Origin of the sequence: Serratia marcescens (genome assembly GCF_029846115.1) — a bacterium.
In the GTDB taxonomy this organism is placed as follows: domain Bacteria; phylum Pseudomonadota; class Gammaproteobacteria; order Enterobacterales; family Enterobacteriaceae; genus Serratia; species Serratia marcescens_L.
In genome coordinates this window covers 2,513,753-2,975,125 of record NZ_JARVZZ010000001.1, presented here as the reverse complement: position 1 = coordinate 2,975,125, position 461,373 = coordinate 2,513,753, and the positions used below count along the sequence as shown (strand labels likewise).

The window sequence follows — 461,373 nt, the reverse complement described above, 5'->3', positions numbered from 1 at the left end:
CTCCTCCAACGCCGCCACCGTGCTGGTGGCGCTCAACGAACTGTGGCGCTGCGGTCTTGGCGACGACCAACTGGCCGAGCTGGGGCTCAGCCTCGGCGCCGACGTGCCGGTGTTCGTGCGCGGCCGCGCCGCCTTCGCCGAAGGCATCGGCGAGCGCCTGCAGCCGGCCGAGCCGCAGGAAAAGTGGTATCTGGTGGCGCATCCCGGCGTCGGCATCCCGACGCCGGTTATCTTCGGCGACCCCGAGTTGAAAAGAGACACCCCGGTTCGCTCCTTAAGTGAGCTGTTGCAGGCACCGTACGCAAATGATTGCGAACCGATCGCAAGAAAACGTTTTCGCGAGGTTGAACAGCTTCTTTCATGGCTGTTAGAATACGCCCCGTCACGCCTGACTGGCACAGGTGCTTGTGTGTTTGCTGAATTCGACACAGAAATCGCCGCCCGTCAGGTGTTAAATCAAGCCCCGGAGTGGTTGTGTGGTTTTGTAGCGCGCGGCGTTAACGTCTCCCCACTACATCGCATTCGTTCCGGGCGGTTTGAGTCGTAGCTCAACGTTTCGCTGCGCAGGGTCATGCACACCTGGCCCTGTTATCCCTGCGCTGCCTGCGGTCTCAATTTTAGTTTTACATACCCGTATGTATATTGCGCCGGCGTCGCCGACTGCCCCTTGGCGATGCCGTATGACAATATCTTCTCTGGACGCAAGCCTGAGGTTCTTCTCGTGCCTGATATGAAGCTTTTTGCTGGTAACGCCACCCCGGAACTAGCACAACGTATTGCCAACCGTTTGTACACCAGCCTTGGTGACGCCGCTGTAGGTCGTTTTAGCGACGGCGAAGTGAGCGTGCAAATCAACGAAAATGTACGCGGCGGTGATATTTTCATCATCCAGTCCACCTGTGCTCCGACCAACGACAACCTGATGGAACTGGTTGTGATGGTCGACGCCCTGCGTCGCGCCTCCGCAGGTCGTATTACCGCCGTTATCCCTTACTTCGGCTATGCCCGCCAGGATCGCCGTGTGCGTTCCGCGCGTGTGCCGATCACCGCCAAGGTGGTTGCCGATTTCCTCTCCAGCGTAGGGGTTGACCGCGTTCTGACGGTGGATCTGCATGCTGAGCAGATTCAAGGCTTCTTCGACGTACCGGTAGACAACGTGTTCGGCAGCCCGATCCTGCTGGAAGACATGCTGCAGCAGAACCTGGAAAACCCGATCGTGGTTTCCCCGGACATCGGCGGCGTAGTGCGTGCCCGCGCCATCGCCAAACTGCTGAACGACACCGACATGGCCATCATCGACAAACGCCGCCCGCGCGCGAACGTTTCTCAGGTGATGCACATCATCGGTGACGTGGCAGGCCGCGACTGCGTGCTGGTCGACGACATGATCGACACCGGTGGTACCTTGTGTAAAGCGGCTGAAGCGTTGAAAGAACGCGGTGCCAAGCGCGTATTCGCCTACGCGACGCACCCGATCTTCTCCGGCAACGCCGTGGACAACATCAAGAACTCGGTGATTGATGAAGTGATCGTCTGCGACACCATTCCGCTGTCGCCGGAAATCAAGGCACTGAAAAACGTTCGCACTCTGACCCTGTCCGGCATGCTGGCTGAAGCCATCCGCCGCATCAGCAACGAAGAGTCGATCTCTGCGATGTTCGAGCATTGATTCGTCGTCTTTCCGGTGCGGCGCCCACCGTGCCGGAAAGATAGCGAGCCCGACAGCAGAAAAAGAAAAACCCGTTGGTGCGTGAGCAACAACGGGTTTTCTACTCGTAGTCCAACATGACCTCAAACCTTAATGCACGGCAGATATTCCCTTGCCCTGCTCCCGCTTCCCTTCTGATTTTTTAATCAATGCGACGAACGATGTTGGTCGTTGCGGCACCGTTTATCAAAGTGTTTTACCCACCAGTAGCGATCCGCCACCTGCTCGCGGCCGCCGATACGCGCGCCCACCAGCCACAACAGCGCGCCGACGAAGATACTCATGATGGCGCCGTGGGCGAAAAATTGCGGTAAATTGAACTGGGATACTTCAGCAATAATGGAGTATCCGACGCCGCCGATCATCACGACCAACCCCAGCCCCATAAAAAAGTTGCCCATTCTGTCCGCGCTTCTACGTTTCATATGCCACCTCCATGATTGCCATGTGCCAACCGGGATAACGCTGCAACTTGTTAACCCACTTTGATAAGTTAAGTATAGTCCTTGTTGCGGCAAGGGGATTGCGGAGGCGATCACAAATGGTAAAGAATTATTGACACTTCTTAACACGCCGCTGAAAATTAGCGGACAAATTGAATTATTCAGCTAATGAATCATTCGTCTTTCTTACCGAGGGCGACGGCGGAGATCGGGTTTTGTCATTCGCCGCCCCGGCAGGTAAACTAACGCCCTTTCCATTACCCTGATCATAGCGAATCTCCCAGTGAGCAGTATTAAATTGATAGTCGGCCTGGCCAACCCGGGCGCGGAATACGCCCAGACGCGCCACAACGCCGGCGCCTGGTACGTCGATCTGCTGGCCCAGCGCCACAATCAGCAGTTGAAAGAAGAGAGCAAGTTCTTCGGCTATACCGCCCGTTTGAACCTCGCGGGCAACGACGTGCGCCTGCTGGTGCCGACCACCTTCATGAACCTGAGCGGCAAAGCGGTGCTGGCGATGGCCAACTTCTACCGCATCGAACCGAACGAGATCCTGGTGGCGCACGACGAGCTGGATCTGCCGCCCGGCGTGGCCAAAATCAAGCTCGGCGGCGGCAACGGCGGCCACAACGGCCTGAAAGACATCCAGAACAAGTTCGGCAACAACCCGAACTTCTACCGCCTGCGCATCGGCATCGGCCATCCGGGTGACAAGAACAAGGTAGTGGGCTTCGTGCTCGGCAAACCGCCGGTCAGCGAGCAGAAGATGATTGACGAAGCGATCGACGAGTCGCTGCGCTGCACCGAGATGCTGATGAAGGACGGGCTGGAAAAAACCGTTCAGCGCCTGCACAGCTTCAAGGCGCAGGCCTGAACCTTGCCGCAGCGGGCGCCCTGCCCGCTGCCTGCTTCTAGCCGCGCGGGTTGAAGGTCTCCTCGCTCACGCGGCGGTCATCGGCGGCGAACCCCTCTTCCGCCACGTAATATTGCGGATCGTCCAGCTCATGGCTGCAGAACGGCCCGGCGCGCTTAAGTAAACGCACGCAGTCACCGCTCAGGTGGCGCAGGCGAATGCTTTTTCCCGCCGCCAGGTAACGCGCCGTCAGCTTATCGATCGCCTCTACGCCGCTGGAATCCATCACCCGGGTGCCGGCAAAATCCAGCACCACGTTCTGCGGATCGCTCTGCGGGTCGAACAGCTCGGCGAAAGCGGCGGCAGAGCCGAAGAACAGCGGGCCATCGAGCCGATACACCGCCACGTCGCTCGTTACCTGACGCTGACGCACGCGGATGCGCGCCTGCTGCCAAGCGAACACCAGCGCCGAGATAATCACCCCGCTGATCACCGCCACCGCCAGATCGGTAAAGATGGTGATCAGCGTGACGGCGACCATCACCAGCGCGTCCGCCTTCGGCATACGGCGCAAACGGCGCAGCGAACTCCACTCGAAGGTGTTGTAACACACCACCAGCATCACCCCGGCCAGCGCCGCCACCGGCAGCAGGCCGATATAGCGCGACAGGCTGACCACAAACAGAATCAGCAGGATGGCGCCCACCGTGCCGGAGAGGCGCCCGCGCCCGCCCGAGGTGAAGTTGATGATCGACTGGCCGATCATTGCGCAGCCGGCGAAGCAGCCGAACAGGCCGCATACCGCGTTACCGGCGCCCTGCGCGATACTCTCGCGGTTGCCGTTCCCCTTCTTGCCGCCCATTTCATCCAGCACCGTCATAGTCAGCAACGATTCAATCAAACCGACCAGGGCGATCACCACCGCATAGGGCAGCACCACCCGCACCATTTCCAGGGTAAACGGTGCCGTCGGCAGGCTGAAGTGCGGCAGCGCGCCGGAAATGTCCGCTAGATCGCCCACCCGCAGCGTGTGCAGATTGAGACCGATCGCCAACGCCGAAACCACCAGCAGCGCCGCCAGCGAAGACGGAATGGCTTTGGTCAGGCGCGGGAACAGCACCACCACCGCAATCGCCAGCGCCACCAGGCCGTACATCAGCGGCCCCTGCCCGGCGATCATCTTCAATTGCGCCAGCATGATGACGATCGCCAGACCATTGACGAAGCCGTGGATCGCCGGCAGCGGCACCAGACGAATGAACTTGCCCAGCCGAAAGGCGCCGATCAGGATTTGGATCCCCCCGGCAAACAGCGTGGCCCACAGCACGTAGCCCATGCCGTACTGCGCCGCCAGGCTCATCAGCACCACCACAATGGAGCCGGCGGCGCCGGAAACCATGCCAGGCTTGCCGCCGAACAGCGCCGTGACCAGGCCGATAATAAACGCGGTATGCAAACCGACGATCGGCGAAAGACCGGCGACCAGCGAAAAGCCGACCGCCTCGGGGATCATCGAAACCGCCACCACAAAGCCCGCCAGGACTTCATTTTTAACGTCCGCGATCCTGACGTTACTCAGGTTAAACATGCATTATTCACTTATGACAGATGACATCATCTCCCCGCGTAGCGGGTATGGAGTACCGCAAGGCGCGGCAGACTGCAGGCGGGTACAGCTCAGGGTGGCGTAGGCAAGAAATACATCCGGCGCGGTTCCTGTCGGTTGAACGGAACAGCCAGTATGGGTAAATGTGATCCAAATCTCAATCAAAAACCGGTCGCCCGCGCAGCGCTCGCCCCGGCCAAACAAGTCTGATCGAGATAAACGCCCATTACGTGTATAATGGCGGCATTATTTTGCCCTTTATGCAGTCGATTAAATCTAACCGGCTGATAGTTAAGATATTTAAGGTGATTACAACATGGGATTCAAATGCGGTATCGTCGGCCTGCCCAACGTAGGCAAATCCACCCTGTTCAACGCGTTGACCAAAGCGGGCATTGAAGCAGCCAACTTCCCGTTCTGCACCATTGAACCGAACACCGGTGTGGTGCCGATGCCCGATCCGCGTCTGGATAAGCTGGCCGAGATCGTCAAGCCGCAGCGCATTCTGCCGACCACCATGGAATTCGTCGACATCGCCGGCCTGGTGAAAGGCGCGTCCAAGGGTGAAGGCCTGGGCAACCAGTTCCTGACCAACATCCGCGAAACCGAAGCCATCGGCCACGTGGTGCGCTGCTTCGAGAACGACAACATCATTCACGTCAACAACAAGGTCGATCCGGCCGAAGACATCGACGTGATCAACACCGAGCTGGCGCTGTCTGACCTGGACACCTGCGAGCGCGCTATCCACCGCGTGCAGAAGAAAGCCAAAGGCGGCGACAAAGACGCCAAAGCCGAGCTGGCGGCGCTGGAGAAATGCCTGCCGCACCTGGAAAACGCCGGCATGCTGCGCGCGCTGGATCTGAGCGACGAAGACAAAGCGGCGATCAAATACCTGAGCTTCCTGACCCTGAAGCCGACCATGTACATCGCCAACGTCAACGAAGACGGCTTCGAGAACAACCCGTACCTGGACACCGTGCGTAAAATCGCCGACGCCGAAGGCTCCGTGGTGGTTGCCGTATGCGCCGCCGTGGAATCCGACATCGCCGAGCTGGAAGACGAAGATCGCGACGAGTTCATGGCCGAACTGGGCCTGGAAGAGCCGGGCCTGAACCGCGTGATCCGCGCCGGTTATGAACTGCTGAACCTGCAGACCTACTTCACCGCCGGCGTGAAAGAAGTGCGTGCCTGGACCATCCCGGTCGGCGCCACCGCCCCGCAGGCGGCCGGCAAGATCCACACCGACTTCGAGAAAGGCTTTATCCGCGCGCAAACCATCGCCTTCGACGACTTCATCACCTACAAGGGTGAACAAGGCGCCAAAGAAGCCGGTAAAATGCGTTCCGAAGGTAAAGATTACATCGTCAAAGACGGCGACGTGATGAACTTCCTGTTCAACGTCTAATCCCTTCCCCGCAACGTTTCTCTCGGCTGCCGGAAACGTAAAAATCCACGCTTCTGCGTGGATTTTTTATTTTCGGGAGGGAACGTGCCAGCGCTTAAAGCAATGCGGCATCATCCCAGCAGAAACCTTTATTTATTTAACCGCGGGAAAAGCGCGAGACCGTTATTCCGATTGAAGTTTACTTTCTGCGCATCGGTCAGGTTTGTCTCGGCGTCGAGAATATGATTAAACTTAGCGGCGACGGGCTCAGGCGCATAAGGATAATCGCTGCCGAAAAGAATATTATTATGATTCGCAAACGCCAGTAGGCTGGAGAATGCATTAGGGCCGGAAGACAATGCGGTATCAAAATAAAAGCGCTTAAATTTACCGTCCAATTCCTGAGCTGACGGCCCATTTGGATTAAGTGACTCTGCCAGCAATGTAAAACGCAAAACGGCATAAGGCAAGAAACCGCCGGCATGCGAAAGAATAATTTTCACGTTAGGATAATTATCCATAACGCCGTTCAACACCATATGGACGGCATTGCGTGTAGTATCAAACGGATAATCAACCAAGGGGCCAGGAACGCCATCCAGCAAATCCATGATGGGATGACCAGGGTGAATGAAAACAACGGCAGAGCGTTGGTTAAGCGCCGCCCAAAGCGGAGCCCACTTTTTATCACCTAAATAGACCCCTTCATAATTGGTTAATAACACCACGCCATCGGCTTTCAGCACATCCAGTGCATACTCAACTTCACGCACCGCCCCCTCAACGTCCGGCAACGGCACGGTCGCAAAGTGACCAAACCGCGTGGGGTATTTCGCCACCAGATCCGCCGTATATTCATTGACTTTCCTGGCCATATCGCGGCGAGCCTGACCTTCCCAGCCAACCACGCTTGGCGCGGTTAACGATAGGACGCTGGTCGCTATTTGCTGTTTGTCCATATAGCGAAGATGATCGTCCGCCGTCCATTTTGGCAAGGTCCAGCCGGACGGATCGCCGCCGTGGTTCGGCAGCGCGCTGCCCCAAAAGGGCGGGACCAGGTGAGTATGAACGTCGATTCTGGCTAATGAATTCATTTAGCGCCTCCACTATGCATATATTTTATCGTTGAAATATATAGCAACACGCTGAGTGTTGTTGACTAGCTCGCATTTCAGAAATAACCTACACTTTAACGCGAGCTCTATTAGAGGGTATTTTCATGGAAACCATATATCCAATTCATTTTTTTGAACGACTGATACAGGAATCTAATCCATGAATTTTCGCCATATCCAGGCATTCCTGGCCCTCGTTGAAGAAAAACATTTTGGCAAAGCGGCCAAGCGCATTCATATTACGCAGTCGGCTTTCAGCATGCAGATAAAAGCGCTGGAAGAAGAGATTGGTGCACCACTCTTTATTCGCAACAACCGTAATGTCGAACTCACTGAGGTGGGAGAGGTATTTTTAAAAAACGCGCCGGATATTTATGAGAAAATAAAAAGTACGCTTGACGAAACCAAAGCGGCGGCGAAAGGTGAGAATGGCAATGTGCGCATCGGATTTGTCGGCAATGCCGTGGCGGCAGGATTAGTCACCGCCGATATTCATCGATTTAAAGCAGAGCACCCCGGCGTTAACTTCCGCGCCAAAGAGCTGTCATACTGGAAACAAATCGATGAGATCGTCAACGGAAATATCGACGTCAGCTACTGCCCCAATCTGGATCTCAATATCCCACCGGAGCTCGGCTTTATACCCATAAAAAAATTTGACTGGGTCGTCGTGATTCAGGAAGACTCCGATCTGGCGAAAAAAGAGGCCTTGAAAAAGGAAGACCTCTCTGGGCGAGATTTTATCATCTACTCGGAAAACAGCGGAGACGATGGCCAGCTTCGTATCCTGAACGCCATTATTGAAGAAGACATCAAGGTAGCCTATCGGTTAGACAGCACATTAAGCGTGCTCGGCATGGTGGCCTCCGGCCTTGGCATCGCCATCGTTCCCTCTTCGCTATCCTCAATCAAACTGCCCAACATCACCTACAGGCCGATCCCCGCCGTCGATAACGCAACTGAGGTTTTTTTCATCTATCGTAAGGATGAAAAATCCGCCATCGTTAATGCATTCATATCAGATGTACAACACAGCCTATGATGCCTGCCGGGTTACCTTCGCAGCCCCCACGCGGTGATGCGGTTTTGTTTAAGCGAAGATAAAAAACCGGCGCTCATCGTCGCTTTTAAGCATCGGGCATTCCGTCAGCGCCGCTACCCCTCCCACACCGAAGGCCGGTTCTCGCTGCGCCACTTCTCCCCCGCCGCCGTCCCCGGCACCGGGGGCTTCAAGCCTTCGATAGTCCACAGCGAGAACGGCGTTTCGTCCACGTGCAGCTCCCAGCGCAGCCCGCGCGCGGCGAGGTAGGGTTGCAGGATGCGGGTGCAGGCCGCCAGGAATTGCTGCTGCTCCGCGTCGTTGTCCATGGCGCGGGCGATATGGTCGATGGTCACCCGCACGAAGTCATCGGCCGGTTCGCCGCCGAGATACGCCGCGCCGGGTGGCAGCGCGTGGAAGAAGACGTTGACGTAGAAGCGCGGTAAAAAGTCTTGGTACAGGGCGGTGACCTTCTGCGCAAGCGCGCGTTTATCGGTGGCGCTGAAGGCCGGTTCAGGGTGGTAAATCTGCCACAGTGGCATCGCGTTCTCTCCTCGGTAAAGCTGCGGGGTATCGACAATCGTTCTGGCCGGCAGCCGGTGTCAAACAAAACTCTAATAATAAGAGTAATAACTCCAATCATTGAAGTGATCAAGCCTAGGCGATAAAATTATCGGCAATCAGACGGAAAACAGAGGTAAGGCAACGTGAAAGCAAAAGGGTTTGAGGGCATGACGTGTTCGGTGGCCCACGTGCTGTCGGCATTGGGCGATCGCTGGGGTGCGATCCTCATGCGCGATCTGTTGCTGGGGCTCTCGCGCTATGACGATCTGCGCCAGTCGACCAGCATCACCAACAATACGTTGGCCGATCGGCTCAAGGCGCTGGAAGGCAACGGCCTTATCGAAAAACGGCAATACCAGACGCGCCCCGATCGCTACGAGTATCTGCCGACGGAGAAGGGAAAAGATCTCGGTCTGCTGGTGATGGCGATGATTCAGATTGGCGACAAATGGAACCTGTCCGAGCTGGCCGGGCCGCCGCTGCGCGTGGTTGACCGCGCGACCGGCCACCCCGCCACCCTGCGCGTGATCGATGCCGTGACCGGCGAACCGCTGCCGCCGCAAAACCTGGCGTTGGCCGCCGGGCCCGGCGCCGATGAGATCACGCGATGGCGGCTGGCCGTCGGCAAAACCCGCTAACGGCGCACTACAACAGCGCAATCATCTTCAGCAGTTCGACCCGATTGCGGATGCCGAACTTTTTGCCGGCGTTATTGAGGTGCGAATAAACGGTTTTCGGGTGCAGGTTAAGCCGCCGCGCGGTCAAGCGGATATCTTCGGTGCGGGCGGTTTCACACAGCACCGCCGCCTCGCCAGGCGTGATCGCCGCCGCCCGATGCCGGTTCACCACGTGCCGTTCACCTTCCTCCTCACGGCAGACCAGCGCCGCGCAGGTTTCCCGCACCACCTGCAGCGCTTCCCGTTTGTGCAAAATCGCATCCGGCTGCGCCGCAGCGATAAACGCCAGGATCAGCGGTGAAGTCTTATCGACGAAGAACAGTATCCGGACGTCTTTATATTCAGCGCGGCAAAGGTCAATAAACCTCAAATAGGTTTCGAACCGATAAATTTCATGGGGAAAATCCATGATAATTAAATCAGGCGCCGGGCTTATATTTTTAACGATGTTAATATTGGGCGAAGATAAGGTTATCACCCCACCTCCCAATAATGTTTTCATGCCCAACCGGCACAGCGGTGAACCGTCGATATAAATCACTCTCACTTTAATTCTCCTTATCAGCATGAAAGCATGCTTCCACACCTCAGGCGGCTTGTCGCTGCTCTTTTTTGGGGTAATTTGCCTGCAAAGCACACCAATATAAAACATATTGATAACATGTTTTTTAAATAATCGCACATCCGTCAGCACGTTGATTAATACGCAAAAAAGGCATGAATGTTTCAAATTATTTCAATCACAAAATCTAGCAACCCAATAAAATCGCAACGTAATGATATAGATCTATTTTCTATTTTGTATGATATAAGCACAAATGAAAATAAATGTAACAGCAGGCCTTCTCGTCTTATTGCCTTATTCAAAACACCTATAGGGAAAATTCTTAGTTTGTTAGGATGAAAATCCATGTTTGCCGAGGCGTTTAAAAAACAATTGCGCAACATGATTAACCCACAACCGCACGTCAGTAATTTATTACTGTCAGGAAAGCTTTTCTCTAAAGTAAATTAAAGGGCATTTCACATGAATGTTAAATTAGTCGCATTATCCATGCTGGCTCTCTCCGGCGCCTGTGCGGCCGCTTCGTCCAATACGGTGCAATTTAAAGGCGAAGTCAGCACGCAAACCTGCTCGGTGAATATTAACGGTAACCAATCCAATCCGGTCGTTCTGCTGCCAACCGTCGCCGCCAGCAAACTCGCCACTAAAGGCGCCACCGCCGGTGACACCACGTTTACCGTTAACGTCACGGGCTGTACGGCCGCAACCAGCGATACGGCGATCAAAACCGTGCTGGCGGGCAACAACCCGACCACCAACGGCAACCTGGGCAACGCGGGCGATGCGGCCAAGGTGTCCATTCAACTGCTGGACAGCGACGCCACCACGCCGTTGTCATTCGCCAGCGGTTCGACCGTCACCACGTCGGCGATGACGCTGGCGAAAGACGCCACCTCCACCTCGCAGAACCTGGTGGCCCGCTACTACGCGGAAGACACCGGCGTGGCGGCCGGTTCGGTGATCGCCACCGCACAGTTCGCCATTAGCTACAAATAAGCCGGCGTCAGGCGCCATACCTGTTGATGCCAGCGCCGCCCTTCGCCGGGCGGCGCTGAATGACTCGCTCCCTTTATCGGTTCACGTTTATGCCGCAGATAACCCGCACCGCCCGTCGATGGGCCGCCCTGTCGCTTTGCCTGATGAGTTTTGCCGCTACCCACGCGTCGGCCAGCGTGACGCTGCTCGGCAACCGCGTGATCTACCCCGCCGAGGCGCGGGAAAAAACGCTGCAGTTCACCAACGACGACGGCACCCCGGCGCTGATGCAGATCTGGCTCGACATCAATAACCCCAAATCCACGCCGCAAAACGCCGATGCGCCCTTTGTCGCCTCGCCGCAAATCTTCCGCATGAATCCGCACAGCGGGCAAATGGTGCGACTGTCGTTCGTCGGCCAGCCGCTGCCGCGCGATCGCGAATCGCTGTTCTACCTCAACTTCCTGCAGGTGCCCGCCGTGCGCCAGACGGACAGCGACAAGAACAAACTGCTGCTGGTGGTCACCAATCGGCTGAAGGTGTTCTATCGCCCCGCCGGGCTGGCCGGCGACGCCAACCACGTCATCGATCGGCTCAGCCTGCGCCAGGCCGGCAACGCGCTGCGCGTCGACAACCCGACCGGCTACTACGTCAACGTCAGCCAAGCCGCGATCCTGAGCGGCGCGAAGCGCATCGCCATCCCGCAGGCGGACCTGATCCCGCCGTTTTCACAGGCCAGTTGGCCGGTGAACGGGGAGGTGCGGCAGGTCGCACTGCGCGTCATCAATGACTATGGGGTGGAAATCACACGCACCCTGAACGTCGCACGCTGACACCAGACAGGGAGGTTTTCATGTTCGATGTCCGCAAGGCGACGCCGCTGCCCGCATGCTGGTGTTGCGCGCTGCTGGCGCTGCCGCTGGGCTGCGCCGCCGCCGACGGCTATACCTTCGATCCCGCACTGCTGCGCGGCAGCGTGCTGAGCAACAGCGCCCTGAGCCAGTTCAACCAGCAGGACGCCGTCGCTCCCGGCAGCTATCAGATCGATCTGTACCTCAACGGCCAGTTTCTCGAGCGCGACCAAATTCGCTTCGTGCGCGCAGGCAAGCAGGTGCTGCCCTGTTTCGATCGGCCGCAGCTGACGCGCTTCGGGCTGAAAAATCCGCCGGCGGCCGCCGAAGCGGAATGCCTGCTGCCCGGTCGGGATCTCAAGGACATCGCGGTGAACGCCGATATTTCGCGGCTGCGGCTGGATCTCAGCATTCCGCAGGCGCTGTTGAACGGCCAGCCGCGCGGCAGCGTCAATCCCGCCAGCCTGGACAGCGGCGAATCGATGGCCTTCGTCAATTACAACCTCAACCAGTACCACGTCAGCTACCGACAGGGGCAAACTCGCGATCTCGACTCGACCTACGCCAACCTGAACGGCGGGTTCAACCTCGGGCTATGGCGCTACCGCCAGCAGTCCAGCTACCGCTACGATCGGGAGTTCGGCGGCCACCTGGACACCAGCCGCCGCTACGTGCAGCGCGCGATCTTGCCCTGGCGCAGCGAAATGCTGTTGGGCGAAGGTTTTACCGACGGGCACTTCTTCTCCGGCCTGGGCTTTCGCGGCATTCAGCTCAGTTCGGACGACCGCATGCTGCCGGATTCCCAGCGCGGCTATGCGCCGGTGGTGCGCGGCGTGGCAAAAAGCAACGCGCGCGTGACGGTGCTGCAGGGCAAAAGCACGCTGTATGAAACCACCGTCGCGCCGGGGCCGTTCGCCATCAACGATCTGTACGCCACCAACTACGCCGGCGATCTCACCGTGGTGGTGACGGAAGCCGACGGCAGCGTCAGCACCTTCACCGTGCCGTTCGCCGCGGTGCCGGAATCCATCCGCCCCGGCCAGTCGCGCTACTCCGCGATCGTCGGCCGTTCCCGCTACGTCGGCGACAACGATCTGTTCAGCGAAGTGACCTGGCAGCACGGCCTGACCAACGCCCTGACCTTCAACCTCGGCAACCAACTGGCGGACGGCTACCAGGCGATGATGCTGGGCGGGGTGTACAGCAGCTGGCTGGGCGCCTTCGGCATGGATACCACCTATTCCCACGCCAGCCTGCCGGACGGCGGCGCCTCCGGCTGGATGCTGCACCTCTCTTACAGCCGAACCTTCAGCCCGACGGATACCACGCTATCCATCGCCGGCTACCGCTACTCTACCGAGGGCTTTCGCGATCTCAGCGACGTGCTCGGCGTGCGGCGCGCCGCCGTCACCGGCCAAAACTGGCAGTCCGACTCCTACCGCCAGCGTTCGCGTTTCGAAGTCGCCGTCAATCAGGGGATGGGGGCGTTCGGCAGCCTGACGATGTCCGGCTCAACTCAGGACTACCGCGATCAGCGCGGCCGCGACAATCAGCTCCAGCTGGGCTGGGGGAAAACCTTCGGCAACGGCGTGGCGCTTAACCTCTCCGTCACCCGTACCCGCAGCCTGGGCTACAGCAACGGCGACTACCGCGGCTACGGGCCGCTGGATAATGTCTACAGCGCGCCGCTGGCGCAGAACACGCAGACCGTCACCGCCCTGTCGCTGAGCTTCCCGCTCGGCCGTTCGTCATCCGCCCCCAGCGTCTCGCTGCTGGCCAACCACAGCCAGGGCCAGGGGGGCAACTATCAGGCTGCGCTGTCGGGCAGCGTCGGCGACGAACAGCCGGTCAGCTACGGCCTGAACTTCACCACCGACGACGATCGCCAACAAAATATCTGGGGCGGCAACCTGCAAACCCGTCTGCCTTACGCCAACGTCACCGGCTCGTTCTCCACCGCGCGCCAGTACCGACAAGGCTCCCTGTCGCTGCAGGGCGCCGTGGTGGCGCACCGCGGCGGCGTGACATTAGGGCCGTATGTCGGCGATACCTTCGCCCTGATCGAAGCGCCCGGCGCCAGCGGCGCACGGGTGATGGACGGCCAGGGCGCGCGCGTCGATCGTTTCGGCTACGCCCTGGCGCCGTCGCTGGTGCCCTATCACTACAACACCGTCGCGCTGAACCCCGAGGGCATGAACGACAAAGCGGAACTGGAAGATGGCCAGCGGCGCGTCGCTCCTTATGCCGGCGCTACGGTGCGTCTGCACTTCAACACCGTGCGCGGCCAGGCGCTGCTGATCACCGCGCAGCGGCCCGATAACGCGCCGATCCCGATGGGCGCCAACGTGTTGGACAACGCAGGCAACAGCGTAGGCATGGTCGGCCAGGCCAATCAGGTGTATCTGCGCAGCGACCGGAATGCCGGTGCGCTGACGCTGAACTGGGGCGACGCCCCCGGCCAGCAGTGCACGTTGCATTACCGCCTGCCCGCCGGGGAAGACGGCCCGATTCAACGGCTCAGCGCCCCGTGCCGCTAGCCCGTTCACACTTATTCTCAGGAGAGACGATGAAACGCATTGCTTACCCGATCGCCGCCCTGGCGCTGCTCGCCCTGTCGCTGTTCGGTGCGCCCGCCGCGCTGGCCCAATGCACCCGGGTCGCCCCCTGGATCGATTCCGGTTGCGATCCCTGCGGGGTGGGCACAGCGCTGGGCCGGGTTAACCTGACCAGCACTTACCTGCAGCCCGTCGGCACGCCGCTGGGCACCAGCGTGTTCGATCTTACGTCCGGCACGCGCTATCCCGATCCCAACAAGGTGTTGTATGAATGCGACGCCGGCGACGCGGGGCAGATCTATGAAGTCTTCGCCACCAACGGCGACGATCGCGTCGGTGGCTATTACGATCTGGGCGCCCAGGACGGTAACCCCAACTACTACGCCACCTACTTCCCCTACGTCGGCATCCGCCTGACCCATCTGGATTCCGGCAAGGTTTTTACCCGCTACTGGCAGTCGGCGCCGATTACCCGCTACGCCACCGTCGGCAGCAAAATTCAGATCCGGGTGAAAGACTTCAGCGCCATCCGTGCCGATTTGATCCGCATCAGCTCGCTGCCGGGCGCGGGCGCCAGCAACTACTGCGGCTACAGCGCCGGCAACCCGCTGGTGGGCATGGCCTCGACCACCGGCAATTCGAACTATACCTGCACGCAGCCGAACGGCTATGTCACCTTTCAGGGGCCCGGCATCGCCTCGGATCCTATCGGCAGCGACTCCGCCACCAACTACGCCACCTGGGGCACCGGGCGCTGGAACGCGATGGGCATGGGCACCGCACCGATCTCCTCATTGACCTATACCGCCACCTGCGTGGCGCGCAACGTCACGCCGCTGGTGATCCTGCCGACCATATCCGTCAGCCAGTTGACCGCCGGGCAAACCTCACAGGCGCAGTTCACCCTCAATATCGAATGCGACAACGCCGCCGTTTCCGGCGTCAGCAGCAACAATACCGCCCTCGGCCTGCAGGTGCCGTATGAAAGCTACGTCGCGGCGCAGCAGCTCGGGCTGGTCAGCGCCAACGGCGGCGTGAGCTACCTGCTCTCCAGCGGCTACGGCACCGACAGCAGCGTCGCTACCGGCGTGGGCATCGCACTCGCCAACGCCGGCAACGGCGCGCCGATGAATTTCGTCGGCTGGGCGCGCTGCAGCGCCGGGCAATGCCCGCAAGGTAATGACGCCGGCTGGTACCCGGTGCTCAATGGCGCCAGCGGCGGCGGCAGCACCGCGGCAGGGTTTACCCACTACACCACCCAGCTCACCGCCACGCTCGCCCGGCTGCCCGGGCAAACCGTCACCGCCGGCAAAGTGGACGCCAGGGCCTACGTCTGGGTTAAGGTGCAATGATGAGAAAGAAATATCTGACGATGGGATGCGCCCTGCTGCTGGCGCTGGCGACCATGGGCGCGCAGGCGGGCATCATCGCCTCCGCCACCCGGGTGATTTTCCGCGAGGGCGACACGGAAAAAACCCTGATGCTGCTCAACACCAACGGCTATCCGATCGTGGCGCAAACCTGGGTCGATAACGGCGACGTCAACGCCGCCCCCGAGCTGTCGCGCGCGCCGTTTGTCACCCTGCCCAGCGTATTCGCCCTGCCGCCTTCGGCGCTGAAAGGGCTGCGGATCCTGTTTGCCGGCGCGGCCCTGCCCACCGACAGGGAGTCGGTGTTCTGGCTTAACCTGTATGAGATCCCGCCCAACCGGCCGGCCACGCCGCCGCTGGCGTCGCGCGTGACGTTGGCGATGAACACGCAGATGAAAATCTTCTACCGCCCCAAAGCGCTGACGGGGAAAGCCGAAAACGCAGCCGAGTCCGTCTCGTTCACGCTGCAACAATCACCGGGCGGCTATCTGCTGCGCTGTCACAACCGGTCGGCATTTTATCTCTCCTTCGCCCGCATCGCCGTGCATACCGGCAGGCGCGATTACCCGGTGCGGCAAGAAAGCGACATGATGACCGCGCCGTACAGCATGCGGGATTATCACCTCGACGGCGTTACGGCGCCGACACTCCCTTCACAGGTCACCATTCAGGCCACCCTCATCAACGACCAGGGCCAACAGTTCGTCAAGTCATACACAGCAAACCCATAACGATAAAAAGCAGCACATTTTTTTAAGTACAGGAAATAAGGAAAATGAGTCTAAGCAGATTCCAGCTACAGTTTCACCTGGAGAAACAGGCCAACATCATCAGGCAGTCACCGGCGTTTCACGCCGCCATCGTCAAACACGGGGAGCTATTGAAAGAGACCTACAAGAAACATCCGCTGTTTTACAAAATCATCTTCAGGAACAGCCGGTTCATCATTTGTTCCACCATCCTGTCCATTTACTACCACCAGCCCGCCGCCGGGCTGAAAGACATCAAAGCCTTTTTTAAAGGAAAGAACATGATCAGCGAGAACTCCCTGGACTCCTTTCTGTTCTTTCTGCGGGTCGGCCGTCGGCTGGAGGTCAAACCCTGCGAACATGACAAACGCCAGCTGCGCTATAAGCCTACGCCGCACGCGCTGGCGGAAACCCAGGCGCTGATCGCCTCCATGGCACTGCCCTATCAGGCGCTGGCGCCACAGATGCCCATCGCGACGCTGCTGGCGGCGCCCGACTTTCTGCCCACCTTTTTCGCCGCCTACGGCCAGTTGATGCTCAAGGAGATCTACCTGATCGATCTGGTGCCGCAATCCGGGCTGTTTATCAGCAAGGACGCCGGCCACATGGTGCTGCTGATGCTGCATATCGAAAGCATCCGGCAGGACTCCCCGTTTCTGCTGCTCTCCTCGGCGAAAATCGCCAAGTCGTGCTCCGTCTCACGCGCGCACGTCAATCGCATTCTGCAGGCGGCGGAAAAATCGGGCCTGCTGACCACCACCAATAACGTGGTGATCGAACTCAACAGCTCGTTCTTTATCATGGCAGAGCGCTATTTCAGCCTCTATTTCGCGATGGTCGAATTCGGGCTTGAACGGGTTTGGCACACGCCGCAGGCCGCCGAGCCCCGCTGAGCCGTTTTACCGCTCCCGCAGCACCTTATCGATCAGCCCCCAGGCCGCCGCTTCGTCGGCGGTCATGAAGCGATCGCGATCCAGCGCCTGCTCCACCGCTTCATCACTCAGGCCGCAATGTTGAGCGTACAGCCGAATCACTCGCTCTTTGGTGCGCTTCATCTCTTCGGCGTGGATCAAGATGTCGGAGGCCTGCCCCTGAACGCCGCCCAGCGGCTGGTGCACGTGCAGGCTGGCGTTGGGCAGCGCCATGCGGTGCCCCGGTTCGCCGGCCATCAGCAGGAACGAGCCCATCGAACGCGCGGTGCCCATGCACAGGGTATGCACCGGCGCACGGATGTACTGCATGGTGTCGTAAATCGCCAGCCCGCTGCTGATCACTCCGCCCGGCGAGTTGATGTACAGGTGGATCGGTTTTTCCGGGTTTTCCGCCTCCAGAAACAGCAGTTGGGCGCACAGCATTTCGGCCACGTCGTCATTGACTTCGCCGTTGAGGAACACGATCCGATCGCGCAGCAGACGCGAATAAATATCAAAGGAACGTTCTCCCCGGCTGGTCTGCTCCACCACCATTGGGACGAGCATCATCTTCTCACGCATCGGTGAACTCCTGGGTTGGCAACAAAGGGAAGTGTGTTTAACGCATCAGGCGGCGCGCATCACCGTCGTCGGGCCGTCGTTGGCGGCATCAAGCTGGTGAATAATCCGCAGCAGGCTGCCACCGCCGGCATCCGGCACGATCTGCAGCGTCACCACGCTTTCGAGAAATGGCGGCTGGTCGTCGCGCAGGCGATAGCTCACCGCCTCGCCCGGCGTAGTGGCCAGCGGATCGGCCTGCGCCAGGTCGCATGTCGGCAGCCACTGCTCGCGCAGCGCGGGAATGCTGAGCGCCCGCCACACTTTTTCCGGCGGCGCATCGAGCGCATACTCCAATACCAGCCGATCGTGCGGCGGCGGCTCAGCCCGTTTGTTCATTGATCCATGTCCTTTAGCAAGGTTTGCAGCGCGTCGATGCGCGCCGGCCACCAGGTGCGGTACTTCGCCAACCACTGGGCAATCTGCGCCAACCCGTCCGGGTCGACCTGATAATTGACGCAGCGCCCCTGCTTCGCCTCGCGTATCAGCCCGGCATTGCGCAGCACCGCCAGGTGTTGCGACATTGCCGACTGGCTGATGGGCAACCCTTCGCGCAGCGCGCTGGCGTTCATGCTGCCGGCGGCGAGTTTGTCGAAGATGGTGCGGCGGGTCGGATCGGCCAACGCTTTGAAGATGTCATTTTCGTTCATACAAACACATTAGTATTCACTTATGTATTATGCAAACGCCGGGGCAGGAATTTTTTCCGCGAAGCGAGACTCCGCGCCGGTGCGCGGAGCCGATAGAGGAGAGATTACAGCGGCTTATTGCAAGCGGGCGTGGCCAGCGCGGGTTGCCCGGCCGGCGCCCCTTCCTGCGCCTCCAGCGCGAGACGCGCCAGCGGCATATCTTCGTGGTAGCGCGCCTCGGCGTTCAGGCTCTTCGAGTAGCGGTTGTACTTCCACCAGGCGTAACCCAGGAACACCACCAGCCCGCCGACGTTATAGAACACGATGGTCATGATGCTGGCGCCGGTCGGGAACGTCGAGGCGAAGAAACCGACGGTGAAGATGGCGATCAGCACGCTGACGATGGCGATGCCCTGCAGGCGCGAGCCCATTTTGAAATCGCGCGCTACCCGGTCGTACTTCAGCCGCAGATTCAGGTAGGCCAACATGATGAACAGCGGCGGCAGCATCGAGGCGGCGGCGGTCATGTTGATCAGCGTGTTCATCAAGTCCTGCACGCTGCTGGAACCCAACGTCGGGATCAGCATCAGCGGGATAACGATGAAAAACTGGATCCAGGCGGCGCGCGTCGGCACGCCGTGCCGGTTCAGGCGAATGGTTTTCTCGCCGAAAATGCCCTTCGGGATTTCGGTGAAGAAAATCTTCACCGGCGCCGCCGTCCACATCAGCAGCGAACCGAACATGGCGGTGAAGGAAACGATGCCGACGAAGCGGTTCATCAGCACCGTCGGCAGGCCGAAGTGCGCCGACAGGCCTTCGAACACCTGTACCGTACCGCCGGTAAAGTGCAGATCGGTGCGGTGCACGAAGACGTTAATCAGCAGCGAAGACACCGAATACAGCACGCCGATGAACAGCCCGGAAACGATGATCACCTTCACGAAGGCGCGGCTGCCGCCTTTCACATCGTTCACGTACACCGCCACAGATTCCGCCCCGCCCGCCGCCTGGAAGATCCAGGCGGTAATGCCGAGGAACGCCCAGTTGAAGTTCGGCGTCATCGCCTGCACGTTGATCGGGTCGGCCGGCTCAATGCCGCCCAGCACCGCCGCGCCCGCCAGAACGATGTAGGAAAACGTCAGCAGCAGCATCAGCGACGAGGTCACCGAGGTCATCGGCCCCAACAGTTTCGCGCCGCTGTTGGAGATGTAGGTCGAGAAGGCGAACAGGAAGATGCTGATGATCGCCGTGGTCAGCGGCGTAAACACGTAGTCATAGCCTAAAAACGCGTAAGAGGCGTAGGCGATGACGCGCGGCAATAGCGCGGTGAAGAAGAACAGGTTTACGAACCAATAGGTGTAGGCGGTGATAAACGCCCAACGCCCGCCGAGCGCGCTTTTCACCCAGGCATAGACGCCGGCCTCGGAATTGCGGTTGAGCGAGACGAACTCGGCGATGATCAGGCAAAAGGGAATGAAGTAAATGATCGTCGCCACCAGGAACACCGGCGACGAGGCGACCCCGAGCTGAATATTGTTGTTAATCACGTTGTTGAAACTGAACACTGCCGCAAACGTCATCGACAGCAGGCCAAACTTGCCGATGGTGTTTCTGTTCGACGCAGCCATAGAGATTCTCCGAATGGTGTAGGGGACTTCGGTTTGTTGTTATCGATCGGCGAGCGCGCTATTTATTGACGAAATAGCTGTCTTCCACCGTCACTTTTAAAATGACTTTTTTTACCTTGCCGCTTTCTGTGAAGCGGTGAGCCTGGTGGTTTTCGAAGATCACCACGTTGCCCTTGCCGACCCGGCGCTTCTCGCCTTCGCCGCTGAAAAACTCGCGATCGGTTTCGTCCTGATAGGGCGCCACCGTCGTCAGCGCCCGTTTGTCGGCGACCTCGACGCTCTCTTCCCCCTCGAGGTAATAGTGCACGTCGAAGTAACGGCGGTTGCCCTCCAGCCAGCCGTGCTGGCGGCCGGCGCCGACGCTCAGCCGATACGTCAGCGAGTCGCCGATCGAATGGCACACGTTTGGGCTGATGCGATCGACATTGACGATCGCCTCCATACAGCGCAGCCACTTCTTGCCGCTGCGATAAATGCGCTGGAACTCCGCCAGGGATTCGAGAATGATCATGCGTTTTCCTCCGCAGACTGCGGGTGATGGTGAGCGGGCGCGAAGTCATAACCGGCGAGTGCGGCGCCCTGCGTTTGCCGCCCGTCGAACGGCACCAGCGTGAAGCCGTAGCTGAACGGCGCCAGATAGACCCGGTGGGTATCCAGCACTTCGGAGCCCCAGGAGTTGGAGCCGAGACCGAGGATCTGGTCGTCCAGGTTCAGCGTCAGGCAGTCGCTCGGCTCCAGCTCGTTGATGTGTTGGGCCTGGTGCAGCATCTCAGCGCTGTAAGGCCACAGGCTGAAATTGATCGGCCGCCGCGGCTGGATGAAGATCCCCTTGCCCGCCGCGTCCTGCAGGCTCAGCCAGCGCACGTCCTGCCGGTTGCCGTTGTCCTGCGGGAACGGATAGTGTTCGAACAGCGCGTCGGCGCGCTGCCGGTAGTGGCCGATGAGGTTGGCCCGGCAGCTGTCACGGTAGTTCTCGCCCGGTCCGCGGCCGTAGTATTCCACCTGCTCGAAGCGGCGACTGATGCCGAAATCGAGACCGATTTTCGGGATAATCTGCCGGAAATCGCCGTAAGGCTCACCGGACAGATCCAGGCTGACGTGGCCCTGCGGGGAGATGCACCAGCGGTAGGTGCAGCGTATGCCAAAGTCGAACACCGGCGGCGCGATCAGGCTGTGCACCTCGAGCAGCAGATCTTCGCCCTGCCATTGCCGGCTGAGGCGGCGGAAGTGCTGCTGCATGATGGGGAAATGTTGCGGCAGCCAAATCCCTTCATATTCCTGTTTATGGTTATCGATCACCGGTTTGAAGAAGGTGATGCGCGGCGCTCGTCCCACCACGTCTTCACCGTCTACCCGCCACGACTGCAGTTCGCCGCTCAGCAGCGAGAACGCCAGCTGGAACCGGCCGCCGCTGACGATCAGCTGATGGTTTTCCTCGCGGCATTGCAGCGCCGGCGCATCGGCCAACGGTGGAGCCGGTCGCCGCGTCTCCGCCTGGCGCAGATGCTGATAATGCCCCAACCGCTGGTCGCTCTCGCTGTAGCGGGTGGCGCTGTCCTTATGCACCGCCACGTCGATCAGCGTTTCCCCCGGCCCCAGCGCCAACACCGGCAGATGCATGTCCTCGCTCTCGCCCGGCTGCAGATGCGGCAGCTTGAATTCGTAACTTGCCACCTGGCGGCCGTCGGTCTTGACGCTGACCTTCAGCGTGATGTCCGCCAGCGAGCTGAACCAATAGCGGTTTTTCACCCGCAGCACGTCACCCGCGCCCTCTTCCGCCGTCACCTCCACCGGGCACAGCACCTGCTGGTATTCCCGCAGGCCGGGGCCGGGGCGTTGGTCCGGGTAGATCAGGCCGTCCATACAGAAGTTGTAGTTGTTCGGGTAGTCGCCGTAATCACCGCCGTACTGGTAGCGTTCGCGCCCCTGCGCGTCGTGGCTCAGCAGGCCGTGATCGCACCACTCCCAGATGTAGTGCCCCTGCAAACTGGCGTGACGGTTGAACACCGACTGGTATTCGAACAGCCCGCCGGGGCCATTGCCCATCGCGTGGGCGTATTCGCACAGGATGCGCGGTTTGGGGTGCGGGTATTCGCCGAAGGCGTTCATCATCGCCACCCGGGAATACATGGTGCTGATCACGTCGGTCACTTCGGCGTCGCGATCTTCTTCATAGTGGATCAGACGGGTCGGATCGAGCGCCTTGCAGCGCCGGGCCATGGCACGAATGTTGCAGCCGTAGCCGGACTCGTTACCCAGCGACCAGATGATGATCGACGGGTGGTTTTTCTGCGCCGCCACGTGGCGCTCGATGCGCTCGACGTAGGCCTGCTCCCAGCGCGGATCGTCGGTGATGCGGCTTAGATCGCCGACGTTGGCGAAGCCGTGGCTCTCCAGATCGGTCTCCGCCATCACGAACAGACCATAGATATCACACAGCTCGTAAAAGCGCGGGTCGTTGGGGTAATGGGCGGTGCGCACCGAGTTGATGTTGTGCTGCTTCATCAGCACGATGTCTCGCTCCACCCGTGCCATATCGACGGCGCGCCCTTTGCGGTGATCGTGATCGTGGCGGTTGACGCCGTGCAGTTTGAGGTAGCGCCCATTGACGTACATCAGCCCGTCACGTACCGCGATCTCGCGGAACCCAACCCGCTGCGGCACCACGCCCAGCAGATTGCCGGCGCCGTCATACAGGCTGAGCAGCAGCTGATACAGATAGGGATTTTCCGCATTCCACTGCTGCGGACGGCTGACCGGCAGTTCGAAACGGCAGCTCAGCGCCTGCTCGATGCGCAGATCGTCGCGCCACTGCTCCGCTACGCAGCGATCGCCGTCGAACAGCTGCGCCTGCAGGCGGCAGCCTTCGGCGGCCTGCACACCGAGATGGCGCAACTCGGCGTCGATCGCCAACTGCGCGTCGCAGTAGCGTTCATCGAAGGTGGTGACTAGCGTCAGGTCGTGAATGTGGGTAGCGCGCTGGCCGATCAGGTAGACGTCGCGAAAGATGCCGGCCATCCACCACATGTCCTGATCTTCGATGTAGGTGGAATCGGCCCACTGCATCACCCGCACCGAAAGCAGGTTCTCGCCCTGCCGCACATAGGGGCTGATGTCGAACTCGGCGCACAGTCGGCTGCCCTTGCTGAAGCCGACATAGTTGCCGTTAACGTACACCTCGAAGTAGGTTTCCACGCCATCGAATTTGATCAGCACCTGCTGATCTTGCCAACCGGCGTCGAGCGTAAAGTGGCGCTGATAGGCGCCGGTGGGGTTATTGGTCGGCACGTAGGGCACGTCGATCGGGAACGGGAAGCCCTCGTCGGTGTACTGCAGGTGGCCGTGCCCTTCCAACTGCCACATGCCCGGCACCGCCATATCGCCCCAGTCGTTCATCGGCTCCCGGTAAAACGCCGCCGGCACCTGCGCCGGGTGCTCGAAGAAGCGAAAACGCCAGCGGCCGCTCAGCAGCTGGAAGCGCCGGCTGGCGTTGCGATCGAAGCTCAGCGCCTGCCCGGCGTCCGCGTAGCTGAAGAAGCTCGCGCGCGGCGCCAACCGGTGCTCCGACTGTTTTTCAATATTTTCCCAATTATTCACGTCACGTCTCCCGACACCTGTGCAATGCGGAAACGATAGTAAATATTTAGTAAAAACTACAGTTGATATTTACCAAATGACGACAGGATCACAATAAATCTCAAATGCCTTTTTTTATCATGACGTTAATTTTGGGCGCCAACGCAACGCCCCGCCGAGGCGGGGGCCGGTCAGGCGACGGTGGTGTCGCGTAGCTGCAGCGAGCTGGGAACGAAGATCGACAGCGGGACGGCGCGCTCATCGCGCAGCCGCTCCACCAGCAGGTTGACGGCCTGTGCGCCCATGGTTTCCGAAGGGATGCGCACCGTGGACAAGGCGGGGAAAATAAAGCGGGCGGTGGGAATGTCGTTGACGCTGATCAGCGCGATCTGCCCCGGCACCTGAATGCCGTGTTCGTGCAGCGCGCGCAGCACGCCGATCGCGATCGAATCGGTCGCCACCAGCAGCGCCGGCGGATAGCCATTCTTGCTCTGCAACATCGCTTTGGCGCACTGGTAGCCCGACTGGCTGCTGAAATCGCCGTGGTAAATATCCTGCGCTCGCACCACGTTTTGCTGCCGGCCATACTCGACGAACGCCTGTTCGCGCTGGTCGATACCGGCCGGATCGTCGCGGCCGCCGATAAAGCCGATGCGCTGATAGCCGCGGCCGATGAAGTAGTCGATCACCTTGCGGCTGATCTTGTACAGGTCGACATTGACGCAGTCGAACCGCTCATCCTCCACCACGCCGTCGATGAATACGACCGGCGTTTCCTGCTGCCTGAGCTGCTCATACAGCGCGGGCTGTGGCCGGCCGATCACCAGCAGGCCGTCGGCCGCCGGCAGCGCCTTGTCGCCGTTGAAGTCGTAGCCGGCGCTCAGCGCCACGCCCAGCTTTTCGCACTGCGTTTCGATGCCGTAGCGCATCGCCAGGTAATAGGGATCGTTGATCTCCACGCCCTGCGTGTAGGTAAACAGCGCGGCGAAATGCAGGCGTTGCCCGCTTTGCCGTTTGGAAGGCGCGACCTTGTATTCGAGGCGCTCCGCCGCTTCCAGGATCTTCTGGCGGGTTTGCGCTTTCACGCTCAGGGTGGGGTCGTCATTCAACACGCGCGAAACGGTGGCGACGGACACATTAGCGGCTTCAGCAATTTCCTTCAGTGTGGCCATAGAGTCCCAATGCACAGACGAAAAACGGTAGCTTAAACGGATAGCGCCGCGGCGTACAGCGCCGCCCGCCTCCTCTCCTTGCCAGACCGGGCCAGAGCACGCTCATGCCAGCCGTTGCCGGGCACCTGCAGCGAAAGATACCCATTTCGCCCGCTGTGATCAAGTTAACGCTTTACTGATTTAAGCGTATTTTTTACTAAATATTTTACTAATATACCTGCCGTTTACCGCCCATAAGGGCGGACTTTTTCTCTTCTCCCAGGGAGCCGGGAGCGACCTCGCGTGAGCCGCCGCTCGGCTGACGTGCCGAACCACCCAACATCAGGCCTATGCCCCATGAAACTACTAAGCCATCACGCCCTGTTGCCCTTGCTGCTGCTCGTTAGCGCACCCGCCTGGGCGGCTCAAGAACCGGTTACCCCGGCGGAGCGCAATCAGCTCCCTCCGCCGCCGCTACCCGATAGCGCCGCGACCGCCCTGCGTTTTTACGGCGAGCTCGGCATCGGCGGCAGCGTCTATTTGAACGGCGAACATCAGCATCAATACAGCGACGGCACCTATATCGAAGGTGGCCTGGAGATCAAGCGGGGCCACTGGTTCGGGCTGATTTACGGCGAAGGCTGGACCGTGCAGGCGGACAGCCAGGGCCACGCCTGGACGCCGGGCCACGGCTGGGGCGGTTTCGAGGGCGGGTTGAACCGCTTTTACGGCGGTTACCGCACCGACGACGGCACCGAGATGATGCTCAGCGTGCGCAACGATTCGTCGCTCGACGATTTGCAATGGTGGGGTGACTTCACGCCGGAGTATGGCTACGTGATCCCCAATACCCGCGATCTCAGCTACGCCGCCAAACTGCAAAACCTGACCGGGCGCTTTCGCTACAGCGTGACGGCGGCGCCGGAAAGCCGCATCGACGAGAGCAAGGCGCTGCTGCACTTCGGTAAATACGACCGCTATTCCGACAAGTATACCTATCGGGCGATGGTCAACGGCTACACCCAGTACGACCTGCAGGACAATCTGACGCTGCTGACCGGCCTGGAAGTGACCGACGGTCTGGGGCAGCTGTTTCTGCTGGGGCTGCGCGGCCAGCACCTGGCCGGCCGCGTCTGGCACCACACCGGCAAAGGCGACAGCGGCGGCCATCCCGGCAGCGAGTCGGGCCTGATGCTCAGCGCGATGACGGAAACCGCCAAAGGGCTGTTTCTCTCCACCGCCTACAGCTACGCCCGCCACCGGTTTGATAACGCGGCGGATACCGCCACCTCATACGCCCAGTTCGGCGTCTGGTACGAATACGCCGGCGGCAAACTGGCCACCGCGCTGGACAGCAAATTCTTCATGCGCAACGACAGCACCGATGCCAGCAACTCGGTGTTTCTGATGCAATATTTCTATTGGTAACCGTTGAGGCTTCTACGATGAACATGACTCCCCTCACCCCGCTGGCCACTGCCCTCATCCTCGCGTTGGCGCTGACGGGCTGTGCGCCGAAAACGCCCGACGCCGACGCCCCGTTGGCCGAGCGCTATAAAAACGTCATCGACCGCCACGGCGCGCCGCACTTTATGCTCGATTACGATTTCGACGATCACCAGCGCTTCAATCCGTTCTTCGATCTCGGCGCCTGGCACGGTCACCTGTTGCCGGGCGGGCCGGAAGGCATGGGCGGTTTCCCCGGCCCGGCGCTGCTGACCGAAGAGTACATCAACTTTATGGCCAACAATTTCGATCGGCTCAGCGTCTATCGAGACGGTAAACCGGTGCATTTCACCATGACGGCCTACAGCCTGCCCGGCGCCCTGGTGCAGCGGCTCAGCGCGCCGGGCGTGACCGTCAACCTGACGCTGCGCTTCGCCGCTGCGCGCACCTCGCTGCTGGAAACCCAAATCCTGACCGACACGCCGCTGGATCTGGTGTGGGACGGTGAATTGCTGGAGCGCTACGCGGCCAAAGAGCAAAAACCGCAGCCGCCGGCGACCCTCGAGCAGGCGTTTCCGGACTACACGCGCCGCATTGTGCCGACCGCTGACGGCCTGCGCGTCACCTTCGGCAAGGTGCGCGCGCCGTCGCAGCTGATGACCTCGGGCCAGTCCGAGTATCAGATCCACAAATCGCTGCCGCAGCGTACCACGGTCGACGGCCACCGCTTCCGCGCCACGGCGCGCATCACCGGTTCCACCACCCTGTACACCACCTACTCGCACCTGCTCACCGCCGAAGAGGCGCAGCGCGAACAGCGCGCTATCGCCGATATCCTCGCTCACCCGCAGCGCTATATGGCCGCGTCGGCCCAGCGTTGGGAACGCTATCTCGCCACTGGGCTCAGCAACCCGCACGCCACGCCGGAACAAACCCGCGTGGCGGTCAAAGCGATGGAAACGCTGAACGGCAACTGGCGCGGCGCAGCCGGGGCGATGAAGTTCGACTCGGTCACCCCGTCGGTGACCGGGCGCTGGTTCTCCGGCAACCAAACCTGGCCGTGGGACACCTGGAAGCAGGCCTACGCCATGGCGCACTTCAACCCGGACGTGGCCAAGGACAACATTCGCGCAGTATTCGCCTTCCAGATCCGGCCGGGCGACACCCTGCGCCCGTGGGACGCCGGTTTTCTGCCCGACCTTATCGCCTACAACCCCAGCCCGGAGCGCGGCGGCGACGGCGGCAACTGGAACGAGCGCAACACCAAGCCGAGCCTGGCGGCCTGGGCGGTGATGGAAGTGTATCGCGTCACCGGCGATAAGGGCTGGCTGGCGGAGATGTACCCGAAGCTGGTGGCCTACCATGACTGGTGGCTGCGCAACCGCGATCACAACGGCAACGGCGTGCCGGAGTACGGCGCCACTCGCGACAAAGCGCACAATACCCCCGACGGGCGCATGTTGTTTACCGTCAAGCGCGGGCAGCGCGAGCAAACGCTGGCCGGCCTCGACAATTACGATCGCATCGTGCGAGAGGGGCAGTACGACAGCATCGAGATCCCGGCACAGACCGCCGCCTCCTGGGAGTCGGGCCGCGACGATGCGGCGGTATTCGGCTTTATCGATCCGGATCAATTGGCGCGCTACGTGGCGCAGGGCGGCAAACGCGAAGATTGGCAGGTGAAATTCGCCGAAAACCGCGCGCCGGACGGCACGCTGCTCGGCTACTCGCTGCTGCAGGAGTCGGTGGATCAGGCCAGCTATATGTACAGCGACAACCGCTATCTGGCGGAGATGGCCGATATTCTGGGCCGCGGTGCCGAGGCCGCTGCCTTCCGCGCCAAAGCCGACCGGCTGGCGGCCTACATCAACACCTGCATGTTCGACAAGCAGAGCGGTTTCTTCTATGACATCCGCATCGAAAGCCGGCCGTTGGCCAACGGCTGCGCCGGCAAACCGATCGTCGAACGCGGCAAAGGGCCGGAAGGCTGGTCGCCGCTGTTCAACGGCGCCGCCAGCCAGCCGCACGCCGATGCGGTGGTCAGGGTGATGAAGGATCCGCGTGAGTTCAATACCTACGTGCCGCTCGGCACCGCGGCGCTGACCAACCCGGCGTTCGGCGCGGACATCTACTGGCGCGGCCGCGTGTGGGTCGATCAGCTGTATTTCGGCCTCAAGGGCATGGAGCGCTACGGCTATCGCGACGACGCGGTGGCAATGGCGCAGGCCTTCTTCCGCCACGCCGACGGCTTGGTCGCCGACGGGCCGATCCGCGAGAACTACAACCCGCTCACCGGCAAGCAGCAAGGCGCGCCGAACTTCTCCTGGAGCGCGGCGCACCTGTACATGTTGTATAACGACTTCTTCACGCAATAAGCCGCTGCGGCCACCGCCATCGTTGCCCGGCGGTGGCCCGCGTTTATGAGCGGATCGGGATCACCAGTACGTCGATATTGAGCTGGTTGATGGCATTGCGGGTGGAAGAAAACAGGTTGCTCCACAGATCGTGGTGATGGCCGAACACCAGCAGATCGATGTTCTTATCCACGACTGCCGTGCGCAGTTCGTCAACGAAGCCGCCGCGTCCGATAATCACTTCCGCGATCGGGTAATTGACGTTTTGCGTGGTGGGCTCCAGCTCTTTGCGGATCTTCTCTTCGAACGGCACGCCGTTATCGCTGCGCTCCGAAAAGCCGATCGCCGCGTGGTAGGTGTCGTAGTGAACGTCCACATAGATCAGCGAGAGTTTGGCCTGCAGCGCCTCCGCCAGCAGCGCCCCCTTTTCGACCAGCCGTTTGCCGTCATCGCTCAGATCGGTGGCGATGACAATATGGTGGTAACACATAGCGCCTCCTGTCATGGACTCGGTAGAGCCGAGGCTCCGATATCACGCCGGGGTCATATCGTTATGGTTAATTTTAGTTCAGAAATGGCGCGTATGACGGATGGCGACGCGGTGGGAAAGCCCCGTTACCGGGGCTGAAGGCAAAAAATTACTTCTCGCGCTGCACCTCAAACCAGACGTTGCACAGCGACAGGATCAGCGTGTTGGCGTCTTTCACCAGCACGTTATCGCCGGGCACCCCATCGGTGCCCTGATCGGTGATGCCTTTGATGGCGGTATCCGCGTGCTGAATGGCCACGCGTTCGACCGACGGCGTGCTGATGCCCAGCATCGGGAAATCGATGTAGGAGCTGCTGCCGGAATTGTCCTCGACAAACTCCTGCGCTTCTACGGTGCTGACGGTGGCCCCTTCGCTTTTCAGCGCCGTGCCGTTCCAGCTGAACGCATCCGCTTTGTAGCTGATTTTGCCGCCGATCAGGCTCTGCGCCTGCTGTTGATCCCAGCAGCCGGTGGTCTGGGTCGGCACAATTTTACTGACGCGCCAGTTGCCCAGCAGCTGTTTGGGGATCGGCCCGGTATCGCTCTCCGCCGCCCGAACCTGAGTCGCCGAGACGCAGGCCAACACCACCAGCGGCAGCAGCGCCTTGCTCCAAGTGTTCAATCGCATTGTCTTTTCCTTCGTTTCAGTACCCAGTCTGCCCTCACGGGCCAACGGCTATCATAATAAGCCCGCCGATTCGCCGTCAAAACAATCCGCACCGCGCCAGGCGGCGGCCGCTCATAGCTAATCGCTATGAGTCATAGTGAATCAGTATTTTGTTTTAGCCCAGCGATTACCTACAGTCACTGCCACTATTCTGCCCGCCAAAATTAGCAGGCAATGTTGACAAGGACCCTGGGAAAATGACATTTACGCTGAAAAACCTCACCCTGGCGCTGGCCGCCGCCGGCACGCTGCTGCTGACCGCCTGCGGCCCAGCCACACAGGACGATCACCACATCAAGGTCGGCATCAGCGCCGGCATCGATCAGTCGCTGTGGGCGGTGGTGCAAAAGGTCGCCAAGCAGAAATACGATCTGGACGTGGAGGTGGTGACATTCAACGACTACGTGCTGCCGAACGAAGCGCTGAACAACGGCGATCTGGACATCAACGCCTTCCAGCACAAGCCGTATCTGGACAAGCAGATGCAGGAGCGCGGCTACAAACTGGCGGCGGTGGGCAACACCTTCGTCTACCCGATCGCCGGGTATTCGAAGAAGATAACCGCACTCAGCCAACTGCCGGACGGCGCGCAGGTGGCGGTGCCGAACGATCCGACCAACCTGGGCCGCTCGCTGCTGCTGTTGCAAAAACAGGGGCTGATCACCCTGAAAGACGGCGTCGGCCTGCTGCCGACCGCACTGGACATCGTCGGCAACCCGAAAAAGCTGAAGATCGTCGAGATTGAAGCGCCGCAGCTGCCGCGCGCGCTGGACGACCAACAGGTGACGCTGGCGATCATCAACACCAACTATTCCAGCCAGATCGGCCTGTCGCCGGCCAAGGACGGGCTGTTTGTCGAAGACAAAAACTCGCCGTACGTCAATATATTCGCCAGCCGCATCGACAACAAAGACAGCGAGAAAGTGAAGGATCTGGTCAAGGCCTATCAGACCGACGAAGTGGCGGCCAGCGCCGCCGACATCTACAAGGGCGACGCCGTCAAAGGCTGGTAACCCTCCCCCGCATGCCCGTGGCGCCCGGCCACGGGCCATGCCAACCTCAGCCACGCTGGATGGACACCCCGCCATCCACCAGCATCGCGGTGCCGGTGACGAATGAGGAAGCGTCAGACGCCAGATACAGCGCCGCCTGCGCGATTTCCTCCGGCATCGCCAGCCGCTTCAGCGCGTGCAGATCGGCCACCTGCGCCAACGCCTCCGGGGTATTGCTCATCTGCCGGCCCATCGCCGTATCGGTACCGCCCGGCAGCAGCGCGTTCACCCGAATGCCGCGCCCGCCGAACTCCACCGCCAGCGCCTGCGTCAGGCCGATCAGCCCCGATTTGCCGGCCGCATAGGCCGCCGTGCCGGGAAACGCCGCGGTGTGGCCGACGAAGGTGGAGGTGAAAATCACCGAGCCCGCGCCGCGCGCCAGCATGGCGGGGATTTGATATTTGGCGCCGTAGTAGGCGCTGGACAGGTTGGTTTCCAACACGTCGCGCCACGCTGAGGTACTCAACGCCAGCGACGGCCCCAGCGGCCCCAGCGTGCCGGCGTTGTTGAAGGCGATATCCAGCCCGCCGAACTCATCGACCGCCGTCGCCGTCAGCCGTTCGGCGAAGGCTTCGTCACGGACGTCGCCCGCCACCGCAAGCGCCCGGCCGCCCTCGCGCCGAATGTCATCCACCAGTTCGGCCAACAGCGGCTCGCGCCGCGCGCCCAACACCAGCGCTGCGCCCTGGCGAGCGAACAGCAGCGCCGCCGCCCTGCCGATCCCCGAACTGGCGCCGCCGATCACCGCCACCTTGCCGTTTAATGCGTTCATCGCTCATCCTCACGTGTTTTAAAGATCCTCAGTGTGAGGCAAGATTCGGCGCCGCGCTGGCCGCAAGCGGACATGTAACTGACGCCAATAAGAAAGGCGCTGCAAGCAGCGCCCCGGCAACGCGAATCTGGCGGTGAACTCACGGCCTGGCCGCATACTTCTGCATCGTGGCCGGCGTCACCAGCTCGAACGGGATCCAGTAATACGGCTCGAGCTTTTCACCGTTGATCATGCGCTGCGCCACATCGACCGAGGCTTTGCCCTGCCCAACCGCGTCCTGGAACACCGTGACCTGCATCTTGCCGGAGGCCAGCGCCTTGAGGCCGTCCGGCGTGGCGTCGATGCCGCCGATCAGCACTTTCTTGTCCGCCTTGCCCGCTTGCTGCAGCGCCATGATTGCGCCGATCGCCATCTCGTCGTTGTTGGCGGCGACGATGTCGATCGCTTCGCCGTTGGTCAGCCAGTTCATCATCAGGTCCATACCTTCACTGCGTGAATAATTGGCGCTCTGCTTCTGCACCACCTTCATTTTCGGGTACTTGCTCACCACCTGCTCCACGTCTTTGGTGCGCTGCAGCGCGCCGGCGTCGGTCAGGTTGCCGATCATCACCGCCACGTTGCCCTGATAGCCGGCCAGCCGCGCCAGCTCTTCCATCTGCAGCGTGCCGGATTCCCGCTCGTCGGAGCCGACGAACACCACACCCTGCGGCAGGTTGGCGTCGCCCGGCGTGCGGTTCACGTATACCAGCGGCACGCCGGCGGTCTGCACCATTTTGGTCATCACCGGCGTGCTGGCCGAGTTGACCGGATCGACGATAATCGCGTCCACCCCGGCGCTGATGAAGCTCTGCACTTGATCGGTCTGGCGCCCGACGTCGCCGCGCGCGTCCTCGAACTGCACGGTGATGCCGCGCGCCTTGGCCTCCTTGTCGATCGCCTGGCGGATGATGGTGAGGAAGTTCTGGTCGAAATAGGCCATCGATACGCCGATGGTTTGCGCCCATGCCGGCGCGGAAACGCACAGCGCCACCGCCAGCCACAGCCCTTTCAGGTAATTCATGATGTGTCCCCCGGTAAAAAAACGCCGCCGGCCAACCCTGGCGCCGGCGGCAATTCACGGCAATCAGTGTTTTTTGCGGTTGCGCCGCATGTCGATCGACACGGCGGCGACGATAATCACGCCTTTGATGATGTCCTGAATGTAAGAATCGACGCCGATAAAGGTGAAGCCGCTTTTGATCAGGCCGAGGATCACCGCGCCGATCAGCGTGCCGGTGATGCGCCCGACGCCGCCCATCAGGCTGCTGCCGCCGATCACCGCCGCGGCGATGGCGTCCAGCTCGTACGACATCCCCATGCTCGACTGGCCGCTGCTGACGCGCGCCGCCAGCACCACGCCCGCCAACCCCGCCAGGCCGCCGGCGATGGTGTAAACCGTCACCAGGTACTTATTGACGTTGATGCCGGAAACCCGCGCCGAGGTCATGTTGCCGCCGATGGCGTAGATGTATTTGCCGTAGCGCGTGTGCTTGAGCGCGATATGGAAGATCACCGCAATCACCAGGAAGATGATCACCGGCATCGCGCCCTGGCCGATTGACGTGAAGCCATCCGACAGGAAACTGACCGGGTTACCCTTGGTGTAGTACTGCGCCAGACCACGCGCCGACACCATCATCCCCAGCGTGGCGATAAACGGTGGAATGCCGGTGCGGGTGATCAGGAAGCCGTTGATAAAGCCGCAGACAATGCCCACCCCGATCCCCGCGCCGATCGGGATCGCCGCCGGCAGATCGAGCAGCCCCGGGTACATCGGCGAAATGCTGTCCGAGGTCTGCGCCAGGCTGGCCGCCACCACCGCGGTCAGCGCAATCAGCGAGCCGGAGGAGAGATCGATGCCGGTGGTGATGATCACCTGGGTGACGCCCACCGCGATGATGCCGATGATCGCCACCTGCAGCACGATCAGCAGCAGGCGGTTCGGGTTCAGCAGAAACGACTGATCGCGCATGTACCAGCCGAGGATTTCGAAGATCAGCGCGATGCCAATCATCACGATGAAGATGCCGGTATCCTTAGGCATTTTGCCGCTCAGCCCGGAGAACAGCGTTCCCTTGCCCGTTGAATCGGCGGAGAGCGGCTTCTCAATCTTTACGTTACTCATGATGTTCACCCTTCGTTATTCTGAGGCCAGCGCCAGGATCTTCTCCTGGTCCGCGTCGTCTTTGTCCAAAATGCCGGTGATGCGGCCGCCGTGCATCACCATCACCCGATCGCTCATGCCGAGGATCTCCGGCAGCTCGGAGGAGACCAGAATGATGGCAACGCCGCGGTTGGCCAGCTCGCTGATCAGGCGGTAGATTTCCGCTTTCGCCCCCACGTCGATGCCGCGCGTCGGTTCATCGAGGATCAGGATTTTCGGCTGCGCCAGCAGCCAGCGCGCGATCAGCACCTTCTGCTGGTTGCCGCCGCTGAGGTTATTGATGATCTGATCCATGGTCGGCGTTTTGATGTTGAGCTTTTTAATCTGATCCATGCAGTCTTTAGCCATCTGCACGTGGCTGACGAAACCGTTCTTGCCGATGTATTCCGACAGGTTGACGATGCTCATGTTCTCGACCACCGACAGCACCAGAAACAGGCCGGATTTCTTGCGGTCTTCGGTGAGAAACGCCAGCCCACTCTCGATCGCCTTCGCCGGGGAATCCACCTTCACCGCCTGGCCTTCGATAAAGATCTCGCCGCCGTCCGCCGGGTGCATGCCGAACAGGCTTTCCATCACTTCACTGCGCCCGGCGCCCACCAGCCCGGCGACGCCGAGGATCTCACCGCGCTTGACGCTGAACGACACGTCATGGAACCAGCCGCTGCGGCGCAGCCCCGCCACCCGCAATACTTCCTCGCCGATATTGTTGTTGAATTTGGGGAACATCTGCGTCAGTTCGCGCCCCACCATCATGGTGATCAGCGACTGCTTGGTCAGGTTTTCGGTTTTGTCGCAGGCGATGAAGGTGCCGTCGCGGAAGATGCTCACTTCGTCGGTGATGGCGAAGATCTCGTCCATCTTGTGGCTGATATAGATGATGCCTTTGCCCTGCTCGCGCAGTTCGCGAATGATGGCGAACAGGTGCACCACTTCGCCTTCGGTCAGCGCCGAGGTCGGTTCGTCCATGATCAACACGTCGGCGTTGTAGGATACCGCCTTGGCGATCTCCACCATCTGTTGGTTGGCGATGCTCAACTCACCCACCAGCGTCTCCGCCTGCAGTTTGATGTTCAGCCGCGCCAACAGCTCGCGGGTCTGTTCGTTCAGCTGTTCGTGGTTGACAAACCCCAGCCGCGCCGGCTCACGCCCCAGCCAGATGTTTTCCGCCACCGTCATGTCGGGCACCAGGTTCAGCTCCTGGTGGATCATGGAAATGCCCGAATGCAGCGCCTGCAGCGTATCGCTGAAGGTGACCGGCCGGCCTTTGATTTTGATCGAGCCTTCGTCCGGGTGGTAGATGCCGATCAGGCATTTCATCAGCGTCGATTTGCCCGCGCCGTTTTCTCCCATCAGCGCGTGCACGCTGCCGGGTTTGATTTTTATCGAGACCTTATCCAGCGCTTTGACGCCGGGGAACTGCTTGCTGATGCCTTCGGCCTCAAGAACATAAGGGTACATACCGCTTACCTCCGCACTGACCCACGTTTTTCGCCGCGCTCGCCCCACACCGGCGCCCGCGGCGGGCTTCAAGGCTTATTTCTTGTTTTTATCGGCGAATTGCTGGTAATTGGCCTGGGTGATCAACTGGTAAGGGATCAGCACGTTGCTTTCCACTTTCTCGCCTTTCACCAGTTGAACGGCGGTCTGCACCGCGCCTTCGCCCTGGCCTTTGGCGTCCTGGAACACGCTCAGCGCCAGATCGCCCTTCTTGATGAACTCCAGCGCGTCCGGCGTGCCGTCAACGCCGGCCACCAGCACGCCGGATTTCTTGGCTTGCTTCAGCGCCAAAATAGCGCCGATGGCCATTTCGTCGTTGTTGGAGGCGATAGCGTCGATCTGCTGGCCGGACAAAATCCAGTCGGTGGTGACGTCCACCGCCTCTTTGCGGAAGAACTTGGCGGTTTGCTTGTCGACTATTTTGATGCCGGGGTAGTTGGCCGCCACCTCTTCCACGCCGCGGGTGCGATCGCGCGTGGCTTCGCTCGACAGCTCGCCCAACAGGATCATCACGTTGCCCTTGCCGTTCATCAGCTTGGCCAGCGCCTCCATCTGCAGCTTGCCGGCCAGCTTGGAGTCGGAGCCGACATAGGCCATGCCGGCCGGCAGCGCCACCTCCGGCTTACGGTTGACGAACACCAGCGGGATCTTGGCCTTCTCGGCCAGCTTGATCATTGGCTTGACGCCCTGGGTATCCACCGGGTTGAGGATGATGGCGTCGACGCCCTGGCTGACGAAGTTTTCGATTTGTTGAATTTGCTGCGCGATGTCGCCCTTGGCGTCTTCGAACTGGCCGCTGACGTTGCCGTCGGCCTTCATTTTGTTTTGCATCGACTGGCGCAGAATGGTGAGGAAGTTGTCATCGAAGTAAGCCATGGAAACGCCGATCTTGATGTCTTTCGCCAACACGCTGGCCGGCAGCATACACATCAGTACCGAGGCGGCGATCAGTTTCTTCAGCTTCATGTTCGTTACCCTTTAATCGTTAGAATGAAGAGGTCTGTTGGTTGACAGCTAATGAAAAATATTTTTTACATTCAAACAACATTACGGTCGGTGTTATCCCTTTGATACGGCGAATTTACCGTGTAATCGCCGTATTAAGGCCGTAGACAAAATGGTGATCGATATCTCAAAACAGATTAAAAACAACCAATTGAAATAAACCCCTGGCACAGCAAACGGCGTCTTTACCGTTTTATTAAATGTTTATTTCATAATTTAGATTATTGAAACTTTTTAACCCAAACAAGCGAAACATGCATTTTGGAATGGCTTATTAACAAAAACATGACACGGATCTAACAAATGAAATGAAAGCCGCCGGCAAGCGTCTCCCTTTCGTGCGCCGGCAAAAACTGCGAGCGGCCACGCAGTTTGCGGTTTCCGCGTTTCCCGACCATCCTTACTCGGCAATAATGGACATATCCCTATCTCAGGAGGACCTGACATGCAGCTCAGCAGTAAGGTGCGGATGAACCGCCTGTTCAACAACGGCAAGTGCCTGGACGTGGCGATCGATCACGGCATCGCCAACGAACCGGATTTCTTAATCGGTCTGGAAGATATCGAACGGGTGATGGGCAACCTGATCGCCGCGCGCCCCGACGCCATTCAGGTCAACTACGGCCAGGCGGATCTGCTGCAGCGCGCGCCGCAGCGCGAAAAGCCGGCGCTGGTGATGCGTACCGACGTCGGCAACGCCTATAACGCCGCGCGCCACCGCGAAATGTGGGCGGTGCTGCACAACCCGGAGGCGCCGATCCTCGCGGCGCTGCAAATGGACGCCGCCGCGGTGGTGGTCAATTTGTATATGATCCCGGATGAGCCCGGCATTTTCCGCCAGTGCGTGGAGAACATCGGCCGCCTGCGCCACGCCTGCGATCGCTACGCCATGCCGCTGATGATCGAACCGCTGGTGATGGCGCCGGCCGGCCAGGGCGCCGCCTACGGTTCGCTGGGTGACGTGGAGAAGATCGTGCCGCTGGTGCGGCTGGCGCGCGAACTGGGTGCCGACATCATCAAGGCCGATCCAACCGAGCGGGTGGAAGATTTTCATCGCGTGGTGGAAGCGGCGCGCTGCCCGACGCTGGTGCGCGGCGGCGGCAAGGGGGAGCTGGGCCCGGTGCTGGAGAAATCCGCCGCGCTGATGGCGCAGGGCGCCTCCGGCATGGTCTACGGCCGCAACGTCTATCAACACAGCAATCCGTCGCAGGTGGTGCGCGCGTTGATGGCAATCATCCATCAAGGCGCCAGCGGCCAGCAGGCGCTGGAGATCTACCATCAGCAGTGACCCGCTTTTTGTAACTAAAATAACCCCCTGCTCCCCCGGCAGCATGCTATAACCTGCTGCCGGTAACTGCAGCTTGCCTCATTCCTCGCTAGAATACGCCGTGATATCGCCATTCGGAGAACCGCCATGCCAAAACAACGGGTGCCGCTCAAGCTGAGCACCTCCATCACGCTGATGGTGTCCGCCATCATCGCTTCGGTGCTGCTGGTGGTGTTCGCGCTGTTTTTCGTGCAGATGAGCCGCGAGGGGCAAGACCAGCTGCAGCAGAAAGCCATCGCCGTCGCCAATACGCTGGCACTCTCCAGCACCGTGGTCGACGGCCTGCAGCGGCGCGACCAAAGCGGCGCCATTCAGCGCTTCGCCGAGCAGGTGCGCCATCAAAACGAGCTGCTGTTCGTGGCGGTGGTGGATATGCAGGGCATCCGCTATTCGCACCCCAAACCCTGGCTGATCGGCAAACATTTTATCGGCGACGATCTGGCCCCCGCGCTGCAAGGCACCGTCAACAGCGCCATCAACCGCGGCACGCTGGCCCCGGCGCTGCGGGTGTTCGTGCCGGTGTATGACGCGCAGAAACAGCAAATCGGCGTGGTGGCGCTCGGCATCGCGCTGGACACCGTGCAGCGAGTGGTGGCGGAGAGCCGCTGGATCATCTATTGGACCATTGCCTTCGCCGCCCTGGTCGGCAGCCTGGGTACCTTCTTCCTGGTCTCTGCGCTCAAACGCATCATGCTGGGTTTCGAGCCTTACGAAATCTCCAACCTGTTCGAACAGCGCAACGCCATGCTGCAATCGATTAAAGAAGGTGTGATCGCGGTCGATAATGAATCCCGCATCACCATCGTCAACGACGAGGCCAAGCGCCTGCTGCGCCAGAGCGGCCCGGTGGAAAACCTGCTGCTGGAAGCCGCCAGCAAGCATTGGCCGGCGCAGCTGCATCTGGCGGAGGTGCTGGCCAGCGGCGAACCGCTGCGCGATCGGCAGATCAGCTTCAACGGCAGCGAACTGCTGACCAATACCGTGCCGGTGATCGTCAACGGCCAGGTGACCGGGGCCATCGCCACCTTCCGCGACAAGACCGAGGTCAGCCGCCTGCTGCAGCGCCTGAGCGGCATGGCGCACTACGCTGACGCGCTGCGGGTGCAGTCACACGAATTTATGAACAAGCTGCACGTGATACTCGGCATGCTGCATATGAAGGCCACCCAGCAGTTGGAAAACTACATCATCAACACCGCCAGCAACTACCAGGAAGAGATCGGCGCGCTGCTGCGCAAGATCCACTCGCCGGAAGTGGCGGGCTTCTTCATCGGCAAGATCAGTCGCGCCCACGAAGCCGGCATCGAGCTGACCATCGAGGAAAACAGCCTGCTGCCGGAAACCGACGATGCGGAAACTACGCACGTGCTGATCAGCGTACTCGGCAACCTGATCGAAAACGCCATCGACGCCATCGACGGCGTTGAGGGCCACGAGATCGGCCTGAGCTTCCATCACCACGACGATCAATTACACTGTATCGTCAGCGACGACGGCCCCGGCATCGATCCGGCGGTCGGCACGCGCATCTTCGAACACGGATTTTCCACCAAGGGGACGGGACGCGGTATCGGCCTGGCGCTGATCCGCAGCCATCTGGAGAAACTGGGCGGCAGCATCGATTTCGAATCCGAACCGGGCGAGCTGACCCAATTTTTCGTGCACCTTCCCTATCAGGCCAAGAGCAGAGCCCATGATTAACGTACTGATTGTCGACGACGACCCGATGGTGGCGGAGCTGAACAAATACTACCTGAGCCAGGTCGGCGGTTTTCACTGCCAGGCGACGGTCGCCAGCCTGAGCCAGGCGCGCGCCCTGCTGGCCGATGCCAGCGTCAGCATCGATCTGGTGTTGCTGGATATCTACATGCAGCAGGAGAACGGGCTGGATCTGCTGCCCGGCCTGCGCGAACTCGGCGAGAAAACCGATGTGATCATCATCTCCTCCGCCAGCGATGTGAACACGGTGCAAAAGGCGCTGCACTACGGCGTGGTGGATTATCTGATCAAACCGTTCCAGTTCAGCCGCTTCAAGGAGGCGCTGAGCCACTACCGGCAGCAGTCGCAGCTCTTGGCGCAGCGCGAGTTTTCGCAGGCCGACGTCGACAGCCTGCTGCGCCGCCAGCCCGGCGGCCAGGAGAGCAAGAAGCTGCCGAAGGGGCTGACCAGCATCACCCTGAGCACGGTGTGCGAGTGGATAGAACAGCAGCATGACAGCGAATTCTCCACCGACAACCTGGCCAACGCCATCGGCATTTCGCGGGTGTCCTGCCGCAAGTACCTCATTTATCTGGCGGAGAGCGGCATTCTCGGCACCCGTATTCTGTACGGCGCCACCGGCCGCCCGGTCTATCTGTATCAGCTGAAACCGGACGCGATCGCCATGCTGAAGGAGCATTGTCGCCCGGCCTAAACGACGCCGGGCGCTGATGGCGCCCGGACGGTTAATGTCAGAAGTTGTGCATGTAACACTTCGCCTCGGGATGAGGATCTTTCGAGTGTCTCCGTAGGCAACGCTGCTTTTTCTGCTGCTGCTCCAGGTTCCGCTGCTGCCGCTCGGCGGTCTCTGCCGCCTCGCGCTGCTGTTCCCGTGCAATCGCCTGCTCGTTGGCCAGCGTCAGGTTATCGACATTCCACACCTTGTGGCGCAATGCGTCGCGCTTTTGCTGATACTCCTCGGTGACCTTGCTGTCCTTGGGCGCCGCCGCATGGTATCCCAAATCCACCCGCGCCTGCGTGAAGCTGGCGCAACACAAGGCCACGCCGGCCAACACTATCCTTTTCATCAATGACTCCTTTTACATCGTTTTACTCTGTGCGCACGCCGGCTCAGCAACCGTTCGGCGATGCCGCCGGCTTTTCCTCTGAACGGGGCGCGCGCTGCCCGCCGGTGACGGGCGCTTTACCGGGCTCGATACCACACTCCGCCAGCCGCGCCAGCTCTTCCGCATCGCGCTCTGTCGGCGGCGCTTCCTCGCTCATTTCCTGCCGCAGATCCTGCACCAGCGCTTTCAGCCGCTTTTGAAACAGCACCGGCGACATGCCTTCACATTGCCTGTCGTAGCGCGCTGCGCCGGCGCTTTGGCTCAGCGGCAGCAACAGCAAGAGAAAGATCGCGGCCATGTCCTTCGCCATGGGCAACTCCTTTGATTACACCGAAATAAACCGGCAGTTCCCTATAAGGAAAACGAATTGTCTGCTAACGCAATAAATAGTCGGGCCACGGCAGAATAACGCAGGAAAGGTAAACCCTCCGACAATACCGGCAGAATGCGCGCATTAATTTGGCTGAATATATTTAGCGGCTTAACGATCGAATATTTTCGACCCATCGAAGGTGCCGCCAATGCCGACATTTCCTTCGTGCAATACCGAGGAGGCGGACTCGCCCGCCATGATGCGCTGCCGCTGCTCCCGCGTGGCAGGCTGCGGCTGAGACCAGTCTGGGGACGTCGACGTCGGCTGAATCGCGCTGCAAGCGCTCAACAACAATAACGGTACCGGTGCCCAAAAACGCCATGTCATCGTTTTCTCCTTAAAGGAAATAAAATACCCGCAGCCGGCGGCAAGGGTAAATAAAAAAATGACTTTCTTTAGTTTAATAACCGCCGTTATTTCAACGCCGCCCGCCGATGTTAATCACTTGGTTAACCTATTAACCTGAAATAAACATTTTCACTTAGCCATCCGATAATTCGCAGGCAATAAAAAAGGCCGGGCTAACCCGACCTTGTTTGACCGCTCGACGCGCTTAGACCAGCTCGATCACATCGAAGTTGGCTTCGCCGCTCAGATCGGCGTCGTAGTCAACGCCCTGCAGACCAAAGCCGAACAGGCGCAGGAATTCCGCCTTGTAGCCCTGGTAATCGGTCAGTTCGTTGATGTTGTTGTCGTTCAGCTGCTGCCAGATTTCACGGCAGGTTTCCTGCACGGCGTCGCGCAGTTCCCAATCATCCAGACGCAGACGATGTTTCTCGTCGGTGTCCGGCGCCGCACCGCTGTACAGCTTGGTGGCGAACAGACGCTGGATCTGCTCGATGCAGCCTTCGTGAATGCCCTGCTCCTTCATGATCTTGAACACGATGGAGATATACAGCGGCATCACCGGAATAGCGGAGGAAGCCTGAGTCACCACCGACTTCAGCACCGCAACGTAAGCCGCGCCGCCTTTGGCCTGCAGCTTCTGGTTGATGACGTGCGCCGCGCGATCCAGATCTTCTTTCGCCTTACCCAGCGTACCGTGCCAGTAGATTGGCCAGGTCAGATCGGTACCGATGTAGGAGTAAGCGACAGACTGCGCGTTATCCGCCAGCACGCCCGCTTCGTCCAGCGCGTCCATCCACAGCTGCCAGTCCTGGCCGCCCATCACCTTCACGGTGTCGGCGATTTCTTGCTCGTTGGCCGGCTCGACCACGGCTTCAACCAGCACGTCTTTGTTGGTGTCCAACGCGACGGATTTGTACGGCTCGCCGATCGGCTTCAGTGCGGAACGCACCACTTCGCCGGTTTCCGGCATCTTACGCACCGGCGAAGCCAGCGAGTAAACCACCAGGTCAACCTGACCCAAGTCTTTTTTGATCAGATCGATCACGGTCTGACGGCACTCGTTGGAGAATGCGTCGCCGTTGATGCTTTTCGCGTACAGGCCTTCTTCTTTAGCTGCCTTGTCGAAACCGGCGGAGTTGTACCAACCGGCGGAACCGGTTTTGCCTTCGCTGCCAGGCTTCTCGAAAAATACGCCGATGGTGGCCGCACCGCTGCCGAAAGCGGCATTGATGCGCGAGGCCAGACCGTAACCGGTGGATGCACCAATGACCAGCACCTTTTTAGGCCCGTTTTTCAGTTCGCCGCGCGACTTAACGTAGGCGATTTGCTCACGGACGTTGGCTTCACAGCCTGCCGGGTGAGCGGTGGTGCAGATAAAACCACGAATTTTAGGTTTGATAATCATAGTAATTTTTTCTTGGTAGCTAAAAACCGAAGGACAATATACCTGATTTTCTCGATATACTTAAGAAAGTGCGAAAACAAGCGCAGTGAACAGACCAGTTTAGTCGAGGGATCAGGGTTGCCCAACTCCGCATCGTGATGCTTCCACGCGCCACGCTTCGCACCCTCAGCGCGTTCAAGCCTTCCCTCTTCAAATCAGCAAAAGTTGATCATGCTTCTGGCGTTGCGCTATGGTGTGGCTGTTTTTCGGTCGAAATCCAGGGAAGATAAAATCACCAGGAACAGTAATGGAACCGACTTTATATTATATTCTTTCTACTCTTGCTGCCGCGGCCTGTCTGGCCGTGAAATACGGCTTCAGACCGTCTCTGGGTTCCAAGGGTTATGTCGTTCTGGTTACGATATGCTTTTTAATCCTTTGCTGGCAATTTACCCTTTTTGCCAACGGCAACGCGATGTTTATTGCTGACTCTGAAACATTGGCCAAAGAAAATTGGCCTCTACGCTACTGTGCGTTGGGGTTTGCTCTTGCACATGCCTTCGCCACTTTCGAATCCTCCAGAAGAAAGAAAAAAGACAAACTTTCCTGAAGACGTCACCACCGAATGAAACGCCAGTTGGTGGTGACGAGGGAGATCCATTACGCCTTGTTCTTTTCCAACTGCTCAATCAGCGTATAACGCAGCGATGAGGCATCGGCCGGTACGTTCTCCACCGGAGTGACGCGCACTTTCAGCCGATACTGATAGCCGGGTTCGAAAGTGAAGCCCTCGATGCCGGTATAGAACAACTCCCACGGCTGCTGCGCGGAGCGGCGCACCTGCATGCATTTCATCGGGCCGACGCCCACGCAGTCCACCAGCGCGCTGTTCACCAGCAACACTTCCGTTTGGCCGCCTTTCTCGTTTGCGGGCTGATTCATCGAGGTTCCCTCCTGGCTGCAGCCGGCCAGCGCGGCCAACGCAACAAATAACAACGCTTTAATTTTCAATGTACTGCACCAATAGTCATGTAGGTCAAGCAATCCTAACAAATTGACCGGATGAATTGAACCTTGCTCCGTATCACAGGAGCGACATTATTCGCTCGCACTTATTCTCCAAACTCATACGTTACAGGACAGGGGTCATGACGGTACGCTGTCGTTTTTATCATCAGCATCGATGAGAAAACCGGCATCACGAATCGCCGCCTTCACCTGCCTGGCGTCCATCACCACGGTTTTCACATAGCCAAAAAAGGCCACCCGCGCGCCGGGCAAACGGATTGGCGTCGCCAGTTGGGCACGGAGTTCACGATTGCGCTGCGCCATCAGCTCGGCACGCGCCTGCCAAAACGCGGCGGGATCGGTTGGGGTTTCAGTGGCGGTCTCGAACAGAGACGCCAATTCGCTTAGCGCCTCCCACTCCGCCAACAGGACGGCAACCACCTCAGGATTAGCCACTTGCCCCCAATCAGAGGGTAAAGCCCCCTCACGCCACGCCTCGAGAGAGCCGGGCAACGCCCTCTTCAATTGGCTCAACCGATCGTTCAAAGCGGTTTTCCTTTTACAACGTCTAATGCCTTGATATTCCCCATAATGCCACTCTCGTTTAACCGGTGATGGGAGCAATGACCGGAGCTTATCAGCGCCATAAATGACGTAATGACTTTTGGTGCGGCTAAATTAGCGATATGTGCGGGTGGGGAATAAGGATGGAGATCGGGTTGGGATATGGCAGCTCGAAAAGAAGACTGAGGATAGTTGCAGATGACCTAGGGGGGCTTATAAATCAATCAGATAAAAAGGCAGAATACGAATCCTTTATGCAAAAACAATGAAAGCGTCTCTATAAAAAAATAAAAGAAACCCCGGATTTTCCGGGGTGAGTGATTAAATCAATAGTAGACTAAGAGGGGAAAAAGTTAGTTTATGGGTTCTTTTATCCCATACATGTTCCGATCGCTATCCATCGAAACTCCGCCGGGGAACTGCTGAACAGCGTTGGGCCCAGACGTTGCCACATAGTCAGTATTTGAAGGCCTCCCCTCGAAATACCTCTGGCTAGAGTCATTAGGAAATACAACAGCATTAATCATATTATGGCCTGCGTTATTCCCCCATTTGAGTTGTGCTATTTTATTGTTATGGAGTTGAAGATTTAGGTTATTAACACCAGAATAAGACTCATCATCACCTATTTGAACACCATACGTTCTGTTGGCATAAAATGTTCCTTGCACTATAGAATCATTAGAACGCAGCAGCAAACCCACACCTTTATTTGCCTCACTTTCAATCCCATAAGCAAGAATATTCGCCCCTGACTCAGTCCTCATGCCATTACCGTTAGCATACAGATGAGTATTAGTAAGCATTAGACCTCCTCCACTATAAAAGCCCTCCTTGTGCAGAACATCAATCCCCCATCCTCCATTGTTAGCAGCAATCATCCCAGAAACGATCGAATCATGCGGTCCTCGCATCGTCCATCCGTTGCCTTTATTGCTAATTAATTTCACTCGTGTAAAGTAAGACTCCATTGCGTCATTTTCATCTGGATGAACAGAACCGCTTGGAATAAATTGAGTAACTAACGCATCTCCAGAGAACCGCTCGATTGATACATCTTCAAGCCAGAACCACAAGCCGTATATTTCAACACCATTAACGTTGGCTTTTTTTCCATCACCACCATCAATAGTAATGTCTTTTATTTTTATGTATTTAACACCAGGAAGACTTTTTCTATCACCATCTAATGGCGATGCAATTTTCAATGCATTCTTTTCGCTCAGGCTTGATAGTTTTTCATAGCCAGCACTTTGAATAATAGGCCCGGAAGAAGCTGAAGCTAATTTTAACTGAGTTCGATAGATTCCAGAGCCAATAACTTGGGATGCATTATCAATTACAATGCAAGGTGACGCACTGCAAGTCCATACTCCTGGCGAAAACTCAATAGCTTGCCCAACACCAAGCTTTATTGTAGATTTAATCTCACCCGGCTCATTGGCTTTGATAGTAATTTGCTTACCATTGGCGGCAATTATTTCTTTATTAATAATTTCGCCAATATTTGCCGTAGAAAATGCATATGCATAATTAGCCACTACAAATGGAATAATTGATAAAAAAGACACATATCCTTTTGTCATTGTTAGACATCCTTTTAACTTGAAGTTGAGAGCCAATAATTTAATGCTCGATAACCAAATGTCAACTTTAAAATACCTCAAACGTCACATTTATCGAGGTATTGCAACACATCATCATTATCAGCATAGCCTGTCCATCCCAAGTCCGCTCGTCCCAAATACTCCATTAGCAGAATTATTTCCTGGTGCTGTGATGCTAAGGTTTTCCGTGCATCCGTGGTTACAGTTGACCGTCCCCATTGCTGCACTAGTCCTAATGAGAGTATCCAGCTACCTGACCCTATCCCAAAATCAGTACCGTGCTAAATCAGAGAGGAGATCAATGTAAGTATTGGTCTCCGTGATGTTCTGAGCATTTTCTGTGGCAGCCTCAGCGCGGTCTGCATCGTCAGATACTGCCACTGCTGCTGCTTTCACCTCACGGCTAAACTTAAACGCGGCATCAGCGGACTGAGTTACGCTATCTGCAGACAAGCTGCTCTTTGTTTCGTCTGTTGCTTGTTGCGTGCTGCGGGCTCCCAGCACAATGTTTGTGCCAAAGACACCATCAACGGGTAATCCTTCAGATGACATAGAAAATTCTCCGAAATGATTCAGATCATGAAATGGTTTTTTTAATTGGGGCGCGGATAAAAAAGCCCCGGATTGCCCAGGGCTTACATTGAACTCCTTACTTATTGCACTGCAAATTTAGCCTCTGCTTTTCTTATGGTTTTTTTCCTTAATTTCTCTGATTGCCTTTCAACGGCTAGATACATTAAGATGCCAAATCCTATCACGAAAGCAAAAGCCATAAATAATTTAGCCGGGGTTAAGTCGGTTCTGTCCAGTGCCCAGAAAATATAGTTATACAAATAAATAGAAAACGAGCATTTCCCTACAAATGCTACACTGCGCACAACGTTAGGCACACTTCTTTCTGAGAACCGATTAATAAGTGACACCATTAACAATGCAAAAAACGATGAAATCAACACCTCATACAGCTTAACCTTGTTGTTAAAGCCATGTCCTTTGTAGAAAAGAAGCAATATAAATAATGCAACTAATATCCATTGAGCGTTCATCTTTCTTATAAATGAACCTATTTCGTTTTGATACATAGCACAAAGCCACCCCAAAACGAAAAGTGAAAGGTAAGATGGAATACCCCATGTTAACAATTGATTCTCACTGTAAAGATTAATCAAAATGCTAATTGCAAACACACTGACCAGCAAAATAACCCTTCTCAAAGCAGTAGTAAACAAAACAACCAGGGCTGGGAGAATTAAATAAAACTGCATCTCAACAGCGAGCGACCAATAAACCCCACTAATTGAGAAGAATGTCTTTTCTGAAAAATTGTGAATAAATAAAACATGGGATATTACATCAAAGAATCCTGTAGGTTTTATTGCAATGCCAAAACCTCGAATTAGAACAAACCAAACCGCGATTGATATGTAAAACGGAATAGCTATCCGTAAGTATCTTTTTAAAAAATAGATGCCATACTTCTTTGCTGAAAAGCCACTTGAAAATGCTTTTCCACTTGAGCCAGTCATACAATAGCCTGAAATTACAAAAAACATTCCAACGCCGATCCACCCGTTACCAAAGAGCCCCATTACATCGAAGCCGAATGGTAGCGGTCGACCTAAAGAACCGGACCATAAGAAAAGGTGAAAGGCAGTAACGAGCATAACCGCTACACCTCTAAAAAAGTCAATAATATCATTGCGCTGAGACATGTCAGTTCCTTTGGTTATTGACGCAATGATAAGCCACCTGCCAGCAGATTACCAACCTATCGGAACACAAGAGTAACTGTCGATATTTTCATCGTCTGTCGGGATAAAACCATAAAACTCAAACCTTGTTTTTGTGTAGTTAACAGCATTGATATAACGATTATTGTCGGCGATTTTGCAGGTATAACGATGAATGGCGTAGTTGGATATGGGGTTGGAAAATTAACAATTCCCGTATAGGCGTTAATCTGCCCATTACCTCATTAGATCAGGATATTTTGGGTTGGTTACCGACTGCCAGCCGCGTGTCGGTGCTGCCGGCAGGTGCCACAACAGCGCCATCAATCTGGCATGTCGCGGTCACGGTCACCGAACCATCGATACCGATGACCACACTCACATGATGCCGTTGCTGTCGCGCACTGTGCCGTTGGTGATCAGTGAGCCGACCTGCCCCACGAGCCGCACATCAGCAGTGGAGCGGGACGCTGGCGTTACTGAGATGCCGTTAATTTTAACGTTGGAGGCCAAACCGCGTCCCTACGCCGTTGCGGGGCTCAAAGAGTTATAGACGGCGATCGTCATGTTGTTCGAGTCATGGATCCCGTGCGCATAGATCGCCAGCATCTGACCATCTTTGCTGATAGACGCCAGATAGACGTCGTCACCATAAATCTGCTGGAAATAACCGGTCAGCGTATTGAGTATTGCCTGATAATCGGGCGTGATCCCGCTCGCTGCCACAGTGGCCGCGAGCCCTAACGTATCGAGATTGAACATTGTACCTCGCTGGTTACAGTTGTTTCACCGAAGTGATTAATGATACGGCGAAGAGAGAGTTATGACATGCGCTTACCGAAAAACCTGACATTCCGCCGAAACCGGAACGCGTTCTACTGGCGCAATCCAGTCACCAAAAAGGAGCTCTCTCTCGGTCAGATTTCGCGACACGAGGCTATCGCCCAGACGATTGGGGCCAGCCACTATATCGAGCAAAATGACTCTCCCGTTCTGCTCCTGGAGAAAATCAAGGGCAGCCACGAATACACGCTAAACGCCTGGCTTGATTCATCCCAACAGGTTAACGAAAAAATTTGTGGCCGCACGGAAAGCATCAGGTTTGGAGTTTCAGGAAAGCCCGCCGACGTTCCACGAGATCCGAAGCCTGTCCGGCCGCCTGTACGAAAAGCAGAACGACAAGGCATTTGCTCAAAAGCTGCTGGGGCATACAACCGAAATGATGACGCTGAAATATCTCAAAACGAGGGGGAAGGAGTACGTGATGCTGTAAAAAACCGAATATCAAAATTCGAGTAAATTTCGAGTAATTTCGATTTTTTAGAAAAAAAAGGCTTATAAATCAATCACACAAAAAAAGACCGAATACGATTCCTATATTCGGTCTAGGGAAATGGCTCTTGGGAGAGAGCCGTGCGCTAAAAGTTGGCATTTAATGCAGGGCTTGTTCAGCCGTGCACTTTAAGAGTAGCCTACCACGCCAGTTTTGCCAGCCGCCCGGCGGCCGCGTGATAGTTTCGTGACGAAATAACTATGCGGCAAATGCGCATCAATCCGCGCGCGTTGGGCAAGGCGTTGGCAAACAAGCGGTTAGTCAGCGCACAGCTTCTCGGCGCGTTCAATGAACGGCGCCAGGCTCATTTTTTTCCCCGGTTCGGCAGGGTCGTCCAGCAGGAGCACCTCCAGCGGCTGCGCACGCTGATGGCCCTTCTTCACCTGTTGCTCCGCCGCGTCGTTGAGCGGGTATTGCATCAGGGTGCTGTTGTTGAGCACGAACAGCGCGCCGCCGCTGCGGCACTGCAGCGTCACTTCTTCCTTGGTGAACGCCCACTGTTTGCCGTACTCCAGTTTGGTGATGTTCACCAGTTTGTCTGCCGCCAGCGCGCCGGTCGCGGTTGCCAGCAGCGTAATGCCGAGTAATACCGATTTCATGTATTGGCCTTAAGGTTGCTATTCGCGTCGATTTTCCCGCAGCTTGCCCGGTTGCGGCAAGCTGAAATGTCATACCGGCGCATAGGTTGCAAATAAACTGACCAGCAGCAGCACTGCCATCCCCAACCCGACTTCGAGCCAGCAGGCCAGCACCACGCCGCGCTGCGCCAGCGCCGGCACGCGGCTCATCGCCGGCACGATGGCGTAGCGATTGGCCAGCGCCACCATCACCATCAGCGCCACCAGCGCGGCTTTGATCAGCAGCAGGCGTTGATAAGGCGAACTGAGGTTGAGCGGCCAACCGCCGAGAATGATCAGGCTGTTGACGATGCCGGTGACGATCACCGCCGCCACCGCCAGGTGCCCCCAGCGCGAGAAACGGATCAGCGTGGTGATGGCGTCGCTACGCCACTGCGGCGGCTGCAGGTAGCGCAGGCAAACCAGCAGCGGCGCCAGGCAGCCGAACCAGTAACCGGCGGCCAGCAGGTGTATCGCATGGTTGGCGCGGTGCAGCGCGCCCAGCGTGCCTTCGTGCATCGCCGCGTGGCCGATGAACGCCAGGCTGACTAGCAGCAGCGCCGAACACAGCGCCAACGCCTGCGCGCGCGGCCGTTCCGGCAGCAGCAGGCTCAGAATCGCCAGCAGCGACAGGCCCAGATGCCAGCGCCATACTTCGCCGAAGGTGGTGCCAAGCACCGCCCACCAGACCTCCAGCCGCCAGGCGTCTTCCCAACCGTCGCCCATCTGCCCGGCCTGAATGGCCAGCAGCGCCACGGCGGAAAGCCCGGCAATCCAGGTGCCGGCAAGCAGCAGCGGGCGCACATCGCGGGAGAGGTTCGGGGAGAGGCGCTGCGGTGACAGTAAGGCGGTGAACAGACTGATGCCGAACATCAGCATCACCGCCGCAAAGTGCACCAAGCGACACAGAACGAACAGGGTCGCCAGACTCACGATCAGTTTACGGTGAAGCTGTACTGGCCTTTGGTTTTATGCCCGTCGACCGAAACCACATGCCAGCTGACGTTGTATTTGCCCGCGCTCAGCTCGCCTTCGATCGGCACGTTGACCTGGGTGTTGTTGTTCGGATCGAGCTGCAGCTTGCCGGTTTTCACCACGGCGTTGTCCGGGCCGGTGATTTTCACGCCGCTGAAGTTCGGCTCGATACCTTCGGAGAAGCTGAGGGTCAGCGCCTTCGGCGCCGGGCTGACGCTGGCGTCGGCCTTCGGCGTTTCCACTTTCAGGTGGGCGTGCGCCAGCGCTTGCTGCGAAGACAGGCCGACGAACAGGACGAAAACGGTGGAAAGCAGGCGACAGGAGGAACGAATTTTACCGATCACAGTGGTATCCCTTAACAGTAAAAGAGGGTCATAAGGGTTAAGGCCACAGCCAAGGCGATGTATCAGCGGCCCCAACCCACCGCAAATGATTGCGCCACGGGTAACAGAAAAAACGGGTCGTATCGGCTAACCCGCTGTTTTGACTCTACCATCCCTGTAGCGTATCGCGGTAAATCATAACGACCACGCTGCGGCAAGTCGAGCGCATCACTGGCATTTTGCGATCCGGCAGCACGTATCGCCGCATAACCGCGATAAACGCAGGGTAAAAAAAACCGCGCGTCAGGCTCGCCCGCGCGCGGTTTTTCGGTGTTCTGTTGCAGATTAAGCCTGGCCGTTGCCGCCTTGGCCCATCGCGCCCATTTTCTTCAGATCTTTGTCGATGAAGAACAGGCCTTTGCCGCTGGTGCCCACCAGCGCCAGCTTATCCAGCACGGATTTGAACAGTTTCTCTTCTTCGTGCTGCTCCGCCACGTACCACTGCAGGAAGTTAAAGGTGGAATAATCGTGTGCGGTCATGGCGGCGTGCGCCAGTTCGTTGATCTGACGGGTGATCAGCTGTTCGTGTTCGTAGGTCTGCTGGAACACGTCCGCCAGCGATTCGAACGCCACCGGCGGCGCGGCGATGCTGCCCAACAGCGGCAAAGAGCCAGTGTCGCTCAGGTAGTCGAACAGACGTTGCATATGCTGCATCTCTTCCTGAGAGTGCTCTTTAAGAAATGCGGCGGCGCCTTCAAAGCCTTTATCGCTGCACCATGCGCTCATCTGCAGGTACAGGTTGGCGGAGTAGAACTCCAGATTCAGTTGCTCATTCAGCTTTTGAGTCATTTCTTGCGTCAGCATAATGATTCCTTTTATTTTGCAGGTCATGAATTTAATTTCCGCGCATTATGCCCTGCTGCCGTAAAAATAAAAACACCTTATTTACACTCAAAACACATTTATTATAAATCATTTAAATATCATAAAGTTAAAATATTAAATCCGCATTGAGAATTAACATGATAATTATTTCCATCTTTTATTTAAATCAAAAAGCGAATCATTCTTATTTAAAAGAATAAATAGATTGCATTACTCCTGGATAAATATCGCCCGCGACGGCGGCGCAACGGGCTTGCCAAGCGCCGCCGGGTGGATTACCTTCTGCGCAGGTTCAATGCGGCAAAGTAAGGAGCATAAGGTGGTTTACAATCTGGCCGAGTTGTCCAAAGAAGAAATGGACAGGGTGAACGTGGATCTCGCCGCCTCAGGCGTGGCGTACAAAGAGCGCTACAACATGCCGGTGATCCCGGAAGTGGTGGAGCGCGAGCAGCCGGAGCCGCTGCGCGACTATTTTCGCGAGCGCGTGGCCCACTACCGCGCGGAATCCCACAGGTTTTCGCGCCTGCCGTACGAGCCGAAGGTCAAGTAATAAAAAACCCGCCGTAACGGCGGGTTTTTTACGTCACTTGCCGGCGAACCGGTCGGTGGCGATCATCAGCTGGTGCAAAATGCCCGGCTCGTCATACGAGTGCCCCGCCCCTTCCACAATATGCAATTCCGCTTCCGGCCAGGCTTTGGCCAGATCCCAGGCGTTCTGCACCTGGCAGGCCATGTCATAGCGGCCGTGGACGATCACCGCCGGAATATGGCGGATCAGCGGCACATTGTGCAGCAGCTGGTCGTCGCTCTCCAGGAAGCCCAGATGGGTGAAGTAGTGGTTTTCAATGCGGGCGAACGCCAGCGCGAAATCATCCTCGCCGAACGAAGCGGATTCGCGGCTCGGCAACAGCGTCACCGTCTCCCCTTCCCACACGCTCCACAGCTTGGCCGCTTCGAGCTGCACCTGCGGATCGGCCGAGGTCAGCCGCTGCCGGTAGGCGGCGATCACGTCTTTACGTTCGTCATCCGACAGAATGGACAGCACGCGCGCCCATTTGTCCGGGAAGAAGCGTGAAGCGCCATCCTGGTAATACCAATGCAGTTCCTGTTTGCGCAGGGTGAAAATGCCGCGCAACACCATTTCACTGACGCGCTCCGGGTGGGTCTGCGCATAGGCGAGCGCCAGCGTTGATCCCCAGGAGCCGCCGAACACCAGCCATTGGTCGACGCCGGCCATTTCGCGCAGCCGCTCGATATCGGCCACCAAATGCCAGGTAGTGTTGTTGTCCAGACTGGCGTGCGGACGGGAGCGGCCACAGCCGCGCTGATCGAACAGCAGCACCTTGTAGCGTTCCGGATCGAACAGCTGACGATGATGCGGGGAGATGCCGCCGCCCGGCCCGCCGTGAATGAAGACCGCCGGTTTACCGTTCGGGTTGCCGCTCAGCTCCCAGTAGATCCGGTGGCCATCCCCAGTGTCCAGCCAACCGCTGTCGTATGCCGCTAACGGCGGGTACAAACCTCGTAATTGTTCCATGGCGCTTTCCGTCTCTCTGTGAGTCATGCTTTCATCAAAGCGGAAGCCGCCCGGCAGGTCAACGGTAAAACCCGAAAACTCGAACGCGCGCCGAGAACTCGGCGCGCGTTTGCTCAAAATCGCAACGACCTGCCTGCAAAATGCCCACAGGCCCGATCGGTTGAGGGGCGAGCTCGCCCCCCGGCAGGACTCAATTAGCCACCTTTGCGCATATGCGGCTCGCGCATCTCCTGTGCGGTTTTCGCTTCGATGCTCAGCTCTGCCGTCGGGCGCAGCAGCAGCCGCGCCAGCCCGATAGGTTCACCGGTTTCCCGGCAGTAGCCGTACTCGCCGTTCTGCAATCGCGCCAGCGCCGCATCGATTTTCGGCAACAGGCGGCTTTCGCGATCCAACTGGCGGAACAGCAGGCGCAGATCCTCTTCGCGTGCCGCCTTGTCGGCTTCATCGCCCGTCGCTTCACCACCGTCGATCTCTTTTTTCAGCTCATCGATGTGCAGCAACAGTTTTTGCCGCTCATCCTGCAGCAGCTGACGGAAAAACGCCCGCTGAATCGAGTTCATATAATCAGAATCCGGCATGGCCAGCAGTTGCTGCGCATCCGGTAACGTCATGACTGTCATTGCGCTCTCCCAATATCAAAAGTGTAATATTATAACATAATATTAATTTTTAGCACCTGGTCATCAAAAAACAAAATTTCACGCACAAACAGCCAGTTAACCTAAACCTGCACTTTGCCGCTTGCATCCTCTTGGCTTTAGGCGGTTAATGGCTGAGCAAGCCACCCAATCATAGGTAACGAGAGGCCATCATGAGTAAGGGAATGGATAGCAAAAAGAATGCGAAGAAGAAGCCGTTGAAAACCCCAGCTGAGAAACGTGCGGAGAAACGCGCCAAAAAAGCGCATCCGTCTGGTGAGTAAGCGTCCTTCCATCCGTCATTAAACCCGCCAAGGCGGGTTTTTTATTGCCAGCAGCAAGGTGCGGTTGGCACGGCCGTCTGTGCCGGTTAAGCTGAGGCCTGACGGCAACGCGGAGGAAAACATGACGTTACGCGTAATAGATACCGAGACCTGTGGGCTGGACGGCGGCGTGGTGGAAGTGGCCTCCCTCGATCTGCTCGACGGTCAGTTAACCAACCCGATGAGCGATCTGGTCAGCCCTGATCGCCCCATCAGCCTCGACGCGATGGCGATTCATCACATCACCGAACAGATGGTGGAAGGCAAACCGCGCATCGCGGTGGCGATCGGCCGCTATCAGGGCAGCCCTTACTATGTGGCGCACAACGCCGCTTTCGATCGCGGCGTGCTGCCGGAGATGAACGGCGCCTGGATCTGTACCCTCAAGCTGGCGCGTACGCTGTATCCGGACATCAAGTACGGCAACCAATATCTGCGCTACGCGCTGAACCTGGACGTGCAGCTACCGGCAGACGCCACGCTATACCCGCACCGCGCGCTGTATGACTGCTACGTCACCGCCGCGCTGCTGCAACGCATCATCAAGGATTCGGGCTGGACGCCGGAGCAAATGGTGCAGATCACCGAACAACCGGTGCTGCTGAAGAAGTTCAAATTCGGCAAATATCGCGGGCAGGAGATCGATCGCATCGCCCAGGAAGATCCCGGCTATCTGCGCTGGATGCTGAAATCCATCGACGATCTGAGCCCGGACATGAAGCACACGCTGAAATACTATCTGATTGGCTAACACGGCGGGCGGCACAGGCCGCCCGCCGTTCGCCGTTACTCCGCCAGCGCCAGAATGAAGGCGTACTCCAGCGCAATATCCTCATAGGCCTTGAAGCGCCCGGACTTGCCACCGTGGCCGGCATCCATGTCGGTATACAGCAGCAGCTGCCGATCGTCGGTTTTCAGTTCGCGCAGCTTGGCCACCCACTTGGCCGGCTCCCAATACTGCACCTGCGAATCGTGCAGGCCGGTGGTCACCAGCAGATGCGGGTATGCCTGTGCCTTTACCTGATCGTACGGGCTGTACTGCTTGATGTAGTCGTAATAAGCCTGTTCGTTCGGGTTGCCCCACTCGTCATATTCGCCGGTGGTCAGCGGGATCGACTCGTCCAACATGGTGGTCACCACGTCGACGAACGGCACCTGCGCCACCACGCCGTGGAACAGCTGCGGCGCCTGGTTGATCACCGCCCCCATCAGCAGGCCGCCGGCGCTGCCGCCCATGGCGAACACCCGCTTGCCGTCGCCGTATCCCTGGGCGACCAGCGTTTCGGTCACGTCGATAAAATCGTTGAAGGTGTTCTGCTTGTTGAACAGCTTGCCGTCTTCATACCACAGCTGCCCCAACTCGCCGCCGCCGCGAATGTGCGCCAGCACGAACACGAAACCGCGATCGAGCAGGCTCAGGCGGCTGGCGCTGAACGCCGGATCCATGCTGCTGCCGTAGGAGCCGTAGCCGTACACCATCAGCGGGTTGGCGCCGCGCTGGAAGCTGTCCTGGCGATACACCAGCGAGACCGGCACCTCGACGCCGTCGCGCGCCTTCACCCACACTCGCTCGCTGCGGTAGTTTTCCGGCGTGAAGTTCTTCACTTCCTGCTGTTTGAGCATCGTCCGCTCGCCGCTGTCCATGTTCAGCTCGTACAGCGTAGTCGGGGTGGTCATCGACGAATAGCCGTAGCGCAGCAGCGCGGTCTCCGGATCCGGGTTATACGCCAGCCAGGTGGTGTAAGTCGGATCGTCGAAGGCGATGCGCTTCTCTTCGCCAGTCTGCCAGTGGATCTGGCGCAGCAGCGTCAGGCCGGCGCTGCGCTCCTCCACCACCAGCCAGTCGCGGAACAGGCTGAAGCCCTCCAGCATCACGTCGGCGCGCGGGGCGATCAGCGTCTGCCACTGTGCTTCGTCCGCCTGTTCGCTTTGGTACAGGCCGAAGTTCTTGCCGTCCTTGTTGGAGCGGATGTAGAAATGCTGGTGATAATGATCGATGGCGTACTCGTGATCCTTGCGGCGCGGCACGAACAGCTGCGGCTTGGCGTCCGCACGATCGGCGTCCAGCAGCAGGATCTCCGAGGTGGTGGTGCTGCTAAGGTGGATCAGGATAAAGCGCTCGGAGGTGGTCTTCTCCAGCCCGACGTAGAAGGTATCGTCCCGCTCTTCATAAATCAGCTCGTCCTGCTGCGGATCGCTGCCCACCACGTGGCGATAGACCTGATACGGCAACAGCGTCTTGGCGTGCTTGCGCACGTAGTAGATCGTCGAGGAGTCGTTGGCCCACTCGAAGCTGCCGGAGGTGTTCTCCAGCACTTCGTTCGCCCAGCTGCCGTCGGCCAGGTTCTTGAAGCGAATGTCATACTGGCGGCGCGACAGGAAATCCTCCGCCACCCCCAGCAGCTGGTTGTCGGGGCTGACGTCCAGCCCGCCCAGGGTGTAAAACTCGTGGTTCTCGGCGCGCTGGTTGCCGTCGATAAGCACCTCCCAGTGCTCGCTCTCGGCCTGCGGCTGGCGCACGGAAATCGCGTATTCGTTGCCCGGCTCATAACGCGTCTGATAGCGATAGCCGTGGCGCACGTAAGGCACCGAATGTTCCTGCTGCGGAATGCGCGCCACCATCTCTTCGTACAGGGTTTCGCGCAGCGCCTGCTGCGGTTTCAGCATCGCATCGGTGTAGGCGTTTTCCGCCTGCAGGTAGTCCAGCACCTGGCGGTCTGCGCGCTCGTCGTCGCGCAGCCAGTAGTAGTCATCCACGCGCGTGTCGCCGTGGATGGTGATGGGATAAGGGCGTTTTTCCGCTTTCGGTGGGGTCATCATTGCTAAATCATCCGCTTACATAGATTGCGGCAAGAGTGACACGATTCCCCCCGGCTTGCCAAGCGGCGCTATGCCAGCTCGCGCTTTTTCTCGTTGACGTCGCTCTCGATGCCCTGCTTGACGTCCGCCGGGATCTTCAGCGCCTGCGCCAGCGCATCGAGGTAGCCGCGCTCCATAAAGTGGTCGACGTCGATCACCAGGCAGCTCAGATAGTAAACCTCCAGCGCCTCGTCTTCGTTTTGCACGCTGCGGGCGATCAGCTCCGGGTTGAGCGGCTGATCGAGCGCTTCCTGCACCCAACCCTGCGCCTCCTCCCCCACCTGCAGCTGCGCCAGGCTGTGATCAATGGCACGCTGCTCGTCGGCATCGATATGGCCGTCGCTCTTGGCGGCGAACACCAGCGCCTGCACCAGGCGTTTGGCGCGCAGATCCACCGGCGTGGTTTGCAAACCGAACTGCGGTTCGCCCTGGTGGGTCTCTTTCACCCGCTGCTTGTACTTGTTCCACAGCACCGCGCCCACCGCCGCGCTGCCGCCGACGATCAGCGCATTCTTGCCGAACTTGCCCACCAGCTTGCGCGAGGATTTGTTGGCTAACAGCACGCCGACCAGGCCGCCCAGCGCCGTGGGCGCCAGCAGCTTACCGATGCCTTCCGCCCCGCCCATCGCGCCGGCCTTCTGCCCGATCAACGTTTGAATCTGCTGCATCCAGTTACTTTTCATCATCTACCCCTTGCGTGAAAAAGCGCGGCGCGCAGGCGCGGCCGAACCGACGGTAAACCGCCAGATTAGGGGATCTTTTGTCAATTTACGTCTGGGGGATGCAAACCTGTGTTTAGCGGGCCGGGCGGCCCGCCGGGATGGCTGCGGCGTTACGCTTCTTCGTCGCCCGCTTCGTCGTCCTGCTCGTACTCCGCCAGCTCGTCGCGCATCGCCTGGATGGCGTCGCGGGTCATCAGCGCCAGCGTGCGGTAAAAACCGGTGGTGGCGTGCGCTTCCACTTTGCCGAGGAAGCGGCCGCACCACGGCAGCAGGAACTCGTCGAACAGGGCGATCTGCGCCTGCGCTTCATCTTCCTGCGACTGATCTTCCAGCCAAGACGCCGCCAGCAGCAGCTGGCCGAAATGGTCGGCCGGCGCCTCCGCCAGCGGCATGCCGCGCTGCTGCAGGAAGGTGCGCACTTCGGCTTCGTTTGCGCCTTCGACATAGTCGGAGCGGAACGGCGACACGCTGCATTCGCTGCCGACGAACATCGCGTTGAAGTCGGTCGCCAACTGGTTGACGTCGCAGCCCTGCTGCAGGCGCTTCAGCAGGTCATCCTGCTCCAGCGGCCAGTGCTGCTGCAGCTTGCCCTCTTTGATCAGCGCGAACAGCGGCACCAGCAGCGGATCCTGCGGCTGACGGTAGAACAGCGTACCCAGCACGCGGCAAACAATGGAAAACTCATTCATGATAATGCCTTATACAATACGGAAAATTTTGCCGGGACGATGTCACAAATCGGCCAATTCCGCAATCGCCGGCTTGCCGCGCCGTTCGAGAAAGTCCAGCAACCGGCGCGGGCTGACGTTGAGAATGCGCTCTTGCGGGAAGCCCACCTCTTCGATGATGCGTTCGCAGTGCTCAAAGTTACCCAGCGAAAAGGCGACGTGCGAATCCGAGCCCAGCGCCAGCCAGCCGCCGGCATCGCGCACCGCGGCGGCGATCGCCCGGCAGTTGGCCTCGCTGCCCTTGCGGGAGTGGGTGAACGACGAGTTATTCAGCTCCAGCGCCACCTCGTATTTGGCCGCCGCCGCCGCGACGGCGGGAATGTCGATCGGGTAGCGCGGGTTGCCAGGGTGGCTGATGATATGCACGTCCCCCTGCGCCATCGCGGCGATCATCGCTTCAGTATTGGACGCTTTATCCTGCGGCGCAAACACCGGCTCATGGAAACCGGCGATGATCACGTCGGTGGCGGTCAACATCGGGCCGGTGCAGTCGATGTCGCCCTGCAGGTTTTTGATGTTGGCTTCGATGCCGCGCAAAATGCCCACGCCGTTCACCCGGCGCGGCCACACGTGCATGTTCATAAAGTGCCAGTAGTGCGGCGCATCGGCCATGTCCGGGCCGTGATCGGTGATGGCGAACAGCTTGATGCCCTTCTGCTGGGCTTCGGCGATGTAATCGTGCAGCGTGCTGTAAGCGTGGGTGCTGGCGACGGTGTGCATATGCAAATCAACGGGATACATTGTTTCTCCTTCCAGAGGGCCCGCCCGCAAAGGTACAAGCAGGCGCGATGACGGTGTCAGCTTATCAGTTACCGAACGGCGGCTGAAGGATCAGTACCCCCGTTGCCTGTCGACCACGCCGGCCGGGGCATGCCCCGCCTCCAGCGCGCGAATGTTGGCGGCGATCTGATCCATCGCCTGCTGCGGCAACGTGATGGCAGCAATATGCGGGGTAATGGTGACACGCGGATGACGCCAGAACGGGTGATCCTGCGGCAGCGGCTCGCGGGCGAACACGTCCAGCGTGGCGGCGGCCAGCTGCCCCTGCTCGAGCGCCGCCAACAGATCGGCCTCCACCAGATGCGCGCCGCGCGCGATGTTGATGAGATAGGCGCCCGTGCTCAACTGCGCGAACAGCTCGCGGTTGAGGATGCCGACGGTCTCCGGCGTATTGGGCAGCAGGTTGATCACCAATTTGACGTCGTCGAGGAAGGCCGCGCGCTGCGCCTCCCCGGCGAAGCTTTGCACGCCGTCAATCTGTTTGGCGCTGCGGCTCCAGCAGCGCACGCTAAAGCCAAACTCGGTCAGCTTGCGCGCCACGCTCTGCCCCAGCACGCCGGCGCCGAGGATGCCGATGGTGAAATCATCCAGCGAGTGCGGATCGAGCGGCTGCCACTCCTGCCGCTGCTGAAGCGCCTGATACTCGTCGAAACGACGGAAATAGCGCAGCACATAGCTCAGCGCATATTCCTGCATCTGCTGCGCCATGCCGGTATCCTCCAGCCGCAGCAGCGGTACGCCGGCGGGCAGCGTGCCGGGGTGCTTTCGCTCCTGATCGAGGATCGCGTCAACGCCGGCGCCGAGGGCGAACACCGCTTTCAGATCGCGACGATTGGCCAGCATTTCGTGCGGCGGGCGCCACACCAGCGCATAATCGGCCGGCCGCTCGTCGCCGCGCTGCCACTCGCGGATCTCGGCCTGCGGCAGGCGTTGCTTGATGCCTGCCAGCCATTCCTGGGCGTTGAACAAGGGGTGGTAATAAATGATGTTCATACTGCGGGGCTCCCGTTTGTTTTTATTGGTTTTCCTCCAGCCTTCCGCGATTCGCCGCCGGATGCAAGCGTTAAAGCCCAAAATAAAAACAGCCCCGACCAGTGGGGCTGTTGTGCATACTCATCAATCAGGCGGCAGACGGGGCGTCGCGCCGGATAAGGCGCCGCAGCAGCGGAATAAGAATCAGCATCGCCACGCCGACGCCCGTCGCCCCCCAGCCCAGCGCGCTGAAGATTTCGCTGTAGCCGGGGTTGGTTTGCAGCGGCGTGCTGCCGCTGTTTTCCGGCATCAGGCCGGAGACGTAGCCCGCCAGCACCGAGGCGACGCCGGTCACCATCATCCAGCAGCCCATCATCACGCCCTGATAGCGCGGTGGCGCCAGCTTGCCGATCATGGCGTAACCGATCGGCGAGATCATCAATTCACCGACGCTTTGCAACACATAGCTGATAACGATCCATTTGAATGCCACCAGCCCGTCGCCGCCCGCCATGCTGATACCCAGCGGCAGCACCAGCATGCCGAGCCCGATGCAGAACAGCGACCCGGAGAACTGCAGCGGAATGTCGATGTTGCAACCGCGAGCGCGCAGGCGGTTGAACCACCAGGCCAGCAGCGGGCCGCCCACCACGATCACCAGCGTGTTGATGTTCTGGATCCACTGCGGCGCCACCTGAATGCCGTAAACGTTCAGGTTGATGTTGTGCTCGGAGAACAGCATCAGCCCCATCGGCGCCAGCTGGTACAGCGCCCAAAACACCAGCGAGCCCAGCGCCAGAATCAGATAGGCCGCCATTCTGCGGCGCTCATCGCGTGGATGGTGGCGCAGCGTCATCACGCACAGCATCAGGAAGATCAGCGCACCGAGCACGATCACGAAGTGGCCGCTGAACTCGGCGTGGGTCAGCATCACGCGGATGATCGGCACCAGTGCCACCAGTACCGCCAGCCCGACCAGCATGCGCCAACGGTATTGGCTGCGGCTGGCGTCGTGCAGCGGGGTATTGAGATCCGCCAGAATGCGCCAGCGGCAGACGGCGACGATGATCGCCGCGGCGTTACCCAGCGTAGCGAACAGGAACAGCGCGCGGTAGTTTTCCGTCTGTTGGAAATAACCGGCGACGGTAAAGCCGACGAAGAACCCGAGGTTCATGCCGGCATAGTTCCACAGGAACGCCGATTCGCGCCGGTCATCATCCGGCTTGAAACGCTGGGTGAGCATCATATTGATGCAGGTGACGTTAAGGCCGCTGCCGGTCAGGAACATCGCCAGCCCCCAGTACAGCCCCCACACGCCCGCGACGGCAATCAGCGCGCAGCCGATCACCTGCAGCACCATGCCGAGCACGAACAGATTGCGGTTACTGAGGAATCGGCCGCCGAGGTAGCCGCCGAACATGTGCAGGCCATAGTTGAAGGCGCCGAATACGCCCATCATGGCGTTGGCGCTGCTTTCGTTGAAGCCCAGCCGCTTGGTGGCGTACAGCACCAGCGTAGAGTAAAGCACGGCGAAGCCGAGCGTGGCGAAGATCTGGATGAAGAACAGCGCCCCCGCACCGGGGGGAATAGCATGGCGCGCTTGCGGCGCCGGCATGGCATCTGAAGGAGTCAAAACGAACCTCTACTGCATTATTATGTAATGAGTCTGTCCCTGTCTGCGATATCGCCGGCCTGTCACCCGGCAATCTGCGCGGCGTCGTGATATTCCTTGCCAAAAACGCCGCGCCGACATGATTCCATTTAGCGACACATCTGACTAATAATCCAGTATTAATGCATATAACAGCAAACAACCCAATCTCATTGGCGATATATTGAGCTACCTGTACAGAAAAAGGTCAAACAATCGTCTTTCATGGATTCTGGCCGCTGCCTGCCCTGCCCGCTGGCGACCACGAGTGGAAATATCGTTCGGTAAATCAGCAAATTGCTGCAAGTTTGGCTAAACAGTCATGAGAATGAAATAAGAGGGTTGACGCTGAGATCAGATTCTCCTACATTAGCGCCCGTCGACAGCGCAAAGCGTTTTCGACAACAAAAACGGTGAGGTGTCTGAGTGGCTGAAGGAGCACGCCTGGAAAGTGTGTATACGCGAAAGTGTATCGAGGGTTCGAACCCCTCTCTCACCGCCAAATTCAAAGAGAAAGCCTGGATTCGCATCCAGGCTTTTTTTTTTGCATGATGCACCGCCGAGAGGGGCGAGAAGCCTCGACTGGGTTCGACAAAACGCCTGCGTTTTGGACCGCCAACGGCGGCCCGCAGGGTGAGCGCAGCGAATCAAGCCCTCTCTCACCGCCAAATTCAAAGAGAAAGCCTGGATTCGCGTCCAGGCTTTTTTTTTGCATGGTGTACCGCCGAGAGGGATGCGCATCCCTCCCTCTGCGATCGCGACTCCCATTTCCGCCGGTTATCCGCGAACCTTACCCCTGATTTTCTCGCCCTTTCATGGCTTCAGCCCTGCCGTTCGCCGCAGTTTTCAGCAAAGTGCGCACGGCTTGAGCGGACGAACAAAAACACAGAAATTATTCTTGACCGGATCGGCCCCACTCCCTATAGTAGCGCCCCGTTGCAGCGATGATTTCGCAACAAAAAATATGGTGAGGTGTCCGAGTGGCTGAAGGAGCACGCCTGGAAAGTGTGTATACGCGAAAGTGTATCGAGGGTTCGACAAAAACGCCCGCGTTTTGGACCGCGAACGGCGGCCCGCAGGGTGAGTGTATCGAGAAGCCTGAACTCACGTTCAGGCTTTTTTGTATGCATAGCGCACTGACCGGGAGGGTGAAAACCCTCGACCCTCGCCAACGCGAATCTATCCTCCTCACCGACGAAGAAGCCTGAACTCACGTTCAGGCTTTTTTGTATGCATAGCGCACTGACCGGGAGGGTGAAAACCCTCGACAGGGTTCGACAAAACGCCCGCGTTTTGGACCGCCAACGGCGGCCCGCAGGGTGAGCGCAGCGAATCTATCCCTCCCTCACCGCCATATTCTACGAAGAAGCCTGAACTCACGTTCGGGCTTTTTTGTATGCATAGCGCACTGACCGGGAGGGTGAGAACCCTCGACAGGGTTCGACAAAACGCCTGCGTTTTGGACCGCCAACGGCGGCCCGCAGGGTGAGCGCAGCGAATTTATCCCTCGTTCCACATAGACAAAAAAGCCCGAACGCAAATTCAGGCTTTTTTATCCCCACTCGCCAACCGCTCAGTGGTGCGTGCGCCCCATAGACGCCGGCTGCGCCAACGCGCGGCGCCAGTCGCCCGGCGTTTGGCCGAACTGGCGCTTGAAGCTGCGGTTGAACGACTGCTGTGAGTCGAAGCCAAGCGAAATCGCCACGCTGACGATAGGCTCGCCGCTGTTGGCCAGGCGCTCCGCCGATACTTTCAGTTTTTGCATGCGGATATACTCCCCTAGCGCGTAGCCGGTCTGGCGTTTGAACATGCGCTGCAGATGCCATTTGGAATAGCCCGCGCGGTCCGCCACGGTGTTGATATCCAGTTTCTCTTCCAGATTGTTGTCGATCCACGCCTTCAAATCGGTAATAAAGCCCGTCGTGTTCATGCTGATGCTCCCATCATTCGGCAGGGTCACCCTCTGCCCGATGCACATACGTTGCAACAGTTTCGCTTTAAATGCAATTTTTATTATTGCATTTACCAGAAAGCCGCCACTATACTCCACCCAATTAATGTAACCGATATTGATACATTAATGTGACACCAATGTGTTTCAAAACCTAACGCTGCGCCGCTGCACGACGCAGCCGCCCCCTCACCGCACGCCGGCGCGGGGGCGAATCCCGGAGAACAGGGCCGGGTATGGGGCCTGACCGCGCTTACTTATCGGAATAAAAATAATGGCAAATCAACCAAACTCATCGTTCAACGCCGGCGGCCGCACGCGCGCCGTCGCTCTGGGCCAGCGGCTCTCCGGGGTGGCGCTGTTGGCCGCCCTGCTCGCCGGATGCGACAACAGCGTCGCGCACAACGCCCCGCCACCGCCGCCGGTGGTCAGTGCCGCCAGCGTGGTGGTCAAGCCGATCAGCCAGTGGGATGCGTTCAACGGCCGGGTCGAAGCGGTGCAAAGCGTGCAACTGCGCCCACGGGTCTCCGGCTACATCGAGCGGGTCAACTACACCGAAGGCGACGAGGTGAAAAAAGGCCAGGTGCTGTTCACCATCGACGATCGCACCTACCGCGCCGCACGCGAACAGGCGCAGGCGGAACTGGTGCGGGCTCGCAACCAGGCCGCCCTGGCGCGCAGCGAATCCTCGCGCACCGAGAAACTGATCGGCACTCAGGCCATCTCTCAGGAAGTCTGGGAGCAGCGTCGGTCATCCGCCGCGCAGGCGCAAAGCAACGTGCTGGCGGCGCAGGCCCAGCTCGATATGGCGCAGCTGAATCTCGACTTTACCCGCGTTATCGCGCCGATTGACGGGCGCGCCAGCCGCGCGATGATCACCGCCGGCAACCTGGTCACCGCCGGCGACAGCGCCAGCGTGCTGACGACGCTGGTGTCGCTCGACAAGGTCTATGTCTATTTCGACGTGGATGAAGCCACCTTCCTGCGCTATCAGCAGCAGGGCCGGCACGACGCGCGCCTGCCGGTGAAGGTCGGCCTGGTAGGCGAAGACGGCACCCCGCATCAGGGGCTGGTGGATTTCACCGATAACCAGCTGAACGCCGGGACCGGCACCATCCGCATGCGCGCCCTGCTCGACAACCGCGATCGCCGCTTCACGCCGGGGCTGTTCGCCCGGGTACAGATGCCCGGCAGCGCCGAGTTCAACGCCATGCTGATCGACGATAAAGCGGTGATGACCGATCAGAACCGCAAGTTCGTTTACATCGTCGATAAAGACGGCAAGGCGCAGCGCCGCGACATCGACGTGGGCCGCATGGCCGAAGGATTGCGCATCGTGCAGAAAGGGTTGGCAAACGGCGATCGGGTGATCGTTGACGGCATGCAGAAAGTGTTTATGCCGGGCATGCCGGTCGACGCGAAAGCCGTCGCCATGACTCCTATCGCCTCCGCACTTAACTAAGCTCCCAGCAGAGACTTCTGACCCATGGACTTTTCCCGCTTTTTCATCGACCGACCGATCTTTGCCGCGGTGCTGTCGATCCTGATTTTTGTCGCTGGGGTGATAGCCATCCCGCTGCTGCCGATCAGCGAGTACCCGGACGTGGTGCCGCCCAGCGTGCAGGTGCGCGCAGAATACCCGGGCGCCAACCCGAAAGAGATCGCTGAAACGGTGGCCACGCCGCTGGAAGAAGCGATCAACGGCGTTGAAAACATGATGTACATGAAATCGGTCGCCGGTTCCGACGGCGTGCTGGTGACCACCGTCACCTTCCGCCCGGGCACCGATCCCGATCAGGCGCAGGTGCAGGTGCAAAACCGCGTGGCGCAGGCCGAAGCGCGCCTGCCGGAAGACGTGCGTCGCCAGGGCATCACCACCCAGAAGCAGTCCCCGGCGCTGACGCTGGTAGTGCATCTGGTCTCGCCTTCCGGCAAATACGATTCGCTGTATCTACGCAATTACGCCACCCTGAAGGTCAAGGATGAGCTGGCCCGCCTGCCGGGCGTCGGCCAGGTGCAGATCTTCGGCGCCGGTGAGTATGCGATGCGCATCTGGCTTGATCCGAACAAGGTCGCCGCGCGCGGGCTGACCGCCTCCGACGTGGTGAGCGCCATGCAGGAGCAGAACGTGCAGGTCTCCGCCGGCCAGCTCGGCGCAGAGCCGATGCCGACGCGCAGCGACTATCTGCTGTCGATCAACGCCCAGGGCCGCCTGCAAACCGAAGAAGAGTTCGGCAACATCATCCTCAAGAGCGGCGACAACGGCGAGATCGTGCGGCTGCGCGATGTGGCGCGCATCGAAATGGGCTCCGGCAGCTACGCGCTGCGCGCCCAGCTCAATAACAAGGATGCGGTCGGTATCGGTATCTTCCAGTCGCCGGGCGCCAACGCCATCGAGCTGTCGGACGCGGTGCGCGGCAAGATGGCCGAACTGGCGACCCGCTTCCCGGACGGCATGAGCTGGAAATCGCCTTACGATCCGACGGTGTTTGTGCGCGATTCGATCCGCGCGGTGGTGGATACCCTGCTGGAAGCGGTGATCCTGGTGGTGCTGGTGGTCATTCTGTTCCTGCAAACCTGGCGCGCCTCGATCATTCCGCTGTTGGCGGTCCCGATCTCCGTGGTCGGCACCTTTGCCGCGCTGTATCTGCTGGGCTTCTCGCTCAATACCCTCAGCCTGTTCGGGCTGGTGCTGGCGATCGGCATCGTGGTGGATGACGCCATCGTGGTGGTGGAAAACGTCGAGCGTAATATCGAAGAGGGGCTGTCGCCGCTGGCGGCGGCGCACCAGGCGATGCGCGAGGTCTCCGGCCCGATCATCGCCATCGCCGTGGTGCTGTGCGCGGTGTTCGTACCGATGGCGTTCCTCTCCGGCGTTACCGGCCAGTTCTACAAGCAGTTCGCCGTCACCATCGCCATCTCGACGGTGATCTCCGCCATCAACTCGCTGACCCTGTCGCCGGCGCTGGCGGCGCGCTTGCTCAAACCGCACGGCGCGCCGAAAGATCTGCCGTCGCGCCTGATCGACCGGCTGTTTGGCTGGCTGTTCCGGCCGTTCAACCGTTTCTTCGCCAGCGGTTCGCACCGCTACCAGCGCGGCGTATCCCGCGTGCTGGGCCGGCGCGGCGCGGTGTTCGTCGTCTATCTGCTGCTGCTGGCCGCCGCCGGGGTGATGTTCAAGACCGTGCCCGGCGGCTTTATCCCGACGCAGGACAAGCTGTACCTGATCGGCGGCGTGAAAATGCCGGAAGGCGCCTCGCTGGAACGCACCGATGCGGTGATCCGCAAGATGAGCGCCATCGGCCTGAGCGTGGACGGCGTCACCGATGCGGTGGCCTTCCCCGGCCTGAACGCGCTGCAGTTCACCAATACGCCGAATACCGGCACGGTGTTCTTCGCGCTGGAGTCGTTGAGTACCCGTACCCGCACCGCGGCGCAGATCAACGCCGAAATCAACGCGCGCATCTCACAGATTCAGGAAGGTTTCGCCTTCTCAATCATGCCGCCGCCGATCCTCGGTATCGGCCAGGGCTCCGGCTATTCGCTGTACGTGCAGGATCGCGCCGGGCTGGGCTACGGCGCGCTGCAGACGGCGATCAACACGATGTCCGGCGCCATTATGCAAACGCCGGGGATGGGCTTCCCGATCTCCTCGTATCAGGCCAACGTGCCGCAGCTGGATGCCAAAATCGATCGCGACAAGGCCAAGGCGCAGGGGGTGCCGCTCAATGCGCTGTTCAGCACGCTGCAGACCTACCTCGGTTCGTCTTACATCAACGACTTCAACCGCTACGGCCGCACCTGGAAGGTGATGGCGCAGGCCGACGGCCAGTTCCGCGACAGCGTGGAGGACATCGCCAACCTGCGCACCCGCAACGACAAAGGCGAAATGGTGCCGATCGGCAGCATGGTCAGCATCGGCACCACCTACGGCCCGGATCCGGTGATCCGCTATAACGGCTTCCCGGCGGCGGATCTGATCGGCGACGCCGATCCGCGCGTGCTCTCCTCTACCCAGGCGATGGGCGCGCTGACGCAGATGGCCGGCAAGCTGCTGCCGAACGGCATGAACATCCAGTGGACCGATCTGAGCTACCAGCAATCGACCCAGGGCAACGCCGCGCTGGTGGTGTTCCCGGTGGCGGTGTTGCTGGCGTTCCTCGCGCTGGCGGCGCTGTATGAGAGCTGGACGCTGCCGTTGGCGGTGATCCTGATCGTGCCGATGACCATGCTGTCGGCGCTGTTCGGCGTGTGGCTGACCGGCGGCGACAACAATGTGTTCGTGCAGGTCGGGCTGGTCGTTCTGATGGGGCTGGCCTGCAAGAACGCCATTCTGATCGTCGAGTTCGCCCGCGAGCTGGAAATGCAGGGCAAAGGCATCGTCGAGGCGGCACTGGAGGCCTGTCGCCTGCGGTTGCGGCCGATCGTGATGACCTCCATCGCCTTCATCGCCGGCACCATCCCGCTGATCCTCGGCCACGGCGCCGGCGCCGAGGTGCGTGGCGTCACCGGCATCACGGTGTTCTCCGGCATGTTGGGGGTCACCCTGTTCGGGCTGTTCCTGACGCCGGTGTTCTACGTCACCCTGCGGCGCCTGGTGGCGCGCAAAGCACAGTCACAGACCGTCTGAATGCGGCGTTAAAATGCAAAAAGGTCGGGCATTGCCCGACCTTTTTTTATGCATGCGAACCGCGATTATTTGTCGGCGGTTTCAGCCTCTTGCGCGGCGGCGTACTCCGCGCAGGCGCGCTTGTCGCCCCGCTCCAGTTCGGCCAGCGAATCGGCCACGGTGTGGCGCGCCAGCACCGCAAGCGAAGCCTGCTCGGCCTCGTTCACCACCGATTTGAAATACCAGCAGGCGTTGGCGCTCACCAGGCAACGGGCCGGCACTTCAGGGCGGGAAGCCCAGATGCGCTTATCGTCGATCACCGCCAGATAGATGTCCCGCAGGGTGATCTCTTCCGCCGGGCGGCCGAGATGGATAGAGCCGTTTCGGCCCAGGGTGGAAACGATGATGCCGTCTTTGGTCAGCGGGACCATCAGTTTGCGGATAAAACTGGGGTTGGCTTCCAGAGCGGCGGCGAGGGTGGCGCTTGTCGAACGCATGCCCTGCTTCTCAGCTACGGCGACGCTAAGGACCATTTGCAACGCTGTCGGAAAGCGAAAATCTAACATGTCGTTATCTCTGCGAGACGAAATACTCGGGTTTGGCCGGTGTGGCGATTGGCACCGAACACACCGCTTAATTGCACAATAATATAACAAACGCGGGGGCTTTTTTGAAGTTTTGCCCAGTGATATCGCACGCAGACATTAGAACAATCGCAAATTCTTGGCAGGCAGAAAACAGAAACCCGCGTCAATGTTAACGCCGCTCGCTTAACCGGGTTAAACGATCAGAACTAACACTGCCCGCGGGCTTAATTCGAATGTGGCGATCAGGCTCTGTTCAGCACCAGTTGCCCGTTTTTATCCAACGGGATTTGCGTGCCCGGATCGTGATCCATGCGGATCTTGCCCTGCTGATTACCGATCTTGTAAGTCACGTCATAACCCAGCATTTTCTGGGACTTGTCGTAGACCGTTTTGCAACGCTGCTGAACGCTGGTGCTGACGTCGTTGTTCTGCATCGCCCCTTGCACCTGGTTGCCGGCATAGCCACCGCCCAGCGCGCCGACCACGGTCGCCACGTCGCGCCCCCGACCGCCACCGAACTGGTGGCCGATCACGCCGCCCGCCACTGCGCCCAGCACAGAACCGGCGATGCGGTTTTCATCCTGCACCGGCGCACGGTGCGTAACGGTGACGTTGCGGCATTCCTGACGCGGCGTTTTGATGGTTTCTTTAATCGGCGTTGCGGCGAGCACCTGCGCGTACTGCGGACCGGCAGAAAAGACGTCCAGGCTGGCTACTGCTGCAATCCCCAGAGCGGCAGCGACACCAATTCCAACACCGGCTAACATTGACTTGTTCACAGGAAACCTCCTGAAAGTGTTACCACGCATTTTTTCCGGGGTCTGTGACCGGCTGGCACCGCGCTTATTATTTTGCGCATGGGCGGCTTGCGGTATCCCGGTTTACGGCGTGCGCGACGCGCCGTCTGTAAACGAGGTAAAGTCTGCACAATGATCTGAGGACCCGCAATAAGACAAGGGGACCAAAAATGCGGGAAAACGGCCGTTTTCCCGTTGTTTAGGAGGAATCTTAAGAATTTTACCCATGTCGACGACAGCTTATGCTGAAGAATCAAGCAACCGCCGCCGTTCGCCTCGCGCCGCCCAAAAAAAACCCGCGCGGGCGAACCGGCGCGGGTTGATCGACAAAGGCAGGATCAGTGCATTTTCAGACGCGGGCGGATCACCCGGTTGATGCCGCCCACCAGCATCATCAGGCCGGTTTTGATATAGCCGTGCAACGCCACTTGGTGCATGCGGTACAGCGAGATGTAAACGAAACGCGCGATGCGCCCTTCCACCATCATCGAGCCGCGCATCAGGTTGCCCATCAGACTGCCGACGGTGCTGAAGCGCGACAGCGACACCAGCGAGCCGTGGTCTTTATACACGTATGGCTTCAGCGTCTGGCCGTTCATCAGCGCCAGAATATTGGTGGCGCAGCGCGAAGCCATCTGGTGCGCCGACTGGGCGCGCGGCGGCACGAAACCGCCACCCTCTTTCGGGCAAGAGGCGCAGTCGCCGATGGCGAAGATGTTCGGATCGCGCGTGGTCTGCAGCGTCGGCTCCACCACCAACTGGTTGATGCGGTTGGTTTCCAGGCCGCCGATGTCTTTCATGAAGTCCGGCGCCTTAATGCCGGCCGCCCACACCATCAGATCGGCGTCGATAAACTCGCCGCCCTTGGTGTTCAGGCCTTTGGCGTCCGCGCTGGTCACCATGGTGTTGGTCAGCACGCGCACGCCCAATTTGATCAGTTCCTGGTGCGCAGCGGCGGAAATGCGCGGCGGCAGCGCCGGCAGAATGCGCTCGCCGGCTTCCACCAGCGTCACGTTGAGCGCGCTGTTGTCCAGGCCTTCGAAACCGTAGCTGTGCAGCTGCTTGACCGCGTTGTGCAATTCGGCGGACAGCTCAACGCCGGTGGCGCCGCCGCCGACGATAGCGATGTTGACCCGCTCTTTTTGCCCCGGCTGCGCCGAGAACTTCAGGAACAGGTTGAGCATTTCGTTGTGGAAACGACGTGCCTGATGTGGGTTATCCAGGAAGATGCAGTGCTCTTTCACGCCCGGCGTACCGAAATCGTTCGAGGTGCTGCCCAGCGCCATCACCAGGATGTCGTACGGCAATTCGCGCGCCGGCACCAACTCGCCGCCCTGCTCGTCGCAGATCTGCGCCAGCTGCAGCGTTTGCGTCTCGCGGTTGATGTTGGTCAACGACCCCAGCTGGAAGCTGAAATGGTGGTTGCGCGCGTGCGCCAGGTAGCTGAGCGCATCCACGCCGTCATCGAGGGAACCGGTTGCCACTTCGTGCAACAGCGGTTTCCACAAATGGCTGTGGTTGCGATCCACCAGCGTGATCTCCGCTTTGTTCTTGCGGCCAAGTTTATGGCCCAGGCTGGTCGCCAGCTCCAGACCACCGGCGCCGCCGCCAACAATAACGATTTTCTTCTTTGGCGTTGTCAAAATAACCCCCTAAATGTGAACCATTTGTTATTCCAGGGTAAATAAATAATATCCTTAGAATACATAGGGTTCGCTTAAAATAAATCGGCTCTCTAAGGCCAGAATAACATGCGAGGTTATTTGGTCATACCAAAATTGACGTACATCAATTTTTTTTGGTTAAAGGCTGGACGAGGGGATTTTTTGGGGATTGCGATTCAAATAGTTAGCGCTGAGTCACAGTTTTAAATTTTGCCGATTGCCACACGGAATCTTGCTTTGACGCACAAAAAAGCCGCACTTTCCGTCGGTGAAAAACGGGGAGCGCGGCTCGCGGCAGCGTTATGAAACTGTTAACCCAGTGCCTTGAACGCCTTGATCCGCTGCAGATGCGGCGAGATGTTTTTGAACTTGTGCGTCTGCTGTTCATCCCACACGATTTCGTAGTAGTGATGCAGCAATTCGGCGCTGCGCCGGTTATCCAGCACCTCGTCGTGCCGCGACAGCACCACCAGACAGCGATCGCGATTTTTCTCGCGGAAATCCTCCACGCACTTGGTGGCAATATCGCGGTACTCTTCCGGCCGGTCTATCTTGCCGTGCATGTGCTCTTCCGGGTACAGATTGGGATTGAACATCGCCTGGCGAATGCCGCACAGAAAGCCGATGCGCTCCGCCCAGAAACCGCCGAGGCCGACCCCGCAGATCAACGGATGCGCATCGCCGCCCTGCTGCACCGCCTTGTCCACCTCTTTCAACAGATGCTGCATGTCGTGACGCGGATGCAGCGTGCTGTAGCTGATGAAGCGCACGTCCGGATCGATAAACTGCAGCTGTAACACCTTTTCATGATTGCCGGGACTGGTGGAATCGAAGCCGTGCAAATAGATAATCATGTGGATCCTCGCAACAAGCCAAGGGCCGCGGGCGCGGCCCTCATCATTTCCGCTCTGCGCCGCGATGCGGCGCCTGGATTCACCCTTGCGAACGCTGCTTGTGCTCCTCCCAGCGTTCGCTCAGCGCGCTGAGCGCCTTGTGCGCCAGCTGCCAGCGCTCGGAGTCGCGCAGTTCCTGACGGGTGAACTGACCGCGATGATATAACCGCTTCACCTTCTCTGCTTTGACCGGGGACAGGTTATCCAGCACGCTGACCGCACCTTCGCGGTGGTTGCACACCAGGATCATGTCGCAACCGGCATCCAGCGCCGCCTGGCCGCGCTCGGCGTAGCTGCCCATGATCGCGGCGCCTTCCATCGACAGATCGTCGGAGAAAATCACGCCGTCGAAGCCCAGCTCCTGACGCAGGATCTGCTGCAGCCAGTATGGCGAGCCGCTGGCAGGACGCGGGTCCGCTTCAGTATAGATGACATGGGCCGGCATGACGGCGTCCAACAGCTGGCGGTTGATCAGCTCGCGGAAGATCGCCATGTCGTGCTCACGGATCTGCGCCAGCGGCCGCGGATCGCGCGGGGTTTCCTTGTGCGAATCGGCGCTGACGGCGCCGTGCCCCGGGAAGTGTTTGCCGGTGGTTTTCATGCCGGCGCTGTGCATGCCGAGGATAAAGCGTTCCGCCATCGCCAGCGCCTGCTGCGGATCGCGGTGGAACGAACGTTCGCCGATTGCCGCGCTGCCGTGGCCGATATCCAGCACCGGCGCAAAGCTGATGTCGATATCCTGCGCGATCATCTCCGCCGCCATCAGCCAGCCGGCCTCCTGCGCCAGACGGCCACCTTCCTGCGCATCGTGCAACGCGGCAAACGACTGCGCCGCCGGTAAACGGGTGAAGCCCTCGCGGAAGCGCTGTACGCGCCCGCCCTCCTGATCTACCGCCACCACCAGCCGATCGTGCGATTCGGCGCGGATCTGGCGCACCAGCTCACGCAACTGCTCCGCATCGTGGAAGTTGCGGGTGAACAGGATCAATCCGCCAACCAGCGGGTGTTTCAATATTTCGCGTTCTTCTGCATCCAGCTCGTAGCCGGCGACATCTAGCATTACTGGGCCCACGGGCACCTCACTTCATTATTGTTCGTTCAGAATTCGGATGATGATAAACAAAGTCGCCGGCGCACCGCCGCGCCCCAGCGCAAAAATTCGGCGTCGCCGCTCTGCTGCCAGCGCACTTCAAACCACAGCAGCATCAGATAATCCACCCACGGCAGCCAGCGGCGCACCTGCGCCTGCAGCCGGGCGACGTCGTGATAGCCCTGGCGCGCGTAGTGCTGCAAAAAGCGCTGCTGTTGGGCGGCCGACCAACCGTTGGCGCGAAACAGCGCGGCGATATCCAGCGCCACGTCGCCGTCGGCGGCATATTCCCAGTCGATCAGCCGCAGCCCCGCGCCGGTGGCGAGCAGATTGCCCGGATGAATGTCCATGTGCAGCGGCGCCAGGCGCAGCGGCCGTGGCAAGGCGCTGCGTAAAAAATGACGCTGCAGGCGCAGCCAGTCAGGGGTTAAACGCCGCCTATCCAGTTGCTGCCAGTAGCGGAGGAACTGCCGTCGCAGATCCAGTCGGTAACCGCTGAGCGGCCGCCGATGCAGTTCCGCCGCCATCGCCGCCAGCTCGCCGCGCTGATTCAGCGCCGCAAACTCGGTATCTGTGACGACGTCACCTTCGAGCCACTCGAGGATAAGCCACTGATTATTCTGTGCGAAAACCCGTGGCCCCAGCCCTGGCGCGCAGCGGCGCAGGACCCGCGCTTCCCGCTGGCGGCTCACGCCCAGCGCACGCTTTTCCGCACTGTGCTGCCGCGCCAACAGCGTGATGCCCGCGCCGTCGATGCGCCAGCTCTCGCCGGTCAGCCCCTGCACCGGGCTAAAATGACAACCGGCGGTATTCACCGCCGGCAGTCTGGTTTCCATCAATCGTCGCAGCGCGGCCTCAGCGTTTAACGGCGCCATTGCCCGACCAGACGATCTCGCCGGTTTGCACCAGCATCAGCTGCATATCCAACGCCGGCGACTTCACGTCGCCGCTGACGTCGCTGTACAGCACGTACTGCGCGCCGACGATACGCGCCAGGCCAATCGCCTTGCTGCGCGAACCGAAGCTGTCATCCGCCGACAGGCCCAGCGTTTGTCTGGCGCTGGTCAGCTTCGCTTCCGGCACCACGCTGAAGGTGGAATTCGACGCCAGCGCCTTATACAGCGCCGCGGTGGCTTTGCCCATCTGCAGCGAACCATTGGTGTTGTTCTTGACGCTGTCCAGCAGCAGCACGCTGCCGGCCGTGACGCCATCGGCCTTCAGCATCTGCCCCACCAGCGGCTGAACGCTGCCCAGCCAGTCAAGCTGCTGGATTTTCGGCGGCTGCGGCACCGGCTCGGTGGTTGGCGGTTGTGGCTGCTCGACCGGCGGCGTCGGTTGATCCGGCTCGACGGTGACCGGCGGCAGCGGCTGATCCGGCTCGGGCGGACGCGACAGACAGCCGCTCAGGGTTAATGCGGCCAGCGCCACTAAGACGTACTTTTTCATGCTTTTTCTCCAAACCTGGCAAGCGCTTACAGGTACAGATACAGACGCGCGCTTTTGGCGTCCAGGTTGCCGTTAATCGAGTAGATTTTGGCGTCCGAGTCGGGCGCCACGACGATCTCGCGCGGTTTCTCGAAGGGACGAATATCCAGCCCCTGCGCGTCGTACCAATAGAAACGATAATGTACGGTGACCGGCGTCGGCTGGCTGTTATTGAGCACCGAGGTCGCCATCACCCGCCCGGAGGCGTTCGAAATCGAGGGCGTATCGGCCAAAATGCCGGCGGTCAGCACCGAAGGATCCATCACCACCGTCTGCCCTTGGTTGACCGCGATGCCGGGCGGTGAACTGCATCCCATCAGCAACGCGGCGGGCAGCGCCAACGCCATCAGACCACGCAGAGTTTTTTTACCGCGCATGATTTCCTCGCTTAACGTGACAACAGCGGCCCCAGCGAGCGGCCACCGACCAGGTGCATATGAATATGATAGACCTCCTGACCGGCGTGGCGGTTGCAGTTGACGATCAGGCGATAGCCGTCTTCGGCGATGCCTTCCTGTTCGGCGATCTTCGCCGCGGCGGTGATCATGCGGCCCAGCGCGGCTTCGTGCTCCACGGTCACATCGTTGACGGTTGGGATCAGCACGTTGGGAACGATCAGCACATGGGTGGGTGCCTGAGGGGAGATATCACGGAAAGCGGTGACCAGTTCATCCTGATAAACCACATCAGCAGGGATTTCGCGGCGGATAATTTTACTGAAAATCGTTTCTTCGGCCATCTGGCGTTCCTTGTTTTACACAATTAGCTGTACGCAGTATGAGTGACAAATTCTACTGCTTTCAACCTGATTGCGCACTTTCCGCGTCGAGTGCTGCAGATTCGCGCAGGCCGGCGCCCCGTTTGTGCATCTTTTCACTTTGGTTATTCACTATTGTTGCTTTACTTGCCCTGTGCCGCCGCCAATAGTAACCCCATGATTAACAAAGAGTAGAGGGTGTTATGCCACTGAGGATTTCGGCGCTGTACGCGCTGTTGCTGAGCGCTGCCGTTCAGGCGGCCACGGCGGGCGGTATCGATCTGCGGGCTAACCAAGAGCCGATACGCGCAGAGCCGAACCCGGCCGCTATCGCACTGATTCCGGCGAATTTTCACTTTGCCGTGCCCGGCAAGCTGACGGTGGCGGTGGCGTTCGAGAATTCTCCGCCGCTAGCGCTGTTCGCCGAGGACAATAAAACGCTGATCGGCAGCGATCCGGACATCGCCCGCCTGGTGGCCGACAGCCTCGGGCTGGCGCTGAATCTGGTGCCTACCTCCTGGGAGGATTGGCCGCTGGGCATCAGCGCCGGCAAATACGATGCGGCGATCTTCAACATCGCCGTCACCAAGCAGCGCAAGACCAAATTCGACTTCGCGACCTATCGGGTGGACACGCTGGGCTTTTACGTCAAATCCACCAGCCACATCACCTCGATCAACCGGCCGCAGGACGTCGCCGGGCTGCGGATCATCGTCGGATCCGGCACCAATCAGGAAAACATACTGCTGGGATGGGATAAGCAAAACCGCGCCGCCGGGCTGCCGCCGGTACAGCCGATCTACGTGACCGACGACGCCGCCACCAACCTGAGCATTCAGTCCGGGCGCGCCGACGCGTTCTTCGGCCCCCACTCCACCGGCGCCTACAAGGCGGCGCTGACCGGCAAAACCAAAATGGTCGGCATCGGCCCCAACGTGGCCTACGTGGCGGTTACCAGCAAGAAAGACAATGGGCTGGTGAACGCCATCAACGCCGCCATCAACGGCGTCATCGTCAGCGGCGAATACGCGCAGGTGCTGGAGCGCTGGGGCGAAGGCGATGAAAAGGTCGAGCGTTCCGCCATCAACCCGCCGGGCATCGGCGACTAGCCGCCGATCAGCTGCGGCGCGTGCCGGCGCATCCACTCGGCCAGCGAGTCGAGCGTCGGCCGCAGCGATTTGCCGAGTGCGGTGACCTGGTACTCCACCCGCGGCGGCACTTCGGGAAATACCTGCCGCGTCACCAGGCCGCGCAGCTCGAACAGCCGCAGCTGGCGCGTCAGCTCTTTTTGCGCAATGGGCGCCACCGCCCGCTGCAGCTCACTGAATCGCACAGGGCCGTCGATCACGATCAGCCGGTACAGGATCGGTATCGCCCATTTGCCCGACACCAGATTGACGAAGTCCACCATCGGGCAGGATTCGCCCGCCGCCGGCAACGCCGCCAAATTATTTTCCGCCGCTAATGGCGCTTGTGCCGTCATTTCATCCCACCTCGCCCTTTAGTATCCAAAAGGTGCCTACTATGCAAAAGGAACTATAGCGCAAATAATGCCGCAACTAACGCTAAAGAGGAATCGGTTATGTCACGACTGCAAGGCAAATACGCATTGATTACCGGCGGTACCAGCGGCATCGGGTTGGAAACCGCCCGCCAGTTCATCGCCGAGGGCGCGACGGTGGCGATCACCGGGCGTAGCCAAAGCGCCCTGGACTCGGCGGGCCAGGCATTGGCGGGCAAGGCACTGTTGCTGCTGAGCGACGCCGGCGATATCCCGCAGCAGCGCGAACTGGCACAGCGGCTGGGGCAACGGTGGCCGCGGCTGGACGTGCTGTACATCAACGCCGGCGACGTAACGCATCGCCCGCTGCAGGAGTGGGATGAGCAGAGCTATCAGCGGCTGATGGACATCAACCTGAAGGGGCCATTTTTTCTGATCCAGGCGTTGCTGCCGCTGCTGGCCAACCCGTCTTCGGTGATCCTGTGCGGTTCGGTCAGCGCCCATATCGGCCTGCCGCAGAGCAGCGCCTACGCCGCCAGCAAAGCCGGCTTGCTATCGCTGGCCAGAACGCTGTCCGGCGAGCTGCATGCGCGCGGCATTCGCCTTAACGGCCTCAGCCCCGGCCCGACCGAAACCCCGGCATTGGGAAAACTGGGGTTGGCGGAAGCGGATGAGCAGATATTGCGTGACGATATCCGCTCGCTGGTGCCGATCGGCCGCATGGGCAGCGCGTTGGAACTGGCCAAAGCGGCGGTGTTTCTGGCGGCGGACGAATCGGCGTTTATGGTCGGCGCCGAGCTGCAGATGGACGGCGGCGTGGGGAATTTATAATTTAGCGACGCGGCCGCGCCCCGCGCGGCCCATAAGATCACCCCAGCCCAGGGATATCGACGCCGAAGGTCTGCAACAGCAGCACCACGTTGAGCAGTACGATCACCACCGTGCCGACCACCGCCGCCAGGCTGGTCCAGCGGCCGTTGGCGAACTCGCCCATGATGTCGCGGCGACGGGTGAACATCACCAGCGCGATCATCGGCGCCGGCAGCGCAAGGCTCAGCACCACCTGGCTGTAGACCAGTGCGTCGGTGGCGTTGACGCCCATCGCCACCACGATAAACGCCGGCACCATGGTCACCAGACGGCGCACCCACACCGGAATGCGGAAACCGACGAAGCCCTGCATGATCATTTGCCCAGCCATGGTGCCCACCACCGAGCTGGAAATGCCGGAGGCGATCAGCGACGCGAGGAAGATGCCGGCGGCCGCCGCACCGAACAGCGGCGTCAGCGTATGGTAGGCGGTGCCAATTTCGGCCACGTCGCTGTTACCCGCGTGGAAAGCGCTCGAGGCCATGATGACCATCGCGATATTCACCAGCCCGGCGAGCGCCAGCGCGATCACCACCTCAATATTGGAGAAACGCAGCAGCTTGCGCCGCTCGCCGTTGTCGCTCGCCGGGCTGCGGTGCTGGGTCAGCCCCGAGTGCAGGAAAATGGCGTGCGGCATCACGGTGGCACCGATAATGCCGACGGCGATGGTCAGCGCCTGCGCATCCGGCAACTGCGGCGTCACCATGCCGATCCCGGCCGCCTGCCAATCCACCGGCACGATGAACATCTCTACCAGGTAGCACAGCGCGATGATGCCCACCAGACCACCGATCATCAGCTCGACCGGGCGGAAACCTTTCTTTTCCACCATCAACAGCGCATAGGTGATCACCGCCGTCACCCCCATCCCCGCCAGCAGCGGCATGTGAAACAGCAGCGCCAGCGCGATCGCCCCGCCAAGAAACTCCGCCAGATCGGTGGCCATCGCCGCCACTTCGCTGAGCAGCCACATGCCGATCACCACCGGCCGTGAAAACTGGTCGCGGCACATCTCCGCCAGATTGCGGTTGGTGACGATGCCCAGCTTGGCCGACAGCGCCTGAAACAGCATGGCGATCAGGTTGGCCATCACCACCACCCACAGCAGGCTGTAGCCGTATTTCGCCCCGGCCTGAATGTTGGTGGCAAAGTTGCCGGGATCCATATAGGCAATAGAGGCAATCACCGCCGGGCCGGCGAACAGCAGCGGCGTAAAGGCACCGCGCTTGCGTCCGGCAAGGGCGGCGCCAATCGCAATGTTGGTCCGTTCGGTTAACGATGGAGTGGTTGCCGCATCACGCATGAAGTACCCTCAATCTTTTACTGGTTATTTTTCCACCTATCATGCTGACAATGTAGCATCGGCTACACTTTATGCAACAGGCGAAATTCATTGGCTTTGTGTAGAGATATTTCTAACTACCACAATGCGTGGCATCGAATTGATAATGTGTGCTATTTGGACTAACTTAGGGCAACCCTCCCCGCATTGCCGGGAGATGCCATTTTTATGCTTACAGGACGCCCCACGCTATGGTTACCCGCGCGCCAGATAACGCCGACCGCCACGCCCAGACCGACATGCCGGACGAGGCTGAGCACGCCCTGCGTTTTAGCCGCGCCCGCGAAGCGCAGTCCAATGCGCTGATCGAAGATTACGTTGAGCTGATCGCCGATTTGCTGCAAAGCACCCGCGAAGCCAGAACCACCGACATCGCACGCCGCTTCGGTGTGTCTCACCCGACGGCAATCAAAAATATCGCGCGGCTGAAAAGCGCTGGACTGGTGGAATCGCGCCCTTATCGCGGGGTGTTTTTAACCGAGGAAGGCGAGCAGCTGGCGCAGAAGGTGCGCCGCCGTCACCGCATCGTGGTCGATCTGTTGATGTGCCTCGGGGTGCCGAGCGAAACTGCCGAGCTGGACAGCGAAGGGATTGAACACCATATCTCGGACGAAACGCTGGCGGTGTTCGAGCATTACCTGCAGCAACACGCCAAGCCCTGACTCCCAGAGCGCCGATGCGCTACGCCGTGCGGCACATCCATGATCTGCGCCTGGTGGTTTTCGCCGAAGCCGGGCCGCTGTTGAAAGACGAAAACGACGTCAGCCTGTTTATCGCGCCCGCCTTTGAGCACAATGCCGGGATGATTGCCCTTCCCATCAACCGCCTCGACGCCGCCTTCTTCCAGCTCAGAAGCGGCATTGCCGGCGCCGTATTGCAGACATTCATCAACTACCGCCTGCGCGTGGCGCTGCTGGGCGCTGTCTCCCCCTGGCTGACGCAAAGCAACACGCTGCAAGACTTTGTGCGTGAAGCCAATCGCGGCGAACAGGTCTGGTTCCTCCCTTCTCTCGCCGAGCTCGAACAGCGGCTTGGTGCCTGATAGAAAAGGTTCATCGCGCTTTACCGGGAAGTGCTGCTTTGATTTTCAGGAAGAAGTAAGCGTTATCCCGAAAACCATGGGCCATTCGCTTCACCACTTTTATCTTATTGTTCATCCCTTCCAGTATGCGGATATGATCACTCTTCCTCATTTTGATATTTCAAGGAGATGTAGTTGCATGCAAAACCACAGCTCCCAAGGCATTACTCCTTTTCTGAACAAAAATCACCCTGTCAGATTCATAGTTACCACCGGGGTAACATATCCTGATATTGGTCCCTAAATCGGGATCATCAACATCTGCACCAGAACAGCTTTTGTAACTTCCTGATGCGTAAGAATAGTGGACCGTATAACTGGACGTTTCGCCTGGCACCAGATACGTAATTGTGATTATTGGAATCAAAAAAATAAATAACAAAGAAACGCAAGCGCCACCATAAAACTTTAGATAATCAATGTACTTATTGCTTTTAACAGCACCTTTATTTATAAAATACAATGAAATAAATAGGGACAACACCATCGCAGAAACAATCATGCAGCGACTCGTTGAAACACGGAGAAAAGTGATTTGATAAATTTCTCGCTTCCATACGATGAATAGAAAAACAACAATTAGAAATGATATGGTCGCAGCGAAGAGAAACGGATAGGAATACTTTTTCACTCGAAGAATCCTTCTTACAAAATCCTTGTTATAGGTATAGACATTAGACCTATGTTGTTGGGACTACACGTCAACACAACAGTCTTAAGTCGGTTTAACGGCGAAATCCCGCGCAGTTTTGCACAATAATTCGATCTCATCCATTACAGACCTGCTCTGGTGCGGGTTCGTTCTACTTTGGACCTTGCAAAAAAAGGGAGGCTTTCGCCTCCCTTGGTAACTCCCCTGCCTGAATCAGTGATTACGGATGTATTCGTCCATATCGGTTTTCAGGTTGTCGGACTTGGTGCCGAAGATGGCCTGCACGCCGGAGCCCGCGACGACTACGCCGGCTGCGCCCAGTTTCTTCAGGCCCGCCTGGTCAACTTTGGACACGTCGGCCACACTGACGCGCAGACGGGTGATGCAAGCATCCAGGTTAGTGATGTTTTCTTTACCGCCGAAGGCCTGAACCAGCGCCGCGGACATTTCGGAACCGCCCTGCGCAGTCTGCTCGGCAGCGGTGTCTTCACGGCCCGGGGTTTTCAGATCCAGCTTGGCGATCAGCACGCGGAAGATGGTGTAGTACACCAGACCGTAGATGATGCCGACGATTGGGAACAGCCAGATTTTGCTGCTGTTGCCGCTCAGTACGATAAAGTCGATCAGGCCGTGCGAGAAGCTGGTGCCGTCACGCATGCCCAACAGGATGCAGATTGGGAACGCCAGACCGGCCAGGATAGCGTGGATCACGTACAGGATCGGCGCGACGAACATGAAGGAGAACTCGATCGGCTCGGTGATACCGGTCAGGAACGAGGTCAGCGCGGCGGAGATCATGATGCCGCCGACTTTCGCGCGGTTTTCCGGCTTGGCCGAGTGCCAGATGGCGATGGCCGCAGCAGGCAGACCGTACATTTTGAACAGGAAGCCGCCGGACAGTTTGCCCGCGGTTGGGTCACCCGCCATGTAGCGAGGGATGTCGCCGTGGAATACCTGGCCCGCCGCGTTGGTGAATTCACCAATTTGCATTTGGAACGGTACGTTCCAGATGTGGTGCAGACCGAACGGCACCAGAGCACGCTCAACCACGCCGTAAATGCCGAAGGCCACGACCGGGTTCTGATAAGCCGCCCACTGCGAGAAGGTCTGGATAGCCGTACCGATCGGCGGCCAGATGAAGGACAGCACTACGCCAAGAACGATCGCCGCCAGACCGGAAATGATCGGCACGAAACGCTTACCGGCAAAGAAGCCCAGGTATTCCGGCAGTTGAATGCGGAAGAAGCGGTTGAACATATAGGCCGCGATGGCACCGGAGATAATCCCCCCGAGCACACCGGTATCCGCCAGGTGTTTGGCCGCAATCTCTTCAGCCGGCAGGTGCAGCACCAGCGGCGCAACCACCGCCATGGTTTTCACCATGATGCCGTAAGCCACCACCGCCGCCAGCGCGGAAACGCCGTCGTTGTTGGTGAAGCCCAGAGCGACGCCGATGGCGAAAATCAGCGGCATGTTGGCGAAGACTGAACCGCCCGCTTCCGCCATCACGTGGGAGACTACCGCAGGTAGCCAGCTAAAGTTGGCGGAGCCGACGCCCAGCAGGATACCTGCGATAGGCAACACGGACACCGGCAGCATGAGCGATTTACCTACTTTTTGCAGGTTTGCAAATGCGTTCTTGAACATAGTTGAGTGTGCTCCTGAGTAATAATGCTTTGCTACTTCTTGTCGCGATGATTCGCGCTGCAAGGGGGGGAGAAAAACCCCTGCAATTCAGGGTGTCTGAGCACCCCTTGAATTTATTACGCAGAGTAAAATAAATAGCCTGCGCAATGTTTGATGACAATCACGTTTCGATGATCAAGCCGCGGTAACTTTGCATAAACCGGCTGTTTTTTGGCAAAACAGGCCAAAAAACACGCATCAATCCCCTGAAACGGGAGGAAACCTTACCCGTTTCAGTGATTAATTACGAGCTTAAAAAAAATTACGCAGACAATGACCTACAGCTATAGCCTAGGTCAAAGATCACAGATCGAGGTGAAATAAGCGTGAAAAGTTGGCGGTGGTGGCTTCGGCCAGTTGTTCCAGGCTCACGCCCTTCAATACCGCCATGTATTCAGCCACATCGCGCACATAGGCGGGTTGGTTTTCTTTGCCGCGATGCGGCACCGGCGCCAGATAAGGCGAGTCGGTTTCCACCAGAATGCGATCCAGCGGCACATAGCGGGCCACCTCACGCAGCTGTTCGGCGTTGCGGAAGGTCACGATGCCTGAGAAGGAGATGTAGAAGCCCAGATCCAGCAGAGCTTCGGCCGTGGCCAGATCTTCAGTGAAGCAGTGAAGTACGCCGCCGCAGTCCTGTGTCTTCTCTTCACGCAGGATCGCCAGCGTGTCCGCGCGCGCATCACGGGTGTGGACGATCACCGGCTTGTTCAGATCCCGGCCGATGCGGATATGTTCGCGGAAAGAGTCCTGCTGCAGCTCAAGGTTATCTTTCTGGTAGAAGTAATCGAGCCCGGTTTCCCCCAGCGCTACCACCTGCTCCGCCGCCGCCAGGCGGCGCAGCTCGGCGTACTCATACCCCTCTTCCAGATTGAGCGGATGCACCCCGCAGGAGAAGGCCACGTCGTTGCGCTCGCCGATCAGCTCGGTCATGGAACGGTAGCCCGGCAACGTGGTGGCGACCGCCAGTACATAGCCGACGTCGCGCGCTTTGGCTTTGGCCAGCGCATCGTCCACATTCTGGTGCAGAGTTTGATAATCCAGACTGTCAAGGTGGCAATGAGAATCGACTAACAACATAATTTTTAACTCTTTTACTTTACAGCGAATGAAGTTGGGAATAGCCGGCGGCGCCAAGCATCTGTTCCCAGCGAAGTAACTGTTCGGTCAGCAGCAGCTCGCGATTGACGCCCACTACGCTGAGCAGCTGATGGCGGCAGTTCAGCCACTGCTGCACAATCTGCTGCAGCGAGACGCTGCTCAGCAGGCTGGCCAGCTGATGCACCAGCGGCTGCTGATCCTGATTCAATACATAGTGATGCGCACCCTGCTGCCACTTCATCGCGTCCACCAGCAGCGCGCACAGCCAGTGCAGGCGCTCGGCGACGTCTTCATGGTTCAACACCGGCAACAGCGACAGCATATCGCGCTGCGGCAGCGCGGCGCTCAACGCGGCGCACAGGGCGCTGCGCTGTTGCCACTGCTGCGGCTGCAACAGCTGTTCGGCGGCCAGCGGCGCGCCGTCGTGCAGGCGCAGCGCCGTGAGGCGGTCCGTCTGAGATCCGGCCGCCTGCCTGCCCAGCCACTGCAGGCTGAGCTGCTCATCCGGGCTCGCCAAATGCCAGTACAGGCAGCGGCTGCGCAGCGTCGCCATCAGCCGCGACGGCTCACGGCAACCCAGCAGAAAATAGGTTTTCTCCGGCGGCTCTTCCAGCGTTTTAAGCAGCGCGTTGGCCGCCGCTTCGGTCAGCTGTTCCGCCTGCGGCAGCCAAATCACTTTGGCGCCGCCCTGCTGCGCGTGGGCGTACAGCGTTTCAATCACCTGACGGATCGGCTCAATGCCCAGGCTGCTCTTGCCCTTTTCCGGCGCCAGCACGTGATAATCCGGGTGGTTGCCCGCCAGCATCAGCCGGCAGCTGTGGCACTCGCCGCAGCTTTTTTCACCGTTGCGCTGCTGGCAGATCAACCAGCGGCTCAGGCCGTAGGCCAGCGCGTCGTCACCGTTGCCTGCCGCCGCGTGCAGCAGCAGCGCATGATGGCCGCGGCCGTCGGCGTACTGCCCAATCAGCTGGCGATAAGGGCCGTTCAACCACGGGTACCAGTTCATTATGCGCCTTCCTGCTGCCGCAGCCAGTGGCCGACGCAGTCGCGGATCGCCGCGGTCACCTGCTCCAGCGGCTGGGCGGCGTCGACGGTGACGATGGTTTCATCCTGCGCCGCCAGCTCGAGATAGCGAGCGCGGGTGCGCTCGAAGAACGGCAGCGCCTCCTGTTCGATGCGATCCAGCTGACCGCGCGCCTGTGCGCGTTGTAAGCCGACCAGCGGCGGCAGATCGAGATAGACCGTCAAATCCGGGTGGAAATCCCCCAGCACGGTGTCGCGCAGCGAGCTCATCAACTGCGGATCCACACCGCGACCGCCGCCCTGGTAAGCCTGTGAAGAGAGATCGTGGCGATCGCCCACCACCCAGGCGCCGCGCGCCAGAGCAGGTTTGATCACGGTTTCCACCAGCTGCACGCGCGCGGCGTACAGCATCAATACTTCGGCCTTGATGGTCGGCAATTCGCCGTCGATGCCGCGCTTGAACAGATCGCGCAGCTTCTCCGCCAGCGGCGTGCCGCCCGGCTCGCGGGTGAAGACGATGTCGCTGACGCCGTGTTCACGCAGCACATTGACCACCGTGTCGCGCGCGGTAGTTTTACCCGCGCCTTCCAGCCCTTCGATAACAACGAATTTACTTTTCATTCTTTTCCTTTAACGCCTGACGGTACACGCGCACCGCCTGGTTATGGCTCGCCAGATTGGTGGTGAAGGTATGCCCACCCTTGCCGTCGGCGACAAAATAGAGATATGGCGTTTTGGCCGGATTGGCGGCCGCCTGCAGCGAGGCCTCACCCGGCATGGCGATCGGCGTTGGCGGCAGGCCGGCGATCACATAGGTGTTGTAAGGCGTCGGCGTCTCCAGATCCTTGCGCGTGATGTTGCCATTATAGCTTTCGCCCATGCCGTAGATCACCGTCGGATCGGTCTGCAGGCGCATGCCGATGCGCAAACGGTTGACGAACACCGACGCCACCTTGCTGCGCTCTTCCGGCACCGCAGTCTCTTTCTCGACGATCGAGGCCATGGTCAGCAGCTCCTCCGGCGTTTTATACGGCAGGCTGGTGTCGCGGCCGGCCCAGGCGGCCTGCAGCGCTTTGTTCATGCGCACGTGTGCGCGTTTGAGCAACGCGATGTCGCTCATGCCGGCGGTATACTGATAGGTATCCGGGTACAAATGCCCTTCCGGCGTTTCTCCCGCAGGAATACCAAGCGCAGCGGCAATCTCCGCTTCGCTCTTGCCCGCCAGGGTATGCTTCAGGTATTTGGACTGCTGCAGCACCTGCTGCCAGTCACGCAGGCGTGAGCCCTCGATAAAGCGTGCAGTGAACTGTGCCTCTTTGCCGCTGGCCAACAGTTTCAGCATCTGGCGCACCGTCATGCCCGGCGTAAACCGGTAGGTACCGGCTTTAAACTCCGCCAACTCCGGCTCCAGTTTCAGCAACCACTGGAACCAGCGCCCGTTGCGCACCAGTTTATCGCGTACCAATAGCCCTTCCAGCGCCACCCGGCCGGTGCCGGCCGGCAGCTTGAAGATGGTTTCTTGCTGGATAGCCAGCGGCGTATCGGCAAAGCGTTCGATCTTCTGGTAGCCCCAAAACAGCAGTGCCAATACCAGAACAACAATAACAGACAGGACCTTCAGCTTTCTTTTCTTCATCAATCAGCCATGGTTAACAGTGTGGACGCAAAAAATCATACAGCTGGCGCGAATGATAACGCCATGATTGCGCAGCATTTACCGGCAGCAGCGGCATCAGCGCATTGCTCACCAGGACTTCGTCGGCATCGGCCAGCGTCGCCAACGGTTCACTGACGCAGTGCAGACGGTATTCCGAGCCCGCCAGCAGCGCGATCACCCGCCGCCGCATCAGGCCCGCGACGCCCGCCTGGCTCAGATCCGGGGTAAATACCGCTTTTCCCTTACGCCAGAACAAATTAGCCGCACAGCATTCCACCAGCATACCGGCAGTGTCAAGCACCAGCGCCTCGTCTGCGGCCGTCTGGTCAAGATGCGCGCGGATCAGCACCTGCTCCAGACGGTTCAAATGCTTCAACCCCGCCAGCAACGGATTGCGCGCCAGCGCCACCGGGCTGAGCGCAAGCGAGATGCCCTGCTCGCGCCACTGCAAATAGTGCGCAGGGTAACTGCTGCGGGCAACGATACGCGTCGGGTTTTCGCACCCCGTCGGGCTGTAGCCCCGTCCGCCGCTGCCGCGCGTCAGTATCGCTTTGACCACGCCGAGCGGAATTGATTCGGCCGCCTGTGCCATCTCCCGCTCGAAAGCCAGCCAATCGGTGGCGGGCAGCATCAGCCGCTGCGCCGCTTGCTGCAGCCGCTCCAAATGCCAGGGCAGCAGCTCGATTTTGCCATCGATAACCCGGGCGGTAGTAAAGCAGCCATCGCCGAACTGCAGGCCGCGATCGCTTGGCGCCAGTGCATCGTGGCGTTGTCCGTTAATCCAGTACATGCTTCCTCCTGTTGCCGGGTGATTTCATTACGCTCGCAGAATAGCAGGCGGCGAGACGATACGCAGCCCCGCCGGCGGCCAAACGACGGGCGTAAAAAAGCCCGGTTAAAAAACCGGGCTTTTCGTCAGCTATCCACAGCGCGAGTTACACTCGGCGGAAGATCAGCGAGCCGTTGGTGCCGCCGAAGCCGAAGGAGTTACACAGGGTGAACTCCATATCACTCACCTGGCGCGCTTCGTGAGGCACGAAGTCCAGATCGCAACCTTCATCCGGGTTATCCAGGTTGATGGTTGGCGGTACCGCCTGATCGCGCAGCGCCAGCACGGTGAAGATAGACTCGATCGCGCCTGCCGCACCCAACAGGTGGCCGGTCATCGATTTGGTAGAGCTCACCAGCACACGCTGGGCATCGGCACCGAAGACGGATTTCACCGCCTGCGCTTCCGCCTGGTCGCCCGCCGGCGTAGAAGTGCCGTGCGCATTGATGTAGCCGATTTGTGACGGGGTCACACCGGCGTCAAGCAGGGCATTTTCCATCGCCAGCGCAGCGCCTGCGCCATTTTCCGGTGGCGACGTCATGTGATAAGCATCGCTGCTCATCCCAAAGCCCACCACTTCGGCATAGATTTTCGCGCCGCGTTTTTTCGCGTGCTCGTACTCTTCCAGCACCATCATGCCGGCGCCGTCACCCAGCACGAAGCCGTCGCGGTCTTTATCCCACGGACGGCTCGCCGCCTGCGGGTTGTCATTACGGGTGGACAGGGCGCGCGCTGCGCCAAAGCCGCCGACGCCCAATGGGGTGCTGGCTTTCTCTGCCCCACCGGCCAGCATCACGTCAGCATCATTGTAAGCAATGATACGTGCCGCATGGCCGATGTTGTGCACACCTGAAGTACAGGCGGTGGCGATGGAAATGCTTGGGCCACGCATGCCGTACATGATTGTCAGGTGGCCTGCAATCATATTCACGATGGTGGATGGCACGAAGAACGGACTGATTTTCCGTGGGCCACCGTTGACCAGTGAACTGTGGTTTTCTTCGATCAAACCCAGGCCGCCGATGCCGGAACCGATCGCGGCTCCAATGCGGCTGGCGTTAGCCTCGGTGATGTCCAGACCTGCATCCTGCATGGCTTGCATGCCGGCAGCGATACCGTACTGGATAAAGGCATCCATCTTGCGCGCATCTTTGCGAGAGATGAAATCCTCAGAATTAAAATTCTTTACCAGGCCAGCAAACTTGGTCGCATAGGCAGTGGTATCGAAATGGTCGATCAGGCTGATGCCACTCTGACCGGCAAGAAGAGCGTTCCACGTGGACTCTACCGTATTGCCGACAGGAGACAACATGCCCAGTCCGGTCACAACTACTCGACGCTTAGACACGTTTGTCCTCCAGGGAGGGAAAAATATGACACTAGGGATAGAAAAAACTTAGGCGGTCGAACGACCGCCTAGATATGTTCTCTTACTGCTGGCTAGCGTTGATGAAATCAATAGCTGCCTGAACAGTAGTGATCTTCTCAGCTTCTTCGTCTGGAATCTCGGTGTCGAATTCTTCTTCCAGTGCCATTACCAGCTCAACGGTGTCAAGAGAATCAGCGCCCAGATCTTCAACGAAAGAAGCGTTGTTCAAAACTTCTTCCTGTTTAACACCCAGTTGCTCAACAATGATTTTCTTAACGCGTTCTTCGATAGTGCTCATACTCTTAAATTTCCTATCAAAACTCGCTTTCGCGATGGTTTTCGTAGTGTATAAAATGCTGAAAAAGATGCAACTAAATCCCGGCTGGTCAAACCACGATTTTACGCTATTTTGCGGTTTTTGCCTCAAATAACGCAAATGGTTTTCACATTTTTTAAATCATGTACATGCCGCCATTGACATGTAACGTTTCACCGGTGATATAGCCGGCCTCATCAGAGGCCAAAAATGCAACAGCGCTGGCGATTTCTTTAGCATCGCCCAGCCGGTTGGCTGGAACTGATGACAAAATGCCTGCGCGTTGATCATCTGTCAACGCCCGTGTCATGTCCGTCTCAATAAAGCCAGGTGCCACGACGTTGACCGTAATGCCACGCGAAGCAACTTCACGTGCCAAAGATTTGCTAAAACCAATCAGACCGGCTTTAGCCGCCGCGTAGTTCGCCTGCCCTGCGTTCCCCATGGTACCGACAACGGAACCGATGGTGATGATACGGCCAAACCGCTTTTTCATCATAGCGCGCATTACCGCTTTTGACAGGCGGAATACGGAAGTCAGGTTGGTGTCGAGGATATCCTCCCACTCGTCATCCTTCATACGCATCAGCAGGTTATCACGCGTGATGCCGGCATTATTCACTAAAATGTCGATTTCGCCAAATTCGGCGCGAATCGATGCCAGCACGCTGTCGATAGATTGCGCATCAACAACGTTCAACATAAACCCTTTGCCGTTTGCGCCCAGGTAGCTGCTGATCGCTTCAGCGCCGCTCTCGCTGGTCGCGGTGCCGATCACTTTGGCGCCGCGTGCCACAAACGTTTCTGCAATAGCTCGGCCAATACCACGGCTCGCGCCGGTGACCAGAACGATTTTACCTTCGAAGCTCATCATTTTCCTCTTTATTGTTCAAGCGCCGCCGACAGGCTGGCGGTGTCGTTCACCGCCGCAGCCGTCAGGGTGTCAACAATACGTTTAGTCAGGCCGGTCAGCACTTTGCCCGGCCCCACTTCCAGCAGCGACGTCACTCCCTGTGCTGCGATAAATTCTACGCTCTCGGTCCAACGTACCGGGCTGTACAGCTGACGCACCAGCGCGCTGCGGATCGCTTCCGGATCGTTTTCAGTGCGCACGTCGACGTTATTCACCACCGGCACCTGCGGCGCGTTGAAGGTGATGTCCTGCAGCGCCACGGCCAGTTTGTCGGCGGCCGGCTTCATCAGTGCGCAGTGCGAAGGCACGCTCACCGGCAGCGGCAGCGCACGTTTGGCGCCGGCGGCTTTGCAGGCGGCGCCTGCGCGCTCAACCGCTTCTTTGTTGCCGGCGATGACCACCTGGCCCGGCGAGTTGAAGTTGACCGGAGAAACCACCTGCCCTTGCGCAGACTCTTCACACGCCTTGGCGATTGCGTCGTTGTCCAGACCGATGATGGCGTACATCGCGCCGGTGCCTTCCGGCACCGCTTCCTGCATCAGCTTGCCGCGCAGCTCGACCAGACGGATCGCCGCCTTGAAGTCCAGCACGCCGGCACAGACCAGCGCCGAGTATTCGCCCAGGCTGTGGCCCGCCATCAGCGCAGGCGCTTTACCGCCCTGCTGCTGCCAAACGCGGAAAATCGCCACCGAGGCGGCCAGCAGAGCCGGTTGGGTCTGCCAGGTTTTGTTCAGTTCTTCCGCCGGGCCTTGCTGCACCAGTTGCCACAGGTCGTAACCCAGGGCGGAAGAGGCTTCGCCGAAGGTTTCTTCGACGATCGGGAACTGTGCGGCCAACTCGGCCAGCATGCCAACGGTCTGCGACCCCTGGCCCGGGAAAACAAAAGCAAATTGCGTCATTTTTTCTTCCTGTCCAAATCAGAAACGAACCAGCGCCGAGCCCCAGGTAAAGCCGCCGCCGAAGGCCTCCAGCAGCACCAGTTGGCCACGCTGAATTCGCCCGTCGCGCACGGCTTCGTCCAGTGCGGAAGGCACCGAGGCGGCAGAGGTGTTGCCGTGACGATCGAGCGTCACCACCACTTTGTCCATTCCCATGCCCAGTTTTTTCGCCGTTGCGCTGATGATGCGCAGGTTGGCCTGGTGCGGTACCAGCCAATCCAGCTCGCTGCGGTCCATGTTGTTGGCCTGCAACGTCTCGTCGACGATGCGCGCCAGCTCTGTAACCGCAACCTTGAAGACTTCGTTGCCCGCCATGGTGACATAGGCCGGCTTGTCTTGATTCTGACGATCCTTGTACGGTAGCGTCAGCAGGTTGCCGTAGCTGCCGTCGGCATGCAGATGGGTAGACAGAATGCCCGGCGCTTCAGAAGCCCCCAGCACCACCGCCCCTGCGCCATCGCCAAACAGAATGATGGTGCCGCGATCTTCAGGATCCAGCGTGCGCGACAAGACGTCCGCGCCGATAACCAACGCATGTTTGACCGCGCCGTTTTTCACGTACTGATCGGCCACGCTGAGCGCGTAAGTGAAGCCGGCGCAGGCCGCAGCCAGATCGAACGCCGCACAGTCTTTGATGCCCAGCATTTGCTGCACCAGACACGCCGCGCTCGGGAACGCGTGAGTGGTCGTGGTGGTCGCCACGACGATCAGCCCAATGTCTTCTTTAGCCACACCTGCCATTTCCAGCGCTTTCTCAGCGGCCTGGAAGCTCATCGTCGCAACGGTTTCATCCGCAGCGGCGATGCGACGTTCGCGGATACCGGTACGCGTGACGATCCACTCGTCAGAGGTATCCACCATTTTTTCCAAATCAGCATTGGTGCGCACTTGTACGGGCAAATAACTCCCCGTACCGAGAATCTTTGTATACATGTACGATCAGTCACTCTTAGGTAATACAGCCTCAAGGCGCGCAGCAATCCTTTCCGGGACTTGCCGCTGCACCGCCTGCACAGCCTGTTCGATTGCGACTGCAAACGCGTGAGGGTTCGCAGCGCCGTGGCTCTTGACTACGGTGCTGCGCAATCCTAACAGACATGCGCCATTATACTGGTCGGGGTTCAGGTGGCCGAACCGCTTAACCACCCGTTTTTGCAACCAACGGCCCAACAATTTCAGCCACCACGCTTGCTTGTTTCCGTCGCCGGACGATTTCAGCAGCGATAAGAACACCCTGACCACCCCTTCCATGGTTTTCAGGGTGACGTTGCCCACGAAGCCATCGCAAACCAACACGTCGGTCTTGCCGGTGAGCAGTTCGTTTCCTTCCAGGTAACCAATATAGTTGATTGCCGGAGTATTTTTTAGCACAGCGGCCGCTTCGCGGATATTATCCAGGCCTTTGGTCTCTTCTTCGCCAATATTCAGCAGCGCCACCCGCGGTTGCGCAATGCCGATCACCTCTTCCGCCATCACCGCACCCATCACGGCAAACTGCACCAGCATGGTGCTGTCGCACTCAACGTTGGCGCCCAGATCCAGCACCACGGTTTTACTGCGTTGCTGATTCGGGATCGCCGTCATCAGCGCCGGGCGTTCGATGCCTTCCAGCGGCTTGACCAACAGCTTCGCCAATCCCATCAGCGCACCGGTATTGCCGGCGCTGACGCAGCCCTGTGCATTTCCACTGCTGAGCTGCTCGAGCGCAATGCGCATCGACGTGCCGCGGCTGGCGCGTATCGCTTGTGAAGGTTTGGCGTCGCCGGCGATCACGGACTCGGCGGGCACGACTTGCAAACGCTCCAGAAGAACCGGATCGGCGTGGGCAAGCAAAGGGGAGATGACGTCGGGATTGCCGACCAGCAGGAGATGAAGCTGTAAATTAGAGGCCAGTGCCTGCAACGAAGCAGGCACTGTGACGCAGGGACCGAAGTCCCCGCCCATTGCATCTAACGCCAGGGTTAGACGAGTCAAGGTATCGCTACTTAGCCGATAACCTTGCGACCGCGGTAGAAACCGTCGGCAGTGATGTGGTGACGACGGTGAGTTTCACCGGATACTTTGTCTACAGACAGAGTAGTCGTGGTCAGAGCATCGTGAGAACGACGCATGCCACGCTTGGAACGGGTTGGTTTATTCTGTTGTACGGCCATGGACCTTACTCCTCAATTACTTACGCTTTAAACTGGCTAATACGGCAAACGGATTCGGTTTCTCCGCCTCGGGAGGCAGTTGGCCGAATACCATGTCCGCTTCGGACACTTCACAGTGTTCAGATTCATGTACCGGAACGACAGGCAGTGAAAGAATAATTTCGTCTTCAATCATTGCCAACAGATCGACTTCGCCAAACTCGTCAACTTCGATCGGTTCGTACGCTTCCGGTAATGCCTCAGCCTGCTCATCATTGACGACCGGGCTAAAACAATATGTTGTGTGAACCTGATGTTCGAACGGGACTCCACAGCGTTGGCACATCAACGTTACCGTGACGTCCGCATGCCCTGTTATCACCGCGAGGCGCTGATTGTCGATATTGAACGACAACGACACCTCGACATCACTGTCCACACTGACCACGGAGTCGGCAACACGAGTAACCTGCTCAGGCGCATAGACACCAGCATAGTCCAGGCGTTTCTGAGCGGTACGTACCGCATCAATGGTCAAGGGTAATTTTACCTTTTGCATAGGGCGCGCATATTAACTTTGTAACGACATAGAGTCAAAGAAAAAGGCCGTAAAACGGCTCCTTTCACCAATATTCGCTTCCACAGCGGCCGACAGTTTAAAATGCCGTACCCATTTACGCTACGGTTTGCGAAAAAAATTATGCAGAGATTGCTTTTAGCTTCCACCTCCCCCTATCGAAAAATGCTGCTGGAGAAGCTGCAGCTGCCCTTCGACTGCGCCGCACCCGAGGTGGATGAAACCCCACTGCCGGGCGAAACCGCCGAAGCGCTGGTGCTGCGCCTGGCGGCGGCGAAGGCTCAGGCGCTGGCCCTCGCCTATCCCGAACATCTGATCATCGGCTCCGATCAGGTCTGCGTGATCGATGGCAACATCACCGGCAAGCCCCATACCGAGGAGAACGCCCGGGCGCAGCTGCGCCAGGCCAGCGGCCAAGCCGTGACTTTCTATACCGGCCTGGCGCTGTACAACGGGCGCAGCAAGCAACTGCAGGCCCTGTGCGAGCCGTTCCACGTGCATTTTCGCGCGCTGAGCGAAGCGGAGATCGCTGCCTATATTCGTCTGGAGCAGCCGCTGAACTGCGCAGGCAGTTTCAAGAGCGAGGGATTGGGGATCGCGCTGTTCGACAGGCTGGAAGGCCGGGACCCGAACGCCCTGATCGGCCTGCCGTTGATCGCGCTGTTGGAGATGTTGCGGGCTGAAGGCATCAACCCGCTGGTCTGACGCGGATTACTTGGCCGTTTGCCGGCGCAGCATCTGCAGGCAGTGGCGCAGCTCTTCGTCCATCGGCGCTTCGATGCGCATCGTTTCGCCAGTGGACGGATGCTCGAAGCGCAGCGCCGCGGCGTGCAGGAACAGCCGCTTCAGGCCGGTACCCGCCAGTTGGCGATCGAACTCACGGTCGCCATAGCGATCGTCAAAGGCGATCGGGTGCCCGGCATGCAGAGTGTGCACGCGGATCTGGTGAGTACGCCCGGTGATCGGGCTGGCCTTCACCAGGGTGGCGAATTCGTAACGCTCTTCCACCTTGAAGCGGGTTTCCGAAGGCTTGCCTTCGCTGCTGACGCGCACGATGCGTTCGCCGCTTTGCAGAATGTTTTTCAGCAGCGGCGCCTGTACGGCCTTGCAGTGGGACTGCCACTGGCCGCGCACCAGCGCCAGATAATCCTTCTGCATGCCTTTCAGCCGCAGCTGTTCATGCAGCGAGCGCAGCGCGGAACGCTTCTTGGCCACCAACAGCACGCCGGAGGTATCGCGATCCAGACGGTGCACCAGCTCGAGGAAACGGGCTTCCGGGCGCAGCGCGCGCAGCCCTTCGATCACACCGAAGCTCAGGCCGCTGCCGCCGTGCACTGCGGTGCCGGAAGGCTTGTTGAGGATCAGCAGGTGGTCGTCTTCATAGAGGATGCAGTCCGCCAGTGCGGCTACCTTATCCAGCTTGGCCGACACCGGCGTCTCTTCACGCTCGGCCACGCGCACCGGCGGCACGCGTACCACGTCGCCGGCCGCCAATTTGTATTCGGCCTTGATGCGTCCTTTATTGACCCGCACCTCGCCTTTGCGCACGATGCGGTAAATCATGCTCTTCGGCACGCCTTTCAGGCGAGCGAGCAGAAAGTTGTCGATTCTCTGACCGGCTTCGTCGTCGGAAATCGTGATGAATTGTACTGCTGGATTGTTCGTTTTCATGGTGCGGGATTCTAAATAGAGCGCGTGAATAGCGCCACATCTTTTTCTGTGCTTAACTGTCTCTCTGACGGCGGGCGAAACCCCAGCGAACAATAAGGCAGCAAGCCGATTTGAACGTTTGCGATTTCTTCCGCAGTTAAGGAAAAGTCACCTTGCTATAACGGCATCAGCAGTGGAATAATGCAGTTACTTTCCGCGTTGATTCTCGTTAAACAGGGAAAACGGTGGAATTATAAAATTTGTCTGATCGCGCAAAAACGCAGCAATGGCGTAAGACGTAATGCGAAATCAAACAATTAGCGGGCTGCGGGTTGCAGCTTGGCCGGCAAATGGAATCAGATCTGTCGACGTAAATCAGAGGCTATTCCCCTAGTAAAAGTGCTGTCTTTCACAAAAAAAAGCAGGCTTACCGAGATAATGCGCCCCTATGCAGGCGACAACCGTGAGGTTGACGGCTTTGCGAGAAGACACGGGGCTTTCGGTTTAACTCCGGCCATGAGGTTATTTTGCCCGCAGCTTTGTCGATAATGTAAAAATAACGAGTAAGTTAAGATGAAAAGAATGTTGATTAACGCAACTCAGCAGGAAGAGTTGCGTGTTGCCCTCGTAGATGGACAGCGGCTGTATGATTTGGATATCGAAAGTCCGGGTCATGAGCAGAAAAAAGCGAATATTTACAAAGGCAAAATCACCCGCATTGAACCAAGTCTTGAAGCAGCGTTCGTGGACTACGGCGCAGAACGACATGGTTTCCTCCCCCTTAAAGAAATCGCCCGCGAATACTTCCCTAGCAATTACTCTTCCCATGGCCGCCCAAACATCAAAGATGTGCTGCGCGAAGGCCAGGAAGTCATCGTTCAGGTAGACAAAGAAGAACGTGGCAACAAAGGCGCCGCCTTGACCACCTTCATCAGTCTCGCGGGCAGCTATCTGGTGCTGATGCCGAACAACCCGCGTGCAGGCGGTATTTCTCGCCGCATCGAGGGCGACGATCGCACCGAGCTGAAAGAAGCGCTCTCCTCGTTGCAACTGCCGGACGGCATGGGCCTGATCGTTCGCACCGCGGGCGTAGGCAAATCCGCCGACGCGCTGCAGTGGGATCTCTCCTTCCGCCTCAAGCACTGGGAAGCGATTAAAAAAGCCGCCGAAGGCCGCTCTGCGCCGTTCCTGATCCACCAGGAAAGCAACGTTATCGTGCGCGCCTTCCGCGATTACCTGCGCCCGGACATCGGCGAAATCCTGATCGACAACCCGAAAATTCTCGATCTGGCCAAAGAGCACATCGCTGCGCTGGGCCGCCCGGATTTCAGCAGCAAAATCAAACTGTACAGCGGTGAAATCCCTCTGTTCAGCCACTACCAGATCGAATCGCAGATCGAATCCGCCTTCCAGCGCGAAGTGCGTCTGCCGTCCGGCGGCTCGATCGTCATCGACAGTACAGAAGCGCTGACCGCCATCGACATCAACTCCGCCCGCGCAACCCGCGGCGGCGACATCGAAGAGACGGCGTTCAACACCAACCTGGAAGCGGCGGACGAGATCGCTCGCCAGCTGCGCCTGCGTGACCTTGGCGGCCTGATCGTCATCGACTTCATCGACATGACGCCGGTTCGCCACCAGCGCGAAGTGGAAAACCGCCTGCGCGACGCCGTGCGCCAGGACCGCGCGCGCATCCAGATCGGCCGCATTTCCCGTTTCGGTCTGCTGGAAATGTCCCGTCAGCGCCTCAGCCCGTCGCTGGGCGAGTCCAGCCACCACGTGTGCCCTCGCTGTAACGGCACCGGCACCATCCGCGACAACGAATCGCTGGCGCTGTCCATCCTGCGCCTGATCGAAGAAGAAGCGCTGAAGGAAAACACCAAAGAAGTTCACGCTATCGTGCCGGTTCAGGTCGCTTCGTACCTGCTGAACGAAAAGCGCGAATCCGTCAGCGCGATCGAAAAACGCCAGGGCGGCGTGAAAGCCGTCATCGTGCCGAACGATCAGATGCAAACCCCGCACTACTCGGTGCTGCGCGTGCGCAAGGGAGAGGAAACCTCTACCCTCAGCTACCTGCTGCCGAAGCTGCATGAAGAAGACATGGAGCGCCCGCTGGAAGATGCGCCGATGGAGCGCAAACGTCCAGAGCAACCGGCCCTGGCTTCCTTCTCACTGTCCGCCGATGCGCCGCCGCCGGCTGAAGAACCCGTCGCCGTGGCCAAGCCTGCCGCTACCGCCGCCAAGGCTCAAGCCGCAGCGCCGGTCGCCGCCAAGCCGGGCTTCCTGGGCCGCCTGTTCGGGGGGCTGAAGAACCTGTTCGCCGGTGAAGAACAACCTGCCGTCGAAGAAGCCAAACCGGCCGAAACGCCGAAGGCGGAAGGCAACGGTGAAAACCGTCGTCAGGATCGTCGCGGTCAGCGCCGTCAAGGCACCGGCCGTAAAGAGCGCGGTGAGCGTGGCGATCGTCCGGAACGCGGCGAGCGTAAAGAGCGCGGTGAAGGCCGTGACAATCGCGAGCGCGACAACCGTGAACCGCGTGAGAACCGCGAAGGCCGTGAATCGCGTGAATCCCGCGATGAGCAGCGCCGCAACCGCCGCAACCAGCAGCAGAACGCACCGGTAGCGGAGGAAACCGCCTCGGAAGAAAGCGCTAAAGCGCCGCGCGAAGATCAGCAGCAGCGTCGTGAGCAACGTGCTGAACGCCAGCGTCGTCGTCAGGAAGAGAAGCGCCAGGCTCAGCAGGAAGTGAAAGCGCTGGAAAGCGTTGAAGCGGTCGAGAGCACCGACGAAGAGCAGGAAGAACGCCAGCAGCAGAATATGCAGCGCCGTCAGCGCCGCCCTCTGTCGCAGAAAGTGCGTATCCTGTCTGCGGAAGAAGAACTGCAGCGTGCAGCGGAAGAGCTGTTGGCGCCGAAAGCGCCGGTCGCGAAAGCCGCCGACGCGCAGTCGACCGCCGACGACAGCGTCAAGCTGCTGCCGGAAACCGTTGTCGCTCAGCCGGAAGACGATGCCCAGGGCGAAAACCGCGGCAATGGCGAAGGCATGCCGCGTCGCTCCCGTCGTTCACCGCGTCACCTGCGCGTCAGCGGCCAGCGCCGCCGCCGTTACCGTGATGAGCGTTACCCGCTGCAATCCCCAATGCCACTGGCGGGCGCGTTCGCTTCGCCGGAAATGGCGTCGGGCAAAGTCTGGGTAAGCTACCCGGTTGCTCAGGTTGAAGAAGCCGAAGTGCAGGCCGAAGTCGTAGAAGTAGAACAGGCAGCGGCACCGGTTGTCGCCGCAGCGGTTGAACAGCACAACGTTGCCGTGGAAGAAACTCAGGCTGCGGCCAGCGTCAACGAGTCGGCACCAGAAGCCGCCGTTGAAACTGCTGCCGTTACCGTATCGGAAGAAGCTGCAGCCGTAGCGCCTGTCGTTGCTACCCCGGCCGAGGAAACCCCGGCGCCGGTGGAAGCCGCTCCGGCACCTGCCGCAGTTGAAGAACCGAAAGCGGAAGAGACTGCCCCGGCAGTGGAAGCTGAGCCGGTAGCTGAAATCGTTGCGGCAGAGCCTGTGGTTGAAGCCAAGCTGGTGGAAGAAGAGCCTGTGGTCGAAACTGCACCGGTAGAAGCCACGCCAGTGGTAGAAGCCGCACCTGCGACAGCCGCCGTGGAAGCCGCTCCGGTGGAAAAAGCCCCGGAGCCAACTGCCGCCGAGCCTGCACCTGCGGTTGTTCAACAGCCCGCTCCGGTGAAAGCCGTACAGGACGTGCTGTACAAACACATCGCCACTGCGCCGATGACCAAAGCGCCTGCGCCGGCCTACGAGCCGGAAGAACGCAAGCACAGCGACTGGCAGCGCCCTTCCTTCAATTTTGAAGGCAAAGGTTCAGCCGGCGGTCACTCGGCAGCGAGCCAGGCTACCGCGCCGGCCACCAAGCCGCAGCCGGTTAACGAATAAGTTAATCTGCAACCCTAAAAAAAAACCCGCCATCGGCGGGTTTTTTCTTGCCTGTAAAATGCTCAGGCGATCTTCTTCAGTTTCTTGATGTCCAAAACATCCAACTTGCCGTCAAGCCGGCTGACGAACTGCTGAAAATGCGCCGTCTCATTATGCTTATCCAGCGCTTCGCTGCTGGCCCAACGCTCAAAGAACACGAAAACGCCCGGCTTTTCCAGATCGCGATGCAAGTCATATTGCAGGTTGCCCAACTCCTGGCGGCTCGGCTCGATAATGTCGTGCACCGCTTCGCTGACGACGGCTTCAAATCCCGCTTTCGCTTGCAGGGTGGCGATAACGCGTACTTCCATTGCTTTCTCCCTTTCCACTTGATGACAGTCGACGGTATTGGCGTCGGCATCGTTGAAATCCCTGTTACTATGCGCCCGCTGCCCTACTGATTTCAACTTGTCGCCAACAAACAGATGCATCTCAGGCACTTTCCGCTTATCCTTACACCCCGGCGTGAATAAACCCATTATTCGCTTTTCATTAGACGTATTTGACCGCCGGAGCCTAGCTAGATGACCGCACAACCTCAAGTTCTGAAAATCCGCCGCCCAGACGACTGGCATATTCACCTGCGTGACGATGAGATGCTGAAAACCGTGGTGCCCTATACCAGCCAGGTATTTGGCCGGGCGATCGTGATGCCGAACCTGGTTCCGCCCGTAACGACCGTGGCCGCCGCGCGCGCCTACCGCGATCGCATTCTGGCGGCGGTCCCGCAGGGCCACAACTTCACTCCACTGATGACCTGCTACCTGACCAACTCCCTGGCGGCCAGTGAACTGATCAACGGCTTCGAGCAAGGGGTGTTTACCGCCGCCAAGCTGTATCCAGCCAACGCCACCACCAACTCCAGCCACGGCGTCAGCGACGTGACCGGCATTTACCCGCTGTTCGAACAGATGCAAAAAATCGGCATGCCTTTGCTGATCCACGGCGAAGTGACCGATCCTGCCGTCGATATCTTCGACCGCGAGGCGCGCTTTATCGAACAGGTCATGGAGCCTATCCGCCGCCAGTTCCCGGAGCTTAAGATCGTCTTCGAGCACATCACCACCAAAGAAGCGGCGCAATATGTGCAGGCAGGCAATCGTTTCCTCGGCGCCACCATCACGCCACAGCATCTGATGTTCAACCGCAACCACATGCTGGTGGGCGGCATTCGCCCACACCTGTTCTGCCTGCCGATCCTCAAGCGCAATGTCCACCAGGAAGCACTGCGTCAGGCGGTCGCCAGCGGCTCGGACCGTTTCTTCCTCGGTACCGACTCTGCCCCGCATCTCAAGCACCGCAAAGAGTCCAGCTGTGGCTGCGCCGGCTGCTTCAACGCGCCGAATGCCATCCTGGCTTACGCTGCCGTGTTCGAACAGCTCGGCGCGTTGGAGCACTTTGAAGCCTTCTGCTCGCTCAACGGTCCGCGCTTCTACGGCCTTCCGCTCAACGAAGACTTCATCGAGTTGCAGCGCGTGCCGACCACCCAACCGGAAGAGATCGCCCTGGGCAATGAATCCGTGATCCCCTTCCTCGCCGGTGAAACCCTGAACTGGTCGCTGAAAGACTGATATTTTTGTTTCGCCCTCTTGCCCCCGCGCCCGGTTAACTGTATAAATAAACAGTAAATCGCTTCGGGGGCAATTATGCGTGTTGAAGTCACTATAGATAAAACCCGGCCGCTGCCGGCGGGCGCCATTGAGGCGCTGACCGGCGAACTGGGCAAGCGGGTCAATCGCCAGTTTCCAGACGCCGTCGTGCAAGTACGTTATGCCGGCGCCAACGGCCTCTCCGTGCTGGGGGGCGCCAAAACCGACCGGGATCTGATCGAGGAAATCCTTCAGGAAACCTGGGAAAGCGCTGACGAGTGGTTCAGCGCAGAATAACACTGCAATGCTGTTTTTGCCGGGGGTCGCTCTCCGGCTTTTTTGTTTCTGGCGCCCTGCCCATTCATCGCTTACCCTTACTCTGGAACAAAATGCGCCTCAGCGCTGTACTTAACGCAAAGGAGTAAGCATGGCCCCGGACAAGGTGAAATCCGAAGACGCAATGACGTTTGGCGAACTGCTGGCGCTGATAGCCGATCAGAAAAGGCGCTTGAACGTATTGGAAGTGGCTTTCTCTTATCTGGCCTTCAGCCTGGATGATAAAGCCAATCAAAGGCTGATCCACAGCCTGAAGCTGGAATCGCACAGCCAGAATCGCGACGCCGAAACGCAAAAGCATTTCGCCCATTTGGCCGAAGAGCTGGAAAAATGTCTGCATGGCACATCGCCACCTGCCGACGCGGAATAACGCGCTGCGCGTTACTCATCCACCGCTGCACATACAAATTTGTAGAATAATTGTTCAAATAAATATTTATTTTGCAAATTTCGGTGACAACCCCCTCCACCGATGAAAGCGGATGCGTATACTGTAATTGCTCTCATGATGATGAGCCGCATTGATCCTCGTTAGTCACTCACGGTAGTTACTACTCAATAAGGGGTCTTTATGGACAGAAATGATGAAGTAATTCAGACGCACCCGCTTGTCGGTTGGGATATCAGTACTGTCGACGTTTACGACGCCATGATGATACGCCTTCATTACCTGTCTTCACTAGACCAAACGCCTGAAGAAGCCCAAGTAGACAGAACGCTTTGGCTGACCACAGATGTCGCCCGTCAATTAATCAATATCTTAGAGGCCGGCATCGCCAAGATTGAAGCTACGGATTACCAGGATCTTGATCGCAGAAAACATTGATTCATCGTCCCCTAACCCCTAAGGCGCCGTGGCCCATTCCCGGCGCCTTTTTCTTTGCCTTTCGCCGTTCAATCAGTGCATTGCGCTCGGCAACCTTTTATCATGGGGCGATAAGAAATCGCTATCAGAGAGGGTGGGCACGTGGAATATGATTTGATTGTGGTGGGCAGCGGTTCAGTCGGCGCGGCGGCAGGGTATTACGCTACCCGAGCCGGCTTGAAAGTGCTGATGATCGACAGCGCCATTCCCCCGCACCGCAATGGCAGCCATCACGGCGACACCCGCATCATCCGTCATGCTTACGGCGAAGGTGAAAAGTACGTGCCGCTGGTGCTGCGCGCGCAGGCGTTGTGGAATGCGCTGATTCAGCAATCCGGCGAGGAACTGTTCCAGTCGTGCGGCGTGCTCAATTTGGGGCCGCTGCACTCCGAATTCATTCGTAATGCTCAGCAGAGCGCGCAGAAATTCCGCCTGAACGCGCAAACCCTTAGCGCCGAACAGATCGCTCAACGCTGGCCGGAATTCCGTGCGCCGGATGGTTACGTCGGCGTTTTCGAGCCGGACGCCGGCTTCCTGCGCGCCGAGCTGGCGGTTGCCAGCCTGATCAAGCTGGCGAAAGAGGCCGGCTGCAGCCAGCTGTTCAATTGCCCGGTCAGCGCGGTGGAACCTATCGATGGCGGCGTTGCAGTCGTCACCGGCGAAGGGCGTTTCACGGCGCGAAAAGCCGTGGTCACCGCAGGCACCTGGGTGAAAGCGCTGTTGCCGCAGTTGCCGATCGCGCCATTGCGCAAGGTATTCTCCTGGCATCAGGCGGACGGCCGCTACAGTGTGAACAACCGCTTCCCGGCCTTTACCGTCGAAGCGCAGGACGGCACGCACTATTACGGCTTCCCGGCGGACAACGACGGCCTGAAAGTGGGCAAACACGATGGCGGCCAGCCGATGGATGCCCCCGAGCAGCGCAAGCCCTTCGGCAGCTACGCCAGCGACGGCACCGAAGTCTTCACCTTCCTGCGGCAGTTTTTGCCAGGTGTAGGCGTATGTTTACACGGCGAAGCCTGCAGTTATGACATGAGCCCAGACGAAGACTTTATTATCGATACCCTGCCGGAGTGCGATCGCCTGATGGTCATCAGCGGATTGAGCGGCCACGGCTTCAAGTTCGCCAGCGCGCTGGGTGAGATTGCCGCGCTGTTTGCGCAGGACAAAGCGCCGCCGGTCGATGTCGCCAGCTTTGGTCTGAAACGATTTAGCTAAGCGAAGGATTTCGCTGTCCAGGTTGCCACCGCGCCCTGGACAGCGAAATTTGGCGGTTACAATTCATTAACATGCTAACTCTTTTAAATACCAAGTAAAAATTCTGATAACGGAAATTTCTTGTATTCAGCATTTGAATTTCCGAATTGAACACTTGCAGTGTAAGTCCTATTTTACAGAAGATATGCTCCATCGGCTTTCAACAAGGACGTCACCATGAAACTACTTGTCGTGGACGAATGCTGCTTCACCCGGGTCGGTATAGCCAGCTACTTTGCTGATAGTGGGATTACGACGATCAAGTGCTGCCACAGCATTGAGTACGCTACGCCACTGTTGGCCAGCTTTCAGCCGAGCCACATTCTGGTGAACCTCAGCAACCAGTGCCGCTATAACGAAGCGGACGCACAGCTGCTGGCGTTTATGGAAGCCAGCCAGTCTGCTTTGCTGTTTATCTATCTCGACACGCCTTACCCCTACAGCGAAGCGCCAATGCGCATCGCCGATAACGCGTTTCTGTTCAATAAAAGCATTCTGCCGCTCACCTTGCGCACGCTGCGCGAAAATCCGCTGGCGCTGGCCGATGACGGCGAAGAGCGTTCCCTGTTCAGCCCGCAGGAACTGACGGTGATGAAATATTGGATGGCGGAAATGCCCAACTACCGCATCGCGAAAAAGCTGCAGATCAGCTCGCATACGGTGTACGTGCACAAGCGTCACATCACGGAGAAGATCAACGCGCGCAACCGGCTTGAGTTCTACTCGCTGTATAACGTGCTGCGTTATTTCTACCCGCCAAGCGCACCAACGAATTCGACGCCGCTGGCGCTGCTGGCGGTGTAATATCAAGCCTGCAATAACGCAGGCTTTTTTATCGCCACTCTTCCAGCGCTCACGCGCGGCGCGCTATAAAAGACGCCAAGAAAAGGACTATAATCAAAGGTCTCTTTCTTCAGGCGGCTGAAATGTTAAACCGAATACTGGCGGCTATCGTCAACAACGTGCGTGAGCACCTGGTGCTGTACCTTTGCCTGTGGCTGATACTGCTGGCGCTGGATGTTTATTTTTTCTTCGTGATGTAACCCATGCCGTCGTCATTTCCCCGCTTGAGCTTCAGCCGCTTCGGCGATCCCGCCCAGGTGCTGGCGCTGCAGCAGGTGAACAGGCCGACGCTGCGCCCCGGCCAGCGGCTGCTGCAGATGCGCTATGCCCCGATCAACCCTTCTGACCTGATCCCGATTCACGGCCAATACGCGCACCGCATCGCCCTGCCGCAGGTGCCGGGCTATGAAGGCGTAGGCGTCATCGTCGATCCGCAAAGCGGGCGCTCGACCGGCCGACGCGCGCTGGCGGTAGCGGGTGACGGCAGCTGGCAAACCTTCGTCACGCTGCCTGAGGATCGGATGGTCTGGGTGCCGGACGACATCGACGACGCCGGCGCGGCGCAAATATATATCAACCCGCTCACCTGCTGGGTGCTGCTGACGCAATGGCTGCCGCTCAACGCCGGTGACGTGCTGCTACTCAACGGCGGCGGCTCCGCCGTTAGCCTGCTGTTGGCGCAGATGACGGCACTGCGCGGCATTCGTCTGGCGGTGGTGGTGCGCAACGTCGCTCATCGCCCGGCGCTGCTGGCCGCCGGCGCCTGGCGCGTTATTGAGGCGCCGCAGCTGGCGCAAATGACCCACTTTGGCGCCCGCGCCGCTATCGACTGCATCGGCGGAGAAGACGGATTGCAGTTGGCGCGGGCGGTTCGCGCCGGCGGCGACTTTGTCGCGCTGGGCCTGCTGGGTGGGCGCCAGGTGAACTGGCGGCGCGTGGTGGACGAATTGAAGCTGCGCGCTTCGCTGTTCCACTTGCGCAAATGGAATGCGCAGGCGGCGCCGGCGCAGTGGCAAATGGCGTTTTATCAACTATTCCAGCTGCTGCGGCGCGGCCAGCTGGCGCTGCGCCAACCCGCCGCGATTTACCCTTTGCAACAGTACGCAGCTGCTCTGCAACACGCTGCGCAGCCCGGTGTGAACGGCAAAATCTTTCTTAAGCCGACGGCATCGGAGATGGTTGCGGTGGATTAACCATTATTCAACGGAGTTCCCAATAAATAAAATGCAATGGAGGAAAAGGCGCCTTTTCCATTAATACAAACTTATTAGTGGTGAGATGCCCTTTTATTAACACATCGGACATTCTGTATTTATCTGAATTGTCTTAATGCCATCTTTACCAAACCAAATATAACCAAGGCATAGAGAACCACAGTGAATATCAGCGTGCTGAATGTCAGTGGATCTGCGTCCATTTCATAGAAACCTGTTTGATACCTGCCAAAGAGTTGTTTAGAGGTATCGATGATGAGTGACGTTAAGCCATACAGTGGCATCCCATAGCGAGAAAAACAGAAAGCAGTAATGAAACATGCAATATACAGTACTATATTCTTAACGAGCGATGCATTTTTCAAACTTGCTCTCCCCTTGCACATCAACAAAACCATAGGTCATCAACGTACTGCGTGACCCAGGAACTCTAATAAGCTTCATTCCAAGGATGAAGCGACGAACCTTGTAAAACTCCAGACGACTCACAAACGTAATGCACCCTTCACTATAACCGCGGCCATCGGGTCTGAGCGGATGCAATCTAAAACTACCACGTGCGATCTTATTTACAAACATGCTGTCACTCATTGTTTGAGCACTGAACAGAGCTAACCAGTCGCTATGATCGTTTCCTGTGTACTGGTCAAGCACCCACGAACGAACTTGATTGGCTAGACTACCTCTCGGCCTGTCAACCACCCAATAACGACCAACAGGTATTGCACTGTTCTCAATGTAGGTGCAGTTAGGATCATTTGTGTACGGCTGCCTACCAGAAAAAACGGGGAAAGTACCTAGCCCATAGACGTGGAGCTTCGCTTCTCCTCCGTTTTTTGAAAGATCGTTGTAACTCATCCTCATTATCAACATGCACATATCCTTATGCTTGGTACATTTATGTACTCTACCGCTTTTCTTGGTATGTATAACAGTTATCACTGTTCTCGTAAAAGTATTTCACTAGCTATATCATCCGTAATTCCTGTCATTAATCACTACCGCATTATATATATTGAAAATGATATGGATAAAGATAAATTTTACGAACCCTTGGATGCCGCTAATTTACCGAAGTGATATTCCTGTTGTTACCCATATAGTCTTTAGGCGGAAAATAGAAAATCTTTCTGAACTTTGGGTGCTCACAAAATGAAGTGGTTGATTGAATGGCTGGGTAACTCGTTCGCTTACCTAATCCCTATCGTACTCATTATTGTCGGCGGGGTTATTTTCGTTTCAGTGTTCCCAAACTCTGGTTTTTACCTCACCCTCATCTGGGCCATTGTCGTTTGTGTCGTCTATGTAAAGTGGTCTAAGTGGTTGTAGTTTTTACTGATTAGCCAATGCTCCCAGTCTGCACTAACAGTATAAGCGTTAAGCCACCGTTGGGTGGCTTATTCAAAACTCATTAACAACGCACGGCTCAACGTGGCTACAAGAACGCTCCTCACTCCGGCGCAGCCGGAGGCTGGCGCGGCGGGCGGCCGTCTCCCAGAATAACCGCCAGCCGATAGCCGCCCTCGGTGGTTTCCAGCGCGATGCGCGCCACAATTGTCAGCGGCACCGACAGCAACATGCCCACCGGGCCGAGCAACCAGCCCCAAAAGATCAATGACAGGAACACCACCAGCGTCGACAACCCCAGCCCGCGCCCCATCACCCGCGGCTCGAGGATATTGCCGATCACCATGTTGACTGCGATAAAGCCGCCCGCCACCACCAGCGCATCACCCAATCCGTTGAACAGCAGCGCCTGAATCAGCGGCGGAATGGCGGCCAATACCGAGCCGATATTGGGAATATAGTTGAGCAGAAACGCCAGCAGCCCCCAGATAAAGGCGAAGCGCACGCCGACCGCCGCCAGGAAGATCCAGACGATCACCCCTGTGGCCAGGCTGATGATGGTTTTAATCACCAGATAACGCGTCACGCCGTCCAGCGCACGCCGCATCGCCGCGAGGCCTTCGTTCGGCTTATCCAACGCCTGTTGCAGCTTATAAGGCAGCAGTTGCACTTCGAACAACATAAACACCACGGTCATCAGCAGCAGGAAGACGTTGGTCATGGCGCCAGACAGGTGCCCCAGCATGCGGGTAACCAGATTCATCGCCGCGCTGGGATCGACATACTGCAGCATCGCTTCGCTGGAGAGGCTGATATTGAAGCGATCGGCGTAATGCTGCAGCTCGCGCAGTTTCTCGATCATCATGCCGCGGTACTGCGGCAACGAACGGGCGAACTCATTGAGCGAAGCGCCCAGCATGCCGATAAACAGCATCACGACCACAATCACCGCCGTCACCAGCAGCGTCACCCCAAGGATGCGCGGCACCCGGCGGCGTTCCAGCATCGCCACCAGCGGGTTCAGCACCATGGCGAGGAACACCGCCAATAAAAACGGCACCACAATGTCGGCGGCGGCTTTCACCCCAGCCAGAATGATCACCAACATCGCCAGCAGGACGGCCAAACGCAGGCTGTTGTCGGTTACACGGGTTCGGCCCATCACGTTTCCTTGTTATTTCACTGGGTTAACCGGCCACAAAGAGCCGACGCTTGGCGCTAATGGTAGCAAAGTCCGCCGTTATGCCGCAGAGGGTTACGCGTAACCGTTCGAAAAAATTAATCTTTCCGCCCTGCTCTTCGCCGCGAGAAATAGGCATAAACTTTGCCAACAAATAATCCCATCGAGCAATTTATGGACGATTTACGTAAAATGACAAAAGCTGACATTAATAGATAATAAGCCTAATTTTCAACAACTAGCATAATCGTTACGTGAAAGAAATAATATCATCTTCAACGATTTATCTGATGAACCCCGAACATCTCAAACAAATTCACTGACTAATATTTCTAAGAAGTAACATAGTTAAATTTATTATTGATTTTATGTTTCCTAAAGTTTAATTATTGCAGCCAGCCAATCGGTAATCGAAGGAAACAGGATGCTCTGGAAAAATACCGCCGATCGTTTCGGCCATGTGTCAGTGTTGATCCACTGGCTGGTGGCGCTGACGGTGTACGGCATGTTCGCGCTCGGCCTGTGGATGGTCACGCTGGGCTATTACGACGTCTGGTATCATCAGGCGCCGGAGATCCACAAAAGCATCGGCGCGCTGCTGTTCAGCGTGATGGTGATCCGCGTGATCTGGCGTTTTGTCTCGCCGCCGCCCAAGCCTCTGGCCAGTTATGGTCGCCTCACTCGCGTCAGCGCCATTCTCGCGCATCTGGCGCTATATGCCGTGCTGTTCGGCATTCTTATCAGCGGCTATCTGATCTCGACCGCCGACGGCCAACCGATCAGCGTATTCGGCTGGTTCGACGTGCCAGCCACCGTAACCGGCATGGCGGAACAGGCCGATACCGCCGGTGCCATACATCTTTACCTGGCCTGGGCCGTGGTAGTGCTCTCGGTACTGCACGGGCTGGCCGCGCTTAAACATCACTTTATCGATCGTGATGTCACTTTGAAACGGATGCTGGGTAGCAGCGCCGATTAACCTTTGGATTTATGGAGATTGCTATGTTGAAAAAGACCGTATTGGGCCTGACCGCAGGCGCCCTGCTGCTGAGCGCCGGTTCCGCACTGGCGGCGGACTACAAGATCGACAAACAGGGCCAGCACGCCTTTATCGAGTTCCGCATCCAGCACCTGGGTTATAGCTGGCTGTACGGCAGCTTTAAAGACTTCGACGGCGGCTTCACCTTCGACGAAAAAGATCCGTCCAAGGACAAGGTCAACGTGACCATCAATACCGCCAGCGTCGACACCAACCACGCCGAGCGCGACAAGCACCTGCGCAGCGCCGAGTTCCTGAATGTGGAGAAGAACAAACAGGCCAAGTTTGAATCCACCGAAGTGAAGAAAAGCGGCGACGGTTATGCAGTGGTCGGCAACCTGACGCTGAACGGCGTGACCAAACCGGTTACGCTGGACGCCAAACTGATTGGCCAGGGCAACGATCCGTGGGGCGGCTACCGCGCCGGCTTTGAGGCCAACGGCAAGATCAAGCTGAAAGATTTCGGCATCACCACCGATCTGGGTCCGGCGTCGCAAGACGTTGAGCTGATCATCTCCGTAGAAGGCGTGCGCGAGAAATAAAAAAAAGCCCGGCTTGGCGGCCGGGCTTCTCATTTCCTCAGGCTCAGCGGGCTGGGCCTTCTTCTTCCGGTGCCGGAATGTGCATCGTAGTCTGCAACAAGCCTTTCGACTTATTGAAGATCTTGACGCCGTTTTCACGGCCGGCACGGCGCGCGCGCTGCTCTTCACGCGGCAGCTTCAGCTCTTCGCGGCAAATCTCGCTGCAGCACCCTTCAAACTTGGCGGCGCAACTCGGGCACTGAATGAACAGCAGATGGCAGCCGTCGTTCTTGCAGTTGGTGTGGGTGTCGCACGGCGCACCGCACTGGTGGCAGTTGGCGATCACATCGTCGGAGATGCGCTCGCCCATGCGCTCATCGAATACGAAGTTTTTGCCGATAAACTTCAGCGGTAGCCCCTGTTCTTTCGCTCTGCGGCTGTACTCGATGATCCCGCCTTCCACGTGGTAGATGTTTTTAAAGCCGTTGTGCAGCATATAGGCGCTGGCTTTTTCACAGCGAATGCCGCCGGTGCAGTACATGACGATGTTTTTGTCTTTGCTGTCCTGCAGCATCTCCACCGCCATCGGCAGCTGATCGCGGAAGGTATCCGACGGCACCTCGATGGCGTTTTCGAAGTGACCGACTTCGTACTCATAGTGGTTGCGCATATCGACGAATACCGTATTCGGATCGTCGATCATCTGATTGACGCGATCGGCCTGCAGATACTCGCCGACGTTACTTGGGTCAAAGCTCTCGTCATCGATGCCGTCGGCCACGATGCGCTCGCGCACCTTGAGGCGCAGCACCCAGAAGGATTTGCCGTCGTCTTCGAGCGCAATATTCAGGCGTACCTGATCCAGCGCCGGGTGCGAGGCGAACAGCGCGGCTTTGAACGCGTCGAAATTATGCTGCGGCACGCTGATCTGCGCGTTGATGCCCTCTTTCGCCACGTAAACACGGCCGAACACCTTCAGTTTTTCGAACTGAACGTACAGGCTGTCGCGAAACGCCTTGGGATCGTCAATGGAGAAGTATTTGTAAAAAGAAACTGTGGTGCGCGGCTCGGTTTCCGCCAGCATGCGCGCCTTCAGTTCCTCATTAGAAATTCGGTTATGTAACACTGGCATGGTGTACTTTCCTGTCTTTCGGGAGGTGACTGATTTACCGCACGCGGCCTGCCGGCCCACGCGCGGCGCATATCATACCCGAAAAACCGCCGCCGCGCAGCCCTGGCGCAAACGCCCCGTTCAGCCTCCGCCGCCTTCGGTAAACGCGGAAGCCACTATGCCGAGCGCCATCATCACGCCGGCGAGCGCCAATATCGCGTTCATCTGCAAATGCGCGCCGACGCTGCCGACCGCTGCGCCCAAAACCAGCAGCCCCGCACTGATCCATGGTGCCAAAATATTTACCCTCTGAATAATTACCAGCAATAATATCGCCATTATCTTTGGCAGGAAAGATTGTGGAAAAATTCGGCATTCGATGCATATTTAACGCCCAAAGAGGGATTTTAATGCGTTGTGTTTTCCCGGATCGCCAGAAAAATGCCACAATAGTCGCAAACAAACGGCAGAAACGAACCTTGCCGCCGAGCTCACCCGGCTGCCAGACCATGCGATGACTCTGTCATTACACTTAAACAACCGTATTCAAACAGAGAACCCATGACTCAAGTTCCTACTTTCAATCGTTCCTTATTGCACCCGCGCTACTGGTTGACCTGGGTCGGCATCGGCTTGCTGTATCTGCTGGTGTTGCTGCCTTACCCCGTCATCTACTGGCTCGGCACCTCGATTGGGCGATTTTCCATGCGCTTTCTCAAGCGACGTGTCGCTATAGCCCAACGCAACCTCGAGCTCTGTTTTCCCGACATGCCGCAGGCCGAACGCGATGCGCTGGTAGTAAAGAATTTCGAATCGGTCGGCATGGGGCTATTTGAAACCGGCATGGCGTGGTTCTGGCCCAACTGGCGCATCGAGCGCTGGTTCAAGGTCAGCGGCCTGGAGCACATCCAAAAAGCGCGCGACAACCGGCAGGGCGTGTTGTTGATTGGCCTGCACTTTTTGACGCTGGAGCTGGGTGCGCGCATCTTCGGCATTCATAACCCGGGCATCGGCGTTTACCGCCCGCACGACAACAAGCTGATGGACTGGCTGCAAACCTGGGGCCGCATGCGTTCCAACAAATCGATGCTGGACCGCAAAGACATCAAAGGCATGATCCGCGCCCTGAAACAGGGCGATATCATCTGGTATGCCCCGGATCACGACTACGGCCCGCGCAGCAGCGTTTTCGCGCCGCTGTTCGCGGTGGACAAAGCCGCCACCACCACCGGCAGCTACGTGCTGGTGCGGATGGGCAAACCGGCGATCATTCCGTTCACCCCGCGCCGCCTGCCAGACGGCAAAGGCTATGAGCTGATCATGCAGCCGGCGGTGGAAAACTTCCCGCTGGATAACGAACTCGACGCCGCCGCCTTTATGAACAAAGTGGTGGAGAAAGAGATCCTGATGGCGCCGGACCAATACATGTGGCTGCATCGCCGCTTCAAGACCCGCCCGGAAGGCGAGCCTTCGTTGTACTGATCAAACCAACCCGCCGCCGGCGGGTTTTTTTATTGCGCGCCCCTTGAGAATCGACGGCGAGGGTGGGATGGTAAAGCCTTTACCGCCCCCCCCGGAGCCGCTATGTACATTGTCAGCCTGACCTACCATCGCCCCATTGCCGACGTCGACAGCCACCTTGACGGGCACATCGCCTGGCTTAAGAAATATTTTCAGGACGGCACCTTCATCGCCTCCGGCCGCAAGAATCCCCGCACCGGCGGCGTGATCCTGGCCAAAGGCATTGAGCGTGCGCGGCTGGACGCCATCCTGGCCGAAGATCCGTTCAACGCCGTGGCCCACTACGAGGTCACCGACTTTAGCGCCACCACCACCGCCACCGGTTTCGAGGCGCTGGCCGGCTTATAAAACGCTGTAAATTCCGCGCGCTAAGCGCGGAATAAGGTTTAAACGCCATTTTTAAAACTTTATTTCATTTTTCTCCCTATTTCCGTCCCCTGGTTTGCCGTTGCCACGCAGGCGGCGCATACTTATCAGGCTAACCTTCACGTTTTGCCCCTTCATCTTGCCGCCGGCAAAACGCGTCACCTTTCGGCAGTGGACATTTATGGCTTCGGCAGCAGAACCCGTTAACTGGAAACGCAACCTTTTCGTCGCCTGGGTAGGGTGTTTTCTCACCGGCGCCGCCTTCAGCCTGGTGATGCCGTTTCTGCCGCTGTACGTAGAGACGCTGGGCGTAACCGGCCATCAGGCGCTCAACATGTGGTCCGGTTTGCTGTTCAGCATCACCTTTCTGTTTTCCGCTATCGCCGCGCCGTTCTGGGGTGCCCTGGCCGACCGACGCGGCCGTAAACTGATGCTGCTGCGCTCCGCCCTGGGCATGGCGATCGTCATGGTGCTGATGGGCATGGCGCAAACGGTCTGGCAGTTTCTCGCGCTGCGAGCGGTGCTGGGGCTGCTCGGCGGGTTCATACCCAACGCCAACGCGCTGATCGCCACTCAGGTGCCGCGCAACCGCAGCGGCTGGGCGCTCGGCACCCTGTCTACCGGCGGCGTCGGCGGCGCGCTGATCGGCCCATTGATCGGCGGCCTGCTGGCCGATCTGTACGGCCTGCGCCCGGTGTTTTATATCACCGCCGCAGTGCTGTTTGTCTGCTTCGTGCTGACGCTGCTGTATGTCAAAGAGCAATTCACCCCGGTGCAAAAGCGCGACATGTTGCACGCACGGCAGGTGCTCGCCTCGCTGAAGAACCCGAAGCTGGTGCTCAGCCTGTTCGTGACTACCATGATTATCCAGATCGCCACCGGCTCGATTGCGCCGATCCTGACGCTGTATGTGCGCGATCTGACCGGCGCCACCCATAATCTGGCGTTTATCAGCGGGCTGATCGCCTCGGTGCCCGGCGTCGCGGCATTGATGAGCGCCCCAAGGCTGGGCAAGCTGGGCGATCGCATCGGCCCGGAGCGCATTTTGATATGTATGCTGATCGTCTCGGTGCTGCTGCTGATCCCGATGGCGTTCGTGCAAACCCCGTGGCAGCTCGGGGTGCTGCGTTTTCTGCTGGGGGCGGCTGACGGCGCGCTGCTGCCGGCGGTACAGACGCTGTTGATTTACAACTGCACCAATCAGGTGGCCGGCCGAATTTTCAGCTATAACCAATCGTTCCGCGACGTCGGCAACGTCAGCGGCCCGCTGCTTGGCGCCGCGGTCTCCGCCGGCTACGGTTTTCGCGCGGTCTTCGCCGTCACCGCTTTGGTGGTGCTATTCAACGCCGGTTATTCCTGGTGGTGTTTGCGGCGGCGGCCGGGCTACATGCGGGAAGACACGCTGCAGGAAGAACAATAGCTGCATTTATCGCCAATTTCCGCGATTGGCCGGATCAACGCCGTGTTTCCCCTACTTTTAATAATGCTTCCTTCGGGCCTGCGAATTTTCGCGCCAGTCGGAACATTCCTTATCCAACATATTGTTTATCAACAATTAATTAACCTTCAGCGCATAAAACCCGCTGTCAATCATATTCCTGTCATAACCAACAGAAAAACCAGAAAAGGAGATGCTTGTCGACTTTTCGTCTAAAAAATGGGATACAGGTACTAGACAAAACCAACGACCAGTTATCAAATGGTTAAATAATATCACGCCAGATGTGAACCATCGGCCAAGTGAAAAAAGGTCAGCACGCTTTCCACGGTTTATCAGCGTTGCAGCCGCGGTTTTGTCGGGTAATCCGCATTGGGCGGATCGCCTTCATTAAATACACATACAACCACAGTACGGGCTGCAGCCATGCAGCGCCTTTTTATTGGGAAATCGTTATGCAATCCTCTGTCAATAAGTCAGAAAGCCGGACCTTCTTCGGCCATCCCTATCCGCTGGGTTCTCTGTTCTTCACCGAAATGTGGGAGCGTTTCTCGTTCTACGGCATCCGCCCGCTGCTGATCCTGTTTATGGCCGCCACCGTGTACGACGGCGGTCTGGGTCTGGCGCGCGAGAACGCGTCGGCGATCGTCGGCATCTTCGCCGGCAGCATGTACCTGGCGGCGCTGCCGGGCGGCTGGCTGGCGGACAACTGGCTCGGCCAACGCAAGGCCGTCTGGTACGGTTCTATCCTGATCGCCCTCGGCCACCTGTCGATCGCCCTGTCCGCGGTGATGGGCACCAACCTGTTCTTCATCGGCCTGATGTTCATCGTGCTCGGTTCCGGCCTGTTCAAGACCTGTATCTCGGTGATGGTCGGTACGCTGTACAAGAAAGGCGATGCGCGCCGTGACGGCGGTTTCTCGCTGTTCTACATGGGCATCAACATCGGCTCGTTCATTGCCCCGCTGATCTCCGGCTGGCTGATCAAGTCACACGGCTGGCACTGGGGCTTTGGCATCGGCGGTATCGGGATGCTGGTGGCGCTGGTGATCTTCCGGGTATTCGCCGTACCGGCGATGAAACGCTATGACCGCGAAGTGGGCCTGGATTCCACCTGGAACAGCCCGGTCGCGAAGAAAAAAGGCGTCGGCGCCTGGCTGCTGGCATTGGCGGTAGTCCTGGCTGCGGTCATCGTGCTGATCGCTCAGGGCACCATCGTCATCAACCCGGTTGAGGTAGCCAGCGTGCTGGTGTACGTCATCGCCGCCTCGGTCACCCTGTATTTCATCTACCTGTTCGCCTTTGCCGGCCTGAGCCGCAAAGAGCGTGCACGCCTGCTGGTGTGCTTCATCCTGCTGATCTCCGCCGCGTTCTTCTGGTCGGCGTTTGAACAGAAGCCGACCTCGTTCAACCTGTTCGCCAACGATTACACCAATCGCATGGTCGGCGGCTTCGAGATCCCGGCGGTGTGGTTCCAGTCGATCAACGCCCTGTTCATCATCCTGCTGGCCCCGGTGTTCAGCTGGGCCTGGCCTGCGCTGGCGCGCAATAACGTGCGCCCGAGCAGCATCACCAAGTTCGTGATCGGTATCCTGTGCGCCGCCGGCGGCTTCGGCCTGATGATGCTGGCCGCGCAGAATGTGCTGAGCAACGGCGGCGCCGGCGTATCGCCGATGTGGCTGGTGGGCAGTATCCTGATGCTGACGCTGGGTGAACTGTGCCTGAGCCCGATCGGGCTGGCCACCATGACGCTGCTGGCACCGGAGAGAATGCGCGGGCAAATGATGGGGCTGTGGTTCTGCGCCAGTGCGCTGGGCAACCTGGCCGCCGGTCTGATCGGCGGTCACGTCAAGGCCGACCAACTGGATATGCTGCCGGATCTGTTCGCTCGCTGCTCCGTCGCGCTGCTGATCTGCGCCGCCGTGCTGATCGTGCTGATCGTGCCGATTCGCCGCATGCTGGAAAATACCCAGTCCAAGAGCGCGCAAAAACCGGCGACCAACGCCTGACGGATAACCCGTTTATCTTGCAAACCGGCGCTCGATGCGCCGGTTTTTTTATGCCTGCCAGGCCTGATGTTGCAGGACCACCCGGTAGCCGTCAGGATCTTCAAAGGTTTGCCCCGCCCGATCCCAATAGGGATTATAGGCGGTGACCGCCAGGAATCCCGCCGCCCGCATCCGCTCACACGCGGCTCGCCATTCGTTCTCATTCGGCAGGTAAAACACCAGCAGATGATCCTGCGTCGGCGCCTGCCCGACCCGCACCCCGCGATGCTGCGTAAACTCCAGATGGTAGGCATGCTGCGGATGCCCGATCATCATGCCGTCAAACCCCTGATGATCGACAAACTCGCCCAGTTTTTCGAAACCCAGCCCGCGGCAATACAGCGCGGCAATCTCTTGCAACCTATCGGTCGGGCGCGCAATGCGCAGCACCGCCTTGGCTATCGACATGAACGCCTCCATCTCATGATAATCTCATACAGCGCCATGCCCGCCAGCATGGCCAGCAGGAACGGCCATACCCGTTGTATCTCCGCCCCCGCCAACACCCAGGCCGGGCCAGGGCAAATGCCCGCAATGCCCCAACCAATGCCGAACAACGCGCTGCCCACCAGCAAACGGCGATCCACACGCCCGGCGGCCGGGATCTGCAGCGGTTCCCCCAACAGGCTCCGCTGGCGTCGACGCGCCCACATAAAGGCCGGCGCCGCTACCGCAATCGCCCCAACCATCACCAACGCCAGCGAAGGATCCCACTGGCCGGTAATATCGAGAAACGCCAGTACCTTAGCCGGATTGGCCATGCCGGCGATAATTAACCCCAGGCCGAAAATCACGCCGCTCAGCAGCGCCAACAGAGACTTAAGCATCTTCACCCTCCCAGCAGATGGCGCATCAGCCACACGGTCGTAAAGCCCAGCAGCATAAACACCGCCGTGGCGGCCAACGATCGCGGCGCCAACCGCGCGACGCCGCACACGCCGTGCCCGCTGGTGCAGCCGCTGCCCAATCGAGTACCCACCCCCACCAACAGCCCCGCCATCGCCAGCCCGCCGCTGCCGGCCGCGATCTCACCGGACGGCAAAGCCGCAGCGACGGCATACAGCCAGGGGGAGAGCAGCAACCCGCCAATAAATGCGGCGCGCCAGCCCCGCTCCCGGCCGCCCGCGCTCAATAAGCCGCCGGTAATGCCGCTGATACCGGCGATGCGGCCGTTGAACAGCAGCAGCAACGCCACCGCGCCGCCGATAATGGCCCCGCCCGCCAGCGCGGAATAGGGCGTGAAGTGTTGCCAGTCAATGGTCATCGCGGCTCTCCGGCTGTGGGCAATACAGTTGATACAGGGTATGGAGCAGCGTCAGCGCTTTGGCATCGGCCACCGCATAGTAAATCTGCTTGCCGGCGCGTCGGGTGGAGACCAAGCCCTCCTCGCGCAGCACGCCAAGCTGTTGGGACAACGTCGGCTGGCGGATAGCCAGCGTCTGCGCCAGCTCGCTCACCGCCATTTCGCCCTGGCTGAGCCGGCACAGCAGCAGCAGCCGATCTTCGTTGCCCAGGGCGCGCAGCATCGCACCGGCCTGCGCCGCCGCCTTGCGCATCGCGTCAATATCCATTGCCCCTCCATCAATTTACAAAATTATATAATATCATTTTATAAACTATCTTGTCGTGCCACGCCACAGACTGGTGTGAAACAGCGCCGCATGGCATGCTGTCCTCCCCCTTTTGCCGCGCGGAGCCTGCTTACGATGCTGTTGTTTCACGACATTCTGCCGCCCGATCAGCCTGTCCGGCCATTAGCCAGGGATTATCACCACGGTGACAGCGAGCCGGACCACTACCATAATTGCGCGCAGCTGATTCACAGCCTGAGCGGCGTGGTGCAGGTCACGACCCGGCTCGGCAGTTGGGTGGTGCCACCCGGCCGCGGCGTCTGGGTACCGGCGAAAATGGTGCACAGCCTGCGCATCACCGGCCAGGTAGCGGCCAGGACGCTGTTCGTCGATCCGCTGGCGCGTGCCGATCTGCCGGCCCAATGCCAGGTGGTACAGGTGTCGCCGCTGCTGCGCGAGTTGATTATCTGTGCGATGGAGATTGCGCCTGACTATCCAAGCGGCGGGCGCGATGAGCGCGTGATGGAACTGATCCTGGATGAGTTGAGAATGCTGCCGATTCTGCCGCTGCACCTGCCGGAACCGCGCGAGGCCTCTCTGCTCGCCCTGTGCCGCCATATTCAGGCCACGCTGGCACAGCCCTGGACGCTGGAACAGGCGGCCGCTCATCTCAGCGTCAGCGGGCGCACCCTGTCGCGGCGCTTCCAGCGAGAAACCGGGCTGCATTTTAGTGATTGGGTGCGGCGCGCCCGTTTGCTGGCGGCGTTGAACGCGCTGGCGACCGGCCGCTCGGTGTTGGAAGTGGCGCTGGATCTTGGCTATGACAGCCCCAGCGCGTTCAGCGCCATGTTCCGCCGGTTATTGGGGGTTGCGCCCAGCGACTATTTCAGCCGGACCGCGCCGACGACAGATAGCGCCCGGCAACGTTGAACAGCGCCTGCAGCGAAGCGCTGGCGGAGTCAACGTCGATACCAACGCCGTAGGTCGCCTCACCTTGCGGCAGCGTACAGCGGATATAGGCCACCGCTCGGCTGTCGCTCTGATGCCCCAGCGTATGCTCGTGGTAATCCTCGATCGCCAGCGGCAAGTCGAAGCGTTGGCGCAGCGCATCCACCGCGCTGGAAAGCAGGCCGTTGCCGGCGCCCTGCAGGCGCAGTGGCACTCCCTCGCAGGCAACTCGCGCGTTGAAGCTATAAGCCTCTACCCCGTGACTTTCCGTCTGGTAGCTTAACAGCTGCAAACGCGGCTGCTCCACCAGCCCGTAGGTATCGCGGAACAAGCGCCACAGCTGCGCGCCGCTCATTTCCTTGCCACTGCCGTCGGTCGCCCGCTGTACCACCTGACTGAAATCGATCTGCAAGCCGCGCGGCAACGCCAGCCCATGATTCTGTTCCAACAGCCAGGCGGCGCCGCTTTTGCCGGACTGGCTGTTGACCCGGATCACCGCCTCATAGCTGCAGCCGACATCGGCGGGATCGAGCGGCAGATAAGGCACCTGCCACCAGCCATCCTGTCGCTGCCGTTGCGCAGCGAAGCCTTTTTTGATCGCATCCTGATGCGAACCGGAGAAGGCGGTAAACACCAGCTCACCGGCATAAGGATGGCGAGGATGCACCGGCAGCTGATTGCACAGCTCCACCACCTCCACCACCTGCTTCAGGCGGCTGAAGTCCAGGCCCGGCGCTACGCCCTGGGTATAGAGATTCAACGCCAGCGTAACCAGATCGACGTTGCCGGTGCGCTCTCCGTTACCGAACAGGCAACCTTCGACCCGATCGGCGCCGGCCAACAGCGCCAGCTCCGCGCAGGCCACGCCGGTACCACGATCGTTATGCGGATGCACGCTAATCGTCACATCGGCGCGGCGGCTGAAGTGGCGACAAAACCATTCGATCTGATCGGCATACACGTTGGGCGTACTCACCTCCACCGTCGCCGGCAGGTTGATGATCATCGGCCGCTGCGGCCCCGGTTGCCACACCTCCGCCACTGCTTCGCAGATCTCCAGCGCGAACTCTAATTCAGTAAAACAGAAGGTTTCCGGCGAATACTCAAAGCACCAGGTGGTATCGGGCTGTGCCTCGCACTGCCGGCGGATGCGCCGCACGCCGTTCACCGCCAGCGCCACGGTGGCGGCCTTATCCTGGCGGAACACGATATCGCGAAACATCGGCGCCGTGGCGTTGTACAAATGCACGATAGCCCGCGGTGCTCCCTGCAGCGCCTCGAAAGTGCGATCGATCAGATCGTCGCGCGACTGCGTCAGCACTTGAATAGTGACGTCGTCCGGGATCAGCCGCTCGTCGATCAGCGTGCGCACAAAATCGAAATCCGTTTGCGATGCCGAAGGGAAAGCCACCTCGATCTCTTTGAAACCGCACTGCAACAGCAGTTGATAGAATTCGCGTTTGCGCGCGTTATCCATCGGCTCCGCCAGCGCCTGGTTGCCGTCGCGCAGATCGCTGGAGCACCAGCGCGGCGCCTGCCGCAGCGTACGCGCAGGCCACTCGCGGTCCGGTAACGCCACCGGCGGGAACGGTCGGTATTTGCTTGAAGGGTCGATTAACATGGGCTTCTCCTGACGCCTGAGTGAACGATAGCGCCATTATTTCCCGCCATCGCCGCCTCTTCTCCCGCTTTGCGGACAATCATCGTCGCAAAGCGGACAACAAAAAAATTTGCATCCTGCGCCAGTGAGACAACAATTAGTTTTGACGTTTTCACCCACGCGACGGCAGCACCGCCGGGCGCTTTACTCTCATCGTCAACGGAGGCAAACATGAGCCTGTATGCAACCCTGGAAGAAGCCATCGAGGCCGCACGCGAAGCGTTTATCGACACCGCCGAAGGCGGCAGCGGTGACGAACCACCGGTGCCGCAACAGTTCAATCTGCAAAAGTACGTGATGCAGGATGGCGACACGATGTGGCAGGCGGAGTTCTTCGAAGAAGAAGGTGAGGCGGTGGAATGCCTGACGCTGCGCAGCGGTGCGGCGGCGCAGGCGATCTTCGACGGTGACTACGACGAGGTGGAAATTACCGCAGAGTGGATAGACGAAAACACCCTCTACGAATGGGAAGAAGGTGACTTTCAGCTCGAACCGCCGCTGGATACCGAAGAAGGCCAGGCCGCGGCCGATGAATGGGATGAGCGTTAACCCGCACCACGCTTTCATCGCCAAGGAGGCAGCATGATCATTCGCCGGGCCCGCCCCACCGACTACCCTGCCATTTTGCAGCTGCAGGGGGAAAACGTGCCGGAAGCGCTCGACGAGCGCCAAAAACGGCAGGGATTTATCGTATCGCGCATGAATGAGGCACAACTGACGGCGATCAACCGCGGCATCGGCATACTAGTGGCCGAACAGGAGAACCAACTGGCAGGGTTCGTTTGCTTGATGCCCGCCGACGTGCACCCGAGGCCGCCGGTGGTGGACGCGATGCTGGCGACGCTCGCCACGCAATCCTTCACCGGGCGGGCGCTGAGTGAACAGCGGGTGTTTCTCTACGGCCCGGTTTGCCTCGACGCCGCCTGGCGCGGCAAAGGTGTGCTAAAGCGCCTTTACGCCGCGGTCAAAGCGCACACCCGTCATGACTACGACGTGGGCGCGCTGTTTATCGACGACGACAATCCGCATTCGTTGGCGGCTCACGTGCAAGGGTTGGGCATGACGGCGCTGGCGCCTTTCCATTGTGGGCAGAAAGGCTATCAGCTGGTGGTGTTCGCCACCCGCTGAACGGGTTTATTCATAGGGGCCATGCTGCGCATCGAATGGCAGCATAAAGGTGTCCACCACCATCGACAGCGGCACGTCTATCACCGTGACGTAGCGCCAGGGCGTATCGCGCAAATCCCACTGCACGCCGGGATAGTACTGGTGGCCATGCCCCGCACCGGGCACGGTGCGGCTGATGATGCTGCCGCAACCGGTTAAGACCATCACGCCGGCCGCCACGCAGGCCAGCCGAAGGTAGGAAGAGAGCTTCACGACATTGACTCTGAGCAAAGGGTTGTTTCGCGAGTGAACAACGCATCGGCCGCAGTCTACCACAGTTCCCTTTTTCTGCCGGCACCGGCGCACGTAAGCAAAAGGTAAAAAAAACGGGGAACGCGCCATGCGCATTCCCCGTCTGAGCGTTGCCGTTCAGCGATTAACGTCGGCCCGTTGGGTGTGCCAGCGGGTTGTGCGGCAACTGCTGATAGTGCTCACGCCAGGCGGCGCCTTCCGGCAGCAGCCAGACGCGCTGGTGCAGACGAGCCAGCGTGACCGGATCGCTCAGCAGCTCCAGACGTTTGCCCTTCACCAGCTTCTCCGGCCCCAGCTGCAGCGCTTCGTTCACCCGCTCCTCGCGGTTGCGATCGAGGGTAGCGCGCAGATGGTGACGCGCCGTCGCCAACGCCGTCGCCAGCGCGTTGAAAGACGGGTTGACCACCGCGTGCATAAAGCCGTTGGTCAGCGCACGGTTGCGGTTGAGATGCAGGTACTCTTCCGTCGCCAGCAGCTCGCGCGGCGGGTTGTACTCTTCCGGGATCAGGAACAGCTTGGCACGTTTGCTTTTCATGCCCAGCGTCGCGCGGCTCGACAGCACCGACACGAACGGCGACAGGATCAGCGAGAACACGATCGGCGCCAACCACCACAGGAAGCGCAGATCCAGCCACGCCATGCCGCCGGCCCACACCAGGCCCAGCAACATCTGCGAGCCATGGCGGCGGAACGCTTCGCCCCAAGGCGTATCGTCATCGTCACGCTGCGGCGAATTCCACACCACTTCCCAACCGAGGAAGGCGCTCACCACGAACACGGTATGGAACAGCATGCGCACCGGCGCCAGCAGCACCGAGAACAGCATTTCCATCAGCATCGAAATGAACAGACGGAACGCCCCGCCGTACTCTTTCGCGCCCTTGGCCCAGATCAGCACGATACTGAGCAACTTCGGCAGGAACAGCAGCACCAGCGTGGTGGAGAACAGCGCTATCGCCAGCTCGGGCCGCCACTGCGGCCAGACCGGGAACAGCTGCCGCGGCTGCAGGAAGTATTGCGGTTCCATCAGGGTGTGCACCACCTGCAACGCGGTGGAGAGCGCCAGGAACATGAACCACAGCGGCGCCGACAGGTAGGACATGACGCCGGTCAGGAACACCGCGCGGTGCACCGGGTGCATGCCTTTCACCAGGAACAGGCGGAAGTTCATCAGGTTACCGTGGCACCAGCGACGGTCGCGTTTCAGCTCGTCCAGCAAGTTTGGCGGCAGCTCTTCGTAACTGCCCGGCAGATCGTAAGCGATCCACACGCCCCAGCCGGCGCGGCGCATCAGCGCCGCTTCAACGAAGTCGTGCGACAAGATTGAGCCGGCGAAGGAGCCTTCGCCCGGCAGCGGCGCCAGCGCACAGTGCTCGATAAACGGCTTCACGCGGATGATGGCGTTATGGCCCCAGTAGTGCGATTCGCCCAGTTGCCAAAAATGCAGGCCGGCGGTGAACAACGGCCCGTAAACGCGGGTGGCGAACTGCTGCACGCGCGCATACAGGGTATCCATACCGGACGCCTTCGGCGCGGACTGGATGATGCCGGCGTTCGGGTTGGCTTCCATCAGACGCACCAGCCCGGTGAGGCATTCGCCGCTCATCACGCTGTCGGCGTCCAGGATCACCATGTAGCTGTACTCGCCGCCCCAACGACGGCAGAAGTCGTCGATGTTGCCGCTCTTGCGTTTTACGCGGCGGCGACGGCGGCGATAGAAGATGCGGCCGTGGCCGTCGACATCGCGGCACAGCTCCATCCACGCCTTTTGCTCCGCCACGCAGATGTCCGGATCGTAGCTGTCGCTCAGCACGTAGATATCGAAGTGCTCCAGTTGACCGGTGGCGGCGACGGACTCATAGGTCGCACGCAGGCCGGCGAACACGCGTTCGACGTCTTCGTTGCAGATCGGCATGATCAGCGCGGTGCGGTGCGCCGGGTTGATCGGCTCATCGCCCTTGATGGTGGAGGAAATACTGTATTTGTCTTTACCGATCAGCAACTGCAGGAAGCCCATCAGCGCGGTCCAGAAACCGGCCGAGACCCAGCAGAACAGCACGGCGAACAGGATCAGAATGCCGGTTTGCAGCACATACGGCAGCAGCTGCAGCACCGACTGCATCAGATCCTGATCCAGCATGGCGATAGGATCGATCAGCGCCCAGCCCTGATAAGGCAAGATGGTTTTCATGTACCAGGTGGCGATGCCGGTCTGCACCAGCATCAGCACCAGCAGCACATAGCGGCGCATGGAGCCGACAACGCGCCAGCGGTTCTCAGCCTCGGCCTCCTCTTTGGTGGCGTGCCGATTGTGCGGCGAACGCCCCAGCAGAGAATCCCAGAAGCGCGCCACCGGGTTGGTGCGCCAGGCTTCCGGGAACATGGTGGTTCGTTTGATCGGCGGCGTCGCCTTCAGAATGGCGCGCCCTTCGGCGTCGGTATCGAAGTCGTCATCGCTGACCGCATCCGGCCAGGCGTTTTCGATGCGCGGTTTGACCGAGGCCAGCGCCACGTCATCCGCCGACAGGCTATTGACGTTGGCGTCGGCGGCGCCCATCTGCCGATGGAGCGCCTCCAGTGCCTGAGCGTCATCCGCCGTTTGAGGGTTGAGCGCCTCCGACCGCTCGGCGGTCAGAGGCAGCGCCGCAAGATAATCCTGGGCGGGTTGAGTAGGCTTATTCATTGGCAGGTAGCTGATAGCTCCAGGTTTCCGACAGAGTCTTATCGCCATTGACCAGCGCCGCGCGCATTTCTACCGGCTTCTTGTCGTCTTTCACTTTCAGACGCACCGTCAGGCGCCAGCCTTTGGTCACTGGGTTATAGCGGACGTTGTTTTCTACCATTTCACCGTTGTCGCCGATGCTGATCTGAGAAGCGACCGGGGTATTGGCATCCAGCCCTTTCAGCACCGGACCGACGAAGTCGACCAGGAAGGCCACGCTGCCGTCTGGCTCGCGAATCAGGTTGGACTGCTTCACGTCACCGGTCGAACGCATGGTCCGCGCCACATAGGCGATGTCTTGCGAATGCAGTTTGTCTTCATCGCGGGTGAAGTTCAGACGGTAGCTCAGCGTCAGCGGCTTTTTGGCTTCCGGCAAGGTATCCGGCGTCCAGAACGCGACGATGTTGTCGTTGGTTTCATCCGCCGTCGGGATCTCCACCAGCTCGACCTTGCCTTTGCCCCAGTCGCCCTTCGGTTCGATCCAGGCGCTAGGGCGCAGATCGTAACGATCGTCCAGGTCTTCATATTCTTTGAAGTTGCGACCGCGCTGCAGCAGACCGAAGCCTTTCGGATTCTCGACGGTATAGGTGCTGACGGACAGGTGTTTAGGATTGTTCAGCGGACGCCAGATCCACTCGCCGTTGCCGGCATGGATAGACAGACCGTTGGAATCGTGCAACGCCGGGCGATAGTTCAACGTCGGCGACGGCTGGTTCGGCCCGAACAGGTACATGCTGGTCAGCGGCGCCAGGCCCAGTTTGCCCACCTTGTCGCGCAGGAACACTTTAGACTCGACGTCCACGGTGGTGTCGCGGCCCGGGATCACCGTGAAACGGTAAGCGCCGGTGGCGCGCGGGGAATCCAGCAGCGCATAGATCACCAGATGCTTGTCGCCCTGCTTCGGACGCTCAACCCAGAATTCGCGGAAACGCGGGAACTCTTCGCCGGACGGCAAAGCGGTGTCGATAGCCAGGCCGCGAGCGGAAAGCCCGTAAACCTGCCCTTTACCCACTACGCGGAAATAGCTCGCGCCCAGCAGGCTCATGATCTCATCGTTTTTGTCGGCGCTGTTGATCGGGTAAAGCACCTTAAAACCGGCAAAGCCGAGGTTTTTCACCGATTCTGGGTCGTGTTTGACCGAACCGAAGTTGAAGTAATCCGGGCTGTACTTGATCTGTTTTACGCTGGTAGAGGTGACCTCGTTGATTTTCACCGGCGTGTCGAAGTACATCCCCTGATGATAAAACTCAAGCTTGAAAGGGGTTTTCAGCTTGCTCCAATAGGCTTTATCGTGATTGAACTGAATCTGCTGATAGTCTGCGAACTTCATCTCGCGGAACTGAGAAGGAAGGTTGCTCTTCGGGGCTTCGAAACCTTTCGCCGCCAGATCCTGCGCCTGCTTGGCCACATCATCAATAGAAAAGGCCCAAGCCGGCGAACTGAACAGCGTGAACAATACGGTAGCACCTAACCAACGAACGCTCGCGGCGCGTGGTTGTCCGGATAATATATTAACTAGCACATCCCCCCCTATTCGTGTGCTCAAATCATTTAAATCCATATTAATGGATTACTCAGCTTTCCGACAACATGATAAATGGATGGTTCATGTTTACGGCTCATTGTTTAAGCAGCTGATGGAACACCAGCGTAGCAAGCCGCGCAACAAGACGCTATGGAAAAATGCGGGGGGCTATAGTAGGGTTCCGGATAACAATTTAACGTTTGACGACTTATTAAGCGTGTTAATGAACTCTCGATTAAATCACCAGCGGTAATCTATGACTAAAGGCAGCAAACAGCGCGAGTTTTTTCTCGATTCGATCCGAGCCTATTTGATGTTGCTCGGGATTCCGTTTCACCTCTCCCTGATTTATTCCAGCCATGCCTGGGCGGTGAACAGCGCGTCGCCCTCTTTCTCGCTCACGGTGCTGAACGACTTCATTCACGCTTTCCGCATGCAGGTGTTCTTCGTGATATCCGGCTACTTCTCCTACATGCTTTACGAGCGCTACGAGCGCCACCAGTGGCTGAAGGTCAGGCTGGAGCGGGTGGCGATCCCGCTGCTGAGCTCCATCCCGCTAATCACGGTACCGCAGTTTTTCATGCTGAAATACTTCACCGATAAATTAAACGGCTGGGATGAATTTTCTCTCTATCAGAAAATAAATGTAACAGTTTGGGAATTGGTTTCTCATCTCTGGTTCTTATTGACACTGTCATTGTTAACCTGCGCCTGTTTTTATCTGTTCCGCAAAATCAAGCATCAACCCCGTGAGCCTATTCCGGCGTTAATAAACCGAATGCACGGATTAGGAAACATCTCACTGTATTTCTTTATTTATGCGGTATGCTATTCGGCCGCGCACCGCATTATTTTAATTTTCGCCCCGCAGCTATTATCCAACGGCCTGTTCAATTTCGTGGTGATGGAGACGATGTTCTACCTGCCGTTCTTCATCCTCGGCGCCTATGCGTTTAAGTACGTGTGGCTTAAGGAGATTTTTCTGCGCCGCTCACCGCTGGCGCTGCTCGGTTCGCTGCTGCTGTTTATCGCATATATGCTGAATCAAAAGCTGTTGGCGCACAGCAGCTATATGTTCGAGGTAGAAGTGGTGATCAAAACCCTAATGGGGATCCTGATGACCAACGTCGTGTTCTCTTTCGGGCACAACTTGCTGAATTATCACTCGCCGCGCATCACCTATCTGGTCAACGCCTCGCTGTTTATATATCTGGTGCACCATCCGTTGACCCTGATATATGGCGCTTTCGTGACGCCTTATATCGGCAACAACCTGTTGGGATTCTTGCTGGGCCTGCTGTTTGTGTTCTCGCTGGCCTTCGCGCTATATGAACTGCACAAGCGTATTCCGGTGCTGCGCTTCCTGTTCTCCGGCAAGCCGCAATAACCTTCCGCCCCTGTAAACCCGAACGTTTGCAGGGGTTTCCCGTCATCTTGCCGTCGTGCAAAAAGCCTATACTGGTGGTTTGCATGCAGAGCACACATTGCTCAGCCTGGCGTCGCCCGTTAGGGCAAAGTGATACGGCTGCATAGATAAACTAGCCGTTATAACTGCAATGCATAAGTAGAAATCCGGATCCCTGCCTTACGGTAGTGATTGGGCTCAACACCCCCGAAGGGCTGCGCGATCGTTGAATTTATTCGATGGCGTTAGCTGCATCTCCCTTCCGTCACGACAGAGAGGATTTTGAATGACCGATAAGCACACCCCGGCTCAGGAAGCCATAGCGGAAAACGCCACCCTGCTGAAGATCCTCGGCAGGTTGCTGTCCGCACTGGACGCCTCAATCAGCGGCAAAGAACGCAGCGTTTTGGTCGCTGAGCTCTCCAACTTCAATCTCGACGGCATTTCCGAAACGGAAAGCAAGTTGGCCAACGAGCTGATCAAACGGGCGCTGGAATCGCTCGACCACTAACCCTACCGCGTCTGCAAACCATTAAGCCTGCCAGCGCGGGCTTAATGGTTTTTCCCTCAGCCACGATCGGAAATTGTTGCCAAAGCAGAAATACAGCAGCCTGATAATGTTGGATAAAAGGCAGGATTATCTCTCTTCTCCTCACTTTCTTCGGTTAATCGCATCAAAGGGCAATAATTGATCGGTTGTTTTCGCAATCAGCCTTGGCGTTTTACCCACTAAACACGCTATCATCGACACACGCGCAGTGCCCCACCGATTCCCAGCCTCAGGAGAGCAATATTTTGGATGCCAGCACCATTAACAGTTTGTTCGTCATCGGTGCCGTGCTGGTGGGGGCAAGTATTCTGCTCAGCTCATTTTCTTCCCGGCTCGGCATTCCGATCCTGGTGATCTTCCTGGCGATCGGCATGTTGGCCGGCGTCGATGGCCCCGGCGGCATCGTCTTCAGCAATTATCCTGTCGCTTATCTGGTCAGCAACCTCGCGTTGGCGGTGATCCTGCTCGACGGCGGCATGCGAACCCGGGTCAGCTCATTCCGCGTCGCTCTGTGGCCGGCGCTGTCTCTTGCCACCATCGGCGTGGTGATCACCGCCGGCCTGACCGGCATGGCCGCCGCCTGGCTGTTCAACCTCGATCTGCTACAGGGGCTGCTGATCGGCGCCATCATCGGTTCCACCGACGCCGCCGCGGTCTTCTCGCTGCTGGGCGGCAAAGGGTTGAACGAACGCGTCAGCGCCACGCTGGAGATCGAATCCGGCAGCAACGATCCGATGGCGGTGTTTCTCACCATCACGCTGATTGCGATGATCGCCGCCGGAGAAACCGCGCTGAGCTGGACCTTCCCGCTGCATCTGATGCAGCAGTTCGGCATGGGTATCGTCTTCGGTCTGGGCGGCGGCTGGCTGCTGCTGACGCTGATCAACCACATCAAACTGGCGGACGGCCTCTATCCGCTGCTGGCGGTGAGCGGCGGTATTCTTATTTTCGCGCTGACCACTGCGCTGGACGGCAGCGGCATTCTGGCGGTGTACCTGTGCGGCCTGCTGCTGGGCAACCGGCCGATCCGCAACCGTCACGGCATCGTACAAACCTTCGACGGCCTGGCTTGGCTCAGCCAGATCGGCATGTTCCTGGTACTCGGCCTGCTGCTCAACCCGCACGAGCTGCTGCCGATCGCCATCCCTGCCCTGCTGCTGTCGCTGTGGATGATCCTGTTCGCCCGCCCGCTGTCAGTGTTTATCGGCCTGCTGCCGTTCCGCAGCTTTACCCTGCGCGAACGCGGCTTTATTTCCTGGGTCGGCCTGCGCGGCGCGGTGCCGGTGATCCTGGCGGTGTTCCCGATGATGGCCGGGCTGCCCAACGCCCAATTGTTCTTCAACGTGGCGTTCTTCGTGGTGCTGGTCTCCCTGCTGCTGCAAGGCACCACGCTGTCGTTTGCCGCCAAAAAAGCCAAGGTGATCGTGCCGCCGGCGCTGACGCCGATCTCCCGCGTTGGGCTGGATGTACACCCGGAGAACCAGTGGGAACAGTTCGTGTATCAGCTTTCGGCGGAAAACTGGTGCGTCGGCGCGGCGCTGCGTGAGCTGAAAATGCCCCCCAACACCCGCATCGCCGCCCTGTTCCGCGGCAAAGAGCTGCTGCACCCTAGCGGCAGTACCCGGCTGCGGGAGAACGATATTCTGTGCGTCATCGGCCATGAGCACGATCTGCCGATCCTCGGCAAGCTGTTCAGCCAGGCGCCGGCCGTGACGCTCGACGAACGCTTTTTCGGCGACTTTATCCTGCAATCCGACGCCCGTTTAAGCGACATTTCTCAGCTTTATGGCCTCAACCTTCAAGACGACGTGGACGAGCAGCAGACGCTTGGCCAGTTCGTCATTCAGCTGATCGGCGGTGAACCGGTGATCGGCGACCAGGTGGAATGGGACGGCCTGACCTGGACCATCGCCGAAATGGACGGCAACCAAGTCAGCAAGATAGGCGTGCGGATCGTAACCGACTGACGCTGCCGCACTGGCTGCGTTATCAGACGAGGGAACTTCTGGCCTTAAGAACGTTCTTAATCACTATCATGATGCATGAAGTACGGCGCCGCTGAATTATATCCATTTGATATAAAAACAATTTAGCAGTGGCGCCGTCAGGGATTAGGGATGTGAACGGCAAGACTCGATTTCTTTCGGTGATGATGCTCATGGCCCTGGGCGTAGCGGCAGCCGATCTCGGCATCGCCGGTTTGGTCCATAGACTTTTAATTGGATAATTTTAACGTGACGCAGCAGGAACAAGAAAAAGACATTCTGGGGAAAATACTGGTGACGGTGTCCGCGCTTTGCCTGATTCTGGTGGCGGCGTTCCTGATCTGGGGATTCGTGCTGGATTGATATCGCACGACACTCAGACATAAAAAAACCGCCGCGGCGGTTTTTTTTATGGGTCAGGCGATCAGATCTTGCAACCTTCGCAGTCCGCTTCGTCCTCGAGGAACTCAGGGACCTCTTTTACCTTCTGCGCCGCTTTTTCTTCGGCTTTCGCCAGTTCGGCATCGATATCAAAATCGAAAATATCATCACTCATCGCTTGGTCCTCATTCTGCTTCGTGTTCAAACGCTGAGTATAATCGACAAGCCGCCGGCCGGAAACCTTTCAGTTTGCCGCCGCCAACTGCGGTGGCTCATCCTGCGGCTTTTTTCCGTAGGCCATGTCGTACACGTCGTAGAAGTCGATTTCGCCCTTATTGCCGATGATCACGCGCATCTTCTGTTTCAACGCGGCGCCGATAGACGGCTCATCCAGCAGTTGCTGCACCGCATAAGGCGACAGCGCGCGGGTAAAGTACCACTCGCCGTTGTAGCAAACCCGCAGATCCAGCACCCCGATGTCCTCGAAGCGGTATACCGGCCGGATCTCTATCAGCAGCATGGCGAACATAAACAGTACGAAAGCGGTGAAGCCCAGGAAGGCATATATCCCCATGTACGGCACCTGGTACATCACGGCGATCACCGCGAAATAACCGGCGAACATGGCAAGGCACAAATAGCGGTGAGTGCGGGCGAATTCGCTGTTGAAGCGCGGCTTGCCGTCCCGCCCTTCGCGCCGATTGATCTGTTCAATCTCTTTAACCAAGATGCTTTTAATCGCGTCCATCGTTACAACCTTATGCTGGAAACAGCATTGCCATCAAATCTCACCGCTAAAAGTAACACAAGTACAGTTTCGCCGGGTAGATCAGTTAGCCAACTTAATGGCGGCAACTGTTATAGTTCGGCTTCAACGTGGCTGAGCGGCCTTGCCTTGCGCAAACATGAACATGCGCTGGGCCACATCGTCGGCCTGTTTGATTTTCTGCTTTTGCGGTTCGTTGCTGCGATGAATGGCGCGGGCGTAAGCGATTTCGTGGGCCTGATCGATCATCGCAATGATCCGATCTCGTTCGGTCTTCTCCATATTGCCCAACATGGTGGTGATAATCGCCTGATAAGCGTTGGACGCGGCGCTCAGCGCTTTCTCTCTCGCCTCGAGGGCGGCGACGCGTTGCAAGAGTTCCTGCAGTTGCTCGGAGTGAGACATATCGACCTCCTGTTGCCGGGCAGCAAGCCTGCCTGATTACAGTTTAGCAAAGGATCGAAAGAGAAAGAGGAAGGAAAGCCAGCGGTTACGGTAAAGCACACCCGAAAATCCCAACGAGGAGCCGATAGTGCAAATCAACCCGGGTGCGCTTTACGGTAAGCGCGGTGAGATGAAGGGAAGAAAGCTGGCGCGCTATGCAGGACTCGAACCCGCGTCTATCAATTTTCAAGCCAAAACAAGCCATTATAAAACCAATCACTCTGCCAACTGAGTTAATAGCGCGTTCCTTCGCTTCGGGGCGCCATTATCCATAACAACATTATGGACTCAAGCTTTTTTAGCATAATACCCTGAATTTACAGATAAGTCTTAGGTTATCGATAGCGTTATGGCATTACGGCAGCTCAATAATCCGGTAATCGCCGGCGATGAGCGGCTTGCACAAAATCTTGTAGCCATCGCTGTCAAAGTGGCTGGCCGCACTCTGCAGCCGCTGCGCCTGCGCCAGGGTGCTGACCGAACCCAGATAAAACCAATTGTGAATCACATGGTACTGGCGCAGCGTTTCGCCCTGCTCTTCCAACGCCACGCGCCCGGCGAACGGCCAACAGGCGATGCGCAGCTGTTCAAGCGCCGCGCCGAGCCGCCGCGCATGTTCCTGCGCCGACTCCACGCCGCAGCAGGCACCGGCGCACTTGCGCAGGCTGTAGCGGAAGCAGGCTCGCCCGGCGGGCAGCTTGTCGATCCCCAGCTTGCCGTAACATAAACGATGCTCGTCGGCGATGGCGCGCAGTTTTTCCAGCGCGGCATGGCGATTGGCAAACAGCCCGTAAAGATGAGGCGTGACGGCGAAATCGATCTCTTTGGCATGGGCAATCGTCACCCTGTCCGCCTGCAGACGCAGTGCGCACAGCTGTTTCGAGCGCCGCAGGCGTTTGTTAAACAGTGGCTGTTGTTGCTTGATCAATTGCGCCTCAAGCAGCAGTGCCCCCAACTCGCCGGCGGTCTCGATAAAACTGATGCGCCGGGTTTGCCGCAGCATTTTTGCCTCATCCTGCGCGCGAAAATGCGCCATCACCCGGCTGCGTACGTTGACGCTTTTACCGATGTAAAGCGGCAGGCTGTCGCTCTCGCCGTGGAACAGATAGACGCCAGGCCCCTTGGGCAATGGCGCCAGGCAAGCGCGCAGGTGATCCGGGTAGTGGTAAATGTCGAGTTCCGGCTCGAGGCGGTTTGGCATCATGGCGGCGGCGTTATCCTGCGGATGAATGAATACTGGTTTTTTAGCCAGTATAACGCGCCGCGCAGCCGGTTGCACACTCGAAGGATAATAACTCGCCGTGATCTTTAGCGGGAAAGCCTTTACTATCCCCTTTCCAGCGGGAAAGCGCCTCACGTTTAGCGCCAGTTCAAGCTGGCGCTGCCATGATGGCAGACTGCAACCGCCGCTTTTATCGTTATGGAAAACCTGGGCATGCCATCACTGAAACTCACACCCCGTCATCTGGCGTTGATCGCCGTCATCGTTTTCATCGCCGTCGCCATCGCGCTGGCCCTCTATTGGCAACGCCCGCCGCAGCAGGATTACGTTACCGCGCCGGCCCGCCTGGGCGATATCGAGAACGCCGTGCTGGCCACCGGGCGGCTGGATGCCGTCGAACGCGTTAACGTCGGCGCGCGGGTCTCCGGTGAAGTCAAATCGCTGAAGGTCAAACTGGGCGATCGCGTCACCAAAGGGCAGCCGATCGCCGACATCGACGATCTGCAACAGCGCAACGATCTGCGCAACGCCGAAGCGGCGCTGAACGTCATCAAAGCCGAACTGCAGGCCAAACAGGCACAGCTTAAGCAGGCCGAGTCGCGTTTCAAACGCCAGCGGCGCATGCTGAACGACGAAGCCAGCTCGCGTGAAGACTTCGAAACCGCCGAAGCCACGCTCGCCACCACCCGCGCCGAGCTGCTTTCGCTCAATGCGCGCCTGGTGCAGGCGCAGATTGAAGTCGACAAGAAAAAGATCGATCTGGGGTATACCCGCGTGGTCGCGCCGATGGACGGCATCGTCATCGCCGTGGTCACGCAGCAGGGGCAAACGGTCAACTCAACCCAAAGTGCGCCGACCATCGTCAAGCTGGCGCGTCTGGATATGATGACCATCAAGGCGCAGATCTCCGAAGCCGACATCACCCGCATTTCGCCGGGGCAAAAGGCTTACTTCACCATTTTCTCCGATCCGGATAAACGCTACGACGCCACATTGCGCACCATCGAACTGGCGCCGGAATCGGTGATGAAGGACGACTCGCTCGCCGGCACCAGCTCCGCGTCCGGCTCCGGCACCTCGAACGCGTCGGTCTATTACAACGCGCTGCTGGACGTGCCCAACCCGGAAAACCGCCTGCGCATCGCCATGACCGCGCAGGTTTCCTTGCTGCTCGACGAAGCGAAGAATGCCCTGCTGGTGCCTATCCAGGCCGTGCATAAAACCGAAGGAAAAGGGCAACAGGTGCAGGTACTGACCCAGGATCAGCGGCTGGAAACGCGCGACGTGACCACCGGCATCACCAACAACGTCGACATTCAGATCCTCAGCGGCCTGAAAGCCGGTGAAACCGTGGTGCTATCGCAGCCTGCCGCCAAGTCGGCTGAGGATGGCATCTTCCTGTGAACGCGATCATCGAGCTAAAAGGCATCAGCCGGACCTACACCAACGGCGGTCAGGCGCTGACGGTGTTGAAAGACATCGATTTGACCATCGCCGCCGGTGAGCTGGTGGCGATCATCGGCGCCTCCGGCTCCGGCAAATCGACGCTGATGAACATCATGGGCTGTCTCGACGTACCGGATCGCGGCGACTACTACATCAGCGGCCAGAACGCCGCCCACCTGTCGCCGGACGAACTGGCCCGCCTGCGCCGCGAGCACATCGGTTTTATCTTCCAGCGTTATCACCTGATGCCCGACCTCAGCGCGCTGGGCAACGTCGAAATTCCGGCCATCTACGCCAACGCCCGGCGCGATCAGCGGCGGCAGCGGGCGGCGCAACTGCTGGCGCGGTTGGGCCTGGAGGGACGCGAAGACCACAAGCCCGGCCAGCTTTCCGGCGGCCAGCAGCAGCGCGTCAGCATCGCGCGCTCACTGATCAACGGCGGCGAAATTATCCTGGCGGACGAACCGACCGGCGCGCTGGACACCCAATCCGGCCAGGAGGTGCTGGCGATCCTGAGCGAACTGAATCAGCGCGGCCACACCGTGGTGATCGTCACCCATGATATGAACGTGGCGCAACATGCGCAGCGCGTCATCGAGCTGCGGGACGGCGAGATCATCGCTGACAGCGGCCGCCAATCGGCGCCCGTCGCAGCGCTGCCGCCGCCGAACCGCAGCCGGCAAAGCGGCTGGCAAAGCCTGATCGACCGCACCCGCGAGTCGCTGCACATGGCGCTGAAGGCGATGAACGCCCACCGCCTGCGCACCGCGTTGACCATGACCGGCATCATCTTCGGCATCGCCGCCGTGGTCACGGTGGTGGCGCTGGGCGAAGGCGCCAAACAGCGCACGCTGGAAAACCTCAAAGATCTCGGCACTAACGTGGTAAGCATCTATCCGGGCCGCGATTTCTTCGACGACGCCATCGACAGCATCCGCACCCTGGTACCGGCCGATGCCGACGCGCTGGCGCAGCAAAGCTTCGTCGACAGCGTCAGCCCGGAAGTAGACGCTTCCGACAGCATCCGTTTTCGCAGCAAATCTGCCACCGCCTCGATCACCGGCGTCGGGCGCGACTATTTCCGCGTTAACGGCGTCGAGCTGTTACAAGGCGTGACTTTCCGCGACGATCGTAATGCGCTGCAGGAAGTGATCATCGACGACAATGCACGCCAGGCGCTGTTCGGCGATTTCGGCGTCGAACCGCTCGGCCAGATCGTGTTTCTCGGCTCGGTGCCGGCCCGGGTGATCGGTGTGGCTAAAAGCAATCGCAACTACGCGCCCAATCGCATCACTGTATGGATGCCCTACAGCACGGTGATGTATCGCATGGTAGGCAAACCGACGCTCAGCGGCATCACCGTTCGGCTAAAGGACAATGTCGCCAGCGAATCGGCCGTCACCGCTATCACACAGCTGTTGACCCAACGCCACGGCGTAAAAGATTTCCGTTTGTACAACTTCGATAAAATCCGAAAGTCCATCGAACGCACGTCAATGACTTTTAGCCTGCTGATCCTGATGGTGGCATCCATCGCGCTGGTGATCGGCAGCCTGGGCGTGATGAACATCATGCTAGTCTCGGTTACCGAACGCACCCACGAAATCGGCGTGCGCATGGCGGTCGGCGCGCGGCGCGGTGACATCATGCAACAGTTCATGATCGAGGCGGTGCTGGTTTGTCTGATCGGCGGCGCATTGGGCATCGCGCTGTCGTTCGCCGCCGGGTCGCTGTTCACCTCGCTGGCGGGCGGCATGTTCACCGCCATCTATTCCTGGCAAGCCGCCGCGACGGCGTTTTTCTGTTCAACCTTAATCGGCATGGTCTTCGGTTATCTCCCCGCCCGCAAAGCGGCAAGGATGGATCCGGTCGTTTCATTGGCCAGCGAGTAACCCATGAAAATTTTCTCTCCCCTGGCATTAAGCCTCGCCGCCCTGCTCACTGCCGGCTGCGGCAACGCCCTGAAAAGCGACTACCGGGCGCCACAGGTCAACTATCCGACGAGTTGGCAGCACGCCGCCGAAAACGCCACGCCGACGCCGTTCGACTGGCGCGATTTCCACGATCCCGAGCTCGACCGCTGGCTGCAACAGGTGATGGCCAGCAACAACGATCTGGCCGTCGCCGTGTTGCGCGTCTACCGCGCGCGCCTCGAGGCGGAACGCGTCGGCATCAGCACCGCGCCCGACGTCAACGCCTCGTTGAACAGCAACATCAATCGCCCGCTGTCGGAGTCCTCCGCCTGGAATAAAACCAGCGGCGCAACGCTCTCTACGAGCTATGAAGTCGATCTGTGGGGCAAATTGGCGCGCCAGCGCGACGCCGCCGAGTGGGCCAGCCAGGCTTCCGAGCAGGATCTGCAGACGGCCCGCCTAACGTTGCTGGCCAACGCCGCCACGAATTACTGGCGCATCGGCTTCCTCAATCAGCAGATCGGTGTCAGCCAAGCGAGCATCGACTATGCCAAAGAGACGCTGCGGCTGGCCAACGCCCGCTATCGGGCCGGCAGCATCTCGGCGCTGGACGTGGTGAACGCGGAACAGAACGTGCTGACGCAGGAAAGCCGGCTGCTGACGTTGCAACACGAGCGTCAACAGGCGTTGAACGAACAGGCGGTGCTGTTGGGCGCGCCTTCAGGCCAGGCCACCATCACGCCCGCACGTTTGCCGACGGCGGCAATGCCGCAGATCAGCACCGGCATTCCCGCCAGCGTCTTGAGCCGTCGCCCGGATCTCAGCGCCAAAGAGCTGCGGTTGCGCGCCGCGCTGGCCAACGTCGACGAAAAACGTCTGCAATACTACCCCGCATTCAGTCTGACCGGCTCGCTGGGCGCCAGCAGCAGCGCTCTGCTGGAGTTTCTGCGCAACCCGACCGGCAGCCTCGGTGCCGGCCTGACGCTGCCGTTCCTGCAATGGCGGCAAATGGGCGTGGATATCAAGATCGCCCGTAATGACTACGAACAGCAAGTGCTGGAATTCAGGCAGGCACTGTACAAGGCGATGGGCGATGTGAATAACGCCCTGTCGCTGCGTGCGCAGCTGCTGGCGCAAGAGACGCAGCTGCAGGCCTCGCTGGCGCTGGCGCGCAAGTCGGAACGGCTGAACGAGGTGCGTTATCGGCAGGGCGCCGTCACCATTACCGACTGGCTAAATGCTCAGGAGCAGCGCCGTCAGGCGGAGTTGGCGGTGGACGAAAACCGCTTCGCGCAGTACCAGAACCTGGCGAAACTCTATCTGGAATTCGGCGGTTCGCCGGTACCCTAAACCAAAAGGCCTGGCCATTGGGTCAGGCGCCTTTTTGGTGGCGAATACATCAATTTTCCCTGTTTTATCTCCCGCACTCTCTATACTTGAAACATCATCAATGAGACGAAAAATCGTCAAATTGCGCATTTATTAGACCATTATCGCACCAAATCGGTGCAAACACTTAAGTTAAACTGCTGGATTTGATCGGCGCAAGATATAACGTTAAGCTATAGATGCAAAATAATTAGTCACCTAAATGACATAACCTTGGCATAAAAGACGATATTTTGTGATCCACATCCCAACTTAAATGTGGATAATGAATCGTCTTGAACCGCGATTCGATTAGCCGATTTGATAACTCGAAAACAACAGTGAACGGAGATTACGCTTTCACGAACAACGAATAATTCATTAAGGGATGATTATATGAAGTTAAGAAAAAAACGACATAAACCGATGCACATTAACGACATCACCATCATCGATGACAGCAAACTCAAGAAGGCGATCACCGCGGCAGCCCTGGGCAACGCGATGGAGTGGTTCGACTTCGGCGTATACGGCTTTGTCGCCTATGCGCTTGGCCAGGTCTTCTTCCCCGGCGCCTCGCCCGGCGTGCAAATGATCGCCGCGCTGGCGACCTTCTCCGTGCCCTTCCTGGTGCGTCCGCTCGGCGGTCTGTTCTTCGGCGCCATGGGTGACAAGTTCGGCCGTCAAAAAGTCCTCTCGGTCACCATTATCATCATGGCGGTCAGCACCTTCTGTATCGGTCTGATACCGTCTTATGCGTCGATCGGCATCTGGGCGCCGATCCTGCTGCTGCTGGCCAAACTGGCGCAGGGCTTCTCCGTCGGCGGTGAATATTCCGGTGCGGCAATTTTCGTCGCCGAATACTCGCCGGACCGCAAACGCGGCTTTATGGGCAGTTGGCTGGACTTCGGCTCCATCGCCGGCTTTGTGATGGGTGCAGGCGTGGTGGTGCTGATCTCCAGCATCGTCGGCGAAGCCAACTTCCTCGACTGGGGCTGGCGCATTCCGTTCTTCATCGCCGCGCCGTTGGGCCTGATCGGCCTCTATCTGCGCCATGCGCTGGAAGAAACCCCGGCGTTCCAGCAGCACGTGGACAAGATGGAGAAAGAAGACCGCAACGCCATCGAAAATCCGCCGAAAACCTCGTTCAAAGAGATCGCGGCCAAACACTGGAAAAGTTTGCTGGTGTGTGTCGGTATCGTGATTTCCACCAACGTGACCTATTACATGCTGTTGACCTATATGCCGAGCTACCTGTCGCATAACCTGCACTACTCGGAAGATCACGGCGTTCTGATCATCATCGCCATCATGATCGGCATGCTGTTCGTGCAGCCGGTGATTGGCCTGACCAGCGACCGCATCGGCCGTAAGCCGTTTATCATCGGCGGCAGCATCGGCCTGTTAGCGCTGGCGATCCCGTGCTTCATTCTGATCAACAGCAACGTGATTGGCCTGATCTTCGTCGGTCTGCTGGTGCTGGCGGTGCTGCTCAACTCCTTCACCGGAGTGATGGCTTCCATCCTGCCGGCGATGTTCCCGACGCACATTCGCTACAGCGCGCTGGCGATTTCGTTCAACATTTCGGTGCTGATCGCCGGTGCGACGCCGACCGCCGCTGCCTGGCTGGTCGAAGCGACCGGCAACCTGTACATGCCGGCCTACTACCTGATGGTGGTGGCGGTGATCGGTCTTATCACCGGTCTGTACATGAAAGAGACCGCCAACAAGCCGCTGCGCGGCGCGACGCCGGCGGCATCTGACCGCTCAGAGGCGAAAGAGCTGCTGCAGGAGACCTACGACAACATCGAACAGAAAGTCGAGGACATCAACGCGCAGATCGCCGAGTTGGAAAAGAAAAAACAGATCCTGATCGACCAGCATCCCAAGCTGGACTGATCGGCGCTGAAAGGCAAAAGCCACCCGATTGGGTGGCTTTTTTATTTTGATTTCAAACGAAATAATGCGCAGCGCATTTTATGACCATCGGGATTGGTGGTACGCTTTGCAGCACACGCTTTATTGATGAAGAACATGATCATGAGCAAAATGGATCTTCCCGTCATCATCGGCATCCTTGTTATGCTCGCCCTGTGGTTTGGCGCGTTCTTCAACATTGGCGATATCACCTTCAGCATTTCACGCCTGTTTCACTGGATTGAGAGCCAACGCAGCTAACCCCACGCCGACGCAGGCTGTGGAAAACATCGGCTATGATTAAAAGACGTTACCGCCATTTTCCACGATTATCGCTCGCGATAAGGGGACTGCATCATGACCGATTATGCGTTCTACAATCAGATCCTGACCCGACTGGCCGCCAATCACCCCGGCACGCTGGATGAAAAAAACTACGAACTGTGGAAACAAGACGCCACTAGCCCGCATGCCTTCGCCGATCCCTTCGCCTATCTCAAAACCAAAGGGCTGATACAGGCCTATGTGATGAGCGACATCGATGAGAACAACTATGATATCGACCCGCATCAAACGCGGATCACCGCCGCCGGTCTCGAGTTCATTCGCAACGGCGGGTTTAAATAAGGGCGACACGCGCCAACAAAAAAACCGCCAGACGGCGATTTTTTATCCCAGAAGCATGCGAACCGACTCAGGCGGGGAAAGGCCGATAAAAAATGCGCAGTACTTCGTTGTCGCCCTGGCGTAAAAAACCGCCTTCCGGCTGCCAGCGCAGATCGCGCGCCAGATTGAGATTTTCCCAACCGACCGCGCCTCCCACGCCGATGCAAAGATTTTTATTGCCGGCGGCAAATCCTGCACCGGTGCCGATCATGGCATGCAGCAAACGGGGCGCCGCCGCGTCACGCAGGGAGAATATGCCGATAAAACATCCCTGCGGCGCGCGCAGCATATCCGCCATGGTGCGGATCTCGTTATCGTCAGGGCTGACGAAATGTTTGTATTGCTTATCGAACACCGTCTGCCACAGCTGCTTGTATTTCGCCTTACTGAGCGCGCCTGAACGATGAGCGCAAAGCACCACCGCATCCCAGCACATCTCCCCGCTGAGCGAAAGATACTCTTCCGTATCGGTTTGCGGCTTATCGGCGTAATACCGCGCAAATTCAGCCGCATTCAAATGCGGCGGCACGGCCTGTTTAGCAACGTCACTCTTGTAGCGCTTGAAATTCAACCAATGCATGGGAAGTCTCCTCTTCACCCGGTAGGTTAACAATCCGGCAGCCGTGGATGAGACGCGCCATCAAATCCAGGGCATCGTCAGCAGCGGCGATTTCGTCGTCATTCAGCCCCTGCACCATCGACCGCTCGATCGCGCTCATCACCCCCGGAGCGCTGGTTTCTTCCCCCTGCGCCACCACGTCTAATACGGCTTTGCCGATCGCCAGACAAAGCTCATGATCAAACTCAATCTCTTTATACGGCTGCATAATCACCCCGATAAATTTTTACCCAAGAATACTAGACCACAATGGTGTATCGCGCCTGTCATCGTAGCGCAGCAAGATATGCAGCCGAAGAGAATTGCATCGGGCCCCGGGTTGATAGCCCGAAGCCCGACAAAAAGCAGATTATTGCGGTGCTTGTTCGGTAGGGCGAATGATAAAACAAGTGGCGGTTGCCGAAGCCAGCAGCTTCCCTTCCGCCGTTTTGAGCGTGCCTTCAGCGAAAGCGACGTTTTTCGCCGCATAGACCAGACGCCCCTCGGCGATCAGGTCAGTTTCCTTCGGCACAGGGCGCAACATTTTAACCTGCAGATCGACGGTGCCATAACCAATCCCCGCGCCCAGCATACTGTGCACCGCGCAACCGGTCACCGAGTCCAAGACCGTGGCGGCAAAGCCGCCATGAACGCCTCCCAGCGGATTCAGGTGGCGCCCGTCGGCCCGCGCCACGATGCGGATATACCCCTCTTCCACCGCAACCGGTTTCATGGGCACGGTTTCAGCGATCGAGGCCGGTGGAATTTTACCGGCCATCGCAGCCTGTAATAGCGCCAGTCCTGTCATTTTTGTCGGATCCATTGATCTCTCCTCTGGTGATAAACCCGTTATATAGGAGAGGTCTGACCTCTTGACTTGTTTTTTCGTGCTGATGTCGTCAGCCGCCTGCTCTTCAGATTCTCTGAACGTGACCGTCATCACTCTTTAGCGCTAATAACCCTAATTTTTTAGCGCCTTTAGATTTAAAACAACTTTCTGCTGCCAGCGCAGCCGGAAACTGAACGCAGTTAAGTTCAACATTATTAAGGCGTATCTATCATGGATTTCTTTCTGCAATTAGCGGTGATATTGGCATGCCTGCTGTATGGGGCGCGTAAGGGCGGCATTGCGCTGGGGTTACTGGGTGGGATCGGGTTGATGATCCTGGTGTTCGGCTTTCACCTGCAGCCCGGCAAACCGCCGGTGGACGTGATGCTGGTGATTATCGCGGTGGTGGCGGCTTCCGCCACCCTGCAGGCCTCGGGCGGGTTGGACGTCATGCTGCAGATCGCCGAACGGATGCTGCGACGTAACCCGCGCTATGTCTCGATCATCGCACCGTTCGTGACCTGCATTCTCACTATTCTGTGCGGCACCGGGCACGTGGTGTACACCATCTTGCCGATCATTTATGACGTGGCAATCAAAAACAACATCCGCCCGGAGCGACCGATGGCGGCCAGCTCGATCGGCGCGCAGATGGGCATTATCGCCAGCCCGGTTTCAGTGGCGGTAGTCTCACTGGTGGCGATGCTCAGCAGCTACACCTTCAATGGCCGCCATCTGGAATTCCTCGATCTGCTGTCTATCACCATCCCGTCTACCCTGTGCGGCATTCTGGCGATCGGCATCTTCAGTTGGTTCCGTGGCAAAGACCTGGACAAAGACCCGGAGTTCCAGAAATTCATCTCGGTGCCGGAAAACCATCGCTACGTTTATGGCGATGCCGCCACCTTACTCGACCGGGTGCTGCCACGCAGCAACTGGATCGCCATGTGGATTTTCCTCGCCACCATCGCACTGGTGGCGGTACTGGGGGCGTTTTCCGATCTGCGGCCCAGCTTCGGCGGCAAGCCGCTCTCCATGGTCCTGGTGATCCAGATGTGTATGCTGATGGCCGGGGCATTGATCGTCATCATTACCCGCACCAACCCGGCGTCTATCTCTAAAAACGAAGTGTTCCGCTCCGGCATGATCGCCATCGTGGCGGTGTATGGCGTCGCCTGGATGGCGGAAACCATGTTCGGCGCGCATCTGGCGCAGATCGAAGCCACGCTGGGCGTGCTGGTGAAAGAATACCCCTGGGCCTATGCGCTGATCCTGCTGCTGGTGTCGAAGTTCGTCAACTCGCAGGCCGCCGCGCTGGCGGCACTGGTGCCGGTGGCGCTGGCGATCGGCGTCAACCCGGCCTATATCGTCGCTTCGGCGCCGGCCTGTTACGGCTATTACATTTTGCCAACCTACCCCAGCGATCTGGCGGCAATCCAGTTCGACCGATCCGGCACCACCCGCATCGGCCGCTTCGTGATCAACCATAGCTTTATTCTGCCCGGCCTGATCGGCGTCAGCGTCTCCTGCGTCTTCGGCTGGATCCTCGCCGCGGCGTTCGGTTTCTTATGAGTTGTATTTCGGAGCCCTGAGGGGCTCCGTACAGGCAGGGTGGCAGCACGACAAGAAAGGATGCAGGTATAATACGAATTTCAGGCACAAAAAAACCGCCTCTCGGCGGTCTACGACATTACTACTTATTGCTTTGATTATTCGGTATTTTCATTCCCTGGTACCCGGGGCGGGACTTGAACCCGCACAGCCATAAGCCGAGGGATTTTAAATCCCTTGTGTCTACCGATTTCACCACCCGGGCTCGGGAAAGTTGGAGGCGCGTTCCGGAGTCGAACCGGACTGGACGGATTTGCAATCCGCTACATAACCGCTTTGTTAACGCGCCTTTATTCTGTTTGCCTTTTCAGGCCAAAGCCGGTGATTCACCCACTTCGTTTTGTTCTTTTGATCCGCGATGTTGAAATCGCTTATCTTAATCATCTGATTCTTAAGTAATTTATTTCGTTACCGCCGAATCGATGGACTGCATTATGGACTAAACCCCCCACCTTGGCAACCCCCCGAAATAGCAAAAAGTTCTCTAACGCTTTCAACTGCTTATTTTGTGGGCGCACTGTTCACAATGCCAACGGAAAGGCAAGCGGAATGTTGATTTTATATGCATCGGCTCAGGGATTCACGGGCGAATCGGATCTTTTTTCTTGGCAGGAATCACTTACCCGCGCCCTCTGCGGGTTTCATTTGCTTATGATGATGGGGTACCGTGCAAAACATCATTATGGGTGACATCGCGCAATCTCCGCGCCGCTAGCTGACCACGCACGTATAACAGCAGAAACCACCGTAATCGGCGAATGCCAGGAAGAGCGATTTCGACGATAGCTCCCACCAAACATACCGGCAGAAAACCGAGCACCGTTCCGAAAGTGGGATATCACTCCCCCAACCCAACGTCGCCGCCCTGAATAGCCAACGGAACTGCAGAGGTAGAGACTGATGTCAGGCCGTACACCGCACGGGAGCACCGGCACAATATCCAATCAAATGTGCCTGATTACACCATGCAACGGATGCATCCTGCGGTATGAAAACGACAGGATATACAGAGGCAATAATCGATGTATCACGTTGAAGAAAGGTTTCGCCGGACGGCAAAGGATTAGAAAACGAAAAGGGGCCGAAGCCCCTTTTCGTTTACCTGCCGAATCACGGGGATCCAACAGGCCAATGTTTGGAGCGAGAAACGAGGCTCGAACTCGCGACCTCAACCTTGGCAAGGTTGCGCTCTACCAACTGAGCTATTCCCGCATTACCAGAACTGACTGATTTATTTGCTATCTTTTGGCAATTCATCGTTGTCGTCTGATGCGATGCATTCTACTTACCTGACGTGATGAGTCAATAAAATTGTTGGCTCATCACGATCGTTTGCCGATTTTTGCAGCGTATCGATCACGGTTCCAGCAGATCGTTGCGTGCCGCGTTCAAATATTGGAACATCGACCAGAAAGTCAGCACCGCTGCGATATACAGCAAGCCAATCGCCACATACTCTACGGAGCGATCCGGGCGCCACAGCAAGCCCACCAGCGACATCATCTGCGCCATGGTTTTCACTTTGCCGATCCAGGACACCGCCACGCTGCTGCGTTTGCCAATTTCCGCCATCCACTCGCGCAGCGACGAAATGATGATTTCACGGGCGATCATGGTGGCCGCCGGCAGCGTGATCCACCAGCTGTGGTAGTGTTCCGCCACCAACACCAGCGCCACCGCCACCATCACTTTGTCCGCAACCGGATCCAAAAACGCCCCGAAGCGCGTCGTTTGTTTCCAGCGGCGTGCCAGGAAACCGTCAAACCAGTCGGTGACGGCGGCGAACACAAAGATAACGGCGCAAACCATCGGAGCCCAGTTGAACGGCAGATAAAACGCCAGCACAAAGAATGGGATCAGAACTACGCGAAACAGGGTAAGCCAAGTCGGTATATTCAATTGCATAATGCTACGGTAACTATCTGGCTAGAGTGGAAATTAAGAGTATGTTGCTACATTGCCCTCAGTGTTTCAATGCATTGTAGATCTTTTCTGCCAATGCTTGTGAAATACCCGGCACTTTTGCAATTTCCTCCACGCTGGCGTTCAACAAAGGTTGCAGTCCGCCCATATACTTCAACAGCACCTGGCGCCGTTTCGGCCCTACGCCTTCAATCAACTCCAATGCGCTGGTATTTCTGACTTTCGCCCTTCTCTGCCGGTGGCCGGTAATCGCATGATTGTGTGAATCGTCACGGATGTGTTGGATCACATGCAGCGCCGGCGAATCCGGCGGCAGCGAAATCCCCTCGCCTTCCGGCACGAAGAACAACGTTTCTAACCCGGCCTTGCGATCGGCGCCTTTGGCGATGCCAATCAGCAGCGGCTTATTCTTGTCCCAGGTAACGTTCAACGATTTGAATACGTCGATCGCCATGCCGAGCTGCCCTTTACCGCCGTCGATGAAAATGACATCCGGGATCTTTTTCTCTTCCAGCGCCTTGCCGTAACGGCGCTTCAGCACCTGCGTCATCGCCGCGTAGTCATCGCCTGGAGTGATGCCGCTGATATTGTAGCGCCGATACTCCGCGCGCACCGGGCCGTTACCGTCGAACACCACGCACGAAGCCACGGTCTGCTCGCCCATGGTATGGCTGATATCGAAGCACTCCATACGGTTGATTTCCGTCAGGTTCAGCACTTTGGCCAATTCCGCCAGCCGCTGATGAATAGTCGACTGTTGCGAAAGCTTGGTGGTCAACGCCGTTGCCGCGTTGGTGCGCGCCAGCTTCAGATAACGGGCGCGGTCGCCACGCGGTTTGCTTTGAATTTGGATCTTGCGCCCCGCCAACCCGGAGAGCGATTCTGCGAGCAGGTCTTTTTCCGGCAGGCTGAAATCCAGCAGGATCTCGCCGGGCAATGTGCGCGCCTGGCTACCCTGCAGATAGAACTGGCCGACAAAGGTCTGCACCACTTCGCCCATATCCGTGCCGCCCGGTACTTTAGGGAAATAGCTGCGGCTGCCCAGCACCTTGCCCTGACGGATGAACAGCACGTGCAGGCACGCCATACCGGCATCGAACGCTACGCCGATCACGTCCAGATCGTCGCTGTCGCCCGACACAAACTGCCGCTCGGTGACGCGACGCACGGCCTGAATTTGATCGCGAATGCGCGCCGCCTCTTCGAAATTGAGCAGTTTGCTGGCTTCTTCCATACGCGCAATCAGCTGGTGCAATACCTGCTGATCTTTACCAGAAAGGAACAGCCGCACGTAGTCCACCTGCTGCTGGTATTCTTCTTCGCTCACCAGGCCGGCAACACAAGGCCCCAGACAGCGGCCGATCTGATACTGCAGGCACGGACGAGAACGGTTGCGATATACGCTGTTTTCGCACTGACGAATCGGGAACAGCTTCTGCAGCAGCGCCAGCGTTTCGCGTACGGCATAAGAGTTGGGAAAAGGCCCGAAATATTCGCCCTTGGCGTGTTTGGCGCCGCGATGTACCGCCAAACGGGGATGGGTATCCGCACTGAGAAAAATCAGTGGGTAAGATTTATCGTCTCGCAAAAGAACATTATACCGCGGTTGGTACAATTTAATGTAGTTATGTTCCAACAGCAGCGCTTCTGTTTCGGTGTGGGTAACCGTTACGTCTATTTGCGCGATATTTTTAACCAGTGTCTCGGTTTTACGGCTGCTGACCTGCTGCCTAAAATAGCTGGCGAGACGCTTTTTCAGGTCTTTGGCTTTACCGACGTAGATCACCGTGCCCGTGGCGTCGTACATGCGGTAGACGCCGGGCTGGCTGGTGACGGTACTCAGGAAGGCTTTGGCATCAAAACGGTCATTCACTGCTTAACAATGTCTCCGCATTGAACAATCCATGTCGGATGGCCAGGTGAGTCAATTCGACGTCGCCGCTGATATTCAGTTTGCTGAACATGCGGTAACGGTAGCTGTTCACCGTTTTCGGGCTGAGACTCAGTTGCTCCGAGATCTCATTCACTTTTTTGCCTTTGGTGATCATCAACATGATCTGTAACTCGCGTTCAGACAGGCAGCTGAACGGCGTTTCGGCCTGCGGTTCCAGCTGACTCAGGGCCATCTGCTGGGCGATATCAGACGCGATATAACGCTGCCCCGCATGCACGGAACGCAAGGCATTAATCACTTCCTGCGGCGCGGCGCCCTTGCTCAGGTAACCGGCGGCACCCGCCTGCATCACCTTCGCGGGCAAAGGATTTTCAGTATGGATGGTCAACATGATGACTTTGACGTCGGGTGCATAACGCACAATCTTGCGCGTGGCTTCCAGCCCGCCAATGCCCGGCATATTCATGTCCATCAGCACGATATCGACAGCGTTGCCACGGCACCATTTTACGGCGTCTTCACCGCACTGAGCCTCACCGACAACTTTTATACCTTTGATATCTTCAAGAATGCGTCGTATCCCTGCGCGCACCAGTTCGTGGTCATCAACAAGAAGAACGCTAATCAAGGAAAAATCTCCAAAAAAAGGGAGTAACGCAATCGGCCTCTGTTTTCGCCAGAGATATTACTTGTTTTTCAGACAAGAATGAACACAGATTAATACATACTTCCGAATAACTTTGCGGAGCAGAGCTGATTTTTCAATTTTAGCCGTCTATGCCGCCGATAAATCGTCACGTCGGAAAAGATCGGACGCCGAAAATAATTCCGCGGCGCTGTACCAGACACAGGATAGCGCGATAATCATGCTACGAGAGAGAAATCTGTGTAAGCAATCACGACATGAATAATATTAACACGGCCGTTGGCTGTTTGTAATCATTTGATATTTAAAGGCGTAACAAAATCCGCTGCCAACCTGTGTCTGGCAACCCGCGGTCGAAACTATTATTCCCGGCAAACGCCGGTAAAATCGGTGTCCCCCACCCCAAATAATTATAATAACCCCCATTGTTCAACAATAACGTGCCGGACAAATACTTGTTAACCACCTCGAAATAACTTGCCGCGAGTAGATGATTCAGACAAGCAATGAGCGAACGTTGCCCACCCGCGTGACCTGAGCAAGCCCGGTGCAGATGACAGACGCATGCTATGCTATACTCCGCGCCCAGTTAAATTCGCCGCCGCGCGCGGGGCAACCTTTTAGTAGCCCGCGTGCGGTGCGCCAAAGCAGCTTGTATCAGGCTACGGCCTCAAAAAATCAGGAGAGAAAATGAGCAACGTTGATTTCACTACGTCTGCAAACCCGGAAATCTTGGCGACCGAGGTTGCCTGCCTCAAAGCTACGCTGACGCTGATCTTGAAATCGATCGGCCAGGCCGACGCCGGGAAAGTTATCATCAACATGGAACGTTTCATCGCTCAGATTGAAGATCCCACCCAGGCGGAAATCTTCAAGAACAGCATTCAGCAAATCAAGCACGCTTACCGTCAGTAAGCGTTGCATCCCAGACCCGCACTTATTGTGGGTCTGCTTTTCACCGCGCTACACCACACCCCATTGATCTTGCACGTGCTTTCGGGCAGTGTGTTGACTTTCCCCCACACCCGAGACCGTTATGGGCATCCTTGTCAAAGCGCTGATCGGCGCGCTGGTCGTGGTTCTGATCGGCCTGTTGGCCAAAACGCGCAACTATTATATCGCCGGTTTAGTCCCGCTCTTTCCCACTTTCGCCCTGATTGCGCATTACATTGTCGGCAACGAGCGTTCCATCGCGGCGCTGAAAACTACGCTGATTTTCGGCATGTGGGCGGTGTTGCCCTACCTGGTATATTTGATCTCGCTTTATTTCCTGATCAACAGTTTGCGGCTGTCGTTGGCTCTGGGGGCGGCGGTATTGTGCTGGATTGCGGCAGCGTGGCTACTCATTACGCTGTGGGGGTGGTGGCAAGGGCGTTAACGCCCTTGCCAGGGCAGATTAAGGTCGCCCCGCCTGCAAAACGAAACCACGCTGCCGATCACCGGCGATACGCAGATAGCGGCTTTCACCGGCGCGCAGCGTCATCGGTATACTGCCGCCGGTCTCACGCCAAATACACAGGTTATTCTCGATCATATCTTGCCCGATACTGACCGTAATATTGCCTGGCGGTACGCGAAATTCTGCTTTCTCTTTCGACGCCAGTGAAGCGGCGAACTCCCCATTCACATAGACGCCGGTGCGGCAACTGCCCGCCAGCATTCCGCTATCGCGCACCACCACCACCGTGGCGTAAGGCGTATCCGGGATATTCTGATAAAGCATCAGACGGCTTGGGGGCGGCAATTCAGCCTGTTGCGGCGGTACGGCTTGAGTCGCACACCCCGTCAACAGTGCAGAGGCAAATAATAGCGCGGCGTAATGCTTCATCCTTAGCTCCTGAAGAAAATAATGCTTATCGTAACAAGAGATAGCTGTCTCCAGTAGCATTCATACCGCAGAGATGAAAAAATCGGATAACTTCCCACTCCCCCACAAACCTGCAGAAATAAGAAGATTCTTCATTAAAGCCCTTGAAATAAAGGCGATTCTTGCAGATTTAAAACTTGACCATGCCACGTTGGATATCTGCCGCAAAAGCACCACTGACGTAACTGAAACCATCCTGCGTGACGTAAACCCTGGTATGACCGGTCTCTGATAACACCGCCACCATATATCCCAAGCTGATCATTTCATGTGACGGAACGTTCATCGGGGTTAGAAATCCGCGCCCACGGCACCACTGATAAAAACGAGTTCGCCCATATCCCAACACGGCACCCACATCGGAGAGGTGCTTAAAAGTATCATAATCCTCTGATGATGAAGGTAAACCGTCATGACTTTCAGGCGTTTTCTTTATCCCAGACAAAATAAACTCCTTTTTGACTTTGTCGCATACGGTTATCCTTTCTCTAAAATGAATTTAAAAAATCCAAATTTAAAATGCAAATGAATTCCCTGTAACAAAAAATACTTTAACGGAAAAACCTGAAAATAAAACCCCAATAAAAAAACAGAAATAAAAAAATAGGGTATTAATACCGAGTATTAAATCCTTGGCATGGGTAAATATCCTAAATAAAAATAATAGTCAGACCAGATAAGAATATACTTAGCTTGCGTATTATTTACCTCATCAAAACGATGCAATTGCGATCGGATCATTGCGGCATAAAGAGAACGAATAAAACCAGCGCCACATCGCCCCCTTTCCTCGTGAGGCCGCAGATCTCTACAGACTTCCCTCAATGTGCCACATCCTCTCTCAGCGCGGTACTTCCTCAATCATACCTAAACAATAACTATTATCATTTCCAATTGTTCCGCCAGTTTATTACACTTTCCTACCTCGCCAGTTAGGAAAATTCCTAGGCTGCGAGCCTCAGGATAGAGAAAGAGCTAGGGACACTATGAAGAATTGCCGTTGTTTGATTGTTTTGCCGTTATTGATGTTGACCGCCTGCACTCAATGGGAAAGGCCCGGCGCGGTTGAGAGTACCCGGGATGCCGAATATGCCGAATGCCGTAGCCGCGGATACGATCGTTTTCCGCCGGACGTAGTGCGGGACGTGGAGTTCAGCTACGAAAACAAATACATGCCTTGCGAGAAGAATAAGAAAGATTGTCCATCGGGATACCGCTACGACAAGGAGCCGTCGATTAAAACAGTGCAGACCGATCGCAATCAGTCCGCCCGGGACGCCATCATCGAAGCCTGTATGTACGGCAAAGGCTGGCGAGAGAAAACCTACTATTGGCCGCAATGGTGATGTGGCGGCATTTGCCTGGGGGCGAAATGCCGCTAACCCATTCAACCGTCGTCATCACATCGGTTCAGCCCCAGTGCAACCAGCGTTTCTGTCCTGACCGGCGTTAAAGGCACACGCGGCGACGGTAAAGACCAGCCCAAAAGCTGCCTCGCCGCCGCCGCACAGATTTTTCCCTGGCATGCTCCCATACCACATCGGCTGCTCAGTTTAGCCGAGTTCCAATCCGGCTGATGGCGTACCTGTTCCAACGTAACGTCTTCGCAGCGGCACAGTAACGTTTGCGGTTTGGCCAGCGAATTCAAGCGCTCATCGAGAGCAAAGGTACTTGCCGTCGCCGTGGCGAAACGCCGCCACCGCCGCCGCTGCGCCACCATGCGCTCTGCCTTTTCCCGCTGCCCGGTGGCAGCATAACCGGCAATGGCGCCTTCGGTGAGCGCCAATTCACTGCCGCCAATGCCGGTACACTCCCCGGCGGCATAAATTTGCGCCTGGCTGGTTTGCTGAAAATGATCCACCGCTACGGCGTCGTGTTCTATCCGGCACCCCAGCAGCATCGCCAACTCAATGTTCGCCACCAGACCAAAACCGCAGGCTAACCGGTCACAGGCGATCGTTCTTTGCCGCCCGCCGTTATTGACGTGCACCGAGGTTAAACGTTCTTGCCCCAACGCCGCCAGCACCCGGTTACCGGCACGATAACGATGCGGCATCAGAGAAAACGCCTGACGCAGCTTGGCTGGCCAGCGCCACAGGCCGCCGGCAAACGCCGCCAACCGCCAAAGCGGCGCCTGCTCAGCCACCAGCACCACCTCACCGCCGGCCTGTTTCACGCTGTCCGCCACCGCCAACAGCAGCGGACCACTGCCGGCTATCACCACTCGCTCGCCGCGGATCGCCAACCCCTGCTTGATTTGCGCCTGTAGACCACCGGCGCCGGTCACCCCCGGCAGCGTCCAGCCGGGAAACGGCAACAACAGTTCACGCGCGCCATTGCATAAAATCAGCTTCTGATAGCGAATCACGCCGCAGCCTTCGGCGTCTTCATAGGCCAATCGGTTAGCGCCACACTGCGCCACCAGCTTGCAGCCGGACTGCAGCGCAATATTTTCCCTCGTCGCCACCGCCTGCCGATAGCGGTTCGCCGTTTCAGGCAACGCCACCTGCGGTCCATCGCGCCAGATTTGCCCACCGGGATGCGGATTATCATCAATCATTCGCACCTGGCCACCACTTTCCGCCGCGGCCAGCGCCGCCGCCTGGCCGGCCGGACCGGCACCGACGATCAGCACCTCACAATTGAAGTTACTCATCATCGCTCCTCTCAATGCGCATGCCGGCTTGGCACAGCGTTTGGCACGCCAGGCGACGCAGACCGTTAATGGTCACCCGGCACTCCTGACAAACGCCCATGCCGCAAAAGGGGGCGCGCGGTTGGTGTGAAACAGATAACCGACAACGATCGTCACCGCACAGGCTGAGTGCCGCAGCAACGCTGAGCCCAACCGGTACCCGCCGGTGCTCTCCATCGATACTCAACGAGAGCGTATTTTGTCTTTCATTCATACAGGCAGCTCCTTGGCGGCTAACACCCGCGCCGCCAAATACGGGGAAACGTCAATTTCCGGCGTTTGCCGGCCGATCTGCGCAGTAATCAGCGCGGCGCTGCCGAGGGCAGTCGTGACGCCCAATCCCTCGTGCCCCAGCGCCAGCCACAGCCAGGAATGCTGCGGATGCGCGCCTAACAGCGGCAGCCCGTCAGCAGAGGCGGCGCGCAGCCCGGTCCAGCAGCGAATGATGTTCATCTGCGCTAATGCGGGCAAGAAATGCTGCGCACGCGTGAGCATTGCCGCCAACAGCGGCATGTCCAACGCCGAATCGACGGCGTCGAACTGGCGGGAAGAACCGATCAGCCATTGCCCGGTGGGCCGCGCCTGTACATTGAATGCCACCGACGTGCCGTCGCTGGCATGCGCGCTGGCGCCATATCCCAGCTCCACCAACTGATGACGCACCCGAGGCGGGTAGCGATCGGTAATCGCCAGATGGCCCTTCTTGGCGTGAAGCAAAGTCTGCGGCAATAGGCTATTGGCCCTAAGGCCGCAGGCCAGGACTACCCGCGGCGCAGCCAGGTGCCTGCCGTCCACCAGCCGCACTGCCCCTTCATCCAGCACTGCCGCCTCGCCATGCACCACGTCGATCGCCGCACCACCGTCGGCCAACAGCCAGCGAGCCGCGAGCGGCGCATACAGAATGCCGTCGCCCGGCACCCGCAACCCACCGGCCAGGCCGTGCCGCAGCATCGGCTCCATCGCGGCGATCTGCTCCGCCGTCAGCAGCTCCGCAGCCACGCCCTGCTCCGCCAGCCGCGTCCGCTTTTGCTCGGCGATGACCATTTCATCCGCTTTATCCGCCAGCCATAGCGTTCCGCAGCCGCGCCAGGCACACGCTTGCGGCATGCGCCCCGTCACTTCACGCCATAACCGCAGCGAATAAGCGCTCAACGCCAGCTCGGCCGGATTGTCGTCCATGCACACCAGATGCCCCATGCCAGCGGCGGTGGCGCCGGCGCGGCGATCGTCCACTACCGAAACACGATACCCTTCCCGCGCCAGCCGCCAGGCACAGGCAGCGCCGATGATGCCGGCGCCGATCACGATGACATCAGCTCCCCGCTCGGCGCCCATCAGCGTATTCCCCAAACAAAGGGATCGCGTTCGTCGAGCAGCAGTTGGCTATCGGCGCACACATAGGCCTGCCCGCGAATAAAGGGGGTAATGCGATCGCCATTCCGGTGATAGTAGGCCTGAAATTCGCTGCCGATCACGCTGGCCTGCCGCCACTGCGTGTCCGGCGGCAGCTTGTCGTCCGCCGCCAGGCACGCCAGTTTGGCGCTGGTGCCGGTGCCGCACGGAGAACGGTCATAGGCTTTGCCGGGGCACAGCACGAAGCTGCGGCTGTCGGCCTGCGGATCGTCACCGAACAGTTCGATATGGTCTATCACCCCGCCGTCTTCACCGCGGATGCCCGCCTGATCCAACGCCTGCCGCACCGCCCAGGAGAACGCGGTCAATGCCTCCAGATTTTGTTTATCGATGGGCAACGGCGACTCACCGATCAGGAAGAACCAGTTACCGCCCCAGGCGATGTCACCCGTCACCGGTCCGTAACCCGCAACCTCAAGCCGCACCTGGCGGCGGTAACGATAAGCCGCCACGTTCTCTACCGTGACGCTGCCGTCGTCATGCAGCGTGGCGTTTACCGGGCCGACCGGGGTCTCGATCAGATGGCGACCGGCGTGGATGCGCCCCAGGTGCGCCAGCGAAGCAATCAGCCCGATAGTGCCGTGCCCGCACATGCCCAGATAGCCGCTGTTGTTAAAGAAGATCACCCCAGCGGTGGCCTGTGGCGAACAGGGGCGACACAGCAACGCCCCCACCAGCACGTCATTGCCGCGCGGTTCGAGCATCACCGCGCAGCGCCAATCGTCATAATGTTGCGCGAAACACGCCCGCCGTTCCGCCATGCTGCCCTCGCCGAGATCGGGAAAACCTTCCACGATCAGACGGGTCGGCTCTCCGCCGGTATGAGAATCGATCGCCCGCAAAGCGGTGATATGCGCAGAAAGTGCCATCGGCGTCTCCTGAGTTAATGAGATGTTACCAATGGCATTAGCCTGAACGAATGTGAGCATAACGGCTTGATGCGTTTCGGCGCGGCGAATGAAGAAATCAGCACAGTGACAAAAGTCAGGCCTGACGCGTCGCGGGTATGTGCTTAGCGAATGCCATAACAATGACTTATTTATCATATTGTTATTTTCATGCTAAACCTTTGTGTAGCGAGAAACCCCGCAGTTTTCAAGCAACTGCCAAACTCCGCCCGGCAAAAGTATGCGGCAATCCGCATATTTGGCAGCCGGCCGGAAATAGCGCTTGCTTCGTTACATAAAAGTTAATATTGATGCGAAAGCGCCAACCTGGCCCGCCTGTTTTTCCGGCTAACGACCGAAAAGGGACTGTTATGCGATCCACTTCAGACTATCAGCCTCCGGTTTCTCTCTCGCCGCCTTCGCTTGTGGGACTGCCGGAGCAAGAGGACGTTTTTGCCGTCGAACATCTGTCGCGCCTGTGCGACGGACTGGCGCAGCAGCGCCCGAATAACCTGCACGATCTGCTGAATACGCTGGCGCTGATCGCGCCGCTGCTGAACGCGATTCCCAACGTGGTGTTCTTTATCAAAGACGCCCAGGCTCGCTACCTGCTGGCCAACCTGACGCTGGCCAGGCGCTGCGGTTTCAAAACCGTCACGCCGCTGCTGGGCAAGACCTCCGCCGACGTTTTTCCCGCTCAGCTTGGATCCGGCTACACCGAGCAGGATCTGCGGGTATTGCGCCACGGCGTGCTGATCCAGGATCAGCTGGAGATGCACCTGTACAATGGCCGAGAAACCGGCTGGTGCCTGACGCAAAAGCTGGCGCTGTATGACGCGCAGGGAAAAATCATCGGTATGGCGGGTATTTCTCACGATCTGCAGGAGGCCAGGGCCAATCACCCGGCCTACCAACGGCTGGCGGCGATCGACGTGCACATCCGCCGCCACTATGCCCGACCGATCGCGCTTGAAGAGCTGACGGCGCTGACCGGGTTGTCGGTGGCGCAGATCGAACGCTACTGCAAACGTATCTTCCACCTCACCCCACGGCAGATGATCCATAAAGTGCGGCTGGAAAAAGCCACGGAACTGCTGGCCGGCGATCTGCCGATCACCGACATCGCGCTGCTGTGCGGCTACACCGATCACAGCGCATTCAGCCGTCAATTCAAAGCGATGACCGGCTCTACGCCGCGCGATTTCCGCCTGACGCTTTCCGCTTAATGCGCTGATTTATCTGGTTAAGCCCCCTCTTTTCACGGTGCACCAGCGCCCGGTTTTTTCACGTCCGCTTTTCGGCGCCATTGTGCCAATTTCGTCGCGGCAATCGGTGAAAAGCGTCAAGCCTCCCCACGCAATACCGGTCAATCTGTCGGTGAGCCTTACCAAAGATTCACTTTTCATTAACACTTTCGGACGACAGGACAAACACGATGAGCCATAAAGCCATAAGCTGGAGCGGCGTATTCCCGGCGGTGACGACCCAGTTCCGCAACGATTTCTCTTTGGACCTCGACGCCACCCATACGGTGATCAAAAACCTGGTACGCGACGGCGTCTCCGGCCTGGTGGTGTGCGGCACCGTCGGTGAAAACACCTCGATGACGGTGCAAGAGAAGCTGGCGGTGATCGAAGTGGCGAGAGACGCCGCCGACGGTAAAGTGCCGGTGATCGCCGGCATCGCCGAGTTCACCACCGCCTTCGCGCAGAACATGGCGCGTGAAGCGCAAAAGGCCGGCGTCGACGGGATTATGGTGATGCCGGCGCTGGTCTACTCCGCCAAACCGCACGAAACCGCCGCGCATTTCCGCAGCGTCGCCGGCGCGACCGATCTGCCGATCATGGTCTACAACAACCCTCCCATTTACAAAAATGACGTCACGCCAGACATTCTGACCTCGCTGGTCGACTGCGAGAACATCGTGTGTTTCAAAGACTCGTCGGGCGACACCCGCCGCTTTATCGACCTGCGCAACGAAGTCGGCGATCGCTTCGTGCTGTTCGCCGGGTTGGACGATGTGGTGCTGGAAAGCATCGCCGTCGGCGCGCAAGGCTGGATCTCCGGCATGTCGAATGCTTTCCCGCGCGAAGGAGAAACGCTATTCCGGCTGGCGAAGGAAAAACGCTATGAGGAAGCGTTGGCGCTGTACAGCTGGTTTATGCCACTGCTGCACCTCGATGCCCGCCCCGATCTGGTGCAGTGCATCAAACTCTGCGAACAGCGGGTCGGCCGCGGCAGCGCCGTCACTCGTCCGCCGCGCCTGGCGCTGCAGGGCGAGACGCTCACCGAGATCAATGCCGTGATCGATAAAGCGCTGGCCACTCGCCCTGCGCTGCCGAACGTCGGCCTGTAACGCCTTCACCGCCCGGCCATGCCGGGCGTCATGCTTTCTCTACCGGGGGAACCGATGCCCAACGATCGCTACGCCGCCATCAGCGGCCAACAATTTATCGGCGGCCAACGCCGCGCCGAAGGGGAAGCGGCGCTGCTCAGCCTGCGCGCCGACGACGGTCAGCCGACCGGCTACCGCTTCCACCAGGCCACGGCGGCAGAAACCGCCGCCGCCGCAGAAGCTGCCGCCGCGGCCTTTGCACCTTATTCGCAGCTCAGCGCGGAACAACGCGCGAAATTTCTCGACACCATTGCCGAGGAGTTAGACGCGTTGGATGAGGATTTCTTCGCCTTAGCCATGCAGGAAACCGCCTTGCCGCCGGCGCGGTTGAGCGGCGAACGCGCCAGAACCAGCGGCCAGATGCGGCTGTTCGCTACGCTACTGCGGCGCGGCGACGTCGAGGGCGTGCGCATCGACTGCGTGCTGCCGCAACGCTCCCCCCAGCCGCGCCCCGATCTACGTCAATACCGCACGGCGCTCGGCCCGGTGGCGGTATTCGGTGCCAGCAACTTCCCGCTGGCGTTCTCCACCGCGGGTGGCGATACCGCCGCCGCGCTCGCCGCCGGCTGCCCGGTCGTGTTCAAGGCGCACAGCGGCCATATGATCACCGCCGAGCTGACCGCTCAGGCGATCGAGCGCGCCCGGAAACGCACGGGGATGCCTGCCGGCGTCTTCAACATGATCTTCGGCAACCGCGTGGGAGCCGACCTGGTACAACATCCGGCGATTCAGGCCGTGGGATTCACCGGCTCGCTGCAAGGCGGTCGAGCGCTCTTCGATCTGGCGATGCAACGCCCTCAACCTATCCCGGTCTTCGCCGAAATGTCGAGCATCAACCCGGTCGTGATCCTGCCACAGGCGCTGGCGCGGCGCGGGCAGCACATCGCGCAGGAACTGGTCTCTTCCTTTACGCTCGGTTGCGGTCAGTTCTGCACCAAGCCCGGCGTGATCGTCGCGCTGCGCGGCGGCGCCTTCGATCGGCTGGCCGAAGCGATGAGCGCCTTGGTCAACGCCGCCGAGCCGCAGCCGATGCTGAATACCGGTACGCTGGAGCATTACCGTCACGGGCTGGCAGCCCTCGATGCGCACCCGGGTATGCGCCGTCTGGCGGGCCGCAGTGAAACGCCCCCTCATCGGGCGACGGCACAGCTGTATCAAGCGGAGGAGGCACTGCTGCTGCAGGCCGATCCGCTGCTGCAACAGGAGGTCTTCGGCCCGGCCAGCATCCTCGTCGCTGTAGATAGCGAAGTGCAGCTGCATGCGGCGCTGGCGGCATTGCAAGGTCAGTTAACCGCTACGCTGCTGGCGGATGACGGCGATCTCGATACGGCTGCCGAGCTGACGACACTGTTGGCACGCAAAGCCGGTCGGGTGCTGTTCAACGGGTATCCGACCGGGGTAGAAGTGTGCGACGCCATGGTGCACGGCGGCCCCTACCCGGCGACCAGCGACGCACGCGGCACCTCGGTCGGCACGTTGGCCATCGAACGTTTCCTGCGGCCGGTCTGTTTGCAAAACACCCCTGCGGCGCTGTTGCCGCCACCGCTGCAGGACGCCAACCCGCTCAACCTGCTGCGGCTGGTGAACGGCGTTTTCACCCGAGATCCCCTGATTTCACCTGCCCAAAATTAGCCCGGCCGCATCTGCCTGCCACTCAATAACAAAAGGGTAATACCATGACAACCCAAGGCAAATTCAAGAAGCAGCTTACGCTCACCGATCTGACGTTCATCGGTCTGGGCGCCATCTTCGGCTCCGGTTGGCTGTTCGCCGCCAGCCATGTCTCCTCCATCGCCGGCCCGGCCGGCATCTATTCCTGGCTGATCGGCGGCCTGGCGGTGCTGCTGCTCGGCATCGTCTACTGCGAGCTGGGCGCCGCCCTGCCGCGCGCCGGCGGCATCATTCGCTATCCGGTGTTCTCGCACGGCGAACTGATGGGTTATCTGCTGGGGTTTATCACGCTGATCGCCTTCTCCAGCCTGATTGCCATCGAAGTCGTCGCTGCCCGGCAATACGCCGCCGCCTGGTTCCCATTCCTCAGCCAGCCGGGTTCCGGCGACCCTACGCCGATCGGCTGGCTGGTGCAGCTGGCGCTGCTGTGCTTTTTCTTCGCGCTCAACTATTACAGCGTCAAAACCTTCGCTAAATCCAATAACCTGATCAGCGTGCTGAAGTTTCTGGTGCCGCTGCTGGTGATCGTGGTGTTGTTCAGCTTTTTCAAACCGGAAAACCTGCACAGCCAGGGCTTTGCCCCCTTCGGTTCAGCCGGGGTTGAGGCCGCCATTTCCGCCGGTGGCATCATCTTCGCCTACCTCGGCCTGACGCCGATCATTTCGGTCGCCAGCGAGGTGCAAAGGCCGCAGCGCACCATTCCCATCGCGCTGATCCTGTCGGTGGTGCTGTCCACCATCATCTATGTGCTGCTGCAAATAGCGTTTCTCGGCAGTATCCCCAGTGAGATGCTGAGCGGCGGCTGGGCCGGCATCAGCCAACAGTTCTCCCTGCCGTTTCGCGATATCGCCATCACGCTGGGCATGGGGTGGCTGGCATTTCTGGTGGTCAGCGACGCGATCGTTTCGCCGAGCGGCACCGGCAACATCTATATGAACGCCACGCCTCGCGTGATCTACGGTTGGGCGCGCACCGGCACCTTCTTCAAACTGTTCACCCGGGTGGATGGCGAGTCCGGCATTCCCCGCCCGGCGCTGTGGCTGACCTTCGCTCTCTCGGTATTCTGGACGCTGCCGTTCCCGTCGTGGGAAAAGCTGATCGGCGTGGTGTCCGCCGCGCTGGTGCTGAGCTACGCCATCGCCCCGGTCACCGCCGCCGGGCTGCGGCGCAATGCGCCCGATATGCCGCGTCCGTTCCGGGTGCGCGCTTTCTGCGTACTCGGCCCGCTGTCGTTTATCATTTCGGCGCTGATCGTATTCTGGTCCGGCTGGGATACCGTTTCCTGGCTGCTCGGCTTGCAGATCCTAATGTTCTTCATCTACATCCTGTTCAAGAATCAGGTGCCGACCCACGCCGTTAGCCTTCGGCAGCAAATTTGGTCCTCGCTGTGGCTGATCGTCTTCTATGCGCTGGTGATCGCACTCTCTTACCTCAGCAGCTTCGGCGGCATCGGCGCCATTGCCCACCCGTGGGACACCCTCACCATGGCGGTGATTGCGCTGGCGGTTTACTACTGGGGCGCCTATACCTGTTTACCCCAGGCCAATTTTATCGGCGATGAAGAAGAATGAACCCAGGGAGGACATCGAAATGACATCCATGCACGTTCTGTCGCTGGAACAGGCTTATCAACTGGCGTTGAGCACGCTGCGCAGCAACGGTTTCAATCAGGTGCATGCCGAGGCGGTAGCTCAAAATGTCACCCAGGGCGAACGCGACGGCTGCGCTTCGCACGGGCTGTATCGACTATTGGGCTGTGTGCGATCGCTGCGGGCAGGCAAGGTTTCTGCCGATGCGATGCCCAGGTTGCTCGACCAGGCGCCAGCCATCTTGCGTGCCGACGCCGGCGGCGCGTTTTCCCTGCTGGCCTACCGCACCGCTCTGCCGGCCTTTATCGAGAAGGTGCGAACCAACGGTATCGCCGCGCTGGCGATCAACCGCTGCGTGCACTTCTCCGCGTTGTGGGCCGATATCGAACCGCTAACCGAGCAGGGGTTGGTGGCCTTGGCCTGCACGCCCAGCCATGCGTGGGTGACGCCGGCCGGCGGTTCGCGCCCGCTGTTCGGCACCAACCCCATCGCCTTCGGCTGGCCGCGCTCGGATCGGCCGCCGTTTTTGTTCGACATGGCCACCAGTGCGGCGGCGCGCGGCGAAATCGAATTACACCGCCGTGCAGGCACCCCGCTGCCTGAAGGCTGGGGCATTGATAAGGCAGGCAATCCGTCCACCGATGCAGCCAGCGTGTTGGAGGGCGCGATGCTGGCCTTCGGCGGACATAAGGGCTCGGCGCTGGCGGCGATGGTTGAGTTGTTGGCCGGGCCGCTGATCGGCGATATGACCAGCAAGGAATCGCTGGCCTACGACGACGGCACCGGTTCGTCGCCTTACGGCGGTGAGCTGATCATCGCGTTGGATCCTGAGCGTTTTCTCGGTGCGGATAAGGCCAAATATTTCGCCAGCGCAGAGGCGATGTTTGCCGATATGCTGGCGCAAGGCGCACGCATCCCCGGCGAACGCCGTTATCGGCAGCGGCGCCAGAGCGAACAAGACGGCGTGAAAATTCCCAGGACGTTGTACGACGAAATAGTGGCACTGTGCGATTAGCACCGGATTGATTCTCCCGCGCCGGCAATCCGGCGCGGGGAGAGGCTTATCCTGCCTGAGCCAGATCGCTGTGCAGGCGCTTGCGCCACACCGGTTTGGTGTCCCAGCGAGCGAAGTGTTTCGCCTCTTTACCCGGCTGCACCTGGTGCCACATATCTTCTTGCCACCGGATCGGTTCCTTTCCTCGCAACGTTGGGCGGGTCTGTTTAATCGTCCGTTGCAAGACGTCCGCTTCCTCAGCGGTAATGGGCGGCGCCTGTCTGGCGGCGTCCAGCGCACGGCTTCCCAGCGGCGCCATCACCCGATACAACACGTTGACCTGCTGCAGCGTCGCCTGCTGATTAGTGCTCATCCCCTTACCCGACCAACCGTCGAAGTTTTCACCGGGATCGTCCCCCTGCGCGCGATACTCATTACCTGGCCCCTCGACGATATTCCATCCTTGCCAGGTCACCAGAGTGTGTAATCCATCGCGATCCTGCAGGTTTTTATTCTTGATCTGTTTGAGCACTTCGGCGCGGTTTGGCACACCGATAAGGTTCATAAACTCGTCCAGCGCGTCCCAATGCTGCCCCGCCACCAAACCATTCCAGACATTCCGCAAACAGTTCCAGGGAATGGTGTGATGCCAGGTCAGCGTGATAAGCGGTTTGGTTGACGCATGTTGCCAACGGCTCGGTTCACTGCCCCGATCGCCCCTGATAATCCCATCAACTTCTAATGGCATAGCTGCCCCTCTTCTGGCTGAGATGAAGAATATGCGCAAGGCCAGTGGCCCGGTTGGCATAAAAACGTCAGCTAAAATCGTAGCAGCTCAGGCTGAGATGGCAATAAAACGCAAGGCACGCTCTGCAGCCGACAGGCAACCACAGAACGCGCCCGAAAACGGCGGGCTTAAGACGGATTATCTGACCACCATCACCGAAATATTGGCATGGCGAACGATAGCGGCGGCGTTAGACCCCAGCAGATAGGTTTTCACGCTCGGGCGACGCGAACCGATGATGATCAGATCGGCGTCGATCTCTTCCGCCAGTTCTAACACCTGATCGCGCGCGGAACCGAAGCTGACGGTGTAATTGAGGCGATCCAACGGCAGATCGATTTCCGACATGACTTTCTTCAGTTTATCCACCGCCTTCACTTCCGCCTGATTCTCAAACTCCTTGAGACCGAACGAATAGGCAGTAACAAACGCCGAGGCATCCGGCAGCGCATGGAAGAAGTGCACTTTAGCGCCGGACATCTTCGCCAAATATTCCACATGCTTCAGCGCATGCTCGGTTAACAGATCTTCTTCAATATCGATCGGCACTAAAATAGTCTTGTACATATCACATCCTTTCTATGTAAACCGGGTGCCTACAGAGTACTGCCGCGCGCGGGCGCGGTGAATCGCTTTATCACGCTTTTGTGATCGGGGGTAAATACTGATAAGGATAACTCTTAATTTAACAAAATATAAACATCACACCGAAAACGGATAGGCGCTTAATTATTTATTACTCGAGATTAAATCAGCTGTAAATAAACCGCTTTGGCAGTGGCGGCGGTCTTATTGGCGACAGAAAGTTTTTTAATCGAGTTGCCGATGTGGAAATTGATCGTACGCTCGCTCACCCCCATCAATAGCGCGATCTCTTCCGCCGTTTTCCCTTCGCTGCACCAACGTAAAATGTCTTTTTCGCGCAGCGTCAGCACGTCTTTTATCGCGTCGTCATTCACCGATATCAAGGCTTCACGCAGCGTTTTATGGGCGGCTTGCGCCAGCCAAAGGAAAAAGGTTTCATTTGCCGCGCGCGCTTGTGGTGTTTGCTCCGGTAGCGCTTTGCCAGCAAACGTCAGGATCCCCAGCCGGCCATAGCAATCCTTGACCGATTGCGACCAACCGGCGCACAGGCCAAACTGCGCCATATGCCGCCAAAGCGTCGGCCGCTCGTGATAAAAGCTTTCGTCCCACTGGAACTGCAGTGTGGAGTGGTGAGCGCGCTCAATAACCGGATCCTGCAAGTATACCCGCTGCCGCCGATAATCCTCGAGATAGCTCGCTGAAAAATTCCCTTCGATCAGCATCTTGGGGCGGCTGGCCGGATAACAGGAAAACACGATGTAGGAGAAATAATCAAACCCCAATGCCTCGGCGCAGGGCTCCAGCTGCGTCAAAAAGCATTCGCGATCGGCCAGGCTGCCTATCACATCTGCCATGAGCCGTTGAGTGCGGGTATCCATAACGCAGGTTCTCCAGATAGCGATGCCGATTTATCGATAGGTCAGACTCACTATAGAATATCGTCGCCCGGCGCCAGTAGCCGTTTCATATAATAAAAAACACCAACGCTATAACGAAAAAAGCTATTCCCATTAAAATAAGCCTTTTATTGCGTCGAAGAGGAAAACTACGCGAATAGCATAATCTCTTCAGGTCGTAAACCTGTCATTCCTGTCATGGACAGCGCCATCTGTCCGCCATTACTTTTTCTGTGATGCTGAGTTTGATGAATAACTGCCGCCAAGCCGAAAATAATGGCGGCGTGCCACGATAGAAAACGAACATATCAGGAATACAGAATGAGATTAACGGACTATAACGGCCATCTGTTCACGCTCTGTCTGATGGCGACCGGCACATTCGCCATCGGCACCGACGCCTTTATCGTCGCCGGCGTGCTCAGCGACATTTCCGATACCTTTGCCGTCAGCCCCGCGCAAGCGGGGCAGTTGATATCGGTATTCGCGTTGGCTTATCTGTTGTTCGCACCGCTGACTGCCTGGCTACTCGGCAACGTCAACCGCAAGCATATCCTGCAGTTGGCGCTGGTGCTGTTCATCGTCGGCAACCTGGCCTGTGTCTGGGCCAACAGCTACCTGCAGATCGCGTTCGGCAGAGTGCTGGCCGCATTGGGAGCGGCCTGTTACACGCCGCAGGCCGCCGCAGCAGCGGTGGGGCTGGTGGCGGAAAAACGCCGCGGCCTGGCCATTTCCATCGTCTATGGCGGCATGACGTTGGCTATTGCGCTCGGTATTCCATTCGGTACCTTTCTCGCCAAACTGATCGGCTGGCGTGAAATCTTCCTGTTTATCGCCCTGTTGGGGGCGATTGCGCTGCTGGGCCTTTCGCTGGCGCTGCGCGCCATTGCGCCACCAGGCAAGCATTCTCTGAAAGAGCAGCTCGCCCCGCTGCGGCAAAAGGCGGTGCTGACTACGCTACTGATTACCTTTTTTGCCGTTTGCTCGGAACACATCGTCTATAGCTACGTCAGCGTGTTGCTGAAAAACACCCAGTTCGGCCCGCAGGCGATCCTGCCCCCCGCGCTGCTGGTGTTCGGCATTGGCGCGGTGATCGGTAATTTTGCCTCCGGCGCGTTAACCGATGCCCTTGGCAGCAAGTTCGTGCTGCTGCTTTCCGTGGCGATCCAGACGCTGTCCCTGTTTCTGCTGGCCTTTTATGTCACATCCCCTTGGTGGGTGCTGGCCATCTTTATGGTCTGGGGTATCACCGGCTGGATGTATCTGGTGCCGATCCAGCACCACCTGTTGTCGCTGTCGAAACGCTTTGGCGCGCTGACCGTGTCGCTCAACAGCTCGGTGCTGTACGCCGGCATCGCGGCGGGCGGCATGCTGGGCGGCCTGACGCTCTACGCGCTGCCGGCCTATTACCTGCCGCTGTTTTCACTGCCGTTCGGCGCCATCGCCCTGCTGCTGACGCTGATCTTTTTTCAGGGAAACACCCCCGACGAGTGAACGATGACCGACTTTCCTCACCTTTTTCCACAGCTCATTTTACGCAGCCCGCCTCTCGGCGCTGGGCTACACTGCCGGTAGCCCTAATGCGCTGATAAGGAAAAATAATGCGCCTTTTGCCTCTGCAGACCCCCAGGCTGATCCTGCGCCCGTTCACGGCTGACGATCTGCCCCACTTTACCGCCTACCGTCGCCACCCAGACGTAGCGCGCTACCAAAGCTGGAGCGACTACAGCGCCGCCGATGCGCAGGCCTTTTTCGAACGGCAACGGCGGCTCGCATTCAACCGCGACGACAGCTGGTTTCAACTGGCGGTCGAGCACCGGGAGGACAGTGCGTTGCTCGGCGATGTCGCGGTGCATTTCTTCGATGCGGGGCGCCAGGCTGAACTGGGCGTGACCTTCGCGCCCAGCCATCAGCGGCAAGGGCTGGCACGCGAGGCGCTAAACGCCGTCATCGCTCTGCTGTTCGGGCCGCTGGCGAAGCACCGCATTACCGCGGTGGTGGACGCGCGTAATCTTCGCGCCGCCGCGCTGTTCGGCAAGCTGGGCTTTCGTCGTGAGGCCTGCTGGCGGCAAAACGTATTTTTCAAAGGCGCATGGGGCGACGAATTCGGTTTCGCCCTGCTGCAAAGCGAATGGCGGGAGAATGAAAAACATGGCGCTGTTGAATAAATACCTTGGGCAATACCAGTTCTCGGAGCAGCATGCGATTGCCATCGCCGCGCCGCAGGCTCGGATCCTGGCGGCCGTGGCCGCTTACGATCCCAAACACGATCGTTTCTTCCGCAGCATGATAGCGCTGCGCGAATTGCCCGCGCGGCTGATGCCACGCGATAAGCCCAGCCAGCCGCCGTTTGGCCTGCATAACTTTTGCCTGCTTGAGCAGGATGACAGCGCGTTGGTCTATGGCCTGATCGGCCGCTTTTGGCAGGCTGAATACGGCCTGGAGCAGGTCGCTGACGGGGCGGGCTTTCTGGCCTTCGCTCAGCCCGGCGTCGCCAAACTGGCGCTGGGTTATATCGTGAATCCTCTCGAGGGCGGGCGCTGTCGTCTGGTGACGGAAACGCGTATCTTCTGCCCCGACGACGCCAGCCGGCGGCGGTTTACCCCGTATTGGTATGCTATTCGCCTGGTGAGCGGGTTGATACGGCGCCGTATGTTGCGCGCCATTAAAATCGCCAGCGAAAAGCAGGCAGTGAATCATTCATCAAGCTGATTTATTTAAGAGCATTCTTAGAGAATGAAAATCATTACCAGCCTATTTTTTAATCACAAGAAGACAGTAGTGAGAAGCCATTGACCCCGCCCCCTGCGGGGATTTTTTCGTCATTTATCACCTGTTTCAGGAAATGCGTGCATAAACAGGAAGGTACAAGGCTTGCGCTGATAGTGATTGATCTGCGGCACCAGCCGGGTGAAATGCTCGGTCTGACAATGCGCATCCAGGGCGGCGCGATCCGGCCAGCTTTCGATAAAAATAAAATGCCCGGGGTCCTGCTGGTCGATGCACAGCTCATAACGGATGCACAGCGGCTCTTGACGGGTTTTCTCCACCAGCTCGCGATACCATGGCATAACGGTTTCAATGTGTTCCGGGTGAATAAAATCTTCAGCGATGACCTTCAGCATGTTGCGCTCCTGCATTCTGTTTTGCCGTGCCTCACCTTATCGTCCTCCCTCTCGAGATGAAAGCGACCTACTCCAGGTCTATCACTGGGTTGCCAATTCGGTGATAGCGCACACAGATCTCGATCAAAGCGCTTGAACGCGCCATAGCCCTGTGTGAACGTTTGGTTAACAAAAAAGCAACACACCATTCACCATGGTGATGTTTGCATCAGCCTGCCGACCCGATACGCGGCGTTTTTTTCGCCTTTAAAGGCCTGACCATTAGTCCTTTAGACCTTTAAAACTCACGAAAAAAATCCGCTGTAACCGTCGTGTTGAGGGCAACGGCACCAGGACGGTCCTTATGACCGACGTTTGTCATTCTCAGAAGAGAGGTTACCGCCAGTGAATCACGCCACTTATGCCGCTCCAGCGCTCAACGCCGCCATCCGCAAAACCTGGCACAGGCTGGTGCCCTTGATGTTCGCCATGTACTTCATCGCGTTTATCGACAGGGTTAACGTCGGCTTTGCCAAGGACGCGATGGCCATCGATATCGCGCTGTCGCAATCCGCCTTTGCATTGGGTGCCGGGATATTTTTTGCCGCCTATGCGCTGTTCGGCATCCCGGCCAACCTGCTGATGAACCGCTGGGGCGCCAAACGCTGGCTCAGCGCCACCACTGCGTTATGGGGGGCGCTGTCGGCCTGCACCGGGCTGGTGACCAACGAACAGCAATTTATCGCCCTGCGGTTTCTACTGGGGATCGCCGAAGCCGGCTTTTATCCCGGCATCCTGCTGCTGGCGTCGATCTATTTTCCCAATAAGGTGCGCGCCTCGGTCATTGGCATTTTCGTGCTCGGCGTGCCGGCGGCCCTGACGCTCGGCTCACCGCTGTCGGGGGCATTGCTGGAGATGCACGGCGTGTTGGGTAAACCCGGCTGGTTCTGGATGTTCGTGCTGGAAGGGCTGCCGGCCGTCGCCCTCGGCATCTTCGCCTTTTTCTATCTCGACGATAACCCACGGCAGGCTCGCTTTTTGACTGAGGAAGAACGCACGGCGCTGGTCGCACAGTTGGCCGCCGAACAGCAGCAAACCGAAACCAGCAGCGTCAAAGCGGCGATGAGAAGCGGCAAAGTTTGGCATCTGGCGTTGATCTACGGCACCCTGCAGATCGGCGTGTACGGCCTGATGTTTTTCCTGCCGTCGCAGGTCGCCTCGCTGATGGGCACCCATCTCGGCTTCAAGGCCTCGCTGGTGGCCGCCATTCCCTGGGCGTTCTCCGCGCTGGGCGTCTATTTCCTGCCGCGCTATGCCGACAGAAACACCGCCAGAAGATTACCGATCGCCGTCGGGTGCATGGTCGCGGCGGCGCTGGGGTTGGTGGTTTCTTCCTATGCCGGCCCTCTGCTCGCTATCGTCGCCCTGAGCTGCTGCGCAGTCAGTTTTCTGGCGGTACAGCCGATTTTCTGGACGTTTCCCGCGCAGCTGCTCACCGGCCCGGCGCTGGCGGCTGGCATCGGCTTTTGCACCACGCTCGGCGCGGCGTTCAGCTTTTTAGCCCCGCTGATCCGCACCGAGGCGGAACAGCGTTTTCACAGCCCGCATGCCGGGCCGCTGGTGCTGGCCGCCTTTGCACTGCTGTGCGCCGCGCTGTTGTGGGCGCTCAAAAACCGGCGCGCCGACGTGCGCAAGCAAGACGCAGAGATTGCCGGATAGCGGCGCGTTATTTAGCCATTATTGAACCTGTGGATGGGACACTGGCACTCAGCCCTCTCGCCCACAGGTGTTAAATGAATGAATTGACACACATTATCGCCAAATACAGCCCGAATCCAGAGATGTTGCTGCTGCTGATTTTCCTGTTTGCGCTGGGTAAATCCGTGATCTTCGTTTCCTCCGTCCTGCCGCCCGCCTCGGTCACGCTGCTGATGGGCATCGTTGCGGGCAAGCACGCGCTGCCTGTCGGCGCCGTTTGGGCGGCCATCACCCTCGGGGCCGCGCTGGGATCGATCTTGTCGTTCCACTGCGGCGCGCTGCTATGCCGCCGCGATCTTGGCAGCCGGCTACCGGCGCGTTTTCATGCGCCTCTGCGCAAAGCCCAGCGCGCCCTGCAAAAAAGAGGGCTGCCGTTGCTGTTCGCCTCGCGTTTTCTGGCGGTAATGCGCTATACCGTACCGCTGATGGCCGGCATGCTGAAGCTGCCGCTGGGGCGCGTCTATGCCACCGCCGCGCTCTCGGCCGCCGCCTGGGCGCTGCTCTTGATGTCGGCTGCGCATGTATTCCCCGCATCTTGACCTGAAAGATTCTTGGGCAAATGACCGCTCCATGCGCCGACGTTGCGCCAGCGCACAGCCTCTCTTGCCGTATAAACTGCGGTGCAACACCGCAGTTTGCGCCAGATCACCTTTCTGAACATCAGTCGAAAAATGCGAATTTTTTTGCAAAAAGCGCGCTTAAAACGGCGCAATGAGGAAACAAGCAGAGAAAAGCCTGGGCGTAACACGCTGATTTGGTTGGTGGGTCGTACAGGGTTCGAACCTGTGGCCCATGGATTAAGAGTCAACGGCTCTACCGACTGAGCTAACGACCCAACGAGGTAAATTGCCCTCTTCGCCGCCATCGCTGTCAAACGCTTACACTCATTACTTTTTCTCATGCGAATTTTGCAACCCTTTGTTTAATCAACGAGATAAGCCGCATAAGGTCTGTTCATCCCATCTTTTGAAGAGTAATCTTCCGCTCCCTGAACGTCCGATTTGCCTCCTCCGTGTAAAGATTGTTCGACTTTTATCCCGCGTATAAATGTTGTAAACATGTTGCACAAAGGTGGCGTTATTGCACTACCTTACTAAAGCCGGACCAACCGGATAAATGTATAAAAAAGAGCCACTTCAGAGCTCACGACTTCACTAATGACAGGTAAAACAGGACATCATCAGATGGTAGATCACTCTAAAATAGCGACTGACGCGACGCCCGCTTCAGAAGATCATCTACGGCGAAACCTCACTAACCGACATATTCAACTGATCGCCATCGGCGGCGCCATCGGCACCGGCCTGTTTATGGGCTCCGGTAAAACCATCAGCCTGGCCGGCCCTTCGATCATCTTCGTGTACATGATCATCGGCTTTATGCTGTTCTTCGTGATGCGCGCCATGGGCGAGCTGCTGCTGTCCAACCTGGAATACAAATCGTTCAGCGATTTCGCTGCGGATCTGCTCGGCCCGTGGGCCGGGTTCTTCACCGGCTGGACCTACTGGTTCTGCTGGGTGGTCACCGGCATCGCCGACGTCGTGGCGATCACCGCCTACGCCCAGTTCTGGTTCCCCGGGCTGTCGCAATGGATCGCTTCGCTGCTGTGCGTGCTGTTGCTGCTTGGCCTTAACCTGGCGACCGTGAAGATGTTCGGCGAAATGGAGTTCTGGTTTGCGATGATCAAAATCGTCGCCATCGTCGGGCTGATCGTCGCCGGGCTGGTGATGATCGCCATGCAGTTCCAGTCGCCGACCGGCACCGTGGCCTCATTCACCCATCTGTGGAATGACGGCGGCATGTTCCCGAAAGGCATCAGCGGCTTCTTCGCCGGCTTCCAGATTGCGGTATTCGCCTTCGTCGGCATTGAGCTGGTGGGCACCACCGCCGCAGAAACCAAGGATCCGGAGAAATCGCTGCCGCGCGCCATCAACTCGATTCCTATCCGCATCATCATGTTCTACGTGTTCGCCCTGATCGTCATCATGTCGGTGACGCCGTGGAATTCCGTGGTGGCGGACAAGAGCCCGTTCGTTGAATTGTTCGTGCTGATCGGCCTGCCGGCTGCGGCCAGCGTGATCAACTTCGTGGTGCTGACCTCCGCCGCCTCTTCCGCCAACAGCGGCGTGTTCTCCACCAGCCGCATGCTGTTCGGGCTGGCGCAGGAAGGCGACGCGCCGAAATCGTTCGCCAACCTGTCCAAGCGCGCGGTGCCGGCCAACGGCCTCACCTTCTCCTGCATCTGCCTGCTGGGCGGCGTGGTGCTGATTTATCTGATCCCGAACGTGATGACGGTCTTCACCCTGGTGACCACCGTATCGGCGATTCTGTTCATGTTCGTCTGGACCATCATCCTGTGTTCGTACCTGGTCTACCGTAAACAGCGCCCGGCGCTGCACCAGAAATCGATCTACAAGATGCCTGCCGGCAAGCTGATGTGCTGGGTGTGCATGGCGTTCTTCGTGTTCGTGCTGGTGCTGCTTTCGCTGCGCGAAGACACCCGCCAGGCGCTGATCGTCACCCCGCTGTGGTTCATCGTGCTCGGCCTGTCTTACGTGTTCCTGCGCAAGAAGAAAACCGCGTGATGCAAAAAGGGGCGGATATCTCCGCCCCTTACTTCTTTTTGTGCCTCTGCGCTAATCCGCTTCCGTCGCCACCGCCGCTTTATCCTTGCGCCGCACGCGCAGTTCGCTGACCACCACCCCAATCACGATCAACGCGCCCCCCAATAACGCCACGCCCGGCAAACGCTCCCCGGCCAACCGCCCGACGATGCCCGCCCAGACCGGTTCGCCGGCGTAAATCACCGTGGCCCGCGTCGGCGAAACGCTGCGCTGCGCCCAGTTCATGGTCAGCTGAATCAAGGCGCTGGCCAGCCCCAGCCCAATGGCGCTGTACAGCAGGTAATCCGAATACGGCGGCGGCGACTCGCCGGTCGGTGCCATCATCAAAAATGAAGCCAGCGAGGCGGTCGCCAGCTGCACGATGGTCACCCGGCGGATATTCACCTTGCCGGCGAAAGCGCCGATCAAAATGATCTCTGCCGCCATGCCCAGGGTGCCGGCCAGCGTCAGAATTTCGCCGAGGCTCAGCGTCATGTCGGTGCTGCTCGGCGCCGCCAGCAGCATCAGGCCGGTAAAGGCCAGCAGAATGCCGATCCACGACATAATGCCGGGGAACCGCCCCAGCACCAACCATTGCAACAGTGGCACGATCGGCACGTACATGGCGGTGATAAACGCCGATTGGCTGCTGGTGATGGTCTGCAGGCCGACGGTTTGCATGCTGTAGCCGAACATGATCGCCAGCCCAATCAGCCCGCCCGCCTTCAGTTCATACAGGGTCAGGCCGCGCAACACGCGCAGCGAAAACAGGGTCAGCGCCAGCGTGGCGGTGGCGAAACGCAGGCCGACGAAAAAGAACGGCCCGCTGACCTGCATCGCATGATGCACCGCCAAAAAGGTGCCGCCCCAGATCATGGTGATGAAAATCAACACCGCCTCCGGCAGCCTGATTTGCGGAACCACGGTGGAAATAAAGGATTTTTTTGCTGCTGACACCGGCTTGCCCTTCCTGCTGAGTGCAATATAATGCACAGATCCTGCCAGTATGAGATAAAGTCCGGCGATGAGCAATACGGCGCATAACGCAAAAACCGATCCCCCCAAGGTGCTGCAGTACCTGAGCAGCAACCTGCGCGGATACCGCCAACGGGCGGGCCTGAGCCAGATGGCGCTGGCCGAGCTTTCCGGCGTCAGCCGCCGCATGCTGGCGGGCATCGAGGCCGGCGATCGCAACGTCAGCCTGGCGGTGCTCGATAAGATCGCCGCCGCCCTGACGATTTCCTTCACCGATCTGATCCAGGCGCCGGAAGCGCGCGGCAGCCATCTGGTGGGGGAACTGGCCTGGCAAGGCGCGAAGCCGGGCAGCCAGGCGCTGTTCGCCGCCAGCGTACCGGCGCGGCAGCGGGCCGAGCTGTGGGAATGGACGCTGATGCCGGGCGAGCGCTATGACTCTGCGCCGGACGCCGAAGGCTGGAGCGAAATGATCTACGTGATTGCCGGTACCCTGACGCTGGAGCTGGAACAAGATACGCTGACGCTCACCGCCGGCGCCGCGCAAACCTTCAACAGCGATCAACGCTACGCTTACGCCAACCACGGCGACCAGCCCCTGCGCTTTATCCGCAACGTCGCCTTCTGACTGCCCGCCGGCCCGCGCCGGCGGCGGATGTCGTCTCGCTGTCGTGCCGCTGTCGTGGCGCCGCCACCCCGCTCGCCCTACACTGAATGAAAGTGACAGCGAACTCAGGAGTGCACCATGCAAAAGTACCGCATCAGGCCATTACGTCTGGAAAAAGGCTGGTCGCAGGAGCAGCTGGCGACGATCGCCGGCCTCAGCACCCGCACCGTCCAGCGGATTGAAAACGGTGAACAGGCCAGCCTGGAAACCTTGACCGCGATCGCTGCCGCGCTGGGCGTGCAGGTCAGCGATCTCAATGCGCAGCCGCAACAGGTAATGGAGGAGGAGACGCCTGACGAACAGCGTATTCGTCGCCAGGTCGCGGCAGAAGGCAAACTGCTGAGCATGGCGGTGCGTTTCGCCGTGATTGGCGTGATGTTGTTCGCCATCAATGGGTTTACCCACCCGCAATATCTCTGGTCGCTGTGGGCGATCGGCGGCATGAGCCTCGCGCTGGTCATGCGGGCGGTGCGCACCCTGCTGCTACGCAATGTCTTCAGCCGCTGGCAGGAACAGCGGCTGGCGCACAAGCTGCGGCGCTTGCCCTGAATCCGCCATTCGACAAAACCAAATTCGTCATTCGCTTCTATGCTTATCAAGGGTTTTTGTTAATCATCTGAGCGGGAGTACGGAACATGACGAAAGTGTTGGTGCTTTATTACTCAATGTACGGCCATATCGAACACCTGGCGCAGGCGGTGGCCGAAGGCGCGAATCGGGTTAACGGCGTGGACGTGACGATTAAACGCGTGCCGGAAACCATGACGCCGGAGGCCTTTGCCAAAGCCGGGGGCAAACAACATCAGCAGGCGCCGATCGCCAGCCCGCAGGAGCTGGCGGACTATGACGGCATTATCTTCGGCACGCCGACCCGCTTCGGCAATATGGCCGGGCAGATGCGCACCTTCCTCGATCAGACCGGCGGCCTGTGGGCTTCCGGCGCGTTGTACGGCAAGGTAGGCAGCGTCTTCTCCTCTACCGGCACCGGCGGCGGCCAGGAACACACCATCAGTTCCACCTGGACCACGCTGGCGCACCACGGTTTCATCATCGTGCCGATCGGCTATGCCACGCCAGAGCTGTTTGACGTTTCGCAGGTACGCGGCGGCACCCCGTATGGCGCCACCACCATCGCCGGCGCCGACGGTTCGCGGCAACCGAGCAACGAAGAGTTGACCATTGCCCGCTATCAGGGCGAGCACGTGGCAAAAATCACCGCCAAGCTGAAAAGTTAAGCACCCTCCTGCGCCTGTGATTCAAAGGGCCGCGCATTCGCACGGCCCCATCTTGTTGCCGACCCGCCGCAAGGTTAGAATGCCCGTCCCCCGGCCATTCAGCGTCTGAAGGCCAGGCCCGAATTCGTTCTGCCCGTCGCTCATCCGCTTTCAGCCCGAGGACGGGCGTTCTGTTTTTTGCGCACAGCGAAGGGAATAAGTCAGTGTCTAAAGATTTTGATGAACTAATAAGAGACATGGATCTTATTATTGAAAATGTAGACAGCTTCAAGGCTCTGGCTCCGCGCGCGCCCGAGCCGGCTCCGGCCCCGCCGCCGCCGGTTCATCACTACGACTCGTTCTGCGAGAACATCGCGCTGAAAGTGGTCTTGAAGGTGCTGCTGTCTTCGGTGGACAAGATAGTCAAAGTGCAAATCGCCAACAAGGTCGAGCAAGAGATCGCCCAGATCGAACAGCAGGTGGTGCGCGCCGGCGGCGGCCCGGTGTCGCCGGACGATCTGGCGCAAATGACGCACTATGTGCGCCGCACGGTCAACGACCTGCTGGAGTAATTCTCCCCCCTTTGAAACGGCGTCTGTTGGACGCCGTTTTCATTTTTGCCGCATTTTACGTGCAGCATGGCTGTACTATGACTGACACATTCACAACATGAATATGTTGCATTGTTGTATTCGTTTCACTGCGATAAGTTTAATTTACTGTAAATATATACAGTATTTTTTAACTTATTGAGGATATGAATATGCGCTTTAACAACAATATGTTGGCCCTGGCCGCCCTGCTGTTCGCCGCACAGGCGTCGGCCGACACGCTCGAATCCATCGACAACTGCGCGGTCGGCTGCCCGACCGGCGGCAGCAGCAACGTGTCGATCGTGCGTCATGCTTATACGTTGAACAACAACAGCACAACCAAGTTCGCCAACTGGGTGGCCTATCACATCACCAAAGACACGCCGGCCAGCGGCAAGACGCGCAACTGGAAAACCGACCCGGCGCTCAATCCGGCCGACACCCTGGCGCCCGCCGATTACACCGGCGCCAACGCGGCGCTGAAGGTCGATCGCGGTCATCAGGCGCCGCTGGCCTCGCTGGCGGGCGTTTCCGACTGGGAATCGCTGAACTACCTGTCCAACATCACGCCGCAAAAGTCCGATCTTAACCAGGGCGCCTGGGCGCGGCTGGAAGATCAGGAACGCAAGCTGATCGATCGCGCCGACATCTCCTCGGTCTATACCGTGACCGGGCCGTTGTATGAGCGCGATATGGGCAAACTGCCGGGCACCCAGAAAGCGCACACCATCCCCAGCGCCTACTGGAAGGTGATTTTCATCAACAACAGCCCAGCGGTAAACCACTATGCCGCTTTCCTGTTCGATCAGAACACGCCGAAGGGCGCCGATTTCTGCCAATTCCGCGTGACGGTGGACGAGATCGAGAAACGTACCGGCCTGATCATCTGGGCCGGTCTGCCGGACGACGTACAGGCTTCGCTGAAGAGCAAGCCCGGCGTCCTGCCGGACCTGATGGGCTGCAAAAACTGACGAAAAAACCCGCCGAGGCGGGTTTATTTTTCATACGGACGCCGGCGGTTTATTCCGTCAGCGCCTTTTGCGCGGCGGCCAACTCACGCTGCCGGGGCGACGCCACCGCGTGATCGCGCGCCAACAGTGTGTACACCGTCGGCAGCACAAACAGGGTGAACAGCGTGCCCACCAGCATGCCGGACACGATCACCAGCCCCAGGCCGAAGCGGCTGGCAGCCCCGGCGCCGCTGGCGAACAGCAGCGGGATCAAGCCGAACACCATCGCCCCGGTGGTCATCAGCACCGGCCGCAGGCGAATTTGCGCCGCCTGCAAAATCGCGGCGCGCCGCGTCAGCCCCTGATGCATCTGCAGTTCGTTGGCGAACTCCACCATCAGAATACCGTGCTTGCTGATCAGCCCGATCAGGGTCACCAGCCCGACTTGGGTATAGATGTTCATCGTGGCGTAACCCAGCGCCAGCGGCAGCAAGGCGCCGCAGATCGACAGCGGCACGGTGATGAGGATGATCAGCGGATCCTTCAGGCTCTCATACTGCGCCGCCAGCACCAGGTAGATGATCACCAACGCCGCCAGGAACGCGAACGCCAGCGCGCTGCCTTCCTGGGTATATTGGCGCGAATCCCCCTGCCAGTCGTGGCTAAATTCGGCCGGCAGCGCATTGGCCTGCCGTTCGAGGAAGGCCACCGCTTCGCCCATCGAAACGCCGGGTGCGGGAATGGCCTGCAGGGTGGCGGCGTTCTGCTGGTTAAACTGGGTCAGCTTGTTCGGTTCGACCTTAACGGCCACCGACACCACGGTGGAGAGCGGCACCAGCGTATTGTCCTGCGTGCGGACGTACTGCCGCGCCAGCGCCTGCGGCGTCAGCCGCTGTTCGCGCAGGCTCTGCGGGATGACGTCATAGGCGCGCCCGTCCATACCGAAGCGGTTGAGGTAGTTCTCTCCCACCAGCACCGCCAGCGATTCGCCGATGTCACTCATGCGGATCCCCAGGCTGTTGGCCTTGGCGCGATCGATATGCACCTCCGCCAGCGGGTTGTTGTAGTCCAGATCGCTGTCCACCACCATAAACAGGCCGCTGTTTCTGGCGTTCTGCTTCACCTCTTCCAGGGTGCGGTACAGTTGCGGGTAGTCCTGCGGCGTGCGCAGCACCATCTGCACCGGCAGCCCGCCGGTGGAGCCCGGCAGCGCGGGCAGTTGGAAGGCGAAAATGCTGGTGCCTTCGACGTCGTTCACCGCCCGCTGCAGATCGGCCTGCACCGCCGACGCCGAGCGCTGGCGCGCCTGCCACAGCGTCAGGTTGATGCCGCCGATGCCGGACGCCGTGCCGTCGCTGCCGTTGATGATCCAGCGGCTTTCGGTTTCCGGCATGCGGTTGTAAACCTCGTCCAGCTTGTAGGCAAAGCGTTCGACATAGTTCAGGTTGGCATGCTGCGGCGCTTTGATGGCGGTCAGTACGATGGCCTGATCCTCCGTCGGCGCCAGCTCGCGCTGCGGCATCAGGTACAGCAGCGGCAGACTGATCATCACCAGCAGCGCCAGCGCGCCGGTCACCCAACGGTGGTGCAGCGAAAAATCCAGCGCGCGCGCATAGCGCCGCGTCAGGCCACCGAAGAACCACTCGGCGGCGCGCGCCACGCGCCCTTCGCTCTGTTTGGCCGGCAGCAGGAGCGAACTCATTACCGGCGACAACGTCAGCGCCACCACGCCGGACACCACCACCGCGCCGGCCAGCGTCAGCGCGAACTCGCGAAACAGCGCGCCGGTCAGACCGCCCATCAGGCCGATCGGCGCGTAGACCGCCGCCAGCGTCAGGGTCATGGCGATCACCGGCCCCGCCACTTCGCGCGCGCCGATCATCGCCGCCGCCAGCGGCGTTTTCCCTTCTTCGATATGACGATGCACGTTCTCCACCACCACGATGGCGTCGTCCACCACCAGACCGATCGCCAAAACCATCGCCAGCAGCGTCAGCAAGTTGACGCTGAAGCCGAAGGCCAGCATCAGCCCGGCGGCGCCAAGGATCGACAGCGGAATGGTCACCACCGGGATCAGCACGGTGCGCAGCGATCCCAGACACAGGTAGATCACCGCCACCACGATCGCCAGCGCTTCGATCAGGGTGTGCACCACTTCATCAATCGAGGCCTGGATAAAGCGTGCGGTTTCGAACGCCAGCGCCATTTTCACGCCCGGCGGCTGCATCTTGTCGATCGCCGGCATCAGGTGACGAATGCCGTCGACGATCACCAGCGGGTTGCCGGTCGGCGTGGGGAAGACGCCGAGGAACACCGCCGGTTCGCCATCCATCAGCGCGCTGGTTTCCGTGGCCGCCGCGCCCAGCTCGACGGTGCCGACGTCTTTCAGGCGCACCAGGCCGTTGCCGTCGTTGCGCACCACCAGATTGCGAAACTCCTCCACGCTGGTGAGATCGGTATTCACCCGCACGTTGGCAACCACATACTGCCCTTTCACCTTGCCCGGTGCCGCCTGGTAGTTGTTGCGCCGCACCGCGTCGGCCACGTCGGCGGCGGTTAGGCCGCGGCCGGCCAGCCGATCGCTGTCCAGCCACAGGCGCATCGCCATTTTTTGCCCGCCGAACACTTCCACCTTGGCGACGCCATCGATAGTGGTGAACATCGGCTCCACCACCCGCGTCAGGTATTCGCTCAGCGCCGGCGTGGACAGCGTTTTACTGGAAAAGCCGACATAGGCCACGGCGGTAGCTTCACCGGCGGAGCGCTCAATCACCGGATCGTAAGCCTGCTCCGGCAGCTTGTAGCGTACCTGGTTGACCTTGGCCATCACTTCGGTCAACGCTTGGGTCGAATCGCGGTTCAGCGCCATGCGCACCGTCACCACGCTACGCCCCTGTACCGAGGAGGAAGAAAGGTAGTCAACGCCCTCGACGGACGACACCGCCTGAGCGATCGGCTGCGTGACAAAGCCCTGCATTAGCTCGGACGACGCGCCGGGATAGTCGGTACTGATGGTGATGGTGGAGTTTTCCAACAGCGGGTATTGGCGGATCGGGAGTTGGCTGAGCGCCAGCGCGCCGAACAACAGGATCAGGGTGCTGACCACCAGCGCCAGCACCGGCCGGCGCACGAACAGATCGGTAAATGTCATCGGTCTCTCCTCAAGAACCGGCCTGGGCGGCGTTCAGCGTATCCTGCGCCACCGGTTCGGCCGCCATGCCGTCGCTCAGCTTGAGCTGACCCGAGGTCACCACCCGCTCGCCTTCCTGCAGGCCGCTGACGATCTCGACGCGCCCGTCGTTGCGCTCACCCACGGCGACCGAAACCCGTTTGACCGTCATGCCCTTTTCACCCTGCTGCGCCACGAACACGGTATCACCGTAGGCCGTGTAGGTCAGCGCCGTTTCCGGCACCGTCAACACCGCCACGCGCTGCTGCTGCGTGACGCGAATGCCGGCGTACATGCCGGCCTTCAGCAACCCTTGGCGGTTGGTCAACGTCGCCTGCACCTGCACGGTGCGGGATTTGCCGATCATCGGGTCGATAGCGGTAATGGCGGCGGGGAAAGCGCGATCGGGATACGCCCCAACCTGCACCGACACCGCCTGCCCCAGCGCCAGCCCGGCGCTGCTTTGTTCGTCCAGCGAGAAGTTGACGCGCAGCGTATCGGCGTCCACCAGGTTCGCCACCGCGTCGGCGGCGTTGAGGTATTGCCCTTCATGCACGCGGCGAATGCCGATGGTGCCGGCGAACGGCGCGCGGATCGCCTTTTGCGCGATTTTGGCCCGCGTTTCCTGCACCGCACCGAGCGCCATATCCCGTTCGGCCAGCGCATCGTCCAACTGTTGCCGCGCGGTGGCGTTGAGGTTCATCAGCTTGCGCATACGCGCCAACAGCAGATCGGCATTGCGCAATTGCGCCTGCAGGCGCACCAGCTCAGCCTGCTCGACCGCATCGTTGAGCTGCACCAGCAGCTGTCCCTGCCGCACCGTTTGGCCGGATTCAAACAAAATGCGCGTGATGCGCCCGCTGGTCTCCGCTGCCACTGCCACCTGGCTGGCCGCCTCCAGCTCGCCCACGCCGGCATAGCTGCGCGCCGCCTGTTCACGCACGGCAGGCGCCAGCGCCACTTTCACCGGCGGATAGGCCGGCGCGCCTTCGTTTTGTCGCGCGGTGGAACGCATCGCCACGGCGGCGACGGCGAGCGTCGCCAGCAGCGCGGCAATAATGAGGTATCGTTTCATCATGTAACGGTTTCTTCCTGATTTTACAGCCAAAGTCATCCTTCCCCCGACGCAGCGCAGGCAGGTGACAAGAGATGCCGGTTGCCAAGCCCGGCTGGCTGCACTATAAAACCTCAGGTTAACTTGAGGTCAAGCTAAGGAACGTGGAATGGCAAGAAATGAACCGATTGACACCTATCGGCTATTGACCGTGGGGGAAGTGGCGAAGCGCAGCGGTGTGGCGGTATCCGCGCTGCACTTTTACGAGAGTAAGGGGCTGATTCAGGCAACGCGCAACGCCGGTAACCAGCGCCGCTACACGCCGGTGGTCTTGCGCTACATCGCGGTGATCAAAATCGCGCAAAGCGCGGGCATTCCGCTGGAGGAGATCCGCGCCACGCTGGGCCGCTTTCCCACCGGCAGCAAGCTGACCTCCGAACAATGGGGGATTTTGTCCTCCGCCTGGCGCAAAACGCTGGATGAGCGCATTCAGCGGCTGACGGTGCTGCGCGACCATCTCGACAGCTGCATCGGCTGCGGCTGCCTGTCGCTCACCGACTGCCCGCTGCGCAACCCAAACGATATTTTGGGCCAACAGGGCGCCGGCGCGCATATTTTCGAACGCCCGACGGAACACCGGTGAACGAAGCAGGTTGCGCACCGGTTCTCCCAGCCCCGAGCCTCTCAGGGATAGATGATATTCAACGTGGCCGAGGTGTTGATTTCCCCCTGCGTGACGCCATCGCGCTGATAAGGGTAATAATAAGCCCCCATGCCAATGATGAAGTGACTGTTCAGGCTGCCGCCGGCGGCGACGTGAAACAGTGAGATGGCGCGATCGGCAGAGCATTCCTGCTGCATATTCTGGCAGCTGATATTCAGCGAGAACGGCGTGTAGCCGGGTTGGTTGTTACTCAGCACCTGCGCCATGCCCATTTTAGGCAATCTGGCCGTCAGGCTGACGTTGAGGGGGGAGTAGAGAGGCAGCGAAGAAACACAATGGGGCGCACTCGTGGCAAACGCGCCCCAGATACCGGTTGGGCAGGGGGAGCTATTTTACCGACATATCCGTACGGACGATGCCGTGATTTTTCATCACCTCTTCCATGGTGAGATTCTCGTCGTACGGCGTATCATCTACCACGACGTCTTGCGGGCGCACATAAGGTTTGGTCGCACGCTTGAACATCCACCACCACACAAACACCAGGAAAGCGCCAGACTTCAGAAAAATCATGGTCCATAAGGCGACTTGATACCAATTCATCTCTGTCTCCATAGAGCATTAAGCGGAATAGATAAGGCGGCGTTGATTATCGCACCGGTCACGCCTGACAACAGCAGGCATCCGAGCGGCCGACCTTGATGAACGCATAATCTCACCGATACGAGGCCCTTATCAATAGCCGATCGCGTTTCCTGCAAAAGCGCCCCAGTTTCTGCGCACGCAAAAGCAAAAAACCCCGTGCTCAGAGAGCACGGGGTCAGAATGTATGGCGGAGGAGCAGAGATTCGAACTCTGGAACGGTTTCCCGTCGACGGTTTTCAAGACCGTTGCCTTCAGCCACTCGGCCACCCCTCCGCAACGACGCGCACTATAAACAGACCTCATACGCTTGTAAAGCCCGGGCGCGTTCAACCGCGCGAAAAATCGGCGAAGGTGCAGCAAACGGCGAACAAACGCACATCCGCAGCGTCTGCTGTTGCAACAATGATAACTAAGGGTAAAGATTGGTAAACAAACTTTAATCAAGCGCTTGCGCTGCCTATTATCGGGATTATTTTGTGATGGCTTGATAAGAGAGAGCATTATGGACCGCATTGTCGTCTCATCTTCTTCGCGCGACTCGCTGCTCAGCACGCATAAAGTCCTGCGCAACACCTATTTCCTGTTATCCCTGACGCTGGCCTTCTCAGCCCTGACCGCAACCGCCAGCACGATGCTGGGTCTACCGGCGCCGGGTTTGTTGCTGATGCTGGTCGGTTTCTATGGCCTGATGTTCCTGACCCATAAACTGGCCAACAGCCCGGCGGGCATTCTGGCGGCGTTCGCGCTGACCGGCTTCATGGGATACGCCCTCGGCCCAATTCTCAGCTCGTTCCTGAACGCCGGCGCGGGCGACCTGATCATGCTGGCGCTGGGCGGCACCGCAGCGGTGTTCTTCTGCTGCTCGGCGTATGTGCTGACCACCCGTAAAGACATGTCGTTCCTGTCCGGCATGATGATGGCCGGTTTTGTGGTACTGCTGGTGGCGGTGATCGCCAACCTGTTCCTGCAGATCCCTGCCCTGCACCTGGCTATCAGCGCGCTGTTCATCCTGTTCTCCGCCGGCGCGATCCTGTGGGAAACCAGCAACATCATTCACGGCGGCGAGACCAACTACATTCGCGCCACCGTTAGCCTGTACGTGTCGCTCTACAACATGTTCATCAGCCTGTTGAGCATTCTGGGCTTCGCCCGCAGTAACTGATTGCACGTTACGCATGCCTTCCTGGCCCCGCTCCGGCGGGGCTTTGTTTTTTGCGGCCGAAAAAATTTGCTAAACTGGCGGCCGTTCCGAATTATCCGTTATCGAGGCAGTATGTTGGAGTTTGAAGGTCAGGTTATCGACACTGACGCGCAGGGCTATTTGAAAAACAGCGCCGACTGGCATGAAGGCCTAGCGCCGCTGCTGGCCGCTCAGGAAGAGATCGTGCTCACCGAAGCACACTGGGAAGTGGTACGCTTCGTGCGCGACTTCTATCAGGAATTTAATACCTCACCGGCTATTCGCATGCTGGTCAAAGCCATGGCGCAGAAATACGGCGAAGAAAAAGGCAACAGTCGCTATCTGTATCGCCTGTTCCCAAAGGGGCCGGCCAAACAAGCCACCAAGATCGCCGGATTGCCGAAACCGGTAAAATGCATCTGACCGCTCCGCCCGCAGCGCCGCGGCAGGCGGGCATTCAATAGCGAATGCCAAACCCGGCGTAATCGGCCACGCCCTGCGGCTCCAGCAGCACGCGTTCGACGCGCGCGCTGCGCGGGCCGCCCTGTTTCAGCCATTCGACCAGCTTGTCCACCTGCGCCTGTGCGCCGCAGGCCACCACCTCGACGCTGCCGTCATCAAGATTGCGCGCATAACCGGTCACCCCCAGCGCCTCAGCCTGCCGCTGGGTGGAATAGCGGAACCCGACCCCCTGCACCACGCCATACACATACGCAGCTATGCAAACTTGTGTCATAATCGCCCCTGTTATCTTGTCTAAAGAATAAGTATGTATTGAGTATAGAAACTCAATCAAAATATAAAGAGACAATGAGCCAGAGGACAACAATTTGTCTAATAGAGGCTTGCGTGAAAAGTGGACGGCCGAGTCCCCTCGGCCGGGACAAACGTTCTATTTTTCAGCGGGTAACCAGTTGGCCCTCTCCCCGTAAAAGAAAGAGTCGATAAATCTGCTTTTGCCACGCAAGCGGATAAATATGATGACCAGAGCGAAAATAATGGCCGTTACGCTGAGATAGAAACCTAACGTATCCTTATCGACCATTGCTCCGACAAGCAAAATGGGTAACACATGCCAAAGATAAATAGGTAGCGATACCTGCCCCACTTGAACCACAAATCCCCCAATTCTCAGCTTCAGGCGTTTACACAAACTCAGCATCAACAACAACAGCGCAGCATTGAATACAAACCATGAGGCGGCATCCAGCAGTGCCCCGTTCGGTTCATAATACCCTAATATGCCTACGGCCAACGCGATAGCGAACAACGCCAGCGGGTTACCGTAAAAACTCTTATCCCCCGCCAGGAAACCTAATAAAAAGAAGGAGTAGTAATAATAGAAACGCTTATCACCAATGAATTTCAGCCAGGCATATTGGTTTTCCAGCGCGTCGGCGTAACAGTACCAGACAATAGACAATACGGCGGAAGTGAACAGAAAGAAACCGAGTAAGAAATTACTCTTATAAATGACCATAGTATATAGCACAAATATGATCACTGCTGGGATATACCAAAGATGATAGTAGGGGTAAAGAAACAGACCGATGAGTTGCTTTAAACCTACTTCTTCTGAGGAGTAAAGAGAATAAACACTGTAAACAACGAACGCCAACACATAAGGAATTATCATTCGCCACTGATACTTTTTCAGCACGCTAATCACGCCGCCATCAAGAAAATAACGCCGAACAAAGTAGCCCGTCACCCCTAGAAAAAGTGGCATATGGAAATAATATATTGCCCCACGCAAACCAACATCAGCGCTGCCTGGCAATAAATGCCCCACAATGACGAGCAAGATAAGCAACCCTTTCAAAAAATCAAACGATAAGCTTCTTTCTTTAATCATTTAAGAAAAATCCTAACATCTAAATAATAAACATCAGGTGCTCAATAACAGATTAAGTTAAGATTTTTGTCCATGAGAAAAAACCTAAAACTCACAAAAAACCTACAAATCACTTACAAACCCATCGACCGGAAGATAGGCTTTCCTCCGTGAGGCAAACGGCAGCCTGAAGCCAATTACTATACTCATTAACAAAAAAACCATAAAAATCAATTTATTAAAAAACAATCTTCAATCCACCCACTAAATGATAGGCTCTGCTTGCTCACAAGAAAGCGCACCGTCGACCAGCCGTCGTTAGTTACACTTACCGTCGGGCAACCAAGCGGCAGCGCTATTCCTATTTCGAGTAAAGCCATCTGCTCTATTGACGATTATGTGAGAGGTGTCAATGACTTTTATTTTTCAAGTTATCGAGGGATGATGTAATGTTCGAAAAATCAACCAACTTGCGAACGACTTTCGTTTTAAAACGATCATCATATTCAACCTGAGCATTCTTTACCTTTAATAACCTATCAATCATTCTGTCCGCTTGCTCACCGTCGAATCCAAAATAACGGTTGCCGTAAAATCGCTCGCCGTTAATCAACACAGCACCTGAATTTGGGTTCGCAGTGGGTGGAAATGAAATTTTATAATGCCCAGCCTGAACCGAAATCTTTAATACCCCATCACTTATAGCGTTTTCATCACCACTAAAAACCCACTCGTTAGCCAATACTGTGTTAGTCGTCATAAAAAAAATTAAAAACAAAAAAAATCTCACTGGTGCACTCCCTTCAATTCATATTGTACAAACAATAATCAAAACTCTTAATTAAAATAAAATATAACTACTCAGCCTTATTCCCTATAAAGCATAACGCCTCAGACGAATATCGGCACCTACAGGTAACGAGGCGTCTTCACACGCTGAACGACGTGCTTTCATCTCTGCCTCGCTATAATACACCTATTTAAGCTGTCATTTCTTCAGTTTGAAGGCTGCGCTTTCTCTCTCTTCGGTGTGACGTCAGCAGAGATAACGCGATACAATCCGAGCCAACGCGGTAGTGAACACCGTAAGATTCAGCTATGATGACGAACTTATTTTGGCAATTCTTCAAACCCGCCAATTAACCCATTGAATAGAAAGTAGTTTAACCATGCGCTTACATCTCGCCAAAGGACGTGAAAAGTCCTTACTCCGTCGCCACCCTTGGGTGTTCTCCGGCGCCGTTCAACGCGTTGAGGGTAAAGCCCTCTCCGGTGAAACCATCGATATTCTCGACAGCCAGGGCAAGTGGCTGGCGCGCGGCGCCTATTCGCCCGAGTCGCAGATCCGCGCACGCGTCTGGACTTTCCAGCAGGATGAAGAGATTAACATCGATTTCTTCATTCGCCGCCTGCAGCAAGCACAAAGCTGGCGCGACTGGATCGCGCAGCGCGACGGTCTGGACGGATACCGTCTGATCGCCGGCGAGTCCGACGGCCTGCCGGGCATCACTATCGATCGCTTCCAGAATTTCCTGGTGCTGCAGTTGCTGTCCGCCGGTGCCGAATACCAGCGCCCGGCCCTGCTTTCCGCTCTGCAGCATTGCTACCCGGAATGTTCGATTTACGATCGCTCCGACGTTGCGGTGCGTAAAAAAGAAGGCTTGCCGCTGGCGCAGGGCCCGGTGCTGGGCGATCTGCCGCCGGAACTGCTGCCTATCACCGAGCACGGCATGAAGCTGCTGGTGGACATTCAGCAAGGGCACAAGACCGGCTTCTACCTCGACCAACGCGACAGTCGCCTGGCGGCGCGGAACTACTCTGCCGGTCGCCGGGTGCTGAACTGCTTCTCCTACACCGGCGCCTTCGCCGTTTCCGCTCTGATGGGCGGCTGCGAGCAAGTGATCAGCGTGGATACCTCACAGGCGGCGCTGGATATCGCCAAACAGAACGTCGAGCTCAACAAGCTGGATCTGAACAAGGCGGAGTTCGTCCGCGATGACGTGTTCCAGTTACTGCGCAACTACCGGGCTCAAGGCGAAAAATTCGATCTGATCATCATGGATCCGCCTAAATTCGTCGAGAACAAGAATCAGCTGGCCAGCGCCTGCCGCGGCTACAAAGACATCAATATGCTGGCGCTGCAGCTGCTGAATCCGGGCGGCATTCTGCTCAGCTTCTCCTGCTCCGGCCTGATGCCGACCGACCTGTTCCAGAAAATTTTGGCCGACGCCGCTGTAGATGCCGGACGTGATGTACAATTTATAGAGCAGTTCCGACAGGCTGCCGATCACCCGGTGATCGCCACATACCCTGAAGGGCTGTATCTGAAAGGATTCGCTTGTCGGGTGATGTAACTTGAAATGCGCTGCCTTGCCCCCATATATGAGCAAGGCATTGTTTCTCAGGAGGTCATCATGATTGCCAGCAAATTCGGTATCGGACAACAGGTTAGGCATAAACTGCTGGGGTATTTAGGCGTCGTGATCGATATCGACCCAGAATACTCTTTAGAACAACCCAAAGCTGACGAGATAGCGGCGAACGATGAACTGCGTTCAGCCCCTTGGTACCACGTGGTGATGGAAGACGAGGAAGGCCAACCGGTACACACCTATCTGGCGGAAGCGCAGCTGGATAGCGAAGCCCAGGAGGCACATCCCGAGCAACCATCGCTGGACGAACTGGCGGAATCCATCCGTCACCAGCTACAGGCGCCACGCTTGCGCAATTGACCGCGCCAAGACCTGAGAAACCCGAGAGGGCCCGGCATCGCGCCTGGCCCTTTTTATTTAGCGCTCCAACCCTAAGCGCGGGATTTCTATTTTCGGGCAGCGATCCATCACTACACGCAACCCGGCCTGTTGCGCCAGCTCTGCCGCCTGATCGTTAATCACCCCTATCTGCAGCCAGAGCGCCTTGGCACCGATTGCTATCGCCTCTTGCGCCACGCCGTAAGCCGCCTCCGAATTGCGAAACACGTCAACCATATCTACCGGCTGTGGGATAGCGGCCAGCGTAGGGTAAACCTGTTGCCCCAGCAGCGTCTGCCCCGCCAGTTTTGGGCTAACCGGGATCACCTGATACCCTTGTGCCAACAGATACGCCATCACCCCATAGCTGGGCCGCGACGGGTTATCGCTGGCGCCCACCAGCGCGATAGTGTTCACCTGCTGCAATAGCTCGACAATCTCTTGATCTTGCATCTTCAACTCCCGTTTATCAGTGCGCCACTCTTCGCTTCGAGTGTAACCGATCGGCATTCACTCGGTTAAACGCAATGCGAGGGAAACTTCATCGCAATCTTATGGTCAGAGGCTGTCGCGGTTCAGCTGCGCATGGTCGTGTCTAATCGCGATAAAATATGTAAAAATGTAAACAAAATACCCGATTGAAAAATTTTGACACAACCTATGCCGTGTTCAACACTTAGAGCTACGTCACTTTATAAGGAGATAATGATGAAATTTGGTCTGGTGGTTGCGGCGTTGCTCAGCATCAGTATGCCTGCCGCGGCTACGACCCTGAAACTCTCCCCGGACATCGACCTGCTGGTGGTCGACGGCAAGAAAATGACAGGTTCGTTGTTAAAAGGTGCCGACAGCCTTGAACTGGATGGCGGGCAGCACCAGTTGCTGTTTAAAGTGACCAAAACCGTACGTGCCGGCCAGCATACACAGGCCTATACGTCCCTGCCGCTGGTTGCCACCTTCAATACGCAAAAGATCAGCCAAGTGGCGATCGAACTCCCACGCATCGAGAACGATCGTGATGCGCAACGCTTTGACAGAACGTTGAATTATCTGGTGGTCGATAAAGACGGCAACGCCCTGCCATTCCGGCATGATGTGCTGCATCCCGACAGCGTCACCTTCAATACCGATTTGGAAAAGGTGATGACCGATTACAATCGCCAGAACCGCCCAGCCTCCGTTCCGACCTTTGTTCAGGTGAACGCAGGCAATCCCTCAGCCCTCGCGTTGGCCGGCACGCCGATAAACGCCCCGACGGTGACGTTGAAAGGTGAAAACGTGTCGGAGCAAATGCTGCAATACTGGTTTCAACAAGCGGATAAGGAAACCCAAAAGCGCTTCCTGCGCTGGGCCAATAAACAGCCGGTTCGCTGATCCTTCCTGGCGTCTTTCCCCGCAAAGGCGCCTTTTCTTCGCATTTTCAGGCGCAAACGCTAGGCAGTGAAAAACAGTTTCAGTAATCTGTCGCACATCCCCGATTAGCGAAGGACACCGAGATGGAATTGACCACCCGCACTATCGCCGCACGCAAACACATTGCGCTGGTAGCGCACGATCACCGCAAACAGGCCCTGTTGGAGTGGGTAGAAAGCCACAAGACCATTCTTGCGCAGCACCAACTGTACGCCACCGGCACGACCGGCAACCTGATCCAGCGCGCCAGCGGCATTCCAGTCACCAGCATGCTGAGCGGCCCGATGGGGGGCGATCAGCAGGTTGGCGCACTGATTGCGGAAGGCAAGATAGACATGCTGATCTTCTTCTGGGATCCGCTGAACGCGGTGCCGCACGATCCGGACGTGAAAGCGCTGCTGCGGCTGGCGACCGTATGGAATATTCCGGTGGCCACCAACCGCTCGACTGCGGACTTTCTGATCGACTCTCCGCTGTTCAAAAGCGAGGTAGAGATCGCTATCCCCGACTATCAGCGCTACCTGCAAGACCGCCTGAAATAGTCCTCGCGGCCTGGCTGCGGCCAGGCCTGATGCCTACGGTTTTTTCTGCACCGGTACGCCAAGATCCTGCAGGTGGTCGACGAACACCGAAGGGCGTTCACGATCCTGCAACAGCCATACCTGATGTTTGGCGCGCGTCAACGCGACATACAATAGACGACGCTCTTCGGCATCCGGGAAATCCTCCGGCGGCGGCAGTAGCACCTCTTCCAACACCGACTCGCGCGCCGCGGCGGGGAAACCATCACGCCCTTCATGCAAACCGGCGATGATGACGTATTCCGCCTGCTGCCCCTTGCTGGCGTGGATGGTCATAAACTCCAGATCCAGCTTGGGCCAGCGGGTGGCCGCCTTCGCCAGCGCTTCCGGTTTCAGATGATGGTAACGCGCCAGCACCAGGATGCGCTCATCCGGCTTGGCATAGCCGCTCAGTTTATCCAGTAGGGGCTCCAGCTGCTCGTGCGGCAGGATCGCCACCGACTTTTTATTGCCCTTGCTCAGGCTGTTGAGCGGTTTTTTCAGCTGGTGCGGGTTTTGCTGCACGAACCGGTTGGCCACCTCGCCGATACGTTCATTGAAGCGATAAGTGGTGTCCAACGCGCACTGGGCACCTTCGCCGAAGTGGGTGGCAAAAGCCGTGGTTAACGTCAACTCTGCGCCACTGAAGCGATAAATCGCCTGCCAATCATCCCCCACCGCAAACAGGCAGGTCTGCTTGTTTTGCCGACGCAGCGCCGCCAGCAACAGCGCACGCTGCGGCGAGATGTCCTGAAACTCATCGACCAGAATATGTTTCCACGGGCTGACGAAGCGCCCCTTGTCGAGAATGTTGACCGCCTGATGGATAAGGCCGGAGAAGTCCACCGCCCCTTCCTCTTTCAAGGCGCTTTTCCAGGCTTTCAGCAGCGGCGCCATCAGCCGGATGCGTTTCGAAAACAGATCGCGGATGTCTTCATCCGCCTGCTCAATCATTTCCGCCTGGCTGCCGCCATGCATGCGCATCAGCCCCAGCCAGCGTTCCAAGCGGCCCGCCAGCCGATCCGCGAGGCGTTTATCCTGCCAGAAGTCGCCTTCTGGCACTTCCCATTCCAGCTCGTCGGTCAACCATTGACGCCATCCCTTGGCCTGGGCTTTCTTCTCAGCGCACTGTTGGCGCCAATGGGTAATCAGCAACGCTTTGCGCGCGTTGGCATCGGTTTCCAACCGGCTGATGGCCGGGGCTTTGCGGCTGCCCTGTTGAATGATCTGCAGCGCCAATGCATGGAATGTCTTGGCCTGAATACCGACATCGCCCAAACGCGCTTTGATGCGGTCATTCATCTCCCCCGCAGCTTGACGGCCGAACGCCAACAGCAAGATTTGGCCCGGCTCCGCCTCCTGACGGCGCAGCAGCCAACCGGCGCGCGCCACCAGCACCGACGTCTTGCCGCTGCCGGCCCCCGCCAATACCAGGACGGAATCTTCGCCGTTGACGACCGCACGGCTCTGGGAGTCATTGAGCGGTGAGCTCTCGACGGTCTGGAAGAAGTCGTGATGTTGCTCCAGCATGCGATCGGTCCACTGCCGGTTGCGTTGTTCAACGCTGCGATGCCCCTGCTGCAGCCATTGCAGACACAGATGGTAATCAGCCCGGCAGTTATCGAATTCCTCCAGGCGCGCCACCGGCATCGGCAGCGCGGAGAAAGCCTCACGGATTTGCTGCTGCAGCTTGCCCAGCTCAGACTTTTTGAACCATTTATCTTGCTGCTCAATGCGCTGAATCTGTGCCACCTGCTGTTGCAAGACGCCGGCACTGACCTCACTCATTTCGGCGCTCCACTGCTGCCACGCCTGCTGCAGATAGTGATAAAAACGCTGCGTTTCCTGCCATTCGGTGCCGTGCAGTCGCACCACTTTCTCGTCCGGCAATTCAAATTCCAGCTCACCCCAGACGATGCCACGCTTGCACCTGACCTGAATCAGTTGATTGAAGGGGATCAGGTATTCATGTTTTTCCCCGCTCACCTCAACGCCGGCGTGCAGCAACCGCACGCGGTTATAAGGATGCTGAGCCAGGTGTTTCCCCAGCGATGTCGCTTTAAGTTCCATATCGTCGCGCCATGACTATGTTGAGAGTAAATAACGGATATCTGCCAGTTTACCTGCGATAAGCAGTGGCACTCTAGCGCTAAAAAAAGGGTAGAATAGATTTTGCGTTTTTATCGTGAATACGCCCGCATCGCGGTTTGACCATCATTAGAGCAGAATGACGTCTATGCGTACTGTACTGAATATTCTTAATTTTGTGTTGGGCGGTTTCTTCACCACGCTAGGTTGGCTCATTGCTACGGTGTTCAGCGTGCTGCTGGTCGTCACACTGCCGCTCACCCGCTCCTGCTGGGAAATCACCAAGCTGTCGCTGGTGCCGTTCGGCAACGAAGCGATACACGTCGATGAACTGCACCCGGAAAAAAGCAATGCGCTGCTCTCCGCCGGCGGCTCACTGCTCAACATTATCTGGCTGGTGCTGTTCGGCTGGTGGCTGTGCCTGTCACACATCGCCGCCGGCATCGTGCAATGCGTTTCAATCATCGGCATTCCGGTGGGCATCGCCAATTTCAAAATAGCCGCCATCGCGCTGTGGCCGGTGGGGCGCCGTGTCGTCTCGGTAGAAATGGCTCAGCAAGCGCGTATTGAGAATGCTCGCCGCCACTATCATCAGCGTTAATTTTTTCTCCGTTTGAGGAGTTTTTTGTGCGTTCTTTTGCACCCGCAGTACGTCGTTACACCTACAACAGCAATCTGCTGTATCACCTGCGCATCCTTATTGCGCTGATCGGCACCACCGCCGTTCCCTGGTGGCTGGGCATTCCCAAGCTGACCATCCCGCTAACGCTGGGCGTCGTGGCAGCGGCCCTGACCGATTTGGATGATCGCCTGGCCGGCAGATTACGCAACCTGCTGATCACGTTGGTGTGCTTCTTTGTCGCCTCCGCTTCAATCGAGCTGCTGTTCCCCTATCCCTGGTTGTTCGCCCTTGGCTTAACCACGTCGACCTGCGGTTTTATCCTTCTGGGCGCCTTGGGGCAACGTTACGCCACCATCGCCTTCGGCGCGCTGCTGATCGCGGTTTACACCATGCTCGGCACCGCTATGTACGATGCCTGGTATCAGCAACCGCTGCTGCTGGTGTTCGGTGCTCTGTGGTACAACCTGCTGACGCTGGCGGGCCACCTGCTGTTCCCTATCCGGCCACTGCAAGAGAACCTGGCGCGCTGCTACGATCAGTTGGCCAACTATCTGGATGCCAAAGCCAATCTGTTCGATCCCGACGCCGAACGCGACGCCGACCTGCCATGGATGGATGTCGCGATGGCCAACAGCACGTTGGTCGCGTTGCTTAACCAGACCAAAGCCTCGCTGCTGACGCGCCTGAAAGGCGATCGCGGCCAGCGCGGCACCCGCCGCACCTTGCACTACTATTTTGTCGCGCAGGATATCCACGAACGCGCCAGCTCTTCCCACGTTCAGTATCACGCGCTCAGCCGACAATTCCGTCACAGCGATATTTTATTCCGCTTCCAGCGTTTGCTGAGCATGCAGGCGCGCGCCTGCCGCCAACTGGCACAATCGATCCTGCTGCGGCAAAAATACCAGCACAACCCGCGTTTTGAGCCGGCCTTCAGCCGCATTCAGGAAGCCTTGGCACGCATCGCCGAAACCCAGGGCAATTCAGAGCAAACCAAGGCGCTGGCGCACCTGCTGAAAAACCTGCATGCGATCGATGCGCAGCTGGCCAATATCGAGTCAGAGCAGACGCTGGCCAGCGGGCTGGCAGAAGAGAACAGCCTGGCCGACGATCGCTTAACCGGCTGGAGCGATATCCGGCTGCGCATCAGCCGCCATTTGACGCCGCAGTCGGCCCTGTTCCGCCACGCGATCCGCATGTCGGCGGTGCTGTGCGTGGGTTACGCCTTCATCCAGTTCACCGGCATGCAGCACGGTTACTGGATCCTGTTGACCAGCCTGTTCGTCTGTCAACCGAACTACAACGCTACCCGTCGGCGCCTGGCGCTGCGCATCATTGGCACCCTGGCCGGTATCCTGATCGGCCTGCCAATCCTCTATTTCGTGCCTTCACTGGAAGGGCAACTGGTGTTGATCGTCATCACCGGTGTCCTGTTCTTCGCTTTTCGCACCGTACAGTATGCCCATGCAACGATGTTCATCACGCTGCTTGTGTTGCTGTGCTTTAACCTGTTGGGTGAGGGATTCGAAGTGGCTGCACCGCGCGTTTACGATACCTTGTTGGGTTGCGCCATCGCCTGGGCGGCGGTCAGCTTTATCTGGCCAGACTGGAAGTTCCGCCAACTGCCGGCGGTGGTGGATAAAACGCTGAATGCCAACTGCCGTTATCTGGACGCCATTCTGGTGCAATACCACCAGGGTAAGGATAACGGCCTCGCCTACCGCATTGCGCGGCGAGATGCCCACAACAGCGATGCCGAACTGGCTTCGGTCATCTCCAACATGTCCGCCGATCCCAAGGCCGACAAGGAATTGCAGGAAGCCGCCTTCCGCCTGCTCTGCCTAAACCACACTCTCCTGAGTTATATCTCGGCGTTAGGGGCACACCGCGAGCGGCTGAATACCCCTGCCACACTCGATCTGCTCAATGATGCCGTGTGTTACGTGGATGGCGCCTTGCATCAGGAAGAACGGAACAGCCAGCGCATTGCGAAAGCGCTGGAACAGCTGGCGGAGCGCATTCGCAGAGCCGTTCCGGAACCTGAAAGCAAAGAACAGTTGGTCTTGCAGCAGGTGGGATTAATGCTCGAACTGCTGCCGGAGCTCACCGAACTCCACACCCAAATCAATAAGGCAACCTAATTATTCAGGGCCCACTCAATGGGCCCTGAACCACTGGCTCATGCCCATGGCGGCGCATCGCCATCGTATGATCGAACCAGCGCACCAGTTCGTTGCGCAATTCGGTCGGCAATGCCGCCTGATGATAACCGGCTATCGCGCCGCCCAGTGACAGCAGCACGCGCAGACCCAGATTGGTCTGCTGTTGCAGCAGGCGGAGATAGCTGCGTTTAGCGCCATGCAGCCGCAGGTCATAGGCGTTGCGGATCCCCGCTCGCCACAGCAAGCGCTCCATGTTGACATCTATGTTCGGCAACGCCTTCAATCTGCCGTGATCGCCGGCCTTGACCTGCTGCTCTCGGCGCGCTTCCCTGATGGCCTGCCAGGCCAGCCCCACCAACTCGTTGCGTTCCCGCCACAGCGACTCGTCAACCCAGTAATAACGCAAGGTGATGGGCGCTCCGCGCTTGGAATAGACCATATTGACCATCCCTCTGGCGCGAAAGGCCGGTTCCATGCTCGCCGTAGCTCGCAAGTACAATTCACCTTCCGCTACCACTGCAAACATGACCCCCTCGGCCAGCAGCCCATAGCCGCCAAACTGTGACCGCGTGGTGATGGCGCCCAGCGCCGCGAAGCAATTTTTAGCCTGCGCGATCCTCCGCGTCGACATCCTTTTCATAGCATTTCTCCTTTTTAGGTTCCGGTCGTATTATTTCTCTTATCAATGAAAAGAGTAACGTGAACAACTAATTAGGAAAATACGCACTATCTGCCCACATGCCAATCACAAAAAACACCGGTACAAAAAATGATCGCAATTATGCGAGCCGCTACGAAAATTTGGGTTGATCTTATCCGAAATCAGGGATACTGTATAAACATACAGTAACACGACGGGCGGGAACTTTATGCGTACTCAATCACTCTACCAACCTCATTTTAGCCATGGCTCTTTTACCGCAAACAGCGTTGCGAAGAATACGAATGTCGGCAAAGAGAATGGCTTGATCAGTGAACTTGTTTACAACGAGCGCCAGCCCGCAGTGGCTCAACTGCTGTTGCCCCTGCTGCAGCAACTGGGCAAGCAGTCTCGCTGGCTGCTGTGGCTGACACCGCAGCAAAAGTTAAGCAAGCAATGGCTACAGCAGTCCGGCCTGCCGGTGGATAAAATGGTGCAGTTGAGCCAAATCAGCCCGGTGAATACGGTTGAGGCAATGGAAAAAGCGCTGCAAACGGGGAACTATAGCGTGGTTCTCGGCTGGTTGCCCGAACTAACGGAGGAGGATCGTCTAAAATTAAGACGTGCGGCAGAATTGGGTAATGCCTACGGGTTTATCATGCGTCCTCAACGTGACATTGACCCGACTCACGGACAGTGTTCCACCCTAAAAATTCACTCTTCTTTGTATCATTAAGTAAATTTAGGATTTTTCCCATCATTTTCGCACCCGATAAGCGGAACCTTTGCGGGGGAAGGCAAAAAGCGAGTCCGGCTGCGGTTTGGCAAGCAAAAACGCCCAATGAACCGCCGATTTTTTAAGCTAAGAATGTTAGCAAATATGTACGATTCCGCGTTTTTTTTTAGAGCCTTATCACATCACACTTGTAACTTTCGCGCCACGTTGTAGACTTTACATCGCCAAGGTTGCTCTATAACGTCAGAAAAACTGGCGAGTAACAAACGAGGGCTTAAACCTTGGCGAAGGAATTTAACCAAGGGCTTAAACAGCTTTAAAGCTCATTGCCTATTTGGATGATAACGAGGCGCAAAATGAAAAAGACAGCTATCGCATTAGCAGTGGCACTGGCAGGTTTCGCTACCGTAGCGCAAGCCGCTCCAAAAGATAACACCTGGTACACCGGTGCTAAACTGGGCTGGTCCCAGTACCACGACACTGGTTTCTACGGTAACGGTTACCAGAACGGTATCGGCAACGGCCCAACCCACAAAGATCAGCTGGGTGCTGGCGCGTTCCTGGGCTACCAGGCAAACCAATACCTGGGCTTCGAACTGGGCTATGATTGGCTCGGCCGCATGCCTTACAAAGGCAGCGTGAACAACGGTGCTTTCAAAGCGCAGGGCGTTCAACTGGCCGCTAAACTGAGCTACCCAATTGCTGACGATCTGGACATCTACACTCGTCTGGGTGGTATGGTATGGCGTGCAGACTCCAAAGCTAACTACGGCAACGGCACTCGCCTGAGCGACCACGACACCGGCGTTTCTCCGCTGGCTGCTGTTGGTGTTGAATACGCACTGACCAAAAACTGGGCTACCCGCCTGGATTACCAGTTCGTAAGCAACATCGGTGACGCAGGTACCGTTGGCGCACGTCCAGACAACACCATGCTGAGCCTGGGCGTTTCTTACCGCTTCGGTCAGGATGACGTAGTTGCACCAGCACCAGCTCCGGCTCCGGCTCCAGTTGTTGAAACCAAGCGTTTCACTCTGAAGTCTGACGTGCTGTTCAACTTCAACAAGTCTACTCTGAAAGCAGAAGGCCAGCAGGCTCTGGATCAGCTGTACACCCAGCTGAGCTCCATGGATCCTAAAGACGGTTCTGTAGTGGTTCTGGGTTACACCGACGCCGTTGGTTCTGACCAGTACAACCAGAAACTGTCCGAACAGCGTGCACAGAGCGTTGTTGACTACCTGGTCTCCAAAGGCATCCCGTCAGACAAAATCTCTGCACGTGGTATGGGTGAAGCAGATGCAGTTACTGGCAACACCTGTGGCTACAAATCTGGCCGCGCTACCAAAGCTCAGATCGCTTGCCTGGCACCAGATCGTCGCGTAGAGATCGAAGTTAAAGGTATCAAAGACGTTGTAACTCAGCCTCAGGGCTAAGTTTACTCGCCTAATAAAAAACCCCGCTATGCGGGGTTTTTTTTCGTCCTCTTGTTGCCATAACATTCAAAGCCAAGCACCACTAAGGCGTTCTCACGCACTTACTCGGGATCTTTGCCAAGAATCGCCTTCAAGTCTTCTTTCAACGATGACATCTGGTTCGCATACTTTTCTTTGCGTTCAGCGTCTTCAATAAGCTGCACGACGGTTTCCGACAGCGTGACGCCGCGGCGACGCGCCAGGGCAGCCAATCGTTGCCAAACCAAAAATTCCAGATCGATAGATTTTTTACGCGTATGCTGATGTTCTGCGTTAAAATGACGTTTACGGCGGGCGCGGATTGTTTGTTTCATCCGGTTATCCAGTTCCGGATTCATATGAGCGGCAATCCATGCAAGTACCTTTACCGGCTCATTTTCCAGCTTCAGCAGCTCGTTAACCGCCTCCTGAGCAGCGCTGTTTTCAATGTAGCGGGTAATGAGTTCCCCTTCCCGGTGCTTCTTCACCAGGTACTTCCATTTCCAACCGCTCTCCAGATTTTCCAGTTGCTGATATTTCATCTTGAGCTCTTCAGTGACCGCGTAACTTCAAATAAGCATAACAGCTTTACGCCGAATTTCCCCGGCAATTAAGCCGTCTTTTAGACTGTTTTTTGCACAGTCACCGCGCGATGTCAAACTCCCTGATGCCAACTGGCACTCCGCATGTATCAAGCAGCCGTTATTCTTGTATAATCGCCCTTTCCCTTTTTAACGATTGCATCTAACACTTTGACCAATAACCGACTTGAATGGCAATCTTTATTGCCGGACGTAACGCCTTATCAGGCGATATTTGATACCGCCGCTCAGTTGGCACCCGTGCCCTTTTCCGCCATTCAGCCTCGGCTGGAAAATGCCCTGACGCTATTTTGCCACCCTCAATCACCACCGCGTTTCATGCTGTTGAAAGCGCAAGAAACGCGAGAGTATCTGGAACTGATCGCTCACGCCGTCAAACCACTGCTGCCGAAAAATACGGCATGCTGCGGCAGCCACTATGTCATTCAGGATGGCAAGGTCAGCGTAGAACCGGCCAGCCGTGGCGATGAACCTTTTGCCGCCGGCGGCGCTTGCCTGTTCCAGGAGTGGATCGAATCGGAACAGCTGTTTGGCTGCGTACGGATCCACAATGGCGACATTACCCTGCAGCCGGGTCTGGTGCACCAGGCCAACGGCGGCATTCTGATTCTGTCGGCACGTGCGCTGCTGGCTCAGCCGTTACTGTGGCTGCGGCTGAAACAGATGATCGGCCAGCGTCAGTTCCATTGGGTTTCGCCAGACGAAACCCGCCCGCTGCCGGTAGCCATTCCACCGATGCCGCTGGACCTGCGGCTGATCGTGGTCGGCGACCGTCACGGCCTGGCTGATTTTCACGATATCGAGCCGGAACTGAGTGAACAAGCGATCTACGGTGAATTCGAAGACGACCTGCAGCTGACTGAAATTGATGATATGGCGCAGTGGTGTGGCTACGTCAACGGCGTGATTGCCGACCAGCAGTTGCCGATGCTGGCGACCGACGCCTGGCCGCCGCTGATCGTCCAGGCGGTACGTTACAGTGGCGACCAGGGCATCCTGCCACTCTCGCCGGTTTGGCTTGGCCAGCAGCTGTCCGAAGCCGCACTGTATGCCGAAGAGGATCGCATTACGGCCAAAGCGTTCGAAGCGGCGTTAAATGCCCGCGAATGGCGTGAAAGCTATCTGGCCGAGCGTATGCAGGATGAGATCGAGCTGGGTCAGATTCTGATTGAGACCGAGGGTGAAGTGATCGGACAGATCAACGGTCTGTCAGTCCTGGATTATCCCGGCCATCCACGCAGCTTTGGCGAACCGTCACGTATCAGTTGCGTCGTGCATCTCGGCGACGGCGAGTTCACCGACGTCGAGCGCAAAGCCGAACTGGGCGGCAACCTGCACGCTAAAGGCATGATGATCATGCAGGCGTTTCTGATCGCCGAACTGGACCTTGATCAACAACTGCCCTTCTCCGCTTCCATCGTCTTTGAGCAATCTTATGGTGAAGTGGACGGTGACAGCGCCTCGCTGGCTGAGCTGTGTGCATTGGTCAGCGCCCTGTCACTGCAACCGATCACCCAGCAGATCGCCGTCACCGGCTCCGTCGACCAATTCGGCAACGTACAGCCGATAGGTGGCGTTAACGAAAAAATCGAAGGGTTCTTCGAGGTTTGTGTACGCCGCGGCCTGACGGGTAAACAGGGCGTCGTACTGCCCATGACCAACGTGCGCCACCTGTGCCTGCGTCAGGATGTCGTTGACGCGGTACGCGAGGGGCAATTTCATCTGTGGGCGGTAGAGAGTGCGGCGGACGCCTTGCCTTTGCTCACAGGTTGCCTCTACTCTGACGAACAACAGCCGAATTTGCTGGCGGCCATACAGGAACGGATTGCGCAGGTGAGCCTGCAAGAACGCCGTCGTCCGTGGCCGCTGCGCTGGCTCAACTGGTTCAACCACGGCTGATCGGACTTGTTCAGCGTACACGTGTTAGCTAACCTGCGTCCTTCATTAAAATAAGGCTTACTGAGAACATGGTAGATAAACGCGATTCCTATACGAAAGAAGACCTCGAAGCATCCGGCCGTGGCGAGCTGTTCGGCGCCGGTGGCCCACCGTTGCCGGCAGGTAACATGTTGATGATGGACCGCGTGGTCAAGATGACTGAAGACGGCGGGACTCACAACAAAGGTTATGTGGAAGCGGAGCTGGATATTAATCCGGACCTATGGTTCTTCGGTTGCCACTTTATCGGCGATCCGGTCATGCCAGGCTGCCTGGGCCTGGATGCGATGTGGCAGTTGGTCGGTTTCTACCTCGGTTGGCTGGGTGGCGGAGGCAAAGGTCGCGCGCTGGGCGTCGGTGAAGTCAAGTTTACCGGCCAGGTGCTGCCAACCGCGAAGAAAGTGACCTACCGCATTAACTTCAAACGCGTCATCACCCGCAAGCTGATCATGGGCGTCGCCGATGGCGAAGTGCTGGTTGATGGTGAAGTGATCTATACTGCCACCGACCTGAAAGTGGGCTTGTTCAAGGATACTACAGCGTTCTAATCACGCTGACGAGAAGGCGGCCACCGTCTTCTTTTCCAACGTTCGGCGCATGCCGTCACGCTATCGTGGCGGCATTTCTTTCTCTTATCGTTTAAAGACCATTCATCACCTTTAATCGTCCGCTATCGCAACGCCTTTTCCCTCCTTTCTCTGCCCTATGCTTATCCGAAACGACCAAAGCTACAGGCTCGTTGAGCGAAGGCTCCTCCCTGCAGCCAACTATCGACGCGATAGCGGTTTTTTGCATCCGGTTATTTTCTTGCCCCTCAAAATCGCCTAGTATAGTCATGCATGTAACTACAATAAATGTATCTACAAAGAGGCGATATGCAAAAAACTCGCTTTAGCGATGCACCATGCCCCGTCGCGCGTTCATTAGATCGCGTCGGAGAATGGTGGAGCATCCTGATCCTGCGTGATGCCTTTCAGGGATTATCCAAATTCGACGAATTCCAACAAAGTCTGGGGATGTCGCCGACGCTCCTGGCCCGACGCCTGAAGGATTTAGTGGCCCACGGCATTCTGCATAAGCAACGTTATCAAACGCGGCCGGTCCGCTATCAGTATCTGCTCACCGAACGCGGCAACGATTTTCTCCCCGTGCTGGCCGCTCTCTCACAATGGGGCAATCGTCATTTGATCGACGGTGACATTAGCGCCTTGTTAGTCGACGGCCGCACCGATCGGCCGATCCAGGTCCAGTTGGTCAATGTCGATACCCAACAGCAGGTGCCGCCGCAGTTTGTCATATTGGCACCAGGGCCTGCGGCAAATGACGGCATACGTCAACGCGCCGAACTGATGCGTCAGCGGCGCCTCGCCGATTTATCCGAACTTACCAAGGAGCAGTCATGAGCAATCGCCGTATCGTTATTACCGGCATGGGCGCCGTTTCACCGTTAGGGTGCGGCGTGGAGAGTATCTGGCAACGTTTATTAACAGGAGAGTCCGGCATTCGGGCTTTACCTGACGAGATCGTTGCAGATTTGCCGGTCAAGGTCGGAGGCCAGGTCCCGGAGCTGGCGCAAGATGCTGAAGCGGGATTCAACCCCGATGCTTCAGTCGCCCCCAAGGATCAAAAGAAAATGGATCGCTTTATCCTGTTTGCCATGGCAGCGGCGGATGAAGCCGTTCGTCAGGCCGGCTGGATCGCCGATACGGAGGAAAAGCAAGAGCGCACCGCCACTGTCATCGCCTCGGGTATTGGCGGCTTTCCGGCGATTGCCCAGGCGGTACGCATTACCGACAGCCGCGGCGCCAAACGCCTGTCGCCATTCACCATCCCCTCTTTCCTAGTCAATCTGGCGGCCGGTCACGTTTCCATCAAACATCACTTCAAAGGCCCGATTGGCGCACCGGTCACCGCCTGTGCGGCCGGCGTGCAGGCTATCGGCGACGCAGTGCGACTGCTCCGCAATGATGAGGCCGATATCGCGCTATGCGGCGGTACCGAAGCCGCTATCGACACCGTAAGCCTGGGCGGATTCGCCGCCGCACGCGCCATGTCCACCGCACCGACCGAGTTGGCGCGACAGGCCTCTCGGCCTTTCGACAGCGCCCGGAGCGGATTTGTCATGGGGGAAGGCGCCGGCATGCTGGTGATTGAAACGCTGGAGCATGCGCAGGCGCGCGGCGCCACGCCGCTCGCGGAAATCGTCGGCTATGGCACCAGCGCCGACGCCTACCACATGACATCCGGTGCTGAAGACGGCAACGGCGCCTATCGGGCGATGAAAATTGCGTTGAAGCAGGCGAACGTCGCCCCCGAGGAAGTTCAGCATTTAAACGCGCACGCGACTTCGACACCCGTAGGCGATTTAGGCGAAATCAATGCCATCAAGCACCTGTTTGGCACCGCCGGGACTGTCGCCGTGACCTCGACGAAATCAGCGACCGGGCACCTGCTGGGCGCCGCCGGCGGGTTGGAAACCATCTTTACCGCTTTGGCTCTGCGCGATCAGATAGCCCCTGCAACGCTAAATCTGGATAACCCCGATCCGGCGGCGGCAGGCTTGCATCTGGTCGCGAAACAGGCGGAATCGATGAATATGACCTACGCCTTATCAAACGGCTTCGGCTTTGGCGGCGTGAATGCGAGTATTTTGTTGAAGCGCTGGCAGGATAAATAAACGCCTGAAACAAAAACCTCCGCCAAAGGGCGGAGGTTATTCCTTTTATTTGACAGGGAGCCGCTTAAGCGGTCACAGCCCTGTCTTCCATGGCTTCTCGCCAACCTCCCAGCCATTGAGACCGGGCGTCCACCGATGATTGGTAGGGACAATGTTCCCTGGAACGCCCTAAAATACCTGCCTGATACCCTCTCGAATGCGCCCTTTCCAGACGATCGCGTTTCTGTCTCTTCATGCCTCGTTTCCCTCATTTTGGTCTGGTGGAAAGAAAACAATGGCTGCTTTTTGCGCAGCCACGAGTAATCAATAGCGCTAAAAGAAGAGAAGATCAATGCGCAAAATTCACGCCAATGTCATATTTGTGAGCTACGCCCGAGGAAAGTGCTAAGTGGCTGATCTGCTGAGAAAGTGTTTAACTTTTTGAAATAAAAAAGAAATCCCTGCCAGTGAGAAAAAAAGACTTTCCACGCTGACAGGGATTAGACGATTTTAGACCAAATTATGACTAAATGCCGCCCATCTGTGCTGCGATAGCCTGAGCTTCCTGCTGCCAGCCCTGCGCCAGCGTGCGCACCAGGGCATCATAACCGTCCTCACCCTGTTTCAATTCCAGGTTGAAAGGCCGTTTGATCAAGCGTCCCTGGCGGTTCAGCACCCACTCGCCGCGAACGATCGCCTTGCCGTCAAAACGGCCGTGGAAGCCGCTGATGGTGACGTTCAGCACATCCTGATCGCTGCTCATCGGCTGCGAAGAGACCACCCAACCCGGCAGCGCGCTGCTCAGGTTGGTGACCAGCGTTTGCTGCAGCTGCTGGTCGAGCGGGCTGGCCCACAGGTTGTTCTGCGCTATCACATACTGCACGTCGTTGGTCTGATACACCACGCCGCTCTGCGCCAGATAATCCGCCACGCTCACGTGCTCCAGCCACAGCTGGCGCGTGGAGGCGCCGCCGCTGCTGACCGCAGCCGGCGCACCCAGCGCCGGCAACTGATAGTAGGTCTTCTGTGGCGAACTGCTGCAGGCGCTGAGCAACAGCGCCAGGGCTACCGGGATCCATTTCATCATTTCGTGGCCTTCTTCGGCTGAGGGTCAGTGCTGCCGGCGGCTTCAAACACCAGCGCGTTGCTCTTCTCATTCAGGGTGCGCAGCACCGGTTGCAGCTCACGCAACACCTGGTCGAGGCGCTGCATATCGCCCACCATCTTGTTGTAAGCCGGTGAACCAGGCTGGAACCCTTTCATGCTGCGGTTCAGCTCCAGCAGCGTTTTCTGCATGTCCTGCGGCAGCGCCTGCATCTCTTTGCTGGCGATGATGTCGTTCAACGACTTCATGGTCTGCTGCGTCGACTTCATGGTTTTCTGACTTTCCGCCAGCGTCTTGGTCGCCTCGTTGATCATCGGATTGATCGGCATCGCGTTGATCTTGTCCAGCGTCTGCATCAGTTTCTGCTGGATCTGTGCCAGACCGCCGCTGGTGGTCGGCATCAGCGGATAACCGAACAGCTCGCGCGGCCCTTTCCACGGTTTCTCCTGCGGATAGAAGTCGAGATCGATATACAGCGAACCGGTCAGCAGGTTGGCGGACTTCATCGAGGCGCGTAAACCACGAGATTCCGCGTCTTTCAGATGCCCTTCAATATCGACATTGTCCCCCAGCTGTTTATGAAGCCGATCCGGCTCAATGCGGATCAGCACCGGAATGCGGTAATCGTTATCCAGGCGCTGCGCCATGCCTTCTTTATAGAACGGCACCTGCGCCACCGTGCCCAGGCGGATGCCGCGGAATTCGACCGGCGCGCCCGGCTGCAGGCCGCGTACCGAATCGGAGAAGAACAGCAGGTAGTCCTTATGCACGGTATACAGCGAATCCTGCGTGCTGCGCTGGTTGTCGAACAGCTGGTACTCCGCCTTCTCTTTCGCCAGTTCGCCGCGATCCCAGCCGTCCGGCACGTCGAAGCTGACGCCGCCGCTGAACAGGGTAGTCAGCGACCCCATCTCCACCCGCATGCCCTGTGCCGACATGTCAAACGCCACGCCGCTGTCTTTCCAGAAGCGCACGTTGGTGGTGACCAACTGATCGTAAGGCGCGGTAATGAACAGCTGATAGCGCATGGCGCGCGCTTTAGGATCGAAATAGCTGGTCTCTACCGACCCAACGCGATAACCGCGGAACAGCACCGGATCGCCGGCGTTGAGCTGGCCCGATTTCTCGCTGTCCAGTACGATACGCAGCCCTTTGGCGTCCGGAGAGGCCAGCGGCGGCGCGTCGAGCAGCTGATAGTTGTCTTTGCCGTCTTTGCCCTTGTTGCCCGGCTGCAGTTCGATATAGGCGCCGGAGAGCAGCGTCCCCAGCCCGGAGACGCCTTCACGGCCGATCTGCGGCTTCACTACCCAGAAGGCGGAATCCTGGCGCAGCAATTTTTCCATGCCGGAATTGAGGCGCGCCTGTACCATCACCTTGCTCAAATCATCGCTCAGCGTGACGGTTTCCACCACGCCGACGTCCACGCTGCGGCTTTTGATTTTGGTTTTACCCGCTTCCAGCCCTTCCGCCGTCGAGGTCACCAGCGTCACTACCGGCCCCTGATGGCTGAAGTGGTAAAACAGGATCCAGGCGCCGATCAGTGCGGTTACGATGGGAATGATCCACACCGGCGACCAGCGTTTGATCTTCTCGACGTCCGCGACGCTATGATTATTTTCCGTCACCTTGCGGCTCCTTGTTGATTGTTTCACTTGCGCGATCCCAGGTCAGCCGGGGATCAAATGTCATGGCGGCGAACATGGTGAGGATCACCACCAGCGCGAACAGCACGGCGCCCGTCGCGGGGTAAATGCTCATCAACTGCCCCATTCGCACCAGCGCCGACAATACGGCGATCACAAACACGTCGATCATTGACCATCGGCCAACGAATTCGACCACTTCATAAATCAGGTGCATGCGCTCGCTGTCGGCGCGCGGCTTCTTCCTGCCGTTGGCATCCCAGCACAGCCAGCCGATCGCCAGCATTTTCAGCGATGGCACCATGATACTGGCGATGAAAATCACCATCGCCACCGGATAAGAGCCGTCCCCCCACAGCAGGATCACCCCCGCCATGATGGTGGAGTTCATCTTGTTGCCCAACGCCTCGGTCACCATGATGGGCATCAGGTTGGCCGGAATATACAGCATGATGGAGGTCACCAGCAGCGCCAGCGTCCATTGCAGGCTGTGGCGACGACGCACGTAGCCGTTGGTGTGGCAGCGCGGACAGCGCACCTGATTGGCCGGCAGGATCGCCGTGCAGCAGGCGCAGGAGCGCACGCCCTGCCGCATGCCGGTGCGCCCCACCGTCAACGGGCGATCGAGACGCGGCGCCGGTTCGATGTCTTGCCACAGCCAGCGCCTATCCACGCACTGGAAAGCGCGCACCTGCAGCAGGCAGAACAGACAGTAAGGCACGAAGCTGCTGCCGATGCCGATATCGCCATAGGCCATCAGCTTAACGAAGCTGACCAACACCCCGGCGAGGAAAATCTCCACCATGCACCAGGTCTTGAACTGAAACAGCACCCGGGCCATCCACTCTTTCAGTCCCAGCGGCAAACGCACTTTGGCGCACAGCAGAATGATCGCCACCATGCAAAACGCCGGGATCAGCTGCACGAACACCATAAACAAGGTGGCCATGCTGGCGTAGTCTTCCGCCACCATGACTTCCGGGATTTGGATCAGCCTGATTTCGTTGCCGAGGCCGGCGACGCGCATGTTGATAAACGGGAAAATGTTGGCCAGCACCAGCATGAACAAGGCGCTGAGCGCGTAACCGATCGGCCGCTTACGCGGCTCGTCCCAGCGGGCGCTGAGCGTGGTTTTGCAGCGCGGGCATACCGCTTTGCTGCCATAGGCCAGCGGCGGCAGCGCCACCAGCATGTCGCACTGCGGGCACAGCATCAGGTTATCCTGGTGCTCCGCCGAAGGTGCGGAATGACTATGCTGCTGATGATTGTTGTGGGAACACACCATATTCCTCCTCAATAACGTTGCTCACCGGCACGTCGATACCGCCCGCAGCAGCGCGCGGGCGGTATCGCAACGGTCAGCCGTTTTTCATCGCTTCCAGCTCTTCCCAACGGGCGAAGGCCTGCTCGAGCGCCTGCTCAGCGTTAGCCAACGCCGTCAGCACGTCTTGCGTTTCGCTGTGCGGCCGCGTGAAGAAGTCGGCATCGCTCATCTGCGCCTGCAGCGCTTCGATTTCCGCCTCCAGCTGTTCGAGCCGCTGCGGCAACTGTTCCAGTTCGCGCAGCAGGTTGTAACTCAGCTTGGCCGCCGCTTTCTTCGGCTGTTCGGCCTTTTTCTCCGCCGCCGGTTTGCTCGCGCTCGGCGCCGCCTGACGAATCGGTTTCGCCGTGGCGCGCTGATGATGCGCATCGTAGTAACCGCCGACGAAGGCGTTGATCACGCCGTTGCCTTCAAAGATCCAGCACTCGGTCACCGAGTTGTCGACGAACTGACGATCGTGACTGACCAGCAGCACGGTGCCCTGATAGCCGTCGATCAGCTCTTCCAGCAGCTCCAGCGTTTCGACGTCGAGATCGTTGGTTGGTTCATCGAGGATCAGCAGATTGCTCGGTTTCAGAAACAGCTTAGCCAACAGCAGGCGGTTACGCTCACCGCCCGACAGCGCCTTCACCGGCGTCATGGCGCGTTTCGGGTGGAACAGGAAGTCCTGCAGGTAACCCAATACGTGGCGAGGGCGGCCGTTGACCATCACTTCCTGTTTGCCTTCCGCCAGGTTGTCCATCACCGTACGTTCCGGATCGAGATCCGCGCGGTGCTGGTCGAAATAGGCCACTTCCAGCTTGGTGCCGCAGTGCACGCGGCCGCTGTCGGCTTTCAGCTGACCGAGCATCAGTTTCAGCAGCGTGGTTTTGCCACAGCCGTTCGGCCCCACCAGCGCAATTTTGTCGCCGCGCTGCACCTGAGCGGAGAAACCGCGCACCAGCACTTTTTCGCCAACCTGATAATTGACGTCTTCCAGCTCGAATACGATTTTGCCGGAGCGGGTCGCCTCTTCCACCTGCATCTTGGCGGTGCCCATCACTTCACGGCGCTCTGAACGCTCGACGCGCAGCGCCTTCAGCGCACGCACGCGGCCCTCGTTACGGGTACGGCGCGCTTTGATGCCCTGACGGATCCAGACCTCTTCCTGCGCCAGCTTGCGATCGAATTCGGCGTTTTGCAGCTCTTCCACCCGCAGCGCTTCTTCTTTGCTCTGCAGATACAGATCGTAGTTGCCCGGCCAGGAAACCAGCTTGCCGCGATCCAGATCGACGATGCGCGTCGCCATGTTGCGGATAAACGAACGGTCGTGCGAGATGAAGACGATGCTGCCGTCGAACTCTTTCAGGAAGCCTTCCAGCCAGTCGATGGTTTCGATATCGAGGTGGTTGGTCGGTTCGTCGAGCAGCAGCACGCGCGGCGAGCTCACCAGCGCACGGCCCAGCGCCGCTTTGCGCAGCCAGCCGCCGGACAACGAGGAAAGCTCGGCGTCGCCGTTCAGCCCCAGCTGCAGCAGCACCTCGCTGATGCGGCTGTCGAGCTGCCACAGCCCCTGATGGTCGAGGATCTCCATGATTTGCGCCATACGCGCCAGATTTTTCTCACTCGGATCGCTTTCCACCAGGTGGGAGATCGCGTGATACGCCTTCAGGTGTTCTGCCTGCTCCGCAACGCCTTCGGCCACGAAGTCGAACACGCTGCCGCCGATATTGCGCGGCGGATCCTGTTGCAGGCGCGCCACGATCAGATCCTGTTCGTAGATTACCCGGCCGTCGTCCAGCGGGATCTCTTTGCCGAGGATCTTCAGCAGCGTGGACTTGCCGGCGCCGTTGCGCCCGACCAGACACACGCGCTCGTTGTCTTCGATATGAATTTCGGTGTTGTCTAACAGTGGCGCATCGCTGAAAGAGAGCCAGGCGCCGGACATGCTGATTAACGACATAGTAATTATTTTCCTTCGCCGGCGTGACTCACCAGCCAGCAGTTGTGGATTTGACGGTTACGGGCAAAGTCCTGCGACAGCGTCTTGGCGGTGATCTCTTTCGCCTCCAGGCCCAGCGCGCTCAGCCCTGCCATATCCATTTGGAAACCGCGCTTGTTGTTCGAGAACATGATGGTCCCGTTGCGGCGCAGCAACCGTTTCAAATCTTTCATCAGCGCCAGATGATCGCGCTGCACGTCAAAAGTGTTCTCCATCCGCTTGGAGTTGGAGAACGTCGGCGGATCGATGAAGATCACGTCGAACTGTTCGTTGGCGTTGCTCAGCCACGACAGGCAGTCGGCTTGGATCAGCCGATGCTGACGGCCGGTCAGGCCGTTGGCGCGCAGGTTCTTCTCCGCCCATTCCAGGTAGGTACGCGACATGTCCACCGTGGTGGTGCTGCGCGCGCCGCCCAGCCCGGCGTGCACGCTGGCGGTGCCGGTATAGGCGAACAGGTTCAGGAAGTCCTTGCCGTTGCTCATCTCGCCCAGCATGCGGCGCGCGATGCGGTGATCGAGGAACAGGCCGGTATCGAGATAGTCGGTCAGGTTGACCCACAGCTTGGCGTTATACTCTTCCACCAGCAGGAACTCGCCCTTCTGCGCCAGTTTCTCGTACTGGTTCTTGCCCTTCTGCCGCTCGCGGGTTTTCAGGATCAGCTGATTCGACGGTAGCTCCAACACCGCCAGCGTCGCGTTGATCACATCGAACAGGCGCTGACGCGCTTTTTGCGCATCGACGGTTTTCGGCGGCGCATATTCCTGTACCACCACCTTGCTGCCGTAGCGGTCCACCGCGACGTTGTATTCTGGCAGATCGGCATCGTACAGGCGGTAGCATTCAATGCCCTGCTGTTTCGCCCACTTGTCGAGCTTCTTCAAGTTTTTGCGCAGGCGGTTGGCGAAATCTTCCGCCACCTGCACGCCGCCGGCAGTGGCGCCGGCCGGGTTCGCCGCCAGCTGATAGTTTTTCTGCACGCACTCCAGCGGGCCGTTCTTCGCCTTGAACTGGCGCTCGGCGCGCAGCTGCAGGCAGCTCAACAGCTCCGGCGAGGCGCTGAACAGCGACAGCTGCCAACCCCCGAAGGCGCTTTTCATCACGCGGCCCAGCATGTTGTGCAGCGCGATCAGCGCCGGTTCGCTTTCCAGACGCTCGCCGTACGGCGGGTTGCTGATCACGGTGCCGTGCGGGCCTTCAGGCAGCGGATTGGTCAGGCGCGCCACGTCGCCGACGTTAAAGGTGATCAGCTCGGCGACGCCGGCGCGGCGGGCGTTGCCGCGCGCCATTTCAATCACCCGACGATCGATATCGGAGCCGAAGAAGCGAGAGGCGGTTTCCTGCAGGCCGCGGCGTGCGCGCACCTGCGCTTCGGTGGTGACTTCACGCCACAGTTCGGCGTTGTGGCCGTTCCAGGCGCTGAAGCCCCAGTGTTGGCGGTGCAGACCCGGCGCACGATCGGCGGCGATCATCGCCGCTTCGATCAAGAGCGTGCCGGAGCCGCACATCGGATCGAGCATCGGCGTGCCCGGCTGCCAGCCGGAACGCAGCACGATGGCGGCCGCCAGGTTTTCCTTCAGCGGCGCCTGGCCGGTAAGATCGCGGTAGCCGCGCTGGTGCAGGCCTTCGCCGCTCAGATCGAGCGCCACGCTGGCCATATCGCGCTGCAGGAAGACGTTAACGCGAATATCCGGCTGCTGCTTGGCAACCGTTGGGCGTTGGTCAAGTTTACGGGTGAAGCTGTCGACGATGGCGTCTTTCACCTTCAGTGCGCCATATTGGCTGTTGCGGATCTCTTCGTTAACGCCGCTGAAATGCACGGCAAAGGTTTTATCCACGCCAAAAATACTCGGCCAGTCGATCGCCTGCACCCCAAGGTACAGATCCAGATCGCTGTGCACGCGGAATTCGTTCAGCGGCAACAGAATGCGCGAAGCCAGGCGGCTCCACAGCAGGCTTTGGTACAGAAGACGATCGTCACCCTGAAAATGTACCCCACCCTGCACCACTTTGCAGTCGTGAGCGCCAAGCGCTTCCAGCTCGCTTTTTAACAGTTCTTCCAATCCACGCGCCGTGCTGGCAAACAGAGAGTTCATATCGTACTTATCACCAAAAAGAAAATTGTTGCGCATTATAGCTAATCCGCACCGCTTGTCATAAAGTTGCTCCCTTCTATTTAATAATCGCACGGAGATAAGGGTGATCACGCTTTCCAGACTCTACGTCCATCCGGTTAAATCACTGCGCGGTCTGCAGCTTTCTTACGCCCAGGTCGGCAGCAGCGGTCTGGCCTTCGACCGCAACTTTATGATCACCGAGCCGGATGGCACCTTTATTACCGCGCGCCAATACCCGCAGATGGTGCTGTTCACGCCGGCGCTGCTGCCGGACGGGCTATTCCTGACAGCGCCGGACGGCGAAAGCGCCGCCATTCGCTTCAGCGACTTCGCCGTCGCGCCGCAGCCGACCGAGGTATGGGGCAACCACTTCACCGCGCTGATCGCGCCGGATGAGATCAACCGCTGGCTGAGCGGCTATTTCCAGCGCGACGTGCAGCTGCGCTGGCTGGGGCCGGAGTTGACCCGCCGGGTGAAGAAACACCCCGAAATCCCGCTGACGTTTGCCGATGGCTATCCTTATCTGCTGATTAACCAGGCTTCGTTCAACGATCTGCAGCAGCGTTGCCCCGGCAGCATCAAGCTGGAGCAGTTCCGCCCCAATCTGGTGGTGAGCGGCGCCACCGCCTGGGCCGAGGACGGCTGGCAGGTGATCCGCGTCGGCGACGTCATGTTCGATCTGGTGAAACCCTGCAGCCGCTGCGTGCTCACCACCGTCAGCACCGAGCGCGGCCGCAAGCATCCGAGCGGCGAACCGCTGAGCACGCTGCAAAAATTCCGCTCCGCCGACAACGGCGACATCGATTTCGGCCAGAACATGATCGCGCGCAACAGCGGCATCATTCGCGTGGGCGATACGGTGGAAGTGTTGTCGACCAAGCCGCCGCGCCCTTATGGCGCCGGCAAAGTGGTGGAGAGCGTGCAAGCGCCGCAAGACAGCGAGCACAGCGTCACTATTGAATACGAAGGAAAGGTGTTTACCGGCAACAACCAGCAGATCTTGCTCGAGCAGTTGGAACAGCAAGGCATCCGCGTACCTTACTCCTGCCGCGCCGGGATTTGCGGCAGTTGCCGCATTACGTTGCTGAGCGGTGAAGTCGCACCCCTGAAGAAAAGCGCGCTGGGCGACAACGGCACCATCCTGTGCTGCAGCTGCATCCCGAAAAGTGATTTGACCCTGGCGTAATTCGCCCTATACCGCCCTGTCGTAAGCCGGGGCGGTGCTTTCATCCTGCGCGCAGGGTTTCAGCCGATCGTGCATTACCTTGATGGCGTCGCCCAATACCATGGTGCGGCCGGCGACCGTCAGCTGATTTTGCGCCAGCAGGCACAGGCTGGCGTTATCCCCGGCCTCTACCACCAGCAAGCGCGCTTCCACGCCGCTTTCCATCACTTTAACCGCCGCCAGCTCGCCGTTTTTCGGCTGCAGCGGGTAATGCTGCTGCGAGAAATGCCAGCTCTTCGGCATCAGTGGTTTCAGGAAGCGGTAGGCGACCAGCGCATTCAACACCAGCTCGGCACGCTGTTCATGGCTAAGCTTGACCTGTTTGCACTGTTCTTCATAGGTGAAATAAAGGGCGGCGTCATCCACGCAAAAAGCGCATTCATCGAAGGCGTCCGGCGTTAACATTTTGGCCGGGAAACGTGAACGGAAGATCATACCATTAGCTAAATCCAGCATTAGCCGATCGTGTTCGGCATCAAAATACCAACGCCAATTATCGTCAGGTTTTATCTTCATTTCGTATCCTTCTCGCTGCCTATGCCAACGCCGCACTCACCCTAAAAGGCGATTTTATCACCGATAAAATAGCTTAAACATCGGATAATTCCGCGAACGATATTTATGCTAACGAACAAAATATAGACGAGCCGGGGGCAGAAATAAACCCCCGGAATAAAATGAGAGGAAAAATATTAGATATGGGTAACGATATCTTTAATCAAACGCGGGCCGTGATAGATAAATCCGGAATAAATTTGCAGCAGGCTCGCGCCGGCCTCCATTTTTTCACGCGCCGCCGTCAGCGAATCGATGCCGCCTACGCCGATAATCGGCAGGCGCCCTTGCAGTTCGGTAGAGAGACGGCGGATCACTTCCGTGCTGCGTGATTGCAACGGACGCCCACTTAACCCGCCCGCTTGTTCGCAGTAATTTAACCCTTGGATCAATTTTCGATCCAATGTGGTATTGGTGGCGATCACGCCATCGATATTATGCCGCACCAGGCTATCGGCAATTTGGATCAATTCTTCTTCTGAAAGATCCGGCGCGATCTTTACCGCTACCGGCACATATTTGTGATGGCGCGCATGTAATTCCTGCTGCTTATTTTTAATCGCAGCCAAAAGATCGTCCAGCGCTTCGCCATACTGTAAGGATCGTAACCCCGGCGTATTCGGTGAAGAGATGTTAATCGCGATATAACCGGCATACGGATAAACTTTATCCATGCAGATCAAATAATCGTCCTTACCCTGTTCGACCGGGGTGTCTTTATTCTTGCCGATATTGATCCCAAGAATGCCGCCGAAATGGGATTTCTTAACGTTTTCAACCAGATTGTCCACGCCATGGTTATTGAACCCCATGCGGTTGATCAGGCCTTCCGCCTCAACCACGCGGAACAAACGCGGCTTGTCGTTGCCCGGCTGCGGGCGCGGCGTCACGGTGCCGACTTCCACATGGCCAAAGCCCATCGCGCCGAACGCATCGATGCACTCGCCGTTTTTATCCAGACCGGCGGCCAATCCCAGCGGATTTTTAAACGACAGCCCCATGCAACTGACCGGTTTGGTCGGCACGGACTGGCGGACAAGAAACGCTAATGGGGTGCCGGCAATACGGCTGAGCTGACGAAAGGTCACTTCGTGCGCACGCTCCGGATCGAGCTGGAACAACGCTTTCCTGATGAGGGGGTAGTACATGGACTCTCCTGATTTCCCGGTTGCAAACCGGGGGCGTATTATCCGGTATCCCCCGCCTAATTGGAATTGATTAAAGGCAAAAAAAGCCGTTTTTACGCAACCGTTTTCCCTCTTCACCGCCAAATCGGCGCCAATCCGCTTTTGCGCATATCCAAATCAAAAAATGAGATTTAAAAAACGCGCCCGGTTGCTGGTAGTTTTAAAACACTTCTCATTGATTTTCTAATTAAACCTAACTTTTAGTTATAAGGAGTGGCAATGCGCGTTATATCACTGGCCGGCAGCCCACGCATCCCATCACGTTCCGCGGCGCTGCTCGCGCTGAGTCAGAACTGGCTGCGGCAGCAAGGGGTGGAAGTGACGGCTTATACCCTGCACGACTTCGACGCCGAAGATCTGCTGTACGCCAACTTCAACAGCCCGGCGATCAAGGCGTTTGCCGACCAGTTAGCGCAGGCCGACGGCCTGCTGATTTCCACGCCGGTTTATAAAGCGTCGTTCTCCGGCGCGCTGAAGACCTTACTGGATCTGCTGCCGGAACGCGCGCTGGATCATAAGGTGGTGCTGCCGCTGGCAACCGGCGGTTCTGTCGGTCACATGTTGGCGGTGGACTATGCGCTGAAACCGGTGCTGGCGGCGCTGAAAGCGCAGGAAGTGCTGCACGGCGTATTCGCCGACGACAGCCAGATCCAATTGACCGGCGAAGGCGCCACGCTCACCGACGCCGTCGCCGCCCGGTTGGAAGAAGCGCTCGCCAGTTTCTATCTGGCGCTGGGCCGCCGCAAACCGCCCGCGCTGCGCGTCGCCTCGCCGCTGGCGGCGCGTCAGACTGCCTGAAAAGCCTGGAAAAGGAGAGCCTGAATGAAAAAACGCATCGCTTTACGCCGCTGGCTGAGCGCCGCTACCCTCACCGGCTTGCTGTCGCTGGTCTGGGCCAATGCCGCCGCAGCGCAGGATCCGGCGCAGTTCCGCATCGGCTACCAAAAAGGATCAGTCAGCCTGGTGCTGGCGAAGAGCCACCGGCTGCTGGAAGAACGTTTCCCCGCCACCCGCATCAGCTGGATCGAGTTTCCCGCCGGCCCGCAGATGCTGGAGGCCTTGAACGTCGGCAGCATCGATCTGGGCAGCACCGGCGATATTCCGCCGATCTTCGCGCAGGCTGCCGGTGCGGACCTGCTGTATGTCGGCGTTGAGCCGCCCAAACCCAAGGCGGAAGTGATCCTGGTGCCGGAAAACAGCCCGATCAAAACCGTCGCCGATCTGAAAGGCCATAAGATCGCCTTCCAGAAAGGATCCAGCTCGCACAACCTGCTGTTGCGATCGCTGCAAAAGGCCGGACTGCAGTTCACCGATATCCAGCCCGCCTATCTGACGCCCGCCGATGCGCGTGCCGCCTTCCAACAGGGCAACGTCGACGCCTGGGCCATCTGGGATCCTTATTATTCCGCCGCGCTGCTGCAGGGCGGCGTACGGGTGCTCGGCGACGGCACCGATCTGAACCAGACCGGTTCCTTCTATCTGGCGGCGCGCCCCTATGTTGAAGCCAACGGCGCCTTTATCAGCCAGGTCTTGACGGTGCTGACCCAGGCCGATGCGCTCACCCGCAGCGACCGGGCGCAAAGCGTGGCCCTGTTGGCCAACGCCATGGGGCTGCCGGAGCCAGTGATCGCCAGCTATCTGGATCACCGCCCGCCGACCGCCATCACACCGCTCGATGCGCAGACGATCGCCGCGCAGCAGCAAACCGCCGACCTGTTTTACGCCAACCGGCTGGTGCCGGTGAAGGTCGACATCTCGCAACGCATCTGGCGCCCAAGCGCGCAATAAATCATGGGAGAGCATTGACGATGAGCCTGAACGTTTTCTGGTTTTTACCCACTCACGGCGACGGCCACTATCTTGGCAGCGCACAGGGGGCGCGCAGCGTCGATCACGGTTATTTGCAACAGATTGCCCAGGCGGCGGATCGGCTGGGATTCGGCGGGGTACTGATCCCCACCGGCCGCTCGTGCGAAGACTCTTGGCTGGTGGCCGCCTCGCTGATCCCGGTCACCCAGCGGCTGAAGTTTTTGGTCGCGCTGCGGCCGGGCATCATCTCTCCTACGCTGGCGGCGCGCCAGGCGGCGACGCTGGATCGCCTGTCCAACGGGCGCGCGCTGTTCAATCTGGTCACCGGCGGCGATCCGGAAGAGCTGGCGGCAGAGGGGCTGCACCTTAACCATGAAGAGCGCTACGAAGCCTCAACCGAGTTCACCCACATCTGGCGCCGGGTGCTCGAAGGCGAAACCGTCGATTTCGACGGCAAGCATATTCAGGTGAAAGGCGCCAAACTGCTGTTTCCGCCCGTGCAGCAGCCGCGCCCGCCGCTCTATTTCGGCGGATCCTCCGCCGCCGCGCAGGATCTGGCCGCCGAGCAGGTAGAAATGTATCTCACCTGGGGAGAGCCGCCGGCGCAGGTTAAAGAGAAAATCGAAGAGGTGCGCGCCAAAGCGGCGGCGAAAGGCCGCCAGGTACGCTTCGGTATCCGCCTGCATGTCATCGTGCGGGAAACCACCGAAGAGGCCTGGCGCGCCGCCGACCGGCTGATCGCGCACCTCGATGAGGAAACCATCGCCAACGCGCAGCAGGCCTTTGCGCGCTTCGACTCCGTCGGCCAACGGCGCATGGCGGCGCTGCACGGCGGCAAAAAGGATAACCTGGAGATCAGCCCGAACCTGTGGGCCGGCATTGGCCTGGTACGCGGCGGCGCCGGCACCGCGCTGGTGGGCGATGGTCCGACGGTCGCGGCGCGCATGCAGGAATATGCCGATCTGGGCATCGATACCTTTATTCTCTCCGGCTATCCGCATCTGGAAGAGGCCTACCGCGTCGGCGAACTGCTGTTCCCGCACCTCGATCTGGCGCAGGAGGAAGCGCCCGTGCGCCTTCAGCCGGTGCGCCCGCAGGGCGAAGTGGTGGCCAACATCTATGTTCCGCAAAAAGTGTCGCAGAGCTGAGGAGCGCCCCGATGGCAAAGAACGCGCAACGCATCCTGTACCGGCTGGCCCCCTGGGCGCTGCCGCTGGCGCTGGTGATCCTCTGGCAGATCGCCGTCGAAACCGGCTGGCTATCCAACCGCATTTTGCCAGCGCCGAGCGCGGTGCTGGCCGCCTTCTGGAGCCTGAGCCAAAGCGGCGAACTGTGGCAGCACCTGAGCATCAGCAGCCAGCGCGCGTTGATCGGCTTTGGCATCGGCGGCAGCATCGGACTGATCCTCGGCTTTATTACCGGGCTGTCGCGCTGGGGCGAACGCCTGCTGGACAGCTCGGTGCAAATGATCCGCAACGTGCCGCACCTGGCGCTGATCCCGTTGGTGATCCTGTGGTTCGGCATCGATGAATCCGCCAAGATCTTTCTGGTGGCGCTCGGTACCCTGTTCCCGATTTATCTCAATACCTATCACGGCATCAAGAACATCGATCGCGGCCTGTTGGAGATGGCCCGCAGCTACGGCCTGAGCGGTTTCCGCCTGTTTACACAGGTGGTGCTGCCGGGCGCGCTGCCGTCGATTATGGTCGGCGTGCGTTTCGCTCTCGGCTTCATGTGGCTGACGCTGATCGTCGCCGAAACCATCTCGGCCAATTCGGGCATCGGCTACCTGGCGATGAACGCACGTGAATTTCTGCAAACCGATGTGGTAGTGGTAGCAATCGTGCTGTACGCCCTGCTCGGCAAGCTGGCGGACGTGGGCGCGCAGCTGCTGGAGCGCGTCTGGTTGCGCTGGCATCCGGCCTATCAACTGAAACAGGGAGAAGCGCTATGACCCTTCCCGCTCGCCTTGCGCAAGGCACGCCGGTGACGCTGGAGTCCATCGGCAAAGGTTACGGCAACCGCACGGTACTGGACAATATTCAGCTGCATATCTCCGCCGGGCAGTTCGTGGCGGTGGTCGGCCGCAGCGGCTGCGGCAAAAGCACCCTGCTGCGCCTGTTGGCCGGCCTGGAACAGGCCAGCAGCGGCGCGCTGCTCAGCGGCAACGCGCCGCTTGCCGCCGCTAAAGAGGATACCCGGCTGATGTTTCAGGATGCACGCCTGCTGCCGTGGAAAACGGTGATCGACAACGTGGGCCTGGGGCTACGCGGCCAGTGGCGCGATGCGGCACTGCAGGCGCTGGACGCGGTCGGCTTGGCGGATCGCGCCCGCGACTGGCCGGCGGCGCTGTCCGGCGGGCAAAAGCAACGGGTCGCCCTGGCGCGCGCGCTGATCCATCGCCCTCGCCTGCTGCTGCTGGACGAACCGCTCGGGGCGCTGGATGCCCTGACGCGCATTGAGATGCAGGGGTTGATAGAAACGCTGTGGCAACAGCACGGTTTTACCGTACTGCTGGTCACGCACGACGTCAGCGAAGCCATCACGCTGGCGGATCGGGTGATCCTGATCGAAGAGGGGCGCATCGGGTTGGATCTCACCCTCGATCTGCCGCGGCCGCGCCGCAAGGGTTCAACCCGGCTGGCGGAACTGGAGGCCGAAGTGCTGGAACGGGTGTTATCGCCGCCGGTTACCGGGGCCAGCCCGCGCCAGGCGGCAAATTGAACGGATAAAAAAAGGGACGGCGCAGGCCGTCCCTTATCTATATCAGCGCGAAAAGATCAGGCGTCGAGCGCCTTGCTGATCTTCTCGTACAGATCGCCGGACAGGTTTTCCAACCCTTTCAGCTGTTCCAGCGCCTTGCGCATCAGCGCCTGGCGGCCCGCGTCGTAACGCTTCAGGCGAATCAGCGGTTCAATCAGGCGCGCGGCGATCTGCGGGTTGCGCTGGTTGAGATCGCTGAGGATTTCCGCCAGGAACTGATAGCCGCTGCCGTCCGCCGCATGGAACGCCGCCGGGTTGCCGGAAGCGAAGCCGCCGATCAACGAACGGGTGCGGTTCGGGTTGCTCAGGCTGAACGAACGGTGTTGCAACAGCGCGCGAACCTTGCTCAGCACGTCTGCCGCCGGGCTGCTGCCCTGCAGCACGAACCATTTGTCCATCACCAGGCCATCCTGATGCCAGCGCTCGTCGAACGCCGCCAGCAGCGCATCGCGACACGGCAGCTGGGCCGCGACCGCGGCAGACATCGCCGCCAGCGAGTCGGTCATGTTGTCCGCCTGGCGATACTGTTCGCTCACCAGTTGGTCAGCCAGCGCCACATCTTCGCCGAACGCCAGATAGCCCAGGCACACATTGCGCAAGGCGCGCTTGGCGATCTCGGCGTGCTCTACGCGGTAGCCGTCGGTCTTGTTGGCGTGATACACCGCCAGCCACTCATCGGCCAACTCCCGCGCCAGGCAGCGTACGATCGCTTCGTGCACCGCAGCGATCGCTTCCGGATCGATGGTGGTGAACAGCTCGGCGATTTCGTTCTCCGACGGCAGCGTCAGGATCTGCGCCGCCAGCGCCGGATCCAGTTTTTCGTCCAGCAGCACCGCGCGGAACGCATCGGCCACGTGCAGCGGCAGCGACAGCGGCTGCCTCTGCTGGTGCCGCGCCACGTTCAGCTTGATATAGGTCGCCAGCAGGCTCTGCGCCGCATCCCAACGCGCAAATTCATTGCGCGCGTGCTGCATCAGGAAGGTCAACTGCTGATCGCTGTACGGATAGTCCAGCTTCACCGGTGCGGAGAATTCACGCAGCAGTGACGGCACCGGCTTGTGCGCCACGCCGTCGAACACGAAGGTTTGCTCCGCTTCGGTGACGTTCAGCACGTTGTTGACCGGCAGGCCGCCCTTTTGCAATGGAATGACGTTGCCTTCACTGTCGTACAGTTCGATATCCAGCGGGATATGCAGCGGCAACTTCTCCGGCTGATCGGCGGTCGGCGCGGTTTTCTGGCTGACATGCAGGCGATACTGCTGAGTTTCCGCGTCGTATTCGTCGCGCACCGTCAACAGCGGCGTGCCGGACTGGCTATACCAACGGCGGAAGCGCGACAGATCGACATTGGACGCGTCCTCCATCGCCTGCACGAAATCGTCGCAGGTAGCGGCGCTGCCGTCGTGGCGCTCAAAATAGAGCTGCATCCCTTTCTGGAAGTTCGCTTCCCCCAGCAAGGTATGCATCATGCGGATCACTTCGGAACCCTTTTCATACACCGTCAGGGTGTAGAAGTTGTTCATCTCGATCACTTTGTCCGGACGGATGGCGTGCGCCATCGGGCTGGCGTCTTCGGCGAACTGCGCGCCGCGCATCACGCGCACGTTATCGATGCGGTTGACCGAACGCGATCCCAGATCGGAACTGAACTCCTGATCGCGGAACACCGTCAGCCCCTCTTTCAGGCTGAGCTGGAACCAGTCGCGGCAGGTCACGCGGTTACCGGTCCAGTTATGGAAATATTCGTGGCCGATCACCGCTTCGATGTTCAGGTAGTCCTTGTCGGTGGCGGTTTCCGCCTTCGCCAGCACATATTTGGAGTTAAAGATATTTAACCCTTTGTTCTCCATCGCACCCATATTGAAGAAATCGACCGCCACAATCATATAAATGTCGAGATCGTATTCCAGGCCGAAGCGGGTCTCATCCCACTTCATCGAGTTCTTCAGCGAAGTCATCGCCCAGTCGGCGCGATCCAGGTTGCCGCGATCGACGAACAGCTCCAGCGCGACCTTACGACCGGAACGGGTGGTGAAGCTGTCGCGCAGCACGTCGAAGTCCCCCGCCACCAGCGCAAACAGGTAGCAAGGTTTCGGGAACGGATCCTGCCATTGCACCCAGTGGCGGCCATCGGCCAATTCGCCCTGGCCGATGCGGTTACCGTTCGACAGCAGGAACGGATAGCGCGCCTTGTCGGCCACGATGCGGGTGGTAAAGCGCGCCAGCACGTCCGGACGATCCTGGTAATAGGTAATGTGGTGGAAGCCCTCGGCTTCGCATTGCGTGCACAGCGCATCGCCGGACAGGTACAGCCCTTCCAGCGCGGTGTTTTTCGCTGGGTGAATGTCGTTGACGATGGTAAGAGTGAATTGTGCCGGCAACTCTTCGATGATCAGCTGGTTATCCTGCTGACGGTAGGCGCTCCACGGTTGCCCGTCGACCTGAATGCTCACCAGCGTCAGATCTTCGCCATCCAGCACCAGCGGGGCGCCGGCCGCGCCCTGACGTTTGATTTTACTGACGGCAGTCACGCGCGTGGTTTCCGCGTCCAGACTGAAGTCCAAATCGATATCGGTCGTGATGTAATCGGGCGCGCGATAATCGTGGCGGTATTTTGCCTGTGGCTGTTGTGTCATAAAAACCCTTAAACGTCTCAGTGAGTTATAGGTGCCAGGCCGCTTTTCTCCTTCGTACCGCAGGTGTGTTCCCCCTGCGGCGCGCGGCGGGCCTGAATTGTGAATAAACTGTATCACAGCTGGCCGAAAAGCCCAGAGCCGCCGGGCGACCACGAGAGAGAAATCAGAGGCAAATCATAAATCGCCCGCCAGGCGATAGCGCGGGTGACCAATGGCTAAATAAAAATCAGCATTTAATGCTAAAAAACCGCCATCGCGGCGCGCCGGCATAGTTGAGGCGACACCAGTGGCATGGTGGTATAATTGCGACATCAGGCTCAGGGATGACTCGCACTATGAAAATTAAATACGCAATCTATTTTTTTACCCTGTGCCTGATGACTTCCTTCTCGCTGTTCATCGTCGATGAGCTGCTCGAAGCCCATACCGACTACCGCGACAACCAGCTCAACCTGTACAAAATTGATCGCGCCAAAGAAATCTCCGAAGCCTTTCAGGCTGCGTTGCTGGCTCACCGCCTCAAACGATTGAGCCTGATCGATCCGCAAATCACCCGCGCCCAATGTTTGGCCGCCGATCGGGTGGCGCGCGAGAAAATCACCCGGATCCGCGAACATCTGGACGATGAAGTCGCCAGACAGCTCGGGGTTCGGCAAAAAATCGCTGCGCTGTCGATGATCGCTTTGATGAAACAATTGCTGGATAATGACAACCTGCAGCTTTCGCAGGTCAATAACACCAACGCCAATCTGTTCAACATCAATAGCGCCTATTACATCTCGCAAACCAGCAAGAGTTATTACCGTTACACCTACGATACCCGGATGGTGGATACCGACTCCTTTATGTTTCTCGAGGCCATCCGCCTCAATAACCGGCTGAATATGTCATTGACCGAATTGAGCGATCAGATTATCGACGTCAACGTCAGCCCGCTCGTTCGCAAAGACGCCTATCTGAAGTCCATTCAGCTGACCGGCGTGCTGAACGCGCTGAGCACCCGATTGATCTTCATGAAGATCAACTACGACGATGTACAAATCAACAACATCGTCAATCCGTTGCTCGCCCAAGTGTCCGCTGAGCGCCTCCAGCAGATTACCGATGGGCTGTACACCGCTATCGATACCCATAAGCCCTACCCCACAGCGCTTATTTCGGGCTATGTCAACGATGTGAGCGGGCTTTCGCAGGCGCTGTATCAACGCAGCTTCGAATTGGAAACTCTCGCCTCGCGCCACAAGATTTACGACAGCCAGACGACCATTTACGGCATGATCGCACTCGCCGGCCTGGTCGTGTTGCTGTTCATTTTGCCGGCGCTGGTGTTCTGCACCAGCATCAACCGCTGGCTGACCAAGACCCACAATAATATCGTGCGGCTGTCGCGCGGTGAGATGAATATCGATCGAAACGACGCCTTCTACAGCCAGGAATTGATCGCCATCAGCGACGCCATTCAGCAGCTCAGGCAATACCAGTTGGACAAGGTCTCGCTGGAAGGTGAGAAGCAACTGCTGATTAAAGAGCTCGAGGCCTCTTCCTTCCTCGATCCGCTCACCAATATTTACAACCGCCGTAAATTCTTCCTTGAATGTCAGCTGCTGGGCGACGGCAGCTACCCGCAGGCCTTTTGCCTGATCGACATCGACAACTTCAAACAGCTCAACGACAGCTACGGCCACGACGTGGGCGACCGGGCGCTGGTGGCCTTTGGCCACCTGCTGCAACGCGCGTTCCGCGCCAGCGACATTTTCTGCCGCTATGGCGGCGAAGAATTCGCGGTGCTGCTGGGCAACTGTTCGTTGGACAACGCGCGGGACATCATGGAGCAATTGCGCGCCCGCACTCATCGCCTCACGCTACATCTGGCCGACGGACGACAAGTGCGTTTCACCACCAGTTGCGGCATCGCGCCGGTCAACGCGTTCACCGCGCTGCAGGCGGCGATCAAACAGGCGGACGAAGCGCTCTATTTTTGCAAAAAGAACGGCAAGGATCGGGTCAGCGTGCATACCCAGGCCGGCTTTATCTGATTCGCTGTTTAAAATAATTAACATTATAATTTTTATGACTAATTAGGCTAAGTCATTCACCTTACAGGCATATCTGGCTTTTTTTCTTCCCCGTCGCCATCAGGCCGCCATAAAGGCACGTTTAATCCTCGACCCGCTTTGGTGATTTATGGTGTGATGCAGCTTCAATAACAGGATAATCCGGGTATACTCCACCCCCACTTTTATGATTATCCGGATTTGGACACGCGCCTGACGAGGATGCTGTAACGCGCTATGACTCAATACGCTTCCCCGATTTTGACATCACTGCTTGATACCGATGCTTATAAGCTTCATATGCAGCAAGCAGTGTTCCATCGCTATCCCGCGATCAGCGTGGCGGCGGAATTCCGCTGCCGCGGCGACGAACTGCTGGGCGAATATGCCGACGAGATCCGCGCGCAGGTGGCGCTGATGAGCCGGCTGGCGCTGACCGATGCCGAATTCGCTTATCTTTCGGGCCTGCCCTTCTTCCGTCAAGATTACCTGAACTGGCTGCGAACGTTCCGCTACGATCCGCAGCAGGTCACTATCGACAATCGCGACGGCAAGCTGCAAATCCGCATCGCCGGCCCCTGGCGTGAAGTGATCATGTGGGAAGTGCCGTTGCTGGCAGTGATCAGCGAAGTGGTGCACCGTCGGCGCTCTCCGCTGGCGACGCCGGAACAGGCGGTGGCACACCTGCAAACCAAGCTGGCGCAGTTCAAGACGTTGGCGGGCGATCTGGATCTTTCGCGCTTCAAGCTGATGGACTTCGGCACCCGTCGCCGTTTCTCTCAAGGCGTGCAACAGGCCATTGTCAGCACCTTGCAGGCCGAATTCCCGTACCTGTCGGGCACCAGCAATTACGATCTGGCGCACCAACTGGGCCTGGCGCCGGTCGGCACTCAGGCGCATGAGTGGTTCCAGGCGCATCAGCAAATAAGCCCGGTGCTGGCCAACAGCCAGCGCGCCGCATTGCAAGCCTGGTTGGATGAATACCCGGACCAGCTTGGCATCGCGCTCACCGACTGCATCACCATGGATGCCTTCCTGCGCGACTTCGGCCCGCAGTTCGCCGAGCGTTATCAGGGGCTGCGCCATGATTCGGGCGATCCCGTCGAGTGGGGTGAAAAAGCCATTGCCCACTATCAGAAACTGGGCATAGACCCAATGAGCAAAACGCTGGTGTTCTCGGACAACCTGGATCTGGAAAAAGCGCTGGCGCTCTATCGCCATTTCTACCAGCGCATCAATCTCGGCTTCGGCATCGGCACGCGCCTGACCTGCGATATTCCCGGCGTCAAACCGCTGAATATCGTGATCAAGCTGGTCGAGTGCAAAGGCAAGCCGGTGGCCAAGCTCTCCGACAGCCCCGGCAAAACCATTTGTCAGGATCAGGCGTTCGTCAGAGCCCTGCGCAAGGCCTTCGATCTGCCGCTGGTGAAGAAAGCCAGCTGAGCCTTCTATATATAGAGAGAAAGCCGGCCCGGTCCACGCGTCGGCTTTTTTGTTTTTATCCCGACCGCCCTCTTTTCAGCCAGCTACGATAAATGTTGCGCCAATCCGATGATTTCTGCTTGTGCTCTGCACCGCGGCAAGTAACATAGCCATTACCCCCATATTCTTGGGTTGTAAGCTATTTCTAAACCAAATTATTAAAGAGAGAAATCTATGAGCGTAGTGCCTGTAGTCGACGTACTGCAAGGTCGTGCTGCGGTTGACAGTGAAGTCACCGTACGCGGCTGGGTACGTACCCGGAGAGATTCAAAAGCTGGTATCTCCTTCCTGGCCGTCTATGACGGTTCCTGCTTTGATCCGTTACAGGCCGTCGTTAATAATTCTCTGCCGAATTATCAGGATGAAGTGCTGCACCTGACCACCGGCTGTTCGATTGAAGTTACCGGCAAGGTCGTCGCCTCACCGGGAGAAGGCCAGAGCTTCGAACTGCAGGCCACCGCGATCAAAGTGGTCGGCTGGGTCGACGATCCGGACACCTATCCGATGGCGGCCAAACGTCACAGCATCGAATACCTGCGCGAAGTGGCCCACCTGCGCCCACGCACCAACCTGATCGGCGCCGTGGCGCGCGTGCGCCATACCCTGGCGCAGGCGATCCACCGCTTCTTCCATGAAAATGGCTATTTCTGGGTCTCTACCCCGCTGATCACCGCCTCCGACACTGAAGGCGCCGGCGAGATGTTCCGCGTGTCCACGCTGGATCTGGAAAACCTGCCGCGCACCGACAAGGGCGCCGTCGATTTCAGCCAGGACTTCTTCGGTAAGGAAGCCTTCCTCACCGTATCCGGCCAGCTGAACGGCGAAACCTACGCCTGTGCGCTGTCCAAGGTATACACCTTCGGCCCAACCTTCCGCGCTGAAAACTCCAACACCAGCCGCCATTTGGCGGAATTCTGGATGATCGAGCCGGAAGTGGCCTTCGCGACGCTGGACGATGTCGCCGGCCTGGCCGAAAGCATGCTGAAGTATGTGTTCCAGGCGGTGCTGGATGAACGAGCAGACGATCTGAAATTCTTCGCCGAGCGCGTGGATAAAGACGCAATCTCTCGTCTGGAGCGCTTCGTCTCTTCCGATTTCGCTCAGGTGGACTACACCGACGCCATTGAGATCCTGCTGGCCTCGGGCCAAACCTTCGAAAACCCGGTTTCCTGGGGCATCGATCTCTCTTCCGAACATGAGCGTTATCTGGCGGAGAAACACTTCCAGGCACCGGTGGTGGTGAAAAACTACCCGAAAGACATCAAAGCATTCTATATGCGTATGAACGAAGACGGCAAAACCGTTGCAGCCATGGACGTACTGGCGCCGGGCATCGGTGAAATCATCGGGGGTTCTCAGCGTGAAGAACGTCTCGACGTGCTCGATCAACGTCTGGAAGAGATGGGTCTGAATAAAGAAGACTACTGGTGGTATCGCGATCTGCGCCGTTACGGTACCGTGCCGCATTCCGGTTTCGGCCTGGGCTTTGAACGTTTAATCGCCTATGTCACCGGCGTGCAAAACGTGCGCGATGTAATCCCGTTCCCACGCACACCACGTAACGCAAGCTTCTAATTCATACGATCAAACGTTTTTTAAACGATTTCGTTACAAAACAAAGGCCAGCCTCGCTGGCCTTTCGCATTTTTTAATATTGACGCACGTCACAAAGTTCCCGAAAAATTACATTTAGTTACACATACTTTCTTTTTGCAACCTGATTGGGACATTGGTATCATTTTCGTCCTAGATTAACCCGCCTGTGAATGGAACACTGCGTTCAGACACAGGACGACACCAATCTATCAACAATAGTTCCCAAAGAATTATTGGCGGCAGTGGCAAAGGTGTCCGAATAACACCAATGAGGGTAATAATGATGAAGCGCAACATTCTTGCAGTGGTTATCCCGGCTCTGTTGGCTGCTGGTGCAGCAAACGCAGCTGAAATCTACAACAAAGACGGCAACAAGCTGGATCTGTACGGCAAAGTTGACGGTCTGCACTACTTCTCCGACGACAAAGGTAACGACGGCGATCAGACCTATGTTCGTTTCGGCTTCAAAGGTGAAACTCAGATTACTGACCAACTGACCGGTTACGGCCAGTGGGAATACAACGTCCAGGCTAACCACTCCGAGTCTCAGGGCACCGAAGGCACCAAAACCCGTCTGGGCTTCGCTGGTCTGAAATTCGCTGACTACGGCTCCTTCGACTACGGCCGTAACTACGGCGTACTGTACGACGTAGAAGGCTGGACCGATATGCTGCCAGAGTTCGGTGGCGATACTTACACCTACTCCGACAACTTCATGACCGGCCGTACCAACGGCGTTGCGACTTATCGTAACAACAACTTCTTCGGTCTGGTTGACGGTCTGAACTTCGCTCTGCAATACCAGGGCAAAAACCAGAACGACGGTCGTAACGTTAAGAAACAAAACGGCGACGGCTGGGGTATCTCCTCTACTTATGACATCGGCGAAGGCGTAAGCTTCGGCGCTGCATACGCTTCTTCCAACCGTACCGACGACCAGAAACTGCGTTCCAACGAGCGTGGCGACAAGGCTGACGCATGGACCGTGGGCGCGAAATACGACGCCAACAACGTTTACCTGGCGGCGATGTACGCAGAAACCCGTAACATGACTCCGTTCGGCGGCGGTAACTTCGGTGCAGGCTGTGCAGCTACCGATGACAAGTGCGGTGGCTTCGCGAGCAAAACTCAGAACTTCGAAGTGACTGCTCAGTACCAGTTCGACTTCGGTCTGCGTCCAGAAGTGTCTTACCTGCAGTCTAAAGGTAAAAACCTGAACGTCCCAGGCGTAAGTTCTGACCAGGATCTGGTTAAATATGTTTCTGTTGGTACCACTTACTACTTCAACAAAAACATGTCCACCTACGTTGATTACAAAATCAACCTGCTGGATGACAACGAGTTCACCAAAGCAACCGGCACCGCTACCGACGATATCGTCGCTGTTGGTCTGGTGTACCAGTTCTAAGTTGTCTCGCTTAACGGCGGTTTACCGTCGGCTAAGTTAAAAAACAGGGCTTCGGCCCTGTTTTTGTTTGTGTCAGCCGGTAACTTTTTATCCTGCCGATTTCTCCTTCCCCATCATTTTTTCTGCCTAATACTCCCCCTTCACAAGATCGCGGTGTTTTTGTCGCAAACGGTTGGCAAAGCCGATAACTGGCGTTACCCTGATGCTTCTGTCTGCTTAACTCCGAGATTTGGAAGCACCTGACATGTTTGAAAAAATCACCGCCGCACCCGCCGACCCGATCCTGGGCCTGACCGACATTTTCCGCGCCGACGCCCGCCCGAATAAAATCAATTTAGGGATTGGCGTTTATAAAGACGAAACCGGTAAAACCCCGGTGCTGACCAGCGTAAAAAAAGCTGAGCAGTATCTGCTGGAAAATGAGACCACCAAAAACTATCTCGGTATTGAAGGCATCCCGGCGTTCGCCAGTTGCACGCAAGCGCTGCTGTTCGGTAAAGAGAGCCCGATCGTCGCCGATCGTCGCGCGCGCACCGCACAGACGCCAGGCGGCACCGGCGGCCTGCGCGTGGCGGCAGACTTCATCGCTAACCAGACCAGCGCCAAACGCATCTGGATCAGCAACCCAAGTTGGCCGAACCACAAGAACGTCTTTAGCGCCGTGGGCCTGGAAGTGCTGGAATACGCCTACTACGACGCCACCAACCACGCGTTGGATTTCGACGGCCTGCTGAACAGCCTGAAACTGGCCCAGGCCGGTGATGTCGTACTGTTCCACGGCTGCTGCCATAACCCGACCGGTATCGATCCAACGGCGGAGCAGTGGGCACAACTGGCTGAGCTTTCCGTGGCCAATGGCTGGCTGCCGCTGTTCGACTTCGCCTACCAGGGCTTCGCCAACGGTCTGGAAGAGGATGCGCAGGGCCTGCGTATTTTCGCCGCCAAACATCAAGAGCTGATCGTCGCCAGCTCCTACTCGAAAAACTTCGGTCTGTACAATGAGCGCGTCGGCGCTTGCACCATTGTGGCTGCCGATGCCGAAACCGCCGATCGCGCCTTCAGCCAGGTGAAAGCGGCGATTCGCGCCAACTACTCCAACCCGCCGTCGCACGGCGCGGCCGTGGTCGCCACCATTCTGGGCAACGACGCTCTGCGCGCAATGTGGGAACAGGAGCTGACCGACATGCGCCAGCGTATTCACCGCATGCGTCAGCTGTTCGTGAACACCCTGCAGGAGAAAGGCGCGCAACAGGACTTCAGCTTCATTATCCAGCAGAACGGCATGTTCTCGTTCAGCGGCCTGACCAAAGAACAGGTGCTGCGTCTGCGCGAAGAGTTCGGCGTATACGCCGTGAACTCGGGCCGGGTGAACGTGGCCGGCATGACGCCGGACAACATGGCACCGCTATGTGAAGCCATCGTCGCCGTGCTCTAAAAGCATCGACGCAGGCCATAAATCATAAAAAAAGGGCGCTCTATGCGCCCTTGATTATTTCTGCCGGGAAATAATCGCTACCACACCGCCGGCTCTTCGCGCAGGAACGGGTTGGTCTGGCGCTCGTGGCCAAAGGTCGACATCGGGCCGTGGCCAGGAATAAAGCGCATATCGTCGCCCAACGGCAGCAGCTTGGTGCGAATAGAGGTAATCAGCGCCTGATGGTCACCGCGCGGGAAGTCGCTGCGCCCCACGCCACCGTTAAACAGCACGTCGCCCACCAGCGCCAAACGCGCTTGCTCATTGATAAAGACGATGTGGCCCGGCGTATGCCCGGGGCAATGCAGCACCTTGAGCGTCATTTCGCCCACCTGCATCTCATCGCCTTCCGACAGCCAGCGAGTCGGCGTCAGCGGCGCGCACTCTTCCAGCCCGAACATCCGGCTCTGCGCCGGCAAACCATCCAGCCAAAACGCGTCTTCTTTATCCGGGCCGTAGATTGGCACCTGATAATGGTCCGCCAGCTCCGCCGCCGCACCGACGTGATCCAAATGGCCGTGCGTCAGCAAAATTTGGGTGATCGCCACCCCCTGCTGCGCGACTTCCGCTTTGATTTTTTCCGCTTCACCGCCGGGATCGACCAACGCCGCCTGCTGCGTGTTTTCGCACCAGATCAGGCTGCAATTCTGGCTAAAGGCGGTAACGGGAATAAGATGGTATTTCATAAGGCTCCAACGACAATAACGCCGCTTCCGCAAGGGGCGGCGTTATTCACTGACGGCACAGCGATTACCAAGTCCGAACCGGGCCGGTATCGATGTGTACGAAGTTGCTACGTGGGTAATATCCTACACCACCGGCGCGCATTTTTAACGCCGCTTTGCGGATATTACTCAATTGGATGCCTTCGATGTGGAAGTCCATCGCCTGGCCCTTGGTGTGGTAGCTGTGCTTGGCCACGCCGCGGCTGTGTGCGCGCAATTCGTTGTTGGTATCTACGGAGCGGTAACCGGAGATCAGCTGCACCGGCTTGCTGGTGCCCAGCAGCCCCTGCAGACGATAAAGGTGATCAAACAAGCGGGGATCGATCGATTTAACCTTGTTGGCGCGATAATCGCGGAACAGATGATTTAACCGCACCAACTCTTCTTTATTGTACCCTTTGCCGTCAAAGAACTCGGCTTTAATAGATTCACCGGTATTCAGGTTATTCAGCACTAAAATACGCGGTCGAGCGGTGGAAAGACTGGCAAACGCCTGCCCTGGGAGCAGCGCTATGCCCATAGCGGCGCCACCTAGCGCCAGCCATTTACGGCGGTGATGATCAATTTTGTCCATGACTCTGTTAAACCCGGCAAGAATGTCAAAATAAATGCACAAAGCAGCGCACTGTCCGAACCATAACCGCCTGCGTATGCTGAGTCAACCCGCGATACGCCTAGGTTTACAGGCCCCCGGCGACGGGAGCCTGCGGTATAGCCAAACATTCTGACCGTTATTTATTTATAATTACTGCATTTACTGCATTAATTTTTTGGCCTGAGCCAAAATTTGTGCGCCCGATCGCACCGTATTATCATAATTGTAAATATCTGTACGGAATTGCGGTTGGCCGTCATCCGAAACCCAGGCGGTCAGATAATACAGTTTTACGGGAATGCGCTGGCGAATATTCACATAAGTGGTATTCCCCTCTTTCAGCGTGGAAGACACGCGGCTGTTGTTCCAGCCGGCGTCCTGCAGCAGCATATTCGCCAAATCGGAAGCCTTATTCACCCGCACGCAGCCGGAGCTGAGCGCGCGGATGTCTTTCTGGAACAGGCTGTGGTTCGGGGTATCGTGCAGGTAGATGGCGTCCGAGCTCGGCATATTGAACTTGAAGCGCCCCAGCGAGTTGGTCGCCCCCGGCGCCTGACGGACGCGATACGGGAAGTTGCGCGCAGAAACCATGCTCCAGTCGATCATCGCCGGGTTGATCACTTCCGCATCGTTGCTCCAGCCCGACAGTACCGTATAGCCGTGTTTCTGGAAGTAGTTACCGTCACGCATCGCTTTCGGCACAATGTCCTCACGCACCAGGGTAGTCGGTACGTTCCACGGCGGGTTGACCACCACGTTGTTCAACGCGCTGCTCATCAGCGGCGTCTTACGACTCGGCCGCCCGACGATAACGCGGGAAGACAGCACCTCATTGCCGTTCTGGTAGTAGGTCAGCGAATAGTTGGGAATGTTCACCATAATGCCGGTGCCGACATGCCCCGGTAAAATTCGCAGGCGTTGGATATTCAACGCCAACAGCGCGGCGCGGGTTTTCGGTGACACGTTGAGCCACTCGCGGGTGCGCACGCCGATCACGCCGTCCGCCGTCAGCCCCTGCCATTTCTGGAAGCGCTTGACGCCTTCCACCAGCTCGTCGGTATAGAGGTTGTCGCTCACCACGCTGCCAATCTGCGGCGGCGTCTGTTCCGCGGTCAGCTCCGTCACCGGCGCCGCCGATGGGCTGACCGTCACGCGGCTTTTCTCTTCGTCTACCGTCAGCCCGCCGTCGTCGGGCTCATTGATCTTCGCCGAGACCACCGCCGGTTCCGCTTCCGCTTCCGGCGCCGAGGCGGCCAGCATACCGGTGCGCGTCAGGATCTCACGCAGCGCCGGGATATCATTGCTCATTTGGCCTGGACGCAGGCTCGGTCCGCTGCCCACCTGGGGCCAGGGACGATTGTCCGCCAGCATGTCGCGCAGTGCCTGATGCATCTTGGCGTATTGCGGATGCTGCGGCGCGAGCGAATTCACGTAGCTCAGAGTACGCGCCTGACGCACCGCCAGCTGCCATTGGTTGATCACCGCGGTGGGCGGCAAGCCAAGCTTGTAGGGAATATTGCTGTACAGCCAGTTGTTGCCGTTGGCACCGATGGCGGAGACGAACTGCAAATAGCCCAGCATCGCATCGGACAGCACCGCATCGCGGCCCGCTTCACTGAGCGCCGGATCGGTCAACATCTTCACCCATTGGGTGAACTGCGGCTGCACGCCGGACATCGCCAGCTCGGCCAACTGCTGCTGAAACTGCTGAACGGCCTCGCGATCCTGCCACATCGGCTGCATGTGGTTCGCCGCATACAGCGGCGCCAGCGTGGACAGGTAGTGCAAATCCATGCCACGCGGCAACGCGGCCAGCAGTTCAGAACGGCTCTGCGCAACGGACATGCCTGCTGATGCCACCGGCAATGCCGTGACGGTGGCCGATGCGGAAAACGACGACACAAGACTACAGGCGATAGCGCCACTCAGCGCCAAACGTCGTAGAGAGTTTCCCTTTTTAAGCAACATCCCTTGCCCCCTGTATGCTCACAAAAAAAACGTCAAAAACTGCATATAGTTTCAGTATACAAACAGAAAGGCCGTTTCGCCCTGCGGGCGTCGAATAACTGTTTATGTGATTAAACTAACCGCTTTTCAACGGATAAAAAAGCAGGACTATCATCCACGCATACAAAAAAATAGCCACCCTGCGGCGGCTATTTTCGGATTTTTAGGGCGTTTTTCTGCCTTACGGCGTTTCAACCGGCGCAGTGCCCAGCGCCGGTGGCTCGCCGGCGAAACCGCGCAGCCCCACCACGTGCACATGCTCGTGGTTCTGGAACACCTTGCGCACCAGTTTATAGGTGGTGCCCTTCTCCGGACTGATGTTTTCCGGCGCCGCGATGATCAGCTGCATCTCCAGACGATCGCACAGTTCGAACAGCGTGGCGATCGACTTGGCATCCAAACGCGCCGCTTCATCGAGGAACAGCAGGCGGCACGGCGAGATGTCTTTACCGCGCAGGCGGCGGGATTCTTCTTCCCAGCTCTGCACCACCATCACCAGGATTGACATCCCGGTACCGATGGCTTCACCGGTAGACAACGCGCCGCTTTCCGCACGCAGCCAGCCATCGGAGCCACGGTACACTTCCACTTCCATCTCCAGGTAGTTGCGGTAATCCAGCAACTCCTCACCGATGGTCTGCGGCGTGCGCTGCCCCATGTCGATCTGCGGGTTCAGGCGCTGATACAGTTTGGCCAACGCTTCGGAGAAGGTCAGGCGGTTGCTGTTGAACAGATCCTGATGTTGCTCCTGCTGCTCGGAGAGCACGTCCAGCAGGGTGGCATGCGCTTCGCGCACATTGACGTTCAGCCGCACGCTCTTCACCTGGCCGAAGGAAACGGCCTGCAGCCCCTGATTCAACATGCGAATGCGGTTCTGCTCGCGCTGAATGGTTTTGCGAATGATGTTGGCCACGCTTTTCGAACTGATCGCCAGCTTCTGCTCACGCGCGGTCAGCTCTTCGGTCAGACGGCCCAGCTCAATTTCCATCTGCTCGATGGCCTCGACCGGATCGTCGGTGCGGATGATGTCCTGACGGATACGTTCGCGCAGATGCTGGTAGACCGCGATATAGAACTGAATCTTACGCTCCGGCCGCTTCGGATCTTCCGACAGGCGCAGCACGTCGCGCAGGTGTTCGTTGTCCGCCACGGCCAGACGCAGCGCGCCGAGCGCCTTATCCGACATCGAACGCAGTTCGTCGCCATCCATATACGCCAGCTCGCGGCGATGCAGGCGGCGTTCCACGCCGTTGTCTTTCACCAGGCGCATTACCGCACACCAGCCCGCCTTGGCGGTCACCACCTGCTCGCGCAGTTGATGATAATCGCGTTCCAGCTTGCGCAGTTTCTTCTGCAGGCCGTCCATTTCGGCTTCGCAGAAGGTCAGCTGTTTCTCCAACTGATTGCGGCGAGCGCGGTTGTTGCTCAGCGCCGCATGCAGCTCGTCGCGACGCGCGCGGGCGCGCGCTTCGGCGTTGGCGTCGGCCTGCACGCCAATGTCCACCAGCTCCTGGCTCAGCTCTTTCAGCATGTCGCGCTTGGCGTCATACGAACTTTTCAGCGAGGCCAGCACCTGGCTGTACTGGGTGAACTGGGTTTGATACTGACGCAGCTGCTCGCGGGCGCGGGCGCGTTCGGCTTCCGCCTGCTCCAGGCGCTGGCGCAGCTTGTCGTTGAGATCGTTGTTGGCATTCTGCATGCCGGCAGAGTCGGTGTAGCTGAAGTGCGCGCGACGCTGCACCACTTCAGTCAGCGCGAACGCCTGCTGTTTAGCCTGACGCTGCACGCTTTGCGCCTGCGCGTAGTCCTGCTGCAACTGTTCATGCTGCTGCGGATCGCTCTGCAGCACCGACAGCAGCGGTTCCAGCTTGGTCAGCGACACACCGTGCTGCTGAATATGACGCGCGGCGTCCTGCGCTTCTTCCAACTCTTCGCGGATCTCGTCGACGCGGTCCTGCAACGTTTCATCGTTCAGCAACGACACCAGCGGCATCAGGCGGTTGAGCGCGGAAATGCCCTCTTTGGCCTGATCGTACTGCTGACGCTGCTGCTGGTTCTGCGCTTCATGATTGTTCAGCGCGCGTTCGATCTCGCCACGACGGGCGTTCAGGCCGCGGATCTCCGCCTCCGGGTCGGCGTCGAACGCCACCGCCAGATGGGTACCGATAAAGCGGCTGAAAGCCTGGTGAGAGCGTTGGGTTTTCTGCACGTCGAACGACAGCGTGGCATAGCGCTCCGCCAGCGTTTCACGCTCGGCATGCAGCACTTCCAGGCGGTTTTCGCGCGCCGCGCGGCCGAACAACGGCACTTCCGGGTAGCGGGAATAACGCCACTGGCGATCGGCGATCTTCACCACCACCGCTTTGTCCTGCTCTTCGACGGCGAACACGCTGTCATCGAACGACTGCGGATCCCCTTCGATCAGGTACAGATCTTCCGGGCAATCTTCTAGCCCTTCGAGCATCTCGCGCACCAGCGACAGATCCGGCACCACGATAGCGTGGCGCGAAGGGCCGTACAGCGCCGAGAAGTAAGGCGCGTCGTCGATGGTGACGTCATCGTAAATTTCCGACAGCAGCACGCCGCCGAAACGTTCGGCCAGCGTGACCAGGCGCTGATCTTCCGCGCCGCCCGGCTGGCTGAGACGTTCGATCTGCGCTTCCACTTCACGTTTGCGGGCCGCCACTTCGTCGCGCTCGACGGTGGTTTCACGCTCGCGCTCCAGCAGTTGCTGCATGTATTCGGTCACCTGCTGGCTGTTTTCCAGCGGCTCTCCGCTCTGATCGCTGAGCTGGCCCAGGGCGTCCTGCGCCGCCAGCCACACCGGCGCGCGCGCCGTCAGCTCACGGATGCGCTGCTGGATCTGCTCCAGCTCCTGGCGCATCTCCATGCGGCGTTCACCGGCTTCGCTGACGTTCTGCGACAGCGCTTCCAGGCGCTCTTCCAGCTCCTGCTGCAGCATATCGAGATCGTCAGGCTGGTACTCTTGGCCATGGCGTTTGCAAAACTCTTGCAGCAGGCGCTCGGCATCCTGCTGCGAACGCAGGCGCTGTTCCAGTTCGCTCAGGCGCAGTCGCAGGGGCTGAACGCGCTCGGCGAGGTGTTGCTGCGAAGGCCAGTCGCGCAGCAATTCGCGCGCGCATTGCCAGGCTTCGCTGCGGCTGACCTGGCCGGCGATTTTCCCCACCAGCTGATAGGCCTGTTCAAACTGGCCATGCGCGGCGTCGGCCACGCTCAGCTTCTGTTCCAGCATCAGCAACGCTTCGGTCGCTTCCTGTTCGCGGGCCTGGAAGGTGTCCAGCCACTGTTCGGCGTTATCGGCGGTCAGATCCGGCAGTTGGCACAGGGCGCGTGCGCGCTCCAACGCCTGCAGCGCCTGCTGGTACTGAATGGCGCGGGTCTGCTGCACGTCGAGCGCCTGCTGGTAGTCGGCCAGTTGGCTCTTCAGTTCGTCCACTTCCAGCTCGGCCGCTTCGGCGCGCGCTTCGTTTTCGGCCTGTTGCTCGCTCGCCTCGGCCACCACTTCGTTCTGCTCTTCCAGACGGTAGGTCAGCTCTTCCAGATCGGCTTCATAGCGTTCGATCTTCTCCTGCTGACGCATCGCCGTTTGCACCAGATTCAGGTGGTCGCTGGCGGCCTGGTAATCGGTTTCCAGATCGGATTCGGCACCGCTCTGTTCGCTCAGCTCACGCGCCATTTCCACGTGGCGATACTGTTCGGCGGCCAGCTGCTTGCGGCTGCCCAACAGATCGCTGCGCAGCGCCAGCGCGCCGTCCAGGTGGATGCGGCGTTCGTTGGCGTGGCGCATATAGTCCGCCGCCACATAGGAAGTGGCCTCGGAGATCAGATGCTTGAACAAGTCGCGGTCCGACTGGGTGACGCGGATCGCCTCCAGCGTCATGCGGTTTTCGCGCAGCGCCGCTTCCATGTCCTGGAACGCCTTGCGCACGCCGCTGTTTTCCGGCAGCAGATAGTCGCGCAGCGAGCGGGTGATGGCACTTGAGATACCGCCGTACAGCGACGCTTCAATCAGACGGTAGAACTTGCTGCGATCGGCAGACGAACGCAGGCGTTTCGGGATCACGCCCAGATCGAACATCAGCGAGTGGTAATCGGTGATGGAGTTGAACTGCTTGAACTGCACGCCCTCCATCTCTTCCACGCGATCCTTCAGCTCCTGTAGCGACAGCACGCGCGCCTGGCGCTCACCCACGGTCTGGGTCAGCAGCTCGGTCGGCTGCACCGCGGTCGGCAGGCCCTGGATGGTGAAGGGTTTGATGTCGACCTTGCGATCGCGCCCCGCCACCTGCTGCAGACGTACGCCCACCACCACGCGCTGGTGGCGCGAGTTGACGACGTCGAGGGTCGAATAACACACACCGGCGCGCAGCTTGCCGTGCAGGCCTTTATCGCGCGAGCCGCTGGTGGCGCCCGCCTCGGTGGTGTTACGGAAGTGCAGCAGCGTCAGATCGGGGATCAGTGCAGTGACGAAGGCCGCCATGGTGGTGGATTTCCCTGCCCCGTTACCGCCGGACAGCGTGGTCACCAGCTCATCCAGATCAAAGGTGCGGGCGAAGAAGCCGTTCCAGTTAACCAGCGTCAGCGAGCGAAATTTACCGCGTTCAATCATTCCTGTTCATCCTCTGCACCGTCAGGAGCGTTATCAACCTGCTGATCCTCAGCCTCATTCTCATCGTTCAGCGACAGGCTGGTTTCAACCGGCATCGCCTCGCCGTCGCGAATCATGCGCAGCTGCGCTTCACGCGGATCGTCGCCGCTGCGCACGTCGGCGCCGAAGCGGAACACCGCCTCGGTAATGCGGAACTTGCTGCTGTCATTGCCCATGAAGTAGACCATGCCGAGGCGGCGCAGGCGGTTCAGCGAGGTGCGCACCTTTTCGTGCAGCTTCTGCCGATCGAGATCCGAGCCGGTGGAGCGCTGGTTGACGAACTTCAGCAGCTTGTTCTCATCGGCCAGGCTCAGCAACTCGTCGTACAGCTCCTGATGGCTGAAAATGCCCTCATGCGCCAGGCGCTCGGGGCTGAGATACAGGTAGCACAAGATTTTACCGACCATCATATCCAGTTCGGACAGCACCGAGCGCGGGATCAGCGTGGTGGAGCGCGGGCGCAAATAGAAGAAACCTTCCGGCGCCCGAATCAGCTCGACGCTGTAACGGGTGTAAAATTCTTCCAGCTCATCCTGGAAATCCATTAAAAAGGCGTGGTTGTCCAGCTCATCGATACCGATGTGACGACCCGCGCGCAGTTGGCTATCCAGCGCCGGGAACAGCGAGTTGGACAGTGCCTTGGCCAGTTTGACTGGCATTACTTGTTCAATATTTGTCGATGACATGGGCCTGGACCTTGGCTCCGTAATCATTGATTGCCTGCCATTCCGCCGGCAACCCTGAGAAATCTGCTTCAGCCACACCGAGGCGCACTGCCTGGTCGACCACTAAACGTGCCACGTCGAAATGACGCGCACGCGGATATTGCGCCAGATAATCGCGCATCACCGCTGCAAGGTTGAGCGGCATCTGCTGTTCCTGATACACCTTCAGCGCCTCTTCGATCATTGCCGCCAGCTGTTCGCGAATTTCGCTGAACTCTTCGAACTCCAGATCCGGCGGCAGTTCCCCGGTCACTTCCTCGCTGCGCAGCGCCAGTTCTTCGTCGCGCATGTCCAGCAGACGATCGGCATTGGCATGGGTCAGCGCCCACGGGTGGTCGAAATAGGTTTGCACCGACTGGCGCAGGCGTTGGGCGAACACGCGGTTTTTATCCATATCGATAGCGGTACGGATAAATTTATGTACGTGACGATCGTAACCGATCCACAGGTCGATCGCCTGCTGGCCCCAGCTGATGATGCGATCCAGCTTGCTTTGCAGATCGAACACCAGTTTGTCGACGAAGCCCAGCTCCACGTTGCCGAGGGTCGCATCCTGGATGCGCAGCAGGTTGGCCTGCAGCTTATCGCCCGCCGCATCCAGCGTATCCTGCAGCTCGCGCAGGGTGCCCGAGGTTTCCGACAGCAGCATTTCACAGCTGGAGATCGCCGCCCGCCAGTCTTTGCTCAGTAGCGCCGCGATGTCGTTTTTCACGCTCTGCTGCTGCTCGTCCATCACGCGTTGGGTCATGTCGATGCTGTCGAAAATTTCCGCCACCGAATATTTCAACGGCGCGAACACGTTGCGGTGCCAATGGAAATCGTCGCCGCCCTCGTCGGCGGCGTCGGCGGCGCGCTTGAGCTCCTGCGCCACGATAGACAGCTGCATCGACAGGCGCAGCGTGGAGAATTCGCGTTGGCGAATATAGTAATCGGTAATGCCGATACCCAGCGGCGTGAGGCGGTAAATCGCGTTGCCGTCCGCCAGTTCGCTGGTAAAGCGGTTCAACAGGCGCTGGCGCACCATGTCGTTGATCGCATTGTTGGCGCGCATCGCCACCGTTTCATGCGTCTGTTCAAAACCCTTGCTGACATGGCGAAATGCATCAACCAGCTCACCTTCGCTCATCTCGCCGTCCAGCCGTTCGCCGTTCAGGGTGGCGATGGCGAGCAGAAATGCGAGACGCTCCGTAGGGAGCGAAATAGAGAAATCATTTTTCCGTGCCCAGGCGACCAGTTCGGGTACTGTCTGGGAAAATTCACTCATAGTTCGTCCTTCAGGTTTGGTTTATGCGCCATGACGTGAATGTAGCGCCCCAAACTCACGTACGGCTCCTGCCGGCAATAGTGCTGTTCAAGCGCCAGTAACTCTTCAAATTTTTGTGTTTGCAGCTGTCTGCTCTGCAGATAGTCGTGGAACACCCGCACGCCGGTTTTGCCGCTGATACGCATGCCCAGCTGTTCCAGCCAACCGTAGACCAATAGCGGATCGTGCGGGTATTGCGGCGACAGCGAACGCTTGCGGCGGCGTCTGACCTCGGGCTCCACCAGTTGGAAATTACCCAACACCACGTTGCGCATCAAGAGGCCATTGGCGTTGAAGAACATCAGCGACAGCGCGCCGCCCGGCGTCAGGCAGTTATACAACGCCTGCAGCGCCGCTTCGGGCTCGGCGATCCATTCAAGCACTGCATGAAACAATATCAGATCAACCGGCTGTTCCAAATGTTGAGCGATATCCTGCGCAGAACTTTGTACGAATTGCATGTTCTGGCTCACACCTTTCTGCTCCGCCAGCTGCGCGGCGCGCTGGATCATCTCACCAGAAAGATCGCACAACAACACCTGATGTCCTAATTCTGCCAGCTGGCAGGCCATATGGCCTTCACCGCCCCCGGCGTCGAGGATGCGCAGCGGCCGCTGCGGCAACTGCGCCAGCAGCCCGGTCAGATCCTGCCAAACCACCGCCTGGCGGATTTTTCCTTTCGTGGTGCCGTAAATATTACGCGCAAATTTTTCAGCAATATCGTCAAAATTGCGATCCTGCATGGACAACGGCTCCGCTGAACTCATTATTGTCGGCGGCAAAGCGCACGCCTATTCAAACCTGCTATTTTGACACAGACTGGCTTAGAATGTATCTTCTTGCGGCCTGTTTATGCCTGGATGCCGCTTTTTCACCCAAAAGGATCTGATTTTCGATGCTGTTCAACCTGAAAAAGTTCTTTGGCGCCCTGCTGATGCCGCTACCGTTGTTGATGCTGCTGATGGGGTTGGCGCTGCTGCTGCTGTGGTTCACCCGCTGGCAAAAAAGCGGTAAGACGATTTTCACGCTGAGCTGGCTGTTTTTATTGCTTTTCAGCCTGCAACCGGTGGCCGACCGACTGCTGCGGCCGATCGAAGCCCAATACCAGACTTATCTCGGCAGCGATCCGGTCAGCTACATCGTGGTATTGGGCGGGGGCTATACCTACAATCCCGATTGGGCACCCAGCTCGAATTTGCTCGGCAACAGCCTGCCGCGCGTGACGGAAGGCGTGCGGCTTTACCTTACACATCCCGGCGCCAGGATGGTGTTTACCGGCGCGTCCGCCGGAAGCATGCAAAGCAACGCCGCCACGGCGGCGCTGGTGGCCGAAAGCCTGGGCGTGCCGCGCAGCGATATGGTGATCCTGGGGGAACCGCGCGATACCGAGGAAGAAGCCGCTCAGGTCGCCAAGCTGGTCGGCGAGCAACCGTTCATTCTGGTGACCTCCGCCAACCATTTGCCACGCGCCATGCGCTTCTTCGAGGCGAAAGGCCTGCACCCGATCCCGGCGCCGGCCAACCAGTTGGCGATCGACTCGCCGCTCAATATCTGGGACCGCGCCACACCGTCGTCGATGTTCCTCGGCCATACCGAACGTGCCTGGTATGAAACGCTGGGCAGCCTGTGGCAATGGCTGAAAGGCGCGGATCGCGCCGGCGCAGAGTAAGGCCCGTTCAACCGGCCAGCCAGGGCAGCAGCTGTTGCGACGCATAGTCGAACGGCCGCCGCTCCAGCTTGCCGGTATGAACCAAACGCCCTACCGCTTCCCACACCACATACAGCCAGCGCCGCGCCAGGAAAGCGTCGGCGACCGGCGCGCGCTGCAGATAGCGGAACAGCAGCTGGCTGGGCATACCCGCCTCGCACAGGCGGAAAAGATCGTATTCGCGCGGCGCCCACAGCACCACGCCGGGATTGAGCATCGCCAACAGCTGATCGCTTTTGGGATCCTTCAGCATGCTGCGCAGCGACAGATTACCGTGCACCAGAACACAGGGATCGTCGAAGCCGACGAAGAAATGGGTCAGCGCTTCGCGCGTGCGGTACAGCAAACGCCGATCCGCCATGGTCAGCTGCGGGGTAGTGAGATTGACTACCGTCGCCCACAGCACTTCGACCCGCTGTTGATACCAGAAAAACCAGTCGTTCTCCTGCGTGCTGTCAACGCTGCCGACGCTGCCGTGGCTGTCGATGCGGTGCCAGGCCAATACCCCGTCGACGATCTGCTCCATCAGCATGTTCCAGCGATCCGGCGAACGCGTTGGCGCTTCGGCCGACACGCCGCGCAGGCGCTCGATCAGCAGGATTTCCGTATACGGTGCCTGGTGGGTGCACACCACGCCGTACACCGTAGGCAGCCGAATATCCCCGTCGCGCGCCAGCATCGACAGCTTGTAAGCCTCCTGCTGGGCGATACCCTGACAGATAAAGCTTTTCGCCATCAGCGGGATCGCGTTGCCCTGCCGATCGTACAGCGAATACATATGCGCATAAGGCTGCTCGCTCACCCGCTCCAGCCGGCTGATGGACTCACCCAACACAATGCTCAGTTCAGCGCGTAACTGCTCCATAAGGCATTCACCTCAGGCTAATAAGGGGATACGTAACATCATCGAACGGTGAGCGGAAAAATTCTTCAACGCAGATCAACAAAACGGGGAACAATCATGGGGGGTGTTGCATCGTCGGCGCGTTGCGCGGCGCGCCGACGAACTCAGGCTCAGGGTTGGATGCTGTCGCGCACGCGCTGGAGATCTTCCGGCGTATCGACCCCCACGCTCGGGATCGCTTTCGCGACCGCCACGTGGATTTTTTCACCGTACCACAGCACGCGCAGCTGTTCCAACAGCTCGATCTGCTCCAGCTGGCTCGGCGCCCAGCTGACGTAGCGGCGCACAAAGCCGGCGCGGTACGCGTAGATGCCGATATGACGCAGCAGGCTGTCGCCGATGCTCTCTTTCGACGCGGCGAAACGCTCGCGATCCCACGGAATGGTGGCGCGTGAGAAATAGAGCGCGTAGCCCTGAGCGTCCATCACGACCTTCACCGCGTTGGGGTTGAAAGCCTCTTCGGCGCTCTCGATCGGCACCGCCAGCGTCGCCATACCGGCCTGGCTGCCCGCCAGGTTCTCCGCCACCTGACGCACGATCACCGGTGGGATCAGCGGTTCGTCGCCCTGCACGTTAACGATAATCTGATCGTCGGCAAAGCCGTAGTGCGCGATCACTTCCGCCAGACGTTCGGTGCCGGAATGGTGATCCGGGCTGGTCATGCACACTTCGCCGCCGGCGGCTTCCACCGCTTTGGCGACTTCAGGATGATCGGTCGCCACGATGACGCGGCTGGCGCCGGACTCGCGGGCGCGCTCCATCACGTGTACCACCATCGGCTTGCCGTGAATATCGGCCAGCGGTTTACCCGGCAAACGGGTCGAGGCGTAGCGGGCGGGAATTATAGCGATAAAACTCATGCGTGCTTCTCATCCAGCGACAGCGCGCGCGCTTCATTTTCCAACAGCACCGGAATGCCGTCGCGCAGCGGGTAAGCCAATCCGTCCGCTTTGCACACCAGTTCCTGGTTTTCTTTATTGAAATAGAGTTTGCCGTTGCATACCGGGCAGGCAACGATTTCGAGTAAACGGTGGTCCATGCATCCTCCGTAAGGGGATAGGTCATCTGGGAAAGGCTGTGAGGATAGCATAACGCCCGGCCTCAGGTTAATCACCGGTGGCACCAACCCACCGATATTTCCTCACCGCGCGGGGGCAACCGCTTGAACTGGGGCGCATCCCGGCGTAGAATTTTGTGATACAAATCACAAAAAGGCCGTAATACGTGATCAAACGTCTGCATAAAATCATCGCTCTGTTCGCTAACTTCAGCCACTGAGCCCCTTTGTAACGAGCGGCGCTGAACTTCGTTTTACCCCATCGACGGCGTCGCTCGTTATCCCACTTCCCAGCCGTCCCCCCATTCAGCGGCCAACGCCGCCGGAATGTCGCCCAGCGCAACGCGTTGCGCACCGTGCCATTTGGCCGTACGCGCGATGGCCAGCCGGATATCCTGGGCCCGCTGTTGGCCGAAGCGCACCCGCGGCTCCGCATGGAAGCTGATGATCTCAAACACTCCCTGGCGGCGGTGCGCCTTGGCGTCAATACGCCCCACCAGCTCACCGCGATGCAGCACCGGCAAGGTGAAGTAGCCATAGCGACGTTTTTCTTTCGGCGTATAACATTCCAGCCGATAGTCAAAGTTGAACAGCTCGAGCGCCCGACGCCGATCCCAAACCACGGGATCAAAAGGCGACAGCAGGCTGGTGACCGTCGATTTCAGTTTGCCCTGCTCCGCCAACGGCAGCAGTTCCGCCAGTGATTCATGCACATAGAACGGCCCTTCCAGCCCCTCTACCTGCAGCGGCGTAATCTCCCTCTGCTCCTGCAGCTCTACCAGCAAGGCTTTTGGCGCCACGCGTTTCAGCCGATAGTAGTCCGCCAACCACTCGGCGCGAAAAATGCCCAGATAGCGGCAGGTGCGGCGCAGCATCTGCCTGCGCGCCTGCTCCACAGGCAGCGTATGGCGCGCATCGTCCCAGGCCGGCAACAGCCTTTCGGTCAGATCGTAAACCCGGTGGAAGTTGCGACGCTCGGCCACCATCAGCTTGCCGGCAGTAAACAGGATCTCCAGATGTCGTTTCTCCGGTTTCCAGTCCCACCATCCGCTGTTGCCCTTTTTCTCGGCGCTGAAATCGGCGGAGCGCACCGGCCCCTGTTGTTCGATGTGCCGCAGCAGGCTGTCCATCGCCGCCTGGTGTTGCTGCACCCAGTCGGCGGAATATTTCCAGCCCATATCATGAGGCGCCAGCATGCGGTGCCGCAGCAGACCAAAATCCTCGATCGGCAGGAAACAGGCTTCGTGCGCCCAATACTCGAACAGCTTGCGGCCGGCGAGCGCCTGCTCCAGCCATTCCGGCTGATAGGCCCCCAAACGGCTGAACAACACCAGATACGGGCTGCGGGCGACGACGCTAATGGTATCGATTTGTAACAGCCCCATGCGCTGGATCGCGTTCACGACGTCATCGGGCCGAGCCTGGCGCTTAAGCCGAGAAAGCAGCCCCTGAGCGGCAAGGTGCAGCGCGCGAGCGGCGGTAAGGGAAATTATCGGGGTGGTCATCCTGATATCCGTGGCAAGTAGGCAATGGCCTGATAATAGTGGATATCGAGAGATTTATCTTCGCCAGTGCTTGCGGGTGGCGACACCGGCACTGGCGAGGAAGGAGGGTGCGATCAGAACGCGATAACGTCTGCCGCGGACAGCCCATGTGAGCTGCGATAGATCGAGAACTCTACGTTCTGACCTTCGTTCAACGACTTATTTTTGGTGTTGGCGATAGCGTTGCGATTGACATAGATTTCGTCGCTGCCATCTACCGGTGAAATAAAACCATAGCCTTCGGCCTGATTAAACCATTTCACGCGGCCCATTTTTAACACAGTATTTTTAAACATAACTTATATCCTTTTACTTGAGCATCCTTGACAACGTCATTTTTATATTGTCTGGACGCTACCAGCCCATCCTAAAGTTTTTCGTAACAAACCTCTCGTGAGCAAAAAATAAAAAACCCGCACGAAGGCGGGCTTGTTGAACTTAATATCTTCCGCATGACTCAGCGCTGAGGCGTCACCATGGTTGTATTAAGATCTCTTATACGCGTTCCCTGTCTTCTTACAGAGCAACTACGTTGGCGGCAGCCGGCCCGCGCGGGCTGTCCTGGATGGTGTACTCGACACGCTGGCCTTCAGCCAGGGTCTTGAAACCATCGGTCATGATAGCGGAGAAGTGTACGAATACATCTTTGCCACCGTCGTGCTGCTCAATGAAACCAAAACCTTTGCTTTCGTTGAACCACTTAACCTGACCCGTCTTCTTAGACATTACTTTTACCTTTAAATATATTTACAAAACCTGCCATAAGAGGCAATTGAGACCATTTCAGAAACATTACTTATGGGAGGTACTTAGAAGGTTCGTCTTTGAAGCGGAATCGAATGATAACGTTTTTGGAGGAACTGCTTAACTCTAAACTCGAACATAAATAGGTCTGAATTACAGGCCGACTTGCATTTACTCATAAAACTGGTGAATGCACAAGAGGTTTATTGCATTAAATTCGCTATTACGCCCGATTTATTTTTATCCCCCTGAATACACATGACTTAATTTAACGGTCGCCGCGTCCGAACCACCGCGCCCCTCCGCTCACCAGGGCATCGTTTGCCCGCCTGTGCGCTGCAAATGAGAGCTAACGCATAAAACTCTAATATGCTTGCCGCGTCTATAACAAATCCCAAATCAGATGGCTAAACTTGAGGGGAAAACAAGGCAGACGGCTTTTTCGCCAGCACTTTTGCCGCTAAAAACACGATTTTTCAGATTATGCTGAATCAAGGAGCTATGCGCATGACCGCCCAGCAGTTCGTTTCACCTAATGAAATCCGCGCCAGATTCTCTCACGCGATGTCGGACATGTATCAAAAAGAGGTACCGCTGTACGGCGATCTGCTGGAGCTGGTGGCGGAAACCAACCGGCAGGTTCTGCGCGAAGACGCCGCACTGGCTCATCAACTGCAAATCACCGGCGAGATAGAACGCCTGGCCATGGAGCGCCACGGCGCAATCCGGGTCGGCACTGCAGGCGAGCTGACCACCCTGCGCCGCCTGTTTCGGGTGATGGGCATGGCGCCGGTCGGTTACTATGACCTGTCGGTAGCAGGCGTTCCGGTGCACTCCACCGCTTTTCGCGCCGTACACGAAGACGCTCTGCAGATCAGTCCTTTCCGCGTGTTCACCTCCCTGCTGCGCCTGGAACTGATAGAGGATCCCGCGCTGCGTGCGCTGGCCGAGCGCTTGCTGGCACGCCGCCGCATCTTTACCGATCGCGCGCTGGAGCTGATCGCGCTGCAGGAAGCGCAAGGCGGATTGAATGAAGTGCAGGCGCAGGAATTTGTCGAGCAAGCGCTGGAAACTTTCCGCTGGCACAACCAAGCGACGGTCAGCGCCGAAGAATACCGGCAACTGCACGATCAGCATCGCCTGATCGCTGACGTGGTAGCGTTTAAAGGGCCACATATCAACCACCTGACACCACGCACGCTGGATATCGATCGCGTTCAGCAGGCGATGCCCGGCCGCGGTATTACGCCCAAAGCAGTCATCGAGGGCCCACCGCGCCGCCGCCGCGCGATCCTGCTGCGCCAAACCAGCTTCAAAGCGCTGGAAGAAAGCGTCGATTTCGTTGAGCACGACGGCCACGCCATCGCCGGTCATCACACCGCACGCTTCGGCGAGATCGAACAACGCGGCGTGGCGCTGACGCCTAAAGGACGCGAACTTTACGACCGTTTGCTGCAGGCGACCAACGATGCGCTACAGGCGCCGCCGAGCGAGAAGAATGCCGAGCGCTACTATCAATTGCTGGAGGAAAACTTCCGGGCGTTTCCGGACGATTACGCTACGCTGCGTGAGCAACAGCTGGCCTGGTTCCGCTATTTCCCGACCGAATGCGGCCTGGCGGCCAAAGAGTCGCTGGATAAGCACAGCACCCTGGAACAACTGATCGAGAAAGAACACGTTCGCTTCCAGCCGCTGGTGTATGAAGATTTTCTGCCGGTCAGCGCGGCGGGGATTTTCCAGTCGAATCTGGGGGACAGCCGCCACGCGCAATACAACGCGACTTCCAGCCGCGCAGCGTTTGAACAAGCGTTGGGCAGTGAGGTGATCGATGAGCTGGCACTGTATCAGCAAACCCAGCAGCGTTCGCTGGAAGCCTGCGCGCAAGCCCTGGGGCTTATCACGCTGGCGTCCTGAGATTATTTAGTCAGTAGAGATTCGATATCCTGCAGCAGTTGCTCAGCCTGAGCGGACGGTAGCACCGCATCAACCGGCAAATACCACCAATTAGGCTGGGCAAAGGCGCGACACTTCACCGCGTCCTTCTCCGTCATCAGCAGCGTCTGATCGGCTGCAGCCAGCGCCGCCAGCTGCGGCTGCTGATATTCCTGATGATCGGCAAACGCCACTTCCTGCACCACCTCGACGTTCAGTTTTTCCAACGTCGCGAAGAAACGCGGCGGATGACCGATACCCGCCATAGCCACCACGCGCGGCAGCTCGGCCGCCGGGCGACGTTCACCGCTCAGCAGGTTCACCGCGTCACGCGCCTGCAGGCGCATGGCAATCTCTCCCGCCTGCGCCACGCCGCCATTGGCGACGCGCGCATCGACGCTGCCAAGCCGCGCGGCACGCTCGCGCATCGGCCCGGCCGGTAACCACCAGCCATTGCCGAAACGGCGCACGCCGTCGATGACCACCAGCTCGAAGTCACGCTGTAAGGCATAGTGCTGCAAGCCGTCGTCGGTGATGATCGCATCCAGCGGCTGGTGTTGCAGCAAGGCCTGCACCGCCTCGGCTCGCTTGGGCGCAATCGCCACGGGCGCGCCGGTGCGCTGATAAATCAGCACCGGCTCATCCCCCGCTTCGCGGGTTGAGGTATTCTGATTGAGCACCAGGGGATAGACCGCCGACTTGCCGCCGTAACCGCGCGAGACCACGCCAATGCGATAGCCCCGCTGCTGCAGGTGTTCCACCAGCCAGATCACCATCGGCGTTTTGCCGTTGCCGCCGGCAGTGAGGTTGCCCACCACCACCACCGGCACCGGTGCGCGCCAGCTTTTGCGCAGGCCGCAGCGATAGCTGAGGCGAATCAGCCAACTAAACAGGCCATACAGCCAAGAGAGCGGCAGCAGCGCCAGATAAAGCAGCGAACCGCCGGACCAGATGCGCTCAATCATTATTGACCAAACTGCATGCGGTGCAGCTGCGCATAGGCGCCCTGCCGTTCAAGCAATTCGGCGTGCTCGCCGCGTTCGACGATGCGGCCGTCCTCCACCACCAGGATCTCGTCCGCCTTCTCAATCGTCGACAGACGGTGCGCGATCACCAGCGAAGTACGGTCTTTCTGCAACTCGTCAAGCGCAGCTTGAATAGCACGTTCGGACTCGGTATCCAGCGCAGAAGTCGCCTCATCCAGGATCAGGATCGGACAGTCACGCAGTAACGCACGCGCGATGGCGATACGCTGACGTTGGCCGCCGGACAGCATTACGCCGTTCTCACCGATCACCGTATCCAAGCCGTTCTCCATCTTGTTGATGAAGTCCATCGCGTACGCCATTTCTGCCGCTTTCTCAATCTGCTCGCGGCTGTATTCGCTCTCGCGCGCATAGGCGATGTTATTGGCGATGGTGTCGTTGAACAGATGCACGTTTTGCGAGACCAGCGCCACCTGATTACGCAGTGAGGCCAGGGTATATTCGCGCAGATCGTGGCCATCCATCAGAATTTCGCCTTCCTGGATATCGTAGAAACGCGTCAACAGGTTGGCGATGGTGGATTTCCCCGAACCGGAACGGCCCACCAATGCAACGGTCTTGCCTTCAGCGATTTTCAGGTTGATATCACGCAGCGCCGGCGTTTCCTTGGATGGGTAGTAGAAGGTAACGTTACGGAATTCGATATCGCCTTTCGCACGCTTCACTTCGCGGGTACCGGTGTCTTTTTCCTGTTCCATATCCAAAATGGAGAACAGCGTCTGACAGGCCGCCATCCCGCGTTGGAACTGGGCATTGACATTGGTCAGCGACTTCAGCGGGCGCATCAGCGCGATCATCGACGAGAACACCACAGTAATAGTACCGGCGGTCAGGGTTGCCATCACGCTTGGGAAGCTGGCGGCAAACAGTACGAACGCCAGGGCCAGCGAAGCGATCAGCTGTATGATCGGATCGGAAATCGAAGACGCGGAGACCAGTTTCATGCCCTGTTGACGCATGCGGTTGCTGACCGAGTTAAAGCGCTCGGTTTCCACCTGCTGGCCACCGAAGATCAGCACTTCCTTATGGCCTTTCAGCATCTGCTCGGCGCTGGTGGTCACCTGCCCCATGGTGTTCTGCATGTTCTTGCTGATGTTACGGAAACGCTTGGACACCAGGCGAATGGCGATGGAAACGATCGGCGCCAGCACGATCAGGATCACCGACAGCTGCCAGCTGTAGTAGAACATCATGATGAACAGGCCAATGATCGAGGCCCCTTCACGCACCACGGTCACCAGCGCACTGGAAGAGGAGGAAGCCACCTGCTCGGAATCATAGGTAATGCGCGACAGCAAAGTCCCGGTAGACTGCTGATCGAAGAAGGCCACCGGCATTCTCATCATGTGGCCAAACAGGCGGCGGCGCATCTGCATCACCACCATGCCGGAAACCCAGGAAATGCAGTAGCTTGAAACAAAGCTGGTCACGCCGCGCATCAGCATCAGCGCAATCACCGCCAGCGGCATCCACACCAGCACGCTGCTGTCGGTTTTTCCAAACCCATCGTCCAATAGCGGTTTAAGCAGAGACAGCATCAGCGTGTCACCCGCTGCGTTCATAATCAACGCAATGGCGGCCACAATCAGCCCGGTCTTAAAAGGAGTGATCATCGGCCAGAGTCGACGGAAAGTCTGCCAGGTCGAGAGATCTTTATCATTCATCATGCAAATACCAGCATCGGAAGAAATAGCGGCCTATTTTACTCATTATCACCCTCTACGCCAAACCGCTGATGGTACCAACGGGGCATTAATTGTTCGCGAAAGCCTTTAATTTGCCAATCGTTGTCGAAAAAAAGTACCGATAACTGGCCAGAGCGCGTCGTATCACGCCATATAATGCCATTTGCCCGGTATCTGGCGACCACTTTACGCGCAGGCAAACGCCATTTGTTGTAACGAGATGCAGACGCCAGCGCCGCCTCAGGATTGACCGCGCGCAGAAACGGCGGTGTGGAAGAGGTTCTGCTGCCATGGTGCCCCACCTGCAATATCGTGGCCGCTAAACGGTCGCGCCGCAATCGAATCAGCTGTGCCTCCGCTTTCTTTTCCGCGTCGCCGGTAAGCAGCAGGCTGTATTGCCCGTCGTCGATACGAATCACGCAGGAGTCGTCATTGACCGGCCTTTTGAGCGTTCTCGGCGGCCACAGCACCTCGAATTGCAACGACTGCCAACGCCAACGCTCACCGGCGACGCAGGGCAAGTGCCCCACCCCGCGTATCGGGCTACGCACCGTCGCCTGTGGAAACGCACTCTGTACCGTCGGCAGCCCGCCGATATGATCGAGATGATCATGGCTGATAATGATCTGTTCCAATTCAATTCCTCGCCAGTTCAACATCGGCAAAATATGCCGTTCGGCGGCGCTGCCGCCCGGCCAACGATCGCCGGTATCGTACAGTATTCCCTTGCCGTTTTGCTCAATGACCACCGCCAAGCCGTGCCCGACATCGAGCATATCGACTCGCCAGCGGTATCCCGGCTCTTTTTCCCGCCACAGCACACAGCATATCGCTATCGTCGCCAGCCCCGGGGCATAACGCCGCCACCAATGAAAGCGCCAACAGATAACGATAAGCCATCCCGCTATGCTGGCCAGCAGCGAGGCAGCCCCCAAATCCACCCAACCGCGTTGCAGGTAATTCAGCGGCACAAACACCCAGCTCAACGTGAAATCGGCCAACCACCAAAGCCCGTAACTTAGCGAGGGGAAGACGCCGCCGATCACCGCCAGCAAAATCAACGGCACCGTCACCAATGAGACGATCGGCACCGCCCAAAGATTGGCCGGCAACGAGGTCAGCGTCAGGCCTAAAAACAGTGCGACCTGCATCGGCACCAGTAGCAGCGTCATGCCGAGCTGAATATGCAGCCAGCGTACCGGCGCCCAATACCACGCCGACCGGAATCGCTCACCGATCGGCGCCCATTCAAACCAAAAAATCAGGCAACCTACCGCCAGCACCGACAGCCAGAAACTGTCTGACAATATCGCCAGCGGATCGCACAGCAAAATCAGCCCGATACACCATAGCCACACCTGCCAGGAAGAACAATGAACGCCGCGCAAGCGCAGCAGCATCCACAGGGTCATCGCCAACGCGGTGCGTACCGCCGGCGGCTGGGCGCCCACCAACCAGACATAGATCAGCGTCGCCACCCAGCCTGCGACCAGCGGAAAGCGATAGCCAATCAGATGGGCGGGAAGAAAAAACTGCAGCGCACGCAGCACCGCCCAAAACAAAATGGCGACCATCGCCACATGAAGCCCTGAAATGGCCATTAAGTGCGCAATGCCGGTTTTCAGCATCAGCGTGCGCAAAGCCTGTTCAAGTGCGGTTCGTTCTCCAAAAGCTAGCGCCAGCAATACCGCCTTGTAACGCAATTCACCGATGTTGGTTTCCGCATGGCTGATTATGCGCTGGCGCAGGCCGCAATCGCCATCCAGCAAACGAGCCTGCCTGACCTGCGCGGTCAAGGGTTGGCGCTGCGCGATTGCCCAACGCTGGCTGTCAAAGCCGCCTTCATTGAGCTTACCGTGCACCGGCCGCAAACGCAGTTTCAACTGCCAACGCTGCCCGGCGCACAGCCGCTGCCGTTCTGGGGCCCACGTCGTGGTAAACGCCAGCGCAGGCACCAACCAATGGCCGTCGACTCGTTCGATGCGCATCAGCGTCTGCTTACTGGTGGCAGGCTCCAGTGCGATGCTGCTCACCTGTACCACCGCCGTTACATCCGGCATGCGGCTTAGGTGCTCCATTTGCCCAAGCAGGCTTCCGGCGTTGAAAACCGCCCATATGAATCCCAAACCCAGGCAGGCCAAATAGCGGCAGATCGGCCAACGGGTGCGCAGCAGTAAACAGGCGACAAACAGCATCGGCCACAGCAGCCATGGCTCTGGCAACCGCGGTAAAACCAGCAGCGGCAGGATGCCGCAGATGACGGCGAATATCGCCAGATCCAGCGAAATTTTGATCGCTCTTCTCCCTTCGGCTCCACCATGAGCAAAAACGCGTCACGGTAAGCAAGCAGGATCGTTGAGGCGATATGTCGCCGCCAGCGGGCTTTAACGAAGATGCGGTGAGCATGGCAGGATAAGAGAGGCCTATGCAGCAGCCACACCGCAAATGCGGCGCAGTACGCAATTTACGAGCGTATCATGGAGAATCGCAGGCGAAAAAAAACGGCGCCTTAAAGGCACCGTTTTATATTCTTTACAAGCAACAACGCTATGAGCAGTCAGCGACTAGCCATAGATATTGGCGCGGTCACGCAACTCTTTGCCGGGTTTGAAGTGAGGAACGTACTTGCCATCCAGCTCAACTTTGTCACCGGTTTTCGGATTGCGGCCTACACGCGGGGCACGGTAGTGAAGAGAAAAACTGCCGAATCCGCGGATCTCAATGCGTTCGCCCTCGGCCAGCGTTGCGGCCATGTGCTCAAGCATCTCTTTCACTGCATCCTCAACGGCCTTCGCCGGAATATGAGATTGCTGGCCAGCAAGTCTTTCAATAAGTTCAGACTTGGTCATAGTACCTCCAAGCTTTGCAGCTAAACTACCGTATCGGGGCGGTCAAAAACCGCCCCCCGTCATTACTCGCCTTTAGCCGCTTTGAAAGCTTCAGCCATTGCGTTAGAGAAGTTGCCTTCTTCCTGTTTGTTGTTAACAGTAGCGATGGCGTCTTTCTCGTCAGCTTCGTCCTTAGCACGTACGGACAGGCTTACAACGCGGTTCTTACGGTCAACGCCGGTGAATTTGGCTTCAACTTCGTCACCTACGTTCAGAACCAGAGTTGCATCTTCAATGCGGTCGCGAGAGGCTTCAGATGCACGCAGGTAACCTTCTACGCCGCCTGCCAATTCAACTGTAGCACCTTTGGCGTCAACTGCAGTGACTTTACCAGTAACAATAGCACCTTTCTTGTTCATAGACAGGTAGTTATTGAACGGGTCTTCAGCCAGCTGCTTCACGCCCAGGGAGATACGCTCGCGCTCTGCGTCAACTTGCAGAACAACCGCTGCGATTTCGTCGCCTTTCTTGTATTCACGTACTGCTTCTTCGCCTGCAACGTTCCAGGAGATGTCAGACAGGTGAACCAGGCCGTCGATGCCGCCGTCCAGGCCGATGAAGATACCGAAGTCAGTGATAGACTTGATTTTACCTTCAACGCGGTCGCCCTTGTTGTGGGTTTCTGCGAACTGCTGCCATGGGTTGGATTTGCACTGCTTCAGGCCCAGGGAGATACGACGACGTTCTTCATCGATGTCCAGAACCATCACTTCCACTACGTCGCCCACGTTAACAACTTTGGACGGATGGATGTTTTTGTTGGTCCAATCCATTTCAGAAACGTGTACCAGACCTTCAACGCCTTCTTCGATTTCTACGAAGCAGCCGTAATCAGTCAGGTTGGTTACACGACCAGTCAGCTTGGTGCCTTCTGGGTAACGTTTCGCGATAGCAACCCATGGATCTTCGCCCAGCTGTTTCAGGCCCAGGGATACACGAGTACGCTCGCGGTCGAACTTCAGCACTTTAACAGTGATTTCATCGCCAACATTGACGATTTCGCTTGGGTGCTTAACGCGTTTCCAAGCCATGTCAGTGATGTGCAGCAGGCCGTCTACGCCGCCCAGATCAACGAATGCACCGTAGTCAGTGAGGTTCTTAACGATACCTTTAACTTCCATGCCTTCCTGCAGGTTTTCCAGCAGTTGATCGCGCTCAGCGCTGTTCTCGGATTCGATAACCGCACGGCGAGAAACGACAACGTTGTTGCGCTTCTGATCCAGCTTGATGACTTTGAACTCAAGCTCTTTGCCTTCCAGGTGCAGAGTGTCACGTACCGGACGCACGTCAACCAGGGAACCTGGCAGGAACGCGCGGATGCCGTTCAGCTCGACGGTGAAGCCACCCTTCACTTTGCCGTTGATAACACCGGTTACAGTCTCAGCTTCTTCGTAGGCTTTTTCCAGCGTGATCCAAGCTTCGTGACGCTTAGCTTTCTCACGGGACAGCAGGGTTTCACCGAAGCCGTCTTCAACAGCATCCAGAGCAACGTCAACTTCGTCACCAACCTGGATTTCCAGCTCGCCCTGGGCGTTTTTGAATTGCTCAGCCGGGATGGCAGACTCAGATTTCAGACCGGCGTCAACCAGTACGATATCTTTGTCGATAGCAACAACGACGCCACGAACGATGGAACCCGGGCGGGTTTCGATTTCTTTTAAGGATTCTTCAAAGAGTTGAGCGAAAGATTCAGTCATGTTGTTAATCTTCAGGGTTCTTTAGTTTAACGTCCATTTAGCGTCCCGCCGAATGGGGTTGTTTCACATACCCCGCCATTGGCTCCATGCCGACAGGGTTTAAGGTTACAGGGGTAAAATTTTACCCGATATATTGCGATACCGCTATGACAAATATGACAAAAAGCCAATAGCGCCGCCGCGCTTATTGCTGCGGCAACGCCAACACTTTCTGTGCATACGTCAACGCCTGCCGGATCACTTCTTCGATCGACATGCTGGTAGAATCCAGCACGAGGGCGTCAGAAGCGGGCACCAGAGGCGCGATAGGCCGATTACGGTCACGGTCGTCCCGTTCCTTTATCTCGGCTAAAAGACGTTCAAAGTTAACATTAAAGCCCTTCTCCTGCAACTGCAGCATGCGGCGGTGCGCGCGCTCCTCCGAGCTGGCGTCGAGGAAAATCTTGACCGGCGCGTCCGGGAACACCACCGTGCCCATATCGCGACCATCGGCAATCAGGCCGGGCGCCTCGCGGAATGCGCGCTGGCGACGCAGCAACGCCTCGCGCACGCGCGGAAACGCCGCCGCTTGCGACGCGGTGTTGCCGACGGTTTCGGTGCGGATCTCATTGCTGACGTCCTCACCTTCCAAAATCACCTGCAGCTTGCCGTCCTGGGCAACGAAGCGAACATCGAGATGTGCGGCCAGCGGAACCAGCGCTTCCTCAGAAGTGATATCCACCTGATGATGCAACGCCGCCAGCGCCAGCACGCGATAGATCGCGCCGGAGTCCAGCAAACGCCAACCAAGGGACTCGGCCAACGCTTTACACAGCGTGCCTTTGCCTGCGCCACTTGGTCCATCAACGGTTATCACCGGGGCTGTAGCCGTCATTTCTCTCTCCTTCAGGTAGAAAACCTCACAGAGGCACGGTGAGCTTCGACGCGAAGCCCGTGCGCCCTGTCACCTGCCCAATCAGGGGCAAATACGGTGGCGTATTATACGCTGCCCTACGGCGATCTGTTACCCTGGAACTGTCCGGTTGTTGAAAATAAGCGCACAACCGCGAAAAAGTATAGAAGAAACGCCGGTCGCCAAAGGTTAAAAACGATAAAGGCCCACAAAGGGGCCTTAAAATAAACGATTTGACGGGTTACGCCGGCTGGCTGATGCGCGCCAGCTGTTCGAAATAGTCCGGGAAGGTTTTCGCGGTGCATTTCGGATCGAGAATGGTGACCGGAGTATCCGACAGCGCCACCAGCGAGAAACACATCGCCATGCGGTGATCGTTGTAGGTGCCGATCTCGGCAAACTGCAGTTTGGCCGGCGGCACAACGTGAATATAGTCTTCGCCTTCGTCCACTTCCGCCCCCACTTTACGCAGCTCGGTCGCCATCGCCGCCAGACGGTCGGTCTCCTTCACCCGCCAGTTGTAGATATTGCGAATGGTGGTCGGCCCCTCGGCGAACAGCGCCGCGGTGGCGATGGTCATCGCCGCGTCCGGAATGTGGTTCATGTCCATGTCGATGCCGCGCAGTTCACCGCGGCTGCACTCGATGAAATCGTCGCCCCAGGTAATGCGCGCGCCCATTTTCTCCAGCACGTCGGCAAACTTGGTGTCACCCTGCACGCTTTTGCGGCCGATGCCGGTCACGCGCACGGTGCCGCCCTTGATCGCCGCCGCTGCCAGGAAGTAGGAGGCGGAAGAGGCGTCACCCTCAACCAGGTAATCGCCCGGCGCGATATACGTCTGGCGCCCCTGGATATGGAACACCCGGTAGTTGTCGTGGCTCACCGATACGCCGAAGGTGCGCATCAGATGCAGCGTGATGTCGATGTACGGCTTGGAAACCAGCTCGCCCTTGATGTGGATCTGCGTATCCTGCGGCGCCAGCGGCGCGGTCATCAGCAACGCAGTCAGGAACTGGCTGGAGACGCTGCCGTCAACGGTGACGTCGCCGCCCTGGAAGCCGCCGCGCAGGCGAATCGGTGGGTAATCGGTCTGCTCGAGGTAATCAATCTGCGCCCCGCCCTGGCGCAACGCGTCCACCAGATGGCCGATCGGGCGCTCTTTCATGCGCGGTTCGCCGGTCAACACCACGTCGCCCTCGCCGAGGCACAGCGCCGCCGCCAATGGGCGCATCGCCGTCCCGGCGTTGCCGAGGAACAGTTCCAGCGGCCGATCGGCCACCAGCGGCCCGGCCACGCCGGTCACTTCGCACACGGTGCGATCGGCGGAAAGCTGATAGTTCACGCCCAACGCCTGCAGCGCGTTCAGCATATGACGCACGTCGTCGCTGTCCAGCAGGTTGGTCAGCCGGGTCGAGCCTTTCGCCAGCGCCGCCAGCAGCAGAGCGCGGTTAGAAACGCTCTTGGAGCCGGGTAAGTTGACGGTGCCATTGACCAGGGCGACCGGGTGTAACGTCAGGGAATCCACCATGTGAACAAAACTCTCCAATTCTGATAAACGAAACGGCTCCGGAATAATGCCGGAGCCGCTTTAATGCAAAAGGACAACAGCCTGAGCAGCCCGCGCCTGGCGGGCTGACGGAATCAACCGTGACGACGTTCGAAGTCGGTCATGAAGTCGGTCAGCGCCTGCACGCCGGCCAGCGGCATGGCATTGTAAATAGAAGCGCGCATGCCGCCAACTACCCGGTGGCCTTTCAGCGCCTGCAGGCCGATGGCCTCGGCTTCGCTGAGGAACACCTTGTCCAGCGCCGCATCGGCCAACTGGAACGGCACGTTCATCCAGGAACGGTTGGCGATCGCCACCTGGCTGCGGTAGAAGTCGGATTTATCGATGGTCGCGTACAGCAGTTCGGCCTTGGCCTGATTGCGTTTCTGCATCTCCACCAGGCCGCCCTGCTCTTTCAGCCATTTGAACACCAGCCCGGACAGATACCAAGCGAAGGTCGGTGGGGTGTTGAACATCGAGTCGTTCTCGGCCAGCACGGTGTAATCGAGGATCGACGGCACTTCTTTGCGCGCCTTGCCCAGCAGATCGTCGCGCACGATCACCAGCGTCAGGCCGGCCGGGCCGATATTTTTCTGCGCGCCGGCGTAAATCACGCCAAAACGGCTGACGTCGAGCGGGCGGGACAGAATGGTCGAGGAGTAATCGCCGATCACCACCTTGTCGCCGAAGTCCGGCGTTTCATCGATGGCCACGCCGTCGATGGTCTCATTCGGGCAATAGTGCACATAAGCCGCGTCGGCGTTGAGTTGCCACTCTTTCATCGGCTTGATGCCGCTCAGGCCGTCGATGCGGGTTTTCACGTCGATGACGTTCGGGGTGCAATACTTCTCCGCTTCCTTGATGGCGCTGTGCGCCCAATAACCGCCGTCGATATAGTCGGCGGTGGTCTTGTCGCCCAGCAGGTTCAGCGGCAGCGCGGCAAACTGCCCGCGGGCGCCGCCGTGGCAAAACAGCACTTTATAGTTGGAGGGGACTTTCAGCAGATCGCGCAGATCCTGTTCCGCCTGCTCAGCAACGGCGATGAACTCTTTGCTGCGGTGACTGATCTCCATCACTGACGTGCCCAGCCCGTGCCAGTTGCACAGTTCCTGTTCCGCACGACGCAACACTTCCACCGGCAGCATCGCCGGGCCAGAGCTAAAATTATAAACCTGAGTCATTTCCCCTCACCACATTCACTGTTCGCCGCAGAAAAGCGACCTGTCGAAAAGACGCCCGAAGTTAACGCTCGCGTTAACCAACCCATCGGTTTTATCACTCACGCCCCATGGCTGCAACGCTTATTCGCCCGTCGGCGGCAAACGGCCCCGCCGGGTGATGACAGGCTCTGCGGCCGTCGCGATTGTTTGGACGATAAAACCCTGCGACATGGGGAAATTCAGCGGGTTAACGCGGTGTTTTATGCTGTATTCAGCCAAGATGGCTGCGGGAGTCCGGTCGGCCCCCGCAGGGAAGAAAACGATCAGTACTGATTGAACATCTGCTGGATCTGCTTCGCGTCTTTGGTTTGCGTCAGCGCCAGCTGCAGCAGTATGCGCGCTTTTTGCGGATTCAACGTGCCGGCGGCCACAAAGCCGTACTTGGCGTCGTCCACTTCCGCATCTTCGGTGGTGGCGCCGGTCGGCACGCGCGATGAACGCACTACCGCCACACCGTGGTGCGCCGCCGTCGCCAGGGTGTCGAACACCGTTTTATACAGATTGCCGTTGCCGACCCCGGCGCTGACGATGCCCTGGTAGCCTTCGGCGATCAGCGCCTTGGCCGGCGCATCGGAGGCGTTGGCATAGTTGTAGACGATGCCGACCTTCGGCAGTTCGCTCAGCTTGTTGACGTCGAACGGCGTATCCCGGGTATGCTTACGCTGCGGCGAACGCTGGTAATCAACCTTGCCGTTGTGGATATACCCCAGCGGGCCGTAGTTCGGCGACTGGAAGGTCTGCACGGCGGTGGTGTTGGTCTTGGTGACGTCGCGCGCATCCAGCACGGTGTCGTTCATCGCCACCAGCACCCCGCGGTTGGCCGATTGCGGATCCGCCGCCGTCACCACCGCGTTATACAGATTGAACGGGCCGTCGGCGCTCATCGCCGTCGCCGGCCGCATCGCCCCCACCAGCACCACCGGCTTGTCGCACTTCACCGTCAGATCGAGGAAATAGGCCGTCTCTTCCAGCGTATCGGTGCCGTGGGTGATGACGAAGCCGTCGGTTTTGCCGCAGTCGGCGTCAATTTTCTTCGCCAGCGTCAGCCAGACCTGATCGTTCATGTCCTGCGAGCCGATGTTCACCACCTGCTCTCCCTGCACGTTGGCGATATCTTTCAGCGCCGGCACCGCATCGACCAACGCCTCGACGCCCAGTTTGCCCGCCGTATAGTTGGATTTCGTCGCCGAATCGCCGCCGCCGGCGATGGTGCCGCCGGTCGCCAGCAGGGTGATGTTGGGCAGCGCCAGCGCCGAGGCGCTGGCACCGGTCAACAAGAGAGTTAACACGCTGAGTTTCACTGATTTCATTAGATTTCTCCGTGACAGATAACTCGCTGAATTATGGCCTTTATCCTTAAAAAAACTGTGACTTTGCCACCGCTTTAGGAATACGTGGAGCTCCAGCGCAAAACCCCGTATCATTGCGCGTTTTTAGTACGCGCAAAAAGTGAAGACAATGACGCAAACTTTTATCCCCGGTAAAGACGCCGCCCTGGAAGACTCCATCGCCCGTTTCCAGCAGAAATTGAGCGATCTCGGTTTCAACATCGAAGAAGCCTCCTGGCTGAACCCGGTGCCGCACGTGTGGTCGGTGCACATTCGCGATCGCGATTGCCCGCTGTGCTTCACCAACGGCAAAGGCGCCAGCAAAAAAGCCGCGCTGGCCTCCGCGCTGGGTGAATATTTCGAGCGCCTGTCCACCAACTACTTCTTCGCCGATTTCTATCTGGGCAAGCAGATCGCCGAAGGCGACTTCGTGCACTACCCGAATGAGAAATGGTTCCCGATCCCTGAAGACGACGCGCTGCCGGCCGGCATCCTCGACGAACGCCTGCACGCCTTCTACGATCCGCAGCAAGAGCTGAGCGCCAGCGATCTTGTCGATCTGCAATCCGGCAACGCCGATCGCGGCGTGTGTGCGCTGCCGTTTACCCGTCAGTCCGATCAGCAAACCGTGTACATCCCGATGAACATCATCGGCAACCTGTATGTTTCCAACGGCATGTCCGCCGGCAACACCGCCAACGAAGCGCGGGTGCAGGGCCTGTCGGAAGTGTTCGAGCGCTATGTGAAAAACCGCATCATCGCCGAATCCATCAGCCTGCCGGCGATCCCGGACGAAGTGCTGAACCGCTACCCGGGCGTGGTGGAAGCCATCGCCAAGCTGGAAGAGGAAGGTTTCCCGATCCTCTCCTACGACGCCTCGCTGGGCGGCAACTATCCGGTCATCTGCGTGGTGCTGTTCAACCCGACCAACGGCACCTGCTTCGCCTCGTTCGGCGCGCACCCGGACTTCGGCGTGGCGCTGGAGCGCACGGTGACCGAACTGCTGCAGGGCCGCAGCCTGAAAGATCTCGACGTGTTCACCGCGCCGACCTTCGATGACGAAGAAGTGGCGGAACACACCAACCTGGAAACGCACTTCATCGACTCCAGCGGCCTGATCTCCTGGGATCTGTTCAAACAGGATGCGGACTATCCGTTCGTTGACTGGAGCTTCAGCGGCAGTACCCAGGAAGAGTTCGCCACCCTGATGAGCATCTTCGACAAAGAAGACGCGGAAGTGTACATCGCCGACTACGAGCACCTGGGCGTCTATGCTTGCCGCATCATCGTGCCGGGCATGTCCGATATCTACCCGGCAGAAGACCTGCTGCTGGCCAACAACAGCATGGGCGCGCACCTGCGCGATACGCTGCTGGCGCTGCCGGGCAGCGAGTGGGAACCGGAAGAATACCTGGCGCTGATCGAGCAGTTGGACGACGAAGGGCTGGACGACTTCACCCGCGTACGCGAACTGCTGGGCATTGCCAGCGGCAAAGACAACGCCTGGCATACCCTGCGCGTGGGCGAGTTGAAGTCGATGCTGGCGCTGGCGGGCGGCGATCTGGATCAGGCGCTGATCTGGACCGAATGGACGCAGGATTTCAACGCCTCGGTGCTGAACCCGGCGCGCAGCAACTACTACCGCTGCCTGCAAACGCTGCTGCTGCTGGCGCAGGAGCCTGAACGCGAAGCGGCGCAGTACTACACCGCGTTCGTGAAGATGTACGGCCAGGAAGCGGTCGACGCCGCCTCCGCCGCCATCAGCGGTGAAGAGCGCTTCAACGGGCTGTTCGCCGTCGATGCCGATCTGGAGGCACTGCCGGCCCATCAGGCGCTGCTGGCGGCCTACGAGAAGCTGCAGGCTGCCAAACGCCGCCACTGGGCCAAGGCCTAAGCATCATCAGGGGATACTGCCACTTTGGGAGTACCCCTGCTGCCAAACGCCGCACTTCGTTGCGGCGTTTTCATTTTTGCGGTGTATTTCAACGCATTCGGTTTTATTTTCTCGCCGTAAAATTGGCGGTTAAACGACCATAAAAATAAATAAACCGTCAATTGTTGCCGGACGGTGAAATAATAATTAACCGATAATTAAACTTTCAGCGCTGCGCGGCGACAAAACGCCTAAAAATTTAACTTTACCCTACGCCGTTCACCCGGTGAATTCAAAAAATTTTGCAAACATTAAAAAAATGTTTTTACTTAAAAATCAATAAATTAACCATAAAAACCACACAAAAAACACGCCATTTTGCCGCTCTACTTCCCCGCCTTATGATCCAAATCAAATTTTCCCCTATACTGCTTTGCTAGTATCTCATTGCGTTGTTTTAACCCTTAAGAGCGAGAGTTAGTTTGAAAACTGACAGCCCCTTCGATCTGATTTTACCTGCGGCCACGGCGAAAATCGCTGAAGATGCCGGCGTGTATAAAGCCACCAAACATCCGCTGAAAACGTTTTATTTGGCGATCACCGCCGGTGTCTTCATTTCCATCGCCTTCGTTTTCTATATCACGGCGACCACCGGCACCGCCGGCGTGCCTTTCGGGCTGGCGAAACTGGTCGGCGGCATCTGCTTCTCTCTCGGGTTAATGCTGGTGGTGGTATCGGGCGCCGACCTGTTCACCTCTACCGTACTTATCGTCATCGCCAAGGCCAGCGGCCGCATCAGCTGGGGCCAGTTGGGTGCCAACTGGCTGAACGTTTATCTCGGCAACCTGGTCGGCGCGCTGTTCTTCGTGGCGCTGATCTGGTTCTCCGGTGAATATATGGTCGCCAACGGCCAGTGGGGCCTGAATGTCCTGCAAACCGCAGACCACAAGCTGCATCACACCTTTATCGAAGCCGTGTGCCTCGGCATTCTGGCTAACCTGATGGTCTGCCTGGCGGTCTGGATGAGCTACTCCGGCCGCACCCTGACCGACAAGATGTTCGCCATGGTGCTGCCGGTCGGGATGTTTGTCGCCAGCGGCTTCGAGCACAGCATCGCCAACATGTTTATGATCCCTATGGGCATCGTGGTCAAACACTTCGCCACGCCGGAGTTCTGGCAAGCCGTAGGGGCGGTACCTGAGCAATTCGCTCATCTGACAGTAAGCAACTTCATCATCGACAACCTGATTCCGGTCACCATCGGCAACATCATCGGCGGCGGCCTGCTGGTTGGGTTGACTTACTGGGTAATTTATCTGCGCGGGGGTCGCGAACAGCACTAAGCTGTGAGTTACCGCGCGCAGAGTTAGAAATCCACAATCAAAGGTAGGTGTACAATGACCGAACTTAACGAGAAATTAGCCAACGCTTGGGAAGGTTTCAGCAAGGGTGACTGGCAGAATGAAGTCAACGTTCGTGACTTCATCCAGAAAAACTACACGCCTTATGAAGGTGACGAATCCTTCCTGGCTGGCGCCACTCAGGCCACCACCACCTTGTGGGACAAGGTTATGGAAGGGATCAAACTGGAAAACCGCACTCACGCGCCGGTTGATTTCGACACCAACGTTGCTGCAACCATCATTTCTCACGACGCGGGTTACATCGCCAAAGAGCTGGAAACCATCGTAGGCCTGCAGACCGACGCGCCTCTGAAACGCGCGCTGATCCCGTTCGGCGGCATCAAAATGGTCGAAGGTTCGTGCAAAGTGTACGGCCGCGAGCTGGATCCGCAGCTGAAAAAAGTGTTCACCGAATACCGTAAAACCCACAACCAGGGCGTATTCGACGTTTACACCAAAGACATCCTGAACTGCCGTAAGTCCGGCGTGCTGACCGGTCTGCCAGATGCCTACGGCCGCGGCCGCATCATCGGCGACTACCGCCGCGTGGCGCTGTACGGTATCGACTTCCTGATGGCCGACAAGCTGAACCAGTTCAAATCGCTGCAGGAAAAACTGGAAAACGGCGAAGACCTGGAAATGACCATCCAGCTGCGCGAAGAGATCGCTGAACAGCATCGCGCTCTGGCTCAGATCAAAGAGATGGCCGCCAAATACGGTTACGACATCTCCGGCCCGGCCACCAGCGCGCAAGAAGCGGTGCAGTGGACCTACTTCGGCTACCTGGCCGCGGTAAAATCCCAGAACGGCGCCGCCATGTCCTTCGGCCGCGTGTCCACCTTCCTCGACGTGTTCATCGAGCGCGACATCAAGGCGGGCAAACTGACCGAAGAGCAAGCGCAGGAACTGATCGACCATCTGGTGATGAAACTGCGTATGGTGCGCTTCCTGCGTACCCCTGAGTACGATGAGCTGTTCTCCGGCGACCCAATCTGGGCGACTGAATCCCTGGCCGGTATGGGCGTCGACGGCCGCACCCTGGTCACCAAAAACAGCTTCCGCTTCCTGAACACCCTGTACACCATGGGGCCGTCTCCGGAGCCGAACATGACCATCCTGTGGTCTGAGAAGCTGCCGCTGAACTTCAAGAAATTCGCGGCGAAAGTGTCCATCGACACCTCTTCCGTTCAGTACGAAAACGACGACCTGATGCGCCCTGACTTCAACAACGATGACTACGCCATCGCTTGCTGCGTCAGCCCGATGATCGTCGGCAAACAAATGCAGTTCTTCGGCGCCCGCGCCAACCTGGCGAAAACCATGCTGTACGCCATCAACGGCGGCGTTGACGAAAAACTGAAAATGCAGGTCGGCCCGAAAGAAGCGCCGATGATGGACGAAGTGCTGGACTATGACAAAGTCATGGCCCGCATGGACCACTTTATGGATTGGCTGGCCAAGCAGTACGTGACCGCGCTGAACATCATTCACTACATGCACGACAAGTACAGCTACGAAGCTGCGCTGATGGCCCTGCATGACCGTGACGTTTATCGCACCATGGCTTGCGGCATCGCCGGCCTGTCCGTTGCAGCCGACTCCCTGTCCGCCATCAAGTATGCGAAAGTCACCACCATTCGCGACGAAGACGGCCTGGCTATCGACTTCAAAGTGGAAGGCGAGTATCCGCAGTTCGGTAACAACGACGCCCGCGTCGATGACATCGCCTGCGACCTGGTGGAACGTTTCATGAAGAAAATTCAGAAACTGCGCACCTACCGCAACGCGGTACCGACCCAGTCCGTACTGACCATCACCTCCAACGTGGTGTACGGTAAGAAAACCGGTAACACCCCGGATGGCCGCCGCGCAGGCGCACCGTTCGGCCCAGGCGCCAACCCGATGCACGGCCGCGACCAGAAAGGCGCAGTAGCCTCCCTGACCTCGGTAGCCAAACTGCCGTTTGCCTATGCGAAAGACGGGATCTCCTACACCTTCTCCATCGTGCCTAACGCGCTGGGTAAAGACGACGACGTGCGTAAAGCCAACCTGGCGGGCCTGATGGATGGTTACTTCCACCATGAAGCCTCCATCGAAGGCGGCCAGCACCTGAACGTCAACGTGATGAACCGCGAAATGCTGCTGGATGCGATGGAAAACCCTGAGAAATACCCTCAGCTGACCATCCGCGTTTCCGGTTACGCCGTGCGCTTCAACTCGCTGACCAAAGAGCAACAGCAGGACGTGATTACTCGTACCTTCACTCAAACGATGTAATACGCCAACCGGGCGGGAAACCGCCCGGTGCCAACGTCGGGGCCGGCTCTGCCGGCCCTTTTCTCCCACCGCTCTCCCCTGACTCTGTACGAGTCTGTTTTGCCGGACATCTATACTGAATGGATAGCCGGCAAAACAGTTATCCGGCAACTGACCGGCCGACAGGCATCATTACCCCCGGTGGCGGGCTCACCCCGCCACTGCATCGCAGATACCTGGCCGGCGGCCACGCGCCTATTTTTAGACTGCGTTTGACAGTCAATATTGGAGAAAACCCCGCAATGTCAGTAACTGGTCGCATCCACTCCTTCGAATCCTGCGGCACCGTCGACGGGCCAGGGATCCGCTTTATCGTCTTCTTCCAGGGCTGCCTGATGCGCTGCCTCTATTGCCATAACCGCGATACCTGGGATACCCACGGCGGCAAAGAAGTGACCGTCGAAGAGCTGATGAAAGACGCGGTGGCCTACCGCCACTTCATGAACGCCTCCGGCGGCGGCGTGACCGCGTCCGGCGGCGAGGCGATCCTGCAGGCTGAATTCGTGCGCGACTGGTTCCGCGCCTGCCACGCCGAAGGCATCAATACCTGCCTGGACACCAATGGCTTCGTGCGCCGCTACGATCCGGTGATTGACGAGCTGCTGGACACCACCGATCTGGTGATGCTGGACCTGAAACAGATGAACGACGAGATCCACCAGAACCTGGTCGGCGTCTCCAACCACCGCACGCTGGAATTCGCCCGCTATCTGGCGAAACGCAACCAGCGCACCTGGATCCGCTACGTGGTGGTGCCGGGTTGGTCAGACGACGATAAGTCGGCGCACCTGCTGGGCGAGTTCACCAAAGACATGAGCAACATCGAGAAAATCGAGCTGCTGCCCTACCACGAGCTGGGCAAGCACAAATGGATAGCGATGGGGGAAGAGTACAAGCTGGACGGCGTTCATCCGCCGAAGGCCGAGACCATGGATCGCGTCAAAGGTATCCTGGAAAGCTACGGCCACAAAGTCATTTACTGATTGGCGCGGCGCCAAAGAAAAACCGGCTCATGGCCGGTTTTTTTATGCTCAGGCGGCGGCGAACGGCGTGTGATGGTGATCCGGCTTCTGCTTTTTCAACAGCATCAGCAGGTAAACCAGCGCCACGGCGGCGATCATCACGAACAGCACGCGGTCGGAGTAGTTTTGCATCAGCAGCGCCGTCATCGACGGGCCCAGCAGGCTGCCGATGGTGTAGCTCATCAACAGCGCCTGGTTCATCGCCACCAACTCGTGCGGCAGCGCCTTCTCGCAGGCCCAGGACATCGCCACCGGGTACAGGGTAAAGCCGGCGCAGCCGAGGATGAACAGCGAAGGCGCCATGGCGTAGTTGCCGAGCATCGCCACGCTGGCCAGGATCACCACGAACACCTGAATGCGCAGCACCAGCAGGCGCCCGTATCGATCGGCCAGGCGACCGACCGGCCATTGGCCGACGATGCCGGAGCTGACCAGCAGCGCCATCCAGTAACCGACGTTGGCATCGCTCATGCCCTGATGGGAGAGGTACAGCGGCATCAGGCCGTACAGCGAACCGAGCACGATGCCGGAGATGATGCAGCCATTGATGCCGAGACGCGCGCTGCGGCGTCTCAGCATTGTCCACACCGCCGCCTGCTGCGGCTCGTCTTCATGGCGGTTGACCCGCGCAAACAGCATCGGCAGCATGGCGCTGATCACAATGGCGGTCACCCACGGCACCACGTGCAGCAATTCGGTCGAGGTCATGCTCAACAGCAATTGGCCGGTCACCGTACCGAGGTAATAAACGATCATATAGGCCGCCAGCAGCTGGCCGCGGTTGCTCAGATTGCCGCTGCGCAACAGCGCGCTCTCCACGATCACCCAGATCCAAGCGCAACCGACGCCGGCGAAGAAGCGCCAGCCCAGCCAGCTCCAAAAATCGATCGACAGCACCATGCCGGCGGTCGCGGCGGCGAACACCAGACAAGAAAGATGATAGCTGCGGGTAAAGCCGACGCGCTGGATCAGTTTGCCCGCCACCAGCGTGCCCAATAGGTTGCCGCTGAAATAAGAGGAGCTGACCATTCCCACCTGCCAGGTCGACAGCTGAGCATGGGTTAACCAAAGAGGCACTAACGTATTCAAAACGGCAATGGATACCGTGAGCAGCAAGAGGCCGCAGAGCAATAAGAGCACTGGGCGGGAGTATGCGGACATAGTGAAATTGTGACCGAACGCGCAATGAGAGTGCGCGCATCATGCCACTGGCGATAAAAAAGTCAATCGCCTCTTATCGTTCCACCGCACGATTTGTTTCCGGCTAACCGGCTGAAAAAGCGCTATGCTCAGCGCAGAGCGAATTTGACGACAGAGAGGCAAGATGAGTCAGGCAAATGATGCGGCGGTAGAGGCCCTGCTGGCGGACATCGGCAGCACGCACGGTGAGCTGCTGGCCATCGTGCAGCAGGTGCGCAGGATCGCTGCGGCGAGCGGCAACGGCGTCACCGAATCGGTCAAATACGGCGGTATCATGTTCTCGCATGGCCAATTTTTCTGCGGCGTTTTCGCCTACCGCCACCACGTCACGGTGGAGTTCGGCCACGGCTACCGGCTGGCAGACAGTCATCACCAGCTCGAAGGCAGCGGCCAATATCGGCGGCACATCAAGCTCCACTCGCCCGCCGAGGTGAAAAGCAAGCATCTGGCGGACTACATTCAACAGGCTTATGCGCTGACTACGGGCTGAATTCTCGACATAAAAAAAGCGCCCGTAGGCGCTTTTTTCGTGGTTTGCCGTTTAGCCGATATATTCCAGGCCGCCCATATAAGGACGCAGCACTTCAGGCACCTGAATGCGGCCGTCGGCCTGCTGGTAGTTTTCCAGCACCGCCACCAGCGTACGACCAACCGCTAGGCCGGAGCCGTTCAGGGTGTGAACCAGACGCGGTTTCTTGTCGGCTTTGCTGCGGCAGCGCGCCTGCATGCGACGCGCCTGGAAATCCCACATGTTGGAGCAGGACGAGATCTCGCGGTAGGTATCCTGCGCCGGCAGCCACACTTCCAGATCGTAAGTTTTGCACGCACCGAAGCCCATGTCGCCGGTGCACAGCAGCACCTTGCGGTAAGGCAGGTTCAGCAGCTGCAGCACTTTTTCCGCGTGGCCGGTCAGCTCTTCCAGGGCATCCATCGAATCTTCCGGACGAACGATCTGCACCATCTCGACCTTGTCGAACTGGTGCATGCGGATCAAACCACGGGTGTCGCGGCCGTAAGAACCGGCTTCCGCACGGAAGCATGGCGTGTGTGCGGTCATCTTCAGCGGCAGAGTTTCCTCTTCCACGATCTCGTCGCGCACCAGGTTGGTCAGCGGCACTTCCGCCGTTGGGATCAGCGCGTAGTTGCTGCTGTCGGCTTCTTCTTCCAGCGGACGGGTATGGAACAGGTCTTCGCCGAACTTCGGCAGCTGGCCGGTGCCATACAGCGTGGCGTGGTTGACCAGATAAGGCACGTAGGCCTCCAGGTAGCCGTGCTGCTCGGTGTGCAGATCCAGCATGAACTGAGACAGCGCGCGGTGCATGCGGGCGATTTGCCCTTTCATCACTACGAAGCGCGAACCGGTCAGCTTAACCGCGGCGGCAAAATCCAGCCCGCCGGCCATTTCGCCCAGGTCGACGTGATCGCGCACCGCGAAGTCGTACTGGCGCGGTTCGCCCCAGCGGGTCACTTCCAGGTTTTCACTGTCGTCTTTACCATCCGGCACGGCGTCGTCCGGCAGGTTAGGCAGCGTCAGGGCGTAATCGCGGATCTCGCTCTGCAGCGCATCCAACGCCGCCTTGGCGGCATCCAGCTTGTCACCCAGCTCGTTCACTTCGCGACGCAGCGGCTCGATATCTTCCCCACGCGCTTTGGCCGCGCCGATGGATTTCGATCGGGAGTTGCGTTCCGCTTGCAGCGTTTCAGTTTCTACCTGCAGAACTTTGCGACGTTCTTCCTGCGAACGCAGCAGATCCAGATCGAGTTTAAAGCCTCGGCGAGCCAGTTTGACGGCGACTGCGTCTAGCTCATTACGCAGCAGATTGGGATCGAGCATGCTAATCCTGTGCTTGTTGTTATTGAAAGAAGTGTTGTTGTTCTATGCGGCTGATTTATAGCCGCATAAAAGAAGAGTGATACCCGCTAACCTTACCGCAACGGCCTCGCTAGCGGTAGCGTTTTGTCGGGCTATTTTGATCCTGCTCAGCCAGCCATGCCAACTTTTCGCCGATTTTCCCTTCCAGCCCGCGCGAGGTGGGTTGATAGTAGCGCGTATGGGCCATTTCAGGCGGGAAATAGTTCTCGCCGGCGGCGTAGGCGTTGGGTTCGTCGTGGGCGTAACGGTACTCCGCTCCCAGCCCCATCTCCTTCATCAGCTTGGTCGGCGCGTTGCGCAGGTGCTCCGGTACGTCATAATCGGCCTGCTCTTTGGCGTCGCGCATGGCAGCCTTGAACGCGGTGTAAACCGCGTTGCTCTTCGGTGCGCAGGCCAGGTAGACGATCGCCTGCGCGATGGCGCGCTCGCCCTCCGCCGGCCCCACGCGAGTGAAGCAATCCCAGGCGGCGATCGCCACCTGCATGCCGCGCGGATCGGCGTTGCCCACGTCTTCAGAGGCAATCGCCAACAGACGGCGCGCCACGTAGAGCGGATCGCCGCCGGCGGTAATGATGCGCGCATACCAATACAGCGCCGCGTCCGGTGCCGAGCCGCGCACCGATTTATGCAGCGCGGAAATCAGGTCGTAATAACGGTCGCCCTTGTTGTCGAAGCGCGCGCTGCGTTCGCCCGACACCTCTTTCAGCAGCTCCGGTGTCAGCACCCGCACGCCTTTGGCGTCTAACTCCGCCATGTCCGCCATCATTTCCAGGCTGTTCAGCGCCCGGCGCGCGTCGCCGCCCACCAGCTCCGACAGCAGGCGGCGCGTTTCCGCCGGCAGCTCGACGTTCTGATTGCCAAAGCCGCGCGCCTTGTCGCCCATCGCCTGATCCAGCACCTGGCCGATATCCTCGGCGGTCAGCGCCTTCAGCAGGTAAACGCGGGCACGGGACAACAGCGCCGAGTTCAGCTCGAACGACGGGTTTTCGGTGGTGGCGCCGATAAAGGTGATGGTGCCGTCTTCAATGTGCGGCAGGAAAGCGTCCTGCTGACTTTTGTTGAAGCGGTGCACTTCGTCGACGAACAGAATAGTGCGGCGGCCGGCGTCGCGGTTTTGTCGCGCCCGCTCGATCGCCTCGCGGATCTCCTTGATACCGGAGGTCACGGCGGAGATCCGTTCGACATCCGCCTGACCGTAACGGCCGATCAGCTCTGCCAGCGTCGTCTTCCCGGTGCCCGGCGGCCCCCATAAAATCATCGAGTGCAGCTGCCCGGCCTCGATGGCACGCGGCAGCGGCTTGCCGGCGGCCAGCAGGTGCTGTTGGCCGATATACTGCGCCAGCGTGGTTGGCCGCATACGCGCGGCCAATGGCTGGAACTCGTTCTGGGAAAAATCGAGCGACAGATTATTACTCACTTGCACCTCACTGGCGCTGGTCGTCCAGCGTCACCCCCTTCGGCGGGGTAAATTTGAATTTGGCCGGATCGGCGGCAACGTTCTGCTGGCTTTTCAGCGCGTAGGAACTACGCTGGCCATCCTGCTCCACCGCAGCGAAGCTGCGAATGGTACCGCTGTTGGTCACGCTGATGGCGAACTGCTTCAGGTTGCCGCTGGCGGACTTCGGCGTCAGCTCGAAATCATCGCCCTTTTGCTTCACGTTGTACTGTTTCCAGTCGCTGGCATTATTGCGGGTGATCAGCATAAACGGCGTATTGCCGGTGGCGTTCTTCAGCCAGGTCGCCGTCACCTGCTCGACGAACGGGTTGTAGAACCACAGAGTCTGGCCATCGGAGACCAGCACGCTCTCATCGGGCGACGTCATGTGCCAGTTGAAGAGGTTTGGCCGCTTCACCCACAGCTCGCCTTCCCCCTGTTGCACCGCTGCACCGTCGGCGCTGGTCACGGTTTGCGAGAAGCTGGCGTGGAAACTGTTCACCTTCGCCAGGCGACTTTGCAGATCCTGTGCGGCATCGGCCAGCACGGAGGTAGACGCGAATCCCGAAAGCAGACAGCAGGCAACTAACAGTTTTTTCATTATTCCAGATACCTTATGAAATGCGTTAACCGCAGGGCGACGCCGTGCGGGTCAAATCAACCCTCTACCCGGTTACTTTACCCGAAGCCGGCGATCGTCCGGTAGGCCAATGTTCCGAGAAGAAACGGGTTTACGCTTCTTTGCACAAGGGCCGCTTAAGCGGCCCTTTCTTATTGAATTGCAATGGCTAAACGACCATCAATCGTGCCGTGGCGGCGCCAGCACCTCACGGTTGCCGTTGTGCCCCTGCTCGCTGACGATGCCTTGCGCTTCCATCTGTTCGATGATGCGCGCCGCGCGGTTATAGCCGATACGGAACTGGCGCTGCACGCCGGAGATGGAGGCACGGCGTTTATCCACCACGAAATCCACCGCCTGATCAAACAGCGGATCCAGCTCTTCGTCGCCATCCATACCGCCGCCGGCACCGCCCTCGCCGTCTTCACCGCCGCTGAGAATACCCTCTTTATATTGGGGCCGCTCGCGCGCTTTCCAATCCTTGACCACCGCATGCACTTCCTGATCGCGCACGAATGCACCATGTACACGCACCGGAATGGAAGAGTTCGGCGCCAGATAGAGCATGTCGCCCATACCCAGCAAGGACTCGGCGCCCCCCTGATCGAGGATGGTGCGGGAGTCGATCTTGCTCGACACGGTAAAGGCGATACGCGTCGGGATGTTGGCCTTGATAAGACCCGTGATCACATCCACCGACGGACGCTGGGTCGCCAGCACCAGGTGGATACCCGCCGCACGCGCTTTCTGCGCCAGGCGGGCGATCAACTCTTCGACCTTCTTGCCGACCGTCATGATCAGATCGGCGAACTCGTCGACCATTACCACGATGTACGGCTCTTTCTCCAGCACCGGCGGCGTGATATCCATGCTGTCGGTCGGCTTCCAGAACGGATCCGGGATCGGCCGCCCCATCGCTTCGGCCTGATCGACGCGTTCGTTGTAACCGGCCAGGTTACGCACGCCCAGGGCAGACATCAGCTTGTAGCGGCGTTCCATTTCACCCACGCACCAACGCAGCGCATTGGCGGCGTCTTTCATGTCGGTCACCACATCGGTCAACAGGTGCGGAATGCCTTCATAGACCGACAGCTCCAGCATTTTCGGGTCGATCATGATAAAGCGCACTTCTTTCGGCGTGGCTTTATACAGGATGCTCAGGATCATGGCGTTGACCCCGACCGACTTACCGGAACCGGTGGTACCGGCGACCAGCAAGTGAGGCATTTTGCCCAGATCGGCCACCACCGGTTCACCGGAGATGTCTTTACCCAATACGATGGACAACGGCGACGGGTTGTCACGGAAGGCCGGGCAATCCAGCACTTCGCGCAGATACACCGTTTGCCGCTTGGCGTTCGGCAGCTCCAGACCGACATAAGGCTTACCGGGGATCACTTCCACCACGCGCACCGCCGAAGTCGACAGCGACCGCGCCAGATCGCGCGACAGGTTGGAAATGCGCGCCGCTTTAACGCCCGGCGCCAGATCCAGCTCGAAGCGGGTGATGACCGGCCCCGGCAGGATATCCACCACGTCGGCTTTTACGCGGTAATCGGCCAAACTGGCCTCCACCAGGCGCGCCTTCTGTTCCAGCGCGAAGGAATCGACCGGCTCCACCTCTTTCGGCGCTTCGGTCAGCAGATCCAGCGTCGGCAGCGGCGTGGTCGGCTTCTGCAGCGGCTGATCGTTGCGCATCAGGAACGGGTGAATCAAGCTGTCCATCGCCGGATGTTGCTCGGCCGGTGCTTGCTGAGACTGCGGCTGCACCGGTTGCTGTGGCTGCTGATATTGCTGCGGCGACGGCTGTTGATACTGCTGTTGCGGCTGCTGGTATTGTTGAGGCTGTGAGTGCGATTGCTGAGGTTGAACAGCCGGTGCCACAGGCTCAAACTGGCCGAATGGCACGTCATCCTCTTGCTCACTTTGCTGTTCAATGCGCTCTTCAAGCTGCGGGGACAGCGTGAACATCGGCTCGCTCGGGCCATCGTCCACCAGATCCGCCATCGGCGAGAAGCTGAAAGCATTGCGGGTATCGACCGGGCTGGCGGCAGGCGCCTGCGGGGCAGTCTCTTGCTGACCATAACGCGCCTGCTGCTGCTCGGCGAACGCCTGGCGCAGCGCAGCCTCTTGCCGCGCCTCTTCATCGTCTTGTTGGATTTCACCGTAACGTTGGTTCTGTTGTTCGGCGAACGCCTTGCTCAGCTCGGCTTCCTGCTGAGCATTTTCATCATCCTGCTCCGGCTCGTAGCTTTCGCCATAGCGCTGGCTTTGCTGCGTGGCGAACGCCTGGCGCAGCGCGGCTTCTTGCTGCGCCTCTTCTTCCTGCGGATTCACCGCCGTCGGCTGTTGAGGCTCCGCCTGGCGCTGTTCCTGCTCGGCCGCACGCTGCGAAGGCAGCTTGATGCCGTATGAGGCCAGCTCACGACGGGTCGGAATACGTACCGGATTCGGCCGCGGCAGCTCAGGGCCGATGCCCTGTTTAACCTGCGAATTGCTGTCGCTGGTCGCCGTGAAGGCCGGCATAAAGGTCGCCGCCGCGGTACCTGCAGCAGCAGCGGCTGCCGTATCCAGCTGTGGCTTGGCACCGGTAGCGCTGAAACCGTCCGAACCACCGATGTCGACGCTATCGCGCTGCGCGGCGGTAAAATCAAAGGGAGAACGCGCCGGCGGCTGCGGTGCAGCCGGCTCTTGCCAATTGCCCAGGCGCGGCTCATCGTCATCCTGATAAGGATCGACAGGGCGCGTCGCCTTAGGTACAGGCGTTTCTTCCGGGATCTCGAAGGAATACAGCGGCGGCGTGGCGTCTTGCGCCGGGGCGCTCACCGGGTGCTGATTGACCGAGGCCGGCGCGGCCGGCGCCACCGTTACCGACGGCGCCTGTGTGGCGATCGGTGCGGCAACGGGCTCGTGGATCTCTGCCTTTACCGCTGGTGCAGGCGAAGCCGCCGGCGTGATTGGCGCGGCGTCGGTTTCAACCTCACCATCGTCGGCACGCAGGCCGCTGAGCAACGGATCGGCGGCGTCTTCCGCCGCCTCTTTGGCGCTTTCGGTGACCGAAGGCGCGGAGAACAGCACGTCGTCATCGGCAACCGCGGCGCCGGCGGCGGTCGCGGCAACCGCGGCTGCGGCGCCCTTCCCTGCCTGCTCAGGCTCGTCGTCAACGTAACGCTCGTCATCCTCGAAATAGCGCTCTTCGCGGCGTGAGCGGTTGGTCATCACTGTCGCGACGCCCAGCACCGCCCCGCCTATCTTCTCGGCGATGACCAGCCAGGACCAGCCGGTAAACAGCGTCAACCCCGCCGCCCACACGCACAGCAGCGCCAGCGTGGCGCCGATGCCGTTGAACCACGGCAACATGGCGTTGCTCAGCAGGCTGCCGATCACGCCGCCGGAAGCGAAGTAATAGAGATCGTCAACGTTCAGCGCCGCCAGCCCGCAGGAGGTGAGCACTAACGCCAGGGTGCCGATCAGGCGCAGGGAGAGCGCGAAATAGTCGATGTAGTCTCTGTTGCCGCGCTGGCGATAGGCCGCCCAGCACAGGATCAGCATGATCGGTGGTATCGCGTAAGCGAGCACCCCGAAGGTGAAGAACAGCGTGTCGGCCAACCAGGCCCCGACACCGCCGCCCAAATTGTGAATCGGCTCATGCCACGCGGTCTGCGACCAGCTTGGGTCAGACGGGTTGAAACTGACCAGCGCAGCCATGAGGTAAACGGCAAAAATCGCTACCACGATAAGCACAGCCTCCAGCAAACGCCGGCCACTGCTGAGTCTTTTCAGGGTAACTTCTTTATCTTCTGTATATTCCTGGCTCAAGAAAGGCTCTCCAGGTTCCTGTTAGCTGACATAGCAACAGCGCCGAGAAGCTTCCCCGGCGCCGAAACTGTATGAATAAACAGGAGTGTAACCAATTTAATCAGGTTTTGCACCTGCACCTTACCGTGTTTTGATAACCAGACGGTTACTCTGTTTCACTTCTTCCATCACTACATAGGTACGGGTGTCGTTGACCCCCGGCAAACGCAGCAAGGTTTCGCCCAGCAATTTGCGGTAAGCCGACATGTCCGGTACGCGGGTTTTCAACAGGTAGTCGAAATCACCGGAAACCAGATGACACTCCTGAATCTCTTCAAGCTTCTGCACTGCCGAGTTGAATTGCTCAAACACATCCGGCGCGCCGCGGTTCAGCGTGATTTCCACGAAAACCAACAGGGACGCATCCAGATAATGCGGGTTAAGCAATGCGGTATAGCCATGAATGAAACCCTGGCGCTCGAGACGGCGCACGCGTTCTAAACATGGTGTCGGGGATAACCCCACGCGCTTCGAAAGCTCGACGTTCGAAATACGCCCATCCTTCTGCAGCTCATTCAGGATGTTGCGGTCGATACGGTCAAGATCTTTACCCGGGCGTTTCTTGTTGTCTGCCATTATTATTGTCTCTCTTATTTTCTTCCGTGCACTTGCCACACCCTAGCCAACGTCAATGTGTAAGGGTTCGTTCCAAGCGAAGACCCGATGCCTGTCATATGCTTCTTCACTACCATCATTCCACGCCGCACAGCCTGTCTGTCCAACCCCGCGCGACGCCGGTAACGACGTTTAGGTCGAGAAAAAATCAGCAAACGCTTGCGCGCCCTGCTCCGCAAACCCACCGCGCATTGCCGCCTCGCGGCGCAAATACGTACGATTTGCTGGTGTTACGGGGATAATTTCTTCTTCCTATGATGTTTTCGCAAATGCGCAGCGGATTGTCAAAGTAAAAGAAGCAAAATCAGAACAACGTACCGTCACGAAAAGTCTGCATCCCATTTTTGGTTATGAATCGCTGGTTGGTAAACCCCAGCCAGGAGCGGCTCAAGTCGCAGAATGCGCCGTTTTTGCGCGGTTGGTGATTCAGTGGCCGAATGCGGCTTTGATAAGGTAAATTTCTGCGTTTGGCGTGCGATTTGCCAACAGCGGGTGCATTAATAGGCGACAACTATCATACAAATCGTTAACAACGTCGCCCGGCGCTTTTTTTACTGCGCCATTTTCCCTACAATCGGTTCCATTGTCCGCCATTGTGGAATAAAGAGGTTATTCATGGGCACGGCTAAACATAGCAAATTACTGATTCTGGGCTCCGGCCCGGCCGGTTACACCGCCGCCGTTTACGCGGCGCGCGCCAACCTGAGCCCGGTGCTGATCACCGGTATGGAACAAGGCGGCCAGCTGACCACCACCACCGAAGTGGAAAACTGGCCGGGCGACGCCGAAGGCCTGACCGGCCCGGCGCTGATGGAGCGCATGCGCGAGCATGCGGAGAAGTTCCAGACTGAAATCGTCTTCGATCACATCAACAGCGTCGATCTGCAGCAGCGTCCGTTCCGCCTGTTCGGCGACAGCGGTGAATACAGCTGCGACGCGCTGATCATCGCGACCGGCGCCTCCGCCCGCTACCTTGGCCTGCCTTCCGAAGACGCGTTCAAGGGCAAAGGCGTTTCCGCCTGTGCGACCTGCGACGGTTTCTTCTACCGCAACCAGAAAGTCGCAGTGGTCGGCGGCGGCAACACCGCCGTTGAAGAAGCGCTGTACCTGTCCAACATCGCCGCCGAAGTTCACCTGATCCACCGCCGCGACAGCTTCCGCTCGGAGAAGATCCTGATCGACCGGCTGATGGAAAAAGTGAAAAGCGGCAACATCGTGCTGCACACCGACCATACGCTGGACGAAGTGCTGGGCGATGAAATGGGCGTGACCGGCGTGCGTATCCGCAGCACCAAAGCGGAAAACGAAACCCGTGAACTGGAGCTGGCCGGCGTGTTCATCGCTATCGGCCACAGCCCGAACACCGGCATCTTCGGCGGCCAGCTGGAGCTGGAAAACGGCTACATCAAGGTGCAGTCCGGCATTCACGGCAATGCGACCCAAACCACTATCCCCGGCGTCTTCGCCGCAGGCGACGTGATGGATCACATTTACCGCCAGGCGATCACCTCCGCCGGCACCGGCTGTATGGCGGCGCTGGACGCAGAGCGTTACCTGGACGGCATCGCCGGCGCAGAAGTCTGCTAAGGCTTTCTCACCACCAGCAAAAAGCGGCTCTCGGGCCGCTTTTTTTGTCTTCGCTCCTCAAGAGGATGCACGCCGATGCATAATCTTCTTCACTGGCGCCTGCTGGTTGCCGTCGCCGACAGCGGCACCATCACTCAGGCTGCGGCGCTCTGCGGTATGACGCAGTCTGCCGCCAGCCAGGCCATCGCTCAACTGGAGACAATGCTGAGCACCCGGCTTTTGGTTCGCCAACCGCACAATGTCGTCCTGACCCAAAGCGGCCTGCAGATCGTCGCCCATGCCCGCACGATGTTGGAAGCACTGCGGGCCATTCAGCAATGTGCGCAACAAGCCGGCAACGCGCACGCGGGCAAAATACGCCTGGCCAGTTTCCCGTCGGCATTCAGCAAACTGTTGCCGCCGCTGCTGCGCAAATTTCGCCGTCTGTACCCCGACATTGAGCTGATTACGCTCGAGGGCACCGACCACGAAGTGGAGAGCTGGTTAGCATCGGCGACGGCTGACATCGGCGTGGTGCTCAATCCGGCGCCGGAGCGGCTGTGCTTTCCTTTGGGGGAGGATGCCTGGCTGGCGGTCGTGCCCAGCGCGCACCCGCTGGCGCGAGCGCGGCGGCCGGTGGCGCTGGATGCCCTGTTCCGGCTGCCTTTTATCCTGGCGACCGGCGGCTGTGATGTGAATGCGCTACGCTTGGCGCAGCAGTCAGGTTTGGCGCTGGCCGATATCCGCGCCACCGTCAGCGATTGGCAAACGGCATTTACGCTGGTCAGGGAAGGCACGGGCGTCACGCTGATGCCCGCGTCCGTGATCCCGCCCGACGCGCTTGGGGTTTGCACTCTGCCGCTCGTTGCGCCGATTTATCGCCGTTTCGGCCTCGCGTACTCATCCGAGGCGGCGGCCCTGCCCCCCGTCCAAACCCTGCTGAGTTACCTGCGAGAACAGGAGCAAACTCTGGCCAGTCGCTGAGCTAATAGCGGCTTTCTGAAATTTCCATTTTCCCGCTGGCATCGGTGTCGGCATGCTGTGGCGAGCGTTCTCATTAACCCACAAGGAAATAGCATGAAGCTGTATTTTGCTCCCGATGCGTGCTCGCTTGCCCCACATATCGTCCTGCGCGAATTAGCGCTCCCCTTCACCCTGGTCAGGGTGAACAATCGCAGCAAGCGCTGCGCCGACGGTGAGGACTTCTATCGCATCACCCCCAAAGGTTACGTCGCCGCCCTGCAACTGGATGACGGTAACGTGATCACCGAAGGCCCCGCTATCGTTCAATACCTCGCCGACCTGCGCCCAGAGCGCCGGCTTGCGCCGCCACCGACGGCCTTTGAGCGGGTACGGCTGCAGGAATGGCTTAATTTCATCACCAGCGAGATCCATGCCGGTGCCGCCCCTTTATTCAATGACGCTCTGCCCGACGTCGCCAAGGCATTGCTGCGCGATAAGTTGAGGCGGCGATTGAGTTACCTCGCGCAAGCTTTGGCACCACAAACCTATCTGCTAGAAGCGCATTTCAGCGTCGCTGACGCTTATCTGTTTACCGTGTTGCGCTGGATGGCGCGCTTCGAGATTTCGCTGAGCGAGTGGCCGCCGCTCCAGCATTATATGGCGCGGATCGCAGAGCGAGCGTCGGTGCGCGCCGCTCTGGAAGCCGAGGCCGTGAGTGAGGAAGTCAAATAGTCGGTAACGCGTCTGTTATAGCCACATTTGGCCGCTTTATTATTTTCAGTCTGCCGGGTGACGAGGTAACATGGGACCTCGCTTGTTTGTCGCCGATTGCGCCAAACACTATTATTTAACAGTACGTTAACCCAGCCCGTAACAAACGGGCGCCGGCGACGCAGACGCATATCTGATGAAAAAAACCAGACAGCAACAGTTAACCCGTTGGCTTAAAACCCAGAGTTCGTTAGCGCAGCGTTGGCTGCGCCTTTCCATGCTGTTGGGGCTCTTCAGCGGCCTGCTGATCGTGGCGCAGGCCTGGCTGCTGGCCAGCCTGCTGCACGCCCTGATCATCGAGCATACCCCGCGCGAACAGCTGATCCCTTCGTTCATCTGGCTGGCCGCCGCGTTCGCGTTGCGGGCACTGTTGAGCTGGCTGCGGGAACGGATCGGCTTCCTGTGTGGCCAGGTGATCCGCCAGCGCATGCGCCAACAGGTACTGGATAAGCTGCAGCAGCTCGGCCCGGCCTGGATCCAAGGCAAACCGGCGGGCAGCTGGGCCAGCATCATCGTCGAGCAGATCGAGGATATGCAGGATTATTACTCGCGCTATCTGCCGCAGATGTATCTGGCGGTCTTCATCCCGCTGCTGATCCTGATCGCCGTCTTCCCGATCAATTGGGCCGCAGGCATCATTCTGCTGGCGACCGCGCCGCTAATCCCGCTGTTTATGGCGCTGGTCGGCATGGGAGCCGCCGATGCCAACCGCCGCAACTTCGTGGCGCTGGCGCGATTGAGCGGCAATTTCCTCGACCGCCTGCGCGGCCTGGACACCCTGCGACTGTTCGACCGCGCGCAGGCCGAAACCGCGCAGATCGCCAAATCCTCCGAAGACTTCCGCAGCCGCACCATGGAAGTGCTGCGCCTGGCCTTCCTCTCTTCCGGCGTGCTGGAGTTCTTCGCCTCGATCTCCATCGCCGTGGTGGCGGTGTACTTCGGCTTTTCCTACCTCGGCGAACTCAACTTCGGCAGCTACGGCCTCGGCGTGACGCTGTTTTCCGGTTTTCTGGTGTTGATTCTGGCGCCGGAGTTTTTCCAACCGCTGCGCGATCTCGGCACCTTCTACCATGCCAAAGCGCAGGCGATCGGCGCGGCGGAAGCGCTGGAAACCTTCCTCAGCGCCGAAGGCGAGCAGATGGGCAACGGCACGCGGCAACTGCCCGCCGATCAACCGCTGACGCTGCAGGCGAACGCGTTGGAAATCCTGTCGCCGAACGGCGTGCTGCTGGCCGGGCCGCTGAGCTTTACCCTACAACCGCAGCAGCGCGTGGCGCTGGTCGGGCTAAGCGGCGCCGGCAAAAGCTCGCTGCTGAATCTGCTGCTCGGCTTCCTGCCCTATCGCGGATCATTGAGCGTCAACGGCATTGAGCTGCGTGAACTGTCCGCCGAAACCTGGCGCCAGCAGCTGAGCTGGGTCGGCCAGAACCCGCACCTGCCGGCGCAAACCCTGCGCGCCAATATCCTACTGGGCTGCCCGCAGGCCGACGAAGTGCAGCTGCAGCAGGCGGTGGAACACGCCTACGTCAGCGAACTGCTCCCTTATCTGCCGCAGGGGCTCGACACCGAAGTGGGCGACAACGCCGCCCGCCTGTCGGTCGGTCAGGCGCAGCGCGTGGCGGTCGCCCGGGCGCTGATCGGCCCGCGCAGTCTGCTGCTGCTGGATGAACCGGCCGCCAGCCTCGATGCCCACAGTGAACAGCGGGTGATGCAGGCGTTGAACGCCGCTTCGCATCAGCAAACCACCCTGCTGGTAACGCACCAGCTGGAAGACACCGAAGACTACGATCAGATTTGGGTGATGGATAACGGGCGCATCGTGCAACAGGGCGATTACGCCACCCTCAGCGCCCAGCCGGGCCTGTTTGCCACTCTGATCGCCCATCGCCGCGGGGAGCTTTAATCATGCGCGTTTTGCTGCCGTTTTTGGCGTTGTATCGCCGCCATAGCCTGCTGATTAGCCTGGGCATCCTTTTGGCGATCGTCACTCTGCTGGCCAGCATCGGCCTGCTGGCGCTCTCCGGCTGGTTCCTGGCCGCCTCGTCGCTGGCCGGATTGGCGGGCCTGTTGACCTTCAACTACATGCTGCCGGCCGCCGGCGTGCGCGGCGCGGCAATCTTCCGCACTGCCGGGCGCTATGCCGAGCGAGTCGTCAGCCACGACGCCACCTTCCGCGTGCTGTCGCATCTGCGGGTGTTCACCTTCAGCAAGATCCTGCCGCTGACGCCGGGGGGCATCGCCCGCTTCCGCCAGGCCGAGCTGCTCAACCGCCTGGTGGCGGACGTGGACACGCTGGATCATCTTTATCTGCGGGTGATCTCGCCGTTGATCAGCGCGGCGGTGGTGATCCTGGTAGTCACCTACGGCCTGAGCTGGCTCGATCCTGCGCTCGCCCTGACGCTGGGCGGCATTCTGTTGCTGCTGTTGCTGCTGGTGCCGCCGGTGTTCTATCGCGCCGGTAAACCGATCGGCGGCCAACTCACCGCGCTGCGCGGCCAATACCGTACCGATCTGACCGCCTGGCTGCAGGGGCAGGCGGAGCTGGTGGTGTTCGGCGCCGTCAACGACTTCCGCCAGACGCTGAACGCCACCGAACAGCGGTGGCAACGCCGCCAGTGGCAGCAGGCCTCGCTGAGCGGCAAGGCGCAGGCGCTGATGATCCTCGCCAGCGGGCTGACGGTGACGCTGCTGCTGTGGCTGACCGCCGCCGGCATCGGCGGCGAAACCCAGCCCGGCGCGCTGATCGCGCTGTTCGTCTTCGCCGCGCTGGCGTCGTTCGAAGCGCTGATGCCGGTCGCCGGCGCCTTCCAGCACCTCGGCCAGGTCATTGCCTCCGCCACACGGGTCAAACAGATCATCGATCGTCAGCCGGAGGTCACCTTCCCGGCCGCTGGCCCGGCCGCCGCCGATCGGGCACAGCTTAGCCTGCAGCAGCTGAGCTTCACCTACCCCGATCAGCCGCAGCCGGTATTGCGCGACGTCACGCTCGAGATCGCGGCCGGCGAACACATCGCCTTGCTCGGCCGTACCGGCTGCGGCAAGTCCACCCTGCTGCAGCTGCTGACCCGCGCCTGGCGCCCCGACGGCGGCAACATTCTGCTCAACGGCGAACCGCTGGAGGATTATGATGAAACCACGCTGCGTCGGATGACCACGGTCGTCAGCCAGCGGGTGCATATCTTCAGCGACACCCTGCGGGAAAACCTGCGGCTGGCCGCGCCGGATGCCGACGACGCTCGCCTGAGCGACGTACTGCAGCAAGTGGGGCTGGGCAAATTGCTGGACAGCGACGGCGGGCTGAACGCCTGGCTGGGCGAAGGCGGCCGGCAGCTGTCCGGCGGCGAACAGCGCCGTCTGGGCATTGCCCGCGCGCTGCTGCACCCTGCCCCGCTGCTGCTGCTCGACGAACCGACCGAAGGGCTGGACGCCGAAACCGAGCAGCAGATCCTGGCGCTGCTGCGCCGGCATTGTCAGGGTAAGACGCTGATCCTGGTGACGCACCGTCTGTACGGCCTGGAGCATCTCGACCGCATTTGCGTGATGGACGATGGCCGGATTGTCGAACAGGGCGATCACGCCACCCTGATGCGCAGGCAGGGCCGCTATGCCCGCTTTCGCAACCGTATCAGCAACCTGGCGCCGTAATCGGCCCGTAGAGGACGCAGAGAGCCTGTATGCGCATCGTTAAGCTTTCCCCCCAATCGCTGGCGTTTCCCTCGCCTGAGGGCGCCCTGCGCGATCCCAACGGCCTGCTGGCGATCGGCGGCGACCTGACGGCGCCGCGGCTGCTGGCGGCCTACGAGCGCGGCATTTTCCCGTGGTATTCGCCGGGTGAAGCGATTCTGTGGTGGTCACCCGATCCGCGTGCGGTACTGTTCCCGGCCGAGTTTCATCTCAACCGCAGTCTGAAGCGCTTTTTACGCCACGATCCGTTTCGCATCACGCTCAATCACGATTTCGCCGCGGTGATCGCCGCCTGCGCCCATCGGCCGGATGAAGGCACCTGGATCGGCCCGGAGGTGCAGCGCGCCTATCAGCATCTGCACCGTCTCGGCTACGCGCACTCGGTGGAGGTATGGCAGGATGATCAACTGGTCGGCGGCATGTACGGCGTGGCGCAGGGCGCGTTGTTCTGCGGCGAATCGATGTTCAGCCGCGTCACCAACGCCTCAAAATGCGCATTGATGGCCTTTTGCCGCCATTTTGCCGCTTATGGCGGGGAATTGATTGACTGCCAGGTGCTGAACGCTCACACTGCCCGCCTTGGCGCGCGTGAAATTCCGCGCCGTCAATTTTTGCAGCAGCTCAGCACCCTTCAACGGCGGCCTTTGGCGCCGGCGTGCTGGGAGCAGCAAGTCATATCCCCACAGCCGGTTGAACCGCCCTCTCCAGTAAACTAATTGATGGAAACGGTGCAATGTTCACCGACACATCTTTACATAATGGGGGTTTTTCGGCATTATCTTGCCGGTTAAAAACTAAGGTAGTTAGACCTAGAGGATTCGATGGCCAAAGAAGACAATATTGAAATGCAGGGCACCGTTCTTGATACGCTGCCGAACACCATGTTCCGCGTTGAATTGGAAAACGGGCACGTGGTAACCGCACACATCTCCGGTAAAATGCGTAAAAACTATATCCGCATCCTGACGGGCGACAAAGTCACTGTAGAGCTGACCCCGTACGACCTGAGCAAAGGCCGCATTGTCTTCCGTAGCCGTTAATCGGCTCACCGCGCGCCACATGCTGGCGGCATCGAGGATGTAATCCCTCGGGAGCCCTTTCCGTTTACCCCCGCAGCGACGTTATACAACGGGTTGCAGGTGCGCAGGTAAACTGAGAGGGCTCACTCGTTTCTGTTGTACGGTGAATCTCACCCATAAAAAAAGCGATGCCAAAGCATCGCTTTTTCTTTGCCTGAAGCCGGCCTTCTTAGTGCACCGCGCCCTCGTCCGCCTTGCGCTTGGCGGCGCTGAGGAAGTGGTAGGTCAGCTGTTTCTTGTCCTTGTCCAGCTCGACCTTCACGGAACCGCCGTCCACCAGCGAGCCGAACAGCAGTTCGTTGGCCAACGGTTTCTTCAGGTTCTCCTGCATGACGCGCGCCATCGGGCGAGCACCCATCGCACGGTCGTAGCCCTTCACCGACAGCCAGTCGCGCGCTTCGTCGCTCACTTCCAGCGAGACGCCCTTCGCATCCAGCTGCGCCTGCAGTTCGACGATAAACTTGTCGACCACCTGCTGGATCACCTCGGTAGAAAGATGGTTGAACCAGATGATGTTGTCCAGACGGTTGCGGAATTCCGGCGTAAACACCTTCTTGATCTCTTCCATCGCGTCGGTGCTGTTGTCCTGCTGCACCAGGCCGATCGATTTGCGTTCGGTTTCCCGCACCCCGGCGTTGGTGGTCATCACCAGGATCACATTGCGGAAGTCCGCCTTGCGGCCGTTGTTGTCGGTCAGCGTGCCGTTGTCCATCACCTGCAGCAGCAGGTTGAACACGTCCGGGTGCGCCTTCTCGATCTCATCGAGCAGCACCACCGCATGCGGATGCTTGATCACCGCATCGGTCAGCAGCCCGCCCTGATCGTAACCGACATAGCCCGGAGGCGCGCCGATCAGACGGCTGACGGTATGCCGCTCCATATACTCGGACATGTCGAAACGCAGCAGCTCGATATCCATCGCCTTGGCCAACTGTACGGTGACCTCGGTTTTCCCGACCCCGGTCGGCCCGGCGAACAGGAAAGAACCGACCGGCTTGCGCTCATGGCCCAGACCGGCGCGGCTCATCTTGATCGCTTCCGTCAACGCTTCGATCGCCTGATCCTGGCCGAACACCAGCATCTTCAAACGATCGCCCAGGTTTCTCAGCACGTCGCGATCGCTGGCCGACACGGTTTTCTCCGGGATGCGCGCGATGCGCGCCACCACGGATTCGATATCAGCCACGTTGACGGTTTTCTTGCGCTTGCTGGCCGGCATCAGCCGGCTGCGGGCACCCGCCTCGTCGATCACGTCGATCGCCTTGTCCGGCAGATGACGATCGTTGATGTATTTCACCGACAGCTCCACCGCGGCGCGGATCGCCTTGGCGGTATAACGCACGTCGTGGTGCGCTTCATACTTGGCCTTCAGGCCGTTGATGATCTGAACGGTTTCTTCCGCCGTCGGTTCAGTGATGTCGATCTTCTGGAAACGGCGCGCCAGGGCGCGATCCTTTTCGAAGATGTTGCTGAACTCCTGGTAGGTGGTCGAGCCGATCACCCGGATTTTGCCGCTCGACAGCAGCGGTTTGATCAGGTTGGCGGCATCCACCTGCCCACCCGAAGCCGCACCGGCGCCGATGATGGTGTGAATTTCATCGATGAACAGGATGCTGTTCTGATCCTGCTCCAGCTGCTTGAGCAGCGCCTTGAAGCGCTTCTCGAAGTCGCCGCGGTATTTGGTGCCGGCCAGCAGTGAACCAATATCCAGCGAATACAGCGTGCAGTCCGCCATCACTTCCGGCACGTCGCCCTGCACGATACGCCAGGCCAGGCCTTCGGCGATGGCGGTCTTGCCGACGCCGGATTCGCCGACCAGCAGCGGGTTGTTTTTACGACGACGGCACAGCACCTGAATCGCGCGCTCCAGCTCACGATCGCGGCCGATCAACGGATCGATGCCGCCCACACGGGCCAACTGATTGAGGTTGGTGGTGAAGTTTTCCATACGGTCTTCCCCTCCGGACTGCTCTTCGTTCACCGGGTTTTCCGCATTCGGCGCTTGGCCCGGCTCGTCTTTACGCGTGCCATGTGAAATGAAGTTCACCACGTCGAGACGGCTGACGTCGTGTTTGCGCAGCAGATAGGCCGCCTGCGACTCCTGCTCGCTGAAGATGGCCACCAACACGTTGGCGCCGGACACTTCGCTGCGGCCGGAAGATTGCACATGGAAGACCGCACGCTGCAGCACGCGCTGGAAGCTGAGCGTCGGCTGAGTGTCGCGCTCTTCTTCGCCGGCGGGCAGCGTCGGTGTGGTTTGTTCGATGAAGGCTTCCAGCTCCTGGCGCAACGCGGCCAGATCCACCGTACATGCCTCAAGCGCTTCTCGCGCGGCAGGGTTGCTCAGCAACGCCAGCAACAGGTGCTCCACGGTCATAAACTCGTGTCTGTGCTCACGCGCCCTGGCGAAAGCCATGTTGAGACTGAGTTCCAGTTCTTGATTGAGCATAAGCACCTCCCCAATAGATTGCCTTATTCAGGCTTTTTCCAGCGTACAAAGCAACGGATGCTCGTTCTCCCTTGCGTACCGGTTCACATGGACGACTTTGGTTTCCGCCACCTCGGCGGTAAAAACACCACAGATCGCCTTGCCTTGATAGTGGACCGTGAGCATCAGTTGCGTTGCGCGTTCAATATCATAAGAAAAGAACTTTTGCAGAACGTCAATCACAAATTCCATCGGTGTGTAATCGTCGTTGTTAAGTATAACTTTATACATAGACGGCGGTTTTACCGCATCGATTTGTTTTTCTTCGGCCAAGTGTTCAAAGTTTAGCCAGTCGTTGTTATTGCCCATCGCTGCTCATCTTCTCTGCTCTGCCCTCTGATATGGGGGCAGGTTTCGGTTATTCAAAGTGGGGATAGTTACTATTTTATCATCTTCGGCCTCGTCCCGCCGCACTGTAACGTGCGCAAAAAAACGGGCCAATTGTGACTGAATCGTGGCAATAGCGTTACCTGCTTCAAACTTTGGTGAACTGCTCCCCGCCGACAAAAGCCGATCCCTTGACGCCCCGATCATTTGCTCTAGAGTGTAAATTCGTGGCTGGTGGTCTTTTAACCACCCCTTGTCCACCCTGCTACCCGCCCACGGCGGGTGCGAATTCAGTTATTCATCTCACTTAAAATAGCGTTGCGAGGGATGTAAAAGCATGGAGACGGGTACTGTTAAATGGTTTAACAACGCCAAAGGCTTTGGCTTCATCTGCCCAGCCGGCGGTGGCGAAGATATTTTCGCGCATTATTCCACCATCAAGATGGATGGTTACAGAACGTTGAAGGCGGGCCAGCAGGTCAGCTTCGACGTGCATCAAGGGCCAAAAGGGAACCATGCCAGTCTTATTGTGCCGGTGGAAAGCGAGGCGCTGTCCTAAACGCTTCCGGCAGCGTCGCGCTGCATTGACCGTGACTGCGATAAAAATGCCAGCCGCCGTGTGACTGGCATTTTTTATGCCTTTTGCTTACTCGCGCGCCAGCGCATCGATCGGATTCAGCCGCGCGGCATTGCGCGCCGGCAGGTAGCCGAACACCACGCCGATGCCGGTGGAACAGAGGAACGCGCTCAGCAACGCCGCCGGCGGGAAGCTGATCTGCCAGCCCGGCAATACCAGCTGCACCGCCAGGCCGATGGCGAACGACAACGTAATCCCCAGCGCGCCCCCCACCAGGCAGACCAATACCGCCTCGATCAGAAACTGCTGCAACACGTCGCCGGAACGGGCACCCACCGCCATGCGGATGCCAATCTCACGCGTACGTTCGGTCACCGACACCAGCATGATGTTCATCACGCCGATGCCGCCGACCACCAGCGAAATCACCGCCACCAGCGTCAGGAACAGCTGCAGCGTGCGGGTGGTTTTCTCGGCGGTTTGCACCAGGCTGTCCATGTTATAGGTGAAGAAGTCCTTCTTGCCGTGACGCAGCGTCAACAGGCGCGACAGCTGCTGTTCCGCTTCCTTGCTGTCGTAGCCGTCGCGGATGCGCACGGTAATCGAGTCAAAATAATTGTTGCCCATCAGCCGGTTGGCCATGGTGCTGTAAGGCACCCACACGTTCAGCGTCTTGCTGCTGCCGAACATCGACTGCTTCTCCTTGGCCACGCCGACCACCGTCGCCGGCATGTTGCCTACCAGGATCACCTCGCCCACCACGTTCTTCTGGTGCGGGAACAGCCGCCGCTGGGTATTGGCGTCGATCACCACCGTCTGCGCCTGCGACTGCACCTGCAGCGGATCGATGCCGACGCCCTGGGTAAAGCTCATGCCGTACACGCGGAAGAACTGCTCGCTGACGCCGTTGACGTTGGCCGCCGCGTCGACGTTGCCCAAGCGCAGCCGCATGCTGCTGCTGATGCTCGGCGACAGCGCGCTGATGTAAGGCTGTTCGCGCAGCGCATCGAGATCGCCGTATTTCAACGATTGTCGGTAGGTCGGATCGTCATCGCCGAAGTCCTTGCCGGGATAGATATCGACGGTGTTGGTGCCGATGGATTTAATGTCCGCCAGCACCATCTGCTTGGCGGCGTCGCCGATCACCAGGATCGACACCACCGAGGCGATGCCGATAATGATGCCGAGCATGGTCAGCGCGGTGCGCATCTTGTTGGCCGCCATCGCACGCCAGGCCATCACCAGCGCCTCGCGGAAACGGCCGCCCACCTGCCGCCAGGAAGGTGCCGCAGTGGCCAGCGCCAGCGGCTTGGCCTGCGCGTTCTCCTGCGGTGCCGGGCGCGAATCGGCGATGATCTCGCCGTCGCGGATCTCGATGATCCGCTCCGCCTGGCGCGCTACCGCCGGATCGTGGGTCACCAGGATCACCGTGTGGCCCTGGGCGCACAGCTGTTTGAGGATCGCCATCACCTCTTCGCCGGAGTGGCTGTCGAGCGCACCGGTCGGTTCATCCGCCAGGATCACCTGCCCGCCGTTCATCAGCGCACGGGCGATGCTGACGCGCTGCTGCTGGCCGCCGGAAAGCTGGCTTGGCCGGTAATTGACGCGCTCCCCCAGCCCCAGACGCCGCAACAACGCCACCGCCCGTTCGCGCCGCGCCGCTTTGCCCAGCCCCGCGTACACCGCCGGCACTTCGACGTTGTGCGCCGCACTCAGGTGCGGCAGCAGATGATAGCGCTGAAAGATAAAGCCGAAATGCTCGCGCCGCAGCTGCGCCAGCGCATCGTCGCTCAGCGTCGCCACATCCTGCCCGGCCACCCGATATACCCCGGCGCTCGGCTTGTCCAGACAGCCGAGAATGTTCATCAGCGTCGATTTTCCGGAGCCGGAGGCCCCCATGATCGCCACCATTTCACCGGCGTCGATGCTCAGGCTGATCCCCTTCAGCACCTCCACCGTCTGCTCGCCCGAACGGTAGCTGCGGCGAATGCCGCTCAGCTGCAACAGCGCCGCCATCAGCCGGCCTCCACGCCGCCGCGGCTGACGATCACCTCATCGCCCGCCTCGAGGCCGCTGAGGATCTGTACGTCGATATTGTTACGCAGGCCGATAGCCACCTCGCGCTTCTCTTCCTTGCCCTGCTTCAGCACCGAGACGTGGTAGCGGTTGTCGGCGATCTGATCGCCCAGCGCCGCCAGCGGGATCACCAGCGCCTGCTCGACGCCGGCCAGCTGGATATGCACCTGCGCCGTCATTTGCAAGCGCAACAACCTTTCCGGGTTGGGCACTTCGAAACGCGCATAATAGAAGATGGCGTTGTTGACCTTTTCCGGCGTCGGCTGAATGTCTTTCAGCACGCCGTCGAAGCGCCGGGTCGGATCGCCCAGCACCGTGAACCAGGCCTTCTGACCCGGCTTGAGGTTAATGACGTCGGCCTCCGACACCTGCGCCTTCACCAGCATGGTGCCGAGATCCGCCAGCGTCAGAATGTTCGGCGCCTGTTGCGCCGCGATCACCGTCTGGCCCTGCAGCGTGGTGATCTGCACCACGTCGCCATCCATCGGCGCCTCGATGCGGGTATAGGCCAGGTTGATCTTGGCGGTATCCAGGCTGGCCTGGTTCCGCGCGATCTGCGCCTTGATGGTGCCCACCTGCGCTTTCTTCACCGCCAGCTGCGTCGCAGCCTGATCCAGATCCTGGCGCGACACCGCCTGCAGCTTGGCCAGCGCCTGGTTGCGCTGCAGCGTGACCGCCGCCAGCTGCTGCTCGGCCTGCGCCTGCAGCAGCTGTGCATGCAGTTCACGCAGCGTCGCCTCGCCTTCGCGGATGCTGTTCTGCGCCTGTTGCGGATCGATAACCCCCAGCAACTGGCCTTTCTTCACCTTGTCGCCGATCTCGACATACAGCTTTTCCAGCTGCCCGCTGACCTGCGCGCCGACGTCAACCTTGCGCACCGCGTCCAGCTGGCCGGTCGCCAATACGTTCTGCTGCAGATCGCGCTGGGTGACCTTTACCGTTTTGAAATCGGTTGGCGCCGGATGGCGAAAGTGCCAAACGGCCGCCGCGGCAATCGCCGCAATGACCGCCAGAACGAGTATCCAGCGGCGTTTATGTCCTTTAAACCCTGTCAAAATTGACCTGCCTGTGCTTGTGAATATCAACCGCCCATTGCGGCGGCGGAGCTAAATTAGCACGCACCGTAGGGAATAACTAAACCTTAGCTCAACACAATGTGGAGACACGCCTGGTTACAGTTCAGCATTGAACTCCCGTTTAGTGAAGCCTTGATGAAATAGCGCCATTCAATACAGTCAAGGATTTCATCATGTCACAGCTCAGCTACCCACTCGCCTCCGCCCGGCCGCTTAACGGCTGGCAACTGATGACGGCGCTGATCAATGGCGAAAAGGCGCCAAGCAACGCCTGGAAAAAAACCTCGTTTCGCCTGAAGTTTCTCGGCCGTTCGCTGCTCAACTGGCGCACCACCAGCGGCCTGCTCAGCACCCTGGCCAGCAACCCGCTGCTGGAGGAGATCCTGAGCGCGCAGCCGAACCTGCCGTGCAAACTGCATCGCCCCTACCTGGCAGCCAACATGAACAAGATCGAATGCCTGTTCGCCCTGCGCGATCATTACGATCTCATCGTGCAGCGCATGCCGCTGAAGATGCGCCTCGGCCACCTCGGCCCGCAGCCTTTCCTGCTAGCCAGCGCGATGGGCAAAAACGAAGCGCCGATCGCGCTGGAACTGGCGGCGATCGACAAACTGAATAAGGAAGGGGAAGCCACGCTGCTGCTGCGCAACGCCAACGGCGTGATGCTGGCGGAGATCACCTTTGCGCTGATGCATTATCAGCAGCAGCCGACGCTGTTTATCGGCGGCCTGCAGGGCGCAAACCATGAGGTGCCGCACGCCGAGATCCAGCACACCACCAAAGAGTGTCACGGCCTGTTCCCCAAACGGCTGGTGCTGGAAGGCATCTGTACGCTGGCGCGGCACCTCGGCATCCGCCAGATCGTAGCGGTCGGCAACGCCACCCATATCTATCAAAACTGGCGTTACCAGAGTAAGAAGAAAGACCAACTGCACGCCGATTACGATCAGTTCTGGCTGTCGATGGGCGCCAAACCGCTCGACAGCGGCTATTTCCTGCTGCCCGAGCGCATCGCTCGCAAGCCGATCGAAGAGATTGCCAGCAAGAAGCGCGCCGAGTATCGCCGCCGCTATCAGTTGCTGGACGAACTGGAACAGGGATTGGCGGCGCATTTCTGCGCCCGATAACGCCCGGCGGGCCGTCAGTCCGCCCGGCCGCGCGCCAGCCAGATCACCCGTGAGAACATTTTCTTCAGCAGCGGCGGCACCGAGTCCGTGCCCCATTCGCCGGCCTGCATCGCGACCTCGATCGCCAGATCCGGCTTGGACGAGTGGTGGACCGCTTTCAGGATCACCTTGCGCACCGGCATCTGCGCGTTGAGCGGCACCGACGCCATCCGGTGATAGACCGGGCCAAACCCTTCGCGGAACATGAAGTGCTCCATGTCCGGCGCCGGCAGCGCGGTCAGCCGATCGCGCTCGTTGTCTTCATGATTGTCCAGCAGGCTGCGCACGGTATTGGCGTACTTTTTGCCCGCCTCGTCGCCGTCCACCAGCGCATGCCACTCGATGCCCATGCGGCGGGCGAAGCGCAGCAGCGGCTTCAGGCCGCACTGGGCGAATTCGATGACCCGCACCCCTTCCGCCTCGAAATGGTAGCCGCACTGGCGCGCCAGCTCGTTCAGCAGCCACACTTCGGTCTCGCCTTCCACCAGCAGCCAGCAGCGGGCGAACAGCGACGACGGCCGGTTAAAACGGATGTGAAACGCAATGCGCCGCCCATCTTCGGCGCTCAGCCCGCGCGGCCCGAGACGGTAGGTCGCGACCCGCCCCGACTCGCGCACCAGCCGGCAGACGTGCTCCACCGGCACCAGCGACACCAGTTCGCTGGAGTTAGTGGTGGTGATGCGCTGCAGCGGCAGCTGATTGAGCAGCCCCCAGGCCACCGACAGCATGATCGGGTGCAGGCGAGTTTCCGGGTCCTCCACCAGCAGCAGCGGCCGGGCATGAGGATCCAGCTTGACGTCGCCCTTGGCCTGCAGCAGGGTGGAAAACATCCCCAGCAGGATCAGGCGCATGCTGCGGCTGTTCGGTTCAGCCACCATGCGGTTGATGCCGTCCAGCGCGCGCCAGGCATCCTGCTCCGGTTCCCCGCCGCGGCGGCGCGGCCGCGCCACCTGCGAACTCTGCTCGGCAAAATAGTGCTCCAGCAGCTGCTGCATGGCCGCCAGGCCCTGACGCAGCTCGCCGTTGGTCAGCTTCTGCGGATTGCGCACCAGCTCGCGCGTCAGCTGATCCAACTGCTGCGCCAGCGCCTGGGTATCGGGTTTACGTTCATCGCCGAGGCTGCTGGGGCGCAGGCGACGAATAAAGCGCGCGTCGCGCAGGCGCAATACCGGATGAATGCGGATAATGGCGTGGGCCAGCTGTTCGATATGGTGCAGTTGAAAGGCGTTGCCGTCAGCATCGAGAAAACCGCGCCAGGTGCACACCGTGCCGTCGTCGGCCAACTCGCCTTCACAGCGGTAATGAATGCGGCTCAGGCCATCCTCGCCCTTGACCCACAGTGGCGTCAGATGGCGATAGCGCGGCAGGTGCGCATGGCCGATATCTTTTTCGCAGAAGGTGAACACCACCTGCAGGTGGCGCTCTTTGGCCGACTCTTCACCGGGGGGGAAATGAAAGTCGTGCGCTTCAAACCGATACAGCTTCTGCTCCGGCGCCAACAGCAGCGTCAGCGCATCCAGCAGGCTGGATTTACCCCAGGCGTTTTCGCCGAGCAACAGCGTGTTGTCGTCCAGCATCAGGGACAGCCGGTTAATGCCGCGAAAACCTACAATTTCGATACGCTCCAAGAACATCCGCCGCCTCCCGTGCGCGCCGTCGCCTCTTCAATGAGGAGACCTTCACAGAGCATGGTCAAAAAACCCCTTGCAGGTCAAGCGGCCAACGTCAAATCTGCCGCTTTACTCCGGCCGGGCTTTTGGTTAGCGTGTGCTCCTCGCCGCCGTTCGGCACGCTTCAAAACTCAAGGACACAAGCTGCACCATGTACTCAGGACTGTTGATTATTCTGTTACCGCTGATTGTCGGTTACCTCATTCCCTTACGCCATCGCCCGCTGCTGGTGCTGATCAACCGGCTGCTGAGCTGGATGGTGTACGTGATCCTGTTTTTCATGGGTATCAGCCTGGCGTTCATGGAAGATCTCAGCAGCAACCTGGTGTTGATCTTCCAGTACAGCGCGGTGTTCTTCTTCTGCATTCTCTGCGCCAATCTGCTGTTGCTGGCGCTGCTGGAGCGGCGCATGCCGTGGCGCAGCAGCCATAAACAGGAAAAGCTGCCTTCGCGCGTGCACATGGCGCTGGAGTCGCTCAAGCTGTGCGGCGTGGTGCTCGGCGGCTTCCTGCTCGGCCTGACGCAGTGGCAATGGCTGCAGTTCGCCCATAAAGGCAGCGAATATGCGCTGATCTTCCTGCTGTTGCTGGTCGGTATTCAGCTGCGCAACAGCGGCATGACGCTGCGCCAGATTGTGCTCAACCGCCGCGGCACGCTGGTGGCGTTGGTGGTGACCGTCGCGTCGCTGGCCGGCGGCGCGCTGGCGGCGCAATTGCTGGGGCTGCCGGTCAAGGCCGGGCTGGCGATGGCCTCCGGCTTCGGCTGGTATTCGCTGTCGGGCATTCTGATCACCGACGCCTACGGCCCGGTAATGGGCAGCGCCGCGTTCTTCAACGATCTGGCGCGCGAGCTGGTGGCGATTATGCTGATCCCGACGCTGGTGCGCCGCAGCCGCTCCACCGCCCTCGGCCTGTGCGGCGCCACCTCGATGGATTTCACCCTGCCGGTGCTGCAGCGCAGCGGCGGGCTGGACATGGTGCCCCCCGCCATCGTGCATGGCTTCCTGCTGAGCCTGCTGGCACCGGTGCTGATCGCCCTGTTCTCCTGAGCCTTTCCCCCTGGGGGCCAGTCGGCCCCCAAAGCGTAATAATTCCCATCCGCATGGCAAAATTGCGCTAAATCAAACTTGCCCGCAGTAGTCGCACAAAAGCCTTTTGCAACCCCGATCGCCGATCTATGCTTTTAAACAAGCATTACAAATGCAACTTTAAAAATAAAAGGAAGCGACTATGTTCTGTGTGCAATGTGAACAAACCATCCGTACCCCGGCAGGCAACGGCTGCTCGTATGCTCAGGGCATGTGCGGCAAGACGGCGGAAACCTCCGATCTGCAGGATCTGCTGGTGGCGGCGCTGCAGGGCCTCTCCGCCTGGGCGCTGCAGGCGCGTTCGCTGGGCATCGTCGACCACGAGATCGACAGCTTCGCCCCGCGCGCCTTCTTCTCCACCTTGACCAACGTCAACTTCGACTCCCAGCGCATCATCGGTTACGCGCGCGAAACCCTGCTGCTGCGCGATTCGTTGGCTGCCCGTTGCCGGCTGCTGGACGCCGGCGTGCGCGTCGATCACCCGATGGCGGCGCTGCAGCTGGCCGGTGACGATATGCCTGCGCTGCTGCAACAGGCGGCGCAGTTTGCCCTCAACAGCGACAAGGCCGAGGTAGGCGACGACGTACACGGTTTGCGCATGCTGTGCCTATACGGCCTGAAAGGCGCGGCGGCCTATATGGAACACGCGCACGTGCTCGGCCAGTTCGACGAGCAGCTCTATGCCGACTACCACGCCTTCATGGCCTGGCTCGGCACCCGGCCGCGCGACGTCGACATCCTGCTGAACAACGCCATGGGCATCGGCAAGATGAACTTCAACGTGATGGCGATCCTCGATCGCGGCGAAACCCAGGCCTACGGCGATCCGCAGCCCAGCGCGGTCAACGTGCGCCCGGTGGCCGGGAAAGCCATTCTGATCTCCGGCCACGATCTGAAAGATCTGCGCATGCTGCTCGAACAAACCGAAGGGCAAAACGTCAACGTCTACACCCACGGCGAAATGCTGCCGGCGCACGGCTATCCGGAACTGAAAAAATTCAAGCATCTGGTGGGCAACTACGGCAGCGGCTGGCAGAACCAGCAGACGGAATTCGCCAAATTCCCCGGCCCGATCGTGATGACCTCCAACTGCATCATCGATCCTAACGTCGGCCACTACGGCGATCGCATCTGGACCCGTAGCATCGTCGGCTGGCCGGGTGTCAACCATCTGGAAGGCGACGACTTCGGCGCCGTGATCCGCCAGGCGCAGGGCATGAACGGCTTCCCTTATACCGAGATCGAGCATCTGATCACCGTCGGCTTCGGCCGCCAGACGCTGCTGAACGCCGCCGACACGGTGATCGATCTGGTGTCGCAGAAAAAACTGCGCCACGTCTTCCTGGTCGGCGGCTGCGACGGCAGCCGCGACGAGCGCAGCTACTTCACCGACTTCGCCCGCAGCGTGCCGCAAGACTGCCTGATCATGACGCTGGCCTGCGGCAAGTACCGTTTCAACAAGCTGGACTTCGGCACCCTGGAAGGGCTGCCGCGCCTGCTGGACGTCGGCCAGTGCAACGACGCCTACTCCGCCATCATGCTGGCGGTCAAGCTGGCCGACACGCTCGGCTGCAGCGTCAACGAGCTGCCGCTCAGCCTGGTGCTGTCGTGGTTTGAACAGAAGGCGATCGTCATTCTACTGACGCTGCTGTCGCTGGGGGTGAAAAACATCGTCACCGGCCCGACCGCGCCGGGCTTCCTGACCGACAACCTGATGGCGATCCTCAACGAGAAATTCGGCCTGCGTCCGATCACCACCGTCGAGCAGGATATCAACGCGCTGCTCGCCTGATGCCGTTACGTTATGGGGCCGCCTGCGCCGGCCCCTTTGCTTTTTGAGGTGCCCCGATGACTCAACCCACTCCGCTTTGCCCGAACCGCATGCAGGTGCATTCCATCCGACGTGAAACCGCCGACGTCTGGACGCTGAACCTGATCTGCGACGTTTTCTACCCTTATCAGGCGGGCCAGTTTGCGCTGGTCAGCATCCGCAACAGCGACGAGACGCTTCGCGCCTATACGCTCTCCTCCTCGCCCGGCCAGAGCCGCTTTCTCAGCATCAGCGTGCGCTGCCTGCCAGACGGCGTCGGATCGCGCTGGCTGACGCAAGAGGTCAAGCCCGGCAACACGCTGTGGTTGTCCGACGCGCAGGGCGAGTTCAGCTGCGAGCGCCACCCGGCCGATCGTTATCTGATGCTGGCCGCCGGCTGCGGCGTGACGCCGATCGTCTCGATGTGCCGCTGGCTGACCGCCAACCGTCCGACCTGCGATATCGCCGTGATCTTTAATGTACGCACCCCCGCCGACACGATTTTCGCCGATCAATGGCGCACGCTGTGCACCGCCCATCCGCAGCTGCGCCTGACGCTGATGGCCGAGCAGGATCTGCAACCCGGCTACCTCAGCGGCCGCATCGATGAACAGACGCTGCAGCAGGCGGCGCCGGATATCGTCGAACGCACGGTGATGACCTGCGGCCCTGCGCCCTACATGGACCATGTGGAGCAGCTGTGCCGCCGGCTCGGCGTGCCGGCCGAGCGTTTCCATAAAGAGCAGTTCCACACGCCGGCGGCGCAGGCCGAGGCCACTGAAGGGCTGACGCTGCGCGCCGCCCGCCCGCTGCGCGAATTCCGCGTGCCGGTCGGCAGCACGCTGCTGGCGGCGATGGAGGCCAATGCCCTGCCGGTCAACGCCGCCTGCCGCGCCGGGGTGTGCGGTTCATGCAAAACCCGTATCCTCGAGGGCGACTACACCACCACCAGCACCATGACGCTGAGCGCGGAAGAGGTGGCGCAAGGCTACGTGCTGGCCTGCAGTTGCCAGCTGCAGGGCGACGTCACGCTGGCGTGATCCCCTGGCCCCATCGCCGCGATGGGGCATTTATCGGCAAGTTCCCTCATCCCCGCCCGGTTACACTTTCCTCCGTCCTACGCTCTTTACCCTTCCTGACCGCATCTCGTCCACAGCCGGTAAGCTATGCTTGCAGTTGTTCTGCTGCCACTCACCGGATCGAGTACACATCGTTTTTCAAACCATGTTTGGGGGAACCATGAAGCAAACCGTAGCCACACTGATCGCCAAAACGCTGGATCAAGCCGGCGTAAAACGCATTTGGGGCGTGACCGGCGATTCGCTCAACGGCCTGAGCGACAGCCTGCACCGCATGGGCACCATCGAATGGCTGGGCACCCGCCATGAAGAGGTGGCCGCCTTCGCCGCCGGCGCCGAAGCCCAGCTCACCGGCCAGTTGGCGGTGTGCGCCGGTTCCTGCGGCCCCGGCAACCTGCACCTGATCAATGGCCTGTTCGACTGCCACCGCAACCATGTGCCGGTGCTGGCGATCGCCGCGCACATCCCTTCCAGCGAAATCGGCAGCGGCTACTTCCAGGAAACGCATCCGCAGGAGCTGTTTCGCGAATGCAGCCACTATTGCGAGCTGGTTTCCAACCCGGAACAGCTGCCGCGCGTGCTGGAGATCGCCATGCGCAAGGCGATCCTCAATCGCGGCGTCTCGGTGGTGGTCTTGCCAGGCGACGTGGCGCTGCGCATGGCGCCGGAAGACGCGACCCTGACGTGGCATACCCCAGCGTTGCCGCTGGTGCAGCCGCCGATGAGCGAGCTGAACAAGCTGGCGGAAACGCTGAATCAGGCGAAAAACATCACCCTGATGTGCGGCAGCGGCTGCGCCGGCGCGCACGATGAGGTGGTCAAGCTGGCCGAGCTGCTGCAGGCGCCGGTGGTGCACGCGCTGCGCGGCAAGGAGCATATCGAATGGGATAACCCTTACAGCGTCGGCATGACCGGGCTGATCGGCTTCTCCTCCGGCTACCATGCGATGATGAACGCCGACACGCTGGTGCTGCTCGGCACCCAGTTCCCCTACCGCGCGTTCTACCCCACCAACGCCAACATCATTCAGATCGACATCAACCCCGGCAGCATCGGCGCGCACTGCCCGGTCAACATGGCGCTGGTGGGCGATATCCACACCACCCTCGCCGCCTTGCTGCCGCAGCTGGAGCCAAAGCGCGATCGGGCGTTCCTCGACAAGGCGCTGGAGCATTACCGCAACGCGCGCAAGGATCTCGACGGGCTGGCGACCGCCAACGACGACCAGCCGATCCACCCGCAGTATCTGGCGCAACAGCTCAGCCAGTACGCCAGCGACGACGCCATCTTCACCTGCGACGTCGGCACACCGACGGTGTGGGCCGCCCGCTACGTGAAAATGAACGGCAAGCGTCGCCTGCTCGGTTCGTTCAACCACGGTTCGATGGCCAACGCCATGCCGCAGGCGATCGGCGCCCAGGCCACCGCGCCGGATAAACAGGTGATCGCCATGTGCGGCGACGGCGGCTTCACCATGCTGATGGGGGATTTTCTGTCGCTGGCACAGCTCAAGCTGCCGGTGAAAATCGTGGTGTTCAACAACAGCGTGCTGGGGTTCGTGGCGATGGAGATGAAGGCCGGCGGCTACCTGACCGACGGCACCGATCTGCATAACCCGGACTTCGCGGCGATCGCCAACGCCGCCGGCATCAAGGGCATCCGCGTAGAAAAAGCCTCGGATCTGGATGGCGCGCTGCAGGAAATGTTGGCGCACCCCGGCCCGGCGCTGCTGGACGTGGTCACCGCCAAGCAAGAGCTGGCGATGCCGCCACAGATCAAGTTCGAACAGGCCAAAGGCTTCAGTCTGTATATGCTGCGCGCCATCATCAACGGCCGCGGTGACGAAGTGGTCGAACTGGCGAAAACCAACTGGCTGCGCTAAGCAAGCTGCCCCCGGTGAAATAAGGGTATATGATGCCATGTACCCTTTTCCTCTCCCTTATATTCCAGGAACCCTATGCTTATCGATCTACGCAGCGACACCGTCACCCGCCCCAGCGCCGCCATGCGCCAGGCGATGGCTCAGGCAGAGGTCGGCGACGACGTCTACGGCGATGACCCGACAGTCAACGCGCTGGAGGCCGAGGCGGTGCGCCTGTCGGGCAAAGAAGCGGCGCTGTTTTTGCCCAGCGGCACCCAGGCCAACCTGGTGGCGCTGCTGAGCCACTGCCAGCGCGGCGACGAGTATCTGGTCGGCCAACAGGCGCACAACTATAAATACGAGGCCGGCGGCGCGGCGGTGCTGGGCAGCATCCAGCCGCAGCCGATCGAGGCCGACGCGGACGGCACACTGCCGCTGGACAAGCTCGCCGCCGCCATCAAACCCGACGATATCCACTTCGCCCGCACCCGGCTGCTGAGCCTGGAAAACACCATCAGCGGCCGAGTTCTGCCGCAGGCCTACCTGCAGCAGGCGTGGCAGTTTACCCGCGAGCGGCAGCTGGCGCTGCATATCGACGGCGCGCGCATCTTCAACGCCGCCGTGGCGTTGAACCTGCCGCTGAAAGAGATCGTGCAATACTGCGACACCTTCACCATTTGCCTGTCGAAAGGACTGGGCGCGCCGGTCGGATCGCTGCTGTGCGGCAGCGAGGCCTTCATTCAGCGCGCGCTGCGTTGGCGCAAGATGACCGGCGGCGGGCTGCGTCAGGCCGGCATCCTGGCGGCGGCCGGCCTCTACGCGTTGGAGCATAACGTCGCGCGGCTGCGCGAAGACCATGACAACGCAGTCTGGCTGGAGCAACAGCTGCGGCAGATCGGCGTAGAGATCGCAGAACCCGGCGCACAGACCAACGTGCTGTACCTGCGCCAATCACCGGCGCTGGCGGCCAAATTCGGCCCTTGGATGCGCGAACGCGGCGTGCTGATCAGCAGCGGTCCGCTGACGCGCATTCTGACCCACCTCGACGTCAGCCGTCAGGATCTGCAGCGGGTGGTCGAGCTGTGGCGGGAGTTCCTCCAGCAGCACGCCTGATCCCTCCTCCCCGGCGCGCCGGGGAGCCCGTCACCGCCCGCCGATGGCCTCGACAAAACGGCGGGTGATCTGCTGCGGGCGCGTAATGGCGCCGCCCACCACGACCGCATGCGCCCCCAACGTCAGGCAGCGTGCGGCCATCGCCGGCGTTTCGACATTGCCCTCGGCGATGACCGGCACCGGCACCGCCGCCAGCACCGCACGCAGAAAGCCGAAATCGTCTTCCGCCAGTCGGGCGCCCCGGCTTTCGGCGGTATAGCCGTGCAGCGTGGTGCCCACGCAGTCGAACCCCAATCTGGCAGCCTCTTGCGCTTCTTCCACGGTGGCAATGTCCGCCATCAGCAGCAGCCGGGGATACCTGGCGCGGATCGCGGCAACCAGCGCCGCCAGCTGCAGCTCCCCTGGCCGAGGGTGGACGGTCGCGTCCAGCGCAATCATCTGCGGCGCCGCGGCCATCAGCTCATCGATTTCACGCAGGGTCGGCGTGATATAGACATCGCTTCCGGCATAATCGCGCTTGATAATGCCGATCACCGGCAACGCCACCGTGCGCATGATGGCTTTAACGTCTTCGACGCCGTTGGCGCGGATCGCCGCCGCACCGCCTTGCTCGGCCGCCAGCGCCATGCGCGCCATGATAAAATCGCTGTGCAGCGGCTCGTCGTCCAGCGCCTGGCAAGACACCACCAGCCGTCCCTGAATCTGCTGCAAAATGGAAAGCGTCATAAATCCAACAACTCCTCGACTTCGTTTTTAATAATGGTCACGTGCGGGCCATAGATCACCTGAACGCCGTTGCCGCGAACGATCACCGCCCGCGCGCCGCTGGCCTTCAGCCCGCTTTCGTCCAGCAACCTGCTCTGTTTTACCGTCACGCGCAGCCGCGTGGCGCAACAATCCAGTTCGACGATATTCTCTTTGCCGCCCAGCGCCGCCAGCACCTGCTGCGAGCGTTCGGTGCCGGTCATCACCGCTTCCGACATGGTTTCCACCTCGCGCCCTGGCGTTTTGAAATTGAAGCGCAAGATCAGGAAACGGAACGTGAAGTAGTACAGGAAGAACCAGGGCACCCCGACCAGCGGCACGTACATCCAGTGGGTTTTCGCTTCGCCCTGCAGCACGCCGAACAGCATGAAATCGATAAAACCGCCGGAGAACGTCTGGCCGATGGTGATATGCAGGATGTGCGCGATCGTGAACGCCAGGCCGTCGAACAGCGCGTGCACCACGTACAGCGCCGGCGCGATGAACAGGAACGAGAATTCGATAGGCTCGGTGATGCCGGTCAGGAAAGAGGTCAGCGCCGCCGACAGCAGCAGCCCGCCGACGCGCTTGCGATTCTCCGGGCGCGCGCTTTGGTACATCGCCAGGCAGGCGCCGATCAGGCCGAACATCATGGTGATAAAGCGGCCGGACATGAAACGCGCCGTGCCGATGTAGAACTGCTGCGTATTCGGGTCGGCCAACTGAGCGAAGAAAATACGCTGTGTGCCTTCCACCAGCTGTCCGTTGATCACTTCGCTGCCGCCGAGTGCGGTAGTCCAGAACGGCAGGTAGAAGATGTGATGCAGGCCGAACGGTCCGAGCATGCGCAGCACGAAGCCGTAGATAAAGGTACCGAGATAGCCGCTGGCATCCACCAGGCCGCCCATGCCGAAAATCAACCGTTGGCAATGCGGCCACAGCACGGTCATCAGGGCGCCGACCGCCATCGCCGCCAGCGAGCTGACGATCGGTACAAAGCGCGAGCCGCCGAAAAAACCCAGGAACGGCGGCAGCGCTATCTTGTTGTAGCGGCCGTGCAGATACCAGGTCACCAAACCGATGACCACCCCGCCGAACACCCCGGTCTCCAGCGTCTGGATCCCGAGAATCGTTCCCTGCCCCACCGCGCCGGCGTTCTGCGTGGCCAACGTGCCGTTGATTTTCAACAGCGCATTGATGGTGGCGTTCATGACCAGATAGGCGATCAGCGAGGCCAGCCCCGCCGTGCCCTTGTCGCTTTTGGCCAGCCCCACCGCCACGCCGACCGCGAATAAGACCGCCAGGTTGGCGAACACGACGGCGCCGGCACTGGCCATCACGGTAAATATGCCTTGCAGCCAGCCGACGTCGAGGAAGGGATACGCCTCGACGGTATTGGGATTGGACAGCGCACCGCCGATCCCCAACAGCAGACCGGCCGCCGGCAGCACGGCGATCGGCAACATGAACGATTTGCCGAACAGCTGGGCTTTTTCGAACCAGCCGCCGGAGCGCGACAATTCTGGTGTTGACATAAATTTTTCCCCGCTATCATTTTTATGATGAAAATTTTTACCACATTAAAATTAATTTAATGAAAATTTTATTCATAACGATGATCGGCTTCACAATCCGTCGATTTCGCTGGCGAGCGGCGGCGTCTTTCCGCCACAATAGAAACGGGAATACTCAGAAAGGTAACGTGATGAATACAGGCAACTTGTTATTGCGGCTGCGGCAGGATTTGGCGGGGTACAGCCCCACGCTGCAAAAGCTCGGGCACTATCTTCTTGCGGAGCCCTCCCGCGCCGTTTACCTGACCATCACCGAACTGGCACGTGAAAGCGCCACCAGCGAAGCCAGCGTCACGCGGCTGTGCCGCCATCTGGGCTGTAAAGGCTATACCGAATTTAAAATGGCGCTGGCCCTCAGCCTGCAACAAAACCAGCCGGAGGCGACGACGCGGCAAAGCGCGGCGGAAAATTTGGTGGAGGAGAGCGTGCAGGCGCTGCGGGATACCGGCGCGCTGTTGGATCCGCAGGCGCTGCAACAGGCGGCGGACAATCTGCAGCGCTGCGCTTCGGTGCAGATTTACGGCGTCGCCGCCAGCGCCATCATCGGTGATTTCCTGCACTACAAACTGTTGCGCCTCGGCAAACCGGCGCAACTGTTCAGCGACATGCACCGGGCGGCGATGAACGCCGCCTCGCTGAGTGAGCAGGATCTGCTGATCGTCATCTCCAGCTCCGGCTCCACCAAAGACGTGCTGCATGCGGTGGCGTTGGCCAAAGGGCGCGGTGCACGCGTGATCGCAATCAGCAACACCCAACGCAGCCCGCTGGCTAAAATGGCGGATACGCTGCTGGTGGCGGCCAAACCGGAAGGGCCGCTGACCGCCGGCGCCCTGCCGGCCAAGGTCGGCGCCATGCTACTGGTGGAGTTGATGATCGCCGAACTGGCTCAGCGCGATCCCGCCTACGCTCAGGCGATGCAGGCCACCGCCAGCGCTACCCTGCCGCTGTTGTTGTAATCAGAAGATCCAGCGGCCATAAACCCAGTACCACAACCCCAGCACCGCCACCAGGTTGAGCGCCACGCTGAGGATGAACCAGGTTTTAAACGGCTGCTTCTGGGTTTTGTGGCGAAACAGCTGCTGTGCCGCCAGTGCGCCCAACCACCCGCCCAGCGCGCCGAACAGCAACAGCGTCGCCTCCGGCACCCGCCGCCACCCCTTGCGCGCCGCCAGCTTATCGCCGCCGTAGATCAGAAACGTCAGCAGGTTGGCCAACAGCAACCACATCCACACCGGATGCAGCGAGAACAGGCTGGCGATCAGCACCAGGCCCAGCAGGGCGTAACAAATCACATTGAGCTTCATGACATCCGGTTTTTCGTTCGGTAAGGGGGCGCGTAGTGTGAACTCGCGCCGCGACGTATGCAACCGGCTTATACCCATACAAAAAGTGCATTTAAACCCGGGATTTGGCATCCTGTCGTTCAGCCAATCCTCTACCGCACAAGGCGGCCCGATGACACCCCAACGCGTACTGGTTCTTGGAGCCAGCGGCTATATAGGCCAGAACCTGATCCCGCACCTGATCGAACAGGGGCACCAGATTACCGCCGCCGCGCGGCGCATCGAGTGGCTGCAGGAGCGGAACTGGCCGCAGGTCAACTGCCTGTATGCCGATCTGTATCGCCCGGAAACCCTGAGCGCGGCGCTGTGGGAGATAGATACGCTTTACTATCTGGTGCATGCGATGGGCGACGGCGACGACTTTATCGAGAAGGAGCGCCAGGCGGCGGAAAACCTGCGCGACGCGCTGCGCAATGCCAGCGTCAAACAGGTGATCTTCCTCGGCGCGCTGCAGCCGAACGACGACAGCTCACCGCACCTGGCGGCCCGCCGCCTGACCGGCGAGATCTTGCGCCAGAGCGGCGTGCCGGTGACCGAGTTGCGCGCCGGCATCATCGTCGGCCCCGGCTCGGCGGCGTTCGAAGTGATGCGCGACATGGTCTATAACCTGCCGGTGCTGACGCCGCCGCGCTGGGTGCGCTCGAAGTCGTCGCCGGTGGCGCTGGAGAACCTGCTGGTTTATCTGGCCGATCTGCTGGCGCACCCGGCACAGGAACACCGCATCTTCGACGTTGCCGGGCCGGAATACCTCAGCTATCAGGATATGTTCAAACGCTTTATCGCCCTCAGCGGCAAGCGGCGCTGGCTGATCCCGATCCCTTTGCCGACGCGGCTGATTTCGGTGTGGTTCATCAGCCTGATCACCTCGGTGCCGACGCCGATCGCCCGCGCGCTGATCCAGGGGCTGAAGCACGATCTGCCCGCCGGCGGCCGGCCGCTGCAGGCCCTGATCCCGCAGCGGCTGCACACCTTTGATCAGGCGGTCGCCACCACGCTGCAGCGCGAACAGGAGGTGGTCGATTCCGCCGACTGGGGCTACGATCCGGCGGCGCGGGCTCGCTGGCGCCCCGGCTACGGTTACTATCCGAAACAGGCCGGTTGTTCGCTGGACACCGCCGCCTCCAGCCAGGCCCTGTGGCAAACGGTGCAGCAGCTGGGGGGCGAAGAAGGCTATTTCTACGCCAATATTCTGTGGCGGATCCGCGCCCGCATGGACGACATGATCGGCAACGGCGTGGTCTATGGCCGCCCGGCACGCGCGACCCTGGCGCTGGGCGACGAGATCGACGGCTGGAAAGTCATCACGCTGAAGCCGCTGCGGCAACTGGCGCTGCTGTTCGGCATGAAGGCGCCGGGACTGGGGCGGCTGAGCTTCACCATTACCGATCACGGCGATCGCCGCACGCTGGACGTGCGCGCCTGGTGGCATCCGGCCGGCTTCAGCGGGCTGCTGTATTGGTTCGCCATGATGCCCGCACACCTGTTCATTTTTCGCGGCATGGCGAAGCGCATCGCCGAGCTTGCCGAGTGCCTGGACCGCCAACAGCGCTGAACGGCGTTCATTTGTCGATCAACCGCACAGTTTGCCGCTGTGCTTCGGGGCTTTCCGATTGCATAGCGCACGAAATCACGGAAGAATGGCATCTTATTTGCTGGAGGCGCCGCAAGCGCCCGCCGGTATTCCGATTTTGGGTGAGAATAGAGTCCGTTATGAAGGTATTGGTCACCGGTGCCACCAGTGGGTTAGGCCGTAACGCCGTTGAATATCTGCGCCGCCAGGGCATCAAAGTGCGCGCCACCGGCCGCAACCAGGCGATGGGCGGCCTGCTGGAAAAAATGGGCGCTGAGTTCATTCATGCCGATCTCACCAATCTGATCTCTTCGCAGGCCAAGGCGATGCTGGCCGACGTCGACGTGCTGTGGCACTGCTCCAGCTTTACCTCGCCCTGGGGCACCGAAGAGGCCTTCGAGCTGGCCAACGTCCGCGCCACCCGCCGCCTCGGCGAATGGGCGGCGGCCTACGGCGTGGCGCAGTTCATCCACATCTCTTCTCCGGCGATCTATTTCGATTACCACCATCACCGCAACGTGACCGAAGATTTCCGCCCGCAGCGCTACGCCAACGAATTCGCGCGCAGCAAGGCCGCCGGCGAGCAGGTGATCCAGCAGTTGGCGCTGTCCAATCCGCAGACCCATTTCACCATTCTGCGCCCGCAGGGATTGTTCGGGCCGCACGATAAGGTGATGCTGCCAAGGCTGCTACAGATGATCAAACGCTACGGCAACCTGCTGCTGCCGCGCGGCGGCGCGGCGATGGTGGACATGACCTACCTGGAGAATGCGGTGCACGCCATGTGGCTGGCGACGCTAAAAGAAGATACGCCGTCCGGCCGCGCCTACAACATCACCAACCAGCAGCCGCGCCCGCTTCGCACCGTGGTGCAGCAGCTGATCGACGATTTGGGCATGAAATGCCGCATCCGCTCCGTCCCCTATCCGATGCTCGACATGATGGCGCGCGGCATGGAACGCCTCGGCAGCAAAAGCGAGAAGGAGCCGGTGCTGACCCACTACGGCGTCGCCAAACTCAACTTCGACCTCACGCTCGATACCACCCGCGCGCAGCAAGAGCTGGGCTATCAGCCGATCGTCTCGCTGGAAGAAGGCATCGCGCGCACCGCCCGCTGGCTGAAAGATCACGGTAAGCTGCACGGCCTGTAATCAACGCGCCGCGCCGTACTTCACCAGCAGCGCATCGACAATCGCCTCACTCTCTGCATCCGGCTCGCCGCGCACATCGTCGGGCCGGAAGTGCATCTGAAACGCCGCCAGCACATTGCGCTGCTGCCGCGCATCCCATGACGGATCGATCGCATAGCCGTAACGCGCCAGCTTTTCGAGCAGTGCCGCCATCGGCACCGGCGCATGACGATCGCGCCCCGCCAGCAAGCGCTGCACGTCTCGTTCGTCCGGCCAGGCGCCAATGCCGGCCTGCGCCAGCTGCCGCCAAGGGAACAGCGGGCCGGGATCCTGTTTGCGCTGCGGCGCGATGTCGCTGTGTCCCACCACGTCCTGCGGCTGGATGCCGTAGCGTTGGATGATGTCGCGGCTCAGCGGGATCAGCACAGCGATCTGCTCCGCCGTATAGGGCTGCCAGTGGGTGAACAGCATGCTGCGGGTGAAACCCTTGTTGACGATTTCGATGCCGATCGAGGTGTCGTTGAGGTTGCTGCGCCCGCGCCAGCCGCTGGCACCGGCATGCCAGGCACGCATCGCCTCCGGCACCAGCCGGTACACCGTCGGTTTACCGTGCTCGCGCTGCGGGTGCGCCGGCAGCAGGTAGTGTGCGCTGACATGTTCATCGGTCAGCGTTTTCAGCGATGAATGGAAGTCTTCCGCCGTGTAGTGCATCACCAAAAACCGGATGCGCTGATCGGCACCCTGCGCCTGATGCAGGGTTTCGAGCTGGTAAGCGCCGCGATCAACGAGCGTGTCCTGCTGCGGATTTTGGCATCCCGCCAACAGCGCGGCGGCGATGATCCCTGGCCAAATTTTCACTTATCCTCCTGATTGACGTCCGTGAAAGCGGTAACGCCGCGCGATTAATCTGTGTCCAAGCATCACGCTCATCGAGAAATGATGACAGACAACGCCGATGTGCAAGCGGGTGTTTCTCCCGACTGGCGGCCTCTCACGCCCATGATAGTCTCAAAGTATCATCTGCGCTGAAAGAGCGGAGTCGAACATGTTCACCCCACGCTATCTGTCCTGGTTGCTCTGCGCCGCCATACTGCCGCTCAGCGGCTGCGATCGGCAAAAAGTCGCCGACGCGATGGGCGCAAGCGCCCCGCCCCCGACCGCTCCCGCCGCCAATGTGAGTGCGCCGGCCTATACGCCGCTGACCGCCGATCAGCTGTACCAGCTGGTCAGCCCGGTGGCGCTGTTCCCCGACAAGCTGCTGGCGCAGGTGTTGGCCGGCGCAGGTTATCCCGACCAAATCAGCGCCGCAGATGCCTGGCTGGTGCAAAACCGCGGCCTGCAGCCGGCGGCACTCAGCTCGGCAGCCGACGCTCAACCCTGGGATCCCAGCGTGCGCGGCCTGGTGCAATTCCCCGACGTACTCGATCAGATGGCAAAAAATATCCCCTGGACCACGGCTCTGGGCAGCGCCTACCTCAACGATCCCACCGACGTGATGAACGCCATTCAGGTGATGCGCCAGCGGGCGGCCAGACAGGGCACGCTGAAAAACAGCCCACAGCAGCGCATCGTCGTAGCGCCGACGACGCGTTATGTCGAACAGCAGCCCTATCGTCAGAGCGTGGTGGCGGCGCCGGGCGAAACCATCGTCATCGAACCCAGCCAGCCGGATACGGTTTACGTCCCGCATTACGACCCTTGGGTGGCCTACGGCACGCCGATCCCCGCCTATCCGAGCTATCGGTATCAACCTTCAGGCTACAGCGGCGGCGACATGTTGGCAGCCGGCGCGATCAGCTTCGGCGTCGGCATCGCGGTCGCCTCATTGTTCAATCAGCACAACAGCGGCTGGCATAGCTGGGATATGCGCTGGGACGATCGACGCCAACCGGTGGTCTACCGCAATGCGCCCTACGTGTCGCATTCCACCACCGTGGTAAATCGCGTCACCAACATCAATCAATATAACAACGTCAACAATGTGAATCGCAGCACCCACACGGTGAATAACTACAGCAATACGACCGCCGCGCCGACGCCGCATTTCAGCCAGCCGACGCCTGGCGCGCAGCCGCGCGTCGCGCCTGCAGCCCATGCGCCGATGACCCTGCCGAACTTTGCGCATACTCAGCCGGTAGCGGCCGCGCCGCACGTGCAACAGCCGATAAACGCGCCCCATGTGCGGCAACCGATGAGCATGCCGACGTTCACGCATACCGCGCCTACGGCGCCCCACGCGCAGCAGCCGATGGCCGTGCATTCAGCACCGGTACAGACACATCCGATGCCGGCCGTCGCGTCGGTGCATCCATCTGCCGTGCGCCCTCTGGTTCAGGAAGCGCCGCACGTCGTTCAGCCGATGGTGCGTGAACCGGCCGCAACGCAGCATCCGGCGTTAGTCCGCCCGGCACCGGTGCCGCAAGCACGCGTCATGCCGCATCCTGCCCCGGCGCCGCAGATCCACCAGCCGTCCGCTCAGCCGATATCGCATCGCCAGACGCCGGCGCCGGTGAAACCGCAGGAACACCGCCCGATCGTCGAGCAGCACAAGGTGGGATGAACCAACAGGATGTCGCCCCGGCAGAACGGCCGGGGCGCGGAGAATGGCGTTAGCGGCTGACTTTCACCGCGGTGCCGCTGACGGTCACCATCAGCATGCTGCCGTCTTTGCCAACGGTTTCATAATCGATATCGATGCCGACCACCGCGTTGGCGCCCAGCTCTTTCGCCTGATCTTCCAGTTCTTCGAACGCAATCAAGCGCGCCTTGCGCAACTCTTTCTCATAAGCGCCCGAGCGGCCGCCGACGATATCGCGCACGCCGGCGAAGAAATCACGAAAAATGTTGGCACCGAGGATCGCTTCGCCGGTGACGACGCCACAGTATTCGGTGATGGTGAACCCTTCCAGGGTCGGGGTAGTTGAAAGCTGCATCAGAATTCCTTGTTTGATTAATTCAACGTATCTATGACCAGAAGATTGGCGTTATGTTCGCTTAATCAATGGCACGCAGTACGAATGCAAGGCCAAAAAACGCATTTATACTGTAAGCTATCGGTCTTCATGGTAGAGACTTTCACATAAGGTAATAAGATGAAAACAAAAACGATTGCGGCTGTTTTACCCTTAGCGCTGTTGCTGAGTGCCTGTACCACGGTGGAACCGGCATACAAGGATATCGGCACCCGCAGCGGCAGCTGTGTGGAAGGCGGCCCGGATACGGTCGCGCAAAAATTCTATGACCTGCGCATCCAGCAGGGTGCCGGCTTGCCGGACAGCAACCGCCTGGCGCAGCTGCAGCCCTATCTGAGCAAAGTGCTGTATCAGGATCTGGTCAGCGCCGGTCAGAACCCGGGCAAGCACCGGATAACCGGCGATCTGTTCTCCGGCAATGCGCAGGGGCCAAGCAGCGCCTCCGTCGCCAGCGCCTCGACCATTCCTAACACCGATGCGAAAAACATCCCGCTGCGCGTTGACTTGAGCTACCAAAAAGACGCCAACAGCACCGTGAACTGGCAGGACGAAGTGCTGATGGTGCGCGAAGGGACCTGCTGGGTAGTTGATGATATTCGCTACCTGAATGTTCCAGCGCACGCCACCAACGGCAGCGTGCGCCAGGTGCTGGAAAACCAGTAACCCGCAATACCCCGGCCGACGCGGGCTTACCGCGTCGGTCATCCCCGCCGTCCGTCCACCGCTCGAATTTCGTCCAATAGAAAAAATTTCGCTACCGATCTCACAGCCTGCGCCACAAATCCCCTCCCTCGGCTTGAGTCGCGGTATCTTGTGCTAATCTTTTACTGTCCCGCCGCACACTCATAAATTTTAACGCACAAAGATTGCATAAGTATTCTGTGGAAGTTAACATTTGCGGCATCAATGTCTATTCAATTCTGGCGCATGAGTATTCAACTTAACGGTATCAATTGCTATTACGGCGCTCACCAGGCGCTGTTTGACATCACGCTGGATTGTCCAGCCGGGGAAACCCTGGTGCTGCTTGGCCCAAGCGGCGCCGGGAAAAGTTCATTGCTGCGGGTGCTGAACCTGCTGGAAATGCCGCGTTCGGGCCAACTGCAGATCGCCGGCAACCAATTCGACTTCAAGCAGGCGCCGGGCGAGAAAGCCATTCGCGAACTGCGCCAAAATGTCGGCATGGTCTTCCAGCAATACAACCTGTGGCCTCACCTCACCGTGGTTCAGAATCTGATCGAAGCGCCTTGCCGCGTGCTGGGTCTGACCAAGGCTCAGGCGATGGAGCGTGCCGACAAGCTGCTCAAGCGTCTGCGCCTGACCGACTTCGCCGATCGCTTCCCGCTTCACCTTTCCGGCGGCCAGCAGCAGCGCGTGGCGATCGCCCGTGCCCTGATGATGGAACCGCAGGTGCTGCTGTTCGATGAACCGACCGCGGCGCTGGATCCGGAAATCACCGCGCAGATCGTCAGCATCATTCGCGAACTGGCCGGCACCGGCATCACGCAGGTGATCGTCACTCACGAAGTGGAAGTGGCGCGCAAGACCGCCAGCCGCGTGGTGTACATGGAAAACGGCCACGTGGTAGAGCAAGGCGACAGCAGCCACTTCACGCAGCCGCGGACCACCGAGTTTGCCAACTACTTATCACACTAACAATTAACTTGCTGTAATTTGGGGAGTTTGCGATGAAAAAACTAATAATCGCCGCCGTTCTGGCCGGCATCAGCGTTTCCGCCTCCGCAGCCGAAACGATCCGTTTCGCTACCGAAGCCTCCTATCCTCCATTTGAATTTATTGACGCCAGCAACAAGATTCAGGGTTTTGATGTCGATCTGGCGAACGCCCTGTGCAAAGAGATGCAGGCCGAGTGCACCTTCACCAACCAGGCGTTCGACAGCCTGATCCCGAGCCTGAAGTTCAAGCGTTTCGATGCGGTGATGGCCGGTATGGACATCACGCCGGAGCGTGAAAAGCAGGTGCTGTTCACCAAGCCGTACTACGATAACTCGGCGCTGTTCATCGCGCAGAAAGGCAAAATCGCCGACGTGGCGGCGCTGAAAGGCAAGAAAGTGGGCGTGCAAAACGGCACCACCCACCAGAAATACCTGACCGACAAGCACCCGGAAATCACCACCGTGCCTTACGACAGCTACCAGAACGCCATTTTGGATCTGAAGAACGGCCGCGTTGATGCGGTGTTCGGCGATACCGCGGTGGTCAACGAATGGCTGAAGCAGAATGACGCGCTGGCGGCAGTGGGCGCCAAAGTGACGGATAAAGACTACTTCGGCACCGGCCTCGGCATCGCGGTACGCCAGAAGAACACCGATCTGCAGAGCAAGTTCAACGCCGCTCTGGACAAGATCAAGCAGGATGGGACCTATGAAACCATCTACAAAAAATGGTTCCAGCAGTAATACGCCCCGATGAATGAATTACAACCTTTAGCAAGCGCCGCCGGCATGACCGTCGGCCTTGCCGTTTGCGCCCTGATCCTCGGGCTGATTCTGGCGATGCTGTTCGCCGTATGGGAATCGTCCCGCTGGAAAGCGGTCAGCTGGCTCGGCACCGCCTGGGTGACCGTGCTGCGCGGCCTGCCGGAAATCCTGGTGGTGCTGTTTATCTATTTCGGCTCGTCGCAGCTGCTGCTGATGCTCTCCGACGGCTTTACCCTCAACCTCGGTCTGTTCCAGCTGCCGATTCAGCTGGCGATCGACAATTTCGAAGTCAGCCCGTTCCTGTGCGGGGTGATCGCTCTGGCCCTGCTCTATTCCGCCTACGCTTCGCAGACGCTGCGCGGCGCGCTCAAAGCGGTACCGCAGGGGCAGTGGGAATCCGGCCAGGCGCTGGGGCTCGGCAAGGCCGCGATCTTCTTTCGCCTGATCATGCCGCAGATGTGGCGCCACGCCCTGCCCGGCCTCGGCAACCAGTGGCTGGTGTTGCTGAAAGACACCGCGCTGGTGTCGCTGATCAGCGTGAACGATCTGATGCTGCAAACCAAGAGTATCGCCACCCGCACCCAGGAGCCTTTTACCTGGTATGTGATCGCGGCAGCCATCTACCTGCTGGTGACGCTGTTCAGCCAATACGTCATCAAACGCATTGAGCTGCGCGCCACGCGCTTTGAGCGAGGGCCGGTCTGATGATTGAGTATTTACCGGAGATCCTCAAAGGGTTGCACACCAGCCTGACGCTGACCGTTGCCGCGCTGATCGTCGCGCTGGTGCTGTCGCTGCTGCTGACGGTGATCCTGACGCTGAAAACGCCGATCCTGACGCCGCTGGTCAAGATCTACGTGACGCTGTTCACCGGCACGCCGTTGCTGGTGCAGATCTTCCTGATCTACTACGGCCCCGGTCAGTTCCCGGCAATCCGCGACTACCCGTGGCTGTGGAACCTGCTGTCGCAGCCCTGGCTGTGCGCGATGATAGCGCTGGCGCTGAACAGCGCGGCCTACACCACGCAGTTGTTCTACGGCGCGGTGCGCGCCATTCCCGCCGGGCAATGGCAGTCATGCGAAGCGCTGGGCATGTCGCGCCGGCAGACGCTGCGCATCCTGCTGCCGTTCGCCTTCAAGCGCGCGCTGTCGTCTTACTCCAACGAAGTGGTGCTGGTGTTCAAAAGCACCTCGCTGGCTTACACCATCACGCTGATGGAGGTGATGGGTTACAGCCAGCTGATGTACGGCCGCACCTACGACGTCATGGTATTCGGCGCCGCGGGCCTGGTGTACCTGTGCGTCAACGGCCTGCTGACGCTGCTGATGCGGCTGGTGGAGCGCCGCGCGCTGGCGTTTGAGCGCCGCAACTGAGGCCGCCTCTCCCCATGAGCCCCGCCATTGTGCGGGGCTTTTTTTATCCCTACAGCAATATTTAATCATTTACATTGCATTTTAATTCACTCAATGGCAGGGTTATCAGCAGACGCACGCGCAAAAATCTCTGGCGATTACCAGTAAAAACAAACGATAGCGAAATAATCACTTTCAGGATCCAGACAGGAGCTCTACGCATGAAAAAACTGCTGCTTGCCGCGACGATGTTGGCCGGGATGACCTTTAACGCCACCGCGGCCGAGACTATCCGCTTCGCCGCTTCCGCCACCTACCCGCCGTTCGAATCGCTGGACGCCAACAACCAGATCGTCGGCTTCGATATCGATCTGGCCAACGCGCTGTGCAAGCAGATGCAGGCGCAGTGCACCTTCACCAACCAGGCGTTCGACAGCCTGATCGCCGCGCTGAAATTCAAGAAATACGATGCGGTGATTTCCGGGATGGACATCACGCCGGAGCGCAGCAAACAGGTCGCCTTCACCCAGCCTTACTACGCCAACTCGGCGATCGTGATCGCGCAAAAAGGCAAGTTCAGTTCGCTGGCGGATCTGAAAGGCAAAAAGCTCGGCATGGAAAACGGCACCACCCACCAGAAATACATGCAGGACAAGCATCCGGAGATTAACACCGTCTCTTACGACAGCTACCAGAACGCCATTCTGGAGCTGAAAAACGGCCGTATCGACGGCGTGTTCGGCGACACCGCCGTGGTGAACGAGTGGCTGAAAACCAACCCGCAGCTGGCGCCGGTGGGCGAGCACATCACCGATGCGCAATACTTCGGCACCGGTCTCGGCATCGCGGTGCGCCCGGATAACCAGGCGCTGCTGGCCAAGCTGAACGCCGCGCTGGACGCCATCAAGGCCGACGGCACCTACCAGGCCATCAACGACAAGTGGTTCCCGCAGTAAGCAATAAGGCCCGGATAACCGGGCCTTATGTTTTATAAAATCCGCACCAACAGCGTCAGCACTTCGTAGTGTGCGGTATGCGGGAACATGTCGAACAGCTGCACCCGTTCGATGCGGTACCCCGGCAACATCTCGATATCTTTCGCCATGCTCTCGGCGTTGCAACTGGAATAGAGAATAGAGTCCGGCGCCATCCGGCCCAAATAATCGCACAGCGCCTGGCCGATGCCGCGCCGCGGCGGGTTGACCAGCACCAGCTGCGGCACCTGGCCTTCGGCGGTGGCGAAGCGGGTGGAATCGAGCGCCTGAAAATCGACGTGCAACAGCCCTAACCGCTGCGCCGACTGGCGCGCGCAGGCGATCGCTTCCGCGCTGATTTCGATGCCAGTCAGCCGCGTTTGCGGTTGCGCGCAGTGCAGGCCAAAGCCGCCGACGCCGCAGAACAGATCCCACATGCTGTCGATAGCGAGCGCGCGCACCCAGTCGCGGGCGGTAGCATACAGATCGGCGGCCACCTGCGGGTTGGTCTGGAAGAAGCTTTGCGGGCGGATGAAGAGCGGCACCTGATTGAACTGTTCCTCGAGCGCCTGCTGTTCGGTCAGCGCGATCTCGCGTTCCCCTTCCATGATCGCCATGTGCACCGGCTGAATATTGGCGGAGATCACCTTGAGCTGCGGCAACTGCTGCTGCAGCCACGGCAGCGCGGCGCGCAGCTGCGCCAGCTTGGTTTCCGAGCGCAGCACGAAACGCAGCATCACACCGCCGTCGAGCGTGCTTTCGGTCAGCAGCAGGTATTTCAGCTCGCCGCGTTTGCGCGCCACGTTATACGGCGTCAGGCCCGCACGGGCGATGAAGCTTTTCAGCACCGCAAACATCGGCGCAAAACCGGCGGGATACAGCGGGCAGTCGCTCAGATCGACCGGCGTGCCGTCACGGTGCAGCATGCCGAGCAGCGGGCGCTCCACGCTGCCGCTGACCACCATCTTGGCTTTATTGCGAAATGCGCTCAGTTCCCCCGTCGCCGGCTGCAGCCACTGCGCGACGTCGCGCCCGGCCAGCAGCGATTGCAGGTGATGCTGTTTGTCGGCCAATTGCTGCGGATAGGGCTTTTCCAGCCACTGACAGGAACGGCAAGTGCCCGCCGTATACAAAGCGCAATGCATGAAGATTACCGTGAAGTTCAGGGTGACGAATTAAGGGCGCAGAGTTTACCACTCCGCGCGCCTAAAATCTCACTTGCGCGCGGTGAAGAAGCGGCGGCTGGCGGTGGGAACAAACAGCAACGCCAGGATCACCGCGTCGGGGATCTTTTGCAGGATCAGAACGTGCAGGATTTGGCCGCTGGTTTCGCCTTCCACGGTGAACACCTCGGGAAAGACGCTGCCGATGGTGGCCAACAGCAGGTAAACCACCACAATGCACTGGCAGGCCACATAGCCCCAGCGCCCCCAGTTGCGCCCGCGCATCACCGCAAAACCGCAGCTGATTTGCAGGCACAGCAGCAACAGGCCGGCCAGAAAAATAAAGGTAGAATCCCATGCCTGCGCGCTGGTGTTGACGAACTCCTGCGCACCGTCGACGCCCAGTTCGCCCAACAGCAACACCACGCTGATACACTTGATCGCCACCATGGCGGTGCCCGCCACCATCACCGGCACCGGCGCATCCGAAGTCGATCTCATTCCCTGCCCGCTTTTCAGCATGTCTGACATATCCGTGTTCCGCTACGACGCGCCACCAATACAGATGGCGCATGTAAAGTCAGGTAGTTAGTTGCAATACTTATTGATTGCAAAAATAGCAGGTTTGTTACGATTCAGCTACGGGCCGCCCGCTGCAATTCGCGCGATCGTTGCTTTTCCGAGCGCGCCATAAACCACCAGGCGATCAGGCCGAGAATGCCCACCACCAGCAGGATCAAACTGGCCAGCGCGTTAATTTCCGGATTTACCCCCATGCGCACGCTGGAGAATACCAGCATCGGCAGCGTGGTGGCGCCCGGGCCGGAGACGAAGCTGGCGATCACCAGGTCGTCCAGCGACAGGGTAAACGCCAGCATCCAGCCGGAGATCAGCGCCGGCGCGATCATCGGCAAGGTGATGACGAAGAACACCTTCAGCGGCGGCGCCCCCAAATCCATCGCCGCTTCCTCGATCGAGCGATCCACCTCGCGCAGGCGCGAGCTGATCACCACCGCCACGTAAGCGGTACAGAACGTGACATGCGCCAGCCAGATGGTGAACATGCCGCGTTCCGACGGCCAGCCGAAAGCGTGCCCCATCGCCACGAACAGCAGCAGCAGCGACAGGCCGGTGATCACGTCCGGCATCACCAGCGGTGCGGTCAGCATAAACGCAAAACCGGTCGAACCGCGAAAGCGGCCGAAGCGCACCATCACCACCGCGGCGATGGCGCCCAGTACCACCGCGGCGGTGGCGGAGGCAGCGGCGATGGTCAGGCTGAGCCCCACCGCGCTGATCATCGCCGAGTCGTGGAAAAGTTCGGTATACCAGCGCGTGGACCAGCCGGCCCACACCGTCACCAGTTTGGAGCTGTTGAAAGAGTAGATCACCAACATCAGCATCGGCGCATACAGGAAGGTAAAGCCGACCGTCAGGATGGCGATGCGCCACGGTGAACGCACTACCGGCAAGTTGTTCATTCCTGCCCCCCCATTTCCTTGTTCTGGTGTTTGTGGAACCACAAAATTGGCACGATCAGCAACAGCAGCATGATGGTAGCGACCGCCGAGGCCACCGGCCAGTCGCGGTTATTGAAGAACTCCTGCCACAGCACGCGGCCGATCATGATGCTGTCCGGCCCACCGAGCAGTTCCGGGATCACGAACTCGCCCACCGCCGGAATGAACACCAGCATCGAACCGGCGATGATGCCGCCGCGCGTCAGCGGCACGATCACGCTGAAGAAGGTTTTCAGCGGCCGGGCCCCCAGATCCAGTGACGCCTCCACCAGCGAGTAATCCAGCCGGATCAGCGCCGTGTAGATCGGCAGCACCATAAACGGCAGATAGGAATAAACGATGCCGATATACACCGCCAGGTTAGTGTGCAGGATCACCAGCGGCTGATCGATCACCCCTAGCCACATCAGAAAGTTATTCAGAATGCCGTTGTTTTTCAGAATGCCCATCCAGGCATAGACGCGGATCAGGAACGAGGTCCAGGAAGGCAGGATCACCAGCAGCAGCAGAATGTTGCGGGTTGACGCCTTGCTGTGGGCCACCGCCCAGGCCAGCGGATAGCCGATGATCAGGCAGCACAGCGTCGAGACCGCCGCCACGCGCAGCGACTGCAGATAGGCGTCGATATACAGCGGATCGTCGGTCAGCTGCAGGTAGTTGGCGAAGTTGAGCGCGATGTTCAGCTTGCCGTCCACCCAGCTCATCAGCTCGGTGTAGGGCGGCACCGCCAGCGCCAGCTCCGCCAGGCTGATCTTGAACACGATCAGGAACGGCAACATGAACAGCAGCGTCAGCCATAAATACGGCAGCGCGATCACCAGCTTGCGGCCATGGGCCATCAGCAGGCGGTGGAACAGCGCCTTGAAGGTGCCGGGCGTTTTGGCCGGCGGCTCCGGCGTGCGTTCAGAAAGCAGGCTCATACGGGTTACTCCTCACCGGCTCCACTACACCGTCAACACGACGCAGCTGTCGGTTTCCCAACACAGACGCACTTCATCGCCCCAGGTGGGCATCCCCTTGCGGAAACGGTGGCCGTTTTGCAGCTGGGCGCTGATAATCTGCCCGCTGTGCAGCTTCACGTGATAGATGGACAAATCGCCCAGGTAGGCAATGTGCGCCACTTCCCCCACCGCGAAGTTGCAGCCGTCTTCCGGCACCTGTTCGCACAACAGGATCTTTTCCGGCCGCAGCGCCACCTGGATCGGCACGCCGTCCACCACCGAGGCGTCCGGATCGACCTTGATCGCATGGCGCAATCCGGGGCTTTGCAGGATCAGCGCGTCGTCGTGCCGCTCCTGCAATACGCAGTCGAAGACGTTGACCGAGCCGATAAATTCGGCGCTGAAGCGGCTGTTCGGGTGCTCGTAGATCTCTTCCGGCTCGCCGATCTGCACGAATTTACCGCGGTTCATGATGGCGATGCGCCCCGCCATGGTCATCGCCTCTTCCTGATCGTGCGTCACCATCACGCAGGTCACGCCGACGCGCTCGAGAATGTCGGTCACTTCCAACTGCATGCGATCGCGCAGCTTCTTGTCCAGCGCGCCCATCGGCTCATCCAGCAGCAGCAGTTTGGGCCGCTTGGCCAGGCTGCGCGCCAGCGCCACCCGCTGCCGCTGGCCGCCGGAAAGCTGGTGCGGCTTGCGCTTGGCATACTCTTGCATGTGCACCAGCGCCAGCATTTCCGCCACCCGTTCGGCGATTTCCGCCCGCGGCATTTTGTCCTGCTTCAGGCCGAAGGCGATATTCTGCTCTACCGTCATGTGCGGGAACAGCGCGTAAGACTGAAACATCATGTTGATCGGCCGCTGGTACGGCGGCACGTGCGACATATCCTGCCCATCGAGCACGATCTGCCCTTCCGAAGGCTGCTCGAAGCCGGCCAGCATGCGCAGCAAGGTGGACTTGCCGCAGCCGGACGGGCCAAGCAGCGCAAAGATCTCGCCCTTGTAGATGGTAAGGCTGACGTCTTCAACCGCATTCTGCCCGTCGAAGGTTTTAGTGAGGTTACGAATTTCCAGCAGAGGGGTGAAAACCTTCTGCGACTTGGCTTGAGGACGAGGGATGGCGTCGTTCAATCGGGGTGCTCTCCGGCGTAAAGCGGCACAAAACCACGGCGAGCGCCGTGGCCCAAAACGGCAATGCAGGCGGGGATCGCCGCCTGCCGGTTTACCGACGATGGGGGGCTATCCCCCCATCATCACTTCCCGCTTTTAACTTTAGTCCATGCGCGGGTAATGACACGGTCCAGCTTCGGCGACTGCACGTTGAGCGTGAACAGCTTGGCGCGCAGATCGGCCGGCGGATAGACGTTCGGGTTATCGCGCACCTCGGCGTTCACCAGCGGCGTGGAATCCTTCACCGCATTGGCGTAATAGACATAGTTGCTGATGCCCGCCATCACGTCAGGTTTCATCAGGAAGTTCAGGAACTGGTACGCGGCGTCTTTGTTCTTGGCGTCCGCCGGCATGGCGAACATGTCGAAGTAGGTCAGTGCCCCTTCTTTCGGGATCGCATAGGCCACGTTCACGCCGTTCTTCGCCTCTTTGGCGCGGTTGGCCGCCTGCATCACGTCGCCGGACCAACCGATCGCCACGCAGATATCGCCGTTAGCCAGATCGTTGATGTACTGGGAAGAGTGGAAGTAACGAATGTTTGGCCGCAGCTTCAGCAGCAAATCGTTGGCCGCGCCGGTATAGTCCGCCGCATTGGTGCTGTTGGGATCCTTGCCCAGGTAGTGCAGCACGGTAGCGTAAACCTCGCTCGGCGCATCGAGGAAGGAGACGCCGCAGCTTTTCAGCTTCTCGAGGTTTTCCGGCTTGAGGATCAGATCCCAGCTGTCGACCGGCGCGTCTTTGCCCAATGCCGCCTTCACCTTGTCGACATTGTAGCCGATGCCGGTGGTCACCATCAGGTAAGGGATGCCGTATTTGTTGTCTTTGTCATTATGCGCCACCAGCTTCAGCATCTCAGGATCGAGATTCTTGTAGTTGGGCATTTTGCTTTTGTCGAGCGGCTCGAAGATGCCGGCCTGCGACTGACGCTCGAGGAAGTTGGATGAAGGAACCACCAAATCGTAACCGGTGCTGCCCGCCATCAGTTTGCCTTCCAGCACTTCGTTGGAGTCAAAGACGTCGTACACCACTTTGATGCCGGTTTCTTTCTGGAATTTGGCCAGGGTATCCGGCGCGATATAGTCGGACCAGTTATACACGTGCAGCGTTTTCTCTTCGGCTGACGCCGTGACGGACGCGGCCATCAACAGACCGGCAACCACACCCGATAACCACTTTTTACGTAGGGTGACCATCCGTAACTTCCTCCAAAACAGGGTAAATCATAGAATTGAACTTGTATCTGCAGCGATACAAAACCTTTCCTGATTGAGCGCAATCGTTGCAACCGCGAAATGAATGGCTATGCATATGATTGCATGCGCCTTTTTGCACTGCCCTGCTCGCGTGGTTACAAGGGAAATCGCAAGCCCTTTGCAGAATCAGCAGCATAGCCGCTGCCATCGCAACCCGCCAGCCCCCAGGGTAAAAAACGCCTTTTATCGATTTTTTATGCAGTTTTCTCTATGTGATACGCCATTAACGGCACAAAAGGCGAGAAAGATCGGGCGGCAAAGGCCAAAGTGCAGAATATTTTATTGCGGAGGGGAATAACGGCAGCATGCCGCCGGAGCGACGGCATGCTTAAGGTATGGCAAGGATCAGTGCAGCATCGGCTGACGCGCGGCGCCAGCGGGGATCTCTTCTTCGTCACCCATAAACAGCAGATCGTTCGCCCGCGCCTCGAGGATCACCATCGAGATCTGTTCTTCGCCCTGCTGCATGAAGTGGGTGAACTGCTCGTAGGTGATGCCGACCGCCACGCTCAGCGACTGGCAGACGATCAGCTTCGGCAGGTTGTCGTCCTGAATATCGACAAACGCCTTGATGGTCAGCGAACTGGCGTTGATTTGGCTCAGGTCCGCCACCAGCGGGATCAGCGCGGTCGGCTTCACCTCGGCCAGCGCGGAGAACAGGATGACGTTGTCCACCAGATCTATCTTGGCGTCGAACACGCCGTCGAAGTTCTGCATGTGCGGCAGGTGCAGCGCCTGGCAGGAATCGCACTCAAAGAAAGAAATGCCCGACTGATCCAGCCAGCGCCGCAACAGCGCCAAATCGGGGACAATGAGTGAATCCATAATAACCAGCCTCACAATATTCAATACGCGAAAAGGCGCATAGCTTACGGAATATTCACCCGATACGCCACGATCAATGCGGCTTAATTCACTAATTAAGATATTGCTCGGCGGGAAAAGCGCACCGCCCGCCCCGTCAACCGCCGGATTTCAGGCGAAAGCCAGGCCGGCCGCGCTGCTCGATGTATTCGATCATCATGCCGGCGATGTCCAGCCCGGTGGTGGTTTCCACGCCTTCGAGCCCCGGCGACGCGTTGACCTCCATCACCAGTGGGCCGCGATCGGCGCGCAGGATATCCACCCCGGCGACGTCCAGCCCCAGCGTGCTCGCCGCTTTCACCGCGATCGCCCGCTCCCTGGCGGTGATGGTCACCTTGCGGGCGGTGCCGCCGCGGTGCAGGTTGGAGCGAAACTCACCCGGCTTGGCCTGACGTTCGATGGCGGCCACCACTCGGCCGCCGACCACCAGGCAGCGCACATCGCTGCCCTGCGCCTCGCGCACGTATTCCTGCACCAGGATGTGGGCGTTCAGGCCGCGAAAGGCGTCGATCACGCTTTCCGCCGCCTGGCGGGTTTCCGCCAGCACCACGCCGATGCCCTGCGTGCCCTCCACCAGCTTGACCACCAGCGGCGCGCCGCCGACCAGCTCGATCAGGTCGCCGGTATCGTCCGGCGAATGGGCAAAGCCGGTGATCGGCAGATCGATGCCCTGCCGCGCCAGCAGCTGCAGCGAACGCAGCTTGTCGCGGGCGCGGGTAATGGCCACAGATTCGTTTAGCGGGTAGCTGCCGAGCAGCTCGAACTGGCGCAGCACCGCCGTGCCGTAAAAGGTGATGGCGGAGCCGATGCGCGGGATCACCGCATCGTAACGCTCCAGTTGGCGGCCGCGATAATGAATGGTCGGCGCCGCCGGATTGATGTTCATGTAGCAGGAGAGCGGATCGATGATATCGATGCTGTGCCCGCGATCTTCCGCCGCTTCACGCAGCCGCTTGCATGAGTAGAGCGTTCCGTCGCGAGAAAGAATGGCAATTTTCACTCGTCACCCCAAAAGCCAACGCCTGCCCGGCAGGCGGGTTAGCGGCCGCGGCGCTCAGGCGCGCGGATCGCTGTCCTGATTATCTTTCGATTGCGGTTTGCGGCGATCGTTTTCCGGCGGCAACCCGCCGCGCATCAGCGGCCCGAAGCCCTGCACCACGCGCCACACCAGAAATGCCGCCGCCGGCACCATCAGCGCCACGCCGAGGAAAATCATGCCGACCGCCGCCTGCTGCGACGCCAGCCAGCCCGGCAGCTGCAGGTGGCCGTGAATGCTGAGGTAGGCCAACACCAGCATCACGATGCCCAGCCCTTCCAACACCAGCACCGGGCGCGGTAAGTCACCGAATGAACGCATATTTTTCTTCTCCAGAAGGTCTGCCCCCAGTGTAGTGAATTCCCATCGGCGGCGACAGCCCCGGCCGACTAATTGGTTACATGAATCAGATTAACAGGTAATTCCTGCTTTTTTTTCACCGCCTCAACGGGCATAGTAGGCGCCATCTGACGCAGGTAATGACTTTTTCGGTGACGGGATGTCGTTGCGGTAGCGAACAATTTATTGAAAATCCAATTAAGGAGCGTTGCATGTTTGCAGTAATCTTCGGGCGTCCTGGCTGTCCTTATTGTGTCCGCGCTAAAGAACTGGCGGAAAAACTGACTGAAGAACGCGACGATTTCAACTTCCGTTACGTTGACATCCACGCGGAAGGCATCACCAAGGCCGATCTGGAAAAAACCGTCGGCAAACCGGTTGAAACCGTGCCGCAGATCTTCCTGGATGAGAAGCACATCGGCGGTTGCACCGATTTCGAAGCTTACGCTAAAGAACACCTGAACCTGTTCCAGTAAGCTTTTGAAAAAAAGATAAAAAGGCGCTTAACGCGCCTTTTTTTATTGCCGCTGCCGCCGGTGCAGCTGCTGCAGCGTCTGCAACAGGCCGAGGGCGAACAACATCAGCATCGCGCCGAACACGCACCAGAACACCGCGCTGGTGGCGTACGCCAGCTCCTGCCAGAACGAAGAGGACGGCGTCAGCCAGAAGTGGCGGATCAGCAAGCACAGCGGCAGCGCATACAGCGCGCCGAGCAGCGGGCAAAGCAGCCGCTTGCGGCTCGACAGATAGCTGGCTATCGCACCGGGGATCACAAACAGCAGCAGGCCGGTTTCGCCATGGTGCTCATGATCCGTGCTGCCGAACAGGCCGGTTTGCTGGCCGAGAAACACCAGGCTGAACAACAGAAAACAGCTGAGAATGCCCAGCCAATATCTATAACTCGTCATGCGAATTCTCCCCCGCCCAATTACTGCATCAATAGAAATCGGCCCGGCCCCCGCGCGGAGACGCTGAACCGAATTTTTTCCTTGGTCAAAAGAGAGTTAAATGCGCACGGCGGCGCAGGAAATCAGCTTTCTGTGCTGGCTGTCATCGGTCATAGCGTCTAGAATGAACGCCGCCGAACGATGGTTCGCTTCGCCTTACGCTGGTGGTGATTTATGACGTCGTTTTAAGGCTGAATTTATCTCTTATAGTTATCTATATCAAGCACTTACTGGTAAACAATAAGTTATCCTCCGTGAACATAAACGTCGCTAGTTTGTTAAACGGTAACTACATTCTGTTACTGTTCGTGGTACTCGCACTGGGGCTGTGCCTCGGTAAACTCCGTCTGGGCTCCGTCCAACTCGGTAATTCCATTGGCGTTTTGGTGGTTTCGCTGCTGCTCGGCCAGCAACACTTCGCCATTAACACCGAGGCGCTGAATCTCGGCTTTATGCTGTTTATTTTCTGCGTCGGCGTGGAGGCCGGGCCCAACTTTTTCTCGATTTTCTTCCGCGACGGCAAAAACTACCTGATGCTGGCGCTGGTGATGGTCGGCTCGGCGATGGTGCTCGCCATCGGTCTCGGCAAACTGTTCCACTGGGACATCGGCCTGACCGCCGGCATGCTGGCCGGCTCGATGACTTCGACGCCGGTGCTGGTGGGTGCCGGCGACACGCTGCGCAACACCATCGTCAACGGCCCGGCGCTGCTGGCGGCGCAGGATCATCTGAGCCTCGGCTACGCCCTCACCTACCTGATCGGTCTGGTCAGCCTGATCTTCGGCGCGCGCTATCTGCCGAAGCTGCAACACCAGGACCTGTCCACCTCAGCCCAGCAAATCGCCCGCGAACGCGGCCTGGACACCGACAGCCAGCGCAAGGTCTACCTGCCGGTGATCCGCGCCTACCGCGTCGGCCCCGAGCTGGTGGCCTGGGCCGACGGCAAGAACCTGCGTGAACTGGGCATCTACCGCCAGACCGGCTGTTACATCGAACGCATCCGCCGCAACGGCATTCTGGCCAACCCGGACGGTGACGCGGTGCTGCAGGTGGGCGACGAGATCTCGCTGGTCGGCTACCCGGACGCCCACGCGCGTCTGGACCCGAGCTTCCGCAACGGCAAGGAAGTGTTCGATCGCGATCTGCTCGACATGCGCATCGTGACCGAAGAGATCGTGGTGAAGAACAGCAACGCGGTGAACAAGCGCCTGAGCCAGCTAAAGCTGACCGACCACGGCTGCTTCCTCAACCGCGTGATCCGCAGCCAGATCGAAATGCCGATCGACGACAGCATCGTGCTCAACAAAGGCGACGTGCTGCAGGTGAGCGGCGACGCGCGCCGGGTGAAGAGCGTAGCGGAGAAGATTGGCTTTATCTCCATCCACAGCCAGGTGACCGACCTGCTGGCGTTCTGCGCCTTCTTCATCATCGGCCTGCTGATCGGCCAGATCACCATTCAGTTCAGTAACTTCTCGTTCGGCATCGGCAACGCCGCCGGCCTGCTGATGTCCGGTATCATGCTCGGCTTCCTGCGTGCCAACCACCCGACCTTCGGCTATATTCCGCAGGGCGCGCTGAACATGGTGAAAGAGTTCGGCCTGATGGTGTTTATGGCGGGCGTGGGCCTGAGCGCCGGCGCCGGCATCGGCCACAGCCTGGGCGCGGTCGGCGGCCAGATGCTGATTGCCGGGCTGATCGTCAGCCTGGTGCCGGTGGTTATCTGCTTCCTGTTCGGCGCCTACGTGCTGCGCATGAACCGCGCCCTGCTGTTCGGTGCGATTATGGGCGCCCGCACCTGTGCGCCGGCGATGGAAATCATCAGTGACACCGCACGCAGCAATATCCCGGCGCTGGGCTATGCCGGCACCTACGCCATCGCTAACGTGCTGTTAACGCTGGCGGGTTCACTCATCGTGGTGCTATGGCCGGGCATACTCGGCTGATCGATTAGCGGGAGAGATGGATCGGCGATAAAAATATTTTGATTTTTTTGTCGCTGACCAGAACTTTCGTTGGGGGCCGCAGTCTGAATTAGTGCCACTGCTTTTCTTTGATGTCCCCATTTTGTGGAGCCCGATAATCCCGCCTTTTAGGTTCAAGATTATCGGGTTTTTTGTTGCCTGAAAAACGTATTACATCAACGGCCCACGGCCCCAAAATGCACATTTTTGCAGTGGTTCGGTCACACATCCCTCTTCTCATTCGTCATCTATATGTGTCAACCCGATAAATGAGGAGTTCTTATGACTACGTTAGTGAATACCGACCCTGTCAATCATGCGCAAACCATTGCCAACGTTTTTTCCGCGCTGCTGAAAGTGCATGGCGCTATCGATGTGCACAATCTGGAGCGCAAGATCTACCATCTCGTCCTCCTGCGTGCTTCGCAAATCAATGGCTGCGGTTACTGTGTCGAGATGCATACCAAAGAAGCGCGCGAAGACGGTGAAACCAACGCACGTCTGGACAGGCTGGTGGTATGGGAACACGTTGATGATTTCACGCCTCGCGAGCGCGCCGCATTTGCCTGGACAGAAGCGTTAACGCGGCTTGAACGCCATACCGAGTATGGCCCACTGCGCGCGGCATTGCGCGCGTACTATTCCGAGGAAGAAATCAGCGCGCTAACCGCAAATATCACTATGATAAATCTGTGGAATAGAATTCATATTTCCGGCCACTAATATGAAAAACGACAAGTATGCAGCACTGTTCGAATCGAGAAGACCGTTTCTGATCGGCCTCGCCTATCGTATTTTAGGTTCTCTGGCCGATGCGGAAGATGCCGTGCAAGATACCTATATCAAATGGTTACATGCGGATCGCCACAGCATTCTGAATCCTGCGGCCTGGCTGACCACCGTCTGCACTCGTCGTTGTCTTGACCTGCTGCGCGCCGCGCAGCAGGCTCGCGTCGATTATGTCGGTATTTGGCTACCAGAACCCATTCAAACCGCCGTAGCCAAAACGCCCGAGCAGACGTTGGAACTCGCATCGTCGCTGTCGACGGCCTTTATGCTGTTGCTCGAAAGACTCACTCCCCGCGAGCGCGCAGCCTATTTGCTGCATGACATCTTTGACTTGCCCTACGCGGATCTCGCCATGACATTAGGTGGGGAAGAAACGGCGTGTCGTAAACTGGTGTCACGCGCGCGCGAAAAAGTTGGCCGCCCAGAGGAGCGTAAAACCCAGCCCACAGAGCGGCAGGAGGCGTTGCTTATCGCTTTCAAAACGGCGGTGGAAACGGCAGATATCGAACCCCTTTCGACCCTGTTGTCCGAAGACGTTAAGCTCAGTGCGGACGGCGGCGGTAAAGTGCCCGCCAACCTGGCTGAACTCATCGGCAAACGTGACGTGCTCGAGTTTATCGGCGGTAAATTGCCAATGTTTTGGCAAACCTATGTCTGGCAACACGCGCTCATCAATGGCGTGCCAGGCGCCTTGCTATCCGAACAAGGCCGTATTACGGCGTCTGTCAGTCTCAGCTTGAATGCCGAAGGCCGACTGGCTCAGGTATTTATCGTGCGCAACCCAAGCAAACTTTCGCAACTCGACCGTCTGTGGACAATGCCTCTGCGGTAAGAACACCTTTACAACATGTGCCCATTTTCTGGTAATACAGCGAGACGGCTTATTGACTGACAGGAGCAGGTGGCCATTTCCCGCCACGCTTAATTAGCTCGTCTCTGATGCGCTCAAGAGACGCTTTCGCCTCACTGCCGTCCTGACTCCTATTAATCAGCCGTTGCAGTTGATTGCCCATCGTCCAACCCGAGTTGCCTCTTATATCGCTATCGGCACCTTTTTCTAAAAGAAGAATGACGTGGTCATAGGAGTGATAGTCTAAAGCATCGATGAGCAACGTATCACCCAGTGAATTTCTTATATTTATATCAGCACCATGCTCCAACATGACCTCTAATGTTTCTGTGTTTTTCGCAAAGATGCTATTAAATATAATGGGTTGATTATGAACCTTATCCCTAGCATTTGGAGAAAGTCCGCCCTCTAACATAGCCTGTATCCAGATGCCTTTATCCGCCTTCATAACAAACTCAGCGGGGCTACCTGGCGTGTTGGGTTGAGGTTGTAATGGATCCACCCCTGCCTTAACCAAATCCGTAATGATCTTGAGCCGCTCTGGCGTGTTCTTGTCAAAGATAGCGTTATTTATCGCCCAGAATAATAACGTCATCTCCGCCTTGGCCGGTCGATTTAACGTTTCTTTGCTTACCGTCGGTAAAACCTTATCCAGCTTTTGCCTGTCACCCTCGTAGATGATGTTGGCGATGTCCAGCTGCTTTCCTTCAAAGTAATCTTGTGGTTGTAGATCCCTACCTTGCTTGCATCCCTGCATCACAAACATCGACAGCACCACGGTAATAATCAGAGTAATGTGCTTCATGCCGTACCCGTCCACGTCAAACGCCCGTTATTTCACCCATCTGAAAGCTAACTAATTCACAATGTTTATCTTCTCTTTAATTTTAATTAATTTTTTTATATAAGAATTATTTTTGTCTCCTTTGGCTATTTCCGCAGAAATCAGAGAAAGGAAGCTGTCATTAAAATCATCTTTGGCTAAGGGGTTAGCGCCATGAGCCAAAAGAACCTCAATGTGCTCAGGGCAACTGTTATACAGCGCATTAATTAATGGAGTTCTGTTCATAGCCCCTTTGATATTAACATCAGCTTTGTAATCTATTAGGGCACTCAATGTCTCTGTATTAACCGCTTGAAAGCTCTTGAAAATTATTGGCTGATTGTTTATTTCATCCCTTGCATTAGGCGATAATCCGCCTTCAAGCATAGCCTGTATCCAGACGCCTTTATCCGCTTTCATAACATATTCAGCCGGGCTACTTCGCCCTTCCGGTCTCGGCTGCAGTGGATCTGCCCCTGCCTTGACCAAATCCGTAATGATCTTGAGCCGCTCTGGCGTGTTCTTGTCAAAGATAGCGTTATTTATCGCCCAGAATAGCAACGTCATCTCCGCCTTGGCCGGCCGATTTAACGTTTCTTTGCTTACCGTCGGTAAAACCTTATCCAGCTTTTGCCTGTCACCCTCGTAGATGATGTTGGCGATGTCCAGCTGCTTTCCTTCAAAGTAATCCTGTGGTTGTAGATCCATACCTTGTTTGCACCCCTGCATGATGAGCGTAGACACTACCATAGTGATAATGAGTATGATTTTTTTCATATTCTTCCCTTGATTGTGGCAATGTCATCGTCTTTTTCATTTTCAATGCATTGTATCGCCTGGTCTATACCGTGCTTGTCCAGCAGTGAGCCTGTTCCACCGGAAAGCGTGTGTTTTACTCCCACTGCATCAGGCGCCAACATGGACAAGCGTTCTTTCGCCATCACCGCCGGGGGATAAAATTGGAGGTCTTTGGCATCCTCCCACAAATCAACCTCCTGCAGCTTGGTCAATAGCTCCCCCTTCACGCGATACGCCTGAATATTATCGGCGCTGCCTATAATCGAACCGCCATATTTTTCTACAGTTCCTGCATTCAGGCCTGCTGCATTAAACGTCCAAGCCGGTTTGCCGCTGGCCATGGAGGCCGCAGACGCCATGCCCCCGCCCAGCGAATGGCCAGATATCCCGGCACCGCCTTTAATTGCTTTACCTATATTGACCGCTTTCTTGTAATATTCGGAGTTAAACCCCAACCCCTGAGCGCCGTTATTTGACCAGTCACTCAGGTTTTTAATGCCTGACAAATCGCCATTCAGTAACGCTTTCTGGGCAGCCTTGCTTATTCCCTCCGGGAACTCGGGCGCACGCGATCCACGGAACACCAACGTCGGATTCATCGCTTTACCAAAGACCCTCTCATCTGGCTGATAAACCCGAGCCAGAAAGCCCGGCGTATCCTCATCGTCATAGAGCATATCTTTGCTTAAACCGAGTTTACCCAGCGCCCCATCATTGTTACTGATGTCCTTCCAGCCCTCAGGGATGTCTATCGTGTCCTTGAGTGGGTTAGTGGTCTTGTAAACATTCTCAGCCAACTTCGCCTTTTCGACCGCGACGTTGTTCTCCGCCAATCGCTGTGCCGCCATGCGCGCATCCGGGTAAATGCTGCGGTTGCCTCGCCCTATCAGGTACTGGCGTTCTTGCCAGCGTTCTGCCTTGGTCATCGGACGGATGGCCTGTACCGTGGCGGCAACGGTTGCCACTGCGGTAGCGATAGCTTGCTGCAGAGGGGGATTCCGGGTCGTATTCTGCCTCGCCGGCAGCACCGTCGGTTTTGCCCGCCGGCCATAGCGGCTGACCATTTCTTCATAGCGGGCGATCACGCGCCCAGTAGGATAAAAGGCAGGAAGAGAGCTGCCGGGATAGCGCTGTAATCGGCCTTCCGCGTCGACGTAAAACGCGTATTTGGTCGGCGTCCAGGCGCCCATTCCCTCATCAATCGCCAGCAAACCGCCCCGATTGAGATCATCGAACACGCTGCGCTTCACAGCCGCGTCCTCACGATAACCGGTGACGCCAATACCGGATTGAGTATTGCGGGTTATGGAGTACCGGCTGCTTATCGATATGCCGGCTGCGCCGCCGAACAGATAATGCCTTTCCAGCTCATGGCACGCTTGTGTCGGGGTGAGTATCCGGGAGAAACTTTCCGGCGCCGTGTGTTCAGAAAAGAGAGAGAGCAGCTTCATACGGTACCAGCCCGTACGTCGGCTCCTTGAGGCGGCGTTCCGGCCCCTTTCCTTGTCACCTCGCCGAGATTTAGCGAACGATAACGCATTGGATATCCTTATCTTGCAGGTCACTGCATGTCCGTGAATGTTCGAAAAACTAGCACAATTCAGCAAAGATTGCTTTGTTGTCTTGCTGTTCACACCGTAACACTCGGTGGAGGAAATTCATGCAGTGGCGTTTTTCGGCAGCGGCGTCTGGCAAACGCCATAGGAAAATAAATCTCAGATAAAAGTCTGGCGGAGAATCAGAAGGGATACAGAGAAAAAGAAAAATGGCACACCCGACGTTGCTGGGCTGCTTTTGCTGCGCCGGCCCAGGCCGGCGCAGCAACGCCCGTTTAGAACCGCTGTTTGATAGGTTCATCACTGTTCAGATTGCCGTTGGCCTGCGCTTCTCCGCAGGTGGTGGGGCCAAAGGCCACCACTTTGCCGTCGCTGTTTCTGAAGCCGACGTAGAACGGCGTCACGGTGCCGTTCGGCAAGCGGTGGTTATAGTCGTGGCACACGCCCTGGCCGTTCAGCGTCGGCCGGGTGGCGATCGGCGCGCCGAAATCCCGGCTGACCGAGCGCTTGTCGGCGCCGACGTAAAAGGCCTCGGCGATCTTTTGATCGCGCAACAGGCTGAAGGTATCGCAGCCGGTTAACAACAGGCTCACCGCCACAACGGCACTCCCTAACCCTTTACTCATTTTTCACTCCCTCTATATATATTGAACCTGGCGGCAATTACGCTGTTTTGCCGGGTAAACGTCGGCGAGCGCCCAAGGGCGTGCCTGCTCGCTAGAGCATTAAAAAGAGAAGCCATACAAATTAATGATTCAACGAATGAGATAACCGCCCCATCGCCGTGGAAAGAACCGAATGGAGACGCGTTACAGTTTGCGGATCACATTGCCAATCAGGCATTTCACGGCGTTGACTTGCGCCGTCAGCCCCGGCTTGTCGGCGGGAAACACGCCGTCCAGCGCCGCGGTACCGACGGTGAAGCCAACCGCATTGCCCGTCACCACGGCGGCGATGCGATCTTCGCGGTCGATAGACCCGGCGATATAAACCGGTTTGTCGACCGCATCGCACACCCGCCGAATCAACGTCGGCACGTCGCCGGCAAAGCGGTAGGCCAGCAGATCCAGCCCTGTCACGCCCGGTAAAGCGGCGCGCTGGCGGGCGCTGGCGACAATGTCTTCGATGTCACCTTCCAGCACGCTGGGATGGCCGCTGATGCGGCCGGCAAACGGATAGTAGCGCAGGCCAGACTGACGAATGATCGGCAGCACGCTTTCCGGCCGCGTCCCCCCCATCAATACATCAACGCCCAACGCCAGCGCCGCGCGCGCCGAATTCATCTCGCTTTCCTCATCCAGGCTAACCACTTCCAGATAAGCGGTGGCGCCACCGGCGTGGATCGCCTGCGCCAACTGTTTGAGTTGGTCCAGCGGCAGGCCGATATCCTTAAAGCCGATATGCTTCACGCCGGCAGCCAGCACCTCTGGTAGCCGCGCTTGCGCATCGGGCACCGTGCTGTCGTTGCGCGTCAGCATGAAAATAAACTCGGGTGTGTGCATGGTGTTTCCTTATTGTCTTCAGGTGATGTGAGTTATTGGGCGCGCAGCATTTTTTCCGCCTGCCGGAAGGCGTACAGCAGGCTGGCATGTTCCGCCCGTCCGCTGCCCGCGATATCGAACGCCGTACCGTGGTCGACCGAGGTGCGGATAAACGGCAGGCCGACGGTGACGTTAACGCCGTGATCCACCCCGAGATATTTCACCGGGATCAGGCCCTGGTCGTGATATTGGGCGACCACAATGTCGAACTCCCCGCGCCGGGCGCGCATGAAAACGGTATCGCCGGGCCAGGGGCCGCTGACGTCCAACCCCTGTTCCCGCGCCAGGGCGATGGCGGGCACGATGACGTCAAGATCTTCGCGGCCGAACAGGCCATTCTCCCCGGCGTGCGGATTCAGGCCGGCCACCGCAATGCGCGGTTTCGCTATGCCTAACGCCCGACAGGCCGTTTGCGCCAGATGAAACGCGCGCAGCTCGTTTTCCACGGTCGCCGCGTCGATGGCGTCCCGCAGCGAAACGTGAATGGAAACCAGGATCACCCGCAACTCGTCGTTGGCCAGCATCATGGCGAAGTCCTGGGTGCCCGAGCGCGCCGCCAGGATCTCGGTGTGCCCCGGATAATCGATCCCCGCCAGGCGCATCGCCTCCTTGTTCAGCGGCGCGGTGACGATACCGGCGATGCGCCCCGCCAGCGCCAGATCGATGGCGGCAACCACCCAGGCATAAGACGCCGCGCCCGCGCGCTTATCGAGCCTGCCGAGGGGCAAGTCCGCCGGCAACGCAACGCCGGCGGAATAGACGGCGGTTTCTCCTCGCGTCCAGGCCTCGTCCCATCCCGCCAGCGAGGCAGGCAGTTCGCGGATGTGCAGCTTTAGCCCCAGACGGGTCGCCGCGTGCGCCAGGGCACCGGCATCGCCAATCACTACATAAGGCGTGCTCAACGGCTCTGTGGCCGCCAGTTTGGCGATGATCTCCGGCCCGATGCCGGCGGGATCGCCCATCGTTATCGCCAGTGGCAAGGTGGAAAGGGTCATCGTTCTTCTCCTTCTCGGTCAGCGCGCAACCGGGTTACGCAGTTCAACAACGTATCGGCCCGGCCAAAACCGCCCGCCTTGGTGGCGAACGGCAGCCTGCGGCCCGGCAGATTTAACAACCCGAAAGGCACGCCGGGCTCCACCTCACCGAACAGCGTCAATGAGCCGGCCGCCATGGCGTCGACGATACGCCGCGCGGTATCGCCGCCGGTCGCCACCAGCCCGTCGAAGGCTGGCGTGCAACGGCTGACGACCGCGCCCAGCGCAGCGGCATGATCCGCCGTGGCCGCTCGCGACCGGGGTGATACCAGGCAAACCACATCGGCACGCGCAAACGCCGCTCGCACCTCTTGCGCTGCCACCTCGGGATCGGCCGATTCAGGCAGCGTGACCAGCACCACGCCCGCCTGCCGCAGGCTTGCCAGCTGGGCGTCATTCGCCGGATGCAGGCTGCCAATCGCCACCAGCACCTTGCGGGCTCTCAGCGGCGGTTGAGCGGGCGGCGCGTTCTCTTTAGGGGACAACGCACGCGACAGCGCCGCCGCCAGGCCCGGCGATCCCACCCACACCACCGGTTCGGCCATGCCGATCCGCCTCACGACTTCATCCAACTCGCCGTTGTCTGCGGCGTCGAACACCTGAAAGCGCGACGGCTCCAGCCCCGCCATTCGCTCCATGACGTAGCCGGTGACGATCGGGTTCTTCGGATCGCGCGCAAAGGCGGTCTGCTCCAGCGCGACGCCGTCGACGTATTGCCGGCCGCCCAGCGTGGTGCGGCCGGCATCCGGGAAGGCCGGCGCGACGATGGCAAGACGGCGCCCGCTGCCCGTCAGCGCCCCGCGCGTTTCCGGCCCCAGATTGCCGCGCAGCGTGGAATCCACCGTTTTGTAGATGAGGCGCGCTGGTTTCACGCAGGCGGCGGCATGGCGAAAACGCCGCTCCGCCTGCTCCGGCGAAACGAAGCGGGAATCTAAATCGAAGGCGACGATCTCAGCGCCCTGCAACGCGGCATCGGGCAGGCGCAGCATGACGCAGGCGTTCAGTCCGCGTGCGGCGAACGGGGCCGCGCCGTCGAGCGCGCTGGTAAGATCATCGGCGAGAATGGCAATCATCGCAGTTACCCGTAAGTGGAAAGTGATGCACACTTTGGCGGATTTGGCTGGCAATAAAAAACGATTTGCGTAGTATCGATGATTGATAAAAACTCAATCAAAAGGGGGCGTAGTGCGTCAACGAAGGTTGCCTAACCTGGCGGTATTACGGGCTTTCGAAGCTACGGTGCGGTACGGCAGCGTGTCGAAAGCCGCCAAATCTCTCAACGTCACCGACGGCGCCGTCAGCCGCGCGGTGCGCGAATTCGAGCAGACCCTGGGATTCGCGCTGTTTCAACGCACCAGCCGCATGGTGCATCCGACGCCGCAGGCGCAAGAGCTGGCGAGCGAGATCGGCCGGGGGCTGGACAACCTGCAGTCGGCGATCGACCGCGCCTGTCGGCATCATCAGAATCGCCCGTTGGTGATCTCCTGCGAGCCGACCTTTCTGATCCGCTGGCTGATCCCGCGACTGGCCGGTTTGCAGCAGGCGGTGGGGAAAGAGCGCGATCTGCAGCTGGTCTCCGCCGGCGGCGCTGTCGCCTTCTCGCGTGAAGGCATCGATCTGGCGATTCGCCGCAACGATTTCCCGATCGCCGATGACGTGGTCGCCCGCCCGTTCCTCAAAGAACGAGTCGGCCCGGTTTGCCGCCGGGAGCATGCCGCGACGGGGCGTGAACTGCGCGGCACCCTGCTCCACACCGAGACGCGCCCGCACGCCTGGCGCGACTGGTGCACCCACAGCGGCATCGAGATCCGGCCGGGCAACGAGCTGCGTTTCGAACATTTCTATCTCAGCCTGCAGGCGGCGGTCGCCGGCGCCGGTATCGGCATCGGCCCATTGGCGCTGGTGGCGGATGATATCGTCAACGGCGCACTGGTAGCGCCATATGGCTTTGCTGCTGACGGGACGGATTACGTGCTGATGACCCAGGCCGACGGCCAGGACGATGCAATATTCTCAACGGTATTGGCTTGGCTGGTCGCCATGGGCGAAGAAACCGAACGGGCGGTGTTGGCGAGCGAAGGGAAAGCGTAACGGGGAAAAGTCTCCGCCTGCCGCGCAGGGCAAGCGGAGTGGCATCAGGCGGCGATTACTTCTGCTCGGCCTGGCTTACGGTGTCTTCGGCTTTCCAGATGCGGTATTTTACTTCCGCGTCTTTCGGCGCATACACCACGATCGGCAGGCGGCTGTTGTAGCGCTGCATCGCGGCGTCGCCCAGGTTGGCGGCGATGAATTGCTTGGTCTTGGTGTTGTCCGGGCAAGCCATCATGGTCGAGGCCGGTTCGGACAGCTTCTCCAGCACCAGGTAATCATAGCCCCAACCGGAGAGGGTTTTGGTCTCCAGCGTACCGCCGATCATGTGGCGGTTGCAGTCCACTTCCAGCACCTTGCCGATCAGCAGCTCCACCTTGTAGTTCTCTTCATGCTCTTGCTTCGGCAGGTAGATCGCCTGGCGATTCATGCCTTTCTCGGCTTTCGGGTAAGGCGCGACCTTTTCCAGCGGCTGTTTGCTGATATCCGCATCATCGCCAGAGGTAGCCGCCATGGCGCCGGCGGAAACGGCCATCAGCAGGCCAGAAAATACAACGGATGCCTTGTTCATGTTTTATCCCTACACGTTGTCAAATAATCCGCCTATAAACTAATACACTACAGCCAAGCCCGCCACAGGTTTAATCTTCTTTACAATAGGCGTTCAATAGTGACAATCGCCTGATATCATCGATTAACCGGAGCAATGACTCAGCGTTTCTTCAGGTTGGCAACATAGGCCTTCACCACCTGATAGACATAATCCTGGCATGCCAGCCCGGTTTGCGGATCGTATTTGCCCTGATTGGTGATGTTGTTGGACAACACGCGAATGCCGACGAACGGCACCTTGAATTCGGCGGCGATCTGCGCGGCGGAGGCGGTCTCCATCTCTTCGACCGACGTCTGATAGCGGTCGTGAAAATAGCGAATGCGGTCCAGCTCGCTGTTCCACACGTCGGCCGAGCCGATCACCCCTTCCACGACCTTGCCCTGTCGGTAATCGCCCTTAACGCTTTGCGCAATCGCCAGCAGGTTGGGGTCGGCGGGAAACTGACGCAGGCTGTGCGCCTTTTTGTCCTCGCCGGCGCTGCCTTTGGAAGCCAACAGATCCATCGGCTGCCACTGCCGCGAGTCGCTGCCTTCCCCCAACGCCTTGGCCGGCGTTTTGAACGCCCCGAGATTGACCGAATATTTGCCCAGCACGATGTCATATACTTTCAGCGCCGGATCATGGCCGCCGGCGGTACCCTGGTTGATGATCGCCACCGGGTGAAACTGCGTGGCGGCGATCGCCGTGGCCGCCGCGGCGTTGGACATGCCCTTCAGCGTCTCCGACACCACCACCGGGTAGCCGTCTACGGTGCCGTGCCAAAAGCGCCAGCCGCCAATCTGCTCCTCGCGCGGGTTCTCCAACCGCTGGGCGAAACGTTCCGCCTCTACCGGCATGGCGCCCTGCACCACGATCGGCCCGACGGCCGTAGGTTGGCCAAAGCTCAGCGGGGAAAAGGCCGCACCGGCGGCCGCCAACAGTAAGACACGCGCTTTATTCTTCATCACCACCCTCTCATCCCGAAAAAAAGCAAACGATTACCTTAGCCGAAGGCGGTGGCCTCGGATAGGGTTTTCTTACCGGCGGACTAAGGTTTTCTTAAGACAGAATTATTACAGTGGCGCTATTCAATCCTGTCACCGAGCCTGCGCGTGAATCCAGAATCATCATTAAATCAATCCTCAACGGCACCGCAAATTAAGACAACCGCCCTTTACTCCCTGCCGACATCCTTTTACCGTTGGCAAGTTTTTGGCCTGCTGATCAGCGGTTTGGTGTTCCTGTGGCTCTCCCGCAACGAACAGCTGGACTGGGCGATCAGTAATTATTGGTACGATGCCGCCAGCGGGCATTTCCCGTGGCAAAACAATTATTGGCTAGACCTGATCAACCACCGCCTGCTGAAGCAAATAGTGATCGTCGGGGCGGTGCTGGCGCTGTTTTGGGGCATCTATCGCCGCAGCGCGCGCCTGATTGTCAGCATGTTGCTTCTCGGCATCGGCCCGCTGGTGGTGGGCATTCTCAAAGCCACCAGCGCGCACTCCTGTCCGTGGGATCTGATCGAGTACGGCGGCAAGGCGATGTCCTTCCCGCTGTTCGGCGCGGTGCCGGCACTGCCGGGCCCCGGTCGCTGTTTTCCCGGCGGGCACGCCTCGAGCGGTTTCGCGATCATGGCGTTGTTTTTCCTGTTTTATCCGCAGCGCCCGCGCCTGGCCTGGTGGTGCTGGTGCGGCGGTATTGTGCTCGGCATGTTGATGGGCTTTGGTCAGATCATGCGCGGCGCACATTTTCTTACCCATAACCTGTGGGCGGGTTGGTGGGTTTGGTTAAGCCAGTTGGCTATTTATTGGATGGTTAGCGGCTATTGGTGCCGCAAGATGAGGTAACGGTTATGGAGCAGTTAAACCATGTTCTTTTCGCCTGGATCAATGCGACCCCGGCATCTCCCGAGTGGATGATCGATTTCGCCACCTTTTTGGCACGCGATCTTATCATTATCGTGCCGCTGCTGATCGTCGGCCTGTGGCTGTGGGGGCCGCGAAGCCAGCTGGTTTCACAGCGCGAAGTGGTGGCGAAAACCACGATCGCGCTGCTGTTCGCCATGCTTGCCGCCTCCACTATCGGCGCGCTGCTGCCGCATGAGCGCCCGTTCGTCGCCGGCGTGGGTTATACCTTCCTGGCGCACGCGCCGGACAGTTCGTTCCCCAGCGATCACGGCACCGCCATCTTTACCTTTGCGCTGGCGTTCCTGTTCTGGCACCGAGTCTGGTCCGGTGCGCTGCTGATGATTGTCGCCGTCGGCATCGCCTGGTCACGCGTTTACCTCGGCGTGCACTGGCCGCTGGATATGGTCGGCGGTTTCCTGCTCGGCCTGGTCGGCTGCCTGTTCGCTCAGCTGGTGTGGAATCTGTTCGGCGATATCCTCGCTGACAAGCTGTCGCGCCTGTATCGCTTCCTGTTCGCCTTCGCCATCCGTCGCGGCTGGGTGAAAGAGTAACCGCACAACATGACCGGGGCGTTACCGCCCCGTGATTTCACACCACGCCGGTGGTCACACAAAACGCCCGCGTTTTTCCCGCTCCCAGCATCACTCCCGCCTCCCCTTCCGGCGCGTTCGGCCGACAGTTCGCCGGCTGGATAAAAGCCAGCAGCCGCCGGTTGCCCTGAACGGCGATGCGCCGGAGACCATAGTTGAATTGCCCGGTGGCGAAGCGCGTCACATAGCGCCGGCCTTGCGGCGCCAGCATAAAAAACTCGGCCTGATCCACGTAACGCGTCAGATCGTCAGAGCACAGCAGCTCCTGCCCGATCGCATCCCCTATCAAAGCCGGTGTCGGCAGATTCTGGCGGAATACCGCGTCGGGAATGCAATCGTAGTTGAGACAGCAAACATAGCGCAGCGGCTGCGGCCGCTCGTCCAGGTTGGTGACCTTCATCTCTATGGCGAACTGCGCGCTCTGCGCCGCCAGACGCAGCGCCGGGCCGATGCGCCAATGGCCACCCAACCGCTCGCCCTCACCGTGCAACGCCAACTCATCGCCTACCAGCTGCAGCCACACGCGCTGCATCTGTGGCGGCGCCGGGTCCTGACCCGACCAGGCGGGATAGAACGCGGCATCGTCAGCGCGCTTTTTTCCTGCGCCCCGCACGCTGCGGCGGCCCGACTTCAGTGAGTAACCGTCAAACTCGGCATCCCAGATCGCGAGGCCCTGGTACGGTAAAACCGTCAGCGCGCCACGGCTGTTCGCCAGCGTCAGCATCGGCCCGCGTTTTGCGCAGCGATGCGCACTCACCGCGAAATCCGCGTTGCGGAACAGTTCCTGCCGCTGCGTCCCGAAAGCTTCAGGAGCCAGATCGATGTTGATCTTCATCTTTTTTCCCTCGACGTTTCGCTCGCGCAGGCCGCGAGCCCTAAAATGTTATTTAAATAACAAAACAACCATCCTTAATGTATATGCATAACGGCATCATATCGACGATCTGATCGACATTTTTTAAACACCACTAGGTTTATCGGTATCGAAATGTTATTATTTTCACATTACTCACCCCGTTTACTGTCTTAACCTCACTAAGGAACCGCGATGACCATCGAAAACATCGATTACGCCAGCTACGTTGACCACACCCTGCTGGCGATGGACGCCACCGAAATGCAGATCGCCAAACTGTGTGAAGAAGCGCAGCAGCACAACTTCTATGCCGTATGCGTCAACTCCGGCTACGTGCCGCTGGCGGCCCAACTGCTGCAGGAAAGCACCGTGAAAGTCTGCTCGGTGATCGGTTTCCCGCTGGGTGCCGGTCTTACCGTCGCCAAAGCCTTTGAAGCCAAAGCGGCGATCGCCGCCGGCGCGCAAGAGATCGATATGGTGATCAACGTCGGCTGGTTGAAAAGCGGCCTGCTGGACGAAGTGAAAGCCGACATCGCCGCCGTGCGCGAGGTTTGCGCGGCGATCCCGTTGAAGGTAATATTGGAAACCTGCCTGCTCAGCGATGCGCAGATCGTCCAGGTTTGTGAAATGTGTCGCGAACTCGATGTGGCCTTCGTGAAAACTTCCACCGGCTTCAGCACCGGCGGCGCTCGGGAAGAGCACGTCAAACTGATGCGCGAGACCGTGGGCAGCGAAATGGGCGTGAAAGCTTCCGGCGCCGTGCGCGATCGCGCCACCGCCGAGAAGATGATCAAAGCCGGCGCCACGCGTATCGGCACCAGCTCCGGCGTCGCCATCGTTTCCGGCGCCCAGCCGGCGGCGGGCAGCTACTGATCGTCGGCATGCCCTGACGGGCATAGCCAATACACAACGATGCGGGACAATACGGGCGGCCAAGGCGGCCCGATATTGCCCCGCATCGTTGTGTTTAGCCGGAAATGCCGGCACGCCCTTTACCTCTATCACCTGTGGGAAGACGGACCTATGGAAACGCGGCGCGAAGAACGTATCAACCGGCTAGTTCAGGCGTTAAAACGCGCTGACAAGATCCACCTGAAAGAAGCCGCCGCGCTGCTGGGGGTCTCGGAGATGACCATTCGCCGCGATCTGAGCGCCGAACCGGCGACGGTGGTGCTGCTCGGCGGTTACGTGGTGACCGATCCGCGCAGCAACGGCGTGACCAACTACTTTGTTTCCGATCAAAAAGCCAAGCAGGTGGCGGAGAAACGGCGCATCGGCCTGCTGGCGGCGCCGTTGATCAACGAAAACGACACGGTGTTTTTCGACTGCGGCACCACTACCCCGGCGATCATTGACGCCATTGCCGACGAGCTGGCCTTCACCGCCGTCTGTCATTCGCTGAACACCTTCCTGGCGCTGCAGGACAAACCGAACTGCAAAGTGGTCCTGTGCGGCGGTGAGTTCAAGCCGAACAACTACATCTTTTCCAGCGTCGGTGGCCGCAACGAGCTCGATCACATCTGCCCGAACATCGCCTTTATCTCCGCCGCCGGCCTCAGCCTGCAGCACGGCGCCACCTGCTTCAACTTCGACGAGCTGGAGATGAAGCATCGCGCCATGGCGATGGCGCAGCAAAAGATCCTGGTGGCGGATCACAGCAAGTTCGGCAAAACCAAACCGGCCTGCATCGGCCCCCTGACGCAGTTCGATCGGGTGATCAGCGACCGCCAACCGGACGCCGACTTCATGGCGTTCTTCAACGATAACGCCATCGCTACCCGCTATTAATCCGCCTTCTGCGCCGTCGAAACCGGCGGCGCACCGCTGCAATCCCCTTATTTCCCCGCCCGGAGATGAACAAATAATGCGCAATCGATTCGCGTTTTTCGCTTATCCGCACGCAACATCAGGTTAATAAAATGCAACAGGTCACCTGAGTGATTATTTTCTCACAGGCTAAACACGCTGTCGGCTGCGCGAATTAACGACTATTTATGGCTTTTATATGATAAATCTCGCCAAAGGCCGGGATGTTTAAATAAACGGCGGTTTACGCGATTGCAGCAAATCTCGCCAATACCTGTTAGCTATCTGTTATTTATATGATGAATGGTTACGCATTTTTATCCGCTAACCACGTAAGTAATTCCCCTTCGTTATTAGCGGTGATTTTTAATAAAAAACATTTAAAAACAAATAAATGAATGGAATTTTACTTAAAAATACAATGTGATCTACGTCACTAAAACTGCTTAATCCGGGTTTTTCGCTAGATCCAAAACCACGCATAAAATATATTGCTCGGCTTGCTGCTGAGCACAGCGCTTTATCCGGCTAATTATTGTACAAACCGCATAATCGCAGAAATTTTTATGAGAGCGTTCTCAGCACAAAATCTTACACAAATGTGCAACAAATGCGCGAAAAATCGATAAAAAAGCGGATAACTGCACATATTGCGCATTTGAGAGCAGGATCACGGTTGTTTCTACTGTAAATCGTTATCTTGCCGCCAACAAAAATCGACAGGCAAAGACCTGTCGGCAGCGGTAACGACTTTTATCGCCCGTGACGGTGAAAAGTCTTTAGTGAATTACCCGGCGCTGTGCCTTGGTAATGAACACAATAAACAACCAGGGGGACGCCAAAACATCCCCGCAAGCAACACCTGATTCTTACCGCAAGCGTTGCCTGAATAGAACGTTTGACGGTTTAACCTTAAGTTTTGCCTTTTAATTTTAAATTCGTGTTCACTTCGGAGATATTTATGGACACTACACAGACCGGCACAATTGCCTCTGCGGCCTCGGGCTCCAGCAGTACCTGGCGTAAAACGGATACCATGTGGATGTTGGGCCTGTACGGCACCGCCATCGGCGCTGGCGTCCTGTTCTTGCCAATCAACGCCGGCATCGGCGGTTTGATTCCTCTGATCATCATGGCCATCATCGCTTTCCCGATGACCTTCTTTGCCCACCGCGGCCTGTGCCGTTTCGTTCTGTCCGGCAAAAATCCCGGTGAAGACATCACCGCCGTGGTAGAAGAGCACTTCGGCATCACCGCCGGTAAACTGATTACCCTGCTGTACTTCTTCGCCATCTACCCGATTCTGCTGGTTTACAGCGTAGCGATCACCAACACCGTCGACAGCTTCATCACCCACCAGTTGGGCATGACGTCGCCGCCGCGCGCCATCCTGTCGCTGATCCTGATCGTCGGCCTGATGACCATCGTGCGCTTCGGTGAGCAGGCCATCGTGAAAACCATGAGCATCCTGGTCTTCCCGTTCGTCGCGGTGCTGATGCTGCTGGCGGTGTATCTGATCCCTAACTGGACCGGCGCCATCTTCGAAAACGTGTCGCTGTCCGGCAGCGGTACCGGCATGGGCCACGGCCTGATCATGACCCTGTGGCTGGCGATCCCGGTAATGGTGTTCTCCTTCAACCACTCACCGATCATCTCCGCCTTCGCCGTCGCCAAGCGCGAAGAGTACGGCGTAGACGCCGAGAAGAAATGCTCCCGCATTCTGGCTTATGCACACATCATGATGGTGCTGACCGTGATGTTCTTCGTGTTCAGCTGCGTGCTGAGCCTGACGCCGGAAAACCTGGCGGAAGCCAAGGCGCAGAACATCTCGATTCTGTCTTACCTGGCTAACCACTTTAACAACCCGATGATCGCGTACATCGCGCCGGTTATCGCCTTCGTCGCCATCACCAAATCGTTCCTGGGCCACTACCTGGGCGCCCGTGAAGGCTTCAACGGTCTGGTTGCCAAGTCGATGAAGAGCCGCGGCAAAACCGTCAGCACCGCCAAGCTGAACCGCATGACCGCTATCTTCATGCTGGTGACTACCTGGATCGTCGCTACCCTGAACCCAAGCATCCTGGGCATGATCGAAACCCTGGGTGGCCCAATCATCGCCATGCTGCTGTTCCTGATGCCGATGTATGCCATCCGTAAAGTGCCTGCCATGCGCAAGTACAGCGGCCACATCAGCAACGTGTTCGTGGTTGTGATGGGTCTGATTGCCATCTCTGCTATCGTGTTCAGCCTGCTCGGCTAATCACGTCCGGCCGGCGCCGCTGCGCGCCGGCCCTCCCGCACTCCCCCATTTCCCGTATTCACCGCCTGAAACCTGAAGAAGGAGGCGAGACCATGGTCAGCGTTTTCGATATTTTCAAGATTGGCATCGGCCCATCCAGTTCCCACACCGTTGGCCCGATGAAAGCCGGCAAACAGTTCGTCGACGATCTGATCGCCCACCAGCAGCTGCAGGACACCACCCGCGTGGTGGTTGACGTGTACGGTTCGCTGTCGTTGACCGGTAAAGGCCACCACACCGATATCGCCATTATCATGGGCCTGGCCGGCAACCTGCCGCACGACGTGGACATCGACAGCATTCCGGGCTTTATCCGCGACGTCGAACAGCGCGGCCGCCTGCCGCTGGCCAACGGCCATCACGAGGTGGATTTCCCGCTGCACGGCGGCATGAATTTCCACAGCGACAACCTGCCGCTGCACGAAAACGGCATGCGCATCCGCGCCTTCGCCGGTGAACGCCTGCTGCACAGCAAAACCTATTACTCGATCGGTGGCGGTTTCATCGTCGACGAAGAGCACTTCGGCCAGTCCGCCGAGGGCGCCACGCCGGTGCCCTACCCGTTCAAATCGGCGCACGATCTGCAGCAGCATTGCAAAGACACCGGGCTGTCGTTGTCCGGCCTGGTGATGCAGAACGAGCTGGCGCTGCGCAGCAAGGCGGATATCGACGCGCACTTCGCCGACGTCTGGCAGGTGATGAGCGCCGGTATCGATCGCGGCATCAACACCGAAGGTCTGCTGCCCGGCCCGATGAAAGTGCCGCGCCGCGCCGCCGCGCTGCGTCGCATTCTGGTGACCGGCGACAAGAACAATATCGACCCGATGAACGTGGTCGATTGGATCAACATGTTCGCGCTGGCGGTCAACGAAGAGAACGCCGCCGGTGGCCGCGTGGTCACCGCGCCGACCAACGGCGCCTGCGGCATCATCCCTGCGGTGCTGGCTTACTATGACAAGTTCATCCGTCCGGTGAACGCCAATTCCTACACGCGCTACTTCCTGGCGTCCGGGGTGATTGGTGCGCTGTACAAGATGAACGCCTCGATCTCCGGTGCCGAAGTAGGTTGCCAGGGGGAGGTCGGCGTGGCCTGTTCGATGGCGGCGGCCGGGTTGACCGAGCTGCTGGGTGGCAGCCCGGCGCAGGTGTGCATCGCGGCGGAGATCGCCATGGAGCACCATTTGGGGCTGACCTGCGATCCGCTCGCCGGCCAGGTTCAGGTGCCCTGTATCGAACGCAACGCCATTTCCGCCGTCAAGGCGGTCAACGCCGCGCGCATGGCGATGCGCCGCACCAGCGAACCGCGGGTTTGTCTGGATAAGGTGATCGAAACCATGTACGAAACCGGCAAAGACATGAACGCCAAATACCGCGAAACCTCACAGGGCGGGCTGGCGATCAAAGTCGTGGCCTGCAACTGACCACCACGGCGAATCACTAAAGGCGCCGGCCGGTCCGATCTGGCCGGCGCCGTTTCAATGTCGCTCTTTCCCTGCCGCAACGCCCGGCTGAATGCCGGCTCGAGCCCCCACGGCGCCGGGGCGGGCGCTGTGCCGCAGCCAGCCGTAAAGTTCGGCATTACGCCGGAATCCCATCTTGCGCATAACGCTCATCTTGTGATTGCTGACGGTTTTCACGCTGATGTCCAGCATCCGTGCGATTTGCGTTACCCCCATCTCCCGCGTCATGCAGCGCATGATCTCCTGTTCGCGCAGCGTCAGGCCTCGGTGCTGGCATACGCAGTTCTTGCCACAACCCGGCCTGCTCGGCCATTTGCTGCGCCGCTCCAGCTCGGCGCTCACCTGATACAATGCCGATACCAGCGGCGTATCGTGGTAGATGACGCCGGCCTCCAGCGCGCAGCGGGTGCCGACGGTGCGCTTATGCCGCCCCTCCGGCGTTCGCAACGAGAAATACAGCGTTTTACGCCCCGCGGCCTGCGTCTCAAAAAAGTGACAGAAACAACTTTGTACGCCGGGAGGAAAATAACAGAACACCAGATCGGCTTCGTGAACCTGCTGCGCATCCAGTAACAGCGTGCGCTTGCCGTAAGTGCTGAAGTGCAGCGCCAGGGCCTCCTGCCAACCGGCGCTGAAGTAGCGGTTTTCATCAAATAGCGCGATTTTTATCATGGTGTTCATCCCTGCCCTCCCGCCGTTCCAGCTTCCCGTTTAACCGCCTGGGCCCCCTTTGCCGGAGCCTGACTGTTGTCGATGCGTAATTCATAAATCATGGTGGCGTTGGGTGGCACTTTCGGCGGATAGCCGGTTTCGCCGTAGGCCAGCGCCGGCGGCACGACCATCGTCAGCGAACCGTGGTTGTGCAGATGGCCTATCGCTTCCCGGAACAGCGGCGGATACTCGGACAGCGGTTGCGACAGCACCTTGCCGCTCAGTTCCATATCCTGGATCACCGTGCCGTCGGTCAGCTTCTCTTTGACGACCACCTCGACCACCGCCGTTGGCGCCAGCGCGCCCTCCCCGGCGTAATCCACCCGATACCAAAAGCCCATCGCCGATTGTTTTACGCCCTTTTGTTGACTGAACTGCGCCAGGTAATCTTCATCACGCCGCCGCTGCTCGTTAACGCGTTTCTCACGCGCGGCCACGGCGGCGGCATCCGCCTGGGCCATCAGCGCATTCAGTTCATCCGGCGGCAGCTGCAAACGCCCCGACACGCTATCGATGACACCCGCCAACAGGCTGTCGCGATCCACCGGTACGCCCCAACTTTGACGCTCCGTCACTACCCCCTGAATATCCCGCCCCAGCGCACTGCCCGCCGCATAGGACAAACGCTTGCGTTCATCCTTCAACTGTTCCGGCGTTATCTCCCATTGCAGCCGCTTATGCAGCGCCAACAGCGCTTCGCGCGCCTGCTGGGTCACTTTCTGCTCACCGGCCCGCTTCTGCTCGCTCGCCTCCAGTGCGGCGCGCAGAGCGTGCAGCGCCTCCTGGTGCTCGCGCTGGCGTTGTGCAAGCGTCTGCGCCGATGCCTGCGCGGCGGACTCCAGCTCGGTGACGCGCCGTTCAGCCTGCATCGCCGCCGCTTTGGTTTTGGCGGTTTCCTGGGTCGACTGCCGCAGCAGCGCCTCGGCGCGCTGCGCATCGGGTGAGCCGCGCCAGGCGGCGCCCAACCCGGCGATCCACTGCTGCAGAGTTGATGAATCAGGCAACGTCGCGACAGATGGCGTCGCTTTCTCCGCCCGCAGCGCGGCGAGTTCCTGGCGCAACACCGTCAGTTCCATTCGCTGGCGCGCCAGCTGTTGGTCACGCGCCAATAATTCCTGGCTCAGCGTAAAAGCTTTGGCCGGTGAAGCCGGCGGGTGGGTATCCGACGGACGCTTTGCCGGCTCACGCTTTTTTTGCCCCGCCCCGCGATCGGCGGGCGCCACGTTTTCGCTCGCCGGCCCGGTGTTCTGCCGTTGATACTGCTCGGCAAACTGCAGCAGCGCCGGCACGCCGTCGTCCGCCTGCGCGGCGCCAGTGTACAGCAGAACCGCACAGCCCAGCAGGCGCAGCCTCATTTAACCTGCTCCCCGCGATCCGCCAAGCCGGTCAACACCGCCTGATTCACCCCGGCGCACAGATAGTTGACCTTGTAGCGATACAGCGCATCCACCGTCTCCTGCGTATCGCCGTTTACCCGGGCGCGCAGGTTGGCGTACTGCGAAGCACCGCTCATCAGGCTGTCGAAGGCCTGTTTATAGCGCTGATACTGTTTCTCGTCGATCGTGCGCAATGCGCCCAGCTGCTGCTGGCACTGCTGCAGCTGCTCAGCCTCACGCTGCTTGCGCAAAGCCTCTTCTGAGGGAGCTTGCACAGCCTGATTTTGGGGGTTCGCGGCGGGCTTGCCCGGTTTTTGGTTTTGACAGGCGGCGGCACTCAACGCCAACAGGCACAGCAGGCCCATGTGCAGGGCGCGAGTGAGGGGCTTTATCATCATTGCGTTTTTTGTCCTTGTAGACGCTTATTCGTATTCCAACGTAAAAGTGGCCACCGCGCTGAAGGTGCCGCGGCCGATGGACTTCGTTTGGATGGCCTCCGGCTCCCCCTGCACATAGGCTTGCAGCGTGAGCGTGGTGTTGCCGGCATTCAGGCGGAACTTATCGCTGGCGCGATTGAGCGGCAGCGCCTTGCCGCTGCTGTCCTCCAGCCCGATGCCGATCCCCGAGGCCAGGCTGCCGGCATCCAGCGCCAACAGGCCGGGCAGTTTGGCGTTCTCGGTGCCGGTAAATGTGATGGCCACCGTATTGCCCAGGCTGAGATCGCACTCGGTCAGGTGCAACGCGAAGGTTTGGCTATGGGTGCGGGTATTCAGATACAGGTATTTGTCGACGATGGTGCCGAAATCCAGTTGGATATCCTCATCTCCCGGCTGAATGACGCACGGCTCTGCCACCAGCGTACCGTGGAAGCGCATGTTTTCCGCCGCAGCCGCCGGCTGCGCCATCATGCCGGCCGCCATGGCCATGCCTGCCCCCAACAGCGCGCTCCGGCGCCGGTTCGTCTTTGTCGCGCGCATGACGCCACTCCCTTTGATTAGGCTTGCGCCGGTCCGACGCAAGCGGCGTATTAGTCGTAATAAAGGCGGAAATCGATCGCCGCACGGTAGGCGCCGGCGCTCAGCGTCGCCGGGGTGCGCACCGGCGTCACCGTATACGTCAGGGTGTTTTGTCCCGGCGTCAGCAAGATCGGTTTGTTACGCGCGCCGAGGCGCACCGGCAGGCCGCTGGCATCCGCCAACTGCAACCCCAAGCCGGTAACGCCGGCGACCCTGACCAAACCCGGCGCGTCGTCATCCGCCGGCGCGGCAAACGCCACCGACACCGCAGGCTGGCTGCCGCTCCAGGCCAGAACCCCGGTCCAGGCGTCGCGGTTGCTCGCCGGCGCCCGCAGACAGTCTTTCAGCGTCAGCTCAAACGCCACCGGCGTGCCGCGATCGCCCGGGCGCTGGAAGTGCGCCGTTCCTGTCTCCCCCAGCCACACTTCCTGACGAGCGGTGGTCATTTCCAGACTGCAGGCGCTTTCCGTCAACGCGCCGTAGACGTGGAGCGTGCCGTTCGCCCCCTCCACGTCCCAGTTGTCCACCGCGCGGGCCGGCGGCATCAGCATCGTGCCCGCCGTCAGCGGTACCATCAGCGCGGCCAACACCGTCAGGCCGATAGTGCGTCGCTGATGACGTTCATAGGCCTTTCCCAACAGCATGGGGATCTTTCGTTGCATGATTCGTTCACTCCGCTGTGTTCACTCTGTCTTCCCTGCCTGCGCGCGGCTCGTCATTTGGCGACCGGCACGACCTGGCAGGCATTGCCGGCGCAGCGGAAGTTCAACTGCGGCCGCCCACCGTAATCGTTGATGTATGCCAGCGACGGACCGTTGCCGAGGCTCGCGGCGGAGACGTTCAGCGGGGCGCTGGCCTTCGGCGCCACCATCAGCGGTTCGAAGCCCGCCGCCCCTTTCCCGCCCTTACCGGCGCTCGCCTCAACGATCGTCACGTAATACGGGGTCGGGTTGTTCACCACGTACTTGTCGCCCTGCCGGGTCAGCGTCAGCTGCTCCTGCCACGGCGCCGCGTTCTTCTTCGGGGCGAGCGCCGCCGGGCGATAAAACATTTTGATGCGCGTCTGCAGCGCTATCTGCAGCGTGTTCGGCTTATTGCTGCGCGGCGGGATCTCGCGCAGGTTGAAGTAATACAGCGTCTCCCGATCCTGCGGCAGCTGACGCGCCGCCGGCAGCGACTGGATCTTTACCTGGCTCGGTTTGCCCGGTTCCACCCGCTGCACCGGCGGCAACACGGTGAAAGGGCTTTGGATCTTGTTGCCGCGATCGTCTTCGATCCATCCCTGCGCCAGATACGGCAACTGTTTGTTCTGGTTACTGATGTTAAGACTGACCGTTTTCAGGTCGCCGTCGAAAATCACACGCGTGCGATCCAGCGCGATGGCCGCATGGGCGGGCAGGCTGACCGCGCCGATCGTCAACGCGGCGGCGAGCGGGCCCACAAGGAAAACGGTCTTTCTGGTCATAGTCAGATTCATCATGTCTTCACGGTTCCAGTCGGCCGGAAGCGGACGAGCCCGCCCCGGCGGTTTAGCGGCGGAGCGGGCTCCGCCGGGTGTATGTCAGTTGGCGTCAGCCGCCGGCTTGCTGCCGGCAAGAGGACGGCAAGGCAGCAGCAACGTGTTCATCAACATTTCGGCCGGCAGCGGCGCCGGCAGCTGAATTTCACACTGCGCCGCGCCGTTCCAGTGCACGCTCATGCGCTCGCCGGGGTTGAGGCCGGACAGATAAACGCTGCCGCCATCATTGATGATGCCGGTCTCCTGTTTGCGGGCATTCAGCACCGTGGCGCCGAACGGCGGCTCGCTGCCGTCCGCCAGCTTGACGATCGCCATCGCCTTCTCGCCGGCGATCACCTCAAACTTGCGGTAGCCGATGGCCCCCTCGGTCAACGTGGCCTGCACCACGGAACGCGTCGCCTCGACGTTGTCGCTCAGGCTGTTGAGATCGATGCTGGCCTTGTTGCGGTAGTAGCTATTTACATCCGCCACCACTGCCTTGCCGTAACGGTTGGTCAGCACCGTACTGCCGTAGCCACGCACCGGTACACCGGCGACGCCTTCGGTATCGAGCAGCAAGCGCGTACCGCCCGGCGTGTTGACGCGGTGCAGCACCGCCCCTTCCGCCGCCATCGTCAGGCCGCCCTGCGCGCCGATGCCAACGGCGCTGTAGCGGCCGGCCTGATAGCTGGCGTTGGCGTTGATCTGCGCCATGTCGCCCTGATGGCTGTAATAACCGCTGGCCGTCGCTCCGCTGCGTGCGGCGCCTGCGCTGATCTGATAGTTGTTGTGTTCATCGACCCGGTTGTAATACCCGACCCGATGAGCGTTCTCTTCGCGATCGAGCGTCATGTTGTAACTGAGCGTGCCTGCACTGCCCCAGGGCAGCGACAGCGACAGATACATCCCGTCGTCGTTGCGCTCGTTGTATCGGTTGCGATAGGCCGACAGCGACACGCTGACGTTCTTGAAATCGCCAATGTCGAAGTAGCGCGATACCATCAGGTTGTAACGATCGTTCGGCGCCCGATCCCAGTAGGTTTGGTGGCTGTAGTTGAGATAGGTGCTCAGCCCCAGATCGCGGAACTGCTTGTTGAAGGTGATGGTGTACATCTCCTTGCTCTTGCCGCTGCGTCCCCCTTCGTAACGCGCATCCAGGTAGTCGCCCATGCTCATGAAATCTTCCTGGGAGAAGCGGTAACCGGCGAAGGTGACCTGGCTGTCGTATTCATCGAAGTTCTTCGAATAGCTCAGCCGGTACGAACCGCCGGTCAGCGTGCCATCCTGCGGCAAACGCGCACGCGACTGCGTGGCATCGAACGACAGCGCCCCCAGCGCCATCAGATCGCGCCCGATCCCCAGCGACAGCGCGTTGTAATCGCCGCCGGCGATGCCCCCGCCGTACAGCGACCAGCCGTTGCTGATCCCCCAGGAAAACTCACCGGTGCCGAACATCGGCCCGCGCAGATGGTGCCCCCACTCCGATGGCTTGCCCGTCGCCAGCTTGTAACGCACCGTACCCGGCCGCGTCAGATAAGGGATGTTGGCGGTGTTCATCTTGAACTCCTGCACGCTGCCGTCTTGCTCTTCGACGCGCACGTCCAGCTCGCCGGAAACCGCATCGTTGATGTCCTGAATGCGGAACGGCCCCGCCGCCACCTGCGTTTCATACAGCACGCGCCCCTGCTGGCTGACCACCACCTTGGCGTTGGTTTTCGCCACGCCGGTCACTTCCGGCGCATAGCCGCGCAGGTTGGGCGGCAACATGCTGTCGTCGGATCGCAGACTGACGCCGGTAAAGCGCAGGCTGTCGAAAATGTCGGAGTTCAGGTAATCCTCACCCATCGTCAGCCGCGAACGCAGCGCCGGGATCGCCCGGTAGGCGTAATAGCGGCTCCAGTCGAACTGTTTGTCGGTCGGCTGAGAAGAGCCGGTCTGATGGTTGAGGTTGGCCTGCCAGTCGGCGCGCAGACGCCAGGCGCCCAGGTTGGCGCCGCCGGTGCCGTTGCCGCTCAGGCTGTAACTGCTGCCGCCTTTCTGATGTTTTTGCGTTTGGGCGTTGACGTTATAGTCAAACAGCAGCCCAGGAATACCGTCATCCCAGCGCGATGGCGGGTCCCAGTTTTCCGAGCTGTATTCCAGATAGGCCTGAGGAATGTTCAGATACAGTGAAGAGCTGGCAAGATCGCCGCGGGCTTCCATCCCCGCCAGACTGGAGGCGTCAAGGCAACGGCCGCCGTGCGTCCAGTTCAGCGTGCTTAACAGTTTTTCTTTCAGCCCCAGTTGGTTGACCAATTCCGGCGAAAGACAGGCTTCGCTGCCTTTAGGATCGTTCTCGGGCGCCATAAACGTCACCGGTTGTTCCGGCAGATCGTTCTTATTGACGTGCACCACCATGGTATAAACGCCCGGCATGATGTAGCCGCTGCGCGTGAATTGGCTCAGATCGATATTTTTGCGATCGTTGATGTCCAATACGTCGGTATTGAATTGAATAACGTCGGCGGCATAGACCAACGCGATTGGATTTCCCAGAGAAAGGGCAACGCAAAGCCCCAAGGCTTGAAGACGAAATAACTTCCCTGCCGGTGAAAGCATAATAAAGTCCTTTCAATAACGAATTAACCGTCAGTACGAGAAAAAATCAAAAATAATCCAGCTTAAAACGCACTGTGGAAAAATACGCTCCCACCTTCAACGGCTGGTGATTCGGCATCAACGTCATGGAATAATTCAGCACTCGGTTCCCCGGTATTATTCCCTCCATCGGCAAAGGTTTCCCTGGAATAACCGCCGTGCCGCTGCTGTCTTTTATCTCCAATGCAACGCCGCGCGCATCGCCCTGTACGCCAAACAGAGCGCCTTCCGCATAACCATCAAACGTGACCTGAAAGAATTTCCAGTCAGGCTTGTTTTCCGGCCGTTCCAAAATGCAATTGACCAATTCGATACTGAAAGGTTTGGTCATCCCCTGGCCGTCACGAATGATCTGCCCGAGAGGAATAGTGTCCATATCGATCGTCTGATCGCGGCTGCCGGCGGCAATGGCGCAGGCGGTGTCGATAATGGCGCCGTGCATGTTGACTTTGCCCCACCCCTGCGCGGCGGAAATTGCATAGCCAGGCGCAAACGCCAACGACGCCAAAAGAACGGCACCCGCTCGATTCCTTGGTAAAAACATCGCGACATTCCTTTGACAGGGAGATTCACCAGGCATGCGGCGAACCCCATGCCTGGTTGATTAAGCCTTCGGGCTCACTTACTGATAAGCCAGGGTGAAATCGGCTACGGCAGTGAAATCGCCCGGAACGATGGCGGCGGAAGCGCCTTCGCCCTGCAGGTAGGCGGCGAAATGCAGGGTGTTGTTGCCGGTGTTCAGGGTCTGCGCGGTAGTCGCTTCACCCAGTTTGATCGGCTGGCCATTGTAAGAGATGGCTACGCCGGCGCCGCTGGCAGTGCCCGCGATACCCAACAGATCCTTGTCGGTGGACGATGCTACGCCGCTGAAGGTGGTTTTAACGGTTTTCAGCGTGGTGATATCACACTGCTCCAGTTTGATTTCAAACGGACGCGGGTTGGATTTGCCGCCGTTTTTCAACGCCACGTTGGAAACCTGGCCCAGATCGACGGTCTGATCGATCGACTCGGGCGCAATAGAGCATGGCGCATCAATAATAGAGCCCGTGAAGGTGACCTTACCGTGTCCCTGATCGGCTGCCTGTGCAAAAGAACTTGCGCCAAATGCAATCACTGCAGCCATCATGATTTTGTTAAGTTTCATAGAACCTATATTCCTTATAAGAAAAAATGCATATTCCAATCAAGAAAAAGAGCGACAGGAAACCTGCTCGCGCTTATATATGCGCAGCCCTGATCCTTTAGCATCTTGCTGGTTGGTTAACTGCCAAAACCCAAAGGCACCGACAATAAACATGTCGATAACGGCAAGTCCGCAGCGGCCCACACATTAATGAATTCATCATGTGAAAATAAACGAAATCACAACAAGCAGAGGCCAATACTTTCTAATCCGTCCTTCTTGTTCGGCGATGAATATTCTGGCAAATGCCTCTCAGCAAAAAAAGGCTTTTTTTGATCAAGGCGAACATTCGCAATTTATTTCCTAATTGAAGTTAATTTACTGTTATTTTTAGGCTCATAGATCGTAAAAGATGCTTTTATAGAGCAATATCCTGTTTTTCTGTGATTCCCAAGTAATCAGATCGCAAAGTGGCGCTTTGTGAATATAATAAACCAAAATTTTAGGTTTCAGCGTGACGCCACCCCTGCCTTGGCATAGGCAAAAACGGGGCGGGCAACGCCTTTTTTTTCAATCCTGATAAATAGATAGGAATTTTCTTTGTTCGCGTTTTACCTCGTTGTTGGTAGGCAGCGAAAGTTTGTTTTTTCTTAGGAATACGGCAATCGGAATACAGAGGAAGTGCTATGGATGCGTTATCCCCGAAACAAAAGGAAATACGGCAATTGCAGCACGATCTGCTGCAAACATTATTCGCACAGTCGCCCCGTAAGTGCCCCGTCGCCGGGTTGCCGCCACCGCGGCAATGGCTATCGACGCGGCAACTGGCCAATGCCGTCAACGTCGGTGTTTACCGGGCTCGGCGGCTGTTGTTGGATCTTGTCGCCCGACAAAAAGTGATTGTGACGGACGGCTCTATCAACAACTCGTTGAGGTGGTATCCCACCGCGTTGCTGAACGGTGATAACGACGGCATACCCAACAGAATTGCCCCCCACTCCCCTTTAACGAAATGAATATGGCCAACCGGCCTGATTGGCAATATTTCATTGCGGAGTAATGCCGCACACTATTTATATATATTGGGATATTATCGTGAGAAAAACAGCCCTGCTATTTTTACGTTGCTGCCTGGCATTATCTTTCTTCATGCTGATTGGCAACGCCAATGCGTTTACCTGCCGTACGTCCGATGGCGGACTGATTCCACCCGGGGGCTCGACCACGCCGGTTGACGTCCGGGTACGCATCGGGCCACAGCTTTCTTATGGCAAAAACGAAATCGTCAACGTCAGCCAGGTCACCTGTAAAAACGACGTCGCGAGCTGGTATGACTATCTCAAAACCGACAGTCCGGCGCTGTCGATGAACAGTGCGATTTTTGGCGCCATCGGCAGCGGTACCACCATCAACGGCACCGATTACAACTCTCCGGTGCCATCAGGTATCAGCGTACTCAGTCTTACCGGGTTACAGACCCAGTCGGTCGCCATCCGGGTCTATATCGTGTTGAACCGTTTCCCAACGCCGGACATCAAGGTGAACAAGGGCGACGTCATCGGCCAAATCAACTTTATTCAGACCAACGATCAGCCGGGTTGCCCGCAGTGCGGCGTTTATCGCTGGCGCCTGATCGCCGACAATGACGCTTACTTCGTCACCACCAGTTGCACCATCAACAACGGCCAGCAGATTAACGTCGACTTCGGCCAGATCCGTCAGGACTTTCTGACTCAAAGCGCCAGCGATGCCCAGATAAAACAGGACAAGGCGCTCAGCTACCAATGCGACGACCAGAGCGCGACGCAGGATATTCTGATCCGCATGGTCAGCGACGCCAGCGGCTTCTCCAGCGATTTTATCAAGACCAGCAACCCTAACGTCGGCGTGGCGATGGTGTACAACGGCGCGGTGGTAAAGCCCAACAACGCCTTCAGAACGCGCATCGTCAACGGCTTGGGCAACGATACCGTGACCTTTGTGCCGGTGAAGAACAATGTCCCTTACACCAGCATCGCCACCGGCCCGCTGTCGGGTTCGGCCACGCTGATCTTCAGCGCACCTTGAGACGGGAGCCAAAATGAACATGACGAGAAAAACGCGCTGCGCTCTGCTGTGGGCGCTGAGCCTGATCAGCGCCGCCGTTCAGGCCGCCGATCAGGGCACCAAGGTCAACATCACCGCCACCGTGGTGGCGCCTCCGCCTTGCGTGATCAACGACGGGCGCACCATCGATATCGACTTCGGCAAGGTCGGCATCAAGCGCATCGACGGCAATCGCTATATGCAACGCATCGATTACAGCATCAAATGCGAGTTTCTGGACAACAGCCGCCAGCTGAAAATGAAGATCATGGGCGGCGCGGCGGCCTTCGACGGCAGCGTGTTAACCAGCAGCGTCAATGGATTGGGCATCAAGCTGTTGGCCAACGGTAAGGCCTTCGCCATCAATACGCCGCTGAACATCGACTACGCCAATCCGCCGACGCTTGATGCGGTGCCGGTGAAAAACAGCGCCGTCACCCTGGCGGAAGGCGATTTCACCAGCGGCGCCACCATGCTGGTGGACTACTTTTAATCACCGCGTCCCAGATACTCGCGAAAAAAAAGCCGCAACGTCTCCGTTGCGGCTTGGTCGAGGATCGTGCGCCCGGGGCGCGCTCCTCACATCAGGGTATTCAGCCGAAGATCCCGCCGAACCACTGGCTCAGCTTCATCATCACCATATCCCAGATGCGGCTGAAGAAGTTGCCCTCTTTCACCTCTTGCATCACCACCAGCGGGTGCTGCTCGATGGTCTTGCCGTCCAGCTGGAAATCGATGGTGCCGACCACCTGATTTTTCGCCAGCGGCGCTTCCAGCGTCGGCTGGGTCAGCTTGTAGCTGGCCTTCAGGTTTTTCATCTGCCCTTTCGGAATGGTGACCGAGGCGTCTTTCGCCACGCCAAGCGGCACTTCGCTGACGTCGCCGAACCACACTTTCTGGGTGACGAACGGTTTATCGGCCTTGATCGGCGTCGCGGTTTCATAAAAGCGGAAGCCCCAGGTCAGCAACTTTTCGCTTTCGCTGAAGCGGACGCGATCGCTCGGCGCACCCAGCACCACCGAGATCAGGCGCATCGGGCCGTCGGTGGCGGACGCCACCAGGTTATGACCGGCGCCGCTGGTGTAACCGGTCTTGATACCGTCGACGTTCAGGTTACTGCTCCACAGCAGGCGGTTACGGTTAATCTGGCGGATCTTGTTAAAGGTGAACTCTTTTTCTTTATGCAGCGCGTATTCGTCCGGCACGTCGCGGATCAGCGCCTGGCTCAGCAGCGCCATGTCGCGCGCGGTGCTGTACTGCCCTTCCGCATCCAGGCCGTGCACCGTCAGGAAGTGGGTATTCTGCAGCCCCAGGGATTTGGCGTAGTTGTTCATCAGGCCGACGAACGAATCCTGGCTGCCCGCCACGTAGTCCGCCAACGCGATGCTGGCGTCGTTACCCGACTGGATCACGATGCCCTTATTCAGTTCCATCACCGGCACCTGATCGCCCGGCTTGATAAACATCAACGAAGAGCCGCGCAGCGCCGGGTTACCGGGCGCCCAGGCGTCTTTGCCGACGGTGACCATGTCTTCCGGCTTGATCTTGCCGGCCTTGATCGCCTGGCCGATCACGTAGCTGGACATGATCTTGGTCAGGCTGGCGGGATCGAGGCGAGTATCGGCATTACCTTCGGTCAGCACCTTGCCGCTGTTGTAATCCATCAGAATGAAGGCCTTGGCGTCTACCTGCGGCGGCGCCGGCGGTTCAGCCGCGTACACGGCCGGTGCGGCCAGCAACAGGATGCCTACGCTGAAGGTCAGTTTTTTCAGGGAAGTGGATAAGTTTTTTTTCATCATGACGTCGCCAGAGTGTCCATTCAAACCATTGAAATAGCGTTAACTTTCAAACATGTTCACGTTTTAAGCCAACCAGCGAGAGTGGCCCGGTGCGCGCGTGCCGGCCGCAACCCCCTGCGGCGCCCGTAACGGGTAACGCAGCGCACCGAAAATGCCCTTGCTGTGAGTTTATGTGATTTATCTTATTTTTGCAGGGTTTAGCGTGAATTTTCAGCATTTTTACATAACTGTACGCAGGCCCCCGCTTATCGTTCAAAAAATCATCGCGGTGCGCACTTTTACACCCACCCACGGCTACACGGCCAAGCATCTGCACCGCTAAACATCTGCGCTTCTATACGTCCAAAAAAGATTAATATATTCCATAATGGCATATAGAACCGTTATTTGTTCTTTTTAAAGCGCTTATCCTCAGCGCTATCATCCATATAACGACTTTTATACCGAATAATCCTGGAGATGAGTCATGGCGATCCCCCATTCCGTCATCGAGATGATTGGCAATACCCCGATGCTGGAACTGACCCAGTTCGATACCGGCCCGTGCCGGCTGTTCGTCAAGCTGGAAAATCAAAACCCCGGCGGTTCGATCAAAGACCGCGTGGCGCTGTCGATGATCGAACAGGCCGAGCGCGACGGCAAACTGCAGCCGGGCGGCACCATCATCGAAGCCACCGCCGGCAATACCGGCCTGGGGCTGGCGCTGGTGGCGGCGCTGAAAGGCTATAAGCTGCTGCTGGTGGTGCCGGACAAGATGAGCCGCGAGAAGATCTTCCACCTGCGCGCGCTGGGCGTGGAAGTGCAGCTGACCCGCTCGGACGTCGGCAAGGGGCATCCGGCTTACTATCAGGATTACGCCAAACGCCTGGCCGGGGAGATCCCCGGCGCTTTTTATATCGATCAGTTCAACAACCCGGCCAACCCGGCGGCCCATACCACCACCACCGCCCCCGAACTGTGGCGGCAAATGGAGCATGACGTGGACGCTATCGTGGTTGGCGTCGGCTCCGGCGGCACGCTGGGCGGGCTGAGCCGCTATTTCGCCGACGTTTCGCCGCAGACGGAATTCGTACTGGCCGACCCTACGGGTTCAATACTGGCGGACTATCTCGACAACGGCCGCATCGGCGAAGCGGGCAGTTGGCTGGTGGAAGGCATCGGCGAAGACTTCGTCCCGCCGCTCAGCGACTTTGACCAGGTTCGCCACGCTTACCGCATCGGCGACGCAGAAGCCTTCACCACCGCGCGCGATTTGCTGCGCAAGGAAGGCGTGCTGGCGGGATCGTCCACCGGCACCCTGCTGGCCGCCGCATTGCGTTACTGCCGCGCACAGACCGAACCCAAACGAGTGGTGACCTTCGTCTGCGACAGCGGCAACAAATACCTGTCTAAAATGTATAACGACCACTGGATGCTGGAACAGGGCCTGCTGAGCAAGCCGCAGCACGGCGATCTGCGCGATCTGATCGCCTACCGCCACGACGAAGGCGCCGCCGTCTCCGCCGCGCCGGACGACACGTTGGCGATCGTGCACGCCCGCATGCGGCTGTACGACATCTCGCAGTTGCCGGTGCTGGAAGGCGATCGGGTGGTCGGCCTGATCGATGAGTGGGATCTGCTGAACGCCGTCCAGGCCGACGCCGCCCACTTCAGCCTGCCGGCCGGCAGCGCAATGACCAAGCGGGTCCATACGCTGCAAAAAGAAGCCGGCTACGAAGAATTGCAGGCCACCTTCAACCATGGCCACGTCGCGGTGGTGCTCGACGGCGAGCGCTTCCTCGGCCTGATTACCCGCACAGACGTGCTTAACGCCTGGCGCCAAAAATTACGTTAATAAGGACCCATTATGGCCAAGTTTGATACGTTGACCGTTCACGCCGGTTACACCCCGGACGCCACCGGCGCCGTGATGCCGGCGATTTACGCCACCTCCACCTACGCCCAACCGGCGCCGGGCGAGCATACCGGCTACGAGTACTCCCGCAGCGCCAACCCGACGCGTACCGCGCTGGAAAGTGCCATCGCCGAACTGGAAGGCGGCAGCCGCGGCTACGCCTTCGCCTCCGGCCTGGCGGCCTGCTCCACGGTGCTGGAGCTGCTCGATAAAGACAGCCACCTGATCGCGGTGGACGACCTGTACGGCGGCACCTATCGCCTGCTGGAAAAGGTGCGCAGCCGCACCGCCGGCCTGCGCGTCACCTATGTGTCACCGGCGGATCTCGCCGGACTGGAACAGGCGATCGAGCCGGACACCAAAATGATCTGGGTGGAAACCCCGACCAACCCCTTGTTGAAGCTGGCGGATCTGAGCGCCATCGCCGCGATCGCCAAAAAGCATGGGCTTATCAGCGTGGCGGACAACACCTTCGCTTCGCCGTATCTGCAGCGTCCGCTGGATCTGGGCTTTGACGTGGTGGTGCACTCCGCCACCAAATACCTCAATGGCCACTCCGACGTGGTGGCCGGCGTCGCGGCGGTGGGGGATAACCCGGCGCTGGTGGAACAGCTCGGTTTCCTGCAAAACGCGGTCGGCGGCATTCTCGATCCGTTCAGCAGCTTCCTGACGCTGCGCGGCATCCGCACCCTGGCCCTGCGCATGCAGCGCCACAGCGACAGCGCACTGCGCATCGCCCAGTGGCTGGAGAGCCAGCCGCAGGTGGAAAACGTCTATTATCCCGGCCTGCCGAGCCACCCGCAGCACGCGCTGGCGGCGCGCCAGATGACGCGCTTCGGCGGCATGATCTCGGTGCGGCTGAAAGGCGACGACGCCTATGCGCGCCGGGTCATCCAGCGCTCGCGCCTGTTCACCCTGGCGGAAAGCCTGGGCGGCGTGGAAAGCCTGATCAGCCAGCCGTTCAGCATGACGCACGCCTCCATTCCGCTGGAACAGCGCCTGGCAACCGGCATCACGCCGCAGCTGGTTCGCCTGTCGGTGGGGATTGAGGATGTGGAAGATCTGATCGCCGATCTGCAGCAGGCGCTGGCGGAATAATCGCCCGAATCAATCGCCATCAGCCCGGCCGGCGCGCCGGGCTTTTTTGTGCCTAATGTTCAGACGCCGATGACGTCCCGATAAAAGCGCTGAGCCACATCGGGGTGGGAACGGATGCGGCCTTTCAGGTAGTTATACCCCACGTCACGCAGCAGCGGGTTGAGCGGATCGCTGGCCGGGCCGCGCGCCTGCGCCGCCAGCGGCGGCGGCAGTTGATACAACGGCACCACCGCGTCCAAGCGTGCGCCGAGGAAGAAGGCGATCGACAGCCTGTCACGCCCCGCCGGCGGCGTCTCCACCCGGTGCACCGTGGCGCGCAAATAGCCGTTGGTCGCCAGCTCCAGCAGCTCGCCGATGTTCACCACAAAGGTGTCTTCACGCGGCTGGGCGTCGAGCCAGCGCCCTTCACTCACCTCCACCTGCAGCCCTTTTTGCTCGTCCTGCAGCAGGAAGCTGAGAAAACCGGAGTCCTTGTGCGCGCCGACGCCCTGTGCGCTGCCGGTGGCGTCCCGCCCCGGGTAGCGAATCAGTTTGATGTGCTCGTTGGGCTTATCGCCGTACAAGCGATCGAAAGCCTGCTCCGGCAGCGACAGCGCCAAAGCGAAAGCGCGCAGCAGCCGCAGCGACATGGTGGTCATCGCCTGCTGCCACTGCAGCAGCAGCGGTTTCAGCGTCGGCAGTGCCGCCGGCCACTGGTTTGGCCCCTGCAGGCGCGCCCAGCGCGGGGTGTCATCAGACAGCGTCAGCGCCGGGCGTTCGGCGCCGATATCGAACTGCTCGCGCCAGTCCGGCTGACCGCGCGTCAGCTCCGCCGCCGCCCGGTTGTAACCGCGAAAGTGCGGCGAATGCACCATCTGTACCGCCAATTTGTCGGCTTCCGGCAGCGCGAAAAATTGCCGCGCGGCCTGCTGCAGCCGCGCATTCAGCGCGCCGTCCACGCCGTGCCCGCGCAGATAGAAAAAGCCGACGTCGCGGGCCGCCGCGCGCAAATCGTCAAGAAAGGCGCGCCGCCGGCGCGCATCGCCGTCAAGCTGCGAAAGATCCAGCAGCGGCAGCCTCTTCAGCGTCGTCAGGTGCGTCATCATGCGGTTCCTCTTCTTCCCCAATCACGATCGGGCCGCCATACAGGCGAATAATCAACATTGTCTCTCTCCAGCGGGTCGCTGCGTTTGCCTCATAGTTATCACCGCGCTCGCCGGAGCGGCCAATATTGTTGCGTTCTAAGTTATGCAAACGTTCAACAAACTGTCGCAAAACCGTCATCAATGTTTCTTATGCTCTGCGCAATTTCGCCGACGCCGCTGGCTGGCGATGGGCGCTATCCGCTATCCTGTAAACGACCTCATACCCTGCCTGCCGGAGAAATACTGATGGATTTAGCCTTATTCGACCTGGATGAAACCCTGATTGACGATGACAGCGCCAGCCTGTGGATCCGCTGGTTGGTCGGCCAGGGCTTCGCACCGGCTGAGCTGGAGTTGCAGGAGCAGCAGCTGATGCAGCTCTATTATCAGGGCAAGCTGTCGATGGAGGACTACATGCAGGCCACGCTGGCGCCGCTGGCCGGCCTGAGTGTGCAAACCGTGGCCGGCTGGGTGCAACGCTACATTCGCCGCGATATCCTGCCGCGCGTCTATCCCGCCGCCCGTGAACGCCTGCAGTGGCACCGCGAACGCGGCGACTGCATCCTGGTGATCTCCGCCACCGGCGAACACCTGGTGGCGCCGATCGCCGAACAGCTCGGCGCCGACGATGCGCTGGCGATCGGCGTGGAAATCAGCGACGGCCGCTTCACCGGCAACACCTACGGCACCATGACCTACCAACAGGGCAAGGTGATCCGCCTGCAGCACTGGCTGGCGCAGCATCCGCACCTGAAGTTCGAGCACAGCCACGGCTACAGCGACTCCCTCAACGATAAGGCGATGCTGCAATTCGTCGACAGCGCCACGGTGATCAACCCCGATAGCGAACTGAGCGCGCTGGCGGCGGAGCACGGCTGGGAAGTGTGCCGCTGGGAGCGTTGATCGGCAGGCAAAAAGTGCCCTGCGGTGTGACAAAAAGCGCGTTGTGGCGTAGGTATAGAGGGTCTTTAATTCACTAACGGAGTTGCGCAATGCTGACCATTTGGGGCCGTGAGAATTCGAATAACGTCAGGAAGGTGCTGTGGTGCGCCGCCGAACTGGGGCTGAGCTACACCCACATCAACGCCGGCGGCGCGTTCGGCAAGGTGAACGAAGAGAGCTACCGCGCGCTGAACCCGAACGGCCTGGTGCCACTGCTGCAGGACGATGACTTCGTGCTGTGGGAGTCCAACACCATCGTGCGCTACCTGGCGGCGAAATTCGGCGACGCGACGTTCTATCCGCAAGATCTGCAGGCGCGCGCCGCCGCCGAGAAGTGGATGGACTGGACCACCTCGACCATCGTCCCGGCCTTCACCATCGTCTTTTGGGGCCTGATCCGCACCGCGCCAGAGCTGCGCGACATGGCGAAAATCGAAGCGGCGATCGCCACACTGGAAAAACACTTCGACGTCATTGAACAGGCACTGGCGCATCAGCCTTACCTCTCCGGCGACGCGTTCGGCTTCGGCGATATTCCGCTCGGCAGCTTCGCCTACGCCTGGTTCGAGATGCCGATCGCCCGCCGCCCGCGGCCGAACATGGAGCGCTGGTATCAGCAGCTGCGCGCTCGCCCGGCCTATCAGCGCGGCGTGATGAGCGAACTCACCTGATCGATACGGGGCGTTACGACGCCCCGACTTTCAGCAGCTTGCCGTCCCGCTCGTCCGTCAGCAGATACAGGTAGCCATCCGGCCCGCTGCGCACCTCGCGAATGCGCTCGCCGCGATCGCCCAGCAGCCGCTCTTCCGCCACCACTTTGTCACCCTCCAACGTCAGGCGAATCAGCTCCTTTTGCGCCAGCGCGCCGATGAACAGCGAGTGCCGCCAGGCGGGGAAGCGCTGCCCGTCATAGAACGCCATGCCGCTGAGGCCGGGCGAAACCCGCCAATAGTGCAGCGGCTGTTCGGTGCCGGGTACCCGTTCCCCCTTGGCCTCCGGGATCGGCTGGCCGGAATAGTTGATGCCGTAGGTGGCCAGCGGCCAGCCGTAGTTTTTACCCGGCAGCGGGATGTTGAGCTCATCGCCGCCTCGCGGGCCGTGCTCGTGTTCCCAGATCGCGCCGCTCCACGGGTTCAGCGCCAGCCCTTGCGGATTGCGATGGCCATAAGACCAAACCTCCGGCCGTTTGCCGGCCTGACCGACCCAGGGATTGTCCGGCGGCGCCGCGCCTTCGGCGGTCAGCCGCACCAGCTTGCCCTGCAGCTTGTCGGTCTCCTGCGCCGTCGGACGCTGGTTGTTTTCGCCCAGCGCGATAAACAGGTAGCCCTGCCTGTCGAACGCCAGCTTGCCGCCGAAATGATTGCCGACCGACAGCTTGGGCAGTTGGCGGAAGATCACCTTGAAGTTTTCCAGCCGCGCGCCGTCGTCGCTCAAACGGCCGTAGCCGACCGCCGTGCCGGCTTTGCCGCCGTCACCCGGTTCGGCGAAGCTGAGGTACACCCGACGGCTGGCGGCGAAGTCAGGGGCCGGCAACACCTCCAGCAGGCCGCCCTGCCCCTCGGCGTAAACCTGCGGCACGCCGACGATCGGCGGCGACAGGCCTTTGCCCTGCTGCCATAGCCGCAGCCGGCCGGGCCGTTCGGTGATAAGCAGGCCTTGTTCCGCCGGCAAGAAGGCCAGCGACCACGGGTGTTCCAGGCCGTCCTGCAGTTGGCTGACCGTCGGCGCGGCGTGCAGCAGGCCGCTGCACAGCAGCAAAGCAGCCAGTAAAGTCAATCGGGGCATGGCATCCTCCTGAGGGTGAAATGACCCGTTTAGTGTAGCCCACTCAGCTGGCGCGGTCGTTTGCATTACATTTCAACAGGTTGCCTTTTGGCCGCAGTGTGCTTAAGTTAACCCATCACCCAGGAGGAATCATGGACATTACCGTTACCGACGCGATTGACGAACACACCCTTGATGCGATCAGGCAAGGTCTGCGCGCTTTCAACCTGCCGCATATCGACGCCCGTCACCGCAAGCCGCTCAGCGTCTATGCGCGCGACGAGGCCGGCACGGTGATCGGCGGGCTGACCGCCGAAACCTGGGGCAACTGGCTGAGCGTCGAGTGGCTGTGGGTGGCGGACTCCCAACGCGGCAGCGGCCTCGGCGGCCGGCTGATGCGCGCCGCCGAACGCGAGGCGCAGGCGCGCGGCTGTCGCTACGCTCGCCTGGATACCTTCAGCTTCCAGGCGCGGCCGTTCTACGAAAAGCTCGGCTATCAGCTGCAAATGACGCTGAAAGATTATCCGGTGGAACATGAGTGTTATTTTCTCACCAAAACCCTGACTGATTAATGGATGGACGGATGGACAGCAAAAGCATGGTGGTGAACTGTGTGGCATACAAAGCCGGCCAACGGCTGGGCGAAGTGACCATCGACGATATCAGCGAGGTGGTCAAACAGCCGGACACCTTCGTCTGGCTGGGGCTCAGGCAGCCGGAACCGGCGTTTATGCGCAAGGTGCAGGAGGAGTTCGGCCTGCACGATCTGGCGATCGAAGACGCGCTGTGCGCGCATCAGCGGCCGAAGCTGGAAACCTACGGCGACTCGCTGTTCATCGTGGTCAAAACCGCGCAGTGGGGCGAGCACGACGAAATCGAATACGGTGAAACCCACTTCTTCGTCGGCAAAAACTTTCTGGTGACGGTGCGCCACGGCGCCTCGCCCAGCTACGCGCCGATCCGCGCCAAGGCGGAAGAGAACCACAAGCAGATGTGCCGCGGGCCGGGCTTCGCCCTCTATTCGGTGCTGGACTTCGTGGTGGACAACTACCGCAGCGTGGTGACGCGCTTCGAGAGCACCATCGAGAATATCGAAGCCAACATGTTCCAGTCGGAGTTCGATCAGGCGGCGATCGAGAACGTCTATACCCTGCGCCGCCATCTGCTGGCACTGCGCAACGCCGCGCTACCGATGGATGAAATCTGCAACCAACTGATCCGCCTGCACGAAGAGGTGATCCCGAAAGAGCTGCGCGCCTACGTGCGCGACGTGCAGGATCACGCGCATCAGGTGGTCAGCAACATTGACGACATGCGTGAAATGCTGACCAACGCCATGCACGTCAACCTGGCGCTGGTGACGGTCAAACAAAACGAAGTGGTGAAACGGCTGGCGGGCTGGGGGGCGATTTTGGCCATCCCGACGGTGGTCTTCAGCCTGTACGGCATGAACTTCGCCGACATGCCGGAGCTGAAATTCCCGTGGGCCTACCACGCCACGCTGGGAGTGACCGCCGTCGGCTGCATTTTCCTGTATCAGAAGCTGAAGAAATCGGGCTGGCTGTAAGCGAAAAGCGGCGGCTGTTCCCGCCGGCGAAAACCCTCTGCGGGGCAGCCCGCCCCGCCGCTTCAATACAACTTCGGCCGCCGATCGCGATGCACGTGATTGTGGCGGCCGATGTGCTTGTCATCAGCCGCGCCGATATCCATCGATGCCAGTACCATGCCTTCGCCCGCCAGGCTCTGCGTCAACGGATAGCCGTCGGCGTCGACGATCACCGAGCCGCCGATCCACGCAACGCCGCGCTCCGTTTCACAACGATCGCACACCGCGATGAACAGCCGATTGACGGCGGCGTTGGCCTGCGCCTTCACCATCTCCGCCGGCCGTTCGCCCTGCGGGCGCGGCGCCAGCGGCCAGTTGACCGGCGCGCACAGCAGCTGAGCGCCGGCCAGCGCCGGCAGCCGCACCCACTCAGGGAATTCGAGATCGTAACAGATCATCACCGCCAACCGGCCGAAGCGGGTCTCGATGACCGGCGGCGGCCGATCGCCGGCGGTAAAAATGGTGCTCTCTTCGTGCCACAGGTGCGCTTTGCGATAAATCGTCCTCACCCCCTGCGCATCGATCAATGCCGCACTGTTGGCCACCTCGCCATCGGGCAGGCGCTCGCAGAAACCGGCGACGATCGCCACATCCAACTCGCGCGCCAGGGCTACCCACAGACTGAGGCTCGGCCCGTCCTCGGCCTCGGCCAACGCCCGCGCCTCTGTCTTATCGCGCAGCACATAGCCGCTGTTCACCAACTCCGGCAGCACGATGACGTTGGCGCCGCGCTGCGCCGCCCGGCGGATAGCCTGGGCGGACAGCGCCCGATTGTGTTCCGCTTCCCCGACCCGCAACGCTAACTGGCAGCATGCGACGCTGATTTTTTCCTTCACTCCCGTTCTCCTTCCAATAAACCCTCGCAGCACAACGCCACCCGCCGTTCGGCTTCAAGATCGAGCTTCCGGCACATCACGACATAAACGCTCCCGGCTACCAGCAGGCCGACCAGAAAAGCGATATCCGCGCCGCCCAGTAAAACAGCAAAGGGGCCGGTGTAAAAGCCCAACGTCATGAACGGCACCATCGCCAGCAGGCCGATCGCGTAGGCCGTCAGGCCGGAGCGCCCCCAGCGGCCGTAGATCCCCGCCGGGTTGAAGATTTCACCGATCGCGTAATGCCCGCCGCGTACCACGTAAAAGTCCATCAGATTCACCGCCGTCCAGGGCACCAGGAAATACAGCATCAGCAGCACGAAGGTATTGAAGCTGGTGAGATAGCTTGCCGGGATAGCCAACGCAACCGCAAACACCGTCAGGGCGACGACGCCAATGCCGATCATGCGTAATCTCAACGTCGGCGTCACTTTACGGAACGCGTCAATCGCGCTGAGGCTGGTCAGCATTGCGCCATAACAGTTGACCGCCATGATGCCGACCAGCGAGGGCACGGCGATCAGCACGGTCAGCGTGCCAAACCCCGGGTAAACGGCATTACCCACCGCCTGTACGCTGCCGATCGCATCGGGGGCCGGTAGGGCTGAGGCCAGAAATGCGCCCAGCGACATCAGCCAAAGCGCCGATCCGGCGGCCCCCAGATAAGTCCAAAAGATCACGTTGGCAGACGGCGTTTCATGCGGCAAATAGCGTGAGTAGTCGGAGACGTACACCGCGTAGCTGATCTGGTAGCCGGCGGCGGCCGACAGCTGAATCAAAAAGGCCGCCCACGAGAAATGCCCGGCGCCGACGGCGGCGTCCATCCGCAGCGACAACACGGCGCCGATTGTCAGCACGCCGAACACCGCCATCATCACATAGGTCAGCCAGCGCTGCACCGCATGCAGCATATCGTGGCCGACGATCGCCAACAGCACGGCCACCGCGATCAGCAACGCATACCAGGGCAGGCGGTGGCCCGGCAACACCGTGTTGATCGCATCGGTCGCGAGAATAACGTTGAACACATTGAAGCCGATGTAAACAAACACCACGGCGGCAAAGGGAACGATGGCCCCACGCAGGCCGAATTGGGCCCGCGACTGGATCATCTGCGGCAGCCCCATGCGCGGCCCCTGGTTGGCATGGCACGCCATGAAGAACGTGCCGAACCCTACGCCGGCGGCAATGGCCAGCATCGAATAAAGCGCGCCCAACCCCAGCGCCGGGCCGGTGAAACCGACCACCATCGTCGTCAAAACGAAATTACCGGTGAACCAAAACGGCGCCTGATGCCAAACCTTGCCATGCCGTTCGTGACGGGGCACATAGTCTATCGAGCGCACTTCAATTTTTGGGCGTGACGCCACATTGCGATTGTTCATGTCCCACCTCGTCTTTTCAACGCTCGGTTTGCGGCTGCAGCTGTGCTGCCGGGCGGCTCAACAGGCTGCCCAGCACGAAGGCGACGCCGCCGCCCAGCAGGCCGCCGTAGATTGGGCTGTTGGCGTCGATGCCGTGCCAGGCCATCAACCCCACCACGCACAGGCTGCCGGTCAACATGCTGGCAATGGCGCCGGCGCTGGTGGCGCGCGGCCAGAAGATCGCCCCCACCAGCGGGATCAGCATGCCGCCCACCAGCAGGTTATAGGCCAGCGTCAGCGCCGCCAGCACGTCACGTACCACAAACGCCAGCCCCAGCATGGCCATGCCCATGAGAAGCGTGGTGAAGCGCCCGGCGGCCAACCCGCCGGAAGGTTTGCGCCGGATGGCCGGCAATACGTCCTCCAGCGCGATAGTGGAAGAGGCCAGCAGGCAGGCGCTGGCGGTGGACATCAGCGCCGCCAACTCCGCGGCGGCCACCAGCCCGCTGACGCCGACCGGCAACACCGCCTGCGCGATGGCGGCGAAGGCGCCGTCGGTGTTGCTGAGCGACGGCAGCACGATCTTGCCGGCCATGCCGATCAGCGCACCGGTCACGCCGTACAGCACGCAATAGACGCCCGCCCCCAGCCCGGCGAAGCGCGCCACGTTGGCGCTGCGGGCGGTAAACACCCGCTGCCAGATGTCCTGACCGATCAGAATGCCGAAGAAGTAGATCAGGAAGAACACCAGAATGGTGTCCAGCCCGATCGACGACAGCCGGTAGTAACCGGCGGGCAGCAGGCTGGTGAACGCCTCCCAGCCACCGGCCTTGACGATGCTCATCGGCATCAGCACCAGCATCATGCCGACGGTCATGATGATGAACTGAATGATGTCGGTCAGCGTCAGCGACCACATCCCCCCCAGCGTCGAATACAGCACCACCAGCCCGCCGCCGAGCAGGATAGACGTGCTGAACGACAGGCCGAACATCACCTGCATCACGCTGCCGATGGCGATGATCGAGGTCACCGCCACCATCAGGTCATACGCCAGCATGATCGCGCCGCTGGTGACCCGCGCCGCCGGGTGATAGCGCCGCGACAGCACCTGGCTGACGGTATACAGCTTCAGTTTGAGCAGCGGCTTGGCCAGCACCAGGCTCAGCACCACGATGCCCAGCCCCAGCGCGCCGCACAGCCAGACGCCGGAGATGCCGTAGGTGTAGCCGAGTTTAACGCTGCCGATGGTCGATGCGCCGCCGAGCACCACCGCCGACAGCGTGCCCAGATACAGCCCCGGCCCCAGATTGCGCCCGGCGACCAGATACGCCTCTTTGGAATTGGCGCGGCGAATGCCCATCCACCCCACCGCGCCTATCACCAGAAAGTAAAACACCACGACCAGCAGATCGAGATTCATGGGTACCTCCACTCCGTTGTTATTGTTATCAGGGGTCCCGACGCAACCGCTCCGCCGGTAGGGTCAGTGCACCGGCCTCAGCGGGCCGGCAGCACGCACAACATTTCAAACAGCAGGTTGGCGGCCAGCAGCGCCGTGTTGCCGGAGCGATCGTAAGGCGGCGACACCTCCACCACGTCGCCGCCCACCAGGTTCAGCCCGCAGCAGCCGCGCACGATTTCCAGCCCCTGCCAGACCGACAGCCCACCGACCTCCGGCGTGCCGGTGCCCGGCGCGAAGGCCGGATCCAGCCCATCGATATCGAAGCTGAGATAAACCGGCGCATCGCCCATCTGTTCGCGGATCTCCGCCATCAGCGGCGTCAACGACCGGTGCCAGCAGGCCTCGGCCGGCACCACGCGGAAGCCCTGGCGGCGTGACCAGTCGAAGTCGTCCGCCGCATAGCCGCTGCCGCGCAGGCCAATCTGTACCACCTTTTCCGGCGCCAGCAGCCCTTCCTCGAACGCGCGGCGGAAGGTGGTGCCATGCGCCAGCTGTTCGCCGAACATCTCCTCGTTGGTGTCGGAATGCGCATCGACGTGGATCAGCCCGACCGGGCCATGTCGGCGGGCGACGGCGCGCAGCACCGGCAGCGTCAGCGTGTGGTCCCCGCCGAGCGTCAACGGCATGCAGCCGTGCGCCAGGATCTCGTGGTAAGCCGCCTCGATGCGCTGCACGCTGTCCGCCAGGCTGTAGGGGTTGATGGCGACATCCCCCAGATCGGCCACCTGCAGCCGTTCGAACGGGGCGGAGCCGGTGCCCATGTTGTAAGGGCGGATCATCACCGACTCCTGGCGGATCTGGCGCGGGCCATAGCGGGTGCCGCTACGGTTGGAGGTGCCGATATCCAGCGGAATGCCGACAAAGGCGGCGTCCAGACCGTGCGCCTGATCGGCTACGGGCAGGCGCATCATGGTGGGAATACCGGCAAAGCGCGGCATATCGTTACCGCTTTGGGGTTGGTTCAGCATGGCGTTTCCTTGTCTTGATCTGCGATGAATTGAAACATTTGAGCAACATTCGCAGACTACCCCGTTGGCCACCCCGGCTACCATTCCCGCTTTTGCATGTAAACATCGAAAAACGAGATGCAACTAACTCATTGAAGTATTGATTTTTATTTCCACTTCATGCCATAAGGAAGGCCATATCTTCAGCGCCGCCCCTATTTTTTCGATGTTAAAAATGGGTTAACCGGCCGACGTTCTGCGGAGGGGGAATGCTCACCAACCTAAGCGATATCGATCTGAAACTGCTGCGGGTGTTCGTCGCGGTGGCGGAAGCCCAGGGTGTCAGCGCCGCGCAGGAAGCGCTGCTGATGAACCAGTCCACCATCAGCACCCACCTGGCCTCGCTGGAAACCCGGTTGGGTTTTCGCCTGTGCCAGCGCGGCCGCTCCGGCTTCCGGCTGACGCCCAAGGGCGAACGCATGTTGATCGCCTGCCGCTCGCTGTTCAACGCCGCCCGCGACTTCACCCGGGTCAGCCAGTCGCTGAACGGCCTGCTGACCGGCGATCTGCAGATCGGTCTGGTGGATAATCTGGTTTCGCTGCCGGGCAACCCGTTCAGCCAGGCCATCAAGCACTTCCAGCGCCGACATCAGGACGTGCAATTGCAGTGCCGCATCTGCTCACCGAACGAGATTGAGCAAGGGCTGCTGCACCGGCAGCTCGATCTGGGCATCGGCTACTTCGGCCAACAGTTGGAGGCGTTGCGTTATCAGCCGTGGCTGGAAGAGACGCAGGCGATCTACTGCAGTGAGGATCACCCGCTGTTCGCGGTGGAAGAACCGGAGCGCGAGCAGATTGAAAACGCGCGCTGGGTCAAGCGCGGCTACCTGCTGGCGCAGCAGCTGTGTCCGATCGCACCGCCGCACCTGGCGGCGGTGGCCCACCATATGGAAAGCGTCGCCCATCTGGTGCTGAGCGGCACCTGTCTCGGCTACCTACCCACCCACTACGCGGCGCGCTGGGTGGAACAGGGGCTGCTGCGGCAGCTGGGCGGCGCGGCGCTCTCTTACCGCGCCACGCTCAGCCTGGTCAGCCGCCCCGTCCAGCCCGACGAGGCGTTGAACGCGCTGCTGGAGGATTTGGCGCGCGCCGCACGCCAATCGCCTCATCGCTGAGAGGCCAGCGCCCGATTCATGGCAAACAGCGTGCCGGTTAAAGACAGGATGAGGAGCCCGATAATGGCCCAGGCAAAAGAGGCCGCCCCGCCCCTGTCGAGCAGCATGCCGCCGATCGCGCCACCGGCGGCCACGGCGGTATTCCAGCCCGTGGTATACATGGACTGTGCCACGTCGGCCGCACGGCCGGAAAGGCGTGACAATGCCGTCTGCGTGAGGGTGGCAAAACCGCCGAAAGCCGCGCCCCACAATGCGACCGCGAGATACACCATCGGGGCTATCCGCCCCCCACTTCCCAGCAGCACGGCGGCGAGGGCAAAGATGACGATGCTCATCACCGTAAGAGATTGGACTCGTCGATCGACCAGCATCCCGGCGACGCCCAATCCGGCAATCGCGCCCAGCCCGAAGATAAACAGCACGATATCGACCCGCTCGGATAACCCCGACGGCGTGAGGAAAGGCTCCAGGTAGATATACAGAATGTTGTGGGCAACGATGAAGGTGAACACCACGAACAGCACGGCGCGGATCCCGCATTGCAAGAATACGCCGCTCAGAGACGGGCGATGCGCCTTAGCCTGGCCGGGGAAATCCGGCACGATGGCGATGATCCACACCACGAGCATCAGCGCCATCAACGTCATCAGGCCAAAGGCGCCCTGCCAGCCGATGGCTCGGCCAAGCAACGTGCCGAGCGGTACGCCGAGCACCAGCGCCAGGGTGGCGCCGGCGCCGGAGATCGCAATAGCGCGGCCGCCAAGATGGGCCGGTGACATGCGCACGGCGTAACCGGCCAGCAAGGACCAAACGATGCCGCCGAAAACGCCGGCGAAGAAACGCGTCGCCAATGAGACGTGGTAATCATGCGACAGCGCCGTGACGAGGTTAACGATGGCAAAACCGCCGATCGTACTCAAGAGCAAGGGGCGGCGCCGCATGCCTTGCGTCAATGCGGTGAGCGGAATAGCGGCGACCAACGCCCCCACCGCATAGGCGGTGATGAACTGCCCCGCCAGACTTTCAGATACGTTCAAATCGCCCGCGATCGAAGAAAGCACGCCCGCCGGCATGATCTCGGTCAGCAGCGTGATAAAAGCGGCCATCGCCAATGCCAGCAGGCCCCCCAGCGGCAACCGCTCGCTGCTCCCGGCAGGCGCAGATATCGTCGTTTGATTCATCAATCACTCCCCATTCAAAGATGTTTCCGCTCATTGCGGATGACGGTTGCATCATGCTGCCCACTCGCCGATAAAAGAAAAACAGGCTAAAGTGAATAACACTCATGACAAAAAATTCATCAATAGAATGGAAGCCTATGGAAAGTCTGGGTTCTCTCGACGTTTTCGTTCGGGTCAGTGAAAGCCGCAGTTTCACGGCGGCCGGGCAACAGCTGGGGATCTCCGCGTCGGCGGTCAGCAAAACCATCGCCCGGCTGGAGGAACGGCTCAGCGTGCGGCTGTTTCACCGCTCCACCCGCACGGTCAACCTAACGCCGGAAGGGGCCTTGTTCCTGGAAAGGTGTCGACGCATTTTGAGCGAGGTGAAAGAGGCGGAAGCCGAACTGTTGCAAACGCGGGGAACTCCCCAGGGCAAGCTGCGCATCAGTCTGCCGTCGCTGGGCACGCTTTTCATGCCAAAACTGGGGGACTTCAAACGCCGCTATCCTGAGATCGAGCTGGATATTGATTATTCGGATCGGCTGGTTGACGTGATTGAGGAAGGTTTCGATGCCGTTATCCGCAGCGGAACCCCGAGCGACTCACGGCTGGTTGCCCGCCGGCTGGGTACCTGCCGCAAGGTTTTCGTTGGCGCGCCGGGTTATTTCAGCAAAGCGGGTATGCCGAGCAAGCCCGAGGATCTGACAAGCCATGCCCGTTTGCATTATCGCTTTCCCAGCACCGGCAAACTGGATGTCTGGCCGCTGGGAGACAAGACGGAGATGATCCCCGAACGGCCGGCCAGCATGGTGACAAATACCCTCGATCCGCAGGTGTGCTTCGCGGAGCAAGGGCTCGGCATCGCTTATTTGCCGGAAATCGCCGTGCGCAGACAGCTGGAACAGGGCAGCCTGGTGACGGTTCTGGATGAATACGACCGCGAGAACATGGTTTTTCATGTCCTCTGGCCGTCGGGCCGCCACCTGTCAGTCAAAATCAGGCTGTTCGTCGACTTTGTGACGAGCCACCTTTTCCCGCTTTAAACGGCGTAGGCTGCCTTAACTGACCGGCATGCGCGCCGGATCGGGATACTGGTACTCAAAACCCAGCTCGTTGCAGATGCGGTTGCCGTCCACCAGCCGCTCATCCTGCACCGCTTCGTCGGCGAACTGCGGCGGCTCCAGGTGCAGCTGTTCGGCCAGCGCCGGGTAAAATTCGCGTTTGGCCGGATGATGCGGCGCGCACAGATTGTACACATGGCCGCCCTTCGGCAGCTTCAGCAACAGTTGGATGGCGGCGATGACGTCGTCCTGGTGCACCAGATTCACCCCCTGCGACCCGCCCTTCACGTCGAGTTTGCCCGCCAGGAAGCGACCGGGGTGGCGATCGGCGCCCACCAGCCCCGCCAGCCGCAGAATGTCCACCGAGGTGTTCGGCAATTCATGCAGCCAGCGCTCCAGCTCGGCCAGCACCTGGCCCGACGGCGAGACCGGCCGCAGCGGCGACTCTTCGCGCAGCGTGCCGGCGGTTTCGCCGTACACCGAGGTGGAACTGGTAAAGATCACCCGCGGCACGCCGAAGGCCATCGCGCTGTCCACCAGCATGCGCACCGCATTGAAATAGTTCTCGCTGCCTTCGACGGTGCGGCGCGCGGGCAGCGTCACCACCAGCGCATCCACGCGCAGCAGCGATTCCAGATCGTCCGGATCGCACACCAGCTCCGGCGTCAGCTCCAGTTGATAGCATTCGATGCCGCTCATGCGCGCGGCCTCGACGCCGTCCGGCGTGGTTTTGCTGCCGACCACATCATACCCGCGCCCCATCAGCGACAGCGCCAACGGCATGCCCAGCCAACCCAAACCAATAATGGCTACCTTTTTCATCCTCTTCCTCTCCTGAAGATCGCAGCGCCCTGCTCTTAAGGCTACGCCACTGTGCACGGCGATACAATCTGCCCGGCTTAAGGTTAGGTAAAGCCGTGTGTGGCTAATAACCTAACCTGTTTCAATAAATTAAATTTATGACGTTAAAAAAGGGTTGCGCGGTGGACAGCGGATAGTTTAGCTTAATTGGCATACGGTTTTTACCGGCTTTTGATTAGAGAAAAACACCATGACACGCGTTCAGTTCAACCACCATCATCACCATCACCCTGACTAGTCTTTCAGGCGATGAGTGCTGGAAGACGGTTTGTTAATCTTCCAGTGGCGCGCAGAACGCAAGAGAGAGCCCTCGGAAGATATCTTCCGAGGGTTTTTTTTTGGCTCCGGACAGACAAAAAGAATAGTTTTTACAATAAATTCATAAAATTACAGATTAAACAGAGGTTACCATGCTGGACAAGACACGTTTACGGATCGCAATGCAGAAGTCGGGCCGCCTGAGCGATGAATCCCAGGAACTGCTGGCGCGCTGCGGCATCAAGATCAACCTGCAGCAGCAGCGTCTGATCGCCTTCGCCGAGAACATGCCGATCGATATCCTGCGCGTGCGCGACGACGACATTCCGGGCCTGGTGATGGACGGCGTGGTCGATCTGGGCATCATCGGCGAAAACGTGCTGGAAGAAGAGCTGCTCAGCCGCCGCGCTCAGGGCGAAGACCCGCGTTACTTCACCCTGCGCCGCCTCGATTTCGGTGGCTGCCGCCTGTCGCTGGCCACCCCGCTCGACGCCGAATACGCCGGCCCGCAAAGCCTGCAGGACGCCCGCATCGCCACCTCTTACCCGCACCTGCTGAAGCAATACCTCGACCAGCAGGGCGTGCGCTTCAAATCTTGCCTGCTGAACGGTTCGGTGGAAGTGGCGCCGCGCGCCGGCCTGGCCGACGCCATCTGCGATCTGGTCTCTACCGGCGCCACGCTGGAGGCCAACGGCCTGCGCGAAGTGGAGGTGATCTACCGCTCCAAGGCCTGCCTGATCCAGCGCGACGGCGAAATGCCGGAAGCCAAACAGCAGCTGATCGACCGCCTCATGACCCGCATTCAGGGCGTGATCCAGGCGCGCGAATCCAAATACATCATGCTGCACGCGCCGAGCGATAAACTGGACGAGATCGTCGCGCTGCTGCCGGGCGCCGAGCGCCCGACCATTCTGCCGCTGGCCGGCGCGCAGAACCGCGTGGCGATGCACATGGTCAGCAGCGAAACCCTGTTCTGGGAAACCATGGAAAAACTGAAAGCGCTCGGCGCCAGCTCGATTCTGGTGCTGCCGATTGAAAAGATGATGGAGTAACGCCATGTCGACCTTCAACACGCCGATCGATTGGGCAACGTGCAGCGCCGAACGCCAGGCCGAGCTGCTGATGCGCCCGGCAATCGCCGCTTCCGACAGCATCACCCGCACGGTGAGCGAGATCCTCGACAACGTGAAGGCCAACGGCGATCGGGCGCTGCGCGACTACAGCGCCCGTTTCGACAAGGCGGACGTCGCCGCACTGCGCGTCAGCGCCGAGCAGATCGCCGCCGCCTGCGCGCGGCTGGGCGATGACATCAAACAGGCGATGGCGATGGCCGTCGCCAACGTGGACACCTTCCACAACGCGCAGCGACTGCCGCCGGTGGACGTCGAAACGCAGCCGGGCGTGCGCTGTCAGCAGGTGACCCGCCCAATCGACTCGGTGGGCCTGTATATTCCCGGCGGGTCGGCACCGCTGTTCTCCACCGTGCTGATGTTGGCGACGCCGGCGCGCATCGCCGGTTGCCGCCGGGTGGTGCTGTGCTCGCCGCCACCGATCGCCGATGAGATCCTGTATGCGGCACAGCTGTGCGGCGTGCAGGAAGTGTTTCAGGTCGGGGGCGCGCAGGCGATCGCCGCCCTGGCGTTCGGCACCGAAAGCGTACCGCGCGTAGCGAAAATATTCGGGCCGGGCAACGCCTTCGTGACCGAAGCCAAGCGGCAGGTCAGCCAGCGTCTCGACGGCGCGGCCATCGACATGCCGGCCGGGCCTTCGGAGGTGCTGGTGATCGCCGACGCCGGCGCTACCCCGGCGTTCGTCGCTTCCGATCTGCTGTCGCAGGCCGAACACGGCCCGGATTCGCAGGTGATCCTGCTGACGCCGGACGCGGCAATGGCGCAGGCGGTGGCCGATGCGGTGGAAAGCCAGCTGGCCGAGCTGCCGCGCGCCGAGACCGCCCGCCAGGCGCTGGCGAGCAGCCGCCTGATTGTGGCGCGCGATCTGCCTGAGTGCGTGGCCATCAGCAACCGCTACGGCCCGGAGCACCTGATCATTCAGACCCGCAATGCGCGCGAGCTGGTAGACGACATCACCAGCGCCGGTTCGGTGTTCCTCGGCGACTGGTCGCCGGAGTCCGCCGGCGATTACGCCTCCGGCACCAACCACGTGCTGCCGACCTACGGCTACACCGCCACCTGCTCCAGCCTGGGGCTGGCCGATTTTCAAAAACGCATGACAGTGCAGGAGCTGACGCCGCAGGGCTTCAGCAACCTGGCCGCCACCATCGAGACCCTGGCTGCCGCCGAGCAGCTGATCGCCCACAAGAACGCCGTGACCTTGCGCGTCGCCGCCCTGAAGGAGCAAGCATGAGCATCGAAAAACTGACGCGCGCCAACGTTCGCGAGCTGACCCCTTATCAATCGGCGCGCCGCCTCGGCGGTAAGGGCGACGTGTGGTTGAACGCCAACGAATACCCGATCGCGCCCGAGTTCCAGCTGACCGCACAAACCTTCAACCGCTATCCGGAGTGCCAGCCGGCGTTGGTGATCGAACGCTACGCCGCCTACGCCGGGGTGAAGAAAGAGCAGGTGCTGGTCAGCCGCGGCGCCGATGAAGGCATCGAGCTGCTGATCCGCGCCTTCTGCGAGCCGGGTAAAGACGCCATTCTGTTCTGCCCGCCGACCTACGGCATGTACGCCGTCAGCGCCGAAACTTTCGGCGTGGAGCGCCGCACCGTAGCCGCCAAAGAGGACTGGCAGCTGGATCTGCCGGCCATCGCAGACAGTCTGGACAACGTGAAGCTGATCTACGTCTGCAGCCCGAACAACCCGACCGGCAACCTGATCGATCCGGACTCTCTGCGCAGCCTGTTGGAGCTGGCCAAAGGCAAGGCGATCGTCGCGGTGGACGAAGCCTATATCGAGTTTTGCCCGCAGGCCTCGGTGGCCGGGTGGCTGAGCGACTATCCGCACCTGGCTATCCTGCGCACGCTGTCGAAGGCCTTTGCGCTGGCCGGCCTGCGCTGCGGCTTTACGCTCGCCAACGAAGATCTGATCGCCCTGCTGCTGAAGGTGATCGCGCCTTACCCGCTCTCGACGCCGGTGGCGGATATCGCCGCGCAGGCGCTGAGCGAAGAAGGTATCCGCACCATGCGCCAGCGCGTCACCGACATCGCCGCCACCCGCAGCTGGCTGCAGCAACAGCTGGAAAAATGCGCCTGCGTCGAGCAGGTTTTCGCCAGCGACAGCAATTACCTGCTGGCCCGCTTCACTGCCTCAAGTAATGTGTTTAAAAGCTTGTGGGATCAGGGCATTATCTTACGAGACCAAAACAAACAGCCCGGGTTGTCCGGCTGCCTGCGCATCACCATAGGCACCCGCGACGAATGTCAACGCGTGGTGGACGCCTTGTCCGCCCTGCCCGGCGCCAACCCGACTCGCCAGGAGCCAATGTGAGCCAAAAAACCCTCTTTATCGATCGTGACGGCACGCTGATCGCCGAGCCACCGGAAGATTTCCAGGTTGACCGCCTGGACAAGCTGGCACTCGAGCCGGACGTGATCCCTTCCCTGCTGGCGCTGCAACAGGCGGGGTATCAGCTGGTGATGATCACCAATCAGGATGGGCTCGGCACCGCCAGTTTCCCGCAGGAAACCTTCGATCCGCCGCACAACCTGATGATGCAGATCCTCAGCTCGCAGGGCATTCAATTCGCCGATGTGCTGATCTGCCCGCACCTGCCGGCGGACAACTGCGACTGCCGCAAGCCGAAAACCGCGCTGGTGAAGGGTTACCTCGAACCCGGTGTGCTGAATGCCGCCCACAGCTACGTGATCGGCGATCGGCCGACCGACGTGCAGCTGGCGGAAAACATGGGCATCCAGGGGCTGCGCTACCAGCGCGGCGTGCTGGGCTGGAAAGAGATCGTGCGCCAGCTGACCCTGCGCGATCGCCACGCGCGGGTTAACCGCGTGACCAAAGAGACGCAGATCGACGTCAACGTCTGGCTGGATCGCGAAGGCGGCAGCAAGATCAAAACCGGTGTCGGCTTCTTCGATCACATGCTGGATCAGATCGCCACCCACGGCGGCTTCCGCATGGAGATCGACGTCAAAGGCGATCTGTATATCGACGATCACCACACGGTGGAAGACACCGGCCTGGCGCTGGGTGAAGCGCTGAACAAGGCGCTCGGCGACAAGCGCGGCATCGCCCGCTTCGGCTTCGTGTTGCCGATGGACGAATGCCTGGCGCGCTGCGCGCTGGATATCTCCGGCCGCCCACACCTGGAGTACAAGGCCGAGTTCAACTATCAGCGCGTCGGCGATCTCAGCACCGAAATGGTCGAGCACTTCTTCCGTTCGCTCTCCTACACCATGGGTTGCACGCTGCACCTGAAGACCAAGGGCAAAAACGATCACCATCGGGTCGAGAGCCTGTTCAAAGTGTTTGGCCGCACGCTGCGCCAGGCGATCCGCGTCGAGGGCAATACCCTGCCGAGCTCGAAAGGAGTGCTGTGATGAACGTGGTGATTTTGGATACCGGCTGCGCCAACCTGGCCTCCGTCACCTACGCGGTGCGGCGCCTGGGTTACCAGCCGGAGGTGAGCCGCGATCCGGAGATCGTGCTGCGCGCCGACAAGCTGTTCCTGCCGGGCGTCGGTACCGCACAGGCGGCGATGGATCAACTGCGCGAGCGGGATCTGATCGAGCTGATCAAGGCCTGCTCTCAACCGGTGCTGGGCATCTGCCTCGGCATGCAGCTGCTGGCGGCCAGCAGCGAAGAGAACGGCGGCGTGGCGACACTCGGCCTCATCGATACGCCGGTGAAGCAGATGACCGACTTCGGCCTGCCGCTGCCGCACATGGGCTGGAATCAGGTGTCCGCGCAGGCGGGCCACCACCTGTTCCGCGGCATCGATGACGGCGCCTACTTCTATTTCGTTCACAGCTATGCGATGCCGATATGCCCCAGCACCATCGCTCAGGCGAACTACGGCGAGCCCTTCACCGCCGCCGTGCAAAAAGACAACTTCTTCGGCGTGCAGTTTCATCCAGAACGTTCTGGAGAGACCGGTGCGCAACTGTTGAAAAACTTTCTGGAGATGTAGGCAGCATGATTATTCCGGCTTTGGATTTGATCGACGGCAACGTAGTGCGTTTGCATCAGGGCGATTACGGCCAACAGCGCGACTACGGCAACGATCCGCTGTTGCGCCTGCAGGACTATCAACAACAGGGCGCGCAGGTGCTGCACCTGGTCGATTTGACCGGCGCCAAGGATCCGACGGCGCGCCAGATCGCGCTGCTGCGCAAGCTGCTGGCGGGGGTTGACGTGCCGGTTCAGGTCGGCGGCGGCATCCGCAACGAGCAAGACGTCAGCGCCCTGCTGGAGGCCGGCGCCACGCGCGTGGTGATCGGCTCTACCGCGGTGAAACAGCCGCAATTGGTGCAGAGCTGGTTCGGGCGCTACGGCGCCGACGCGCTGGTGCTGGCGCTGGACGTGCGCATCGACGCGCAGGGCGTGAAACGCGTGGCCATCAGCGGCTGGCAGGAGGATTCCGACGCCACGCTTGAACAGGTGGTGGAGCAGTTCCTGCCCTACGGGCTGAAACACGTGCTGTGCACCGATATTTCGCGCGACGGTACGCTGGCCGGTTCCAACGTGGCGCTGTATCAGGCGATCAGCCGCCGTTATCCGCAGGTGGCCTTCCAGGCTTCGGGCGGCATTGGCAGTCTGGATGACATCGCCCAGCTGCGCGGCAGCGGCGTTGCCGGCGTGATCGTGGGGCGCGCCCTGCTGGAAGGTAAATTTAGCGTTGAGGAGGCGATCGCATGCTGGCAAAACGGATAATTCCGTGCCTGGATGTTAAAGACGGGCAAGTGGTGAAAGGCGTGCAGTTCCGCAACCACGAAATCATCGGCGACATCGTGCCGCTGGCGCAGCGCTATGCGCAAGAAGGTGCGGACGAGCTGGTGTTTTACGATATCACCGCCTCAAGCGACGGCCGGGTGGTGGACAAAAGTTGGGTATCGCGCGTGGCGGAGGTGATTGATATTCCGTTCTGCGTCGCCGGCGGCATTAAAAGTGCCGAGGACGCCAGCCAGATCCTGTCTTTCGGCGCCGACAAGATTTCGATCAACTCGCCGGCGCTGGCCGATCCTGAGCTGATTAGCCGCCTGGCAGAACGCTTTGGCGTGCAGTGTATCGTCGTGGGCATCGACACCTGGTTCGACAGTGAAACCGGCAAGTATCACGTCAACCAATATACCGGCGACGAGAGCCGCACCCGCATCACCCAGTGGGAAACCCTCGACTGGGTACAGGAAGTGCAGCGCCGCGGCGCCGGGGAGATCGTGCTGAACATGATGAACCAGGACGGCGTGCGCAACGGTTACGATCTGCAGCAGCTGCGCCTGGTACGCGAGGCCTGCAAGGTGCCGCTGATCGCCTCCGGCGGCGCGGGCACCATGGCGCACTTCCTGGAAGCGTTCCGCGATGCGGACGTTGACGGCGCGCTGGCGGCGTCGGTGTTCCACAAACAAATCATCAATATCGGCGAACTGAAAAGGTTCCTGGTTGAACAAGGCGTGGAGATTCGCGTGTGCTGACAGAACAACAGAGCAACCAGCTGGACTGGGAAAAAACCGACGGCCTGATGCCGGCCATCGTGCAGCACGCCGTTTCCGGCGAAGTGCTGATGCTGGGTTACATGACGCCGGAAGCGCTGGCGACCACCGAGCAGAGCGGCAACGTCACCTTCTTCTCGCGCACCAAGCAGCGCCTGTGGACCAAGGGTGAAAGCTCCGGCCACTTCCTCAAAGTGGTCAGCATCACGCCGGACTGCGATAACGACACGCTGCTGGTATTGGCCAACCCGATCGGCCCGACCTGCCACCTCGGCAACAGCAGCTGCTTCCACCCGGCCGCCAGCGACTGGACGTTCCTCTATCAGCTGGAACAGCTGTTGGCAGAGCGCAAGCACGCCAGCCCGGACAGCTCATACACCGCCAGCCTGTACGCCAGCGGCACCAAGCGCATTGCGCAGAAGGTCGGGGAGGAAGGCGTGGAAACCGCGCTGGCCGCCACGGTCAACGATCGCGAGGAACTGACCAACGAAGCTTCGGATCTGGTCTATCACCTGCTGGTGCTGCTGCAGGACCAGGATCTGGATCTGAGTGCGGTGATCGGCCGGCTGCGCGAGCGGCATCAGAAAAAAGCGTGACGTTAGATCACGCCCAATAAAAAAGCCGCCGGGCGTTAACCTCGGCGGCTTTTTTTATCGTTCAACGAACGGGCTTATTCCATCCATTCGGTATGGAACACGCCTTCCTTGTCGATACGTTTATAGGTGTGCGCACCGAAGTAGTCGCGCTGCGCCTGGATCAGGTTCGCCGGCAGCACCGCGGAGCGGTAGCTGTCGTAGTAGGCGATCGCAGCGGAGAAGGTCGGCGTAGGAATACCGTTCTGCACGGCGTAAGCCACCACGTCACGCAGCGCCTGCTGGTACTCGTCGGCGATTTGCTTGAAGTATGGCGCCAGCAGCAGGTTGGCGATATCGGCATCCGCCGCGTAAGCGTCGGTGATCTTCTGCAGGAACTGAGCACGGATGATGCAGCCGGCGCGGAAGATCTTGGCGATTTCGCCGTAGTGCAGATCCCAGTTGTTTTCTTTAGACGCGGCTTTCAGCTGAGAGAAGCCCTGCGCGTAGGACACGATCTTGCCCAGATACAGCGCGCGACGCACTTTCTCGATGAATTCAGCTTTGTCGCCGGTGAACGGCGCCACTTTCGGGCCGGTCAGCACTTTAGAGGCGGCAACGCGCTGATCTTTCAGCGAGGACAAGTAGCGTGCGAACACCGACTCGGTGATCAGCGACAGTGGTTCGCCCAGATCCAACGAGCTCTGGCTGGTCCACTTGCCAGTGCCTTTGTTGGCGGCTTCGTCCAGGATCACATCGACCAGGTATTTACCCTCTTCGTCTTTCTTGGTGAAGATGTCTTTGGTGATGTCGATCAGGTAGCTGTTCAGTTCGCCCTTGTTCCACTCGGCGAAGGTTTCGGCCAGCTGCTCGTTGCTCAGGTTCAGTGCCTGCTTCAGCAGAGAATAGGCTTCGGCAATCAGCTGCATGTCGCCGTATTCGATGCCGTTGTGCACCATCTTCACATAGTGGCCGGCACCGTCTGCGCCGATGTAGGTCACGCAAGGCTCGCCTTCCGCAACCGCAGCGATTTTCTCCAGGATTGGCGCCACCAGCTCGTAAGCTTCTTTCTGGCCGCCAGGCATGATGGAAGGCCCTTTCAGCGCGCCCTCTTCACCGCCGGAAACGCCGGTACCGATGAAGTTGAAGCCCTGGTCGGACAGTTCGCGGTTACGACGGATGGTGTCCTGATAGTAGGTGTTGCCGCCGTCGATCAGAATATCGCCCTTGTCCAGGTGCGGAGTCAGCGAGGCAATGGTTTTATCCGTTGCTTCACCCGCTTTCACCATCAGCAGGATGCGGCGCGGTTTTTCCAGCGATTCGACAAACTCTTCAACGGTGTAATACGGCGCCAGATTCTTGCCCGGGTTCTCAGCGATCACTTCGTCAGTTTTGTCGCCAGAACGGTTGAAAATGGAAACGGTGTAACCACGGCTCTCGATGTTCAGCGCGAGGTTGCGGCCCATTACCGCCATGCCGACAACGCCGATTTGTTGCTTGGACATTTAGGAACTCCTGTCTGAGGATGACCCTGCCGGCAACGTCGGCCAGCAGGTTTTGTGATGTGGCACACATGTTAACTCAGGATTGAGCCGGGTGGGTAGTGATTGGTGCGATAGGTCACATGATGTCGCTATATATTCATATCTTCCCCATAAAAAACCACGGCACCCTAAGGTGCCGTGGTCTGAGGCTCAGTCAATCAGTACGAAATCCAGTGGCTTTAATCACTGTGCTTGGGTCGCCTTGAACGCGTCTACTTTTTCCTTCAATAAACGCTCACTTTCGCTGATCATATCCAGATATTGAGTATTTACGAACCCCCACAACGTGGAGGTTTGATCCTCAGCATGCCCAACCTGGAAAGGTAGAGTGGTCACCACAACCAGATTCGGCACCGACTCCAGATAACGATCTATGGTATTGGTTTGAGCATCGACGTTACGTTCATCCCAGTGGCTAACTGCCTCAATCCCACGACGCGAGTAAATATTCATCACTGTGCTTGTCATGCGATTAATATAAATATACTCAATACCATCGACCTCCTCGACAGCCAGAATCTCCGTATCTTCATTCAAATGCGCAATAATGCCCGAGAAAATGTGCCAATCCCAATTGCTGCGCTCCAAATAAGTGACAATCTTCTCAAGTTTAATGTCAAAATCGTCAGGGAATAACGCATCGTCCTCGCAGATCATAGCCATTTCGGTATTACGATCGGCAAGTACGGACAACATGTATTTATAACTCATGCCACATCCGATCCAGCCAATACGGTGTCGAACTCCCTCAATAACCTTGAAACCATGGGTAGGCTTACTGAGGAAATCTTGCTTCCGTACCGGTGTTTCCGTTAGTGAGAGGCAGAGTTTTGGAATATCCGCCTCTATCGCTGGGATAAAATCAACGCCATTTTTATAAGTTTCGAAATCAATCAAATCATTCGCCAAAAGATAGCGTTTGAAATAACCTTCAAAGTTGTTGTCACTATGAGTGAACAACGCAATATTTTTCTTACGGCTAGCATGATATTCTTGATCGTTCAAGAGACGATCAATTTTTTTCGCCATTGCGTCAATATCGCCAATAGGAGCAAAATCAATAACATCAAAGAGGGATGTGTGCTCTGCAATATCCACACTCTCTTCACTAACAATCGGCGTTCCTAACGATAGCACTTCGTAAATACGTGTGGTCTCAAGCAAAGCATTTTCATAGTAATGCAGGTTAATAACCAGTTTGGCATTTTTCACCAGCCTGGTCAGCTCATCACCGAATACACCAGAGGCAATATGAACATTAAAACGTTGTCCCAATTCTTCAAGATAATGACGGCGACGCTCACAATTCGTATCACCATAGAAGAGAACGTCAACTTGCTCCTCATTGCCGTTCAACTTATGACCTTTCTGGGTCAATTTCGAGCTGTAGTCTGCAAAAGAAGCAATTGGGAGGTAGAACAATTTCTGATAAGGGATACCATGTTCTAATAAGTAATTAATGTTAGTCAGGGAATAGTCAAATATTGCCATTGCACGTTCGAGAATCGCAAAATACTCTGGCGTAAACCAACGTGGGTTAATAGACTGTTCCATTTGGAACGCAACAAAATTTTTCGGCAGCTCAGCAAAAATTTGAGGACAAATAACAATATGCAGTTGCCCACTGTCCGCCAGCGCCGAGTATGCTTCAATTATGGTAACACCGCGCCCCACCTCTACAAGCGTTTTCTCAAGCAAATGGGCCACAAACAATGTATGTCTGGTAGTGAGAATAACAATATGGTCGGTATCTATATTAACTAACGGCATCGGCGTATTAGCGGTATTCTTCGCCACACGCAGAAGACTGCTACGCAACTCACCGAAACGGCCGGTTAACAATAGTTTACCTGCCACTTTAGTTTTGCGAAGCAAAGTTTTATAAGGGTGCGGGCTTGCACGAAACGCTTGCCAACTTTTCCCAACCAAAGAGGTCGGTTTCGCCCCTTTACGCTGTCGCATGTAGTGTCTGGATATATCCCTGATTACCCCAAATTCACCACGAATGGCTCGACCAAGCATGCGAACAGGTACCGTTAGTCGCCACGACAGACTTTTTCGCATATTATTCATGTCGGACTGACTTTCACTAAGCTGTTGACTCAGTGTTTCAACTTTTAATTTAAGAGGCTCGTCTTCAACATAATTATCATTTAAAAGAAGAACTTCTTTTTGCGCATTCTCCAATAATTGCTGAGTGGCCAGCTGTTGCTCTCGCTGTTTTATAAGCGTTTCCTGAAGCAACAGCAATTGCTCTTGCATAGAAGAGATCATCGCCTGCTTTTCTTCGTTATCGATCATCAGATGATGCTCCGCAACACGAATTTTTTGTTGCATATCATCCTGCTTCTCATTTTCTTGCTTAACCTGTTTTGATAGCAACTCACCCAGAGTCAACCTCTGCATTTTTAACAATCCTTCCTTCTCAGTAGAATAATATTCAATATGGCGACTGACTATGGCCTGTTCACTTGGCCGAGATAAACGGAATCGCAGATAATCAATATCGAAAATCAATTCGAATGGAACTAAGTATGAGAATAGATAAAATGCCAAACGATTAGTTCTTTCTTTTTCATCGTCGGCCAAGGTTACATATTTATATGAGCTGTCACCAACGACTGTCGTTGGTATACCAGCGAAAATCCCTTCTAATCCCACACTAGAATTAATCGTTAAAATCTCGCGACAACGCTGGACGAAAGACAAACTGGTCGGTGAACTGTCGATCTCATAGTCCCCTTCCTTGAGCTGGAACTGACTACCAGGATGAGTGCGAATTAATAATTTTTTCTTTGGAAAACGTGTACGTGCATATGAAAGCAACGTCAGATTAGTAAACTCTTCACCATAAGCAACAAGATTTGAATCGTCTTCAACCTGTAATACGATCCCCAGATCGGCATCACATTGCTGCTCGTGAGTATTTGGCACACGCAGGAAGTAACGATGCAACTTCTCTATGGAAAGATCGACCTGGCACTGTTCCTGAACCGCCAAATAGCGCTTCTCCGCCTCTGTGTGACCGTTAACACCTGAGAAATCCAAATACCCTGTACTATAATAAGAGGGCATTCTCAACGGCCCCACTTCAAAGTGCATAACAGGAATAGATAAAGACTCGGCAACGGCTTCCAGAGAAGGGCAATTGCAGATTGACAGTATTCCCTCTATCTTTCCAGACTCATAGCCTTGGAGATAGTTTAGCAGCTCTGCTTCCAGCTCGGGGATTCGCTGGGTCAGCATTTTCTTGAACGCCAACATCGGATTGTGGTTTGAAGAGTCTAATAAACTCTCAAATACACTATCGCTCAAATGGTAATAATCATGGCTAGCCAATAGCTCACCAGACGGGATGCTGTAACCCAAATTATTCATTGTAGGTACATCAAATTCCCAACGTTCTGACTTGCGCCACTCTTCCGGAGACAACAAGTAATCATTACCGGCGATAAAAAGTGAACGCTGCTGCAATGAGTTAAGCAAGCGATAAAATATCCATAAATAGGGAGCTTTCACTCCCCTAAACGGATATGGCGGTAAGAATACAGCAATCATTGCTCTAATTACTCCTCGCTTAAAACACTGATAGGGGCATAAACAACCCCCCCGAGTTCACGAGAGGACCAAAACTTCAATCTCATCATTGGTCTACGTTGATCCAACTCTTCTCGCTCGCCGCCTTGCAGGGATGCCAAGCCGCAATGGACCAAGTAATCTCCTGAGTTAATTGGTAATTTAACCTTATAAATCACATGCTGCTCACCAGCCTTGAGGATTAAAGGTTTACCGGCTCCAATGTTGCTGTCCCCCCAAATATCTCCACCCTGCGCTTTAGAGATGGAGATTCCCAAAGCAACATCTCGAATCTCTTCTGAAGCAAGGATGGTAAAATCCAAGGTCAGTTCATCACCAGAACGTACCAAAGGCTTATCGGAGAGCGAAGTACCATCCGATTTTATCACTTCGAGATTTTGAATAATCGCTCGAGCACTGCCAAAGCGCTTTTCTCCCACTTCAGTATTCAGCTGCCCCTGTTGCAAACCCTGCAAGTCAGATTGATTCATCACAACAGACGAGGAGATCTTGCCCGTATTCTCTCGTTTCACTGCTTGCGACAACAGCATTCCTTTCTCATAAGCCAGAACAGCAGCCAGTACGTCATAGGTGTCGCCCACTAACTCCCCATTGTTCATAACCAAACAACGGTCAGCGTATTCCAGAATACTACCGGTAGAGTGAGTCACCATGATAATAGTGACCCCCTTAGCACGAAGAGCCTCCATGCGTTTATAGCATTTATATTGAAAACCGATATCGCCTACGGCTAACGCCTCGTCTACGATAAGGATTTCAGGTTCGACACAGGCTTGGACAGCAAAAGCCAGGCGAATATACATCCCGCTTGAGTATGTTTTAACGGGTTGATCGATAAATTCGCCAATATCTGCGAAGTCCGTAATCTCCTGGAAACGCTCATCGATCTGTTCACGGGAAAAACCTAGAACAGAACCATTAAGATAGACATTATCACGCCCGGTAAACTCAGGATTGAACCCTGCGCCTAACTCAAGTAGGGCCGCGATACGGCCATTGACTTGTATTTCTCCCTGAGTTGGAGTCAGCGTACCGCATATCATCTGTAATAACGTTGACTTACCTGCACCATTTCGTCCGATAATACCTACGGTCTCACCTTTCTTGATTGAGAATGAGACATCGCGAAGTGCCCAAAACTCGCGAAAATAGCGGCGAGATTCACGTCGTACTACACGTTGTAACCTCGGAGCAAAAAACTGTTTTAAACGATCTCGTGGACGATCATAAATCTGATAACATTTGCTCAATGCAGTCACTTGGATCGCGATTTCATTAGAGGACATCAGCAAACCCCTTTCTGGTTTTCTGGAAGAATACAAAACCGAACCATGCAACCAATGATGCCGCCAGGGTGTAAACAGCCAAACCTTGCCATTCTGGCAAACGCCCCCAAATTAAGACATTCCGTGATTGCTCAATAATAAATGTTAAGGGATTAAGCATTATCCAAATACGATATTTTTCCGGTAACGACGTGATAGGGAAAAAGACTGGTGACAGAAACATCATCACCGTCGTGATAATTACAGTCGTCTGCCCAACATCGCGTATAAAAACACCCAGGGATGCCAATATCCAAGCCAATCCAAGGCAAAAAATGACCAGCGGCAAGAAAACTAACGGTATAAAAACGATAGTCCAGTGCAGAAAACCGTTGAACAAAAAGAATGCACATAACAGTACGACCAAGCTAATCAGGGTATGGAACAACGCAGCGCATAACCCAATCACTGGCAACGTTTCCAAAGGGAAAACCACTTTCTTCACATAGTTGGTATTCCCTAGGATAATTTGCGGTGCCCGATTAACCACCTCGGCAAAAAAGCCATGCACAATCATACCAACAAAGAGGATCACAGCAAACTGCGTACGGCTTTCATCTCCGCCGACGGACCAACGGGCTTTAAAAACAACCGAAAAAACAAATGTATAGACCGTCAACATAAACAAAGGATTGAGAAACGACCATGCCAGTCCCATCGTGGAACCCTTGTATCGCCCAACAACCTCACGTTTTGTCATTTGCAAGATCAGCGATTTGAATCCCCAAATGTTACGGATCAGAGCTAGGGGTGACAGGGGTTGCGATTTATGAGGGTTACTCATTGCCCCACCCCGCTGCCATACCAACACTTTGCGCTTCGAAATTGCATCCAGTCATAACAAACATAATCAATACCTTAGATGTAATTGAACTCATAAAACGTAGACCTCATCTTCAACCATGTTACCGCTTGATTTCAGGAGAAGTCATGGGAATCGTCTTCAAACAGCCAGCATTCACCTTGGATCTCTGTGGATCGTGCCACCATCCCCATTTATTGAAATATAAGACAACTGATTTCATGTGATAAATGAATAAATTTAGGTTTTTATAAGAACCTTTACCAAAAACATGGACGATAGTAGCGCCAGGGAAGTAGACAATATCGCTCATTGACAAAGCCCGGCGACACAAATCCACATCTTCTAAATACATAAAATACCGTTCATCAAATCCCCCCAAGTTCGCTAACAAAGTGGATTCAACCAGCATAAAACAACCAGAAACTGAAGGAACTGCGAAGGATTTAGTGTAATCAGCACGCTGGATTTCATAAGTGACATCCAGTTTAGCTCCCCATTTAGGGAAAAAACGCCGAAGAAACAAATTTGCAGGTGTAGGTAGTAAGCGGCAACTGTATTGGAATCGCCCATCGCTATATTGAATTCGAGGGGAAACAAAACGGTGTTTTTGGTTCCGCGCAAAACTGTAAAGGCTCTCGAGCGCCCCCGCGGTAAAACTGATATCTGGATTACAAATCAAAAAATATTCACATTCATTCAGATAACGCTTCATTGCTAGATTATGACCGTAGCCAAAACCGTTGTTGGCTTCCGAACGAATATAACTAATACGATGATTATCTAGTTTTGCAGCCCATTCAGAACCACCGTTATCAACCAAAACTATTTTTTGAACACATTTTTCGCTAAGTAAAGAAAGTAACGTGTCTTCTAGTTGGGCATAGCTATGGTTATACAATACGATTGAAGCAACAATTTGGTATTGTTTTTGTTTTGAAAACATGCCGTATGAAGTTCCTAACCAATAATCATTTAAAAACAAGCAGTTACAATACACTGATGGCTGATGTATTATCACTCGTCAATTGGAACGAAAACCGCCACCAATAAACAAAAACACCAAAGGGGATAAAATTATCCCCTTTTATTCCATGCAAACCAAGATCCACTACTGCAACAGTTTGCGAATCACAGCATGTAACTGCTGGCGCCAGACGCTAGGTTTAAGATTCAATGCGCAGATCTTATCGGTGTTAAGAACAGAGTATACAGGCCGGGACGCAGGTGTAGGATACTCTTGCGTAGTAATCGGATTCACGGTGACCTGGTGTGGGTATAGCCCACTCTCAGTAGCCTGTTGGAAGATTATCTGAGCAAACTCATACCAAGAAACCACCGAATCCCCACAAAAGTGATAGACACCGTATTCACCTGGTTCTTGCAACAGGGCGATAATGACATCAGCGATATCACCGGCATAAGTCGGGCAGCCTCGCTGATCGCTTACCACGCCAAGTTCATCCCTTTGCGACCCAACGCGCAACATCGTTTTAACAAAATTATTGCCATACTCGCTAAATACCCAAGCCGTTCTTATTACAATAGTTTTTGGGTTAGCCTTCAGCGCGGCAATCTCACCTTCAAGCTTGGTTTTACCATAAATGTTTTGTGGCGAGCAGGGAGCATCTTCGCAGTAAGGTTCCTCCGAACGGCCATCAAAAACATAGTCGGTTGATACGTGTACAAAAGGAATATTTCGTGCAGCAGCTGCAGATGCCAGGTAGCCGGGTCCGTAGGCATTGATTGCCTTAGCGGCATCGGGTTCAGATTCAGCCTTATCAACGGCAGTATAAGCGGCGGCGTTCACGATAACATCGGGCTCAAACTCTGCCACCGCTTGCTCAATCGCATCATAATCACTGATGTCAAGTTGCTTGCTGTCCAGTGCTAGCAGGCTCCAATCGGTAGGAAACCTATCGCTGAAACAGCGCCCCAGTTGCCCCATAGAACCTGTCAAAAGTACACGCATTAAAAAAGCTCTCTAAGTAATTTACCTTGTAGATCCTTTGGCGATAGCAATGGCTCATCGACTGGCCAATCAATGCCAATTTCGGGATCATTCCAAAGCAAGCATGCTTCGCTAGCAGGATCATAGTACTCTGTACACTTGTATTCGAAATCAGCAATGTCTGAAATAACCAAGAAACCATGTGCGAGACCTGGTGGAACCCAAAGTTGGTGGTGGTTATCTTCCGACAAGTGAACACCAACCCACTTTTTGAACGTCGGCGAATCGACCCTGATATCCACTACAACATCATAGACCTCTCCACGCACAACTCGGACTAACTTGCCTTGGGGTTTGATTCGCTGGAAATGCAAACCACGCAATACTCCTTTAGAAGAACGCGAATGGTTGTCCTGAACAAAATCCACATCGATATCTAACATTGCTTGATAGCGGTTTTTTTGAAACGTTTCGACGAAAAAACCACGATGATCACCGAACACTTTCGGCTCAATCAACTTCACACCTGCGACTGGTGTCTCAATCACTTTCATTGGGTAACCTGCTAACTAATACGCTCACCTCAGAGGCCCAAAGGGTGGCCATCTGAACATGCCTCTCCGGCAGTCTATCACTACCCACCCGCCCAGTTTTCGAACAGAAACTAAACGAGAATAAATTATGGATAGTTCAATGAACGCACCGTAGACGAAGGTATCGGAGATTAGCACAATTAATCAAAATATCCGACACTCATCCACAAAAAATAGTCAAAATTTATGTGGTTCATTGAAGGGGAAATCATGGCAATGTATTGTTATTAAACACATTTAAATTGCAACCAACATATAAATGGCCAACCAAGCCCTCGTTGGTTACAATTAATTTACATTATGCCATATTTTGTCATTAACGAGCTTCGCTATCAACCGTGACGATAACCCTGAGGGTTGTTCTTCTGCCAATTCCACGCATCACGCATCATGGCATCCAAATCACGGGTAGCCTTCCATCCCAATTCTTTGAACGCCAACCCTGGAGCAGACCAGCATTCGGCAATGTCGCCGTCTCGACGTGGTACAATTTGGTAAGCTACGTTGCGACCTGAAGCCTTTTCAAAAGCATGGAGCATCTCCAACACCGAATACCCTACCCCAGTCCCCAGATTATAGACCGTAAAGCCCTGGTGCTCATCGATGTGTTCAATCGCCTTGAGGTGACCTTCAGCCAAATCCATGACATGAATATAATCTCTGACACCCGTGCCATCCTGGGTCGGATAGTCGTCACCAAAAATTGACAGTTTCTCCAGTTTTCCGATTGCCACCTGAGCAATATAAGGCATCAGATTGTTAGGAATACCATTTGGATCTTCACCGATCATGCCAGATTCGTGCGCACCGACCGGGTTGAAGTAACGCAAGGCGGTAATGGAGAATTGCGGTTCTGCTTTAGCGAAATCTTGCAGAATTTGTTCAACCATCAACTTCGACGTACCGTAAGGATTCGTCGTACCGCCAACGCGTGACGTCTCAGTCAAAGGAACTTGCTCTGGAGTACCGTACACCGTGGCAGAAGAACTGAAGATAAACTTATGCACACCCGCACGACGCATTTCCTCCAACAATACCAACGTGCCAGTGACATTGTTCTGATAATACTCTAGCGGCTTGCGTGTCGACTCTCCGACAGCCTTTAGTCCAGCAAAATGGATTACGGCCGAGATGTCGTGAGCCTCGAAGATACGATGCAGGCACTCAGCATCCAAGATATCACCTTGGTAAAACTGAGCACTTCTGCCCGCGAGTTTCTCAACGCGACGCAGAGACTCATCGGAAGAGTTCGATAAATTATCTAACACTACGACATCTTCGCCATGTTCCAACAAAGCCAGAACAGTGTGAGAACCGATATAACCGGCACCACCGGTGACTAAAATCGCCATAAAAACTCCTTACTCGCGCCCCTGGCGCTCAAGATGAACGGTCTTCTTTAAGCAATCAATTGATTCTAAATGAAACTTGGACTCACGCACGCCTTTTCGATCATAATTGACCATCCATATGTCCCCAGAGTTCCCTTGGTGCACTTGTTTTTGGCCGGTAAGTAAACAATCGGCCTACCAGGTGGCTTTGACCAGGCTCCCTACAAAGAGGCTAAAATATTTAGCGCCGTTCTCGGTTATATCACTGCCTTTCTGAAGCATTCCAAGTGTTTGCAAGACATAACATGGGTAGTTTAAGCCTTACAAAAAAAAAGAGCTGTCCAAGACAGCTCTACAGTGCTCCTTACGCGACGCACTCAGTTTGACAACAGCGCCAAAATCTCGTCGGTTTTCTCTTGCATCAGCGCAATATCGGCTCGTGATTCGACATTAAGACGCACCACCGGTTCCGTATTGGAGGAACGCAAATTGAAACGCCAGCCTGCGAACGCCATGCTGATGCCATCGGTGTAGTCCACCTCATCGGCATACGGTAAATAGTGTTGTTTAACGCTTTCGATGGACACGGCAGGCTGAGCCAGCTTGATATTGATCTCACCGGAAGACGGGTAGGCTGCAATGCGATCCTGTACCAGTTGCCCCAGCGTTTGCCCCTTCACACTGACCAGCTCAGCGACCAGCAGCCACGGGATCATGCCACTGTCACAATAAGCAAAATCACGGAAATAGTGGTGGGCACTCATTTCTCCGCCATAAATGGCGTCTTCCGCACGCATGCGTTCCTTAATGAAAGCATGGCCGGTTTTCGACATCACAGGTACGCCCCCGGCACCGGTAACCACATCGACGGTGTTCCAACTCAGACGTGGATCGTGGATGATCTTCGCGCCCGGCTGTTTCTGCAAGAAGGCCTCCGCCAGCAAGCCGACGATATAATAGCCCTCAATGAAATCGCCTTTTTCATCGAACAGGAAGCAGCGATCGAAATCGCCGTCAAACGCAATGCCCATATCAGCGCCATGCTCACGCACCGCATCGGCGGTATCTGCACGACACTCAGGAAGCAATGGGTTGGGAATACCGTTCGGGAAAGTGCCGTCCGGCTGGTGATGCACCTTGATAAACTCCAGCGGCACGCCCCGCGCCTTCAGTTGCGCTTCAATAGCATCGATCACATGCCCCGCCGCGCCGTTGCCCGAGTTGATCACCAGCTTCAACGGTTTGAAATTTTTCACGTCGACGTAGGACAGAATGTGTTCAACATAAGCCCCTAATACGTCCTGGCGAACATAGCGACCGCGCGTTGCCGTCGGCTTCTGAAATTGGTTTTTCTCCGCCAGTTCTTGGATCGCCCGTAACCCGGTATCGCCGCTAATCGGGCGAGAGCCTTCACGCACCAGCTTCATGCCGTTGTAATCGATAGGGTTATGGCTGGCGGTGACTTCCACGCCGCCATCAGTTTTTAAATAGGTTGTGGCGAAATAGATTTCTTCGGTACCGGTTAAACCGATGTCTATCACATCAGTGCCCGCATCCTGTAAACCTTTCGCCAGCGCCAGCTTCAAGCTTTCACTGGTTAGCCGCACATCGCTGCCCAACACGATATTTTTGGGCTTCAAAAACTCGCCGTAAGCGCGTCCAATACGATACGCAATGTCCTCATTCAGCTCTTCGCCAAGCTTTCCCCGAATGTCATAAGCTTTAAAACACGTCAATTTTTGCATTACCAAACCCTATTAAACTCTGCCATAGCGATCTTGCAAACGCTCAATATCATCTTCTTCCAGATAGTGCCCCGACCTGACCTCAATCATTTCCAAATCGATTTTTCCCGGGTTTTCTAGCGTATGGACACTGCCCGCAGGAATGAAGGTAGACTGATTTTCCGACAAGAAGAACTCTTGATCATCAACGTTAACTCTTGCTGTCCCACTCACGACGACCCAATGTTCGGCACGGTGGAGATGGCGTTGCACCGACAGCCCCTCCCCTGGCCGCACAATGATTTTCTTCACCTGGAAATGCGTGCCGCTGTCGATGTCGCAAATCTTACCCCAAGGACGATAGGCGGTGGAATGCTGGCGAAAATGATGAAGATTGCGCTTTTTAAGCTCATCAACCACTTTCTTCACATCCTGCACTTTATCCTTGTGAGCGATCAGCAAGGCATCATTGGTGTTTACCACGATCAGGTTTTCCAACCCAATGGTCGCCACCAACGCAGACTCAGAGGAAATGTAATTGTCATTGGAATCGATCGAGATAATGTCGCCCACATTGACATTACCCAAATGATCTTTCTTGGAAACGTCCCACAGCGAGGACCAAGAACCGACGTCACTCCAGCCGGCATCAATGGGAATCACTACGGCATCACGCGTTTTTTCCATCACCGCATAGTCGATGGAGTCGCTCGGACAGTGTTTGAAGATCGCTTGTTCAACCCGAATAAAGTTCATGTCGCGTTGGCTTTTAACCACAGACTGTTGGGTTGTGTTAAAGATGTCTGGGCTAAACTGCTGCAACTCTTGCAAAAACTTGGCGGTTTTGAACATGAACATTCCGCTGTTCCAGCTATATTCACCGCTGGCGAGGTATTCTATCGCTTTCTCCAAACGTGGTTTTTCTACGAATGAATCGACTGTGAAACACGCCTCCGACAGGTGACCGCCACGTTTGATGTAACCATATCCTGTTTCCGGATGCTCAGGAATGATGCCAAACGTGACCAGCCGGTTGTTATCTGCAAACGACACGGCCATCTGAATCGCTGCATGGAAATTGTCCACTTTCGTGATCAGATGGTCTGCAGCCAGCACCAAGAGCATGCTGTCTTCGTCTTCTTCGGCAGCGAGATGAGCGGCCAACGCCACTGCTGGCGCGGTATTGCGCCCTACGGGCTCTAAAATAATATTGGTCGCCAGTTGCCCAATTCCACGTAATTGCTCGGCAACCAAAAAACGGTGTTCCTCGTTGCAGATGACCAGAGGAGCAGCAACTTCGATACCGGTCAGACCCGACAAACGCTGTAACGTCTGTTGCAGCAGGCTCACCCCGCTGTCATCAATAGATAAAAACTGTTTAGGAAACGATTCTCGCGACATCGGCCACAGACGACTCCCAGTGCCGCCGGCCATAACCACAGGAATTAGTTTGGACATTATCTACCCTTTACTCAGCCATCGTTCTTACAAGGACGACGCCGCACGTCAGCAGCATCATTCTAAAATTCGTACGATCATTAACCAATAGTTACACTTTGCGAAAAGCATGTATCCCTCTAACCTGCCGTTCCTTAACAGAAAATTATGCATAGAAATAAACCAGGCAAGTATAAATACAGAAGGAACCACCAGCCGATAACATAACGTATTAACGCAAAAAAGAGCAGCATAGTGCTGCTCTTTCAGATTAATGCTCATAGTGAATATATTGCTAACGACTGCGGGCAAAATACTGCGCTACCCGCATAACATCTTTTTCGTCCAACGTACCAGAGTCGCTCAGCAAGGTAATCCAGGACTTGATGTAGGCGTATTTGGCGGAGGCCAGATCGCGCTGGGCGCTATAGAGCTGCTGTTCGGCGTTGAGCACGTCAACGTTAACACGTTGCCCGGCCAGCACGCTTTGCCGGGTCGCCGTCACCTGCGTGGTGGCCGATTGTACCGCCAGCTCATAGGCCGCCACCTTGGCGCGGCTGCTGATGCACAAATTGTACTGCTTGCGCAGATCGTTGAGCGTGGTACCCGCCTGCGCATCCATTTCATACATCGCCTGGCCATAGCGCGCGGCCGCCTGCCGGGTCGACGCCGAAACGCCGCCGCCGGAATAAATAGGCATGCTGACCTGCACACCGATACTGTCGGTACGGTATTTCTGGTTAACCGTGTTATCGCTGCTGGAGTCGTTTTCCGAATGCGAAGCATACAGCTGAACCTGCGGCATAAAGCCCGCCCGATTCCTTTCGACGTCATACTTAGCGGCATCCACGCCATGACGCGAGGCGGCCAGCACCGGGTTGTTCTCCAGCGCGATCTTTTGCCACTCTTCGAACTTGGACGGGATCAGCGGCGCCACCTTAAACTTGCCCGGCCGCAAAACCTGCAATTCATCCAGTTGGTTCAGCGGTATGCCGATAATCACTTCCAATTCGCGCTGCGCGGCGTCCAGCGCATCGCGCGCTTCGATTACCTGCGCTTCGGCCAGGCTGTAGCGCGCCTGAGTTTCCGATACGTCGGTAATGGTGCCTTCACCGGCGCTCATCAGGCGATCGTTCAAGGTCAACTGTTCCTTGTAAGCCGTCTTTTGCGCTTCAGCCAACGCGATTTGATCCTTGGAATAGGCCACTTCGACATAGGCGTTAATCACCCTAACCGCAAGATCCAGCAACTTACTGCGATAGCGCTCGTCCGACATCATCGTCTGCGCTACGCCGGCTTTGTAGCGCGCGTACGCTTCATAATCGAACAGCGGCTGCGTCAGCGTGATCGAACTGGAATAACTGCGATATTGCTGCCGCCGGGTGACCTCCGAAACATTGCCGAAAAAGTCGCTCTGCGGGTATTTTTGCGTCTGCCAGTTACGCGGCGAATTCTGGTAGTTCAGCGACACTTTCGGCAGCAGCCCCGCCCTGCCGATGTTTTCGTTCTCATCTCCCGCTTCTTTCTCTTTTATAGCCGCCCGGAAGGTCGGGTCCTTTTCTAATGCCAGCGAATATGCGTCTAAAATCCCTATCGAATAAACCGGCGCAGATATCGCAAACAAAAGGGTGCCGATAACCAGACCGGCAGCCTGTCGTTTTGATTGAATCAAAATTATTCCTCGGTTAATGAAGTATGAGCGCGATCCAAAATAGGTTTAAACAGATAGCTCAGCAGCGAGCGCGACCCCGTTTTCACGAACACCTCTACCGGCATCCCCGGCTTGATGTCCTCGCCACTGAGCATCTTCATGCCCTCCGGCGAGACCGTGACCTGCATCTGGTAGTAAGGTTCACCGTTGGCTTTGTCGACCAGACGGTCGGCGGAAACCAACGTGACCGTTCCCGGAATTTTCGGGGTTTTGTTTTGGTTGAAGGCGGTAAACATCAGATCCACCGGCAACCCGTTGTACACCTTATCGATCAGGTCGACTTTGAGGCGAGAATCCACCACCAATGTCGCCTGGCTGGGTACAACGTCCATCAGGTGGTCACCCGCTCCCACGACGCCCCCCTGAGTGAAGATATTCAATCCGACCACGGTGCCATCCACCGGTGAAGTGATGGCGGTGTTGCCCAGATCGAAATCGGCCATTTGCAGCTTATTGCGAAACTCGCTGGCGTCCATTTGGGTTTGCGCCAGTTGCGTTCTGACCTCGCGCTGATAGTCGGCGAAACGCTGGTCGATACGCTGCTGAGATTCCTGCAGCTGCTTTTGCAGCTGGCCAATCCGCCCGACGGTTTCATCGATGCTGCTGTTCACCTCGGCAAACTGACGCTGCACTTCCAGGTAGCGGTTGCGCGGCAGGTAGCCGTCCGCCGCCAGTTGCTTCATGCTGTTCATCTGCTCACGCAGGCTGGAAAGTTGGATCTGCTTGTTGGCGCGCGAATCCTGCAGGCCTTTCAATTGGAAACGAATCCCGTCCATCGACTGCTTATAACCGTCAATTTCACTTTGCAGCCCCTGGCGGCGGGAGGCGAACAGCTGCGTTTGCAACGCGATGATTTCAGCCACGCGCGGCTGATCCTTGATCTGGGTAAAAATGGGAGAAAAAGTGACGCTGCTCAGACCATCGCGTTCAGCGAGTAAACGCCCTTCGGTGGCCAGCGTGGTGTAATACTGGTCGCGCAGGGAATCGACCTGCGCCTGTGCCTGCACCTGGCTCAACTGCACAAGGACTTCACCGGCTTTCACCTTGTCACCCTCTTTCACCGCGATATTTTTGATGATGCCGCTGGCCGGAGCCTGCACCGTTTTGCGGTTGCCGGAAACAGTTACCGATCCCGGTGATGCCACCCCTTTATCCAAAGGCGCGAACGCTGCCCAAGCCAAAAATCCGAACAGGCCAATCCCCACCACCAGCCAGCCCATCCGGGTAAACCGCCGTTCATCCTGCGGGATCTCTTCAATATACGAGTCTTGCGGCTCGCCAATGTGCGTCGACATACCAACTCCTTTAAACTGCGGACGGCAATAAAGCCATCAGGCAATTCACGGCTTAATTAATTTGCGTTTTCGGGATGTTGCCTTCATCCGGCTCGGAATTTACCGCCCTCACCGCTTGCTGAGGCGGTTGCGTCTGCGCTTTTTGCGCATTGGCTAACGCCTGAAGCACTTGTTGAGTCGGGCCGAACGCGTTGACGTTGCCATTCACCAAGAGCAACAGCTTGCTGGTCATCGACAGCAAATTGGTGCGATGGGTAATCAGAACCACCGTTTTATTACGTTGCTTGAGGAACATAATGGCCTGGTTCAACGCTTTCTCGCCCGCATCGTCCAGATTGGAGTTAGGCTCATCCAAAACCACCAGCGAAGGGTCGCCGTACAGTGCGCGCGCCAGGCCGATACGCTGTTTCTGTCCACCGGACAGCCCAGCGCCACCGTTGCCGAGCACCGAATCGTAGCCGTTCGGGAAACGCAGGATCAGTTCGTGCACACCGGCCAGCTTAGCGGCTTCAATGACTTTCTCTGAGTCGATATCGTTAAAGCGTGCGATATTCTCGGCAATAGTCCCGGCAAACAGCTCAATGTCCTGCGGCAGATAGCCGATATACGGCCCCAATTCATCCTTGTTCCACTGATAGATGTCGGCATTATCCAACCGAACAATCCCTTCACTGACCGGCCAAATGCCGACCAGCAAACGAGCCAGCGTCGATTTCCCCGACGCGCTTGGGCCAATGATCCCCAGCACGTCACCGGGCTGGATAGCAAAACTCACGTTATGCAATACCGCATCGCCTTTGGATCCCGGCGGCGTGGCGGTGACGCCTTCTACGGCGAGTACCCCTTCCGGACGCGGCAAGGACATACCGGTACCCCGTTGCGGGTGCGTTTCCAGCAGCTTGACCAACCGGCCATAAGAAAGCTTCGCCGCGCTGTAGCTCTTCCAGACGTTAATAACCTGCTCAATCGGCGCCAGCGTTCGCCCCATCAGAATGGAGCCGGCGATCATCATACCGGGCGTGATGTGCCCATCGATCGCCAGCCAGCCCCCCAGCCCCAACACCAGCGATTGCAGCGACATGCGCACAAACTTGGTGATCGACGTGACCCGCGATGCGCGTTCGCTGGCGATGCGCTGACTGTTCAAGAACCGCTGGTGCAGGCCGAACCACCGGCGTTTCAGGTTGGGCAACATCCCCAAAGCCTCGATCACTTCGGCATTTCGCAGATTGGTGCTGGCCAGCGTACCGGACATAATCGACAGCTTGCTGGCTTCCGCCAGCGGCTTTTTCGACACCATTTCGTTGATCACCGCCAATGCGATCAGCAACAGCGCACCGACCAGGGCGAAGAGCCCCAACCAAGGGTTAAAGAGGAATATCACCAACAGATAGATCGGAAACCACGGCGCATCAAAGAAGGCGAACAGCGCGCTGCCGGTGAGGAATTGGCGCAGATTGGTCAAATCGCTCAGCATCTGGCCGGCGTCAGACGAACCGTTTTTCAGATTCGCCTCGTAGGCCGCAGTGTAGACTCGCGTGTTGAGGCGCATATCCAGCTGGCTGCCAATACGGATCACCACCATGCTACGCACGTATTCCAACAGCGACATCATGCCGAACATGCCCAACATGATCAGCGTCAGCATCAACAGCGTGATTTCATTACGCGAAGGAAGCACCCGGTCGTAAACCTGGAGCATATAGATAGAAGGAACTAGCATTAATAAATTAATAAATGCGGTAAATATGCCAACGGTCCAAAAAACCTTACTGCGAGTCCGTATAACATCCGCAATTTCGTTGCGCGGTATAAATTGATTCACTTTCTGCCCTTACATCATGTGCACTGTCAGTCAAAATCCGCATTGGACTCTTATAAGGAAAATCCTAAAAAAGGAAAAATAAAATAAATCCTAAAGAACCCCCACCCCAGACATGCTCGAGACTGCAGATACTTTTTCTAACTATAGGTAGAGAACGCGGATATCAGCAAGGCCGTAAGCAAAAAAAATCGCCTCACGAACCACAGAAAAAAATAAATAAAAACAACTAGATAAATAACAGACAGGGCAAAGCGAGTTTAGTACGAAAGGGAATAAATTAGAGATAATGACGTAGTTCACAATTTTCAAAGAATACGGGGTGTTTACACACCCCGCATTATTTATTGACTAACAGTTTCAATGGGAATTATACCCCACGGGAACTCATACTTAGGCGTAGTGCAGAGTATCCACCAATTGCTGGTGGTTTTGCCCAGTCAGGTATACCACGGTATCGTTGAGGTCCAGCGTGTGGTTATCGTTGTTGTCGATAATCACATAAGAGCTGGCAGTGTTACCGCCACCGCTGAATACAACGGATGCCACACCCACTTTCGCCGTCAGGGAGTTGCTGCTATCCAGACCGAGAATGCCGCCCAGCAGGCCGATAACGCCATTGGTCAAACCGCCCACCAGTGTCCCTAACAACGCATCCAACGTGTCGGCAGAGCGCGTACCGTAGTTCGCTACCGCAGTGCCGCTAGCGTCATCGGAGATAGTCAGGCCGCCATGGTTCACGTCGACAATCGAGTCCTTGAGGCTATTAAAGTCCTTGATGGTCACACCCGCCTGCGTGTTACTCGCCTTGATGTCATAGGTGTTGGCACCTGCGCCACCGGTCAGCGTGGTGTTGCCAATCACGCCCAGGGTATCGGCAGCACTGGAACCTTCTACGGTCATTTGGTAACCGTTCAGGCCCAACGCCGTCAACACCGGCGCCAACAGGTTGGTGGTAATGACGCTCAGCGGCAGAATGTTCAGCAACTGAACGATGATACCGTCACCGGTACCGCCATGGCTGGAGTCGAGATTCAGACCCGCGGTATTGGTGGATGCATTGATATCACGCACGTTGCTGAAACCGCTGCCCAGAGTCAGATCCAGCGCGTGATCACCGGTCACGTTGATGGTCTGAACCTGCGCATTGGTGCCGGCCAATGACAGAATGTTGTCAAAGCTGCCGGTACCACCTGAGGCCACGTTCACCGTGGTCAGCGCGGTACCCAACAGGGCGCTGCTGCTGCTGTTGAGGGTGATGGCGCCGGCATTCACGTTGGCAGAGCTCACCGCATCGAAGTTGATGTTGAAGTGATCGGTGGCGTTCTGCACGAAAGTAAAGTTCAGCGTACTGGCGGAAGTGGCGTCCCCTTTCACTTCCAACTGCGCGGCGTTGCCGCCGGCGGCGTTAATGACGTTGACGTTAGCCAGACCGGAGATCACAAAACCTTGCGAGCCCAGATTGGTAGCCGCCGCATTCTGCGTAACCGTGCCGCCCGTGGTGCCTTCAACCGTCGATGTACCGTTGGTCAGGCCAAAGTCAAAGGTGTGGGTCGGCGTTGTCACGCTGGTGGTGGTCGGTGAACCAATCAGCGGTGTCGTAATCAGCGTACCGACGGACTTGCCGATATAGCCGGTCAGGTCAATCTTCTCAAAGTTCGAGAAGTTATTGGCATTACTCGAAACAGTACTGGTGCGAACCCCCAGGGCGTTTTGGTTGGTCACCACGGTTTTGGTGATGAAGTTGGCGGAGATGGAGTCCGTACCTGCACCACCATCAGCCTTAACCGTGTTCGCGACGGTGTTCGCCCCGCCGGAAACCCCGTTGCCCACCCAGTGCAGGCTATCGTTGCCGGCACCGAGGTTAAACTGTGCGGTACCAGCAGCGATGTTTGCCGTCGATGTGACAACTACGTCATCCGAACCCGAACTGGCATTCAGGATGACGTTGCCGTTATTCACGGTGATATCTACACCTGGATTAACACCATTGTCAGACAAATTGACTGTTGCTGCGCTGGTGCCGTTGATGGTCAGATTCGCCAGATGGTCGGCGAACTTGAGGTTCACGGTGCTGGCAGCATTGGCGTTCAATTGGACATTAGTGAGTACCGCTGTTTCGGCGTTGCTGATTTGGTGAGATGCGCCGGTGTTCACTGTGCCCGTTGCGTTGCCGCCGGCGGCCGTTGCCGTCAGAGACGCAGCAGTTTTGTACAGCAGGCTAGTACCGATGTCGAACTCGAAACCATGCTGCTGGGTTACAGTAATATTATCTGTAGCCGTCGAGTTACGCAGATCGTTAATAATAGCCTGAGTAATCAGTGCCTTATCAGTTCCCAGCGAACTATACACCAAAATCTGCGCGGCTGTCGCAGCTACACCGTGTACCCCAGTGTAAACATGTTGTATAAAGTCATCACCCGTTAGTTGGGCACCTTTCTTCTGAAACTCGCTTGACTTCAATATGGTCCCAATAAATCCTTTATAAGTCATCGCTCCTTTCGATAAATACTTACTCCAATCATCTAAACCACGAGCATCAATATCACGCTGCGGAACTGCAAGATAAACTGCAGAAACCTGCTCTTGATAACTTAATGAAGGCAGTTGCCCTGGCTGATAGCTGATAGTCGCGCTATTGAAATGTTGCTGCGCGGTAGTATCGCCTGAAGCAACAGTACCACGAAGAGAATCAATAACTTGAATCAGAACTTCTGCACGAGAAGTCCCTCCAGTCAGTTCAGTGACATAGTTAGATAATTCGGTCGCAGAGGGAGACCTTTCGTAACCCCATTTAAATAAACGAATCACATAATCGGTATTGCTAAGAGAAGTCAGATTTGCAGAGAAAATTATTTCTTGCGCTACCTGGACGAAGGTTTTCGTACCGGCATTAATGGCCGCTCCATAGTTGTTTATGCCAAGTGCAGATTGAGCCGCCCCAGTAACATAATAGATAGCCTGCACGTCCGAGGCGCCTTGCCCAAGGGCAGCGGCGCTTACCGACGGGAACAGCACAGCATTTACTTGCTGATCAAGACTAGTCTGCGCAGCGGATAGAGTAGAGTCAAATCCCGAATAATCAAGAACCTGATTTACAACTTTAGCCATTGCCTCGGCAAGAGTACTACCCGTCAGGTAATCTTGCAGAGTTGAGGTGGGTGCAGCAGAGCCAAAAATTTTTGTATAAACAATTTGTAAAGCATTTAAATCTGATAAGCCGTTAAAGAGGGCTACACCATCCGCAGAAGTCAACAACGTAGTAACATATGCTGAGGCTGAAAGTTCACCTCGCTGCAATTGCGCACCTATTGAGTCGAACGTAGCGTGTGACGCGCTTTTCCCTAAAACAGCGTATAAAATAGCTGCTGCTTCTTTCTGATACGCCAATGAAGCCATGATTCCCCCCTTAGAGGACTAACTTGAGAAGCCATAAAAAAATCGGAAGCATAAAAGAGATATAACTCATTAATAATGCAGCTAAACATGCATTCCGACTGGTTATACCCAAACAAAGACAGCAAAGCTGTCTGAATTAAAAGAAAGGATAAGATTCAGGTTATGTCAAGGTAGGCGACGAAAGGTTTTAGCAAAAAAAACCACACAAAGTGAATGGATAACATTTATCGCACAAAATTCCTATAACCGAAAAATCTATAGAAAACACTGAGATCACATCAAAAAATAGTTATAAAAAATAAATTATAAAGAATTTAAGAAGCAATTGGAGCTATAGAACACTGCAAATACACCAAAAAAATGAGTATCAGCGCCCTGAAGTCAGCACAATGCATTACCTCTAAAGACTTTTACTCAAGTTATATTTTGTATATAGAAGGGGAATAAGTCATAACCTTCACTAAAAATAAGTAGCAAGGAAATAATTAGCGAAAATCGAAAGAATAACTCTAAGGAAAAAACACAGAACCCCATGAAAATAAATCTGACCTTCTGCCATGTCGTTACAAGGCGTGAACACTGTTCTGGGAATATAGTTTTATCGATGCCCCACCGCGTAACTATTTAACAACGTAGAGAATGTCGGTTTCCGCCTGGTACCAGAGAGGTTGTCAGCCCCCTCTGAAAGAGGAGTACAAACCTAAAGTGTATATAAATAACTTTTGACAAAACCTTGCTATCAGCTTAATTGAGATGAGTTGTCGCTTCTCTCTAAAAGCACGTGATATATGGTATTAAATTATAAAATAAAATAGGAATGGGAAACGGTATAGAATGGATGGGAAATAACGCTTTTATTAAGATACAACAACGGAGGAACCAGAAGAAATAAATCGAAAATTCTAACCGGTGATTCGTTTCGTATACAAAGTAAATTTTGATAAATTTACGAATAGCCCAGGGAAATAAATACCACAGAGAGGATATACATCATCAGTATCAAGGGAAAAACGTTATCATTGGGGATGGAGAAGTAACAGGGAATATACTATAGCTTACGAGGGAGGGGTGAGGAAGAATATCGCCTATCAACTTTGCTATATTCGCTATAGTAGTATACGAGAGAACAATCCGTTAGCAGGAAAATTCTCTCGTCAAGTTAACATCGGATACTCTTTAACGATAATAAAATGTAATAACTCCATTAATTCTGTATAAACTTAAAAAAACAGAAATCAATCTTCAACGCATTCCTCCGTAATGAGTTGTCGTACACACTGCTCAACAAATAAAAACAATCATAAAAAACACACAAAGATATCAAGAAATTAGATGATATCTGACATCAATAAAATGAAAATATTTACTCGTCAATTTTACCAAAACCTTTCCAAATCCCCGGACTGCCAGCTCCAACACATACCCATCCCATGAAACTACCACTCTGTGGTAAAGAGTTGTCAATAACATCACCAACAGAAAAGGTGCCGTTCTTTGGTGGTCCTGACAGTAATAAGCGTCTTATCGATGGAATAATTACATGTGACTCTACGCCAAGAACGGTAAATCGCCCGGCAACATTATTATTTAGCCACATCCCGTTTTTTGACCCAAATTGGGCATCACCTGCAACCATACAATCATCAATTAAAACATTCGGCGTTTTTGAATCAATAAAAACGTTACCATCAAAAAAAGAAGAAACAACTCGCATCCTCAACTTCTTTGAACCGGCCTTAACAACAAATGACTTTTTGATGCGGCAGTTTTCAAGAAAAACATCACCATCAAGATACGACCAATTAATCGAATTGAAGATGCAATCTTTAAAGATTTTAAACCCCGAGGTGGATAATGCATCAACCGTATCAATAGTTACATCTTTGAAAGTGAATTTACTGTTCGTTCCCGTTTTGATTTTGATATTTTTTGCAGGACTGCACCGGTGCGAATCAATATAAAACTCACCATAAACATGCTTCAAGAGATATTTAATTTCATCACTTCCTCCACCACTGACTTTGATCGTCCCTTTTCTTTGCATAAAAAGAGTACAACCTTCAGTACCAGAGACATCCCAATGTGCGTTATATTCAGCATGTAAATTAACGAAATAGTTTTCTATGCCACCAGCAAAATCACAAATCGGTGAAACAGGGTTATCTTCCCATTGGCAATCATTGAAGCGAAGATAATTGCAATCATCTCCCAGAGAAGACATTATTACTATTGGGCTAACCAGCGTTTTAGACTCATCAAAGCCATCTTTTAAATTAGCTCGATCGCCAGATGTTCTTCCACAGTTAAAAACATCAACTTGCTCAAAAACAGAGTCTTGGCATTTGTCGATCAACAGTCCCGCACCATCAAACCCCTCCAGAGTAACCTGTTCTATACGCATTGCATATTGGTATTGCAGAAAAAAACCATGACACTTACTCAAGTTCCCGATGAGTTGAATATTGCTAATGGATACAGCACGAAAGCCAGGACTTTTAGCAGATTTATTAGATTTTCCAGGAAAATGAAAAACACCGAAATTTTCGTAGCCTTCACTCATGCGAACATCAATGACCGTGCCCCCTTTCTTGCCAAACCCATCTATTTTGGCTCCAGAGTCTAAAGGGAAGATAATTGGTGTTTTAACCACTAACTTTCCTCGCGGCAAAACGACTCTGCGATTACTGGAAAAATGAATTGCCCGAGTAATCGCCGGCCCATTGTCATCTTGTATATCACTGACCCCAAAATAACTACCTAAAATAGGTTCATCGTTTGAAAACACTCTTTTCCAACGCTTACCATCATCTGTAACAATTACCATCCCCCCATCATCAGGAGAAGTATTGTCATCAGCATCATAATAGAATTCCCCTCCTCCTGAATGTTGAGATTGCACGGATGGCTTATGGGGGGCAACTACGCTTTTCATGAGGGAATTAACTGCAGTAGTACTTGGCGATGGATAATAACTGAGTACATTTATCCGTTGACCAGGACTGATTGGAGACAGTTTCTTTAAGCTTTCAATATCAGGACAATTACTAGCAGAGGAATCGACACCTGCATTTTTTATCGAATCATCAGCAAGGGAATTTTCTGTCCCTGAAATAGCAACAATGGAAGCCAATGCCATAACGACACCGTTCTTGAGTGATTCTCTCTTAGAAAAATCAGGGTTACTTTTCTTCATTTTCTGACTCCAGAATAAATTTATTGGCCTTGTTCCCAGAGAGATACCACCATATTAACAAGCAGATTTAAATGAGATCACTCTTATTTTTAGTGTGATTTGAATATATATAGTAATAGGTCAGTATTATAAAACTATCAACAGTAAAGAATGTTACAGTGGCAGTAAAAAGCACCAAAATAACGACATCATAACTATCTAACTTCAAATACATACAAAAAAATATTATTGCGATGAGACCAATAACGCCCATTTCCATGGCAACACCTAGAAGTCCAACATTTGGCTTGAAACCAAATCCCCCTAAATAATCCACAATAGGCTGATAGTTGGTAAAACACTCGTACTCTTTTCCACAACCAATTAAGAAACTCGGTACATTCATATTCAAGACTAAATATGATGCAGAAAATCGATGTGCTATAGATTGATTTTCGTAGAAAAAGGCAGGAACACCGACATTGAGATAGTTGGCGATCGAAACGAAAACGACAATGAAGAGTGAAAAAGTGAGCACAACAGGAACTTTAGCCAATATGCGCCGAAAAGGGTAAACAGCTGCTATAAGGAACAGTATAACTGAGGCCTTAGACAAGCTGAAAATATAGCCTAATGCGAATAATACAATCTCCCAAGCTCTCAATTTAAAATCTCTTAGTCTTATCATAAACGAGATGATTAATAGGGAAACAAAAAATCCAGCCTCTCGTGATAACCCCGACATTCTTGGCAGCAGAAAAACTTCATATTGGTTAGTAAAAGTTTTAGTTGCATAGTCGCCCCATATAGCAATCGATATTGCCTTTGGCCCTATTGCAGCAGAATAGTTTGTACCAGCGAATTCATACAATGAAAACTGTAAAATACACCAAAGAACGGAAATAAGCATGCAGACATATATTTTACTAAAAACTGGCCTTCCTATTTTGTGAATATATGCAACACCTAATACAAGGGCAAATGTCTTGATGACTAAATCATACCGCCAAAATGCCAGGCACAAGACAGTCCACACACAAAAACACAGTAAAATCTTTAACGATACTGTAGACAATTTTCTTATAAATTCATAATCCATGAAAACCAAAGGAATCCAAAGATATAAAGTCACATCACCGACGTAAGGATTGAAAGGTGTAGCGATGAAAAAGAAAGCAATCCCCCACCTTAGAATATTTAGGAAGAGCCTTTCCTTTTCGCTACTATCAACGATAGTGTGTGTTGTAATACTCATTGATTTTTTGCTCTCATAAAGAAAATTTTCTTATAATATACTAACCACAAATGACAATCAATAAGCTGATTTATTTATAAACCCTTTAAAGACTGTAAGAAAAATAATTCGAATATCGAACCATACGCTCCAATTTCTAATGTAATCGAGATCATATTCAACTCGGCTCTGCATTTTGTCTAGAGTGTCCGTTTCACCTCTCCATCCATTTATCTGGGCCCAGCCAGTGATTCCTGGTTTAACTTTATGACGTAGCATATAACCTTTAATTAACTTTCTGTATTGTTCATTATGTGCTACTGCATGTGGCCGAGGTCCAACAATAGACATGTCCCCCATCAACACATTTATAAATTGTGGAAGTTCATCAAGCGATGTCCTGCGCAAGAAGCCACCAACAGCAGTAACCCTAGCATCGCCTTTTTTTGCCTGGACAACTTTATCTCCATTTTCCATAACACTCATGGATCTAAACTTCCAAACCATTATAGATTTCCCATCCATGCCATAACGTCTCTGTTTAAAGATAATCGGGCCTGGAGAAGTGAACTTAACAAACATCGCAATCAATAAAAGAACGGGAGAAATAAAGATTAATATTGCAAGCGAAAGTAAAATATCCTCAACACGTTTTATTATTTTATTAACACCGCTGATTGGCGTATCAAAAAGGGAAACTACAGAAACCCCGTTTATTTCTTCGCTACGCGACTGTAAAATATTAAAAGTAAAAACATCAGGTATAAGCATAACCGAGCAAGTTGTATCAGATAATTCAGCCACAGTATCTTTGATTAAACGTTCTTGCTCCATTGGCATCGCAATATAAATTCTATCAATCCGTCCATCCTTTGCGTCCCTGATAAGTTGCTCTAAATCACCACATTTTTCAACTTTCGTGTCGATAGAATTATATGCGTCATCATATATCCCAAGGACTTTGAAGCCCATCCAATGAGCATCATTTAAAGTTTCAGCTAGCTTGATGCCTACAGGGAGCGATCCCATGATCGCAACATTACGGGTGTTAAACCCCATATTTCGCATATAACCAAGCAACAAGCGAATAATCGAGCGAGAAACAATCAAGCCACAACATGCTAAGAGGTACCATTCAGCATATAGTGTTAAGTCGCTATAAAAACCATCGATAAAAGATATAATACCAACAGTCAATAAAACACTTAAAGACCAGTTTTTTATGATAAGTTGAATCTCTAAGGTAGCACGGACCCCACGCCACGAGCGGTAAAACTCGGTTATACCACCTGCCATTTGAAATATGACGATTGATATCAATACTACAACCCAATGCTGCATGGCAAATACATTGCCTGACAGTTTACATGCCAAATAGAGACAGAAGCTTATAATGATAATATCTGAAAACCGCTGTATCATTGAAGTTAGAGACGCATTAGATTGTAGAGCACCACGACGAAAACCATTCATAGCTGTTTGCCTATTAACCAACATAGTATAACTCCTGCCCCAGTACCTGTCAGATTAAAAATATATTTTTTATAAAACAGAAGAATACATCATATATCAGGGGAGTCGCGTTCAATCCTTCTATTACAGGAAAGATATCTTCGTTGCACTTTGAATATCATGCACCAAGATCAAGGTACACTTTTTGGGTTGCTGCAATCATCTTGTCCGCCGTAAATTTCTTACTGAACGTATCTCTTGCAGCGTTCCCCATTCTCTGCCATTCCTCTCTTGATGTATTTTCGAGTATATGACATAGCTCCTCCGTTTGCTCAGGAGAAAATAACCGGCCATTTATGTGGTCGTCAACGACCTCGGGAAAAGAACTACAGTTACTCGCTAAAATAGGTAATCCATAGCTCATTGCTTCCAATGGAACCATTGCAAAACCTTCCCATCGACTTGGTATTAGCAATACATCAGAGCGACAGAAATGTGGTGCCAATTGTTCAGCGGACAACCAGCCGGCATATGTGGTCTGCGGAAGATCTTGAATCTTATCATTTTCATTTTCAAGCACAAAATCACCGACAACTGTCAAATGGAATGCTTTTCCTTCTAATTGGCGCATAGCTTTGGATAAAATATCAAAACCTTTTTGGTAGTCGAAACGACCAACAAAAAGAAGTTGAATAAGCTCATGCCCCTCAAAGGAATTGACTTTTTTAGCGTAATTTTCATTACTCGGAACACCATTATGAACGACGACCAGTTTATTCTCATTAAGCCCCGCATCAACAGCCATTTTTTTTTCACAATGACTTACACAAATGACCACATCAGTTATAGGAAGCAATAGTTTTTCGATGACGGTATATATACGTGATTTAAATCGAGATACTGTCATCATAAATGCAAAAGCATGCGGACAATATATTACTTTTGGGCGATAGATTGGCCAGAGAAAAATTAACGACAATCGTCCTAAAGCACCAGCAAAACTACTATGTAAATGAACCACCTCTGGCCGATGTTTTAATACAACCCTCGTAAATATGAAGAAAAACTGTAGAAAACCGCGAATCCCACGCCCTAATCGAGAGAAAGGTTTTATCGACCTCGAGTCAACACCATATAATTCTGAAGCTTGGTCGGCAGGAACTAAACAACAAATATTTTCCTGCCCTTTATCAGCAATCTGACTTTTTGCCAACTGACGAAGGACCGTAGCCACTCCCCCCTTGATTGTTTCTGCTGCATGAAGAACTCTCATCAAATCTCCCAATAATATTTATTCTAAATATTGTGATATTATCTTATCAACTGCTTGTGCCGATTTCCCCCATGAGAAGCGACGTGTGTTTTCAAAACCCAGCCTTCTGAGCTCCTCGCGGACAGAATCATTGCAAACGATCGTTTCCATTGCATTAGCGATTTCATCAATTTTGTAAGGATCAAAATACAAGGCACTCGTCCCCAGAACCTCAGGAATCGACGCGGAGGAAGAAGCTATAACTGGACACCCGCAAGATTGAGCCTCGAGAGGAGGGATCCCGAACCCTTCATAGAAAGACGGGAACACAAATGCTGTAGCATTCTGATATAATTTAACGAGTTCCAGATCATCGACACGTCCCAAAAACTCTATATTTGAATTAGTATTCTCAGCGCTCGCATACATCTGCTTATTGAAGTTATCAGCAGAACGACCAATAATCTTTAATTTAATATCAATTTTATCGTCTAACATGGCAAAGGCTTTTAACATGCCATGAAAATTTTTATGGTAATTAGGGGAGGATACAGCAAGAAGGTATTTTTCTTGTCTATCCGAATCAGTCGCCTTAAATTTGTCAGATGACGCATTATAAACCACTGATATTTTTTCCTTTTCCACATTGAAAGCTTTGGCTATCTCCCTCTTAGAAAACTCACTGACCGTAATAATCTTCCTGCTATTTTTGAGCATAATAGGAATAATTGAGTTGTAAATATAACGAAACTGTCTAGAAAAGCTCTCAGGGTATCTCTTGTAGGTAATATCGTGGTGTGTGACGATTTGATTTCTATAAAATAGGGGAGCAGTACTGCACAGGTTTAGTAACGGTGGAGAGCCAATACTTTTGAGATATTTTGGGAGATCAATTTGTTCCCATAAATGACCATGTTTTTTTCCAATTACCTTAATTTCAAAAGAATGATCAACCTCAATCTTAAATTTCTCATCAGGAACGAGGAAAACCACATCGCCTCTGATTGTATTTAAGCTTAGAGATATCTGTTCAGCGAAACGCTGCACACCCGTCATATCTTGCGTAAGAAATCTTGCATTAATATAAAGCATTAAAGGCACCAATTATTAATCATTATAAAGGAATGTTTTAATATAAAGGTTAAAATGAATATAGCTCGATATATTTCCCTGCAATATATTTTATATCAAAATCCAGAACTGGATTTATATCAAATTTAGGATGTGTCATAAGGTAATTAATATTAAAGTCTTGGATAGGGAATATATTCTGATAAAGATTTGCTATTTCAGCAACTCCTCCAGTAAAATTAGTATAAACAATTTTTCCTGCATTAGCAGACTCAGCAACTGCTCGTCCAAAAGGTTCGTTCCATTTATTAGGTAGAACCACAACATCAACCGACGCCATAAAATCCTCTACCTTAATAAAACCCATCGTTTTTATATTACTGGCAGATGCTAATATTGCCAATTCATTACCTTCAGTATCATTACCGAAGCGCCCTGCAGCATAGAAATCAATACCCGTTGTATTCCTATATTTTTCAGCTAACGAACAATAATTATCAAACCCTTTGTCTCTAGTCAATCGTCCAATGAAACCCACCCGTACATTTTCATGATTCTTTTCATTGTTTTTAAAATCAATATACGAAATAGGATTATAGATATATGCATGAGTAGAGTTAATGCCAAATTTATTTGACCTATGAAGTTTAGAAATATACTCACTGATACCCACAAAACAATCCACATTTCTACTGCATATTTTTTTCACAGCAGAAAGCAGCTTTACTCTAATACTATTAACATCAATATTATTACCCGACTTAAACAATGTACTATTCGGATGAAAAAGATAGTAATCTCGCGTAGTGTGGACTATTTTTATTTTTTCTTTTTTAGCTGCTTTCCAAACAGAAACTGAAAAACCACTTAAGTTGTTTGTATGTACAACATCAGGTTTTATCCTAGCCAATTCTTTACCAACAAGTGACATCATCCAAGGGTTGTACATGTCAATGAGATGCCATGCGAGTTTTTTTAATCGCCCTTTCCTACCATTGGAAAATGGCCAGTAAATATTTTTTAGGGGAAAATAAAAAATACGAACACCATTTAGAGTATCTTCCAACATATCACTGCGGTCGTGCAAACAAAAGACAGTCACATCGTGACCATTACTGATTAACTCCTCTGCAAGCAGTTGAACAGAAACTTCAGCACCACCAATTTTATAAGGAGCATAAAGTGTATTGATCATGACAATTTTCATAGCCTACCTATTTAAGCGTGGAAGTGTTTAATCAAAGCACTTTATTAATCAGTTCAATATTGGCATTGTTATATCGAGAATAATTGTCGTATATACAGCCCACAAAAGACTTCCACTCTGGGGATAAATTAGCCTCATTGATAACATAAGACGTTATTTTTATCTTATCCCCGTAGATCATGATCAAGTTATCGTATAAAGAAGAGTAAAAACCAGCAATAGAAGACACATTTTCTTTTTCCATCAAAGGATACACTTCGAAAGGAAAATCAAATCTTTTCACGTTTACAATTTCCGATATCCTTTTTATTTTTTCAGCTCTTTCTCTGCGATGTGGGACATAAAAAAAAACAGATTCAGGCTTTGACTTCAATAAATCTTTTATCATATTTAATGTTAATTGAATATCATCAACCGATGTTACTCCCGCCTCATAAAGCGGTGACCCAATAATAAACACTTTATTATCGTTACTGGGTAACCTTTCTAGCTTTCTTTTATAATTTTCGTAACAGTGTCTTATGACAACATCGCTCTTCTTAACTTTTTCTTCAATGTTATATACAGAAAAAAATGTGATTTTTTCGAACTCATTATTAACCATACCAATGGATTTCAAGAAGATAGACTTGATGATTTTTCGCGGACTAATTCCCTCCTCTCGATTTATTCTTAGCGTCGCGGTCCCATCATCAAGAAGAACAATGTTTCTTTTTTTAAATTTTCCGGCTAGCATCCAGAAAACACGCGCACGGTATTCCCCCGCAATCAGAGTAACTCTGTTTTTATTTATTGATTTTTCACCAATTCCTTTAAGAGCGCTTTTGATCTTTAATGTGTTCTTTAGAGTTCCTTCCACATCAATAGTAACCAATTTTTGGTACTTAATCATATCCACTATGTTCATGATCTGATTATAATTAAGTGCAGAATTTTTAGTTTTTTTATTGATAACCAAGATCTCAAGACTTATATTTTTCGCATCCAAAAACTCTATTAAATTAAACGCCTGCAATGGCGATTCGATATACGCAATATAAGTATTCATAATTATTTCACCATAGCACTCATTCAATTGTTATTTGAAGCCTTAAGATATTTTAGTGGAATTTTTTTTCATCACGCAATTTTATATAATGTTCAACATCTCGTTGAGAAAACACTTTTGCCGGATGTCCTCCTGCAATAGCAAACGCAGGAACGTGCTTAGTTACGACACTACCTGCCTGTATGATTGCACCTTCACCAATTGTAACGCCGGGAAGTATAATCACATTGACTCCGAGCCAAACATTATCACCGATAATAACATCCTTGATAATATAAGTACTATCGTATGGGATAGCATTGCCGTGGTGATTATGATTTTCCGTAATTAAAATGCATCCAAATCCACAATGAAAATTATCTCCGATGGTAACATTCCCTTTACCGATAACAGTAAGGCCATTAGAGTTAAAATTATCACCCAACTTTGTTTTATTATTGACAATCGTCAAATAATTAACCTTCGGGTTTTTACCGCAGCTTTCCACCATATTTACAACTTTTTGGCGATATATTGTTTTTTTTCTATTCCTAAACCAACGTTTCAGAACTGCTATCATTTTATCTGCGACCTCCGTAACTCTCGCCTTCCACAAACAATAGTGACAACACAGGCGAAAAGACTTGATAACGTGTATACCAAGCAAAAATACTCTACTCTTACCTCTGTCACAGTGATGATGAAGATCCCAATCAAATGCGTAATCATCGACCCCATAGTGATAATTGAAATGACTTTATTTTTGCGGTAATAGAATAAAGAATGAGTAAAAATATAATAGATAGATAAAAATGCAGTTCCCGGAAGAAGAATATTAAAGTAATAAATCGCGCTGTTAAACTCAGTTTTAAACAGATAAGGAAAAACAAACGGCAAAATGAAAAAATACGCTACGCAAGCGATAATCACTAAGCCTGTATAGCCATATTGAATTAACTCTACCCCTTTAAAATCATTCGCTTTAAGCTTACGATAAATGAACGGTTGAAACGCCTGATTAATCACACCGAAAAATAGCATAACGATAGAAGTTAGCTGAAACGCCAAACCATAAACCCCAACTACCGCCGTATTCATGTAATGAGCTATGAAGAACCGATCCACCGAGGATTTGATCCAATAACTGCCGTGATGCGGCAATAAGGATACCCCGTAGCTAATGATTTCCTTATAACGCTTGCGCACCGGTTGGAGCGCACTGCGTTCAACCGCTTTTTTTCTGTAAACAAAGAATTCATAGGACAACTGAATGCTGAAAAACGATGCAGCTATCGCAATCAAACGTTGTCCTGGCGTCGATGCAATCATTTCAAAAAGAGCGATCGTGAACAAAACGTTGAACGCGGAAAGCAAAAATTGGCCGATAGCGGCAACTTTATAGGTTTGACTAATGCGCAAATGCGACAAATTGATAAAGTTTAGCGCCTGTGCCAGAGCAGCTAAAATAACTAGGAAGCCATCACTGAAAGAAACGGAGATCTTGGTGACCAATGTAACAATGTAGAATATAGCCACCAATAGCACGCTAGACGCGAAAGCCAAGGTGATATTATCTCTGCGGAACACCAGGGAGTTCCCTTCCCCCTCCTGCATATATTTGACCGGCAACAGACCTTGACCACTGAACGAAATGAAAATGATCAAGATCTGAATAACTGACAAATAAAGAGTCAGCGCGCCGTACCCCGACGCGCCAAGGTGTGCTGTCAAATAAGGCAATATGATGAAGCCGATGACCTTGCCGAGAATATCCCCTACCGACAAGGCCGCAGCCCCCATAATGGCTTTATTCATTTACAGATACTTTTCCAGGAAGTTTAGCGCATGCCAGAATCCTTCCCCCTGGTTTTTGTGCCCTTGCCACACTTCAGGAATAAACTGCGCTCCCGGCGCATGACGACGAAGATCATCAGCCAGCTCGTCAAAGTTCACATCGCCTTTACCGATCTGTACCCCTTCACCATCCACTCCCAAAGCATCAACAATATGCATATGTGCGGTGTAAGGACCGACCTTCTGGGTAAAGTCATGCAGATCCCATTGGTAGTAATTGCATGCCATCATAGAATGCGATGTATCATAGCAGATGCGATAACCGTATTTTTCACAGAACGCTTTAATCTCGTCCGGATCAACAAACAGGTTATGGTAGCTCTGGCCACCAAAGTGCCATGGGAACGGAGGCATCGTCTGGATGATGATTTCAACGCCTTCTTGATTGATTTCAGCCAAAGCGGCGCCAATGCGGTCGTACATCGCCTGGCGTGACTCTTTTGGCAAGAACCCCGTGGTATTGAAACCGCCCGCATTCACCACGATGACCGGACGCTCAGTTTTCGGGAAATATTGCTTCAACGCGCGAGTCACATCACAGACACGCTGCAACTGTTTGATCGAATGAGCAAGATAAACTGGATCATCCGTCGCCAGGTCCAAAATGTGATCGTTGGCGAACAGCTCAGGGCTATGTACCGCAAAACCGATATTTTCAGCGCCGGAGAAGAATTCGGTCAAATCCAGCTCCATGTCCTGATAGCTCAGATGGAACTCGACGAAATCTAGATTGGATTTGTTCTTCAACTTGCCATAATCGTGGTAGCGCACAGGAATGCCGAATGGACGATTGAAGTCATAGTCCTTGGCTTCTATCGCCACGTCATTCAGATCCGACTCGTAGAAATACCCGCCTTTTTCGTGTTCACGATTGGCTTTCTTACCGATCAGTTGCTCCAGATACAGAGGCTGCAGGCCCTGGCCCGGACTCTTCACTTCAACCATCTCGCGAGTGATGATTTCACCTTTTTTCAGATCGCGATTGATAATCAAACTTTTTGCCAGAGTTTCGCGGTTGATCATTTCCCCTTGGGTGATAGTGCGTTCGCCGGCGTTGCCCATGGACTCTTCAACTTCGCGGATGCGTACGACCATCTCTTTGAACTCAGGAGGTAACAACGACACCTTGTGGTCGTTGCCTTCCATGGATTTGTCGATAGTGAAGTGTTTTTCGATCACTCTGGCGCCCAATGCAGTCACGGCGATCGGCACTGAAATGCCTCGCTCATGACCAGAATAGCCAACCAGACAGCCAGTTACCTGCTGCAGACGCTTGATATACGCCAGGTTAACGTCTTTAAACGGCGTCGGATACGTAGAGTTGCAATGCAGAATCACAAACTCGGCACCTTTCGATTTCAAGAAGTCCACCGAGCTTTTAATTTCTGCTTCACTGCACATACCGGTAGAACAAATCAGCGGTTTGCCCGTAGCGGCCAACGCGGCCAACATTTCGTGGTTAGTGAAGTCGGCGGAAGCGACCTTATAACCTTCCATGCCATAGTTTTCCAACACTTCAAGGCTCTTCAGATCCCAAGGGGTACACAGCGGGGTCAGCCCCTTCTCCTTGCAATAATCGAACACTTCAACCAGTTCTTCATTACTAAGCTGGAATTTTCTCAGCAGATCCAGCGTGTACTGCGCGCCAAGATCGGCGGATTTGTCTTTATCGTTGCCGCCCTTATACAAAGAACTCAGATCGCGCATTTGGAATTTGACGCAATCGGCACCCGCGTCAACCGCCAGGTCAACCAGATGCTTAGCCAGCTTAATGTCGCCATTATGGTTGTTGCCAATTTCAGCAATAATGTAAGTCGGCGAGGTCTCCGTGATAGTGTGTTTGCCAATCGTCAGACCTTTTTCGCTTTGCAGCGCAACGGCGACCAACCGACGATAATCATCAACCAGCGGTAGAACGTCAACGCCATTCGAAAACAGCGATTCAATCTCATTGCGTGGCGCATCCACTTTTTTATAGCGGACGTTTTGATTCATCACTTCCGACATTTCGCGGTTCAGATCGAAGTCGCCGTTAGTGATCCAACGGCGGAAATCGCCGTCTGAGAAAGAGCCGCACAGCTTGCCGTCTTCGGTGACGACAAAAATAATGCGTTTTTTATTCGAATTGATTTTTTCTAAGGCTTTAATGATTGATTCAGTTTCAAACACTAAAAAGTCAGATATTTTTTTCTGAATTAACATAAACTATCTCCCACTCCAATTTTTCAAAATCACTTCAACAACCGCCCAGTCCAGCATGGTGTCAATTTCAAAACTTTCCTCTTCAGACATCTTATGCGCTACAACTTTGCCACCAAGACGATTACCGGTGCTGAGGAGAGTTTCGCTTTTCGTAACGTAAATTGAACCGTTTTCTTTGAGTTTGATATTTTCAGGCTTAATATCTTGCCGGCGCGGACGGTTTAAGTAGTCGTAATAGGCCTTCGGATTATCTTCATTTTCCCACAAGAAATGCCAAAATTCACATACGCTCAGCAATGAATCTGCTTTCTTTTCAAGAATCTTTCTGATTGCAGAATCAATCGCATCATCTTTGCGAACAGGAGAGGTAGCCTGCAACAAGACGGTATACTCAGGGTGATAATTCTCATGTTCAGCCAACCACTCCAACGTATGCAAAAGCGCGGGCTCAGTCGCAGCGGTATCGTTCGCCAGATGGGCCGGACGCATGAACGGCACTTCCGCGCCATATTCTCTGGCTACGGCAGCAATATCTTCACAATCTGTTGAAACAATGACACGATCAATACTCGAAGAATTTAATGCTTGCTCTATGCTCCAAGCGATTAATGGCTTACCTGCAATTTCTTTAATATTTTTTTTGGGAATACCTTTCGAACCACCCCTTGCCGGAATAATTGCAAGATTACTCATTTTTTCTCCAAACATTCTGTATTATTAATTCTTTATTGAACTAAAAGCTCCTCTATATCGAGGAGCTTTATTACTTTAAGAGAGGAAGAAATTACTTATACTCGTAAGCGTAGTAACCGTAAGCGTCACCGGATTTATTTTCAACGGCATTAAGAATAACACCTTTAATCTCAGTACCATTCTGTTCGAAACGACGAATACTCACTTCAATTTCTTTCAATGAATTTATACCATGACGCGCAACAAGTAATGTTGTGCCTATGTTTCGCCCAACAATAGCTGCATCCGTAACCGCAAGGATAGGCGGCGTATCAACAAGCACTATGTCATAGTGTTCGCTTGCCCATGTTAAGAGATCGGTTAACCGTTTATGCATTAATAGCTCAGATGGGTTTGGTGGGACTTTACCCCGAGAAATAAAGTCTAGACTAGACAACTCTGTCTTTTTAATTACGCTCTCGACAGACGTTTGACCGGATAAGAAATCTGATAGCCCCATACCTAACTCACAACCTAACAGGCTATGCGCATAACCTTTACGCATATCAGCATCTATAAGAAGGACTTTTTGCCCAGCCTGTGAAACAACAGCGGCTAAGTTTAAACTTACAAACGTCTTACCGATATTCGGGCTAGCGCCACATATCATCAGCACATTATTTTTAGCTTCAATCATCGCAAAATGCAGGCTGGTACGTAGACTACGTACAGCCTCAATAGCAAGGTCTGCTGGGTTGCCTACAGCAAGCAACGAGTCAACATTAGCTTGATTCTTCCTTTGTCCTTTATTAAGGATAGAGCTGTCTTTCTTCTGTTGCCATTCAGAGAGAGGAATACTCGCATACACATTAATGCCTTGCTGTTCAAGTTCCTCAGGACTTTCTATCCCTCTGTGAAGCATATTTTTCAAGACTACTACAACAACTGAAAGCACACCGCCAAATAAAGTAGCAATAATTATGATTAGCACTTTTCTCGGTTTTACCGGTTTAGGGGCAGCCTCAGCAGAGTCAATAATGCGGACGTTACCAACGGTACTGGCTTTAGTGATCGAGAGCTCCTGCTGCTTATTCAACAATTGCATATAGATTTCTTTCCCAGCATCAACATCTCGTGTTAAACGAAGTATTTCCTGCTGGGTTTGAGGCATCTTGCTAACACGTTTATTCAACTTATCTTTTTCTTGCTGCAATGTCGAGCGCTTCTCCATTAATGCTCGATATGCTGGGTGCTCTTTCGTATAAAGCTTTGATATTTCAGCCTCTTTGAAAGTAAGCTCATTTAATTGAGCTTCCACACCAACAATTGTATCAAGAACAGATTTTGCCTCTAAAGATAAATCGACAGAATCATTCTTTTGGCGAAAACTATTAAGCTTATCCTCTGCAGAATTTAGCGACTCTCTAACTAATGGCAATTGTTCTTTCAGAAATGCTAAACTACGGGCGGCTTCTTCCGATTTTCTTTCTACGTTTTGCTCAAGATAATTACGGCTTATGCTATCCACAATTTTTTTAATTTGAACAGGATCATCACCATTATAACTTATAGATAAAACGCCAGTGTCTTTTCCTTTATCCTCAACTGTCAGATTATCTAAAAGGTTTAATGTTGCGGACAGTTTTGACAATTTTTCAATTTCAAAAACAACTCCCGGAGCGGACTCTATTCCACTGACAAGCAGAGATATATTATCACCTGACGCCAACTGCCCCACTTGTCCTTTAAATAAAAAATCACCATTCTTTGAAATGGTATAGTTTTCTTTATCGACTACTGTCAATTCGAGGTTAGCATCAGATAGCTCAGGTGGTACACTTAACCGCGATAATGCGATCTGCCCAGGTTCTTCTCCCATCAGTCTAGCCCAACCGCGTCCGAATATAGGAAAATATTTCTGATTCGCGATCGTATCGAGATGCAGATCACTTACCGTTTTACCCAAAATCATCCGTGAAGTTATCAGCTCGATTTCGGTTGACGACGCAGGCTGTGCATCAGGAAGCATTTGAGTCAGGTCATTAACAAGCGAATTACCATCGCTCCTTTCCACCTGAATTAATGCGTCGGCTCTATATATTGGAGTGGCAAAAAGACTATATAGGAGCCCCAACACACAAAACAACGTTGTGAATCCTAAAATCAACCAGCGATGATCAAAAAGGATGCTAATCAATCTGGCTAAATCTATCTCATCATTGCTTTGGCTAGCTGGAACCTGGCCAGCTTTACTGTTGTTAGTCATGTTGTTCTCTATTCAACGGTTTAAAGCATCAGCCCATTTCTGAGCTGATTCTGCAAGCAAATTGTAGGCATATTCAAACGCCTCAGGACTTTTCCTGTAAGGATCAGGAATATCTTTTTGCCCTTGCCAGTGTGCAAAAAGCATTGTCTTCCCTCTTACTTCAGGAATGAGCCTACATACAGCATCTACATGTCCCCTTTCCATTACAAGAATGAGAGAATATTCTTGACACATACTCTTTGTAAGCTGCCGTGCCACATGACCCTCAAGAGAAATACCGTTCTTACTGGCTATCAGTGCAGCTTGATTATCAGCACTGTGCCCAACTAAAGCATGTATACCTGCGGAGGCAATATTTTTAGCCGGACATAGTTTTTTAAGCAAAGCCTCGGCCGTCGGTGAACGGCAGATGTTGCCTACACAAACTACCAAAATGGAATCAAACATACTCTATGCCCTATGGCCAATTACGAATGCGCAATGTACCTTCAGTCAGGTCATTGAAGCTCGATATTGTAGGTGCCAGCTGACTGATAACACGGTTCCAACGGACAATTGGTGCAGCAGTGACATAGACGATATCATAAGGCTGAAGTTGGAATTCTGCCCCCATAACCATGGCTGTCGCATCAGCCATGTTCAACTGATAGATATCAGCTAATTTGCTACCCTGTGTACCATGGAGAGGTCGGATGACAAACACACCGGTTGCATCTGCGGTCGTTTGGCTTATCCCATTGGTATTACCTAAGGCTTCCGTGAGTGTCATACCACTCCGATCCATTTTCAGTGTCGCTGGTGTTTTAACTTCACCCATAACAAATATCTTAAGATCGTCATTTCGAGGAATATAAAGAATATCACCCGGGTACAATAATCTGTTCTGTGTAAGATCGCCGTTTTGCATCATTTTCTGCAACGATAGGCGCTCTTCTTTACCATTGTGAGTGAGCACGATATTGCGCCAATCGGCATTTTCCGTCAGGCCGCCCGCGACGTTAATTGCATCAAGTACCGTCAAGGGAACATTAGTGATAGCTTGTTGCCCTGACTTCGATACCTCACCAGTAATGTATGCTTTCTGCGAACGAAACGCAGCTATATTGACATCGACCTGAGGGCTTTCAATATATTGAGAAAGCCGACTTGCTATTTCTGAACGAACCTGGGTCGCAGTTTTTCCTGCTACACGAACTTTACCAATATAAGGATAAAAAATTGTACCATCCGATTGGACCCAGTTCCCCGTATCGCTTGCGCTTCGGTACTGCCCTGCTGGTGTAGTCAACTCCGGGTGATCCCACACGGTTACATTAAGGACATCACCAATACCGATATGATATTCGTAACTACGAAGTGCTTGTTCAAGCAACGCGTTCGGCTGAGCGACTACTCGTGGGGGACGAAGCTTGTCAATCAACTTTGGCGTAACCGGATACACATTCACTAGCTCATCGATATTAAAATCACTATCCTCTTGTTTTACCGCTTCTTTTCCTGAGGTGTGTAAATGCTGTCCGGGAAGGATAGTACAGCCACTGAGGATACCGACGGATACAAGTATCGATATAATTTTCAATTTTCTTTTTGCCATCGAGTTATCATCACTTTCAAGTATGTGTTTCAGCAAAGCTGACAAGATAATCCTATCTAACCTTGGCAGCTGATTTGCAATCTAACGAAAATTCCAAGCACAAAGTCATGTGAATTCTGCTCTTGCTCTGTAGCATTCATCAAGACGTGCACTCTCTCGTCATTGAGCTACCGTTGAAGTGTCAGAAGATAGTATTAGGATGGTATGGGAAGACAGGTGGCCATCCTGGCAAATCAAGTACTACGTCTAACACTGGCATTCGCATCTGAAGTCTACGAACTGCCGTTTGGTCGATATCTCTTTCAATCTGCTACAAACTCAGGGTGGAAAGAATCTAAACAATACCGACCATTGGAAGATTTTAATATAAAAATCAATCATGCGAAATGCTGGTGTTTAAGACTCAACCCTCAGTTTGAAGATTTATAACCTCTTAAAAGACCAACTTTTCTGCCCACTCACGGAAGGCTTTTCCCTGCGTAGGATGGCGCAACCCGTAAGTCACGAACGCCCGCAGATAGCCCATCTTCTCACCGCAATTGAACGACTCACCAACCAATTCAGTGGCCTCTACTATTTGCTGCTGAGTCAGCTCAGCAATAGCATCTGTCAGCTGAATGCGTCCCCAAGCGCCCGGCTCAATTTTCTCGAGAATAGGCCAAATATCCGCAGATAGCACATATCGCCCAACGGCTGAGTAGTTTGATTTTAGCGGAACATCGCGTCCTGGCTTCTCGATTATTGAACTGATACGCGAAGAATCGCCAGGTTGCAGTGCGTTATTCTCACATTCGACAACAGAATACTCACGCAGAGTATGCTCGTCGACAGTTTGAACCAGTATCTGGCTATGGCCCGTTTCTTCGAAACGAGAAATAAGATGCGACAAATTATCTTTTCTCAGATCAGCCTTAGCATCATCAAGCAATACATCCGGTAACAGAACAACAAACGGCGAATCGCCGACCAACGGTTTGGCGCAAAGCACTGCATGACCCAACCCTTTCGGCTGCCCTTGGCGAATGTGCATCAGCGTCACACCTTTTGGTGTTATCGACTGCACCTCATCCAGCAATTGCCGTTTCACGCGCGCCTCCAACATCGCCTCTAGCTCGAATGAGGTATCGAAATGGTTTTCAATGGCGTTCTTGGAAGAATGCGTCACCAGGATGATCTCTTTAATCCCCGCCGCGACGCATTCGTTGACAATGTATTGAATCAACGGTTTATCAACGATCGGCAACATCTCTTTCGGAATCGCTTTGGTCGCAGGTAGCATGCGCATACCCAACCCCGCCACAGGAATAACCGCTTTCAACTTCGTCATGGTAGACCTCATTCAATCTGATGATCGCTTTCAGCCGCAGTGGCAACAGCCTGTTACTTGTTCAATGTCTGCTTCAGCCAGCGGCTGAAGCTCTCGCCTTCCGAACCGTGACGCAATCCATATTGCACAAACGCCTTCATATAGCCAAGTTTGTCGCCGCAATCATGCGACTTGCCGCTCATATGGAACGCTTCCACCGTTTGCTCTTTCATCAACATCGCGATCGCATCGGTCAGTTGAATCTCGTCGCCTGCCCCCGGAGGGGTTTTTTCTAGCAGCGGCCAAATGTCGGCGGCAAGCACATAGCGGCCAACAACCGCCAAATTGGAGGGAGCATCCTCACGAGCCGGTTTCTCGACCACCGCCGTCATCGGTGCGCTTTCACCTGCGGCTATCGCCGCGCCAGCACAATCGACCACACCGTATTTGGACACATCTTGTTCCGGTACCGGTTCAACCATGATCTGGCTGAAGCCCGTTTCGCCGAAACGCTGGAGCATTCTCGCCAGATTATCCTTACGCAAATCCGCCGTAGAATCATCCAGTAAGACATCCGGTAACAGTACGACGAAGGGGGAATCCCCCACCATCGGCTTGGCGCACAGCACCGCGTGCCCCAGCCCTTTCGCCTGCCCCTGGCGCACCTGCATCACGGTCACATCCGGTGGACAAATGCTTTGCACTTCAGCCAGCAATTGGCGCTTCACCCGCGCTTCGAGCATCGCTTCCAACTCAAAAGAAGTATCAAAATGGTTTTCAATCGCGTTTTTCGATGAATGTGTCACCAAGACGATATCTTTAATCCCAGCAGCCACACATTCGGCAACGATGTACTGGATTAAGGGCTTATCGACCACAGGCAACATTTCTTTAGGGATAGCCTTGGTTGCCGGCAACATGCGGGTTCCCAACCCCGCTACAGGGATCACTGCCTTGAGCCTATTCTGCATTTTCATTCCAATTCATCGTAGCGCTACATGCATCCACGGGAGCGCGAAAAAGCACGCTACCGCCCTTGGCTTGTAGCTACCAAAGTACTGTTAATCACGTTTTCACTCGTCTCTCTGCGTGGCGTGAGTCAAAAACTTATGTAAAACGACATCTCATCCTTATTGGAACTGCTATACCGTTCACATAAAAATAAAAAATTCGATGTCTTTATAACCAAACAATGTTAGTTACTGCCGTTATATGGCTAAGATTCTTATACTAATACCCAAGTGATACAAGCCTTAGATCCCCCCAGCCCGCCGTTTTCAGAATAAGACTACTCATGCCACATGCTGATACGAAGCATAGCTTAAGAAAATTGTTTCAATACTTTGATTTAAATAAATTTAATAAGCGTTTTTTTTCTGAGCGCATCACATTTCGGTTAATATCTGCCTCCCTACCCTGTCACCGTGGGCTAAGCGGCGGCGATCGCAGTTTGCGGCAATCGGCCATTACCTCCGGATTAAAGTTGAATTTTGCCGCCTCAACGCCCATCATTCCCGAGCGGCATAAGCCGTAGAACTTACAGGTGAAATTGGGCGTATGGAATGGATCGCTGATCCAACAATTTGGGCCGGCCTGGCCACGTTGGTCGTGCTGGAAATCGTGCTGGGTATAGACAACCTTGTCTTCATCGCCATTCTGGCGGACAAATTACCAAAACAACAAAGAGATAAGGCCCGTGTCGTCGGTCTGTTGCTGGCGCTGGTCATGCGTCTGGCGCTGCTCGCCTCCATCTCGTGGCTGGCGACGCTGACCAAACCGATGTTCATCGTCGCGGAGCACCCCTTCAGCGGCCGCGATCTGATCATGCTGGTCGGCGGGATATTCCTGCTGTTCAAAGCCACCATGGAGCTCAATGAGCGGCTGGAAGGCAAGGATGAAGAGCAACACGGCGCGCGCAAAGGCGCACGTTTCTGGCCAGTCGTGGCGCAGATCGTAGTACTGGACGCCGTTTTCTCGCTCGACTCGGTGATCACTGCGGTTGGGATGGTCGATCACCTGGCGGTGATGATGATCGCGGTCTGTATCGCCATCGGCCTGATGCTGCTGGCCAGCAAACCGCTGACGCGTTTCGTCAACGCTCACCCGACTATCGTTATCCTGTGTCTGAGCTTCCTGCTGATGATTGGCTTTAGTCTGGTGGCGGAGGGCTTCGGCTATCACATTCCGAAAGGCTACCTCTACGCGGCGATCGGTTTCTCGGTAATGATCGAAGCATTGAACCAGCTGGCGCAGTTCAACCGCCGTCGCTTCCTGTCGAAGGTGCGGCCACTGCGCGAGCGTACCGCCGAGGCGGTGCTACGCATGCTGAGTGGCAAACATGAAGAGGCGGAGGTCGACAGCCATTCCGCCAACCTGCTGGCCGACAGCGACAGCGAAAACGGCGAGATCTTCAACCAGCAAGAGCGGCGCATGATCGAACGCGTACTCGGCATGGCGCAGCGCACGGTCAGTAGCATCATGACCTCGCGTCACGACGTCGAATACCTTGAGCTGAACGATCCGCAGGAAAAGCTGACGCAATTGCTGGAGCGCAATCAGCACACGCGCATCGTGGTGGTGGAAAGCAGCGCCAGCGATGAGCCGTTGGGCGTGATCCATACCATCGACGTCCTCAAACAGCAGTTGGCGCAGGCGCCGCTGGATCTGCGCGCGCTGATACGCCAACCGCTGATCTTCCCGGAACAGCTCACGCTGTTAAGCGCCCTGGAGCAATTCCGCCAGGCGCAGACGCACTTTGCCTTTGTGGTCGACGAGTTCGGCTCCGTCGAAGGCATCGTCACCCTGACGGACGTGATGGAAACCATCGCCGGCAATCTGCCGGAGGCCGGCGAAGAGGTGGACGCTCGCCATGACATTCAGCAAAACGAGGACGGTAGCTGGATTGCCAACGGCTATATGCCGCTGGAAGATCTGGTGCTGTACCTGCCGATACCGCTGGAAGAAAAGCGCGAATATCACACGCTGGCGGGTCTGCTGATGGAACACAGCCAGCGCGTGCCGCAAGAAGGCGAACAAATCAAGATTGGTGACTACCTGTTCGAGCCATTGGAGGTCAACAGCCACCGCATTCTGAAAGTGAAGATCACCCCGCCTCCCCCACCGGAGGACTACGAGGTTTAGCATTGAGGCCGGGCATCGCCCGGCCTTTCTTTTACTGGGGAACCAGCAGCTCCGTCGCCACGATCACCACCACCAACCCGACAATCACCGGCACCGAAGTACGCTTCACCACGTCAAAAGGCGAGATTTTCGCCATGCCGGAGACCGCCACCACCACGCCGGAGACCGGCGACAACGTACGGCCGAGATTAGACGCCTGCAGCATAGGGATCACCAAATAGGCAGGATTCACACCCATCTGCGCCGCCAGTTTCGGGATCAGTTCGACAAACGCATAGAACGGCGCATTGCCGGAACCGGTGGTCATGGCCGCCAGCATGGTGATCACCACCAGCACCAACATCATGATCAAACCGCCGGTGCCGAACGACTGCGCCAGCCCGATCAAGCCGCTGATAAAGCCGACGGTGCTCAGCCCCTGCGCGAACACACCCGCGGCCACCAGCAGCATCACCACGCTGGCGAAAGCGTCCGCCATACCGCGATAGGCCACTTCCAGGCCGCTGAATACCTGCTTGGCGCTGAAGCTGCGCACGAACTCGATCAATGCCGCCAACAGCATGCATCCCACCAACACGGTAATGATGTGCAGCTCCGGCCCCCATTTGCCGTCGAAGATCAGCACGCCGAGGATCGGCGTAAACGGCAATACAGCGTAAAAACCCGGCGCGTGCGTTTTTATTTCGCTGGCGTCCATGATGTGGTGCTGTTCATCACTCTTCTTATCGAGATAACGCTGCCAGAAAAAGTGCGCCACGGCCATGCAGACGATGGCGGCAATCGAGATAGGCAGCGTGGTTTTGAACGCGAAGTCCACCAGCGGCATCTCCGCCGCCTTGGCTGCCAGCACCACGTCGCCAGAGGTCGGCGCCAGAATAATCGCCGCCGGCGAAGCGCAAATGGCCGCCGCCGCGCCGCGGCTAATGCCAACGTTCACCATCAACGGGAACAGCGTCGCCATCAGCAATACGCCGAGGCCGGTAGCGGAAGAGACCGCCAATGACATCAGGCAAGCGACAAAATAGGCCGCCACCATCAGCAGATAAGGCGAGTTGATCATCTGCAACGGGCGCGAGGCAAGCTTGACGACCACGTCGTTGGCGCCGATATGCGTCATGTAGGCGGCGAAACCGCACAGCATCATGATCATCATGCCCAGATCGCCGCCGCGGCTCATCAGCAAGATCTTGACGTATTCGATAATGTCGGTCGCGCGCCAGCCGGTAGACGCGGCGCCGGACGGCAACAGCGTTTTCCCCATCAGGGCGCTGATGCCAAGCAGCAGCAACCCTCCCACCATCAAGACGCCAGTGGCGGAATACCCTTTGATGATGTAACGGCCCACGCCCGCCGCCACCGCCGCGCCAATAAGAAGCTCTATCATGTTTCCTCAACTCGTCATGTTTTCGCGCCCAGGCGCATCGCAATCGCAGAATAGGTTCCTACTCTGCACAAACTGAGCACGTTTCTTCATGACCTTCATCAAGGTAACGGAGGGAAATTATCGCGAGGAGCATCGATATTGACGCGGGCCACAGTATGGCCCGCGTTGGGGAATTACAGTTTGTCGAGCAGCTTTTTCAGATCCTGGCCTTCGCGCGAATCCTTGTTCTTTTCAGCCCATTTGTTCAACGCATCTTTGGCCCGATCCTGCAGCGTTTTGCGCAGCACCTGATCGACCTGCAGTTGGTAATTCAGCTGTTGCCACGGCCCGTAAACCCGAAGCGGGATCGGCGTTTTTTGCAGTTGCTCGATCAGTTCACCCCGCCCTTGCCAGCCGCCCGTGACGCGCACGTTAAGTGCCATATCACACTGTTTTCCCGGCATATCGATACTGCCGGCGCCGGTCAGCGCCAGCAAAGGCGAATCCGCCGTCAGGCTGCTGAGTTTGACTGTGCCCTGGCTCAGGCTGGCCTGCGCCGAGACGCTTTTGACTTCGGTATAACGCTGATAGCTGTCTTGCCCGCGCACGCTGTTATCGTTGCGCGCCACCGCCTGTTGGATCAATTGCTGAATGTTCAGGCCGTGCAACTGCGCATCCTGCATCGCCAGCTGCGCCGTACCGCGCCAACGGTGCTCAAATGACTGTGAAGAAAGGCGATCGCCGGTCAAATCCCCTTTCATGCTGAATTTGCCGGTCAGCATCTGCGGCATGTCGAAGGCTTTGAGCACCGTGCCGAGCTCAACCTGGTTCAGGGTCGGCTTCACGTTTATCACCGGTTTATTGCCGCGTGCGTCGAGCGATCCCGGCAAGGAGAAATCGCCGCCGGCCAATTGCCCGGCAAGTTTATGCAGCGTCAACAGGCCGCGTTGATTATCCGCCGCGACGGCTAACTGGGTAACGTTCATACCGCGGTAGGTCAACTGCGCCGCCTGCAGATTCAGCTGTGCATTGAAATCGCGCAGCGCTTCCAGGTTCTGCTGCCGATCGTCAACCTGGCTGGCGATTACCGGCGCGGCGGTCACGGCGGGCTGCTCGGCGGTATTGGTGCTGGATTGCCAACCGGAAAGCGCGTCAAGATCGAGATTAGCCGAATTCAGGTTCACCACATAGCCGGGCACCGTCCCCAGGCTGGCGCTGATATCGCCGGTCAACTGACTGTTATTGGCACTGACGTTCAGCTGGCTGACGGCAATTTGCGCCGGCGTCTGCTGATAGACCACCTGAGCATTACCCTCGCCTTGAATACCGCCGTTCGGAATATCAGCCCCCGACAATTGGTAATTGAACTGGGTCACCTTGGCGCCGATCTGGTGCGGGAACTGCTGCAGATCGATATCGGCCGCCATGCTGAAGGCCAGGTCGCGCTGATCGCGGTTGACCCGGCTGGAAATGTCCAGCTGCGCCTGCCGTTTCTCCGTTTGCTGCAGGGTAAGATTGATGTCCCGGACATTGATTTGCTCGTTGTCAGCACGCTGCCAAATCAACAGGCTGTCCACGACGCGCAGGTTATCGATGTCGAACTTCCAGGCCGCGTCTGCCGCATCAGCGCCGCTGCCGGCCGGCGCAATCGGGGCGTCCACTTGCGAGTGCTCTTCACTGTCGGGCGTGAGGCGAATGACGGCATTTTTCAACATCACCTGTTTCACAAACAGCTGATGCGACAGCAGCGGCAACAGTTTGACGTCAAGACGCATGTTTTCCGCGCTCACCACCGGCGCCTTGGCGCCCGGCGCAGTCAGCGTCATGCGCCCGGCCAAAATGCTGAGCTGCGGCCAGATATGCCAACGCAGGTCGCCTTCGAGCGTTAGCTGGTAGCCGCTCTTCTGCTCGACCTTTTTGACCATGTAACCGCGAAAATCATTCGGATTGACCAGCAGTACCAGCGCGGACATTCCCGCCACCACGACCACCAGTAAAATCGCCAATGTCGTCAGTAATCTTCTCATGCCACCCTCTTGTCAGCGCCACACCGACGGTGCATCCCGCGCCGTTAGTCCTTGTCGATTCGACTGGCTACTGCGCCCTGCTGATCGCGATATTTTGCGTCCTGCCGGCTGTTGTATGGCCGGGCCGCCGGGCCGGACAACGGCTCAAAGCTCAAAGCGCCAATCAGCATCCCCGGCCGCAGCGCCAGCGGCAGCTTGCCGGAGTTGTAAAACTCCAGCACGATGCGCCCGTGCCAGCCAGGATCGATACGGTGCGCGGTCACGTGCACCATCAGCCCCAGACGCGCCAGAGAAGAACGGCCGTCGAGCCAACCCACGAGATCGTTCGGCAGCGTCACGGATTCGAACGTCACTGCCAGGGCCAGTTCGCCGGGATGAAGGAAGAACGCCTCGCCTTCCGGCAGGACAATCTCGTCGCTCATCACGCGATCCAGCGCGGCGCTGACTTCGTCTTTCGGCCCGCTAAGATCGATAAAAGGCGCGGTATGGCCGCGGAACACGCGGAACTGATTGCCCAAACGGACATCTACTGTGGCCCCGTTGATGCGTTCGAGCGGCGGGCGCGGGGAAATCACCAGTTTCTCGCTATCCAGCCAGGCTTCTATATCGCGGTCGCACAGTCTCATGTCTTTCTTCTCCATCAAAACGCGTAACTAAACAAAAATTGCCACACAACGGGCGAAAGGTCTACGCCGGGGTGCAAATAGTTGGCCGCCGGCCGGAAATACGCATTTCCGGCCATTAAGCGGCATTATTCAAAGAATTGGCTGATTTTGGCTTTCAGAATATCGATCGCAATGCGGTTTTTGCCGCCGCGCGGGACGATGATATCGGCGTATTGTTTGGAAGGTTCGATAAACTGCAGGAACATCGGACGCACGGTTTTCTGGTATTGCGCCATTACCGAATCCATCGAGCGGCCGCGCTCGTTGACGTCGCGCTTCATGCGGCGCATCAGGCAGATATCGAGCGGCGTGTCGACAAAGATCGAGAAGTTCATCTCCTGGCGCAGGCGGATATCCGTCAGCAGCAAGATCCCTTCCAGAATGATCACTTTTTTAGGTTCGAGATGGACGGTTTCTTTCTTGCGCGTGTGCTCGGTGTAGCTGTACAGCGGCAGTTCGATCGCCTTGCCGGCCTTCAGCATTTGCAGATGCTGGAACAGCAGGTTGTGATCCATGGCGCTCGGGTGGTCATAGTTGGTTTTGACCCGTTCTTCCATGGTCAGGTGAGTCTGGTCTTTATAGTAACTGTCTTCTGGAATAACGCCGATGTGCTCATCGCCGACCTGCTCGCGGAGTTCGCGGTACAACGTGCTGGCAATAAGGCTTTTTCCGGAGGCAGATGCGCCAGCTATACCAATAATGACGCACTGATGCGGATTGTCAGTCATAAAATTAAAGACCTGATTTCGTAATGTGAAGGGGGGAACTAAAACGCGACAATTATAGGGAGTCGCCGGGGATTCCGCCACTGTATATTACGCGGCGGCGGGCGAATTCGGGCTGCTACGCCACGGGCACGCAGCATTTTAAGAATCTCGCGGCTAGGGCAACGCGCCGTAACGGGTTACACTCCCCGGCGCTGACTTTTGCTCCCCGCCCCCTTCATCGGAGATTGATGTGCTGGATTGGTATTTTCTGACTTTTTTCGGCGACAGTATGCTACTGCTGCCCTGCGCGCTGATTCTGTTTTTATTGCTGCTCATCTCTCCCACCACCCGCGCGGCGGGCTGGCAGTGGGCGCTGATCTTCGGATTCACCGGCGGGCTGGTCTGCCTGTCCAAACTGGCCTTTATGGGCTGGGGCATAGGCAGCGAGCACTATGATTTCACCGGATTCAGCGGCCATTCAGCCCTCGCGGCAAGCATCTGGCCGCCACTGCTCTGGACGTTGACCGGCCGCTTTTACCACCCAATACGTAGCATCGCTTTGCTGACCGGGTGGATATTGCCTTTCGCCATCGGCGTTTCGCGGCTGGAAATTCGTGTTCACTCGGTATCAGAGGTGATCAGCGGGCTGATTTTAGGCTATCTGGCCAGCGCACTGTTCCTGTGGTTGCAGCGAAGCAAAACGCGCCCGCATCTCTCTTGGCCCCACTTCGCCATCGCGCTGGCCTTGCCATTGGCGCTGATGGGGCAGCGGCAGCCGGCTCCCACCCAGGGGTTGCTGGAGCATATCGCCAAAACGCTGGCTCAGATCGAACGTCCCTATACCCGGGCAGATTTGCACAACCCTGTCCGCATCCCATAAAAAAACCCGGTGTTTAAGCCGGGTTCTTGCTTTGCGATAGGCAGATTACAGCGCGCGGAATGCAATCTCTGTCGGGATCGCCTCGCCCTGCCAATACATCTGCGCAGCCACGCGACCGGCCAGTTGACGATACATTTCGGCGAATTCGCTGTCCGGGCGGCTGATCACCGTCGGCGTACCGCGATCCAGGTCTTCGCGCAGCGAGATATGCAGCGGCATCTGCCCCAGCAGGCGGCTGTGGTATTTCTGCACCAGCTTCTCAGCGCCGCCGGTGCCGAAGATCGGCTCATGGTGACCGCAGTTGCTGCAGATGTGCACGCTCATGTTCTCCACGATGCCCAGCACCGGCACATGCACTTTCTCGAACATCACGATGCCCTTGGCGGCATCCAGCAAAGCGATATCCTGCGGGGTGGTAACCACCAGCGCGCCGGTCACCGGAATGTTCTGCGACAGCGTCAGCTGGATGTCGCCGGTGCCCGGCGGCATGTCCAGCACCAGGTAATCCAGATCCGGCCACAGCGTATCCTGCAGCAGCTGCATCAGCGCCTTGCTGGCCATCGGGCCGCGCCACACCATGGCGTTGTCGTCGGTCACCAGGTAACCGATGGAGTTGGTCGCCAGGCCGTGCGCCACGATCGGCGCCATGTGCTGACCGTCCGGCGAAGTCGGCCGCTCGTGTTCGGTGCCCAGCATATTGGGGATCGACGGGCCGTAAATGTCGGCGTCCAGAATACCGACCTTGGCCCCTTCGGCGACCAGCGCCAGCGCCAGGTTGACGGCGGTGGTGGATTTCCCCACCCCGCCTTTGCCGGAGCTGACGGCGATGATATTGCGCACGCCTTTGATCCCGGCCTGGCCGTTGGCACGCTTCAGCGTCGTGATATCGTGAGTTAGCTTCCAGTCGATGGCGCCGGCGCCGGTCACGCGCAGCAATTCGGGGCCGACGCTCGCCTGCAGCGCCTCAAAACCGCTCTGCCAGGCAAACGGCATCGTCAGTTCGATATGCAGCACATCGTCCAGCAACGCGCAGTGATGGATGGCCTTCAATGCGGTCAGGTTGTTTTTCAACGTCGGGTGTTCAAAGGCGGCCAGTACACCGGTCACCAGGGCGCGCAGAACTTCGGGGTTGGTCTGCTCAGGGGATTTTGCGTTCATCCCGGCTCCTTGATTTTGAATGGGTAGCTTCCGGCTAAGCATATCAGAACTGCGCTGCCGCTGGCGCATATAACCTGCAAGAAACCGCCCTAGCAGCGAAGGGCGCGATCGGTTAACATCGAAGGCCCTTTTATTCATTACAGAAAGCAAGTTCTCACTATGGCTCAAGTCGCGAAAAAATTATTGGTGACGTGCGCGCTACCGTACGCAAATGGTTCCATCCATCTCGGCCACATGCTCGAGCACATCCAGGCGGATATCTGGGTGCGTTACCAACGAATGCGCGGCCACGAAGTGCATTTCATCTGCGCGGACGACGCGCACGGCACGCCGATCATGCTGAAAGCGCAGCAACTGGGCGTGAAACCGGAAGAAATGATCGCGGAGATGAGCCAGGAGCACCAACAGGATTTCGCCGGCTTTGGCATCAGCTATGACAACTACCATTCGACCCATAGCGATGAAAACCGCGAGCTGTCCACCCTGATTTACAGCCGCTTGAAAGAAAACGGTTTTATCAAGAACCGCACCATTTCTCAGCTGTACGATCCGGAGAAAGGCATGTTCCTGCCGGACCGTTTCGTGAAAGGCACCTGCCCGAAATGCAAATCGCCCGATCAGTACGGCGACAACTGCGAAGTGTGCGGCGCCACCTACAGCCCGACGGAACTGATCGATCCGAAGTCCGTGGTTTCCGGCGCGACGCCGGTGATGCGCGACTCCGAACACTTCTTCTTCGACCTGCCGGCCTTCAGCGAAATGCTGCAGGCGTGGACGCGCTCCGGCGCGCTGCAAGAGCAAGTAGCGAACAAGATGCAGGAGTGGTTCGAATCCGGCCTGCAGCAGTGGGACATCTCCCGCGATGCGCCTTACTTCGGCTTCGAGATCCCGGATGCGCCGGGCAAATACTTCTACGTCTGGCTGGACGCGCCGATCGGCTACATGGGCTCCTTCAAGAACCTGTGCGACAAGCGCGGCGATCTGGACTTCGACGAGTTCTGGCGCAAAGACTCCACTACCGAGCTGTATCACTTTATCGGCAAGGACATCGTCTACTTCCACAGCCTGTTCTGGCCGGCGATGCTGGAAGGCAGCAACTTCCGCAAACCGACCAACCTGTTCGTGCACGGCTACGTGACGGTGAACGGCGCCAAAATGTCCAAGTCGCGCGGCACCTTCATCAAGGCCGGCACCTACCTGCAGCATCTGGACGCCGACTGCCTGCGCTATTACTACGCCGCCAAGCTCTCTTCACGCATTGATGACATCGATCTCAATCTGGAAGACTTCGTGCAGCGCGTAAACGCCGATATCGTCAACAAGGTGGTGAACCTGGCGTCGCGCAACGCCGGCTTTATCAACAAGCGCTTCGGCGGCAAGCTGGCCGACAGCCTGGCCGATCCGGCGCTGTACCAGACCTTCGTCGACGCGGCGCAGAGCATCGCCGAAGCTTACGCCGGCCGCGAGTTCAGCCGCGCGATCCGCGAAATCATGGCGCTGGCCGATCTGGCCAACCGTTACGTGGATGAGCAGGCACCTTGGGTGGTGGCGAAGGAAGAAGGCCGCGACGCCGATCTGCAGGCCATCTGCTCGATGGGCATCAACCTGTTCCGCGTGCTGATGACTTACCTGAAGCCGGTGCTGCCTTCGCTGACCGAACGCGCCGAAGCGTTCCTCAATGCCGAGCTGAGCTGGGACACGATCCCGCAGCCGCTGCTGGGCCATCAGGTGAACGCATTCAAAGCGCTGTTCAACCGCATCGATCTGGACAAGGTCAGCGAGATGGTCAACGCTTCGAAGGAAGACATGGCCGCCGCCAAACCGGTGACAGGTCCATTGGCCGATGATCCGATCCAGGAAACCATCACCTTCGACGACTTCGCCAAGGTGGACATGCGCATCGCCCTGATCAAGAGCGCCGACTTTGTCGAAGGCTCTGACAAACTGCTGAAACTGCAGCTGGACCTGGGCGGCGAATCGCGCCAGATCTTCTCCGGCATTCGCTCCGCTTACCCGGATCCGAAAGCGCTGGAAGGCCGCCTGACCATCATGGTCGCCAACCTGGCGCCGCGCAAAATGCGTTTCGGCGTTTCGGAAGGCATGGTGATGGCGGCGGGCCCTGGCGGGAAAGAGATCTTCCTGCTGAGCCCGGACAGCGGCGCACAGCCAGGCATGCAGGTCAAGTAACCGCACCGGCGCGTTACATCAAGGGTCGAGCTTGCTCGGCCCTTTTTTAATGCCTCAAACCCAACGTTATAAACAGTAAGAAAAAGTCATAACCGCTCTGATTCCCTCGCCCGCCGCATCCCGCTATGATGCTCAGCAACAACAAATAGACGTCCAGATAGAAAGACTGCTATAACAGACCTTCACCGGGATCGTTACCCTGCTTTTTTGGAGCCTATAATAATGAAAAACCTCAAGACTTCGCTGCTCGCCCTCAGCCTGCTGGCCGCCCTGCCGCTGCAGGCGGCGGAAACTGCCGCCGTGCCGGCCGCCATCGCTCAGCATCAGGGGCCGGTGCGCATCGCGGTGATCCGCAATCTCGGCTCCGACGACAACACCACGCAATTTTTGGCGGGTGCCATTCAGGAAGGGCGCAAGCTGGGCTTCAAAGTGGACACCTTCCTCAGCAACGGCGACGACGCGCGCTTCCAGGACTTCGTCAACCAGGCTATCAGCCAGAAATATGACGGCATCATTCTCTCGCAGGGGCGAGCCCCCTATTCCACCAACCTGGTCAAACGCATCGCGGCGGCCGGTATCGCCGTAGCGGCTTTCGATACCGACGTCAGCGGCAGCGTTCCCGGCGTCACCGTCTCACAGCAGGACGACGCTTCACTGGCCAACGCCTCCTTCGGCCAGCTGGTGAAGGATTTCAACGGCCAGGCCAACATCATCAAACTCTGGGTAGCCGGCTTCCCGCCGATGGAACGCCGCCAGGCCGCCTATCAGCAACTGCTGAAACAGCATCCGGGCATTCATGAGCTGGAATCGATCGGCGCGGTCTCCTCCGACGTACAGGGCGATACCGCCAACAAGGTGGGCGCGGTGTTGGCGAAATACCCGAAAGGCAAGATCGACGCCATCTGGGGCACCTGGGATGCCTTTACCCAGGGCGCTTACAAGGCGTTGAAAGAGAACGGGCGTACCGAAATCAAGCTGTACAGCATCGATATTTCCAACCAGGACTTGCAGTTGATGCGCGAAGCCGGCAGCCCGTGGCAGGTCAGCGTGGCGGTGGATCCGAAGCTTATCGGCGCGATCAACCTGCGCCTAGTGGCCAACAAGATCGCCGGGGAAAGCACGCCGGACAGCTATCAGTTCAAAGCGACGGTCATTCCGCAGGCGCTGTTACAGGCGCAGCCGGGGCCGGTCAACGTCGCCGGGCTGGCGAAGATCATCCCCGGCTGGGGCAGCAGCAGCGACTTCGTGCAGCCGTGGTTCGCCACGCTGCAGGCCGAACACGGTAAATAATGCTTTTTTTGACGAGGCTGGCGACGCAGCCTCTGTTTTTAAACTAATTATCGGCTTTCCCCTTCCGTCCTCGCCAAAATGCGCTATGTTATCTGCATTACCCAATAACTGTATGCATAAACAGGCTTCGAATGAAGGGATTTCCCCCGCTGATCAACGTACTGCTGGCCAGTTCGCTGGTGTTGACCATCGGCCGCGGCGTGACGCTGCCGTTCATCACTATCTACCTCACCGAGCATTTCCATCTGCTGCCGAAGAGCGTGGGCGTGATCCTGGGTGTCAGCCTGACCCTCGGCATACTTGCCAGCCTGTACGGCGGCTATCTGGTAGACAAATTCAGCAAGAACCGCCTGATCCTGCTGTCGATTTTATTGTTTGCGCTGAGCTTCTTCGCCCTTCCCTGGATCCCGCGCCCCGGCGGCGTGATCGTGGTGCTGGCGATCCTGCATACCTGTTATTCGGTGCTGAGCATCACCATTAAGGCCTGCTTCGCCGACTGGCTGCCGGCCGAGCAGCGCATCAAGGCTTTTTCAATCAACTACACATTGGTCAACGTCGGCTGGGCGATCGGTTCTGCGCTCGGCGTCCTGGTGGCCGGGCTGAGTCCACTGCTGCCGTTTTACCTGTCGGGCGGGTTGGCGCTGGCGACGGTGGCGGCGCTCAGCCTGCGCTTGCGCGGTCGGGAACAGCGCGCAACGCCAGCCGCCACCGCACCCGCGGCGCTCCCCAACTTCCGCCAGACGCTGACTATCCTGCGCAGCGATCGGCGGCTGATCTACTTCACTCTCGGCAGCACCCTGGGCGCCGTGGTGTTCGGTCAGTTCACCGGCTATCTGTCGCAGTACCTGATCACCGTCTCCAGCGCCGAGTTTGCCTACAAAATCATCGGGCTGGTGATGATTGTCAACGCCAGCATCGTCATCGCCCTGCAATACCTGCTCAGCCGCGGCATGCGCCAGGAAAACATGCTGCGCTGGCTGGTGCTGGGCACGCTGTTTTTCATCATCGGGCTGCTTGGTTTCATGGTGGCCGGCCAGGCGGTCTGGCTATGGCTGGCGGCGATGGCGGTATTTACCCTCGGCGAAATCATCGTTATCCCGGTAGAATACATGTTTATCGACTTTATCGCGCCGCCGCACCTGAAAGGCAGCTACTATGGGGTACAAAATCTCAGCGCGCTGGGCGGCGCCATCAACCCGGTGCTGTGCGGGGTGCTGCTCAGCTATGCCGCGCCGCCGCTGATGTTCGTGATGCTGATCGTCGCGGCGCTGCTCAGCCTGCTGTTTTTCTTCCTCGGCCACCGGCTGGCGGAACACGCGGCGGCAATCGCCGAAGACGCGCGCTGACCCCGCCCGCAACGGCCATTGCGGGCTGTCAACCCGCCGTTCGGGCATGGCACCCATAGCGAGAATTCATGGTGCGATCTGTGGCATGGCTCACAGTTTAATTGTATGATGAATGCATCAGTTAAACGGGAAAAGACAATGGCCAACGTGCTCACACTGTGCTGGAAATACCTGAGAGCCCTGCTCCTCATCTATCTTTGTCTGTTCGTCGGCAACGCGCTGGCGGCGCTGCTGCCGTTCGCCATTCCCGGCAGCATCCTCGGCATGCTGCTGCTGTTCGCCCTGCTCTCTACCCAAATTATGCCGGCCAAATGGGTCAAACCCGGCTGCCATTTGCTGATCCGCTACATGGTGCTGCTGTTCGTGCCGATCGGCGTCGGGGTGATGAAATACTATGACCAGATCGTCGCGCATCTGGGCCCACTGGTTATTTCTTGCCTCATCAGCACGCTGATGGTGCTGGTGGTGGTCGGCTATACCTCACACTATTTTCACCGCGAGCGCCGCATCGTCGGTAAGCCCGACGACACGGAGGGTAACCCATGATCCATGAAATCTGGTGGTCGCTGCCGCTAACGCTGGCGGTCTATTTCGCCGCGCGCTGGCTGGCGCATAAGCTGAACATGCCACTGCTCAACCCGCTGCTGGTGTCCATGGCGGTGATCATCCCGCTGCTGCTACTCACCGGCATCTCCTATGAGCGCTACTTTCAGGGCAGCAAAATCCTCAACGATCTGCTGCAGCCGGCGGTCGTCGCGCTGGCCTTCCCGCTGTATGAACAGCTGCACCAGATCCGCGCGCGCTGGAAGTCGATTATCGCGGTGTGCTTCATCGGCAGCCTGACCGCCATGATCAGCGGCGGCGCCATCGCCCTGTGGCTGGGCGCCACGCCGGAAATCGCCGCCTCTATCCTGCCGAAATCGGTCACTACGCCGATCGCCATGGCCGTCGCGGACTCGCTCGGCGGCATTCCGGCGATCAGCGCGGTCTGCGTCATTTTCGTCGGTATCCTCGGCGCCGTGCTCGGCCATACGCTGTTCAACCTGTTGAAAATCACCACCCACTCGGCGCGCGGCCTGGCGATGGGCACCGCATCCCACGCGCTGGGCACCGCACGCTGCGCGGAGATGGACTACCAGGAAGGCGCTTTCGGCTCGCTGGCGCTGGTGATCTGCGGCATTATCACCTCGCTGCTGGCGCCGTTCCTGTTCCCGGTGCTGCTGCATCTGTTCGGTTGAATACGTTGAAACTTGCGATACATCTCGCATTTATGTATCTCATTGCATTAATTTCATCGATTAAGAGACATTAATCACACTTTAATGTCTCTGGCCTGCCTAGAATGTTATCCCGTTAACCTGTAGAGAGACTTTCTATGCATCCGCGTTTTCACACCGCGTTCAGCGCACTGCCCGCGACACTGCAATCCGCCCTGCAGCCCTATCTGGACGCGCCTGACTTTCCGGCGATGTTCACGGCCGAGCAAGCGGCGGCGATCCGCACAGGCTGCGGACTGGACGATGATGCGCTGGCATTCGCGCTGCTGCCGCTGGCGGCGGCCTGCTCGTTAACCCCAATATCGCACTTCCACGTCGGCGCCATCGCACGCGGGCAAAGTGGCAACCTCTATTTCGGTGCCAATATGGAATTCAGCGGCGCACCGCTGCAGCAAACCGTGCATGCGGAACAGTGCGCGGTTACCCATGCCTGGCTGCGCGGTGAACCGGCACTGGCTTCGGTCACCGTCAACTACACGCCGTGCGGCCATTGCCGTCAGTTTATGAATGAGCTGAACAGCGGCGGCGATCTGCAGATCCGTCTGCCGGGCCGCGCGCCGGCCACGCTGGCGGACTATCTGCCGGACGCCTTCGGCCCGAAAGATCTGGATATCGCTTCGCTGCTGATGGACAAGGTCGATCACGGCCACCGGCTGGCGCTGGACGATGCGCTGACGCAGGCGGCGCTGGCGGCGGCCAATCAGAGCCACGCACCGTACAGCAACGCCCACAGCGGCGTGGCGCTGGAAACGCAGGACGGTAACCTCTACGCCGGCCGCTATGCAGAAAACGCCGCCTTCAACCCGAGCCTGCCGCCGTTGCAGGCCGCGCTGATCCTGCTGAACCTCTCCGGCGGCGATTGTCTGAACATCCGCCGCGCCGTGCTGGTCGAACCGCAAGAGGCGATCCTCAGCCAGTGGGACGCCACCCGCGCCACGCTGGCGGCACTGGGCTGCCAAAACGTCAGCCGCGCCGCGTTCTAAGCGCACCACGGCGGAGCCATCCGGTTCCGCCGCTAACAGCCCCGCCCGCCAAATACAATGCCCCAACGCCGCCAGAGAGACTTTCTTTAGTTAAAAAATCATTTGATTGTCGATAATTACGCCAACCTGGTTCATCATCTGGCAACAAATGCTGTACATCTTCTCTTTATCTCTTAGGATCGTCGGCAATAAAGTTATCTGATACGTGAAGAGTAAAACTGATGGAACTAGAATACGAAAGCAAACGCCCGCTCTACATCCCTTACGCCGGCCCGATTCTGCTGGAATTTCCGCTGCTGAACAAAGGCAGCGCTTTCACCGAGGAAGAACGTAGCCACTTCAACCTGCACGGCCTGCTGCCGGAAGCGGTGGAAACCATCGAAGAACAGGTGGAACGCGCCTACCGTCAGTATCAGGATTTCAAGAACGATAACGACAAGCACATCTACCTGCGCAACATCCAGGACACCAACGAAACCCTGTTCTACCGCCTGCTGGACTCGCACCTGAGCGAGATGATGCCGATCATCTACACCCCGACCGTCGGCGAGGCCTGTGAGCACTTCTCCGATATCTACCGCCGCGCGCGCGGGCTGTTCATCTCCTACCCGAACCGCGATCGCATCGATGACATGCTGCAAAATGCCACCAAGCAGAACGTCAAGGTGATCGTGGTCACCGACGGCGAGCGCATTCTCGGTCTGGGCGACCAGGGTATCGGCGGCATGGGCATCCCCATCGGCAAACTGTCGCTGTACACCGCCTGCGGCGGCATCAGCCCGGCCTACACGCTGCCGGTGGTGCTGGACGTCGGCACCAACAACCCGCAGCGCCTCAACGATCCGCTGTACATGGGCTGGCGCCATCCGCGCATCTCCGGCGAGGAGTACCACGCCTTCGTCGAAGAGTTTATTCAGGCGGTCAAACGCCGCTGGCCGAACGTGCTGCTGCAGTTCGAAGACTTCGCGCAGAACAACGCCACCCCGCTGTTGAACCGCTATCGCGACGAGATCTGCTGCTTCAACGATGACATTCAGGGCACCGCCGCGGTGACCCTCGGCAGCCTGATCGCCGCCAGCCGCGCCGCCGGCAGCCAGCTGCGCGATCAGACCGTCACCTTCCTCGGCGCCGGTTCCGCCGGCTGTGGCATCGCCGAGCAAATCATCGCGCAGATGAAGTCCGAAGGCTTGAGCGAAGACGAAGCGCGCGCCCGCGTATTCATGGTCGACCGCTTCGGCCTGCTGACCGACAAACTGCCGAACCTGCTCGATTTCCAGAGCAAGCTGGTACAGAAGAGCGACAACCTGGCCGGTTGGGAAACCGCCAGCGACGCCATCTCGCTGCTGGACGTGGTGCGCAACGCCAAGCCGACCATTCTGATCGGGGTGTCCGGCCAGCCGGGGCTGTTTACCGAAGAGCTGATCCGCGAAATGCATAAGCACTGCGAGCGCCCTATCGTGATGCCGCTGTCCAACCCGACCTCGCGCGTGGAAGCCCGTCCGGAAGACATCATCAACTGGACCGACGGCGCCGCCCTGGTGGCAACCGGTAGCCCGTTCGCGCCGGTAAGCTATAAAGAGCAGCTGTACCCGATCGCCCAGTGCAACAACTCCTACATCTTCCCCGGGATTGGTCTCGGCGTGCTGGCCTCCGGCGCCACCCGCGTCACCGACGCCATGCTGATGGCCGCCAGCCGCGCGCTGGCGGACTGTTCGCCGCTGGCCACCGACGGCCACGGCGCGTTGCTGCCGAATATCGACGATATTCAGGGCGTGTCGAAGTGCATCGCCATGGAAGTAGGTAAGGCGGCGCAGCTGCAGGGTGTGGCGATCGTCACCTCCGAAGACGCGCTGTCGAAAGCCATCGAGCACAACTTCTGGCGGCCGCAGTACCGCAGCTACAAGCGCACCTCGTTCTGATTGGCGCGCTGAAATGACCCAGCCCGGCTCCGCCGGGCTTTTTTGTGCCGCAAAACCGCCGAAAAATGCGGCGGTGGGCGTGCTTCAGGCGGTTCGCGTCTTGCGTCGGTCGGTCAGGTAAAGTAGCCTTGATCCATCTTTTTCAGCCCGGCGCGCGTAAGGCAACAACATGTGGAAACGCCTGATCATCAGCCTGTTCATCATCATTGCGGTGTTGATGGGTTCGGCTATTGCGCTCGATCGCTGGATCAGCTGGAAAACCGCGCCTTACGTCTACGACGAACTGCAGGAATTGCCGCACCGCCAGGTCGGCGTGGTGCTCGGCACCGCCAAGTATTACCGCACCGGGGTGATCAACCAGTACTACCGTTACCGCATTCAGGGGGCGATCAACGCCTATAACAGCGGCAAGGTGAAATACCTGCTGCTGAGCGGCGACAACGCCCAGCAAAGCTATAACGAGCCGATGACCATGCGCCGCGATCTGATCGCCGCCGGCGTGGCGCCGAGCGATATCGTGCTGGACTACGCCGGTTTCCGCACCCTGGACTCCATCGTGCGCACCCGCAAGGTGTTCGACACCAACGATTTCATCATCATCACCCAGCGTTTCCACTGCGAGCGCGCGCTGTTCATCGCCCTGCACATGGGCATTCAGGCGCAGTGCTACGCGGTGCCGTCGCCGAAAGACATGATGACGGTCCGCGCCCGCGAGATCTTCGCTCGTCTGGGCGCGCTGACCGATCTGTACATCCTCAAGCGCGAACCGCGCTTCCTCGGCCCGCTGATCCCGATCTCCGCCATGCACACCGTGCCGGAAGACGCCCAGGGCTATCCCGCCGTGTCACCGGAACAGCTGGTTGAGCTGGAGCACAAGCTGAAAGAAGAGAAGCAGAAAGCCAAACAGCCTTAATCATCCAGCAGAGGGTTTTACACGCGCCCCCAGCAATACGCTAAAAGGGCGTATTATCCGAGAAAAACGAATACCGGATGATTTGCGTAAAGCCCCCTCTACGTACGCTGACAGCTTATTGCGACATTGAAAGTGGGGATGCCCTTCTGCCACCGCCGAATGAACTATTCAAACGGTCCAATTCAATGAAGAGGACCATCAGGTCATTGCTGTCCAGTCCAATCAGGGCGAGTTCCTGCACCAGAGACTGTAAGAGTAATTGTTTGCGGGCATCGGGGGAGCCAGAGGAAAGCATAGCTTCAATCAACACGAAGTTAGCGCTGCGGGGGGATTCCAGATCGGGATAAGTGGGATCCACATATAAATCGTCTTCCTCAAGACGGATAAAGCGCTGGAATTGATCGTTCGCAGGATAGCCGGTTTTTACTACCGCCGTGTGAATAGCCGATGAAATTCTTTTCTTATCAAGCGTATTACGTCTTTTCAGCGTAATGGTAAATACAGGCATAGTTTGCTCCCTGAGAACGGTAAATAAAACCAGTTTACTGACTTCATGTCATGTTGGTAGCCCGAAAACTGTGTCACGCTGTAACCCACCCAACCTCAAGATCGGGCAATATCCCTTACCCGAAACCACCCAACCAGCCATTACCAAATAATATCTTATTATTTTGCCTGGCACCGTACATCGCCCCAACGTAACAAGGCCGGCAATAGGCCGGCCTTATTGTCTGCGAGGTGATAAATCTACTTCTTCTTGGCGTATTTCAACGAGTCCAGCGCCACGGCGAAGATGATGATGCTGCCCTTGATGATGTACTGCCAGTACGGGTTGATGCCGATATAGGTCAGGCCGTAGTTGATGACGGTGAAGATGATCACCCCGGTCACCACGCCCCACACCGTACCCACCCCGCCGGCGAAGGAGACGCCCCCCACCACGCAGGCGGCGATGGCATCCAGCTCGTACATAAAGCCGAGGTTATTGGTGGCGCTGCCGATGCGCCCCGCTTCCAGCAGGCCGCCAAAGGCGTAGAACACGCCGGACAGCGCATAGATCATGATCAGGTTCAACGGCACGTTGACCCCGGACACTTTGGCCGCTTCCGGGTTACCGCCGATGGCGAAAATGTTCTTGCCGAAGCGGGTCTTGGTCCACAGGATCCAGACGAATATGATGGCAATCAGCGCATAGAAGGTAATGTACGACAGCTTAAAGTCACCGAAGCGCAAGAACCCCTGGGCAAAGGTGGAAAACTTCGGATCGAAGCCCGCGACCGGCGAAGCGCCAACCGAATCGTAATACAGCGAGTTGATGCCGTAGACGATGATCATGGTGCCCAAGGTGGTGATGAACGGCGTCACGTTGAGATAGGCGATAATCAGGCCGTTAACCAGGCCAATCACCGCACCGACCGCACACACCAGCAGGATGACCAGGGGAATCGACCAGGTTTCCATGTGCGGAAATACCTTGTTGACGTTATCCATCGACTGCAGCAGCGTGGCCGCCACCACCGCCGCCAACCCCACCTGTCGCCCGGCGGACAGGTCGGTGCCCTGGGTCACGATCAGCCCCGCCACGCCCAGCGCGATGATGATGCGCACCGAAGACTGCGTCAGAATGTTGCTCAGGTTCATCAGGCTGAGGAAGGTAGGATCCTGAATGATGATGATGGCCAACAGCACCAGCAACACCACGTAAATGCCGCCTTCCTTGAAATAGGTAAATAAGGTTTTTTTATTTAGCGCGTTCATAATTCCGATCCTTAAAGGTGCAGGGAGGCGAGACGTAAGATTTCATTTTGCGAGGTCTGTTTGGTGTTAACGATGCCCGCAACCTGACCATTGCTCATCACCAAAATACGGTCGGTGATCCCCAAAAGCTCCGGCATTTCGGACGAGACGATAATGATCCCCTTGCCCTTCTTCGCCAGTTCGGTCATCAGCTGATAAATCTCGAACTTGGCGCCCACGTCGATGCCGCGCGTCGGTTCATCCAGCATCAGGATCTCCGGCTGCGTCAGCAGCCAGCGGCCGATGATCACCTTCTGCTGGTTACCGCCGGACAGCGAGCCGATATGGGTGTGATGCCCCGGCGTTTTCACCCGCATGGCGTCGATCACCCACTGGGTGTCGCTCTTCATCCGCGCGTTATCCAGCAGGCCGAGTTTGTTTTTATAATTGCGGATATTGGAGATCAGCGAGTTGAAGCCCACGTCGAGGTAGGCGTAAATCCCGGTGGAACGGCGCTCTTCGGTCACCAGCGCAAAACCGTGGTTGATCGCTTCGTTGGCGCTGTGGTTATCGATCGCCTTGCCGTGCAGCTTGATGGTGCCCGCCACCTTTTCGCGAATGCCGAACAACGTCTCGACGATATCGGTGCGTTTGGCGCCTACCAATCCGGCAATGCCAAGGATCTCGCCTTGGTGCAGATCGAAGGACACATCGCGGATCGAGGGCTGGCGCAACGACGTCAGGTTTTTCACCTCGAGGATCACCTCACCCGGCGTGTTCTGCCTGTCGGGGAAGCGCTGGCTGAGCGAGCGGCCGACCATCATCGCGATGATCTTGTCCATATCCAACCCTTCCAACGGCTGGGTGGCGATCCACTGGCCGTCGCGCAGCACCGTTATCTCGTCGCACAGCTGGAAGATCTCTTCCATCTTGTGCGAGATATAAACGATGCCGCAGCCGCGCTCTTTCAGCTTGCGGATGATGGTGAACAGATGATTGACCTCTTTCTCCGTCAGCGAGGAGGTCGGTTCATCCATGATGACGATTTTGGCGTCGTAGGAGAACGCCTTGGCGATCTCGATCATCTGCATCTGCGATACCGACAGGTTGCCCACCTTTTCGCGCGGGTTGATGTCGATATCCAGCTCGTCGAAGATCGCCTGGGTGTCTTTGAGCATTTTTTCCTGATCGACGAACAGGCCTTTGGTCGGGTAGCGCCCCAGCCACATGTTGTCCATCACGGTGCGCTGCAGCACCAGGTTCAGCTCCTGGTGCACCATGGAAACGCCGTGCTCCAGCGCTTCCTTCGAACTTTTGAAATCGATTTCCCGGCCCTGAAACACAATGCTGCCGCTGTCTTTTTTGTAAATGCCGAACAGGCATTTCAGCAACGTTGATTTCCCCGCGCCGTTCTCCCCCATCAGGGCGTGAATCGAGTGCGGGCGGACGCGTAAATTGACATTGTCCAAGGCTTTGACGCCGGGAAATGACTTACAGATATCCGTCATTTCCAGCAGAAATTCGCGTGAGCTATCGGCCATAAATACACCTGGCTTAACGATCTTGCAGTCGTAAACATCCCCGCCGGCGGTATTCCTGGTGTTGGCGCCGCCGGCGGGGTCTTAGCGGGATCTCAATTCTTATTTAACAAACTGAGACAGGTTGTCTTTATCTACGCCGACGTAAGGAATACGCACGACTTTATTTTCGACTTTATATTGGGTGCCTTCGGTGGCCGGTTTGCCCGCCGCCAGGTTTTTCGCCAGCTCGAAGGTGGCTTTCGCCTGGTTATCGGCGTCATTCAGCACCGTGCCCGCCATCGCGCCGGATTTCACCAGCGCCAGCGCTTCAGGCAACGCATCGACGCCAAACACCGGGATGCTGGTCTTGTTGTGCGCTTTCAGCGCTTCCACCGCGCCCATCGCCATGGCGTCGTTGTTGGCAATCACCACTTCAATCTTGTTGGCGTTCGGGCCGGAGAGCCAGGCGTCCATCTTGTCTTTCGCCTGCGCGGTATCCCACATCGCGGTATCCATCTGCAGTTGCTGGGTCTTGATGCCTTTTTCGTTCAGCGTTTTCACCACGTAGGTGGTGCGCGCTTCGGCATCCGGGTGGCCCGGCTCGCCTTTCAGCAGCACGAACTGGATCTGGCCGTCTTTGTTCAGATCCCAGGCCGGGTTGGCTTTCCAGTGTTTGGCGATCAGCTCGCCCTGGATCACGCCGGATTCTTTGGAGTCGGTGCCGACGTAATATGCCTTATCATAGCTGTCCAACGCTTTGCGGGAAGGCTCTTTGTTGTAGAACACTACCGGGATATCGTTTGCGCGCGCCTTATCGATAACCACCGGTGCCGCGGCCGGGTCGACCAGGTTAATCGCCAGCGCTTTCACGCCCTTGGCCAGCAGCACGTCGATCTGATCGTTCTGCTTGGACTGGTCGTTCTGCGAGTCATTCATCAGCAGGGTGACGTCCGGTGAAGCCTTGGCGTCTTTCTCAATAGCCTTGCGCACCACCGACATGAAGTTGTCGTCGTACTTGTAAATCGTGACGCCAATACGGGTGTCAGCATGGGCTGCGGCGCCAAACATCATGGCTGCGGCCAGGGCGGCCAGGGTGAAAACCTTCTTATTCATTGTCAGTCTCCGGTTCTGTGTAGGGTATTACTCGTCTTTAAGCCAATGGTCACCGGCAGTGCGCACACCCCAGGCCAGGCGATTTCCACTCAACACCTGTCGTCCGTGGATCTTGTTATTTCCGAGAAATGCTGTGTCAGCGCGAGATAAAGGTTGCAGCGGCAAGGGCCTTTGCGCCGGAAAACGCCTAGAGCATAGACGGCGTGATGTTAATATTCTGTGAATTTTCTCACAGATTGAAAACGGTTACACAAGATTAAATCGTCAGAGAGTGACCGTCGCCTCACTTTGCCAAGGGGCGACAGAATGGCGCCGCACCAGCGTCGGCATGAACAGATGAGCGGCCTGCGGCTCCACCAGGCCTGCTGCGCCCTGCAATGCCAGCTCGGTGGCCAGCGTGGCCATCGAGACGATCGGATAGCGCACCGTGGTGAGCTTGGGGCTGGTGTAACGCGCGATGGGGATGTCATCGAAGCCGATCAGCGAGAAATGCTGCGGCACTGTGATACCGTTTTCTTTCAGCACCGCCATGGCGCCGGCAGCCATGGCGTCGTTGTAGGCGAACACCGCACTCAGCTGTAGATTACGCCCCAGCAGCTCCACCATCGCCGCCTCGCCGCCCTGCAGATCCGGCGAACCGTAGGCGCGCCAGTTGTCGGGCGTGGCCAGCCCGGCGGCGGTCATCGCCTGCGCATAGCCCTGCTGGCGCAGCGGCCCGTCTTCGATCGGGTGATTGGAGCCCAGATAACCGATGCGCCGATGGCCCTGCGACAGCAAAAGACGCATCGCCATTTCCGCGCCGCAGACGTTATCCAGCCCGACGCAGCGCGGCTCATAACCGGGGATAATCCGGTTGATCAGCACCATGCCCGGCACCTGTTCCAGAAAACCGATCAGTTCGGCGTCGCTCAGGGCTTTGGCGTGAACAATCAGGGCGTTACAACGCTGTCGGATCAGCACTTCGATCGCGTGGCGCTCTTTGTCCGCCTGATGATAGCTGTTGCCGATCAGCAGGTATTTGTGGTGTTTCTGCGCCACCGTGTCTACCGCTTTCACCAGCGCGCCGAAGAACGGGTCGGAGACGTCCATCACCACCACGCCCAGGGTATCGCTGCTTTGGGTCGCCAGCGCCTGCGCATTGGCGTTGGGGCGATAGCCCAGATCCGCCACCGCCTGCAGCACCTGCTCGCGCGTCTCCTTGCTGGTCAGCGCGCTGTGGTTCAGCACGCGGGAGACGGTCGCCACGGAGACCCCGGCGCGTTTCGCCACGTCGCGAATGGTGATCGGATGAACTGGAGGCATGCGGGATCCTGAAATCGGGGTAGTGGCCGGTGGCGCTATCCTACCCCGATTGGCCCGCTGCTCGCGTGAATTACGTCACAGGAAAGAAAACGTTTACATACATTTTTTTAACCTGCCGGCAGGCGCTCACTTCAACGCCCTGGGTTCCGCTGCGCCGGCGGCCAACTGCGTCAACCGGCGCCACAGCCACTCCATCGGCCCCTGCTCGAAGTAACGCAGCCACAGTGCGGAAAACGCCAGGTTGGCCAGCCAGACCAGCGGCACGAATGCCAACAGCTGCAGCCGGTCGAACTGCTCATAGAGACCGAAGCGATAAAACAGCGTGGTGCAGATCAGCGTTTGCAGCAGGTAGTTGCTCAGCGCCATACGTCCCACCAGGGTCAGCCAGTGGGCGATGCGCATGCGCGACAGCGTGGGCCAGAAACCGTAACACAGCGCCAGATAGCCCATCGCCTGCAGCGGGGCGCCCAGCTCGCGCGGGACCTGCAGCAGGAAACCGCTCCAGCGATAGTCCCAGTGGACCTGCCATTGCAGCGCCACCGCCGGCAGCTGGATCAGCACCGAAAGCGGCAGTAGCCACGCCGCCTGCCGCAGGTAATAGCCGGAGGAATAACTGCCGCGCAGCCAGCCGCTGCGCATCAGCCCGGCGCCGAACAGCATCAGCCCCGCCAGCTCCCAGCCATACTGCGCGCCGATGGCCAGCAGGCTGGACGAGAGCAAATCGGTGCGGCTGCGCCAGGCTTCGAAACCGCCCTGCAGCTTCCAGAACTTCTCGTACTGCAGCTCCGCCACGCCCGGCTGCCAGAAGCTGCCCGGTTCACCGTGCGAGATAAAACCGAGCAGCAGCAGCACCGCCACACCGATCAGGTAGAGCACCACGCCGGTTTTCAGCAGCTGGAAGGTTTCCCTGGCTTCGCGGATCATGCGCCAGCACACCAGGCCGATCAGCCCGTAGGCCAGCAGAATATCGCCGTCCCACAGGAAGATGGCGTGCGCAAGGCCGAACAGCACCAGCCACGACAGCCGCGCGCGGATCCAGCTTTTGCCGCGCCGCAGCAGCATTTGCAGCCCGGCGCCGAACAGCAGCGCGAACATCGCCAGGAACTTGGCCTGGGCGAAGAGATCGAGCAGCGCCCAGGTCCAGGCATCGCGCGACGACGGCATACCCAAATAGGCCGGGTTGAGGTAGGCGGCCTTCGGCAAGCCGAAGGCGCTAATGTTCAGCAATAAAATGCCGAGGATGGCGATGCCGCGCACGCAGTCCAACGTGGCGATGCGCGGCAGAGGGTGACTGTTCATTTTTTATCGCTGTCTTCCGCTCATGAAAAAGGCGCCCGCAGGCGCCTGTTGTCGTCGTGCGGGTCGCCCCGCAACGCCATCAGCCCTGGTGATGGCGCACCGCGCGCAGGAACTCCTGACGGGTGTTCTGGCTGGACTTGAACAGCCCCCCCAGCGAGGTGGTAGTCGTGGCGCTGGTCGCGTCGCGAATGCCGCGTGCCTTGACACAATAATGGACCGCATCGATCGATACCGCCACGTTATTGGTGCCGAGCAGAGTCTGCAGCGCCACCAGGATCTGCTGGGTCAGGCGCTCTTGCACCTGCGGACGCTGGGAGAAAAACTGCACGATGCGGTTGATCTTCGACAGGCCGATCACCGAGTCTTTCGGGATATAGGCCACGGTGGCCTTGCCGTCGATGGTCACGAAGTGGTGCTCGCAGGTGCTGGTCAACGTGATATCACGCACCGTCACCATCTCATCCACCTTCATCTTGTTCTCGATGACGGTAATTTTCGGGAAGTTGGCGTAGTCCAGCCCGGAGAAGATCTCGTCGACATACATTTTGGCGATGCGATGCGGCGTCTCCGCCAGGCTGTCATCGGACAGATCGAGATTCAGCAGCTGCATGATTTCGGTCATGTGCTCTTTGATGCGGCGCTTGCGCGTTTCGCGATCCAGCACTTCCCCGCGCAGCGGCGTCTCCAGACCACGCTCTTCCAGTGCCGCATGCACCAGCGCGGCTTCTTTACTTAATGATGTCATGTCTTTGTTCTCCTGCGGACGGAACCCGCCGGCGGCCTGGTAGGGCGTGCGGCCGGCGAATTGCTTGCTCTCGTGACGGCAGAGTTTTCGTGGTGGATAACGTGAACCCGGTCAAGATTTTGCCCCACTGTAGATGAGAGCGCGGCGATTATCCAGTGATAGTGCTTCATCCGCAGGTGAAATATTCGCATTTAGCACAATCAGGCCGGCTGCAGGATTCCACGTTTTTTGTATGGATTTTAATCACCGCATCGCCGTTTTTTGCGCCAACCGCCGCGCCGGGGTATTCACCATCAGCGCACCGGCCACCAACAGTGCCGCCACCGCCACGTACAGCGCAGGTTCCAGTCGATGGGTCAAGGCGGTCGACAGCGCCGACAGCATCGGCCCGACCAGTTGGCCGATCGCATAACCGGTAGTCAGCAATCCGGCCATGTAACGCGCATGGCGCGGCGCCAGTTCACGGCCGTGCTGAAGGGCGAGCTGCACCACGCAGAGAAAACCGCCGCCGGTCAGCAACGCCCCCAACGCCAGGCCGGCCACGCCCGGCACCACTTCGGCGCTCAGCACGCCCAGCGCCTGTATCCACAGCGTGATCGCCAGCCGGGTCTGGGTGGTCAGCCGGTGGCGGGTCAAAATACCGATAACGATCCCCAGTACCGCCGCGCCGCCGAACACCGGCCAGACGAACTGCGCAAACAGGCTGTCGGGAAAGCGCGCGGCCGCCATCTGCGACAAGAACGTCGCCGGCAGGATGTAGCCGAAACCGGCCAGGCTGTAGCTCCACACCAGGCGTTTGAGCGCCGGCGTCAGCAGCAGCGGCTCCGGGGCCACGTCCGGGCGATGCAGCTCACCGCTGCGCGGCAGAAAGGCGCTAATCCCCCCGACCAACACCAGTGCCAGCCCGCCATATACCAGCCAAGCCTGCGCCGCCGTCAGCCCCAGCGTGTTGATGCCCACCGCCAGCATGCCGCTGAGGAAGATACCGGCACCCGGCCCGGCGAACACCGCCGCACTCAGCGCCGGCCGGCCGTAGTGCGCCAACCGCTCGTTTGTCCAGGCCGCCACCAGTACCATCGCCCAGCCGCTGGCCCAGCCGATGACGAAACGCAGCGCACCGTGCGTCCATTCATCCTGCGCCAGCGCCGACAGCAGCGTCAGCGCCACCGCGCCCCACACGCCAAGCCACAGGCGCCGCTCGACGTGGCGCGTGGCGCGCATCGCGTCGTAGGCGCCGCACAGGTAGCCCAGGTAGTTGATCGCCGCCACCAGCCCGGCGCCGGTGAGGCTGAACTGGTGTTCCGCGATCATCAGCGGCACCTGGGGAGTGAAAGCGAAGCGGCCGATACCCATCGCGACGATCAGCGCGGCAAAACCGCTCAAGGCAATACGTAAAGCCATACCGGTATCCAAAAGGTTAAAAGAAAGTTGCCAGTATCATGCCGCAGTATTAAACTCACAAAAACTGAATAATAGTTATCAAGTTCATCACGAAACGAGAACATTATGGATCTGACCCAGCTTCGCATGTTCTGCTGCGTGGCGGAAACCGGCTCGGTCGCCCGCGCCGCCGAGCAGCTGCACCGCGTGCCGTCGAATTTGACCACCCGGTTGCGCCAGCTCGAGCAGGAGCTGGGCGCCGATCTGTTTATCCGCGAAAAACAGCGCCTGCGCCTGTCGCCGATGGGCCATAACTTTCTGTGCTACGCCAACCGCATCCTGGCGCTGAGCGACGAGGCGATGAGCATCACCCACGCCGGCGAACCGGCGGGCAACTTCGCCCTCGGTTCGATGGAGAGCACCGCCGCCACCCGCCTGCCCTCGCTGCTGGCGGCTTACCACCAGCGCTTCTCGCAGGTTTCGCTGTCGCTGACCACCGGCACCTCCGGCGAAATCGCCGATCGAGTGCGCGCCGGCACGCTGGCCGCGGCGCTGGTCGACGGCCCGGTGTCTTATGACGAGCTGAACGGCTGCATCGCCTATCCTGAACATATGGTGGTGATCTCCTGTCTCGATCACGCGCCGATCCACAGCGCCAAAGACGCCAACGGCGAAACGCTGTTCGCCTTTCGCGCCAGCTGTTCCTACCGCCTGCGGCTTGAGGCCTGGTTCAAGCGCGAAGGCGCGCGGCCGGGGCAGATCATGGAGATTCAGTCCTATCACGCCATGCTGGCCTGCGTCGCCAGCGGCGCCGGGCTGGCGATGATCCCGCATTCGGTGCTCAGCCTGCTGCCGGGCCATGAGCGGGTCCGGGTTCACACCCTGCCGGCGGACGTGGCCGACACCGCCACCTGGCTGCTGTGGCGCCGCGATGCGTTCGGGCCGAACGTGCGCGCGCTGAAAGAATTGATTATTGAACAGACGGAAACCACCGCTGTTGATGAAAGCACCCCCAACGATTTATCAGACGTTGTCGATATCGCCTGATTTAAAAAGAAAACCACTGAGGAGACTATGATGGAGATGATCAAAACCCGCGCCGCCGTTGCCTGGGGCCCGAACCAGCCGCTGAAGATCGAAGAAGTCGAGCTGATGCCACCGCAAAAAGGCGAAGTGCTGGTGCGGATCGTCGCCACCGGCGTTTGTCACACCGACGCCTACACCCTGTCCGGCAAAGATCCGGAAGGCGTGTTCCCGGCAATCCTCGGCCACGAGGGCGGCGGCGTGGTGGAAGCGGTCGGTGAAGGCGTCACCAGCGTGGCGGTCGGCGATCACGTGATCCCGCTCTATACCCCGGAGTGCGGCGAGTGCAAATTCTGTAAATCCGGCAAGACCAACCTGTGCCAGGCGATCCGCGCCACCCAGGGCAAAGGGCTGATGCCGGACGGCACCACCCGCTTCTTCAAGGATGGCAAGCCGATCTTCCACTACATGGGCACGTCCACCTTCTCCGAGTACACCGTGGTGCCGGAAATCTCACTGGCGAAAATCAACAAGGAAGCGCCGCTGGAAGAAGTGTGCCTGCTGGGCTGTGGCGTGACCACCGGCATGGGCGCGGTGATGAACACCGCCAAAGTGCAGCCGGGCGACACCGTGGCGATCTTCGGTCTGGGCGGCATCGGCCTGTCGGCGATCATCGGCGCGCAGATGGCCGGCGCGGGCCGCATCATCGGCATCGACATCAACACCAGCAAGTTCGATCTGGCGCGCAAGCTGGGCGCTACCGATCTGATCAACCCGAAAGACTATGACAAGCCGATTCAGGACGTGATCGTCGAGCTGACCGACGGCGGCGTCGACTTCTCCTTCGAGTGCATTGGCAACGTTAACGTGATGCGTTCCGCGCTGGAATGCTGCCACAAAGGCTGGGGCGAATCGGTGATCATCGGCGTCGCAGGCGCGGGCGAAGAGATCTCGACTCGTCCGTTCCAACTGGTCACCGGCCGCGTCTGGCGTGGTTCGGCGTTCGGCGGCGTTAAGGGCCGTTCGCAGCTGCCGGGCATCGTCGAGCGCTATCTGGACGGCGAATTCGCACTGAACGACTTTATCACCCACACCATGGGGCTGGAGCAGATCAACGAAGCGTTCGATTTGATGCACGAAGGCAAATCGATCCGCACCGTCATCCACTTCGACCAATAAGCCAGGAGGCAGAGATGACGTTGTCATTGGAACTTCTCGAAGAGCACCGCATGTTCGGCGGCTGGCAGCAGCGCTATCGCCACGCGGCGCAGAGCCTGAATTGCAACATGACATTCAGCATCTACCTGCCGCCGCCGCGTGATGACAACCCGCCACCAGTGCTGTACTGGCTGTCGGGGCTGACCTGTAACGACGAGAACTTCACGTTGAAAGCCGGCGCGCAGCGCATCGCCGCCGAGCTGGGCCTGGTGCTGGTGATGCCGGACACCAGCCCGCGTGGCGACGAAGTGCCGAACGACGAAGGCTACGATCTGGGCCAGGGCGCCGGGTTCTACCTGAACGCCACCCAGGCGCCGTGGGATCGCCATTTCCGCATGTACGACTACATCAGCGCCGAACTGCCGGCGCTGATCGAACAGCACTTCAGCGTCAGCGATCGTCAGTCGATCTTCGGCCACTCGATGGGCGGCCACGGCGCGCTGATGATGGCGTTTCGCAACCCGCAGCGCTTCCGCTCGGTATCGGCGTTCGCGCCGATCGTCAACCCGTGCCAGGTGCCGTGGGGCCGCAAGGCGTTCACCGCCTATCTGGGCAGCGACGAAAACCAGTGGCTGCAGTACGACAGCTGCCATCTGCTGGCCAGCGGCGCGGAAAAAATGCCGGTCCTTATCGACCAGGGCGACGACGACCAGTTCCTGGCCGACCAGCTGCAGCCGGCGCGGTTGGCGGAGCTGGCGCGCCAGCGCGACTGGCCGCTGACGCTGCGCATCCAGCCGGGGTACGATCACAGCTACTTCACCATTGCCACCTTCGTGGAAGATCACCTGCGCTTCCACGCCGAGCACCTGTTCCGCTGATAAAAAATCCGGGCGGTTATTAACCCGTCCGGATTTCTTCAAATACCGTCAAAAAGAAAGTCGATGGCGGCTTTTATCCTGCTCCGATACTGGGAAACATCACAAAACTCGGCCCCCAAAGCCCGAACCGGGATGCTGGCCATTTCATATGTCATCACGGCATACTCGTTGTCATCAATCAATCTGATCAGCGGGATCAAGCGCTCCGGCCGCGTACTCCCCGGGTATTTTTCAACGGGCAACAAAGGGATCACAACTCGACGATTTAATTGCCCAATGATATCGCTCGTCACATCAAGCAACAGGGGATAAACCGCGCTGTTTCCCCTATTCGCATACACTGTAAATTGCATCGCTAAAACGTCCTGTATTCGTCGCTAAAGCAACCATGCTCATCATTAAATCGGTTAAGCGCTTCAAGCGCCTCTCGGTTTTCTTCCTGCCATTTTATCCTCTCATGCTGACGCAACTCAGCATCTAAAGCAGCCGTTAGCGTCGCGCTGAGATTAATCCCCGCCTCACGCGCACGGCTCAACAAACTGCGTTCCAGCGTCATGGTCACACTTTGCGTCGTTCGTTGTTTTACTGGCATCGGCACCTCTCTCACTCATCTTCGTGCAAACAACACGGTTTATTGAACGGATAATAGCACTGAGACGTCATTTTAACCCGTTCAAATATGCGCCATACGTTAAAGCATCACCCCTTCAGCTTCGGATCGAGCGCGTCGCGCAATCCGTCGCCCAACAGGTTGAAGGCCAGCACGGTGATGAATATCGCCAGGCTGGGGAAGATCGCCACGTGCGGCGCAATCACCATATCGGCGCGCGCCTCGTTGAGCATCGCTCCCCACTCCGGCGTTGGCGGCTGGGCGCCCAGGCCCAGAAACGACAGGCTGGCGGCGGTGATGATCGAGGTGCCTATGCGCAGGGTGAAATAGACCACGATCGAAGACAGGGTGCCCGGCAGAATGTGCCGCAGGATGATGGTCCAGTCCGAGGCGCCGATGCTGCGCGCCGATTCGATATAGGTCAGGTGCTTCAGCACCAGCGTATTGCCGCGCACCAGGCGGGCGAAAGCCGGAATGCTGAAGATCGCCACCGCGACGATCACGTTGGCCATGCCGCTGCCCATGATCGCCACCACGCCGATCGCCAGCAGAATGCCGGGAAACGCGAACAGCACGTCGCAGACGCGCATCGTGAGGCGATCCCACCAGCCCTCATAGTAGCCGGCCAGCAGCCCCAGCAGGGTGCCGATCGCCCCGCCTGCCAGCACCGAGAACACCCCGGCCGCCAGCGAAATGCGCGTGCCCATCAGGATGCGGCTGAAGATATCGCGCCCTAGGGAATCCACGCCCAGCCAGTGCATCAGCGAAGGCCCCTCGTTCAGCCGGTCATAGTCGAAGTAGTTTTCCGCATCGAACGGTGCCAGATAAGGCGCCAGCAGCGCCGCCGCAATCAGCAGCAGCACGAACAGGCCGGCGACCAGCGCCGCCCGCTGGCGGCGAAAACGCCGCCAAAACTCGCCCCACGGCGTGCGTACCGCGTTAGGGTCGATAAGCGGCATCGCCTTCAGTGCGGCGTTGCGCCGCCAATGCTTAATCATGCCGCGTCCTCATTGATAACGAATCGCCGGGTTGATCGCCGCGTACAGCATATCCACCAGCAGGTTGATCAGGATGAACTCCAGCGAGAACAGCAGCACCTCGGCCTGGATCACCGGGTAATCGCGCATCTCCACCGAGTCTACCAGCAACCGCCCCAGCCCCGGCCAGTTGAACACCTTTTCCACCACGATCGAACCGCCGAGCAGGAAGCCGAACTGCAGCCCCATCATGGTCACCACCGGGATCATCGCGTTGCGCAGGCCGTGTTTCATCACCACCACGCTTTCCCGCACGCCCTTGGCGCGCGCGGTGCGCATGTAGTCCTCCTGCAGCACCTCGACGAACGAAGCGCGGGTGAAGCGCGCCATCACCGCTGCCACCGCCGCCCCCAGGGTGATCGAAGGCAGAATGTAGTGTCGCCAGCTGTCGGCGCCCACCGTCGGCAGCCACCCCAGTTCGACCGAGAACACCTGCATCAGCAGCATGCCGAGCGCAAAGGCCGGGAACGAGATCCCCGACACCGCCAGCGTCATGCCGAGGCGATCCGGCCAGCGGTTGCGCCACACCGCTGACACCACGCCGATCGCCAGGCCGAACGCCACCGCCCACAGCATGCTGGTGACGGTCAGCCAGAAGGTCGGCATAAAGCGCGAGGCGATCTCTTCGCTCACCGGGCGTTTGGACACCATCGAGATGCCAAAGTCGCCCCGCAGCGCGTTGACGAAGAAGTGCGCGAACTGCTGCGGCAGCGGCTTATCCAGCCCCAAACCCTTGCGCACCAGCTGCACCACCGCCTCGTCGGCCTCCGGCCCCGCCGCCAGACGCGCCGGATCGCCCGGCAGCAGATGGACGAACAGGAACACCAGCACCGCCACGATCAGCAGCGTCGGGATCAGGCCCAGCAGTCGTTTCAGAAAATAATTGAGCATCTCATTCCTTCCCCCGCCCGCCGCCGTCTGGCCGCAGGCGGGGATGGGCGCCTTATTTCAGATCGGCGTTATCAAAGTTGAACGAGGTATCCGGCATCACGTAGAACCCGCTCAGCTGTTTGCTGTTGGCCGACAGCAAACGTTCGGTCGCCAGGAAGATCCAGGGCGCGTCGGCCCAAATGCGATCCTGCGCGTCCTGATACAGTTTCTGCTTCTCGGCGCGATCGGTAGTCGCCAGCGCGTCGGTCAGATCCTTGTCCACCTGCGGGTTGCTGTAGAACGCGGTGTTGAACTGCTTCGGCGGCGCCGCCTGGGTAGAGAACAGCGGCGACAGCGCCCAGTCCGCTTCCCCGGTCGAGGCCGACCAGCCGGTGTAGAACATCCGCACGCCGGTGTCTTTCACCCCGACGCTCTCCACCTGCGCCGCACGCTGCCCGGCATCCATCGCCGTCACCGTCACTTTCACCCCCACCTGCGCCAGCTGCTGCTGGGTGAACTGCAGCACCTTCTGCGCGGTGCTGTGGTTGTGGGAAGACCACAGCGTGGTGGTGAAGCCGTTCGGGTAACCGGCCTCTTTCAGCAGCTCGCGCGCCTTGGCCGGATCGTACGGCCACGGCTTATAGCGGGCGGCGAAGTCAATGGCCGGCGGCACCGGGCCTTCCGCCGGCACCGCGTAGCCGGCGAACGCCACCTTGATCAGCGCGTCCTTGTTGATGGCGTAGTTCAGCGCCTGGCGCACCTTCGGGTTGTCGAACGGCTTTTGGGTGACGTTCATGCTGATGTAACGCTGCAGGATCGACGGCGCGGCCACCACGTCCAGCTTGGCATTGCCCTCCAGCACCTTGGCCTGCTCGTAGGGGATCGGGAAGGCGAAGGTCGCCTCGCCGGTCTGCAGCATCGCCGCGCGGGTGTTGTTATCCACCACCGGGCGCCAGGTGATGCTGTCGAGCTTCGGCAGCCCCGGCTGCCAGTAGCCGTCGAACTTCTTCACCTTGACGAAATCGGTCTGATTCCAGGTCACGAATTGATACGGCCCGGTGCCGACCGGATGGAAACCGATCTCCTTGCCGTATTGCTTCAGCGCCGCCGGCGAGATGATCGCCGCCGCCGGGTGCGCCAGGTTGTTGACGAACGCCGAGAACGGCGCCTTCAGCACGATCTTCACCGTATTGGCGTCCACCGCCTCGGTTTTGTCGATCATCTTGAACAGGTTGTAGCGCTTGAGGTGACTGTCCGGATTGCTGGCACGATCGAGGTTGATCTTCACCGCCTCGGCGTTGAACGCGGTGCCGTCGTGGAATTTAATCCCCTGGCGCAGTTTGACGGTATAGGTCAGGCCGTCTTTGCTGACCTCATAGCTGTCCGCCAGCACGTTCACCAGCTTCATGTCCTTATCGAAGCCGAACAGCCCCTGATAGAAAGACTTGGCCACCGCCTGCGACAGCGTATCGTTGGCGTCGTAAGGATCGAGGGTGGTGAAGTTGGAGGCCACGGCGATCACCGCGTCCTTCGCCGCCCAGACCGGGCCAGTTCCCGCCGCCAGCAGTACGGCGGCCAACAGCGCATTGCGTTTGAATGTGTGCTTCATGTCGCTTGTCTCTCCTGAGGTCTTTAAAAAGCACCGGCGATCGGGTGGCGGGCGACAAAGTGCCCGGCGCCAACCTGCACCAGCGGTGCGGTAACGGGTTCATCGCCCAGCGCGCGCACCGGGCTCGGGATCTCATCGGCCGGCAGCGGCTGCCGTTTGTGGGCATGCGCGGGATCGGCCACCGGCACCGCCGCCATCAGCTTGCGGGTGTAGGGGTGCTGCGGATTGTCGAACACCGCCTGCCGTGGGCCGATCTCGACGATCTGCCCGAGGTACATCACCGCCACCCGGTGGCTGATGCGCTCCACCACCGCCATGTCGTGTGAAATAAACAGAAAAGCGATGCCGAACTCGCGCTGCAGATCGAGCAACAGATTGACGATCTGCGCCTGAATCGACACGTCCAGCGCCGAGACCGCCTCGTCGGCGATCACCACTTTCGGGTTCAGCGCCAGCGCGCGCGCGATGCAGATGCGCTGGCGCTGGCCGCCGGAAAATTCGTGCGGGTAGCGGCGCGCATGCTCCGGCAGCAGGCCGACGCGTTCCAGCAGCCAGGCCACCCGTTGCTCCGCCTCCCGGCCGCGCATCACGTTGTGCACCAGCAGCGGCTCCATGATGGAAAAACCGACCGTCAGGCGCGGATCGAGCGAGGCGTAGGGATCTTGAAAGATGAACTGAATATCGCGCCGCAGGTGCTGCAGCGCCGGCCCCTTCAACTGATCGATTCGCCGCCCGGCGAAGGTGATGGTGCCGCTTTGGCTGTCCACCAGCTTCAGCAGAGAGCGCCCGGTGGTGGACTTGCCGCAGCCGGACTCGCCCACCAGCCCCAGCGTCTCGCCGGGGTAAAGATCGAAACTGACGTTTTCTACCGCGTGCACCCGGCGAGTGACCCGATTGAACAACCCGCCGCGCAGATCAAAGCGCGTAACCAGATGCTCCACCCGCAGGATCGGCGCAGCGCCTGGCGGCACGGTATCCTGCGGTGCCGTATCCCCCTCGCCGTCCGGCAGCGGAAACTTCGCCGGCAGCGGCCGATCGGCCATCGCCCCCAGCTTCGGCACCGCCGCCAACAGCGCTCGGGTATAGGCCTGCTGCGGCGCGGCAAACAGCTCGCGCACCCGATTCTGTTCCACCTGCTCGCCGCGGCGCATCACCAGCACCCGATCGGCGATCTCTGCCACCACGCCCATGTCGTGAGTAATGAAGATCACCCCCATCTGCATCTCCCGTTGCAGCACACGGATCAGCTGCAGGATCTGCGCCTGAATGGTGACGTCGAGGGCGGTGGTGGGCTCATCGGCGATCAGCAACGCGGGTTTACAGGAGAGCGCCATGGCGATCATCACCCGCTGGCGCATGCCGCCGGAAAGCTGGTGCGGGTAGCGCCCCAGCACCTCTTTGGCCTCCGGAATACGCACCAGATCGAGCATGCGTAGCGCCTCTTGGCGCGCGCTGCGGCGATCCATGCCCTGATGCAGGCGCAGCGATTCGGCGATCTGCTCGCCGACCGGAAACACCGGGTTGAGCGAGGTCATCGGCTCCTGGAAGATCATCGCCATGTCGGCACCGCGCACCGTGCGCAGCGTGCTCTGCGAGGCGTTCGCCAGATCGAGCAGCGCGCCGTCGCGCCGGCGCAGCGTCATGGCACCGCTGACGATGCGCCCGCCGCCCTGCTCCACCAACCGCATCAGCCCCAGCGAAGTCACCGATTTACCGGAGCCGGACTCACCGACGATCGCCAGCGTCTCGCCGCGATCGAGATCGAACGACAGGTTGCGCACCGCTGCCACGGCGCCGTCCGCTTGAGGAAAGCTGATGCTCAGATCGCGCACCGTCAGCACCCGCTGCGGCGGCAATGACAACCCATCGCCGGCGGGCCGGAATGAAACGTCGGTCATACACCCTCCCGGTGAACGCTTAGCGATAAATCCCGACGGACGGCGCATCGCCGACATAACCAAAACCGCGATACATCCCCTCGCAGTTGAACGGCAGCGCGAGATTGCCGTGGCGATCGACGGCGATCATGCCGCCGCTGCCGCCCAGTGCAGGCAACTTTTCCATCACCACCCGATCGCTGGCCGCCTGCAGGCTGAGGCCACCGTATTCGATCAGGGCGGAGACGTCATAGGCCGCCACACCGCGCATGAAGATTTCGCCGGTGCCGGTGCTGGAGACCGCTACCGTCGCGTTGTTGGCATAGCAGCCGGCGCCGATGATCGGCGTGTCGCCCACCCGCCCGGCCTGCTTGTTGGTCATGCCGCCGGTGGAGGTGGCGGCGGCGAGGTTGCCCAGCGCATCCAGCGCCACCGCGCCGACGGTGCCGAATTTGCGATCGGGATCGAGCGGATCGCCGGCCTGCGCCGCGCCGTCGTGATCGAGCAATACCCGGCCCTGCTCCGCCTGGGCGCGGTGCAGCTGATCAAAGCGTTCCTGGGTAAAGAAGAAGTCAGGGGCGACCATTTCCAGGCCGTGGGCGGCGGCAAACTTCTCGGCGCCTTCGGCGGCAAACAGCACGTGTTCGCTGTTTTCCAGCACCGCGCGCGCCGCCAGCAC

At 57.9% G+C, this 461,373-nt stretch carries 428 protein-coding genes, 7 tRNA genes, 1 other RNA gene, 4 pseudogenes and 1 other annotated feature (2 of these 441 only partly in view); of the genes and pseudogenes, 181 read left to right on the top strand and 259 right to left on the bottom strand.

The features are described 5' to 3' along the window. On the top strand, nt 1–547 hold the 3' portion of the coding sequence (gene ispE / locus QDT79_RS14040) for a 4-(cytidine 5'-diphospho)-2-C-methyl-D-erythritol kinase (RefSeq protein WP_308316633.1). The gene continues 320 nt to the left of window position 1, outside the view; only the last 547 of its 867 coding nucleotides appear in the window; the start codon falls outside the window, past its left edge; its stop codon occupies nt 545–547. A gap of 174 nt (nt 548–721) precedes the next feature. Then, complete coding sequence (gene prs, locus QDT79_RS14035; RefSeq protein WP_004941061.1) at nt 722–1,669, top strand: ribose-phosphate diphosphokinase; 948 nt, start codon at nt 722–724, stop codon at nt 1,667–1,669. Between the two features lie 185 nt (nt 1,670–1,854). On the opposite strand, the gene ychH is transcribed toward prs, so the two are convergent. After that, nucleotides 1,855–2,133 carry a stress-induced protein YchH gene (gene ychH / locus QDT79_RS14030; RefSeq protein WP_025302491.1) on the bottom strand — a complete coding sequence of 93 codons (279 nt, stop codon included), beginning with the start codon at nt 2,131–2,133 and terminating at the stop codon, nt 1,855–1,857. A gap of 301 nt (nt 2,134–2,434) precedes the next feature. On the opposite strand from ychH, the gene pth reads away from it, so the two are divergent. After that, on the top strand, nt 2,435–3,025 hold the full coding sequence (gene pth, locus QDT79_RS14025; protein WP_063989584.1) for an aminoacyl-tRNA hydrolase: 591 nt from the start codon (nt 2,435–2,437) through the stop codon (nt 3,023–3,025). A gap of 37 nt (nt 3,026–3,062) precedes the next feature. Here the strand turns inward: pth and QDT79_RS14020 are convergent, their stop codons facing one another. Beyond that, on the bottom strand, nt 3,063–4,592 hold the full coding sequence (locus QDT79_RS14020) for a SulP family inorganic anion transporter (RefSeq protein WP_107226939.1): 1,530 nt from the start codon (nt 4,590–4,592) through the stop codon (nt 3,063–3,065). Nucleotides 4,593–4,926: 334 nt separating this feature from the next. Between QDT79_RS14020 and ychF the strand changes: the two genes are divergently transcribed. Beyond that, entirely contained in the window at nt 4,927–6,018 is a 1,092-nt protein-coding gene (gene ychF, locus QDT79_RS14015) for a redox-regulated ATPase YchF (RefSeq protein ID WP_049211448.1), read from the top strand. Nucleotides 6,019–6,146: 128 nt separating this feature from the next. On the opposite strand, the gene QDT79_RS14010 is transcribed toward ychF, so the two are convergent. Beyond that, nucleotides 6,147–7,091, bottom strand: a complete 945-nt coding sequence (locus QDT79_RS14010; RefSeq protein ID WP_063989582.1) for an amidohydrolase family protein — start codon at nt 7,089–7,091, stop codon at nt 6,147–6,149. Nucleotides 7,092–7,272: 181 nt separating this feature from the next. On the opposite strand from QDT79_RS14010, the gene QDT79_RS14005 reads away from it, so the two are divergent. Next, nucleotides 7,273–8,154 carry a LysR family transcriptional regulator gene (locus QDT79_RS14005; RefSeq protein WP_063989581.1) on the top strand — a complete coding sequence of 294 codons (882 nt, stop codon included), beginning with the start codon at nt 7,273–7,275 and terminating at the stop codon, nt 8,152–8,154. 113 nt (nt 8,155–8,267) lie between these two features. On the opposite strand, the gene QDT79_RS14000 is transcribed toward QDT79_RS14005, so the two are convergent. Continuing rightward, on the bottom strand, nt 8,268–8,693 hold the full coding sequence (locus tag QDT79_RS14000) for a tautomerase family protein (RefSeq protein ID WP_308316632.1): 426 nt from the start codon (nt 8,691–8,693) through the stop codon (nt 8,268–8,270). Between the two features lie 189 nt (nt 8,694–8,882). Here QDT79_RS14000 and QDT79_RS13995 point away from each other — a divergent pair, with 189 nt between their 5' ends. After that, nucleotides 8,883–9,353 (top strand): winged helix-turn-helix transcriptional regulator, encoded by a 471-nt coding sequence (locus QDT79_RS13995; RefSeq protein WP_308316631.1) that lies wholly within the window; start codon nt 8,883–8,885, stop codon nt 9,351–9,353. A 7-nt stretch (nt 9,354–9,360) separates the two neighbouring features. On the opposite strand, the gene QDT79_RS13990 is transcribed toward QDT79_RS13995, so the two are convergent. Next, complete coding sequence (locus QDT79_RS13990; RefSeq protein WP_233221891.1) at nt 9,361–10,086, bottom strand: helix-turn-helix transcriptional regulator; 726 nt, start codon at nt 10,084–10,086, stop codon at nt 9,361–9,363. 333 nt (nt 10,087–10,419) lie between these two features. Here QDT79_RS13990 and QDT79_RS13985 point away from each other — a divergent pair, with 333 nt between their 5' ends. The 6 genes from QDT79_RS13985 to QDT79_RS13960 are packed head-to-tail and all read left to right on the top strand — an operon-like array spanning nt 10,420 to nt 17,350. Further along, complete coding sequence (locus tag QDT79_RS13985; RefSeq protein ID WP_063989578.1) at nt 10,420–10,953, top strand: fimbrial protein; 534 nt, start codon at nt 10,420–10,422, stop codon at nt 10,951–10,953. Nucleotides 10,954–11,012: 59 nt separating this feature from the next. Continuing rightward, nucleotides 11,013–11,765, top strand: coding sequence for a fimbrial biogenesis chaperone (locus tag QDT79_RS13980; protein ID WP_242512543.1), 753 nt, complete (start codon nt 11,013–11,015; stop codon nt 11,763–11,765). A gap of 20 nt (nt 11,766–11,785) precedes the next feature. Next, the gene (locus QDT79_RS13975; protein ID WP_308316630.1) at nt 11,786–14,320 is read left to right on the top strand and encodes a fimbria/pilus outer membrane usher protein; all 2,535 of its coding nucleotides are present in this window, start codon (nt 11,786–11,788) and stop codon (nt 14,318–14,320) included. A 29-nt stretch (nt 14,321–14,349) separates the two neighbouring features. Then, nucleotides 14,350–15,690 (top strand): fimbrial protein, encoded by a 1,341-nt coding sequence (locus tag QDT79_RS13970; RefSeq protein WP_063989575.1) that lies wholly within the window; start codon nt 14,350–14,352, stop codon nt 15,688–15,690. Further along, nucleotides 15,690–16,439: a fimbrial biogenesis chaperone gene (locus QDT79_RS13965; protein WP_308316629.1), complete on the top strand. Its 750-nt coding sequence runs from the start codon at nt 15,690–15,692 to the stop codon at nt 16,437–16,439. Before QDT79_RS13970 ends, QDT79_RS13965 begins: the two co-directional genes overlap by 1 nt. Nucleotides 16,440–16,483: 44 nt before the next feature. Then, the gene (locus tag QDT79_RS13960) at nt 16,484–17,350 is read left to right on the top strand and encodes a hypothetical protein (protein WP_063989573.1); all 867 of its coding nucleotides are present in this window, start codon (nt 16,484–16,486) and stop codon (nt 17,348–17,350) included. Between the two features lie 6 nt (nt 17,351–17,356). Here the strand turns inward: QDT79_RS13960 and QDT79_RS13955 are convergent, their stop codons facing one another. From QDT79_RS13955 to ebgR, 7 genes are all read right to left on the bottom strand, one after another. Next, nucleotides 17,357–17,950 (bottom strand): ATP-dependent Clp protease proteolytic subunit, encoded by a 594-nt coding sequence (locus tag QDT79_RS13955; protein ID WP_308316628.1) that lies wholly within the window; start codon nt 17,948–17,950, stop codon nt 17,357–17,359. Between the two features lie 45 nt (nt 17,951–17,995). After that, complete coding sequence (locus QDT79_RS13950; protein WP_063989571.1) at nt 17,996–18,325, bottom strand: SRPBCC family protein; 330 nt, start codon at nt 18,323–18,325, stop codon at nt 17,996–17,998. Further along, on the bottom strand, nt 18,322–18,636 hold the full coding sequence (locus QDT79_RS13945; RefSeq protein ID WP_063989570.1) for an ArsR/SmtB family transcription factor: 315 nt from the start codon (nt 18,634–18,636) through the stop codon (nt 18,322–18,324). Before QDT79_RS13945 ends, QDT79_RS13950 begins: the two co-directional genes overlap by 4 nt. 104 nt (nt 18,637–18,740) lie before the next feature. Further along, complete coding sequence (locus tag QDT79_RS13940; RefSeq protein WP_063989569.1) at nt 18,741–20,243, bottom strand: amino acid permease; 1,503 nt, start codon at nt 20,241–20,243, stop codon at nt 18,741–18,743. 58 nt (nt 20,244–20,301) lie between these two features. Further along, entirely contained in the window at nt 20,302–20,754 is a 453-nt protein-coding gene (locus tag QDT79_RS13935) for a beta-galactosidase subunit beta (protein ID WP_308316627.1), read from the bottom strand. Next, nucleotides 20,751–23,840, bottom strand: a complete 3,090-nt coding sequence (ebgA, locus tag QDT79_RS13930) for a beta-galactosidase subunit alpha (RefSeq protein ID WP_308316626.1) — start codon at nt 23,838–23,840, stop codon at nt 20,751–20,753. The genes QDT79_RS13935 and ebgA overlap by 4 nt, the downstream gene beginning before the upstream one ends. A 170-nt stretch (nt 23,841–24,010) precedes the next feature. After that, nucleotides 24,011–24,991 (bottom strand): transcriptional regulator EbgR, encoded by a 981-nt coding sequence (gene ebgR / locus QDT79_RS13925; RefSeq protein WP_063989566.1) that lies wholly within the window; start codon nt 24,989–24,991, stop codon nt 24,011–24,013. A 336-nt stretch (nt 24,992–25,327) separates the two neighbouring features. Between ebgR and ygjJ the strand changes: the two genes are divergently transcribed. Both ygjJ and ygjK read left to right on the top strand, forming a co-directional pair. Continuing rightward, nucleotides 25,328–26,398: a protein YgjJ gene (gene ygjJ / locus QDT79_RS13920; RefSeq protein ID WP_063989565.1), complete on the top strand. Its 1,071-nt coding sequence runs from the start codon at nt 25,328–25,330 to the stop codon at nt 26,396–26,398. A 17-nt stretch (nt 26,399–26,415) separates the two neighbouring features. After that, the gene (gene ygjK, locus QDT79_RS13915) at nt 26,416–28,791 is read left to right on the top strand and encodes an alpha-glucosidase (protein ID WP_308316625.1); all 2,376 of its coding nucleotides are present in this window, start codon (nt 26,416–26,418) and stop codon (nt 28,789–28,791) included. 43 nt (nt 28,792–28,834) lie between these two features. Here ygjK and QDT79_RS13910 read toward each other — a convergent pair whose 3' ends face one another. Then, nucleotides 28,835–29,260 (bottom strand): universal stress protein, encoded by a 426-nt coding sequence (locus QDT79_RS13910; RefSeq protein ID WP_049204172.1) that lies wholly within the window; start codon nt 29,258–29,260, stop codon nt 28,835–28,837. Nucleotides 29,261–29,408: 148 nt separating this feature from the next. Continuing rightward, nucleotides 29,409–29,927, bottom strand: a complete 519-nt coding sequence (locus QDT79_RS13905) for a hypothetical protein (protein ID WP_308316624.1) — start codon at nt 29,925–29,927, stop codon at nt 29,409–29,411. A gap of 236 nt (nt 29,928–30,163) precedes the next feature. On the opposite strand from QDT79_RS13905, the gene metQ reads away from it, so the two are divergent. Further along, nucleotides 30,164–30,979: a methionine ABC transporter substrate-binding lipoprotein MetQ gene (metQ, locus tag QDT79_RS13900; RefSeq protein WP_063989564.1), complete on the top strand. Its 816-nt coding sequence runs from the start codon at nt 30,164–30,166 to the stop codon at nt 30,977–30,979. Between the two features lie 46 nt (nt 30,980–31,025). On the opposite strand, the gene QDT79_RS13895 is transcribed toward metQ, so the two are convergent. From QDT79_RS13895 to QDT79_RS13875, 5 genes are all read right to left on the bottom strand, one after another. After that, entirely contained in the window at nt 31,026–31,790 is a 765-nt protein-coding gene (locus QDT79_RS13895) for an SDR family oxidoreductase (protein WP_107226949.1), read from the bottom strand. Nucleotides 31,791–31,929: 139 nt separating this feature from the next. After that, nucleotides 31,930–32,850: a sugar ABC transporter substrate-binding protein gene (locus QDT79_RS13890; protein ID WP_063989562.1), complete on the bottom strand. Its 921-nt coding sequence runs from the start codon at nt 32,848–32,850 to the stop codon at nt 31,930–31,932. Between the two features lie 63 nt (nt 32,851–32,913). Beyond that, on the bottom strand, nt 32,914–33,954 hold the full coding sequence (locus QDT79_RS13885) for an ABC transporter permease (protein ID WP_025160279.1): 1,041 nt from the start codon (nt 33,952–33,954) through the stop codon (nt 32,914–32,916). Nucleotides 33,955–33,969: 15 nt separating this feature from the next. Then, a complete protein-coding gene (locus QDT79_RS13880; RefSeq protein WP_107226950.1) occupies nt 33,970–35,454 on the bottom strand; it encodes a sugar ABC transporter ATP-binding protein in 1,485 nt (494 codons plus the stop codon). Nucleotides 35,455–35,529: 75 nt separating this feature from the next. Further along, nucleotides 35,530–36,459 (bottom strand): sugar ABC transporter substrate-binding protein, encoded by a 930-nt coding sequence (locus QDT79_RS13875; protein ID WP_063989560.1) that lies wholly within the window; start codon nt 36,457–36,459, stop codon nt 35,530–35,532. A gap of 484 nt (nt 36,460–36,943) precedes the next feature. Here QDT79_RS13875 and QDT79_RS13870 point away from each other — a divergent pair, with 484 nt between their 5' ends. The 3 genes from QDT79_RS13870 to dcuR all read left to right on the top strand — a co-directional run bounded on the left by QDT79_RS13870 (nt 36,944) and on the right by dcuR (nt 40,238). Beyond that, on the top strand, nt 36,944–37,786 hold the full coding sequence (locus tag QDT79_RS13870) for a class I fructose-bisphosphate aldolase (protein ID WP_041034690.1): 843 nt from the start codon (nt 36,944–36,946) through the stop codon (nt 37,784–37,786). Nucleotides 37,787–37,912: 126 nt separating this feature from the next. Next, on the top strand, nt 37,913–39,526 hold the full coding sequence (locus QDT79_RS13865; protein WP_308316623.1) for a sensor histidine kinase: 1,614 nt from the start codon (nt 37,913–37,915) through the stop codon (nt 39,524–39,526). Beyond that, nucleotides 39,519–40,238: a two-component system response regulator DcuR gene (gene dcuR, locus QDT79_RS13860; RefSeq protein WP_063989558.1), complete on the top strand. Its 720-nt coding sequence runs from the start codon at nt 39,519–39,521 to the stop codon at nt 40,236–40,238. Before QDT79_RS13865 ends, dcuR begins: the two co-directional genes overlap by 8 nt. Nucleotides 40,239–40,275: 37 nt before the next feature. Here the strand turns inward: dcuR and QDT79_RS13855 are convergent, their stop codons facing one another. From QDT79_RS13855 to fabV, 4 genes are all read right to left on the bottom strand, one after another. After that, nucleotides 40,276–40,611 (bottom strand): hypothetical protein, encoded by a 336-nt coding sequence (locus QDT79_RS13855; protein WP_063989557.1) that lies wholly within the window; start codon nt 40,609–40,611, stop codon nt 40,276–40,278. Nucleotides 40,612–40,654: 43 nt separating this feature from the next. Further along, nucleotides 40,655–40,960, bottom strand: coding sequence for a hypothetical protein (locus tag QDT79_RS13850; protein ID WP_063989556.1), 306 nt, complete (start codon nt 40,958–40,960; stop codon nt 40,655–40,657). A gap of 171 nt (nt 40,961–41,131) precedes the next feature. Continuing rightward, entirely contained in the window at nt 41,132–41,350 is a 219-nt protein-coding gene (locus QDT79_RS13845) for a YdgH/BhsA/McbA family protein (protein WP_142109717.1), read from the bottom strand. 226 nt (nt 41,351–41,576) lie between these two features. After that, nucleotides 41,577–42,776 carry an enoyl-ACP reductase FabV gene (gene fabV, locus QDT79_RS13840; protein ID WP_063989555.1) on the bottom strand — a complete coding sequence of 400 codons (1,200 nt, stop codon included), beginning with the start codon at nt 42,774–42,776 and terminating at the stop codon, nt 41,577–41,579. A gap of 286 nt (nt 42,777–43,062) precedes the next feature. Here fabV and QDT79_RS13835 point away from each other — a divergent pair, with 286 nt between their 5' ends. Then, nucleotides 43,063–43,365: a hypothetical protein gene (locus QDT79_RS13835; protein WP_308316622.1), complete on the top strand. Its 303-nt coding sequence runs from the start codon at nt 43,063–43,065 to the stop codon at nt 43,363–43,365. A 50-nt stretch (nt 43,366–43,415) separates the two neighbouring features. Here QDT79_RS13835 and QDT79_RS13830 read toward each other — a convergent pair whose 3' ends face one another. The 6 genes and pseudogenes from QDT79_RS13830 to QDT79_RS13805 form a co-directional block, all read right to left on the bottom strand. Beyond that, on the bottom strand, nt 43,416–43,766 hold the full coding sequence (locus QDT79_RS13830) for a DUF4377 domain-containing protein (protein ID WP_004940949.1): 351 nt from the start codon (nt 43,764–43,766) through the stop codon (nt 43,416–43,418). 135 nt (nt 43,767–43,901) lie between these two features. Beyond that, entirely contained in the window at nt 43,902–44,309 is a 408-nt protein-coding gene (locus tag QDT79_RS13825; RefSeq protein WP_308316621.1) for a hypothetical protein, read from the bottom strand. Nucleotides 44,310–44,680: 371 nt separating this feature from the next. Continuing rightward, complete coding sequence (locus QDT79_RS13820; RefSeq protein ID WP_146158876.1) at nt 44,681–45,913, bottom strand: hypothetical protein; 1,233 nt, start codon at nt 45,911–45,913, stop codon at nt 44,681–44,683. Nucleotides 45,914–46,204: 291 nt separating this feature from the next. Further along, nucleotides 46,205–46,486 (bottom strand): hypothetical protein, encoded by a 282-nt coding sequence (locus tag QDT79_RS13815; RefSeq protein ID WP_107226954.1) that lies wholly within the window; start codon nt 46,484–46,486, stop codon nt 46,205–46,207. Between the two features lie 101 nt (nt 46,487–46,587). Next, a complete protein-coding gene (locus QDT79_RS13810; RefSeq protein WP_063989550.1) occupies nt 46,588–47,646 on the bottom strand; it encodes an acyltransferase family protein in 1,059 nt (352 codons plus the stop codon). 276 nt (nt 47,647–47,922) lie between these two features. After that, nucleotides 47,923–48,426, bottom strand: a pseudogene (locus tag QDT79_RS13805) (hypothetical protein); the annotation flags it as partial. A gap of 39 nt (nt 48,427–48,465) precedes the next feature. Between QDT79_RS13805 and QDT79_RS25095 the strand changes: the two are divergent. Beyond that, nucleotides 48,466–48,600, top strand: a pseudogene (locus tag QDT79_RS25095) (tyrosine-type recombinase/integrase); the annotation flags it as partial. Nucleotides 48,601–48,706: 106 nt separating this feature from the next. Beyond that, nucleotides 48,707–48,937: pseudogene (locus tag QDT79_RS25090) on the top strand (tyrosine-type recombinase/integrase); the annotation flags it as partial. Between the two features lie 317 nt (nt 48,938–49,254). Here the strand turns inward: QDT79_RS25090 and QDT79_RS13795 are convergent. The 4 genes from QDT79_RS13795 to ftnA all read right to left on the bottom strand — a co-directional run bounded on the left by QDT79_RS13795 (nt 49,255) and on the right by ftnA (nt 51,776). Then, nucleotides 49,255–49,596 (bottom strand): YebY family protein, encoded by a 342-nt coding sequence (locus QDT79_RS13795; protein WP_025302452.1) that lies wholly within the window; start codon nt 49,594–49,596, stop codon nt 49,255–49,257. A 69-nt stretch (nt 49,597–49,665) separates the two neighbouring features. Beyond that, entirely contained in the window at nt 49,666–50,547 is an 882-nt protein-coding gene (gene copD, locus QDT79_RS13790) for a copper homeostasis membrane protein CopD (RefSeq protein WP_308316620.1), read from the bottom strand. A 2-nt stretch (nt 50,548–50,549) separates the two neighbouring features. Next, nucleotides 50,550–50,933 carry a CopC domain-containing protein YobA gene (gene yobA / locus QDT79_RS13785; protein WP_004940886.1) on the bottom strand — a complete coding sequence of 128 codons (384 nt, stop codon included), beginning with the start codon at nt 50,931–50,933 and terminating at the stop codon, nt 50,550–50,552. A gap of 324 nt (nt 50,934–51,257) precedes the next feature. Continuing rightward, nucleotides 51,258–51,776, bottom strand: a complete 519-nt coding sequence (gene ftnA / locus QDT79_RS13780) for a non-heme ferritin (RefSeq protein ID WP_025302449.1) — start codon at nt 51,774–51,776, stop codon at nt 51,258–51,260. A 340-nt stretch (nt 51,777–52,116) separates the two neighbouring features. Here ftnA and QDT79_RS13775 point away from each other — a divergent pair, with 340 nt between their 5' ends. Then, nucleotides 52,117–52,347 (top strand): DNA polymerase III subunit theta, encoded by a 231-nt coding sequence (locus QDT79_RS13775; RefSeq protein ID WP_063989545.1) that lies wholly within the window; start codon nt 52,117–52,119, stop codon nt 52,345–52,347. A gap of 33 nt (nt 52,348–52,380) precedes the next feature. Here QDT79_RS13775 and pip read toward each other — a convergent pair whose 3' ends face one another. After that, nucleotides 52,381–53,334, bottom strand: a complete 954-nt coding sequence (pip, locus tag QDT79_RS13770) for a prolyl aminopeptidase (protein WP_063990329.1) — start codon at nt 53,332–53,334, stop codon at nt 52,381–52,383. A 194-nt stretch (nt 53,335–53,528) separates the two neighbouring features. Further along, the gene (gene dksA / locus QDT79_RS13765) at nt 53,529–53,954 is read right to left on the bottom strand and encodes an RNA polymerase-binding protein DksA (protein WP_063989544.1); all 426 of its coding nucleotides are present in this window, start codon (nt 53,952–53,954) and stop codon (nt 53,529–53,531) included. 423 nt (nt 53,955–54,377) lie between these two features. On the opposite strand from dksA, the gene exoX reads away from it, so the two are divergent. Continuing rightward, nucleotides 54,378–55,046, top strand: coding sequence for an exodeoxyribonuclease X (gene exoX / locus QDT79_RS13760; RefSeq protein ID WP_004928833.1), 669 nt, complete (start codon nt 54,378–54,380; stop codon nt 55,044–55,046). 35 nt (nt 55,047–55,081) lie between these two features. Here exoX and QDT79_RS13755 read toward each other — a convergent pair whose 3' ends face one another. The 6 genes from QDT79_RS13755 to QDT79_RS13730 form a co-directional block, all read right to left on the bottom strand. Next, nucleotides 55,082–57,115: a S9 family peptidase gene (locus QDT79_RS13755; protein WP_130017901.1), complete on the bottom strand. Its 2,034-nt coding sequence runs from the start codon at nt 57,113–57,115 to the stop codon at nt 55,082–55,084. 68 nt (nt 57,116–57,183) lie between these two features. Next, nucleotides 57,184–57,837, bottom strand: a complete 654-nt coding sequence (locus QDT79_RS13750; protein WP_038875883.1) for a tellurite resistance TerB family protein — start codon at nt 57,835–57,837, stop codon at nt 57,184–57,186. A gap of 149 nt (nt 57,838–57,986) precedes the next feature. Continuing rightward, nucleotides 57,987–58,565, bottom strand: coding sequence for a TorD/DmsD family molecular chaperone (locus QDT79_RS13745; RefSeq protein WP_063989542.1), 579 nt, complete (start codon nt 58,563–58,565; stop codon nt 57,987–57,989). A gap of 42 nt (nt 58,566–58,607) precedes the next feature. Further along, a complete protein-coding gene (locus tag QDT79_RS13740; protein ID WP_004928821.1) occupies nt 58,608–59,345 on the bottom strand; it encodes a phosphatase in 738 nt (245 codons plus the stop codon). Nucleotides 59,346–59,435: 90 nt separating this feature from the next. Further along, complete coding sequence (gene ghrA / locus QDT79_RS13735) at nt 59,436–60,377, bottom strand: glyoxylate/hydroxypyruvate reductase GhrA (protein ID WP_308316619.1); 942 nt, start codon at nt 60,375–60,377, stop codon at nt 59,436–59,438. A 127-nt stretch (nt 60,378–60,504) separates the two neighbouring features. Continuing rightward, nucleotides 60,505–61,971 carry a peptide MFS transporter gene (locus QDT79_RS13730; protein WP_308317184.1) on the bottom strand — a complete coding sequence of 489 codons (1,467 nt, stop codon included), beginning with the start codon at nt 61,969–61,971 and terminating at the stop codon, nt 60,505–60,507. A 448-nt stretch (nt 61,972–62,419) separates the two neighbouring features. On the opposite strand from QDT79_RS13730, the gene QDT79_RS13725 reads away from it, so the two are divergent. Continuing rightward, nucleotides 62,420–62,509 (top strand) — tRNA-Ser (locus QDT79_RS13725). Between the two features lie 732 nt (nt 62,510–63,241). Next, nucleotides 63,242–63,361: non-coding RNA, RtT sRNA (locus tag QDT79_RS13720), on the top strand. A 219-nt stretch (nt 63,362–63,580) separates the two neighbouring features. Here QDT79_RS13720 and QDT79_RS13715 read toward each other — a convergent pair. Beyond that, entirely contained in the window at nt 63,581–63,937 is a 357-nt protein-coding gene (locus QDT79_RS13715) for a helix-turn-helix domain-containing protein (RefSeq protein WP_004928813.1), read from the bottom strand. Between the two features lie 295 nt (nt 63,938–64,232). On the opposite strand from QDT79_RS13715, the gene sdeA reads away from it, so the two are divergent. Together sdeA and sdeB are read left to right on the top strand one after the other, a co-directional pair. Further along, a complete protein-coding gene (sdeA, locus tag QDT79_RS13710) occupies nt 64,233–65,420 on the top strand; it encodes a multidrug efflux RND transporter periplasmic adaptor subunit SdeA (RefSeq protein ID WP_107226960.1) in 1,188 nt (395 codons plus the stop codon). A gap of 24 nt (nt 65,421–65,444) precedes the next feature. Then, the gene (gene sdeB / locus QDT79_RS13705; RefSeq protein WP_063989540.1) at nt 65,445–68,588 is read left to right on the top strand and encodes a multidrug efflux RND transporter permease subunit SdeB; all 3,144 of its coding nucleotides are present in this window, start codon (nt 65,445–65,447) and stop codon (nt 68,586–68,588) included. Nucleotides 68,589–68,653: 65 nt separating this feature from the next. Here the strand turns inward: sdeB and QDT79_RS13700 are convergent, their stop codons facing one another. The 9 genes from QDT79_RS13700 to hinT form a co-directional block, all read right to left on the bottom strand. Then, the gene (locus tag QDT79_RS13700; RefSeq protein WP_025302433.1) at nt 68,654–69,133 is read right to left on the bottom strand and encodes an RrF2 family transcriptional regulator; all 480 of its coding nucleotides are present in this window, start codon (nt 69,131–69,133) and stop codon (nt 68,654–68,656) included. A gap of 263 nt (nt 69,134–69,396) precedes the next feature. After that, nucleotides 69,397–69,933, bottom strand: a complete 537-nt coding sequence (locus QDT79_RS13695) for a glycine zipper 2TM domain-containing protein (protein WP_167325016.1) — start codon at nt 69,931–69,933, stop codon at nt 69,397–69,399. Between the two features lie 356 nt (nt 69,934–70,289). Further along, nucleotides 70,290–71,594 (bottom strand): NAD(P)/FAD-dependent oxidoreductase, encoded by a 1,305-nt coding sequence (locus tag QDT79_RS13690; RefSeq protein WP_004928794.1) that lies wholly within the window; start codon nt 71,592–71,594, stop codon nt 70,290–70,292. A gap of 332 nt (nt 71,595–71,926) precedes the next feature. Beyond that, a complete protein-coding gene (ycfP, locus tag QDT79_RS13685; protein ID WP_033638056.1) occupies nt 71,927–72,469 on the bottom strand; it encodes an alpha/beta hydrolase YcfP in 543 nt (180 codons plus the stop codon). Nucleotides 72,470–72,548: 79 nt separating this feature from the next. Next, nucleotides 72,549–73,568 carry a beta-N-acetylhexosaminidase gene (gene nagZ / locus QDT79_RS13680; RefSeq protein WP_308316618.1) on the bottom strand — a complete coding sequence of 340 codons (1,020 nt, stop codon included), beginning with the start codon at nt 73,566–73,568 and terminating at the stop codon, nt 72,549–72,551. A 38-nt stretch (nt 73,569–73,606) separates the two neighbouring features. After that, nucleotides 73,607–74,473: a thiamine kinase gene (thiK, locus tag QDT79_RS13675; RefSeq protein ID WP_130018741.1), complete on the bottom strand. Its 867-nt coding sequence runs from the start codon at nt 74,471–74,473 to the stop codon at nt 73,607–73,609. After that, nucleotides 74,454–75,044 carry a penicillin-binding protein activator LpoB gene (gene lpoB / locus QDT79_RS13670; protein ID WP_107226962.1) on the bottom strand — a complete coding sequence of 197 codons (591 nt, stop codon included), beginning with the start codon at nt 75,042–75,044 and terminating at the stop codon, nt 74,454–74,456. Before lpoB ends, thiK begins: the two co-directional genes overlap by 20 nt. 26 nt (nt 75,045–75,070) lie before the next feature. Further along, nucleotides 75,071–75,460: a YcfL family putative periplasmic lipoprotein gene (locus QDT79_RS13665; RefSeq protein ID WP_015377465.1), complete on the bottom strand. Its 390-nt coding sequence runs from the start codon at nt 75,458–75,460 to the stop codon at nt 75,071–75,073. An 11-nt stretch (nt 75,461–75,471) separates the two neighbouring features. Further along, nucleotides 75,472–75,822: a purine nucleoside phosphoramidase gene (gene hinT, locus QDT79_RS13660; RefSeq protein ID WP_004928776.1), complete on the bottom strand. Its 351-nt coding sequence runs from the start codon at nt 75,820–75,822 to the stop codon at nt 75,472–75,474. 221 nt (nt 75,823–76,043) lie between these two features. Between hinT and QDT79_RS13655 the strand changes: the two genes are divergently transcribed. After that, nucleotides 76,044–76,949: a transporter substrate-binding domain-containing protein gene (locus QDT79_RS13655; RefSeq protein WP_063989536.1), complete on the top strand. Its 906-nt coding sequence runs from the start codon at nt 76,044–76,046 to the stop codon at nt 76,947–76,949. Here the strand turns inward: QDT79_RS13655 and QDT79_RS13650 are convergent. Beyond that, entirely contained in the window at nt 76,946–77,323 is a 378-nt protein-coding gene (locus QDT79_RS13650; RefSeq protein WP_074181196.1) for a winged helix-turn-helix transcriptional regulator, read from the bottom strand. The two genes, QDT79_RS13655 and QDT79_RS13650, sit on opposite strands and share 4 nt — an antisense overlap. Before the next feature lie 99 nt (nt 77,324–77,422). On the opposite strand from QDT79_RS13650, the gene QDT79_RS13645 reads away from it, so the two are divergent. Beyond that, a complete protein-coding gene (locus QDT79_RS13645) occupies nt 77,423–78,172 on the top strand; it encodes an SDR family oxidoreductase (protein WP_308316617.1) in 750 nt (249 codons plus the stop codon). A 37-nt stretch (nt 78,173–78,209) separates the two neighbouring features. Here the strand turns inward: QDT79_RS13645 and QDT79_RS13640 are convergent, their stop codons facing one another. Continuing rightward, nucleotides 78,210–79,514, bottom strand: a complete 1,305-nt coding sequence (locus QDT79_RS13640) for an Nramp family divalent metal transporter (RefSeq protein WP_019455828.1) — start codon at nt 79,512–79,514, stop codon at nt 78,210–78,212. A gap of 230 nt (nt 79,515–79,744) precedes the next feature. Here QDT79_RS13640 and mntR point away from each other — a divergent pair, with 230 nt between their 5' ends. Beyond that, nucleotides 79,745–80,215: a manganese-binding transcriptional regulator MntR gene (mntR, locus tag QDT79_RS13635; RefSeq protein WP_004928761.1), complete on the top strand. Its 471-nt coding sequence runs from the start codon at nt 79,745–79,747 to the stop codon at nt 80,213–80,215. A 14-nt stretch (nt 80,216–80,229) separates the two neighbouring features. Continuing rightward, the gene (locus QDT79_RS13630) at nt 80,230–80,595 is read left to right on the top strand and encodes a DUF4180 domain-containing protein (protein ID WP_107226965.1); all 366 of its coding nucleotides are present in this window, start codon (nt 80,230–80,232) and stop codon (nt 80,593–80,595) included. Nucleotides 80,596–80,605: 10 nt separating this feature from the next. On the opposite strand, the pseudogene QDT79_RS13625 reads toward QDT79_RS13630, so the two are convergent. From QDT79_RS13625 to yceD, 16 genes and pseudogenes are all read right to left on the bottom strand, one after another. Beyond that, nucleotides 80,606–80,731: pseudogene (locus QDT79_RS13625) on the bottom strand (transposase); the annotation flags it as partial. A 24-nt stretch (nt 80,732–80,755) separates the two neighbouring features. After that, on the bottom strand, nt 80,756–81,265 hold the full coding sequence (locus QDT79_RS13620) for a hypothetical protein (RefSeq protein ID WP_107226966.1): 510 nt from the start codon (nt 81,263–81,265) through the stop codon (nt 80,756–80,758). A gap of 234 nt (nt 81,266–81,499) precedes the next feature. Continuing rightward, nucleotides 81,500–82,933: a PTS glucose transporter subunit IIBC gene (ptsG, locus tag QDT79_RS13615; RefSeq protein WP_019455831.1), complete on the bottom strand. Its 1,434-nt coding sequence runs from the start codon at nt 82,931–82,933 to the stop codon at nt 81,500–81,502. 342 nt (nt 82,934–83,275) lie between these two features. Further along, nucleotides 83,276–84,052, bottom strand: a complete 777-nt coding sequence (locus QDT79_RS13610; RefSeq protein ID WP_308316616.1) for a metal-dependent hydrolase — start codon at nt 84,050–84,052, stop codon at nt 83,276–83,278. A gap of 19 nt (nt 84,053–84,071) precedes the next feature. Next, nucleotides 84,072–85,079 (bottom strand): DNA polymerase III subunit delta', encoded by a 1,008-nt coding sequence (gene holB / locus QDT79_RS13605; RefSeq protein ID WP_063989529.1) that lies wholly within the window; start codon nt 85,077–85,079, stop codon nt 84,072–84,074. Continuing rightward, entirely contained in the window at nt 85,079–85,717 is a 639-nt protein-coding gene (gene tmk, locus QDT79_RS13600; RefSeq protein WP_063989528.1) for a dTMP kinase, read from the bottom strand. The genes holB and tmk overlap by 1 nt, the downstream gene beginning before the upstream one ends. After that, nucleotides 85,707–86,732, bottom strand: coding sequence for an endolytic transglycosylase MltG (gene mltG, locus QDT79_RS13595; protein WP_049295380.1), 1,026 nt, complete (start codon nt 86,730–86,732; stop codon nt 85,707–85,709). Before mltG ends, tmk begins: the two co-directional genes overlap by 11 nt. Before the next feature lie 13 nt (nt 86,733–86,745). Further along, nucleotides 86,746–87,543 carry an aminodeoxychorismate lyase gene (gene pabC / locus QDT79_RS13590; protein ID WP_107226969.1) on the bottom strand — a complete coding sequence of 266 codons (798 nt, stop codon included), beginning with the start codon at nt 87,541–87,543 and terminating at the stop codon, nt 86,746–86,748. A gap of 145 nt (nt 87,544–87,688) precedes the next feature. Then, nucleotides 87,689–88,930 carry a beta-ketoacyl-ACP synthase II gene (fabF, locus tag QDT79_RS13585; protein WP_025302412.1) on the bottom strand — a complete coding sequence of 414 codons (1,242 nt, stop codon included), beginning with the start codon at nt 88,928–88,930 and terminating at the stop codon, nt 87,689–87,691. Between the two features lie 82 nt (nt 88,931–89,012). Continuing rightward, nucleotides 89,013–89,249, bottom strand: a complete 237-nt coding sequence (acpP, locus tag QDT79_RS13580) for an acyl carrier protein (protein ID WP_004719003.1) — start codon at nt 89,247–89,249, stop codon at nt 89,013–89,015. Between the two features lie 154 nt (nt 89,250–89,403). Then, entirely contained in the window at nt 89,404–90,138 is a 735-nt protein-coding gene (fabG, locus tag QDT79_RS13575; RefSeq protein WP_016928193.1) for a 3-oxoacyl-ACP reductase FabG, read from the bottom strand. 11 nt (nt 90,139–90,149) lie between these two features. Next, nucleotides 90,150–91,079 carry an ACP S-malonyltransferase gene (gene fabD / locus QDT79_RS13570; RefSeq protein ID WP_015377451.1) on the bottom strand — a complete coding sequence of 310 codons (930 nt, stop codon included), beginning with the start codon at nt 91,077–91,079 and terminating at the stop codon, nt 90,150–90,152. Between the two features lie 18 nt (nt 91,080–91,097). After that, nucleotides 91,098–92,051 (bottom strand): beta-ketoacyl-ACP synthase III, encoded by a 954-nt coding sequence (locus QDT79_RS13565; RefSeq protein WP_025302411.1) that lies wholly within the window; start codon nt 92,049–92,051, stop codon nt 91,098–91,100. A 6-nt stretch (nt 92,052–92,057) separates the two neighbouring features. Beyond that, nucleotides 92,058–93,092: a phosphate acyltransferase PlsX gene (gene plsX / locus QDT79_RS13560; protein WP_071845251.1), complete on the bottom strand. Its 1,035-nt coding sequence runs from the start codon at nt 93,090–93,092 to the stop codon at nt 92,058–92,060. A gap of 11 nt (nt 93,093–93,103) precedes the next feature. Further along, entirely contained in the window at nt 93,104–93,271 is a 168-nt protein-coding gene (rpmF, locus tag QDT79_RS13555; protein WP_004927778.1) for a 50S ribosomal protein L32, read from the bottom strand. A gap of 16 nt (nt 93,272–93,287) precedes the next feature. Continuing rightward, entirely contained in the window at nt 93,288–93,809 is a 522-nt protein-coding gene (gene yceD / locus QDT79_RS13550) for a 23S rRNA accumulation protein YceD (RefSeq protein ID WP_004927780.1), read from the bottom strand. Between the two features lie 141 nt (nt 93,810–93,950). On the opposite strand from yceD, the gene QDT79_RS13545 reads away from it, so the two are divergent. Next, nucleotides 93,951–94,532, top strand: coding sequence for a Maf family protein (locus QDT79_RS13545; protein ID WP_107227004.1), 582 nt, complete (start codon nt 93,951–93,953; stop codon nt 94,530–94,532). A 6-nt stretch (nt 94,533–94,538) separates the two neighbouring features. Here QDT79_RS13545 and rluC read toward each other — a convergent pair whose 3' ends face one another. Further along, complete coding sequence (gene rluC / locus QDT79_RS13540; protein WP_308316615.1) at nt 94,539–95,498, bottom strand: 23S rRNA pseudouridine(955/2504/2580) synthase RluC; 960 nt, start codon at nt 95,496–95,498, stop codon at nt 94,539–94,541. 552 nt (nt 95,499–96,050) lie between these two features. Between rluC and rne the strand changes: the two genes are divergently transcribed. Then, a complete protein-coding gene (gene rne / locus QDT79_RS13535; RefSeq protein WP_308316614.1) occupies nt 96,051–99,416 on the top strand; it encodes a ribonuclease E in 3,366 nt (1,121 codons plus the stop codon). Nucleotides 99,417–99,478: 62 nt separating this feature from the next. Here the strand turns inward: rne and QDT79_RS13530 are convergent, their stop codons facing one another. Then, nucleotides 99,479–99,766 carry a putative quinol monooxygenase gene (locus QDT79_RS13530; protein WP_063989523.1) on the bottom strand — a complete coding sequence of 96 codons (288 nt, stop codon included), beginning with the start codon at nt 99,764–99,766 and terminating at the stop codon, nt 99,479–99,481. Nucleotides 99,767–99,979: 213 nt separating this feature from the next. Between QDT79_RS13530 and pyrC the strand changes: the two genes are divergently transcribed. The 8 genes from pyrC to QDT79_RS13490 all read left to right on the top strand — a co-directional run bounded on the left by pyrC (nt 99,980) and on the right by QDT79_RS13490 (nt 105,538). After that, entirely contained in the window at nt 99,980–101,026 is a 1,047-nt protein-coding gene (gene pyrC, locus QDT79_RS13525; RefSeq protein WP_308316613.1) for a dihydroorotase, read from the top strand. A gap of 75 nt (nt 101,027–101,101) precedes the next feature. Continuing rightward, nucleotides 101,102–101,341, top strand: a complete 240-nt coding sequence (gene dinI / locus QDT79_RS13520) for a DNA damage-inducible protein I (RefSeq protein WP_038875499.1) — start codon at nt 101,102–101,104, stop codon at nt 101,339–101,341. Nucleotides 101,342–101,471: 130 nt separating this feature from the next. Beyond that, nucleotides 101,472–101,750, top strand: coding sequence for a hypothetical protein (locus QDT79_RS13515; RefSeq protein WP_308316612.1), 279 nt, complete (start codon nt 101,472–101,474; stop codon nt 101,748–101,750). A gap of 201 nt (nt 101,751–101,951) precedes the next feature. Beyond that, nucleotides 101,952–102,206 carry a biofilm formation regulator BssS gene (gene bssS / locus QDT79_RS13510; RefSeq protein WP_004927812.1) on the top strand — a complete coding sequence of 85 codons (255 nt, stop codon included), beginning with the start codon at nt 101,952–101,954 and terminating at the stop codon, nt 102,204–102,206. A gap of 141 nt (nt 102,207–102,347) precedes the next feature. After that, nucleotides 102,348–103,463 (top strand): N-methyl-L-tryptophan oxidase, encoded by a 1,116-nt coding sequence (gene solA, locus QDT79_RS13505; RefSeq protein WP_063989521.1) that lies wholly within the window; start codon nt 102,348–102,350, stop codon nt 103,461–103,463. Nucleotides 103,464–103,679: 216 nt separating this feature from the next. Further along, entirely contained in the window at nt 103,680–104,306 is a 627-nt protein-coding gene (locus tag QDT79_RS13500) for a LuxR C-terminal-related transcriptional regulator (RefSeq protein ID WP_063989520.1), read from the top strand. 122 nt (nt 104,307–104,428) lie between these two features. Further along, nucleotides 104,429–104,545, top strand: a complete 117-nt coding sequence (locus QDT79_RS13495; RefSeq protein WP_074181193.1) for a DUF2770 family protein — start codon at nt 104,429–104,431, stop codon at nt 104,543–104,545. 3 nt (nt 104,546–104,548) lie between these two features. Next, nucleotides 104,549–105,538, top strand: coding sequence for a zinc-dependent alcohol dehydrogenase family protein (locus tag QDT79_RS13490; protein ID WP_308316611.1), 990 nt, complete (start codon nt 104,549–104,551; stop codon nt 105,536–105,538). A 363-nt stretch (nt 105,539–105,901) separates the two neighbouring features. Here the strand turns inward: QDT79_RS13490 and QDT79_RS13485 are convergent, their stop codons facing one another. Together QDT79_RS13485 and QDT79_RS13480 are read right to left on the bottom strand one after the other, a co-directional pair. Beyond that, on the bottom strand, nt 105,902–106,417 hold the full coding sequence (locus QDT79_RS13485) for a DUF2778 domain-containing protein (RefSeq protein WP_233221892.1): 516 nt from the start codon (nt 106,415–106,417) through the stop codon (nt 105,902–105,904). A gap of 592 nt (nt 106,418–107,009) precedes the next feature. Further along, nucleotides 107,010–108,068, bottom strand: a complete 1,059-nt coding sequence (locus QDT79_RS13480) for an AI-2E family transporter (RefSeq protein WP_149558694.1) — start codon at nt 108,066–108,068, stop codon at nt 107,010–107,012. A gap of 442 nt (nt 108,069–108,510) precedes the next feature. Here QDT79_RS13480 and QDT79_RS13475 point away from each other — a divergent pair, with 442 nt between their 5' ends. Then, on the top strand, nt 108,511–109,065 hold the full coding sequence (locus QDT79_RS13475; protein WP_063989516.1) for a cytochrome b: 555 nt from the start codon (nt 108,511–108,513) through the stop codon (nt 109,063–109,065). A gap of 23 nt (nt 109,066–109,088) precedes the next feature. After that, entirely contained in the window at nt 109,089–109,667 is a 579-nt protein-coding gene (locus tag QDT79_RS13470) for a YceI family protein (protein WP_016928208.1), read from the top strand. Nucleotides 109,668–109,710: 43 nt separating this feature from the next. On the opposite strand, the gene trhO is transcribed toward QDT79_RS13470, so the two are convergent. Then, nucleotides 109,711–110,778, bottom strand: a complete 1,068-nt coding sequence (trhO, locus tag QDT79_RS13465) for an oxygen-dependent tRNA uridine(34) hydroxylase TrhO (protein ID WP_063989515.1) — start codon at nt 110,776–110,778, stop codon at nt 109,711–109,713. A gap of 120 nt (nt 110,779–110,898) precedes the next feature. Further along, a complete protein-coding gene (locus QDT79_RS13460; protein WP_233221893.1) occupies nt 110,899–111,084 on the bottom strand; it encodes a histidine kinase in 186 nt (61 codons plus the stop codon). A gap of 234 nt (nt 111,085–111,318) precedes the next feature. Between QDT79_RS13460 and QDT79_RS13455 the strand changes: the two genes are divergently transcribed. The 4 genes from QDT79_RS13455 to QDT79_RS13440 all read left to right on the top strand — a co-directional run bounded on the left by QDT79_RS13455 (nt 111,319) and on the right by QDT79_RS13440 (nt 116,091). Beyond that, nucleotides 111,319–112,239: a Kdo(2)-lipid IV(A) acyltransferase gene (locus QDT79_RS13455; protein ID WP_063989514.1), complete on the top strand. Its 921-nt coding sequence runs from the start codon at nt 111,319–111,321 to the stop codon at nt 112,237–112,239. A 102-nt stretch (nt 112,240–112,341) separates the two neighbouring features. Further along, nucleotides 112,342–112,626 (top strand): YciI family protein, encoded by a 285-nt coding sequence (locus tag QDT79_RS13450; RefSeq protein ID WP_063989513.1) that lies wholly within the window; start codon nt 112,342–112,344, stop codon nt 112,624–112,626. Between the two features lie 199 nt (nt 112,627–112,825). Beyond that, nucleotides 112,826–114,064, top strand: a complete 1,239-nt coding sequence (mdtG, locus tag QDT79_RS13445) for a multidrug efflux MFS transporter MdtG (RefSeq protein ID WP_308316610.1) — start codon at nt 112,826–112,828, stop codon at nt 114,062–114,064. Between the two features lie 473 nt (nt 114,065–114,537). Continuing rightward, nucleotides 114,538–116,091 (top strand): peptide MFS transporter, encoded by a 1,554-nt coding sequence (locus QDT79_RS13440; RefSeq protein WP_046686847.1) that lies wholly within the window; start codon nt 114,538–114,540, stop codon nt 116,089–116,091. Between the two features lie 48 nt (nt 116,092–116,139). On the opposite strand, the gene QDT79_RS13435 is transcribed toward QDT79_RS13440, so the two are convergent. The 4 genes from QDT79_RS13435 to QDT79_RS13420 are packed head-to-tail and all read right to left on the bottom strand — an operon-like array spanning nt 116,140 to nt 117,701. Continuing rightward, complete coding sequence (locus tag QDT79_RS13435; RefSeq protein ID WP_063989511.1) at nt 116,140–116,538, bottom strand: VOC family protein; 399 nt, start codon at nt 116,536–116,538, stop codon at nt 116,140–116,142. After that, nucleotides 116,529–116,957 (bottom strand): YeeE/YedE family protein, encoded by a 429-nt coding sequence (locus QDT79_RS13430; protein ID WP_063989510.1) that lies wholly within the window; start codon nt 116,955–116,957, stop codon nt 116,529–116,531. The genes QDT79_RS13435 and QDT79_RS13430 overlap by 10 nt, the downstream gene beginning before the upstream one ends. A gap of 2 nt (nt 116,958–116,959) precedes the next feature. Beyond that, complete coding sequence (locus QDT79_RS13425) at nt 116,960–117,394, bottom strand: YeeE/YedE family protein (protein ID WP_308316608.1); 435 nt, start codon at nt 117,392–117,394, stop codon at nt 116,960–116,962. Beyond that, nucleotides 117,384–117,701, bottom strand: a complete 318-nt coding sequence (locus QDT79_RS13420; protein WP_063989508.1) for an ArsR/SmtB family transcription factor — start codon at nt 117,699–117,701, stop codon at nt 117,384–117,386. Before QDT79_RS13420 ends, QDT79_RS13425 begins: the two co-directional genes overlap by 11 nt. Before the next feature lie 135 nt (nt 117,702–117,836). Here QDT79_RS13420 and QDT79_RS13415 point away from each other — a divergent pair, with 135 nt between their 5' ends. Beyond that, complete coding sequence (locus QDT79_RS13415; RefSeq protein WP_308316607.1) at nt 117,837–118,631, top strand: AraC family transcriptional regulator; 795 nt, start codon at nt 117,837–117,839, stop codon at nt 118,629–118,631. Here the strand turns inward: QDT79_RS13415 and leuA are convergent. Then, the gene (gene leuA, locus QDT79_RS13410; protein ID WP_308316606.1) at nt 118,588–120,270 is read right to left on the bottom strand and encodes a 2-isopropylmalate synthase; all 1,683 of its coding nucleotides are present in this window, start codon (nt 120,268–120,270) and stop codon (nt 118,588–118,590) included. The genes QDT79_RS13415 and leuA overlap by 44 nt on opposite strands. Then, nucleotides 120,264–120,482: a hypothetical protein gene (locus tag QDT79_RS13405; protein ID WP_063989505.1), complete on the bottom strand. Its 219-nt coding sequence runs from the start codon at nt 120,480–120,482 to the stop codon at nt 120,264–120,266. Before QDT79_RS13405 ends, leuA begins: the two co-directional genes overlap by 7 nt. Between QDT79_RS13405 and QDT79_RS13400 the strand changes: the two genes are divergently transcribed. Further along, nucleotides 120,481–120,858 (top strand): MysB family protein, encoded by a 378-nt coding sequence (locus QDT79_RS13400; RefSeq protein WP_063989504.1) that lies wholly within the window; start codon nt 120,481–120,483, stop codon nt 120,856–120,858. The two genes, QDT79_RS13405 and QDT79_RS13400, sit on opposite strands and share 2 nt — an antisense overlap. 33 nt (nt 120,859–120,891) lie before the next feature. Continuing rightward, nucleotides 120,892–121,437: a GNAT family N-acetyltransferase gene (locus QDT79_RS13395; protein ID WP_107226980.1), complete on the top strand. Its 546-nt coding sequence runs from the start codon at nt 120,892–120,894 to the stop codon at nt 121,435–121,437. Between the two features lie 6 nt (nt 121,438–121,443). Here the strand turns inward: QDT79_RS13395 and QDT79_RS13390 are convergent, their stop codons facing one another. The 3 genes from QDT79_RS13390 to mdoG all read right to left on the bottom strand — a co-directional run bounded on the left by QDT79_RS13390 (nt 121,444) and on the right by mdoG (nt 125,972). Continuing rightward, nucleotides 121,444–121,689, bottom strand: a complete 246-nt coding sequence (locus QDT79_RS13390) for a YceK/YidQ family lipoprotein (protein ID WP_038875425.1) — start codon at nt 121,687–121,689, stop codon at nt 121,444–121,446. A 163-nt stretch (nt 121,690–121,852) separates the two neighbouring features. Beyond that, nucleotides 121,853–124,411: a glucans biosynthesis glucosyltransferase MdoH gene (mdoH, locus tag QDT79_RS13385; protein ID WP_063989502.1), complete on the bottom strand. Its 2,559-nt coding sequence runs from the start codon at nt 124,409–124,411 to the stop codon at nt 121,853–121,855. Continuing rightward, the gene (gene mdoG / locus QDT79_RS13380) at nt 124,404–125,972 is read right to left on the bottom strand and encodes a glucans biosynthesis protein MdoG (protein ID WP_025302384.1); all 1,569 of its coding nucleotides are present in this window, start codon (nt 125,970–125,972) and stop codon (nt 124,404–124,406) included. Before mdoG ends, mdoH begins: the two co-directional genes overlap by 8 nt. A 259-nt stretch (nt 125,973–126,231) precedes the next feature. On the opposite strand from mdoG, the gene mdoC reads away from it, so the two are divergent. From mdoC to QDT79_RS13360, 4 genes are all read left to right on the top strand, one after another. Then, entirely contained in the window at nt 126,232–127,362 is a 1,131-nt protein-coding gene (gene mdoC / locus QDT79_RS13375; protein ID WP_063989501.1) for a glucans biosynthesis protein MdoC, read from the top strand. 304 nt (nt 127,363–127,666) lie between these two features. Beyond that, nucleotides 127,667–127,891: a hypothetical protein gene (locus QDT79_RS13370; protein ID WP_063989500.1), complete on the top strand. Its 225-nt coding sequence runs from the start codon at nt 127,667–127,669 to the stop codon at nt 127,889–127,891. 284 nt (nt 127,892–128,175) lie between these two features. Next, on the top strand, nt 128,176–129,897 hold the full coding sequence (locus QDT79_RS13365; RefSeq protein ID WP_060387562.1) for a potassium/proton antiporter: 1,722 nt from the start codon (nt 128,176–128,178) through the stop codon (nt 129,895–129,897). Between the two features lie 252 nt (nt 129,898–130,149). Next, nucleotides 130,150–130,278, top strand: coding sequence for a hypothetical protein (locus tag QDT79_RS13360; RefSeq protein WP_016928228.1), 129 nt, complete (start codon nt 130,150–130,152; stop codon nt 130,276–130,278). Between the two features lie 61 nt (nt 130,279–130,339). Here QDT79_RS13360 and QDT79_RS13355 read toward each other — a convergent pair whose 3' ends face one another. From QDT79_RS13355 to cho, 5 genes are all read right to left on the bottom strand, one after another. Then, nucleotides 130,340–130,471, bottom strand: a complete 132-nt coding sequence (locus QDT79_RS13355) for a hypothetical protein (protein ID WP_015377413.1) — start codon at nt 130,469–130,471, stop codon at nt 130,340–130,342. Nucleotides 130,472–130,540: 69 nt separating this feature from the next. Further along, nucleotides 130,541–131,044 carry a YlaC family protein gene (locus QDT79_RS13350; RefSeq protein ID WP_038875410.1) on the bottom strand — a complete coding sequence of 168 codons (504 nt, stop codon included), beginning with the start codon at nt 131,042–131,044 and terminating at the stop codon, nt 130,541–130,543. A gap of 123 nt (nt 131,045–131,167) precedes the next feature. Continuing rightward, nucleotides 131,168–131,467: a sigma-S stabilization anti-adapter protein IraP gene (locus QDT79_RS13345; RefSeq protein ID WP_063989499.1), complete on the bottom strand. Its 300-nt coding sequence runs from the start codon at nt 131,465–131,467 to the stop codon at nt 131,168–131,170. 185 nt (nt 131,468–131,652) lie between these two features. After that, nucleotides 131,653–131,749 (bottom strand) — tRNA-OTHER (locus QDT79_RS13340). Nucleotides 131,750–131,861: 112 nt separating this feature from the next. Beyond that, complete coding sequence (gene cho / locus QDT79_RS13335; protein WP_063990325.1) at nt 131,862–132,710, bottom strand: excinuclease Cho; 849 nt, start codon at nt 132,708–132,710, stop codon at nt 131,862–131,864. Nucleotides 132,711–132,941: 231 nt separating this feature from the next. Between cho and etsA the strand changes: the two genes are divergently transcribed. The 6 genes from etsA to QDT79_RS13305 all read left to right on the top strand — a co-directional run bounded on the left by etsA (nt 132,942) and on the right by QDT79_RS13305 (nt 139,999). Beyond that, nucleotides 132,942–134,132, top strand: a complete 1,191-nt coding sequence (etsA, locus tag QDT79_RS13330; RefSeq protein ID WP_507200860.1) for a macrolide efflux RND transporter periplasmic adaptor subunit EtsA — start codon at nt 132,942–132,944, stop codon at nt 134,130–134,132. Further along, complete coding sequence (locus QDT79_RS13325) at nt 134,129–136,066, top strand: MacB family efflux pump subunit (protein WP_308316604.1); 1,938 nt, start codon at nt 134,129–134,131, stop codon at nt 136,064–136,066. Before etsA ends, QDT79_RS13325 begins: the two co-directional genes overlap by 4 nt. Before the next feature lie 3 nt (nt 136,067–136,069). Beyond that, nucleotides 136,070–137,437 carry a macrolide efflux RND transporter outer membrane subunit EtsC gene (gene etsC, locus QDT79_RS13320; RefSeq protein WP_308316603.1) on the top strand — a complete coding sequence of 456 codons (1,368 nt, stop codon included), beginning with the start codon at nt 136,070–136,072 and terminating at the stop codon, nt 137,435–137,437. A gap of 414 nt (nt 137,438–137,851) precedes the next feature. Further along, the gene (proP, locus tag QDT79_RS13315; RefSeq protein WP_063989496.1) at nt 137,852–139,354 is read left to right on the top strand and encodes a glycine betaine/L-proline transporter ProP; all 1,503 of its coding nucleotides are present in this window, start codon (nt 137,852–137,854) and stop codon (nt 139,352–139,354) included. Between the two features lie 141 nt (nt 139,355–139,495). Beyond that, the gene (locus QDT79_RS13310; protein ID WP_165384368.1) at nt 139,496–139,633 is read left to right on the top strand and encodes a hypothetical protein; all 138 of its coding nucleotides are present in this window, start codon (nt 139,496–139,498) and stop codon (nt 139,631–139,633) included. 96 nt (nt 139,634–139,729) lie between these two features. Further along, the gene (locus QDT79_RS13305) at nt 139,730–139,999 is read left to right on the top strand and encodes a hypothetical protein (protein ID WP_063989495.1); all 270 of its coding nucleotides are present in this window, start codon (nt 139,730–139,732) and stop codon (nt 139,997–139,999) included. Between the two features lie 67 nt (nt 140,000–140,066). On the opposite strand, the gene QDT79_RS13300 is transcribed toward QDT79_RS13305, so the two are convergent. The 3 genes from QDT79_RS13300 to QDT79_RS13290 all read right to left on the bottom strand — a co-directional run bounded on the left by QDT79_RS13300 (nt 140,067) and on the right by QDT79_RS13290 (nt 141,459). Next, nucleotides 140,067–140,618, bottom strand: a complete 552-nt coding sequence (locus tag QDT79_RS13300; RefSeq protein WP_308316601.1) for a hypothetical protein — start codon at nt 140,616–140,618, stop codon at nt 140,067–140,069. Further along, nucleotides 140,584–140,865, bottom strand: a complete 282-nt coding sequence (locus QDT79_RS13295) for a hypothetical protein (protein WP_063989494.1) — start codon at nt 140,863–140,865, stop codon at nt 140,584–140,586. Before QDT79_RS13295 ends, QDT79_RS13300 begins: the two co-directional genes overlap by 35 nt. Nucleotides 140,866–141,006: 141 nt before the next feature. Next, complete coding sequence (locus QDT79_RS13290; RefSeq protein ID WP_063989493.1) at nt 141,007–141,459, bottom strand: PaaI family thioesterase; 453 nt, start codon at nt 141,457–141,459, stop codon at nt 141,007–141,009. A 237-nt stretch (nt 141,460–141,696) separates the two neighbouring features. Here QDT79_RS13290 and QDT79_RS13285 point away from each other — a divergent pair, with 237 nt between their 5' ends. Next, nucleotides 141,697–143,037 carry an anaerobic C4-dicarboxylate transporter gene (locus QDT79_RS13285; protein WP_025302367.1) on the top strand — a complete coding sequence of 447 codons (1,341 nt, stop codon included), beginning with the start codon at nt 141,697–141,699 and terminating at the stop codon, nt 143,035–143,037. A gap of 158 nt (nt 143,038–143,195) precedes the next feature. Here the strand turns inward: QDT79_RS13285 and QDT79_RS13280 are convergent. The 6 genes from QDT79_RS13280 to uvrY all read right to left on the bottom strand — a co-directional run bounded on the left by QDT79_RS13280 (nt 143,196) and on the right by uvrY (nt 147,521). Next, nucleotides 143,196–143,281 (bottom strand) — tRNA-Leu (locus QDT79_RS13280). 10 nt (nt 143,282–143,291) lie between these two features. Further along, nucleotides 143,292–143,365, bottom strand: a tRNA-Cys gene (locus tag QDT79_RS13275). A gap of 847 nt (nt 143,366–144,212) precedes the next feature. Beyond that, nucleotides 144,213–144,288, bottom strand: a tRNA-Gly gene (locus tag QDT79_RS13270). Nucleotides 144,289–144,432: 144 nt separating this feature from the next. After that, nucleotides 144,433–144,981 carry a CDP-diacylglycerol--glycerol-3-phosphate 3-phosphatidyltransferase gene (pgsA, locus tag QDT79_RS13265; RefSeq protein ID WP_004927937.1) on the bottom strand — a complete coding sequence of 183 codons (549 nt, stop codon included), beginning with the start codon at nt 144,979–144,981 and terminating at the stop codon, nt 144,433–144,435. Nucleotides 144,982–145,039: 58 nt separating this feature from the next. Next, on the bottom strand, nt 145,040–146,872 hold the full coding sequence (gene uvrC, locus QDT79_RS13260) for an excinuclease ABC subunit UvrC (protein WP_063989492.1): 1,833 nt from the start codon (nt 146,870–146,872) through the stop codon (nt 145,040–145,042). Beyond that, entirely contained in the window at nt 146,865–147,521 is a 657-nt protein-coding gene (uvrY, locus tag QDT79_RS13255; RefSeq protein WP_004927947.1) for a UvrY/SirA/GacA family response regulator transcription factor, read from the bottom strand. The genes uvrC and uvrY overlap by 8 nt, the downstream gene beginning before the upstream one ends. Nucleotides 147,522–148,229: 708 nt before the next feature. Between uvrY and QDT79_RS13250 the strand changes: the two genes are divergently transcribed. Next, on the top strand, nt 148,230–148,454 hold the full coding sequence (locus tag QDT79_RS13250; protein ID WP_004927950.1) for a DUF2594 family protein: 225 nt from the start codon (nt 148,230–148,232) through the stop codon (nt 148,452–148,454). A gap of 121 nt (nt 148,455–148,575) precedes the next feature. Continuing rightward, nucleotides 148,576–148,917, top strand: a complete 342-nt coding sequence (locus QDT79_RS13245; RefSeq protein ID WP_038875376.1) for a GlpM family protein — start codon at nt 148,576–148,578, stop codon at nt 148,915–148,917. 18 nt (nt 148,918–148,935) lie between these two features. On the opposite strand, the gene QDT79_RS13240 is transcribed toward QDT79_RS13245, so the two are convergent. Then, nucleotides 148,936–149,367, bottom strand: coding sequence for a hypothetical protein (locus tag QDT79_RS13240; protein ID WP_063989491.1), 432 nt, complete (start codon nt 149,365–149,367; stop codon nt 148,936–148,938). A gap of 169 nt (nt 149,368–149,536) precedes the next feature. Further along, nucleotides 149,537–149,851, bottom strand: coding sequence for a hypothetical protein (locus QDT79_RS13235; protein WP_130017666.1), 315 nt, complete (start codon nt 149,849–149,851; stop codon nt 149,537–149,539). 541 nt (nt 149,852–150,392) lie between these two features. Here QDT79_RS13235 and QDT79_RS13230 point away from each other — a divergent pair. Beyond that, nucleotides 150,393–150,752: a hypothetical protein gene (locus QDT79_RS13230; protein WP_063989490.1), complete on the top strand. Its 360-nt coding sequence runs from the start codon at nt 150,393–150,395 to the stop codon at nt 150,750–150,752. Nucleotides 150,753–150,793: 41 nt separating this feature from the next. Here QDT79_RS13230 and QDT79_RS13225 read toward each other — a convergent pair whose 3' ends face one another. From QDT79_RS13225 to QDT79_RS13210, 4 genes are read right to left on the bottom strand one after another with little or no spacing between them, the layout of a single operon-like run. Beyond that, nucleotides 150,794–152,062, bottom strand: coding sequence for an FAD-dependent oxidoreductase (locus tag QDT79_RS13225; RefSeq protein WP_308316600.1), 1,269 nt, complete (start codon nt 152,060–152,062; stop codon nt 150,794–150,796). After that, a complete protein-coding gene (locus QDT79_RS13220; protein WP_074181190.1) occupies nt 152,055–152,315 on the bottom strand; it encodes a (2Fe-2S)-binding protein in 261 nt (86 codons plus the stop codon). The genes QDT79_RS13225 and QDT79_RS13220 overlap by 8 nt, the downstream gene beginning before the upstream one ends. After that, the gene (locus QDT79_RS13215) at nt 152,312–153,436 is read right to left on the bottom strand and encodes an NAD(P)/FAD-dependent oxidoreductase (RefSeq protein WP_308316599.1); all 1,125 of its coding nucleotides are present in this window, start codon (nt 153,434–153,436) and stop codon (nt 152,312–152,314) included. The genes QDT79_RS13220 and QDT79_RS13215 overlap by 4 nt, the downstream gene beginning before the upstream one ends. Further along, nucleotides 153,436–154,383, bottom strand: a complete 948-nt coding sequence (locus tag QDT79_RS13210) for a 4-hydroxyproline epimerase (protein WP_308316598.1) — start codon at nt 154,381–154,383, stop codon at nt 153,436–153,438. The genes QDT79_RS13215 and QDT79_RS13210 overlap by 1 nt, the downstream gene beginning before the upstream one ends. A 389-nt stretch (nt 154,384–154,772) precedes the next feature. Here QDT79_RS13210 and QDT79_RS13205 point away from each other — a divergent pair, with 389 nt between their 5' ends. The 5 genes from QDT79_RS13205 (at nt 154,773) to QDT79_RS13185 (ending at nt 161,071) form a co-directional block, all read left to right on the top strand. Further along, a complete protein-coding gene (locus QDT79_RS13205; RefSeq protein WP_063989486.1) occupies nt 154,773–155,627 on the top strand; it encodes an AraC family transcriptional regulator in 855 nt (284 codons plus the stop codon). 209 nt (nt 155,628–155,836) lie between these two features. Beyond that, on the top strand, nt 155,837–156,757 hold the full coding sequence (locus QDT79_RS13200; protein WP_107227753.1) for a dihydrodipicolinate synthase family protein: 921 nt from the start codon (nt 155,837–155,839) through the stop codon (nt 156,755–156,757). A gap of 54 nt (nt 156,758–156,811) precedes the next feature. After that, on the top strand, nt 156,812–158,428 hold the full coding sequence (locus QDT79_RS13195) for an aldehyde dehydrogenase (NADP(+)) (protein ID WP_308316597.1): 1,617 nt from the start codon (nt 156,812–156,814) through the stop codon (nt 158,426–158,428). A 44-nt stretch (nt 158,429–158,472) separates the two neighbouring features. After that, nucleotides 158,473–160,038, top strand: a complete 1,566-nt coding sequence (locus tag QDT79_RS13190; RefSeq protein WP_308316596.1) for an APC family permease — start codon at nt 158,473–158,475, stop codon at nt 160,036–160,038. A 19-nt stretch (nt 160,039–160,057) separates the two neighbouring features. Next, nucleotides 160,058–161,071 (top strand): Ldh family oxidoreductase, encoded by a 1,014-nt coding sequence (locus QDT79_RS13185; RefSeq protein WP_107227750.1) that lies wholly within the window; start codon nt 160,058–160,060, stop codon nt 161,069–161,071. Nucleotides 161,072–161,117: 46 nt separating this feature from the next. Here the strand turns inward: QDT79_RS13185 and QDT79_RS13180 are convergent, their stop codons facing one another. From QDT79_RS13180 to QDT79_RS13170, 3 genes are all read right to left on the bottom strand, one after another. After that, complete coding sequence (locus QDT79_RS13180) at nt 161,118–161,798, bottom strand: hypothetical protein (RefSeq protein WP_107227749.1); 681 nt, start codon at nt 161,796–161,798, stop codon at nt 161,118–161,120. A gap of 177 nt (nt 161,799–161,975) precedes the next feature. Then, nucleotides 161,976–162,404, bottom strand: coding sequence for a universal stress protein (locus QDT79_RS13175; RefSeq protein ID WP_063989481.1), 429 nt, complete (start codon nt 162,402–162,404; stop codon nt 161,976–161,978). A 179-nt stretch (nt 162,405–162,583) separates the two neighbouring features. Beyond that, complete coding sequence (locus QDT79_RS13170) at nt 162,584–163,300, bottom strand: autoinducer binding domain-containing protein (RefSeq protein ID WP_107227748.1); 717 nt, start codon at nt 163,298–163,300, stop codon at nt 162,584–162,586. A 339-nt stretch (nt 163,301–163,639) separates the two neighbouring features. Here QDT79_RS13170 and QDT79_RS13165 point away from each other — a divergent pair, with 339 nt between their 5' ends. From QDT79_RS13165 to QDT79_RS13155, 3 genes are all read left to right on the top strand, one after another. Next, complete coding sequence (locus tag QDT79_RS13165) at nt 163,640–164,812, top strand: MFS transporter (protein ID WP_107227747.1); 1,173 nt, start codon at nt 163,640–163,642, stop codon at nt 164,810–164,812. 107 nt (nt 164,813–164,919) lie between these two features. Further along, on the top strand, nt 164,920–165,486 hold the full coding sequence (locus QDT79_RS13160) for a GNAT family N-acetyltransferase (RefSeq protein WP_063989478.1): 567 nt from the start codon (nt 164,920–164,922) through the stop codon (nt 165,484–165,486). Next, nucleotides 165,470–166,030 carry a hypothetical protein gene (locus QDT79_RS13155; protein ID WP_063989477.1) on the top strand — a complete coding sequence of 187 codons (561 nt, stop codon included), beginning with the start codon at nt 165,470–165,472 and terminating at the stop codon, nt 166,028–166,030. Before QDT79_RS13160 ends, QDT79_RS13155 begins: the two co-directional genes overlap by 17 nt. A gap of 110 nt (nt 166,031–166,140) precedes the next feature. Here the strand turns inward: QDT79_RS13155 and QDT79_RS13150 are convergent, their stop codons facing one another. Further along, the gene (locus tag QDT79_RS13150) at nt 166,141–166,443 is read right to left on the bottom strand and encodes a putative quinol monooxygenase (RefSeq protein WP_130017657.1); all 303 of its coding nucleotides are present in this window, start codon (nt 166,441–166,443) and stop codon (nt 166,141–166,143) included. A 384-nt stretch (nt 166,444–166,827) separates the two neighbouring features. Here QDT79_RS13150 and QDT79_RS13145 point away from each other — a divergent pair, with 384 nt between their 5' ends. Further along, a complete protein-coding gene (locus QDT79_RS13145) occupies nt 166,828–168,141 on the top strand; it encodes an MFS transporter (protein ID WP_107227746.1) in 1,314 nt (437 codons plus the stop codon). A gap of 74 nt (nt 168,142–168,215) precedes the next feature. Further along, the gene (locus QDT79_RS13140; RefSeq protein WP_107227745.1) at nt 168,216–168,719 is read left to right on the top strand and encodes a DedA family protein; all 504 of its coding nucleotides are present in this window, start codon (nt 168,216–168,218) and stop codon (nt 168,717–168,719) included. Between the two features lie 220 nt (nt 168,720–168,939). Here QDT79_RS13140 and QDT79_RS13135 read toward each other — a convergent pair. Beyond that, a tRNA-Lys gene (locus QDT79_RS13135) sits at nt 168,940–169,015 on the bottom strand. Between the two features lie 349 nt (nt 169,016–169,364). Between QDT79_RS13135 and cycA the strand changes: the two genes are divergently transcribed. Then, entirely contained in the window at nt 169,365–170,765 is a 1,401-nt protein-coding gene (cycA, locus tag QDT79_RS13130) for a D-serine/D-alanine/glycine transporter (protein ID WP_107227744.1), read from the top strand. 51 nt (nt 170,766–170,816) lie between these two features. Here the strand turns inward: cycA and QDT79_RS13125 are convergent, their stop codons facing one another. Next, nucleotides 170,817–171,740 (bottom strand): DMT family transporter, encoded by a 924-nt coding sequence (locus QDT79_RS13125; RefSeq protein ID WP_063989473.1) that lies wholly within the window; start codon nt 171,738–171,740, stop codon nt 170,817–170,819. A 67-nt stretch (nt 171,741–171,807) separates the two neighbouring features. Here QDT79_RS13125 and QDT79_RS13120 point away from each other — a divergent pair, with 67 nt between their 5' ends. From QDT79_RS13120 to QDT79_RS13100, 5 genes are all read left to right on the top strand, one after another. Next, nucleotides 171,808–172,383 carry a helix-turn-helix domain-containing protein gene (locus QDT79_RS13120; RefSeq protein WP_063989472.1) on the top strand — a complete coding sequence of 192 codons (576 nt, stop codon included), beginning with the start codon at nt 171,808–171,810 and terminating at the stop codon, nt 172,381–172,383. 117 nt (nt 172,384–172,500) lie between these two features. Then, entirely contained in the window at nt 172,501–172,971 is a 471-nt protein-coding gene (locus tag QDT79_RS13115; protein ID WP_063989471.1) for a helix-turn-helix domain-containing protein, read from the top strand. A gap of 86 nt (nt 172,972–173,057) precedes the next feature. Next, nucleotides 173,058–173,657 carry an NAD(P)H:quinone oxidoreductase gene (gene wrbA / locus QDT79_RS13110; protein ID WP_063989470.1) on the top strand — a complete coding sequence of 200 codons (600 nt, stop codon included), beginning with the start codon at nt 173,058–173,060 and terminating at the stop codon, nt 173,655–173,657. Between the two features lie 236 nt (nt 173,658–173,893). Continuing rightward, on the top strand, nt 173,894–174,208 hold the full coding sequence (locus QDT79_RS13105; protein ID WP_016928271.1) for a hypothetical protein: 315 nt from the start codon (nt 173,894–173,896) through the stop codon (nt 174,206–174,208). Nucleotides 174,209–174,399: 191 nt separating this feature from the next. Next, nucleotides 174,400–175,200, top strand: coding sequence for a DNA/RNA non-specific endonuclease (locus QDT79_RS13100; protein ID WP_308316594.1), 801 nt, complete (start codon nt 174,400–174,402; stop codon nt 175,198–175,200). A 49-nt stretch (nt 175,201–175,249) separates the two neighbouring features. Here QDT79_RS13100 and QDT79_RS13095 read toward each other — a convergent pair whose 3' ends face one another. Both QDT79_RS13095 and QDT79_RS13090 read right to left on the bottom strand, forming a co-directional pair. Beyond that, complete coding sequence (locus QDT79_RS13095) at nt 175,250–178,330, bottom strand: MexW/MexI family multidrug efflux RND transporter permease subunit (protein WP_107227740.1); 3,081 nt, start codon at nt 178,328–178,330, stop codon at nt 175,250–175,252. A gap of 10 nt (nt 178,331–178,340) precedes the next feature. Further along, on the bottom strand, nt 178,341–179,426 hold the full coding sequence (locus QDT79_RS13090; protein ID WP_063989467.1) for an efflux RND transporter periplasmic adaptor subunit: 1,086 nt from the start codon (nt 179,424–179,426) through the stop codon (nt 178,341–178,343). A gap of 145 nt (nt 179,427–179,571) precedes the next feature. Here QDT79_RS13090 and soxR point away from each other — a divergent pair, with 145 nt between their 5' ends. Continuing rightward, entirely contained in the window at nt 179,572–180,045 is a 474-nt protein-coding gene (soxR, locus tag QDT79_RS13085) for a redox-sensitive transcriptional activator SoxR (protein ID WP_063989466.1), read from the top strand. Between the two features lie 41 nt (nt 180,046–180,086). On the opposite strand, the gene QDT79_RS13080 is transcribed toward soxR, so the two are convergent. The 3 genes from QDT79_RS13080 to QDT79_RS13070 all read right to left on the bottom strand — a co-directional run bounded on the left by QDT79_RS13080 (nt 180,087) and on the right by QDT79_RS13070 (nt 180,984). Then, complete coding sequence (locus tag QDT79_RS13080; protein WP_063989465.1) at nt 180,087–180,338, bottom strand: hypothetical protein; 252 nt, start codon at nt 180,336–180,338, stop codon at nt 180,087–180,089. A 115-nt stretch (nt 180,339–180,453) separates the two neighbouring features. After that, complete coding sequence (locus QDT79_RS13075; RefSeq protein ID WP_016928277.1) at nt 180,454–180,669, bottom strand: hypothetical protein; 216 nt, start codon at nt 180,667–180,669, stop codon at nt 180,454–180,456. Between the two features lie 227 nt (nt 180,670–180,896). Next, nucleotides 180,897–180,984 (bottom strand) — tRNA-Ser (locus QDT79_RS13070). 229 nt (nt 180,985–181,213) lie between these two features. On the opposite strand from QDT79_RS13070, the gene yccA reads away from it, so the two are divergent. Next, on the top strand, nt 181,214–181,873 hold the full coding sequence (gene yccA, locus QDT79_RS13065) for an FtsH protease modulator YccA (protein ID WP_004928091.1): 660 nt from the start codon (nt 181,214–181,216) through the stop codon (nt 181,871–181,873). Between the two features lie 111 nt (nt 181,874–181,984). Continuing rightward, a complete protein-coding gene (tusE, locus tag QDT79_RS13060) occupies nt 181,985–182,314 on the top strand; it encodes a sulfurtransferase TusE (protein ID WP_004928095.1) in 330 nt (109 codons plus the stop codon). Between the two features lie 34 nt (nt 182,315–182,348). On the opposite strand, the gene yccX is transcribed toward tusE, so the two are convergent. The 3 genes from yccX to QDT79_RS13045 all read right to left on the bottom strand — a co-directional run bounded on the left by yccX (nt 182,349) and on the right by QDT79_RS13045 (nt 184,515). Beyond that, complete coding sequence (yccX, locus tag QDT79_RS13055) at nt 182,349–182,627, bottom strand: acylphosphatase (RefSeq protein ID WP_063989463.1); 279 nt, start codon at nt 182,625–182,627, stop codon at nt 182,349–182,351. A 156-nt stretch (nt 182,628–182,783) separates the two neighbouring features. Further along, on the bottom strand, nt 182,784–183,746 hold the full coding sequence (locus tag QDT79_RS13050) for an acyltransferase family protein (RefSeq protein WP_308316593.1): 963 nt from the start codon (nt 183,744–183,746) through the stop codon (nt 182,784–182,786). Between the two features lie 388 nt (nt 183,747–184,134). Then, nucleotides 184,135–184,515: a hypothetical protein gene (locus QDT79_RS13045; RefSeq protein ID WP_308316592.1), complete on the bottom strand. Its 381-nt coding sequence runs from the start codon at nt 184,513–184,515 to the stop codon at nt 184,135–184,137. 379 nt (nt 184,516–184,894) lie between these two features. On the opposite strand from QDT79_RS13045, the gene rlmI reads away from it, so the two are divergent. Continuing rightward, the gene (rlmI, locus tag QDT79_RS13040) at nt 184,895–186,079 is read left to right on the top strand and encodes a 23S rRNA (cytosine(1962)-C(5))-methyltransferase RlmI (protein WP_308316591.1); all 1,185 of its coding nucleotides are present in this window, start codon (nt 184,895–184,897) and stop codon (nt 186,077–186,079) included. A 60-nt stretch (nt 186,080–186,139) separates the two neighbouring features. Continuing rightward, entirely contained in the window at nt 186,140–186,457 is a 318-nt protein-coding gene (hspQ, locus tag QDT79_RS13035) for a heat shock protein HspQ (protein WP_033637900.1), read from the top strand. Between the two features lie 57 nt (nt 186,458–186,514). Here the strand turns inward: hspQ and QDT79_RS13030 are convergent, their stop codons facing one another. Continuing rightward, nucleotides 186,515–186,928: a CoA-binding protein gene (locus QDT79_RS13030; RefSeq protein ID WP_063989461.1), complete on the bottom strand. Its 414-nt coding sequence runs from the start codon at nt 186,926–186,928 to the stop codon at nt 186,515–186,517. Between the two features lie 255 nt (nt 186,929–187,183). Here QDT79_RS13030 and QDT79_RS13025 point away from each other — a divergent pair, with 255 nt between their 5' ends. Next, nucleotides 187,184–187,849, top strand: a complete 666-nt coding sequence (locus QDT79_RS13025) for a DUF2057 family protein (protein WP_063989460.1) — start codon at nt 187,184–187,186, stop codon at nt 187,847–187,849. A gap of 122 nt (nt 187,850–187,971) precedes the next feature. After that, nucleotides 187,972–188,430, top strand: coding sequence for a methylglyoxal synthase (locus tag QDT79_RS13020; RefSeq protein WP_015377363.1), 459 nt, complete (start codon nt 187,972–187,974; stop codon nt 188,428–188,430). Between the two features lie 33 nt (nt 188,431–188,463). On the opposite strand, the gene helD is transcribed toward QDT79_RS13020, so the two are convergent. Then, nucleotides 188,464–190,518: a DNA helicase IV gene (gene helD, locus QDT79_RS13015; protein ID WP_308316590.1), complete on the bottom strand. Its 2,055-nt coding sequence runs from the start codon at nt 190,516–190,518 to the stop codon at nt 188,464–188,466. A gap of 166 nt (nt 190,519–190,684) precedes the next feature. Here helD and QDT79_RS13010 point away from each other — a divergent pair, with 166 nt between their 5' ends. Next, the gene (locus QDT79_RS13010; RefSeq protein WP_107227734.1) at nt 190,685–191,137 is read left to right on the top strand and encodes a YccF domain-containing protein; all 453 of its coding nucleotides are present in this window, start codon (nt 190,685–190,687) and stop codon (nt 191,135–191,137) included. A gap of 26 nt (nt 191,138–191,163) precedes the next feature. Then, on the top strand, nt 191,164–193,299 hold the full coding sequence (gene yccS, locus QDT79_RS13005) for a YccS family putative transporter (RefSeq protein WP_308316589.1): 2,136 nt from the start codon (nt 191,164–191,166) through the stop codon (nt 193,297–193,299). 4 nt (nt 193,300–193,303) lie between these two features. On the opposite strand, the gene QDT79_RS13000 is transcribed toward yccS, so the two are convergent. Then, nucleotides 193,304–193,960 carry a TfoX/Sxy family DNA transformation protein gene (locus QDT79_RS13000; RefSeq protein WP_063989456.1) on the bottom strand — a complete coding sequence of 219 codons (657 nt, stop codon included), beginning with the start codon at nt 193,958–193,960 and terminating at the stop codon, nt 193,304–193,306. Nucleotides 193,961–194,189: 229 nt separating this feature from the next. Between QDT79_RS13000 and sulA the strand changes: the two genes are divergently transcribed. Then, a complete protein-coding gene (gene sulA / locus QDT79_RS12995; RefSeq protein WP_063989455.1) occupies nt 194,190–194,696 on the top strand; it encodes an SOS-induced cell division inhibitor SulA in 507 nt (168 codons plus the stop codon). 356 nt (nt 194,697–195,052) lie between these two features. After that, nucleotides 195,053–196,129 (top strand): porin OmpA, encoded by a 1,077-nt coding sequence (ompA, locus tag QDT79_RS12990; RefSeq protein ID WP_049296036.1) that lies wholly within the window; start codon nt 195,053–195,055, stop codon nt 196,127–196,129. A 101-nt stretch (nt 196,130–196,230) separates the two neighbouring features. Here ompA and matP read toward each other — a convergent pair whose 3' ends face one another. Then, nucleotides 196,231–196,689 (bottom strand): macrodomain Ter protein MatP, encoded by a 459-nt coding sequence (gene matP / locus QDT79_RS12985; protein WP_107227732.1) that lies wholly within the window; start codon nt 196,687–196,689, stop codon nt 196,231–196,233. Between the two features lie 210 nt (nt 196,690–196,899). Here matP and QDT79_RS12980 point away from each other — a divergent pair, with 210 nt between their 5' ends. The 4 genes from QDT79_RS12980 (at nt 196,900) to fabF (QDT79_RS12965) (ending at nt 201,364) form a co-directional block, all read left to right on the top strand. Beyond that, on the top strand, nt 196,900–198,648 hold the full coding sequence (locus QDT79_RS12980) for an AAA family ATPase (protein WP_308316588.1): 1,749 nt from the start codon (nt 196,900–196,902) through the stop codon (nt 198,646–198,648). A gap of 68 nt (nt 198,649–198,716) precedes the next feature. Further along, nucleotides 198,717–199,235, top strand: coding sequence for a bifunctional 3-hydroxydecanoyl-ACP dehydratase/trans-2-decenoyl-ACP isomerase (gene fabA, locus QDT79_RS12975; RefSeq protein WP_107227731.1), 519 nt, complete (start codon nt 198,717–198,719; stop codon nt 199,233–199,235). A 327-nt stretch (nt 199,236–199,562) separates the two neighbouring features. Further along, a complete protein-coding gene (locus QDT79_RS12970) occupies nt 199,563–200,090 on the top strand; it encodes a winged helix-turn-helix transcriptional regulator (protein WP_063989453.1) in 528 nt (175 codons plus the stop codon). Next, entirely contained in the window at nt 200,087–201,364 is a 1,278-nt protein-coding gene (gene fabF / locus QDT79_RS12965) for a beta-ketoacyl-ACP synthase II (RefSeq protein WP_308316587.1), read from the top strand. The genes QDT79_RS12970 and fabF (QDT79_RS12965) overlap by 4 nt, the downstream gene beginning before the upstream one ends. Before the next feature lie 64 nt (nt 201,365–201,428). Here the strand turns inward: fabF (QDT79_RS12965) and rmf are convergent, their stop codons facing one another. The 6 genes from rmf to rlmKL form a co-directional block, all read right to left on the bottom strand. Continuing rightward, entirely contained in the window at nt 201,429–201,599 is a 171-nt protein-coding gene (gene rmf, locus QDT79_RS12960; RefSeq protein ID WP_004928150.1) for a ribosome modulation factor, read from the bottom strand. Nucleotides 201,600–201,869: 270 nt separating this feature from the next. After that, on the bottom strand, nt 201,870–202,430 hold the full coding sequence (gene pqiC / locus QDT79_RS12955) for a membrane integrity-associated transporter subunit PqiC (RefSeq protein ID WP_308316586.1): 561 nt from the start codon (nt 202,428–202,430) through the stop codon (nt 201,870–201,872). Then, nucleotides 202,427–204,073 (bottom strand): intermembrane transport protein PqiB, encoded by a 1,647-nt coding sequence (gene pqiB / locus QDT79_RS12950; protein ID WP_308316401.1) that lies wholly within the window; start codon nt 204,071–204,073, stop codon nt 202,427–202,429. The genes pqiC and pqiB overlap by 4 nt, the downstream gene beginning before the upstream one ends. Then, entirely contained in the window at nt 204,060–205,376 is a 1,317-nt protein-coding gene (pqiA, locus tag QDT79_RS12945) for a membrane integrity-associated transporter subunit PqiA (RefSeq protein WP_074181188.1), read from the bottom strand. Before pqiA ends, pqiB begins: the two co-directional genes overlap by 14 nt. Before the next feature lie 73 nt (nt 205,377–205,449). After that, nucleotides 205,450–207,354, bottom strand: a complete 1,905-nt coding sequence (locus QDT79_RS12940) for an ABC transporter ATP-binding protein (protein ID WP_107227728.1) — start codon at nt 207,352–207,354, stop codon at nt 205,450–205,452. A gap of 5 nt (nt 207,355–207,359) precedes the next feature. Continuing rightward, complete coding sequence (gene rlmKL, locus QDT79_RS12935) at nt 207,360–209,486, bottom strand: bifunctional 23S rRNA (guanine(2069)-N(7))-methyltransferase RlmK/23S rRNA (guanine(2445)-N(2))-methyltransferase RlmL (RefSeq protein ID WP_308316585.1); 2,127 nt, start codon at nt 209,484–209,486, stop codon at nt 207,360–207,362. A gap of 103 nt (nt 209,487–209,589) precedes the next feature. Between rlmKL and QDT79_RS12930 the strand changes: the two genes are divergently transcribed. Next, nucleotides 209,590–210,693, top strand: coding sequence for a YcbX family protein (locus tag QDT79_RS12930; RefSeq protein ID WP_063989447.1), 1,104 nt, complete (start codon nt 209,590–209,592; stop codon nt 210,691–210,693). A 6-nt stretch (nt 210,694–210,699) separates the two neighbouring features. On the opposite strand, the gene QDT79_RS12925 is transcribed toward QDT79_RS12930, so the two are convergent. Then, a complete protein-coding gene (locus QDT79_RS12925) occupies nt 210,700–211,248 on the bottom strand; it encodes a cell division protein ZapC (protein WP_107227727.1) in 549 nt (182 codons plus the stop codon). A gap of 176 nt (nt 211,249–211,424) precedes the next feature. After that, nucleotides 211,425–212,435 (bottom strand): quinone-dependent dihydroorotate dehydrogenase, encoded by a 1,011-nt coding sequence (gene pyrD, locus QDT79_RS12920; protein WP_047568298.1) that lies wholly within the window; start codon nt 212,433–212,435, stop codon nt 211,425–211,427. Nucleotides 212,436–212,693: 258 nt separating this feature from the next. Here pyrD and ssuE point away from each other — a divergent pair, with 258 nt between their 5' ends. From ssuE to ssuB, 5 genes are read left to right on the top strand one after another with little or no spacing between them, the layout of a single operon-like run. Further along, a complete protein-coding gene (gene ssuE, locus QDT79_RS12915; RefSeq protein ID WP_033646581.1) occupies nt 212,694–213,272 on the top strand; it encodes an NADPH-dependent FMN reductase in 579 nt (192 codons plus the stop codon). Between the two features lie 24 nt (nt 213,273–213,296). Further along, nucleotides 213,297–214,262: a sulfonate ABC transporter substrate-binding protein gene (locus tag QDT79_RS12910; protein ID WP_063989444.1), complete on the top strand. Its 966-nt coding sequence runs from the start codon at nt 213,297–213,299 to the stop codon at nt 214,260–214,262. A 20-nt stretch (nt 214,263–214,282) separates the two neighbouring features. Further along, a complete protein-coding gene (gene ssuD, locus QDT79_RS12905) occupies nt 214,283–215,431 on the top strand; it encodes an FMNH2-dependent alkanesulfonate monooxygenase (RefSeq protein ID WP_107227726.1) in 1,149 nt (382 codons plus the stop codon). An 11-nt stretch (nt 215,432–215,442) separates the two neighbouring features. Beyond that, on the top strand, nt 215,443–216,237 hold the full coding sequence (ssuC, locus tag QDT79_RS12900; protein WP_063989442.1) for an aliphatic sulfonate ABC transporter permease SsuC: 795 nt from the start codon (nt 215,443–215,445) through the stop codon (nt 216,235–216,237). Then, nucleotides 216,234–217,007, top strand: a complete 774-nt coding sequence (ssuB, locus tag QDT79_RS12895) for an aliphatic sulfonates ABC transporter ATP-binding protein (protein WP_063989441.1) — start codon at nt 216,234–216,236, stop codon at nt 217,005–217,007. Before ssuC ends, ssuB begins: the two co-directional genes overlap by 4 nt. A gap of 56 nt (nt 217,008–217,063) precedes the next feature. Here the strand turns inward: ssuB and pepN are convergent, their stop codons facing one another. Continuing rightward, nucleotides 217,064–219,682, bottom strand: coding sequence for an aminopeptidase N (pepN, locus tag QDT79_RS12890; RefSeq protein ID WP_107227725.1), 2,619 nt, complete (start codon nt 219,680–219,682; stop codon nt 217,064–217,066). 174 nt (nt 219,683–219,856) lie between these two features. After that, nucleotides 219,857–219,994 carry a hypothetical protein gene (locus QDT79_RS12885; RefSeq protein ID WP_154805958.1) on the bottom strand — a complete coding sequence of 46 codons (138 nt, stop codon included), beginning with the start codon at nt 219,992–219,994 and terminating at the stop codon, nt 219,857–219,859. A gap of 23 nt (nt 219,995–220,017) precedes the next feature. Here QDT79_RS12885 and QDT79_RS12880 point away from each other — a divergent pair, with 23 nt between their 5' ends. The 5 genes from QDT79_RS12880 to QDT79_RS12860 all read left to right on the top strand — a co-directional run bounded on the left by QDT79_RS12880 (nt 220,018) and on the right by QDT79_RS12860 (nt 227,657). Then, nucleotides 220,018–221,718, top strand: a complete 1,701-nt coding sequence (locus QDT79_RS12880; RefSeq protein ID WP_308316584.1) for a GGDEF domain-containing protein — start codon at nt 220,018–220,020, stop codon at nt 221,716–221,718. Nucleotides 221,719–221,973: 255 nt separating this feature from the next. Beyond that, the gene (pncB, locus tag QDT79_RS12875) at nt 221,974–223,179 is read left to right on the top strand and encodes a nicotinate phosphoribosyltransferase (RefSeq protein WP_049213672.1); all 1,206 of its coding nucleotides are present in this window, start codon (nt 221,974–221,976) and stop codon (nt 223,177–223,179) included. A 213-nt stretch (nt 223,180–223,392) separates the two neighbouring features. After that, nucleotides 223,393–224,793: an asparagine--tRNA ligase gene (gene asnS, locus QDT79_RS12870; RefSeq protein WP_063989437.1), complete on the top strand. Its 1,401-nt coding sequence runs from the start codon at nt 223,393–223,395 to the stop codon at nt 224,791–224,793. A 301-nt stretch (nt 224,794–225,094) separates the two neighbouring features. After that, complete coding sequence (gene ompC / locus QDT79_RS12865) at nt 225,095–226,222, top strand: porin OmpC (RefSeq protein WP_063989436.1); 1,128 nt, start codon at nt 225,095–225,097, stop codon at nt 226,220–226,222. Nucleotides 226,223–226,466: 244 nt separating this feature from the next. After that, complete coding sequence (locus QDT79_RS12860; RefSeq protein WP_063989435.1) at nt 226,467–227,657, top strand: amino acid aminotransferase; 1,191 nt, start codon at nt 226,467–226,469, stop codon at nt 227,655–227,657. A 77-nt stretch (nt 227,658–227,734) separates the two neighbouring features. Here QDT79_RS12860 and QDT79_RS12855 read toward each other — a convergent pair whose 3' ends face one another. The 7 genes from QDT79_RS12855 to cmoM form a co-directional block, all read right to left on the bottom strand. Beyond that, nucleotides 227,735–228,382, bottom strand: coding sequence for an MBL fold metallo-hydrolase (locus QDT79_RS12855; protein WP_063989434.1), 648 nt, complete (start codon nt 228,380–228,382; stop codon nt 227,735–227,737). A 64-nt stretch (nt 228,383–228,446) separates the two neighbouring features. After that, nucleotides 228,447–228,995: a peptidoglycan L,D-endopeptidase MepK gene (gene mepK / locus QDT79_RS12850; RefSeq protein ID WP_025302289.1), complete on the bottom strand. Its 549-nt coding sequence runs from the start codon at nt 228,993–228,995 to the stop codon at nt 228,447–228,449. A gap of 180 nt (nt 228,996–229,175) precedes the next feature. Further along, nucleotides 229,176–230,984: a L,D-transpeptidase gene (gene ldtD, locus QDT79_RS12845; RefSeq protein WP_074181186.1), complete on the bottom strand. Its 1,809-nt coding sequence runs from the start codon at nt 230,982–230,984 to the stop codon at nt 229,176–229,178. 220 nt (nt 230,985–231,204) lie between these two features. Further along, nucleotides 231,205–235,653 (bottom strand): chromosome partition protein MukB, encoded by a 4,449-nt coding sequence (gene mukB / locus QDT79_RS12840; RefSeq protein WP_107227723.1) that lies wholly within the window; start codon nt 235,651–235,653, stop codon nt 231,205–231,207. After that, nucleotides 235,650–236,378 carry a chromosome partition protein MukE gene (gene mukE / locus QDT79_RS12835; protein ID WP_033637863.1) on the bottom strand — a complete coding sequence of 243 codons (729 nt, stop codon included), beginning with the start codon at nt 236,376–236,378 and terminating at the stop codon, nt 235,650–235,652. Before mukE ends, mukB begins: the two co-directional genes overlap by 4 nt. Next, on the bottom strand, nt 236,359–237,681 hold the full coding sequence (gene mukF / locus QDT79_RS12830) for a chromosome partition protein MukF (protein WP_004928228.1): 1,323 nt from the start codon (nt 237,679–237,681) through the stop codon (nt 236,359–236,361). The genes mukE and mukF overlap by 20 nt, the downstream gene beginning before the upstream one ends. Continuing rightward, nucleotides 237,678–238,463, bottom strand: a complete 786-nt coding sequence (cmoM, locus tag QDT79_RS12825; protein WP_063989431.1) for a tRNA uridine 5-oxyacetic acid(34) methyltransferase CmoM — start codon at nt 238,461–238,463, stop codon at nt 237,678–237,680. The genes mukF and cmoM overlap by 4 nt, the downstream gene beginning before the upstream one ends. A 152-nt stretch (nt 238,464–238,615) precedes the next feature. Between cmoM and elyC the strand changes: the two genes are divergently transcribed. Beyond that, on the top strand, nt 238,616–239,389 hold the full coding sequence (elyC, locus tag QDT79_RS12820) for an envelope biogenesis factor ElyC (RefSeq protein ID WP_308316583.1): 774 nt from the start codon (nt 238,616–238,618) through the stop codon (nt 239,387–239,389). A 7-nt stretch (nt 239,390–239,396) separates the two neighbouring features. On the opposite strand, the gene QDT79_RS12815 is transcribed toward elyC, so the two are convergent. The 6 genes from QDT79_RS12815 to cspE form a co-directional block, all read right to left on the bottom strand. After that, on the bottom strand, nt 239,397–240,293 hold the full coding sequence (locus tag QDT79_RS12815) for a YcbJ family phosphotransferase (RefSeq protein ID WP_308316582.1): 897 nt from the start codon (nt 240,291–240,293) through the stop codon (nt 239,397–239,399). Between the two features lie 149 nt (nt 240,294–240,442). Continuing rightward, nucleotides 240,443–241,192 (bottom strand): 3-deoxy-manno-octulosonate cytidylyltransferase, encoded by a 750-nt coding sequence (gene kdsB / locus QDT79_RS12810; protein WP_004928235.1) that lies wholly within the window; start codon nt 241,190–241,192, stop codon nt 240,443–240,445. Beyond that, nucleotides 241,189–241,371, bottom strand: coding sequence for a Trm112 family protein (locus QDT79_RS12805; protein ID WP_004928237.1), 183 nt, complete (start codon nt 241,369–241,371; stop codon nt 241,189–241,191). Before QDT79_RS12805 ends, kdsB begins: the two co-directional genes overlap by 4 nt. A gap of 296 nt (nt 241,372–241,667) precedes the next feature. Continuing rightward, nucleotides 241,668–242,894, bottom strand: coding sequence for a winged helix-turn-helix domain-containing protein (locus QDT79_RS12800; RefSeq protein WP_308316581.1), 1,227 nt, complete (start codon nt 242,892–242,894; stop codon nt 241,668–241,670). A gap of 113 nt (nt 242,895–243,007) precedes the next feature. Further along, nucleotides 243,008–243,229 carry a cold-shock protein gene (locus tag QDT79_RS12795; protein ID WP_004928241.1) on the bottom strand — a complete coding sequence of 74 codons (222 nt, stop codon included), beginning with the start codon at nt 243,227–243,229 and terminating at the stop codon, nt 243,008–243,010. A gap of 220 nt (nt 243,230–243,449) precedes the next feature. After that, a complete protein-coding gene (cspE, locus tag QDT79_RS12790; protein ID WP_004928244.1) occupies nt 243,450–243,659 on the bottom strand; it encodes a transcription antiterminator/RNA stability regulator CspE in 210 nt (69 codons plus the stop codon). Between the two features lie 525 nt (nt 243,660–244,184). On the opposite strand from cspE, the gene hglS reads away from it, so the two are divergent. Next, nucleotides 244,185–245,591 (top strand): 2-oxoadipate dioxygenase/decarboxylase HglS, encoded by a 1,407-nt coding sequence (gene hglS, locus QDT79_RS12785; RefSeq protein WP_063989427.1) that lies wholly within the window; start codon nt 244,185–244,187, stop codon nt 245,589–245,591. A 2-nt stretch (nt 245,592–245,593) separates the two neighbouring features. Here hglS and lpxK read toward each other — a convergent pair whose 3' ends face one another. The 9 genes from lpxK to ansB all read right to left on the bottom strand — a co-directional run bounded on the left by lpxK (nt 245,594) and on the right by ansB (nt 257,893). Next, nucleotides 245,594–246,574, bottom strand: a complete 981-nt coding sequence (gene lpxK / locus QDT79_RS12780) for a tetraacyldisaccharide 4'-kinase (RefSeq protein WP_197816496.1) — start codon at nt 246,572–246,574, stop codon at nt 245,594–245,596. Continuing rightward, the gene (gene msbA / locus QDT79_RS12775) at nt 246,574–248,322 is read right to left on the bottom strand and encodes a lipid A ABC transporter ATP-binding protein/permease MsbA (RefSeq protein WP_063989425.1); all 1,749 of its coding nucleotides are present in this window, start codon (nt 248,320–248,322) and stop codon (nt 246,574–246,576) included. Before msbA ends, lpxK begins: the two co-directional genes overlap by 1 nt. A 35-nt stretch (nt 248,323–248,357) precedes the next feature. Continuing rightward, the gene (locus tag QDT79_RS12770; protein WP_308317183.1) at nt 248,358–250,628 is read right to left on the bottom strand and encodes a ComEC family protein; all 2,271 of its coding nucleotides are present in this window, start codon (nt 250,626–250,628) and stop codon (nt 248,358–248,360) included. 276 nt (nt 250,629–250,904) lie between these two features. Beyond that, nucleotides 250,905–251,189: an integration host factor subunit beta gene (gene ihfB, locus QDT79_RS12765; protein WP_004928264.1), complete on the bottom strand. Its 285-nt coding sequence runs from the start codon at nt 251,187–251,189 to the stop codon at nt 250,905–250,907. Nucleotides 251,190–251,251: 62 nt separating this feature from the next. Next, nucleotides 251,252–252,925: a 30S ribosomal protein S1 gene (gene rpsA, locus QDT79_RS12760; RefSeq protein ID WP_004928267.1), complete on the bottom strand. Its 1,674-nt coding sequence runs from the start codon at nt 252,923–252,925 to the stop codon at nt 251,252–251,254. Between the two features lie 184 nt (nt 252,926–253,109). Further along, the gene (gene cmk / locus QDT79_RS12755; RefSeq protein WP_004928270.1) at nt 253,110–253,799 is read right to left on the bottom strand and encodes a (d)CMP kinase; all 690 of its coding nucleotides are present in this window, start codon (nt 253,797–253,799) and stop codon (nt 253,110–253,112) included. A gap of 259 nt (nt 253,800–254,058) precedes the next feature. Further along, nucleotides 254,059–255,345: a 3-phosphoshikimate 1-carboxyvinyltransferase gene (gene aroA, locus QDT79_RS12750; protein ID WP_130017638.1), complete on the bottom strand. Its 1,287-nt coding sequence runs from the start codon at nt 255,343–255,345 to the stop codon at nt 254,059–254,061. A 113-nt stretch (nt 255,346–255,458) separates the two neighbouring features. Next, the gene (gene serC / locus QDT79_RS12745) at nt 255,459–256,544 is read right to left on the bottom strand and encodes a 3-phosphoserine/phosphohydroxythreonine transaminase (protein ID WP_107227719.1); all 1,086 of its coding nucleotides are present in this window, start codon (nt 256,542–256,544) and stop codon (nt 255,459–255,461) included. A 302-nt stretch (nt 256,545–256,846) separates the two neighbouring features. Further along, on the bottom strand, nt 256,847–257,893 hold the full coding sequence (gene ansB, locus QDT79_RS12740; protein ID WP_308316580.1) for an L-asparaginase 2: 1,047 nt from the start codon (nt 257,891–257,893) through the stop codon (nt 256,847–256,849). Nucleotides 257,894–258,041: 148 nt separating this feature from the next. Between ansB and ycaO the strand changes: the two genes are divergently transcribed. From ycaO to pflA, 4 genes are all read left to right on the top strand, one after another. Beyond that, nucleotides 258,042–259,805: a 30S ribosomal protein S12 methylthiotransferase accessory factor YcaO gene (gene ycaO / locus QDT79_RS12735; protein WP_063989420.1), complete on the top strand. Its 1,764-nt coding sequence runs from the start codon at nt 258,042–258,044 to the stop codon at nt 259,803–259,805. Nucleotides 259,806–260,266: 461 nt separating this feature from the next. After that, entirely contained in the window at nt 260,267–261,127 is an 861-nt protein-coding gene (focA, locus tag QDT79_RS12730; RefSeq protein ID WP_107227716.1) for a formate transporter FocA, read from the top strand. Nucleotides 261,128–261,181: 54 nt separating this feature from the next. Beyond that, the gene (gene pflB / locus QDT79_RS12725; protein WP_063989418.1) at nt 261,182–263,464 is read left to right on the top strand and encodes a formate C-acetyltransferase; all 2,283 of its coding nucleotides are present in this window, start codon (nt 261,182–261,184) and stop codon (nt 263,462–263,464) included. Nucleotides 263,465–263,745: 281 nt separating this feature from the next. Next, nucleotides 263,746–264,486: a pyruvate formate lyase 1-activating protein gene (gene pflA, locus QDT79_RS12720; protein WP_063989417.1), complete on the top strand. Its 741-nt coding sequence runs from the start codon at nt 263,746–263,748 to the stop codon at nt 264,484–264,486. A gap of 48 nt (nt 264,487–264,534) precedes the next feature. Here pflA and QDT79_RS12715 read toward each other — a convergent pair whose 3' ends face one another. Next, nucleotides 264,535–265,686: an MFS transporter gene (locus QDT79_RS12715; protein ID WP_033637849.1), complete on the bottom strand. Its 1,152-nt coding sequence runs from the start codon at nt 265,684–265,686 to the stop codon at nt 264,535–264,537. Between the two features lie 163 nt (nt 265,687–265,849). Between QDT79_RS12715 and QDT79_RS12710 the strand changes: the two genes are divergently transcribed. Continuing rightward, the gene (locus QDT79_RS12710) at nt 265,850–266,215 is read left to right on the top strand and encodes a DUF1801 domain-containing protein (protein ID WP_149558728.1); all 366 of its coding nucleotides are present in this window, start codon (nt 265,850–265,852) and stop codon (nt 266,213–266,215) included. 51 nt (nt 266,216–266,266) lie between these two features. Here QDT79_RS12710 and serS read toward each other — a convergent pair whose 3' ends face one another. The 5 genes from serS to lrp all read right to left on the bottom strand — a co-directional run bounded on the left by serS (nt 266,267) and on the right by lrp (nt 274,086). Further along, complete coding sequence (gene serS, locus QDT79_RS12705; RefSeq protein WP_015377321.1) at nt 266,267–267,559, bottom strand: serine--tRNA ligase; 1,293 nt, start codon at nt 267,557–267,559, stop codon at nt 266,267–266,269. A 109-nt stretch (nt 267,560–267,668) separates the two neighbouring features. Beyond that, on the bottom strand, nt 267,669–268,955 hold the full coding sequence (locus QDT79_RS12700) for a replication-associated recombination protein A (RefSeq protein WP_060421860.1): 1,287 nt from the start codon (nt 268,953–268,955) through the stop codon (nt 267,669–267,671). A gap of 67 nt (nt 268,956–269,022) precedes the next feature. Continuing rightward, on the bottom strand, nt 269,023–269,634 hold the full coding sequence (lolA, locus tag QDT79_RS12695; protein WP_063989414.1) for an outer membrane lipoprotein periplasmic chaperone LolA: 612 nt from the start codon (nt 269,632–269,634) through the stop codon (nt 269,023–269,025). Between the two features lie 198 nt (nt 269,635–269,832). Then, entirely contained in the window at nt 269,833–273,471 is a 3,639-nt protein-coding gene (locus QDT79_RS12690; RefSeq protein WP_308316579.1) for a DNA translocase FtsK 4TM domain-containing protein, read from the bottom strand. Between the two features lie 120 nt (nt 273,472–273,591). Continuing rightward, nucleotides 273,592–274,086: a leucine-responsive transcriptional regulator Lrp gene (lrp, locus tag QDT79_RS12685; RefSeq protein ID WP_004928318.1), complete on the bottom strand. Its 495-nt coding sequence runs from the start codon at nt 274,084–274,086 to the stop codon at nt 273,592–273,594. A gap of 654 nt (nt 274,087–274,740) precedes the next feature. On the opposite strand from lrp, the gene trxB reads away from it, so the two are divergent. The 7 genes from trxB (at nt 274,741) to infA (ending at nt 282,149) form a co-directional block, all read left to right on the top strand. Beyond that, a complete protein-coding gene (gene trxB, locus QDT79_RS12680) occupies nt 274,741–275,712 on the top strand; it encodes a thioredoxin-disulfide reductase (protein WP_047727946.1) in 972 nt (323 codons plus the stop codon). Between the two features lie 75 nt (nt 275,713–275,787). Continuing rightward, on the top strand, nt 275,788–276,675 hold the full coding sequence (locus QDT79_RS12675) for a LysR family transcriptional regulator (RefSeq protein ID WP_308316578.1): 888 nt from the start codon (nt 275,788–275,790) through the stop codon (nt 276,673–276,675). 93 nt (nt 276,676–276,768) lie between these two features. Further along, complete coding sequence (gene gstA, locus QDT79_RS12670; protein WP_308316577.1) at nt 276,769–277,386, top strand: glutathione transferase GstA; 618 nt, start codon at nt 276,769–276,771, stop codon at nt 277,384–277,386. Nucleotides 277,387–277,561: 175 nt separating this feature from the next. Next, nucleotides 277,562–279,328, top strand: a complete 1,767-nt coding sequence (cydD, locus tag QDT79_RS12665) for a heme ABC transporter permease/ATP-binding protein CydD (protein ID WP_308316576.1) — start codon at nt 277,562–277,564, stop codon at nt 279,326–279,328. A 2-nt stretch (nt 279,329–279,330) separates the two neighbouring features. Beyond that, a complete protein-coding gene (cydC, locus tag QDT79_RS12660) occupies nt 279,331–281,070 on the top strand; it encodes a heme ABC transporter ATP-binding protein/permease CydC (RefSeq protein WP_107227711.1) in 1,740 nt (579 codons plus the stop codon). A 29-nt stretch (nt 281,071–281,099) separates the two neighbouring features. Then, the gene (aat, locus tag QDT79_RS12655) at nt 281,100–281,825 is read left to right on the top strand and encodes a leucyl/phenylalanyl-tRNA--protein transferase (protein WP_063989408.1); all 726 of its coding nucleotides are present in this window, start codon (nt 281,100–281,102) and stop codon (nt 281,823–281,825) included. Between the two features lie 105 nt (nt 281,826–281,930). Further along, a complete protein-coding gene (infA, locus tag QDT79_RS12650) occupies nt 281,931–282,149 on the top strand; it encodes a translation initiation factor IF-1 (protein ID WP_002211347.1) in 219 nt (72 codons plus the stop codon). Between the two features lie 208 nt (nt 282,150–282,357). Here the strand turns inward: infA and clpA are convergent, their stop codons facing one another. Both clpA and clpS read right to left on the bottom strand, forming a co-directional pair. Beyond that, nucleotides 282,358–284,637 (bottom strand): ATP-dependent Clp protease ATP-binding subunit ClpA, encoded by a 2,280-nt coding sequence (gene clpA / locus QDT79_RS12645; protein WP_004928343.1) that lies wholly within the window; start codon nt 284,635–284,637, stop codon nt 282,358–282,360. Between the two features lie 27 nt (nt 284,638–284,664). Then, nucleotides 284,665–284,985: an ATP-dependent Clp protease adapter ClpS gene (gene clpS, locus QDT79_RS12640; RefSeq protein WP_004928347.1), complete on the bottom strand. Its 321-nt coding sequence runs from the start codon at nt 284,983–284,985 to the stop codon at nt 284,665–284,667. Nucleotides 284,986–285,340: 355 nt separating this feature from the next. Here clpS and cspD point away from each other — a divergent pair, with 355 nt between their 5' ends. Further along, nucleotides 285,341–285,562 (top strand): cold shock-like protein CspD, encoded by a 222-nt coding sequence (gene cspD, locus QDT79_RS12635; protein ID WP_004928349.1) that lies wholly within the window; start codon nt 285,341–285,343, stop codon nt 285,560–285,562. Between the two features lie 87 nt (nt 285,563–285,649). Here cspD and macB read toward each other — a convergent pair whose 3' ends face one another. Continuing rightward, nucleotides 285,650–287,596 carry a macrolide ABC transporter ATP-binding protein/permease MacB gene (gene macB, locus QDT79_RS12630; RefSeq protein WP_107227710.1) on the bottom strand — a complete coding sequence of 649 codons (1,947 nt, stop codon included), beginning with the start codon at nt 287,594–287,596 and terminating at the stop codon, nt 285,650–285,652. Beyond that, on the bottom strand, nt 287,596–288,711 hold the full coding sequence (gene macA / locus QDT79_RS12625) for a macrolide transporter subunit MacA (RefSeq protein WP_130017632.1): 1,116 nt from the start codon (nt 288,709–288,711) through the stop codon (nt 287,596–287,598). Before macA ends, macB begins: the two co-directional genes overlap by 1 nt. Before the next feature lie 194 nt (nt 288,712–288,905). On the opposite strand from macA, the gene QDT79_RS12620 reads away from it, so the two are divergent. Continuing rightward, entirely contained in the window at nt 288,906–289,859 is a 954-nt protein-coding gene (locus QDT79_RS12620) for a VirK/YbjX family protein (protein WP_063989405.1), read from the top strand. A gap of 14 nt (nt 289,860–289,873) precedes the next feature. Here QDT79_RS12620 and QDT79_RS12615 read toward each other — a convergent pair whose 3' ends face one another. Further along, nucleotides 289,874–291,532 (bottom strand): ATP-dependent endonuclease, encoded by a 1,659-nt coding sequence (locus tag QDT79_RS12615; RefSeq protein ID WP_038880734.1) that lies wholly within the window; start codon nt 291,530–291,532, stop codon nt 289,874–289,876. 187 nt (nt 291,533–291,719) lie between these two features. On the opposite strand from QDT79_RS12615, the gene QDT79_RS12610 reads away from it, so the two are divergent. From QDT79_RS12610 to ltaE, 5 genes are all read left to right on the top strand, one after another. Further along, nucleotides 291,720–292,616, top strand: coding sequence for a LysO family transporter (locus QDT79_RS12610; protein ID WP_004928363.1), 897 nt, complete (start codon nt 291,720–291,722; stop codon nt 292,614–292,616). A 181-nt stretch (nt 292,617–292,797) separates the two neighbouring features. Beyond that, complete coding sequence (gene hcp / locus QDT79_RS12605) at nt 292,798–294,447, top strand: hydroxylamine reductase (protein WP_308316575.1); 1,650 nt, start codon at nt 292,798–292,800, stop codon at nt 294,445–294,447. 56 nt (nt 294,448–294,503) lie between these two features. Next, nucleotides 294,504–295,505, top strand: a complete 1,002-nt coding sequence (gene hcr, locus QDT79_RS12600; protein WP_063989402.1) for an NADH oxidoreductase — start codon at nt 294,504–294,506, stop codon at nt 295,503–295,505. Between the two features lie 199 nt (nt 295,506–295,704). Beyond that, nucleotides 295,705–297,426, top strand: a complete 1,722-nt coding sequence (gene poxB, locus QDT79_RS12595; RefSeq protein ID WP_063989401.1) for a ubiquinone-dependent pyruvate dehydrogenase — start codon at nt 295,705–295,707, stop codon at nt 297,424–297,426. A gap of 75 nt (nt 297,427–297,501) precedes the next feature. Next, nucleotides 297,502–298,518 (top strand): low-specificity L-threonine aldolase, encoded by a 1,017-nt coding sequence (gene ltaE / locus QDT79_RS12590; RefSeq protein WP_049202201.1) that lies wholly within the window; start codon nt 297,502–297,504, stop codon nt 298,516–298,518. A 30-nt stretch (nt 298,519–298,548) separates the two neighbouring features. Here ltaE and QDT79_RS12585 read toward each other — a convergent pair whose 3' ends face one another. Together QDT79_RS12585 and QDT79_RS12580 are read right to left on the bottom strand one after the other, a co-directional pair. Continuing rightward, a complete protein-coding gene (locus QDT79_RS12585) occupies nt 298,549–299,244 on the bottom strand; it encodes an N-acetylmannosamine-6-phosphate 2-epimerase (RefSeq protein WP_107227706.1) in 696 nt (231 codons plus the stop codon). Further along, a complete protein-coding gene (locus QDT79_RS12580; protein ID WP_107227705.1) occupies nt 299,241–300,797 on the bottom strand; it encodes a PTS transporter subunit EIIC in 1,557 nt (518 codons plus the stop codon). Before QDT79_RS12580 ends, QDT79_RS12585 begins: the two co-directional genes overlap by 4 nt. A 167-nt stretch (nt 300,798–300,964) precedes the next feature. On the opposite strand from QDT79_RS12580, the gene QDT79_RS12575 reads away from it, so the two are divergent. Further along, nucleotides 300,965–301,792: a MurR/RpiR family transcriptional regulator gene (locus tag QDT79_RS12575; protein WP_107227704.1), complete on the top strand. Its 828-nt coding sequence runs from the start codon at nt 300,965–300,967 to the stop codon at nt 301,790–301,792. Here the strand turns inward: QDT79_RS12575 and QDT79_RS12570 are convergent, their stop codons facing one another. Further along, complete coding sequence (locus QDT79_RS12570; RefSeq protein WP_107227703.1) at nt 301,793–302,140, bottom strand: DUF1294 domain-containing protein; 348 nt, start codon at nt 302,138–302,140, stop codon at nt 301,793–301,795. 151 nt (nt 302,141–302,291) lie between these two features. Between QDT79_RS12570 and QDT79_RS12565 the strand changes: the two genes are divergently transcribed. Both QDT79_RS12565 and QDT79_RS12560 read left to right on the top strand, forming a co-directional pair. Then, a complete protein-coding gene (locus QDT79_RS12565) occupies nt 302,292–303,731 on the top strand; it encodes a DUF2867 domain-containing protein (protein WP_308316574.1) in 1,440 nt (479 codons plus the stop codon). Nucleotides 303,732–303,889: 158 nt separating this feature from the next. Further along, nucleotides 303,890–304,900 (top strand): 3-beta-hydroxysteroid dehydrogenase, encoded by a 1,011-nt coding sequence (locus QDT79_RS12560; RefSeq protein WP_004928393.1) that lies wholly within the window; start codon nt 303,890–303,892, stop codon nt 304,898–304,900. On the opposite strand, the gene QDT79_RS12555 is transcribed toward QDT79_RS12560, so the two are convergent. Further along, complete coding sequence (locus QDT79_RS12555) at nt 304,901–305,737, bottom strand: N-acetylmuramoyl-L-alanine amidase (protein ID WP_107227702.1); 837 nt, start codon at nt 305,735–305,737, stop codon at nt 304,901–304,903. 187 nt (nt 305,738–305,924) lie between these two features. Between QDT79_RS12555 and QDT79_RS12550 the strand changes: the two genes are divergently transcribed. Then, the gene (locus QDT79_RS12550; RefSeq protein WP_308316573.1) at nt 305,925–307,439 is read left to right on the top strand and encodes a DUF3300 domain-containing protein; all 1,515 of its coding nucleotides are present in this window, start codon (nt 305,925–305,927) and stop codon (nt 307,437–307,439) included. Between the two features lie 49 nt (nt 307,440–307,488). Here QDT79_RS12550 and QDT79_RS12545 read toward each other — a convergent pair whose 3' ends face one another. Continuing rightward, nucleotides 307,489–307,812, bottom strand: coding sequence for a heavy metal-binding domain-containing protein (locus QDT79_RS12545; protein WP_004928400.1), 324 nt, complete (start codon nt 307,810–307,812; stop codon nt 307,489–307,491). Nucleotides 307,813–307,971: 159 nt separating this feature from the next. Between QDT79_RS12545 and QDT79_RS12540 the strand changes: the two genes are divergently transcribed. From QDT79_RS12540 to artJ (QDT79_RS12515), 6 genes are all read left to right on the top strand, one after another. Continuing rightward, nucleotides 307,972–308,514 (top strand): lipoprotein, encoded by a 543-nt coding sequence (locus tag QDT79_RS12540; RefSeq protein WP_049202208.1) that lies wholly within the window; start codon nt 307,972–307,974, stop codon nt 308,512–308,514. Nucleotides 308,515–308,778: 264 nt separating this feature from the next. Beyond that, entirely contained in the window at nt 308,779–309,507 is a 729-nt protein-coding gene (gene artP, locus QDT79_RS12535) for an arginine ABC transporter ATP-binding protein ArtP (RefSeq protein ID WP_038884338.1), read from the top strand. 32 nt (nt 309,508–309,539) lie between these two features. Next, nucleotides 309,540–310,271, top strand: a complete 732-nt coding sequence (artJ, locus tag QDT79_RS12530; RefSeq protein WP_107227700.1) for an arginine ABC transporter substrate-binding protein — start codon at nt 309,540–309,542, stop codon at nt 310,269–310,271. A 9-nt stretch (nt 310,272–310,280) separates the two neighbouring features. Then, nucleotides 310,281–310,997, top strand: coding sequence for an arginine ABC transporter permease ArtQ (artQ, locus tag QDT79_RS12525; protein ID WP_025159684.1), 717 nt, complete (start codon nt 310,281–310,283; stop codon nt 310,995–310,997). After that, complete coding sequence (gene artM / locus QDT79_RS12520; protein ID WP_033637817.1) at nt 310,997–311,665, top strand: arginine ABC transporter permease ArtM; 669 nt, start codon at nt 310,997–310,999, stop codon at nt 311,663–311,665. The genes artQ and artM overlap by 1 nt, the downstream gene beginning before the upstream one ends. Before the next feature lie 200 nt (nt 311,666–311,865). After that, a complete protein-coding gene (artJ, locus tag QDT79_RS12515) occupies nt 311,866–312,600 on the top strand; it encodes an arginine ABC transporter substrate-binding protein (protein ID WP_063989393.1) in 735 nt (244 codons plus the stop codon). Nucleotides 312,601–312,632: 32 nt separating this feature from the next. On the opposite strand, the gene rlmC is transcribed toward artJ (QDT79_RS12515), so the two are convergent. From rlmC to QDT79_RS12470, 9 genes are all read right to left on the bottom strand, one after another. After that, nucleotides 312,633–313,763, bottom strand: a complete 1,131-nt coding sequence (gene rlmC, locus QDT79_RS12510) for a 23S rRNA (uracil(747)-C(5))-methyltransferase RlmC (protein ID WP_063989392.1) — start codon at nt 313,761–313,763, stop codon at nt 312,633–312,635. A gap of 69 nt (nt 313,764–313,832) precedes the next feature. Continuing rightward, nucleotides 313,833–314,312, bottom strand: coding sequence for a YbjO family protein (locus tag QDT79_RS12505; RefSeq protein ID WP_308316572.1), 480 nt, complete (start codon nt 314,310–314,312; stop codon nt 313,833–313,835). 104 nt (nt 314,313–314,416) lie between these two features. Beyond that, entirely contained in the window at nt 314,417–315,262 is an 846-nt protein-coding gene (gene potI / locus QDT79_RS12500; protein ID WP_025302238.1) for a putrescine ABC transporter permease PotI, read from the bottom strand. Continuing rightward, nucleotides 315,259–316,221 carry a putrescine ABC transporter permease PotH gene (gene potH / locus QDT79_RS12495; RefSeq protein WP_308316571.1) on the bottom strand — a complete coding sequence of 321 codons (963 nt, stop codon included), beginning with the start codon at nt 316,219–316,221 and terminating at the stop codon, nt 315,259–315,261. Before potH ends, potI begins: the two co-directional genes overlap by 4 nt. 24 nt (nt 316,222–316,245) lie before the next feature. Continuing rightward, complete coding sequence (gene potG / locus QDT79_RS12490; protein WP_060443364.1) at nt 316,246–317,379, bottom strand: putrescine ABC transporter ATP-binding subunit PotG; 1,134 nt, start codon at nt 317,377–317,379, stop codon at nt 316,246–316,248. Nucleotides 317,380–317,501: 122 nt separating this feature from the next. After that, entirely contained in the window at nt 317,502–318,611 is a 1,110-nt protein-coding gene (gene potF, locus QDT79_RS12485; RefSeq protein ID WP_063989389.1) for a spermidine/putrescine ABC transporter substrate-binding protein PotF, read from the bottom strand. Nucleotides 318,612–319,016: 405 nt separating this feature from the next. Then, complete coding sequence (locus tag QDT79_RS12480; protein WP_063989388.1) at nt 319,017–319,496, bottom strand: type III secretion system chaperone family protein; 480 nt, start codon at nt 319,494–319,496, stop codon at nt 319,017–319,019. Between the two features lie 136 nt (nt 319,497–319,632). Then, nucleotides 319,633–320,535, bottom strand: a complete 903-nt coding sequence (rimK, locus tag QDT79_RS12475; protein WP_197816468.1) for a 30S ribosomal protein S6--L-glutamate ligase — start codon at nt 320,533–320,535, stop codon at nt 319,633–319,635. A 54-nt stretch (nt 320,536–320,589) separates the two neighbouring features. Further along, entirely contained in the window at nt 320,590–320,892 is a 303-nt protein-coding gene (locus QDT79_RS12470) for a YbjC family protein (protein WP_033646672.1), read from the bottom strand. A gap of 230 nt (nt 320,893–321,122) precedes the next feature. On the opposite strand from QDT79_RS12470, the gene QDT79_RS12465 reads away from it, so the two are divergent. Then, the gene (locus QDT79_RS12465; protein WP_004938676.1) at nt 321,123–321,386 is read left to right on the top strand and encodes a GrxA family glutaredoxin; all 264 of its coding nucleotides are present in this window, start codon (nt 321,123–321,125) and stop codon (nt 321,384–321,386) included. Nucleotides 321,387–321,428: 42 nt separating this feature from the next. On the opposite strand, the gene QDT79_RS12460 is transcribed toward QDT79_RS12465, so the two are convergent. Further along, nucleotides 321,429–321,818: an inner membrane protein YbjM gene (locus QDT79_RS12460; RefSeq protein WP_033637808.1), complete on the bottom strand. Its 390-nt coding sequence runs from the start codon at nt 321,816–321,818 to the stop codon at nt 321,429–321,431. A gap of 293 nt (nt 321,819–322,111) precedes the next feature. Here QDT79_RS12460 and QDT79_RS12455 point away from each other — a divergent pair, with 293 nt between their 5' ends. The 3 genes from QDT79_RS12455 (at nt 322,112) to sigJ (ending at nt 325,439) form a co-directional block, all read left to right on the top strand. Continuing rightward, nucleotides 322,112–323,800, top strand: a complete 1,689-nt coding sequence (locus QDT79_RS12455; RefSeq protein ID WP_047728000.1) for an aspartate:alanine antiporter — start codon at nt 322,112–322,114, stop codon at nt 323,798–323,800. A gap of 300 nt (nt 323,801–324,100) precedes the next feature. After that, entirely contained in the window at nt 324,101–324,541 is a 441-nt protein-coding gene (locus QDT79_RS12450) for a carboxymuconolactone decarboxylase family protein (protein WP_130017510.1), read from the top strand. Between the two features lies 1 nt (nt 324,542). Continuing rightward, complete coding sequence (gene sigJ / locus QDT79_RS12445) at nt 324,543–325,439, top strand: RNA polymerase sigma factor SigJ (RefSeq protein ID WP_130017509.1); 897 nt, start codon at nt 324,543–324,545, stop codon at nt 325,437–325,439. Nucleotides 325,440–325,488: 49 nt separating this feature from the next. Here sigJ and QDT79_RS12440 read toward each other — a convergent pair whose 3' ends face one another. The 7 genes from QDT79_RS12440 to QDT79_RS12410 all read right to left on the bottom strand — a co-directional run bounded on the left by QDT79_RS12440 (nt 325,489) and on the right by QDT79_RS12410 (nt 332,336). Continuing rightward, nucleotides 325,489–326,262: an ankyrin repeat domain-containing protein gene (locus tag QDT79_RS12440; RefSeq protein ID WP_308316570.1), complete on the bottom strand. Its 774-nt coding sequence runs from the start codon at nt 326,260–326,262 to the stop codon at nt 325,489–325,491. Between the two features lie 51 nt (nt 326,263–326,313). Then, the gene (locus QDT79_RS12435) at nt 326,314–327,057 is read right to left on the bottom strand and encodes an ankyrin repeat domain-containing protein (protein WP_060419791.1); all 744 of its coding nucleotides are present in this window, start codon (nt 327,055–327,057) and stop codon (nt 326,314–326,316) included. After that, nucleotides 327,054–328,529 carry a Tle-like phospholipase domain-containing protein gene (locus QDT79_RS12430; protein ID WP_308316569.1) on the bottom strand — a complete coding sequence of 492 codons (1,476 nt, stop codon included), beginning with the start codon at nt 328,527–328,529 and terminating at the stop codon, nt 327,054–327,056. The genes QDT79_RS12435 and QDT79_RS12430 overlap by 4 nt, the downstream gene beginning before the upstream one ends. Before the next feature lie 380 nt (nt 328,530–328,909). After that, on the bottom strand, nt 328,910–329,260 hold the full coding sequence (locus QDT79_RS12425; protein ID WP_154805957.1) for a hypothetical protein: 351 nt from the start codon (nt 329,258–329,260) through the stop codon (nt 328,910–328,912). Nucleotides 329,261–329,443: 183 nt separating this feature from the next. Next, a complete protein-coding gene (locus tag QDT79_RS12420) occupies nt 329,444–330,136 on the bottom strand; it encodes a beta/alpha barrel domain-containing protein (RefSeq protein WP_063989382.1) in 693 nt (230 codons plus the stop codon). Between the two features lie 32 nt (nt 330,137–330,168). After that, complete coding sequence (gene pdxA / locus QDT79_RS12415) at nt 330,169–331,170, bottom strand: 4-hydroxythreonine-4-phosphate dehydrogenase PdxA (protein ID WP_107227691.1); 1,002 nt, start codon at nt 331,168–331,170, stop codon at nt 330,169–330,171. Beyond that, nucleotides 331,167–332,336 carry a four-carbon acid sugar kinase family protein gene (locus tag QDT79_RS12410; protein WP_154805956.1) on the bottom strand — a complete coding sequence of 390 codons (1,170 nt, stop codon included), beginning with the start codon at nt 332,334–332,336 and terminating at the stop codon, nt 331,167–331,169. The genes pdxA and QDT79_RS12410 overlap by 4 nt, the downstream gene beginning before the upstream one ends. 58 nt (nt 332,337–332,394) lie before the next feature. On the opposite strand from QDT79_RS12410, the gene QDT79_RS12405 reads away from it, so the two are divergent. Continuing rightward, nucleotides 332,395–333,300, top strand: a complete 906-nt coding sequence (locus QDT79_RS12405) for a LysR family transcriptional regulator (protein WP_308316568.1) — start codon at nt 332,395–332,397, stop codon at nt 333,298–333,300. Between the two features lie 55 nt (nt 333,301–333,355). Here the strand turns inward: QDT79_RS12405 and eco are convergent, their stop codons facing one another. Together eco and QDT79_RS12395 are read right to left on the bottom strand one after the other, a co-directional pair. Further along, nucleotides 333,356–333,868, bottom strand: coding sequence for a serine protease inhibitor ecotin (gene eco / locus QDT79_RS12400; RefSeq protein ID WP_308316567.1), 513 nt, complete (start codon nt 333,866–333,868; stop codon nt 333,356–333,358). A gap of 140 nt (nt 333,869–334,008) precedes the next feature. After that, on the bottom strand, nt 334,009–334,854 hold the full coding sequence (locus QDT79_RS12395; protein ID WP_308317182.1) for a 5'-methylthioadenosine/S-adenosylhomocysteine nucleosidase: 846 nt from the start codon (nt 334,852–334,854) through the stop codon (nt 334,009–334,011). Between the two features lie 147 nt (nt 334,855–335,001). Here QDT79_RS12395 and QDT79_RS12390 point away from each other — a divergent pair, with 147 nt between their 5' ends. Together QDT79_RS12390 and ybjG are read left to right on the top strand one after the other, a co-directional pair. After that, the gene (locus QDT79_RS12390) at nt 335,002–335,736 is read left to right on the top strand and encodes a phosphatase PAP2 family protein (RefSeq protein WP_063989377.1); all 735 of its coding nucleotides are present in this window, start codon (nt 335,002–335,004) and stop codon (nt 335,734–335,736) included. A gap of 5 nt (nt 335,737–335,741) precedes the next feature. Then, complete coding sequence (ybjG, locus tag QDT79_RS12385; RefSeq protein WP_063989376.1) at nt 335,742–336,347, top strand: undecaprenyl-diphosphate phosphatase; 606 nt, start codon at nt 335,742–335,744, stop codon at nt 336,345–336,347. Nucleotides 336,348–336,384: 37 nt separating this feature from the next. Here ybjG and QDT79_RS12380 read toward each other — a convergent pair whose 3' ends face one another. Beyond that, complete coding sequence (locus tag QDT79_RS12380; protein WP_308316566.1) at nt 336,385–337,221, bottom strand: aldose epimerase family protein; 837 nt, start codon at nt 337,219–337,221, stop codon at nt 336,385–336,387. Between the two features lie 213 nt (nt 337,222–337,434). Here QDT79_RS12380 and deoC point away from each other — a divergent pair, with 213 nt between their 5' ends. The 4 genes from deoC to QDT79_RS12360 all read left to right on the top strand — a co-directional run bounded on the left by deoC (nt 337,435) and on the right by QDT79_RS12360 (nt 342,768). Continuing rightward, a complete protein-coding gene (gene deoC, locus QDT79_RS12375) occupies nt 337,435–338,115 on the top strand; it encodes a deoxyribose-phosphate aldolase (protein ID WP_063989374.1) in 681 nt (226 codons plus the stop codon). Between the two features lie 150 nt (nt 338,116–338,265). Continuing rightward, nucleotides 338,266–339,030 carry a DNA-binding transcriptional repressor DeoR gene (deoR, locus tag QDT79_RS12370; protein ID WP_308316565.1) on the top strand — a complete coding sequence of 255 codons (765 nt, stop codon included), beginning with the start codon at nt 338,266–338,268 and terminating at the stop codon, nt 339,028–339,030. 979 nt (nt 339,031–340,009) lie between these two features. Further along, nucleotides 340,010–341,308 (top strand): HAAAP family serine/threonine permease, encoded by a 1,299-nt coding sequence (locus QDT79_RS12365; protein WP_063989372.1) that lies wholly within the window; start codon nt 340,010–340,012, stop codon nt 341,306–341,308. 92 nt (nt 341,309–341,400) lie between these two features. Then, nucleotides 341,401–342,768 (top strand): L-serine ammonia-lyase, encoded by a 1,368-nt coding sequence (locus QDT79_RS12360; RefSeq protein ID WP_308316564.1) that lies wholly within the window; start codon nt 341,401–341,403, stop codon nt 342,766–342,768. Between the two features lie 54 nt (nt 342,769–342,822). Here QDT79_RS12360 and QDT79_RS12355 read toward each other — a convergent pair whose 3' ends face one another. The 9 genes from QDT79_RS12355 to QDT79_RS12315 form a co-directional block, all read right to left on the bottom strand. Further along, on the bottom strand, nt 342,823–343,488 hold the full coding sequence (locus tag QDT79_RS12355) for a helix-turn-helix domain-containing protein (RefSeq protein ID WP_063989371.1): 666 nt from the start codon (nt 343,486–343,488) through the stop codon (nt 342,823–342,825). Beyond that, a complete protein-coding gene (locus QDT79_RS12350) occupies nt 343,485–344,873 on the bottom strand; it encodes an FKBP-type peptidyl-prolyl cis-trans isomerase N-terminal domain-containing protein (protein ID WP_308316563.1) in 1,389 nt (462 codons plus the stop codon). Before QDT79_RS12350 ends, QDT79_RS12355 begins: the two co-directional genes overlap by 4 nt. Further along, nucleotides 344,870–345,292 (bottom strand): YuaE family lipoprotein, encoded by a 423-nt coding sequence (locus QDT79_RS12345; RefSeq protein ID WP_063989369.1) that lies wholly within the window; start codon nt 345,290–345,292, stop codon nt 344,870–344,872. Before QDT79_RS12345 ends, QDT79_RS12350 begins: the two co-directional genes overlap by 4 nt. Before the next feature lie 24 nt (nt 345,293–345,316). Then, on the bottom strand, nt 345,317–345,871 hold the full coding sequence (locus tag QDT79_RS12340) for a fimbrial protein (RefSeq protein ID WP_063989368.1): 555 nt from the start codon (nt 345,869–345,871) through the stop codon (nt 345,317–345,319). A 50-nt stretch (nt 345,872–345,921) separates the two neighbouring features. Further along, the gene (locus QDT79_RS12335; protein WP_308317181.1) at nt 345,922–346,554 is read right to left on the bottom strand and encodes a fimbrial protein; all 633 of its coding nucleotides are present in this window, start codon (nt 346,552–346,554) and stop codon (nt 345,922–345,924) included. Nucleotides 346,555–346,625: 71 nt separating this feature from the next. Next, entirely contained in the window at nt 346,626–347,390 is a 765-nt protein-coding gene (locus QDT79_RS12330; protein WP_048321394.1) for a fimbria/pilus periplasmic chaperone, read from the bottom strand. Nucleotides 347,391–347,471: 81 nt separating this feature from the next. Continuing rightward, nucleotides 347,472–350,006: an outer membrane usher protein gene (locus QDT79_RS12325; RefSeq protein WP_074181183.1), complete on the bottom strand. Its 2,535-nt coding sequence runs from the start codon at nt 350,004–350,006 to the stop codon at nt 347,472–347,474. 46 nt (nt 350,007–350,052) lie between these two features. Continuing rightward, nucleotides 350,053–350,589, bottom strand: a complete 537-nt coding sequence (locus tag QDT79_RS12320; protein WP_060421578.1) for a fimbrial protein — start codon at nt 350,587–350,589, stop codon at nt 350,053–350,055. Nucleotides 350,590–350,667: 78 nt separating this feature from the next. Beyond that, the gene (locus tag QDT79_RS12315) at nt 350,668–351,189 is read right to left on the bottom strand and encodes a fimbrial protein (RefSeq protein WP_025302212.1); all 522 of its coding nucleotides are present in this window, start codon (nt 351,187–351,189) and stop codon (nt 350,668–350,670) included. A 665-nt stretch (nt 351,190–351,854) separates the two neighbouring features. Between QDT79_RS12315 and QDT79_RS12310 the strand changes: the two genes are divergently transcribed. From QDT79_RS12310 to QDT79_RS12300, 3 genes are all read left to right on the top strand, one after another. Beyond that, nucleotides 351,855–352,184 carry a hypothetical protein gene (locus tag QDT79_RS12310; RefSeq protein ID WP_063989363.1) on the top strand — a complete coding sequence of 110 codons (330 nt, stop codon included), beginning with the start codon at nt 351,855–351,857 and terminating at the stop codon, nt 352,182–352,184. 133 nt (nt 352,185–352,317) lie between these two features. After that, the gene (locus QDT79_RS12305) at nt 352,318–353,235 is read left to right on the top strand and encodes a fimbrial protein (protein WP_074181182.1); all 918 of its coding nucleotides are present in this window, start codon (nt 352,318–352,320) and stop codon (nt 353,233–353,235) included. A gap of 19 nt (nt 353,236–353,254) precedes the next feature. Continuing rightward, the gene (locus QDT79_RS12300; RefSeq protein WP_242512531.1) at nt 353,255–353,746 is read left to right on the top strand and encodes a fimbrial protein; all 492 of its coding nucleotides are present in this window, start codon (nt 353,255–353,257) and stop codon (nt 353,744–353,746) included. 100 nt (nt 353,747–353,846) lie between these two features. On the opposite strand, the gene QDT79_RS12295 is transcribed toward QDT79_RS12300, so the two are convergent. Next, the gene (locus tag QDT79_RS12295; protein ID WP_063989361.1) at nt 353,847–355,052 is read right to left on the bottom strand and encodes a serine hydrolase; all 1,206 of its coding nucleotides are present in this window, start codon (nt 355,050–355,052) and stop codon (nt 353,847–353,849) included. 466 nt (nt 355,053–355,518) lie between these two features. Here QDT79_RS12295 and QDT79_RS12290 point away from each other — a divergent pair, with 466 nt between their 5' ends. Further along, nucleotides 355,519–356,886, top strand: coding sequence for a pyridoxal-phosphate dependent enzyme (locus QDT79_RS12290; RefSeq protein ID WP_308316562.1), 1,368 nt, complete (start codon nt 355,519–355,521; stop codon nt 356,884–356,886). Between the two features lie 12 nt (nt 356,887–356,898). Next, complete coding sequence (locus QDT79_RS12285; protein ID WP_308316561.1) at nt 356,899–358,044, top strand: trans-sulfuration enzyme family protein; 1,146 nt, start codon at nt 356,899–356,901, stop codon at nt 358,042–358,044. Between the two features lie 59 nt (nt 358,045–358,103). Here QDT79_RS12285 and QDT79_RS12280 read toward each other — a convergent pair whose 3' ends face one another. Beyond that, on the bottom strand, nt 358,104–359,126 hold the full coding sequence (locus tag QDT79_RS12280) for an isopenicillin N synthase family dioxygenase (RefSeq protein WP_308317180.1): 1,023 nt from the start codon (nt 359,124–359,126) through the stop codon (nt 358,104–358,106). Then, the gene (locus tag QDT79_RS12275; RefSeq protein WP_308316560.1) at nt 359,071–359,307 is read right to left on the bottom strand and encodes a hypothetical protein; all 237 of its coding nucleotides are present in this window, start codon (nt 359,305–359,307) and stop codon (nt 359,071–359,073) included. Before QDT79_RS12275 ends, QDT79_RS12280 begins: the two co-directional genes overlap by 56 nt. Nucleotides 359,308–359,414: 107 nt before the next feature. Here QDT79_RS12275 and QDT79_RS12270 point away from each other — a divergent pair, with 107 nt between their 5' ends. After that, nucleotides 359,415–360,071 carry an HAD family hydrolase gene (locus QDT79_RS12270; protein ID WP_060387493.1) on the top strand — a complete coding sequence of 219 codons (657 nt, stop codon included), beginning with the start codon at nt 359,415–359,417 and terminating at the stop codon, nt 360,069–360,071. 89 nt (nt 360,072–360,160) lie between these two features. Next, entirely contained in the window at nt 360,161–360,781 is a 621-nt protein-coding gene (locus QDT79_RS12265; protein WP_060426578.1) for a glutathione S-transferase family protein, read from the top strand. A gap of 13 nt (nt 360,782–360,794) precedes the next feature. On the opposite strand, the gene QDT79_RS12260 is transcribed toward QDT79_RS12265, so the two are convergent. Further along, a complete protein-coding gene (locus QDT79_RS12260; RefSeq protein ID WP_308316559.1) occupies nt 360,795–361,895 on the bottom strand; it encodes a PQQ-dependent sugar dehydrogenase in 1,101 nt (366 codons plus the stop codon). Nucleotides 361,896–362,026: 131 nt separating this feature from the next. Between QDT79_RS12260 and QDT79_RS12255 the strand changes: the two genes are divergently transcribed. Beyond that, nucleotides 362,027–362,446, top strand: coding sequence for a GNAT family N-acetyltransferase (locus QDT79_RS12255; protein ID WP_063989357.1), 420 nt, complete (start codon nt 362,027–362,029; stop codon nt 362,444–362,446). A gap of 11 nt (nt 362,447–362,457) precedes the next feature. Beyond that, nucleotides 362,458–363,441 (top strand): magnesium and cobalt transport protein CorA, encoded by a 984-nt coding sequence (locus QDT79_RS12250; protein ID WP_025302200.1) that lies wholly within the window; start codon nt 362,458–362,460, stop codon nt 363,439–363,441. Nucleotides 363,442–363,503: 62 nt separating this feature from the next. Here QDT79_RS12250 and QDT79_RS12245 read toward each other — a convergent pair whose 3' ends face one another. The 4 genes from QDT79_RS12245 to speB form a co-directional block, all read right to left on the bottom strand. After that, nucleotides 363,504–364,316 carry a nitrilase family protein gene (locus QDT79_RS12245; RefSeq protein WP_308316558.1) on the bottom strand — a complete coding sequence of 271 codons (813 nt, stop codon included), beginning with the start codon at nt 364,314–364,316 and terminating at the stop codon, nt 363,504–363,506. Continuing rightward, a complete protein-coding gene (locus tag QDT79_RS12240; protein ID WP_107227675.1) occupies nt 364,313–365,740 on the bottom strand; it encodes a purine-cytosine permease family protein in 1,428 nt (475 codons plus the stop codon). The genes QDT79_RS12245 and QDT79_RS12240 overlap by 4 nt, the downstream gene beginning before the upstream one ends. A gap of 16 nt (nt 365,741–365,756) precedes the next feature. Continuing rightward, entirely contained in the window at nt 365,757–367,142 is a 1,386-nt protein-coding gene (locus QDT79_RS12235) for a sodium:solute symporter family protein (RefSeq protein WP_308316557.1), read from the bottom strand. 77 nt (nt 367,143–367,219) lie between these two features. Next, nucleotides 367,220–368,152 (bottom strand): agmatinase, encoded by a 933-nt coding sequence (gene speB / locus QDT79_RS12230; protein WP_063989353.1) that lies wholly within the window; start codon nt 368,150–368,152, stop codon nt 367,220–367,222. A 248-nt stretch (nt 368,153–368,400) separates the two neighbouring features. Here speB and QDT79_RS12225 point away from each other — a divergent pair, with 248 nt between their 5' ends. Further along, nucleotides 368,401–369,306 carry a LysR family transcriptional regulator gene (locus QDT79_RS12225; protein ID WP_063989352.1) on the top strand — a complete coding sequence of 302 codons (906 nt, stop codon included), beginning with the start codon at nt 368,401–368,403 and terminating at the stop codon, nt 369,304–369,306. Here QDT79_RS12225 and QDT79_RS12220 read toward each other — a convergent pair. After that, nucleotides 369,297–370,487: an MFS transporter gene (locus QDT79_RS12220; RefSeq protein ID WP_308316556.1), complete on the bottom strand. Its 1,191-nt coding sequence runs from the start codon at nt 370,485–370,487 to the stop codon at nt 369,297–369,299. The two genes, QDT79_RS12225 and QDT79_RS12220, sit on opposite strands and share 10 nt — an antisense overlap. Nucleotides 370,488–370,624: 137 nt before the next feature. Between QDT79_RS12220 and QDT79_RS12215 the strand changes: the two genes are divergently transcribed. After that, on the top strand, nt 370,625–371,509 hold the full coding sequence (locus QDT79_RS12215) for a LysR family transcriptional regulator (protein ID WP_033637772.1): 885 nt from the start codon (nt 370,625–370,627) through the stop codon (nt 371,507–371,509). 15 nt (nt 371,510–371,524) lie between these two features. Here QDT79_RS12215 and QDT79_RS12210 read toward each other — a convergent pair whose 3' ends face one another. Further along, nucleotides 371,525–372,349: an SDR family oxidoreductase gene (locus QDT79_RS12210; protein WP_107227672.1), complete on the bottom strand. Its 825-nt coding sequence runs from the start codon at nt 372,347–372,349 to the stop codon at nt 371,525–371,527. Between the two features lie 229 nt (nt 372,350–372,578). On the opposite strand from QDT79_RS12210, the gene hisL reads away from it, so the two are divergent. The 9 genes from hisL to hisIE all read left to right on the top strand — a co-directional run bounded on the left by hisL (nt 372,579) and on the right by hisIE (nt 379,864). Further along, the gene (gene hisL, locus QDT79_RS12205; protein WP_100396937.1) at nt 372,579–372,626 is read left to right on the top strand and encodes a his operon leader peptide; all 48 of its coding nucleotides are present in this window, start codon (nt 372,579–372,581) and stop codon (nt 372,624–372,626) included. Continuing rightward, nucleotides 372,602–372,728, top strand: a sequence feature (His leader region). Its footprint overlaps the gene before it by 25 nt. Before the next feature lie 70 nt (nt 372,729–372,798). Next, nucleotides 372,799–373,698: an ATP phosphoribosyltransferase gene (gene hisG, locus QDT79_RS12200; protein ID WP_308316555.1), complete on the top strand. Its 900-nt coding sequence runs from the start codon at nt 372,799–372,801 to the stop codon at nt 373,696–373,698. Nucleotides 373,699–373,702: 4 nt separating this feature from the next. Next, complete coding sequence (gene hisD / locus QDT79_RS12195) at nt 373,703–375,010, top strand: histidinol dehydrogenase (protein ID WP_063989349.1); 1,308 nt, start codon at nt 373,703–373,705, stop codon at nt 375,008–375,010. Continuing rightward, nucleotides 375,007–376,095: a histidinol-phosphate transaminase gene (gene hisC / locus QDT79_RS12190; RefSeq protein WP_308316554.1), complete on the top strand. Its 1,089-nt coding sequence runs from the start codon at nt 375,007–375,009 to the stop codon at nt 376,093–376,095. Before hisD ends, hisC begins: the two co-directional genes overlap by 4 nt. Then, a complete protein-coding gene (hisB, locus tag QDT79_RS12185) occupies nt 376,092–377,159 on the top strand; it encodes a bifunctional histidinol-phosphatase/imidazoleglycerol-phosphate dehydratase HisB (protein WP_063989348.1) in 1,068 nt (355 codons plus the stop codon). The genes hisC and hisB overlap by 4 nt, the downstream gene beginning before the upstream one ends. Further along, nucleotides 377,159–377,749, top strand: a complete 591-nt coding sequence (hisH, locus tag QDT79_RS12180; protein ID WP_308316553.1) for an imidazole glycerol phosphate synthase subunit HisH — start codon at nt 377,159–377,161, stop codon at nt 377,747–377,749. Before hisB ends, hisH begins: the two co-directional genes overlap by 1 nt. Before the next feature lie 5 nt (nt 377,750–377,754). Beyond that, nucleotides 377,755–378,492: a 1-(5-phosphoribosyl)-5-[(5-phosphoribosylamino)methylideneamino]imidazole-4-carboxamide isomerase gene (gene hisA / locus QDT79_RS12175; protein WP_063989346.1), complete on the top strand. Its 738-nt coding sequence runs from the start codon at nt 377,755–377,757 to the stop codon at nt 378,490–378,492. Continuing rightward, a complete protein-coding gene (gene hisF / locus QDT79_RS12170; protein WP_063989345.1) occupies nt 378,474–379,250 on the top strand; it encodes an imidazole glycerol phosphate synthase subunit HisF in 777 nt (258 codons plus the stop codon). Before hisA ends, hisF begins: the two co-directional genes overlap by 19 nt. Continuing rightward, nucleotides 379,244–379,864 carry a bifunctional phosphoribosyl-AMP cyclohydrolase/phosphoribosyl-ATP diphosphatase HisIE gene (gene hisIE, locus QDT79_RS12165; protein WP_130017487.1) on the top strand — a complete coding sequence of 207 codons (621 nt, stop codon included), beginning with the start codon at nt 379,244–379,246 and terminating at the stop codon, nt 379,862–379,864. Before hisF ends, hisIE begins: the two co-directional genes overlap by 7 nt. 74 nt (nt 379,865–379,938) lie before the next feature. Here the strand turns inward: hisIE and gnd are convergent, their stop codons facing one another. The 30 genes from gnd to galU (QDT79_RS12015) all read right to left on the bottom strand — a co-directional run bounded on the left by gnd (nt 379,939) and on the right by galU (QDT79_RS12015) (nt 423,651). Further along, nucleotides 379,939–381,345: an NADP-dependent phosphogluconate dehydrogenase gene (gene gnd, locus QDT79_RS12160; RefSeq protein WP_004938815.1), complete on the bottom strand. Its 1,407-nt coding sequence runs from the start codon at nt 381,343–381,345 to the stop codon at nt 379,939–379,941. A gap of 222 nt (nt 381,346–381,567) precedes the next feature. Beyond that, nucleotides 381,568–384,942: a GT99 family glycosyltransferase N-terminal domain-containing protein gene (locus QDT79_RS12155; protein ID WP_308316552.1), complete on the bottom strand. Its 3,375-nt coding sequence runs from the start codon at nt 384,940–384,942 to the stop codon at nt 381,568–381,570. Between the two features lie 8 nt (nt 384,943–384,950). After that, nucleotides 384,951–386,267 carry an ABC transporter ATP-binding protein gene (locus tag QDT79_RS12150; RefSeq protein ID WP_049205871.1) on the bottom strand — a complete coding sequence of 439 codons (1,317 nt, stop codon included), beginning with the start codon at nt 386,265–386,267 and terminating at the stop codon, nt 384,951–384,953. Then, nucleotides 386,257–387,090: an ABC transporter permease gene (locus QDT79_RS12145; protein WP_063989342.1), complete on the bottom strand. Its 834-nt coding sequence runs from the start codon at nt 387,088–387,090 to the stop codon at nt 386,257–386,259. Before QDT79_RS12145 ends, QDT79_RS12150 begins: the two co-directional genes overlap by 11 nt. A gap of 121 nt (nt 387,091–387,211) precedes the next feature. After that, nucleotides 387,212–388,054: a glycosyltransferase family 2 protein gene (locus QDT79_RS12140; protein WP_308316551.1), complete on the bottom strand. Its 843-nt coding sequence runs from the start codon at nt 388,052–388,054 to the stop codon at nt 387,212–387,214. A gap of 165 nt (nt 388,055–388,219) precedes the next feature. After that, complete coding sequence (gene rfbD / locus QDT79_RS12135) at nt 388,220–389,080, bottom strand: dTDP-4-dehydrorhamnose reductase (protein ID WP_063989341.1); 861 nt, start codon at nt 389,078–389,080, stop codon at nt 388,220–388,222. Next, entirely contained in the window at nt 389,080–389,613 is a 534-nt protein-coding gene (rfbC, locus tag QDT79_RS12130; RefSeq protein ID WP_063989340.1) for a dTDP-4-dehydrorhamnose 3,5-epimerase, read from the bottom strand. The genes rfbD and rfbC overlap by 1 nt, the downstream gene beginning before the upstream one ends. Before the next feature lie 371 nt (nt 389,614–389,984). Next, nucleotides 389,985–391,004 (bottom strand): UDP-glucose 4-epimerase GalE, encoded by a 1,020-nt coding sequence (gene galE, locus QDT79_RS12125; protein WP_063989339.1) that lies wholly within the window; start codon nt 391,002–391,004, stop codon nt 389,985–389,987. A gap of 356 nt (nt 391,005–391,360) precedes the next feature. Then, the gene (gene cpsG, locus QDT79_RS12120; protein WP_063989338.1) at nt 391,361–392,728 is read right to left on the bottom strand and encodes a phosphomannomutase CpsG; all 1,368 of its coding nucleotides are present in this window, start codon (nt 392,726–392,728) and stop codon (nt 391,361–391,363) included. A 12-nt stretch (nt 392,729–392,740) separates the two neighbouring features. Next, complete coding sequence (locus QDT79_RS12115) at nt 392,741–394,165, bottom strand: mannose-1-phosphate guanylyltransferase/mannose-6-phosphate isomerase (RefSeq protein WP_308316550.1); 1,425 nt, start codon at nt 394,163–394,165, stop codon at nt 392,741–392,743. Nucleotides 394,166–394,439: 274 nt separating this feature from the next. Further along, nucleotides 394,440–395,816, bottom strand: coding sequence for a TolC family outer membrane protein (locus tag QDT79_RS12110; RefSeq protein ID WP_308316549.1), 1,377 nt, complete (start codon nt 395,814–395,816; stop codon nt 394,440–394,442). 2 nt (nt 395,817–395,818) lie between these two features. Then, nucleotides 395,819–397,150, bottom strand: coding sequence for an HlyD family type I secretion periplasmic adaptor subunit (locus tag QDT79_RS12105; RefSeq protein ID WP_063989335.1), 1,332 nt, complete (start codon nt 397,148–397,150; stop codon nt 395,819–395,821). A 52-nt stretch (nt 397,151–397,202) separates the two neighbouring features. Further along, a complete protein-coding gene (locus QDT79_RS12100) occupies nt 397,203–398,975 on the bottom strand; it encodes a type I secretion system permease/ATPase (protein ID WP_063989334.1) in 1,773 nt (590 codons plus the stop codon). A gap of 390 nt (nt 398,976–399,365) precedes the next feature. Beyond that, a complete protein-coding gene (locus QDT79_RS12095) occupies nt 399,366–402,371 on the bottom strand; it encodes a beta strand repeat-containing protein (protein WP_308316548.1) in 3,006 nt (1,001 codons plus the stop codon). Nucleotides 402,372–403,734: 1,363 nt separating this feature from the next. Next, the gene (locus QDT79_RS12090; RefSeq protein ID WP_308316547.1) at nt 403,735–405,564 is read right to left on the bottom strand and encodes a putative phage tail protein; all 1,830 of its coding nucleotides are present in this window, start codon (nt 405,562–405,564) and stop codon (nt 403,735–403,737) included. 67 nt (nt 405,565–405,631) lie between these two features. Next, on the bottom strand, nt 405,632–406,798 hold the full coding sequence (locus QDT79_RS12085; RefSeq protein ID WP_308316546.1) for a hypothetical protein: 1,167 nt from the start codon (nt 406,796–406,798) through the stop codon (nt 405,632–405,634). A gap of 57 nt (nt 406,799–406,855) precedes the next feature. After that, nucleotides 406,856–408,250, bottom strand: a complete 1,395-nt coding sequence (gene wcaJ / locus QDT79_RS12080) for an undecaprenyl-phosphate glucose phosphotransferase (RefSeq protein ID WP_308317179.1) — start codon at nt 408,248–408,250, stop codon at nt 406,856–406,858. Between the two features lie 157 nt (nt 408,251–408,407). After that, entirely contained in the window at nt 408,408–409,502 is a 1,095-nt protein-coding gene (locus QDT79_RS12075; protein WP_308316545.1) for a glycosyltransferase, read from the bottom strand. Nucleotides 409,503–409,520: 18 nt separating this feature from the next. Continuing rightward, entirely contained in the window at nt 409,521–410,573 is a 1,053-nt protein-coding gene (locus QDT79_RS12070; protein ID WP_308316544.1) for a glycosyltransferase family 4 protein, read from the bottom strand. A 49-nt stretch (nt 410,574–410,622) separates the two neighbouring features. Next, on the bottom strand, nt 410,623–411,747 hold the full coding sequence (locus QDT79_RS12065; RefSeq protein WP_308316543.1) for a glycosyltransferase: 1,125 nt from the start codon (nt 411,745–411,747) through the stop codon (nt 410,623–410,625). 43 nt (nt 411,748–411,790) lie between these two features. Next, nucleotides 411,791–412,807 (bottom strand): polysialyltransferase family glycosyltransferase, encoded by a 1,017-nt coding sequence (locus QDT79_RS12060; RefSeq protein ID WP_308316542.1) that lies wholly within the window; start codon nt 412,805–412,807, stop codon nt 411,791–411,793. A gap of 52 nt (nt 412,808–412,859) precedes the next feature. Next, nucleotides 412,860–413,366 carry an acyltransferase gene (locus QDT79_RS12055; protein WP_308316541.1) on the bottom strand — a complete coding sequence of 169 codons (507 nt, stop codon included), beginning with the start codon at nt 413,364–413,366 and terminating at the stop codon, nt 412,860–412,862. Continuing rightward, a complete protein-coding gene (locus QDT79_RS12050; RefSeq protein ID WP_308316540.1) occupies nt 413,363–414,601 on the bottom strand; it encodes an oligosaccharide flippase family protein in 1,239 nt (412 codons plus the stop codon). Before QDT79_RS12050 ends, QDT79_RS12055 begins: the two co-directional genes overlap by 4 nt. After that, nucleotides 414,602–416,842, bottom strand: a complete 2,241-nt coding sequence (locus QDT79_RS12045; RefSeq protein ID WP_308316539.1) for an N-acetylneuraminate synthase family protein — start codon at nt 416,840–416,842, stop codon at nt 414,602–414,604. 3 nt (nt 416,843–416,845) lie between these two features. Further along, nucleotides 416,846–417,535: an acylneuraminate cytidylyltransferase family protein gene (locus QDT79_RS12040; RefSeq protein WP_308316538.1), complete on the bottom strand. Its 690-nt coding sequence runs from the start codon at nt 417,533–417,535 to the stop codon at nt 416,846–416,848. Between the two features lie 91 nt (nt 417,536–417,626). Beyond that, on the bottom strand, nt 417,627–419,780 hold the full coding sequence (gene wzc, locus QDT79_RS12035) for a tyrosine-protein kinase Wzc (RefSeq protein ID WP_308316537.1): 2,154 nt from the start codon (nt 419,778–419,780) through the stop codon (nt 417,627–417,629). 12 nt (nt 419,781–419,792) lie between these two features. After that, nucleotides 419,793–420,227 carry an arsenate reductase/protein-tyrosine-phosphatase family protein gene (locus tag QDT79_RS12030; RefSeq protein WP_072008271.1) on the bottom strand — a complete coding sequence of 145 codons (435 nt, stop codon included), beginning with the start codon at nt 420,225–420,227 and terminating at the stop codon, nt 419,793–419,795. A gap of 10 nt (nt 420,228–420,237) precedes the next feature. Beyond that, complete coding sequence (locus QDT79_RS12025; RefSeq protein ID WP_308317178.1) at nt 420,238–421,374, bottom strand: polysaccharide export protein; 1,137 nt, start codon at nt 421,372–421,374, stop codon at nt 420,238–420,240. 433 nt (nt 421,375–421,807) lie between these two features. After that, entirely contained in the window at nt 421,808–422,701 is an 894-nt protein-coding gene (gene galU, locus QDT79_RS12020) for a UTP--glucose-1-phosphate uridylyltransferase GalU (RefSeq protein ID WP_308316536.1), read from the bottom strand. Between the two features lie 53 nt (nt 422,702–422,754). Further along, complete coding sequence (galU, locus tag QDT79_RS12015; RefSeq protein ID WP_107227476.1) at nt 422,755–423,651, bottom strand: UTP--glucose-1-phosphate uridylyltransferase GalU; 897 nt, start codon at nt 423,649–423,651, stop codon at nt 422,755–422,757. Nucleotides 423,652–424,237: 586 nt separating this feature from the next. Between galU (QDT79_RS12015) and QDT79_RS12010 the strand changes: the two genes are divergently transcribed. Continuing rightward, entirely contained in the window at nt 424,238–425,821 is a 1,584-nt protein-coding gene (locus QDT79_RS12010) for a TerC family protein (protein ID WP_107227462.1), read from the top strand. Nucleotides 425,822–425,852: 31 nt separating this feature from the next. On the opposite strand, the gene dcuC is transcribed toward QDT79_RS12010, so the two are convergent. The 4 genes from dcuC to udk form a co-directional block, all read right to left on the bottom strand. Continuing rightward, on the bottom strand, nt 425,853–427,205 hold the full coding sequence (gene dcuC / locus QDT79_RS12005) for an anaerobic C4-dicarboxylate transporter DcuC (protein ID WP_107227461.1): 1,353 nt from the start codon (nt 427,203–427,205) through the stop codon (nt 425,853–425,855). Nucleotides 427,206–427,378: 173 nt separating this feature from the next. Continuing rightward, on the bottom strand, nt 427,379–429,211 hold the full coding sequence (asmA, locus tag QDT79_RS12000) for an outer membrane assembly protein AsmA (protein WP_107227460.1): 1,833 nt from the start codon (nt 429,209–429,211) through the stop codon (nt 427,379–427,381). A gap of 44 nt (nt 429,212–429,255) precedes the next feature. Further along, the gene (gene dcd, locus QDT79_RS11995; RefSeq protein WP_004938917.1) at nt 429,256–429,837 is read right to left on the bottom strand and encodes a dCTP deaminase; all 582 of its coding nucleotides are present in this window, start codon (nt 429,835–429,837) and stop codon (nt 429,256–429,258) included. 125 nt (nt 429,838–429,962) lie between these two features. Further along, on the bottom strand, nt 429,963–430,604 hold the full coding sequence (gene udk, locus QDT79_RS11990; protein ID WP_004938922.1) for a uridine kinase: 642 nt from the start codon (nt 430,602–430,604) through the stop codon (nt 429,963–429,965). Nucleotides 430,605–430,833: 229 nt separating this feature from the next. Between udk and QDT79_RS11985 the strand changes: the two genes are divergently transcribed. After that, nucleotides 430,834–431,463, top strand: a complete 630-nt coding sequence (locus QDT79_RS11985) for a phosphatase PAP2 family protein (protein WP_063989321.1) — start codon at nt 430,834–430,836, stop codon at nt 431,461–431,463. A gap of 45 nt (nt 431,464–431,508) precedes the next feature. On the opposite strand, the gene apbC is transcribed toward QDT79_RS11985, so the two are convergent. Beyond that, nucleotides 431,509–432,621, bottom strand: a complete 1,113-nt coding sequence (gene apbC, locus QDT79_RS11980) for an iron-sulfur cluster carrier protein ApbC (RefSeq protein WP_063989320.1) — start codon at nt 432,619–432,621, stop codon at nt 431,509–431,511. A gap of 159 nt (nt 432,622–432,780) precedes the next feature. Here apbC and metG point away from each other — a divergent pair, with 159 nt between their 5' ends. From metG to sanA, 8 genes are all read left to right on the top strand, one after another. Beyond that, nucleotides 432,781–434,808, top strand: coding sequence for a methionine--tRNA ligase (gene metG / locus QDT79_RS11975; RefSeq protein WP_107227458.1), 2,028 nt, complete (start codon nt 432,781–432,783; stop codon nt 434,806–434,808). A 222-nt stretch (nt 434,809–435,030) separates the two neighbouring features. Further along, the gene (locus QDT79_RS11970; protein ID WP_308316535.1) at nt 435,031–436,098 is read left to right on the top strand and encodes a sugar ABC transporter substrate-binding protein; all 1,068 of its coding nucleotides are present in this window, start codon (nt 435,031–435,033) and stop codon (nt 436,096–436,098) included. 131 nt (nt 436,099–436,229) lie between these two features. Beyond that, nucleotides 436,230–437,444, top strand: a complete 1,215-nt coding sequence (locus QDT79_RS11965) for an MFS transporter (RefSeq protein ID WP_107227456.1) — start codon at nt 436,230–436,232, stop codon at nt 437,442–437,444. 138 nt (nt 437,445–437,582) lie between these two features. Next, entirely contained in the window at nt 437,583–437,990 is a 408-nt protein-coding gene (locus QDT79_RS11960) for a CidA/LrgA family protein (RefSeq protein WP_063989316.1), read from the top strand. Continuing rightward, complete coding sequence (locus QDT79_RS11955; protein ID WP_107227455.1) at nt 437,987–438,682, top strand: CidB/LrgB family autolysis modulator; 696 nt, start codon at nt 437,987–437,989, stop codon at nt 438,680–438,682. The genes QDT79_RS11960 and QDT79_RS11955 overlap by 4 nt, the downstream gene beginning before the upstream one ends. 137 nt (nt 438,683–438,819) lie before the next feature. Continuing rightward, nucleotides 438,820–439,704, top strand: a complete 885-nt coding sequence (gene cdd / locus QDT79_RS11950) for a cytidine deaminase (protein WP_063989314.1) — start codon at nt 438,820–438,822, stop codon at nt 439,702–439,704. A gap of 221 nt (nt 439,705–439,925) precedes the next feature. Next, on the top strand, nt 439,926–441,623 hold the full coding sequence (locus QDT79_RS11945) for an NAD-dependent malic enzyme (protein ID WP_004938945.1): 1,698 nt from the start codon (nt 439,926–439,928) through the stop codon (nt 441,621–441,623). Between the two features lie 169 nt (nt 441,624–441,792). Beyond that, nucleotides 441,793–442,536 (top strand): outer membrane permeability protein SanA, encoded by a 744-nt coding sequence (gene sanA / locus QDT79_RS11940; protein WP_004938948.1) that lies wholly within the window; start codon nt 441,793–441,795, stop codon nt 442,534–442,536. A gap of 115 nt (nt 442,537–442,651) precedes the next feature. On the opposite strand, the gene QDT79_RS11935 is transcribed toward sanA, so the two are convergent. The 8 genes from QDT79_RS11935 to QDT79_RS11900 form a co-directional block, all read right to left on the bottom strand. Next, nucleotides 442,652–443,044, bottom strand: a complete 393-nt coding sequence (locus tag QDT79_RS11935; RefSeq protein WP_107227453.1) for a tautomerase family protein — start codon at nt 443,042–443,044, stop codon at nt 442,652–442,654. Nucleotides 443,045–443,283: 239 nt separating this feature from the next. After that, nucleotides 443,284–444,294: a galactose/methyl galactoside ABC transporter permease MglC gene (gene mglC / locus QDT79_RS11930; RefSeq protein WP_004938953.1), complete on the bottom strand. Its 1,011-nt coding sequence runs from the start codon at nt 444,292–444,294 to the stop codon at nt 443,284–443,286. An 11-nt stretch (nt 444,295–444,305) separates the two neighbouring features. Further along, nucleotides 444,306–445,814 (bottom strand): galactose/methyl galactoside ABC transporter ATP-binding protein MglA, encoded by a 1,509-nt coding sequence (gene mglA, locus QDT79_RS11925; RefSeq protein WP_033637724.1) that lies wholly within the window; start codon nt 445,812–445,814, stop codon nt 444,306–444,308. 99 nt (nt 445,815–445,913) lie between these two features. After that, a complete protein-coding gene (mglB, locus tag QDT79_RS11920) occupies nt 445,914–446,906 on the bottom strand; it encodes a galactose/glucose ABC transporter substrate-binding protein MglB (protein WP_063988873.1) in 993 nt (330 codons plus the stop codon). A 264-nt stretch (nt 446,907–447,170) separates the two neighbouring features. Further along, nucleotides 447,171–448,208: an HTH-type transcriptional regulator GalS gene (gene galS / locus QDT79_RS11915; RefSeq protein ID WP_107227452.1), complete on the bottom strand. Its 1,038-nt coding sequence runs from the start codon at nt 448,206–448,208 to the stop codon at nt 447,171–447,173. A 126-nt stretch (nt 448,209–448,334) separates the two neighbouring features. After that, nucleotides 448,335–449,507 carry a DUF418 domain-containing protein YeiB gene (gene yeiB, locus QDT79_RS11910; protein WP_107227451.1) on the bottom strand — a complete coding sequence of 391 codons (1,173 nt, stop codon included), beginning with the start codon at nt 449,505–449,507 and terminating at the stop codon, nt 448,335–448,337. Between the two features lie 79 nt (nt 449,508–449,586). Further along, entirely contained in the window at nt 449,587–450,252 is a 666-nt protein-coding gene (folE, locus tag QDT79_RS11905; RefSeq protein WP_004938969.1) for a GTP cyclohydrolase I FolE, read from the bottom strand. 243 nt (nt 450,253–450,495) lie between these two features. Further along, nucleotides 450,496–451,653, bottom strand: coding sequence for a YbfB/YjiJ family MFS transporter (locus QDT79_RS11900; protein ID WP_107227450.1), 1,158 nt, complete (start codon nt 451,651–451,653; stop codon nt 450,496–450,498). 105 nt (nt 451,654–451,758) lie between these two features. Between QDT79_RS11900 and ptrR the strand changes: the two genes are divergently transcribed. From ptrR to fghA, 3 genes are read left to right on the top strand one after another with little or no spacing between them, the layout of a single operon-like run. Continuing rightward, on the top strand, nt 451,759–452,679 hold the full coding sequence (ptrR, locus tag QDT79_RS11895) for a putrescine utilization regulator PtrR (RefSeq protein ID WP_107227449.1): 921 nt from the start codon (nt 451,759–451,761) through the stop codon (nt 452,677–452,679). A 30-nt stretch (nt 452,680–452,709) separates the two neighbouring features. After that, nucleotides 452,710–453,834 carry an S-(hydroxymethyl)glutathione dehydrogenase/class III alcohol dehydrogenase gene (locus QDT79_RS11890; protein WP_063988868.1) on the top strand — a complete coding sequence of 375 codons (1,125 nt, stop codon included), beginning with the start codon at nt 452,710–452,712 and terminating at the stop codon, nt 453,832–453,834. 14 nt (nt 453,835–453,848) lie between these two features. Then, on the top strand, nt 453,849–454,691 hold the full coding sequence (gene fghA, locus QDT79_RS11885) for an S-formylglutathione hydrolase (RefSeq protein ID WP_077038636.1): 843 nt from the start codon (nt 453,849–453,851) through the stop codon (nt 454,689–454,691). A gap of 38 nt (nt 454,692–454,729) precedes the next feature. Here fghA and QDT79_RS11880 read toward each other — a convergent pair whose 3' ends face one another. The 7 genes from QDT79_RS11880 to QDT79_RS11850 form a co-directional block, all read right to left on the bottom strand. Then, on the bottom strand, nt 454,730–455,044 hold the full coding sequence (locus QDT79_RS11880) for a CcdB family protein (protein ID WP_107227448.1): 315 nt from the start codon (nt 455,042–455,044) through the stop codon (nt 454,730–454,732). A 2-nt stretch (nt 455,045–455,046) separates the two neighbouring features. Next, entirely contained in the window at nt 455,047–455,283 is a 237-nt protein-coding gene (locus QDT79_RS11875; protein ID WP_029988820.1) for a type II toxin-antitoxin system CcdA family antitoxin, read from the bottom strand. A 107-nt stretch (nt 455,284–455,390) separates the two neighbouring features. Continuing rightward, on the bottom strand, nt 455,391–456,299 hold the full coding sequence (gsiD, locus tag QDT79_RS11870; RefSeq protein ID WP_172837460.1) for a glutathione ABC transporter permease GsiD: 909 nt from the start codon (nt 456,297–456,299) through the stop codon (nt 455,391–455,393). Nucleotides 456,300–456,308: 9 nt separating this feature from the next. Next, nucleotides 456,309–457,229: a glutathione ABC transporter permease GsiC gene (gsiC, locus tag QDT79_RS11865; RefSeq protein ID WP_308316534.1), complete on the bottom strand. Its 921-nt coding sequence runs from the start codon at nt 457,227–457,229 to the stop codon at nt 456,309–456,311. A gap of 52 nt (nt 457,230–457,281) precedes the next feature. Continuing rightward, on the bottom strand, nt 457,282–458,817 hold the full coding sequence (gene gsiB / locus QDT79_RS11860) for a glutathione ABC transporter substrate-binding protein GsiB (RefSeq protein WP_107227447.1): 1,536 nt from the start codon (nt 458,815–458,817) through the stop codon (nt 457,282–457,284). A gap of 23 nt (nt 458,818–458,840) precedes the next feature. Next, a complete protein-coding gene (locus QDT79_RS11855) occupies nt 458,841–460,715 on the bottom strand; it encodes a dipeptide ABC transporter ATP-binding protein (RefSeq protein WP_308316533.1) in 1,875 nt (624 codons plus the stop codon). 19 nt (nt 460,716–460,734) lie between these two features. Then, nucleotides 460,735–461,373 carry the 3' portion of an isoaspartyl peptidase/L-asparaginase family protein gene (locus QDT79_RS11850; protein WP_308316532.1) on the bottom strand. Its footprint extends 318 nt past the window's final position, so the window shows 639 of its 957 coding nt (coding positions 319–957); its start codon lies beyond the right edge, outside the window — the gene reads right to left on this strand; the stop codon is at nt 460,735–460,737.

Coding starts and splice junctions, on each gene's coding strand:
- ychH (WP_025302491.1), bottom strand. CDS start 2,133: ATGAAACGTAGAAGCGCGGACAGAATGGGCAACTTTTTTATGGGGCTG.
- QDT79_RS14020 (WP_107226939.1), bottom strand. CDS start 4,592: ATGTTTAACCTGAGTAACGTCAGGATCGCGGACGTTAAAAATGAAGTC.
- ychF (WP_049211448.1), top strand. CDS start 4,927: ATGGGATTCAAATGCGGTATCGTCGGCCTGCCCAACGTAGGCAAATCC.
- QDT79_RS14010 (WP_063989582.1), bottom strand. CDS start 7,091: ATGAATTCATTAGCCAGAATCGACGTTCATACTCACCTGGTCCCGCCC.
- QDT79_RS14005 (WP_063989581.1), top strand. CDS start 7,273: ATGAATTTTCGCCATATCCAGGCATTCCTGGCCCTCGTTGAAGAAAAA.
- QDT79_RS14000 (WP_308316632.1), bottom strand. CDS start 8,693: ATGCCACTGTGGCAGATTTACCACCCTGAACCGGCCTTCAGCGCCACC.
- QDT79_RS13995 (WP_308316631.1), top strand. CDS start 8,883: ATGACGTGTTCGGTGGCCCACGTGCTGTCGGCATTGGGCGATCGCTGG.
- QDT79_RS13985 (WP_063989578.1), top strand. CDS start 10,420: ATGAATGTTAAATTAGTCGCATTATCCATGCTGGCTCTCTCCGGCGCC.
- QDT79_RS13980 (WP_242512543.1), top strand. CDS start 11,013: ATGACTCGCTCCCTTTATCGGTTCACGTTTATGCCGCAGATAACCCGC.
- QDT79_RS13975 (WP_308316630.1), top strand. CDS start 11,786: ATGTTCGATGTCCGCAAGGCGACGCCGCTGCCCGCATGCTGGTGTTGC.
- QDT79_RS13970 (WP_063989575.1), top strand. CDS start 14,350: ATGAAACGCATTGCTTACCCGATCGCCGCCCTGGCGCTGCTCGCCCTG.
- QDT79_RS13965 (WP_308316629.1), top strand. CDS start 15,690: ATGAGAAAGAAATATCTGACGATGGGATGCGCCCTGCTGCTGGCGCTG.
- QDT79_RS13960 (WP_063989573.1), top strand. CDS start 16,484: ATGAGTCTAAGCAGATTCCAGCTACAGTTTCACCTGGAGAAACAGGCC.
- QDT79_RS13955 (WP_308316628.1), bottom strand. CDS start 17,950: ATGCGTGAGAAGATGATGCTCGTCCCAATGGTGGTGGAGCAGACCAGC.
- QDT79_RS13950 (WP_063989571.1), bottom strand. CDS start 18,325: ATGAACAAACGGGCTGAGCCGCCGCCGCACGATCGGCTGGTATTGGAG.
- QDT79_RS13945 (WP_063989570.1), bottom strand. CDS start 18,636: ATGAACGAAAATGACATCTTCAAAGCGTTGGCCGATCCGACCCGCCGC.
- QDT79_RS13940 (WP_063989569.1), bottom strand. CDS start 20,243: ATGGCTGCGTCGAACAGAAACACCATCGGCAAGTTTGGCCTGCTGTCG.
- QDT79_RS13935 (WP_308316627.1), bottom strand. CDS start 20,754: ATGATCATTCTCGAATCCCTGGCGGAGTTCCAGCGCATTTATCGCAGC.
- ebgR (WP_063989566.1), bottom strand. CDS start 24,991: ATGGCCACACTGAAGGAAATTGCTGAAGCCGCTAATGTGTCCGTCGCC.
- ygjJ (WP_063989565.1), top strand. CDS start 25,328: ATGAAACTACTAAGCCATCACGCCCTGTTGCCCTTGCTGCTGCTCGTT.
- ygjK (WP_308316625.1), top strand. CDS start 26,416: ATGAACATGACTCCCCTCACCCCGCTGGCCACTGCCCTCATCCTCGCG.
- QDT79_RS13910 (WP_049204172.1), bottom strand. CDS start 29,260: ATGTGTTACCACCATATTGTCATCGCCACCGATCTGAGCGATGACGGC.
- QDT79_RS13905 (WP_308316624.1), bottom strand. CDS start 29,927: ATGCGATTGAACACTTGGAGCAAGGCGCTGCTGCCGCTGGTGGTGTTG.
- metQ (WP_063989564.1), top strand. CDS start 30,164: ATGACATTTACGCTGAAAAACCTCACCCTGGCGCTGGCCGCCGCCGGC.
- QDT79_RS13895 (WP_107226949.1), bottom strand. CDS start 31,790: ATGAACGCATTAAACGGCAAGGTGGCGGTGATCGGCGGCGCCAGTTCG.
- QDT79_RS13890 (WP_063989562.1), bottom strand. CDS start 32,850: ATGAATTACCTGAAAGGGCTGTGGCTGGCGGTGGCGCTGTGCGTTTCC.
- QDT79_RS13885 (WP_025160279.1), bottom strand. CDS start 33,954: ATGAGTAACGTAAAGATTGAGAAGCCGCTCTCCGCCGATTCAACGGGC.
- QDT79_RS13880 (WP_107226950.1), bottom strand. CDS start 35,454: ATGTACCCTTATGTTCTTGAGGCCGAAGGCATCAGCAAGCAGTTCCCC.
- QDT79_RS13875 (WP_063989560.1), bottom strand. CDS start 36,459: ATGAAGCTGAAGAAACTGATCGCCGCCTCGGTACTGATGTGTATGCTG.
- QDT79_RS13870 (WP_041034690.1), top strand. CDS start 36,944: ATGCAGCTCAGCAGTAAGGTGCGGATGAACCGCCTGTTCAACAACGGC.
- QDT79_RS13865 (WP_308316623.1), top strand. CDS start 37,913: ATGCCAAAACAACGGGTGCCGCTCAAGCTGAGCACCTCCATCACGCTG.
- dcuR (WP_063989558.1), top strand. CDS start 39,519: ATGATTAACGTACTGATTGTCGACGACGACCCGATGGTGGCGGAGCTG.
- QDT79_RS13855 (WP_063989557.1), bottom strand. CDS start 40,611: ATGAAAAGGATAGTGTTGGCCGGCGTGGCCTTGTGTTGCGCCAGCTTC.
- QDT79_RS13850 (WP_063989556.1), bottom strand. CDS start 40,960: ATGGCGAAGGACATGGCCGCGATCTTTCTCTTGCTGTTGCTGCCGCTG.
- QDT79_RS13845 (WP_142109717.1), bottom strand. CDS start 41,350: ATGACATGGCGTTTTTGGGCACCGGTACCGTTATTGTTGTTGAGCGCT.
- fabV (WP_063989555.1), bottom strand. CDS start 42,776: ATGATTATCAAACCTAAAATTCGTGGTTTTATCTGCACCACCGCTCAC.
- QDT79_RS13835 (WP_308316622.1), top strand. CDS start 43,063: ATGGAACCGACTTTATATTATATTCTTTCTACTCTTGCTGCCGCGGCC.
- QDT79_RS13820 (WP_146158876.1), bottom strand. CDS start 45,913: ATGACAAAAGGATATGTGTCTTTTTTATCAATTATTCCATTTGTAGTG.
- QDT79_RS13815 (WP_107226954.1), bottom strand. CDS start 46,486: ATGTCATCTGAAGGATTACCCGTTGATGGTGTCTTTGGCACAAACATT.
- QDT79_RS13810 (WP_063989550.1), bottom strand. CDS start 47,646: ATGTCTCAGCGCAATGATATTATTGACTTTTTTAGAGGTGTAGCGGTT.
- QDT79_RS13795 (WP_025302452.1), bottom strand. CDS start 49,596: ATGAAATCGGTATTACTCGGCATTACGCTGCTGGCAACCGCGACCGGC.
- ftnA (WP_025302449.1), bottom strand. CDS start 51,776: ATGCTGACGCAAGAAATGACTCAAAAGCTGAATGAGCAACTGAATCTG.
- pip (WP_063990329.1), bottom strand. CDS start 53,334: ATGGAACAATTACGAGGTTTGTACCCGCCGTTAGCGGCATACGACAGC.
- dksA (WP_063989544.1), bottom strand. CDS start 53,954: ATGACAGTCATGACGTTACCGGATGCGCAGCAACTGCTGGCCATGCCG.
- exoX (WP_004928833.1), top strand. CDS start 54,378: ATGACGTTACGCGTAATAGATACCGAGACCTGTGGGCTGGACGGCGGC.
- QDT79_RS13755 (WP_130017901.1), bottom strand. CDS start 57,115: ATGATGACCCCACCGAAAGCGGAAAAACGCCCTTATCCCATCACCATC.
- QDT79_RS13750 (WP_038875883.1), bottom strand. CDS start 57,837: ATGAAAAGTAACTGGATGCAGCAGATTCAAACGTTGATCGGGCAGAAG.
- QDT79_RS13745 (WP_063989542.1), bottom strand. CDS start 58,565: ATGAATGAGTTTTCCATTGTTTGCCGCGTGCTGGGTACGCTGTTCTAC.
- QDT79_RS13740 (WP_004928821.1), bottom strand. CDS start 59,345: ATGTATCCCGTTGATTTGCATATGCACACCGTCGCCAGCACCCACGCT.
- ghrA (WP_308316619.1), bottom strand. CDS start 60,377: ATGAACATCATTTATTACCACCCCTTGTTCAACGCCCAGGAATGGCTG.
- QDT79_RS13730 (WP_308317184.1), bottom strand. CDS start 61,971: ATGCCGGCGCCGCAAGCGCGCCATGCTATTCCCCCCGGTGCGGGGGCG.
- QDT79_RS13715 (WP_004928813.1), bottom strand. CDS start 63,937: ATGAACACGACGGGCTTTATTACCGATTTGAAGGCGTGGATCGACAAC.
- sdeA (WP_107226960.1), top strand. CDS start 64,233: ATGGCAAATCAACCAAACTCATCGTTCAACGCCGGCGGCCGCACGCGC.
- sdeB (WP_063989540.1), top strand. CDS start 65,445: ATGGACTTTTCCCGCTTTTTCATCGACCGACCGATCTTTGCCGCGGTG.
- QDT79_RS13700 (WP_025302433.1), bottom strand. CDS start 69,133: ATGTTAGATTTTCGCTTTCCGACAGCGTTGCAAATGGTCCTTAGCGTC.
- ycfP (WP_033638056.1), bottom strand. CDS start 72,469: ATGATTATCTATTTGCACGGCTTCGATTCCACCAGTCCCGGCAATCAT.
- nagZ (WP_308316618.1), bottom strand. CDS start 73,568: ATGCTAGATGTCGCCGGCTACGAGCTGGATGCAGAAGAACGCGAAATA.
- thiK (WP_130018741.1), bottom strand. CDS start 74,473: ATGGCGCCGTTAAACGCTGAGGCCGCGCTGCGACGATTGATGGAAACC.
- lpoB (WP_107226962.1), bottom strand. CDS start 75,044: ATGAAAAAGTACGTCTTAGTGGCGCTGGCCGCATTAACCCTGAGCGGC.
- QDT79_RS13665 (WP_015377465.1), bottom strand. CDS start 75,460: ATGCGCGGTAAAAAAACTCTGCGTGGTCTGATGGCGTTGGCGCTGCCC.
- hinT (WP_004928776.1), bottom strand. CDS start 75,822: ATGGCCGAAGAAACGATTTTCAGTAAAATTATCCGCCGCGAAATCCCT.
- QDT79_RS13655 (WP_063989536.1), top strand. CDS start 76,044: ATGCCACTGAGGATTTCGGCGCTGTACGCGCTGTTGCTGAGCGCTGCC.
- QDT79_RS13650 (WP_074181196.1), bottom strand. CDS start 77,323: ATGACGGCACAAGCGCCATTAGCGGCGGAAAATAATTTGGCGGCGTTG.
- QDT79_RS13645 (WP_308316617.1), top strand. CDS start 77,423: ATGTCACGACTGCAAGGCAAATACGCATTGATTACCGGCGGTACCAGC.
- QDT79_RS13640 (WP_019455828.1), bottom strand. CDS start 79,514: ATGCGTGATGCGGCAACCACTCCATCGTTAACCGAACGGACCAACATT.
- mntR (WP_004928761.1), top strand. CDS start 79,745: ATGGTTACCCGCGCGCCAGATAACGCCGACCGCCACGCCCAGACCGAC.
- QDT79_RS13630 (WP_107226965.1), top strand. CDS start 80,230: ATGCGCTACGCCGTGCGGCACATCCATGATCTGCGCCTGGTGGTTTTC.
- ptsG (WP_019455831.1), bottom strand. CDS start 82,933: ATGTTCAAGAACGCATTTGCAAACCTGCAAAAAGTAGGTAAATCGCTC.
- QDT79_RS13610 (WP_308316616.1), bottom strand. CDS start 84,052: ATGTTGTTAGTCGATTCTCATTGCCACCTTGACAGTCTGGATTATCAA.
- holB (WP_063989529.1), bottom strand. CDS start 85,079: ATGAACTGGTACCCGTGGTTGAACGGCCCTTATCGCCAGCTGATTGGG.
- tmk (WP_063989528.1), bottom strand. CDS start 85,717: ATGAAAAGTAAATTCGTTGTTATCGAAGGGCTGGAAGGCGCGGGTAAA.
- mltG (WP_049295380.1), bottom strand. CDS start 86,732: ATGAAGAAAAGAAAGCTGAAGGTCCTGTCTGTTATTGTTGTTCTGGTA.
- pabC (WP_107226969.1), bottom strand. CDS start 87,543: ATGTACTGGATTAACGGACAACGCCACGATGCACTGGCGCCAAGCGAT.
- acpP (WP_004719003.1), bottom strand. CDS start 89,249: ATGAGCACTATCGAAGAACGCGTTAAGAAAATCATTGTTGAGCAACTG.
- fabG (WP_016928193.1), bottom strand. CDS start 90,138: ATGAGCTTCGAAGGTAAAATCGTTCTGGTCACCGGCGCGAGCCGTGGT.
- fabD (WP_015377451.1), bottom strand. CDS start 91,079: ATGACGCAATTTGCTTTTGTTTTCCCGGGCCAGGGGTCGCAGACCGTT.
- QDT79_RS13565 (WP_025302411.1), bottom strand. CDS start 92,051: ATGTATACAAAGATTCTCGGTACGGGGAGTTATTTGCCCGTACAAGTG.
- rpmF (WP_004927778.1), bottom strand. CDS start 93,271: ATGGCCGTACAACAGAATAAACCAACCCGTTCCAAGCGTGGCATGCGT.
- yceD (WP_004927780.1), bottom strand. CDS start 93,809: ATGCAAAAGGTAAAATTACCCTTGACCATTGATGCGGTACGTACCGCT.
- QDT79_RS13545 (WP_107227004.1), top strand. CDS start 93,951: ATGCAGAGATTGCTTTTAGCTTCCACCTCCCCCTATCGAAAAATGCTG.
- rluC (WP_308316615.1), bottom strand. CDS start 95,498: ATGAAAACGAACAATCCAGCAGTACAATTCATCACGATTTCCGACGAC.
- rne (WP_308316614.1), top strand. CDS start 96,051: ATGAAAAGAATGTTGATTAACGCAACTCAGCAGGAAGAGTTGCGTGTT.
- QDT79_RS13530 (WP_063989523.1), bottom strand. CDS start 99,766: ATGGAAGTACGCGTTATCGCCACCCTGCAAGCGAAAGCGGGATTTGAA.
- pyrC (WP_308316613.1), top strand. CDS start 99,980: ATGACCGCACAACCTCAAGTTCTGAAAATCCGCCGCCCAGACGACTGG.
- dinI (WP_038875499.1), top strand. CDS start 101,102: ATGCGTGTTGAAGTCACTATAGATAAAACCCGGCCGCTGCCGGCGGGC.
- QDT79_RS13515 (WP_308316612.1), top strand. CDS start 101,472: ATGGCCCCGGACAAGGTGAAATCCGAAGACGCAATGACGTTTGGCGAA.
- bssS (WP_004927812.1), top strand. CDS start 101,952: ATGGACAGAAATGATGAAGTAATTCAGACGCACCCGCTTGTCGGTTGG.
- QDT79_RS13500 (WP_063989520.1), top strand. CDS start 103,680: ATGAAACTACTTGTCGTGGACGAATGCTGCTTCACCCGGGTCGGTATA.
- QDT79_RS13495 (WP_074181193.1), top strand. CDS start 104,429: ATGTTAAACCGAATACTGGCGGCTATCGTCAACAACGTGCGTGAGCAC.
- QDT79_RS13490 (WP_308316611.1), top strand. CDS start 104,549: ATGCCGTCGTCATTTCCCCGCTTGAGCTTCAGCCGCTTCGGCGATCCC.
- QDT79_RS13485 (WP_233221892.1), bottom strand. CDS start 106,417: ATGAGTTACAACGATCTTTCAAAAAACGGAGGAGAAGCGAAGCTCCAC.
- QDT79_RS13480 (WP_149558694.1), bottom strand. CDS start 108,068: ATGGGCCGAACCCGTGTAACCGACAACAGCCTGCGTTTGGCCGTCCTG.
- QDT79_RS13475 (WP_063989516.1), top strand. CDS start 108,511: ATGCTCTGGAAAAATACCGCCGATCGTTTCGGCCATGTGTCAGTGTTG.
- QDT79_RS13470 (WP_016928208.1), top strand. CDS start 109,089: ATGTTGAAAAAGACCGTATTGGGCCTGACCGCAGGCGCCCTGCTGCTG.
- trhO (WP_063989515.1), bottom strand. CDS start 110,778: ATGCCAGTGTTACATAACCGAATTTCTAATGAGGAACTGAAGGCGCGC.
- QDT79_RS13455 (WP_063989514.1), top strand. CDS start 111,319: ATGACTCAAGTTCCTACTTTCAATCGTTCCTTATTGCACCCGCGCTAC.
- QDT79_RS13450 (WP_063989513.1), top strand. CDS start 112,342: ATGTACATTGTCAGCCTGACCTACCATCGCCCCATTGCCGACGTCGAC.
- mdtG (WP_308316610.1), top strand. CDS start 112,826: ATGGCTTCGGCAGCAGAACCCGTTAACTGGAAACGCAACCTTTTCGTC.
- QDT79_RS13440 (WP_046686847.1), top strand. CDS start 114,538: ATGCAATCCTCTGTCAATAAGTCAGAAAGCCGGACCTTCTTCGGCCAT.
- QDT79_RS13435 (WP_063989511.1), bottom strand. CDS start 116,538: ATGTCGATAGCCAAGGCGGTGCTGCGCATTGCGCGCCCGACCGATAGG.
- QDT79_RS13430 (WP_063989510.1), bottom strand. CDS start 116,957: ATGCTTAAGTCTCTGTTGGCGCTGCTGAGCGGCGTGATTTTCGGCCTG.
- QDT79_RS13425 (WP_308316608.1), bottom strand. CDS start 117,394: ATGACCATTGACTGGCAACACTTCACGCCCTATTCCGCGCTGGCGGGC.
- QDT79_RS13420 (WP_063989508.1), bottom strand. CDS start 117,701: ATGGATATTGACGCGATGCGCAAGGCGGCGGCGCAGGCCGGTGCGATG.
- QDT79_RS13415 (WP_308316607.1), top strand. CDS start 117,837: ATGCTGTTGTTTCACGACATTCTGCCGCCCGATCAGCCTGTCCGGCCA.
- leuA (WP_308316606.1), bottom strand. CDS start 120,270: ATGTTAATCGACCCTTCAAGCAAATACCGACCGTTCCCGCCGGTGGCG.
- QDT79_RS13400 (WP_063989504.1), top strand. CDS start 120,481: ATGAGCCTGTATGCAACCCTGGAAGAAGCCATCGAGGCCGCACGCGAA.
- QDT79_RS13405 (WP_063989505.1), bottom strand. CDS start 120,482: ATGTTTGCCTCCGTTGACGATGAGAGTAAAGCGCCCGGCGGTGCTGCC.
- QDT79_RS13395 (WP_107226980.1), top strand. CDS start 120,892: ATGATCATTCGCCGGGCCCGCCCCACCGACTACCCTGCCATTTTGCAG.
- mdoH (WP_063989502.1), bottom strand. CDS start 124,411: ATGAATAAGCCTACTCAACCCGCCCAGGATTATCTTGCGGCGCTGCCT.
- mdoC (WP_063989501.1), top strand. CDS start 126,232: ATGACTAAAGGCAGCAAACAGCGCGAGTTTTTTCTCGATTCGATCCGA.
- QDT79_RS13370 (WP_063989500.1), top strand. CDS start 127,667: ATGACCGATAAGCACACCCCGGCTCAGGAAGCCATAGCGGAAAACGCC.
- QDT79_RS13355 (WP_015377413.1), bottom strand. CDS start 130,471: ATGAGTGATGATATTTTCGATTTTGATATCGATGCCGAACTGGCGAAA.
- QDT79_RS13350 (WP_038875410.1), bottom strand. CDS start 131,044: ATGGACGCGATTAAAAGCATCTTGGTTAAAGAGATTGAACAGATCAAT.
- QDT79_RS13345 (WP_063989499.1), bottom strand. CDS start 131,467: ATGTCTCACTCCGAGCAACTGCAGGAACTCTTGCAACGCGTCGCCGCC.
- cho (WP_063990325.1), bottom strand. CDS start 132,710: ATGATGCCAAACCGCCTCGAGCCGGAACTCGACATTTACCACTACCCG.
- etsA (WP_507200860.1), top strand. CDS start 132,942: ATGCCATCACTGAAACTCACACCCCGTCATCTGGCGTTGATCGCCGTC.
- etsC (WP_308316603.1), top strand. CDS start 136,070: ATGAAAATTTTCTCTCCCCTGGCATTAAGCCTCGCCGCCCTGCTCACT.
- proP (WP_063989496.1), top strand. CDS start 137,852: ATGAAGTTAAGAAAAAAACGACATAAACCGATGCACATTAACGACATC.
- QDT79_RS13310 (WP_165384368.1), top strand. CDS start 139,496: ATGAGCAAAATGGATCTTCCCGTCATCATCGGCATCCTTGTTATGCTC.
- QDT79_RS13305 (WP_063989495.1), top strand. CDS start 139,730: ATGACCGATTATGCGTTCTACAATCAGATCCTGACCCGACTGGCCGCC.
- QDT79_RS13300 (WP_308316601.1), bottom strand. CDS start 140,618: ATGCATTGGTTGAATTTCAAGCGCTACAAGAGTGACGTTGCTAAACAG.
- QDT79_RS13295 (WP_063989494.1), bottom strand. CDS start 140,865: ATGCAGCCGTATAAAGAGATTGAGTTTGATCATGAGCTTTGTCTGGCG.
- QDT79_RS13290 (WP_063989493.1), bottom strand. CDS start 141,459: ATGGATCCGACAAAAATGACAGGACTGGCGCTATTACAGGCTGCGATG.
- QDT79_RS13285 (WP_025302367.1), top strand. CDS start 141,697: ATGGATTTCTTTCTGCAATTAGCGGTGATATTGGCATGCCTGCTGTAT.
- pgsA (WP_004927937.1), bottom strand. CDS start 144,981: ATGCAATTGAATATACCGACTTGGCTTACCCTGTTTCGCGTAGTTCTG.
- QDT79_RS13250 (WP_004927950.1), top strand. CDS start 148,230: ATGAGCAACGTTGATTTCACTACGTCTGCAAACCCGGAAATCTTGGCG.
- QDT79_RS13245 (WP_038875376.1), top strand. CDS start 148,576: ATGGGCATCCTTGTCAAAGCGCTGATCGGCGCGCTGGTCGTGGTTCTG.
- QDT79_RS13240 (WP_063989491.1), bottom strand. CDS start 149,367: ATGAAGCATTACGCCGCGCTATTATTTGCCTCTGCACTGTTGACGGGG.
- QDT79_RS13230 (WP_063989490.1), top strand. CDS start 150,393: ATGAAGAATTGCCGTTGTTTGATTGTTTTGCCGTTATTGATGTTGACC.
- QDT79_RS13225 (WP_308316600.1), bottom strand. CDS start 152,062: ATGAGTAACTTCAATTGTGAGGTGCTGATCGTCGGTGCCGGTCCGGCC.
- QDT79_RS13220 (WP_074181190.1), bottom strand. CDS start 152,315: ATGAATGAAAGACAAAATACGCTCTCGTTGAGTATCGATGGAGAGCAC.
- QDT79_RS13215 (WP_308316599.1), bottom strand. CDS start 153,436: ATGGGCGCCGAGCGGGGAGCTGATGTCATCGTGATCGGCGCCGGCATC.
- QDT79_RS13210 (WP_308316598.1), bottom strand. CDS start 154,383: ATGGCACTTTCTGCGCATATCACCGCTTTGCGGGCGATCGATTCTCAT.
- QDT79_RS13205 (WP_063989486.1), top strand. CDS start 154,773: ATGCGATCCACTTCAGACTATCAGCCTCCGGTTTCTCTCTCGCCGCCT.
- QDT79_RS13200 (WP_107227753.1), top strand. CDS start 155,837: ATGAGCCATAAAGCCATAAGCTGGAGCGGCGTATTCCCGGCGGTGACG.
- QDT79_RS13195 (WP_308316597.1), top strand. CDS start 156,812: ATGCCCAACGATCGCTACGCCGCCATCAGCGGCCAACAATTTATCGGC.
- QDT79_RS13190 (WP_308316596.1), top strand. CDS start 158,473: ATGACAACCCAAGGCAAATTCAAGAAGCAGCTTACGCTCACCGATCTG.
- QDT79_RS13185 (WP_107227750.1), top strand. CDS start 160,058: ATGACATCCATGCACGTTCTGTCGCTGGAACAGGCTTATCAACTGGCG.
- QDT79_RS13180 (WP_107227749.1), bottom strand. CDS start 161,798: ATGCCATTAGAAGTTGATGGGATTATCAGGGGCGATCGGGGCAGTGAA.
- QDT79_RS13175 (WP_063989481.1), bottom strand. CDS start 162,404: ATGTACAAGACTATTTTAGTGCCGATCGATATTGAAGAAGATCTGTTA.
- QDT79_RS13170 (WP_107227748.1), bottom strand. CDS start 163,300: ATGGATACCCGCACTCAACGGCTCATGGCAGATGTGATAGGCAGCCTG.
- QDT79_RS13165 (WP_107227747.1), top strand. CDS start 163,640: ATGAGATTAACGGACTATAACGGCCATCTGTTCACGCTCTGTCTGATG.
- QDT79_RS13160 (WP_063989478.1), top strand. CDS start 164,920: ATGCGCCTTTTGCCTCTGCAGACCCCCAGGCTGATCCTGCGCCCGTTC.
- QDT79_RS13155 (WP_063989477.1), top strand. CDS start 165,470: ATGGCGCTGTTGAATAAATACCTTGGGCAATACCAGTTCTCGGAGCAG.
- QDT79_RS13150 (WP_130017657.1), bottom strand. CDS start 166,443: ATGCTGAAGGTCATCGCTGAAGATTTTATTCACCCGGAACACATTGAA.
- QDT79_RS13140 (WP_107227745.1), top strand. CDS start 168,216: ATGAATGAATTGACACACATTATCGCCAAATACAGCCCGAATCCAGAG.
- cycA (WP_107227744.1), top strand. CDS start 169,365: ATGGTAGATCACTCTAAAATAGCGACTGACGCGACGCCCGCTTCAGAA.
- QDT79_RS13120 (WP_063989472.1), top strand. CDS start 171,808: ATGAGCAATACGGCGCATAACGCAAAAACCGATCCCCCCAAGGTGCTG.
- QDT79_RS13115 (WP_063989471.1), top strand. CDS start 172,501: ATGCAAAAGTACCGCATCAGGCCATTACGTCTGGAAAAAGGCTGGTCG.
- wrbA (WP_063989470.1), top strand. CDS start 173,058: ATGACGAAAGTGTTGGTGCTTTATTACTCAATGTACGGCCATATCGAA.
- QDT79_RS13105 (WP_016928271.1), top strand. CDS start 173,894: ATGGATCTTATTATTGAAAATGTAGACAGCTTCAAGGCTCTGGCTCCG.
- QDT79_RS13100 (WP_308316594.1), top strand. CDS start 174,400: ATGCGCTTTAACAACAATATGTTGGCCCTGGCCGCCCTGCTGTTCGCC.
- QDT79_RS13095 (WP_107227740.1), bottom strand. CDS start 178,330: ATGACATTTACCGATCTGTTCGTGCGCCGGCCGGTGCTGGCGCTGGTG.
- QDT79_RS13090 (WP_063989467.1), bottom strand. CDS start 179,426: ATGATGAAACGATACCTCATTATTGCCGCGCTGCTGGCGACGCTCGCC.
- soxR (WP_063989466.1), top strand. CDS start 179,572: ATGGCAAGAAATGAACCGATTGACACCTATCGGCTATTGACCGTGGGG.
- QDT79_RS13080 (WP_063989465.1), bottom strand. CDS start 180,338: ATGGGCATGGCGCAGGTGCTGAGTAACAACCAACCCGGCTACACGCCG.
- QDT79_RS13075 (WP_016928277.1), bottom strand. CDS start 180,669: ATGAATTGGTATCAAGTCGCCTTATGGACCATGATTTTTCTGAAGTCT.
- yccA (WP_004928091.1), top strand. CDS start 181,214: ATGGACCGCATTGTCGTCTCATCTTCTTCGCGCGACTCGCTGCTCAGC.
- tusE (WP_004928095.1), top strand. CDS start 181,985: ATGTTGGAGTTTGAAGGTCAGGTTATCGACACTGACGCGCAGGGCTAT.
- yccX (WP_063989463.1), bottom strand. CDS start 182,627: ATGACACAAGTTTGCATAGCTGCGTATGTGTATGGCGTGGTGCAGGGG.
- QDT79_RS13050 (WP_308316593.1), bottom strand. CDS start 183,746: ATGATTAAAGAAAGAAGCTTATCGTTTGATTTTTTGAAAGGGTTGCTT.
- rlmI (WP_308316591.1), top strand. CDS start 184,895: ATGCGCTTACATCTCGCCAAAGGACGTGAAAAGTCCTTACTCCGTCGC.
- hspQ (WP_033637900.1), top strand. CDS start 186,140: ATGATTGCCAGCAAATTCGGTATCGGACAACAGGTTAGGCATAAACTG.
- QDT79_RS13030 (WP_063989461.1), bottom strand. CDS start 186,928: ATGCAAGATCAAGAGATTGTCGAGCTATTGCAGCAGGTGAACACTATC.
- QDT79_RS13025 (WP_063989460.1), top strand. CDS start 187,184: ATGAAATTTGGTCTGGTGGTTGCGGCGTTGCTCAGCATCAGTATGCCT.
- QDT79_RS13020 (WP_015377363.1), top strand. CDS start 187,972: ATGGAATTGACCACCCGCACTATCGCCGCACGCAAACACATTGCGCTG.
- helD (WP_308316590.1), bottom strand. CDS start 190,518: ATGGAACTTAAAGCGACATCGCTGGGGAAACACCTGGCTCAGCATCCT.
- QDT79_RS13010 (WP_107227734.1), top strand. CDS start 190,685: ATGCGTACTGTACTGAATATTCTTAATTTTGTGTTGGGCGGTTTCTTC.
- QDT79_RS13000 (WP_063989456.1), bottom strand. CDS start 193,960: ATGAAAAGGATGTCGACGCGGAGGATCGCGCAGGCTAAAAATTGCTTC.
- sulA (WP_063989455.1), top strand. CDS start 194,190: ATGCGTACTCAATCACTCTACCAACCTCATTTTAGCCATGGCTCTTTT.
- ompA (WP_049296036.1), top strand. CDS start 195,053: ATGAAAAAGACAGCTATCGCATTAGCAGTGGCACTGGCAGGTTTCGCT.
- matP (WP_107227732.1), bottom strand. CDS start 196,689: ATGAAATATCAGCAACTGGAAAATCTGGAGAGCGGTTGGAAATGGAAG.
- fabA (WP_107227731.1), top strand. CDS start 198,717: ATGGTAGATAAACGCGATTCCTATACGAAAGAAGACCTCGAAGCATCC.
- QDT79_RS12970 (WP_063989453.1), top strand. CDS start 199,563: ATGCAAAAAACTCGCTTTAGCGATGCACCATGCCCCGTCGCGCGTTCA.
- fabF (WP_308316587.1), top strand. CDS start 200,087: ATGAGCAATCGCCGTATCGTTATTACCGGCATGGGCGCCGTTTCACCG.
- rmf (WP_004928150.1), bottom strand. CDS start 201,599: ATGAAGAGACAGAAACGCGATCGTCTGGAAAGGGCGCATTCGAGAGGG.
- pqiC (WP_308316586.1), bottom strand. CDS start 202,430: ATGATGAAATGGATCCCGGTAGCCCTGGCGCTGTTGCTCAGCGCCTGC.
- pqiA (WP_074181188.1), bottom strand. CDS start 205,376: ATGGTGTGTTCCCACAACAATCATCAGCAGCATAGTCATTCCGCACCT.
- QDT79_RS12940 (WP_107227728.1), bottom strand. CDS start 207,354: ATGTCGTTAATCAGCATGTCCGGCGCCTGGCTCTCTTTCAGCGATGCG.
- rlmKL (WP_308316585.1), bottom strand. CDS start 209,486: ATGAACTCTCTGTTTGCCAGCACGGCGCGTGGATTGGAAGAACTGTTA.
- QDT79_RS12925 (WP_107227727.1), bottom strand. CDS start 211,248: ATGAAGATAAAACCTGACGATAATTGGCGTTGGTATTTTGATGCCGAA.
- pyrD (WP_047568298.1), bottom strand. CDS start 212,435: ATGTACTACCCCCTCATCAGGAAAGCGTTGTTCCAGCTCGATCCGGAG.
- ssuE (WP_033646581.1), top strand. CDS start 212,694: ATGCGCGTTATATCACTGGCCGGCAGCCCACGCATCCCATCACGTTCC.
- QDT79_RS12910 (WP_063989444.1), top strand. CDS start 213,297: ATGAAAAAACGCATCGCTTTACGCCGCTGGCTGAGCGCCGCTACCCTC.
- ssuD (WP_107227726.1), top strand. CDS start 214,283: ATGAGCCTGAACGTTTTCTGGTTTTTACCCACTCACGGCGACGGCCAC.
- ssuC (WP_063989442.1), top strand. CDS start 215,443: ATGGCAAAGAACGCGCAACGCATCCTGTACCGGCTGGCCCCCTGGGCG.
- ssuB (WP_063989441.1), top strand. CDS start 216,234: ATGACCCTTCCCGCTCGCCTTGCGCAAGGCACGCCGGTGACGCTGGAG.
- pepN (WP_107227725.1), bottom strand. CDS start 219,682: ATGACACAACAGCCACAGGCAAAATACCGCCACGATTATCGCGCGCCC.
- QDT79_RS12885 (WP_154805958.1), bottom strand. CDS start 219,994: ATGTCGCAATTATACCACCATGCCACTGGTGTCGCCTCAACTATGCCG.
- QDT79_RS12880 (WP_308316584.1), top strand. CDS start 220,018: ATGAAAATTAAATACGCAATCTATTTTTTTACCCTGTGCCTGATGACT.
- pncB (WP_049213672.1), top strand. CDS start 221,974: ATGACTCAATACGCTTCCCCGATTTTGACATCACTGCTTGATACCGAT.
- asnS (WP_063989437.1), top strand. CDS start 223,393: ATGAGCGTAGTGCCTGTAGTCGACGTACTGCAAGGTCGTGCTGCGGTT.
- ompC (WP_063989436.1), top strand. CDS start 225,095: ATGATGAAGCGCAACATTCTTGCAGTGGTTATCCCGGCTCTGTTGGCT.
- QDT79_RS12860 (WP_063989435.1), top strand. CDS start 226,467: ATGTTTGAAAAAATCACCGCCGCACCCGCCGACCCGATCCTGGGCCTG.
- QDT79_RS12855 (WP_063989434.1), bottom strand. CDS start 228,382: ATGAAATACCATCTTATTCCCGTTACCGCCTTTAGCCAGAATTGCAGC.
- mepK (WP_025302289.1), bottom strand. CDS start 228,995: ATGGACAAAATTGATCATCACCGCCGTAAATGGCTGGCGCTAGGTGGC.
- ldtD (WP_074181186.1), bottom strand. CDS start 230,984: ATGTTGCTTAAAAAGGGAAACTCTCTACGACGTTTGGCGCTGAGTGGC.
- mukB (WP_107227723.1), bottom strand. CDS start 235,653: ATGATTGAACGCGGTAAATTTCGCTCGCTGACGCTGGTTAACTGGAAC.
- mukE (WP_033637863.1), bottom strand. CDS start 236,378: ATGTCATCGACAAATATTGAACAAGTAATGCCAGTCAAACTGGCCAAG.
- mukF (WP_004928228.1), bottom strand. CDS start 237,681: ATGAGTGAATTTTCCCAGACAGTACCCGAACTGGTCGCCTGGGCACGG.
- cmoM (WP_063989431.1), bottom strand. CDS start 238,463: ATGCAGGATCGCAATTTTGACGATATTGCTGAAAAATTTGCGCGTAAT.
- elyC (WP_308316583.1), top strand. CDS start 238,616: ATGCTGTTCAACCTGAAAAAGTTCTTTGGCGCCCTGCTGATGCCGCTA.
- QDT79_RS12815 (WP_308316582.1), bottom strand. CDS start 240,293: ATGGAGCAGTTACGCGCTGAACTGAGCATTGTGTTGGGTGAGTCCATC.
- kdsB (WP_004928235.1), bottom strand. CDS start 241,192: ATGAGTTTTATCGCTATAATTCCCGCCCGCTACGCCTCGACCCGTTTG.
- QDT79_RS12805 (WP_004928237.1), bottom strand. CDS start 241,371: ATGGACCACCGTTTACTCGAAATCGTTGCCTGCCCGGTATGCAACGGC.
- QDT79_RS12800 (WP_308316581.1), bottom strand. CDS start 242,894: ATGACCACCCCGATAATTTCCCTTACCGCCGCTCGCGCGCTGCACCTT.
- QDT79_RS12795 (WP_004928241.1), bottom strand. CDS start 243,229: ATGTTTAAAAATACTGTGTTAAAAATGGGCCGCGTGAAATGGTTTAAT.
- cspE (WP_004928244.1), bottom strand. CDS start 243,659: ATGTCTAAGAAGACGGGTCAGGTTAAGTGGTTCAACGAAAGCAAAGGT.
- hglS (WP_063989427.1), top strand. CDS start 244,185: ATGACCGCCCAGCAGTTCGTTTCACCTAATGAAATCCGCGCCAGATTC.
- lpxK (WP_197816496.1), bottom strand. CDS start 246,574: ATGATTGAGCGCATCTGGTCCGGCGGTTCGCTGCTTTATCTGGCGCTG.
- msbA (WP_063989425.1), bottom strand. CDS start 248,322: ATGATGAATGATAAAGATCTCTCGACCTGGCAGACTTTCCGTCGACTC.
- ihfB (WP_004928264.1), bottom strand. CDS start 251,189: ATGACCAAGTCTGAACTTATTGAAAGACTTGCTGGCCAGCAATCTCAT.
- rpsA (WP_004928267.1), bottom strand. CDS start 252,925: ATGACTGAATCTTTCGCTCAACTCTTTGAAGAATCCTTAAAAGAAATC.
- cmk (WP_004928270.1), bottom strand. CDS start 253,799: ATGACGGCTACAGCCCCGGTGATAACCGTTGATGGACCAAGTGGCGCA.
- aroA (WP_130017638.1), bottom strand. CDS start 255,345: ATGGTGGATTCCCTGACGTTACACCCGGTCGCCCTGGTCAATGGCACC.
- serC (WP_107227719.1), bottom strand. CDS start 256,544: ATGACTCAGGTTTATAATTTTAGCTCTGGCCCGGCGATGCTGCCGGTG.
- ansB (WP_308316580.1), bottom strand. CDS start 257,893: ATGAAATCAGTGAAACTCAGCGTGTTAACTCTCTTGTTGACCGGTGCC.
- ycaO (WP_063989420.1), top strand. CDS start 258,042: ATGACGCAAACTTTTATCCCCGGTAAAGACGCCGCCCTGGAAGACTCC.
- pflB (WP_063989418.1), top strand. CDS start 261,182: ATGACCGAACTTAACGAGAAATTAGCCAACGCTTGGGAAGGTTTCAGC.
- pflA (WP_063989417.1), top strand. CDS start 263,746: ATGTCAGTAACTGGTCGCATCCACTCCTTCGAATCCTGCGGCACCGTC.
- QDT79_RS12715 (WP_033637849.1), bottom strand. CDS start 265,686: ATGTCCGCATACTCCCGCCCAGTGCTCTTATTGCTCTGCGGCCTCTTG.
- QDT79_RS12710 (WP_149558728.1), top strand. CDS start 265,850: ATGAGTCAGGCAAATGATGCGGCGGTAGAGGCCCTGCTGGCGGACATC.
- serS (WP_015377321.1), bottom strand. CDS start 267,559: ATGCTCGATCCCAATCTGCTGCGTAATGAGCTAGACGCAGTCGCCGTC.
- QDT79_RS12700 (WP_060421860.1), bottom strand. CDS start 268,955: ATGCGGCCAACCACGCTGGCGCAGTATATCGGCCAACAGCACCTGCTG.
- lolA (WP_063989414.1), bottom strand. CDS start 269,634: ATGAAAAAACTGTTAGTTGCCTGCTGTCTGCTTTCGGGATTCGCGTCT.
- lrp (WP_004928318.1), bottom strand. CDS start 274,086: ATGGCAGACAACAAGAAACGCCCGGGTAAAGATCTTGACCGTATCGAC.
- trxB (WP_047727946.1), top strand. CDS start 274,741: ATGGGCACGGCTAAACATAGCAAATTACTGATTCTGGGCTCCGGCCCG.
- QDT79_RS12675 (WP_308316578.1), top strand. CDS start 275,788: ATGCATAATCTTCTTCACTGGCGCCTGCTGGTTGCCGTCGCCGACAGC.
- gstA (WP_308316577.1), top strand. CDS start 276,769: ATGAAGCTGTATTTTGCTCCCGATGCGTGCTCGCTTGCCCCACATATC.
- cydD (WP_308316576.1), top strand. CDS start 277,562: ATGAAAAAAACCAGACAGCAACAGTTAACCCGTTGGCTTAAAACCCAG.
- cydC (WP_107227711.1), top strand. CDS start 279,331: ATGCGCGTTTTGCTGCCGTTTTTGGCGTTGTATCGCCGCCATAGCCTG.
- aat (WP_063989408.1), top strand. CDS start 281,100: ATGCGCATCGTTAAGCTTTCCCCCCAATCGCTGGCGTTTCCCTCGCCT.
- infA (WP_002211347.1), top strand. CDS start 281,931: ATGGCCAAAGAAGACAATATTGAAATGCAGGGCACCGTTCTTGATACG.
- clpA (WP_004928343.1), bottom strand. CDS start 284,637: ATGCTCAATCAAGAACTGGAACTCAGTCTCAACATGGCTTTCGCCAGG.
- clpS (WP_004928347.1), bottom strand. CDS start 284,985: ATGGGCAATAACAACGACTGGCTAAACTTTGAACACTTGGCCGAAGAA.
- cspD (WP_004928349.1), top strand. CDS start 285,341: ATGGAGACGGGTACTGTTAAATGGTTTAACAACGCCAAAGGCTTTGGC.
- macB (WP_107227710.1), bottom strand. CDS start 287,596: ATGGCGGCGCTGTTGCAGCTGAGCGGCATTCGCCGCAGCTACCGTTCG.
- QDT79_RS12620 (WP_063989405.1), top strand. CDS start 288,906: ATGTCACAGCTCAGCTACCCACTCGCCTCCGCCCGGCCGCTTAACGGC.
- QDT79_RS12615 (WP_038880734.1), bottom strand. CDS start 291,532: ATGTTCTTGGAGCGTATCGAAATTGTAGGTTTTCGCGGCATTAACCGG.
- QDT79_RS12610 (WP_004928363.1), top strand. CDS start 291,720: ATGTACTCAGGACTGTTGATTATTCTGTTACCGCTGATTGTCGGTTAC.
- hcp (WP_308316575.1), top strand. CDS start 292,798: ATGTTCTGTGTGCAATGTGAACAAACCATCCGTACCCCGGCAGGCAAC.
- hcr (WP_063989402.1), top strand. CDS start 294,504: ATGACTCAACCCACTCCGCTTTGCCCGAACCGCATGCAGGTGCATTCC.
- poxB (WP_063989401.1), top strand. CDS start 295,705: ATGAAGCAAACCGTAGCCACACTGATCGCCAAAACGCTGGATCAAGCC.
- ltaE (WP_049202201.1), top strand. CDS start 297,502: ATGCTTATCGATCTACGCAGCGACACCGTCACCCGCCCCAGCGCCGCC.
- QDT79_RS12585 (WP_107227706.1), bottom strand. CDS start 299,244: ATGACGCTTTCCATTTTGCAGCAGATTCAGGGACGGCTGGTGGTGTCT.
- QDT79_RS12580 (WP_107227705.1), bottom strand. CDS start 300,797: ATGTCAACACCAGAATTGTCGCGCTCCGGCGGCTGGTTCGAAAAAGCC.
- QDT79_RS12570 (WP_107227703.1), bottom strand. CDS start 302,140: ATGAAGCTCAATGTGATTTGTTACGCCCTGCTGGGCCTGGTGCTGATC.
- QDT79_RS12565 (WP_308316574.1), top strand. CDS start 302,292: ATGACACCCCAACGCGTACTGGTTCTTGGAGCCAGCGGCTATATAGGC.
- QDT79_RS12560 (WP_004928393.1), top strand. CDS start 303,890: ATGAAGGTATTGGTCACCGGTGCCACCAGTGGGTTAGGCCGTAACGCC.
- QDT79_RS12550 (WP_308316573.1), top strand. CDS start 305,925: ATGTTCACCCCACGCTATCTGTCCTGGTTGCTCTGCGCCGCCATACTG.
- QDT79_RS12545 (WP_004928400.1), bottom strand. CDS start 307,812: ATGCAGCTTTCAACTACCCCGACCCTGGAAGGGTTCACCATCACCGAA.
- QDT79_RS12540 (WP_049202208.1), top strand. CDS start 307,972: ATGAAAACAAAAACGATTGCGGCTGTTTTACCCTTAGCGCTGTTGCTG.
- artP (WP_038884338.1), top strand. CDS start 308,779: ATGAGTATTCAACTTAACGGTATCAATTGCTATTACGGCGCTCACCAG.
- artJ (WP_107227700.1), top strand. CDS start 309,540: ATGAAAAAACTAATAATCGCCGCCGTTCTGGCCGGCATCAGCGTTTCC.
- artQ (WP_025159684.1), top strand. CDS start 310,281: ATGAATGAATTACAACCTTTAGCAAGCGCCGCCGGCATGACCGTCGGC.
- artM (WP_033637817.1), top strand. CDS start 310,997: ATGATTGAGTATTTACCGGAGATCCTCAAAGGGTTGCACACCAGCCTG.
- artJ (WP_063989393.1), top strand. CDS start 311,866: ATGAAAAAACTGCTGCTTGCCGCGACGATGTTGGCCGGGATGACCTTT.
- rlmC (WP_063989392.1), bottom strand. CDS start 313,763: ATGCATTGCGCTTTGTATACGGCGGGCACTTGCCGTTCCTGTCAGTGG.
- QDT79_RS12505 (WP_308316572.1), bottom strand. CDS start 314,312: ATGTCAGACATGCTGAAAAGCGGGCAGGGAATGAGATCGACTTCGGAT.
- potI (WP_025302238.1), bottom strand. CDS start 315,262: ATGAACAACTTGCCGGTAGTGCGTTCACCGTGGCGCATCGCCATCCTG.
- potH (WP_308316571.1), bottom strand. CDS start 316,221: ATGAGCCTGCTTTCTGAACGCACGCCGGAGCCGCCGGCCAAAACGCCC.
- potF (WP_063989389.1), bottom strand. CDS start 318,611: ATGGTCACCCTACGTAAAAAGTGGTTATCGGGTGTGGTTGCCGGTCTG.
- QDT79_RS12480 (WP_063989388.1), bottom strand. CDS start 319,496: ATGGATTCACTCATTGTCCCCGATTTGGCGCTGTTGCGGCGCTGGCTG.
- QDT79_RS12470 (WP_033646672.1), bottom strand. CDS start 320,892: ATGCGTTCATTCGGTGACTTACCGCGCCCGGTGCTGGTGTTGGAAGGG.
- QDT79_RS12465 (WP_004938676.1), top strand. CDS start 321,123: ATGTTTGCAGTAATCTTCGGGCGTCCTGGCTGTCCTTATTGTGTCCGC.
- QDT79_RS12460 (WP_033637808.1), bottom strand. CDS start 321,818: ATGACGAGTTATAGATATTGGCTGGGCATTCTCAGCTGTTTTCTGTTG.
- QDT79_RS12450 (WP_130017510.1), top strand. CDS start 324,101: ATGACTACGTTAGTGAATACCGACCCTGTCAATCATGCGCAAACCATT.
- sigJ (WP_130017509.1), top strand. CDS start 324,543: ATGAAAAACGACAAGTATGCAGCACTGTTCGAATCGAGAAGACCGTTT.
- QDT79_RS12440 (WP_308316570.1), bottom strand. CDS start 326,262: ATGAAGCACATTACTCTGATTATTACCGTGGTGCTGTCGATGTTTGTG.
- QDT79_RS12435 (WP_060419791.1), bottom strand. CDS start 327,057: ATGAAAAAAATCATACTCATTATCACTATGGTAGTGTCTACGCTCATC.
- QDT79_RS12430 (WP_308316569.1), bottom strand. CDS start 328,529: ATGAAGCTGCTCTCTCTCTTTTCTGAACACACGGCGCCGGAAAGTTTC.
- QDT79_RS12425 (WP_154805957.1), bottom strand. CDS start 329,260: ATGAGTAAAGGGTTAGGGAGTGCCGTTGTGGCGGTGAGCCTGTTGTTA.
- QDT79_RS12420 (WP_063989382.1), bottom strand. CDS start 330,136: ATGCACACACCCGAGTTTATTTTCATGCTGACGCGCAACGACAGCACG.
- pdxA (WP_107227691.1), bottom strand. CDS start 331,170: ATGACCCTTTCCACCTTGCCACTGGCGATAACGATGGGCGATCCCGCC.
- eco (WP_308316567.1), bottom strand. CDS start 333,868: ATGAACAAGGCATCCGTTGTATTTTCTGGCCTGCTGATGGCCGTTTCC.
- QDT79_RS12395 (WP_308317182.1), bottom strand. CDS start 334,854: ATGAAGAATAAAGCGCGTGTCTTACTGTTGGCGGCCGCCGGTGCGGCC.
- ybjG (WP_063989376.1), top strand. CDS start 335,742: ATGGAGCAGTTAAACCATGTTCTTTTCGCCTGGATCAATGCGACCCCG.
- QDT79_RS12380 (WP_308316566.1), bottom strand. CDS start 337,221: ATGAAGATCAACATCGATCTGGCTCCTGAAGCTTTCGGGACGCAGCGG.
- deoC (WP_063989374.1), top strand. CDS start 337,435: ATGACCATCGAAAACATCGATTACGCCAGCTACGTTGACCACACCCTG.
- deoR (WP_308316565.1), top strand. CDS start 338,266: ATGGAAACGCGGCGCGAAGAACGTATCAACCGGCTAGTTCAGGCGTTA.
- QDT79_RS12365 (WP_063989372.1), top strand. CDS start 340,010: ATGGACACTACACAGACCGGCACAATTGCCTCTGCGGCCTCGGGCTCC.
- QDT79_RS12360 (WP_308316564.1), top strand. CDS start 341,401: ATGGTCAGCGTTTTCGATATTTTCAAGATTGGCATCGGCCCATCCAGT.
- QDT79_RS12355 (WP_063989371.1), bottom strand. CDS start 343,488: ATGAACACCATGATAAAAATCGCGCTATTTGATGAAAACCGCTACTTC.
- QDT79_RS12350 (WP_308316563.1), bottom strand. CDS start 344,873: ATGAGGCTGCGCCTGCTGGGCTGTGCGGTTCTGCTGTACACTGGCGCC.
- QDT79_RS12345 (WP_063989369.1), bottom strand. CDS start 345,292: ATGATGATAAAGCCCCTCACTCGCGCCCTGCACATGGGCCTGCTGTGC.
- QDT79_RS12340 (WP_063989368.1), bottom strand. CDS start 345,871: ATGCGCGCGACAAAGACGAACCGGCGCCGGAGCGCGCTGTTGGGGGCA.
- QDT79_RS12335 (WP_308317181.1), bottom strand. CDS start 346,554: ATGCTGTTGGGAAAGGCCTATGAACGTCATCAGCGACGCACTATCGGC.
- QDT79_RS12330 (WP_048321394.1), bottom strand. CDS start 347,390: ATGATGAATCTGACTATGACCAGAAAGACCGTTTTCCTTGTGGGCCCG.
- QDT79_RS12325 (WP_074181183.1), bottom strand. CDS start 350,006: ATGCTTTCACCGGCAGGGAAGTTATTTCGTCTTCAAGCCTTGGGGCTT.
- QDT79_RS12320 (WP_060421578.1), bottom strand. CDS start 350,589: ATGTTTTTACCAAGGAATCGAGCGGGTGCCGTTCTTTTGGCGTCGTTG.
- QDT79_RS12315 (WP_025302212.1), bottom strand. CDS start 351,189: ATGAAACTTAACAAAATCATGATGGCTGCAGTGATTGCATTTGGCGCA.
- QDT79_RS12310 (WP_063989363.1), top strand. CDS start 351,855: ATGGATGCGTTATCCCCGAAACAAAAGGAAATACGGCAATTGCAGCAC.
- QDT79_RS12305 (WP_074181182.1), top strand. CDS start 352,318: ATGCTGATTGGCAACGCCAATGCGTTTACCTGCCGTACGTCCGATGGC.
- QDT79_RS12300 (WP_242512531.1), top strand. CDS start 353,255: ATGACGAGAAAAACGCGCTGCGCTCTGCTGTGGGCGCTGAGCCTGATC.
- QDT79_RS12295 (WP_063989361.1), bottom strand. CDS start 355,052: ATGATGAAAAAAAACTTATCCACTTCCCTGAAAAAACTGACCTTCAGC.
- QDT79_RS12290 (WP_308316562.1), top strand. CDS start 355,519: ATGGCGATCCCCCATTCCGTCATCGAGATGATTGGCAATACCCCGATG.
- QDT79_RS12285 (WP_308316561.1), top strand. CDS start 356,899: ATGGCCAAGTTTGATACGTTGACCGTTCACGCCGGTTACACCCCGGAC.
- QDT79_RS12280 (WP_308317180.1), bottom strand. CDS start 359,126: ATGACGCACCTGACGACGCTGAAGAGGCTGCCGCTGCTGGATCTTTCG.
- QDT79_RS12275 (WP_308316560.1), bottom strand. CDS start 359,307: ATGACGGTTTTGCGACAGTTTGTTGAACGTTTGCATAACTTAGAACGC.
- QDT79_RS12270 (WP_060387493.1), top strand. CDS start 359,415: ATGGATTTAGCCTTATTCGACCTGGATGAAACCCTGATTGACGATGAC.
- QDT79_RS12265 (WP_060426578.1), top strand. CDS start 360,161: ATGCTGACCATTTGGGGCCGTGAGAATTCGAATAACGTCAGGAAGGTG.
- QDT79_RS12260 (WP_308316559.1), bottom strand. CDS start 361,895: ATGCCCCGATTGACTTTACTGGCTGCTTTGCTGCTGTGCAGCGGCCTG.
- QDT79_RS12255 (WP_063989357.1), top strand. CDS start 362,027: ATGGACATTACCGTTACCGACGCGATTGACGAACACACCCTTGATGCG.
- QDT79_RS12250 (WP_025302200.1), top strand. CDS start 362,458: ATGGACAGCAAAAGCATGGTGGTGAACTGTGTGGCATACAAAGCCGGC.
- QDT79_RS12240 (WP_107227675.1), bottom strand. CDS start 365,740: ATGAACAATCGCAATGTGGCGTCACGCCCAAAAATTGAAGTGCGCTCG.
- QDT79_RS12235 (WP_308316557.1), bottom strand. CDS start 367,142: ATGAATCTCGATCTGCTGGTCGTGGTGTTTTACTTTCTGGTGATAGGC.
- speB (WP_063989353.1), bottom strand. CDS start 368,152: ATGCTGAACCAACCCCAAAGCGGTAACGATATGCCGCGCTTTGCCGGT.
- QDT79_RS12225 (WP_063989352.1), top strand. CDS start 368,401: ATGCTCACCAACCTAAGCGATATCGATCTGAAACTGCTGCGGGTGTTC.
- QDT79_RS12220 (WP_308316556.1), bottom strand. CDS start 370,487: ATGAATCAAACGACGATATCTGCGCCTGCCGGGAGCAGCGAGCGGTTG.
- QDT79_RS12215 (WP_033637772.1), top strand. CDS start 370,625: ATGGAAAGTCTGGGTTCTCTCGACGTTTTCGTTCGGGTCAGTGAAAGC.
- QDT79_RS12210 (WP_107227672.1), bottom strand. CDS start 372,349: ATGAAAAAGGTAGCCATTATTGGTTTGGGTTGGCTGGGCATGCCGTTG.
- hisG (WP_308316555.1), top strand. CDS start 372,799: ATGCTGGACAAGACACGTTTACGGATCGCAATGCAGAAGTCGGGCCGC.
- hisD (WP_063989349.1), top strand. CDS start 373,703: ATGTCGACCTTCAACACGCCGATCGATTGGGCAACGTGCAGCGCCGAA.
- hisC (WP_308316554.1), top strand. CDS start 375,007: ATGAGCATCGAAAAACTGACGCGCGCCAACGTTCGCGAGCTGACCCCT.
- hisH (WP_308316553.1), top strand. CDS start 377,159: ATGAACGTGGTGATTTTGGATACCGGCTGCGCCAACCTGGCCTCCGTC.
- hisA (WP_063989346.1), top strand. CDS start 377,755: ATGATTATTCCGGCTTTGGATTTGATCGACGGCAACGTAGTGCGTTTG.
- hisF (WP_063989345.1), top strand. CDS start 378,474: ATGCTGGCAAAACGGATAATTCCGTGCCTGGATGTTAAAGACGGGCAA.
- gnd (WP_004938815.1), bottom strand. CDS start 381,345: ATGTCCAAGCAACAAATCGGCGTTGTCGGCATGGCGGTAATGGGCCGC.
- QDT79_RS12155 (WP_308316552.1), bottom strand. CDS start 384,942: ATGATTGCTGTATTCTTACCGCCATATCCGTTTAGGGGAGTGAAAGCT.
- QDT79_RS12150 (WP_049205871.1), bottom strand. CDS start 386,267: ATGTCCTCTAATGAAATCGCGATCCAAGTGACTGCATTGAGCAAATGT.
- QDT79_RS12145 (WP_063989342.1), bottom strand. CDS start 387,090: ATGAGTAACCCTCATAAATCGCAACCCCTGTCACCCCTAGCTCTGATC.
- QDT79_RS12140 (WP_308316551.1), bottom strand. CDS start 388,054: ATGTTTTCAAAACAAAAACAATACCAAATTGTTGCTTCAATCGTATTG.
- rfbD (WP_063989341.1), bottom strand. CDS start 389,080: ATGCGTGTACTTTTGACAGGTTCTATGGGGCAACTGGGGCGCTGTTTC.
- rfbC (WP_063989340.1), bottom strand. CDS start 389,613: ATGAAAGTGATTGAGACACCAGTCGCAGGTGTGAAGTTGATTGAGCCG.
- galE (WP_063989339.1), bottom strand. CDS start 391,004: ATGGCGATTTTAGTCACCGGTGGTGCCGGTTATATCGGTTCTCACACT.
- cpsG (WP_063989338.1), bottom strand. CDS start 392,728: ATGCAAAAATTGACGTGTTTTAAAGCTTATGACATTCGGGGAAAGCTT.
- QDT79_RS12115 (WP_308316550.1), bottom strand. CDS start 394,165: ATGTCCAAACTAATTCCTGTGGTTATGGCCGGCGGCACTGGGAGTCGT.
- QDT79_RS12105 (WP_063989335.1), bottom strand. CDS start 397,150: ATGTCGACGCACATTGGCGAGCCGCAAGACTCGTATATTGAAGAGATC.
- QDT79_RS12095 (WP_308316548.1), bottom strand. CDS start 402,371: ATGGCTTCATTGGCGTATCAGAAAGAAGCAGCAGCTATTTTATACGCT.
- QDT79_RS12090 (WP_308316547.1), bottom strand. CDS start 405,564: ATGAAGAAAAGTAACCCTGATTTTTCTAAGAGAGAATCACTCAAGAAC.
- QDT79_RS12085 (WP_308316546.1), bottom strand. CDS start 406,798: ATGAGTATTACAACACACACTATCGTTGATAGTAGCGAAAAGGAAAGG.
- wcaJ (WP_308317179.1), bottom strand. CDS start 408,250: ATGAATGGTTTTCGTCGTGGTGCTCTACAATCTAATGCGTCTCTAACT.
- QDT79_RS12075 (WP_308316545.1), bottom strand. CDS start 409,502: ATGAGAGTTCTTCATGCAGCAGAAACAATCAAGGGGGGAGTGGCTACG.
- QDT79_RS12070 (WP_308316544.1), bottom strand. CDS start 410,573: ATGCTTTATATTAATGCAAGATTTCTTACGCAAGATATGACGGGTGTG.
- QDT79_RS12065 (WP_308316543.1), bottom strand. CDS start 411,747: ATGATCAATACACTTTATGCTCCTTATAAAATTGGTGGTGCTGAAGTT.
- QDT79_RS12060 (WP_308316542.1), bottom strand. CDS start 412,807: ATGAATACTTATATTGCGTATATCGAATCGCCATTGCAGGCGTTTAAT.
- QDT79_RS12055 (WP_308316541.1), bottom strand. CDS start 413,366: ATGATAGCAGTTCTGAAACGTTGGTTTAGGAATAGAAAAAAAACAATA.
- QDT79_RS12050 (WP_308316540.1), bottom strand. CDS start 414,601: ATGAATAAAGCCATTATGGGGGCTGCGGCCTTGTCGGTAGGGGATATT.
- QDT79_RS12045 (WP_308316539.1), bottom strand. CDS start 416,842: ATGTTAATTCAGAAAAAAATATCTGACTTTTTAGTGTTTGAAACTGAA.
- QDT79_RS12040 (WP_308316538.1), bottom strand. CDS start 417,535: ATGAGTAATCTTGCAATTATTCCGGCAAGGGGTGGTTCGAAAGGTATT.
- wzc (WP_308316537.1), bottom strand. CDS start 419,780: ATGACTAACAACAGTAAAGCTGGCCAGGTTCCAGCTAGCCAAAGCAAT.
- QDT79_RS12030 (WP_072008271.1), bottom strand. CDS start 420,227: ATGTTTGATTCCATTTTGGTAGTTTGTGTAGGCAACATCTGCCGTTCA.
- QDT79_RS12025 (WP_308317178.1), bottom strand. CDS start 421,374: ATGGCAAAAAGAAAATTGAAAATTATATCGATACTTGTATCCGTCGGT.
- galU (WP_308316536.1), bottom strand. CDS start 422,701: ATGACGAAGTTGAAAGCGGTTATTCCTGTGGCGGGGTTGGGTATGCGC.
- galU (WP_107227476.1), bottom strand. CDS start 423,651: ATGCAGAATAGGCTCAAGGCAGTGATCCCTGTAGCGGGGTTGGGAACC.
- QDT79_RS12010 (WP_107227462.1), top strand. CDS start 424,238: ATGGAATGGATCGCTGATCCAACAATTTGGGCCGGCCTGGCCACGTTG.
- dcuC (WP_107227461.1), bottom strand. CDS start 427,205: ATGATAGAGCTTCTTATTGGCGCGGCGGTGGCGGCGGGCGTGGGCCGT.
- asmA (WP_107227460.1), bottom strand. CDS start 429,211: ATGAGAAGATTACTGACGACATTGGCGATTTTACTGGTGGTCGTGGTG.
- dcd (WP_004938917.1), bottom strand. CDS start 429,837: ATGAGACTGTGCGACCGCGATATAGAAGCCTGGCTGGATAGCGAGAAA.
- udk (WP_004938922.1), bottom strand. CDS start 430,604: ATGACTGACAATCCGCATCAGTGCGTCATTATTGGTATAGCTGGCGCA.
- apbC (WP_063989320.1), bottom strand. CDS start 432,621: ATGAACGCAAAATCCCCTGAGCAGACCAACCCCGAAGTTCTGCGCGCC.
- metG (WP_107227458.1), top strand. CDS start 432,781: ATGGCTCAAGTCGCGAAAAAATTATTGGTGACGTGCGCGCTACCGTAC.
- QDT79_RS11970 (WP_308316535.1), top strand. CDS start 435,031: ATGAAAAACCTCAAGACTTCGCTGCTCGCCCTCAGCCTGCTGGCCGCC.
- QDT79_RS11965 (WP_107227456.1), top strand. CDS start 436,230: ATGAAGGGATTTCCCCCGCTGATCAACGTACTGCTGGCCAGTTCGCTG.
- QDT79_RS11960 (WP_063989316.1), top strand. CDS start 437,583: ATGGCCAACGTGCTCACACTGTGCTGGAAATACCTGAGAGCCCTGCTC.
- QDT79_RS11955 (WP_107227455.1), top strand. CDS start 437,987: ATGATCCATGAAATCTGGTGGTCGCTGCCGCTAACGCTGGCGGTCTAT.
- cdd (WP_063989314.1), top strand. CDS start 438,820: ATGCATCCGCGTTTTCACACCGCGTTCAGCGCACTGCCCGCGACACTG.
- QDT79_RS11945 (WP_004938945.1), top strand. CDS start 439,926: ATGGAACTAGAATACGAAAGCAAACGCCCGCTCTACATCCCTTACGCC.
- sanA (WP_004938948.1), top strand. CDS start 441,793: ATGTGGAAACGCCTGATCATCAGCCTGTTCATCATCATTGCGGTGTTG.
- QDT79_RS11935 (WP_107227453.1), bottom strand. CDS start 443,044: ATGCCTGTATTTACCATTACGCTGAAAAGACGTAATACGCTTGATAAG.
- mglC (WP_004938953.1), bottom strand. CDS start 444,294: ATGAACGCGCTAAATAAAAAAACCTTATTTACCTATTTCAAGGAAGGC.
- mglA (WP_033637724.1), bottom strand. CDS start 445,814: ATGGCCGATAGCTCACGCGAATTTCTGCTGGAAATGACGGATATCTGT.
- mglB (WP_063988873.1), bottom strand. CDS start 446,906: ATGAATAAGAAGGTTTTCACCCTGGCCGCCCTGGCCGCAGCCATGATG.
- galS (WP_107227452.1), bottom strand. CDS start 448,208: ATGCCTCCAGTTCATCCGATCACCATTCGCGACGTGGCGAAACGCGCC.
- yeiB (WP_107227451.1), bottom strand. CDS start 449,507: ATGAACAGTCACCCTCTGCCGCGCATCGCCACGTTGGACTGCGTGCGC.
- folE (WP_004938969.1), bottom strand. CDS start 450,252: ATGACATCATTAAGTAAAGAAGCCGCGCTGGTGCATGCGGCACTGGAA.
- QDT79_RS11900 (WP_107227450.1), bottom strand. CDS start 451,653: ATGGCTTTACGTATTGCCTTGAGCGGTTTTGCCGCGCTGATCGTCGCG.
- ptrR (WP_107227449.1), top strand. CDS start 451,759: ATGGATCTGACCCAGCTTCGCATGTTCTGCTGCGTGGCGGAAACCGGC.
- QDT79_RS11890 (WP_063988868.1), top strand. CDS start 452,710: ATGGAGATGATCAAAACCCGCGCCGCCGTTGCCTGGGGCCCGAACCAG.
- fghA (WP_077038636.1), top strand. CDS start 453,849: ATGACGTTGTCATTGGAACTTCTCGAAGAGCACCGCATGTTCGGCGGC.
- QDT79_RS11880 (WP_107227448.1), bottom strand. CDS start 455,044: ATGCAATTTACAGTGTATGCGAATAGGGGAAACAGCGCGGTTTATCCC.
- QDT79_RS11875 (WP_029988820.1), bottom strand. CDS start 455,283: ATGCCAGTAAAACAACGAACGACGCAAAGTGTGACCATGACGCTGGAA.
- gsiD (WP_172837460.1), bottom strand. CDS start 456,299: ATGATTAAGCATTGGCGGCGCAACGCCGCACTGAAGGCGATGCCGCTT.
- gsiC (WP_308316534.1), bottom strand. CDS start 457,229: ATGCTCAATTATTTTCTGAAACGACTGCTGGGCCTGATCCCGACGCTG.
- gsiB (WP_107227447.1), bottom strand. CDS start 458,817: ATGAAGCACACATTCAAACGCAATGCGCTGTTGGCCGCCGTACTGCTG.
- QDT79_RS11855 (WP_308316533.1), bottom strand. CDS start 460,715: ATGACCGACGTTTCATTCCGGCCCGCCGGCGATGGGTTGTCATTGCCG.